This window comes from Clostridium sp. (assembly GCF_036660475.1).
GTDB lineage: Bacteria > Bacillota > Clostridia > Clostridiales > Clostridiaceae > Clostridium_J.
Map to the genome: position 1 here is coordinate 57,672 of NZ_JAVXAO010000002.1, position 461,373 is coordinate 519,044.

Below are 461,373 nucleotides of genomic sequence, written 5' to 3' on the forward strand. Positions count from 1 at the left end.
TAAGTCCGCCTATATTAATATATTCAGTACCTTTAAATTTACTTAAGTACTCTGGCATTGACGAATCCTGTGGAATCCCTGTAACGCCTTCAACCTTCAACACCTCCATTGCATCTAATGCCGCATAATCAAACACTACTACATTTTTAGGATTTACCTTAACTTCAGTTTCTCCAAGGGCATGCTGTACTTTTATAACCCCTGTATTTAAATCTTTTTTAGAATCGTCTTTGTTTAACCCTAAAAATACTGCACTTGCAATTACTCCTGCTATTACTAAACCTGATATTATTGCTACTTTTTTATTCATATTAATACCTTCTTTCATTTTTATTGTTGTTTATAATTTGACTTTCTTAATCGCCATTGATTATCTTTCTCAGTATATTTTTAAAATTTTTTAAAAATAGATACAAATCTTATCCCCATTTATTTGCCTAACATCAAATTCCATTTCATAAATATCTTCTAAAACTTCCTTTTTCATTATTTCTTGTGTATTTCCATACTGTGCTACCTTTCCATTTTTTAAAGCTACAATATAATCTGAGTAACATGATGTGTAATTTATATCGTGCATAACTAAAACCACAGTTTTTCCAAGATCATCACAAAGATTTCTGAGTACCTTCATCATCTCTACTGAATGCTTCATATCTAAATTATTAAGGGGTTCATCCAGAAATACATACTCTGTATTTTGCGCTATAACCATAGCTATATATGCTCTTTGTCTTTGTCCACCACTCAATTCATCAATATACTTATCCTCTATATCCCTAAGCTTCATATACTCTATAGCTTCATCTATATATCTCTTGTCTTCTTCTGTAAGTCTTCCCTCGCTATGAGGAAATCTTCCAAAGCTAACAAGCTCCCTTATCGTAAGCTTTAAATTTATATTATTAGATTGTTTTAATATTGATATTTTTTTAGAAAGTTCCTTCTTATCCCACTGTTCTAAACTTTTACCTTCTATTATAACTTCACCATTGTCCATATTCATAAGTCTAGTAATCATAGATAAAATTGTACTTTTACCAGCACCATTTGGACCTATAAAAGAAGTTATTTTCCCCTTTTGTATGTCAACCGAAACCATATCTACCACTATTTTATTTGAATATTTTTTTGTTATGTTCTTTACTGTAATCATTATTCTTTACTCTCCTTTAATAATAAGTATATAAAGTATGTTCCACCTATAAAGTTGATAATTACACTTAAGGTTGTATTAAATACAAATACTCTCTCAACGAGGAATTGTCCACCTATTAGCGTTAATATACTTATTAATATAGCTACAATAATTAAATAACTATGCTTATATGTTTTAAATAACTGTCTCGTCACGTTTGTTACTAAAAGCCCTAAAAATGTTATGGGACCTATTAATGCTGTTGATATTGATACCAATATAGCTACTACAGCTATCATCTTTTTTACAACTCTATTATAATCTACACCCAAGTTTATAGCATGATCTTTACCTAATGCTATTACATCTAACATCTTCATATCATCATATATAAATGGAACTATTACTAATAATAATATAGTTGAAATCACTAAAATCTCCGTATTCATATTTCCAAAACTTGCATATAAGCTATTTTGAAGAGCTGCATACTCATTAGGATCTATTACAACTTGCATAAATGTTGAAATACTCTTAAATAATGTCCCTGAAATCATTCCTACAAGTAACAAGAAAAATATATTGTTATTACTTTTCTCAAATAGTTTTTTATAAAGTATAAATGATACAACAACCATTATACCGACTGATAAAACAAAGTTACTACTCTTATTTATAACAAATTTACTTTCCACCCCAACTATAAATACTATTATTGTTTGGACTAATACATATAACGAATCTAGCCCTAGCACGCTTGGTGTTAATATATTATTGTTTGTTATAGTTTGAAATATCATAGATGAAAAAGCTATACATCCACCTGTTAAGACTATCGCTATTACCTTTGGTATTCTTTGTGCCATAGCATAGTCCATATGTTTTAAATTTACTCCTGTAATTAAAAATAAAAGTGTAAATACTATTATCATCGTAGAAATTATAAACATCATTCTTTTTAATCTATGTTCCACACTTAATTTACTTTTGCTATTTATCTCCTGTGTTTTTAATATATCAATATTAGTTTGCATTTTCAGTCCTCCTAAACACCATATATAGGAACATAATGCTTCCTATAACCCCAACAGTAAGTCCTATTGGAATTTCATAAGGATATATTATAACTCTTGAAAATATGTCACAAACTAATACAAATATTGCTCCAAACAATCCAGTATGCCATATACTATCCTTTATATTATCACCCTTGTACATTGAAACTATATTAGGGACTATAAGTCCTATAAATGGTATGCTACCTACCGTTATAACAACACTTACTGTAACTATAGCAATAATAATCAACCCTAAATTCACTACCTTGTTATAATCTAATCCTAAATTAGTAGCAAAATCCTCCCCCATACCTGCAATTGTAAACTTACTAGCATATACATAGGCGAGGATTATAAGTGGTATAGCTACATATAAAATTTCATAATTACCTTTAAGTATCATAGAAAAATTTCCTTGCATCCATGCAGTTACATCTTGCATCAAGTTGTACTTATATCCTATAAAAGTTGTAACAGAACTTATGATATTTCCAAACATTATCCCTACTAGAGGAACGAATACTGCATTTTTAAACTTTAGTTTTCTCAATATATTCATAAACATAAATGTTCCTATAAGCGCAAATATAAATGAAATTATAATCTTACCCGTAATCCCCGCACTTGGCACAATTAACATTGCGAAAATCAATCCTAATTGAGCTGCATCTATTGTGGCACCCGTTGTTGGGGATACAAATTTATTTTGACTTATTTGTTGCATAATAAGACCACATATACTCATTCCCATACCTGCAACCAAGACACTTATTAGTCTCGGCAATCTACTAATCCAAAATATCTGTACCTTTTCTTGATTTAATGTAAGTATATCTATTATTTTTATATCGTTAACTCCTATAAACAACGATATTAATGATAAAATTATTAAAATTATCGCTAGATGTCTTTTCTTCATTAGTTCTCCTTACTTAATCAACTTTGCATCGATAATCAATCTCATTTGACTCTTGTTTATATAATACTGATAATAATTATCATTGTCAATATCTTTTTTATTATATTTAATGATATTCTATTTTAGATATAAATAATAAAAACCCAAACAATACAAAATATGTATTGTCCAGGTTTTATGATGAATGTGATTTATATCCTTTAAACTTTATTGATATTATAAATTTATTTTATTACCTTCTCTTTTTCTTATTAATCCTGATTATTAAATAAATACCGGTTTAATATTTATTACTAAATAATCCAGCTCCCACTATGATTTCCTGCTCATTAAATAAACTTAATACAGCCTCATTATAATCACTTAATCTTTGTGCTTTTTTTATTTTTTTAGCATATTTTTTATTATCCGAAAATATGTAAATCATATAGCCCCATAGCTCTTTCATTCTAAATATTGCATTTTTATCTTCGTTAAATAGTTCTATATATTCATTTAAAATCTCATCATGAAAATCCTTTAATACTTTTTTATTTATAAAAGTATTATTTTTAATTTCATTCATTAACCATGGGTTTGCAACTATTCCTCTTCCTAGCATTACTTTATTTACCTCTGGAAAATCTTCTATTAATTTATTATGATTATTTCCAGTAAAAATATCACCATTATAGCATACTGGATTTTTACTTAAAGATAATGCATCTTTAAATACCTCTAAATTAGGTTTATTCCCATAAAAATCTTTTTGTGTTCTAGGATGGATAATTAATTCTTCTATAGGATATTTATTATAAATTTTTATCAACTCATAAAATTCCTCGTGGCTATCTTTTCCTATTCTAGTTTTTATAGAAATTTTCATATCATCTATTTTAAATATTTCATCTAAAAACACATCAAGTTCTTCTCTTTTTGCTAGAAATCCTGAGCCTCTATTCTTTGAAACAACGGTTGCAGCAGGACATCCTAAATTTAAATTAACCTCATTATATCCTAACTGTTGTAATTTTCTAGATGTATTAATAAACCCTTCTGAATCATTAGTAAGTATTTGAGGCACAACATTTATACTTTTATTATTTTCAGGCAAAACATCCCTAAGCTCTTTAGTTTTAAGACTCCTACTTTGGTTGGTAACAATAAATGGCGTAAAATATTTATCAATATTACCAAAATATTTTTCATAAGAATTTCTATATATATATCCAGTAATTCCTTCCATTGGTGCTAAATAATATTTCATTTAAAAACTCCTTCTGTATACATTCTAAAAAACATTATATCAGTGTTCTTTTTTCTTATCTACTTAATATTAATTGTATTTTCTTTTCAGTGACAACTTAACTATAACAATAAGATTAAATACTGATTAAAAACACTCATTATATTGTATTGTATAAACCATAAATGTTCCAAATAAAAATTTGTACACTTGATGTCTTAATTTTAAATAAAACCTATCATCAATGGGCATATTATAATTACTAATATCTATAAATAAGTGAGGAATTATGAAAATAAATGATAATTATATTATAAAAATAAAAGTTGATGATTATGAAAATCTCTTCTACGATTTTGATTTTGCTCCTATAAATGATAGAGATTTAAAAGATGATATAGATACTTTTATATTAAATAAAGCTATCGATATACATAAATCTAAAAAATATAATGTTTCCCTAGAAATTTATTTACCTAAAGCTAATTTAAGTGCTAAAACTGAAGCTTTAGCACTTGAAGGTGTTTACAACTACTATAATTCTAAAATTGAAATAGATAATATAACTTTAAAGGCAGGCAGAAAAAGATTGGTTTACTATATATTGTTATCATTTTTTATTTCTATTTTATTATATATATCTAATAAGTTTTTCCATGGTAAAATCATTATTACAATATTGGATACAAGTGCTACTGTTATTTTGTGGCAAGCTGTTAGTCTTATTTTTATAGAAAGTAAAAACTACAGTGTTAAGAGAAATATTAATAGGATTTTTTCTGATATGAAAGTTTACTTTAAATATATAGATTTTGATGATTCAGTGTACCACTAGTATGCAATTGATATTAAACAGAAAAACTCTACATTTACTAAGTAAATTTAATTGGTTTTATTACTTTGATCAATAGGCTTTATAACCTTACATAGCATTTTATAAATCCCGTTACCATAGATTTTTTTCGCAAAACTTAGTTTTGATCCTTTAAAATATGCTGTGTTAATCCACCCTTTGCTGTCCCAATATTCTTTATCTATTGGAAATACCTTAGTAGCTAATGTTCTTTGAACATTATAAGTATAAACCTCTTTAAAACTAGGAGAATATTTGTTTTCATCAGAATTAATTAATTTAATAAACTCTGATAATTCTTTTTCTTCAATAGGTTTATTAAAACTTCTACCATTTCTAGATATAGTTTCACCTAAACAAACACCCCATTGAATCATAACCTCTTCCATTGAATTTAATGTATTTTTAATGCCTGAGCCTTGTGTATTTGCGAGAAGTAAGGTTGGCTTTTGTGCAACTTTACTTCTATGAAACCAGCTACAAGTCCTATCTATAAAGCTCTTTAGTATTCCGCTCATATTATTTAGATATACTGGAGTTCCTATTACTAATCCATCACTTTCAATTATTTTATTCATTATTTTACTTGAATCATCTTTTATAAAGCAATTATCCTTTACTATACATACTTCACAACCCTTACAAAAATCTATTTTATAATCATGAAGAGTAATTATTTCTGTTTCGTACCCTTTATTTCTTAATATATTTTCAATTGATAGTAAAAGTGCATATGTGTTTTTCTTTCTATTACTTGCATTTATCAACAATATTTTTTTCATATATCTTTCCTCCATTGCTTCTAATCCTTGTCCTAACTATTTAAATTGTCTACATTTATTAAACCCAACTGCTTCTTTACTTATAACTAATCCACGGTAAAATCTATTAATTAATTACTTACATTATAACCCAATCTATTGCAATATTAAATAAACACACGCATATATGATTCACTAAATAGAAACAAATCTACATTTTCTAAGCAACTAACTGAATTATAAATGCACTTTTTATATAAGCAAAAATCCACGAATTTTATATCGTGGATTTCATTGTTTTGCTGCGTATTACATTTAAAATACTCTATACCAATTATTGTTTTTTACATATTAAAGAATAGTATTGAGACCACCGTGTTTTAAAATCATCTACATTAAACTTTAATTTATTACTTCAGTACACTATATCTTAATATTGTTTTTAATTTATCTTTTTCTACTTTTCTTGTATCAGATAAATATATTTCTCTATGGACTAAAGTTTTAATCTTCAATCCATTATTTTCTATAAAATCTTTCATTTTATTAAACGATTCCGGCTCATTATCATAAGAACCTATGTGCATTATCTGCACAGCCAAACCATCTTCTATTTCATCGAAATATACTTCTTTAAGTAATGGATGTGGTTTTTTCTTATTCGCAATTTCAAAGGCTTTTTCTATAACTTCATCATTAACAAAATCAGGTTGTCTAATCATTATAGTGTATATCAATTCATCTTTATTTAAGACTTCATTTTGCCTACCTTCTTCGGTTAAATCCCATAGTCCTTCTAATGGATAAACGGTGTATTCAAAATAACCATCTGGTGTAAATCCATTTTTAGGCATCATTCTAACTGCATATGAAATGGAATATAAAACACCTATCTTCTCTGAAAAATCTTTATCATTAGGATTACCTTTACCTTTTATACAAAAAAACTTTTGCTTAAGAACTTTTACTAATTCTGCCTTATTCTTAGGGCAATAAAGTTCTTTTTCATGTTTTTTATATTCATGTTTCATTATTCCATCACCTCTTATAACTATAACTCTACGCTATAACCTCAAAATTTATATATTAGTTATAACATAATCTATTTTATCTGATGTCTAGCCGCTGTAATACCCATCTTCTTTAAGCTGGGGTATTACAGCTTACACTACCCTAGATAAGTTTTTCTTATATTCAACTTGAGTGAAGTATTCATCTTAATCAAACTCCACCTGAATATAAAAATCACCTGATAGAAACTAATTAAATATCAACATATATCTTGAACTTAGCATTACTTTTCATTTAATGCTATATAAATATCAATATTCGCATTGTCAAAATCCGAATTTAAATACTCTTCAAAGTCTGCTGCAAAACTCCTATCTAAATCCATTTCCCATATTTTGCTCCAAGCCTCTCCAACTACTTTTTGCATATGCCCCTGTACAGAAAACTTTGCATATTTACCTGCTGGAATAACCTTTACAGTAAATTCTTCATTGTCTACCTCTGAAACTTCATTTCCTGCTGTAACACAATATTTATTGTCTTGATAATCTGAATAAAGCCCTATAGCATATTCATTAACTTTATTTTTTATTGCTGAATTAATTCCACCTTTGTATAATTTCTCCCAAAGTCCCCCAATAGTTTCGCCCATTTTAGGGTCATCATTCCCTGTGACAGTGCTAACTCCTATAACTATCTTTTGTTCTAAATTTACAATTTTATACTTCATATTCTTCAACCTCCATTTATCTGATAAGCTCATTATACTTATCATAACTTGACAACTACATGTCATATTATAAATAGTTTTGAATGATTTTTTGAAGCTTGTTTTTCATTTCAACTCTTATGTCCTCAGGTTCTAAAACTTCACAATCTTCTCCAAATGATGCTACATAACTAAATAGCCACTGCCCCTTTGGATAGATAATCTCCACTATAAAACTTCCATCTTTAAGCTCTTCAAAGATAGCAAACTCATCATACACTCTATAGGCCATTCTTGAAGAAATCTTCATCTTTAATGTTATATATTCTTCATTAAACATATTTTTTTCATTCACTATCTGTACTGGCGCACTAAGGTCAAAATTTTCATCAAGGATACATAAGTTTTTTATTCTTCTCAATTTAAAAAATCTATAATCATTTCTTATCTTACAATACCCATACAAGTACCAACTTTGTCCTTTAAAATATAACTTTAATGGATAAACATCACGTTTTATATTTTCACCCTTACCGCTTACATATGTAAACGCAACTGTTCTCTTGTTTAATATTGATATTTTAAGCTTATTAAAAATTTCTTTTTCTACTTCTGCATTACCCCAAGTTGTAAAATCAACCTCTATCCAATCAGTATTGGTTGCACCAAATAAGTTATTTAGTTTTTTTACAACTTTATCTGTATCTATATCATTTAGGTTTACTGCATTTACAGCTCTAAGCGAAGATAAAATCTCTGATTTATCTACTTCTGTTAAAACAGCTTTATTTAATATGAACTCTGGTAAAATAGATATACCTCCGCCTTTACCTTTACTCATATAAACTGGAATTCCCGCAGAGGAAAGAGTTTCAACATCTCTATAAATGGTTCTCTGCGAAACTTCAAATCTCTCTGAAAGTTGTTTCGCTGTTACAACTTTATTATCTAAGAGTATATATATAATTTCAAATAATCTGTTTATCTGTATTTTCTCACCCCATTTTAGCATATGAATATTTTATATTCGTTTTTTAATCCATCACTCATTGTACACTTGCTACATTGCCCCATTACTTTTAATTCATTTACAACAATCTTGTCTTTGCCTCTTATCCCTATACATTTTTCTATCTGCAACAAAAATTAGCTCTTCAATACTTTGTCCATCTTCTGGATAACTAGCTATCCCAATGCTTACCCCTTTAAAATGTATCCTTAATTCAAACATTTCCCAATGTAATTGTTCTATTTTATCTAAACAGTCATCGGTAGAATCACTATCTATAATAATAACAAATTCATCACCTCCTATTCTATAAATTTCACCTTTGTGTTCTATTATTTCTTCACATTTATTTGCAAATTGAATCAGATATTTGTCTCCCATATCATGACCAAAAGTATCATTAATTAATTTAAATTTATCTAAATCTAAAAATATAATTTTAAAGTTAGATTTTTTCTTCATAATACTAGGTATTTCTTTAAATATTGCAGCTCTATTTTTTACCCCTGTTAATTTATCTTTATAGGCTATCTTCTCCAAATTAACAATATTTTTATAAAAGATACTAAGTCTATACATAATGTTGTAAGTTAAGATAGAATTAATAACTAAGCAAATAATAAATAAAATTTTATAATATATATTTAAATTCCCACTATACACTTTATCTAATAAAATCGCTGTACCAAACCACATAATGCTTATACATTTTAAATATATCAACTCATTATCTGATACTTTTTGAATTAGATATATAAATCTTTCTTTAATAAAGCATATTAAAAAAGGTGTTAATATACTATACATAATTGTTTGTATTATAAACGCTGATTTATATATATCTCCTACATTAATCGTATTCACTAATTCAAATGACAGTGTTTTAAATAATGTTGTATATGTCCATGTAAAACACATTATTATTATTAATTTATCCATTTTTTCATCGTAGACATACATTAACGGTAAAATATACACAAATCCTATTATACATAGCACTGTTATTTTATGATCCAATAAAATATATTTTAAAAAAGCTAGTAATAAAGTTACTATTACTGTAAGTAAAGTAATTAGTATTATAGTTTTTGCTTTGCTATATTTTTTTTTGGAACATATATGTGTTATTACCATATTCACAAAAAGAGTTTCAATAGTACATAAAGCTAAAAACATTTTTCCCCTCCTCTATAGTTCTGATATATTAATTTGATTTTAATACACCAATATTTTTTCATTCATAGTTTTCCATTGTAATTATTATTACTTAAGTATCTACATTGAAAACTTTACCACACAGATATATATATGTAAAATCATACAATAATATCTTAATTATTGTATTTATCATTGACGTTGATACTTCATTTACTTAATTTTCAACTTATATTAATTTATAATCATCACCACTTAATTATAATATATAAATTTATTTTTTTAAATATTTCGACTTTAAAAATCCACGATACTTCTATCGTGGATTTATTGGTGGAGGCGCTCCTCCGCTATCTCCCCATCCTATTTCCCTATCAACCCCTGAACCAACTCTCCCACATCTTCACACTTAAAGAAAGCTGACATCACCGCAACTCCATCTGCTCCTGATTCTATTACACTTTTTGCATTTTCAGTGGATATTCCACCTAGCGCAATTATGGTGTAGGTAACTTTTTCTCTAAGTTCCTTTATAAAGTCTATGCCTTTAGGTGCTAGTCCTTCCTTGCATTTCGTGGGAAATATATGAGATGCTAAGATATAGCTACAACCTTTTTCACTTGCTGCTATGGCTTCTTCTATTGAATGAACCGCTACACCTATTTCTAGATTTTCTTCATTATGAAATTCCATGAAAGGTTTAAATGATAGTTGTAGAATTTTCTCTCCTACTTTTTTTAATACGTCTATATTGGAGTTTATTATAATTTCCGTGGCAGGGTTTATTACTTTTTTAATTTTATAATATAGCTCTTCAAGCTGCTCATTTGATAAATCCTTTTCCCTTAAAATTATTCTCTCAACACCAGCTAAGGATGCTTCTCTTAAGGTTCTAAGGTACTTCTCCTCATTAGCTAGGTGTCTATTGGTTATTAGATAAATCAAAATCTTTCCCAGTCCTTAAATATTGGTTGGAACCCTGCTTCTATTATCATATCCTTTACTTCCTTTACAGTACCTTCATCATTTATGGTAAATTGAGAGGTACCCTTAGATTCTAATGAATGACCTCCAACCTCTGTGGAAACCCCTGCACTCATTTTTGTGATTCCTAGTGGAATTAAGTTTCTTCTCATATCACTATCTTCTCTAGTTGATATATTAATTCCACTTTGCTGAGCAAATATTTTATAGGCAAGCATTATTTGCACCATTCGTTTATCGTCTACCGTATTTATTTCTCTAAGCCCACCCTCGCAAGGTCTTATCCTTGGTGGTGAATAAGTTAAATCCACATGAGGATATTTCTTTCTTATATATTCTCCATGAAGAGCAGTAAAAAAAGCATCCTTTCTAAACTCTGCAAGTCCAAGAAGAGCACCAATACTGATACTTCTCATTCCAGCTTTAGCTCCTCTTTCTGGAGTATCTAACCTAAATTTATAATTCTTCTTAGGTCCAGCTATATGAACTTTATCATACACTTTTTCATCATAGGTTTCCTGATATACAGTAAGCCCATCAACTCCAGCTTCCACAGTTTTTCTATAATCCTCCTCAGTCAATGGTTGTATCTCAAGTGTTATAGACGGAAAATATTCTTTCATTACCTTAACTGCATCTACTATATACTCCGTAGGTGAATGAACTTGGCTCTCTCCAGTTAATAAAATAATGTGCTTAAAGCCCTGCTTTGCAACTGCCTCTGACTCTAACTTAATTTCCTCCATGGTAAGTTTCTTCCTACATATAGAATTTTCAAGATTATATCCACAGTAGGAACATTTATTTACACAATAATTTGCTATGTAAATTGGAGTATAAAGCAATATAGTTCTTCCAAAATGCTTTAAAGACAACTCCCTAGCCTTCACTGCCATATCCTCTAAAACATCCTCCGCCCTAGGTGATAATAAATTAAGTAAATCCTCATAACTTGGATTTCTCTCATTAATACTCCTAATCACATCTTCCACTTGTACCTTGTTCCAATACCCATCAAAATCAAAATCCCTAAACTTTTCTATAGTACTATAAAAGCTCATCTTCTTCATCCCCTTAATATTTAACGTGTTTTAATATGAAGTCATCACCAACACTTAGTTTAAAATAGTTTACTTTAGAAATCCTGTTAATGGTGAAGATGCATTTCCTTGCTTTGATACTGAGCCAAATTTAGAAAGGTAGGCAAGCCTTCCACCTTCTACAGCTAAGTTGAAAGCCTTAGCCATATTTGCTGGATCCTTTGAAGATGCTATTGCTGTATTAACAAGACAAGCTGCCGCTCCCATCTCCATTGCTTCCATTGCTTGTGATGGTTTACCGATTCCAGCATCAACTATTATCGGAATATCAAGCTCATCTATCATAATTTGTATAAGCTCCTTAGTCATTAATCCTCTATTACTTCCTATTGGCGCACCTAGTGGCATAACTGCCGCAGCCCCTGCATCTATTAATCTTCTTCCTGCATATAAATCTGGGCACATATATGGGAGTACTGTGAAGCCTTCTGCTGCTAGTATTTCTGTAGCTTTTATAGTTTCCTCATTGTCTGGTAGTAAGTATTTAGAGTCTGAAATAACCTCAATTTTTATCCAATCTCCACATCCCATAGCTCTAGCTATTCTTGCTATCCTTACAGCTTCATCTGCATTTGTAGCTCCTGAAGTATTTGGTAGTAAAATAACATTCTTAGGAATGTTCGATAAAATATCCTCTTCCTTATTATCTAAATCTACTCTTCTTAATGCTAATGTTATAACCTGTGAAGTGCTATTATCTAACACTTCCTTTATAGTTTTATTGGATGGGTACTTCCCCGTTCCCACAAACAATCTATTTGTTAATTCTACTCCGCCTATTTTTAATATATCTGCCATAATTAAATCTCCTCTTCCCCTAAAATAATTCTTAGTGCCATATTTGCCATGTGATTTGCACAAATAGCTACCCTTGGTGCCATAAGTCCTGACCCCTCTTTAGCTTCATTTATTCCATCCCCACAAATATAAAACTTGCTAGTTACTTTCCTTGTAGTTATATCATTTGCAGAATAAAACCCTGCCATCCCCGAAGATGCAATAACTATCTTATCCCTCATTGTAGTTAACACTGTATTACAAAGTTCTGCCTTATATATGGGATTATCAAAGGCCTCTATAATTATATCCACCTCTTCAAACAATTCTTTCACGTTATTACTTTCAATTTTACTAACTACAGCTTCTACCTCAATGAAGGGATTAATATCTGCCAGCTGTCTTTTTAACGCCTTAACCTTATACTCTCCTATATCCTTAACAAAATATTGTTGTCTATTTAAATTTGAAGGTTCCACCACATCAAAATCAACTATCTTAATATATGAAACCCCGAGTCTAGCTAAGGATATAGCTATATTAGAGCCAAGTCCACCAACCCCTGCAATTGAAACTCTGGCTCTCTTAACTTTTTCATGGACTCCTGGAGTATGCCTTGCCATCATTATTCCCTGTAATTCTTCAGCACTGGGAACTTGCCCTTTTTTTATAAATACCACCCTATCCCCATCCAGTAATTCTTTATCTGCTTCTAAAGGAAATCCATTCAGTATGATGACGTCACTATTTGGTTTAATCTTATCCCTTAATTTAAAACAGGTTTCACCTAAGTTAATAACTTCATCCTGTTCATTTACCTTAATAAGAATTTTTTCTTCCAAGCTATGTACCTCCATTTATCCTATATGTATTTATTACGGTATATCTATTAATTAATAGTATAGCTATATGCTTATATTCTTTGCATCATCAATGCCACTTGTATTATTTTTATTATTTTAATTATTTACCTCTCACTTCAAGTGTAGACCTACTTAAATATTATAGAGTAATGTATTCTCTGTTATCCCAATTTAAGATATATGTTAAAGCTTCTAAACACCTTAGCCACCACCTACAAAGGATATAACTTCAACTGTGTCATCTTCCTTCAAATTAATTTTTGAATAATCCTCTTTAAGAAATATTTCCTTATTTAGCTCCACTACAACCTTTTCTTCACTTATATTTAATTTGTTTAACAAACTAGTTATAGTGCTAAGTCCCTCAATTGAAAAATCTTTTCCATTAACCCTCATTTTTTCACCTTCTTTCACATTAAACATCCCTTGAAATTTCTCCCCAAACTTCACTTTACATCCCTATTAAATTTTCCTCAAAATTCTCATTGAAATTTGCCTTTCATTTTTTCTTGCATTAACTCGTATTAATAAATTTAAATTCCCAAATTAAAAACCACCTAACATTTTTTTGCTAGGTGGTAAGGAATAACTTCAACTTGCCAAATGTAAAATCTGGTGTTTTAGTAAAAAAAGAGCTTACGTAAAGCAAGCTCATTAATTCAAATATAATAGTATAACTACATATTAATTTGCTTCCCTCCGATGGTATTAACCATATCAGGTTCTTAGAGTTAGGACTTATCCCTCTCAGCCAAACGGCACCCCTAGCTACTTATTAAGTTAACATCATTGTATCACTATATATTTACAGATTCAACTAAAATAGTATTTCAACTTCTATCTCATCCACATTATATTCTTATGATTTCATTCTTATTTTAACTTTTGTCTCTACCTATAGCTAACAACGGCTTCCTCCACTCACAAAAAATGATTCCAACATTAGAAATTTAGAATAGTCTATAGTAACATTCTTCATATACCCTTCTAACTCACTTCTATAAACAACCTTTACTCCATTATTAACATCTGTAACTATATCTCCCGCCTGTTTTTGTTCATCCAGAACAACTTTGAAATTGGGACCGCCTCACCCATAGCCTGAAACTGAAACTCTAATCATAAAACTTCCCTTTGACTCTCCATTCTTCTTCTGTAAAGCTGAAACTGCCTTGTCTGTAATCTTAATCATTTTCTCTACTCCTCTCTCTACTTTTCAGTATAATTTAAAATAACTTTTGTACCTTTAAGCTATATTTATTAAAGCCTATGTTATTTTAACACCTTAAGCTTAGTACTTTTCTATTTCTTATTTATAATATAAACCTTTTTACAATTTAGGTAAGTGACTTAGTCACAATTACACTTACATATAAATTCCAACTAAAAATCTAAAACATTACATTAATGATAAAGTCATTTATAGATTTTTAAAAAGTCAAATATATAAATTTAATTAGAACATATATATTATTAAAAACAAAAAAGATATTTCAATTTTTGTTTGAAATATCTTTTTTATTTTAATTAATATTTTAATTCATATTTGCATTGTAGTAAGATTTTTATTCTATCTTTACTTATGAGTACTTAATTTAAAATAACTACCCATCGAAATAAATAATGCTCCTATTATAATAGTTATAAATTTATTTACTCCACCAGTTTGTGGCAAAGTCTCTTCCGGTGCAATAGGTTTTTTTATCGGTGGAATTAATTCTTCCATCGGTAAACTTGGTTCCTCTATTGGAGGATTAGGCGTTCCTCCAATATCCTCTATTTTAAATAACATAACTATATTCTGTGTTTCTTCATTTACATAATATTCTTTAGCTTCATATGTTATTTTGCCTCTAGTGGATACCATACTATTATTATATATATTTTTTATTGCGTCTAAAACCTTCTTGTTATGACCTTGAATCTTATTCACGTCATACCCTTCAATAACACACCACATAGCTATTTGTGTCGCAAAATATGCATCATCATCTGACTGTAGGTTTAGCTCTTGTGCTGATTTGTTAGGATATCCTGAAATTAAGATATTTTTAACAGCCTCAGTACAATCACCTTTTAATATAAATTCTTCACCACTTGGATAATCTTTATCAATTTCTAAACAATATCCTAACCCAGCCTTAGAAATAATTTTTCTAGCAGTCATTGAAAAATTATCATAGTTTACCGTTCCTACATTCCTATTTCCAATACTTATTATTAATTTATTTGGAATATCAACCTTATTAAATGATTTAAATCCAGTTGCTATTACCACTGCTAAAGCCATGATAATAAAGATTCCGGCTATTCTTTTTTTCTTCACTTGTATCAACTCCCAATCTAGCATTTAATTCTAGTATTTATGTATTCTCCACAAATTATACACAGCATTAGTATTTGCACCATATAATCTAACTACCTGTATTAACTAGCTTGCACAGTGTTCCCCCCAAACTAATTTATACCTTAGCTATGTTAACAAAAATAATATGTATCTTTTCCTGATTTTTAACTAAAAATATAGTCTATATATTAAGCTTTTTATGAATATATTCTCCCTATAATCACAAAATAAGTATTGATAAAATAATATTAGGAGGAGATTCTTATGAAAATTGAAGCCACTGTAGAAAATTATAATAAAGCTAAACAAATGCTTATTAATGGTGAATCCTACGATAAAATTATGGATGAAACTCACCTTAGACTAAAAGATATAAAAAGAATTGAAAAGGCAGAAGTAAGTAGCCATTTCTAAATAAAATTCTATCTCCAAAAAATAAAAAAAATTCAGAGAAATTTCTCTGAATTTTTTTCATAATTATATATATTCTAATTAAATTGCTATATTTCATTCTTTAAAAATCTACTAGGATTTACTCCTTCATTCTAAATTCTAAATTTTACATTCTTAATTAGAATTTATATTATAATTATATTTCTTTTTTCCATAGTCCGTGTAAATTGCAATAAGCATATACTTCACTTACAACTTCGCCTTCATTTAAAGCTATTTCTACTTTTGCTTCATTTGGAACTACTAGGTCTTTTCTATGTCCACCTTCATTAGTTTTAACATATATCCAACCAATGTAATGTGCTTCAACCATTGGATGTGGAACGCTACCTACATTAACATATACCTTGTTTCCATCAACCTTAACTTCTGGAATGTGTTTCTCAACAGCACCATCAGATGTATTAGCTACTAGTTCTGTCATCTTTTCTCCGCAGCATATCATAGGTACCCCTGAACTGTGTATCATCCCTACCATATTACCACAATGTTTACATACAAAAAATTTCTGTGTCATAATAACATCTCCTTATAAATTGAATAATACTATATTATTATTATTCAACATTTCATTTTACACTTCATTCCAATTGTAGCAAACTTTTTTTATTTTTACAACAAACCTCAACTTATAGATTTATAAATATTTAGATATATTTATAAATAATATGTGCCTACTCCCAATTTCAAATTGAAATATAAACTATACATTAAATTTTTATGAATATATTCTCTTTATAATCACAAAATAAATATTGATAAAATAATATTAAAATGCTAATTACATGTGAGGTGCATATTATTGAAAAAATACTTTAAAATTTTTTTACTTGTTTTCTTTGCTCTACTCTGCTCTTTTAAGCCTATTAAATCTTATGCTATAGAAGGTTCAGATATAAGCGCTTTAAAAACTTCTTCAAATACAGTCAATTGCTTAAGTTATCTATCTAATTCTAATGATTCATATACCAAAAACCCTATAGTACCCAAGTACTTGTATGTGATATCTGAAAATGATATGACTAAAGCAGAGCAAACTATGATAGCTACTCTTCAAGGTCTTATCTCTGCTAAATCTGATCATCAAATTTACATTTTAAGTTCTAATGAACCCGACTATAAAATATGGCTTGAAGATTTAAAGGACAATTATCATGTTAAATATAAAAATATTAAAGATCCCTGGAAATTATTAAAAAAATTTAAACCCTACATAAATGGATATATACTATATAATCCTTTAAACCCACCATCTATAAATAATGCTTGCACTCTTGCTTCCTTAAAAGATTCCATAGTAATTGATAAAACTTTAGAATCTAATGTTAAAAATTGTGGAATAAATAATTTAATTCAAGATTGTAGCGATACTGATAAATATTGGGCGTATAATACTCTTTGGAACCTAGGACTAAATCACTCTACTGTTATAGAATTGTCACCTGATAAATCTATGGCCCTTAGGGATTATGCCATAATGTCAAAATCTCTAATATTCTATGAGGATGAGGTAGCTGCTACTACTTTGAGGGAAACTATATTTAAATCCATGGATGACACTTCCCACTGTTTGGGTTGGGGACCTGATGAACATACTAATGTAGATATAGCTTCAAAGTTTGGCGTAGATGTAATTGCTGCCGATTGGTCTTATAACCTATCTGTGCTAAGTTCCTACCCATCTCCTAGTATAAATCCTAAAACCACTAATAAAGAAATTCCTAAGGAAGATAATGTTCATTATGTGACATTTATTATGTCTGATGGTGACAATCAGCAGTGGTATCTTGGAAGTAATTACAGCTCCGTAAAATGGTACGGCTCCCCTTATAGGGATAATTTAAATATAGGTTGGTCCATAAGTCCATCTCTTTATTACTTAGCACCTACTGTTTTTGATCAATACTACAAAAGTGCTAGTTCTTCAAAATATAATAATAAATTTTTAGTACCCCCATCAGGAAATGGTTATATGTATCCTAGTAAATTCCCTTCTGATAAATTAGATGCTTACACTAAAATACTAAGTGACTATATGAAAGAAGTTAATGAAAATTCCGTGATAATTCTTGATGATAATTCTTTTTATAGAGATGATTTATGGTGTAAATATACTTGTCACTCTAATATAAATGGTCTATTCTACCTCAACTATTCAAGACATGATGATTATAAAGGTAAAATAATTTGGTCAAATAATAAACCTATAGTATCTTGCCGTAATTTACTTTGGGATGGTATTGAGGATGAAATCCAACTAGTAGCAGCTATAAATAATAGAATTCACTTAGGTTATACCGATGTAAAAAGTCCAGATTCATATACTTTTGTCTATGTTCATGCATGGAGTAAAACCTTGGATAATGTTCAGGATGTTATTACTAAGTTAAATGAAAATCCTAAAGTAAGAATAGTTGATCCTGATACTTTTATAGACTTAATTCAACAAAATATAACTCCTACCACTTAATATTTTAACTTTAATATTTTAACTTTAATTTTTTATTTGTAATAGTTAAATTATCAACTTATTAGATATTCATATTTATACTATATTATAATAAGCAAGTTCTTCTTAACTTCGGCGGAAGTTTCTTTAAATGAAATCCTTACCCAATCCGAAACTTTGAAGAACTTGTTCTATATACATAACATGATTATATTCTAGTTTAAAATATAGTACTATTTCTTATATGAACTCTTAAGTGACACTGTTCTATTAAATACAAGCTTATCCTTAGACAATTCATTATCCCTTACAAAATAGCCATGTCTAATAAATTGAAATCTACCTTCTTCATTTAATTTTAAGGCTGCTGGCTCAACTACTGCATTTTCTTTTATTTCTAAAGAATTCTTATTTATAAACTCAAATAAATTATCAGTAGCTGGAGCTTCATTAAATAAATTTTCAAATAGCCTAACTTCACAAGATACCCCATAGGTTCCACTAACCCAATGAATAGTTCCTTTCACCTTTCTTCCAGTAAACCCACTTCCACTCTTAGTCTCCTTGTCGTAGGTACATCTAAGCTCAAGGATTTCTCCATCTTCACTTTTTATAACCTCATTACACTTAATGAAATATGCACCCTTAAGTCTAACCTCTCCACCAAGTATCAATCTGTTATATTTTTTAGGAGGATTTTCACTAAAATCTTCTCTTTCAATATACACTTCCCTTGTGAATGGTACTTTCCTAGTTCCTAACTCTTCATTATCTTGATTATTCTCTATATCTAGGTCCTCTAAATAGTCCTCTTCTAAATTAGTAATCACTACTTTTAATGGATCAAGAATTGCCATCACTGAAGGTACCTTTGATTTCAAATCCTTTCTTAAGGAATTTTCAAGCATAGCCACATCTACCATTGTATCTGCTCTTGCCACTCCAATTTCATCTAGAAAATCTAGAAGTGCCTCCCTAGTATATCCTCGTCTTCTCATACCTTTTAAAGTTGGAAGCCTTGGATCATCCCATCCATCAACATAATTACTAGCTACTAACATCTTTAAATATCTCTTGCTAGTAACAACACCACTTAAATTCATTCTTCCAAATTCTATTTGTCTTGGTGTAGGAAGTTCTAAATTTAACTCACTTAAAACCCAATCATATAGTGGTCTATGGTCCTTAAATTCATTGGAACATAGAGAATGTGAAATCCCCTCTATATAATCTTGAATTGGATGAGCATAGTCATACATAGGATATATACACCACTTATCTCCACTTCTATAGTGAGGTGTATAGGATATTCTATAAATAACAGGATCCCTCATATTCATATTAGGGCTTTCCATATCTATCTTGGCTCTTAGTACCGCTTCACCCTCTTTAAATCCACCTGATTTCATCTTTTCAAAGAGTTCTAGATTTTCTTCTACTGGTCTGTTTCTATAAGGACTTTCCTTCCCCTTTGTAGTTAAAGTTCCTCTATATTCTCTAAGCTCATCACTAGTTAAATGACAAATATAAGCCTTATCTTTTTTTATTAAATATACTGCATAATCATAGATTTTTTCACTATAATCAGAGCCATAAAAAAGTCTATCCTCATAGTCAAAACCCATCCATTTCATATCTTCCATGATAGATTCTACATACTCATGATCTTCCTTTCCTGGATTTGTATCATCAAATCTTAAATTAAACTTTCCCTTATATTTCTTTGCGATGCCATAGCTTATATTAATGGCATAAGCACTTCCAATATGAAGATATCCATTTGGCTCTGGCGGAAACCTTGTATGAATTTCTTCACATGCTCCCCCCTTTATATCTTCCTTAACTAATCTGTCTACAAAATTCAAATTTTCTTTTTCATTAAACATAACTTCTACCCCTTTATTTTATTAATTGTTGTTTATTGCTTCACCCTTATGGAAACTCCACCTCATACTCATTTTTACATGGTAATTCATTTTCATTTCCTCAAAACTTAACTTATCCAAATTAAAGATTTTGAGCAAAATTAAAAACTCCCGACCCAAAGACTTTTCAGTCTAAGGGACGAGAGTTATACTTCCGTGTTGCCACCCAAATTCGTTAATATGTTACCATACTCACCTCTTCAAGTACGGTATTAAAATAATACTTATACTCTAGTCCTGTAACGTGAACCCACGTCATAGCATCACCTTTAATAGTATCGATACATTACTCCTATTGACTAAATAAGAATAAATATTAAAAACCTAAATTAAAGGATCCGTATGAAGCTCAGAGACTTGTTTCGATAAATACTTCCATGTTCCTTCTCAGCTACTGGAACTCTCTGTAAAAGAATATATATATCTACTTTTCTCATCATAGCTATTATTTGTATTATATATAATATATGTAAATATATTTATTTTGTCAATACCTTTGTATATATTTATTCCCCAATAAATGAATTAATATTTAAGGCTATGTTTTATATGATTGTTGAATACTTTATCAACAATTATTAAAACATAGCCTTACTCTTTATCTAATTATTACTCGTGTAATCCAAATCCGCTCATAATTAAGCCAGCCCAATCTGAATCTTCTTTTTCTATCCATCTGTACTCAATGTTAAGTTCTTTAAGCCAAGCGTTAAGCCCTTGACTTTTCTTACTTACATTCGGAGATTTTCTTCCATATATATCTTTTATAGTTTCTAATAATTCTGCTTGTTCTTCTTGTCCAAGCTCCTTATCAAGTAAGTTTCTTATTTCTACACAACATTCATCATATGATGCATGGTCTTCAAAATATAACTCATTAGCAAGCTCTATTCTCTTACTGTTTATCTCTTTAATTACATCGTTAATTTCATCAGCATTAGATAAAAATTTCTTACATACTGCAAGACAATCCATATCATTATCTAATCTATTTATCTGCTTTTCTAATCTTTCATTTCTCATTAATTTTTCCTACTTTACATTTTATTTTGCCACTTACCAAGTTCTTACTATCACTTAAGGTTTTCACACCTGTGAAGCTTCGAATTCCCTATACCAACTAGTATAGTCATGGATTTAATTTTTAATGGCAATGTATCTATTATAACACTAAGATGATTTGTTACAACAAGTAAATAATAACTAAATTATAAAATATGAAGTATACATTATATTTTACATTAGTTGACTTATAACCTATACCTTATACCTTATACTTCATAAATTAACCATCTTAGCGAAAGTTTAATTTTATTTAATATACTTCTCCTCAAATGTACTAATCGGAATTGGTTTTTCAAATACATATCCCTGTATCATATCACAATTAATGGATTGTAAAAATTCTACTTGTTCCTTATATTCAATACCTTCTGCTACTGTCTTCATATTTAATTCCTTAGCCATCGAAACAATATTTTTAATTATAACTTTTCCTCGATTTTGATATTCATCATCATCAAAAAACTGTTTGTCCAATTTAAGGATATCTACTGATAAATTCTTTAAAAGATTTAACGATGAATATCCTGAACCAAAGTCATCGATGGAAGTTTGTATACCATTCTTTTTAAAGAATACTAATGCTTCAGTTAATTTTTCAACATTTTCCACTACCATACTTTCAGTAAACTCCACTTCTAATAGTCCATCAGGTATGTTGTATTTGTTTTTCATATTTAAATAGTCCTCTAGCATTTTAGGGTTATTCAATTGTGGTTTTGATACATTAACTGAAATAGGTACTGGCTCTTTCCCAGCCTTTATCCACTTATTTAATAAGATACAGCTCTGCTGAAACATATAATTATCAATATGTTTTATAAATCCATTCTTTTCAAATAGCGGAATAAAACTAATAGGAGGAATAATACCCCGTTCTGGGTCATTCCATCGCACCAATGCTTCTGCTGTGGCAATCTTATTAATTTTTATATCATATTTAGGTTGAATATATACGATGAATTCTCCCTTGTTAAGAGCATTTTTCATTCTATTCTCCATAAATTGATTTTCTATCATCACATCTCTTATACTATCATCATAGACAGCCATACCAGTTTTCTGGTTAATACTAAGTTGTTTTTGAGCAAGATTTGCAGCGTCAATCATTTCCTCAAGACTTTTGCTCTGATTATCACCTTCCGTTAAATAAATACCCAATGTCTGCTTAACTGAAAAGTTCAAGTTAAATACTTCTGTCACATACCCTGAAGTACCCATTATTTCTTTAACTTTTTCAAGTTCCAGCTCCTTTTCTTCATACCTATTTATTGCAACAAAATTGTCCACATTAACTCTTGCAAAAGCAATAACATTTTTAAATTCTAGATAATCGCTATATTTTTTTAATATTTCATCACCCTTTTCAAATCCATGCATATAATTTATAGCTTTGAAATTTTTAATATCTGAATAACATAAAATAAACTTATCTCTTGGATTATCTATAAGTAGTTTTTTAGCTATAATTTTAAATTTTTCAAAATTATAACCACCAGTAACAGGATCAACATAATCAGCATTTGTATTCATTTTATAGTCACGGCCTTCTCTATTAAAAATCGAATACCCATTTCTACCATTCTCCTTTGCCTTGTATAATGCCTTATCAGCATTTTCATAGAGATCTTTATATGTGCTCCCCTCTAGACTTGAAAACGTAATACCCATACTAATAGATACCATTATTTTTTCACCATTTTCTTCATGACAATAACTTAGCATTTTAATCAAATTCCTCGCCTTAATCATAATAGTTTTTTCATTATTTGCATTTTCTACAAATATAATAAACTCATCTCCACCAATTCTTCCAATAATATCATCTTTTTTAAATACTGTTTTTACTGTATCCGTTATCTTTTTTAATAATTTATCACCTGCTGAGTGTCCTAATTTATCATTTACACCTTTAAAATAATCTACATCCAATATCATAAATGCACTTATATTCATCTTAGTTGTATTATCTTTCAAGTGTTCTGTTATCATGTTTTCTGCAGTTTCTCTATTATAAACCCCTGTTAATCCATCTCGTTCAGCTTTATTTAGCAATTTCAGTTGCTTCAATTTACGTTCATTTATATTTCTAATATATCCAATTGCCATGATCTCATCTGTATCAGATTCTTTAAACATTTTCACTTTGGCTTCTACCCATATGTAATCTTCACTATCTAATAGACGTCGATATTCTATTGTAGAATTTAAAACTCCATCACTAAACAATTCCAACAATTTATTGCTATTGACACCGTTAATAAGCTGATTTATATCTTCATCATGAACATAGCCTGTAATTTTCAAAACCATTTCATCATAATTTATACCAACCTTAATACCATGAGCTTCAAGCCACTTAGGCGCCCCATATACCACTTTATTTTTACTAAGACTAGCTTTAAAATTTAGTTGTATATCAGACTGCAATATTTCATTTATTTCTCTGTCTTTTTCTAACCTATAAAGAGTAGTAATATCCGTTACAACTCCAATAGCTCTGACAGGTTTTCCGTTATTAATGACACTAATAAGTTTTGTGCATTTTACTAGCTCTTCACCATTCTCATCTTTTTCTTTAGTAATAGCTTCCGAAGTCTGCTCTCCTTCATCAATTTTTTTATAACACTCTTCAAGAATATTTCTATATTTAGAACTTATAGTTAAGCTATCTATTGCCTCTTTTAAAGAATATGTTTCCCTTAAATTCACTCCGTTATTTTCTGTTGAATTTTGGTATACCGAAATTTCTTTTTTCACAACATCGTACTCAAACATAGATAGACCTGATATTTTAACTGCAACTTCATATAGTTGCTCTTTTACTACTAGTTCCTTTTCAATGTCCTTTTGCTTTTGAATATCAATAATTACAGTGTGTAATGTTTTTTTACCTTTTTCATCTTTAACTATGCTACCACGCTCTAAAACCCAAATTAAATTCCCATCTTTATTCTTTATTCTATATTCCATTTCATATTTGCTAATATTGCTCTTCACAACATTATATATTGTATTATTATACATATTTCTATCTTCTTCATATATAAATTCATCATTATTTTTCGATATAAACTCCTCATTTGAGTATCCAGTCAAATGACATGCACCTTCGTTTACGTATATTATTGGTAACCCCTCTTCTAGTGCATTGACTATAACTCCACCTTGAATTTTGCTTGTAATAAGATTTAATTTTTTCTTTATTTCATGAGTTTCTCTATTTTGATTATTATTGAACCTTATCAACCATGCAAATAAACCTACCATTGTTACTATAAGCATTACTATCGTACTATCTATTTTTCTTATAACATCTATTGAATTATAGTTTAAATACTCTGCAGATACCCCTGAAAATACATACCAATCATTTATTCCTAACGGCTCATAATAAGCATACATCTCTGTTCCCACTGCCTGTAAATAACAAGCTCCACTTTGGCCTTTTTTCAAATTTTCTTTTATCCCCTTCTCATACTCACCCTCCATTGTTGTAACCTTATATAGTGGATCAAAGATGTTTTTAATATTATTTTCCTTATCTCTTAAAGATGTTGTAATAATAATATCCCCTTCATCATCTATAATTCTAAATGCTGCATTGTCAATAAATACATTTGAACGCAACTCTTCCTCCCACTTTGCATATTCATATGAACCATATATCATACCCACCTTCAACCCATTTTCATATACTGGCACAGATAATACTACATATGAGCTATCGTCTCTCAATGAATCAGTAGGTTTTGAAATTTTCACTCCACCATTTATTGTTTCCTTAAAGAATTTCCTATTAGCAATATTTCTAATGCTACCATCACTGGTATAACTGTTACCATTAGCATCTTCAATTGAAACATAACTAAAAACACTTTCTTCAGCAAATTTTTTTATAAAATCAAAAATCTCCTTCTTATTTCTATTCATTTCAATAACACCTATTTTCAAAGTGTTTAACATTGCAATTTCACTACTTATTTTTTGCTGAAATGCAGAAATATTATAATTAGACTCTGATTTTAATGTTTTATATGCATTTGCCTTAACTTCGTTTTGATATAACCTATTAAAAGTCACAAGTGATAAACCAAATAAAATTATTATCATACTAATAACTAACAAATATATTTTAAAATTACCTTTAATTTTATTTACCAAATTTATAATCGCTCCCTTAATTTTTCACAATATATATTTTAACTCAATCTAATTCTATACCATATTATACATATATTGTACCATATTGCGACATATTATTCCATAATAAAACTATATTTCCATTTAACTATCGACTCAAATCTCTGCAATTTAACAAATTAATCATTCCATCAATATAAATCCAAAAAAATAAGACCTTGTAGATACAACCTACAAAGTCTCATTTTTCACAATTGAATTTATTCACTATTTACTATTTTATATTTCCTATTTCTTATTTTCTAAAATAACAATTCAAATGAAGTATATCGTGCAAATCCTAACTTCTCTCGATTCTAACCTTACTTCCACCCTTACCTGATTCTGCTGGTGTAAGGATAAGCTTCACTGGCACTCTATTTTTTATAGATTCTACGTGACTTATTATCCCTATCTTCAACTTATCATTATGAATTTTTTCTAAAGAATTCATAACAACCTCTAATAGATTATCATCTAGGGTTCCAAAACCTTCATCTAAGAAGAATAATTCTAGGGGTGCTGTTCCCTTTAATTGTATCTCTGCTGAAAGAGCTAATGCTAAAGCTAGTGATGTTAGGAAGGTTTCCCCTCCTGATAGCGTTGTGGCATCTCTTTCCGCTCCACCATTTTTATAATCACGAATTATAAATTTACCATTATCATCAACCTCTAATCCATAATTGCCACTGGTTATCTCCTTAAGTCTTTTTGAGGCTTCTATGGAAACATACTTAAGTCTAGTTGTAGCTACAAACTCTACAAACTTTTTACCCTTAAATAATTTTTCTAAATCACTAAGTAGTGCTAACTTATGCTCAAGCTTTTCCTTCTTTTTAAGTAATCCCTTAAGTTCTAAAAGCTTTCTTTTTATAAAGTTAACCTCTTCCTCAACCTTTATTTTTGTTTCATTTAAAGACTTAATTTCAACCTCTTTAGCTGTTTTATCCTCTTTAATTTTTATCCAAACTTCCTCTGTGATTTCCCTATTATCAATCTTTTTGATAAGATTTTCCATTGTTCCCATTAACTTTGATAGGTTATCGTTATACTCTTCTACAATTTCCTTTAGCTGCTTTATTTTTTCCTTTGAAATGTTATATTTCTTTACCTCTTCAACTGTTTCAAAGCCCTCTAATTTCAAATTATTTTCCTCATTAGCCTTTTCTATAATAACTCTTTTTTCAAGCTCACTTACTTTACCCATTATTTTAATAAGGACTTCATTGCAGATTTTAAATTCTTCTTCTATTTCTACCTTATCCTTTTCACACTTAGAAAATGCAGCTTCAATTTTTACTATTTCTTCTTCCACGGCCTTTAATAGAGCTATTAGATTGGTTTCTTCTCCAACCTTATTTTTAATTTGGATTAATTTTTCTTCTCTACTCTTTTCCTTTTCAACTAAGGATGATCTTTCTTTAGCTAAATTTTCTCTTACACCATTTAAACCTACCTGTAATAACTCCTTATCACTTGTTAATTTTTCTAAGCCATTTCTATACTTTTTAATATTTATCTCTAGTTCTTCTCGCTCTTTTTCCAGCTTTAATATCTCTTGATTTTTCTCTATGAAATTCTCTACCCCAGTACTTTCTTTAAGTGCTAAAAGTATTTTCTTGCTTTCTTCAAACTCTAAAGTATTTTTCTTATACTCTTCGCTAACTTCATTTAACTGCTTAGAGTTTTCTACTACAACAGACTTTATTGTGTTAATTTTCCCCTCTAAAGTAACTGTTTCTTGATTTAACTTATTTATAGCAACCTCTATTGCTTCCTTATGGATTGCATATTTTTTCAATTCTTCACTTAAAGTGTTAAAGTTTTTTTCTAAATCCTCTAAAGAACTATTTTTAAAATCTTCCCCTAAATTTTCAATTTCACCAGCTCTAACTTTAACTTTTTCCTGTAATGTTAAAAGATTAGTTTCACCTCTGGTTATATCCATTTCAATTTGCTTAAGAACCTTTTCTTTAGCTAATAATTCCTTTTCTATTTCACTTTCATCTATAGATTCTACATGTTTTATATTTTCTTTATGATGTTCCATCGAACCACAAACTGGACATACTTCTCCACCATTCAAAGCTTCTCTTAAACTATGAGCTAGTGTTTCAACTTGAATTTCTTTAACTTTAGCTCTTAATTCTTCTATGATAATTTCTAATTCTTTTTTATCCTTACAATTTTTAGTTATAGAAGTTTCTAGTTTAATAATTCCTTCTTTGGATTCTTCACTTTCTTTAAAAGCTTCCTCATATCGCTTACATTTATCCTTACTTTCCGATAGCTTTCTTTGAAGAATTAACAAATCTGTTTGCTCTCCCGGACAACCCTTAATTAGCTCTTCAAGACTTTCCTTCTTAGTACTTAGTAGCTGAATTTTACTATTAAAATCTTCTATAGCTAATTTTTCCTTTGTATTACCTTCCTCTATTTCCTTTTCCAACTTGTTAATTTTAGTTTTATTATTTGTAACCATTACACTCAAATCATTAGATTTTTCACTTGCTCTAATTCCTTGTTGAACTCTTTCCTTTAGTCCACTGTCAATCTTTAATGCTTCAAATTTATCCTCAGCTTCCTTAACAACATCTACACCCTTAAGGATTCTACTTCCCATAACCTTAATGTCATCTTGATTCTTCTTTTCATTTTCTTCTATAGCCTTAATATTAACTCTCAACCTATCTATTTCTTCTTGAAGAAGGCTAAGATTTTTCTGCTCTGCTATAGCATCCTTTACCTTTGCTTCCTTAACTTTTAAAACTGGAAGTTCACTATCCTTTTTCTCTCTCCAAAGATTCCATGATTTTTGAACACTGTCTTTAAGATTACTTAAATTTTCATGTCGCAACTTTAATTTAGATAACTCTTCCGTTGAAGCTTCTATCTCCTTTAAAGTTCCTTCATGAGCCTCTATATAAGGCATAACCTTAGCCGATGCTTCTCCAAGCTTTACAGTTTTTTTATGATTCTCAACATCTTCACTTCTACCTCTAAGTTTATTTTCCTCTTCCTTATATCCCTGAAGCTCCATTTGAAGATTCCAAAGTTTTTCGCCTTCTTCATAGTTCTTTTCTATTACTTTAAAATCTTCAGTTGCTTTATTAAGATTTCCCTTTGCATCGCTATGCTCTTCTTCCTTGAGCTTTAACTTATCTTCACTTATATCCTCATAACCTTTAAGCTCTCCAAGTAGCACACTATTTTCTGTCTTTTCACGACTTATCTCACTACCTAATTTCCTTGCAAGGTCATCGCCATATTTTTGAAGATTAAATAATCTCTCTAGCATCTCTCTTCTAGCCTTACCCTCAAGCTTTAAAAACTCACTAAACTTCCCCTGTGGAAGTACCACTGTTCTTGTAAAATCATCTAAGCTAAGCCCTATAATTTCTTTGCAAGTATTATTAACTTCAGTAACCATATCCGCTAAGACATTAGCCTCATGACTAGTTATATCAACCAGCTTACACTTCCCAGATTTCGGACTTCCTGTTTTTTTATCTCTTTTTAATTCTCTATCAACTCTATATCTTTTAACTTCTGCTCCCGAAATTTGAAATTCAAAGCTGACAGCTAAGCTATCACAATTCGTATTTATAAGATTAGAACTATTCCTCGAAACCGCCCCATATAGTGCTAAAGTTATTCCATCAAGGACAGTAGATTTTCCACTTCCTGTAGGTCCGAAGATTCCAAAGAAACCTCTATCTGTTAGCTTATCAAAATCTATAAACTGCTCCTCATTAAAGCTATTTAATCCTTTTATTTTAAGACTAATTGGTCTCACTATCCTCGCCCCCCTCTTCTGAAATTATAGATAGAAGTAAATCTACTACTTCCTTTTCTGCATCTACGCCTCTTTCCTTTTTATAAAATTCCTTAAATATGTCCTCAAAGGATTTTTCCGAAAGACTAGTGGTGTCTTCATCGTCCTCATCAACCCCTACAATCTTTGGCATAATCTCTAATATATCCTTCTTAAGAGTTTTCATCTTCTTAATTTCATCTTCATTTATATATCTATTAGTAGAAATTTCAAGATAAACCCAACAATCTCTATCTTTATTTTCCTCACATTTTGAAATTGCATCATCAATGCCATTACACTTCCAAATTTCTATAGGCTTATAAACCTTCATACTAATATCTTCAATATGACACTCTTCTCCAGCCTTCACATCTACAATGAAACATTTTTTATCATAGCTAATCTCTTTTTTATTGTAATGAATTGGGGAACCTGAATATCTTGCTTTCTTCTCTGTACCTGGCACAATTTGTGGTTTATGAACATGACCAAGAGCTATATATTGCGCTTCTTTTGGGAAACAACTACCATTTACAATGTAACTTCCCCCTAACTGAATACTTCGCTCAGAACCACCTTCCTCACTGCCCATGGCATATAAATGAGAAACTGCTAGATTTATAGTATCCTCCCTATAGTTTTCCTTTAATGAATTAAACAGTTCATAAATCCTCTCACTATAGGACTTTAATTTTTCCTCGTCACTATCCATTCCACCATAAAGAACCTCATTAAGTCTTCTCTCACTTGGATAAGGCACCGTTAAAATAACTGCACTTTCACTATTTATATTTACTTCAATAAATCCTTCTCCTGATTTTACAAGTTTATGCTTTCCATAATCACCCGGCTCTACTACTGTCTTTGTAGTTCCTACCATGATTATTCCATGATCCATAGCAAGAGGACCTGCCGCAATAAGTCTATCTGGATTATCATGATTTCCCGCAATTACTAAGGTTAACCTTTCCCCATTTTTCGAAAGTTTTTTCAAAGTATCATAAAACATTTTTTCTGCTCTAGCTGGAGGATTACTTGTATCATAGACATCCCCTGCAATGATAACTAAATCTATATTATTAGACTCTACTATCTGAACAAAATCATTTAAAAACTCTTCTTGTTCATCCATCCTACTTTGTCCTTCTATATTTTTACCAAGATGCCAATCTCCCGTATGTAATATTCTCAATCTAATTCCTCCATTCTAATTTTTATCAACTAACTCTATAGTTCTACTTCCTCTACGGAAACTAATTCTTCTCCTTGAAATTCCATAACAACAACCCAAGGCATTATATCAATTATTCTATTAAACTCATCAAGTCCAAACTTATTATCATAATAATGTATTATAGTACTTAACGCTGTGCCATGAGTTCCTACTACAACATTATCGCCACAATTTTCCTTTAATATTTCCTTGAGAGCTTGTACATTTCTTTCCTGCACTTCTTTTAAACATTCACCCTTAGGAAGTTTATAACTAAAATCTTCCCATTGGGCTCTGAAAAAAGACTTAAAATCCTCAATCCACCCATCTGATACGGCTCTTTCTCTAAGGTCATCTTTAGTTATAATATCAAGATTCAATTTATCAGCTAAATCCCTTACTGTATCCATAGCTCTTTTATATGGGCTTGCATAAATCCTACTTATATCTTTATCAAACAAAAATTCAGTTACCTTTTTACTGTCCCTTAATCCCTCTTCTGTAAGTGGTCTAATTAAATCCTCATGGACTGAAAAATCTGGTTTTGCATGTCTAACAAAATATACCTTAGTCATAGTAATCTCCTCCAAATTTTGATTTATTTTTATATTTATATTTATATTTATATTTATTTTTACTATAGTTTAATTTACTTTATAAACCTTATTCTTTCCAATTTATTTAATCCATTATTTTCATTTATACATCTGATTATTTTGGACTTATATACTCCATTTTTACTAATTTATACACACATAATTATACATTAAATTACCTCCTTATACTACCAACCCGACTTTTGAATTGTCTATCATATTGCTTGTACTCTAATTAAATTATCTCATCAAAATATCAAAGCCCCTACTGTAATTTCCTACAATAGGGGCTTATAAAGTCAAACTAATTATTCTTTAGATTCTACATTCACTTCTAAGGATGGCGCTACTTCCTTAGTGATTTTTATTTCAATATAACTTGTAATTAAGAATGCTAATATTGATGCCACACTTCCTGCAATTATAGGTAATATGCCAAATGGTTGTTTCATAATCTGCCAACCTATTCCAACTGCACTACCTACTAATATAGATACAATACCGGAATGTTTTGATACTTTTGTCATGGTTAACCCTAGTATAAACGCTCCAAAAGGTCCTGCTGCTCTTAGCATGAATGAAAATACATTTAAAGTTATGATATTAATTTGGAATAATGCAATGATCATGGCACAAAGACCTATTATTATATTTCCTGCCCTAGTCATAGTAATTAAGGATTTATCTGCAACCTTAGGATTTATATACTTTTGATATATATCCTTTGTAAATATGGTTGATGCACAAAGCATGTCTGAATCTGCACTAGACATAGTAGATGCAATAATTGCAGCACATACTAGTCCCGAAATCCACTTCGGAGCTAGGCTAAACACTGAAGTTGGAAGAGCTGCACTTGCAGGAATTCCTGGAAATGCTACTGACGCCGCTATCCCGATAATTGCTGGTATAAAAGCAAATAATGCCATAAATAAAGCTGATAATAATACCGCATTTCTTCCAGCCTTCTCATCTTTGGCTGAAAAAACCCTTGAAACCATCTCTGGTCCAGACATAAATGTTATAAAATATTGACCAATAAGACTTATTACTAAAGCTACTCCCATACCATTTATAGACATCTTAGCTGGTGGAACTGCGGCTACAATTTTATCCCATCCACCTACTCCATGAATAACAAATGGTACTGCTATTAATAGTCCAAAGAATATAATTGCCCATTGGAATAAATCAGTAAAGGCATCTGCTAAAAGTCCGCCCATAGCTGTATAAATAATTGTAAATCCTGCCCCTATTATAATAGCTAGATTAAGGTCAATCCCTACTAACTGAGATATAATGATTCCTGATGCAAGTACCTGTGATGCCGTTAAACAGAATAAAGAGATAATATTTAAGATTGATGTTATTATGTGACTTGTTTTTCCAAACCGTCTTCCCACTACCTCGGGTATAGTGTATGCCATAACCCTTCTTAACTTTGGTGCAAAGAATGCCATAGGTATAATTCCAATTGCAGCTGCAAGAACATACCAAACTGCCGACATTCCCCAATCTCCATAGGCTTTACCTGCTAGTCCTACTGTACTTCCTCCTCCTATGTTGTTAGCCGCCAAACTACAAGCCACCATTATTGCTGGAAGAGACCTACCCGCTAACATGTAATCTGAACTGTTTTTAATAAAGAACTTATTTGCAATGTATCCAACTGCAAGCATAAGGAGCAAGTATACAATTACAATAATCAAAGGCACTATTTCCATAAGATATAACCTCCTAAATTTTTATATAACATTATATGCCGGAAAATTTAATTATATGTATATGCACTGTATATATACTCATATGTTTTTTAATATCATTGTTTACCTTAATGTAATAGTTACTTTACAAAAAAATCATAAATAATAGATGTAAATTAATCTAAATAAAGTATTAACACTCTATCAATGCCTTGATTCCTATATTCTCAACTTCTTCATAATACTTAATCAACTATGTATAGCATCCATTATATTTATACATATCCATAGTTTATTTCTTAATTCCTGTATATGTTTTCAGCATATTACTCCTTAAAACTACATTTTTTTTAAAAACACTTGCATATTTATACACAATAGATGTATAATGATTCCACGGTAACAAAATAATAATTTATACATATTAGGGGGACGCAATAATGAAAAAGAGTTTATTTAAAAAAGTATTTGCAATATCAATAGTGGGGATTATGTCATTATCACTAATGGCTTGTGGTAATAACACTGCAGGTAATTCAGACAAGGACTTGCTATCTAAAATAAAAGAAGATGGAAAGATGACAGTAGGTATGAGCATCGATTATGCACCCTATGAATTCTTTGTTATGGAAAATGGACAAAAGAAAAAAGTTGGTATGGATATTGATTTAATGGAAGAAATCGCAAAAGACCTTGGGGTAAAGTATGAAGTTCAAGAGATGGAATTTAGTACAATCTGTGACGCAGTAAGAAATGGAATCGTAGACTTAGGAGTTTCTGGTCTATCACCAGATGAGGAAAGACTCCAAATTGTAGATTTCTCTAATATATATTTTGAAGCGGAACAAGGAATATTAATAAATAAAAATAGTACAAGCAGCATTAAGAGCATTGATGATTTAAAAGGAAAGAAAGTTGGAGCACAAAACGGTTCAATCCAAGCTACTATAGCTCAAGGAATTCAAGGAGCTAGCGTTAAGTTATTGCCAGAAGTTCCAACATTAATTCAAGATTTAATCACAGGAAACTTAGATGCAGTTATAGTTGAATTACCTGTAGCAGATATACAAGCTGCAGTACATGAAAATTTAGCAGTGGCAGAAAAAAAGATTGAGGATGCATCAGGTGGAGGCTCTGCAATAGCTCTTCCTAAAAATCAAACAGCTTTCTCAGAGGCAGTTAATAGCACACTTCAAAGATTAATATCTGAAGGTAAAATAGAAGAGTTTTATAAAAATGCTGTTAAATTAAGTAAAGAGGAGGTTACAGGACAGTAACCTAGATCCCATTTGAAATTCAAGCTATGTTTTAAATCATTGTTAACGGCCTTATCATTACTGAGGCATCTTCAAAAATTAATAAGTCAATTTCCTCGGATATTTGACTTATTATTTGTTTTCAAATGCCTGATTTAAAATATATACAAAACTTTAAACACATCGTAAGAAGAACTTTAAGGAGGCACCATGAATAATTTAAGTTTTAAATTTTTAGAAAAATATTATCCAGTATTTTTAGAGGGTATTCGCTTTACACTACTGGTATCCTTACTTGCAGTTATATTTGGAGTAATTCTTGGTACAATTCTATGTTTTATGAAAAGATCAAAATTTTCTATATTGAATGTTCCTGTTCCAAAGGTTATAGCCTCTGTTTACATAGAGTTTATAAGAGGAACTCCTCTACTACTTCAAATCTTTATAGTTTACTTTGGTTCAAATTCCTTTGGATTAAGACTTGCTCCAATCGTAGCATGTGTAATAGCCCTCTCCCTTAATTCTGGTGCCTATGTTGCAGAAATAATAAGAGCTGGAATAGATGCTGTTGATAAAGGTCAATTAGAGGCATCAAGAAGTTTAGGTATGAGCCAAAGAATGGCAATGCAATACATAATCTTACCACAGGCTATAAGAAATATTTTACCTGCCATCGGTAATGAATTTGTTTCCATAATAAAAGAATCCTCAATGGCATCTGCAATTGGAGTTGCTGAAATTACTTATGGAGCAAAACTTGTTACAGGAGCTACTTACAGAAACTTTGAACCATTGATAGTAGCTGCACTATGTTATTTTACCCTTACATTTACATTAGGACGACTAATGGCTTATATTGAGAGGAGGCTTAAGGCAAATGATTCACGTTAATAATTTAAAGAAAAGCTTTGGAGAAAATGAAGTTCTAAAAGGCATAGATGAACATATAAAAAGAGGTGAAGTTGTAGTAATTATAGGACCCTCTGGTTCAGGAAAATCAACATTTTTACGATGCCTTAACCTACTTGAAGAACCTAGTTCAGGAGAGATTAACTTTGAGGGAATTAATATTACAGATAAGAAAACTAATATAAATAAACTGAGAGAAAAGATGGGTATGGTGTTTCAACAATTTAACCTTTTCCCACATAAATCAATACTGGAAAACATAACTATAGGACCAGTTAAGGTTAAAGGAGAAAAATCTGAGACTGCTAATAATAAAGCTATTGATCTTCTAAAAATGGTAGGTTTAACAGAAAAAGCTACTTCCTATCCAGCATCTCTTTCAGGGGGACAAAAACAAAGGATAGCAATCGCAAGAGCCCTAGCAATGGAGCCAGATGTTATGCTATTTGATGAACCAACCTCCGCACTAGACCCTGAAATGGTTGGCGAAGTTTTAAGCGTTATGAAAGACCTTGCCAAAGGTGGCATGACTATGGTAGTAGTTACACACGAAATGGGATTTGCAAAAGAAGTTGGAGACAGAATCCTCTTCATGGATGGCGGTAAAATAGTAGAACAAGGAACTCCAGAAGAACTCTTCGGAAATCCTAAGAATCCTAGAACCATAGACTTTTTATCAAAAGTTTTATAATAAATTAAAAGGGCTGTCTCAAGATTAAATATATTATAAATTAGTGTTGAAAGTGGACTTATATTATTGCCGCAAGCCATTTCGGAACCTTGCAAATGGCTTTGCTATCAATAATATTAAAGTCCACTTTCAACATCCAGATAAAACATAAGTCAATAATCTTTTAATAGTCCTTTATAAAATGATGTTATAAAAACTTAATTACTTCTTCAACTGGTGCACTTATATTGAAAATTACATTTTCATCTATATTTAATGTGCACTCATCATGTTTTTCTTTTACTGTAGTTAAATTTAATCCACCCACATGTATTTCCTTAACTCTTCTCGGATTTATATCTACTGCGAACTTACAATCTTTTATTCCAGTAATTTTAATATCATTACCTTGTCCACAATCATTTTTCACTTTTAGACCTATGATATTGTTTCCTTTTGATAATACTGGTTTTTCTGGTATGTAATCAACTTCAACTTCACCTATCATTGTTATCCAGCCACCGCTTAATTTTATTTTTGATACTAAGTTCATTTTATATTCTTCACTTACACTTTTCAGTAACTTTCCTAATTCATATATTGTCAATTCATATTTCATATTAGTTCCTCCTAAATACAATAACTATAGTTTAATAATAATCTTTATTAATTATATCATATAATAATGAAATAAACATTTAGAATTTCACTAAGGCATCTTAAAATAAATAACAACCCAAAATAGCCCAGGACACTGATCTATTTATTTTTTGAAGATGCCTTAGATGCCTAAAGGTTAAAGTTTATATTTAAACACTCTATACAATCTTCTAGAACATACATAGGGTCAACAGTATGATATATCTTATAGTTGTTTATTAAATGACTAATTCCTTCTTTGCCTAAAGTAGTTGCTATTTGATTTCCTGTTAGATTTCCCCTATTACCCCAATCCTGTAAACAGTATCCTAGCCAATACATTCTTTCTTTTTCATATGTTATTTCATCACTACCATAAACATGATTCTTAATTTTGTTTTGCTCCATGAATTCCTCAAAATAATAATATTTACTTTGTGAATACCATTGTGGTTGATATATTTCAATTCCTCGTTTATACTCACTATTTAAAGTAGCTAGAGTAAATTCAATCTCATCCATATTATATTCAATTGATAACTCAAAAAATTGTCCAAGATGTCTAGAAGCCATGTAATGCTCATTCATTAATATCCGCCCCCTCTAACTCTTCAAAATACTTTCCTACCTTACCAAACTTTTGCCTTATAAATGTCATTTTCTTATTCATTATATCTTTTTTAGCTTTTACTTCATTTGAGTAATATTCCTTATCTAATTCATCTAACTCCATAGAACTAGCAAAAGATATTGATTGTATGCCAGTGTAGGTTTTTATATTATATTGAACATCCAAGTCCATTGAATTTAAAGCTTGAAGGCAGTGATCCATTGTTATATTGTTATTGAAAAACAAATTCAAAGTATCAAACATCCTATCATCTGCCGTAGGACCGATTATAACATCATATTCACTAATATCTGCATATTTTTTATCTAATATATCTTTAACTTCTTGATTTAATATCAACCCTCTGTTATAGGCTATAAACAATAACCAACGAATATCCAAATCAAAAGTTAATGAATTAAGACCTTCTACATTTATTATATATTTATTAACATATGCCGGCTTATTTCTTCTACGAGCCGCCCAACTTTTAGCCATCTCTATATTAGTAGTGGCATAAAATCCTTTTCCAAAATCGCTAAATTTTCTTCCTCCATCATTCCTAGGGTTATTTATAATATTATCACTTCCATGATATATAATAAGCTTCATTTTAATATACCTTAGCCTTTCAAAATTTGTAGCCATATACAAACAATAATTGAGAATTTAAAATGCAGAATTAAGGACTAAAATCCTTAATTAGTTTTTTAAAAATAAAATGTTTGTATCTAATTAGAACCTCTATATATTATTATACACAAGAATATGGTTTAAAAAACATATTCTTGTGTATTGCTTTACTTAAAACTTACATGAAACTCTTAAAGAATGTAACAAATGTTTTCACTGATTGTTTCCATTTACTTTAACTGCTAAATTTAAGTTCTGGATTAAATTCCTAAACATCAAATAGTGCACCTTATCCGTTGGATGTAGCCCGTCATTCATACAATTTTCTTCTACCATAACTTCATCAATTGTTTTCCCTGTATATAGCAGATATTCTTGTATGTACTTATAATGATTTATAAATAGCACTTCCTCATTCTCAGCAACACATGCAACTACATTATTTACATCTTCATTATGAAATAATCTATTTGGATAGGACTCATTTTCAGCAGTTGAAGGAGGTGATGACATTAAAATTACTTTTTTATTATTTTGTTTAAAAAATCTTACCATGTAAGTTAAATTCTCAAACAAAATATTCATTCCATCCTTTTGTTTCCTATCATTTGCTCCTACCATTAAAATAATTACATCATCATCTTTTGAATATAATGCACTTAAATTTTCACGTATTTGTGTAGAGTTTATACCTCCACAACCATTGTTTATTATACTGCAATTCGGAAACTTATCATTTAAATATTCCTCAAATAGTCCTAGCCAACTTTTTCTTCCCTTTCTCCTAAAAAAAACTTTTTCTTTTGTTTCAAGTACTACTTCTTCACTCTTCACGCTATCAGAAGCTCCTGCCCCTGCAGCAATACTATCTCCAATAACTTTTATTGTTACATCTTCTCTAAACATTGATAAAATCCCCTTCCCCATAACCTATACCTATACCTATATCTCTTTCCATAACGTAGATGTTTCATAAGGAACTAACCCAATACTATAGTAAAACTGCTGAGAAGAACCCACAAAAGCTTGCTTTGCCCCCATGTTACCACAACGTTTAATTCCTTCTAAAACTACTGCTTTCCCTAAACCCATTTTACGATACGCTGGGTCTGTTGCTACTGGTTCTATTACTGCATATCCTGAACTTGGATCATGCCACATGCCACAGTAAGCAACAAAATCTCCATTAGGTGCAACCATTGCTATTTTAAGATTCAAATCAACATTAGCTCTCTTCATTGAATTATTTAAACACTGTTCTTCTTCTTCCGTATATACATATTTTCCTTCGCCCTTTATTTCATGGTTAAAGCCTTTCCATAAAACCTGTCCATACTTAAATAAATCATAGGATTCCTCCATACTAGTTATATGAAATCTCTCCGGAATATCATAAGAAATCTCTTGCCTATCCATATAATAAACAGCATCATTTTCTTTTTCTGTTGTTGCTACAAACCCCATTTTTGCTGCTATGTCTTGAAAATATATATCCTTATCTTGAATAACAATTCTAAAATATTTATCTTTTATAAAGTTTTTCTTTGCATAATCTAGCATTTTCCCTTTTAACCACCTATATTTTTCATAGGTCAAACAAAATCCACAACCTAATGTTGTATCATAGCTTGCTAATGCAACTAACTCACCTTCATCTTCCCATAAACCAATTTTCCCTAAAGCTGATTTATCTAAGTACCCATGAGTCGTCATCCAGTCCCATCTAGCATATGTGAATTCACAATAACCAAGTTTAATCAAAAATGCTCTTACTTTATAATAATCTTCTGTAATACCTACTTGCTTTGTATAATTTCTAAACTGAACTGCCATAGGTGTATCCCCTCCCATTTTTTAATTTCATGATTTATTTTCTATTCCCCATATTTAAAATCAAGTGATTCTTATATAAAGATGGAGTTTGCTTAACATATATCTTTAGGCTATTTCCTTATCTTTCTTATCATTCCCGCCCCTAAAACTTCAGTTGGCCTTTCAATAAATTCAAATTTCTTATAAAAATCTTCTTTTCCTTTTGCAGCCATAAGTGCTACTGTAGTGGTTGTATTCTCTATAGTATTTGAATATACATAATCATTAAGCATTTTTACAATTGTTTTTCCTATCCCATTGCCTTGATATGTTGGTAATACAATTACATCTTGTATGTACCAATACATACTGCCATCACCAACTAACCTTCCCATACCAACTATAGCATCATCATCCATTGCAACAACATCATATAAATCACATTCTAAAGCTTTTTCAACTTGAATTTTTAGGATTCCTCCCCATCCCACCGATTCTCTTAATCCATTAAATTCATCTGCTGTTAATTTATTAGTATAAAACCTAATATTCATACACGGTCTTCCTTTCCCAATATTAAGTTGAATTTCTTAAAACAAATAATAATTTAAAGATACCAGGGATATTTTAAGCTCTACAAGTAAGTAGGTTCCACAGATAATACCACTATCTTATATTTTTTTCATAGAGATAAAATAATCCCTTTCTCCATTTAACTACTCCAACCTTAACATATCCAAGATTTTCATAGATTTTCAAAGCATAAGGATTCAAGGAAAACGCATCTAGCCTTATAGCCTCTACCCCACTATTTTTCAAGATTTCCTCAATTAAAATCATAGTATTTGTTCCTATCCCAATATTATGAAACCGTGGATTAACACATAGTCTATGCACAACCCTATAGGATTCTGTTTTACAGCTCCAATCCCCTTTTTGATATTCTTCATCACATTCCTTATTTATAACAAATATGGATGCTATTGAATTATCAATTTCTCCTAATGTCATCTCTCCTCTTAAGATATCATCCTTTAAGATTTTCTCATTTGGATATATATGGTCCCACTGATTAATTGAATTCTTATTCATCTCTTCAATAGCATTATTGTATATACTAACTATATTTCCCAAATCTTCCATTGTAGCTTTTTTTAATTTAATTCCATGGTTCATTTTCTATCCTCCATATTTAAAACTACTATTAGTTATCGTTATACTATTTAAATCGCCACACTCCATATATCCTACATTTTTATAAGCTTTGTTTGAGGCTATATAACTTTTATCCGTATAGAGTACTGGAATCTTATTTTTAGCTAAAATCATTTTACTTATCTCATACATTAACATCCCTGCATATCCATTTACTCTATTACTTCTATCCGTAAACACAGTATTTATCCTCGCATATTCGCTATCCTCATAAGCTATAAGTGCCATAGAAACAATTTTATCATTACTATCCTTCCAGACATAAAAATCATCATTTCTAATCAATTTTTCTGCCCTATCTAACTGTTCTTCAATTGTTGTAGAAACATTAGATAATTCTTCATATTCATCAACGAGAAAGGATGCTATTAATTTCCTATCACCAAAGCTAGCTTTCCCTAGCTTCCCATTTTTCTCTCTATTCAAAGTTGGATTCAGACATTGATATGAACACATTTTTAAATAATCATTTCTATTTAATTTTTTTGAATATCTTTCTTCTATTTTTTCATATATGTTATCCTTATAAGTAATATTAGTACTATTACCAATTGATAGTAACTTATCTAGTAGTTGCATTAACTCTTCTATTTTTTCACTTGTAATATCTTCGCTTGTCCAAATCCATAATGGTGTATTAATATTTGATCTAGCAACTATAATGTCTGCTCCATCACTGTATATTTCAGGACTGCTAGAATCTTTAATTAATCTCATTATATTGTATCTAACAATATCTTTTCTAAATTTCTCTGATTCAAATATTTTATCGTTACCCACTATAACTTTCATTCTTTAACACTCCTAGCTATATAAATAATATTTAATTAAGTGTATCACAAAGGAGTTTGATATCCAATATATGTAACAGTCGTTTTGGACATGATTATCTATATCTTATGAAATAAAACACCTAACTTAAAACGAAAAGTGCCTGATATCTAGACACTTTCGCCTCTTAGTATTTACAGTTGTAAGTTCAGAGCCTTTATAAGATATTTAGCAATTCCATCATTGTCATTACTGCCAATTACCTCATCAGCTATAGACCTAACCTCTTCTATCGCATTTTCCATAGCAATACCCTTACCACATAGTTTAATCATACCAATATCTGAAAAATCATCTCCAAATGCAATGATTTCATCCAATGTAATATCGCAGGTGGTACATAATTCCTTAATTGCTTTTTCCTTTGTAGCTTCTTTTTTGGTGAATTTATACCAGAACCCATCCGAAAATCTAATACAATCATAATCAGACAAAATGTTTTTTAGTGTTTCTGCTTTATTTGAATCAAATATTTCCACGCACATTTTTAGTGAAGATTCTGAAAAATCTTCAAAATCTGTATAAATACTATCCCCCCAACTTTTATCCTCTTTTTTAGGGTCAATTTTATAGTTCCAATAATGATTTTCCACAGTATCTATGGTTATCTCACAGGCTGTTCCGCATACCTCTCTAGCTTTTTTAATCATATAATTAGTTTCATCTACTAAAATTTCAGCTTTGTAAATATATTCACCATTTTGCTTTATCAATGCCCCACCACTACAAATTAAAATATCAGGAAGAAGCTCTGATAAAAATATCATAGAATTTTGTTCACTCCTAGCAGTAGATACACCTATCATTAAACCTTTATTTCTACACATATTTAGAACTAAAAGGGTATACTCAGAAAGGGTTCTGTCACTTCTCAACAATGTTCCATCTAAATCAAACAATAATAATTTATAGTCCACTCTTTATCCCATCCTCATCAACTTTAAACTGCAAAAATATTTTGCACTCTCCGTCTAAATTCCTTATGAAATCATCTATCAAACTTTTAGTGTCCCCATTTTTCCTAGGTGAACCATTAAATATAAGTGTTTTCATAAATCTCACTCCTAACAACATTTTAGTTAAATTATATCATTAATGCCTAAATTTCACTCAAGTTTTTTATTTTTAAATTTTTATGTAATAATAAAATTATTAAATATTATTAGGTTGGTGATTTAATGGAAACTAAAATAGAACAACTAACTCAAATCCTAAAAGAAAGCAATAACATAGTATTCTTCGGTGGAGCAGGTATGTCAACTTAATCAAGAAACAAAGTCCTTATTTAAATGCCTAATTATTTATAGACACTCAATCATTGTAAATTTTAATATTATTTTATTACTCTTATGAACACACAGCCTGTATAGCTTTTGTAAAGTAATTTATCATTCCTAAAATATCCTCTGTATCATAGTAATTCTTATATAAAAGTTCATAAGCTCCAGTTAAATTCCCAGTGCAGTGACATATATGATAAAATTCCATTCTAGTTTCATCCAAATTATCACTCTTCAAATATTTATAATTACTATCAAATCTAATTTTCAAGAAGCTTTCCTCATACTCTAAATCAAAAAATCTTGCCCCCTCTATATCTATAATATATGCATTATTATCCTTATCAACCATTACATGATTAGGGCCTAATTCAGAATGAATTAATTTAAATTCACTTCTTTTCTCTATATTTTTCATTAAGTTTTCTAATATTCCATTTAACTGTAAATATATATTTGAGTTGTCTGAATCAACTTTAATAAGATACTTAATGTTCTGCATAGCTTCCTCATAACAATACTTAATTTGATTAAAACTTTCTCCTAAAAGGTTGTTCACCTGACCTACCTCTTTTCCTTTAATCTCATGTAAATCATCAATACTTTCCTTTAATGATTTTAAAGCTTCATTTAAACGCTCTGATTGGTTTTCTATTATATAATCTAAATCAAAACCCTCAATATATTCTACAAATGCGTAACTTGCTTCTTCAAAACTTGAATCAATATAATATAATTTTGGAGTTTTTACACCATGCTGTATCATTAATTCGTTATTTAGCCTAAACATTAATGGACTACTGGATAAAAATACATTGTTGTTTACACTTTCAGAATCTGAAAAATAATTTGTACTTTTGTCCCATACATAAACAACAAATTTAAATCCATTATCTAAAGTAGCTAAATAAGTATGTTTTTGCGCTCCCCCTAAGAGCCTTTCTATATCTTTTAATCCCCTCTCTTTTCCAAAATATTTTTTAGCTTTCTCTTCAATTTTCCTCTCCATATCCTTCACTCCCATAATTTCATTTTATAGTTTATATAATACATTTTTTCTAAAAAAATACTAGACTTTAATTTTAAAATTTGTTATAGTTTAGTTTGAAGTCTTGATATTTTTCAAGACTTTTTTATTTGTATTTTCACCAGTTTCTATAGTGTAATAGATAAAAATATAAAATATATTAGGTAGGTGATTTAATGGAAACTAAAATAGAAAAACTAACTCAAATCCTAAAAGAAAGCAATAACATAGTATTCTTCGGTGGAGCAGGTATGTCCACTGAATCTAGATACAAAGTCTTCATTTTTTTCTAAACAAAAAGTGCCTATTAACTAGACACTTATATTCAATCTTTATCCTATTATTTCTCTAACTTATTCCTCAGAAACTCCACATATTTTGCTATATTTTCTATTAATTTTCCTTTACTTAAATCATTGATTTCAACGCTATAATTGCAAAACATACTTGTAGGCGCTTTCATTAGGATTATCATAGTAATCATCCTCAATTACATTTATTTTATAACCACAGTCTTCAAAAACTTTTTGCATTATTTTATTTGAAGCTCTTGTTTCTCCGCAGAAACGTTTCATTTCCAGCTTCTTCATTTCTTCTGTAACATAGTTTAAAAGTTTATAAGCTAGACCTTGTTTTCTATAATCTGAATGAATCGCAATATTCATAATTTTTATGTAATCTCTTTCACCTTTCCAATTGTAAATAAAGATATCTCCAACTATTTTATTGCCATCTAACAATGCATAATAGATTGCTTTTTCATCTTCTAATAGATCCTTCCAATCTTCTTCTTTCCAATAATCTTTTGGGAAACACAGTTTATCAAAATTAATAATAGATTCTATGCTTTCAACATTAAGCTTTTTAATAGTAACCATAATTCCTCCTATAGTATAAATCATTTGTATTTCAAATTCACATTTTCTAAATTACTTTTATTTTACTACAACCAGTAAACTATTACAATAAATGGCTATTTTAGTTTTGTAATTAAATTCCCTATGTTATAATTAATTCAAATAATATTGGAGATGATTTAATCTCATGACGTTTAACGTCCATGGATAAGTTCACCTATCCTAATATAAAATTTGGAGGCTCACTTATGGAAAATAATATAGAAAAGTTAACACAAATACTTAAAGAAAGCAATAACATAGTATTCTTCGGTGGAGCAGGAATGTCCACCGAATCAGGTATCCCCGACTTCAGAAGTGCTAATGGGCTTTTTAATGATAAGCTTAATATCACCTTTACCCCTGAACAATTAGTTTCTCATTCTTTTTATATTAAATATCCAGAGCTTTTCTTTAATTTTTATAAATCAAAGCTCATATATCCTGAGGCTAAGCCCAATGCTGGTCATCTGGCCCTTGCTAAACTTGAAGAAATGGGTAAATTAAAAGCAATAGTTACTCAAAACATAGATGGACTTCATCAAGCAGCGGGCTCTAAAAATGTTTTTGAACTTCATGGATCCGTTCATAGAAACTATTGTATTAAATGCAATGCTTTTTATGATGCTAATTTCATCTTAGAATCTGTAGGTGTACCTACTTGTACTAAATGTAGTGGAAGAGTTAAGCCTGATGTGGTTTTATACGAGGAAGGCTTGGATGAAAATACTATTAAAGGTGCCGTAAATGCTATTTCTAAGGCAGATACTTTAATCATTGGAGGAACTTCCTTAGTTGTCTACCCTGCTGCTGGACTTATAAATTATTTTAAGGGTAAAAATCTTGTATTAATAAATAAAAGCGAGACATCGGCTGATTCTAAAGCTGATTTAGTTATTAATGATTCTATTGGTAAAATCCTTAGTAATGTAATGAATCTTCTTTAAGATTCTTCCTATGATATGTTATACTGATATAGAATACAAAGCATAACAAAGGAGAATTAACTATGAAAGAATTTGACATGAACGGTCTTCAACAGATAGAAGTTGCCGAATTAGAGCATGTGGTTGCTTCTTTTAAATCTATATTTTTAAAATATCGATGTGCTCTTAGAGAGATTGAAACAAAATTTGAAATATTAAATGATGAATATAAAAGTATTCACTCCCATAATCCAATTGAACATATGAAATCACGTATTAAAAGCCCTGAGAGCATCTTAGAAAAGCTTCAGAGAAGAGGCTTTGAGTTAAGTATATCTGGAACTGAAGAATTAACGGATATCGCTGGTATTCGTGTTACTTGCTCCTTCTTAAGTGATGTTTACGATATCGCAGCTTCAATTAGAGCTCAGGATGATTTAACTATTCTTAAAGAACGGGATTACATAAAAAATCCTAAGGATAATGGCTATCGAAGTCTTCATCTTGTTGTAAGTATTCCTGTGTATTTCACTAAACAAATTGAATATGTTCCTGTTGAAATTCAACTTAGAACAGTTTCCATGGATACTTGGGCAAGTCTTGAACATAAGCTAAGGTATAAATATAATGGTGAAATGCCTAATGATATTAGTAACATGCTGTTAAACTGTGCTCATACTACAGCTCACCTTGATGATCAAATGCTTATTGCTCATAATAGATTAACAAATTAAAATTACTCACTTTATAACAGACTTTAAATATTTAAATTATAAATTTAGGGATGTATTTTAAAATACATCCCTAAAAAACTTATAATAATAACCCTATATTTTGAATGATTATTGAAATTAATCTTCAATATTAGGTTCATGAAGGTTCCTAAACAGTTCGGCAAAATAATATCATATCTTTGTTAACACATAGCTAATAGTTTAAATCAATCACTACGAGGCAATACTGTGGTATCTGTTAAAATATTATCCACCTGATAGTCATTAACATTTAAATCTATTTTCTTTTTCAAAAGCATAGAAATCAATTCTTCCTTTTCCTCTTCAAAAATTCCTGACTTCCTTATATTCTCTATAAAATTTTCTAAATCATAGATAACACAATCTCCTGAATATGCCCCTAACTCTGTACAAATATCAATAGAAGCCTCCAATGGCTCTGTGGCATAATCCACATAAAGCATACTTGAATCACTTGAAAGTTCTTCTATTTTCCCAACGTAATATCCTGAAATAAAGCGACGTGCTTCATCTTCCTCTTGGAAGCCTATAGTATCTCCATTTGGAGTAACTACTATATAATTATGATAAGGAACTATTGTCTCCATATTCTTCTCTCCTTATTTAAAATGTATTTTAAACCATAATTTTAAGTTCTCCAAATGGTGTTGTTATTATACTGAGTAAAAAATGACATGTACACAACTTACTTATTATCCCATATCCTTTTAATGTCTATATTACTATTTATATCACTACTACTAAATCTTAATAAATATACATCAGGATTACTTAAGTTTTTCCAGAAATCGAAGCCTGAAACCTTATCAAAATATCTCATTATAAGTGAAAATAATTCCCCATGTGTTACTACTATTGCATTTTCATGTTCACTCTTTAAAATATCACTTAAAGCTTCAATAGCTCTTTTAGTAGCTTGATTTGAAGATTCCCCACCGTCAAATGCTATATCCATATCTTCATATGCTGTTAATAAATATGGAGTATAATCATTTACTACATAAGGAAGTAATAGTTTTTCTCTCATTCTTTCATCAATATTTATCTCTAACTTTAGATGTTGTGCTAATGGCGTTATAGTTTTTACAGCTCTAACATAAGGACTAGATACAATATAATCAATATTATATTTAAGTAAATAATCCTTCAATTCTTCTGCTTGCCCTATTCCTATCTCTGTAAGCTCCGCCTCAGCAGGTTGTCCAAATGCTTTGCAATGTCTAACTAAATAAATATTCTTCATTATGCCACTCCTTTATTGTCTTTTAAAATCTTCTATTATTATATACCAATTAAATAAGAAAGAGTAATCTAAAAATACTAATTAAATTCATATACTCTATATATTCTAATTAAATTTATATATTTCATTCGTTAATAATATACTAAGGATTTCTCCACAATTTTTAAACTCTAAATTGTACATTCTTAATTAGAATATATATGAAATTTAATAAATCTAGTTTTTGATAACAATATATTTTAAATATATTGTTAATAATATAAATTAAGGAAGTGTTTTATATGTGTACAGGTTTAACTTTAACAACAAAAGATGGTCACCATTTATTTGGTCGTTCAATGGATATTCCCTTTGGGTTTAATCAAGGAGTTCATATTATTCCTAGAAACTATGCTTGGACTAATCACGTAACCAGTGAAAGTATGAAAACTAAATACGCTATCATTGGTATGTCCAGTATAATCGATAATCATCCCATGTTTGCTGATGGTATGAATGAAAAAGGCTTAACATGTGCCGGTCTTTATTTCGCCAATTTTGCAGAATACGAAAAAAAATCAATTAATGGGAAATTTAATATTGGACCTTATGATTTTATACTTTGGACTCTAAGCAATTTTGAAAATCTCGAAGAATTAAAGGAAGGTTTGAAAAATTTAAATCTCGTTGATGAACCTTTTTCTCCAGCAGTTCCAATTCCATTATTACATTGGATTTGTTCTGATAAATCTGGAAAGAGTATTGTCATTGAAAAAGTAAAAAATAAATTAAATATCTTTGATAATCCAGTTGGCGTCTTAACTAACAGCCCAGATTTTAAGTGGCATCTATATAATTTACATCAGTATATAGGAATAAATCCTATGCAACCTAAGGATCTTAAGTGGGGAGACTTAGATTTATTTCCATTCGGACAAGGACTTGGTGCCTTTGGTATCCCTGGAGATTTCACACCAGCCTCTCGCTTTGTAAGAGCTTCATTTTTAAAGAATCATATTTCAGATATTGATAATGAAGTCAATGGAGTAGCTGGTTTCTTTCATATATTATCTAGTTGTGACATACCTAGAGGTACGGTTTTATCCACCGAAGGTCACAAAGATACAACTATATATACCGCTGCCATGTGTTCTGAATCTGGCACTTACTATTATCATACCTATTCTAACAGACAGATTACAGCCATTAATTTATTTAAAGAAGATTTGGATATGGATAAAATTAAATCCTATCCATACAGAGAAACTCAATCATTGTTTTGTGAAAACTAGTGTAGTCAAAACCATTAATAGAAAAAGAGTGATTGACAAGATCAATCACTCTAATATTTTTCATCACTTAATTAAAGTATACATTTATAACATCTATAGTTATCTTTAATCTCAAAACCCGCAGCCAAAGCTGAATCTAATTCATTAGTGCAATCTTCATCAATAAAATATAAAACTTCTTCTACTTCACCAAATTTATTATATAACTGCATCAACATTTCATTAAGTAAAATACTTTCAATACCCTTATCTTTATATTCTTCATCAATAAAGAATCCAACTATATCTGATATATCTTTAGCTGTCTTAATAAAAAGACTTGCATGAATTTCTCCATCTTCCCTGAAAACAAATACTAGAAACTTCTCCATATCTATGTGTAAGTTTTTGCTATTATAATACATTCCAATAGGAATAGCATATTTGTCATGAAATACGGAATATTCTTCAAAGTTAATGTTAGTAATTTTTTCTACACAATGATTTTTGGGATATATACGAGATTGTAAATTACATAACCTGGTATCAATTGTAGCGTCCACACATTCAACATTCCTTTTATTGAAATATGCATTTGCATTTTTATTAGTAAGAGGTACCCCTATCAATAATCTATATCCTGGTAATTCCTTACCTATGTAATCAATAAATTCATCTGCAACTAGGTCATAATCTCCACTTATTAGAAATTGTGTTGTTTGTGCATACTTTTCATCACAGTCCCAATGATAAACACAAACTCCACATAATACATTTTGATTATAGTAAGCTATTACATTTTCCCTATCTGAACTGATAGCCCTTTCCATCTCATCTTTAATCTTTTTCATTGATTTTCTTCTTGGATAACTAGCATGTAAATTATTCTGACTTAATTCCCATGCAAACTCAATTACATCCTCTAATCTATAAATTATTTTTATCATTTTTTATGCCTCACTTATCATTAATATTTTAAACTTCTGTTTAGACCAATTTAATCTCTCTTGTAATTTGTTACCACAACTGCCCCTCTACGCACTGATTACACTTTTTCAAAATTATTTTTAGTTAGTTGTGTATATTTATTACATCTACCCCTAAATTAAAACATCAATTATAAAACATATAATACCTGCCAAGATTATAGAGCTTATATTAAAGCAACTCTTTAAAGATAACTGATGCCCCCTATTATTTTTTTCTTTCTCCCTAGTCATTACCATGTGAATAATATTAGCAGTAAATCCTGAAGAATTCCCTCCTAAATGATAAACTGGTAATCCTAATGGATTTCCAGACATTAATACGAATATTCCAATAGCAATAACAGCTAAAGAAATAAAAAACAGACTGTCTTTAAAATTGGTATCTTTCACCTTTGATATAAATAAGGTAATGACTACAATAACAATTGTCCAAAATATAGCCAGACCAATACATTTCATTAATTCTTTAAAATTATTATTTTTCATAAACTTCCCCCTAATCAATTAGTTAGTTCAGAGTTCAATAGTATAGCCACTATCTTACATGTGAATTACACCTCTACAAAAGCAATTTTCAACTAAATATAAATGACTAAACAATAATTTATATGCAGTATCTCTACAACTTATTTTCAATATTTTAGGACTCAATATTTAAAATTGTTTTTCACCAAAAGCATATATTACTGGCATATTAAAGTGAAATCCCTCACCTCTATTGAACCTTTCAAGTCCATTGAATATATCTTTTTTAAACTCTTCAAAAACAGCTAAACCTAAGTCTTCTATCTGTTCAAATATGCCTCTAACAGCATTTGTCCACATTTCTTGCCACCATTCTTCCTTATCTTTATATATAACCTCAGAATTCTCTTCATGTACTTTAATATTTACAAATCCTAAATCACTAAATATTTTCATTATATCCTCTACGGTATTAAACCTAGGTATATCTGAGTTTCTACGATTTTCATCTTGCTTAACTGGTGAAATATACTTATTAATTATATCAGTTAACCACTTTTGATCTTCTTGTACTCCCCATATACTGAATCCTGCTTGTCCTCCACTTTTTAATATCCTCATAACGCCATTTAATTTATCTTCGCTCATCAAAAGATATCCAATTCCAAATCCACAAATTATATTATCAAAATAGTTTTCTTCAAAATCTAAATGTTGAGCATTCATATTTTTTACTTCTGCATTACATAGATTTCTATATAAAATATCCTTATGGGTTTCATTTACCATCACTTCTGAACTATCAATCCCTATAACATATCCATCTTTACCCACCTTATCTATTGCAGGAAATAATGAAGCTCCTCTTCCCATTCCTATATCCAGCACTGTTGCCCCATTGCTAATGCTTGAAAATTCAATCAATTTATCACCAAAATCACCCCAATATTTTGGACCTATTTTACCAAAGTTAGGAGCTACCTTATCCCATGTGCTAATACTTTTTTTACTTACCTTCATTTGTATACCACCTTGTTTGTTCTATAATACTTAATGCTCTATATCTGTAGTTGTCGTACTCTAATGCCAAAGATATACTTATTTATATTTTGTGTATTCTATTTAAATGTACTGAATATGAAATTTTATAGTATGTTGGATTATTATTTTTATTTACATTTTTCTTAATACAATATGATGAAACATGGCTATCCCCTTATATTCCGCTATTTCACTTACCTTTAATTCCATATCTATCATCTTCTGTTGCCATACCTCATCATTTTGTATATCTTGATTCTGCTGCAAATGCCAAAACACTCTGATTCCTAGCTCTTTTTTTACTTCAAATTTATCCGACCATTTTAATAGATCTTCACCTTCATAGCAATTAATATCCCCAAAGTGCTCAGCATGTCCACTTTGCCCCTCCAGCAATTCTATTGCATGGTCAAAGTTGTTAAGTAATACTACCATCTGCATAACTCTTCCAGCCCTATTATGTTTTAAAATAGAAAGACAACCTTTTCTCTTTAATATTCTTGAAAATTCTTTTATAATTTCTTCTCTTTCCTCTGCATATTCTAAAACATTATGGCATAATATCACATCAAATGATTCATCGTCAAAATTCTTAAGTTCACTGATATCTCCATTTATTTGTTTATAATGATTTTCTGCAAATCTCCCCTGAAGCATCTTTTCATCTGGTTCAATTGCTATAACCTCATTATTTATAGCAAAATGATCAGCCGTAATTCCATTACCACTTCCAAAATCCAACACCTTTTTATTATGTATGTATTTTAGCTGTTCCCATGTGATTTTCTTTTGTAATAATTCCCATGGATCAATACCTTTAACATCCATTCTTAACATCCCCTATTATCCTACTGTATGTAATTTCTACTTCACCTTCCCTATATTTATATTATATCATGTAAAAAATGTAAAAAACAGTCTTATATTAGGCTGTAATTTTCAATACAATATACCTATCACATGTATGGAGGTATTTATGAATTCTATGATATTTAAAAACAGAAATTTTTTACTCTTTCTCTTTGGACAATCTACTTCTTCTTTGGGCACCAATATTTTACACTTCGCTACCGCTTTATACGTTTTTCAAATAACTGGCTCTGCAGGCAAATTCGCTTCAATTATTGCATTAGGTATGATACCAAACTTAATTTTAGGGCCTATAGCAGGTACCATTACGGATAGAGTTAATAGGAAAAATTTAATAATATTTGGTGATTTAATTAGAGGTGTATTTGAAATTTCATTATTCATCTTTTCACTATCATTAAATTTAAACATTGAAATTATGTATATTATGGTTATATTTCTTTCAGCTTGTGAAGTTTTTTTTGACCCAGCATTTACAACCATTCTTCCTTCCATCGTTACAAAAAATGAATTACCTGAGGCTATCGCAGTTAAACGCACTATCGGAAGAATAACCAGTATCTTTGCTCCATTATTAGGTGCACTTCTACTTAACCTAGTAGGTTTTAAGGTAATGTTATTACTGGATGGACTAACTTTCTTAATCTCATCATTCTCTGAAATATTCATAGAAATACCTTTAACTAAACCCCTTAATAAAACCTCTTGTTTTTTTAAAGACATTGCTGAAGGATTTAAAGTTTTATTTATTAATAAAGGAATTATTTCATTGGTAAGTAATAATATTATAACAAATGTAGTCATAATTCCATTTATCTTTGTTGGATTTCCTTATATAATTGTTGAGATATTAGGTGGTACTCAGCTAATTTATGGAACTGTTCAAAGTGCTGCAGCGTTTGGATCTATTCTTTCCATATTTGCTGTGTTTATGGCTAAAAAAAGATATGATATTGATAAGTGCATTAAAATTGTTCTTACAATTTCACTTTCATCCTGTATTTTTTTAATTCCATTAGCAAGCAAAATTTTTATTAGTTTATTAAATAATCATTTCATTATCATAACTATATTTTTCAGTATGATAATATTCATATTTCGCTTTGGGAATGCCTTTTGGGATGTTTTCTATGGAACTTTTTATCAAACTTCAATTCCATCAAATTTGCTTGGCAGATATGTAGCCATTGAAAGTTTATTTATAACTATATCAAGATTAATTGGCTTAAAATTATTTGGGTATTTATTTGATAGCTATACTTTACTTATACCTATGAGCTTCTTAATAATTGGAATTATATTAAAAGTAATTATTCATATTCCTTTTATTTCAAAAGTCGAATAATGAAGATACATGTATAACTTTAGTGCCCATAGCTGTTAAAGGCAGCTATGGGTTATCTGTAAATACATTCTCAATAACGAGATTGTGATAATACCATATCTTTACATGACGGTGTTTGTTCCACCACTTACTATAAAATCATTTTGATTTTCATTTTATAATATCCTGATAGATCATATCCACTATTTCATCTACCCCTAATTCTTTATGTATAAATGCCTCAGGAATGATACCTAATAAATCTTTTTCATTCCACCATTTCCTCATTTCCTTTTCTCCAAATTCATGAGTATTAGGCTTTTGTTTATGACGATTTAATGTTTCTTCAAAGGGTATATCAAAGTAATATGCAAAAATTTGATTATCAAATTCATAATGTAAATTCTCAAATAATTCTCTATACCACTTTGAATTCAAGATACCCTCTAAAATTACAATACTACAATGTTTTTTCCCATACAGTACAAGTTCCTTTAATAATTGTCTTGATTCTGTATCAGGTCCATCTTTCACAAATAATATTTCTCTTCTAACAACATCTTGTGAAATTAACATTGTACCATGCCCTAATTTCTTTTGTAATGCCTTACCTATTGTAGTTTTACCACTTCCCGAATTACCTCTTAGTATTATTAACTTTATTACTTTATCCATGTATTATATCTCCTTCTTATATAATCCTATTAATTCATTTACAGCCTTAGCCCAACATTTTTCAGAAATATCAGGCCACACACAATCACCAGTTTCTTCTCTACATAACTCCATAGCTCTTATTATAATTTTACTATGAGTTATATTCCCTCCTCGCAATATATTTTCAGTTACCAGGCTCCAGTAAGGTGCATGTTCATCAATCTTAACTTCATGCATATCTTTAATGACTCTATCCACGTCATACTCAAGACTGATAAATTCTTCTGACCATACCACACCATTTCCATGCAATATCAAAAACTGCGTCTTCCCTTCACTAAAAATAGGTATACCAACAGACCCAGGATTTAAAACAGATTTCTCGTTATGTACAATCTTTCTTTGTATATGGGAATGACCACATAAGATGATTGATGATTTTATACTGTTCATTATTTCTATAGTTCTATCATCATCTGGTAACATTTTTTCATTTGTCTTATAGGGTGAACCATGACAAATAGTGATTGATGGCATATCACCCACTGCTATCTCTCGAACTGGTTGCAATTGTTCAAAGAAATCCAAATCTTTGGATGTAAGTAATTTATATGCATACAACAGTGCTCCACTGGCAGAATTTTTATCTTTCCAACCTTTTTCACCACCATCACGGTAATTAATCCAATAATCTTCCTTATTTCCCTTGATAAAATAACATTGATATCTTTCATTAAGATTATATAATATCTGCATTGTTCTTTCAGGGTATGCTAATTCGCCAATATAATCACCCAAAAATATAAATGTACTAATACCTCGTGAAAATGCATATTCAATGCAACGCTTCAATGCAATATAATTTCCATGTACATCTGATAATACTGCTATATCCATATTCTTTGTCCCTTCTCATATTTTATTTTATCTAATCTCTGCAAAAATTTCATGTATGTTCCCATCTGGGTCAGCAAATAATGCTGTTCTTTGGTTCCATGGCATATCTTGTGGTTCGTGGATAGGTGTCGCTCCCATTGCGACTAATTCTTTGAATGACTTGTCCACATCACCTGAATTTTCACACGGAAAAGCAAGTTCAAAAGCCTGCCCACATACATTTTTTTCATATTCATTACTGTAATTGTACATAACTTCCCTCATGCAGATAGCGAATCTCACTCCACTATTTTCAAACTCAACATAATTTCCAAGGTCATTTTTAATCTTAAATCCAAGCACTTTATTATAAAAATTCTTCATCCTATCTATATCATTTGTCCAAATTGTAATAAGGTTAATTTCTGCTCTCATTATAGATTGCCCCCTATAAATTTAATCTTTATTTATAATATCTTTACTCTCTACTATTTTTATTTTCTATATCTTATTGATAATTTTCTTCATATAAACCCTTCAACTACATTTAATCAAAAATCAAATACATATCATTTAGTGTTTTATTTTTTATGAATCCCATATATTCATAAATTTTCATTGCTGGGTTATTATTATAAACATATAACCTAGTAGCAGGGTAGAGAATACTTGAACAGCTAATTGAATTTTTAATTAAGTAGCTTCCAATGCCCTTACCTTGATGTTTTGGCTTAACGGTGAAACTCATAATTAGTGGAAATCCTTCATACTCCATATGTAAGCATGAACCTACCACTTCCTTGGTATCTTTACAAATCACTACTCTTGAACTATTGTAAAGTGCATCGTTCTGCTTACTGTACTCAATAGCCTCCTCTACATGACTTATATAGGTTTCTTTACTATGAACTGATTTTATACTTGGATTAGCTAAGTATGCTTCTATTATCAAATCTGCTATTCCACTCTTATACTGGTCAAGCACAGGTTTAACTTCATACTTATCTGGAACAATACAATTCATATGTTCTGTTGGTCTAATCATCCAAAATCCATCTTCAAAGAGTTCACAACCTCTACTTTTATAGAATGGCAGGTAATCTTCCACAACTTGATTAATTAATATTTTCTCTTCTTTTATTGAGATAGTTTTTAAATACTTTAATAGCTTATCAGCTAAATACATGTAATCCACGTAGGGTGGCACAACAAATAAATCACTCATAGAATTTGGCTTCAAAAAAACTCCACCTACAATTTTATCATCTTTAAAAATAAAGTACCCCGAATCTAGATATTTTGCTTTCTCTAAGAGAGTCTCTTGAGAACTTCTAAAATAGTAATGACCATATTTTTGACCATGATAAACAACATGATATTTAGAAAACACCTCCGGCACTTGATAAAGCAGCTTTATATTATCACCTAAATCTATATATTCACCAATAATTTTCTTTTCTATATTCATAACTTCCCCCTTGTTAACCCCATTAAACATATCTTACCGACTTCATTTTATAGTAATATTATACCATAAAATCAACATAATTATAAGACTGTTAATTAAAGGGCTTCATTGTTATACTTTAGTTACATAGTAAAAAAGGGGGACTTCTATGAGTAATGAAGTAATTAAATCTTTAAAAAATCATAGATCTATAAGGACTTTTGATAAAAAGAAAATTGATCAAGAAATTTTGAATGAGATATTAGAAGCAGGGGTTAGAGCTGCTAATGCAGGTAATTTGCAAGGCTATGCATTAGTTGTAATTGATGACCCTGATAAGCTAAAAGCTTTAGGCGTATATAATGTACCACTTGTAATAATAGCATTAGCTGATGCCTACAGAACCCAAAAATGGCTTACTACATTTGAAGAAAATGAAATACCTGTAAATACAGCCCACGGATTTTTCATGAACAATTGGGATGCTCTAATCTGCCTTCAAAATATTGTAGTCGCCGCAGAAAGTTTAGGTCTTGGCACATATTACAATGGAGATGTAACTTCTATGGATGTAAAGAAAATTATAGATAACCCTGAATATACTTTCCCCTCAGGGATGCTTTGCTTAGGTTATCCAAAACATGAAGGAAAGCTTTTAGATCGATTACCATTGAAGGCTGTAGTACACTATAATTCCTATAATATTCCTACAGAACAGGAGCTAAAGGAGTGGTATAGTGAAAAGGAGAATTTATTCCAAACTAGAAACACTGAAGAAAGACTTGAAACCCTTAGAAGTCTTGGAATTTTCAATCTAGCTCAGGCTTACTCTAAAAATAAATTTAAGAAGGATGAGTTAGAATGCCTTAGTGAAGGTATAAAAAGAAATCTTAAAGAATCAGGATATAACATATAATATGTGGCTTCTCCCTAACTATCTCCAATGCGAAAAAGTCAGATAGATTATTCTTCTATCTGACTTTTAATAAATTTTTCAATTTTTTATGCATAATTAATAGGATTTACCACATAATCTAATAGCTTCCTTCCACCTTTAGATATTTCCTTGTTTAATGTGAACTATGAAAACAGTTTAGATTAAATATATTTTTATATTTTTTAGCAACTATATTGATTTACCTATAGATATTTAGCCGTTAACGATGCCTTGCATCCTTGTAACTTTTGAGGCGTTCCTTCAAATATTATTTCTCCACCTTTAGTTCCTCCATCTGGTCCAAGGTCAATAATCCAATCTGCTCTTTTAATTACATCGATATTGTGTTCAACAATAATGACAGTATTTCCATTATCTACAATACTTTCTACTATGTTAATGAATTTTTCAATATCGGCCATATGAAGTCCTGTCGTTGGTTCATCCATAATATACACCGAACTTTCTTTATGTAATTCACTTGCTAGCTTTAATCTTTGACATTCACCACCTGATAATGTATCTAATGTTTGACCTAATGTTAAGTACCCAATTCCCATATCATCAATAGCCTGTAGCTTTGTTTTAACTGCTTTTAGATTAAAGAATTCAATAGCCTCTACAACCGTCATATCAAGAATTTCAATTATATTTTTCTCATGAAACTTATATTCCAATACTTCTTTTTTAAACTTTTTCCCTTCACAAACATCACAAGTACTTTTTATATTTTCCATAAATGCAAGGTTTGTCTCTATTACTCCACTACCTTTACAATTTTCACAAGCCCCTTCTGAATTTGAACTAAATAGCGATGGACTAACATCATTTTCTTTCGCAAAAGCTTTTCTTATATTATCCATGATTCCACTGTATGTGACTAAACTTGATCTTGAATTTGCTCCTACAGGGCTTTGATCTATTAGTACAGCTTCTTTGTTTTGTTTTAAAAACTCCTGTTTAATTAATGTGCTTTTACCTGACCCAGCAACACCGGTTACCACCGTTAAAACATCTTTAGGTATATTAACTGAAATATTTTTCAAATTATTTTTATTGCAATTAACAGCTTTTAGATACCCATTATGATTTCTTATATTTTTTTTAATTGTAAGAGATTTTTTTAGAGCATCACCTGTTAAAGTACCCGATATAAGCAAATTTTCATAGTTACCCTGATATACTATTTCTCCACCATGTCTTCCTGCTAGTGGTCCAACATCAATAATATGGTCGGCAATTTTAATCACGTCAGGATCATGTTCAACAACAATTACTGTATTACCTTTATCTCTTAATTTTTTTAAAAGATTATTTAGCTTATGAACATCTCTTGGATGGAGGCCTATACTAGGTTCATCAAATATATACATTAAATCTACAAGATTACTATTCAGATGTTTTACCATCTTAATACGTTGAGATTCTCCCCCTGATAATGATGAAGTCTCTCTATCTAAGGTTAAGTACCCAAGCCCTATATCTATAATATTATTCAACTTTTCCACTATTCCTTTAACTAAAGGCTCTGCTTCTGGCTCCTTTATATCTTGTATCACTTTAACTAATTCATCAATTTGCATACTAGTTAAATCAGCAATATTATATCCATTAATTAAGCATCCATATACCCTTTCATGAAGTCTTCTCCCCTTACAAATGTCACATTTACCTTCAATAAGTAGCTTGCTTAACTTCTTTTTAGCTGCTTCTGAAACCTCTCCTTCTTTCTTTAAATAAAGTCTATTAAACTTAACTATTAATCCTTCATAAGTTAAATTCATTGTTCCAACTTCATCAATCTTTATCTTTTCAGGCTCTCCATATAAGAACTTTTGCAACTCCTCTTCTGAATAATCACATATCTTTTTATCATTATCAAAGAACCCCGATTCAGTAAAAAGCTTCCAATGCCAAGAACCTATCCCAAATCCTGAAAGTAATATTGCCCCTTCATTTAGGGCCTTATTAATATCAACTATCTCTTCCATATTAGGAACTAGTTTTTTTCCAAGACCCTCACATTCTGGACACATACCATTTATATCATTAAAAGAAAACATATTTGCTTTCCCAATGTATGCACTTCCAAACCTTGAATACAATGCTCTAAGAAAAGAATTCACATCGGTAATAGTGCCCAAAGTTGACCTAGAATTACCACCTATTCTACTTTGGTCAATAATAATTGGTGTAGAAAGATTCTCAATATGATCCGCTTTTACATCTCCATACTTAGGTAAAAAGTTTCTTATAAATGCACTAAATGTCTCATTCAACTGACGTTGAGCTTCCTTTGCAATTGTTTCAAAAACAATTGATGATTTTCCTGACCCAGAAACCCCCGTAAAAATTGTTATCTTTCTTTTTGGTATATCTAAAGATATATCCTTTAAATTATTTTCCTTACACCCTTTTAAATAAATGAATTCTTCTCTCATTTTATCATCCTCCGTTTTCAACATTTCTTCTATAATACATTTATATCTTCCTTAATAGCTCTTAATAGTTGCATTAACCCACAGTAAAATATTATATTAATTCGTTTTTTTATACTTTCATATATAGCCACGTCTTCATATATTATAGCTGTATTAGAGTAAACTTTTTCTCTTATCCCCTTTGATCTTCACTTTGAAACAACAAGTTACTTCTCAAAATACTCACTAGAATAAATCTATAAATTATATATCAAATGTATTCTCTCTTATATTAGGCAGCAAACTGTAAATTGACTTTTCCATTTTATCCTCAAAATACTTTTTATTCTCGAAAGTTGATTCCCATCTTGGAATTGTATATTCGTTAATGCCTCCCCTTAACGCAATATCTACAAGTCTTTTCTCAATTAAAACAAATCCACTTGGAAGTGATAAGTAATCACATAATTTTATTAATTTATCATAATCTGTTTCTTCTGTATGAGATAAATAATCCTTTACAAAATTATATTCTTCCATTGTACCATCCCATTTGCCTACAATAACAACCTCGTTATTATATTTAAACCCTATATGGCTTAAACAAGTTCTTGCTACTAAATCATATCCTTTATTAATTGCATAATTATATCCATCTATACCATGCCTCATACCATATACACCACATCTTCTACCAATATCATGTAATAGCCCTAAGACATATGCTAATTCTGAATCTAAATCATCTATCTGCTCTGCTATTAGTTTTGCACTCTCAGCAACATACATTGAATGCTTGACCCACCCACCTGGACTAAGTTTTGCAGCCTCTTCTAAAATTATCTTTGCTTCTTCTATTGTAGGTACACCTTTTTTATTAGAACACGTCACACTAATCACTCCTTACAAAATTTTAAGTTCGTTTAAAATTCAAGAATATGTTACATTACTATTTTCTTTAGCTGTATTCATCCATTCTGTTAAGTTGTATTATCTAAACCACCGATTTAGAATCTTACTTATACTACTAATATCTTTGCTATTTATTCAATATATTTATCATCAGTACCACAACGCCCTCCAAAAATTTTAAAATTAAAATCTTTATGATAGGATTCTCCGTAACTATCCTAAGTGCGAATAGTTTTCCAATTTATACCCCTATATTACATATCTTTAATTATAAATAGCTTTGTTGTTATTTATATAATTAGATACATAATCTTTTTGTTCATTATCTAAATATTTCAGTAAAATTTATTGGTCTTGATATAGAAATTAAAAACAAACAAAAGATGCTCCATCCTCGCAAGATTAGCATCCTTTTTTGTTGATATTCATTTAAATCCAATATCCCTAAAACAAAATAAGCACGCTGTAAAAGCGACTATCACAAATCAAAGATTTGGATATCTGCTTTTGTTCTAAGGATTACTTAGTATCGAAGCACTAAGCTTTTCTTATTTATACTATATCAAATTTTTATAAAAATAAACATTAATTTTTGTGAAATTTAACTTTACTACAAATTTGAACTTATAAAGGAGTTATTTATTGCTTTTTTTAGGTTTGGGCACTGGTAATTCCTCATAAGTTCTTCTAATAAATTCTCCTAAAAATTCTCTATCATCCAAACTCTCAATAATAAAATGAGGTTTTGGATTTGTATATGGTCAACCTTCAACTGGATTTAGTAATAAAGATTCTCCTATTTTAGTTTTCTTTATAAATAATTGATTATCACAAATTGAAATCTTATATTTATAAAAATGTCTTATCCTTGCATTATACTTACTTTAAATTAATATCTTTTTATGCTATTACTTAATATCTAGTATTTCTTAAATTCACTTTATGTATATATTAAAATAATTAGTGAGAAAATACTATTTATTAGGTTTATATAAGGAGACTAATATGGTATCACTTTTTATAATAAGCATACTTTCACTAATCATAGGTCTATTTCTTTGGTTCATAGAAAAGAGAACTTTATATACAGGAATTTTTTTAGCTGTAGGCATTGGATGTATATCTCTGTTTCTTTTAAATTTAGGCTATGAAGAAAGTACAGTTCTTCAAATTATATCTCTTGCTTTATTTTATGGACTAATTCCCTTAACATTAGTTATTGGAGGCGTTCTATTAATTTTTAATAGTAAGATACTGAAAACAAAGGAAGGAAATCGATTTGCTAATAAATTATCACTAATTCTGGGACTGTACATATTGCTACTTATTACACTAATCATAATTTACCTTTTCTATGGATATAAGCTAAACAGTATAACTTTAATTCTATTATTGCAATTTATTTTGAATGGCGTATACTTCTGTAGTTTATTTTTTATTTATTTAATATATTCTTACATATATCAAACCTTACCTGTTAAGATGTCTGTAGATTATATTATTGTACTTGGGTCTGGGCTAATAGGTGATAAAGTTCCACCTTTACTAAAATCTAGACTAGATAAAGCTATAGAGATTTATAATTCAAAAATTATTGAAAACAAAGAAGTTAAAATAATAGTTTCTGGTGGAAAAGGAGCTGATGAGTTAGTATCTGAAGCCTCTGCCATGAAAAACTATTTACTATCTCAAAATATTAAAGATAAATCTATAATTTTAGAGGATAAATCACTTAATACATATGAAAACATATTATTTTCTAAAAAAATAATTGATAAAAGCAAAAAATCAAATAGATGTAATTGTGTAATAGTTACAAATAACTTTCATGTTTTTAGAGCTTCCGTTTATTCAAGGAAGGCTAATTTAAAAGCCCAAGGTGTTGGAGCACCAACTGCATTATTTTTTCTACCTAATGCATTAATTAGAGAGTTTATAGCAATATTATTTATATACAAATGGATAAATTTATTGGTAGTACTATTTTTCCTAAGTTTAGGAATAATAAGCTTTTTACCTTTCTAAACTTAATATATATTTTAAATTAAATATTTATAATAACTTAAAGAGGACAATTTAAACTTGTCCTCTTTAAGTGTTTTTAATTAGTAAATACTACTTACTTTTATTATATTTTACTTATTTTATCTATCCATTAAACCACTGTAGATAATAATGCTAATACTGTTAAATGTAAAGGATAGTATACATAAAAAATCCATTTAGTAAATGTATTTTTTAATCCTAATTTCCCATTGTACATTAAAATTAAAGGTAGTGCGAATATCATCATCCATTGGTAATCGAATAAAAATAATTTATCATAGATATCTGATGAACCTATAGATGTTATTACTGGAAATAAACTAAATAGAGTATATGTACTAGCCATAAGGACCTTTCTTTCCCTAAAGAAGTAGAATATATATGTCATTCCAACCCCATATAAAGATGCTTCTGTAACAAAGGCTGCAAGTGTAAATATTATTAAAGCAACTACTGATAATGCTGTCTTTTTCTTATTCTTTATATTTTCTAACATCAACATTATTAGTACAGCTACAGTTAATGATAAAAAGATATTATTTGATATTCCTAACATTATATCAATAGGTATCATTAACCCACTAAACATGGCAAGCCTTAAAAGATACTTTTTCCTACTTTTTGTATGAAAAAATCCTTCAATTATTAAAAAGAAAAATATTGGTGCTGCAAGCCTTCCTAAATACCCAAACCATATTGGTATCTCAACGCCACCTTTGGCTCCAATAAAATATAGAATATGGTCTAATGTCATTGTTATAATTGCCATTATCTTTAATGAAAATGAACTTAAATACTTCATATAATCACCCCTTGTAAAAAATCAATAAAATAATTTATATTTTAATCTAGTCTAGTCTAGTTTAATATACTTCACATTCACTAGATATAATTTCATCTGTTTCCGTATTAAATTTAATAGAATAACTAAATACTTCCCCTCTAGATGGCTTTTCTTTATTTACAGCTCTTAAAAATACCTCTTCAGGAATTTGACCTTCTTGTATATTAACAAATTCATTTTCACTAACTACCTCTCCTAAGCTATATGTATAATTATCTTTATTTATTTCAACTTCATGTTTCTCTTCAATTGAAGCATTTGCTCTATTAATTAATTCTTCCTCTGTCTTTTTATTATTACTTGAACATCCCATTGCTATTGTTGCAAATATAATAATTGTACTCATTATTAAAATTATTTTTTTCATATTAAATATCCTCCTTCTTCTATCTCTTTCTAATATTCACTTAATATAAAATAAGACTGTTCATTTTTTACTTTTTCGAATAACTTATCCGACTTAAGTTCTTTACTAACAAGTTTAGACTTTTTAGTATCTTCTATATCAAATCCCTTTATCAAAATAGACTTATTTTCTATATCTTCTAATAATTTATTATATACACTATCATCTATTATTAATTGATTTTTAAACATCCCCTCAACAAGTATCTTGTTTTTTGTTACTCCAACAGCATTAAGTTTTAAATCATCTATACTATACTCCTTAACTTCCTTTAACTCTTTAATATAGCTAGTATTTTTCAAACCATCATATCTTGGTATAATCATTGTATCATTATCATTTAAATCTACTTCCTTAAAACCTTTCTTCTTAGCTAGTTTATTATATTCTGATTCTTTAATAACTACATTGTTTTCTTCATCAACTTTAAGCATATTAAAGTCTATTTCTTCATATTTACATTCATTTGATTTAATTACTCTATTTATCTCATTAATCTGATTTTTTTCTTTTTCATTGCCTTGAATTGAAATATAAGTTAACGTATGTGTAAAACTGTCATCTTTTATAAAATTATCATATGAAAATTTTCCTCCTACTAAAATTACTCCACTTATGATAACACCTAAAATCAATTTGTTTTTTTTCATCTATTTCACCTCTTATAAAATTAAATATTTTTTCTAAATCCTATCTAAGATTATAATACAACTATAAAAAATGAAGTATTGTTTAACCTTACAATAACATTTCATTTTTGTAATTTTATTAAACTTGATTACTTTTTTAAACACAATAAACCATCAACAACACATTCTTGCATTGTTGATGGTTTATAGTAAATGAGATATACCGTTAACCTCTCTGTATTCAATAATTCAATTTCAGTAAGAACCTCATTTATTTATGGTACGGTTCTCCGTATCGTATTGAAGTGAGGTTTATTTTAACTCTTATCTGACCCATTTAAAAATTTTTTATAAACTACGGTTGCTACAACTCCCACTACCGTCATAACACCTTTTCCAATAGCTCTATTTCTACTCTCCTTTTGGGATTGATGATGGTTACAGTACTTCCCTCCATTCAATGCTTCGTTGTTACATCCTTTTACCTTACAATTATTTCCCATAATCATCTTCTCCTTCTCCTATAAAATCCTTCATGTTATACTCTATTATTAACTCATTCTTATATTTAGGTTTATCCAGCAATCTATATTGCCACTCGTAATTACTACTTTTAAAATCTAACCAATTTGCAATTTTTCTTTCTTTTAACTGAATATCTACTTCATTTAAATCCTGTATCATTAAATCAACCTTATACTTATCCATACCTTGACTTAATTTCAATTCCATTAAAGATGTCTTTGCACGGTTTAAATATAGATAGTCTTCACATAGCTTATTAAACTTTCTATTTATATTCCATGAAGAAAATTTAACACTTCCAATATTTTTTTGTAAAAAATTTCTCTCTTCCCATTCCTTAAAAAAGTTTAATCCATCCTTAATTTCTTTATTTATTGATTCTATAGCTTCATTTATTTCTATTTGTGCACCATCTTGCAGTCTATTTTTTCTATCTAAATCAGTTTCATTGAAAGATTGTTTTATAGTTCTTATAGCTCCATCAACTTTACCATATCTATCATTTCTTTGACCTTTTTCAATATCTTCTACTACGCACATAATACACTCTAATTGTTCTTTGATAGCATCTAGCTTTTGTTCTGTTGCGTACTCTCCTAATTTATCTACTCTTTTGTCGTCTAATTTTTCTTTTATTTCCTCTAATCTAACTTGTTTTACTATCTTATTTTTACCATCTACAATATTAGGTAATATTTCTCCAGCCTTACTCTCCATTAATTTAAAGTTACCATTTTTTAATTCTTCTATAAATTCTTCTGGAATAATAGCTTTTAGAATTGGCTCAACTTCTTTATTATTCTCTTTTGCAACTTTTACTATATCAGCTATTGGTTTTGCAAATATATCTTTTATCTTCTCTAAATCTTTTTTATCTATATAATTCAACTCTTTATTCTTTACGTTAGCTATTCTTTTTTCCATAATATCCACCATATTCTCTAGTATTTATTCCTATATTTTCTATTATAACAAATTGAATTACATTTTTTAATAACATAATAAAGTAATAGTTAAGAGTTTTTATTTATTTTATATTGCAATATCTAAATTTAAAGTACTTATACCAACATTTCTTAACATAAAAGAAGAAGGCGTACCTTTAATAGATACACCTTCTTCATTACTTAGATAGTTTATTAAATTATCATCTAAATTAATCTTTATTGAATCAATTTCTCTTAGTTCATTAACTGTTATCTCAGATATTATCATATGTAATAATTTTTTCTGTTGCTCTCTAGTTGAACTTTCAGTTAAGACCTTACTAAAGTTCTCTAGTACACTTTTAATCATTTCATATGGTAATTCCTCATTAGCATCATCTGAAAGAGTTACTAATAAAGGAGCTTTCTCTTCCTCTAAAGCCTTAACTCTTTTAGTTAGCTCATCTTTTCTTTCTCTGAATTCCTCCTTAGTTATTATCTCATCTTCATAGGCTTCAAATAGTTTAGCTCTTTTCTTATCTAGCTTTTCAAGTTCATTATCTATCTTTACTAAATCCTTCTTTGCTGGATTTACCTTTCTAACTCTTTCATTGTTAACATTTCTTACAATAGACTTAACCAGCTTTTCATTAGTTAAAAGTTCTGATAGCTTATTGAATACATACTCATTAGCCTTATCAACTCTAATTGAATTACTGTTGCATACTGCTGTACCTTTATTCTTCCAGTTACCACAAGCATAGTAAGCTATTCTTTTTTTAGTTCCATCTGCTAACTTGTTAGTAGTTCTTGAAATAACCATACCAGCTCCACACTTAGGACATTTCAATATTCCAGTTAGAGGAAATTCTCCATCATGAACTCTTGCTGGTTTACCTTGCTTAGAACTTAATATAGCTTGTACCTTATCCCATAGTTTTTCATCAATTATAGCTTCATGAATTCCATCTGTTATTATAGGATTAGCATTTATATTTCTTCTTCTTTTTTCTGACCAATTCTGTCTAACATTATATCTAACCTTTCCTATATATACAGGGTTAGTTATAATTTCTCTTATTGAACCTACAGAAAAGTTGTTTCCTAATTTAGTTTTATACCCTATCTTGTTTAACTGATTAGTTATAGCTTTATATCCTTTTCCATTGCCATATTCATTAAAGATAAATCTTACTGATTCTGCTTCCTTTTCATTTATAACAAGTTTAGTTTTAGTTCTTTTAGCTCCTGGTTGCTTTTCAAGCTGAACTAAATCATATCCTAACACTCGCCCACCACACCATTCACCAGCTCTAGCTTTAGCACACATCCCCATTTTTACGTTTTGAGCTATAGTACCTCTCTCAAACTCTCCAATTAATGCCATCATCTGAAACTGCATTTTTCCTGCTGGAGTATTAGTCTCAAATGGTTCTGAATATGATTTAAATGAAATATTATTATTCTCTAAAAGATTCACTATCTGTAATACATCTTCAAGTTTTCTACTAATACGATTAATCTTCCAAGATAAAACCATATCAAATTTCTTTTCCTCTGCTTCACTAAGTAGTTCTTTTAAGGATGGTCTGTTTTTAATATCTTTCCCACTTATACCTCTGTCGGCATAACACTTATAGACTTCATATCCCATCTTTTCACACCATTCTTTTAGTAACCTCTCTTGTTCATCTATGCTATAACCTTCTTCTGCCTGTTCAATAGTACTTACCCTTGAATAAATTGCAACTAATGTTTTCTTACTTATCATTTTTAATTACCTCCATTTATTTATCATCAGATTTATAATATATACTTAACTTCTATTTTTATAACGGAAAATATCGTTGTTATCATCATTTCGATACTTCAATACTTCGATATTTTCCGTAAAACTTATGCAACTTGCTTTTTTTCTATCTTACATTCATTCTTATCTTGTTTTATTATCTGTTATATACTTAATTATCATCTCTGAAATTAAATCTATTACCTCATTTACTTGCTTATCTTTAGTCATGTTTATCTCTCCTTATCCAACTTTCTTATTGTTTAACAATTTTGCTTCTTCTACAATAATTTCTACTTGCTCATTAATCCATTCATAAGACTCACAGAAGCTTATAATTTGTACTTTCTTTTCTTTGCATTGTAAAGCTAAATGTCTAAACATATGCTCTTCAATATCTTCAATAGACCATATTAAAACTATATCTATATTGCCTATAAAGATTTCTTCTAATAATCTAGCTAATTTAAAAGTTTCATTAGTATCATCTATATATGTTTCTATTCCCCCTTCATATTCTTCAAGTTCATATCTTAACCATTGTAATCTTCCATATCCTATCGAAAAATTTTCTCCAGTATGTTCTTTTCTTATATATAAACCTATTGTCTTATTAATTATCTTATTTAAATTTTCCATCTCCTCTTACTCCTTTTCATCTTGAATTTATCGACATTATCGAAGTATGAGCTCCGATAATGTCACATATTAACTTAGGCTATTTTTTCTTTAGGTATCTTAACTATTTCAATCACTCTTCCATGATTTTTTTGACTTATCTCATAGTAAATACCCTCTAACTCTAAGTTAGATTTTATTTCATTTAGTCTTCTACTTAACACATTAGGTTCTTTAGCCCATAGCTTAGATGTTGTATCTATCTGCTCTACTTCTGCAACTTGATTTAAAACTGTTAATAAGCTGCTTACAGTTCCAGTAAAACTTATGTTTTCATTCATATATTTGATTAATGCCGTTGCTACTGGATTAGACTCTACTGCTTCTTGATTAGCTTTCTTTTGATTATTTAAGTATGCTTTTAAGAACACTTCTCCTCCTACCTTCATAGCTTCTGCTACTGCATAACCCCATCTAGTGAAATCAGCCATTCTTCCTAGTTTAGTTAGTTCTACCGTTTCATATATTCCCTTTGCTACTGATAATATAGTAAAAATAGCTCCTAGAATTTTAGGCTTGTCTTCATTAAAACTATTCCACACTAACCTTTCTTCTTTTCTTTCATCTTCTGGTATCCTTTCTAATGTAAGAACTATACATCTATCTAATAAATCTGCTCTTGTAGCAACAACATTAATTCCATTTAAAGTAATACGACTTTTAAAGCTAACTATCGTTTCATCTTCATCACTATAAAGCTTTCTTTTACTGTATCCTCCTCCTGTTGAAGCAATACAAAGCAAGTCACTCTTCTCTGCCGAAATAGTATCTAAATTATCAAAACAAGGCATATAATTATTTGAAATTACTATTGCTAAGTCTTGAATTCCTTTAGGTATTGAAATTACATCCCTTGGAGCTGGATCTATTAAACTCCTATTCATTCTCATAGTAGTTGTTTTAGAAGCTCCCTTTTCTCCATGTATTCCTTCGATTGGATGTGGAATATCAGATATAAATCTAGTAACTAAACTTACCGCATGTAATATTGTATCTTCCCACTCCTTAAATCTATAATGCTTACCTAGTAATCCAAGTAAATCATCACAAGGTACAGGCATTACTTGTTCACTCATGTTGCTCTTCTTTATAAACAACATTTGCTTATCCTCATCAACTTTCCAACCTGTTCCATCAATTTTTATTATTGTAGATTCCTTATCACCTAAGTCGTAATAAGTAACTCCTTCTACTTCTGCACATCTCTTGTAAACTTCTAATTCAGCTCCTTCGTATAAAGCTTTAGCTTCTAAAACTCCTATGGCTTGATTGATATTATCCTTAGAAAGTGCTTTACCTATCTCCTCGTAAAATCTCTTTCTTAACAACATTTGATACTTCTTATCTTCTAATCTATGAATTTCATAAACCCTACCTTTATCTACTGCTACATAAGTTTCTTCTACAGAGTTATGAAAAAATATATCATCATAACCTAAAGCTTGTTCTATTACCATATCTGCATAGCTCTTTTTAGTTTCTTCGCAATTATCGGAATTTTCCAACTTTTCTTCTGATGCCTTCGGCTCATAGCGTTTCTTTAATGTACTCCAGTTTTCATGTGAACAACTATCATGATGACATTTAGCAGTAATAGCTCCATTATGAAATTGTGTTATAGAAGCCGATTTATCTGTATGGCTTGAATTCCAAGGGCATGTTTCAAGTACGTAAACAGTTCTATCATCATCTTCTTTTACCTTAAAAATACCTAATCCATTACTACTTAACCACTTGTCCATTTTAACAGTTCCTTTCTTAACTGATTTACTATTTTCATTGTTTGCTTTTTTCACATTATTATTTTTCTGCGTATAAGAGTCTGCTACTTTTTTAAGTAGAACTTCATTAACAACTTCTAGCTTATCTGGAGCTTGTATAATTTTCGACCTTCTGTGTGGTCTAGTTTCAGTACTATCACCTTTACAAGCCTTAGTTCCATATACCTTAGTTATTCTAGCTGGATTGAAGGTAGTTTTATCTACTTGAGCTTTATCATCGCTAAACTTATCATCTAAAGCATAAAGAACATCTTTAATTAATTGAGTTTCTTCCTTAGTATTAGGTAAGTCTAACTTATATAAAGCATGATATCCATTACCACTACAAGCTATTATAGGTTCTGGAAATCCTTCATTACTTAAATAATTTACTACCTTTACTAGTACCACTTCTGCTGATTTTAGCTCTTCATCTGTTGAAGATACTCCTGTTGGTCTTTTAGGGTCTACATCTATTAGTAAGAATGTTCTTCTTATAATGTCTGAATCAGATGTTGTATTCTTGGCATACTCTATCAATCTATTTTTCGCTCTGGCAAGTAAGTCTTCTGATATTGCATTTAGTGTAAAGAAAATATTATTAACTCCATCATATCTAAAAATATCATTTAGAAGCTTTTCTTTATCATCATAGTAACCACTTACTGTACCTCTTTTAGTATTTAGTATTCTTACTTCTATAGGACAATCAGTTTTTCTTAAAACCTCAATTCCTTTAGTAACTTCTTTTATTAACTCTTGTTTTTGTGTAATCATGTATTTATTCCTCCTAGGTTTTTATTTGATTCCTGCTACACTCAAGAGTTTATCATCATAAAAAAAGAAAAGCTAAGACATAAAATCTTAGATTTTTTTGTCCTTGCTTTTCTTCTATTTATCAATTTTCATTTTTAGATTTTTCTCTCCATATTGATTGAACGTCTTTAATAGCTTTTGTTTGTATCTCTCATCATCAATAGCATCTAATTCTTTGCATTTCTTTTCAATCTCAGCATGTAGTCGATTTATTCCATCTTCATATTTATCTAACACAATTTTCATTAAATCTGTAGATTCAACATCAAAATAATTTGGTATAACATTCAGTATGTATTTTACTTTAGATTCTATTTGAGATATTTTCTTTCCTACCTCATCTAATTCATCAACTTTTGCTTTTACACTATCATCAGATAAGTTTTCTAATATGAATTTAGTATATTTATCATGCTCTTCTTCTGTTAATTTCTTTGCTTTTCCTATTTTGTTTATAATACTTCTTATGTCACCATTGTTTATTACTTTCTTTAAGTTTTCTACGTACTTATCTTTATTCTCTTCCAATATTCCTTTACTTCTATCATAATCGCTAGTTCCTCTAAGAACTTTATCAATTCTTTGAAGGTCTTTATAATTTGAAGCAAAACTACCTGAATCTTTATTAGTATTATATATTTCTTCTACTAAATCACTTAACGGATATACTTTCTTACTATTATCTTTCATCTTTTCAACCTCTCTTCTATCATCTTTTGTCACTTTATTTCACCTTGAAAATATCGACACTATCGACATAACGGTTATGACGATATTTTACTAAAAAAAATATTGTCTTAGCAATAGTTTACCTATTATAAAAGTCACTAAATACCTTTTAAACTTAAAGATATTTAGTGAACCTTTATAAAATTTAATTACATAAACTTTCTTATTAGACTTTCAGGAATACCAAATTTAGCTGAAACAGAAGCTATTGCTTCACCTTCTGATAATCCACTTGCTATCATTTGAAGTACTACTGCAATAATTTTTAATATTAATATTGGGTTCATCTAAAATTCCTCCTTAATATATGTGTAAATATATGAATAGCTATCTTTAACAGGTATTAGCTTAATCACATATTTACCCATTTCTAAATTAATATACACTAAAGTTTCTTTATCATAGCCTGTACCATTGCATAGTTCTATAATTTTATTGAAGTCTTTTAACAACTCAAATTGAATATAGTTTAACTCTTTTTGTAATGTACTTAGGTCTATTTTCTTATTGTTATTAAGTTCTATTATTAGCTCTCTTGGATTCCATTTGTTAGCTAATCTTCCATCATAGAAATCAATTCTCATAACCCCTAGAAGCTCTTTACTATCATAATCAAAAGTCTTTTCTTTGCTTAATTTCATTCTCTAACCCTCCATATTAGTATTCTTCTGGTAATAACATAGTTGAGTAATCCCCACTATCAATTACAAATATCTTAGTATCTTTAACTAGCTCTATATCATCTATTTCAATCCTATGAATACTCCTATACTCTGGCACTTCTTGACTATGTTCTATCTTAATAAAATCTTCTTCCTTCTTTAACCTAAATACCTGTAAATAATCAACTTCTACACCTTCTTTCATTTTCAATATGTCTATAAGTGACCACATTGCTAGTTGTAATCTTATATCTATTTCAGAATTTACTCCTCTTGTTACATATCTACTATCTTGTTTAAACATCTATTTCTATCTCCTTATTATTAAATTTAACTATAAACTTTCCATTTCTAATTACACCTACACACAAAATTCTCTTCATACCCTTATTAACTCCTTATATATAAAAAAGCCTTAATCACTACACCAATAGTAATTAAGGCTTTTAAACTTTATTGATTTCTTGCTTCAACATATCTATGAATCCATCTGAAAATACTTTTCCTTTAATTGAACTCTTTATTAGCTCTATTAACTCTAGCTCTGTAACATCTAAACTTCTTGGAATGTACCTATTATCAGACTTTATTGTATCTTTATATAAGCTAAATCTTATTTCCTCTGTCTTCTTAGACTTAACATAAATTCTCTCAATACAATAGGTATAGGCTTCATCAACTAAACTTGCTTGAACCAATAGGTCACAGTACTTAGTACTTTTTATTACTTCCTTTTCTTTCTTCTTACTCATACCTTCCTCCAATTATTCTAATAGGAACTTAGAAAGTTCTTCTGTAGTTATCACTACTATTGCATAATCACTTGAAAGTAAAAATAGTGAGGAAGTCCAATTAACTCCTTCACTACATTCAATGATATCAATATATTCTGGTATTAAATCTTTCAATTTATCTTGCTTCAATATTTCGATATCTACGATATTTTCTGCTATAACTACATATCCACCTAAATCATTCTCAACATCTCTTTCCTCTCCATAATTTTCATCCAATATTCGTATAAGTTCAATTAAACTATTTATTACCTCCGTTGGATATACCTTTAAATTTACTAATTGCTCCTTATTAAATATCTTTATCATTTATAATCACCTCATTCTATAATAAAAAGAACTTATATCTAATAGGCACTTAGATATAAGTTCTTTTCTCAATATAATAATATATACTTAATTATTTATTTAAAACATTCAATGCTTCTAAAGCCATCGACTTTACATGTATTTTAATTTCATCATTTTTTTGAATTTCATTTTCTGTAAACCAATATAAATCCTGACTCTCCCCTTTAGCTGGATTAACTTTATCTGATGATGATTTAGCAAAATAAATAAAATCTATATTCTCTACTTCATGACCTACATTCTCAAGTAATGTATATATTGGATTATGCAATTGAATTACTCTTCCTAACTCCAACTTATCTTCTATACTATAAAGTTCAACCATAAGACCGGATTCCTCATATACCTCTCTGAGTGCAGTTTCATGTGGAACTTCATTAGAGTTTATTTTCCCCCCTAGTGGGAATAATGTATTATATTTTTTATGTCTATGCAATAGTACCTTATTTTCATACACAACATATACAGACGATGTCAAAGACCTATCTAACTTCATCATTTACTCCTAACATTTTTATAAACTTGAAATAACTATACTTTAAAGTCCATATAATGTTGCAAAGTAATCATTTAGCTCTTCTTGCAATTCTTCATTTAATTTAAAATTACTATTTAAATCATTAATTATAAATTTTACTTTTTCTTCAACCTTCATCAATTCATTATCTGAAGGTATAATTATTGGAACTTTTTTAAGATAATTTGCTGAATTATTTGCTGTAGGATTTATTGTATGTATAATATCTCTAAATGTATTTGAATTACATAATGCTAATAAATAATATAGATACTTCTCTTTTTTAGGAAAAACGCCAACAATTGATTGGTCAAATACTCTTTTATCCATTAATGTAGCTGATATCTTACTAGATTTAACCATTGGTATAGCAATTCCCTTTTTAAAATAAAATTGTGAATTTTGGAATCGAGCTTTTTTCACTGTTTTATATTTTACAATTGTATCCTTACTCCAATCTATATACCAATCATCTGTAAACCTCAAATATTTCATATTTGAAGCCCCTTTAACTATAGGTAAATACGCAACTTCTGAATCTATTCCATCTAAAATATTTCCTCTAACATCTTCATAATCATATATTTCATTTTCCTCAACTTTAGAATAACCTTTTGAATTTTTTACAGTAATATCTCTAATTTTCATAAATTCTGAATTATTACCAGTATAAATTCCAGTTACACAATCTGCTATATCAGCTAATTTATTTTCTGAGTTATTAATAATATCTCTATATATTTCATCACCTTTTATAAAAAATGTACTATCTACGGATTTAAATACTTCATTTTGACTTATTTGAGTTACATTCACATCTTCTAATTTACCATTTGTTATATCTCTTATAACTTCTTGACTCTTTAGCTCTGTAATAATATTAATAATATTATCTAAGTTTTCTTGTTTTTCAGCTTTCTGTAAAGTTATTATACTTATATTAGAATATCCGAAACTAACCCCTGGGAAAAACTTAGATGGAAATATTAATATTTCTTTTATCTTTGTATTTAATAATAGATACTTCCTCAACTCTTTATGTCTATGAAGAAATAAGTATGTATCTGGAATTATAAACGATAAAACTCCACCTTCTTTTAATAATGAAATACATCTCAATAAAAATAGTGAATATGTTTCCTTTGAATATATATTGAACTTCTTTTTTAGTACTTCCCTTTGCTCTTTATCTAGCCATCCACCATATGGAGGATTTCCTATTACTTTATCATATATTCCACCTTCTATGGAGTATCTATCCAACTCTTCATTCATCAATGTATCTGATTCTGTTATTCTAATATTTTTATTATCACAATACTTAGTCGTTAGTTTTTCTATTGCTTCTGGATTTAAATCATATGCACAAATATTAGCATTTCGATTATTCTCTAATACCTTATCAATAAAAACTCCATCACCAGCTGAAGGCTCTAAAATTCTTTCTCCTTCTTTTACATCAATCATTTTAACCATATATTCTGTAATGTAATCTGATTTTGTATAAAAAGACCTATACACTTCTTCCATTGTTATCCTCCTTAAATTGAAAAACTCTAATACTTAAGAAATACTTAAGTATTAGAGTCATTATAAATTATTTTTATTACCATTTCAAATACTTTATTAAATCATTTTCCTTTAAATACTCATAAAACTCATCGGAAATATCATTTTTCCAATTCATATTTTCTCTAATCCATTGCTTTATATTATATCCTGTAAACTCATAAATTTTATCATAAGCTTCATCTCCACAATACACTTTAAATATACCAGAGTTTTTTAACGTCTGAAGGTAATGATTGTTTTCTTCTTCATCTTGTCTTACAAATATAACTTGTCTGTTTTTATCATCTATCATTTTTAAAATGCTACCAACCGTTAGTAATCTATTAGTATTTCCCTTTTCATTAGAACTAAAACCACTCTTATAATCAACATTGTAAGTAGCACTTTCATCTCTAAAATGTAAATCTAACTTCAATTGAATACTTCCTGAGTCAACAAATGACCATATCATATTGAATTGATTAACTAATCCTTCTTTTTTATCATCCTCTATATCTAGTGAATATATATTGTCATTAACTTCTTTAATAAGTCCAGTTTGAACTTTCTCAAAAGAACTTGGTTGTACTAACTCAATATTCTTTAGTGGTATTTCAAACGGTAACTTTGCAAATGGTTCCCACAGTTCACCTATTCTACGTGAAAATGTCATATAATCATACTTCCAAACACCATTTCTAGCTTCAAGCATTACTACATAACAACAATAATTTAAAAGTAGAAGTGCATCTAAATTTTGCTTTTTATCTAGTTTTTCCTTTTTAACTATAACGTTCAATTGCTTCAGTAAATTATTTTTTATTTTTGCAATTTCCTTGTTTACTTTATCTGATTTCTTCTTATTTTCAATAGATTGCTTAGATACTTTTTCTACTTCATCATTAATTTCACTTCTAATGTATTCTAACAATTCTTTTTTATCTGTAAATAATTTTAAGCTTACTCCCATATAATACACCTCCATTTAATAATGTTATTGTATCATATAGGGACAAGCTATTAAACCTCTAATATTTCTCAAACTAAATTGACTGTTCTTTTACTAGTTTACAACTGTTAATTTTAGTAAAAACCTCATTTACTTGTGATACGGTTCATTTTTTCTTATGCTAAATAAATATAACTTTCAAGTTATATTTATATGATATTCATTGTCAAATGTGTATTATAGTAAGTACTCCCTTGGATATTATCTGCATTCTTTCCCATTCTCAACACCATACATAAGACTTTCACCGCACGCGGTATTCCATCAAAGTTTCACTCATTCTATTCATACCCATAGGATATCTAGAAAGTATGCGAAGTAAATCAATTCTACACAATAATCCTATAGTATAAAATCTTATTCTTTCAACCAATACTCACTACAATCATTAGTTCTTTCTAGAAATCCATATTCAATCAAATGCCTTCTAATAGATACATAGTCATCACAAATATCTTTAATAATTTCGTTAATTTCTTTTTCATTGTATTTATAAGAATCATTGAATTTTCTCGCAATTTCCTTCAAGACTATTATCTGTTTTTTCTTTTTTACCGGAAAGGCTATTAGCTTTAATTTATCTCCTGATTTAAAACATGACCTTAAGACATTTTCTTTTTCTTTTTCGGAAATTTCATAAAATTTCTCCATTATTTCACTTCCTTATCTTATAATCTCTTTCCATTCATACTACCCCACCTACTCCTTAACCCAGTATTTGGTGCAATCATTACTTCTATCTATAAAACCATACTCAATTAAAGCCCTTCTTATAGTCGCATAGTCCTCAAAGATTCTTTTTAATACTCTATTTATTTCCTTCTCAGTATAAGTCCTACCTGTAGAGAAGTTTTTTACTATTTCCCCTAAAACTATAATCTTCTTCTTTTCCTTAGCTGGGTAGGATTTTAAAGCATTTGTTTCATCCATATATGTCTTAATCGTTGCTTCTCTTTCCTTATCAGTAATGTTATATCTATCATCTAAAGTTGTAGCTGTTTTGTGAGGATCTGATATAACTTCCTTATCTAAAACATTTATCCCCTTTGATGATGCATCACTTAAAAGCTCCATTATAGCTAAAAATAATCTAGCCTGCTTTTCCTTTTCCCTTAGTTTAAATCTATGGTTTCTAATAGTTGATTGCGCTATGCCAAGCTTTGCTGCTATCTCCTTATCTGAAAACCCTTGAGCCATTAACTTTATTAACTCTCTATGAACCTCAGATATCCCTATAAAATCTGAATTCATGTTTAATAAATAACCCAAGGAAGCGTTATGCTCTTCTTTAACATGGATTTCAGCTGTTTTTTTTGCATCATAAAAATCTTCTTCCCGCTTAAACATTTTCCCCTTTTCAAAGGTACTGTTGCAAAATATACAAGTAAATTCTTCTTCACCTTCAATATAACCTTTTTTAATATCATCTATAGATGACTCCCATAAAATTTCATTCCCCTTCATTTCAACCACTCCAATTCCAAAGTTTTCTAATTATATTTTATGTGATAATTTCATTTTTGTCTATATATAAATAGACATTTTTAATTTTAGTTTATAATAATTGAAGGTTTAGGGTTGAAACCAATATATCCATTTATCCTTATGATTTCTAATTTGTTATAAATAAAAAAAGAGTTACTTCTCCTCAACACAATAGGTCTTCTAGAATAACTTTATAAAATATGTGTAAATGTCAAAAGGTAGATTTAATTTTTCCAGTCTTATAATCATATTTCCAGCCGTCATATTCATAATTATTTGGAATCCTCAAATAGCATCCAATAGTATTATCACGTTTTCTTTTCAAAATTCCAGAAATATTTTCGTTATTAATATTGCCCTCTGCCACGGTTAAATACTCATTATCCAGAGCTAACACAATTCCTATATGGTCATGCCAAGATGAGTCTTTTGGTTTGTTATCCTGGGAAATAATATTATTATATATTACAACATCACCTCTTGACGGAACAAAGCCATCTTTCTCATAAAAGCAAAAATCATTTTCCATTCCCCATTTATACCATGCACCAACTCCTGCTAGTCTATATTCAGCATTTGCAGTCTTTATTGGTAATTTAATTCCCGCTTCAAAACAGCAATGATAAACAAAAGCAGCACACCAACTACATCGTAGTTCATCAAATGCAGAATTCTCAGGGTAATATTTAATTATTTCTATAAAATCTTCATTACTTTTTTCTCCACAAATCTTTTTCGCAGCAAGATTTTCTGCAATATTAGCAATCAAATTTTGTTTATCTATTTCAATGTTTTTATGCTCTCTAACTTTATTTTCATTAAATATAAAGTGTCGATTATCGATAGAAAACTCCTGCACTAATCTGTTAATACGCGGCTTAATTGTATTCTTGAATTCTGCATTTTCACCATTTAAAATTCGTTGTAAAACATCTGAGTCTTTTAATATCTCATCATATTCATCATGACTATGATTTTTATCTGAATGGTGGAAAATTGCAGAAAGAATAGTCATTTTTTCATCCTCAGAAAATACATCTGAAAGTTCATACTTAAAAGCAACACGAACCATTTCCATTCCACTATGTGAATGATATTTGCTTATTCCAGTTTTGTAATTATATACGTCATGCAAAAGCCCAATTATATAAGCCAGTTCCGTATTTAGCCCTTGTTTCATAGCCATTAATGACATAAGCTGTGCAACTCCATAAGTATGGATATAGGCATCTTTTTGATAATCTTGTGATGAATTATTATTAATAATTTTATTAACATACTCTCTAACCTTTTGAACTCTATCCATGATTACCTCCCCCAAAATATAACTACACTTCAAGTCAATTTATTTTATCTGTTAATTATGTAATGAAACATTAATTCTCCATTGCTAGTGTCTTTTTCATTCATATATTCAAAACCAATACTTGTGTATAATTTATACGCTACTGTATTTCCCTCAACTATGCTTAAATATATAGTGTCTACATCATATTCCTTTGAAACTATATTAATCAGCTTTTTCATTGCAGTTTTTCCAATACCTTTGCCTTGATGATTTTCATCTATAAGTATCCTATCAATCCAAGTATGCTTATTAGGGCCAAAGGAACCATACATTGCAAACCCAATAACATTATCATAATTATATATAGCTACTGGATGCCACTCACTATATAAGCTCGCCTCTTCCAAACATTCACCTACAGTTTCAATAAAACCTTCTTGATCCTTTTTTATTTTCAATTTTTTTACTAGTTCACTATTTTTATCGTCAATATCTTTAAAATGAATATTCATGATTTACTCCTTTTAATATTAAATATATTTTACATAAGATTCAAGTTCTTCTCCAACCATGTATATTTAAATAAGGCACCTAAAAATAATAAGTCAAATATCAAAGAATTTCTGACTTATTTATTTTTTAAAGATTCCTAAATCATTTTCACATAGTAAATTATCCATAGCTCAGTATTAAGAGAATTTATCTCCAAGTCAAATCCTCCTTTTATCATATTTAAAGTGAAAGGACCTTGGGACTTGAGTCTTATAATCTTTTAAGGAAGAAATACTCTGAAAATCCATCAATTTTATTTTCATAAGAACCGACTTCTTCATAGCCTAAAGAATGATAAAAGTCTTTGCCTTGCCAGTCAAAAGTATCTAATCTAATCATATTTGCGCCTAATTCCTTTGCTCGTTTTTCAACCTCATTCATTAGTAGTGTACCAATTTTATTATTTCTGTAGTTTTCATTTACAAATACAGTAGAAACATACAATATTTTAAAAGCAGTCATACAAGCATCTGCACCTGCAATTAAGTTATTATTATCTAACACTCCAATTCTTATGTTCCCTGACATCTCATATGTAATATGCTTTTTATCATACTCATATAAACATCTTTCAATGTCTTCTAACTGCAAATCATTTAGTTCAATAATTTTGTAATTCATAGCCCCTCCGTTTGATTTTCTGTATAAAATCAATAAAAATTTTAAGTTTAGTTCCAAATATAACTTTTATTTTTCTTTAACAATATAATATCATGAAGTAGATTTATTTTTTGTCTAAAGATACAAAAATTCACAAAACATATCGACAATATACACATTACAATTAAATAAATAGTTATTTATTCCATATATTCTCTGTTTGTAATATATATTTTTGAGATGTTATTGATATTTTAAAGTAAATAATAGCAACCACCATCATTCCTATTCCTGAAAGTACAAAACACCAATTCACTCTAATTATATCTGATAAAATTCCTGATAAAGCTATGCCAACAGGGGTCCAAATTACCATAAGTGCACCCGATAGAGACATTACTCTACCAAGATATTTATTATCTATTTTTTCTTGAAATACTGTGATTTGTATTCCTTAATAAAATGGCATAGCTTAAAATTAATGAAATTGATTGCAGCCCTTGGAAATATCCTGCATATTTTTACAGCTCTTCTTTTAGAACACTAAGAACTGTTACATCTCCAAGTGATGGTTGATGAAAAGCAGTCCCAATATGTATTAACCTTAAAATAAGTGTTAAAATTAGTACTTATTTTAAGGTGGATGTGGACCTACACACTTTTAGAACCTACAAAACCCAGAAATATGATAGTATATTTCTGGGCTTTATCTAGTTCATTTCTTTCAATAATCATCTTTATATTTTCACCTTTGATTTTTCCAGACCTTCCAGGCATCTCAATATCACTAAAATAACTGCCTAGTTTATGATAATGAAGAAATGCTCTCTTGAATTTTATTTAATCCCACCTACAAATTGGAATTTATCAGTATCTATAAGTAAATATAATTTCATCTTTTTCACCTGACTCTGTAGCACCTATACTGCTATATAATGCACATGCTGCTTTATTTGAAACATTAGTTGGAATCCACATTTTAACAATATTAAGATTGCTAGTATCACTTATTATATATTGAAGAATGCTTTTTGCAATCCCTCTTTGACGACATTCCTTTAATGTTGCAATCTCATATAAACAAATCATATTTTGTGTTGTATCCAATCTATTTTGAATATAGGCTATTGCATATGCTACTACTTTTCCCATGTCCTTAGCAACATAGAATAGGTTATCTTTGTTATTTAAAAACTTAATAATAGCCTCTTTATTGCTTTGAATAGTATCCTCTTCCGCTTTAACATAGTTAATTGCATTTTCAATATCAGTAATGTCACTTACTCCACAACTCTTAATAATAAAACTCATTCTTCCCCCCCTAAATTCCTATTTATCTCTCACTCTCTAACACTATTCCCACCAACCTACACCTAAATTATACCCTAACAAAATCATATTTTAAATAATTATCCAATTCACTTTTGTCGATAGATCTTTACCTGCCCTTTAACACATATCTATTTTAATCGTAACTATTAATTTTCTCTCTTAATCTAATGTTTCTTCTATTTCCTCTATACTTGGCAATGTTCCTTTTAAGTCCTCTGGTATTTTTTCAAGCAACTTATACTCACTTACTCCTATTGGCTTTGTCATACCTTTAAGAGAATATTCAGCAAGTAATTTATTCTTCTCTTTACACAATATAATTCCTATAGATGTTTAACTTATATTGATTTCCTATAAATGCAAAGCCTGAACCCAATTCTAACAGTAGTTTTGTAACCTTTTTTACTAATTGTCTTTCTATATCACGTTCATTCATTTCTTCTGTCATTGAAATAAAATCGAAGATATAAGGATCTTTCAATGCTTCTACTGCAAGTTTATTATTAGGTGCATCTAACTTCTCCATAAAATTACTTGTCTTTATTTCATTATTTTGTCTCTCAAATAAATTACTCTCTATTTGATGTACTAAAGTGTTTCTACTCCAACCATTTTCCACAGTTTTATTAATATACCAAACTCTCTTCTCTCGATCTTTAACTTTTTCTAAAAGAGTTATATTTTGATACCAAGTAATTTGTGCAAGTACCTCTTGCACAAATTCAATATCTTTGTACTCTAATGTAAATTTTCTCATATACTTTAAATTTCTAGATGAAAAACCCTTTAAATCGGGTAATTTTTTTTTTATCTCGTCAGCGATATTATCAATTACCTTGGCTCCCCAACCTTCTTTGTTCTGAAACCCTAATATTATATTGCCTATATTCCAATATAATATTATTGCCTTAAATTTTATGATATTACTATACAACTACTTGACAAATTGGAATTTAGTAAGTAATTTGATTAAATATGAATACTAAAATCCTTATATCTAAACCACCATTTCCTTGTTTTAAATTCCCATGGCTATGGGTTTCATTAAATGCCCTATTAACTTCTCTTATCAAACCTATACATACATCTAACTCATAATAATAAGGTAATATTTTCAGCACATTCAAATAACTAATTTTATGAACTGGTTCCTTATCTATATTTTCTATAGTAAACCAATCATCCATATAAACTTCTCACTTTGAAATTCTTGTTTGATGCTGAGAATATGTTGCTTAATCTATTTATTCATTCCATTAATTATATCGTTAATTGCATCAATTACTATCTGCGGCTTGTCCCTCTGTATATAATGGCTACTATCCTCAACAAAGACATGTTTACTATAGTCTGATAATGATATTAAGTCATTTTGATACTTTACCCATGCTTCTTCTATTAAAGCAGGTGCTTTGTCACCTTTATGTCCAGCGGTAATAACAGCTATTGGAATATTTCTTAAGGCATCCATTTTTCTTGTTTCTTTTACTTGACCTGAGCTAATAAGTAATTCATCTAAAGTTTGCTCTTCATCACTCAATTGACTTTTCAACATTTCTATCTCTTTTGAGGAAGATTGTTTCACTCTATCTTCAAATTGGTTTTCATGTGAACAATCAACCAATACAATTCCCCTCACTTCATTAGGGTATTTAGCTGCAAATAATCTTGCATTATAGCCTCCAATTGAATGAGCAACTATAATATATGGGGCTGCAACCTTTTCCTTATTTAAAATAGTATGTAACTCATAAACTTGGTCTAAGCTAGTTCTTGATAAATTAGCTCTATCCTTATTTCTAATCCCACCTCTATCATAAGAAAATGTTTTTGTATTTTTTGAAATCTCTGATTGTACTACCGTCCAAACTCCATTATCATCACCTAATCCAGATTCAAATATCACAGTAGGCGTCCCTTTTCCAGCACAATTAATGCTTAAACTATCTCTATCAATATAAATGCATTGATTTTTATTAGACATGTTTATCCCTCCACGTCAAATTTCTATATTTATATTAGTTAATATAAATATCTTTACACCAATTGTACCATATTGTTGAACTATTTCAATAAAATTACTATATTCCACCATTTGAGTAGTGCTGAAAAAACCTTGCCACTTTAACCTTATAATAGCCAATAATTTATGTTTAAATAATCCACTAATGCTATAAAATAACATTAGTGGATGCTGATAAATCTTGAAGAAGAAATATATGGTTATTACTTTAGGTGAAAGAGAAAAGAGGATCTTTGAAGTTTATTGCCAATTACCTCAACAATAAATTGGAATTTATCTATTCATCGCGTAAAATACATTCCATTATTTCGTTTTTAGATGAAAACCCATTTCTACTATACCAATCTACAGATTTTTCACTTGGCCAAACAAATAATAGTTCACACTTTTTTTCATATGCATATTCTTTTATGCATGTTATCAATTTCGTTCCAACATTTTGATTTCTGTAATCTTTTCGTGTATAAACACTAGTTAAATACGCTATACTTTCAGAATTCCTATTTGGTTTAGGTAGTTTAGGTATAATGCATAAATACATTGCAGATATTATCACATCCTTATCTTCTGCAATAAATATTTTATAATTATTATCACTTTCCAGAAAAGATACAAAATCATAAATGAAACTTTCTTTATCTACACCCTTCAGGTTATCTTCATTATAGCTTATATCATCATCTTCCATGTGAAGCCATTTCATTTCTGCTAATTGCAAATAATCTTTCTTTTCACCTAATCTTATTTCCATACTTTCAACCCCTCCCACAAAATCTAATTTATTGAGTTGTTTAGTAAACTACTCAATGTTACAATTTAAAACCTATTAAATAAATTGGAATTTACCAACGTCCCATATTTTTGTTATGCTTTTCTAAATATACCTTTTTTATTTCTTCCGGTGATATTGAATAACAAAGCATTACATCATTAAAGTACATTAGAACGTCACATAACTCCTCTAAAAAATGGTTTCTTACCTCTTCGTCATCCATAATGTGGCTATCGCCTTTTTTCTTGATTATATCTGCAACTTCACCGACCTCAATCATCATCCATAATAGTTGATTACGCCCCTTATCAGGTGATAAGCCACCCCATTTATCTTTATATTTCTCTTGTAATTGTTTTTGGATTATGTTCATTTCATTTAGCCCAAAATCCTCCATATTAAGCCCCCCCATTTATATACCTGCCTATAATTCACTTATTCTCTACTTATTGGCATATCATAACTTATCCTTCAGATTATACTCCATACCTATTTCATATTCATCAACTTCACCGGTATGATTGAACCCCATTGCAAGGTATAAATTTTCTGCGACTTCATCCTCTTCTATATAGCATATACACAACTATTATAATCTAGAAATGCAAATGACCTTGCAAGTATTCTCACATTGGAAGCAACAAATTTTTCCTGTTCTTCTTTAACTTTCAGTGCATTAAAAATGCGCCAGTTATCTGGATTAACTCCTTTATATTAATATTTCTTTGAAAGATTCATATAAATTGAAAATCTGATTCCTTCCTTTAGAAAATGATATATCATAAGCCCAATGCCTAATTCATCAAATCCAATAAATAATAATATTAAACTTAATGGAATTTCAATAATATTAAAGATATCATATGTTTTTGAGTTTGTTTTATCTTTTAAATAAATATTTCTTTCATCTGTATCATATATTTCAAATGCTTCTTTAGATTTTGGATTACACTTAATTTCTCTGTACTTTAGATAAGATATTAAAACAACAAATATAAAGCCTACTGCAAGTACTAGTGATATAGGCGTCATAGCTTTAATAACACTTTCAGACATATTAGGAAATAAACCTTGTTTATATAGTATCAGTGCTAAGCCACATACACCAAAAAATATAATGCTTTCAAATATGGTATTCTTTAAAGATTTCATGCTTTTTCTCCTTTCTAAGCTGGCTATATTTCAAAGATAAAAACATCTTCGATAATACAATTAAAAATTTTTGATATCTTATGAGCCAACAAAATTGATGGATTATATTTACCATTTTCAAGAGAAATAATGGTCTGTCTTGAAACTCCACACATTTGAGCCAGTTCCTCTTGAGTGATCTTTTTACTTTTTCTTAATTCCTGGATTTTATTTTCCAAATAAACACCACCTTTGTAAAAATCACTTTATATTTTTAGTATAGTTAACTTTACATTTTTAGTCAAGTCCACTTTACAATTTTATTAATAATTGTCCATTAGATTTTCACCTGACTTTTAACACATATCAATTTTAATAGTAATTGTTAATTTACCCTCATCATATATGACATTTTTGAAAATATTAGCAAACTAAGGTCCTAAGAGCCTTTCGCCATTATCTCAGTGATGAAAATCTTAGAATGATACTAAAACTTAAAGGACCTACCCCTTGGATTATGGGTTAGGTCCTATTGGTTTTCTATTGCCTAAAAGTATTCATTCCACCTGCCTACAAATTGGAATTTACCATACTTAAATATATTTTAATATTTCAAGTGGTGTTTCAGCTTGTATAAAATTTTTCTTCCTTCTTGAGGGTTGCGTCGTTCCCTCTTTCAGGTACCACACTGCCTGTACAGCTTTCATCCCTATTTGGGAAGCAGCTTCCAATTCTAAACTACCACCATCTCCAACATATATGCATTCATCAGCCGACACTGATAAATTATCCATACACCTAATAAATATTTCTTTTTCTGGCTTTTGTAGCCCTTGCTCAAAAGAAAGATATATAGCATTAAAATATGGAAACAGTTCACTATTTTTTATTGCATCAACCTCTTCAGAAAAACAATTACTTATCAATCCTATACAAATTCCTTTTTTCTTTAGTCCATTTAGCATTGGAAGAATTTCCGTATGAAGATATTTAAAACATTCTTTTTTTGATGTTTTCCTTTTCTCCACTATTTTACTAAACAGTTCATCAGAATAACATTGCTTTTCTTTAAGTATAAATTCTAATATTTCTTCCAAAGTCATTTTTCCCACAGTTCTTTCATACTCTTTTGGTTTCCACAATGATTGAAATTCATCTTCTGAAATACCAGCATCTATAGCCATTTGCGTACCAAAATATAGTGGACTCTGATAAAGAGTTATTAATGTTTCATACATGTCAAAAATTACTGCTTTTATCATCAAGAACTTCTCCTTTTACCTTTACAAATTCCTATTTATCGCGACACTCTAATACTACTCCCACTAACCTCCCCCTAAACTATACCCCAATAAAATCATATATTCAATAATCTTATCAGTGAGAACATTGATTCAAATATTCATGGACTATTATTTCAACATTCTTGTTTAAGTGCTCATCTCCATTTAGCCTAAGTACTTTACAAGCTAAGGAATTAGCCCATTGTGCATGGTTAGTCATACACGGAGAACCATCGGTATCATATCTTGTTGAGTTATCAAGAAAACGGCAATATTCTTCATACATATCGCCACCTTCCATAATCATCTCTCCGTATACTTCATATTCCCTCTTATGAATTCGGGTAATTCTTGTATCAATTGATGCGGTAATATGTATTGCTAAATCAAATAATGGAACAAATGGTTCATTAAAGCTGTCCATTGAACCTGCCATCACAAAATGAGTTCCTTTTGATATATCTGTCATTAATCTATCAATCTTTTCCTTACGAGTATACATAAAGGTAAAAGGTTTATCAGTATCTTTTCTCCAAATATAATCGTCTATATCAAAATAAGGAAAATCAAGTTTTTCCGCAACCAGTTTTCCTAATGTTGTTTTTCCAGAACCAGATGAACCAAAAATAATAATTCCTCTTGCCAATTCTTTTAACCTCCATAACGCAAAATTCATATTTATACCTCACAATAAAATACATGTACCCACAATCCTAAAAACCCTCTCTTGAATTTTATTTAATCCTACCTACAAATTGGAATTTATAGGGTTAATAAAATTCTTTATATCTAATAAACATTGTTTTTTATATTATGCAGATATAACATTATACTTTCTTCATCTTTAATATTGTATAAATAATTAAATTTCTCGGAAACATGTTTTGCTATAATTCCAAAGAACTCACACGACGTAAAAATAGCATCCCAGAAATTATTCAAATCACAATCTGAATAAGTATTTAAGTACATATCATAAAATTCTAGAGGTAAATATTCACTAAAGTATTTCCCCCACATACCAGTAGAAATAGTAAAATTATTGTTCATACCAACATACCATTCAATCATTTTATCAAGCTGGGAATGAACAATTTCAGTGTACATTCTCATAGCATATGGGATTTGCTTTCTCCCAATACCTTTTCCTACATTATTTAAACACCACCAAAATTCATTGCAACAGCCAAGATACATTTCTTTTGTCGGTGGTTTAATCCAATGGGTCATATCATTAGATGTATTAATCATTGGTAAAAAATCATCCTTATCTAAGATTTTTTTTGTTAATGTATCAGAAAGGTATCTTTCCAATGCCACCGCTTTTACTTCTATGTGTAAATCAATTCTATTACCATCTTTAAACAACATTAGCCAAGCATATGAATTGCTACAATCATGATTACTTCCCCACCCAAAGTCTCTTGAATTTGGCTCCTGAACAATAGCAATTTCTCCAAACAAGTTAATCCAACTTTGATCATCCAAAAATGATTTGGTTTCTGTAACTATAAAAACTATATCATAGTCTTGAAACATATCTTTTTTTATATTAGGGTTTACTCTTGAACCATTCATGTAAACAGCTCTAATACGTTCATCTGAATTTGCAGTATCTAATATAAGTTTCATCATTCCTTGTTCATTTCTCAATTTATTTTCCCTCCATTAAGATACTTAAATTAATCTAACTTATAAATTCCTATTTCTCACATAATTTAATACAAGTATTCATTTAATCTACTCTAAAATCCCCATTTATAGAGTAGTTTACTAAACAATCAACTCCCATAATAATACAATATTATTAAAAAAGGCATTGTAAAGATATAGCTAAAAAAATCAATCCTGCTAATACTAGCATGCTTACTATTAAAACCACTATATCTATGATTATAAGCATTTTTTTATATGGACTCATTGAACCATTATTAGATAATAGATAATAAAAAATTAAATTTAAACATTTATTATATCTACTTCCATAATCAAATGTTAATCCAATATATTTGTTGTTCTTTACCTTCATTGAAATTTTCACCTGTTAATATACCACCGCAGCTTATCGCAGTCTTACCTGAAGCAATATTATCTTTATCACAGGTAATCATTACTTTTGGAATTTTCATATCTTTTGCAACCTGTAAAACAAGTAATAATTGTTGCTTACCATAACCTTTTTTTCGCTCAGTTGGACGAATACCATAGCCTATGTGGCCTCCATGTTTTTCTAATTCCTCAGTTAAAAAGTGACGGAGTTGAATAGTACCGATAATCCTATTATCAGATTTTCTTACCGAAAGGAATGTGCTGGCATGAACATTATTGCGAAGTTTATCTTTCTCAATTGAAAGCACAATTTCAAGCCATTCATCAAAATTATTACAACGGCTAGACCACAGCCACCATTGATACTAATTTCTTCAAAATCTAAATATTCCTGTTTGTACTCTAAAATTCTCTCTTCTAAAACCTTTGATGGTTTTACTAAAATTAATTCACTCAATTTAATACCTCCTTGGTAAATTAGAATTTGATGCCTATACAGAAGTCTTTCTCATCACTAAGAGCACTAATAATACTGAATCTATCATAAGTATATGGTACTTCCATAAAAAATAACTAACTCTCATACTACAAGTATTCATTACTTCATTATACACAAATAAAATCAGTTATAGATTTATATTGAAATAATTTACAAAATAGATAGTAAATTCATTTACCATGGTATATGATTTACTTAATTTACAAAATAATTTATTACTGTAGCAGGCCCAGATAGCGAGGATCAATATGTTTATTATCCTTATGGTTCATATAGCTGGACTATACCTTATGTGGCCGGACTTTATGTTTTAGCCTGTGATGTATATCCTGATATTACCCCAGAAATATTTTATAAGGTTGCAATGGAAACAAGTAACAAATTGGAGTGTGCAGTTAATTCTCAAATTTACACTATACCACATGTAATAAATCCAATTAATTTAATTGAAAATCTAAACAAGCTTAACAAGTAGTAGTTATGATAGAGTGCGAGGTATGAAATATTGAATACAAATAGGTGCAATATAAATAACTTACATGAAAATGATTATGAGGATGTAAAGAATTTATACTCTAATGAAAAAGTAAGAGAATTTTTAGGTGGAACATTAGATATGGAAGGCTATAATAGATAAGTTCTAGGCTGTAGTTAGCTTGGTACACTAAATTTAAAAGAACCTGACCCGTAAATTATGGGTTAGGTTCTTTTTGATTCTTTATTTATTAAGGTTGTTCATTTAATTCTAATGCTAATGCTAAATTAGATTATAGAGCAGTTTAATTAATAACTAACTCAAATAATATTAATTACTATTTTTATTATCTTTCTCATTACCATGTTTAAAGTTTCCAGTTATTTTAGCCATGATTAACTGTGCTTCTTTTGTGTCAGCATTTTTTACTTTTGCTATGAATTGTTCACTTGCTTTACCTCGTAGCATACTTACTTGTTTTCCATGCCAATATAAAAAAACCTTTTTATCCTTAGTAATTTTATAAGAAAAAGGTTCTTCATCAAGCCTGTTTCTTTTATCTACATTATTATCTTCAATCATATTAACTCCTTATAAATATTAATCTTAAATAATCTAATCTCTAAATTCCTATTTCCCTGTTAGTTATATAATAAATAATTCGCATAATATAATATTGTTCAGCAAATCTATTATCGAAATAGGTATTTTGTTAAACTAGTCCTAACCTTATCTTATTATCAAGTTCCCACAATGCAACTCTATTACTGTCATATCTAAGCTTTCTAATAGCAGTATCATAGTCTACCCATTCATATTTTGTATGTTCATGTGATATCTGCAAATTTACATTAGAAATTTCAACTGCAAAGGAGTATTCAGGTATAACGAGACAAGACTCACCCCAAATTATACGTGCTTTCTCAAAAAATTCTGTAGCAATACTACATTGTGTTTCTAAAACAGTGTATTTTTCCTTTGCTAAAATATGAGCTTCTTCAAAGGCTTCTCTCTTTGCAGATACTAATGCTGAAGGATCCTCATCCTCTCCTCCACCTGAAATAAACTGCCAAATCTCCATATCACTTCGCTGGAAAATACAATAAAGCACTTTGTCTTCATATTTTTGAAACGGTAAAACCAATACTTGATATTTAGCTCTTGCCATAAACACCCCTCCTAAAATACATTAATTAAGATGAAAATCTTCATATCCATTGTACCATATTATTATACTATTGTAATAAAATTACTATAACTCGCCCTTGGGGTAATGTCGAAAGCTCTTGGGGCTTGAACCTTATAATCACCAACGATTTATGTTTAAATAAGTCCTAAATATGATAGAATAACATTATAGGATGGTGATAAATTTTGGAGAAGAAGTTTAATATAACTGGAACATGCATTCCAAATAGACACTACATGGTAGATACTTCAAACAAAATAGAAAAAGTAATGAAATTAATTAATGCTGAGGAGTATTTTATAATAAATAGACCAAGACAATACGGTAAAACCACTACTTTCTTTTTACTTAATAATAAACTTAAAGAATCAGAGGATTATTTACCTATAAAGATTAGTTTTGAAGGGGTAGGAGATTATATTTTTGAGAATGAAGGAAGATTTAGTAAAGGCTTCTTAAAATTATTACAACATATGCTTGAATTTGATAATCCTGACCTAGCTGACTTCGTAGGTAGCTTTAACGATGACATGGAAAGTTTAAATGACTTATCATATTTCATCACAAAGCTTATAAGAAAGTCCAATAAAAAAGTAGTTTTACTTATAGATGAAGTTGATAAAAGCAGCAACAATCAGCTATTTCTAAGCTTTCTTGGAATGCTTAGAAATAAGTATTTACTTAGAAATGAGGGCCAAGATCTTACTTTTCACAGTGTAATTTTAGCAGGGGTTCATGACATTAAGACGCTGAAGGTGAAGCTAAGGCCTGATGAGGAGCAGAAGTATAATAGCCCTTGGAATATAGCCACTGATTTCAATGTGGATATGAGTTTCTCAAAGGATGAGATAATGACAATGCTGGATGATTACACAGAAAATAAAGCGGTAACCCTTGATAAGGAATACTTTGCTGAAAAGCTCTATTTCTATACCTCTGGATACCCATTCCTGGTGAGTAAACTTTGTAAGATCATAGATGAAACTATAATGGATGAGGATAAATTAGTATGGGAAAAAGAGTACATGGACCTTGCTGTAAAACAGCTCTTAAGGGAGAGTAATACTAACTTTGATAGCCTTATAAAAAATATAGAGAATGATTCTGAACTTAAAATAATGGTAAAAGGATTAATTATAGATGGTAATAAAATAACCTATAATATTAATAACCCAAACATAAACCTAGGAATGCAGTATGGAATTTTTAGAAATGAAGACATGAGACTAAAAATAAATAATAGAATTTATGAACTTCTTATTTATGATTATATGAGTTCACTTATAGAAACCTCCACTAATATCGGGTCTTATAATGAGCGAAGCGCTTATATAAACGAGGACGGCAACCTAGATATCAGAAAAATCCTTGTAAAGTTCTCTGAGTTCATGAAGCACGAGTATTCAGAGAAGCGAGAAGCATTCTTAGAGGCAGATGGAAGGCTACTATTTCTAGCGTTTATAAGTCCTATAATAAATGGAACAGGCTTTGCCTTTAAAGAGGTACAAGGTGGCGATGAGAAAAGATTTGATATTGTTATAACCTATAATAAAAAGATGTATATACTAGAGCTGAAAAGATGGAGTGGTGAATCCTATCATCAGAAGGGATTAATCCAACTAGGAGAATACCTAGATCAGTATGGTCTTGATAGGGGTTACCTTCTAATCTTTGACTTTAGAAAACTCAGTGGAGAAGTCGGAAATCAGAATGATAGGGTTATTACTGTAGGTGAAAAAGAAAAGAGTATCCTTGAGGTTTATTGCTAATATAGCAACTCTTCAAACCTAACGTATATTTGAATAAGACACCTGAAAATAAATAATAAATCAAAAATACCAAGGATAATGACTTATTTATTCTTTGAAGATGACTAAACTATTTTCACATGGTAACTTAGCCATAGATCAGTCCTAATATGTATTTAACTTCAAAAATCTATCCTTAATAAGAATAACACTAAACCTTAAAGGACCTGACCCGTAGATTATGGGTTAGGTCCTTTAAGGTTCTTTATTTACTAAGATTGCCATAAAATTGCTTAGCTAAATTGGAATTTAACTTTCTTCGTATTATGCTCATAACCTCCACTTGCGCAGATAGTGAGAATTAAAAATCAATAGTGAAAAGTTATTTTTTCTTTTTGATTTTAGGCTCTGGTAGTTCATTATACATGATATTAAATAATTCTGTTAGATAATTTTTATTGTCAACTTCTTCAACTAATATCATTTCTTTTGCCCCATCATAAGGTAATTCATAGGTGAAATCTTTCATATATGCTTTTGCTGAAGAAATATTTTTTACTAATAATCTATCATCATATAGTCCGCCTACAATTTTACCACGATAATATAAAATGTACTCTCCCATCATTGCACGATAAGTTATCCCCTCCAAATTTCCTAATTGTTCTAATATATAATTCAAATATTCTTTGCTTGATGACATAGCAATTCACCTCAACTTTTCAATAATTGTCGTTATACGCAAAATATAAATAATCTCCGCTTTAAATTCTAATTTAGAAATTATAGCTTGTACTTCACTACAAATTCCTATTTATAGAGTAGTTTACTAAACAACTAGCTCGCATAAAGTTTAAGATTATTCATCTACTATGCTCTGCAAATTGGAATATTAAAACATGTTTATATATTTAAATGATATCTCAATGCATCTTCAGTAGGGTTATCATAATATTCTTTATAAGTTTCTACATTTTTGAAATTAAAATCGCTAAATATTTTTTGCATTGGATAGTTTGTAACTCTTGTCTCTCCTCTAAAATCTTTCATTCCAATTTTTTTCATATCGTCTATCATTGTTTCAATTAATTTATGAGCTAATTTTTGTCCTCTAAAACAGCTTTTAGTTCCTATGCTAGTAATTTTAACGTAATTTTTTTCTTTTCCCCAATTAAATATCATTAAATATGAAATTATTTCATTACTTTCTTTCACCAAATAAATAATATTGTGTTCTAAATCCGTCAAAATTTCTTGCCATGTTTCATCATTCCAACAAGCTACTGCTCCAAAGCATTCTTTATCTAACTCTACTAATTCATTTTTATCTTTTAAATCAAACTTAACTATTTCCATAAATTCTCCCCCTTCAAATTCCCCACATATCCAATTTGATAGTAACTATTAATTTACCCTCATCGTATCTGACATTCTTTAAAATATTAGCAAACTCAAGTTCCAAGTTCCTTTAACCTTACCTCAGGTATAAAAATCTTAGAATAGCACTAACACTTAAAAGCCTACCCCGTAGATCCTGAGCATTCCAATCGTAAAGATTATCAATGATTTCAAGTAGCAGGTTAACCCACGCTATATTATTAGACTCCACTTTTCTTATTTTTAAAAGTAAATAACACCACTTAATAATCCCAATATACTAACTAGTAAAATCATAGCCATTACTATCAATAAAGCATATTCATTCGTAGATAAACCACTAACTTTCTAAACACACTTTTCTATAATCCTCTAAAGACATTTCATAGTCAATTGATGTCTGCCATTCACCAAGTTGATTTTTCCATACATCAACATTTGTTGCAACTTTTCTAAATCCTAACTTTTCATAAACATGTTGTGCTCGTTTATTATCTATGTTGGTATCCAAGATTATTTTTTCAATTTTAACCTTATTATTTATTTCTTCATCTGTAAATAAATAATCTATTAACATCCTTAATATGCATTTTCCATACCCATGATTTTGGTATGAAATCTCACATATTTTTATCCCTATTTCAGCAAAATTTTCTCCAATAGTAAAGCTCATCTCACCAATTCTATTATTGTCAGCCTGAATTATACACCTTTGCGAAAGATTAATATCATTCTTTTTAATTTGATTTATCGTTTCTTCCAATGCTTGTCCAAGACCATTTGGAAATCCAGCATGAGCCATAATTCTTCCATCATTCCACCAATTAGTCAAAGTCTCAGCATCCTCTACCGTTGCACTTCTAATTAACAAATTATCTTTTTTAATAATCATATCTTATTCTCCTTTTGAAAGTCCTTATTTACAAATGTTCTTTACAAGAAATTTTTTCAATTATTTCTCTATCTTTTCTTCTCATGATTTTATCTTCTCTTTTTCTTCATTAATACAGCCCACATAAACTCTTTACCAAACACCTCTAAATTATTAGATTCTTGCATCTTTCTAAATTCGATTACTTCAAAGTACACTTCAAGAATTTTTCTTAATTTATATTCAGAAAAGCCTAACCCTCCATGCATAGAATAATCTCTATAAACATCATAATCTGATATATTGGCCCCACCCTCTAAATTAAAACATGTCATTGCAAAATATCCATCTTCTTTTAAGTACTTTAACACACTTTCAAAATAGCTACTTCTTCTATGTGGTTTGATATGATGAAAGCACCCACTATCATTAATAAAATCAAAGCTTTGTGGTATATCCTCAAACTCAAATAATGATTTGCACATAAACATAGGTTTATTAGAATACTCTTTTGATAATTCATTTGCCCAATTTATTGAGGTATTAGAAATATCAATTCCTATGGCATTAAATCCTTGTTTGGTAAGATACATTGAATTTCTTCCATTACCACACCCTATATCCAAGGCTTTTCCCTTACTTAATATACCTGAGTTGCAGTATGAAATAAGATTTTCATCAGGAATATTCTTGAAAAATGGAATTGGCTTTTCCTTGTCCAAATAAAATTTATCCCACCACTCACTATCTCTTTTTTCAAGAATGCTATCTAACATTTTAAATGTATCTTTATCTGTAATAATTATTTCATTATCAATTTCACTACTCAATATTTTCCCCCCTTGTATAAATCAGGTGTCAAATAAATGACTACCCTTGTCACTAACCCACCTGTTAATTATACCCTAATAAAAGTAAGTTTTAAATAATTATCCCTAAGGTTCCATTAATAGTTTTACACCTACCTTTTAACACATATCCATTTTAATAGTAACTGTTAGTTAAACTAAAACTTAAAGGACCTGCCCCGTAAATTATGGGCAGGTCCTGTTTGGTTATCTATTTAATAAGATTATCCATGAATGCAAATATTTTTATTCTAAATTTATTCTCTTATCAAAAGCTGCTATGTTTAATAAAATACTTGTACGCACAATATTCTAAGATTTAAAGCTAAAGATTAGCTCATTTCACGAGATCTAAGTCATTAATAATCCACATAACAGAATCCAGCACATTTTCGGCTATATAGTCAGCCTCGACACATTTCCATGTATCCCTAAATTCATTTAAACTACCTTTTCCAACTCCTGTTAAAACAAGAATTCCTTTCGCATTAATATTTCTTGCTAAAGCCATATCAGTCATTCCCATGTCCCCAACTACATACGCTTTTTGCATATTAATCTCAAATTCATCCTTTGCTTTATCAATCATTCCAATTAATGGTTTCTTACAATTACATTTATCTGTTCTCACATGAGGACAACAATATACTGCATCAAAGTGTGCATTATAACTTTCTAATTCTTCTTTTAAACATTGTAGTTTACTTTCAAACTCTTCCATTGTAAGTTCACCTTTTGATATATGACTTTGATTGGTTATACCAATGACTAAAATATTATTTGTATTAAGTAATTTTATAGCTTCTATTGAGAAAGGGTAAAATTTAAATGATCTAATATCGTCAATACCTTCCCCTCCAAGGGTGCCTTGAAAATCTAAGAATACTACTGATTTTTTCATTTATTCCACTCCTTTTATATAATCTTACTCTCACTTTACTAATATTCCCAATCAAATTAAACAGTAAATCCCGCTAATATTATATTCTTAAATTCCTTGTGATATATCTATGAACTAAATCATTGTTATCTTCTATTAATCTATTTAAAAATGTAAGATGAGCGCCTCCATACATTTCCACATCATAATTAATTTCTTTCTGTTGAATAAGTTTTCCACCATTATCTAAAAAGTCCCTTAGTTTTAATCTTTTTGAACAAATATCTCTTATATCATTTTCTTTAAGAAAAATTATCCCATATGCTTCTGATGAAGGCCTAGGCTCTTCATCAGCATATGATAAAAAGACAGCAGTTGAACGTGTTTTATCTCCTACTATAATTAATGGCTTAATATCCCACTCAATATTATTGGTTACCTCATAATAGTTGCTATCATCCCAATTTCTTTTATAAAATGTACATGAGGAATCGAACAATTTTACTTCAATTGAGCCTTCCTCCTTAATTTCTCTTTCTAAAGATTGTAGTAAACTTTCATTTTCTTCAATGTGTCCACCCAACCGCATTATACCCAATTTTTCACCTGAATTATCAGGCCCAATCATAAATGCAAATGTATCTTTGTATAGAATAAATGAACCTACAGTTTTAAACCCATTTAAAACACTTAACTCAAACATTTTAATCCCCTCCTATACTGTGACCTGTAAATTGTAGGTCAGGTCCTATTTGATTCTCCGTTATTTAATATTACAAATTAATCTATACTAATAAATCTGAACATATCAAACTCTAGTTACATGACTGTTATCTACCCAGAATAGCAAGCTCAAGTCCCAAGATCTATTCACATCACCACTGAAGTGAAAATTCTTATAGATCTTAACCTGGCTTTTAGCACATATATATTTTAATCAATCCATATCTTATCCTTATTTTCTTTCTCTAAAAACCACATTTAAGTTTAGTACAAAAATAATAAAACTCACAATTGATATTCCTAAAAGTATGTTAAACCATACATTGTAGCCTAATGCATTATTGTCTGCCAATACCCCTTGAAATACTAACCCTGCAGCCATTGCTAATCCACATAAAACATCTATAATTAAATCAACGCTTTGAATTAATCGTCCAATGGAATTATCATCTAGTAAATTCTTTTTAATATATAATGCTTTATAAAAATTCAAGATTATAATCATAAACAATACTATATAAGCCAAAAATTCAAATTTAAAATAAGACATGACATCATTTAAAGGATCCACTACCATTTTATAGCCTCCTAATATAATAAATTAACAAATTATCTTTTTTAATAAAAATATCTTATTCTCCTTTTCCAAACCCCTATTTACAAATGTTCTTTACAAGAAATTTTTTTCACCTCAAGCTTGAAAACACACACTGAATTGAGCATTTCATCCGAAAAATCCCAGCTATCCTTTCTCGTATTATGAAGCATAATAGATTGTAAAGCCGCTCTCTTTTCTACTTGCTCTTCAACAAATGTCACATGGCCTGTCCCTATCAAGCTCTGAAAACCTGCAGAATACTGACATGCAGTTTCACCTTTATTTAGATTATAATTCGTATCCAATTCAAACCCAGCAGAGTGTGTTTTTGAGATTAAATCAATTTTTCGCCCCTCCTTAGCTCCATGAAAATAGAAGATTCTCTTGCCATCTTTTTCAACATACCCAAAGTTTAATGGAACAATATATACTTCTCCATCATCATAAAACCCTAATCTACAACAATGGCAATTAGCGATAATTTCATTAATTTTTTCCTTATCCGTTATTTCTCTATCTTTTCTTCTCATGATTTTACCCTCTCCTTTTCTTCATTCAATGAACATAATAAACCATTACTCCAACCAATCTATATCTTGATTATAACCCAATAAAAGTAAAATTTAAATAATCATTCCTTTATTTCACTAATAGTTTTTCTTCTAACTTTCAACAAATATCATTTTAATAGTAACTGTTAGTTAAACTAAAACTTAAAGGACCTGACCCATAGATTGAACTGCCCCTGTCAGGTAGACAGGGGGCAGTTCAGATTATGGGTTAGGTCCTATTTTTTTGCCTTCATTATCTATATGCTCTTTTAATTTATCATTAGCTAAAGTTTCATAATGTATAATATCAAAAAAATATGGTAATGGATATTCTTCATTTAGCAAGTCACTTAGCCTTAAAATAGTTTTCCTTGTGATTTTACTACCCACGATAGCCATATCTACATCTGAGCCTTTTTTGTAATTTCCAATAGCTCTACTTCCAAAAATTATAGCTTCATCAATCTCTTCAAACTGACTCAAAGCCATTTTTATATATTTTAAATCTCTCTCTAATAATCCAAACATATTATACTTCCTTCAAAAGTCTACTGTGCATTTTTTCCAACTCGGGTAAATATAAATCTAGAATCTCTTCAATCATTTTATTAGCTAATTCTTCATCATAGGTATGAGTTGTCAAATTTCTATCTGCTAATGCATCTATCCAAACATGTCCATTATCAATTATACCTATTTGGAATGCCATCTTTATTGTTTCTCTTGGACTTTTTATCTCATATTCTTGAGATTCTAAGTAATCCTTTAAAACCTTCCATGCAAGTTCAAAAGACATTTCAAAAAACTGTATTATTCCAGCTCTTTCAAGCTCAGTTTTTATTTCTTGCTTAGAATATTTATCTAATAATTTATACGCTTTATCAAAATTCTCAAATCGTTGTTTCCATCTAATTTCCTTTAAGTTATCCATCATCACACCTCATTACTTCAACTGCCTATTTTCTTTATTATAGCCTAAAACCCTTATATTTAAAACACAACATATTTATCACTTGATAACTTCCTTGTATATTTTTATATACTTTATGCTAAGTTTTCTCATTAGAATCAGTATCTACTAATCCTTTTGATTTATTAATTGTATTCGTATTAACTTAAACACACTTTTATATAATCTTACTCACACTTTACTAATATTCCCAATCAAATTAAACTCTAGTTACATGACCTTTCTCTATCAAGAATACATCACCTATATACAAAGTGTTATCCTCCGTACATATGATAGCACCATCATCACATATCCCATACAATGGATATTTTTCAGAAAGTGAAAGTAACTCTTCTGTTATATTTTCTTTATCAAAATGTGGTTCAACGGAAATTTCCACTAATCCAAGTGCTTCATATATTTTTAATTTATTGTGTTCACAAGTTAATGTACACACGGCTGTTTTAGTCATATTTATCGAACCTGCACTCATTCCTATAACTACACCTTTTTGTTCTCTGATACATGGTATTAGCCCATAAGCTTCCAAATAAGCAAACTGTGTAGGTGTATCGCCTCCTGCAAGCCATAAAACATCTGCATTTCTAACAATCTCTTGTGCCACTTCTTTTGAGATTCTTCCATCTATAACATTTACACCTTCAAAGGTTATTCCGCAATCAGAAAACATCTTTAAAAAATGATTACAATACCAGTCTGTTTTTTCATATATATTTTCAAATTCAGAAGCTACAAAAACAAGATTCATACCTGTTTTTATGTGTGTCTTTAGTATCCTGCTAAAATCATTTGGAAATCCCTTAGGAAATCCACTAATCAGTATTTTAACCATCATATCTCCTCCTTGTATAAAACAGGTGCCAAATAAATAACTACCCGCTCCATTAACTATTCCCTAATAATAGTGTATTCATCTTTATTCTATAGTTATTTTCCAAACATCATATTTGCTCCAATACATTTCGGGTGTCAAAACTACTTTATATTTATCAGATACATATGTATAACTAACTCCAATGTGTTCATACAGTGTCACATCATATTTATCTTCAATATATTTTTCAAACTCCTTATAGTCATTATGTTTAGTCACATATATATCCTTATCTTTAAATACTTTTGCATAGTGTTTATCACCATTCAGTGTTATCATTTTGGCAACATAAGGTATTGGATTACCACATTGAAATATTGTTTTCCTATGAACAAACCCAAGTAACAAGCAAAATGCTATAAATAAACTAATCACAGACCTCAGCTTCTTTTTATTATTTTTCATAATCTACATCCCTTCTTATCAAATAATCATTCATTACTTTTTAATAACTACTAATTTACCCTCGTCCTATCTGACATTACTAAAAATATAACCCTCGCTATAAGTGACATTCTTTAAATCACCCCTCATCACATCTAGCATTCTTTAAAATATTATCAAACTCAAATCCCAAGATCCTTTCTCAATTACCTTATGGGTGAAAATCTTAAAATATTACTAAAACTTAAATGACCTGACCCTTAGATTATGGGTCAGGTCTTTAATGCATTATATTATACAATTCCTACTAACAATCTCTGTTATTTTCTTCAATTGTCTTTCTATGGCACTTTTATCACTTCTCCATGAAAAATGGTCTCCAAATCCTCCATATTCTAAAGTAACTATATCCGGATTAGCTATTTTTAATACAAATTCTAAGAGCTCATAGTCATATTCATTCATTTCCAAATGATTATCTCTCAATCCATTTTCTGTTTCTCTTGTTCCAACAACATGAATTTCTTTTACTCGTTCCAATGGTAATGCTGTTAAATACTCTTCAACGGATATGTTCAATCCACTTGCCGTTACCTTTGCATGTGCTATATCTAGCAACAATCCTACTTCAAGTTCGCTGCACAATTCACTTATCAATTTAGGAGAAACTGAATGCTTAATAATATTGGGACTATTAGCCTCATAATATGGTGTATATGGAACATTTTCAATTAATATATCTGTATCCAGCTTTTCTTTCCATAACTTTAAAGAGTCTTTCATACGCTGTTTTACCTTTTCAAATGTTACTTCATTTTCATCCCAATCAGACTTATATGTTCCACAATGTATCCCAATAAAACTGCTGTTACAAAATTCAACTTTCTCCATGACTTTATCCCAATTCACACCACTTAATTCATTGGTGCCAGTATGCTGTGGCACATCTGTACCTACTCCATGTAATAATAACTTCCCATATTTTTTATATTCTGCTGGTATAACTTTATTTGATTTTGATAACGCAATTTTCACATAATCAACGGACACCTTTTTTTCATCAATTAATTCAATTAATTCTGTTGATAAATTACATGCTATTTTCATAGTTATTCTCCCTCTAATTTACAATTCACATTTGCAACATCTGTAAGTATCATTGATTTTAAAGCCTGTACCTAAAGCAATATTTAGTTCATCTTTGCTTTCCTCATCAATAAAATAAGTTACTTCCTCAATAGGCTCATACTCTTTATAGATACTCTTTAAGGTGTGCTGGATAAGGTCTGATTCTATTCCTTTATTATTAAAATTTTCATCAAGGAATAATCCAAAGATCTCTGCACTTTTAGTATACTTCCTTACAAATATACTACCTCTTATTTTACCTTCACAACGATATACATATATTTTGAATTCATTAATATGCTCTTTTAATCTATCACTTGTCCAATACATTTCCAATTTCTTTGCATATTCATCATGAAATATGGCATATTCATCAAATGTTTCTAAATCCACAGTTTCTACTTCTTCTTCTATGTCTTTTTCAATATAATTTTCAGTCTTTAACCTAGTATCGAAGCTTGATTCAATACATTTTATATTTCTCTCTTTAAAGTATTCAGTAGCATTCACATTATCAAATGGAAATCCTATAAACAATTCATAGCCTGGTAATTCAGCTCCTATATATTTTATTATTTCATCTGCAATAATATTAAAATTACTATCAATCATAAATACTGTTGTCTGAGCATATTTATCTTCTTTAAGCCAATAGTATACACATGCACCTTTAAGTATATTATTTTCATAACAGCTGATAACCTTTCGTGTATCAGATTTAATTGCAAATTCAAGATCTTTTATCAGTTGATCCTTTGAAGTTCTTTTAGTATAACTATTCTTGGTGTTATCCCTACTAATGCACCATGTGAATTCTAATATTTCATTTATATCCTTAATTTCTTTTATCATTTTTCCCCTCCCCAATAACAATGGCATCTTAAAATAAATAACAAGTCAAAGGTGTGAATGATATTTTGAGTTAGTCAAGGATGCAGCTTCCTCAGATCGTAGCGCTATCTAAGGGTTCTGCTGATGTTATATAACTCAAAATAGTCGTGGATACTGACTTATTTTTTTGAAGATGCCTAATCTAAATTTGGCTAAAATGCTCAATTAAATACGACTGTAATTTGAACATATTGCTTAATCCATATTGTAACACATTTTCAAATATAATACTATTTAAAGCCAAATATTTCATTTTATCAATGTTTAAATCCTGCCTAAATATGATAGAATAACATTATAGGATGGTGATAAATCTTGGAGAAAAAGTTTAAATGAACTTTGTTTACTTTTGAGCTTCAAGTTTTAAAATCACATTAAAATTTACATAACCTAAAACCTAGTAAAATGGTTTAAGGTTATTTTTTTATGAATTTACATGTGAAACACTATATATAAGCCTCATTGGATTAATTTTGTAATTTATGTTAATATAAAACATATTGAGTAATTTGGAAATGTTCTAAAATGCGATATAACTCAAACATTAAGGGGATGTGTAAATTGGAAATTAACACTATACAAGGTATTCCAGATTTAGAAAAAGCAAAGTTATTATTTGAAGAAGCCGAAAGAATAAATCCAGGACCATGGATTGGACATTGTAAATATGTTGCTGAAGGTGCAAAATTAATAGCAGCTAATTGTAAGGACTTAGACTCTGAGGTTGCATATATATTAGGATTACTTCATGATATTGGTAAAATAAACGGAGGAACTACTATAAGTCATATTATTGATGGTTATAATTATTCTATGGAAATGGGATACCATTTTTTAGCTAAGATTTGTGTAACTCATTCATGTCCATCTAAAAATATTTCAGATATTATTGAAGTTAAAGAAAGTAATACTGGTGAAGGACACACTTTTGTTGAAAACTTTTTAAATACAGTAGACTACGATGATTACGATAAATTAATACAATTATGTGATGCTATAGCACTACCTAATGGATTTACACTTATAGAAAAGAGATTGGTTGACGTTGCATTACGTCATGATGTGAATAAATATACTATTCCAAAATGGAAAGCTTTCTTAGACTTAAAAAAGCACTTTGAAGAAAAGATGGGCAAATCAATATATAGTCTTTTACCAGGTGTTATAGAAAATACTTTTGAATTATAAATATAAATTTTCTATCGAAAATAGTGACTATATTAACAAGTTAATACACAATCAAATTATGAGGAATAAACAGGAATCTGACACTTAGATTAAATTAAATGAATACTTGTATTATAATACAAAGTAACTGTTATGATTTTTACTGTTTACAAAAATTAATTTTAACATATATTATACCAATACTTTAAATATATTGGAGGATGAAAAATGAACAAAAAAATAGTTATCATATTATCATCTATGTTATTAATAATAGGGTTAACAGGATGTAAACAACAAGTAGGAAGTAACGAAGAAACAAAACGAGACTTTACTATATCTAATGGTTATGCTGAATTAAAAAGTGGTGATTTAGAAATAGTAAAATGGTCATATAGTGCTAAAGAACCAAATAATCCAGATAAAAATAGTGCCAACTTTATTGGAGAGGTAACTATGGGAAGTAAAGATATTATGTCTAAGAAAGCAGTTAATATTAACCTAAGAGAAGGACAATCGCTAAAAATTGAAACTAATATTGATTACCCTATTACAGTAATGCTAAAAGATAATTCAAATGAAGAATATATATTTAATAAAACTTTATCACCAGTAAATAGTAATATATTAGTAGATGAAGTTAAAAAAGATGGGCAATATGAATTAATGGTAGATTTCAATGAAATTGATGAGTTTACATTTAAAGTATTTATAGTTGATATAAAATAGTAACATTCACACTATTATTATATTATTAAAACTAAATATAAAGTATATATCGTACTATTCAAATGATGTACGATATTTTTTTATTCCGCAATTCATGATAATCTCCATAACTTTCTTAAAAATACTTTCCTCTACATGAAAAGAGAACCGCCATCTTTGACGCTTCTCCTTTATCTCATTCTACTTTTATAGTTTGCTTGTAGCTGTAAAAAATAACCACATTCAATTCTCTTTTGAAAACTCTACTATTCCTAGTTATTTATATAATTTTTAAATACATCTGTAAAATCTTTTTTAATATATTCATCTCTAGATGCTTTTATCCATTCAAATGCATATTCATTTATGCCTTTAAATACTCCAGTTAAATCACCATTTTCTAATTTTTGTGATCCGCAAGCGCTAGTTGCCATTTGTAAAGTTTGTTCTGCTTTACCTAACATTACTCTGTTAGTTTCAGTTATATGCTCTATCTTTATTAATGCCTTATAGATATCTTTTAAACTTTCAATTTCCTTTTTATCAACATCTATAGAGAAGCTTGTCTCTCCAATGATAAATTTTAATTCACAGTCTAAATCTACTGTTCCTGCTGTTTCTATAGCTACATTTGAAAATTGATTTCTATAATAGTCATATCTTTTTACTAGTCTTTTTTTGCTTAATGCTGAAGTCCCATCAACATGGATTAACGCCAAATTAGTGAAGCAATATTCATCTGTTTTAGACTTAATTAAAAAGAATATTTTTTCCCCATCTTCATTCATTATATAATCATCTGCATCAACCTTATTATAATCCTTTGGATCAATAATTTTACCAATATCACTTATTCCTAGAGCCTCTGCTGCAAATTTTTTCAACATACTAAACACCTCTTCTTATTTATTAGTTTCTGTTATCCATTAGTATTAATATAATACTATTATACTATAAACAAGCCTTAACTTATAATAAAGAATTATTAAGTTTTCACCCTAATACTTATTTCAATATTCATTTTTGCCCATAAAAAAATCATCTATTTATTACATATAAATCATCATATAGCGGCTTATTGCTATCAAATACAACATGACTAACATTTATTAATGTTATTTCTGGAATTGATAATATGGTATTTTCTATGTTTTTAGCTGTATCATAGTCTAAATTAGCAAAGGCTTCATCCAATATTAATACATCGCATTTCATGATAAGACTTCTTGAAATTGCTATTCTGCTTTTTTCTCCACCAGATATATTTTTACCATTGTCATATATAATAGTGTCCAGTTTCTTTGGCAAGCTATCTACAAAGCTACGTAAGCCTGACATATCAATGGCTTTATTTATTTCGTCATCTGTATAGTTTTTATATAGGGTAATATTATTTTTTAGTGTATCTTCAAATAAAAATACATGTTGCTCAATACTTGAAATGTGCTTAAAATAGCTATCTGCTTTAATAGTATTTAAATCCATTCCATCTATAGAGATTATCCCCTGATCCGGTGTAATATATTTTTTTAACATGTTTAATATTGTGCTTTTACCACAACCACTAGGTCCAACCAGCAAATATTTTTTATTTTTTTCAAAGGATAAATTAACGTTATTTAGTACTCTTTTATCTTCATAACTAAAGGAAATATCATTTACTCTTATTTCTTTTTCAAATTTATTTAAATCAATATTTTCATTATCGGAACCACTGTTTTTACAACTCTCTTCCAATCGATTAAATATTGGTTTTGTAGAGAAAAAGCTAGGAAGTAAGGATGCAATAGATACAATGGGCGTAATTACATATTGGACATTTTTTGCTATTACAAATATATTTCCCATTGTAGTCTTTTGTTCAATAATAAAATACACTAATATCGAAAATGTTCCAATAAGCACTAAATTAGATATTAAACTTTGTATTCCAGTACTCCAGGCCAGTAGTTTGGCAATTTTGCTGTTTGCTGTTTCAACACTATTTACTTTGTTATTATATTTTTCTTTTACCCTACTACTTAAATCATTTAGCTTAATCACATGAAATGTATTCAATATTTCCCTAACATAAACAACTAAATCTTCATTTATCCTACTCTTTTTATCATTGCATTTTTTCATAGGAATAGATGCAACAACTGCGATTAACATACTTATTACTCCTAAGATTATCATGAAAATAAAGATTTCTATACTTATGGACATGATTAATATAATAGTAATTATTAATCTAAATGCTAATACAATAACATCATATAATGCTTTAATATAATCTTTTTCAATTGTGTCTATATCATTTGTAATAGAAGAAATATAACTTGCATTATTTTCAACTTTAAATTGATTTATATCTTTTTTAAATACTTTACTAATATAATTATATTTTAAATTCATTGTAGCTTTTGATTTATATAAATTATATGTGATGTTTGATATTATTTCAAAAATCAACAGAACCGTTGTAAAAATAACCGCTAATCCAGCCTTGCTGGCAAATAACACTTTATCCTTCTGCATAGCTCCATCTATCATTTCTCCCAAAGTTACAGATACGTAAACATCTAACATTATATATATTATAGAAATCACTAATGAAAGAAATAAATATATATAAGCTTTTCTAATATATTTCTTCATTTTACAACCTCCATATAATCATTTGAGGGACTCCACTGCTGTATATTACCCTCATTTAAATCTATTATATAATCATATTTATCTAGTATTTCCTCATATGTCTTATGGGATATTTCTACCACTGTAGCTTTCAAATTTAATAATGTATTTTCAACCTTCAGCCCAAGATCCTTGTCCAAACTTGATGTGCATTCATCTACAAAAACAATATCTGTATTTCTAATAATTGATCTCGCTATTGAAATCCTTTGACGCTCTCCACCTGATAAGTTTTTTCCATTTTCCTCAATGCTTATAGACTTTAGACTTTTACCATCACTCAACAAGGTGTTAAGTCCAGATAAGTCTATAGCTTCATTTATTTCACTATCTCCATATTCTTTATATAGAGTAATATTGTTAAGCAATGTATCTTCAAATAAAAAAGTATCCTGTGTTATAAACGATATATTTCTATTAAACGATTCTAAGTCTACACTTTTATAGTTAACACCATCAATAAAAATTTCACCTTCATAATCATCATAAACCTTGGACAATATTTTAATTAAGGTAGATTTACCTTCACCACTTTTCCCTCTAATTAAATATTTTTTCCCCTTCTCCAAAGTTAAATTTACTTTATTTAAAACAAGCTTATCTCCATATTTGTAACTAACATTTTTAAGAACAATATTATTCTCAAAGCTAAAATCCTCTCTACCTACATTATTAGAATTTATCTCATACTTATCACGTTCTAAAATTTTATCAAGAATTGCATTGTATGATTTATGCTTATTATATAATGGAAAAACATTTGTCAAAGAAAGGCTTTGGTCTGTAAAGAAGATTATCATTGCTATTTTTGTAGTGCTTTCCCCATTAATCAGCAGATTAAATAAATAATATAAAACTAGAATATATAAAATTAAAACAAAATAGTTTGAAACTCTATTATATGTATTGTTGTAAACATCTCTTTTAACTTTCTTTTCCTCAAGAAACTTAACAGAAAATAGAGTTCTCTTTAAAAACTTACTTTCAATATTATTTAACTTTATTAACTGTAATCCATTAAATGTATTACTTATATCTACTGTGAACCTTTCATTTTCCTTTGATACATCTGTTTCTAATGAAATTATTTTTTTCTCTGTGAATTTAGAAATAAACATCAATATAACTACAAATATAAAAGTAGCAATACCATATTTATAATCTAATGCAGTAATAATTATTATTGAAAATACAAAAGTACCCGTATCTAATATTAATTCGAAGAAATTAGTAAAATAGTTATTTTGTATCGTATTAACATCATTAATAAAATTTGAAATATATGAATCCTTTGACCTATTGTTATATTCTACATATGACATCTTTAATATTTTTTCCATTATTCTATTTCTAAAATTGATCATATACTTTTTAATATAGGTAATTCTAATATACCTGGATATAATATTTATTCCGAAGCATATTAAAACAATTCCTAAGGCAAATAATATATTTTTCATAAAATCGTGATAATTAGTTACTGACACACTTCCTAAAACTATGGAAGCCGCAACATTAATAAATATTCTATTCAGAACAATTAATAAACTGGATATAATTATAAGAAATTTATTATTCATATATAACACCCCCTTAACTCTATCTATTTGTAATGCCATACTTTAATTTTACTCTTATGTTAAAAAAAGTAAAGCTTTTAATTATACTCACAATTGCCTTTCATAATATTTTAGTGTACACCTATTATAATTCTCCATATATTCATTAAAGTTTAAAACCTTGTACCTGTAACAACCTTTCATCTTAGGTATTTATGTTTAAATAAAATTTAAATGTGGTAGGTAACCTCCACTGTGTGTAAAATTTAAGATTCAACTTTTTTTCTTCTTTACAATTTTACATATTAATAATGCAATAAGTATTATTGTAGTTACACTTAATATTGCTGCTAATACAGCTAAAGAATTTATCTCCAAATCAAATCCTCCTTTTATCATATTTAATATTTAATATTCAACTTATGAAATTTCTATTACCCATGAATAAAGCTATAAATATAGCCATAAGACACATTTAAAACATCTTATGGCTATACTGATTATGTACTATAAATTTTATATTCTACAAGTTTTATTAACTAAAAATATATATTAACCTCTTTAAACATTATATATCTATTTTGCTTTCTCATATCTATTTACTTTTTTATATTTATTTTGTTTTTTTCCTGCTTATTTACTATTTCATATTTAGCACGAATATCAAATAAAAGAATAAATACTAAACTTAAAATACCTCCGATTATTCCTACTGTTGCATATTTTACAAACATATTTTGTATACCTTCAAATAATCTATATATAACAGTTCCTGTTAAAAGTATAGCTAATCCAAATCCTATATAAATAGATCTATTTGATGTCTTTTTGTAAATGTTTTTACAGTTATCACACTGTATTTCCCCAAATTCTTTATTTAGTGCTTTCAATTTAGACGATAAGCTAAATTCGCTATTACATCCTGGACAGTTTTTCATAGTAAGTCCCCCCATAAGTTTTATAAGTTTTATTATTTTATTTAATAATCAAGCTGAACTTCAGTTTAAGTCTATAACCGTTATTCATTAAATTATTTAGATGGTACAATTATAACATAATTTTCAATAAAATTTATATACTTCCTGTACTTATGAGAGGATTATTTACCAACACTTTTTAAAAACTCAGAGCAGTTTTACAGTAGGTAAAAATGATTAATTTAATAATGCCTTTTATATTTATTATCATATGCATCCATTGGTCTAAGCATAGATTTAACCCCTATATAAAATATACCTAAAATAAACATATATTTTATAGATTCCATTATTACAAATGGTGCTAATAACAATATAGGTATAGTATAAATACATATTGACTTTTTAGTAAAAACATCTACTTCTTGATATATTGGAATAGGTATATTGTTAAAGGAAGTTTTTGTTGTATGACTTAAAGTCATAAATATTATACTAAGTATCACGCTAATGTAATATAGCATATTTAAAAAGCTTAGTTCATTTATTTTAATGTACTTTGCTGCTATAGCAATAATTAAGACTGCATAGATACTATATACAAATCTTAAAGATGCCTTTTTCCGTTTTTCTAAATAGCCTTTTGGTAAATTTTCATATAAATCCATTTTAGATTCCTCTCCTTAATAATTATATTTTATATTAGATACATACAACACTTTTCGATAAAATTTATATACTTCCTATACTTATGAGAGGATTATTTATCAACACTTTTTTAAACGTCCAGAGCTGTTTTAAATTATATAAAACATATAAACTCTACAATCATTAGATTGAATATGATAGTTAAAAAAGAGATTTTTAAATAATATATAAACGGGTATACCTCATTGTTAACAACATACTTATCATGAAATTTATTACATATATGTATGATACATTATTTTTGTTGTGACATCAATAGATGATGAATAAAAAATATGGTATCTCAAATCGATTTCTAAAATCCTTTCGAGATACCACCTTACACATCTATTTACTTGATAATTACCCTAACAATATATCTGCCAGTAGCAAGACCTAGCACAATAGCAATTCTAAAAAATCCTATAGTAGCAATCCCTGCCATAATCCCTGTAATAAATCTTCTTGTATTATTGCTCTGCCAGTAGCCATATAACTGACCTACTCCATCAATGGCTATAGGAACCATTAGTGAAACCTCAAATATAATATGTGTATTTTTTGATATTATAATATATATGATTCCAAGTAAATATCCTATAAGTATCCCTGTGCATCTTGCACATATTGGAAACTGTTTCCCCTTATAGAAAAAAGACCTCTCAGGCATCCTGTGACATAAAAACATGTAATGTAATATTTTATTTGTAATTTCCATCTTGCATTAATACGTAGAGAATCCGCTTGCTACACCTATAACAACAAATATAATATAAAATAATACCCAAGCTGCAGTTCCGCCTAACATCCAGTAACAAATTAGTTTTGATGATTTTGGTTTTTGATCTCTCCAAATAAAGTATAGAATTAATCCTACTACCGGAAAACAACATGACACAATTCCTGCAAAATGTGATGGGTTATCTACTGTAGTCACTTTAGCTGGTTCAACAACACGTTCAATAACTGTTTCCACAACCTTTGTTTTAACTCCACATAATGGACATATCTCTACATTGTTATCAATTTCTCTTCCACAATTTGTACAAAACATATTTCCACTCTCCTTACTCTATATTTTCACATACCCTTACTATTCTATTTGGATACTTGCGTGAATATTCCGACTTTTATATTAGTTTAATATATCTAAATAATTAAATCAACAATTTAATGTAATATAGTAATTTTATAATTCACTACACTTAAACATGACACCGGCCCCTCCATAAAACCTTGTTTTTCAAATATATATTTATATTTGCAGCCATAAAATACAATCACACTCTACTTAATTTCTAATATATATATAATAAGAACCCCTCTTAATTGAACGATTTTACTAACAATTCTAAATGCAAAATATATTAAATGGATGATGAGATTATGGAAACAAGATATATAGTTGATTTAAATGATTATGGAGCTATATATGAATTTGAAAAATTTCTTAAACGCTACAATATACAATATAAACCCTTGAATACTTTAGGAATGTTTCTTATTTATACAACTCCATCACATGCATCTCGTATAAGAACACTTTCTTATGTAGATGACATTTCTGAAGAAGAGAAGATTCCTACTGAAAATATAGATTATTCACCAGTAAATATATATGAACTTTTTTAACCTTTATTACTCAAAAGATAATAAGACTATTACCTTTATAAATAACTATTCCCTAATCCAGTGTAAAGAGGCTGAAGAATTAATTTTTTCTGTCTCTTTTATCTATATACAGATGTTTAAATTAATTATATTTTATGCAGAACCCCCATCCCTCTCTTCCTCCCTGGAAATATATACATACATCTTGTAACCATTCATTTCTTAAATTTCTATTACTTAAATACTTATCTCGTGAATTTTTATTTAAGTAATATTAATTTACCTATTCCACTAATGCATATTATAAAATTTGCACACCCAATAGTTTTAGTGTATGATTACTTAAATGTAATTAAAATACTTTTATGTAAAATGCATTTAAATAGTCATAAGAGGGGGTAAAGTTATGAAGAACATTAAGAAATTACTATTAGGAGTTATCGGTATAGTATTTATATTAATTCTTACAGGAAGCTATTTAAACAACTATAACTTACTAAAGGAACCACCATCGGAGACTTGGAGCAAAGAAGTAGAAATCGGTGTAGGCAGCGGGAAAAATTCACCTGTGCTTATCAAAGAGGAGAACAGGCTACTTACAGCCTACGAGGCCTCAGGTAAATTAAAAATATGTGAAACTGACTTAAATGCTAAGGTTATAAGAACTGTTGACTATGATATTGAGGAAGATTTTCTTAAGAATATGATATTTTTGAAAAGTGATACTGGATATATATTAATGTACAATTCTTCAAAAGCCAGTAAAGGGTATCTTGAGAAAATCACATTAGATAAAGATTTAAATTTAGTTAGTAGAGAAATCATAGAAGGTGTAGATGCCACTTATCAAGCTGATGATAGTAACGTAGTGTTTTCGTATGAGGATAAATTAGAAGTATTAAATACTATAACTAATAAATCAGTATCTGTTCCTTCAACAAAGGTATCAGATCTTACTGCAAGCGCTAATAAGGATGGAATTCAGGTGTGTTATATAAAAAATGAAAGTGATATTGGTACATTTTCAGTTAAAGATGGAGTTGCTTCTCCGCCAGTTTTAGTTACAACGCTTCCAAAAAGAAAACAAGCACTATATAACAATCTAGCTTCTTCTTCAGATGGGAAAAATGTTTACATTTTAGTGGAAGAATGGGTCAATGGTGCACCTTCGTCTACAAAGCTAATCGAATTCTCCATTGCTGGAGGCGATGCTAAGATAAGCAAACTTTCAGTCAACAGTACAAATTATGTAGTGAATGCCAAAGGATCTTACTCTGATGACGGCGGTAAATTTTATGCAACTATGCACACAGAATTTGGTAAAAAAGAAGTGCAAGAATCTATTGTTTCCTTTGAGATTAAGGATGGAAAATCCTCCAATTTAGAGATTGTAACAAGATTAAGTGACTTATGTATAAGACCATATATTACTGACGGTTATAGTACCTTTTTAAGCTTTAATAAGAAAAATGTATATGATATAAATATAGCCTCAACAAATCAAGAGTTTAAGAACGTAAATAATGAACCTAGATTCATTGAATTCATTAGGGCGTTGTTTGCTATGTTAGAAGGGGTTATGGAAAGTATATCCTACATCATACTTATAGGAATATATTGGATTATACCCATATTAGTGGTAGGTTCTGTAGTTACTTATTATGATTACACCTTTAGTAATCGAAGGAAGCAGCTATCATATATTATACTGGCTGCAATGAGTATATTACTTAAAACTTATATCATAATTGATACATTTTATAAAACCTATTCCTATATGCTCCCTACCATTATGGCACCTATATCAGTAGGCTTAACTCTTTGTATCTTAATTGGTTTAATAGTGTACACCTATGGATATTTTGTTTATATCGATGATTTAGAATGCATATTCCTAGGCAACTTTGGAATATTTATGATGATAGATACTATTCTTACTTTAATGATATTTGTACCACTCATAGCATAAATAATAAACTACTCTATAATTTATATCCAAATAATACTTGGGGGGGAAAGTTATGAAAAATATAAAGAAATTACTATTAGGAGTTATCGGTATAGTTTTTATATTAATTATTATAGGAAGTTACCTTAACAACTATAACTTACTAAAGGAACCACCATCAGAGACTTGGAGCAAAGAAGTTAAAATTGGTACTGGTAAAGGTAAAATTTCACCCGTACTTATCAAGGAGGAGGACAGGCTACTTACAGCCTATGAAGATATAGGTAAACTTAAAATATGTGAAACTGACCTAAATGCTAAGGTTATAAGAACAGTGGACTATGATATTGAGGAAGATTTCCTTAAGAATATGATATTTGTGAAAAGTGATACTGGATATATATTAATGTACAATTCTTCAAAAGCCAGTAAAGGGTATCTTGAAAAAATCACATTAGATAAAGATTTAAAATTAGTTGCTAGAGAACTCATAGAAGGTGTAAATGCTACTTATCAAGCTGGTGATAGTAACGTAGTGTTTTTATATAACGACAAGGTAGAAGTTCTAAACACTTTAAATAGCAAGCTGGTGTCAATTCCAGTAACAAATGTATCAGAGATTACTGCAAGTGCTAATAAGGATGGCGTTCAGGTGTGCTATATTCAAAATGAAAATGATGTTAATACATTTTCCGTTAAAGATGGACTTGCTTCTGAGCCCATTTTAGTTACAACACTTAGTAAAGCAGATAAAATAACCTATGGTAATATGTCTTTTTCTTCAGATGAGAAAAATGGTTATGTACTAATTGAAGAATACCTTAAGGGTGAATATGAACGCACAAAGTTAATTGAATTTGATATAGCTGTTGGTGAGGGTAAAATAAGTACACTTTCAGTTAACAATTCAACCTATATCGTAAATACAAAAGGTGCCTACTCTGAAGATGGTGGTAGCTTCTATGCAACTATGAGCACAGCCTTTGGTAAAAAAGAAGTGCAAGAATCTGTTGTATCCTTTATTGTTAAAGATGGTAAGTCCTCTAAGGTAGAAATTGTATCAAGGCTAAGGGATTTATGTATACTTCCCTACATCACTGACGGCTACAGTACATTCTTAAGCTTCAATGAGAAAAATGTATATGATATTAACATTTCATCAGAAAATGAAGATTTTAAGACTGCAAATAATGGACCTCGTAGCACAGAAAAAACTAGGGCCTTCTTTTATCTATTAGAAGGACTTATGGAAAGTTTATCCTATATAATCCTTATGGGATTCCGTTGGATAGCACCAGTACTCGTTGTTGGTGGAGCAATAACCTTCTTCGATTACTCTTTTAGTGAAAAGAAGAAAAAGATAGTATATGTTGCAATGGCTACGTTTGCTATAGCAATGAAAACTTATGTAATAATCGATACATTTTATAGATCATATTCCTATATGCTACCTAGCATCATTGCCCCAATGGCAGTTGGCTTAACTCTATGTTTATTAATTGGCTTACTGGTGTATACCTACGGATACTTTGTTTATATAGATGACTTAGAAGGAGTATTTTTAGGGAAATTCGGATTATTTATGTTGTTAGATGCCCTTCTTACCTTAATGATATTTGTACCTCTTATAGCCTAAATAACCTATAAAAATATATTACCACGAGGTACAAGTACCCCGTGGTAATATATTTAAAATCATACTTTTACTTGGAGGTTAGCTATGAAAATTTTAAATAAGTTCTTTTTAATTCTAACTATATTAATTAGTGTTCTCCTTTTAACTTCTTGTAACACTAAGGATGAATATGAAGATGCAATGACTTTTTCTGATGATCTAGCCGGAGTTAAACTTCGTGGATTATATGGATTTATTGATATAGAGGGTAATTTAAAGATAAAGCCTTCCTATGAACAGGTTCAAAGCTTCTATAATGGTGCAGCTCTAGCAAAACAGAATGGTCTTTGGGGCCTTATTGATAAAAATAATAATATAATAGTTCCATTTAAATATGAACTGCCACCCTTTGAATCTAACAATTTTATGTTGGCTAGTAATTTTAGGTCAGCTATTGATTTTATATCGTTTAAAGAAAATAATAAGTATGGCTGTATAAATTTAAAGGGAGAGGTTGTTGTAGACTTTATATCTAGCGAGCCAATTTTAATGCATTATGGTTTAAATAAACCAACTATAGCAATAATCACAGACAACGGTAAAAAAGGTTTTATAGACTTAGATACAGGATTTAAGGTACCACCAATATATAATGACATATATTATGGTGGTTCTGACTACAACATAATATCTTTAGATCTTAAGGGTATATCCGGAAATCTGAATTTTGGATATGCAAATTTAGACACTCAAACTGTAATTGAGCCTCAATATTCAAACCATTTATTTTTTCAATCTGGCCTAGCTGCTATCGAAATTAATGGCAAATACGGATATATAAATGAAGCTAATGAAATAGTTATTGACCCTATTTATGATAATACCTCTGGCTTTTTAAATCCTATTCATAATAATACCTCTGAATTTTTAAATGACTTAGCTATTGTCACTATAAATAAAAAGTCTGGTTATATAAACACAAAAGGTGAAACTGTCATCCCTCTTATATATGATTCTGTAGATCCTTTTTATAATGGTATTGCTAAAATTTCCATTGATAATAAATTTGGCATTATAAACACTAAAGGTGAAATCCTTTGTGAGCCTAAATTCACAAATATAGAATTATATGGCGAAGGTGATATATTCCCAGCCTCTTATAGATCTGATGACGGCAAAAGTAAAACTGTATGTATAAATATAAAGGGAGAAATTCTCTTTGAAACTAATTACATTGAGATATCCCCATTTGGATTTGATTCACAAGAACTAACACAGGTTCGTAAAAATAGTAAGGTCGGCTATATAAATAAAAAAGGCATAGAAATACTTCCTCCTATATATAATAGCGCCCAATCCATTGGAGATTTATTTTTAGTAAAAATAAACGATAAAGCTGGGCTTATTGGTAAATATCAAACAGAATTATTAAAATGCGAATACACTAGCATAACTCCTTTTGCTGAAAATATTTTTTCTATAAGCAAGGATGGCAAATACGGTCTTTATAACTCAGCTACAAACACCTCCACAGAACTGCTATATGATGAAATCAGATTCCATAATAAGGGAGCTATTCCTGTGAGAATAGGTGACAAATGGCATTATATTGACCTGGATGGTAATAGACTTAAAATATGATAAAAAGGCAGTATATAGTGACCCACACTATATACTGCCTTCTCTTTGCTGTAAATACTAACTCTAATTATTTTTTATCACATACTTTTTTATATCCTCTACATCTTTTTTCATTTCTTCCACTATGATTAATTTATCTGTTATTTGTGATATTATATCCTGATAATTTCTTTCTCTTTCATCTTGTTTTTCATCTCTTTTTTCTTGAGCTTTTAAAATATAAAACAATAAGAATACACTGAGCACTGCCCAAACACCTTGGGATAGTGCTGCTGTTACAATTTCATTTTCCATATTTTATCTTCAGTGAGAGAGTGTATTGTAAGCACCAAACTCCCACTAAATCCTCCTTCCTTTCTTATTATTCATCTTTTAGTGTCTAATAAATTATTTTAAATTCACTATTAGACATCTGAAAATAAATAGTCACCATTGTGTTTCATCTCTTTAAAATACACCCTAGAATTAAATTCTAGGGTGTATTCTATCAACCTCTATGCAAGGATATAAGGTGTTTCTGTAGTATCAATTACCCCAGCCTCAAGTTTTGAGACTAAAGCTCCATTTTTACTTTGAAAAACTCCAGAGCTTATAGCAAAATCCATTATAGCGTTAACTTCTGCAAGGGTAACCCCCTCTTTAACGTTGTTAACTATAAGGTTAAATCTCTTCTCACCTTCATCTTTAAATGACATAACTAATTTTCTTTCCATATTACATTCCTCCTATATTTTTATTATTTGGGTAGCTCCTCCCCAGAAAAATTTCCTGGGAGGAGTGGTTTAAGGGGTTTAGATTAACACATCTTCCCTAATTGCTTATTTGTACCTGCTGCTAATGAATCGGTTCAAGAATTTTAGATTAGAGGGTTTAGCTTAAAGGTTTTTAGATCAAGGGGTTTAGGTCATCTTAGATTACTCCTGGTTTAAAGAATAATCATCAAGTTTTTTAATTTCTACTGGTGGATTTTTTAGTACAACTCCCATTAAAGCACCTATATTATAGATAGCTTCATTAGTAGCAACGCCACTAACATTTGAGAACTTCTGAGAAGCGATTTTAGGAGACCCATCCTCCTTTTTACCATCCTCATATTTTAGAACTAAAGCTGTGCTGTTTTTGATATTTGTTATTGCCATAGTATCAACTCCTTTCATAGAACATATATGCACTAGTGGTACAGTATTGTAAAAAATAATGAAAGATTTTTAAAGTTTTTTATCACATTATCAACATTAGAAACATCCATAACTGGAGTTTTTAGTCTTCGCAAGTTGAATATTTAACTACTTGAAACTTCTATTTTAAAATCATAAATAGCTGACACAAAGATATATATTAATACTACATATACCTTTTTTGTGGTAAAATATAGAATATAATATGTTTTCTAGGAGGTTGGCTATGAAGATTTTAAACAAGTTCTTTTTAATTCTAACTATATTAATGACTGTTTTCCTTTTAACTTCTTGTAACACTAAGGGTGAATATGAAGATGCAATGACTTTTTCTGATGATCTAGCTGGAGTTAAACTTCGTGGATTATATGGATTTATTGATATGGAGGGTAATTTAAAGATAAAGCCTTCCTATGAACAGGTTCAAAGCTTCGATAATGGTACAGCTCTAGTAAAACAGAATGGTCTTTGGGGCCTTATTGATAAAACTAATACTGTAATAATTCCCTTTAAATACACTGAAGCTTCTATGATATCTGAGGATATTATATCTGTTAAAGAAAATGATAAATATGGCTGCATAAACTTCAAGGGAGATGTTGTTGTAGACTTCATATCTAAAAGTCCAATTGAACTATCTTATGGTTCAAATAAACATGCTGTAGCATTAATCACTGACAACAATAAAAAAGGTTTTATAGACTTAGATACAGGCTTTAAATCGCCACCAATATATAATGAAATTTTTTATAGTGGTAATGAAAATAACCAATTAATTTTAGTCATTGATGGTAAGTCTGGCACCATAAATTCCGGATATGCAAATTTAGATACTCAAACTATAGTTGAACCTCAGTATCCAAATTGTTTATCTTTTATGGATGGTTTATCCCCCGTAGAAATCAATGGTAAATACGGCTATATAAATAAAACTAATGAAATAGTTATCGCCCCGATTTATGATAATGCCTCTCAATTTTCAGAAGGCTTAGCCAGAGTAACCATAAATAAAAAATCAGGTTATATAAACACAAATGGGGAAATTGTTATTCCTCTTATATACGACTCTGCATATCCTTTTTATGATGGTATTGCCGGAATTAGCGTTAATGATAAACTTGGTATTATAAACACTAAGGGTGAAATCCTTTGTGAGCCTAAATTTATAAGAATAGATTTATATGGGGAATATGATATAATACCTGCCTCCTATATTGATGATGATGGTAACCCTAAGTATGTATGTATAAATAAATATGGAGAAATTCTCTTTGAAACTAATTATACTGAAATAATGCCATCAATGAGTAATACACAAGATATACTACAAGTTACAAAATATAATAAAGTTGGATGTATAAATAAAAAAGGAATAGAAATACTTCCACCAATTTACGATAATGTACATCAAATTGGTGAGTTGTTCATAGTATCCACAAATAATAAATATGGACTTGTTGGTAAATATCAAAAGGATTTATTAAAATGTGAGTACACCACCATAGATTTTGTTGCTGAAAATATCTTTTCTATAAGTAAGGATAATAAATATGGTATTTATAATGCAATCACAAATACCTCCACCGAGCTACTATATGATGAAATTAAACACTCTTCGAATGGAGCTATTCCAGTACGAATAGGCGACAAATGGCATTATATTGACTTAGATGGTAATAAACTTTAAATGAATTTAGGACAAAGTTCATATATATTTTTAGGAGGTTAGCTATGAAACTTTTAAATAAGTTGTTTTTAATTCTAACTATATTAATCAGTGTTTTCCTTTTAACTTCTTGTAACACTAAGGGTGAATATGAAGATGCAATGACTTTTTCTGATGATCTAGCTGGAGTTAAACTTCGTGGATTATATGGATTTATTGATATGGAGGGTAATTTAAAGATAAAGCCTTCCTATGAACAGGTTCAAAGCTTCGATAATGGTACAGCTCTAGTAAAACAGAATGGTCTTTGGGGCCTTATTGATAAAACTAATACTGTAATAATTCCCTTTAAATATACTGAAGCTTCTATGATATCTGGGGATCTTATATCGGTTAAAGAAAATGATAAATTTGGCTGTATAAACTTAAAGGGCGAGATCGTTGTAGACTTTATATCCAGTGATGAAATTCAAATATATTGTGGAAATGATAACAATAATATAGCAATAATCACAGACAACAATAAAAAAGGGTTTATAGACTTAGATACAGGCTTTAAGGTGCCTCCAATATATAATGGAATATCTTATATTTATGATAAATCTAACCTAGTAACTTTAGTGATTAATGATAAATCAGGTAATTTAAATGCCTTCTATGCAAATTTAGATACTCAAACTATAATTGAAGCCCCTTATCAAGATTTTCTATATTTTCAATCTGACCTAGCTGCAATCCTAATTAATTTTAAATACGGCTATGCAAACAAAGCTAATGAGATAGTTATAGCCCCTATCTATGATAGCGCCTCAAACTTTTCAGAAGGCTTAGCTACAGTAACTATAAATAGAAAATCTGGTTGTATAAATACAAAGGGTGAAATTGTTATCCCCCTTATATATGACTACGTAGATCCTTTTTATAAAGATATTGCCAGGATTAGCTTTAACAATAAACTTGGTATCATAAACACTAAGGGTGAAATCCTTTGTGAACCAAAATTTTTAAGTATAAATTTGTATGGTGATTCTGATATAATACCTGCAGCCTATGTTGATGATCATGGTAACTCTAAGTATGTATGTATAAATAAATATGGAGAAACCCTATTTGAAACTAATTATACTGATATATCCCCATTTAATAATAGTTCACAAGCGATAACACAGGTTCACAAGAATGATAAAATTGGTTATATAAATAGAAAAGGAATTGAGATACTTTCTCCTATATATGATAAGGCCCTTAACATCGGAGATTTATTTATTGTAAATATAGATAATAAATATGGACTTATCGGTAAATATCAAAAGGAATTATTAAAATGTGAGTACACTAGCATAACTAATTTTTCAGAAAATATTTTTTCTATAAGCAAGGATAATAAATATGGTCTTTATAATGCAACCACAAATACCTTTACAGAGCTATTATATGATGAAATGAGATTCCCTCATGACGAAGTTATTCCTGTTCGAATAGGCGACAAATGGCATTATATTGACTTGGATGGTAATAAACTTTAAATGAATTTAGGACAAAGTTCATATATGTTTTTAGGAGGTTGCCTATGAAGATTTTAAATAAGTTCCTTTTACTTACAACTATATTAATGACTGTTTTCCTTTTAACTTCTTGTAACACTAAGGGTGAATATGAAGATGCAATGACTTTTTCTGATGATCTAGCTGGAGTTAAACTTCGTGGATTATATGGATTTATTGATATGGAGGGTAATTTAAAGATAAAGCCTTCCTATGAACAGGTTCAAAGCTTCGATAATGGTACAGCTCTAGTAAAACAGAATGGTCTTTGGGGCCTTATTGATAAAACTAATACTGTAATAATTCCCTTTAAATATACGGAAGCTTCCATGGCACCTAATAACCTTATATCTGTTAAAGAAAATGATAAATATGGCTGTATAAACTTAAATGGAGATGTTGTTGTAGACTTCATATCCAGCGACCCAATTGAAATATCTTATGGTTCAGATAAACATACCATAGCATTAATCACTGACAACAATAAAAAAGGGTTTATAGACTTAGCTACAGGCTTTAATGTCCAACCAATATATGATGAAATATTTTATCATGGTAATGGAAATAATCTAGTAACTTTAGTTGTTAATAATAAAGTTAATAATCCAAATACCATTTATGCGAATTTAGATACTCAAACTATAATTAATCCTCAATATGAAAATCCTTTATATTTTCAAGATGGACTAGCATCGGTTAAAATAAATGGTAAATATGGATATATAAATACAAATAACGAAATAGTTATTGAACCTATATATGATGATTCCCCCTGCTTTACAGAAGGATTAGCCCCCGCTAGCCTTAGTGGAAAATATGGTTATATTAATACAAGTGGAGAATTAGTTATTCCTCCTATATATGACTATACAACTCTTTTTTACAATGGCCTTGCTATAGTTTATCTTGATAACAAATCTGGTCTTATTAATACTAAAGGTGAATTCCTTTGTGAACCTAACTTTTCACAAATAGATTGGTATGGGGACTCTGATATAATACCTGCAGCCTATATTGATGATAATGGTAACTTTAAGTATGTATGTATAAATAAATATGGGGAAATTCTCTTTGAAACTAATTATACCAAAATAATGCCATTAATGAGCAATTCACAAGATATACTACAAGTTAAAAAAAATAATAAAGTTGGATATATAAATAAAAAAGGCATAGAAATACTTTCACCAATTTACGATAATGCACGTCAAATTGGCGAGTTATTTATAGTATCCACAAATAATAAATATGGCCTTGTTGGCAAATATCAAAAGGATTTATTAAAATGTGAGTACACTAGCATAACTCATTTTTCAGAAAACATTTTTTCTATAAGCAAGGATAATAAATACGGTATTTATAATGCAACCACAAATACCTTTACAGAGCTGCTATATGATGAAATGAGATTCCCTCATGATAACGTTATTCCTGTTCGAATAGGCGACAAATGGCATTATATTGACTTGGATGGTAATAAACTTTAAATGAATTTAGGACAAAGTTCATTTATGTTTTTATCAAAAATGAGCCTGCTTTTCTTGAATATTTAAACTCTGTACAATAAATAAATCGGTGTTTCATTTTATGAAACACCGATTTTAATATTGTGATATATTAAAAAAATCTTGAAACTAGTGATTGTTAAGGGCCTTAATTTTATTCCTTCCTACTACTCTATTTAAATATATTGTTGAAACTTCATCTTACTTCTCCACGTATTCTTCCTTAGAATAAAACTGACTACTACATAAATATTGTGGAATATTTTGTTCTTCACCATTAATAGTAATACTTGCAAATTTTCTTCTTATTTCTAACTCGTATATATTTTTATTGTAAGGCAAATCCCCAATACATCTTAGTTTTATCTTTAAATCCTCTTTTAAATTAAATATATCAAACAGTGTTAAGAATCTCTTACATCTTCCTCTAAAAGCACTTTCTGGACTCAAATCATCAATTTCCTTATTATCGAAAGTGAAGTCAACTTTCAAGTATCCATCCTCAGCATAGATATTAGTTTTACAGAATTCATTTATAAACTGCCTATTTTAATTATTTATTTTCATCCAAGTATACTTTTGATTTGTATCTAAATTCGTTTCAATAAATCCCCAGTTATTAACTTCATAACTGTTTTTTTTAATATCCCACTCGCTAGTCTTTGTTGCAGTAGTAAACGTAGCTTTTAAATCTTTAATATTCAATTCTCCTTCACTATCAAGCGAAAAGTTTCTAACTTCTCCATCTGGCATAACTATTTTGCTTAACATATATTTTCCGTCTAAACCCTCTACTGAACCTTCTCTATTTGACGCCCCATGAATAAAAGATGCAATTGTTATAACAGTTGCAATAGCCACAAACATTATTGGAATTATTCTTTTTTTTATATACATACATTCCCACCTTTTTATCGATTTGTCTTTAGGCTGTTTAGAACCATCCTACATATGTATTATACACCAAAATATACATATATTGTATTGTTAGTTGAATATAAATTGATGTTCTTGTTTTAAATTCCCTTATTTGAGTATGTATAAGCCTTTTTACTCTTATAACCTGATGAAAATCTATTCGCCTTAACATCCGCCTTAATTTTATTTGATAATGAACTAATAATCAAATTTCAACATCTTTGTTGAACATAGCGTTAATTTGAATAAAAATAAAGGCAATTAAGTGAAATCCACTTAACTGCCTAATTTACCTTAATTACCCTCTAATTCATTTACTAACGCCATATCAACATTTAATACTTGTGCTATCATTTCTTTATCCATTCCAGTAGATAGAAGATTTTTTATTGCTAGCCATAATTTTTCAGTTGCAGCTTTTAGTTCTTTGTCCTTGACTTCTAGTTCTTTGTCCTTGACTTCAATAGCCTTCTCTTTAACTTCAAGTTCTTTGTCTTTCACTTCAAGTTCTTTAGTCTTCTGTTCATATGCATCATTTATTTCTTTCATTTTATATTCAGCATACTTCTTCTTAGACATTTCATCCATCAGATATTTTTCTCTTGCCAGATATTGTTCATATTCTATTTCATCTGCACTTAATTTCTTCATGATTTCAACTGCCACTCCTATCTCCTCCTTTTGATTTGATAACTTGCGAATTATATTTAAGTCTCCCTGTGAATTGCATTCTTTGAAAAATGTTAGCCATTCTTCTAAATCACTAAGGGTATCTATATCTTTATTGTTTTCAAACTTATTAAGTTCAATGTAGTGTATTTGTAAATCTTCAATAAATGTAAAATTATCGTCTCTTTCTTTAATTACAAATACATTATGGAACTTGTTATTTTCAGTAATTAGGTTGAAATCTAGTATGTTAATTACAATACTTTTCTTTAACTCATAATATGATTTACCCTTATTTATAGTATCACCATATAACTTTGACCAATAATACAAACTTCTCTTTTTATAATCATCTACATCATTAACTTGAACTTCAATATCGATTAATTCACCTTTTTCAGTTTTTACTTTTATATCCATTATAGATTGCTTATCATTTTCATACTCTCTATCATTGAATGGATTTAAATATACTATTTCTAGAATCTTATCCTTACCTTTTAGTTCTAAAATAGAATTTAAAAAATCTATAAGTATATGATTACTTTCCTTACTATCTCCAGCAAATACTTTTTTAAAAGCAAAATCTACTAGAATGTTCACCAATTTATTATCTCTATTATTCATCTTTTTCTCCTAATTTTCATCTTCTGTTTAATTATAACCATTGTTTCCTTAATTATATCAAAAGTTAGATAATTACTAAAGTACTATACGAATTAAAACGTGAACATAAATTAGTTATCAAATCCCACTGGTGTAAACCTCTGATATTCCCCTATCCACATGAGTCTTATTGTTTTAGTTTCACCATTTCTATTTTTACCAAGTATGATTTCCACAGCGTTGCCTTCCTTAATTTCCTTATCGTAATATCCCTCTCTATACGGAAACATTACAATATCCGCGTCCTGTTCTATGGAGCCTGATTCCCTTAAATCAGATAACATTGGTCTAGAGTCTGCCCTTTGTTCTGGCGCCCTTGAAAGTTGAGATAGCGCTATTACTGTTATATCAAGAGATTTAGCTAGTGCCTTTAACTCCCTAGATATCTTTGCAATTTCTTGCTCCCTACTATGGCTTTTATCTGTAGCTTCAATAAGCTGAAGATAATCTATTATTATAACCTCTAACCCAGATTTACGCTTTAAGGTTCTTGCCTTGCTCTTTATTGCACTCATGGTGGTAGATTTATCATCTATAAAAAACTTCCTCTTTGATAAATCTCCAGCTCCAAGCATTAGCTTCTCTATATCATATTCACTAAGCTCCCCACTTCTTATATTCTTTAGAGGAATAAGGCATCTAGCAGAAAGTAACCTCTGCATAATCTGATTTTTAGGCATTTCCAAGGAAAATAATCCAACGCTGCCTTCTTTAGATGCATACTGGGCAATATTTAAGGCAAAGGCGGTTTTACCCATGGAAGGTCTTCCTGCAATAACCACAAAATCTCCACGCTGTAGTCCGGAAATAAGTATATCAAGATCCTTATACCCCGTTGTAATACCCTGAATCTCCTTCTTCCCAAGATATCTCTCTTCGATACTGGTTATAGCCTCTTGCATAGATGTCATGATAGGTTCCATATCCTCTAAAGTCTTCCCACTGTAGGCTTTATGAATATTCCCATCCAAAACCTCCACAACTTCATCCATGGATGCATCCCCGTGGCTATCATCAATTGCCTTCATACAAGACTTTATAACCCTTCTCCTACTAGACTTCTCCACTAAAATCTCACTATAGGTTCTAGCATTATTTAGATAAGTTGCAGCAGAAGATAACTCTGATAGATAAGTTATTCCCCCTGATTTTTCTAGTGATCCCATAGCTTTTAACTGGTCAGCAAGGGTAACTAAATCAATATCCTTATCTCTACTTCTAAGGTTTAAAATACCACTGTAAATTCCTCTATGCTTTTCATAATAAAAATCCTCCACAGTTAGAATATCCTCCACCTCATAAATTTTATCCTTATCGTTAATGATGGCTCCAAGGACAACTTGTTCTGCTTCAAGACTATGTGGCATAACCATATCCATATTACATATCCTCCAAAAGAATTGCTTTAAGGACCTGATTATTAAAGGATTTATTCTTACTATTATCATTGGTTTTGTAGCTTGATGCAACATTTCCCCTTTTAAATCCACTTCTTAAAGCTTCTGCCTGTAGGTTTAAATAATTCTCAAACTTGCTACCAAAAAGAGTTGTAGGAACTAAATATTCTTCAAATTTAGTGCTTGTCCATTTAGCCTTCATGTTATCTATTACCTTTTTAAAATCTTCTAGAGTAAAGCCCTCTTTAAATCTTTCCTGAATAAGCTTCACAGTCTCCTTGGTGCTACTTTTAAATTTTTTCCCAGTTCTCTCATTGAAATATTCTACTATCTCAACACACTTGTTCCTCAGGAACACAATATTGTTTTTAATAGATGAATCTTTAATAGAGTAATTGTTTGTTGTAGATTTTTCTATATAGGGTTGTAGTGTTTTCTCTACACACTGTAGGTTTTCTTCCCTAACACGTAGATTTTCATCAACAGCCTTAAGCTTATAACTATCCCTCTGATTATTTTCACACTTAACATCACAAGACTGAACTTTATAATCTTCAGCTTCAAGCTCACAGCTATCCATATAATTAGCCTGTATTTCTTGTGATTTCTTTTCTGTAGTGCTTGTCTCATATATAAGTTTTGAATACTTTTCTCCAAGACCAAAATAAGAATATGTACCGCCCTCACGTTTAACATAATGGGTAAGAACACCTGCATCTCTAAGCTTAAAAAATCTAGATTGCACCGTACATTTTTTCATATTAAGAATAGGCAGTTGGTTTATTACTCCATCATAACGAATCCAATAATAAACCTTGCCTTCTACAACCTCAATCTTCATACCCTTAGCATCCTTAAAATCAATAAAATACCTAAGAATCGTAGCATCTATAACATCAAGACCAAGCTCCACTAACCCCTGCTGACTAAATCCCATAATTGTATACTTCATAAATATTCCCCCTAAAATTATTAATGTGAATGTAATTTCAAACCCTGAAACTAATCCCACTAATATATAGGCAAAGAACATTAAATAGTTTACCTAAATTTAAAAAATATTTTTAAATTTATTTCTCCAGGTAAAAATATCATCTATTATTTATAATTTTAATCCATAATTCATAATTTATAATTTATAATTTTAATTCTTAATCCATAAATTATAATTTATAATTTATAATTTATAATTCATAATTCCCAATTTATAATTCACAATCCATAATTCACAAAGTTACCTTAGTTTTTTTACTCATTACATTTACACATATCCCAATTATAACAAGGAGTCCTGCCAATATTTTTATCCATGAAACAGCTTCCCCTAATATTAAAAATGCTAATGTCATAGAAAATACAGGGACTAAATTTACATATAAGGAGGTCTTCATTGGACCAATTTTTTTAATAGACATCTGTTGAATTAAATATCCAAATATAGATGGAAAAATCGCCATATAAATTACTGACATCCACCCATTAATACTTACCTTAGGAATATATACCCAAGGCTTTTCCATTATCATTAAAGGAAATAATAAGATTACGCAAGTTAAAAATGCATAGCTAGTTATTTTTATAGGAGAATATATTTCAAGAGCTTTCTTTGATAAAATGCTATAAGCAGCCCAGCACACTACTGCAATTATCATTAATATATCCCCTAGATTAAATTTAAAATTAAGTAATACACCTATATTCCCATTGGTAATTATAAGCATAACTCCAAATAAGGATATCAGTATACCAATTATGTTTTTGTAGTTTATCCTTTCCTTTAAAAATGCACATGCCAATAGAGTAGTTACTATAGGATTTGTAGCACCTATTAAGGAGGAATTTGTAGCTGTTGTATATTTTAGCGATAAAAAGAAAAATACATGATACCCTATCATTCCTACGATTCCTAAGGTTAAAAACATTTTTATATCCTTTTTAGTTATCTTCCAGTTCTCCTCCACCTTAATCATTATTACAAATATAATTATTGCAGCTATTAAAAATCTAAAGAACACTAAAGAGAATACCGGAAATTCCCCTACAGAAAATTTACCAGCTATAAATGCACCTGCCCAAAATATTGTGGCTAGAAGCATCATATATTTATCAAGATTTCGTTTCATTGCTATCCCCCCATTTTAAAATAATTTACCTTAGTCATGTTTGACTTATTTATTTTTTTTAAAGATGCCTATATAAAAAGCCAAGGAAGATTCATAATCTAAATCCTCCTTAGCTTGTATGCTTTTTCTAAATTATAACATTTTATAATTATTTTTACTACTCATTGTAATTATTATAGTTCCTTATAGTTCCACTCTGGTAATTCTCATCGTTCCTCTCTAAAATAGGCCACCCCTAACCCTTTAGGTGGAGAATTCTTTCTAGATTTTCTTGCTGATACCATTACAAGAACCATTATTGTTACTACATAAGGAAGCATTGATAAAAAATATGGCGATATCAAGGATTGTGTAATTCTGAAACCAATTATATCAAGGCCACCAAATAAATAAGCTCCTAAAAGTGCTTTATATGGATTCCAAGATGCAAATATAACTAATGCCACCGCAATCCAACCTCTTCCTGCTGTAATATTTTCTTGCCATGCAGGAACATAAACTAGTGAAAGGTATGCCCCACCAAGACCACATAAGGCTCCCCCTAATACGGTATGAACATATTTATATAAAGAAACATTAATACTGGCTACATCTGCTGCGGCTGGATTTTCCCCCACTGCCTTAAGCCTATTACCCTTATTTGTTTTAAGCAAATATATACCTAAAATTATCGCTACTACATAGGATAAATATATAAATGCATCTTGCCTAAAGAATATTTCCCCTATAAATGGAATATCTCCAAGCAAAGGAATCTTAGTTGGTACAAATACCTTTTTAATGGATTCTGGAACTATCTCTCCAACCACCGTTGCTCCTAAAAGACTAGAAACTCCTGTTCCAAATATGGTTAAGGCAAGTCCTGTAACTACTTGGTTCGCTCTTAGTGAAACCGTAAGATAAGCAAATATTAATCCTCCAAATCCCCCTGCTATCATAGCTGACATTAAAGCTATAATAGTACTTCCAGTTTTAAGTCCCGTAATAAATCCAGCTACAGCACCTAATAACATCATCCCTTCAACCCCTAGGTTTAGGTTCCCTGATTTTTCTGTTATTATCTCTCCCAAAGTTGCAAATAATAAAGGTGTTCCAGCCACCACTGCTGCTGCAAAAAATGCTACCCAATCCATCACATCACCTCATCCTTACTGGCCGTTTTATTTATTTCCTCCGAAATAATTTTCGGTTTCTCATTATAAAAAACAACTTTATATCTTACAAAGAATTCACTACCTAACACAAAAAATAATATGAGAGCCTGCATTACTGACGCCGCAGCATTAGGAATCCCAAAGGCTGTTTGAATATAAGCTCCACCCTCTAATAATGCAGCAAATAATATAGCCACTATTAAAGTAATCGGTGCATTAAGATTAGATAGCCAAGCCACAATAATAGCAGTATACCCCATGCCTCCTGTAACCTCGATGGATAAAGTATTACTAACAGCTGATGCCTGTATAACTCCAGTTAATCCACAAACTGCTCCACTTATAAACACCGCTTTTAACATGGTTTTTTTTATGTTGATACCTGCATACTTTGCAGTGTTTTGACTCTCTCCAAGTACCGCTACCTCATATCCCATCTTGCTATGTTTCATAAACAAATAAAATATAACTACTAATATTAAAGCTATAATCCACCCCATATGAACCCTAAAAATAGAAGGAAATACAGCGTTATCTGGAAAATTTGCTATTTTGGGAAAGCCCAGTGCATTTTTATCCTTCCATGCATCATATTGCAAATAAGTTATAATTTTTAAGGCCACATAGTTTAGCATTAGGGTAGTTATAGTTTCATTGGTATTAAAATAAACCTTTAGCACTCCTGAAATTAAAGCCCAAAGTCCTCCAAATACACAACCTGAGATCACCATGAGTAATAGCATTAAAGGCATTGGTAAGTTTGGAAAATTTAAAGCTAATAAGGCTGCTCCGAAGGCTCCCATTAATATTTGACCTTCAGCTCCTATGTTCCAAAACTGCATTTTAAATGCCATAGATATTCCAAGTGCCGTTATTAACAATGGTATTGCTATGATTATGGTCTGTCTTATTCTATTTGGAGATCCAAAGGCACCTTTAACCATATACCCATAAACCTTTAGAGGATTGTGCCCTAGTATTGCCATAAGTACCCCTGCAACAGCTAAAGCCAGGATTATCGCTATGATTCTTACAGTGAAATTAGTCCGAGTACTAACCTCCCCTCTTTTCATAAACTTAACCATTTATATCTTCCCCCTCAATATCCTCTATATGTTTTCCAACCATCATAAGTGCTAATTTATCCTTTGTAACATCCTTATTTTCAAGTATTCCTGTGGAGGTTCCTGCACTCATTACCATTATTCTGTCACATAGCTCCATAAGTACATCTAAGTCTTCTCCCACAAATAGAATTGCTGTACCCTTCTTCTTCTCTTCATTAATTAACTTATAAATTGTATAACAAGTATTTATATCTAGGCCTCTAACGGGGTATGCCATTACAAGAAGTCTAGGATTTGAACTTAGTTCCCTTCCGAGTAAAATCTTCTGAATATTACCACCTGATAAATATTTTATTGGAAAATGAATCCCTGGTGTCTTTATTTCTAGAGTTTCTATAAGAGCCTTAGCCTTGCTTTCTACTGGTTTTCTTCTTATAAATAAGCCCTTTCCTATGCTATAACTTTTTAAAATCAAATTATCCACCATACTCATAGAACCAACTAGTCCCATGCCAAGCCTATCTTCTGGAATAAAACTCATAGATATTCCCTTTTTTATAAACTCCTTAGGTTTTTTCCCAACTAAGCTTTCCCCCTGAAAAATAATGTCCCCTGCTTTAATAGGGTAAATACCAGCTATAGCTTCACATAACTCCCTTTGCCCACAGCCAGCTATTCCTGCAATCCCTAAAATTTCTCCAGCTTTTATATCAAAGGAAATATTTTTAACCGCCTCTGCCTTTTCTTCATTTAATATAGTTAAATTTTTTACCTCCAGAAGAGTTTTTCCCGGCTCTACCTCCGCTCTCTCTATGGAAAGACTTACCGCACGTCCAACCATTAGCTCTGTGAGCTGTTTCGCATCTGTAGCTTTCTTTTCTACTGTTCCTACAGCCTCACCTTTTCTTAAAACTGTAATTCTATCACTTACCTCCATTACTTCATCCATTTTATGTGTAATGAAAATAATTGCACAGCCTTGCTCCTTCATCTTATTCATTATTTCAAATAACTTCTTAGTCTCCTGTGGCGTAAACACCGCTGTTGGTTCATCTAGGATTAATATATCCGCCCCTCTATAAAGAACTTTAATTATCTCTAAATTTTGTTTTTCTCCTACTGACATATCTCCTACAAACTTGTTAAGATCAACTTCAAGACCTAATTTGCTACAAATATCCTTTATCTTAATATCAACCTTATCCTTTCCATGAAAAACTCCAGTAGTAAAACCAAGGGTAATATTCTCCCTAGCCGTCATAGCCTCCACCAACTTAAAATGTTGATATATAGTTCCAACACCAGCTTTTATAGCATCCTTTGGACAACTAAATTTCACCCCCTTACCATGGATCTCTATAACGCCTCCATCAGGACTATAAACCCCTGATAAAACATTGATAAGAGTACTTTTTCCCGCTCCATTTTCCCCAAGCAAAGCATGAATCTCTCCACCCTTCACAGTAAAATTTACATTATTATTAGCTACAACATTACCAAATATCTTTCTTATATTGCTCATGGAAATATATGGCGTATTATCATTCATAAGCATCCTCCTCAATTTAAAAGTAGAGCCTGCCTCTAAATTATTGATTTATGTTTCACTACCCTACTGAAAATTCACTTTCCACAAGGTTTATAACATATCAAATCTGAGACAGACCCTTCTTTCCTTCTTAATTTCTCACTTAATTACTTGGTATTGTTCCATCTACACCTTCAACAAACCAATTAATATTCCAAACATCTTCATCACTCATAACTTCGCCAGTTTTAAGTTTTTCTACACCCTTTTGATCTTTTATAGGCCCTTGGAATATTTTATTCTTTCCATCTTTTATATCTTTTTTAATAGTTTCAATCTTAGCTTTATTTTCTGCTGATACTAGGTTAGTTATAGTAATATCAACTATACCATCATGGATTCCACCCCAGTATTTTTCTGATTTCCAAGTTCCATCTTGTATAGCCTTAACTGATTTTACATAATAAGGTCCCCAGTTCCAAACCGCTGAAGAAAGATTAGCCTTAGGAGCAACTTTACTCATATCAGTATTATATCCAGTTGCAAATACACCCTTCTCCTCTGCTGCCTGTTGTGGTCCTGCTGTATCTTGATGTTGACCAATTACATCTGCACCTGCATCGAGTAAAGCCTTAGCTGCCTCTTTTTCTTTTGCAGGATCATACCAAGTACTTGTCCAGTTAACTTTTACAGTTACATCTGGATTAACAGATCTTGCACCTAATGTATATGCATTTATATTTCTTATTACCTCAGGAATTGGGAATGCTGCAACAAATCCAAGTTTGTCTGTCTTAGTTGTAAGTCCAGCTATAACTCCATTTAAATATTGCATCTCATGAATTCTTCCAAAATATTGTCCCATATTTTCAGCTACTTCAAAGCCTGAACAGTGTAAGAATTTCACCTCAGGATATTTTTTAGCCACTGCCAATAACCCTTCCTGGAATCCAAAGCTAGTACCAACTATAATATTACAGCCTTCCTCTATCATAGCCTCAGCAGTCTTTTGAACATCAGACTTCTCTTCTTTTACTGACTCTTTAATAACAGTTTTAACCCCAAGCTCTTTCTCTAGGTACAATCTGCCCTGATCATGAGCATAAGTATATCCACCATCACCAACAGGCCCTACATAAATAAACCCAACCTTCGTCTCTTTTTTTGCATCCTTATCTGGAGTTTTATCGCCGCTAGCCCCTGCTCCACCGCATCCCGTAAGCATGAATACACTTGCAAGTAATACCGTCGCAATTTTTTTTGCTATTTTATTCATCTCTTCCCCTCCACTCTCCTAATAATTTAAATTATATTTAATTTTATTATCCAAACAATGTATTTATGTATATATTTCACTTAAAATTTAATCTTATTTTATCAAAACTAAAAACTAACATGTGAATTCTAACATGAAGCTTAATGCATAGAAAAATTTATTGGAATAAAATTGAAAATATGTTAACATTGAATATATAGAGTTTCTATTATTAGGAGGTAAAATAATGCAAAGTTTTACTGTAATTATGATTATAAATATTATAAGTTATGTTTTAGCTGTGGTTCTTGTTATTATTGGCCAAATAGGATTTAAAAAATTGGAAAAAGAGTTTAGCAAGTCAAATTCTGATATATCTGAGGAGGAAAGAAAAAAGCGTCTCCCATATATGATATCTGCGGAGGAGCGAAAAAAACGTCTTCCATATTTAATATGTACATTGATAGGATGCAGTATCCCTTTAATCACTTCGACAATTTTAATATTAGTTATGTTCAATATTGTCTAGTGTAGCCAAATATAAAGGTTAATGTGTAATGTGCACATTAACCTTTAATTGATAATATGGGGTTTATTTTTATTAAGGCGTCTGAAAATAAATAATAAGTCAAATATCCGAGTAGACTGACTTATTTATTTTTTGAAGATGCCTAAGTTGAAATTAACTCAACACATTCAAATAAGCTTCCCTATTGAAGAAATCTGAATAATTTAATATAATTAAGGTAATAAATTAAACAAATGATAATGTTATGATAAGGGTAAAATATAATGTCAAAAACCTTAAAAGAGCTAAATTTAGCAGATGACTTTCTATTTGCAAAAGTAATGAGTGACAAGGAAGTATGCAAGGAATTTTTAGAAAAACTACTTGGAATTAAAATAAAAGAAGTTAAAATGCCAGAGAATCAAAAGACCATAGATTTACTACTTGAAAGCAAAGGAATTCGTTTAGACATATATGTTCAAGTCTGATGATGAGACAGCAGAGGGGTCAAGTGGAACCCTTGTGAAAACAATACATGATAAAGTTATTAAGGTTAAGAATGATGTTAATATGGAGGTGGAGTATATGACACTTTTAGAACGTGATAGAGAGAAGATTGCTGAGGGCAGAGAAGAAGGCAGAGAAGAAGGCATTAAGCTTACAAAGAAAGTGTTAAAACTTTTTAGTAATGGAGAGACCATAGAAAATATTGCAAAAGCATGTGAAATCTCTGTGAAGACAGTTAAAGAGATAATAGAATAACTTCAAACAGTTAGTGTCTAAGGGAGTTTAGATAGATTTGTGTAAAAGCAAATTTACCTACTCTCCCAAATTATTAATAGTCAAATTCCAAATTATAGAGTAGTTGACGATTTAAGTAATTAAAAATATTATTGCCTTATGTTACAATATGGTATGAAAATAATAATTATCATTATTCCTCTTCTATCAATTCGACCTCTGATAAATCCACCTCTAACTCCTCAAATCTTATAGATTTAAATCTATCACTTAATAAGCAATTTTTCTTTAATTCATATTTAGAATCTACTAATGAATATATCCACACTTTTTTACTCATTGGTGATACAATCCAATATTCAGGAACTCCATATGATTCATACAAATCCTTTTTAACAATTAAATCATCATCAGAATTTGATGGACTTAAAACTTCAACAACTAATTGTGGAATACCAATGAAGCCTCTATAAAAAATTTGACTTTTGTCACAGTAAACTGCTACATCTGGAGCTACCTCAGCTTTTTTAGCCTTCACTAAGACATCCATTTTATTTTTATCAATCTTAACCTCACTAGGATTTTCTGTAGTTAAAAATAAGGCAGCCTCAATAGCTACATTACACTTTTTTCCCAAATACTGCTTCAGTTGATACAAATATAAATTTACATTTGTAATTAAATTCAAACTCATCTATTATTTACTTTAAGATGCTTAATATTATCATAAATTTTCCAAATTGGTGTAACAAATATGTACTTTATGGTACTAATGATATGAATAGATAAACATTCATGGTTTTACTTCATTGATATAGCATAACGTTGCTAGATTTCTTAAGCTTAAATCATGATTATTACATAAATACAATTCTAAAAATAATAATTTAAAGGAGTAATTTAATGAGTTCTATATCTGATGTGTATGATGAGATTCAACCGCAAATTTATGCGTTCTTTTATATGAAAACTTCTAATAAAGAGTTAGCTGAAGATTTAACTCAAGAAGTTTTTTATGAATCATTAAAATCTTTTAACTCCTTTAAAAATAAATCTTCTTTAAAGACTTGGATGTTTTCTATTGCTAATAATTTACTAAAAAAACATTATAGGAAAAAACATTATGATGGAATATTAGAAAGCAAACTCTCTTATGACACCTTGCTCTACGAGAACCTTGAAGATGAATTTATAAAAAAGGATGAGAAAAAAACTTTAATGAAAGCAATAAATTGCTTAGATGATAATATAAAGGAAATTGTAATATTAAGAATCTATGGTGAGTTATCCTTTAGTGATATTGGTAACATCATAGGTGAAAGCGAAAATTATTCTAGAGTTAATTTTCATAGAGCTAAACTAAAAATTCAAAAGGAATTGGAGGAATATCATGGACACTAGCTGTTATATCGTTATGGATTTATTGCCTTTGTATACTGAGAATTTGCTTAGTGAAGAAACTACTACTTGGGTTAAAAATCATTTAGATATATGTACTGAATGTAGAAAATTATATGAATACTCTTCGGAAGAAATAATTAAAATTCCAGTGGAAAATTCTATGGATAAAGACCTTATGTTTAAAAATATAAATAGGAAGCTTTCTATTTACCAAATTATATTTGTAGCTATCTCATTCTTTTTTGCCATAAACACATCTCTTCTTAATGAAAGCTTTGGATTCCTATTATGGTACCCTGTACTAGGCATTGTTACGTATTTATTTTATAAAGACATGCAAATAATTTTTCTACTTTCATTTATACCTATTTTTCTTTGGACTCTTCCTACAATGATTTTAGACTTTATCCTTAATGGCTATATTGGTTCTTATCTTTCTCCTACCTTTATTAAGTTTGTAATAGGTTCCATTTTCAGCTCCTTTATGATTTCTTTTGTTTATTTTATATTTGCATTTATAGGTGGTATGATTGGTTTTTTAATTCTTAAACTTAAAACTAAAGATAAGGTATCTTCTAAAAAATAAATATAAGTCATAATATAATTTCAAGCAATAAAATTATTGAGAAAGAGAGGTTTGTAGTGGAATATGAATAAAAAGAAAATATTTTATAGTACTATTTTGATTATTTTAATTAGCTTTATAGTTATAGTTTTCAATGCTTTCAACGGAAATGCCATTAGTAGATTCATCGGCAAGAATGTAGCTGAAAAATATTTAGAACAAACTTACCCTGGTGAAGAATTTAGAGTTGAATCTGGAGAATATAACTTCAAGTTTAGTGAATATATCTATCCCGCATATAAAATTGATGAAGACCCTTATGTAAATATATCTTCTTCCCAAAACTATTCTTTATCTGTTACTGGATTTTTTAAACCAAAAGTAAGTTGGGATAAAATTAGATATGCACGTAGAGATGAAATACTGTGTGGTAAACTTAGTTATGAAGCTTCACTTGAAATTGAAACCCTCCTAAAAAGCAAGATTCCTAATGTGTTTAATGCCGGTGGTAATATTGAAGTTATAAAAGGCCAACACCCTAATTATACTAATTGGTCAAAAGATATCATCTTAGATAAACCAATGGATATCTATGTAACCCTAGATAGTTCCGCTGAAACTGCTGAGGACTGTGTAAACACTTCCACTAAAATACAGCAAATCCTTGCTGAAAACAACTATAATTATTCTCATGTAACTATAAATGGTAATGGGTTTGATAAAAGTTTAGGTGATCACAATAATTCCGGTTATGTTAAATACTCTTTTGCCTTTGGAATGGATGATAAAATCCAATTAAAAGATGTAAATATAGAAAAGGATAATTAAAGAAATAAACAGCCACTGTCTACTTTATAGAATTTATTACGGCATCTAATACAAATACCCCCTTAGATAGAATCTAAGGGGGTTTAAAAATCTATTTACATATTGTTATGCCTGTCTTATAAGAACTTCTTTACCTTTAAAGACTAATGCAAGCTTTATTATGTTATTTACACCTCTTGCTTTTAATTCTGTATCATAGAGCTTTTTATTTACTTGTGTAATCGCCTTATCCATAGCACTTGCTAAGGTGTCCTTAGAATTTATTCTTATACTTTTAAACTCCATAATTAATCCTATTTTTGTAATATCCTTAGGTATTAGGCTTACATCATATCGCCCTAGGCCAGACTCTCTATTTGATATTACTTCATAAGTATCATTTAGAGATACAAGCATACCTAATATAAATGCATGATATACTCTTTCTGGATTTTCTCCAGAGACATCAAAGTAACTAAAGCTTTTTAACACGTAATCCGAGAAATACTCTTCAAAAAGTTGAACTTCTCCAAGTACTAAAGCTTTTAGCATGTTATTAAAGTCATTACATATAAAACTTTCACTAAACCACTTTTCAATAATTGATTCATAAAGATAGGTTATTTCATAATTTGGAATAGCTAGTTTATAAATAAATTTATTTTTAACTCTTATTTTTTCTATGGGTTTCAAATAACCTGAAAGAAGTAAAAAACTCCAAATATTTTGCTTTCCATTTCGAAGTTCACTCATTACTACATCTTCGTTTACCTCGGTCTCAACATATCCACCATTATATAAAGTTTGAAGTCCTAGTTTTATCTCCTCTGAGCCTTCTGCAAGTAAGTTTTTAATAATACTATTTTCTGAAGTATTAACCCAATAAGGCATAAACTCTCTATCCGGCTTATTTATATAAGAAAGCACTGACCATGGATTATAAATTGTTGTGCTTCCGAAAATATAGCCATTATACCACGCTTTAAACCCTGTTAAACTTCCATCCAAACTATAATATTTTAATAGATCTATAGTCTCTTTCTCTGTAAATCCAAATTTATCTGAATATCTTTCACTTAATAGGCTATAGACTTCTAAGTTATTTAACCCTGAGAAAATTGATTCGTTAAGCAGACAGGCAAAAGCTTGCCTTTTGTTCTGGTCGCTTACTCCTAAGAACGAATGTGAGTAGTGAGTTTCATTTGCAAAAAGTATTCCAGTAATCATTGCCTTCTCTAAATTAATATTATCCTTTAAAGCAGATGATAAGAAGTTTCTCATAAATCCAACAATCTCAGAATAGTAATTTTTGAAATGTCCTTCATGAATAGGTGTATCATACTCATCAAGTAATATTATAACTTTACTATTATGATATACTTTTAAAAATTCACTTAATCTAAATACTGATATCTCTAAATCCTTAACTGTACACTTTCTATTTATCATAACGTCAAAATAGTTTCTATCATCATCAAATTTTAAGCTATCATAAATATAGTAAAAACTCTTATATAGAGATGAAATACGATTTCCCATACTCTCTATAAATCCATCAAAGTCATTATGTTTTTCATCTTTAAAAGTTAAATATATCACCGGGTATTTACCCTGTTTATTCATTATCTCAGCGTCTTTTTCAATTTTTAATCCTTTAAAAAGATGTGAGTTATCCTCATCTGATTTTTCTAAGAAATATCTTATTATTGATAGATTTAGAGTTTTACCAAATCTTCTTGGTCTTGGTAATAGAACAATATCGCCGCTATCCTCTAGGAAATCCTTAACTATCAATGTTTTATCTATAAAATATCTATTATTTTCTATCATTGTTTTGAAGTCACTTGTTCCTAAGGCTATTCTCTTCATTTCAATTACCACCCTCTCTAAATCATTATTATTCATAGTAGTCTTAGTTAATAAACCTATAGTATACTCATTCACTACGCTTCTTCGTAAGTTCTCATTAGCTTTAAAATTTAGATATTCATTACTTTTATATCTACACCCATTTTATTGCCCTCGATTTAACCAATATGTTTTAATTATACCCAAAGCTTACATATTAAACAACATACATGCACTCTAATAAAATTAAAATGCAGCTAAATTCCAGACCCCACGGATAAAATACATTTTCTAAAAACTCCACTGATATGTTTCCATCAAAAGTGGCCATTGGAACCCTTGTAAAGACAATACATTAGCAATGATATATATATATTTTACTAACAAAACCCCAACCAAATTAAACAGCCCCTGTCTACTTAACAGGTGGCTGTTCAAAATCACTGAGGTTTCTTGCCATTAATTTATAATCTTAATTTTAAATCCATAATCCATAATCTTTAATTCTCAATTCTCAATTTATAATCTCTAACTCTCAATTCATAATTCATAATTCATAATTTTCAATTCTAAGGATGACACACTCCACAAGGCCCGTAGCCCTTAGCTTCTGCATCTTCTCTTGTCGCTTCTTCCTTAACCTGTTTAATAGTTCTACAACTTGATAAGTGATATTTTGTACCTGAAGTAGTTATTATAAACTTACCCGCTGTATTTGGAACTGAAGCTGGTGGTGGAGTTGTGGTCGGTTTTGGTGTAACTGGATTATTTGATGCACCCCCTCCACTTGTACTTCCTGAATCTCCTGGAGTAAAGGTCGCAGCATTACAGCTAGTTTCTACTCCTTGTCCCGTAGATGTAAATATTATATTTCCACATTCATCTGTTCTATGTAAATTTACCCCTTTAGCTTTTAGCTTGTCCATAGTTGTCGTTGATGGATGTTTATATTTATTATCCGCACCCACTAGGATTACTGCATATTCTGGTGAGATTGCATTTAGTAGTTCTTGACTAGTGCTTGTCTTTGATCCATGATGACCAATTTTAACTACATCCACATCTGGTAACTGTGATTTTATTTCACCTTCAGTCTCTACTCCTGCATCTCCCATGAATAGGAATTTATCGTTTCCATTCACAAATAAAGTTACTAAAGAACTCTCATTGCTATCATTCCCACCATTGGAATTATAAAATTTAAGATAGCTACCTTTACTAATTTCATACTGTGACCCCTCTAAAGGAACGCTAGAATAAGCACCTTTACTTGCTGCCGCATTAATAAAATCTGTATATGTCTTCGTGTCTCCACTTCTATTCGAAACAAATAAATTCTCTACGCCTATAGAATTTATTACGGCATCTAAACCGCCTGCATGATCAGCATCTGGATGAGTACTAATTATATATGTTAATTTCTTAATACCTTGGTTTTTAACATAACTAGATACTAACCCCTCATCATCATTGTCACCACCGTCTATTAATACGGATTTATCACCTTGTACAATTAAAATAGAATCACTATTTCCTGTATTAATGAAATGAATCTTGGCTTCTGAAGCTTCAACTACAGTATTCTGTTTTTCTGTGCTTCCAGTATCACCTGAGGTTTCCTTATCTTTATCTCCCTCAGTAGTTATAGGCTTATCTTCTTTACCTTGATTATTCCCAGCACCAAGGCTTACATCTTGGTTCTTACCTGTAGCACTATCATCCGCTATTGATTCAATATTAACTGCTGCAACAATAAAGGTTATAACCACGAAGGCTGCCAAAACTGAATAATATTTCTTCGGTTTAAGCTGAAGCTTCTTCTTAATAAAATAAATTATTCCTAAAGATATTGGTAATGCAAATGAAAATAAAGTTAAAGAATCTACCTCCAGTGAAATAATCATAATACTAAAAAATACGATTACCACACCCGTAATAAAGTGTATTGTGCTTGTAAATTTATTCATCTTTTATCATCCTCCTGAAACTATTATATCAAAAATTTATGTATTTATTTTTAGAAATTATTTATATAATGTAACTAACTTAAAATTTGCTAACTTATGATTTAGTAAATCTAGAGTTATCTATTTAAATGGAGGTATGTATTATGAGTTTTTGTTGGAGTACATTAACAGTTAAAGATATGGAACTATCTTTAAATTTTTATCAAGAGGTTGTGGGTTTAACTTTAGATAAAAGGTATAACGCTGGTCCTGGTGTTGAGATTGCATTTTTAGGAGATTCTGATACTAAAATTGAACTTATCAGTAATGAAGCTATAAAAGAAATAAATGTAGGAACCGATATTTCTTGGGGCTTTCAGGTTGATTCAGTGGAAGAAAAAATGAAGTTTTTAAAAGAAAAAGGAATAGATATTCTTAGTGGTCCTTTTAAGCCTAATCCACATATAAGCTTCTTCTTTATTTTAGATCCTAATGGACTTAAAATACAATTTGTTGAAAACATTAAATAAATACTTTAAAAGACTGCAACAATCTCTCTAAAGATCGTTGCAGTCTTTTATACTAATTAAATATAAGCTAAAGCCGCAATGGTTTTGCCATCTATAATTTCTCCACTTTTAACCATTTTTTTAATTTCACTAATCTTATAGGTTTTTAGATTTATAAATTCATCTTCATCCATGTTAACCTCGCCTTTATAAAGGTTTTCCGCTTTAAATAAATAAATATATTCATTACTAAATCCAGGAGTAGTAACAATTTTACCAAGGTACTCAAATTTTTTTGCTTTATATCCCGTTTCCTCTTCAAGCTCTCTAATTCCACAAACTCTAGGATCTTCTCCCAACTCTAACTTTCCTGCTGGTATCTCTAAAAGAATTCTATCAATAGGTTTTCTAAATTGCTCCACAAGAATTAATGTATCCGCATCCAAATATGCAACTATAGCAACCCCACCTGGATGTTCCACAATTTCTCTACTACTTATCCTTCCATTTGGAAGCTCCACCGCTTGAATTTTTAAATTTATCATCCTACCTTTAAATTTATATTCCTCATTTATAGTATTTTCAAATAGTTTCATATGCTTCTCCTTAAAATAGATTTACTAATGATTTACCTTTACTAAGATTCTACACTTCTCCAAGGCTAACTTTATTATACTCCATATCAAATATGCTTCCAATAATGAATCCCATGAATCCTCCAAAATATATAGTTTTATGAATAATTAGGGTGTACCATTAAATATACATTACTGTACTGTCGTTATTTTATTTACCTACTATTTAAATTGGGGGGATTTTCATGAATTTTTTTAATACACCATCTATTATGATTGATGAGGCAAAACAAGCAAAGCGTAAACTTAATCCTATACTTAATCTGCTTATATCCTTACTACTTATTTTCTTAAGTCAGATTATACTTATCGTTCCTATGATTATTATAGGTATCATAATCAATATTAGTTCTAATGGTTTATATACACCTGTAAATAATGACATTTTAAATCTTATAAATTTATTTGGTACCGCTGCTTTAATTGTTCTGTGCATTTTATACTGCAAATTTATTGAAAAGAGAAGTCTTCGTTCTATGGGCTTAATAAAAAATGGAGCCTTTAAAGAATATGGTGTTGGTTTACTAGTAGGTTTTGTTATGTTTAGTGCCGTTGTTCTAATCTTATTACTATCTGGTGAATTATCTTTTGTTAAAGTTACCCTTTCTTCTCTACCTATAATTATTATTTACTTCTTCGGATTTATGGTACAAGGAGCTAGTGAGGAATTTTTATGCAGAGGCTTTTTACTTAATTCCATTTCAGCTAAAAATGGAATTATCCTAGCTATAATCTTGAACTCTTCCCTATTTGGACTACTTCACATTTTCAATGCAGGATTTTCTATAGTTCCTCTTATTAATATTGTATTAGTTGGTATATTCTTTTCCGTTTATGCCTACAGTACAGATAATATTATTGGAGTATGTGCAATTCACTCCATGTGGAACTTTGCCCAAGGAAATCTATATGGAATCTCTGTTAGCGGGATAAAAATAGACTCTTCAATTTTTAAGATTGATAGCTTTAGTAGCTCTCTAATATCTGGTGGTACCTTTGGAGCAGAAGGTGGCTTAGCCTGTACAATAGTATTAGTTATATCTATATTACTTGTAATATTTATTCCTAAAGCTTCTAAGAAAGCTTACTAATAATAAGAGCCCAAGGGTAAATAGCAATTTTAGCTATTCACTCTTGGGTTATTATTATGCACATATATTTATGTTGGATATATAGTCGTATTCATCTACTATATAATTCAACCATATTTAATAGATTTCTTTGGCTATATCCCTTACCATAGTTGGCTGTAAGTTCTTTACTAAGTTCTTTTAATATGATGGTCTTAAACTTAATGTTATAAACACTTTTAATTTTTCGGTAAATTAAAAGCTTATTTATATATAAAATCTTAAAATACTATTTATCTAGGTTTAACGTATTAAGTATATTTCTAATAACATTTATAAGTTCGTAAAATGAAATATCTTTTGCATAATCAAAATCAGATTGATACTTTTTCCAAAACTTTTGTTGTTTAAAGCTATTTGTAATTTCATTAATGATAGCTCTATAATTTAACACACTTTTGATGCTACCTCTTTTTGTTGCTGTTGCTATAAGTGCATCTTTAAGAGTAGCTATATCATACTGAGGCTCTCTAAGGTTAGATAATGCAAAGATATCATAATAATCTCTTGGTCTTGTGCTAGCAATCCCTCTAGAAAGAATTGTCTCTATTTTTTCTGCCAAAATACTTTCAAGATTATATGCCATTATTTTTATTGTTCTTTCATCAAATAAAAGTTTAAATGTATATTCAATTTCTCTAGGTGTTATTTTATCACCTGTAGTTACATCCACAGTTAATGGTACACTTAATGGAATATAGTTAGCTTTAAGTGCAACCCTAATACCTGGATAATCATCACCTTCTCTAATATCTATTATAGATACAATTTCGAATTGAATATCATCTTCTATTTTTACACTACATATGTCTATAAATATTTTTCTAATATCCTCATGTGTTACATTTAAGCCTTTTATAGTTGTATCTAAATCCATAGTAGCCCTACTATCTAATCCAATAATAGCTGATATTAAAAATCCACCTTTTAAAATAAAGTTATGTTGATATTGAGATAGTGATATACGTTCTAATAACCTTTCTAACATATAATTTTGCATTACTAGTTGTGCAGAGATTTTTTTCTCTATTGCTTTATTCTTTATGAAAGCTTTTAATTGCATTGGATTATTAGTAATCATAACAGCACCTCCATATAGTTAGCTATTTTATTTTTAACTCTCAATTTTTCAGCATAACCCATTAATTTTGAAATATCTTTTTTATTATATGCTGCATATTTCTTCATTGCCTGATTTACTATTTGTATATCGCAGCTATTATTCCCTCTTACAATATCGCATAATGTTTTTTCTAGATCATATATTTTTATTTTGTTTCCACAAGGAGAAATTCCTTCCGTAACCCCTAATTCATAAATGTTTTTTATAGCCTTCTTTGTCCTCACACTTTCTTGCTCTAATGATTTAACGTTATAAGTAGACGGAAAAGTCATTACATATTTTATAGGTGTTCTATCTGTAAAACCATGAATATATAACGCTGTTTCATATGAGAATATTCCTTTGCTATATTTAGATTGCAATACGTACATCTCATCTTCCCACATATCCACTTTACAATATATACCTCTTTCTATTTTCATTATTACTCCTTTATCTACTAATTTTTTAAGATAGTGTCTTGGAATTTTCTCTTTAGTAAGAATTGCTGAAGTAATCATACCATTATTTTTTTCTATCAAATTTATTATTTTATTTAAGTTATCCATATTAAATTTCAACCCCCTCATTGTACAACCACACTTAATATTATATCCATTTTAAGTTTTTTTGTACATTGAAAGTTAATTTATTTAGAAAAGTTTAAAATAAATTATATTGATAGTATCTTAAGTAAATTCGCAGAAGTTAATGAGTTAGCAGTTAAGTACGCTAAGGAGCTTAATAATAAAGCGTATTTCATTAATGCAAGGAACAACGGAACATCTATAGAAGAGGTCTATGACTTTGCATTAATGGGTTATATTAAATCTAGCGAAACTTTAGAAGGTTAGATGAATACATGATGAAAAAATATCCTTCACACCTTTGACTTATTATTTATTTTCAGATGCCTAATACGATGTTAAAGGATGCCCATTTTAGGACATCCTTTAGTTTAGCCATATTTACACATTAGTTTAAACCCAAGCAATTTTTAACCTTCAAGCCTTAACTTTAATCCTTAATCCTTAATCCTCAATTCTTAATTCTTAATTCTTAATTCTCAATTTTAAATTTTAAATTTTAAATTCCTAATTTTTCTCAAATCTACCCGGATTCTTCCCAATTTCATAGCATAGTGATGAAATTACATTGCATGTGTTTGCAAGTTTTTCCTTACTTATTTTATCTACTGTATCTTTATCTGTATGATAATTATCAAAAGGACCATATTCAAAGTAGGCTACTGGAATGCCTAATTCATCAAAGGCTACATGATCACTTCTAGTACTTTCATCTCTTCTATTTTCATATTTAAAATAATCCATACAAGCAACGGCTAAATCCGCTGTTAATGATTCCTCGGCTTTACTCACTGTATACACACATAATTTTTCACCAATACCAACCATATCAGCATTAATCATCGCAATGGTATTTGCTATATCCTCCTGGCTTAATGAGGACGCATAATTATATGAACCAACTAAGCCTATTTCTTCAGCTCCAAACGCAATAAACTTAATATTGCAATCCATGTTTTTATCTACTAAAACTCTAGCTGCTTCAATTACCGTAGATATACCTGAAGCATTATCATTAGCTGCCGGTGTATCAACACCATCATAGTGAGCTCCAACAATGATAGTTTTGGCATTTTCTTTTTTAGATTTTAATGTACCGATAATATTTTTAGAAGTACTATTATAATATTTACTATTTACCTTTATTGTAGCTTTAACCTCTTCTTCAGAATTCATGGCAGCTATAATATTTTCTCCATCTACTTTAGAAATTGCTACAGCTGGTATTTTTGAAGGTTGCCCTAAAGTAGCTGATATAGCACCATCACTATTGGGATCAAAAAATATAACACCCAACGCTCCTAATTGAGCTGCTCTATCAGTTTTAGCTCTAAAAGTTTCTCCTCCACGCTTAATAAGTACAATTTTATCCTTAACCTTTGCATTTGTTAATTCATTTAAAGTACCCATATTTCCATTTACTATCTCTTCATTTATGCCCTCAGTTATTGTCTCTTTACTAAAGGTCAACGCTTTAGATTCAATCACTTTACTTTCTGTGGTTTCTATTTTTACTTCATTACTCTCACATTTAAATGCTGTTATAGGAAATTCCTGTTCTTCTACAGAAAGCCCCATATTTTCAAACTCTTTAGAAATTAATGCAGAAGCATCCTTCTCTCCCTCGAATCCAGTTATTCTTGCATCATCTTTTGATGAAAGCACTTCAATTCTTTCATATATCTTATCAGCCGAAATATTCTTTGAAAAATCATTAAATTCTATACTCGCTATATCACTTGGCTCATCAACCTTAGTTTTAGAATTACACCCGGTAAATGAAACTAAAAAAATTACAGAGTAACATACACATATTATTTTTTTTACCGCCTTCAAAATTAATCTCCCCCTTGTATAATCAGTAATGTAATAATCTTCTTTAATATAAAATATTTTACCATTAATTTGTATTTTGTTCAATTAAATGGGAATAAACGGTGGTAAATTTGACAAAATTTATTGAAAACTATATTGTTTATATATATATAATTTCACAATTTTAAACTTAAGTTTTAAGATTTAAAAGGATATATTTAAAAACATAAATTTAATTCATGTATATATATATATCTGTTATTACTTTGCGAAAATAATAGATATATTAATAACTCCAAAGAGAAAAGGATGGGATGTTAATATGGAAAACTCAAAAGTATATTTTACTGATTTAAGAACTACTTCTAGTATGAACTTACTTCAAAAGCTAGAAAAGCTAGTTAAAAAAGCTGGAATAGAAGATATTAATTTCAAAGAAAAATTTGCTGCAATTAAAATTCACTTCGGTGAACCTGGTAACTTAGCTTATTTAAGACCAAATTACTCTAAAGTTATAGTTGATTTAATAAAGGCTAACGGCGGAAAACCTTTCTTAACAGATGCTAATACACTTTATGTTGGAAGAAGAAAAAATGCCCTTGAACACATGGATGCTGCTTATGAAAATGGATACAATCCTTTTACTACAGGATGTCAAATTATAATCGCTGATGGTCTTAAGGGTACCGATGAAACTCTTGTACCTGTTGAAGGCGGAGAATATGTTAAAGAAGCTAAAATTGGTAGAGCAATTATGGATGCCGATATCTTTATTACTATGAATCACTTCAAAGGCCATGAATCAACTGGTTTTGGTGGAGCTTTAAAAAATATTGGAATGGGTTGTGGATCTCGTGCTGGTAAAATGGAAATGCATTGCAGTGGTAAGCCTGTTGTAAGTAAAAAAAGATGTGTATCCTGTGGTGCTTGTATGAAAATATGTGCTCATGATGCAATTAGCTTTGATGAGAATAAAAAAGCTGGAATAGACCATGACAAATGCGTAGGCTGTGGACGTTGCTTAGGTGTATGTAACTTTGATGCAATTTCCAACCCTGAATACTCAGCAAATGATGTGTTAAATAAAAAAATAGCTGAATACTCAAAAGCAGTTCTTGTTGGAAGACCTCACTTCCATATCAGCTTTGTTATAGACGTTTCCCCGAACTGTGACTGTCACTCTGAAAATGATGCAGCCATAATACCAAATGTAGGTATGTTTGCGTCCTTTGACCCAGTAGCTCTTGATATGGCTTGTGTTGATGCTGCAAATAAAGAGACTGTTATAAATGCAAGTCACCTAGGCCAAAAACCTCACCATACCCATGATCACTTTATAAATAACCACCCAGAAACTAACTGGGAAGTATGTATAGATCATGCTGTAAAATTAGGCTTAGGAAATAAGGAATATGAATTAATAGTAATATAAAATTTTAATTCCAGACAAGGTCTTAAATTATTGTTGATCCAAGCTTCAACTGCTGTATCTTCTAATAATTTTGAAGTCCAATTTCAACAATCTATTAAACTATATAATAATAATAATGAATACCACCCGTTTATCGGGTGGTATTCATTATACAACAAAGCTCAAGAGAAAATAGTATTAGCTACTTACTCTTGGGCGCTCTTATATATTTCGAAATTTAAATACATTTTATTGCTGCTATTTATAATTCTACTTAAACTATTTAATTTTCTTTATTTTTATATATTTTTCATACCAATCCCTACCTGAATCCCATCCATTTTCATTATCTAGAGCCCAAATTTTCACAGGATTTTTATCCCCAAGTATTTCATTGCAAATCCACGCTGTTAGCCACTCATTACTTCCATCTAAATTACCTTTTTTAAACTCATCAATAAAGTAATCTACCACAGGTTCACCCATTTGTATAATTTCATTATATTCCTTTTCATGCCCCTTCACTTGATCCAACGGAATTGAGGAATGAGTTGGCGTTGCTGAAATTATTCCTAAATTAGTTTTCACCGTATTTATCTGATCACTGGTTAAAGCTTGTTTTTCATTCTGTTTTTTACTTATCATATTAAATCCTATGAACCCTAATATGAAGAAAACTAGTATTAATCCAAATACTAAAGGCAACTTTAAAGAAGAATTTTTTTTCATTACATACCTCCATATAGTTTATAATTTGATAACATTACTAATATTCCATTAAATAGGTTATACCTACTACATAATTAGTATCAATAGTTTCAACACCATTTACACAACTAACCATAGGATGAGCCAAATCTACAATGAAATTCCCTTTGCTAGAAGAAAAAATTATATTGGTATGTTTACTTTTACCATTCTCGTTTAATTTTTCTCTTTCTTTTTTTATATCCTCTGGTAACACTTTATAAGCTAACTCTAAAGCCTCATCATATGTTATGTCAATTGAATTAACTAAACATGCATATGTATAATCTTCCAATATATATCCATATTTTTTATCATCAATGTTAGGTATTTCATCTAAAAAGTAACTAGATACTAAATCATTCTCACTTTCGTAAAAATAACCGCTGCTTTGTGTTACTTCATACTTTAAATCTTCTTTTTTTACAGTTTTATATCTTTCTGCTATTACAGTATTGTCTATCTCATCGTCATAAGGATTAAGAATAATAGGGACAACATATGATGTATCTACCTGTGGTATTTCTTCTTTTTCATTAACTTTATCTTGGCACCCCACTATTAATAAAGTCATTAATGCTAAAATAATATAAATAAATCTAAATTTTTTCATAAAAACCTCCAAAATTTTTTTAGAAACCACGTAACACTTATATATTAACATAAATTGAAATTTATGTTAATGGCAGCGAGCAATTATATTAAATCTAAATATTCTTTAGTGAATTCAAACTTAAACGCCTTAATTTATTGATTTCTTATCCAACTACTCATAAAGTAGACGTACGAATCTCTGTATTCAATGAGTGTAGTAATACCAGTTTTATTTTTAATTGAAAACATTTATAATCACTTGGTAATATGATACAATATATTCAAATCATTGTAAAAGCCTATTGTTCACTTGTTGTACCTTTATAAAAATTATATTTTAGGGGGGGGATTATACTTTGAATAAAGAATCAGATGAAATTTTATATAAAGTAATACCTAAATATACAATCAAAGATTATATTGAACTATATAAAATTACAAATAAGGATTTGTATATTGTAGTAAGAGTATGCTCTGTAATTTTATTTTTACTTGGAATATCAAGAATTAATTTAAATTATATTTCTGAAGTAGATATATTAATAAAATCTATGCTTAATGTGATTTTTTTTATAGGGATATGGAATATTCCTAGTATCATGGTTTACAACTCAAAGAAAATTTATATTTCACCAGATGAGCATATTACATTATACTTTTATAGAAATTACTTTAAAATAGAAAGTGTATGGGGTGAAAACTATACAATTAAAACAACTTATTATAATAAAATAAAAAAAATATATACTACAAAAAATAATATTATAATAAAATTAAAAGAGCCTATAAGTTATACTATAATTAGAAAGTCTGATTTTACACTTGGGACGGTATCCGATTTTACTAATTTTCTAAATAACATTTACAATGAAAACATTTGAAAAATTAAGTGGCATGTTAAGGAGATGAGTATATGGAAGATAATTTAAGTTTCGTTATTTTAAATAAATATAATAAAAATAATATGGTAGAAGCCTATAGAATAATTTTCAAAAAGAATTTACTATCAAGTAGGATTGTATTAAGTTTATTTCCATCGTTTGGTATTGTTAGCGGAATATATATGAAAATAAATTCAAATAGTTCAATTTTCCTTATAGCTGCAATTTTTATAAGCATTATATTTTCTTATCTGCTTTTTAATTTGGAAAAATTGCAATTAACAACATTAAATAAAAAGTTTAACTTAAGTGATAATTTACCAGACAAATTTTCTTTTTATAACTCTTATTATTTATTTGAAAAAAATCATGTTGGTACCAGTACATTAGGAAAATTAAGTTATGATCAGATTGATACTGTATATATATCTGATCATTTATTCATTCTAAAATTTACTTCAAATCCATCTTTTTCAATAATTAATAAAGATGGATTTGAAGTAGGGACATCAGATGAATTTTTGATGTTTTTAGAAGATAAGTTTAAAGGTAAGATAAAGACATCTTAATTTTTATGTTTTTCACATTAAATTAGATATGTGAATTTCATTATGAAAACACATAAAATCCCCAACATGTAAAGGTATAAATATCCACTAACCCATATCATAATAATAAAGCCCAAGAGCAAATAGTATTAGCTACTTACTCTTGGGCTATTCTATATTGTTATTTTTTTCCCTAATTTTATATTATTATACACCATATGGTTTTAGCTTTTTAATTATTTTACATATATATGAATTTAACTTATCCGCTTAATTAATATATGCTCAGTTATTCCCCCTGTATCAATATCAATTCTGATAACAACTAACTTCTATTTACAATATATTCAGTTATACCTCTGATGCCGCTTTATGAAAATTGTTACAATAAAGGTTGTTATTTCCTCAAGGAAATCTTAAACTTAGTATTAGACATAATAATTATTATGGATTGACATTAGACATCTTCAAAAATAAAATTCATTTAATTTACTTAGTAAAATTTAATGTTTTAAGTTTTACTCATAACCTTAATTAGCACTTATATATTTACAACAAGGAAATCAAATAGTTTTTGGGAGGAGTTTTTTTGAAAAAGATTAAATATATCATCAGTTTTTGTATTATGTTTATAGGTATTTTAATTATTGGAGAAAGCCATATTTTTTATTTAGATAATTTTTCTTCTCTGTATTCCTATACTACATTATATTTGCAAGATACTACAACAAGTGTTGAAATGATTTCTGATATTATTAATTCAGCAACTAGCAATAATGTTGAGGTGTTTACCATTGTAACGTCTCACCCTAATAGTTCCCTTACTGAATATAATATTTATGGCACCCCTGGAGTTGAATCACATGTCAACAAAGATTCAAATATCTTCGAAAAAAAGTATACAAGCCTTCTTTTGGGAGATATTAACTTTAAATTTAACAGTATTAATGATATTCCTAATATTAAAAGTCAAAATGAATATCGTGTTATCGGTAGTAAGGAGAATATTCATAAGTTTAAAATGGATTTAATTGATAAATATGCGGGGAATCATCCTAAACCTGGGTATCTTGATAAAGAGTCAAAAAATAATACCATTGCTATATGGGGACTTATAACTAGTATTGTTTTATTATTTTCTGTTTATGATGTTATTTCACAAAAAAAAGAAAATCTCATTCGAGTGACTATGGGAGAAAAAATAAGCAATATTATTTGGAAGAACATTTTAATAGATTCCTTTGCACTTATAGGATCCTTCACATTAATATTTTTCATTTTATCTAAATACACTTATGTATTCTTTAATTTTAAAATATCTATTATAATATTTGGTATTTTATTATCTATCAATGGATTGCTATATTTAAGTTTATATTTTTCTAAGGTAAAAGAAGTTTTCTCTAATGGAGAAAGCTCTAAAAAGTTATTATCACTTAACTATGGTTTAAAACTAGTTACGACTATTATCACTATTTTTATAATATCTAGCAATATAGTTTTAATTTATAATTCATATACATTTTACAAACAAAAAGCCTTTTTTCGGGATCATTCTGATTACTACCATGTTAAGCTTATGTATAAACCAACCCTTAATAAGGATGGCTCCCCCAATAGCCGTTGGGAAGATTCTGCACTGGTACAAGAGACCTTTTATAAAGAATTTTTCAAAGAATTCAATGCAATTTCAGTAAAAGATCTCTCTCTAAACCAACAGCTACCAACTGTTTTTGCAAACAGAAATGCTTTTGAGTACCTATCAAGTAAAATAGATGAACTTAGCAATTTAAATTTAGATAAGGATTTCTACTTTATATTACCTGATAAATTAAAAAATAATCTTGAAATTATTGAAACCTTAAAAAATAACACAACTTATACTTCTAATGAGATTAATTTTCTTTACGACTATGATGTTATTTATTACCAAGATAACATTGACATGGTGGGGATAGATGAGGATTATATATATGGAAGTTATCTACTCAAAAATCCTGCTATTGTTTATAATAATATGTCAGTTGATCAAGTTAAAAACCTTGATATTACAAAACAAATAGGTCTCCAAGATGAAATATATGATGTTATGTACCAAATATCATCAGAGAAGCAGTTAGAAAAGTTCAATAATTTTATAGCTGATCATAATTTAGAAGGTCAAATTATAAGAAAAACAAATGTCTTAGAAAAATATGAAAACATGTGGATTATAGCTAAAAGAGTTTTATATATTAATTTAATTTTCAGTGCTTTAGTTTTACTTTTAGAGATTATTATTATCAACTCAATTGTTATGCTGGAATACAAAGTCAATGCTATTGAACTCTCTATCAAAAAAATCCTTGGGTATAGTATTTTACAAAAAAATAGAAAGATTATTCTGATGACAGTTATAACTACAATAGCAAGCATTCTAACAGCCATTATTGTTAATATAATAATGAAAACTCATGTGGGTAAATATTTGGCTCTGGGAGGGCTCATCATCTTAATATTAGAATTATCTACCATTATATTTTATATAAATAGAATTGAAAAATCCAATATCCAAAAGATATTAAAAGGAGGCTCTTTATGATTGAGATAAAGAATTTATCAAAAAAATTTGATGATAAAACAATATTTTCAGATTTTAATTTAACTATAGAGGATGGAGATTTCATCATATTTTCAGGACCAAGTGGTTGTGGTAAAACAACACTATTAAATATGATTGGAGCAATTGAAAAGATAGATAATGGAGAAATAATTGTTGATGGTGTGGATATTAAAAATAAAAGAAATCAGTTAAATTACTTTAGAACAAAAATAGGATTTTTATTCCAAAACTTCGCATTAGTTGATAATAAGACCGTTAAAGATAATTTGAAATTTATTCGTAAGGATTGTAAGACAACATTATCAATAGAAGAGGCTTTAAATATTGTAGGGTTAGAAGAAAAATTAAATAAAAAGGTGTACACATTATCAGGTGGAGAGCAGCAAAGGGTAGCCCTAGCCAGATTAATGCTAAAAAAATGTGATGTTATATTGGCTGATGAACCCACGGGATCACTAGATAAAAAGAATGCAGAAGCTGTTCTTAATATTTTAAAACAGCTGAATAAACAAGGTAAAACTATCATACTAGTTACCCATGATGAGGATATAAAAAAACAAGGAAATAAGGTGATTAATTTATGATTAAGATCAATAAAAACAGGATTATTATCTTTATACTAGTAGCATTTATAATTCTAAATGCTAGTTGGTTTTTAATAATAAGTGTAAAATATAATAAATATGTTAAAGATTTACCTAAATTCGACTTATCTTCTTATGGCGCTAAAAAGGAAGATGGTTATAACTACCACGTAAAGAAACCAGATTACTTACATTATACTGGGAATTTGGCAATTTCAAATAGTGAAAAAGGCGAATTTTTAATTATATGGCCATTACTATCTGGGGGGTATAAATATAGTATAACTATACAGGATAATGGGGTATCATATTATATTTATGTTGATGAAAATATGAATCCAGTAGAGAAAGATGACACAGATTCATCTCGAATTTTTCAAGAGCATAAGGCTAGCTTCGAATCATTATTATCTAAAGCTAATGAAATGTGGCAGCTAGAATAAACCTAAGTCATCTAAAAACAAATAACAAGTCGAACCTACTGACTTATTTATTTTTTGAAGATGCCTAAATAAAATAAAGTACCAACTACGGATAATATTTATTTGTAGTTGGTTTTATATTTTCATAAATAAATATTATGGTAAAATATAAATAAAGAATATTAGGGAAATGGTGAAGCAATGAATAAAAATATTGAAATTTTAGTTGTTGAAGATGATGCAGATATTAATAGTCTGCTTTGTAATATTTTAAAGAAAAATGGATATAAGGTTAGAGGCGCCTATTCAGGGTCAGAAGCAATGATGTGCATTGAGCAGTTTAATTATGATGTTGTACTTTTAGATTTAATGCTTCCAGGGGTAACTGGGGAGAATCTTATATCTGAGTTTAGAACGAATAAAACCATGCCTATAATAGTAATTTCAGCAAAAACAGCTCAAGAGGATAAGATTAATGTGTTAAAGCTTGGAGCAGATGATTTTATTACGAAACCTTTTGATATAAATGAAGTGTTGGTTAGGATTGAAGTTCAATTAAGAAGATATACGCAATTTTATAAATCTGAAAAGCAAGATAATAAGCTAAAGCATAAAAATGTTATGCTAAACGTTGAAAGCAGACAAGTTTTTGTTAAGGATGAGGAGATATCTTTAACCTTCAGGGAATTTTCAATACTAGAGTTACTTATGGAGAACCCTAATAAAGTATTTACTAGAGCTAATTTATTTGAATCCATTTGGGGTAATGAGTTTTTAGGTGATGATAATACTGTAAATGTTCATGTTAGCAATCTTCGCTCCAAGCTAGCTAAGGTGGATGGACAAACGGAGTATGTTCAAACGGTATGGGGTATTGGTTTTAAATTAAAGGACTGAGTAAGTGTCTTTATAAATACTAATAGCAATCTTAAGACTTTCTTAATGTTTACTTTATGGCATCTTATAACTTAGACAATATAATTAAGTCATAAGGTACGAGGGGGTAACCAAAATGAACAATATAGTATTAAAAACTCATAACATAACAAAGAAATATGGAAATCAGATTGCCGTTAACAATATAAATATGACTATAAAAAAAGGTGATATTTATGGCTTTATCGGAAGAAATGGAGCTGGTAAAACAACGTTAATTCGTCTTATTACAGGGCTAATCCATAAAACAAATGGAGATTTAGAACTCTTTGGATCAAGTGGTGAAAATGATTTAAATGATGCAAGAGCAATGGTTGGAAGTTTAATAGAGACTCCAGCATTTTATGGTAGCATGACTGCAAGAGAGAATCTTGAGGTATCAAGATTAGTGAGAAATATAGCAGGCAAAGATGGAATCGATGAGGTATTAAAGCTTGTAGGTCTAGATGATACAGGAAAGAAAAAAGTTAAAAACTTTTCACTAGGTATGAGACAGAGGCTTGGGATTGCAAATGCACTTCTTGGGAATCCTAGGTTACTTATATTAGACGAGCCAATAAACGGATTAGATCCAATGGGGATTGTTGAAGTTAGAGAACTTCTTAAGAAAGTAAATAAGGAAAAGGATGTTACAATATTAATTTCAAGTCATATCTTAGGTGAACTTTCGGAGCTTGCAACCTGCTATGGAATAATCAGTGATGGAAAATTAATTGAAGAAATATCTTCAAAAGATTTAGATGAAAAATGTAAACAATACATTGAGCTAGAGGTAGATGATACAGCAAGAACTGTAACTTTCCTTGAAAAAGACCTTGGTATAACAAATTATGAAGTATTAGAAAATAAATCAATTAAAATATTTGATCACCTAGATAAGGTTGGTAAAATCAATTCAGTTATTTCAAAAGGTGGAGTGATTGTAGAAAGAATTGGAGTTAAGGGTGAGAATTTAGAAGAATACTTTGTAAATGCTGTTGGAGGTGCTGAAAATGCTTAGATTAGTTAAAGCTGAACTTTATAAATTATTTAAAAATAAAACATTCAAGGTGTTATGTGGAGTAGCTATATTCTTATCAATTTTAATTATGATTATGTCATCACCAATTATGGAAAATGTATTAACAGACGCCATGGGAGAAATGTCTTCCGAAGAAAAGCAAATGTTACTTGAACAAATGGGTTCAGCAGCTTCCACTGAACAGGTTGTAGTACCTGGGAATATGGGACTACATATAACCGCAAAAGATACTATGAATCCAACTGCATTAGAGGTATATCATTCTTCTTTCGGTTCAGGATTAATCGAAATTTTGATTGGAATTTTAATTGCTGGCTTTATGGCAAAGGAATATTCAGATGGAACCTTAAAAAACACTTTAGCCTATGGTAAGAAAAGATATGAGTTTTATATAGCTAAATTCTTAGCTCTAGTTGTAGGCGTAGGAATACTAACTGTATTATTAACAATAGTTTCAACTATCGGCTCAGTAATTATGAATGGCTGGGGACAACCATTTGAAACAGTGCAATTACTAGGAATGGTTAAAAGCTTTGTGGCAGCAATATTTGCAAATTCAGCAGTTATAGCAATTATAATGATCTTTGCTATATTAGTAAAAAGTAATGGTGCAACAATAGCAATCACTGCTGGTGGATTTATATTACTACCAACAACTTTAGCCTTCTTATATGGCACATATGAGTGGTTTGATAAAATGTATGAACTAACTCCCTTTTACAACTCAGCATTAGCAACATCAATTTATGCAACCAATGGAGACATTATCAGGTCAATGGTTATTGCTTTAGTTACAATCGCTATCAGTTTATTAGTTGGAATACAAATTTTCAAAGCACAAGATATTAAATAATATTTTCAGCATATCTATATTCTCATTAAGGAGGCGTTCAATGACGTATTTAGTTATTATATTATCACTAGTTATCCTTGGATTAGTAATACATGTTATAAAAACCAAACAAGAGCTTGTATCCATCTCAAAGCAAATTGAGAAAAGTCATGGACAATATATAAATATTCATACTAAAAGCTTAAATTCAGAAATAGAAGATATCGTTAAAAACATTAACTTTTTATATGATGGAAATCAAAAAGTTAATGCAGCTAAAAAATCTATGGAAGATGAGATAAGACAAAGCATATCAAATATGTCTCATGATTTAAGAACACCACTTACCTCCATAATGGGATATATTCAGCTCTTGAAATCAGAGGATATAACGTCAGAAGAACACGAAGAATACATAGATATAATTGAGAGAAGGACTAAGAACTTAGAAAGTTTAATATCTAGTTTCTACGATTTATCTAGACTTGAAGGCAATGAATATAGATTTGATTTAAAAAGTATTAATTTAGAGAAACTATTATGCGATAATATCGCTCTTTACTATAATGATTTTGTAGGTAATAATATAGAACCAATAGTAGAGATAGAAAAAAATTTGCAAAATATAATATCAGATGAGAGTTCAGTGAATAGAGTGTTTTCAAATCTCATTGGTAATTCCCTAAAGCATGGTGCAGGATTTGTGAAAATTACATTAAAAAGCGAAGGCAACATTATTGTAACTGAATTTACTAATTCAGCTCCAGACTTAAATGAAGGGATAGTTGAACAGCTATTTGATAGATTCTTTACAGCAGATAAATCGAGAAATGATAGAAATACGGGGTTAGGCTTAGCAATAACTAAAGGCTTGGTAGAAAAGCTTGGAAATGAAATATCAGCAGAGTTACTTAATGATAAGTTAAAGATAAGCATAAGGTGGATGAAATAAGTAAAAATTCCCTCAGACTTAGGTTTGAGGGAATTTTTCTGTTACCGGAGCAATTTCATTGATAGTTATCCCATAGCTTTCTTTCAAGTCAGCTATTATACTGTCCTCCATATATTACCTCCTAAACAAAATATAAATTATAATCATTTACCTTTTTACTACAATTGAGTACTGTAATTTGGTTAGAAGTATCATCCACTACTTTAAAGCTATTTAATTGTTGCAATGATATCCTGCTCGCTGCTAATGCATATTCAAAATCGATGAGATAGACTTTTTCATTAGATATGTGAATTTCATATTTACAGATAATAATTTTTATATCAAGGTGTTATAGAGAACGGTCCTAGGACTTGATATTGCTACAACTGCTTAATACTTTGGTTGTAAATGTTTGCCCATGCTACATTATTGTCTATATATCTAAACATTCTGTAAGCTATGGGCTTAAATCCACATTTGGGCCAAAACGTTGAAGAAGCAAGATTGGTTATTCTCCAATCTGTAATTATGTTGTTATATCCCTTTTTTTTCATAGTCTTATAGCCTTCATTCATTAACTTTTTACCGATACCACTTCCCATTTCGGAAGGATAAGTACCCGCAATACTTAACTCTACTCCATCATCAGGTGACATCAAATCTGAACTAATAGTTCCGTATACTTGAAATCCTAATTCCTTCATGTCCTTTGTTGCAATGAGAACCGTTGCATCATCATCCTCTACTGTCCCCTTATACCCAGCCTTTATTTGTGATACAACTTCAGGTAATACAGGTTCAAAAGTTGGTGCCGAGCTTTGATAGAACTGGATTATTTTGGACATCCTGCCCATGGCTTCACTATCCGTTTTATTGGCAAGTCTAATATCTATATCAGCTACATTTTCAAAAGGCTTGTACTCCTCCATGTTCATTATCGAGTGTACTTGCTGAATAGAAAAGCTTAATCTCAGGAAGGCCTCATAATACTCTTTACTTCCAAACGGTACTAAAGTATATTGATTGAAACAACCTTGTTCAAGCCAAATAACTGAAACCTTTGCATAGAGATACCTTATAAGTTCAGATGATTGACCCATTCTAATTGCCATTCCCTCATAGGGTACCCATGCATACCTACCTCTTCTACTATCAATCTTTATTTCCCCTATTAGATAACCTACTAGTTCCTCATTAGAAAATGCCCCTATCCCGATCACTTTACTATTAACGAACAAGTCCTCAAACATATCTGTAATGTACTTTGTGTTAAGACAGCTATTTTTAAGAAATGGATATACTTTACTCTCAAGATTTTGTCTTTCTATTAGCAAGTCAGCCATTGCAGGTATATCGTCAGCTGTAATTGATTTGAATTTACATTTGTTCATTTCTATCCCCCCAATTGAATTTACATTTCATAATAAATTATAAGTTATTATTTTTGTCATTTTTGACGTTTAATATTAAAATTGTTCAAATTAAATTAGAGTGATTTTCACATGTATTTTCTATTGCTTTTTAAGATTAATCATATCTAATATAGTTCCATGAATTTCTTCTATCTCTGTAATTCTTACACTCCCAATATTTTTTCTTACATTGTCAAAGTCTATGTTATTAAAAATACCTCTTAATAATTTATTAAATGAACCATCTAGAGTGAACCATATAAACCCTATACATTTACTCACCTTCAAATTCCTAGTTCACTCATTAATAGTTATTATTATCAACATGATACTTATAATATGTTTTGCTTCTTCAACTCGGTAACAGCACTAATAATTGAACATCTGATTGTTATAAATGCAATAATAGAATAAATTGCAGCTTTTACAGCTATATCAGCTATGTCAAGAACCCTTAATAAAACATTTGCTATATCCATAAAACTTTCCCCCGTCCATCTAATTCACAACATAATACGTGTATGCACACTCCTAAAAGTAATCTCTTGAATATAAATTCCTCTTTCATATCTTATCCCACTAAGTTCTATATAAAGCTAATTTTTATTATGAATTTCTATCTGTCTTTTTAAAAATACTAAATCGTCATTACTCCTATTTGATAAATATAAAACATCTTGTGCTATTCCCTTCATAATCTGATTTGCAACATTTAAAAATTTAATTTTGTATTCTTCTTTCTTGATCTATGCTTTCTTTCTTCATATCTTTGCCAATATACATGTTTCTCATCATATTGTGTTCGTGATTCCTTTTCTTCAGCTGCATATCCAACATATACAATTCCCATAGGGATTACTTCTTTAGGTAAATTTAAAATTTTATACAAAGGTCTATATGAGCTCTCTACTGGGTATAATCCAACCCAAACACTGCCCAGTTCCATAGATGTAGCCGCTAATAATATATTTTCAATTGCAGCACTACAATCTTGAACCCAAAAATCTTTCACTGGACCTGACATTGCTAGTTTCATATTTCCACATACAACTATCATTGCTGGTGCATCATATTTTCCGAAATATATATTTTCATTAACTTCACTTAGTACACTTTTTTCTGTAATAATAATAAACTCCCAAGGTCTACTATTACATGCAGTTGGTGCTGCTGTGGCTGCTTTTATTAAAGTTACCAACGTATCTTCATTTAATTCTTTATCTTGAAACTTTCTTATGCTTCTCCTTTTATACATACAATCAATTACATTCATTTTTTCTAAAATCTCCTCTAAGTGCTTACACCATAGGCTTATATTAATTTTGAACTACTATATTTAACTTACATTAGAAACTACAGACTGCTTTTATAGTATCTTGTACATAAAAATATTATATTTATTTTCACAAAAGCCCCTCTTGTTATAAAATTCAGGTGCAGATGAGTCCGAATTAGTTGTCAAAGTCAATCCTGCAAGTTTATGTTCCCTTACATATTCTTCTACAGCTTTTATTAGTTCACTTCCATTTCCATTACCTTGTAAGTTGGGAGTAATGAACAGTTCATCTATGTACAGTTCATTGTTATTCCACCATATCTTTTCATGGCAAAATATTGCTCCACATACTTCATGTTTTAACTCTAATGCAAAGCCAACAAACTTATTTGAATTGTAAAAATCTAATCTTTTTGGGTACTGGCAGAATGATAAAGATAGTCAGAGGAATTACAGAATATTGTATGATGATACTTTTGAGGGAACCTTGAAGGAGTTTCAAGAGCCAATGATAAGTATAATATCATTGGCTTAATTTCATTCTTTTACCTATTTATTATACTACATAGTATTTAGTTTTTAATATCTAATAATAATTTTAGAATTGGTCCTCTTTATAGCTTACTAACACATTCTGGTTGAATTGCTACATAAAAACACCCCAAAATTCATTTCATGAATGATTAGGTACTTAAGGAAACTGTATCAATTAAACTCAAAAACAAATTCACATGGTTTTTCACCTCCACTGTTAATCGGAGACGAAATAATTTTCTTTGTTTTAAGTTTAACATCCAACATTAATTGTAAATGGCTGCGAAGTGACCCAGCACAACATAAACAGTATGATAAAGGCATGTCACGATCATCAGAATTGCTTTTTGATAGAGCAAGGTCTGAAACTTTCACATCCTTACAAACAGTGGCTGAACAAACGCATGAATACTTATCATTGTTTTTATAAACCATTACCACATTCAAAGTACCGTCATTATTTAAGGCTATACTTTCTGAAGCAAAGATCTTACTATTGAGATGGAGTATTTTTTCGTCTAAAGATTTGCCAGTCAATTTTTTACCGATTTTTTCACATTTTTTTATATATTCTTTGCCGCCCAAGCAGGCACAAGAATCTAGAATTTCATACATAATATCAGAATCAAGTAAAGTTTCCATCCGTGTAATGACTTCTACTAAATCTTCGTTTCCAATGACTTCCCTTATAAGTTTTTTGTCAATATTATTTTGTTCTAATCGCTTTTTAATTCCATAAACTCTTGCCACTTTATTTCCCCCTTCGATTATATAAATAATCTTCAATTTGAATTGTTTTACAATTTCCATATAACTTAAGGATAATTATAGCACGTATTACATATAATCTTATTATAATCAAACATGTACTTATACCTTAATTTATTTTATAAATACCGTATTATTCAATTTTCAAAGATCGATATGTCTCAATTAGTTCGCCTTATCTACAGATTAGATATTAAACTATAAATTAAATTTTATATTTGCCATTTAAAATCATCCTAATTTACGTGTTTTTGTGTTTTTGTGTTTTTATGTTTTTATGTTCTTATCACCATGTAGCCTTAGAGCCTACAATGTTTAAGGCCTCTATGGAATTGCTACTTTTTAGGCATATGAAAATAAATAATAAGTCAAAGATGTGAAAAATATTTTGAGTTCTGTTGACGCAGTGTAACACAAAATAGTCGAACATACTGACTTATTTATTTTTCAAGATACCTTAACCTAATTTTAAAAATTAATTAAGGATTTTAGTCCCGCAACTCCAACTTTAAATTGCAGTATAATTTTAACTTCATCTAATATATAATATCAGTATAAACAACATCGATGGAAGATGGCAGAGACAGCCCTTAATATATAAAATAGCTCTAATGTCTAGACTATTAAAATATTAAAAGCCAAAAACATTTTCTTCATAAATAACTTTACCATTACAATCTAATCCATTTAGATATTTCAATTCATTTTTGTTATAATCCTTATTCCAATAAAAAACAAACATTCTGTTTTCATCTAAATCATATCTTAGTGTTTTCTCTTTATTTTTATCTTCAAATAATAATGTAGTTATTTCAGGATCAGTTACATACCCATAAAGAAGCATTCCATTATCATAATCCTTGCTCCTAAAACTACTCCAACTATATGATATTTGCTTTGAATTATCTATTGGGAATCCACGTCCACCTCCTGAATTCCATGTAATTTTTCTTGTTACAACATCTGCTGAAAACCATTGTTTATATCGGCATAAGTATATTTTTCCTCCACCTAAATCTATAGTTTCAACTATTTCTGAAGGTCCATAATAGGATGTTCTTTCTGATTGTTCATGTGCTTTTATCGGTGAAAAACTTCCATATGAGAATATAGAATATTTAAGGCATAATACTATAAGAACTATAGCTATAAACCACTCTATAGTTGCCCTATACTTGTTATTAATCCTCACTACTTCCACCTTCTTCCGCAAGAGAAATTTTCATTTCATTCTTTCTATCATACACATTAATCCTAATTATTATATATTTTGCATCATCTGCTACCCTTTCTATGTTCAATAAACCATCTTCACCCCACATATTACTACTAGATTCTCCTCCATGATTAAAATATTCTTGTTCTTTATCATCAAATACTTGAATGTTTGATCCAGGAAAAGACCATCCATGTTCAAACCTTATGAATGAATATCTAATATATGTTGTATCTTCAGTATTAATAATTCTGTGAATTAAAATGGGAGCATTGTCTACCTTCATACTTTTGTCTACCTCAATTACTTGAGCTTTTTTTTCATTAACTAACTGTTTTAAATCTTCATCAAAGTATTTTCCCTTTGGGATACTATAACATACGCTTATAGCTAGTATAAATAAACAAATTGCTATTATTGTCCTTCTCAACCGTTTAATTATAATCACTCTCCTTAAATCTTTATTAAACATCTTTATATCAAGTTGAAGTTAAATTAATTTAAACAAATCTAAGTGTCCAACCTATTTATCGAGTAGTTTTAAAATTAAACTACCTCCACATTTACCACAACAGCTACGATTGAAATCAATTTGTTTTATCCATATTATAACATATTTTCAAATGCCATACTATCAAATTTTCGAAGAACAATTTTCAGTACTGTTTCGCTTTACCTAAAAACCATATCCTATATTTATATTGATACATAAAAAATATGGCAAACTCATTTTTGAATAATGCCATATTTCAATATGTTATTTGTTTTTCCTCGAAATAAACATCCCCATTTCTTTGGGAATATTTATTGCCCCATCTCTTATACGAATTTCTTCAAAAAACTCGAATAAACCATCAAGATCATTTTCTGTATAACTTGCCATTGTTATAGTAGATTTAACCCAGTCTACCAAGTCTTGGGTTTCTGTAACTTTTAAAGAATCTTCATAGTCTACAAGCTTTACTTCCTCAAAGTACTCACTTAATAACTGTGCTCCATTTTGGGTTGCAAAGGTTAATTCACTCTTAAAAGTATCCAGTTTGGGGTTTAATCTTTTTAATGCTTCCCTCAAATATAAACGCATACCGCAATTTCCATTTGTAGTTGCATAAAATGTGCCATCAGCCTTAAGCACACGCTGAATCTCTGATAATGCTTTATCTAAATCTGGAACATGGTATAACATGTGGTTTGCAATAATTACATCAAATGTTTCATTTGCAAAAGGTATGTCCTGAATATCAATTCGCTGTACTATCACATTCTCATATTTTGAGTATTTTTCCCCTACTTTATCTACCATGCCACGAGATAAATCACTTAAAATCATTGTGTATCTTTCTGGTAAATTAAATATACCTTCTGCCCATTGAGCACCATTACCGCACCCTATCTCCAATATTCTACACCCATTTTTAAATTCATAATTTTCAAACATCCACGGAGTAATTCCTTTTTTATTTGTGCTATGTTTATCGTGTAGGTTCCTCCTAATAGATAGGTTTTTATCATCTGAATACTGAACTAATACATTTTCACTCTTATTCATTTTCCCCATAAATACGTCCCCCATAAGTTTAATTATTTAGAAATCATAAAATTCCTATTTATCGATTTTGCAATGTTAGGTTAACATTGAATCAACTATAGGCGTAACTCATTCTGCTCTTTTAGCACGAATTTCTACTTTATAACTAACTTTCTAGCATCTTGCGCTTGCACAACCTTAAATCCTGCATTCTTATATAGGTTAAGTGCTTTTTCATTACTTGCTAATGCATTTAAATTAACGCTAGTAGAATTTTGCTCTAATCCCTTATTGATGCTAAATTCCAATATTTGTTTACCATAACCTTTCTTTTGATATTTAACATTAACGAATAATAACTCTACTTCTGCATTTTTAACCATTGATGCTCCAACCATATCTTCATTTTCAAAGAATAGATAAATATATTCTTTATTTTCAAGGGTGTCTACTCTCGCTGCCTCAAGTGCTTCTTTACTAGCATTTAAATACCAATTATAAGGCTCAATATGATTTTCTTTCCTTAGCACTGAAAATGCTTCACTTTCAAGTCTGATTTTTTCTTCAAAGAAATCATCTTCATATTTTATTGCACGAATTTTCGACTCAGGAATTTTTTCGCCTTCATATGATAAACGGAATACAGAATACCAATATTTAAATCCAATTTTATCAAATAATTGTTCCCATTCTAGATTATCTTTTACGTGAAAAATCTCAACAGATTTTACAGACTTCTCTTCAAATATTTTTTCAGCCGCAGACCAAAGCTTTAAGCCGATAGGCATAATTAATTCATTACTTGCAGCCCCCATTTCCGCATAGCAATAACTTCCACTAATAATCAAATGAATAAATCCTTTAATTCCATCCTCCTCATACACCAAAATTTTAGAAGCAGTCCTTAAAGTTTCAATTTCTTCTGGCATTGCTTTATACTCTAAAGTATAAATTCTAATAATTTCATCTACATCAGATTTTTTATAATCCCTAATCATTTTATGACCCCATCTCTGCACCACTATAAATTATCATTTATTACTCACCATATGATACCTTTGTGTATTGCAATTTTATTATATATACTATCTAGAATTAATAATATATACCCTTATTATAACATATATTGTATGTTGTCACATTTTTTTCTTATGATTAAAATTAACATCCTAGGTTATGGTTTTAAAAATCATATCTGCTTAAAATATACTATGTCCCTCACCAATACTTGAAGTTAATAGTATTTTAAAACTATTTCACAACATCACCTTTATATCCAATGAAATTTTCTTCATACCATTAATCATCTACCCGAACCACAAAAAAATTCTTACTAAGAATAAACCAATAGTATTTCAAGAATTAACCATATATTATTTGTAAACATGTTATAATATGGTTAAATACAGCTAAATGGATATCATAATAATAGAGGTGATAAATGTAATGGAAGTTAAATTCAGGGTTGCAAATAAGGTCAAAGAAGAAGATTTAATAGAGGCACGAATGTATATATTAAAAAACGATATTTTAGGACTACGAATTCTAGGTTTTTCATTCATAATACTACAAGTATATCTGTCTTTACGTAGATTTATTTATTTTAACCAACTTTATAGTTATTCTGCATATCCCTTTGTATATAGAGAAATTTGCATAGGCATAGGTATAATTTGCGTAGGTATATTCACGTGGAAATGTCCAGCTCTTATGTTGAAAGAGAAAAAAGATACAATTGACAAATATAAAAATCACAATTATATAGAAAATATTGTATATTTCTATGAGACTTGTATTAAAACTGAATCCGAATTAGGTAATAATAACATTAATTATTCCCATATAAAAAAAGTATATGAAACACCTGAAAAGTTTATTTTTTTATCTAAGAATAAACAATATGTTTTGGTATCTAAAGACTCTTTTATTGTTGGAGATTCAAATAAATTTAGAGATTTTTTAAAAGAAATCTTAGCTCCTAAAGTTATAAAAGACATAGACTGAAAAATAAAACCTTAAATGTACTGATGACTAAACTCAAGCGTGAAAATATCAATATGTGTGGAAATTTTAAAGACTTATTAGAGAACAAAACAGTATGTTTATTTTATGATAATCCAGTAGCAGGAGAAATATATAAAAATCTAGGATTTGAAGATATTTGTTTTTGGAACTTATGGAAAAGTACTCAAGTCTAATAAATATAAATTATATTATCATTGAGATATATTAACCTCATCCCCAATGACCCTCCGATATTTTGAACAGCCACCTGTGTTGAATACAGATGGCTGTTCATTTTGAGCTTGGTTTTCATATAACTATTTCAATGTTATATAAACTCTTAAGATAGTTATTATTTCGCTACTTACCCTCTTTATAATCTATAGGTTGCTGCTGAGTAACGCAGTGAATCATCCCACCATCTTTATATAACTCCCTAATATCTATGCCAACAACTTCTCTGTCTGGATATAAATCTTGAATAATTTTATTAGCTACAACATCATTTGGATCATTATAATTTGGAACAAGTATAACTTCATTTCCTATATAAAAATTCATGTATGACCCTTGATATCCAAGATTCTCTCCATTTTTCAGCCTTACATCATTTTGAGTAAGTGGTAGATATACATAATCATATGATGTACCATTTTTATCCTTAGCACTTAGCAATTTATTAGCATCCTTTCTGCTTAATCCCCAATCCATTAAGTCATTTGAATTTAAAGTAATTAGCGTGGATTTATCATAAAACTTAGCAAATCCATCAATATGGAAATCTGTAATATCAATACCAACAACACCATCAAGCCAAATAAAATTCTCTACCTCATAATATTCTTTTATATAATCCTCAATTTCTGCTTGGCTTAAATTAGGGTTTCTATTTTTGTTTATTATAGAGCTCTCAGTTGCTAAAAATGTTCCATTTCCATCTAGCTCCATAGCTCCACCTTCAAGTACAACTCCATTTAAATCTATTCTTTCAAGCCCTAAATCCTTACTTATCTTTTTAGGTATTCCATTAGATTTTTTATATGGTTCCTTTTTTCCCCATCCATTAAATCCCCAATCAAGTATTGCAAGCTTATCATTTTCATCATATACAAATATAGGTCCATTATCTCTAATCCAAACGTCATCATTAGGATAGATATAAAAATCTACAAAATTCATATCAACATTTTCAGCCTTTAACAGCTTCTCTATTTTATCTTTTTCCTTATTATTATAAGCTACAATATGAACCTTCTCTCCCATTGTAAGACGCTTAGTCATTTTAACCCATATATCCTGAATATTTCTTTCATACTCTTGTCCATAAGTATATCTATGTGGCCATTGAAGCCAAGTGCCCTCATGCTCTTCATCCTCTATTGGCATATAATAAACTGAAGTACTCTCACCCTCAGTTGCTTCTACTTTTATCACCTTAAAATCTCCCATAATTATAAATACTAATGGTAATACAAGTACTAATAAACCTATTTTTTTCATCTTCAAATCCCCCTTAACTATTTATAACCACAGTATAAAGGTTATCATAGTGTTAAGGTCAACTACAATTTTGAAACTTCTACGGAAACCTCTGTTATATAGTCATTACACCTTAATGTTAAGTATGAATCCACATAATACTTCTCCATAAAATTCCCCTTAATTGAATACCCATTTAAGTTAGCCCATTTATGCAATTCACTATAAGCGCCATAAACACTATCATAGGCGCCATAATGGATAGTTGAAATATATAGCTTTTCTTCAACATACTTGCTTTCAAAGCCCTTAACATCTTTGCTCTTACTAGTTGGCTGATAATACTCAATCTCACATAGATTTTCACCTAAATGTTCATTATTACAGAACATAAGAAAATAACTTCCTAAATTTACAACCTTATTTTTGTTAATGATGCTAAATATCTCATCTATAAAATCTTCTATTTCATAAAGATTTACTATACTTTTTTTACATAATGCAAAGAATGGTTTTTTATAGCAAAGACTTACATTATAATCACTCATAATAGCATTATTTATATTTACCTTAGTTCTATTCTCTAACTCTATAATCAAATTATCAAAGTTTTCTATGTTAGATCTAAGCTCTATTAATTTATCACTATATATACCTTCATCATTCTCCTTATTATTCATAAATATATTTTTTATCTCTTCATAAGAAAACTGATATCGTCTTAATTCTTTAATTTTATAAATTACTTCTATATCTTTATCCCCATAAAACCTATATCCATTTTCACCAATAAAACTCGGCTTTAATAAATTTTCCTTATCATAGTACCTAATCATACGTGTTGAAATCTTAGTTATACTAGACACTTCACCTATTCTATACATATAATTCAACCCCATTATACTTATTTGAATTTATTTTAATCGCTCTTAAATATCTTATCTTATAAAATTCATCTAGGCTATCCTTCACTATTACCTCAGTGGTGAAAATTCTTCTATGGACAGGTTTTGTTTTTATAAATGTTACACACCAGGTGAACTTACGAAGCAACGAACTTAACCACATCAAAAGCTACGTAAATAACATACGTAGTTCTTTATGTTTTACTTTTCATAAATAACTTTCCTAAGGTTTCTATAATTTAAATGTATGTAAGATTTCAAAAATAAATTATATATTGTTTTAGTAGTGCCAACCATGTTCGCTGACACTATTTCTATTACTTATAATCACTTGATTTCGCCTCATCCTTATACTCACAAAATGCATCCTTAACTATAGTTTCACTGCGAGTATTTAGTGATTACCTTACCTATAAATTTAAATACATCTCATGTTGAGGTTAATCGTCCATCAAATAGATAAGTAAGAATATATACCTCTTATTTAAATACATCTCATGTTGAAGTTAATCACAGATAGATGGACATAATCCGGGAGACTCATATATATTTAAATACATCTCATGTTGAGGTTAATCATAATTTACGATACGGTATTAAGGCGAGTGGTTAATTTAAATACATCTCATGTTGAGGTTAATCATTATATATCTATCTTTACTCTCTCTTATTTCCAAATTTAAATACATCTCATGTTGAGGCTAATCTGAATCTAGTTTTCCCTTTGAACCAACACAACATACATTTAAATACATCTCATGTTGAGGTTAATCCATTGCTCCAAGCCTTGCATATTATCTATTTATCTTATTTAAATACATCTCATGTTGAGGTTAATCGCGTATCCTTGCAAATACTACTTATATGGGTATACAATTTAAATACATCTCATGTTGAGGTTAATCTAACGGTAAGTTTAACAAAGACTATAATAAATTATAATTTAAATACATCTCATGTTGAGGTTAATCGTAAAAGGTACTTATAATTTAAAAATGGTTCAATAAATTTAAATACATCTCATGTTGAGGTTAATCAACCCTAATTATTAACTCTTTCATATCTACAGTATCATTTAAATACATCTCATGTTGAGGTTAATCCATAAAAGAAGACTACGAATACTTCAAGGATGAACTATTTAAATACATCTCATGTTGAGGTTAATCCAGTGACTGCTACGGCACTTAATGCTGTAACCTTCATTTAAATACATCTCATGTTGAGGTTAATCTGAATAAGACCACTTATATTGAATCCTACCAACACCATTTAAATACATCTCATGTTGAGGTTAATCAAACGAAATTAAAATTATAAGCTACAAATAAAATTGATTTAAATACATCTCATGTTGAGGTTAATCAGTATATTTTTTCTTGTTTTAATGATATTATTTTCATTTAAATACATCTCATGTTGAGGTTAATCTAAGTAAAGTTGAAATATCTTTATTTTTACATAAAGTATTTAAATACATCTCATGTTGAGGTTAATCTTGAATACAAACAATGAGCCAACATATCCCTATAAGATTTAAATACATCTCATGTTGAGGTTAATCATATATTTGGGAAATGAGAGAAAATAAGTTTTATCTATTTAAATACATCTCATGTTGAGGTTAATCGGATCTGCTACGGACTACCACAAGGGATTAGTCCTATTTAAATACATCTCATGTTGAGGTTAATCAGTAATTCTCTTAACTTGCCCCTCAACCTCAATATTATTTAAATACATCTCATGTTGAGGTTAATCCCACGTCGCATTGTCGCATACAGTGTGTAAAGCATATTTAAATACATCTCATGTTGAGGTTAATCCATTCCTCTTCCTTTATTTATATCCGCTTGGGATAAATTTAAATACATCTCATGTTGAGGTTAATCTCACCTTTTAGTGCATTTCCACCACTTCCACTATTTTATTTAAATACATCTCATGTTGAGGTTAATCGCTCTTTGTTCCCTGTAATATATATTAAAATTATTATTTAAATACATCTCATGTTGAGGTTAATCAAAGAAGAAGTAGTTAGCTATAAAACAAAATTAGAATTTAAATACATCTCATGTTGAGGTTAATCTATCTTTCCTATATTCCCCATATTATCACCACCCCTATTTAAATACATCTCATGTTGAGGTTAATCTCTTAGGTCCAAATACAAATAATATATAATCAAACAATTTAAATACATCTCATGTTGAGGTTAATCGTATTTGAATAAAAATGAAGATGCTTACCAGTTTAAATTTAAATACATCTCATGTTGAGGTTAATCTATTACATAGTTTAATTAAGGGGGAATGTAATAAAATTTAAATACATCTCATGTTGAGGTTAATCTTTATTGTAAATATTAAGTATTTAGAATAAAGTAGGATTTAAATACATCTCATGTTGAGGTTAATCTATAAACCCGAAAATAAATTATTGTCAATATTGATATTTAAATACATCTCATGTTGAGGTTAATCATACATTTCAACCAAATCTTTATCTATAGACACTTATTTAAATACATCTCATGTTGAGGTTAATCAAGTATATTTTTTCTTGTTTTAACGATATTATTTTCATTTAAATACATCTCATGTTGAGGTTAATCAGAGATAAAATCAATTCAGAAACATTCATATTCTTATTTAAATACATCTCATGTTGAGGTTAATCTCTATAAGGCAATTTATTAAATTAAATTTCATTAAAATTTAAATACATCTCATGTTGAGGTTAATCATGTTGAATGTAAAAATTAGCAATGATATGGCACCATTTAAATACATCTCATGTTGAGGTTAATCATAAATAGAGAAACAATTCAAATGGCTGGTAGTTAATTTAAATACATCTCATGTTGAGGTTAATCAAGTGAAATATATAAAGTTATGAAATGTCTTAATATATTTAAATACATCTCATGTTGAGGTTAATCTATAGTAAACAAGCCATTCTTTAAAACAAATATATACTAAACCCATTGCGAAATCAAGCTTTTCATTTTTTTTACCAAGTAAATTCAACTTACTACTAATTCAAATAAATATTTATCTTAAATCATTGAAACCACTCAGTTTTGTACAACTTTACATTTTAATTGTGCTGGTAAATCATATGATTAGATCTTCTCCCGTATTATTTTTCTGATTACCTAGTATTTCTTCACCATATACGTTATCATTTATGAGTTTTATTATGCATATAAAATCTTCATCCTCATTTATTACCTTATTTAAGTCTTTTCTCAATAGAATCAATTTAGACGGTGTAAGTTCTCCTCTAAAAACTGAGTTTTGAAAATGTGATAAATATTTCTTACAAACCTTAAAAACCTTATTTACTCTTTTCTCATTTACATCATAAAATAAAAATGCATAATTATAGTTTAAATTTTTAGTTATATTAAACACCTTCCTTTAAATTAAATGGAGTAAACTCTTTACCTTCCATTATAAATTTTATTAATTTATATCCATCTAATTTTATTGCAGTTCTATAACTTACTTTTCTTTTAAGCTTTGGATGAGTAAATACACTCTCTAGCCTCTCTTCAAACGCCTTTATAAAAATATTTCTCCCCTCTTCATTTAGTAAACAATAATTAACCTTTTTATCAAAATGCTTTGATACCTGGAGCTTCTTATTATTAACAAGCTCAAATATAGTTTTGTACACTACAACTGGTTTAAATACTTCACTTAAATCCAAACTTAAAGAGAATCTGCCTTCTGAAGGCTCATGTAGAAAACTTATTCTCTGATCAAGATGAGTCCTATAAATTCCAGAAATAGTTTTAGTGTAAAGAAGTGAGTTGCCAAAGGATATCAGTGCATTTATCGGATTATCTGGTGGTCTTTTTACACGTTTATTCATTATAAAGTCTTCTGGCAAAATATTTGCAAATTCTCTATAGAATCTTTGCCATACTTCTCCTTCAACTGCCATAAGCTCCTTTATTCCAGGAGCATTATCCACTCTTGTTTTAAAATCACCTCTTATCCAATCAATAGTGCCTTTCACTTCTTTTTTATCATGTTTATAGTAGTGATACAGCACTTCACTTATATTAATTCCAATAGTTCTTACTATCGCTTTAGCTACAATCAATCTCTTACCATTAAATGCTTCTACCTGTTTTATCAACAATTTTCCACTATTATATTTATCCTTTGGATAAAAAGTCCCACTATAACCTTCATAATAGTTGAAGAAGTGAATTATTATATTATTACTTGAAATAAAATCTAGTAATTTCGTATTAATACTTACCTCTGATAAACAGTATATCTCAGTAGTATTTTCTACTGGAATATAAACATTCTTACCATCTTTTCTAAAACAAAGTGAATTATCTTTTCTTGTCAACTCTCCCATAGAAGTTATATATCTTGTACTCCCCATTGACTCCTCCTAAATATAACAGTACTCATAATAAGCACATTTTTTACAAGTTGGCTTATTTATTGTACCTGGTATTTCTTCTTCCCCTATCAAAGTGTCTATATCATTTACTATCTTATTTAACCTAGATTCTGTCTCTTTATCTAAGTCTAAATATAAAATTTTATTCTTGCTTTTATTTTTTTCAACAAACTCCAGTTTTCCTTTTCTCTCTATACCCTTACTTTTTAATATTTTTAGATAAAGTAGTAGCTGCCACTTTGAAGCTTCTACATCAGCATCTGATTTTTTTACTTCAATAAGATATTCATTTGTTAATTTATCAATCTTCACATTCTCTATTGTTAACTCTGTATTTTTACCTTGTTCAGCCTTTTCTTCATGAATAGCCTTTCCGATTTTTACAATCTCACTATTATCCTCTAGATTTAATCTATTTCCATGAAGCCAGCATTGCCTTTTACAATGAAAATAATAATTAATTAATGTTCCATTAGCTCTCATATACTTCTCCTATATAAAATCTCCAATTCCTATTTCAAATAATTTTTTATTAAATTTATCATCTTTAAAAAATCTGTCACCCTCCTCTATAAAATATATTTCACCCAGGATATCACTATAGGTAAAATCCTTAGCTCCTCTTATTTTATATATGAAATAATTTAGTTTTGATCTAACTTCAGATAACTTCACCTTCTTCTCTGAAAATGACATATCTTCATTTTTGAGTAGATTTTTATATTCATACCACAATTTATCACCATTGATTAAAGTTCCATCCTTGTCTTTAATTACTCTGCTTAAGAATAATGTTATCTCCTCTTTATCATCATCTATTAGTTTCATTCTTTTTTCTATTGCATTAAAATCAAGCTCACCAACCTTTTCTTTTAAGAAATTATCTATGTTGCCATCATTACACTGCGAAGTATTTGCTATAATTTCTTTAAGTACACCCTCATAAAACTTATTAAAATCTTTATTCTTAAGAATTTCTCTCATTTCTTCCTTAATTAAAGTATACTTCTCATATTTTCTTACATCACCCTTATATATACTATCTGCCTTATCCAAATTAAAAAAGTAAACTTTAGACCCTTGTTTTTTGCATGCCCTATTTATTCTACCTAAAAACTGTTCATCTCCATCTAAAATTGATATATCCTTAAATCCAATATCCATATCAATGTCTACCCCGGCTTCTATTACCTGAGTAGCGATTAGTATTACACTAGACTTAGATTTAACTTTATCTAATACCTCTTCTCTATCTATAGAATTATCATCACCTGTTATTAGTAATATCTCTGGGATTATCTCACAATCAGCTTTTAACCTTTCATAAAAATCATAAGCACTTTTCTTGCTTATAAATTCTACAACTACTTTATTATTATTATTATTATTATTAGCTGATACCTCTTTTACTTTTTCATACAACTCTGCTTTAATATCAATAGAATCTAGCAAACTATAGTCAAGTTCTACACGATTTTTAAATACTGGACTTTTAAAATATATAGCTGAGTTTTTTATAAGTTTAATTGTATTTCTATCAGTTCCTATAAGTTTATTTAAATCTGGAAGAGTTGCTGACATTATAATAAATTTAATATTTAATATTTCAGAGTAGACCTTTAAAAACATTATTATCTCTTTCCATATTATATTTTTATAACTCTGAATTTCATCTAAGACTATTACGCTATTAGCCATATGAATTAATGGAAATGAATCCTCTTTCCCAGTTCCAAATAAGTAGTTAAATATACTAACATGGGTTGTTAATACCATTGGATAATGAAGAAATTGTCTATTTAGTACAGACTCATCATAGTTCACTTTTTCTTCATCTTGTTCCTTATATACCTTTTTTATTGGAACTAATGAATTTATTACAGAAATCTGATTAATAAGATTAGGACTTTCTCCAAATATTTTATTAATATTATTAATATTTTGTTCTACCAACGTATTAAATGGATATACATAAAATATTTTATTTAGATTTCTATTCTCTTTTATAAGATTAAAGCTTAAATTCATTGAAATATTACTCTTACCTCCACCCGTTGGAGCTTCTAAATAAAAAATATTACTATCAATATTTTCTTTCAATGCTTTTTCTGCTTCTAAAAACATTTCATTCCTTAAAACATTTATATCTGTCACTTTTGCGAAATCTTTTGATTTTCCTAATCCATCATTTTCATATTTCCTTATCCACCCCATAACATCAGTACCTTTATAAACATCATAAAACTTATCTATATCTTTCATTTCACCTAATGAGGTTATTTTATTACCTGTCATATATTCAGTAGTTGAATAAAAATCGCATGCAAGTAATAATGAAAAAATTAGCTTTTCATATATAAAATTAGTTATTTTACCTTCGCTATTTAGCTCGCTACTATAGATATCATATATTTTATATAAATTCCTTACTCTCTTCTCTGTTAATGTTATCTCTTTTAAATATACATCTTCTATTATTGTGAATTTATCTTCTATCAACTTCCAACCTTCACCATCAATCTCAGTGAACCTATTAAAAAAATCTTTAAAAGAATCTAGATTACCATGATGCTTAGATATAACGTAGCTATTCATCAACATTATGGGTATAAACATTTTTTGGTTTACCCTATCTAGCTTCTTTATTTCTTTATTATAATAATCCATGTAAATAATTGATGATAGCATAGAATGATTAGAATAATTTGATGTTACTGCCATATTTAGTCCTAAATTATTATTCATCTTTTTTAGTTGGAAACATGGATTTATTTTCCCTATGTCATGTATATATACTAAATTTAACAACATATCTCTAAAAAGCCTTCTTAATTCATCCGAAATACTTCCACCTAAAATTTGATCTTCTAATCGTATAAATAAATTTTCTAATTTCTTATCATTGAATATTCTATATAGATTCTCTTCAGCTAAATTCAAATGTTCCTCTAAAGTTTCCTTTTCAATAACTCCACCATCTTTACTATCTCTAATATGAGCATAAAACTTATAAGAAGGGTTTATATATTCATCTAATTTAAGTTTCTTTTCCTTGTCAAAATACATTTTTTCATTCCCCTTTTTCTCTCATTAAATAATTCCTTTATTGTAGCAAGTTCTAACATTTGTCACTAAAATTACTAGCCTATTACTAAACAAGTCTTAATCTTAAGTTTAACCTTGAACTCGCACTTAATTTAAATACCTCTCAATATTATAAAATTACCATTAACTATATTATTAAAGGAGGGTCAACCCCTCCTTTGATTTGTAATGTATATCCTAATACTAAAATCATTATTAAAAGAAAAATATATTTTCCTTATTAATAGCGTAAACTACCCCTTCCTTAACTTGCTTCACATTAGAATTAGTACATATAAAACTTTGCAATTCATATTTATTAGTTTTTTCCTCTAACATATACGGTAACTTCTCTTCATATTTCCAAATTAATTCTTGCTCATCATCATCACTATATATATCTTCACAATTCTCTAATAAAAAATTATCCTTCTTAAATATGCTATTAATTTTAGTGACATCACTAACTTTCTCTATATTTTCAATTAATACTACATCTTCTATATTAGCAATATGATCATTTTTACCCAAATACGGAATATATTCAAACTCCGATTTCAGCAATCTAGACTTTAGTTCTAATATTGAATCCGATAATCCATCTCCAACGTCTTCATTACTCTGAACCAATATATATATATCCCACCCTGGATTTTCCAGCCATTGTTCCTTAACTATTAGATTACCGCCTTGCTCCTTAGATGCATATCCAACTGAGTTATTGAATGTTTGCACTTTCTTATTTATATATCCCTTAGGGTTTCTAGGTACAATTCCTATCTTTAAATCATTTAATTTGCTGTAAAACTCAGGATATATCTCTTCTTTTCTCATTGAATTATATCCTTTATATCCAGATATCGCTCCAAGCATTCCAAGTAATGCTACTTTATGAATACATCCATAGGTAAAGTAATAATAACTATTAACATCTGGTTTTTTAAAGAATGCGGTACCTCCTCTTAATGTAAACTTGATAGCATTCATACCTATACCTCTTCTTTTGTAAATATATTAAACATTTTTACCTTATTTATATCTGATATTATTTCACTTGTATATGGATTAAAATAAATCTCTACACTTATAATTCTATCTTCTAACTTATTTAGTAAATCTCCACATTTAATTGAAATTATATTTTTTGTATCACCTTTTTTAAATTCTACATATCTCGAAATATCTGGAAGATATAAATTTTCTTCTGTCTCCACAAATATTGCAAATTCATTTTCACATCCTACTTTAGCATTCGTAGCAAAAGATGTTGCTGATACTAATGAAGTTTCTTTAAAGTTATTATAGTCTTCATCTGTATAACCATCTGTAACACCCATAGATACAAATTCGTTATAAGTCTTAGAATTAATGCTAAATGGGTAAAAATAATGTGCTTCATCACTAACAATCTTAGTGCCTAGTGTTGAACTTTTAGCTTCATCCTCTGACGTCTTATTAGCTTTCTCTGATGCATCTCTAAATGGAGATAATATTTGTTGCTCCTCTGCCCTAGAGTCCTCATATTTATTGAACCCTTGACCTATTTGAACAGCACCTGTTATAGATATGTTATTTCCTTCTTCTGCGAAAGTAGCACCAAAGTTTTTAACATCTATAGCATTAAATAAATTTGTAAGTACGATTCTACTATCCTTGTTTTTCTTTAAGTCATCTTCATTAAATATCTGCTCATATCTTTCTTTTAACGATCTAGGTACTATATTAACTTCACCTTTTTTACCTTCTGACAATTTCATTGATTTTATATATAAAACTTTTTCTCCGCTATCATTCCACATTTTTTTCATTGGATATTTTAAAGCTTTATCACTTCCAAATATATCTCCTGAAGATGTAGTCTTTAGATATCCTGTAAAATCCGCATTCCAATTACTCATTATTGAAACTATTCCTAAAACACCATATACTCTTTTATTCATTTTATACACCTTCCTTATTTGTAATTTCATATATTAAACTACTATGCAAATATCCTGCAATAATTAAATCTTCATTTATTTTACCTTCGGGTTCATAGGATTTAATTAATGCAAACATATTGTTAAACCTTCTACTACTGTTATCTATATCATAATTATATTTTTTATATAATCTCGATAACTGTTCCTTTAACCTCTCATCACTTCTTACATTTATTATAGGATTTATTAATGATTGTGGCTTTTTCTTACCTTTACTCTTAGCTATGAAAAAGTTTGCAATCTGACCAACGGCAAAGAAATACTCCATATCATTTTCTATTGCTCCAGTATTCTTCTCAGATATCTTATTCCTCAAACTTTCCTTTACACTTTGCAATACATCTGCCATTTTCTCTCCTCCTTCAAAATATTGTTGCAGTGAAACTCTTAAATTAAATTGTTCGACTGCCTTTATGTTATATCCATTATCAATTGAACCCTTGACTATACTCAGAGATGCTCTATCTAATGACTGCCAAACTGAAATCTTTGACCCTTTATAAAACCATGTAAATAAAGAATTTCTAGCTAATAATAAATTTCTTTTTATATTGGAATCATTAAGTGATATATCCTTAGCATCAGTAAAATAGTTTGAAATTAAAAACTTACTAAAAAATACTTCGTTTATTAAATTTTGCACTGAAGTTAAACTACTTATTTTTCCATACTGCTGTTTTAAAACATTAATATCTGTATCAAGAACATTTTCAAAACTAAAGTTATAAATCTTAGGATTATAGCTTGTCACAGTATCTATATCATGAATTTCTACTTCTTTACCTTTTTTTATTCTTAGATATATTCCCGTAAAATTTTGTTCCAACAATTGATTATTTGCCTTAGGAATAATGGTTTCCTCATTTATATAAATATTACTTTTTCCAATAGCTACTTGGTTCATTAAATAATCGAAAAACTTATTTTGTAACAAAACTTCTTTTTCACTAATTAAATATGGAACCTTATTTTTTCTTGTTTTATTTTCTAAATATGGCTTTTTAGCATTAAGACCCATATTGTCATTAGGTAACCCATATACGGTATCGCCTATTGTTACATTAAAATCAGTATTGTTGTATACATTTGGAATTAAATATTTTTCGCTTTCTTTCCTATATTCATCTAACTCATATTTGAAAAATATCTTTAGATAACCCTTGTCAGTACTATCTTTATCAACTAATAAAAATATATTATTCTTAATCCATAGCTTTATTTTATTTAGCCTTTCTAAGTCAACCTTCCCGTTTTTCTCTTCTACCAAAGTATACAATTCCTTAGCTTTCTTAGATTTCTCATACTTCTTTATAGGATTACTTAATATGTCATAATAATTGTTAACGATTTCATGCGTAAGTTTAATCTCCCCAGTTTTATTATCTGGTACTAAGCTATCTTTTTTTATCATAAAGCTTAGATAATTATTACTATGAATAACTTTTTTACCATCAATGGGCTTATTCATATCTATTAATTTACTCATATAATCAGCCTTAGCAATAAAAGCAAATTCATCTTGAACTCTATCAATTGTCCTAGTTTTTTTATCCATCTTAACTTTGACTCTGCAAAGTTCTTTTAGTTCATTGTCAATCTCTTCAACAACTATATATTCTCCATCACTTGGAATATATGAATCTGTAATTAACTCATTACCATGTTCTTCATACATTCTTTTGAATATATCCAATGCCTGATTTAACATTCACTTACCTCCTATAACCATCGATAGTTTACAAACCCCATACCTCTGCTATTCATTTCTGAAATGCCTGTCCCTAAACTCATATATGCCAATTCTTGAGATATAGAATCTTCTGCTATAACTAAATTAACCTTATCTCCTAATATCTTTTTTCCTTTGTATGAAGTTGCAATAGGCTTTTTATTCTTTACCTCAATAACATTGTATAGCTGAAACTCCTCATCAATTTTCACATCATTAATAGCATTATATTTCTTTATAAGATTTTCTTTTATCCTTCTTTCGAAGTTTTGAAATGTTAAAGAGTTTTTCCAATATCCATCATCGGTTTTAATAACTAAGGGCGTTATATTATAAATTTTTTCTATATGCTTCTTAGGAATAACCCTAATATTAGTGACTAATCCCTTAATAGATTCTGTATACTCATTAGCTAAAGTTTTGTTAAAATAATCTGCTAGATTTTTATCTACAGTTCTAATCTTAATGTCATATATATTATTTGCTTTATATATACCGTCCTTTTCTAATGGGAAAAATGAGTTGAAACAATAATTTTTAAAAGTATTTTCATTGTGAAAACTTGAAAATTTTTGGTTACTAACTAATGATTTATCAAGTAATTCTGCTATAACTTCTAGTGACGCTTCTACTGAAATGTTTCTGAGCAAATATACTTTCTGAGTTATTTCATATACATTCATCAAATCTCCTCCTTTTATTAGTTTATAATACTTTTTATTTCTTAATTATACTTCATTTAACATATAATTGTAAATATTGCTAAATTAAGTATCACATCTCATGTTGTTGTTAATAAATTCATCTAATACATATATTTCTAATATGAATTAAATTTAAATGCACCTCATGCTGATATTAAAATTATTTATATCTTATAATTAAATTTTAGTTACTAATTTATATCCACCATATTTTCCTCTTATAGAAATAATATAATACCCCATTTCCCTAGAGCCATCAACCCCAGTCACCTCTAAGGTTTGAACCCCGTAAGAACATAAAAACATAAAAACATTGAAATCTACTAATCTTTATCAAACTTTTCTTAAGAGTTATTCTCCACTTTTAATTCCTATCTCCTCCCAATATAATTTATTTTTAACAAAAAAAACTCTAGCTCTTTCAAGCTAAAGTTTTTTAAAATATATATTCTTTTATCCCATATCTAGCGGCTCTGATTCCCTCATCTAAATATAAATTTCCCTTTATAAACAAGCACCTTTAATAAATTCCACTGCACTAGTTTCAAGGTCTCCACAGTCTTTATTAATTTTAATATCCCCTGTTGATGCTGCAAATTCTGCAATATGAAAGTTGTAGGTATAATCTTCTAGTGATGCTACTATTCCCACAATTATATCTTCATATAATTCAATGGAACCGGTGTTTACTTCACTTATTTTTTTACATTCCCCATTTGCCATTAATATATTATCTGACATATCATCTATAGCAAAAGGTATGAATATTCCATTGCTTTGGTTGTTAGTTAAATATCCATAATAACTACTCTTTTCTACATTTTCATCCTGCGTCACATCTTTATAACTTCCTTTTTGGTCTTCACGTAAAAACTTCACATGATCCTTGCTATTTATATCCCATTTCAAGTTTTTAGCTGATTCCTCTATTAATTTATCTAATTTAAATCTACTTATTCCTACTGTAGTTATACACATATTTTTTCCTCCTCGTAGTTTAATTGTAATGATTTAGTTTCACTAATTATATCATTACTTATAAAATATTATTATCATTTATTAAAGATATATTTTCATTGATTTGTTTCCTTCTCTTTACATTTAAACTCATCTTATTTCAAACTATATTCTCAACTAATAACAACTCATTTATTACTATCCTATCTTAATAAATCCTATTATAACCATAGTTAACTTTTACATATTATGGTATAATATTGTATATTTACCCATGATATATGCCAAATAATAAATTAGGAGGATTCAATATTGAAAGCAAAAAAGAAAAATTTATTAGTCCTATGTTTAGTTTTGTTATTTACCTTCACTGCTATGGGTTGTTCAAACTCTAAGAAACAAGATAACGAGGCTGAATTAATTAAAAATTATCAGGTAGATTTTAAAAATGGGGAAAGATTTTTTAAATCAGAGGTTGCTCCAATTTCAATTCCAGAAACTGTTATTCTTGATGTTTTAAAGATAGAAATAAGTGATGAATACGATAAACTCAATGACTTATATTCATTTAATCCCCTTTCAGATAACTATAAGAAAAACTTTGATGATGGAGAGTATATTGAAGAGATAACTGTTCATAGCTTAGAAAAAATTAGTAAAGAGGTCTATACTAATGTAGCTAGTGGTATAAAGTACTACGGATATATTGAGAGATTAAAGCCTTATAAGGACAATGAAATTCAGGTAATTGAAGTGAACTACACTAATAAGCTAACAGATAAATGGAATGCCATTGCTCAATGGGGTAGCGGTAATTGGACTAGATATTATGTACTTACTCAGAAAAACAGTAGAGCTCCTTGGAAAATTTTAGACATTTATGGACATATGTAATTAATTCCAGGGGTTATACCCCTGGAATTCACTCTTCTAAGCCTCTATAGATTTACTTCCATTTAATGCCCTAAAACTCTGTGGCTTAAATGCTGCTGGTAGAGCTGAAATAACAAAATATAGAATCATGCAAGTTCCTATCTTATCAAGAAGATTGTTAAACACTTTAGGAATAAATGAAGCTGTAAAAATACTTGCTCCACTTTGCTTTATCCATACTACTGCAATATCAGATACAGTTCCTGTAAGCCCACCATATACATACACTCCAATTGGAGTTCCAATTAAAGGTGCTACAATACTAAGTATAATTCCGATGATTAATGATGAAACAAAAGTAAATTTTATCTTTCTAAATACAAATCCTACTACAAGACCAATTACAATACTAACCAGCATAAATGGAATTGCTTGTGGATTTGTTAAGATACTAGCTAAGAAATTACTTAACCCACCAACTGCCGCACCATACCATGGTCCAAAGTAAATTGCTATAAATACAGTCCCAATAGTATCTAAATAAAATGGTAATTTAAGTGAACTTGTTATAATACCTAATACAACATTAAGTGCAATTGCAAGACCTGCAAGCATGAGTATTGTTGTGGATGAAAATTTTTTATTCATTTTTATTCCTCCTAATATTTATATATTTATTTTATCTAATCCCTCTTCTAGCCCAATCATTCTGATATTCACTTGGTTTTCATGAAGCATTTCCTCTAATACCTCCATGAATACCCCCTTTTCTTCCTTTACATGAACCCTTTTTATTACCTCATTGATATCATCATGGCTTGATAACTCGCCACCCCAATCACCGCAACATGTAATATTCACCCCACAGCTTGGACTTCCATCAATGCCAATAACCCCAAGAACTTCGAATTTATCTACTAAATTTACATACTCCTTAATTTGCAATATATAAGGTTCTAACATTCTTCTGCAATTATTCCTAAAGAATGGATTATCGAATTGCTCCTTTGTATGTCCCCAACGATTGGCTCCATATATATTGAATTCAGGACAAGGTAATTGAATCATACATATATCATCTTTAATTGCCTTATATAAAAATTCCTTTCTCGCTATCTCCTCTTTAGTAATCCCGCCTTTATTATTATCATCAACTTTTGAAGCTGTGTTTAACACACAATGACTTACAAAAACAATTCTCTTTTTTCCCATAATCAATCTCCTTGTACCAGACATTTTAATATTTTCTTAAAACCATCTTCAATATAGCATAGATTACCAAACTTTTGAAATTCAAAATACTGATTGCGTTGAACCCATCTATAGCAAATCCCTATACCACAAAAAAACTCCAGCTATCTCTCAAGCTAGAGTTTCTTTTAAATATATATTCTTTTATCTCATATCTACTGGCTATAATACTCAAGCTGAATATAAGTCTCTCTATATTTGGAGTGATACCGACTTATTATTTATTTTTTGAAGATGACTATACACTTTCACCCAAATATGCCTTTTTAATATCCTCGTTGCTTAGTAAGTCTTTTCCGCTGCCTTCCATTGTGATTCTGCCAGTTTCCATAACATATCCATAGTCAGCTATTTTAAGAGCTAGGTTAGCATTTTGCTCGATGAGTAGTATTGTTACACCTTTTTTATTTATCTCCTTTATTATAGAGAATATATCTTTAACTATAAGGGGTGCCAGACCTAAGGATGGCTCATCCATCATTAATAGTTCAGGTCTTGACATAAGTGCTCTTCCAACGGCTAACATTTGTTGCTCTCCTCCTGAAAGGGTACCCCCTAGCTGCAACTGCCTTTCCTTAAGTATAGGAAATAGTTCATAAACCCACTTAATATCCTTTTTAATTTCTTCCTTATCTTTTCTTGCATAAGCACCTAAAAGTAAATTCTCTTCTATAGTAAGGTCACTAAAGATTCTTCTTCCTTCTGGAACAAGGGTGAGACCCCTGCTTGTTAAGTATTGAGTTTTAACTAAGCCTAAATCATCACCTTTATACTCTATATTTCCAGCCTTCTTTTTAACTAAGCCTACTATAGATCTAAGCACGGTACTCTTACCAGCTCCATTAGCTCCAACTAGTGTTATTATCTTACCCTTTTCTACATTTATGTCTATGCCCTTTAAAGCTTCTATTCCTCCATAACTTACAACTAAATTAGTTATCTTCAGCATCTTCACTCACCCCCAAATAAGCTTCAATTACCTTTGGATTATTTTGAATTTCGTGTGGATTTCCTTCTGCTATTGTAACTCCATGGTCCAGTACATAGATTTTATCTGAAATCCCCATAACTAGGTGCATATGATGCTCTATCATAAATATAGTTAGTTTAAATTCATCTCTTATTTCCTTTATAAATTCTGTTAACTCCTCTGTTTCCTTTGGATTCATTCCAGCTGCTGGCTCATCTAAAAGAAGTACCTTTGGACTTGTAGCCAGTGCTCTTGCAATTTCTAGTCTTCTTTGCTTTCCATAAGGTAGGGAGCTTGCCTTCTCATCACTTAACTCCAGAAGTCCAACTCTTTTTAAAAGCTGAGTAGTCTTTTCCCTCATTTCCTTTTCCTCTTTATAAGCTCTAGTCCCTGGAAATCCTTTTAATACTACTGCCTCCATGAAGTTTTCTTTAACCCTCAAATGATTAGCTATAAGTACATTTTCAAATACAGTTAAATCTTTAAACAACCTTATATTTTGAAAGGTTCTTGCAATGCCCTTCTTAGTTATTAAATCTGGCTTTAACCCGTTTATTCTCTCTGCACCATACCTTATATTACCCTTTGTTGGCTCATATACTCCAGTAATCATATTAAAGGCAGTTGTCTTCCCTGCTCCATTAGGTCCAATTAAGGCAATAATTTCACCCTCGTTAAGAGTTAAATTAAAATTATTTACTGCAATTAACCCACCAAACTGCATGGTTATATTATCAACTTTCAATACTTCCATGATGCTTTCCTCCTTTATTTTTTCTGAAATTCTTTAGGTTTTTGAAGAAATTAAATAACTTATCCCAAGTAATTTCTCGATTCCCCATTACTCCATTTCTGAAAAATAATACGGCTATCATTAATAGTGCTGAAAATACAACCATCCTAAGACCAGGAACTCCCTTTATTTGTACAAATCCAAGATTTATACTTTCATCTAAGAATCTAAGTAACTCCCCAGCTATGGTAATTACAAAGGCTCCAATAACTGTTCCTGTGATACTACTCATTCCTCCAAGAACTATTATAAGTAATATATTAAAGGTTAAAGTAAATTTAAACATGGCTGGATCTATTGTTCCTAGTAGATTTGCCTGTAAGCCTCCGCCTACTCCTGCAAAGAAAGCACACAAAACAAAAGCTAGAGTTTTATGTTTAAACAAATTAATTCCCATACTCTCTGCTGCTATTTCATCTTCTCTTATAGCTTTTAAAGCCCTTCCATAGGTACTGCTTATGAGTGCTGCTATAAATATTACGGTGATTATAGCTATAATGGATGTCCACCATAAATTTGTATGAGTAGGGATAGATTTAAGACCAAGTGCTCCATTTGTTACAGATTGAGCATTTGTAATTATTACCCTGATTATCTCTGCAAAACCTAAGGTAGCTATTGCTAAATAATCTCCTCTTAATCTTAATGCTGGTGCTCCTATTAAAAAAGCTATTAACGCTGATACAAGTCCAGCTACAAGTAAAGCTACTATAAATGGTGCTTCAAGGTTATAAAGTGGAGCAAGCATTGGTTTTAAAAAGAAGTTTTGCTCCTTTATAGCAAGAGGCATAGTAAGAATCGCTGTAGTATATGCACCAAGGGCTATAAACCCTGCATGGCCTAAAGAAAATAATCCTGTAAATCCATTAACTAGGTTCATACTTAATGCAAGAATTACGTTTATAAAGCAAAGATTAAGAATCCTAAGCTTGTACGCATCTAAGGTCAAATTGCATACTAAAACCATAGCTAAAACTACTACTATAAGAATCACATTTAATATAATATTTCTTTTCTTGTTGTTTTTCTCCATATTTACACCTTCTCTGCAATTTTTTCGCCCATAATACCAGTGGGTTTAAATAATAGAATAACGATAAGTAAAACAAAGGCAAAGGCATCTCTATAACCTGAAAGTGATGGCATGAAGGCTACTAACATAATTTCTCCGATACCTAGTACAAAGCCCCCCACAACTGCTCCCTTAATATTTCCGATTCCACCAATAACCGCTGCTATAAAACATTTAAGTCCTGGCATAACTCCCATAAGTGGCATGATACTTGGAAACTTAGAACTCCACATAATTCCACCAATTGCCGCTAATATTGAGCCAAGCCCAAATGTTATGGAAATTGTTTTATTTATATTTATTCCCATTAAAGATGAAGTTTCATAATCCTTGGAAACTGCTCTCATAGCCATTCCAATCTTTGTTTTATTTATTAAAAATAAGAGTCCAAATAATATTAACACTGTAATTATTGGAATGATAATAGTTAATCTTTGTAGTGAAACTTCTCCTATTTTAATTACCTTTGTAAATAACTCTATTTGTGGAAATGGTTTTGGCACTCCACCAAACACAACTATAGCTATATTTTCTAATAAAAATGATACACCTATAGCTGAAATAAGTATTGAAATTTTAGGTGCATTTCTTATAGGTCTATAAGCTGCTCTCTCAATAATAACCCCTAAAATTCCTGTTAATATGATGGCTATTGAGAATGCTACATACCAAGGCATTGTGAAGGTTGCCATAGCATAAAAAGCAAAATAGGCTGACATCATAAATATATCACCGTGAGCAAAGTTTATAAGTCTTAAAATACCATATACCATTGTATATCCTATAGCTATTAGTGCATAAAGACTAGCTAAAGATATCCCATTGGCTAAATGTTGTAAAAGCATAGGTAATGTCATATTAAAAGCCATATATTTCCCCTCTTTCTTCTTTTAAAATTAAGAGAACAGTGATTTCTCATTGTTCTCTTTAGGAATGTGAAAATAAATAATAGGTAAAATATCCGTATAGACTGACCTATTTATTTTTTTAAGATGATTTAGCCGTCTTTATTATCTATTTAGTTGGTTTAACAACGTCTAAGAATTGGAACTTTCCATCTCTAACTTCTTTTATAACTGCATCTTTTATTGCATCACGATTCTCATCGAAGTTTACAACTCCAGCTGCCCCTTGGAAATCTTTTATATTTGCAAGAGTATCTCTAAGTTTAACGGAATTAACTTCTCCTGTTTGCTCAAGAGCTTTTATTAATATTAAATAAGCATCATATCCAAGAGCAGTAACTGCTGCTGGCTCTTTATTGTATTCTTTTTTATACTCTGCTAAGAATTTCTCTGATTCCTTTGTTATTGGTTTTTCTGTTGCAAAGAAAGTTGAGAAAGTTACACCCTCAACAGCCTGTTTTCCAATTTCAATAAACTGTGGTGTTTCCCAAGTATCTCCACCTATTATTGGGCAAGTTATTCCAAGATCTCTAGCTTGTTTTATTACTAGAGCTGACTCTGTAAAGTTACCTGGTGCAAATATAGCATCTGGATTTTTAGATTTTATATTTGTAAGCTGAGCTGTGAAATCTTGATCTCCTGTATTATAATTAGCAACATCAATTATAGAGTTATCATCACCTGTAAGTTTTTTAAATGAATCTGTAAAATATTTTGCAAGACCTATAGCATAATCACTAGAAACTTCTTGAACTATAGCTACTTTTTTAGCCTTTAGCTTATTAAAAGCATAGTTAGCCATTACTGTTCCTTGGAATGGATCGATGAAACATACTCTAAAGTAATATTCATTTCCTTTAGTAACTAATGGGTTTGTACAAGATGTACCAACTGCTGGTATTTGTGCCTTCTTAACTATGTCTCCCGCTGCCATGGATAATGAACTACCCCAGCTTCCTATTATTGCAGTTACCTTGTCTTTTTCAACAAGCTTAGCTGCTGCATTTGCTGCCTCAACCTTCTCTGATTTATTATCAGCAATTACAAGTTCAACCTTCTTACCTAACACTTCAGGATAAAGCTTATTTGCAAGTTTTATACCTTCAAGCTCCAAAGCTCCCCCTCCTGCATTAGCACCTGTCAATGGTTCAAAAACTCCGATTTTAATTACATCTGAATCTCCTGTAGTTGAATTATTTCCACCTGTTTCTTTCTTCCCACATCCAACTAAGAATGTAGAGCCAAGCATTAATGTAGCAAGGATTAAAGCAATTCTCTTTTTCACACAAAAACCTCCCCAATAAATAATTAAACTATTATTTCTTCTCATGTTACATAATATGTATTTATTAGTCAATTATTCCTTTTCCCCACATAACTCCATGCCCCTAAAGTATTGTTTCAAATTATACTATATACCTATATATTCCATGCTATTTTTTAATTTATTCCATATTATAATTTTGCAATTGAATTGTGATTCTGCAATTTTAAAAATTTGTTAATTCACTTTGTATGTATTTGTCGTAATTTTCAGTTAATTTTACTCCAGCCTGATTTTAAATCTCAATATTATGCTTTATAAATCACTTACTATTGAAATTCCAAGTTTTTTCTACTGAACTAAATATATATGTATTTTTGCTTTTAATTTAGTATAAAAAATAATACATTTAAGTATAATTGCAAACATCAAAAGAGGTTAATAACTGTCACATGACAAGTTATTAACCTCTTTTTTATTATTCTTCTACAAACTCAATGATACCCTTACCAAGTTTATTTACTCTTGCAAGTGAATATACATCATATCCTCTATCTTCAAGTAATTTACGACCTGGTTGGAAGGACTTTTCTATGACTATACCAATTCCAGCAACCTTGGCTCCAGATTCTTCAACTAATCTTATAGCTCCTAGTGCTGCTTCTCCATACGCTAAAAAGTCATCTATTATAAGTATATTATCTTCTGGTGATATATATTTTTTAGAAAGTGTTAATTCATAATCTATAGCTTTAGTAAAGGAGTGGACTGTAGTTTGATACACTTCTCCACCTAAAATCTTTGAGGTTTGCTTCTTTAATGTAACCATAGGAAGACCCATTTGAAGTGCTGTCATCACAGTGGGTGCAATACCTGAACTTTCAATTGTAAAAATCTTTGTTATTCCATGGTTTTTAAAATATTCCTTAAATGATGTTCCTACCTCACTCATCAATTTCGCATCTACTCCATGATTTAAAAATGAATCTACTTTTAATACTGATTCATTTAATGCATGTCCGTCTCTTAATATTCTTTGTTTTAATGCCTCCATTATGCAACCTCACTTCTTTCTATTTTTTCTACTATATTGTCTTCTATATTATCTTCTCTCAAAACTAAATTTAGTACTAATGCTGTTATTGTTCCCGTTGAAATTCCTGATGCAAATATCATCTTTATTCCTTCCGGTAATTGTGATATAACATCTGGTCTGAATGTAACTCCAAGGCCTAAAGCTATAGATGTAGCTATTATAAGTAGGTTTCTCTCTGTTAGTCTTACTCTACTTAAAGTTTTTATTCCTGCTGCTGCAACCGTACCAAACATAACTACTCCAACACCACCAAGTACTGGCTGAGGTATTCCACTAATAAGTCCAGCAAGTTTAGGTAAGAATCCTAAAGATATCATAATTATACCTGCCATTATTGCTACATGTTTACTTGCAACCTTGGTTAAAGGTATTAATCCAACATTTTGGCTAAATGTTGTGTTTGGGAATGATCCAACCGCTGCCCCTACAATACTCCCAATACCATCCGCTAACACTCCAGCTCCAACACGTTTTTCATCCATTTCAACCTGTGATGTTTCTCCTATAGCCTTCAAACATCCCACTGTCTCAATAGTAGTAACAAAGTAAGCTGGTATAAATGCTATTAATGCTTTTAAATCAAAGGTTACACCATATTCAAATATTTTAGGCATTGAAAACCAGCTAGCTTCTTTTATAGCTGAGAAATCTACAAGTCCCATTGGAATACATATTATATATCCTGCAACCATTCCAATTAGAATAGATGCACTACTAACCATTCCTTTGCCATATCTATTTAAAAACAAAGTAAAGACTAACACAAACATAGCAATTGATATATTACGAATACTACCATAGTCTGCTGCTCCAACTCCCCCAGCTGCCCAATCAATGGAAACTGGAAGTAGGGTTAATCCAATTAAACACACAACTGTTCCTGTAACAATTGGTGGAAATAGTTTCATTAATGGTTTAATAAAATAACTTAAAATAATTTCAAATATTGCTCCTAAAATTGTAGCCCCTATTATTCCTGGAATTCCAAGAACTGACCCAACTGAAATAGCTGGTGATACAAAGGTAAAATCCGTTCCCATAATACAAGCCACTCTAGACCCTGCTGGCCCAACACCTCTTGCTTGAACTACAGTTGCAATCCCTGAGGCTAAAATTGTAGCACTGATAACCGCTGTTGTCATTTTCGCATCGAAATTTAATGCACTTGATATTACTAGGGGCACAACAACTATTCCACCGAAAGCTGCAAATATATGTTGTAATCCGAATAATATCTTTTTAATTAATGATGGATTATCATCCACACAATAGGTAAGTTTAATGTCATTTGTAAAGGTTTCTTCATTCTTCATTAGTTTGTCTCCTTCCAATTGCAAGTTTTAAGCCAAATATAAAATTTGGAGTAAAACTTAAAGCACCTCAATAAAATATTGAGGTGCTGTGTTTTGTAGCTATAAACAAAATCCTTCACTTTAGGAATATCATAATAAATTTTCCTAAATCCACAAAAGTTTCATAAAATTTCAAGTGGAGCTTTAACTCCCCATGCTTGTTTATAATAAAATACAACTCCTCGTAGTCTGCAAATTTATGGTTTGCAGGTAGAAACTTTCGGACCATATTACCGATTATATACGAGTTTTCTAACTATATATTTATTATAACACGAACATTTTGATTTTTCAAGACGCTATTGTTAGGGTTTTTCTTTTGTGATTTCTTATCATCTCTTATATATATGTTCTAATAAAATTTATTATTTGAACATATATATATAATTTTATCCATAATCCATAATTTATAATTCATAATTTTAAATTATGGATTTTAAATTAAATGGATTCTTCTTTCATCTCTTCAATTGAATTCTCTTTTCTTCCTTCAATTATTCTTTGAAAATTTTCACCTGCATTTTTAAATACTACAGATATTGTTAAGAATATAAGAAGTACTATTGTTAGAACCGCAAAATCTTTTCCAACTACTGCATAATTTATTGCATTTGCTGAAATAACTTCTCTTAATAATTCTACACTATAAGTAAATGGCATATAAGGATTAATTACTTTAAAGAACTTAGGTACGATTTCTAATGGGAATGTACCTGCACAAGCTGTTAGCTGAAGTATTAATAATACTATTCCTAAAAGTCTTCCTGCATCTCCAAATAGTGATATTAAACATTGAATTATTGCTATAAATACAAGTGATAAGAATATAATTGATATAAAGTACATGGCTGTACTTGTTGGATTCAATCCTAGTACCATTACTACAACACTTACAAGTATGGCTTGTAATAATCCTATAAATCCAAAGGATAAATATTTTCCCATAACCTTATCAAATTTAGATAGATTAGCATCATCATCAGTTTTATCTGAGATAACGAAGAACATCATTATTGCTCCTATCCATAATGATAAGGATATAAAGTATGGTGCAAAACCAGTTCCATAGTTAGGTACTGAATTTACTGGTTTATTTTCCATGTTTATTGGAGCTGAAACAAAATCACCCATTGATTTTGATGAGTTTACAAGACCTGCTTTCATCTCATTCGCTCCATCTTTTAAAGCTGTTGTAAGTTCATTAGATCCTTCATACAACTTACCAACACCATCTTGTAGTTCTGGCACTTTTCCAGTTAACTCTGATACTCCATCACTTAACTTACTTTGTCCATCAACTAAGGCATTAGAGCCATCTACTAATTGATTTGAACCATTGTATAAAGCGTTTATTCCACTAGCTAAAGCTGGAACATTTCCTTTTAATTCTCCTAGACCACCATTAATTTCACCAGAACCGCTATTTAATTTATTGATTCCTGAATTTAAACCAGACATATTGTCTGAAACAGCTTTTAGTCCATTTCCAAAGGACCCTGCTGTATTTTCATTAAGCCCAGCTTCTAGTGAATTTAATCCTCCACTTATTTTACTTACTCCTGCACTAACATTTCCAACGCTATTTGTTAAAGCTACTGTACCAGTCGCAAATTCATTAACCTTGCCTGTGTACATATTTACTGCTCCATCAAACTCTCCTAGTTTATCACCAAAAGCATTAGTTCCAGCCTTCAAAGCTTCTATTTGCTGTGGTGTTCCACTGGTAGCTTGATTCAATGCTTGTAACTTTCCAAGAGCTGCTTGTATATTTGGATCTTTTGCTACTTCTGGATTTGTTTTAACTGCTGTCATAATACTCTTAGCTATATCATTCATTGCAGCTGAGGAAGAATTTACGCCACCAATAAGTTGATCAACGCCACCTTTAACCTCTCCATATCCATTTTTTATTTTAGCTGAAGCTCCTGTAATATTACCACTTGCTGTCTTTAGGCCTTCACCACCTTTTCTTAGGGTGTCTACACTACCTTTTCCAGCTTCTAAAGCACTGTTTAGTTCATTAGCACCACTCTTAAGTGAAGTTACTGCTGGATAAACTGTACCTCTAAAGGCATTATATAACCCGTCACTTCCCACTGATAACTGATTAGCTCCACTGGCAGCAGTTCCTAGTCCATTTTTTAATTCCTGTGAACCAACGTATAATTTATCTACTCCTGCGCTTAGTGATGGTACCTTGCTATTAACTTCTCCCAACCCACTATTTATTGATTTTATTCCTGAGTTAAGGGTACCCTGTCCATCATTTAACTTTGTAGCTCCATCCCCAAGTTTGTTTACACCATCTGTAAGCATTGGTACATTTTCATTCAACTTAGAAATTCCATCGTAAATTTGTTCACTTCCATCAGAAGCTTTTACAAATCCATCCTTTGCTTCATATAGCTTATCAAATGCTACAGTTACATAATTATTTGAGATTGTCCCTGTAATTTCCTCTTTAAGTAAACTTTCAACCTGTGAGTTAATTTGAGCCGCCAAGAAATTTTTCTTCTCATTACACACAAACTGTAAATCTGCTACTTTAGGAGTACCTTCCTTTGCAGCTATGATACTACTTGAAAATCCTTTAGGTATTACAAATTTAGCATAATAGCCTTGATTTTCTAAGCCTTCATTAGCTTTTTCATCACTTGTAAATTCCCAACCAATCTTCTTGTTGTTCTTTAAGTTACCTACAATGTCCTCACCGTAATTCACTTTTTCTCCATCTAATACTGCACCAGTATCCTCGTTAACCACGGCTATGGTCATGTCTTGAATTCGCGCATAAGGATCCCAAAATGCATACAAGTATAACAATGAATATAGTAGCGGCACTACTATAATTGCAATAACTGACACCCTTATGAATCTGTTCTTAAAAATGCTTCTAATGTCCTTACCCGCAATTTTAAAAAAATCCATGTTACCACCCTCTATAAATTTTTGTACTGAATAGTCAGTATATTATTATTTATACTCCTTTTGTACTGAACAGTCAATACAAAATTATAATTTTATATTTTTTACATATTTTGCTTCAAGATTCTAACTCTTATATTTATTAATTAAATTTACATAAAGAAAAAAAGTTTTGAAAGATAGATTTTCATCTTTCAAAACTTTTTATATAATAGCTAATTCAGTCTATAAATTTAAATTCTCAGCTTTTAATTTTTAATTCTTAATTTTAAATTCTAAGTTAACCTTACACCATGATTGATGTAATTCATAAACTTTTCTACCACTTCATCATGGTTATAATTATCATTATTTATAATTTCATATAGTGCTGAAGAAAACAATACTCCAATAAAGCAGTAACTTAATATTGATGAATCCTCATTATTAATATTTTTGTTTTCTATGGTTCCTTCTAAGAATTTAGAATTCATATTAATTAAATTCTTTATTTGACATCTTATTTCTTCATGACGTTCTTTTTGTCCCCACACCTGACTCATTATTACTCTAAATAAATCCTTATTTATATATACATATTTTAACTGTACCTTGGCCGCTTCCTTCAATCTTTCTATAGGATCATCTATTTCTTTTATGGCTTCGTTAACCTCTTCGCTTATTAAATCAATGCCTGCTTGTACAACAAAGTAAAATATTTCTTCCTTGCTTTTAAAATGATAGTATAGTGAGCCTTTCGCAACTCCAGCGGTAGTTGCAACCTCATCCATAGTTGCACTATCATAGCCATTGCTGGAAAATATTTTAATTGCAGCTTCAAAAATTGCTTTTTTAGTTTTATTCATATTACTCGATTACATCAATTTGATATAATGCAAAATCACTCCTTATTAATAATTTCTCATAATCCCAAGACTATAAAGAATATTATACCACAATTCATAAATATTTATACGCGATGAATTTAATTGAAAATTTAGAATTTATAATTGGAAATGATTGCTGAAATCCCTTTGGAGTTTTTTCAAAAATTGCAACAAAGAAATTTTGCAAGAATTTTAACATTAATTTTCAATTTCATAAATACTTCAACCTTAATTTTTAGTTTTAATTTGAAATATCTGCAAACTCTATATCACGTTTTTCCACATTAGAATTCACTATAGTTTTCATTTGCACTTCACTATTCTCAGTTTCTAAAACTTTTATTGGCAGATCAAATTCAAAAGTTGTTCCTACCCCTAATTGACTTGAAACTCTTATATTACCTCCATGCATCTCAACTAGTGACTTAACTAAATATAGCCCTATGCCACTACCTTCCCCACATCTATTTACATAATTATCAACTTGAACAAATCTATTAAATATTAAGTCTAATTTTTCCTTTTCTATACCTTCACCACTATCCTTAACAGATACTATAACATTTCCACCCTTAATAGTTAGTTGTACTTCTATCTTTCCACATTCAGAAGTGAATTTAATTGCATTAGATAATAAATTCAACATAATTCTTTCAATTTTTTCTGAATCACAGGCAATTATTTGCTCTTCTACCTGAGTATCAAATGTAAGTTCTAATCCTTTACTCTCTGTATACTGTGCCACAGACATTGTAATATCCTCAACTACACTTACAATATTCTGATTTTCCAAATGTATTTGATAAAACCCTGTATCTATACGACTCATATCTATAAGATTATTTACGAGCCTTAATAGTCTATAGGAGTTCTGTTTGATTGACGTAACATATTTTCTAACATCAACCCCACCTAATCCTAGTATTTTTTTGTTATCGATATTTTTATTAATAACTTGTATTGTGGCTAAAATAATATTTAACGGGGTTTTAAACTCATGGGATATATTCGCAAAAAATTCGTTTTTCACTTTTTCAATTTCAATATCCTTCTCATACTGGATTCTCTGTTCTTCAATTTCTCTCTGTTTAGTGACATCTCTTGCAGTACATACTGATACTTTTTTACTCTCTATATATCTACTACTCCATTCTAACCATTTAATATCTCCATTTTTAGCAATATACCTATTAGTAAATCTACCAACACCGTCGCCTTCTTTTAATTTCTTCACAAAGTCAATAGTTGGCTCCACATCTTCTTTAAGTAATATATCGCTCCACTTCATATTTAGTATCTCAGCTTCACTCCACCCTAAGTTTTTTGTCCATCCAGCGTTAACTCTTATAAAATTACCATCTTCATCTAACATAGCCATAATCTCTACTGCAGCATCCAAAAATAACTTTAATTCACTTTCAATCTCCGCATTTTTTTTGAGTACTCTTTTTATGCTTTTTGTAAGATTGCTATTCACCAAGATTGTTGCAATTTGGCTACATAAAGTTTTTATAAAATCATTGTTACTCATAGCTGATGGGGTATATTCCTTATACAAAATATTCATAATTCCAATAAATTTATTATTAAACACTATTTTATAACTTCCAACATACTTTATATCATTATTTTTTAATTCTTGTAAGTCCACCTTCAAATACTTCAACTCTTCTATCGGTGCTACAAATTCATAACTATAATCGTTTAGAAATTTATTGATACCTTCTTTTGATACCTTTAGTTTACTATTTTTACATGATAATTTTTCACCCAATCCCAGCTGAAGTTTAGAAGCAAGTTCCTCTTTTTCATCATCATAACTCCAAATGCCAACACCATCGGCACATAGTTTAGAAAGCATATCGTCTTGTATATTCTTAACAATGCTTTCATCATCCTCAAAGTTAACATTTACCAGATTGTTCAGTGTATTTAATTCATTATGGCTTCTTGAAAGTTCCGCTTCCATTTTTTTCCTAAAGCTAATATCTCTAGAAACCCCAACTACATATTCCACCTTATTTTCCGCATCAAAAAGAGGTGCTTTATAGGTTGCAAACCATATTCTTTTACCTCTAACATTAGTTTCAATCTCGTGCATAATTGGTCTGCCATCTAATATTATGGCGTTATCTACATATCTAAAGTTTTCACTTTCCTCAAGGTCCCAAAAATCAAAATCAGTACATCCAATTATTTCTTCCTTTTTTTTACATATTAATTCACAGTGAAATTTATTTGTATATATATATTCACCCTCTAAATTCTTCATCCATACATTGTACGGAATTGTATCCAAAAGTCTCTCTAAATCTTCCTTTTTATACATTTTTGAACCTTGATCTTTGAGAGTAATAATAAATGCTTCTTCATCTTTCCACCGTTCCAAATTTATTTTTGCAATAAAATAGTTTTCTTCATGATTTTTAGAGTAAAGTCCTATTAAAATTTCATCTTCACTCTTCTTTTCTAATTTATTTAAAATGTTAGACCATTCTTCTTTTTGTAAATTCAAAAGATTATCTAACTGAGTGTTTTCTAATTCAATGTATTTATATCCAAGTTTACATAGTAATGCATTGTTGCAAAATAAAATTTTCCCACTCTTCCCTACAACTAAAATATAATGATCTATACTATTAAAAACTTGTTCCACTTTTATTCCCCCCATTTAATTACTATTTATATTCACAGCTTAATTTTTAAGATGTTCTAAAATTATTCATCAAAACATTAATTTTTACATTGTTCACACTTTATTATTATACTACACTTGTTATTTTTAGTATATATTGATAATTTTTGCTTATATTTGTAATTATATGGTTATGCATTGTATTATTCATAAAATTTAACCCATACTATAATCCATATAAATTCCTAGAAAAGTTACCTTAGGCTTCAATTTTTGTATTATTTGAGATATCCACCCCTTTATTTTTAACCTTACTAGCTACAAAAAGATTTACAAATGAAAGCCCAGCTGCTAAGAAAAATATATACTGTGGTCCCCATGCACTCCAAACCATACCACCGATATATGCACATATTATAGAAACTATATGATCCATACTTATTCCAAGTGATAATGTTGGTGTAATTTCCTCTGGATCAACTGCAATGCTTCTTAAATAAAGCACTTTGATCATCCCCATTTGCATAGACATTTTATCTATTATGAATACCGCAAATATGAGAATAACTGGTACCCCAACTGTCGCTAACCTACCACTAGCAAATCCACCTGCTAATAATCCATATATGCTATATACTCCTATGAAGGATAATGCATCAACATATAGTAACTTCTTAATTCCAAATCTATCTAGCCACCTACCTAGTGCCGGTATGAAAAATATACCTATGAAAGCTCCAACTATCCCTAAAATAGCCAAAGTATCCGCCTTTTTATTTAATATTTCTATTAAAACCCAGGGTCCATACACTATCATAATCTGTTTCTGTACTCCATGCATTATGGCTAAAATATAATAATACTTATATTCTTTTCTAAATATAATTTTAGTTTTTCTTGATGTTTTAATAGGCGTTTTTATACATTTTTGAAGCACAACAAATAATATCAGGGTTATCATTGAAATTATTGCAGATATAATAAATATAGGTTTTATTTTTGTTGTAAAATCAAAGAAGCCTGTCCTAACGCCTACAAATACTAATATTCCAGCTATCATTGTAAATGCAGTGCTTACCCCTTTATACTGACCCATTCTTTTCCCTGGGTTTTCTGTGCCTATAAGTGCCATTCCTATGCCATCTTGGACCGGCATAAGCATGTGCATTCCTAATGAATTTATAAATAAAAATATAAGCATAACCCCAAAACTTGGCGTTACGAGACCTAGTACCATAACTCCTACCACACTCATTAAAGAAGAAATTACTGCTGTTCTTACATCTCCTAAAAAAGCTAACAGTGATATAATTACTATTAATAATACCCCTGGCAGTTCTCTTGGAAATTCAATCAAACCCCTCTGAAAAGCACTTATATTATATGCATCCTTAAAATAATTTGAAAATACACCATCACTAAAGCCCGCAGCTAAAGCCGATAGCGCTATTATGATAAAGTAGATAAAAACCTCTCTTTTTATCCCCTTAAATTTCTCTTTCACTAACGTATCCCCCTTTAAACTCCCTATCAACTGACACAACTATAACCATTATACTCTAATTTGTTAGAAAATTCTAAACAATTCGTATAAAAGTTCATATATTTCTCATATTTTTCTCAATATATGAATTTCAAATTAAGAATATATAATATAAAATTCATAACTAAGTATATTTTTATCTTTTTCCTCAGATAGTCAAGCATATAAATTTAATTATAATATATGTTGTGTTTATATTAAATTTAAAAGTAAACAAACTAATATAAAATGAAATTATTACATAGCTTCCCATCAATTAAATAACATATTATTTGGAATTCTGAGCAAACTTAATATAGGTTTAATCATCATAATGTTATATTTAAATCAATGTTGATTAATACCGCACATTCTCTTACTTAAACCACTTTAAAACCTTAGTGTATCTTCCAAAATAAATAAGTTAGTCTCCTCAATTTTTTTGACTTATTATTTATTTTCAGATACCTAATTTACTAAAGTCTAACCATTTAGAAAGGAGTTTAGTTATGAATAACTTAGGTAAAGACACAAAAAAAACTATTGAAAATGTAAGTGAAAAAATAATTGATAATGCAAGTAAAGTTGGTAATGACATGAAATATGGAGCAAATCGATTAAGTCATGATATGAAAAGTGAAGCAGGCCAATTGACTAACGATATGAAGAAGGGTGTTCATAAGGTAAGTGAAGAGTTAAAAGAAGGTGTAAATAAATTAAGTGGCGAAGTTAAGGAAACCTTAAGTGAATTTAAAAATCTTTATGAAAATAAAAAAGATGATATAAAAGAAACTTTTTCCGGGAAAAAATTCAGTTATGATTTAAAAAATCAAATGAATAAAGAGGTTCGTGACGAAGGTACTCTAGCTAAAAAATATGCCACTGAAAGAAAAGATGATGAAAATTCTTTCCATTAATCTATAATCACGTAAAATCATTACCTATATCTAGGTGCACAATAGAAAAATGGATTGTCTCGAATTTTACGAGACAATCCATTTTTCTTATTTTTTAAGTTCTATTATGCTTTCTATAAGGCATTTACATTTCCCACAAGCAGTTCCTGCTGTAGTCGCTACCCCAACCTTTTCAAAAGTATCTGCTCCATTTTTTACTGCTTCAACAACTTCTTCAGTAGATACTTTCTTGCATGTGCAAGCATTGCCTAATATTTTCTCTATCTCTTCAATGCATCCACCACATACTGTACCTGCTCCAGTAGCTTCTTGTATATCTTCTACTGAACGAGCCCCATCTGCCATTGCTTTTCTTACTGAAGCATATGTAACCCCGTTACATAAACATATCATTTTATCTGCTGCCATAATTTATTCCTCCTAAATTCCAATTATTTATTAATTAAATTATATATCAACAACTTCTATTAATCAATAGTTATTATTAATTAACTTGATATCTAATTATTTTTTATATCTTATCTTATACAACCTATTCAAAGTTTATCCATTACAATTTTTTAATCTTTAATCTTTAATCTTTAATCTTTAATTCCTAATTCCCCCTTTCCTATTATTCGCTATATATTGACACTATTTCGTCAATATGATAGAGTTTACTTTAGTAAAATATAATAATCATAAATGAATAATATTGGTCAATTACACAAGGAAGATGGATGAAATTTCCACACAGTACCGCTACTGTAATTAGGGAGTATTAATTAAAGTATGCCACTGAGTTTTAAAGCTTGGGAAGGCTAATTAATATAATGATCTATAAGTCAGGATACTTGCCAATGTTAAAATATCGATGCTCTTCGGGTAAAGAGTGATATTAGATACGATTAATCAGTTAATTGTATTATTACTTAGAGTATCCTTATATATTCATACCATTATAATATTTAACTAAATTATAATTTGAATAAAAAAGGAGAATGAACATGAAAAACATGAGAAAACTACTTACACTTCTATTAAGCGCAATGCTTATCTTCAGTCTCGTAGGATGCGGCAATAAAGACAAAGGTGCTAGTACTCCAAATAATGATAACACTTCACAGCAAAACGAATCTACCAACTCACACTACCCTGTAACAATAAAAACTTACAACTATGCTAAAGAACCCATAGAAATCACTTTTGATAAAGCACCAGAAAAAGTTTTTGCAATATATCAAAATTCTATAGAAACTTTACTTGCTCTAGGTTTATCTGATAAAATTGTGGCGGCTTCTGGCCTTGATCATGATGTTAAACCAGAATTTCAAAGTGATTTTAATAAAATTAATTATTTAGAAGAATTTACTCCATCAAAAGAAAGTGTTATAATGACACAGCCTGATTTTATACTTGGATGGTACTCTTTATTTGATGAAAAAAGACTTGGCGAAGTAAATTATTGGCATAATAATAAAATTAATACTTATATGTCTCTAAATAGTGGAGTAATTAAAGAAAAAACTATTGAAAATGAGATAACTGATATATTAAATCTTGGTAAAATATTTAATGTTGAGGAAAAAGCCAAAGCATTAGTTAATGAAATTAATAATGGTGTTAAAACAGCTTCTGAGGCTGTTAAAGATAAAGAAAAGCAAACTACCCTAATTGTTGAATTAGGTAGTGATAAAATTAGATCCTATGGAGCAAATACTCTAGGTGGTGATATGGTAACTAAACTTGGTGCTACCTTATTAAACGAAGCAGGAACTGCTCTTGGTAAAGAAGATTTAATCAACCTTAATCCTGACTCTATCTTTGTAGTATATATGGATAGGGGAGATGAAAATATTCCAATAACTAAAGTAAATGAAATATTAGAAGATGAATCCCTTAAAAGCTTATCTGCAGTTACAAATAAAAGAGTTTACGCCATCCCACTAGGAGATATGTATTCTAGCGGTATTAGAACTATAGATGGTATAAATACATTTTCAGAAGGCTTATATGGAAATCTAGAAAAGTAGTGGTAACTTATGAATAAAACTTGTATTAACAAAAAAAACAATAAATCAAATATATTTAAGGGAATGCCTATTTATGTAGGTACTTCTCTTATTCTTTTAATTATACTTTTGCTCTCTATTATATTTGCTGTTACCATTGGTTCAGTAAATATAACTATGAAGGAAGTTTATGATATCATTTTATTTAAGCTTTTTAATGTTGGCGATGCATCTATATCAGGTATTAGTCCAAAAACTGATGTAGTTTGGTTAATACGTATGCCAAGAATTATTTTAGCAATAGCGGTAGGTATGGGCTTATCTGTAGTTGGAATAGTTATGCAGGCTATTGTGAAAAACCCTTTGGCAGATCCGTACATTCTTGGAGTTTCCTCTGGGGCTTCCCTTGGAGCAACCTTAGCTGTACTTCTTGGAATTGGTGTTAGTTTTGGTTCTAAGTCTATTGGGATTATGGGTTTCCTTGGAGCCTTTACGGTGTCAATATTGGTTTTACTAATATCTAATGTAGGCGGAAGAACGAACTCTATGAAACTACTTCTTGCTGGTATGGCTCTTAGCTCAGTCTGTAGTGCCTTCTCTAGCTTCATAGTTTATTTTGCAAATGATGCAGAAGGCATGAAGAACATTACATTTTGGCTTATGGGAAGCCTTGCTGGTGCTAATTGGACCGATGTAACATGGATACTCATTGTAGTTATTATGGGAACCCTGTTCTTTATGACTCAATATAGAACGCTTAATCTAATGCTACTCGGCGATGATGTATCTATAACACTAGGCACAGACCTTCATAGATATAGACATATATACCTTATAATAACCTCATTAATTATAGGTGTTATAGTCTATGCTTCAGGTATGATTGGATTTATAGGACTTATAATCCCTCATATTGTAAGAATGGTTTTTGGTACAGACCATAAAAAGATATTACCTATCGCAGCGCTACTTGGTGCAATATTTTTAATATGGGCTGATGTATTATCAAGAATAATAATAAAAGGAACGGAAATACCTATTGGAATACTAATCTCCATGATAGGTGCTCCTTGCTTTGTATGGCTTATGGTTAAAAGTTCCTATGGCTTTGGAGGCGATAAATAGTGAATATTAAAACTGAAGATATTAAGGTTGAAATTGATGGTTCCTCTATATTAAAAGGAATTAACATAGAAGCTAGTAACAAAGAATTTATCGGCATCATTGGTCCTAATGGTAGTGGTAAGTCTACTCTTTTAAAATGTATTTATAGAACTTTAAAACCAACTAGCGGAATAGTTAAATTAGATGATTTTGATTTAAGTACATTATCAGTAAAAGAAAGTTCAAAGAAAATGGCTGTTTTATCTCAACATAACAATTACAACTTTGACTTTACTGTAAGAGATATTGTACTCATGGGACGAGCGCCTCATAAAAAGCTTATGGAAAGAGATACAAAAAAAGACTATGATATACTCTATGATTCCTTAAAAAAGGTTGATATGCTTGATTTCTTAGACAGAAGCTTTCTCACACTTTCTGGTGGTGAGCAGCAGCGTATAATCCTTGCTAGAGCTTTAACACAGCAAACGGATTGTTTAATACTTGATGAACCTACTAACCACCTAGACATTAAGTATCAGCTCCAATTAATGAATATAGTTAAAAACCTTGGTATAGAGGTTATAGCCGCAATTCATGATTTAAATATTGCAGCTATGTACTGCGATAAACTTTATGTTTTAAAGGATGGAAATATAGTAGCATATGGTACTCCAAAGGAAATCTTAACTGTGGATTTAATAAAAAAGGTTTATGAGGTTGATGCCTATATAACTGAGGATAAGGATTCCGATTTAATAAATATCTGTTACAAACCAACTCTAATTTAAAGTTAAAGGAGATACCGATGGATGGTATCTCCTTTAATACTATTTTTCAATATACTACTTAGGTTTAAACTAACATGACGCTTCTTAATACCTATATATAAGTTGCCTTATTATATAATATTAAATCAGTTTTTTAGTTTACCTTAAAATGCTTTATTATCTCTGATAATTCATGACAAGACTCTGATAATTCTTCTGAATGTTTAGCAACACTACTAAATGCTGTGCACTGTTCATCTACTGAAGCACTGACTTCTTCTACTACCGCTGCATTTTGCTGTGCATTTGTAGATATCTCTTCTACACCATTTAAAATATCTCCACTATAGGTACTAATATCCTGTGTTTTCCCACTAGTATATTTTATAAGTTTAACTATCTCTGTTAACTCTCCATTAATAGAAATAAAGGATTTTTCTGTACTTGAAACCGCACTAGCTGTTTCAGCATTTATTTCATTAGCATAATATATTGCACTTTTCACATTATTAGTTTCTAAATTTATGTTTGATAAAGATTCTTTAATTTTATTAGTCGCATTGTTAGACTGCTCTGCAAGCTTCCTTACTTCCTCTGCAACCACAGCAAAGCCTCTTCCTGCATCTCCAGCTCTAGCAGCCTCTATACTTGCATTTAATGCTAGAAGATTAGTCTGATCTGATATGTTAGTTATCATATCAATAACTTTATCAATATCCATAAGTTTTGAAACTAGTCCTTGGAATATCTCATTAACCTTATTAAGCTCAGTTGTACTTTCATCAATCTTTACATTTAAATTGTTAACATTTGAAAGTCCAAGTTCTGCTGCAACTGTAGAAGAATTTGATAATGTATTCATTTTATCAATTATTTTATTTATATCTTCTATTGAATTATTTAGTTCTTCAACTCTATCGCTAACCTCACCTATTGTTTCGGCTTGAGCTGTAGAATCTCTAGCAATTTCTGCAACCGCTGCATTTATCTCTTCCGTTGATGCTGTAGTTTCTTCAGATATTGCACTTAAATTTTCACTTGCCCCATTAATTTGATAAATAGATTTTTGTACATTAGATACTATATTATTTATATCCTTAACCATATCATTGAAACTATTGGTTACTTGTCCAATTTCGTCCTTTGACTGAGATTTTATATCTATTGTTAAATCCCCTTCGGCAACCTTTTTAGCTTCCTTTGATAACCTAACCAATGGATTCGATATACTTTTTATAATTATATACAGTAGTGCAGTTAGAATTATTATAGTAACCGTTGTCATCCCTATAGAAAAGCCTTCAATTTTAAGTATACTTGCATTCATATCCTTTTCATTATATACCGTACCAACTTTCCATTTGAAATTTGGTATTGTATAATAATATACCTTTAAATTCTCTTTATTTTCCTTGAAGCTATAAGAACTAGCCTCTGAGGTAAAAATCCCCTCATACATAGCCTCTTTAGATAAATCTTTATTTATAAGTGTAGGATGATATAACGCAACCCCTTTATCATTAACTAAGAAGTTATATCCATTATACCCCGAGTTATAGTCTTTAATTTTAGATAATGATTCGTTTAATGATAAGTCAATTGCTACTACACTCTTAACCTCATTGTTTTCCATTATGGCTTTAGCTGCTGTTATAACTAGAACCTGAGAATCTGCATCAACATAAGCTTCTGTCCATACCACTTTATTGGGATTTGCTACCGCCATTTTATACCAGTCCCTTTGAGTTGGATCATAATCAGCCGGTATGTCCCATGCCGGTTCAGCAATCATAACTTTATCCGGTTGTGCAGCATATATGCTTAATATTTCAGTATTAGATGTTGTATAATTTTTAAACAATCTCACGGCCTGTTTTAATGATTCCTCATCTTTGCCTATAGACTTTAAAAAAACATTATTTTCGCCAATTAGACCTAAATCCTGCTCATATTGAATTAATTCTTCCTCAAAATCCTTCCCCATTTCTTCTACTACTGTGGTTCCTCTTTCATCCGTATCATTTTTAACATTTTTTTTCATCATACTTGTAGTTAATACTTGGTTTATTATCATCCCTAAAAGTACTATTCCTACTATACATATAGTCATCTTTACAGCTAATTTTTTAAATTTAAACATATTTTTCTCCTTTTCTCATTTAACTTATTTAGCCAATTAATTAAATTTGATTTTCCAACTTAATTTTAAATCAAATTTAATTATGTACATAATCATTATGCTTTTATCACATATACCATGATAAAACTTGATTATTACTCTTAATACTCGTATCAATAAGAAGATTCTAAATACTAATTTTAAAAAATAATTGAAATAAATTAAAATAAGAGCTATCTTTCGACAGCCCCATAACCCATATAATTATAATTTAACTTATCTATTCTTTATATTTCACCACATATATGTATTCCATATAACAATATATTATCTTACTCTCTCCATACATCGTCAATAACTTGGTCAATTTTCTCTATTGCCTCTTTTATTGCACTTTGTTTTTCTTCATCTGTAAATCCTGTTCCATCCACTAAAAGTTCTTGAAATCTTTTAATTCCTGTAAGCTTCATTATATCTTCAACATAATTAAGGCCTCTATTCATTACAAGTCTAAGAATCCATGGAATTGACCCTCCAGAGGATTGAATATATACCATACCTCTTGGTTTATCATTTAAAAGTCCTTCAATCTTATCTTCTGTTATTTTTATTGTCTTTCCATCCATAACTACACAGTCTATATATTCCTTTAATGGTGCTGGAAAAGACAAACTCCACATAGGTGCTGCTATAACATACATATCGGCTTCCTTAAACTGATCTGTAAGCTTAACTATTTTATGTACCTCCGCCTGTTGTTTTTCATCTAGCTTATTAAAATCTTTTTCACTAATCATACAGTTCCGTTTTTCATAATACTCATACTCTAATCTAGGAACATGGCACTGATAAAGATCTAGCTCTTCAACAACAAAATCCTTGTACTTCTCCAAAAATCTATTAACAAATACCCTACCAACAGTTTTGCTAGCTGATAATTCCTCTGGTTTTGAATTTACTGTTATATATAATAATTTTTTCATAAGTTTCACCTTCTAATCCTTTCTATTTACCATATTATTACCTCTATTATATAAATTATTCTGTATTGTATCGTTATTTTTAAACCTCTTATACTTGCAATTTAAAATGTATTTTCACACTAAAATAGAGTAGACTTCATAAGCCTACTCTATTCTTATTTATGTTTTTCCCAATATTACCTTATTTTAAATATTTATCTATTAAACTGTGTAATATTTCAATATGAACCTCTTCATCACTAATTATTTTATGAATAACCCTTTGAATATACTTGTCATCAATATTTTCTATTAGAAATTTATAACCATTTATAGCATTTATTTCACTCTTTATATCTAGCATGAGTTTTTGTCTTACAACTTCCTTAGATTTTATATCCTCTTGATTTAGCTCTACATCTAACATCTCATTATCACCATAAGCCATATTTCCTGTCATCCAGAAGTTTTGATTTGAATTATAAAATGCCGGCTTACCACCTAATGCTACTATTATATCTCCTAGTGCGCCAAAATGTGACATCTCAACTAAGGCTATACACATCAGTGTCATAGATATATTTTTATTTCCAATTGTTTTATGGTGATATAAGTATTGAGTTATTGCTTGTATCTCACTATCCGCTGAGCTTGCATATGCATCTAATATCATGTTTGCGTAATTTATATTCTTTCTTTCAACTTCACCTTTTGGAAACGGTACTTGCGACTTACAAGGTAATGTGGATAAAAATTCATCTACCTGTTCTTTAATATTTCTAAACTCCATCATAAAATAGGCTCCTAAAATTATTATAATTTATAATATGTAATTTCTTTTATATTTGCCCCTAAATCTACAAATATTTATAATAAGATAAAAAATGCCCATGACTTTTTTAAAAATTAGTCATGAGCATATAATTATTTTATTGTAGCTAAATTAGCTGATGGTCCAAACATTTCATAATTTATTTCAGATTCTTCAACACCAATTTCTCTTAATGCGTCATATATCATCTTCATAAAGCCTAGTGGTCCACAGAAATAAAACTCTGCATCCATTGAAAGGTTTTTCTCAATCCAATCCTTAGTTAAATACCCTGAGCCTTGATAATCCTCACCCAGTTTATCTGTTTCTAATGGATTACTGTAGAAAATTTCCACATTTAGATTTTCGTTCTTCTTAGCCATATCACTAATATCATTTTTAAAAGTATGGAAATTCGTATTTATCACTGCTTGTATAAATGTAGTGTTTCTTCCCTGCTCCATAGCTTTATATAGCATAGACATCATAGGTGTAATACCTATTCCACCACTTATTAACACTAATGGTTTACTACTATCTTTCAATATAAATTCTCCTAGTGGCTCTGTGATTTCTACCATATCACCCACATTAACATTATCATGTAAGTATCTTGATATTAATCCCTTTTCTTCTCTTTTAACACTAATTCTATAAAACTCTTCCCCTGGTTTCATGGATAAAGAGTATTGTCTAACTTCTGTTGAATTCTCACCTTGAATTATTGGTTTTATTGAAAGGAACTGTCCTGCTTTATGAGTTTTAAGCTTTGACCCATCTTTAGGTGTTAAGTAAAAAGATGTAACCACCTCATTCTCTTTAACCTTATTAAATACTTTAAATTCTTTAAACATAGAGTCTTCTTTCATCTCCTCAAACTTATCTGCACCAACACCGCATATTGGGCAAATAAAATCAGAAGTTAACTCACCCTCATAAACATATCCACATACTGTACAAATGTATTTCTTCATAATGTATACCCCCATATTAATATTTTTCTTTAAAGTTTACGTTATACTAAGCTAGTTTAACTCTTTTATAACTTCTGTTTATACATTTATAATATTCTTACTCATCTATCATGTCAATAATAATTATTATCCATTAGTAAAACATAATAAATCCGATAACCATAATAGAAATGTCTGCACAAATATGGACTATCCATGAGTTTAATATACTTTTTGATTTTAGATTTATATAATCAAAGATTAACCCACCAATAAATAGTCCAAATAATGCAAGGGCTATCAACCATGGATTAAACCACGTTTTAAATATTGCAACATGGTAAACTGCAAATAATCCTGATGAAAATATATAGGCAAGCTTCTTATATCCCTTTGAATGTATCTGTAGAAATATAAATCCCCTAAAGAAAAATTCCTCTAAAAATGAGTTTCCAAAGGTTATATATAAGGCTACAAAAGGAAAGTTTTTAGGTGTAATTAAATTAGAACCCATAAGCTCCTTTGCAATTAAGTCTAAATCTATATATGATTTAACAATAAAATAAGCTGTCCAAATTACGATAATAACCATAGTTCCTAGTAATAGTCCTAGCCTTATAGATTTTTTATCTCTACTTCTTTTTATTATTTTCATAGGACTAGTGTTTTCAATTTTATAATATATAATGTACGGTATCACTCCAAATAAAACTATTTTACAACCCGTTGTAAATAGATAATTAAGTTCTGTAAACTGCTCTACAGAATAAAATCCTCCACATATTATAATTGATAATCCAATTATAATTAATGTTACTTTACTTACCTCTTTACCTTTATCTAAGTTTAACTCCCCCATAATTTACCCCCTAAATGTAACTTATATAGTTATTTTATAATCTTACGAATTTTATCCATTTTAGTATATGATACAAGTGTTAGTTTAGAGTTTATTTGCTGTAGCTCTCCACTTTGACTATATCCCATTTTCTCATAAACATGACAATTACGCTTTTCACTTAATATTGTGTCCAGCTCCCAAGCTTCTGCCTCTGGATATATGGTTTCTAAGCGTTCCATTACCTCTTGAGTAATACCTTTGTTTTGATACTCATTTAATATATTTATTATATGAAATCTCATTACACCTGGAGTTTTTCTATAAACAAATACGCTACCCACAAGGTTATCCTCATATACAATTTTATAATAATCACCTTTATCAAATCTCTTTTTAAAACCTTCAAGACTTTGATTTACTGGACTTGTTTCATGATCTTGATACTTCTCATATATTTCTTTAAAAACAGTTTTTTGAATAGTAATAAGCTTTTCTGAATCTTCAATAGTAGCTTTAAAAAGTCTTATTTTTGAATGTATTAACTTAAATAAATAATCTATGTAAGTATGGTATATAAACTCCCCACTTGCTATCATTTCCCTTATTTCGCTTTCAGTAGCCCACCTTGCATCAGCAACTTCTTCATATTGTAGCTTTAAATCTTCTATATTAATATTGTCTCTAATAATCCAAATATCATCAAAGCCATTAGCAAACTTCACTGTAAATAAAGGTTCTAGCTTTCTTGGATTTATATCTAACCCTAATTCCTCTTTTACTTCTCTAATAACTGCCATAGTGCTATTATCTCCCTGCTGGGCAGATCCTGCTGTAGCACAATCCCACATATTTGGCCAACCAATTTTCCATGGTTGCCTCTTCTGAATTAGAAACTCACCTCTATCATTAATAATCCAAATATGAACTACCATATGATAATCTCCATCAGTCATTTTATTGCCTCTCTCATGAGTTCTTCCAGTAGCTTCCCTATATTTATCATATACGTCCCATAATTCCATATCGCAGCCCCTTACTTCAATTTATACATATTTAATTCTTTCGTATAAAATATTTATCTTAAACCTACACTAAAACCTTAAAACTACTTAATACTAAAATACTATATTATTTCCAGATTATACTTATCTGCAATATTTCTATATACCTCTAGTATATCATTCTCCTCAAAGAAACATGGGAATTTCTTGTTATAATTCCCCCAAATAGTAAAAGGTATCTTCGTAAAATACACAGTGCAAAATAAAACTTCCCTAGTGCTTAATCTAGTTATAAAGGGAATGCTTTCTTCTGTTAGTTTAAAATAAATATTCTGTTCCTGTTGTTTTTCTACAGCTTGATTCTCAATAAACTTTTCTATTAAAACTTTATCTTCCTTAGACAACAAGCTTATTAACCTTGATTTATCTTCCTCACTTAACACTTGGAAGTAAAAATCTACATAAGAATTTTCGTCGCCATTTAACCTAAAGGCTTCATTCATAAATTTAATAATATTCTCTTCTGCATTCTCTATATCATCACTTTGTAATATTGCATTTTCAAAATCATCAAAGCCTTGATTTATATTTTTAAATCTTATATGTACTTTTTCTTTGAAATCCGATTCTTTAACTGGATGTAATAATTTTTCCATTTTAAGCCTCCTATCACTACTCTACTATGTTATTTAACTATTATTATACCAAGTGATTCTTATATTCAGATGGAGTTTGCTTAAGAGAAATACCTCCCTATGAATGTTAGAAGAACTTATCTAAGGTCTAGCCGCTGTTAGAACCCATTTAAAAGATTGCGTGTTGCATTGGCTAGTCATCAGGTATACTTTTACTACAACATTACTTTCAATATATCTTCTAATTTATACATTTAATTCTTTAAAGACCTTCATTTTAAATTGTATACTCTTAGTTAAAATTTATATATTACCATTATATTTTCTTTTTTAATATACTTATTATACCATAAGACTTCCAAATAACATTCTATTCAAAATAATCCAAATTCAACATAGTGTAAATATGATATAATAAGTTTCATCAAGTTATTCTTCTCCTCAGGTGGATGCTACCTAATAACAATACATAACTACATCTGATTATTAGAAAAACTTATCATCATATTAAGTGATTTTTAGGAGGGAAAAATTATGAACACTTTATTTTTTAATGGAAAAATTGCATCCTTAGATTGTAATAATAATTTTTACGAGGCTATAGGAATTAAAGATAATAAAATTAATTTTCTTGGAACTGACCTTGAAGCCTCAGAAATTAAAAATTCCTATGATAAGATCATTGATTTAAATAAAAAAACTCTTCTGCCTGGTTTCAATGATAGCCATATGCATTTATTAAACTATGGGTATACTCTTGAAAAGATGGATTTAACAAAATTAAATTCAATTGATGAAATCATAACTGCTGGAAAAGAATTTATAGATAATAGACCTAGTGGAGAATTAAATTGTCTATTAGGTAGAGGTTGGAACCAAGACAGGCTTAAAGAAAATAGATTTGTAACTTTAGAAGATTTAGATAAAATATCCACAGATATACCTGTAATTTTCACTCGTGTTTGTGGACATATTGCAGTTTGTAATACAAAAGCTTTAAGCTACTTAAATATTGAAGATATTAATGATAATCCCAATATTGATATAAAAAAAGGCGTGTTTAAAGAGTATGCAATTTCAATAATCAACGGTATTATTCCACCACCAAGTATTGAAGCTATGAAGAATATGATAATAAACACTTGCAAGGAATTATTAAGCTATGGAATAACCTCCGTACAAACCGATGATTTTGATGCTATGCCAAATAAGTCTTTTAAAAATGTTCTTACAGCTTATCGTGAACTTATTGAAGAAGACAAATTACCAGTGAGAATTTATGAGCAATGTCTATTTGAGACTAAAGAAAACTTTAAAGACTTTATTAACCTGGGATACAAAACAGGTGATGGGGATAACTTCTTTAAAATCGGACCTTTAAAACTTCTTTTAGATGGTGCCTTAGGTGGACGGACTGCCTCTCTAAGAAATCCTTATAGTGATGATCCTACTAACTGTGGTATCTCAATATACAATCAAGAAGAGTTAGATAATTATATAAAAGTTGCTCATGACAACGGCTTCCAAACTGCTGCCCATGCCATAGGGGATAATGCTATGGATTTATATTTAAATGCATTAGAAAAGTTAGGAGTAGCTTTGAAGGAACAACGTCACGGTATAGTTCATTGTCAGATTACTAGTAAAGATATAATTGAGAGAATGAAAAATCTAGATGTTATGGCATACATTCAACCTATATTCCTAGATTATGATATGCACATAGTAGAAGATAGAGTTGGGGAAAGAGCTAAGGAATCCTATGCCTTTAAAACAATGGATGATTTAGGAATAAAATTATCTATAGGCTCAGATGCACCAGTAGTACATTTTAATCCCTTTGAAAATATATACTCAGCTGTGTGTAGAAAGGACTTATCTAAATATCCTGAAAATGGATTTATGCCTTTAGAAAAACTCTCTTTAGAATCTGCACTTAAAATGTTTACTATAGATAGTGCCTACTGCTCCTTTGAGGAAAATATTAAGGGCTCCTTAGAACTTGGGAAACTAGCAGATTTAGTAGTTTTAGATAGAGATATCTTTACTATTCCTGAAGATGAAATCAAAGATATTCACGCTGAAATAACTATGGTAGATGGAAAAATAGTATATCAGTAACACTCAAAATTTTATGTTTTGCAAGTTAAACTTACTACACCGAATGCATATGAGGTGGAGTTTCATTACTATATGGGAGAAATTCATTTTCATATCCATTCAAATGAAGTAAGTAGGAAGGACTAAATCATAGATTTAGTCCTTCCTACTTATACAAATGGTATTACGCTCTTATAATATTAAAACCCAATTTCAACACTTAGGCACCTTTTAAAAATCAACCTAAATTACCACCAATTTTAGAGAATACAATTTCTTTGGTATTAATATCATAGTCCCTTACTAATACATCTCTATTATCATATTCACACCTGATATTTTTTTCACCTAAGATATCAACTATTAAATCTTCATATCCAATTGGAAAATAGAACATTATAATCTTCGGAATAACATTATTGCTATTAAGTAGAGCACAACCTTCCTCATAGTTACCCTTAATTGTTATGTTATAACAATGACTAGTCTGTGAGATTAAAATATCATAATGTTTTAGACCTCTCTTCTCTGAACTATATATTAAAGATTTTTGATAATAATCCTGGAAGTAGAAATGCTCCTTCAATATTTTAGCGTCCAACTCAAAGTCATCATTTGATATTAATTTTCCACTCCTAGATTCCTCCGTACTCTTTGTGTTTACATCCTTGCCGCCTTCTTTAATATAGACCTTTGCACCTTTTATATTTATAGAAAATCCAAATTCACTTCTTAAAGTTTCAAAGGATATACCAGCCTTTCCATCATTATCTATGATTAATTCATTAAAAGATATTCTTTTAAATTCACCTTCATCTTTTATATCCATACATTCCCCACCTTCTTATATTAGGCATCTTAAAATAATAATAAATCAGTATCCTCGGGTATTTTGAGTTATTATTTATTCTCAGATGACTTAAATCCATTCTTACTTATTTCCAAGTAAGCTTTTCAAGTTGCATATGCTGACTATACCACCTATCCATTTTTAGAATTTCATCAGGATTTCCAATATTTCTTACTCTGCCATCTTCTAATATTATTACTTTATCTGATGTAATCATTGATGATAACCTATGGGATATGGCAAGTATTGTTCTTGTATCACTAGCTCTTTGCAAAACTGAAATAATCTTTTCTTCTGTGATAGAATCAAGATTTGCAGTTATTTCATCTAGTAGTAATATTGGTGGATTTGTAACTATAGCCCTAGCAATTGCTAACAATTGTTTTTGACCTTGTGAAAATAAATTATTATTTTCTACTATTGTCTCATATCCATTTTCTAGAGATATTATATACTCATGCAATCCAACAAATTTAAAAGCTTCTTCTATATCTTTCCTTGATATTTTCTCATCTTGCAAACTAATTTGGTCTGAAATATTCCCTTTTATAAAGCTAAAGTTTTGATCTACATATCCAAATATATTTCTTTTCTCATTATTTGAAATACTATATACATCTACTCCATTTATAGTAATTGTTCCTTCACTTGGTTTAAGTAGTCCCATTATAAGTTTAAATAAGGTGGATTTCCCAACGCCTGTTCTGCCTATAAAAGTCGCCTTCTCCATAGAATCTATCTTTAATGAAATATTCTTCAACACATCAATATCTTCCTCATAATTAAAGGATACATTATTAAAATTAATTAATACTCTTGTTCTGTCATGGATAATTTCGCTAGCAGTTAATAGGTTATTTTTAGGGTCCTCTTCCTTTTCCCAATAAAAATCATTTACTCGGTTTATCCCTGAAATAGCACTCTGAATTGATTGTAGCTCCATTCCAAGATTTTCTATTGGTGAAAATAAATTTGAAATTAAATCTATGGATGCTGCCACCATTCCTAAAGAAATCCCTATATAATTAAATTGACTTGATGATAATAGTACTATCATTGAAATAACCGTAGCCCTTATAACTTGAATAATTGGGGCATATACTGAATCAAAATAATTCACTTTTTCTATAGTATTAAAATTTTCTTTAAGATATTCTTTATATTTATCTTCCATATATATTTCTTTGCTATAAGCCTTAATCATTCTAACATTTTTCAAGCTTTCAGAAATATGATTGTTGACTTTACCTACTAATATACGATTTTTCATTTGAGCCTTTAACATAAGTTTTTGAAAACTTCGAGTAATAAGATAAATAATAGGTAGTAAAATTAAAGTAACTAAGCCAAGCTGAACGCTAAAAAACCATATGGATATAATAATACCTAATATTTTAAAGCAGTCAATTACCATACTAATTATTCCACTTGTAAATAGTGAATTGATAGTATCTACATCATTTGTAAATCTGGATACTATTACACCTGATTCATTATTTGAAAAATAGCTAGTATTAATTTTTTCTAGTTTACACATCAGCTCTTTCCTTATTTCTTTAGTTATCTTTTGTCCTAATATAACTAACAAAGCTTCTTTCATAAAATCAAATATGCCAATAAATATTAGAACTGCAAGATATGCAATGGCAATACTGAGAAGTCCATTTACATTGCCACTTACTAAATGCTTATCAATAATAAGCTTTAATAATTGTGGTGGTATTAAACTAGATATAACAACACCCGCTATTATAAGTATTAAAAAAATAAATACTGTTATATTGTTTACTAAGACCTTTTTTATAGACTTAGATACTAAACTATTTCTCATAATCTTCACCCCTTTGCAAGGTCCATATAGTGGAATATCTATCTGAAGTTTTCATAAGTTCTTCATGTGTTCCATATTCCATAATTTTATCATCATTAAACATAATAACTTGATTTACATCTTTAAATATATTTAATCTATGAGATATTATGATTATTATACTTTCTTTATAATTCTCTCGAAGATTTCTAATTATTTGCTCTTCAGTTTTAATATCAATTGCTGAAAATGGTTCATCTAAAATTATAATTTTATTCTTATTTATTAGTGCTCTTCCTAATGCCATTCTGGCTTGTTGCCCACCACTTAATCTTATTCCTCTATTCCCAACTAAGGTATTTTCCTTCTTCTCCATAGATGCTAAATCTTTATCAAAGCAAATATCCCTAATAACCTCTTTAATATCCATATCCTTACCTAGGGCTATATTATTATAAATGGTATCTGATAAAAGCTCTGAATCATGACTTAAATATGAAATCATACTACTTCTTTCACTTGAAGTATACTCACTCAACTCTTTACCCTGAATTTTTATACTACCCTTATAAGGATATAGTCCCAATAAAGCTAGTCCTAATGTTGATTTTCCAGAAGCAATAGGTCCTGTAACCCCAATAATTTCTCCCGGCCTTGCACTAAAATTTATTCCATCTATAATTAACTCTTCATTACTTGGATAACTAAAGCTTAAGTTATCTACATTAATATTTATTTTCTCCACAGAAGTGTTCACTATTTCATCTTTTTTAATATATTCCCCTAAATATGGCTTTATTCTAATCCATGAAATTTTAGATTTTTGTGCTGAATTAAATAATTTCGCAGCCTTACTAGCCTTTGTTGCTGTAGCCGTAAACATAAGCATATATGCAGAAAAATCCCCCACACTTAAACTTCCGTCTATAACCTTACTTCCACCTAAATAAATTACGATAATTATCCCCATAAGTGCAATAATATTGTAAATAGGTTGCATAGAATTTTCTAAAATACTAGCTTTAATAGCCTTACTTTGCAAATCTTCTAATGCTGAAAAATACTCTTCTCTATTCTTACCCTCTATTCCATTAACCCTAAATAAAACAGTATGCTCAATGCTATCATAAATGAGGTCTGCAACTTCACTGCTTTTCTTCCTATATGCAATAGAATACTTATAAATAACACTCTTTAATACTTCTGCTAGCTTCATTGCAACAGGAATGAATATACATGATAGTATAGTTATCTTAATATCATAGAACATCATAGATATTAAATAAGCCGTCATTAAAACGCCGGTATCAAAGACTTCAGTGGTAACCTTCCTCATGCCCTCCACACATAACTCTACATCCGAAATAACCCTAGTCATCAAATTACCAATATTCTCATCATCAAGTTCAGAGATATTCTTATTCATAATATTATTGTAGATGATAAGACGCATGGTAGCGCTTGTACTATTTGCAAATCTCCGAACATAAAATCTTTTAAAAAATCTTGTAACTTGAATAAACAGAATGGTTCCAATAAACACCCCTATTTGTATCAATACTTTATTTACTGGAGATTCATTTAAAATAGAGTCTATTAATCTCCCTTGTAAGATAGGTCCTAGTACCATGGACGCATTAAATATAATCCCAAAAAATATTATTAAGAATACAACCTTCTTTTCTTTCAGCCAATAATTTTTAATAAGATTTGGCTGCTCTATTATGTCAATTTGTAATCCACTCATTGTTTCGCCCCCTTTTTATATTTTTATTTGCTCCTCAGTGCTCTCTAACACAAAGGTAAAATCCATTTTTCCATAACCGTAGTACTATTAACTTGATTTCATCAAGCCTTTTAGTTAACCTACTTAGATTATAATAAAATAGCAAGGGTAATTCCCTTGCTATTTTATTATATATACTCAAAATTAATATATAACTTTTTATTCATAAACTATATATTATAAGTTTAATTATATAATCTTAACCATTACTTTTTCTTTGTTTATATCAAATTCTCCGTTAAACCTAAACCCAAATTTTCCATATAAATGTAGTGCACATTCATTATCATCATAAACACTTAAATATATCTCATTACAATTATATTCTTTAGCTAGATGATTTATTAAAGCTTCTAATATTTCACTACCTAGACCTTTCCCTTGATATTTCTCATCAATTAGGTATCTATCTAACCACACTCTATGGTTTTCACTTTTGAAAATACCGTACATTGCAAATCCAACTAAATCTCCATCCTTATAAAGACCTACCGGCTGATAGCAAGATTCTTCTAAAGCTTCCTTTAAACATTCCTCAGTTGTCTCAATATATGATTTTTGATTTTCTGATACATGTAACTCTAATATTGCACTTAAATTTTCTTCTGTAACTCTCTTTATCTCTATACTCATATTTTTTTATCCTTCCAACTCACTACGAGTCTACGTTTAGATTAACACTTCAAATTTATCAAATGACATAAATACTATAACCTACCCCTATATATTTAACACTTTTATAAGCTTCTATTAATTATTTTGGGTTTAACACTTTTATAAGCTTCTATTAATTATTTTGAATGTAATTCTATATTCTATTATACATTTCCATAAAAATCTTGTAAACACCGTGTTATGTTACCATTTTACATATAAATAGCGCTATAAAAACTCCATCTCTAAAACACTCTTAAGATGGAGTTTATATTTTTATCTATACACAGTCTAAATTATCACACAAAACTATAATTTCTGATGGTGTTGTAATTGCGGGTATGCTCTTAGTGCTTGCACTATATACCACTACAAGATCTCTTCCTTTAATATCTCCTAAAAAAGTTTGACCATTTTGAAGCAATATATGTGTTTTACGTCCAATATTAAGTCTAAGTGACTCATCGCCACTTATTAATTCATCATTAAAATTATCCACCTTAACAATTTGCTTCTTTGACATTCTTGCTATAACAATAGCACGGAATTGAGGTGGAAATATCATTGGTGTAGGTGCTAATCCATTATAAAATGCTATTATATTATGTCCTACTCTAATATTAACATGGTCCACAAAGTAAGTATCAATTCCAACTACTAGATTAAAGTTATCCCCATCTCTAGTCTCTATAGACATCATCATTGTGCATCCTGATTCATCATTCACCGTAGTTTTCATCATTTCTATTCCAATAACTCGACCCTCAACACTCGAAAATTTTTTCATTTCAAAATCTCCTTCTATAAACATATACTATTATAATATATGCTATGTATAGAATAGATGTGTGACACTAAAATATAAAAACACTATTTTATTGCTGCAAAAATCCTTAATTTTAAACTATTATTTTTGAAGCCAACATCTGGACCAATGCCCTTTATAAATCTCTATTAACTCTGGTAATTCATTTCTACATTTTTCAAAAGCTTTATTACAACGATCAGAGAATCTGCATCCCTTTGATAACTGTGACAAATGTGGTACATAACCTTCAATTGTATCTAATCTCCTTTTTCTATCATCTATTCTTGGAATACACTCCATAAGTTGCTTTGTATATGGATTTATTGGATTTTCAAATATATCTGTACTCCTTGCTATTTCCATAACCTTTCCACAATACATCACCAATACTTCATCTGCCATCTCTGCTACCACACCTAAATTATGAGTGTTCAATATTATAGACATTTTATACTCTTTCTTAAGCTTACGTAATAATTCCAAAATTTCTGCTTGGATCGTAACATCTAAAGCTGTAGTTGGTTCATCCGCTATTAATATTTTAGGGTTGCAGGCTATTGCCATGGCTATCATAAGTCTTTGTCTCATTCCACCACTAAATTGATCTGGAAACTGATTAAATCGGTCCTCCCCATCGGTAATTCCCACTGATTTCATAAGCTCTATTACAACCTTTTTCGAATCTTTTTTGTTAACTCTTTTATGAATAATTAAAGCCTCTGCAATCTGCTCTCCTACCTTATTCATAGGATTTAAAATTGACATTACATCCTGATATATCATTGCGATTTCATTTCCTCTTATTTTACGCATTTGTTTTTCACTCTTCTTAAGCAAATCCTGTCCTTTATAGTATACTTCTCCACCAATTATTTTTCCTGGAAAATCAATTAACCCCATAATAGAAAGAGCGGTTACACTTTTTCCACTCCCCGACTCACCGATAATCCCTATTGTTTGTCCCTCATCTAACGCAAAACTAATATCATCTGCTGCAGGGTATTCCTTCCCCTCCAAGTAGAAATATGTTTTTAAATTCTTCACTTCGAGCAATTTCATATTATCACCCCTTAACAAGATTTTTTATTAGGTAATATGATATCTTTCAACTCATTAAACATCATAAAAACTAAATAATAAAAAAGTGCTAGCACTACTATAAATGATGTAAATGCCACGCCCGCTTCATATGGTGGAATCAACTCCATAGTATAAAAATATATTAAATAGTATCCCATGCCTCTAAAGTAAAACAACCACTCTACTATAATAAGACTTGAAAACATTATACCTATAACTGTTGGAAATCCTGACAACACTCCATACATTATACTTTTCATCATATGACTTTTTATAATCTGAAATTGCGAACAGCCCTTGCCCCTAGCTGCTAATATATATGGTTTTGTAAAACTTTCTTCTATTATATTTGCAGTTATTCTCGAAATATAAGCCGCTGGAAGTATTGCTATTGAAATTATTGGATAAATTGCATGACCAAATGTTCCATCCCCCAATATTGGAAAAGGACCTAATCCAAATATCGAAATTTGTTTATTATATAGATACAGTCCCCCTAATTGAACAATTGTTATTGTTAAAATATCAGGAACGGAAAGCGGTATCAATGATTGAAGTAACTTTATAGTTCCGTACCTATCATTCTTCCTACTATCGATAATTCCCTTTGGAACTCCAATTATTACTGCTAAAGTAGCTCCGCAAAATAGTATAGTTAAGCTTTTCTTTGCGGTTTCACTTAATAAACTTCCTATAGTTTTGCCTTGAATCATAACATTAAAAGCTTCACCACTCCAAAACACTCTAAAATTGACCTTTATGTTTTCAATTATTGTATTCATTCCCATATTGGGTGTATATTTACCTTCAGGTGACATAATATCAAAATTAACGGGTATTCCTGTTACAACTATAAGCAAAAATAATGTTACAAGGAGTATTACTATATTCCTAATAATTTTTTTAGTTATTACTTTTATTATTTCAGCTTTCATTTTAACCCCTCCCTGCTTCATATAAATGACAAGAAACTACCCTTCCATCATCAAGCGACATAAGTCTTGGTTCAAGACTTTCACATTTAAGCATTTTTTCAGGGCATCTATTATGGAAAGCACATCCTAATGGTATATTCATTGCACTAGGAATTTCACCTTTGAGCTTTATTTTATTAATATTTCTGCTAGGGTCTGGCACTGGTGCTGCCGATATAAGCGCTTTTGTATATGGATGCTTTGGAGAATCAAAGATATCATTCACACTACCTTTTTCTACTATTTTACCAAGATACATAACTGCCACATTGTTACTAACATGCTTTATCACACTTAAATCATGTGATATAAATAGATAAGATAATCCAAGCTCTTCCTGAAGATCCATAATGAGATTTAATATCTGAGATTGAACGGACATATCTAAAGCTGACACAGCTTCATCACACACTATAAATTTAGGTTTTGTTGCTAAAGCTTTAGCTATAGCGATTCTTTGTCTCTGCCCTCCACTAAACTCATGAGGTAATTTTTTTCCATCTTTATTTGATAGTCCTACCATTTCTAGTAATCTTCTCACTTCATTTTTATAATCTAATGGCTCCACTATTTTGTGTATTTGGAGTGGTTGAATTAAAATATCTTCAATAGTCATTTTATAATCTAATGCAGAATATGGGTTTTGGAATACTATTTGCAAGTCCTTTCTCAGACCTCTAAACTCTTTATTACTTATGGTACTAATATCCCTTCCGTCTAAGTATATATTGCCTTCAGTTGGCTCTAATAATCTTAATATTAATCTCCCTGTAGTTGACTTACCACTTCCTGATTCTCCAACAAGCCCAAGTGTCTCACCCTTTTCCACTACAAAATCGATACCATTTACAGCATTTACAACACCTTTGTTTATGCCAAAAATTTTATCTTTTATTATAAATTCTTTTTTTAAATTTATTACCTCTATCATAGCTTTCTCCTTTTCAAAGGTTTTCTACTAATCCATAATATGAGAATTCATTGTCATTGTATCTAAAATTATTTGACCAATGCTTTCCATTTTTTCATAATTTATATTTCCTATTGTATCAATGCTGCTATTAATTCCATCTATAGAAGGATTTCCTACTCCAATGCATGAAAATGCATTTAACCTCAAATAGTACATTGCTCTTGTGGTTGTGTAATCATTATGAAATCTTTTATATTTTACATCCATTTGTTTAAACCTCTTCTCTATCTCCAATCCCATGAGATAATTACTTTTATCTGCTCTTTGAGCTGGAAATGTTATAAGGTTTAAATATTTGTCCTTAACATAACCCGGATAGCTTATATCAAAATAATAGTATCCATGTGACATTGCCATGTCTACGGGTATACCCTTGGTTATACTATAATCACGTGATCCATCAATATTTGAGTACTTCATCATTTCATACTCATTATCCCAAAAGACAAACTGAATTGATTTAGATAGTGGCTCCTCTGCAATAGACAACTGTCTTGCCACTTCCAACGCCGTTGCCGCAGGTGTTGCCGTCATTACATATGGACTTTGATTTTCACTTATATGAACACCATCGTAACTTGCTCCTATAATTATTAATTCTCCAGGCTCTTCATAAGTTTTATCTTTACCAGGTAAAAATGCAGTAATATTTCTCCCCTTATGCTCTGGTAGTATTGGATAATCGAAGTTTATTTCAACTTCTCTATACCCCATCTCTAACTGTTCCCTTAAATCATCAAATGGAAGAATCGCAGTGTATTTAAACATATATGAATTGTTATTTGTGTTATATCCTTCATCTAATATAAACTTTATATCATAACTTATGTTTTTACCTGGACCTGCCTTCACAATATTTGGAGTTTTAAATTCGCCCACTTCAAACCCCTCAAAATTCCTCTCAACTGAAAAAAACTCTGTACCCTCTGGTATCACACCTGCATTTTCAGCATCTGCAGCAACTCCCTTATAATTTAATTCCTCTTTTGAGTCATGTGTAAATATATTTTTACTCACCGTTTCGATTGTGAAATCTTTATGCAGCCTATAAATCTTCTCCTCACCATTATCATTTATAAGTTTTATCCATCCGGATTTAATTACCATGGGAGCTAGTATTTCTGGACCTACTACTTCCACATTTGTTGTTGGATTCTTTTTGGTAGACATCAGTGGTATTTCCAATGTATCCACCTCATATCCATATGATTTTAAAGTATCAATTATATATTCCCCTGCTAAATATCCTCCATTAGTCCCAGCTACCCTACCTTTATATTTATCATTTGTAAGTTCTTCAAGATGAACTTTAGCTTGGCTTAAATCAAATTTATAAGTACTTGGATGCCAAGGAATTATCACATATGCAATAAGTCCTATTATAATTGAAGTTTTTATAATTACAGGCTTATAGTATTTTTTAACCTCCTTAATCTGAGATATAAATATCTTTGGAGATACTACATAAAAAAGCTTTCTAATAGAACTAATCACTCTAGACTCTCTCTTTTGAAATTCTATTCTAAGGCCTTCTCCCGTAAGATTTATTCCAATTATTGCAATACTAAAAACTAATATAGGATATATTGTCATCCAATATGTTGTCTTGTAGGCTTTAACATTTATCGCGATTCTAGAAAGGGTACCTCCCCATTCAGGTTCTGCATTCATCTGATAATTTGCTTTAAATGCTAACTCCTTAATTTTTCTTGTTACTCCAACAAACACACACAAAACCGCTAACTGAGCAATTAAAAACAATGCCATCCCCATTTCCTTGAAAAATAAACTTACACTAGTTGGTAGTATGTGAGGTAGCACATTTTGATATGCTATCTGCCATCTGGTTTTTCCTATAGCTATTTCTCCTTCAATAAAGTCTTCTTCCATCACCAGCCTAGTTGAATCCTCAATAATTCCTGCTAACTTTGACCATCCCACAATGGTAAGTACTATTGCAAAGGCAAGAATTGATTTATCCATTTGTAGATTTCTAAAATATCCTATATTTAAAATAATAAAACTAAATATAAGCATGGGTATTGCCGTAAAATATATGTTAAATATTTTTATTATGTTTGAAATGAACTTTGCACCCATCCCTGCTGCTAAACCAAGTGGTAAAGCCAAAATCATTCTAAATATAGCTACAAGAAATGCGAGTTTTAATGTATTTCTCGTTCCATATACAAGTCTTGAATATACATCCCTTCCAGCATCATCTGTTCCAAATATATTATCCTTGTTAGGCTGCATTGGATTATAAGCAAATTTTTCTGCCCATGCCCCTTTGTCTTTATATTCTATATATTTAGGTGATTCTTCAAAAAGAGGGTCCTTGTCAGTAAAAAACCCTGGCCATAAGGCAACTACCCCTAGAAATATTACAATTATACTTCCAAGAAGAAGTGGAAAATTTATCTTTTTCATAATAATTGATACCCCTTTTTAATAACATTCTGATTATATGAATATGTTTTTATTTTATTAAAATGCTAAATCAACTAATTTTTATCTCTTATTTCATACTGACTAATATTTCTACTGCTTTTTTCACTTCTAATGACATCATTGTTCTACTTATCCAATTAACATCCCCATCTTCTAAAATGCAAAAATCCCTCAAACTATATAGTTTGAGGGACAATTAAGAGAACTTTTAGTGCTTTACCACTTGGAACTCTCTATCCATTATTATATTTGAAGAATTTACTGCCTCTTTATGAACTGTCATGAACCTTTGTAGAAAACTTAATTTATCCCTTTGGTCCTCGTAAGTTGAACCACACACTCAACATGATGCCCTTGTGCAATACAATGTTATAGCATGTAAACTTGTGTTATACTAAGTGTTTTAATCCGAAACCTATTGTTATTCTTTGTGAAAACGTATTTTCTTACTTTAATCTATGTGGTACACACTGGTGGCAAATTGGTGACATTGCCACCATACCAAAAGCTTAACTTTCTCCTAGACTTTTATAATTTCTACTTAATAATAAAGGATACTTAACTTAGTATCCTTTATCGTTCCTTAACATATACTATTCACTTTTGCTTTAATATTGGTATTATTGGAATCTATATTCTAGGATTTAAATTTACTTATACCTATTTATGTATAATATCAAAATTTCTGCACATAATTTATGTGTGAATCATGTAAAGAGATGACTCCTCTTTTACTATTCTTTTCTCATATTAATAACTCAACAAAAGAAAAAGGCAACCAGATTATTAGTCTTGTTGCCTCTTTTACTATTCTATATTTTATTTTTCAATTCTAATATTTCTTTTGTAATTTCATTAACTAGAGCTCTTCCTTCTTCATCACTTAAATTATCAATTTCATCTTTAATTAAAACCTTATTAAATTCTAACTTTTCTAAAATATATTTATGATTAATTTCAAAGTTTTTAAAAACATCATCCCAAGTCATAGCATAAATTTCAAAACTATTTAAACTGTTGATTAAGAATCTTTTACCTTTAATTTCCCACGCCTTATACATAGCCTCAATATCATCATTAACTTCTGAACTAACCATTATAAATTTCCATTTCCTTAATCTACTATTAAATTGTGGCTCCTTAGAAATGAGTAACATATAATCTTCTATTTGCCTGTATATCTTTTTTGTAAGAACTACTCTTGGTGCCTTTAACTCTACAATTATATTTTCTTCAAGTTCGGTTGAATTTTCCGAGTAAACACTTCTGGATCTGTACATAAAAATATCTGGACGTCTCTTTTTTTCCGGATTATTTATTGTATAATTCTCCATACTCTCATATCCATCTAATAAATAGGTATATTTTTCTAATGATTTCTCGAAATTTACATCCGCAGATACTAAATGGTATTGTTCACCAAATATCCAATAATTATTTTCTATTATTTTCTGTATATGATCTCTCTCATTGGTAAACATAGTTTCATCATAAATTAATTTCTTAAGTGCTTCTATTACTTTAAGCCTATTTTGAATAGATGATACTGTTCTAAGAATTTTTGATAAAGTAGTTTTCTTTAGTACATCATTTAATTCCAATCTTTCCTCTGGAGTTAAACTTGTTATACTATCCATAATATTTATAATACCCTCCCTTTCATCAGTATCTAGCAACAAATTAAGAAAACCTACAATAGATTTTTTATTTTCAATGGAACCAACAAATATTTTAGGTTGAACTGCGCATATCTCTGTTAAAACTTCCTTTAAGTCATCTTTTCTCATTAAATCATATCTGCTATCTTTAAATTTAGGAAAAGCGCCTTCCTTTTCAAGTTCGTCAACTATTAAAGGAGCTTGACTCTTAGTGAAATGTTTAATTTGGGATATTACCAATTCCCTTAAGTATTTTTCTAGAATTTTAAATGTTTTATCCTTTTGATTTTTATCATTGAAAGCACTAATCTGATTAGCATCTATATTTTTAATATCATCAATAGGATAAAAATCATTGAAATAATTCGACCGTACATATATACTATGTGGAAATTCTAGAGTTTTATTATTAAATGATGTCGGTTTCTTATAAATTTGCATATAATTTTCATTAATAAAATACGAATAATATTTTTGCTTTATTTTACCTACCCATTTAATAAAGTTTACTCTAAATGAGGCTCCCTCTATCTCAAATGTTACATCTTTACTTAATGATTCATCTATAAATTCCATATAATCCAATTTATTCCCATTTATAGTTATTTCATAATTATTATCTTTATTAAGATATAAAAACCATGCAAATTTATCATTGAAATATTTTGTAAACTTATTTGATTTAACATCTTCTGTATTTATAGAATTTATACCATAAATAGTTACTTCAGTACCAGTATTATTATCTGTTAACTCTTTATCACTTACATCAAATTCAGTTGAAGTTGATCTAAATATTTCAATTTTAAACCTTTCATTAGTGTCCCCATTATTACAAATAGTTTCCCAAACAGCTTGATTTCCAAAAGATATAAACGAAAATCTACCTTTACCTTTTGACCCATGAACATTACTACACTTTTTTATAGTTGTTTTTTTAGAATCTAAAACACATTTAAATGTGTTTTCCAATTCCTCAAAGTTAATTCCTTTACCATTATCCTTAATTATAACTGAATCAACTGTATCTAGTTCATTATAAGTGAATGATATATCTATTTTAGTTGCCCCCGCATCAAATCCATTCCATATATATTCACTTATTCCATCTTTATAATCTTTGTTAGATATTAACTTATCAATACTCCTATTCGTTAATTGAGCCGTATGCTTCATATTTATACCCCCCACTTATTCTTGCACTTCAAAAATAAACCAAGTATAATAGAGGTATATTAAAGAAATACAATTTATCATTTGAAACCACTGTTGATTTAGCCGTTATAGTGGTTTTATTTAATTTTACAATAAATTCAATAACTTTGTCTATACACCATCACAATTATAATTGTTATATTTATATGATAGTTATTCTATTTGAATCCTCTTGAAATTATAGCATAAAAAATAAGGCTAGTAGGGAGTAAAATCCTTGCTAGCCTTTAATCCTATTTCCTTATAAGTGTTATTTCCTTAGCTCCTGCAGCCATTTCTTTTTCCACTGCTGCAGCAATATCTTTAAAATAAGTTTCTCCATAATATAAACCATTAACTTTCATATTATAAATACTAGGTTTATCCTTAATATCTATAGTTATAAAATTATAAGCATCTTCAATATCGGTAGCATTGTTTCTATACTTAACATGACAAACTACTTTGTACGTGACCGGGGTTTTAGGCATAAAGCTACAGTTATTACTTTCTTGCCAATCAGTAATTGTTGTCCATGATCCATTCAATTCATAGAAATATTTATATAATACATTTGGATCTGTACTATGTGCATATACTGTAATTTTATTATCCACTTCTTGATTACCTTCAAAACTCATTTCATCTATTTCAAGTTTAATAGTCAATTCTATTCCTGGATCAATTCCATTAGCTATTGCTGCAGCTATTGCATCAACATTGTTATTAAATATTGCTATATCATCATTGTTAGTACAAAATAAAGTTTCTACTATTATAGCTTCCATATTGCTAGCCTTCAAATCATGATAATCCTTAACTCCTTTACTATATTTAATCCCACGATTAGAAGTTTTTAGATTTGATATGTTTGTACATATTCTATTACTTATAGCTATAGCACTTGAGCTATTAACATCATGAACCCAACACTCAACTCCGTTGGCATTAACATTTGTAGCTGCATTTAAATGTATAGTGATGTATATGTCACAATTGTTTAAATTAGCTTTGTTAGTACCTTCTGACAACTCAGAATCAATAGAACTAGCATTACTATTACAATCTATAATAGTGTGTCCTCGTGACTCTAATAGCAACTTAACTTTATTAAATAGTATTACACAACTATCAACCTCATCTATTATTCCTACCGCACCTCTACAATTTAGTGAGTGACCATACCTTAACCCTATTTTCATAATTAATTCCTCCTAAATTAAATTCGCAAACGCTTGCGATTATTAAAAACAAAAGAGTAAGGTTTCCCTTACTCTGATTTAGATAACTGTTTAGTTGTTTGATTAATTCCTATTGATACACCCCAACATAAAATACCTTGTAATACTGCATTTACAATAGCATAAAATAAAACATTATATTCTGCATTAATTATATTTAATAACACCGCAAAAGTTATGCAGAACACCATAAGTGCTAATGTTATATACTTGTCCTTAAAGCTATCTAACTTCTTTAAGAACACACCAAATACATAACAAGCTACAATTATTATAATTAAATTCTCTGGGATAAAAGTTAATAAATTTTCCATTTTACATCTCTCCTTTTTCTATTCCATCAATTCTTTTATGAGCACTCTTTGTGCTTTCTTCATTTTTTATTAATCTTTCCTTGATCTCCTGTATATCTCTTTGTTGTGCTTTAATATCAATTCTAATATCATCTACACCTTTAGATATATAATTCAATTGTGTCCTTGTTTCAGCCTCTTCTCTAGTATCTGCTCTTATGTCATGTCCCTTGTTTCTTTGAAAACTAAGATAACTTAATACAGCCCCTAAGAATGTACAAGCTAAAGCAACGCTTATATTTTCCACACTTTGCACCATCCTTTTTATTTTTAAACATAAAAATAGATTAGAATTTAATCTAATCTTGCATCATCCATCTAATCCTCTTGATCTGTCTAAAGTTTATTAACTTCTACCAATATTTCAGTTTTTTCACTTTCAGTAAGTTTTGTATATTCTAATATAATATCCTCACTTGTCCTATTTTCTTGTATCATTCTAGCCTTTATTGCATTTACAAATATACTTTTTTTCCAACTTGGCATACATCTACACCCCCATCATATTAGCTATGGCTATTTCTATGTTCACCATTCTAGTTTCCATTGTACTTGGTACTATATCTATATATTCATACCAAACTTCATTTGTAGATTTTCTACATTTAAGAATTGCAATCTTGCCTTCTATATTCTCTTTTAAGGGTAATGATTCTATTGCGATACCTTTAACTTTGTCTTTTTCTGTTAATGTTCCTTCGTCGAATACTATACTAGTATCGTTATTTTGATTTTCAAATAAATATATCATATTATATTAACTCCTTTATTTTTTTATAAGATTCAATAGTGTAACTTTTTTCTATACTAGTGATATTAACAGAAGATATGCTTTTGATAGTAGATCCAGCAAAAATTTTACCAACATTATCAAAAGCACATAATGAACCGGCATTTGATAAAACGAAGGTTATTTGTGTGCCAACCTTAGAGAGAGTATTTTTATCATATTCTATAAAATTACAATCAAATCCTGAACCCACTTTACAAATAGAATATAAATTATTTTTATCTATACATATATTGCAATTAGTATAAACTGGAGTATTTTTAGCAACTAATAATAATGTGTTCTTGTCAACTTTAAGTATATTTGCAGATGCTGATATATATATAAATGAATCATCTGTGCAAATACTATAAATACCTATATTTGATGAATGTGTATAAACAAGAGACTTTGCTACTTGTTTCATAGTTATTTTATCAAATTTAATACATTCTAGATTTTTTTCTGATTGAATTGTACCATAAAAATAATTTCCATCAAAATCAATTGATGTACTACTACTTGCAATTGATGCATCTGCTACTAATGTACAATTTAAAAGAGATATTTTATATAATTTAGAATAAACAGAACAATGTATATATAAGTATTGATTATCAATAAAAATATCATTTATATATTGCATATAACCATTTGGCATAGTTATAGAATCTATTAATGTATTAGTCCAAGTGTTGTTTACCATATCATAACAACTAATATAATAATTAATAGAATCTGTGGTTACTACATATATTTTATTTTTTTCATTATTTACAGCTATACATCCTTGGACAACAGTATTCTCTCTAAATACTATTTTACGCGGTGTTGTTATGCTTTTATAAACTTCAAAAGTTCTAATATCTCTTATTATTATTTCATTCTCATACGATGTAGATATTATTTTAGTATCGTCAAATTTTTTAAGATTGCTATATGCTAAATTTGTAACTACGTTAGATTTAAAAACTGGTTCCATTATAGGTAAGTATTGTTCTTTATTTATATCTATTGTTGCACCTAAATATATTCTATCCATTTATTCCACCACCTTTTCCAAAAATACTGTGCCATTTTCAATTCCCCATTTATATTTTTCTTTAGTAATTGTGTCTTCAATAACACTAGCCTTAGTAATACCATCTTCTATGTTATTCATATTACTAGCACTTATTGGAGTTCCTTCTTCCGTAATAAGCCCTAATTTTGGTGTAAGTGTTATACTCCCATCTGGATTATTAGTTACATCGTAAGTTCTAGGCTTTTCAACTATTCTATCTTTCCATACTGTTTTTATATAAGCCATTTAATTCGCTCCTTTCTAAAATAACCTTGTATCATCCCCGCAATCTATAACCCCACAGAACTGTATACTTGCCTTTGCACTTCTTATTAGTTCATATAAAAGTTTAATATTGATTTCTAATCTATTTGCATCAATAAAACTAAATGGTTCTAATGGCCTCCATGTATTTTTAGTAGGAATCCATCCAGGTACCTCATGAAACTGATTTTTCAAACTCTCTATATTACTCTCAATTCTATTTAAACTATCAGCAAATTCTACATCTGCATAAGTTCTATCTACTTTAGTTTTGCCTATACCTGCAGTTTTACAAAGATATTTTAATTCATCCAATGTTTCAATAATATTAGATTCTACTCTGTTGAGATCTTCTGAATTATATATCCCTTCACTTGTCCATATCTTAGTTAACAATATTAATCCCTCCAATCAATGCAGATTTGCCTTTTAAATAACCTTGGTACTCATATTCTTGTTTAATAATTACAGCTTTTTTAGTCTCATAACTGTTCTCTATAGCCACAATATCTAATGTATCCATGGAAGGATTTTGTCTCCAGTTTGCAATGTAGAGTGCTCTCAAATTCTTTATGCTTATTATCCAACTTCCTACACTTGTAGCTACTGCAGAATTAGATATTAAAGTATTGTCTATCTTTAAAGTATCTCCGATTTCCACACTAGAATTATTGCAGATAACCTCTACACCATTTTCTAAATCACTATAGTATTTAACCTCAACATTTTTTATCAATGGTTCTAGTGAAATTTGAGGTTCTTTAAACATATTATCCATGTCTATAATTCCACTAGATACCCCTAAATTAATGCTTATCTGCTTAATATATAACTTGTTATCCACAACATAAACATTACACCTTGCTGCTATTGCAACCATCTGTAGTGCAGTCCTGCAACTTACTTTTTTAACAAGTCCAGTAGTACTTATACCCTCCAGTGTAGCATCTAACTCATAATCCATTATTCCTGCCTTCAATAAAATTGCTATGGCTACGGCCTTTAAATTAGTAGTACTGGATATCAAGTTTTCATATTCCTCACGGTCCAAGAAATCTATAATATTTCTTGCTGTAAATGTAGCTGTCATAGCCCCTTCGTCACTCTGCCATTCTTTTAGCCAGTAAGTCCCCATTTTACAATATTCAAAAGAACCATTAAGTTCAGTACCTATCTCGCACAGAACTTGCTGCCTTTGTTGCAAAAACCTATAAAACCCTTGTGGATTTAAGATATTAAACTCTCTATTATTGTTGTATACCACAAACTTAAATTCATCTGGAATTATATTAGAGCTTGTTAAATCTAATTCCTGAATCAAATTAGCATTAATTAAATTGTTGTCATCATAAACACGCACTACTCCAAAATCTATTCCTAATACCTTTGCCCTTCTGTATGACTTACACCATTTTTTAATCTTAATTAATATCTTCTTGTAAAGATATAAAGGTGTTTCTATTACAAATCTAGCTTGTGTATTGTTAGTTATATTTACAGTACTTATAATATTATTGTCTGCACCATAAGCCACTATATCAAAATCTACAGCATATTCATTGCAAAGAGTATCAAAGGTTATTGTAAGTCCCATAGAGCTATGAGTATTATTAAAGCTAACTTCTATACCTTCCGTAGTTGCAAATAAACTATCCTCTCCACATAAGGTATTGCTCCACCAACCAATTTCTCCATTTGATCCTTTAATATTAGAAGGAATAACAAAACTCCCATCAAGTAACCATCTATCTTTTTCAAGAGTGGCTAACTTATAGGAGCTTTCTCTTTCCTTATTAAACATTTGTTGCTTATCACTTAAATTAAACTCGGTAGATGTAATCACATTTTTTATATCACCATTTGCTGTAGTATCAGATATATCGAAGGTTACACGTAACTTGCACATTCTACTAGGCGCTACTATAGCATCCCTAAATTTATCACTTACACTTTTCATTAGTAACACCTACCTTTCAATAATATTAAATGTAATTCCCTTATATTTAGGTACACCTTTTACAAATGTAATCATAGGTATTGTTCTATCGCCACAATAAAAAGTACCAGTTTTGATTCCATTATCTTCTGGATCTACATATTGCACCTCGAAAAATATTTGACTCACAGCATTTAATAATATACTTGCCTTCGTTCTATCTAATAAGTTCCAACTTAACTCTATTTTTCTCTTAGTAGCAATACGCTCTATTATCATAGTTCCATTTGCATTTCTTTCAGCATTAGAAATATCCTGTATTCCAATTTGATAAGTAGAAGGAGTGGGAATTTCCACCCCATTTATTTTTATAAGCTCCATTCTAACCACCCCTTTTATATAGTTTTAATTATCATGTTATTACCTAGTCTTTGTTTTTCCTTAGCTGCATATGGATTAATAATTCTAGCTAATGTCGTGCCATCTATCTGAAGAATAATATCTCCACTTTTAGAATTATTACTACTATTACCACTGGTTAATTGACTTGTAAATTGCATTGCTGATAAAAACCCATTAGCTATTATGCTTTGCATTTTATCCATCCACTCTGTATTATTTTCAAGTGGTACGATAGCCTCTTTACCAGCTTCCCCAAATACACCTAAAGTTGCTCTGTCCACAACTCCACCTTTTGCAAAGTAATTAACTCCAACCTTAGGTACTTCCTTGGTTTCTGCATTAAATTCACCAGTCATATAAAAATGAGGAAGTTTAACTTTTAATGTCGCATCGAAATTATTAAATAGCCTTTCAATATTTTCTATAGTATTCTTTGCCTTTTTATAAATTTTATCTATTTCATCAGTTATATCCTCAGATACACCTTTAAAACTTTTCTTAAATTTATCTGTCATATTACTTGTATTATTTATAAAGTCTTCTATATTCTTTCTAGTTTCATTTAGATTTTTATTAACTTCCTTTAGAGCTTCATTAGATGTACTCGCAACATCTTTATACGCTTGTCCTTGTGCATCAGTACTTTCCTTATTAGCTCTCGCCATTGCATCTGTAGCACCTTCTACTGTAGTAACTTGGTTATCATAAGATGTCTTAGTTATATTCTCTATATGTGATCTATCATCATCTATTGCATCCCTTAACTCCTGCTCATAAACCCTACCTTGGTTAGTAGTATTCCCATGAGTTCTTAATAATTCATCAAGAGATCTTTGTTTAGCCCCAATACTCTCTTCATATTTCTTAACTTCGTCATCAATAGATGCTTTAAAATCAGCATTAGCCTTATCAATTTTTGATTTTTTCTCTTGATAAGATATACTATCATCTTTTTCTATTGTAGATAAATAAGCACTATGCCTAGCAACTCTTTCATCATACTTTAAGCCCTCGTAGTTAAGCATATCATCGTTAATACCTTGTATAATACCATACTGCTTCATAAATTCATTCTTCTCAGCCTCTGTTAAATCAGCATACATAATTTTGACCTCTTCATTATACATGGACTGATTTACGCTCATTTCAGCTAATTTCTCAGTATTATGTGTTGCTATGGCATTCATATATTCTTGTGCTGATTGAGATAACATTCCAAACTTTTCTGTAGATGATTGTGTTGCTAAATCTACTTCCTCAGCTAGTCTTGTAGCGTTAAAATGAATACTATCAAGATAAATGTTTACATTAGATGTAGCAGTTCCAAATGCAGTATCTGTAGTTTGCGCTGCATTCTCTGCTTGTAATCCTGCCGCTGCTGATGCATCTCCTATACCTTCAATAGTCTCCTCACATGCAGCATTATCATTCCACCCAAAGAATCCCTTGATTTTGTCCCATAGCCAGCCAACCTTATCACCTATCCACCCTAAAACTGATCCTAAAGCATTGGATATGCTAGTCCACCACCCAAATTTATCTCCTATATTCTTTACTACTACTACTAATGCGACTATACCACTTATCAGTAAAATGATTGGACACGCATCCATAGCTAGATTTAAAGCCATTTGTGCTACTGTTGCTCCCCCAGTAGCTAAAGTATGAGCTTTTGTTGCTATTGTATTCGTAATTTTACTGGCTGTATCTATAGCCCACTTTGTAGTACTTTTAATTAATTCTACACTTTGTTCTTTTAATGCTAAAGCTCCTTTAACAATTGAATCTTTTAAAGCTCCCATTGATTTGATAGGATGTAATATTATATTTTTACCCCACGCTATAAATTCATTTGTACTTGTTCTTATTTTACTACTAAGTGTAATTATTTGAGCAATAGCATTGGTTGCTATTGTACTACCTAGATTCTTTATAGCTCCTATACAAGTAGTTAATAAAGTTTTAGTCCATTTACTAAACTGAACTATATTATCACCTATATTTATTCCTAACCCATATAGCTTATACGCTAGTCCGCCTAATTTAGTAGTCGTATCTCCTATGCCAGTTACTATTCTAGTAAATTTCCATGCCGCCCATAGTACCAAAAAAACTTCTAAAACCTTATGACATTTTTCTATAACTATGGCTACTGCTTTAATTGCTCCAGCTACAATATTTAAAGTTAATGCTACTGCTCCTATAATTGTGCTACCGGCCCAACTATTCATGAAATCTGTAACAAACTTAATTGCATCCCTTATTATCTCTGCTAATATAGTTCCAACCAACATAACTATGTCACCTATAACATTAATAAATGCCTGTCCTCCTAAATCTAAGAACTTACCGAACCAATTGCCAGCACTTACAATAAAGTCCCTTGCTGATATCGCTAAGCTATTCATGGAATCTATAAACTTTCTTGTATATGGATTATTATCTGGATTAAGATAATTCCAAAAGTTGCCTAATGCTACAAGTATATCTCCACCTATTTGAAGAGCTACCCCGCCAATTGCAATTCCTACTTCTCCTAAGCGTTGTACAAAGGCCTTACCACCATTATCCCATACAGATAATAGAAAAACTTTTAAAGAGTCACAACTATACCCAAATGAATTTTTGAAATAATCCCATTTTGAAAGAAACCATTCTCCATAATTATCCCATGCTGTTTTAAGCGGACTTAATAATTCAGATAATATTCCTTGAACTTTATTATTTAATTCAATAAGAGATTTTTCTGTTTGACTTGTATCTATAACTGGACTACTTATTGTACCAATTCCCCCAACTCCGCCTGAACCTGCTCCTCCTCCTGCTGAGTCATCATCACTAGATTTTAAGGTGTTTATTTCATCAAAGCCTACTAAAGCTCCAAGCTTTTTCTTTGCCTTATCAGCTTTTTCACCAACACCATCAGTTGCACCCCCTAGGTTATTCATGGCTCCAGCAGCATCCTCTATTTCTCCACCAACTCCCGCAAAAGCCATTCCGCCTCCCCCATCAGAACCACTACCACTTATACTAAATCCTAATGAACTAAGTACCGAATTAAATGTATTGGCCATTGCTACTAACTTCCCCATAATAGTATTGATAACATTAATTACTGGAGTCAATACTGCTATTAATCCTTGACCTATGCTAGCTTTAAGCGATTGAAATTGTAGGCTCAATAATCTTACTTGGTTAGCCCATCCACCGCTGGTCCTAGCAAAGTCTCCATTAGCGGCACTTAGTGTTTGTGTTACATATGCAAGTCTTAAAGATACCTTCTCCTGCTGATTCATAGCCTCTGTAGTTTTACCAAAACCATTGGCTAAAGCATATGCATCAAGATTCTCTTGTGTCATTACAACACCTAACTCTTTAAGTGCTTCTGTCTCACCAGTAAATACACTTTTTAATTTTGTATAAGCTTCATCCTGTTTAATGTTATAAAATGATGCTACATCTCCTGATAAATTAGTAAGTGTTTCTGACATCTCTTCAGCTTGACCCACTGCAAACCCCATAGACTTAGACATAGCTCCAAAGTTACCCATATACTTTTTAGCCATAGTTTCAGATAGTCCTGCGGTATTAATAGCATTTTTAGCAAATTCATCTACCTTAGCACTCATAGATCCAAAAGTAACATCAACAACATTTTGTACTTCTGTAAGATTTGATCCTAAATCCAAACATGACTTAGTAAATTTAGCTATCGTTGCAATTGCAAAAACACCAGCCAACATTTTACCGAGTTTGTCAAATGTACCACTCATGCCATCTACACTAGTATTAACCCTACTTGCCATACTATCCACTTTAGTTTGCACTTGTGCTACTTGATTATTAAACTGTTTAGTATTAGCACTAATAACTACTTGCAATTCTTCTAGTGTCACTTATTCTCACCCCCAATCTGGTACTTCTGTGAATTTATTCTTTGTGCAAACTCTTTCATATGCTGCTTATTTATTTCTATCTGTGCATTTATTTTGTTTTCTTCATTATCCTTACTTTCTTCCTCAAATATATCAGCAAATATATCTAAGAATTGAATCGGTTGATTATCCTTACTTATTATGCATGCTGTACCATTAGTAATTAATGTAGAGAGTCTATAAACCATATCTGCTGTATCTTTTCTTCTTATTTCCCTTTTTCTCAGAAAAGAATCTCTTACTTTGGTTATTTCTTTAATTGTCATATCATAAAAATCACTTACGCTTATTCCGCAATCTAACGCATCATCAAGCAAATATTCTTCAATAAATTCTGTATATGTTTCTGGTGCTTTATTTAAAAATGGGGAAGTAGCATTTTCGCTATCTTCCCCTACTTTAAATTTTCTCCTTTCTCTTCTGGAGTACCTAATATTCCACTTTTATTAAGTAAATCCATCACTTCTTCAAATAAATTAAGTTGTGTTTTACCACTCTCAATATACTCATCCACTAAATCACAGGTCTTGTCAAAAGTCATTCCATGATGGTATTTTTGAAGTGCCCCCCATAGTATTGATACCTGGTATTTCAAAGAAGGTATCGGCATTTTACTTATTTTTTTCATATTGACTTTACCTTTGCCATCAACAGAGTTTGAAGTAGCATTCCCCATACCTAGTATTTCATCAAGTATATTGCCACCTAACTTTTCTTCTATCAAAATAGTTGAACTAGTTGTTAGCTTTAATTTATACTCTTTTTCTCCTACTGTTAAAACTTTATACATCATATAAATCTCTCCTTATCTATTTAAATTAATAAAGGACATACACTTAAGTACGTCCTATGGATTAAGCTTGCGCGGTTGGATCTGTTACTGCAATGTCTGATTGTAAAGCTAGTGATAGTGTAAAATCAATAGCCCCATTAACTCCGCCACCACCAAGTTTCACACTACATTGTGCTCTAAATACAAACTTTGTTCCATCTGGATAAGCTTGTTCGAAGTCTACTACAGTCTTATCATCTGCAAACTTTCTTAGAATTCTATATGGGCTAGTAGCACTATCATTCTTATACTTAAACTTATAAGCCAAATCTCCATAATCTCCAATACCGAACTCATATTGTTTAGTTGTATCCTCTAACGTTGTATTTTCTACCTTCTCTGGATCATTACCCATCTCAGGCACTTCTTTTAACCCCACTAGCTTTATAAAAGTACTCCCTGTGGATTTATAACTTAATGTAATTCCATTTGCTAACATTTAACATCATCCTTTCTAATTTAAAATTATTCTTTATATACAAACTCAGTCTCAGTATCTATAACACCTTCATACCTCATAACTTTATGTTTTAATCCACTAGTGTCTGAAACATCTTGACAAAATGTACGTTGTAGTCCTAACTTTGATAATTTCTTATCCACTTCTAATGTCGTAAATGAAGTGCTTTTGTTATGCCATATATCAACTCTATATCTTAGATATGACTTTGATTCTTCCCCATCTACCCATTCAGCGACTTTATTATCCTCTTCTGTATATTGAATAGCGGGGAATGTTGCCCAATCTGCTGGATAGCTATCACTTACATTAGAAGATATATCTTTAATTGCTGCATATACTTGGTCCTTAACATTAATCATCTACCTGCCACCTCCCTTATTTTCTTTTCTAAGTCACTTGCTATATTCTTTTTCACAAGTTCTTCATTATTCTTTAATGCTGGATACAAGTAAGGTTGAGCTGGTTGCCCTTCAATCCACCTAACTCCTACATCTGGAATATTAACCTTCCATTTATCTTGCTTATAGCTTAATTGTCCAGGATATTTATCTGTTACTGAGGTAGTTTCTCCTTTTTTACCAGTCCCAAACTCAACATATGGCGCTATTTCATAATTAGTTGTTACTGTTGCAACTATGCCACTATTTACTTCTTTCACATCAGTTGTAATGCTATTTCTCAAATCACCATTATCTACTGGACATAATAATTTTGCTTCCCCTTGAACCATCTTTATATTTTTTTCCATAGATTTCTTAAGCTCTTGCTTACTATTAATATTCAAGCTATCTAGTTTCTTTAGTAGCTTATCCATACCTTTTATATTTCCGCTATTCATACTATCTTCTCCAGCTCTATTACCCTATGTGAGTATCTTTTAATAGATATAATTTTATAGTCCGGTTCACTATCTTTAGATACATAAACACAAACTCCATCACCCTCTATTAATTCCATCTGTCCATCGTAAAGCATATTTAAAATATAATTAAGTCTTTCTCCATATATTTCAGCCTGCAACTTTCCACTTGCTGGAGATATATTAGCCTTTATTTCTATAGACGTTGAATATCCTGGATACTTACCACCCTCATTATCCCTTATGATTACTTTCTTTTTAATATAATAAAGCTTCTTATTCTTAATTCTCATTAGCTATACCTACCGCTTTAAGCTTTCTATATACTTTTAACTTAGATTGTACATTCGGTGGTATTTCATAAGTTACAGATATACCACCTTCACTCCTAGAAGCTTCACCCTCGGAACCTTGTCTATTATAGTTTATAACTGCAAGTTCAAGCTTTAACCCTTCCATTCTAGTTAATAAAGCTTTTCTATTACAATAATCCAGTATATCATTTTCAGCACTTTCTAAATGTAAGTTTAATTCATCATCTTTTGATATATCATCTTTCTTCATTCCGATTTTAATTTTAAACTTTTCTAATAGTGTCAATTTAACCGCCTACCTTTTAAAGGGCATGGATTACTCCACACCCTCTAATAATTTAATTAACTCATCCTTAGTAGCTTTAGATCCGAACTCAATACCTTTTTCACTACAAATAGCTTTTAGCTCATCGACCTTCTTAGTAGAGTATTCTGAAACTGTCGCTTCTACTATTATTTTATTAACTTTAAATCCATTGCCTTCAAACCAAGCTGCAAACCAAGGGTTGCTTGTCTCAGTTTTTCCACTCAAGAATACACAAGGACCATATTCACCGGTATACTTATTCTCTTCATCAGTAAACTTTATTTCGTATTTTACATTATCTTCCATTGATAAATCCCCCCTTATTATTGGACCTTAATATTTCTTAACACACCTGCTGCTCTAGTCTTTTTAAGAACTGTCGCTGCTATCATTTCCACTTCACCTTTTTTAACTGCTCCTGCTGTTTTAAAATCAGGTAACCAAGTCTTTATAACCTTACCACCCAACGGAGAAGCTGCATGCAATCCATCTAATGCAAATCTTGCTGCATAAATATCAGTTAGCCCTGTTTGAGCTGTTCCCACTGTTCTATTTACTATTGGAACTACAGGAAGCGTTTGAGAACCATTATAGAAGTATTTCATATCTACTAATGGAATTCCATTATAAGAATCTACGCTTCTTCCAAAGCCATCTACAGTTTTATCTAAGTAACCTAATCTTCTAGCTATAGATTTAATCTTTAATATAGCCTTAGTATTTGCCATTATCATATCTGGAATTCCATCTAATTCAGCTAGCATTGCATCTAAAGCATCTAAGAAGTCCTTTCCATTAGTTTCAGTTGCAGCTCCTGTGCTTAAATCTATTACTGCTGTTGTTCCGAGTTCCGTAACAGAAGCTACTAACATCTTATCTAATCCATCAAACCCCTTTACTGCCTTATCACCGTTAATAACTTGATTGTGGAAAGTATTAATAGTTGCATTGATCTTCTCTTGTAATTGGAAATTAACTTCATTTACTGCACCTGCAGTATCTGCAATTACTCTATCAATGTCAAAAGTTCCACCCATTATTTTTAAATCAACAGACTTCGGTTGTCTATCAGCAACTTGTGGAGTATATTCGGAGTTAATATCTCTAAATGCTGCTGTTGCTGGAGACTTTAATTGTGTATAGCCATATGTTAGTGTACTTCCTCCGGTTCCTGGTGATACAGTATCATCAAATATAATCTTATCTAATAATATTGACCCCCTTCTAAACTCGTCTACTACTGTTTGGTCAACTTTGTTGGCCATTCCTACTTTTGCTTGTGCTAATGTTATTGGCATTTTACATCATCCTTTCATTTTTTATTTATAATATTCTTCTAACGCACCTGTCATTGTTACTGGTGTAGTACCTTTTTGACCTCCTACCTTTGGATCTCCTTTTCCTCTTAACTTATCATTTACAGCTTTCTCTACTGCAGATTGAAAAGCTTTCTCTACTGCTTCAATGCTTTTATTGCACATGTCAGCATTTTCATAATTAAGAATATCCACTAGCTCTTTAGGCATACCTTTTTCTGCTAGAGTTTCATAAGCCTGTGCTTTTAGTTCTCTAGTAGTAATATCTTTTTCCCTCTTAGTAAGTTCTTCTACTCTCTTTTCTTCTGCATACTTTGCCTTTTCATCAGCATTCATCTTTGCCAACTTCTCGGCTTCTGTCTTCGCCGTTTCTAGCTTACTATTATACTCAGCTTCCCATTTTGCCTTTGCTGTTTCTTGAGCTTTGGATAATCTTTTATCAAATTCGGATTGATACCTCTTATCCTTTAATACATCATCAAAGCTCTTATCCCCACCTTCTTGTCCTTCCTTACCTTCAGTATCGCCCTCTGTATTAGTATTGTTGGTTCCAGTTTCTCCAGTTGTAGCAGTTCCCCCATTAGTTCCAGTATCTGGTGCTAACATAGGTCGATACCTACATAGTCCTAAGTTTATTAATAGTTTCGTATTCATAATTACCTCCCGCCCGATACATTGCTATTGCCCCATATCGTTCAAATATTTTATTCTAGCCTTTTAAAGCCTTGCTAAGGGCATAATAAAAAGCCTTAGTTTCCTAAGACTTAATTTTAAGTATAATAAAAGCACCTACATAAGTAAGTGCTTAATAACTTTTATATTTTATTTACCCGGTTTCCATTGATGCCCACATTTTAAACAAGTTACTAGAACCTTATTCTTTCCATGGCCTGCTGCTAAAACTCCATATGCTCCCACAGTTGCTACACCTAAGGCACCTTTTGCTAAACTAAATCCTTTTTTATTAGCTGTAATTGATGTACTTCCACATTTAGGGCAACGTGCCTCATTGCTATCATAATTCGTTTTATGAGAAACTTGTTTAGAAGGTGGTACTGTCCTTCCTGCCTTCCTTAGCCTTTCCATTTCAACTTTCCTTTCTTCCTTTTCATTTTTGTTTTTTTCTCTTATTATCTCAATTTTAGATTTATTTAGTTTATCTATATTCAAATTCTCTACTGAAAATCCTAAGTAACGCCTTAATACTGTATCAAATTTAATTAAATCCTTTTCTTTATCTATCTTAATTCTTATCATTTCATCACTTATAAGATGGATTTTAATAATATTATCGTCATATGTTACCTTTTTAAAATCTGTCATTGGAAAATATAATTTATAACTCCATATGAAACTCAAGTATAATCCATTAGGATATATTTCTGTATTGCATGTATCAATTTTTTTTAGATCTGGTGCATCTAATATTTGGGCTACTGTTGAACATCCAAGTTTCAATATTCCTCCTGATTCCTTCTTAAGGTCTTTAAATCTTTTCTTGTCTACTATCATAATTTTATCCCCCTATATCCCTTATGAGTATAATAATATAACAAAAATAGGAATAATAAAAGCACCTACTCTTTATCTAAGTAAGTGCCTTCTATTGATTATTCTTCTGATATAAAATCTCATCATATAGTTTATACAACTTCACGCCTAAATCATTAACAGTATCTTGGTTATTCATTCCATGCAACACTATTTCATCATTGATTAATAATTGTACTTCTCTAAAATTTTTAGTATCTATACTAAATTCAATATAATCGTCTGTTTTAATCCTCTTAATTATATATTGATTAACTTCCGGTACATTGATTAATAAATCATATAAACTTTTGTTTAATTTAAATTTCATAATAACTTCCCTCCCATCTTTATGGATTAGTCTGAATTAAAACTCCCGTATTAGGATTTATTGAAACCATACATCTATCTGTTACAAGCTTTATACTGTCAGAATCAGTTTTCCTTATTCTAACCACACCATTCAGGATAGCATCTTTAATATCATTAATTTCAACTCCACTTCTAGGTCTCCTGGTATCTGGGTCTTTCGATGTTCCAAATACTCTTTCTATAAAGTGCTTACTTTGTTCTGTTATTTTAATTCCATTTGAAGTAGTTAATCCCACAATATCAGCATCAATAATATTTTTATATTCTTTATACTGGCTATATGGAGTAAGAACCGATATCATATTATTTGATCTAGATTTTACATAGTCCTTAGTAAGTTTCCACTCTTCAATATTATTATACTTCAATTCTCTAAAATCTGTAAACGACTTAGGGACATCTTTCCCAAGTATTTCTTTATATTTTTTATATTGAATTCTATCAGAAGCTTTATTCTTAATCATATTCTGGAATGTTTCAGCTTGCTGCTCTCCATACTTACCTACTACATTCTGCTTATACCATTCATCATATTTCATATTACCTGGTACTGTGTAAGATTTACCGGTCTCTGGATCTCTTGCTCTTCTTTTTAAGTTGTTATACCATTCATCACCCATATAGGCTATAGTTGTACTTCTGCACCATGGATGTAATGGTGGTAAGTTTTCACCTGCGACACCTTTGCTTACATCAACACACTCTCCATCCATTTCCCTACAGTTTGTTGAAGTTCTTAAATCTAGTGTAGCTACAAATACATATTTCTCAATGTCACATTCCTTATAACTTTCTAATTCTGCATCATTAGTAATATAAGTTGTTTCTGTTCTTATAAGCCTTTCACTGGCCATCTTGCCATATTGACTTAATTCAGCTAATTCTAAAGCCATTCTTTTGGAGCTCTTACCATTCATTAGTCCTGATGTTATAGCTTCCTCTAGCTTTTTGGCTAATACCTCTGTATTACCCCATACTCTTTCTGAATAGTTTTTTCCGCTCCAATTATTCTTCAGTACTTCTTCTATTCTATCTATAGGCATAGGTGAAAAGTCAAATCCAAGTCCTGTACCTTTCTGTATGTCGTAGATGTTCTTATAGTAAGCATCATTAATATTATTAATATAGCTCAATTCCCCTTGTTTTAACTGCACAGTAGCTACCTTTGCAGTATTTATCCTAATGCTTTCTTTAAGTGCCTCTAATCTTGTAATCCGTGCTTTATACGCATTAGCATTTATTTGAGCCATCAAAGTTCTTTTTAACTCTACATCCTCAATACCATTAATTTTACTTCTAATGCTTTCAAGTTCCTTTTTAGGTATTTTACTATTAAGTATTTCCTTAGTTTCTTTTATACTTAACCCACTATCAAATTGAAACTTAAAGAATATCTTTTTAATATCACTATTAATATCTTCTATAGCTTTATCATGAGCATTATTTATCCTATAAACAGTTTTATCACTATTCTTATGATAAGACTCCATTCTCTCATTAGCTCTATCACTCCAATAGGAATTACTCTTCTTCCTCTTCATCTACCTCACCATCTTCTTCAGTAGATTTATTATATTTGCTATTGTTTTGTTGTCCAAACTTAAAGTCATATGACCCAAATGCTTTCTGCTGATCCTCAAGATTCTTTTCTTTTTCTTTATCTAGTCTTTTCTTTTCCTCTTCAATATCTATTTCACCATCAAACCTTTTAACTCTAGTTTCCCATGATATAAATCCATCTGTTTCTTGTGCTATCTTTGCCATTAATTCCTCATCCACTGGAAGAGTTCTCTTCATAGTAATATCTATATCACCCGAATTAACGACCTTAGCTTTTATATTTGATATATTAGACATTAACCTTAACCGTTGTCTTAAACCCTTCTTGAAGTATCTCTCCTTGGTCTTTCCGAGCCCTTCAAACCCTAGAAGCTTATACTTCATAGCTATTCCTGAAGAATTACCTACAAAATTTTCATCTGTAAGGCAAGGTACTTTACTAAATTCATGTATATCTTCTTTAATAGCTCTTTTTAATACTTCTGTTTGCTCTTCGTCTAATTGTTTAACTAACCACTTGGCATCCCCATTTTCATCAAGCTCTATTATTTTATTTTCCCTAAGGTATTTAACTGTTTCATTTACTTCATCCTTAGTATCCCCTAGCGATTGTCCAACAATTACTAAGAATGCATCAACTAACTGCTCTTTATCGTTTACTCTATCCGATTGAAGCTTGTTATAAGCATCTATTAAACTTATTACACCTTCAAAATCTCCTCTAAGTTTTTTATTATTTTGATATTCAACTATAGGTACATCTCCAAAATAATGTACATCTCTGTCTTTTTCTTCTGGAGTTTTAGTTCCTAAATCACTAAAAAAATAATGTATAACCTCATTATCAGTATATACATTCACATCATAGCCTTTACTTGTATCATTAATATCTAACTTCTCAATATATGTTACTGCAAACATTGGCTTATGTTTTACTGTAGTATCTGATACTAAAAAAGTATTTAAAGGACTAGATACCGCTAACTCTGAATAGGGTAATTCATCATCATTCATGTATAGTAGTTCATATCCTACCCCCATAATAGATATGTCTATAGCAAGTTCGTTATTGTGACTATCTTCATCTATTTCAGTAAATATCTCATTGAGTTCATCTGAACCCTCACCCGCATAAGATACTGGAGCTCCAAATACATAACCAACAGCTATATCAGTTATATATTCTGCATGATTACATACTAACTTATTGTTAGGTATATTAGGGTTATCAAATCTTCTATTTAAAATCTTATGTTCTCCATCATAATAGTTATTTAGATGATCATACCTTTCAATCATAGCTTTATGATTATCAATACATTTAATTAACAGTTCTATTGGTATACTCCCATCTTCATTAAGCAGTTCTCTATCTTTATAAATTGCCATTCTAACCCTCCTACCTTATTCCAAGTTTTGATTTACTACCTACCCCAATTTTAGAATTTGTCATATCATCTTCTAAACTATACCTAAGTGCATCAATCAAGTGATTGTCCTTATCCACTGGTATAGGTAAAACATTCCCATTCTTATCTTCTTTATATTTATATTTACTAATCTCTGTCTTAAAGTTTTGACACCTAGGATGTATTATTATTTCTAATCCTTGTAGGAACTTAATACCATACTCGATACTACCTGGTCCCTTTTTAGCTGCCTTTGCATTTACTCTTAGTTTTTTATATTCAGCTATGGACTTAGGTTCAGCACTATCACATGTAACTCTACTCTCACCAGCTTTTTCTTTTACCTTAGGTGCTGATTCATCATTAAGTAATCCTACTGCTTCAATTTCATCACAAATATAAAGCTTTTTACGTGTTTTATCTAAATGTGATTTTATATACGCAAATGGATCATCAGCAAATCCCCAATCGACACCATGCCTATATTTATCAAATGCACCTTCAATATCAGTGAAGTCTTGCACTTTCCAATTTCTAAATATAACCGCTCCAAGCACACCCCAGTTACCTAATGTATAAACTTCATAGTAATACTTGTCAGTTTCATTCTCTAATGCTGCTATATCATCTTTAGTTAGAAACTTATTATCCTTATATGTAGTTTTAAGTATACTTACATTATTCTTCTCTACATACTTCTTATCATCTTCCCATATATCAAAATAAGAAGAGTATAGCCAATGATCCTTTAATATAGGATTGAAGCTTAGAGTTAATCTCTTTGTTACTTTACTTCTTCCCCTAAGTCTCTTATCTAGTTGTTTCACTGCTTTATAATCTGTTTCTGTGGCTTCTTCAACCCATATATCAGTTATTACGCCATCTATGGGAGTTATTGACTTAATCTTTTCAACATCATCAAGTCCACAAAATAATATTTGCTTTTTATTTAGCTTACAAGTTATTATCATATCTGTTTTATTAACTTCAAAGTACTCACTCATCCTAAGATTACTTATTGCTTTTGTTATTTCATTAAGGCATGACCTCTTGATAGTACTTTGCACATTCCTAACAATAAGATAATTTCTATTACCGCTTAATACATCTAATACAGTTCTTTGGGCCAAAGAAAAAGACTTACCACTGGAGCTTCCTCCAAAGTAAATCTGATACCTATTATTATTCTTTAATTGATGCTTAATGTATATTGAATTAAATACTTTTGAATCAATACTTATATTAATCCCCATAGTCTTCACCATCTATTGTTATGTTAATTTCGTTAGCTATAGCTCCACTGTGTTCAACTTTATCCTTAAACATTCCTAAATGCTTACCAAGTAGCTCTAAGGCTTTAACCTTATCATTTAATTTTACCTCTATGCCATTAGTACCATACTTTATACCCGCTATTGCTTTCTTGCTATTCTCTGTAAGATTATTAGTTAATTCTAGTTCAACGTCTTTATACATTCTAGAATTGCCATCATTATCTACTACTGGTATTCCGTTCACTAACACTGGCTTTTCTACAATTTTCATGTAATCTGGACCTTTAGCTGCTGCTATTGCATAAAGTTCATTTAGAACAAAATCTTGTGTTATTTCGGTTCTTTGTTCTCTATCTTTCATTCGCTTTTGAATATACTCTTTAACTCTAGTTTTACCTAGTAATTCAGAACCTATTTTATCAGGATATTTTGTTTTATACCCTGCTCTAATTGCTGCTTGTGTGGCATTTAAGTCGATTAAATACTCATCACAAAATATTTTCTGTTTTGATGTTAACTTGGCCATAATGCCACCTCGCTTTCTATATATAGTGTTACTTGTCCACATTATACACAATATGTTGTGTATAACATAAAAAGAACTCCATTTTTAGAGTTCTTTTACTATTTTATTCCTATAAATTTTTTAATATCCTTCAATTCTTTATGTATCTCATCAAGCTTAACCTCATGTCCAGGCGCTTGCATTAAAATATTTTTCACTTCAATCTCATTTTCAATCTCATTTTCAATCTTCTTTAATACCCTTAAACACATATTACTGTAGCCATTGGAATACATTAACTTTTCCTGCGCTACTAATTTAATAAAGATTGAAACTACCATTAACCCCGAAGCAATCTTAAGTAGTATATCATATGCTACTTCAAATGGTATCCTAAAATCATTTGCAAACGCTAACATTATTGTAATTATCAATGTAAACCCCGGTATAAATATACCTTCAATGTTAAATGGTTTACTATGTATAATTTCATCATCTACCTTTGCCATTTCAACTAATAGCCTATTTTTTGAAGATATTAACCTTTTATAATTTTTCTCTAACTCATAAATTAAACTTTCATAATCTGTAATAATTACCTTTTCTTTTGAAATATTAAACTGTTCACATATACGACGTTTATACTTATGTATGTGCTTATTTTCATGCTTATATGTACGCTTCTTCATCTCATCACCTCTTATTTTACATTTCTATATAAATATAAAAAATCCTTCTAAAAAAAGACACCTATATCTCTACAAGTGCCTTTTTATATTGGGGTTTAGGGGGGAATCTAATTTTTCCATAATATCATTATCTCACGTTTAAATTATTATTAAAATATCATCTTTCTATCATTTTTATATCATATCCAATTTTAACCCATCTATTCCAAATAATAATATACTTAGTTCATTAATCATTTCATTAACCCACCTTCTAACTGTAATTACACCACAGTTAAGTTCTTCCGCTATTTGTTCATAAGTTTTTTCATAGAAATAGTATTTTTCTAACGCTTTGTATTTTTCACTAGAACATAATCTATATTGTTTCTTTCTCAACTGCTCCATAGCCATTTCTATATGTGCTATCATTATTAAGGTTTTACTCTTACTTCTTCTAATACTAGAAATGTATAATTCATCTCTATCTGTAATGTCTCCAAATTCTCCTAAGTCACATTCAAGGCTGTTAACATCATCTATGGCATTATTTACATGCGTTTTTAAATCATTATAATGTTTTAACAATAACTTAGTGTTATGAAATACATTCCTTTTCTGCTCCTGCTTCTTCTCCTTATCATATTCCCTTATAGCCTCTTTAGTAGCTTTTTTTATTGCTTCATCTACGTTATATCTCTCTTTCACTATATCACCTCATTTTTAACTTCTTTTAATCTGGCTTTAACTGCTTCCAGTAATACATTTTGATTTATTTCTTTATTACCTAATGATTTCATAACATCTTCATCAACAGTACCTTTACTTATAAGATGGTGTATGATAACTGTTTCCTTTTGACCTTGTCTGTGTAGTCTTGCATTAGCCTGTTGGTATAACTCTAAGCTCCAAGTTAATCCAAACCACACTATTACATTACCACCATACTGAAGGTTTAAACCATGTCCTGCACTTGCTGGATGTAGAAGTAATATATTAGTCTTGCCTTCATTCCAAGACTTAATATCATCACTACCATTTAGTTTCCTAGGTTTATAATTCTTTGATTCTAAGAATTTTACTATTCTATCATAATCATGTTTAAAACTATAAAATATTAATACAGGTTTTCCATTGGCTGCTTCAATGATTTCTAACAATGCTTTAAGTTTTTCATCATGTACTTCTATAACTTCTTTAGTCTCTGAATAAATTGCACCATTAGCTATTTGCAATAATTTATTTGTAAGCACTGCTGCATTGGCTGCAGTAATATCATTTTCATCAAGCTCTATAATTAAGTCCTTTTCAAATTGCTTATATTTTTTCTTAGTAACTTGAGATAGATTGATATTTATTATATTATCTATTCTTTCAGGTATATCTAAATAATCTTTGGCCATCATGGATATACAAATATCATTTATCTTATTATGGATTGTATCTTCTGCACCATCTTTAAGTCTATAATTATAAACTACATGTCCACTCATTTGACCTGGTGTAAAATACTGTTGTCTATAGCTAGTAATTGTTTTACCTAATCTTCTGCCACCATCCAATAAATATATTTGTGGCCATAGATCTATTAAGCTATTAGGTGCTGGTGTACCAGTAAGTCCTACTATTCTTTTAAAATATGGCCTTACTTTTTTAAGTTCCCTAAATCTAATTGACTTAGAACTTTTAAAAGAACTCAACTCATCTATAACACACATATCCCATTTCCAGCTACTCCAATATTGTTTAACCAACCATTCTACATTTTCTCTGTTAGTAACATAAATATCAGCATCTTCTTCAATGGCTTTTGACCTTTGCTTTGGAGTTCCTAAAACCTTAGATATTCTTAAGTGTTTTAAGTGATCCCATTTATCAACTTCAGTGCTCCATGTATCTTCTGCTACCCTTAAAGGTGCTATTACTAGAACCTTTAAAACCTCACTAAGGAATATTAGATTATCAATTGCTGTAAGTGTTGACACTGTTTTACCTCACTAGCCCATACCCATATCTAGAAGCAATGCTGAAGCATCATGATCTATAACATGATTAATTGCATATTCTTGATAAGGGTGAGGTTTAAATTTCATATAATCACCTTCTTTCTATTATCGAATTAAGAATTACAACTCTAATTCTTTAACTGTTTTTCTATTTACATCTATATAAAACTCTTTATCATTTCGTTCAATATTTTCAGCTATATCTACTATATCGTCACTCATTTCGACACATTCTACAGCATAATCTGTACATTCATCTGCTTCCATTGGTATACAAACTATAGCCTTAATCAACACTTCCATTTCACAATATTTTTTACTCATAGAATTACCCCCTTTACAAACATATCTACTTTTTCTATTGTATCTATAATCTCAACTCTGAACCCTAAAGCTCTTAATTCTTTAGCTCTATATTCTTGTAATGCTCTTAACTTTTTACCTGGTGCTTTAAGTTCTACAAATATTATTTTTCCTTGCGGTAATAGTACAATCCTATCTGGCACTCCCGACATTCCAGGACTAACGAACTTTAAAGCTTGACCACCTAACAATTCAATTTGTTTTTTAAGATATCTTTCTATTTTACTCTCTTGCACTTTATCACCTACGATTTTCAAATTCTTCTTCAAGCTTACGTAAACAAATTGAGCATGTGAATATATCAAATCTTTTATTATAGAATACCGAATCTTTAGTTTTGCAATCAAAACATTCTTTACCTAATGCATATTCATCATTCTTATAAATTTTTATATTCTTGTTTCTCATTTTTAAAAACCCACCTTATTATTTTAATTTTAAGGATAGAACAGTATGGAACAATCTCTTGTTCCAACTTCAAGCGTTGATATCACAGAGTTTGCATCTATTTTTAAGACTACTGGAACAATGGAACAAACTTTTCCCTATAAGTATAAATACGCGTGTTAGGCATATATAGGTATATATAAATATTTATAATACCCCTAATCATATAAATACTACTAATACTATAATAGTTTGTTCCACTCGTTCCACACACCCTTTAAACCCTTGTTATAACTAACTTTTCAAGTGGAACAAAGTACATATAAAGTTTGTTCCACTTTGTTCCTTTGTTCCATTTACATAAGCCTTTCGTAAAATCTTTGCTTGCCATATTCTTTTATTCTTGCTGTTTTTTCTGATTTACTCCACCCTTTAAGCTTATTAAGTATACTGTTGATTTCAATAGAATCAGTTTTTCTCATATCAGCCTTATTTTTATCAAAGCACTCACACCATACCTCTAGGGCACATACTTTATCTCTTTTAATAACACCTTCTTTAAAATCACCACCTGCATAGAACTCTTTTCTTCTGTACATATCTCTATTTTCCCAATCCTCAGGTATAAGCTTATCTAGATACTCTAGTATAAGTCCTTCTTTTTCGCTTATCTCTCTATGTGCTTCTTGCTCTACTTTTGCTAGTTTCTCTTGTTCTTCTGTTAAGAATAAAGTTTCCTTTTTGTCTTTCCATAGAACTAGTGCCTCAGCCCATATCTGGTCTAACTCCTTTGGTAAATCTACATCTACACTTTTAAGTCTTCCTTCTTTTCTTACTACCACAGGCCAATATCTTCTATCGCCGGTATCATCTTTTAGGAAATCACTTTTATTTGTTGTACCCGCAAACACACATTGTCTCTTTAAATAAGAACTTCTTTTATCATAGGCAAGCCTTGTCCTATCTTCTTGAGAAGTTATAAACCTTTTAATAGCATTAGACTCTGACTTACTAAAAGCTTGTAACTCTCCAAATTCAATAATCCACGAATTCATTAATTTCTCTATAGCTTGATTGCCTTCTACATCTTGGATTGAATCCGTAAACCAATCCTTCGCAAGAATCTTAAAAAATGTACTCTTTTTAAGACCTTGGTCTCCAGTTAGTACTAACATATAGTCAAATTTTATACCAGGTACTAATATTCTAGCTACTGCTCCACATAGCCACTTCCTTGCGACTAATCGTAGATATTCACAGTCTTTAGCTCCCATATAATCTATAAGCAATGTATCTATCCTCTTTACACCATCCCAGTTTAAAGTATAGAGATAATCCCTTACTGGGTGATATGAATTTCTCGTAGTAACTTCCCTAAATGCATCATCACAGTTCTGCTTTGACGAAATATTCCACACTTTAGACATATAAATCCTTAAGGAGCTATCATCACTATCCTTCCATTCACTTAAATCACCAACTTTGCGCCAAGGCAATTTATTAAGTACACAAACTCTATTTGAAAACTCATTGAGTGCCATACTACCTTTTAAATTTTCATCATTAGATAAAATTAAAACAAAATTATTAGGTGCATTTTCCAAAACACCCTGCTTACTGTATGTTAGTTGTCCTAACCAGGCATCATTATCCTCAACAATTTCAAAATCCTCTGATGCTTGCTCTATATTATCTCTTCCTAGTTGAACTCTTACTTTTTTATCACTTGCAGCAAACTCACTCATTTTAGTAAAAGAAGGTAATCTATTTATTGGAGTATCTTCTTTTGCGTTATCATCAAGTTCACCAAATTTGTTAATCCTAACTAAATCAAATGCATTACATAAAACTCCACTCGTAGGATCAGTACCATGATGTGAGAATGTAAATTTATCATCATATACTACAACCCCGCCTGTTGTACTTCCTTCTGCATATGTGTACCTAGTTTCATCTGCACCAGGTACATATACATCATTTAAAAACTCTGCTATTGCTTCTGTGATACTATAAGTCCTACAAAAGGCTCCTATAATACCCTTCTTTTCTAGTGGGTCCTCTTGCTTTTTAATAGCACTTGTTACCTTAGCCCTTGCTCTACTACTCTCTGGCCAGTAACTAACATCTGTCCAATCTAAGTATCTACTAAGAACATCTTCTGGGTTTAACCAGGCTAAATCCTGAACCTTGAATATATAATCTCCATCATTACTAGTTGATGGCCAATACATTAATCTACTAGGTTCATAAGTAGTATCATCGAATTGATCTATTCCTAAATCATTTGCTATCATTCGAGATATTGCTTGATATTCATCCGGAAGCACTGGTCTACTTAACGGTATTACTAATCTTAATCTTTGGTTATCATGTGCGTGTGTATGTGTGGAATACATAGCAATTGAGAAGTCATATAAAAGCTCTATACTGGACCACACATCTCCTATTACATAATCTAAGTCTAATGTAAGTAAAGTTCTATTTGCTACGTTCTCTGCTTTACGTCTACCACTTTTAAGACTTCCACCAACAAATCCTCCAACATCCTTAATTCTATCCCTATCAGTTTTAGGCATCTTCTTATACTCTGTATATGTTTCTGGAGTCCTAGTCGTATTTGTAAGCTTGTCTATTAATTCCGACCAAAGCATGGTTTTATTCTTCCAGTGAGTTTCTTTTTTACTTTTCCCAGTAGCAATTGCTATGGATCCATCATACTTAATATTCACTTTTACACTATCATCTGTTTTTGCATCCATGACTTCCCTCCTTTTCTTGTCAATTTCATTGAATTGTGAACTATAATTTTTCTATTTCGACATCACATTCGTTATCTTCATCTATGACATTTATATTTATAGCTTTTTCGTATTGATCTTGTTCTTCATTTAAAAAACATGGCTTACATCCATCTATATTTATATTTCCATATCCTTCATAAAAACTTTCACCAAATCTTGCTCTTAGTTGAGCTAAGTGCTCTGCATGTTCTTCGTAATTAGAGAACTTATACATATGTTTTCTGAAATCTTCAAGCCATTTTTGATCTATAACATTTTCATCAATTTCGATTTCATACTCATCTACTCTTGTAACTGTACATTTAAATTTCTTCATTTTCACTTCCCCCTTCTCAGTTTTCTTGAATTGTGAAATAGATTAAATGTCTATCCCTTGCTTTTCTGCTTCATTTACAAGTCTATCTATAACATTTTTATAAGCTAACATTACAGAATTATAATCTTCTCTACTCATTGCTCTTCCTAGTGTTTGAGCCATTTCAATCAAATTTCTTTGTTCCATAACCCCTATTGTTTCATATTCTACTTTTATATTTTTCTCTGACATTTTATTAACTCCTTTCCAATGCACAATTCCTACAATTTAAGAATTATCTTGGTCTAAACTTTAACTTTTCAAGATGCTTTGGATAACTCTCCATAACTTCATAAGCTGTAATATTTCTTCTTTTGAGTATTAACCCTAAAAGTGACTGAAATGTATCTAAAGTTTCTTCTACAACTTCATCATCAGTACCCGTTTTTATAGCTGTCATAAGTTCATTAAGTTCTTCAATAACCTTATCTGATTGTTCTTCATTTGTTACGCTGCTTAAATCTATATTTTTAAGTTCTATCATTTAAGTATCACCTCTTCCTCCAACCCACCATGCACAAAATAGAAATCCAAGATTAAAGGCTATAATAAACATTAGCATTTAATCACCTTCCAGTTCTAAGCCAGTCTCTTCATCAAACCCTAGTTTTTTACGAACTTCTTTAAACCCCCAAGCACACTTACCGGTCCTATCTTGGTACTCCTCAGCATTACATTTTTTAAATACCCAAACATCATGTGCCGTAACTTTATCCTTATACAACTTTTTATTAGCAATATCTGCTATTCTTTGATTTAATATTTCTCTACCTTTTTTACTTCTAGTCTTTATTACTAACCCTTCTTCTGCTCTATCTAAAGGCTCTATTTTAATTGCAGTACTAATTGCACTTAATTGATATTTTGTGTATTGCTTTCTACCGTGTGAGTTCATATAACTTAGTACATCTCTTTTACCTTGCATACCAATTTACTCCTTACTCTAAATCTCTATATCTCCATCATCTGTATTCTCATGATACTCTTCTCTACTAATTAGTGTAATATTATCAACTGATACATCACACTGATTAGCTATAGCTACTTTTAACATATTACCCTTTTCTAAATAGCCCGCTATTGTTGTTATCTCATCTATTTTCTTGGTTGCTTCACTTACTGTTATCGTAGAATATCCAACCTCATTATTGAATAGTTCCGAGCCCTCAATTTTAAAATAAAAATGAAGTGTAAAACATCTAAAGTCATTATCTTTTATATTCATATAAATTCTCCTAACATATTAGATTTAATTTTAAATCCCATTGAAATATTTTAGTTATCCTTTCATAAAGTTTGTTATCCCATATACCAATTTCCATTTGTACTTCTTGTATTCTGCACCATTCAATTGCAACATCTTCATAATGAATTACTTTACCCATAAATCCTAATCCTTCATGTAATAGTTACACTCATACCCATCTGCTTTAAGTGGAAGTCCTGGCGCCCATGAAATATGTTTAGCGAATATCTCATTAACCTCATCTAAACTACCAAAATCTTTAGGTACATCCATGATAAGTTCATCATGCACATGCATAACTGTGTCATAACCTACTTTTTCAACATTAAACATTGCTTCTCCTAAACAATCTCTTGCCGTAGCCTGTACAATATTTTCTACAAGTTTAGGTCCGTAAGTTTCTAATGTAGTCCATTGCTTAGAAGTCTGTTCCATACCTTCATAAGTAATAATTGGTTTATCAAATTTCCCAATCTCTATTTTTGGCCTTATATACGATAATCTTCTACCTGAAGGTAATTGTATAAATAATATTCCCGGATTATATATAAACTTAAGCCCAAACTGCATACATACTGTAGTTCTTTCTTCAATAGCTTTTTTAGCTGCCTTATCACAATCCCACCAAAATTTTGTTATCTTCGGATTCGCATTTCTCCAACTCTTAACTAGTCCCGGAAGTTCTTCCTCTGGAATACTTTTAGCTTTATCCATACTAGCTATAGCTCCAACACTTCCACCATACCCAAGAGCAAGTTCCGCGATCTTACCTTTCTGTCTTAAATCGCTACCTTTTTTTACATCTTCTATAGGTACCTTAAACATTTGACTTGCTGAAGCTTCATATATCTTTCCATGGGTTGCAAATACATCAAGTCTCCATTGCTCTGATGCATACCAGGCAATTACTCTTGCTTCTATCGCGGAGAAGTCAGCTACCATGAACCTATTCCCATCTCTAGGTATAAATGCTGTTCTAATAAGTTGTGACAATGTATCTGGAATACTATCATATAGAAACTCTATATCATCGAATCTACCTTCTCTTACACAGTTTCTAGCATCATCTAAATCCGGTAAATGGTTCTGTGGAAGGTTCTGCACCTGCACCAATCTTCCAGCCCATCTACCAGTTCTATTAGCCCCATAAAACTGTAATAATCCTCTTACTCTACTATCTTTACATCTGCCTTTTAACATAGCTTCATATTTCTTAATTGATGTCTTGGCCATAAGTTGTCTTAGTTCTAAAACTCTAATTACTTCTTGATTTCCATTAGAGTTAAATATGAGTTCTGGTATAGTATCTTTTGTAAGACTTGTAATCTCATAACCCACACGCTCACCTAGCCACTTTTTAAGCTGAGTCGGACTATTAGGATTACTTAACCCTGTTAATTCTCTTGCTTCATTTTGTAGCCTTTCAGCAAATATTAAATCGCACTCTATAGCTTTATTAATTAGAACTAAATCAGTGCCAACACCGCGGTCATTTATCTTTTGGTCTAGTTCCCATAATCTCTGCTCATTCTCTGTAGTTATATATTTACTTAGCTTATTTCTTATAGTTCTCTCAACTTCAACGTCTTGTTTACAATATTGTTTAAATAACTCCCACTTCTCTGGATCATGTTCCGGTAGATTTCTAGTTCTGCCACCATTAGTCTTAGTTGGTTTACAAGGCTTACAGAAATACTGTATTAATGCCTTACCTTCTTTCATCTTCTGCTTATCACTCTCAAGCTTTAGAACTTTACCAACCATATCAAGTGAACCAGGTAACCCCATTGTTAATGCTTTTATCATCGTACATTGCCATTGTTCTGGTGGGCACTCTATTAATGCAAAATCATTACTTATTGCATTTCTTTCAAAGTTTGCATTAAATGCGGTCTTAATTACACTAGAATCTTCTAATGCTTTAATGACTTCATCTGGTAACTCTCCATCATTTAAATAATCTACAATTTGTACTTCTTCATCATCAAACGCATAAGCAAATAGTATTATTTCAAAATCAGGGGCTTCACAATACCTGTAAGCCCCCGAAGTTTTAATATCTATACTGCTATATGTTTCAACGTCTATAGCTAACGTCTTCATATCAATTTACCTCACAAATCTTTCAGCATATCTAAACTGCTGTTTTATATATGGATCGTCTTCTTTCCCTCCTGATGCTAACCAATCTGTTATTCTCTTATTAATATCTTTTAGCACTTCATGAGGAATTTCATATTTACATAAATCTGATATAGAATTAATCTTCATTCTTCATCACCAAGTAATTTTATTTCATCTATTATGTCAGCTCTAAAATATTTATTTGCTTTTACCCCAACATCTAAGTAGATACCTTTACTTGTAATAAGCGTTAATTCACCCCTGAAACACCAACTAGATTTTTTATATACACTTACCTTATCCTTTATAAAAAATCTATTTCCTTTTGAATCTTGAATATGATTTTCACATGAATACTCCATTTTAACCCTCCTTATAAATAAGAGCAGGCTCTTCACCTGCTCTATAAACTTTTAACCCAAGAAGTCATCTTCTGCAGCTACTGCTTCGAAATCGTCCTCTGCTCTTGTGAATCCTCCAAGTGGTTCTCCATCTTCTAGCTTTTGTACATTACCAAGTCCACAAGCTATTCCTTTGTTACCACTTGCACTGTAAGGGTAGAAATTAAGAGTTAATCTACCATAGCAACCACTGTATACCTCTGTAGCATCTAGTATTGGTTGAACATATTGGTCAACTACACCAGGCTTATTTTTGCTATTAGCATTTAGAAAATAGCAATTAGTATATGATTCATCATCTGGTCTTTCTGCATCTCCATCTCTTAACGGAGTTTTTAAGTTAGGTGGAACTTTACCACCCCACTTAGCAGCACCTTCTTTTTTAACCTGGTCTACCGCTTCTTTAATTGCTTTAAGAGTTTCTGTATCTGTCTTAGGTATTATTACAGATACACTGTACTTAGGTTCTTGACCTTCCATTGCCTTTGGTTCAAACAAGTGAGCATATGAAAATCTCACCTTTCCTGTAGTTACTTTTGTTCCTGTTCTTTTTGCTTTAATATTTACCATTATTAATTCCTCGCTTTCAATTCTTAATTAGTGATTGAATAGATATTTATTTGAGCATGTATCCCACATCTTATCTGATTTAGGTATACATAAATTGTGTTTACACCCTAAACAGTTATAACTGTTTTTATTCTTACAATCTTTTTTATTACAAGTTTTATCTTCCACCTTTCTTTTATTTACATAAAATCCTTAGACGGTGTATTCTCTTCAAAATCTGCTTTAGCAGGATTATATGGTTCTCTTTTATCTTCTATAGAAACCAGCGTTGGCTTTCCTGTCGGTTTGATGATGTAATTTCCAACTAATTCATTAAGCTTTTTCTTTCCCACCAATTTTTCCATATTGGTAAGCCCTTGAAGTTCCTGTGGCTTATAAATAAGCTTTGATTCATACCCATGACCTAGTAAGCTTGTTGCAACAAGGCTTTCATCTGTATACTTTCTATTACTTCTACCTTCAACAACTTTATATCCTTGATATTGTACTCCCTTAACTGCTTGTTCCAATGCATACTCTTGTACATCTTTAGCCCACTTAGCTAATTCATCAGCTTTACTTAATATGTCTGCTATATCTACATCACTTAGTGTTAGAGTGGTTCTAAACTCGTACTTAGCTAACTCTAAGTTTTTATCAGCTCTAGCCTTGCAAACTGATTTAGCCCTACAAAATCCACAATGATTATCTGCACGAAACTCACCTTCACCCTTGAATGCTAACTCTGCTATTGGCTTTAATTCTTCCTCTGCCCATTTAAGCAAATCATCTGCATCAACTTCATCTGTTGAAATACTATCAAGTCTAGGTTGTATAATCGTCATTCTTACTTTTTCTATATCATATAAGAATCCAAATTCATGTATTGCTCCCAGTGCATATAATCGCATTTGCTTATTATCTATTGCACTTACTGGAACTCCTTTACCGTACTTTAGATCACATATTTCCATAACCCCATCCGCAATTATTACAAAGTCCCCGGTACCGAATCCTTCTGGTACCCATTCACTAAAGTTAAGTTTTTGTTCTATGCTAAATACTGCATCAGGAGTCTTTGCTTTCGCCTCTGCTACCTTTTCAATACAAGTATCTACATATATCTCTACATAGTCAGGCATATCAGCAGTATAAAGTTCATGTGCTTGTATCTTCTTAACTTCAATATTATATTTTCTTGTTGATATTAACCCCAGTTCTTTTCTTAACCCTAATTCTCCAAGTTCATGTGCCAACGTACCCTCCCGAGCAAACTCACTAGACTGATTAGGGTAGTTCTGTTCTAATCTAGCAGAAGGTGGGCAGGCCATCCATCTACTAGCACCAGAAGCACTTAATATTGCATGCGCTGCCATTATAATAGTTCCCCCGCATCCTTTAATATTGCTGCATAGTCTTCTTCTTTTACTTCCCCTAGCTTAGCAGCTCCGTACTTACTTGTAAGCTCTTTAGCTTTAGCCTGCTTACCTTCTTTAATCAGCTTAGTGAATATAGCCCTTACCATTTCCTTAGTCACTACTGGCTTGTCCTCTTGTTTATCATCAACTACAATTTCAGCATCTTTAGTTTCACCTTGTTCTTGGTTTACACCAATTACTTCTGCTTCAACTTTAGGTGTTTCTTCTTTTACTTCTTTAACCTCTTCATTTATAACCTCTACAGATTTAGACATTTTTGCAGTGAATTCCACCTCTTCTTTTGTATTATTTCCTAATAGCATTTTAGCAAATGCCATCATTTCCTCACCATTATTAAACTTTGCTGTTATTTCCATCTTTTCTTCCTCCTCTTATATTGATTTATTTTATGAAAATTCTGTATTTCATGAATCTCAGCACCCATTGCCTTTTCCTTCTCTAGTCTTTTAAACTCGTATAAGTCATTAATTGCTTTACTCATGAATTCAGATTTGCTTAATTTATTCATAGCTACTCACCTAGAAACATCTTAATTTCGTATGCTTCAATATCAACTTTCTGAACTATCCATTTAGTTGCATTTCTAACATGCTGCTTATTATCACTGTACCTGGCAAAGTATCCTATACTGTATGAATTATTAGTTGGAACTACTAGAACATCCCCGTCAACTAAATTGTCTATATCTGTTAAGTATGAATATTCCATATGATCTTGATAGCCTTTAAACTTAACTAATGCCACTTTCTTATTCATTCAATATCCCTCATTTTCTGTTAGCCGTCTTTTAACACCACATATCTTTTCAATAATAATTGCTCTATTTAATCTAGTGGAATCATTAACATAGCTAACTAGTCTACTTAGTTCTTGTACTTCATAACTTACACCGCTTCTTAATGAAGTTAGGTCTACATCATAGGACCTTATATCATCTTCTGTATATTTGTTCTCCTCTTGATTTAATTCAATCTTCTCTTCCGTGAAATACATAATTGCATTCCATACATCCTCACCCATTGTATTAATAACTAAATCTTCTAAGTCCCTAATACCGAAAATGGTGTAAGATTCTTTTTTAAAGCTAGTAGCATTTATAACCATAGGCATTATACATCCCCCTTAACAACAGATTTCCTTTTTAACAACACCTCTTAACCTACTTTTATATCTTGATATTTTCATTTGACTATACCCCAGCATTTCTCCGATCTCTCGTTGTGTATATCCACACCTTGAAAGCTTTATAATTTTAACCTCATTTTCACTATCAACTTGATTAATTAATTTTTCAAAATCAAGCTTAGTACATAAACTATCTTCAAAACTATCTTCATGTATCAGCAAATCAATTAATTCTCCTGGATTATCAGTAGATTTAGCTAGTGCATTCAAATAGACTACGCTCTCATACGATTGTCTCTTCGCAGTATGAAATTTATTGTTTAATTTCCACATTGCATTTATAATAGTTTTGTAAGCTATAGTTATAAATTCAAAATCTTTATTTATGTCATAGCTTTCATATGCCCTATAGAAGTTAAGTGATATCTCTTGAGACAGATCTTCTTGCTCTATAGGCATAAACCAATACTGTTTTAACATTTTGGCTCTGAGCGGTGCGAATTGGCAGTAGCACTGCTCAAAGTCCATTTCATGTATTACCCCTTTGATTTTTATAAGCTTCATTTTTCCCCCTCCTCACAATTAATTTTAAGAAACCACATAAGCTTGTCTACCTCGTATTAAAATCAAACTTCTCTCACAGACACTAATTAAATCTTGTTCTTTAGTTAACCTATTAAACCCTACATTGTTAAACATAATATCTTGCGTAGCAATTGTTAGCACTTCTTTAAACTCTTGTTCTGTTATACTTGCTTTCAAATCTCTTAAAAACTTGAATGACATTTTTGAATTCCACCACCTTGAATATGTTTACCCTCACACTGGAGCCGTTTGAATATTAATTTAAACTTTTTATATTGTTTAAATCAGATAAATCTTTACCTGTATAGGCTTTAAGAAATCTGAATAACTCTATTCTTGTGACCTTAAGCCTACCTAGTTTTAGACCTATTAATATATTCTTATCTATAAGATCATAAACTTTATGCTGATCAACTTTTAAAATCTTTGCTACTTCTGGAACTGTATATAATAAATCTTCCATTTTTGCCTCCTAAATCATTTAATTCTCATCTGTGTCATTTTCTAAAAAATATGTTATGGAAACTCCAAAATAATCAGCTATTTTTTTTAATTTATCTACCTTAGGAATGCTCCTTCCGGTCTTCCAATCACTTAAAGTTGACGTTGATATTTCCGTATCTTTCGCTACTTTATACGCTGTCATATTATTGTTTTGTAACAATTTGGCGAATTTTGGGTACAAATTCCCACCTCCATTCCGTAAAAAATACTTGTCACTATTACGGAAATGTGATATATTTTAATTGTTGAGAATAAAATATATATAACATTACCGTAACATTAGACTTTCTTAGTGTATATGATGTACATTAGCTAGGTTTTCTTAGCTATGTTTAAAGTATAATCCGTATTTCTTAGATAGTCAAGTGTTTTTATTTAAGTTTTCTTAAATACTTTTATGGTAATAGTAAGGAGAGCCTAAAATGTATAATATATTTGAGGAATTATTACAAAAACATGGAATTACAGCTTACAAAGTCGCTAAGGAAACTGGAATAGCTACGTCTACATTGTCAGATTGGAAAAAAGGAAGGAGTACTCCAAAACAAGACAAATTGCAAAAAATTGCAGATTACTTTGGTATAACGCTTGCTTATCTGCTTGGTACTGAATCTTATGAAACTAATAAATCAGATTTACCTCTAACTAACAAAGAAAAATTAGATATAGAAAAAGAAGCTCAAAAAATGATTGCTAATATCGATAAACTTTCTACAGTAGAATTTTGCGGGACCCCAGCAGATGAGGAGGATAAGGAATACTTAAAATTGGCTTATGAGAAATTTTTAACTGATGTAAGAATATATAATAAGAAAAAATATACTCCCAATAAGTATAAAAAGTAGTATATTATTAGTTTTAAAGGGGATGGGGTATATAATGAACATAAAAAAATTAGCTCAGAAATTAATCAAAAAATGCGGTACAAATAATCCATTTGAAATAGCGGATGCCTTAGGAATATGGATTTACGTTGTACCTCTCGGGAATGTTAGAGGAAATTATTTGTATAGCAAAAAGAAAAAAGTATTTTTTATAAATGAAAATTTGTCTGAGAAAGAAACTTTATTCTGCATAGCCCACGAGCTTGGTCATGCAATTATGCATACTAAAAGCAACGTTTATTTTAATAACTCTAATACTTTTTTCAACCAAAACAAGCATGAAATCGAGGCTGATACCTTCGCTGCCGAACTATTAATTAGCGACAATCTTTTAACTGAGTATAAAGATTTTTGTATTGAGGTTGTAGCCAATTGTGAAGGTGTTGATTATAAATATTTAAAACTTAAATTTGACTTAATTTAATTAAGTATATATTTTTTATTGCCTACAGAACATACATTCTCAAATGAATCAATTTATAGAATTTGAGAATAAAAAAATTGAATATTTATACAAATCCTTGAAAATATTAGTGAAATATAAAGGAGGTTTTTCTTATGCAAGGAGGAACTCGTAAACGAGGTTCTACATGGAGTTACTATTTCGATCTTGGAATAGTTGATGGTAAAAGAAAAAGAAAAGAGAAAGGCGGTTTCAGAACTAAAAAAGAAGCTCAAGAGGATTTAAGAATTGCTTTAAATGAATATGAAAAATGTGGATCTGTTATCACTGAAAGTAACATTTCCGTTGCTGACTATTTTGACTACTGGTACAAAGAATATGTACTTATTAATTGTAAATACAATACACAAGAGTATTACAAAAGAATAATAAAGAATCACATAAGGCCAGTATTAGGTTCTTATAAACTTAAATCGCTAACCCCAACTGTATTGCAAGAGTTTATTAATCAAAAATATTTGAGTGGATTATCTAAATCTAGTATAGATAATTTTTATGGAGTTCTTTCAGGTGCACTCAAAACAGCTGTACACCCTTACCAATTTATAAAAGATAATCCCATGCAATATGTTAAATTACCTAAAGATAATAAATCTAAAAACTCTAAAGATGATTTTAAAATAATATCGATTGACGATTATAATAAAATTATTAATAGGTTTCCTATATGTAGTAATTTTTATATACCACTTCAAATTGCCTTTCACACTGGTATGCGCGGCGGAGAAGTTACAGCCTTACAATGGAGTGACATAAATTTAAATAGTAAAACGATAAAAGTTCAGCATACACTAATAAACAAAGGTAAAGGTATATTTGAGCTTGGTCCTCCTAAAACTAAAAGCTCTAATAGAACAATTTTTATAGGTGATACTTTAATTAATATATTAAAAAGACATAGTCTATCTCAAAAAGAAAATAAATTGAAGTATGGAGAATATTATATTAACTCAAATTTTGTATGCACTAAAGAAAATGGTGAGCACATAACAACTGATAGCCTTAAATATTTATCACGAGTTGTAAACTATGAGTTAGTTATAAATTTTAACTTTCACTCGCTTAGGCATACTCATGCTACTATGCTTTTAGAAGGGGGAGCTAATATTAAAGATATTCAAGAAAGATTAGGACATTCAAAGCTTGCTACAACGATGGACACATATTCTCATGTAACAGATAAAATGAAGACTAACACTGTTAACATTTTAGAAAATATAATTACAAAAAAATAATTTGCCACCAATATAAAATTTACGGTGGCAAATTGGTGGCAAATTACATTTTAATTCATATTAAAGCACCCCTAATATCCTATTTGTCTAGATAGTTGAACTACACACTCAACATGATGCCCCTGAGGGAACATGTCTACTGGCTGTAGCTCTACTGCTTTATACCCTAAGTCATCTAATATTCTTAAATCTCTTGCTAGGGTTGCTGGATCACAGGATACATATACTATTCTCTTAGGTTTTACACTTGCAATTGCCTGAAGTAATGACTCTTCACAGCCTTTTCTTGGTGGATCTAGCATTATTACATCTGGGTTAACTCCACTTTTTATAAGCCTTGGAATTTCTTCTTCTGCCTTACCTACTATAAACTCTACATTCTCAACCTTATTTGCAACCTTGTTCTCATTTGCATTTTCTATAGCTTGTGGAATTATTTCTATACCAAATACCATTTTAGCTCTTTTAGATAGAAATAATGAAATTGTTCCTGTACCACAATAAGCATCAAATACAATCTCATTGCCTGAAAGGGCTGCATATTCTAAGGCTTTCTTATAAAGTACTTCCGTTTGAATAGGATTTACTTGGAAAAATGATAATGGAGAGATGTTGAATTTAAACTCACCGATATAATCTGATATTGTATCTTCTCCCCATAAAGTTTTTAATTTATTTCCTAATATTACATTAGTTTTTTCTCTATTTATGCTCTGAATAACAGATTTAAGATTTAAAATATCCCCTCTAAGCGCTTTTATTAGTGGTTTCTCTGCAGGTAACTTATCTCCATTAGTTACTATTACAATCATGATTTCTTTGGTCTTAAAGCCCTCTCTAATCATTATGTGCTTAATAAGACCGCTATGATTTTTTTCATCATAAGGTTTAATCTTGTATTCTTTCATCCAATTTTTTAGAATTTCAACGACCTTATCACCAATCTTACTTTGAATATAACAGTGTTCCATGTTAATTATTTCATGAGATCTAGGTGCATAAAATCCAACTACAACATTTTCATCTTGGAGTCCAACAGGTAACTGAACCTTATTTCTATAATTGTATGGAAACTCCATACCTAAGGTATTATGAATTTTTAAATTTTCAATTTTACCTACTCTTTCTATAACGTCCTTCACCCTTTGAGTCTTAAACCGTAATTGCTCATCATAAGATACGTGTTGTAAGTTACATCCTCCACATCTCTTGTAGATTTTACATACTGGCTCGGCTCTATGTACTGATGGTATTATAACTTCTAAAAGTTTTCCTACTCCATAAGTTTTATTAACTTTTATAAGTTTTATCTTAACTGTTTCATTTTTCATTGCTTCCTTTACAAATACAGTAAAGTTATTTATCTTTCCAACGCCCTCACCCTCATGACCGTAGCTATCAATTTTAATTATATAATCCAAGTTTTTTTCTATATCTACATTAACGTTATTCAAGTGAGTCTTTAAATTTTCAAATTTCGCTTCTACTAATTCCTCTTCCTCCTCACTCTTTAACATTTTATCTTTCATAGCCTCATTGTTTGCTCTTTGAATTTCTTCTTTTTCATACATCTCTATTGTTGTTTCATCATTTTTTATCTTATTATGTTTATTCATTAAATCACCCTCTATTTAGCTTATAATCACTCTTTATTCTATCAGAAAAAAGTATTATTAACCATAATATCCTACATTATTTATATTATACGATTTAAACAGATGTTATTATACATAACTCTAAGAATTCTTTAGATAACTTAGTATTCAAAATCATTTCACCACTGAAATAATATTAAATTTTACTTTAAACAATCTATTAAAATAAAGACAAATATAAAAACTCTAGCTTTCTAACTAGAGTTTTACTACGTTAATTTTAATGTGTGCTCTTTAAATAATATATTCACGCTTACCTCACTTCACTGTTGAAAAGTCTCACATTCAGTTCTATTACTACCAAGTTCAACACCCTCGTGAATTTGTATAAAGTCTGCTCCACAATTTCTATTAATATTAAATCTACAGGTTATGGTGTCACAGTTAATAATAGGGTTCATAGCTATATTAGAACTACTAAATATTTGTTTTATCTCCCCAGCTACATTCATGTTAAATACACTTGTAATGGCATTTTTAATACCTTTTCCCTCAAATGTTCCACATTGTGTATGTTTGTTATTGCCACCACCTATACCCTGAATATCAATTTTCTTTGCTGAACATAATCCTGAAATGTTGTGAATACAATTATTAGCATCACATGTCAATGTTCCACTCAAAATAACACTCCCTTACAATTATATTTTTCTTATTATATGGAGTATTAAGATTCTTATACTATGGTATTAATTTAAAATTGAAAGTTTAAAATTAAAATTAAGGATAAAAGCCTTATAGATTTTCAAAATAAATGTATAAATTTATTAAAATATATGTATATGCACAAAAGAGAAAGACACCCTTTTCGGGTGTCAATAATGAATCAGTTGCCAAATATGTTATATTGTAAGTTTTATCCACAAACCTGATAATTATACATCTTATTTCACATAATTTCAATAAATTTATAGATTCTTATTATACATTTGTCTTTCCGCTATATACCATACCAACTTTAGAATCCATAGTTATAAAACAACCTGATTTTATGATTTCTGTGGCTCCTGTTGCATTATATATTATTGGAATATTTCTTGAGTTGCATTCTAAAACTACACTAGAACTCATCTCATCACTTTCAACTATTATCCCTGAAACATCCTCTAACACATTGACATACTCTCTACCTAATTTATCCACAATTATAACTTGGTTTTCATCCATATTGTTGATAATATCTTTTGGGCTATTTGCATGAAGTGCAGTTCCGTAAGCTGTACCGTTATTAGATCCTTTACCTTGTAGAAGTATATCTCCAATAATATGCACTTTCATCATATTAGTACTTCCAACATAGTTCATTGGAATTCCAGCAACAATTACTACTAAGTCACCCTTTTCAACATAGTTAGACGCCAATGCTATTTCTGAAGTTTTTTCTATCAATTCATCTGTATCTTTAAATTTCGGAGTAAGTATTGCTAAAACTCCCCAGTTTAATGCCAAGCTTCTAGCAACTTTTTCATAAGGAGTACATGCAATTATTGTACACTCTGGTCTATACTTTGATATTTGTCTCGCAGTTTGACCACTTTGAGTTGCTGTAATAATCGCAGATGCATTAAGTTCCATCGCTGTGTTACAAGTTGCAACGCTGATTGCATTTGGTACGTTTGGAACATGAACTTTTTTCCTCTTACCAAAATTTTCTTCATAGTTAATATATTGCTCTGCTTTTATAGCTATTTGAGCCATAGTTTTAACAACCTCTACTGGATATTTACCATTAGCTGTTTCTCCACTAAGCATTATTGCATCAGTACCATCAAAAATTGCATTTGCCACGTCAGAGGCTTCTGCTCTTGTAGGTCTTGGATTTCTAATCATAGAGTCAAGCATTTGAGTTGCGGTTATTACTGGTTTACCTGCTATATTACACTTTTCTATAATCATTTTTTGAACAACAGGTACTTCTTCTGTAGGAATCTCAACTCCTAAGTCTCCTCTTGCTACCATAATTCCATCAGAGTATCTTATAATTTCATCTATATTATCTACGCCTTGTCTATTTTCTATTTTAGAAAATATTTGAATATAATCTCCACCATTTTTATCTAGAAGCTTTCTTATATCTAATACATCTGTGCCTTTTCTTATAAAAGATGCAGCAACTATATCGACTTCACATTCTATACCAAATTTTAAATCTGCAATATCCTTTTCTGTGAGTGCAGGTAGTTTTAATGCAACTCCTGGAACATTCATACCTTTGTGATTTCCAATAACCCCTGTATTTTCAACAATGGTTTTAATGTTTTTTCCATCTATTGATTTTACATTTAATGCTACAAGACCATCATTTATTAAAAGCTTATCCCCTGGCTTTACATCCATATATAATCCCTTATAAGTAATTGAACATTTGTTTTCATTACCAATAATGTCCTCACCACAATGAACCGTAAATGTAGTTCCCTCTTTTAATTCCACAGTGCCATTTTCGAAATTCCCTGTTCTTATTTCTGGCCCCTTTGTATCTAGTACTATTGCGATAGGTTTTTGAAGTTCTTCTCTAACTTCTTTTATCATATCGATTCTAACTTTATGTTCCTCATGACTACCGTGTGAGAAATTAAGTCTTCCTGCATTCATACCATTTTCAATTAATTTCTTTACAATCTCCTTATCATTAGTTGTAGGCCCCATTGTACAGATAATTTTTGTTTTTTTCATAGTTATCCTCCTCTTAATTCGAATAATTTTGGTTTCATTATGCAGATAACACTACTAACAAACAAAACTATATTAGAATATTTTAATTATATTTCAAGATTTATTAATTAGATAAATCTATAGATAGCTTATATAACTCTTCATCAAATTGTGATTCCATTGCTAGTGCTTCTTTAATATCCATATCAATTATTTTATTTCCTTTTATCCCTATAACTCTAGCACTTTTACCACTCATTAATGTTTCAACTGCTTTATTTCCCATTCTTGAAGCTAAAATTCTATCAAAGGCACTTGGACTTCCACCCCTTTGAATATATCCAAGAACTGTAGCTCTAGTTTCTATGCTTGTAATTTCTTCTATCTTCTTCGCTAATTTTTGAGCCCCGCCAACACCCTCTGCTAAAATTATAATGTTATGAAGCTTTCCACATCGCTTTCCTTTAAATATATTTTCACATATATCTTCTATTGCGAAGGATTTTTCAGGAATTATTACTTGTTCTGCTCCACCTGCAATTCCTGCAAATAAAGCTAACTCACCACAATTTCTTCCCATAACTTCAATTACACTTACTCTTTCATGCGAGCTTGAAGTATCTCTTATTTTATTTATTGCATCGATAGCTGTATTTAACGCTGTATCAAAACCTATTGTATAGTCTGTATACTCTAAATCATTATCAATAGTTCCTGGAACCCCAACAGTTGCAACACCTAAATCACTTAAGAGATCTGCTCCTTTAAATGATCCATCTCCTCCAATTACTACTACTCCATCTATTTTTAAAACTTTGATTACATTCAAAGCCCTTTCTCTTCCTTCAGGGGTTCTAAATTCTTCACTTCTTGCCGTTCTTAAAATAGTCCCACCTCTTTGGATTATATCCGAAACCGACTGTTTATCCATTTCAAATAGTTCACCATTAATTAAACCATTATAACCTCTATGTACTCCAAAGACTTTAATACCTTTTCCAATTCCAGTTCTTACCACTGCCCTTATAGCTGCATTCATTGCTGGAGAATCGCCACCACTTGTCAACACTGCAATTCTTTTCATTATTATTACCTCCTCGTATTATTATCTTCTAATACCATTATAACAGTTATATCTATCAACTTAATTTATTTGTGCAATTTTCTTAAATTATAATATTTTATTTCAATTGCAATGATTAAGTTTAATCCAATTTTCACACTATATTAAACTTTCATACTTTCATTTTAATGTATAGGGTTATTACTTTCAATACATTAATTCCCTTATAATTGATGTAATCATTTACCTTTTTATTTTTTCATATATAAAATATATTTATATTTATTATCTCCAATTTTCATCAAAGAATTTAAGTTTAAAACTTTAAATTTAAAATTTAAAATTTAAATTTTAAATCAAAGATTGGAAATTTATAATTTATAATTTATAATTTATAATTCATAATTTATAATCTATCCCCCCCTCTTTACCCTTACCTAAATAAAAATCAAGAGAGTATACAACTATTAAGTGATATACCCTCTTGCTATACTTTTACTTGTACTTATACTTATACTTATTTCTACTGTATCTACAAGTTTAATTTATAAAATTGCATTTTATCTCTTTACTAGTGGAAATGCTATTACATCTTTTATAGATGTTGAATTTGTTAAAAACATCATCATTCTATCTATTCCAATTCCAAGGCCTCCAGCTGGTGGCATGGCTACATCAATGGCTACTGCAAATTCCTCATCCATTGGACTTGCAGTTTCTAATCCTGCTCTTAACTGGTCTGCTTGTTGATGAAGTAGTATTCTCTGTCTAAGTGGGTTATTAAGCTCTGAATATGCATTTCCAAGTTCTACTCCAAAAGCATAAGGCTCAAATCTTTCTATTAATTCTTCATTGCTTCTATGAACTTTACAAAGCGGAGATGAATCTAGTGGAAAATCAATAACAAAGGTTGGTTCTATTAATTTATCTTCACAGTATGCTTCAAACAGAATAAGAATAAGATCCCCTTTGCTAGTTTCCTCTAGGCTTAATCCTTCCCTCTGCTCTTCAAGTAGCAACTCTTTTTCTATAATTAATGGTACAATCTCTTCTTTGGTTAATCGCTCTACATCTATTCCCGTATCTTTATTTACTAAATCGCACATAGTTTCTCTCTTCCAAGGTGCTTTAAAGTCTATCTCAACTCCATCATATACTGCTTTTGTAGTTCCTTTAATTTTCGTAAATACGCTCTCATACATATCTTCCATAAGTCTCATCATGTCATTATAATCTGCATATGCCATGTAACATTCAAATAGTGTAAACTCTGGATAATGAGTTCTATCTATCCCTTCATTTCTAAAGGAACGACCCATGGTGTATACTCTTTCAATGCCTCCAACCATTAATCTTTTTAAATAAAGTTCCGGAGATACATTCATAAATACCTCACAATCAAGGGCATTTACCCTTGTTATAAATGGTTTAGCTTCCCCTCCACCATATTTAGTATCAAGTATTGGAGTTTCCATTTCCATAAACCCTCTTGAATCCATAAATTCTCTAATTGCATACATAGCCCTTGAACGATTCATAAATCTTTCTCTAACATCTTGGTTCATTATCATATCTAGAGATCTATGTCTTTGTCTTAAATCCAAATCCTGGATTCCATGGTATTTCTCTGGAAGAGATCTTATTGATTTTGATAGAACTGTAATATTTAAAGCCTTTATAGTTATCTCATTAGTTTTCGTTCTAAATATAGTTCCTTCTACCCCAACAATATCTCCTGTATCCAAAAGTTTTATAACTTCATACGCTTCTTCACCAATCTCATTTTTACTTACATAAATTTGTATATTACCATTCTGGTCACTTAAATTTAAGAAGGATGCCTTACCCATTCTTCTTAATAACATTATTCTTCCTGCTAAAATAAATTTCTCTTCACTATCAATACTATCAAAGTTATCTAGTATATAACTAGCAGTTGTATTTGGGTTAAATGTATATGGATATGGATTAATGCCTCTGCTTAGAAGTTCATTTAATTTTTTTATTCTCTCCACATTAAATTCATTAGCATCCTCCATTATTTGTTGTAAGTTATTTAATTCTACGTAATTATTGTACATATATAGTACCACCTTTCAATTTTGATTATTTAAAACCTAAATTCCTAATTTTGAATTTTGAATTCTAAATTCTTACCCTTACCCATTATTTTTGGCAAAATAAAAAAACCCTCACCCCCAAGACTAATGTCTTGGGGACGAGAGTTACAAAATTCAACTTCGTGGTACCACCCCAGTTTATCAATATGTCACCATATTGACCTTTTCAAGTACGGCTTTTAAATGAAACTCCTTATAACTTTACTTAAAAAAGTTCTCTTCACTAACTAAATCATAGATTTGTAGTGTCATTCATGCTTATACCCTAGCTCTATAACGGGAGCACCCGTTACACCATCTCCTCTTCTTAATGAAACTTATTCATTTTTATTTGAATAAGCAACTTTCACTATAAAAATCTATAGTAATAGTTAAAGGTCCAGTGTACAACTCCAAGGCTTTTTTCATTAAACTGTTTTTTGCTTTCTCTCACCATCTAAAGCTCTCTGTAAAAAAATTTGAGTTTAACTACTCTTCTCTTCATAGTTTTATTAAAGTTATTTTATTATAATCAAAATTAAATGTCAAGAATATTTTAAATAATTATTTTTTTATTCTAACTATGGATTATTAGGTTATGTTTCAATAGTTTGTTAAAATTGGACTTAAATATTATCTGAGCATAACACCCTTTGCAGGGTTCTTGAATTTAATTCGACTATGGGAGTGTTAAAATCGTTAAGCGAGAATCTAAATCTGTGATTTAGCCCTTCGAACTTACTCATTTGAATGAATATGAAAATAAGTTTCTCCCATACAGTAATGAAACTCCACCTCATATCCATTCTATGGAATAAGTTCTACTTACAAAACACAAAGTTTTGAGTATCACTTAAATCAAGGTTCTGAAACGGTTTATCGAAAATAATATGAAGTCCTTGTCAATAACACCTGTTTAAAACATATTCTATTCTTCTACAACTTTAACATTTTCATCTCCAAATAAACTTCTTAGTATAGATGTAGTGTCATAGTCATTTTTAAGCCAACTTTTTTTATTTATCAGATACTTCTTGCTTGTTTTAGAAACAAACATATAGGTTGGAGTATTCCCAAAGTCATCCTCAAAGTTATCACGAAGAGTTTTCATTGCAATATTAAGCTTGCTATCATCATCAACACGAATAAAGATCTTATCTCTTCTCACGTTAACTAGTGGAGATATTTTTTCACAAAGTATCTTAGGCTGTTCTTCATCTTCTAATGCAACACGACCTTCAATGGTCACAATTTCATCTTCCTCAACAAACTCCCTATATGCAGCAAAAGTTTTTGGAAAAATAACCACTTCAATAGTTCCCCACAAATCTTCTAGGGTTGCAAATGCCATTGCTTGATTATTTCTTGTAATCTTTTTAGATACTGATGTTAATAGACCTCCTAAAATAACCCTCTGTTTATCTTTAACCTTAAAATTATTGCTCACCACTGCAGTTTCTTCAACTACCTCATTTTCTTCTAAAGTGTCAGCTAAAACTAAGTCAGATATTTTATGGCTAGTAGCATTCTTTAGTGTTTTCTCATAGTCATCTAAAGGGTGACCTGATAAATATATACCAGTTATCTCCTTTTCCATAGCTAAAAGATACTTTTTATTAAACTCTTGTATCTCTGGATATACTATTTGAAAACTACTTTCTTCTTCATCTCCACCTTGGAATAAGCTGATTTGTCCAGGAACATTCCTTTTTCTCTCATTATTTATTCCATCTAGAAGCTTCTCAAATACTGCTACGAGTTTTGACCTGTATATTCCAAGACTATCAAAGGCTCCAGCCTTTATTAATCCTTCCACAGCCCTTTTATTTACTGCTGAAGAGTCAATTTTACTACAGAAATCACTGAAACTTTTAAAATTACCTCTAGCATCTCTTCTTTCCACTATTGATTCAATAACATTTGCTCCTACATTCTTTATTGCAGAAAGCCCAAATCTTATAGTATTATCTTTTACAGTAAACTTTGTATAACTTTCATTTATATCTGGTGGAAGAACCTTAATTCCAATATTTTCAGCAAATCTTATATAGTATGCAACCTTTTCATTGTTCCCCATTATACTATTAAGCATTGCCGCTATAAATTCAGCTGGATAATAGTACATTAAATATGCTGTTTGATATCCTACCACCGCATAAGCAGCAGCATGACTCTTGTTAAAAGCATAGGATGCAAAGTCCATCATTTGGTCAAATATCTTATTGGCAGCCTGCTCTGTAATTCCATTTCTCATGCAACCTGGAACTAAAACTTCACCCTCATCATTAACTATTCCATGAACAAAGTTCTTTCGTTCCTCTTCCATAACCTTGTGCTTTTTCTTTGACATTGCACGTCTTACAAGGTCACTTCTCCCCAAAGAATATCCTCCAAGCTTTCTAACTATTTCCATTACTTGTTCTTGATATACCATTACTCCATAGGTAACATCTAATATGTTCTCTAATTGTGGTGTTACATATTTAATATCCTCTGGTCTTCTTTTCCCTTCTATGTATTTAGGAATTTCTGCCATAGGACCTGGTCTGTAAAGACTTATTCCAGCTATGATATCCTCAAAACAGTCCGGTTTTAAATCCCTCATAAATGAGGTCATTCCTGCTGATTCAAGCTGAAATACCCCTACTGTTTTACCTTCTCCTATCATGCTATAAACCTTATGATCATCAAAATCAATACTATCTATATCAACCTTTACGCCTTTATTTTCCAATATATTCTTAACAGCTTCATCCATTACAGTTAAAGTTCTAAGTCCCAAGAAGTCCATCTTTAAAAGTCCAAGTTCTTCAAGGGTCCCCATGGTAAACTGTGTTACTATCATACCTTCATTTTTTTGAAGTGGTACGTATTCAACTAGAGGATTTGAAGCTATAACTACTCCAGCAGCGTGAGTGGAAGAATGCCTTGGTAAGCCCTCTAAATCTTTAGCAACATCTATAAGTTCTCTAACTCTTTCCTCTACATCATAAAGTTCCTGAAGCTCACTATTCATCTCTAGAGCCTTTTCTATAGTGATATTTAACACTGATGGTATCATCTTTGCTATCTTATCAACTTCTGCATATGAATAGTTCATAGCCCTTCCAACATCCCTAATGCAAGCCCTTGGAGCCATTGTTCCAAAGGTTATTATTTGAGATACATTGTTTTCTCCATATTTTTCAACAACATAGTCAATAACTCTCTGACGTCCTCCATAACAAAAGTCCGAGTCAATATCAGGCATACTTACCCTCTCTGGGTTAAGAAATCTCTCGAAAATTAGTCCATACTTTATTGGATCTATTTTTGTTATTCCAAGGGTATATGCAACTATAGCTCCTGCTGCAGAACCCCTTCCTGGACCTGTTGGAATCCCATTTTCATTTGCATATCTTATAAAATCCCAAACAATTAGGAAATAGTCAACATATCCCATTTGCCTTATTACATCTAACTCATAATCTAGCCTATCACAAAGCATTTTTCCTTCTTCTGATGTATTTTTTATATCCTCTAACTTCTTCTCATCAAAAATTCCATTCAAAGAAGAAAACACTTTATATCTCTCTACAAGCCCTATATAACAAGTTTCTCTAAGATATTCAAAGGGGTCAACACCCTCAGGTAGTGGAAATTTTGGAAGCTTTGATTCATGAAACTTGTAATTAAAATTACACTTATCTGCTATTTTAACCGTATTTTCCATAGCCTCTGGTATATATGAGAAAATTTCATTCATTTCCTCTGGAGATTTAAGATAAAACTGATCTGAAGGATATCTCATTCTATTTTTATCCTCTGTAGTCTTAGCTGTCTGAATACAAAGTAACACATCATGGGACTTATTATCTTCTTCTTTTATATAGTGAATATCATTGGTACATATTACAGGAATTTCACATTCCTTGGATAACTCCACTAACATTTCATTTACCTGTAGCTGTTGCGAAATCCCATGATATTGCAACTCTAAGTAAAAGTCATCCTTAAATATTTCCTTATATTTAAGTGCAATTTCCTTAGCCTTATCTCTATTACCTCTTAAAAGATTTTTTTGAACCTCGCCTCCAAGACATGCACTGCTTGCTATAAGTCCCTCACTATGCTTTTTCAGAAAATCATAGTCAACCCTAGGTTTGTAATAAAATCCTTCGATTGATGCAGCAGATACAATCTTCATTAAATTCTCGTATCCTATCTCATCTTTAACTAATAAGACTAGGTGATAAGTATCATTATCCTTTTGAGGCTCTTTAATATTCATGGACTTTCCAGCTACATATATTTCACAGCCTATAATTGGTTTTATCCCATTTTCTATGGCCTCTTTATAAAAATCTACTGCTCCATACATAGTTCCGTGATCTGTAATTGCAATAGCCGTCATCCCTAGTTCTTTTGTTCTTTTTATAAGCTTAGATATTTTCCCTGATCCGTCTAAAAGACTATACTCTGTGTGTACATGTAAATGTACAAAATCCTTCATGTCCTCACCTCCCGGTTCTTTATCAATTCATCTGTCTTATATATATTTTAACTTAATTTACGCATTTCATCCTTTAAAAATCCATAAAGGATTTTGTCCTGCGTTTTAAATTCTAAATTCTACATTCTTCACTTAAATTCATATATTCTGAGTAAAATCTCTTTATTTCCCCAGCAATAATTTAATTCTTAAGTTTTCCCTGAACTATTAATCTATCCTTACCATCAAAAGTGCATGTAACCAACGTAATTATCGCTTCTTCGCTACTATCCAACACATAAGTATCCTCAGGTGCAACTGTAAAACTACGTGTAACCTCATAAGTATAAGTTGATTCATTTGTAGATATCTTTATATCATCGCCAATTTCTAACTTATTTAACTTTAGAAAAAATTCTCCTGTATCATAACTTCTATGTCCTGCTAGTGCACAGTTCCCAACCTTACCCGGCATAACAGTGTCCTCAAAATGACCTACAGCATACTTTATAACATCATCTTCAATCCCTCTCGCAACTACTACGTTTAGGTTTATTTTTGGTATTTCTAATATTGCAATGGGGTCTATTTTATCTATATAATAGTTTATTTCTTTAGGTTTATCTTGGCTACCTTCATCTACTTTCTCTTCAGCTTTTTTGTCCGGGTCCTTAGTCTCATCAGTATTTTCATTTAGAGACACAAATTTTTCATAAAGCTTATCCTGGACTTTATTGGTCTCCCACTTTCCTTTAAATGCAAACAATAAAAGTCCAATTCCAATGATAATTAATAAAATACCCAAAAAATTTCTAACCTTATTATTCATAATTACACCCCTACTTCTTTTAAATATTCTAACTAACATTAATAATATTTAAACTTATGTGCTCTAAGTTATATTATTTACTCTTTAGTTGTGAAAAAATCAACATAGCAAATCCCATGCTGACTATAATTCAAAAGAAATTTAGCTATTATAATCTACCACCTTAGATGAATCAATATACGGCTTTATCTTGCCTAATACTTCATTTACATGATAAGGATGAACTTGATAATTATTCATACCTTCCAGTGATTCAAATCTTGTAATTAAAGCTATATCAAAGGATCTATCAGTTCTAAGTTCATCTCCGCCGACTTCTAAGCCCTTAAGTTCTGGAATTTTACCTTCCATTGCCCTAAGTGTGGTAGCTACAAATTCTATATTAGCTTCATTAGCTTCTTTTAATTTAAATAATACTATATGGTTAAACATAATATCCCTCCCTATTAATTGTACACTCTTAATTAGAATTACACGCTATCTTTTAAGCATCTTTGCTGACATTATAGCTTTCCCCATTAGTTCTTTATTTTGATTGTACATTGTAACCTCAACCTTGGCATAGTATCTTCCTCTGTCTAATACTTCAGAATATACATCTATTACTCTTCCAATTTGTACAGGCTTTGTGAAATAAGCTGTAAAACTATCTATTGCTACGTTAGTAGCTCCATTTTGTCTTAATGCCATAGTTCCCATTGTTGACAATAGCATATTTAGTGCATTCCATGATGCTGTTCCAATGGAATCAAGCATTTCTGGTATAATTTCACCCCAAAAATGTATAGTATCCTTATTTGATTCAAATTCAAAATTCTTCAAAATTAAATCATCTAAAGTTTGACCTACCTGCGGCTGCCTTACAACTATTTGCATCGCCTTTATAACATCTTCTCTTGTAATTACCCCTACAAGTTTATTTTTATGAACAACAGGGCATATTTTTATACCTTCCCATGCCATAATATGAGCTGCATAGGCCACAGTGCTTGTAGGAATCAACACTATGGGGTTCTTTGTCATAATGTTACTTATGGTTTCACTATCATTATTATGTTTTATCTGAGTTATACTAACCACACCAACTACATTAGTTTCTTCATCTATAACTGGATATCTTTCATGACTTGTTTTTTCACCTAATTCTCTTAATTTTACAACCTTGTCCCAACTATTTATGGAGCAAGGCTCTTTAGCCATTACATCCTCAACTAAAACAATTTCTTTTTTTACATTATTTTCATAAATAGCCTTATTTATAAGACTAGCTACAGTAAACGTATCATAGGTGCAAGAAATTACAGGAAGTTCATTTTCATCTGCCAAAGCTTTTATTTCCGGACTACAGTTAAACCCACCTGTAATTAGCACTGCACATTTATTCTCAAGTGCTAACCTATGTGCTTCTTCTCTATTTCCTACTATTAGTAATGCACCAGGACTTATATATCTTTTCATGGTGTCAATTTCCATAGCTCCAATTACGAAACGTTCGAGAAAGTTATCATCTCCAGCTTTCCCACCAAGGAGTGTTCCATCAACAATGTTTGCTATTTCCTTAAATGATATTCTATCTATACGTTTCTTTTCTATTTTCTCAACTCTTACAGTACCAACTCTAGGAATTGTATTAACAATTCCTATCGTCTCGCACTCCTTTATTGCTCTATATGCAGTTCCTTCACTTACCCCTAGGTCACTTGCTATACCTCTTACTGAAATCTTCGTGCCTATTTCTAATGATAATATATGCCTTATTATCTCTTCATGTTTAGACATCTTTATCTACCTTCTTTTCTTAATTCATCTGCTATTTTTTCTATTCTTCTTAACCTATGATTCACTCCCGATTTTCCTACAGGTGGATTTAACATTGCCCCAAGTTCTTTTAAAGATTCATCCGGAAAATCTAACCTTATACGTGCAACTTCCTTTAAATTCTTTGGTAGTCTATCGAGTCCGATCTCACTTTGTATTAACTTTATACTTTCTACCTGCCTTACCGCCGCATTAACAGTTTTGCTGAGATTTGCAGTTTCACAATTAACAATTCTATTTACATTGTTTCTCATTTCTTTCATTATTCTTATGTTTTCCAACTCTAATAGAGCACTATGAGCACCTATAATATTTAACAAATCTACTATCTGCTCACCCTCTTTTAAGTAAATAACAAAACTATTCTTCCTTTGAATTACTTTGGAATTTAATTTATAACTGTTTATAAGTATACTAAGTTCCTTAGCGTAATCCTCATCATGGGTTACAAACTCCAGGTGATAAGTTTTTTCTGGATTGCTAATACTTCCGCCACCTAAAAATGCCCCTCTTATATAAGCTCTTTTACACTCTTCATTTTTTATAATCTCATGTGGTATCCCGTAGTTTATATTAAATAAGCTTTCGTTTTCAATTATTCCAAGTTCCTGTAACAATCCTCTTACATTAACTTCTTCAGGTATCAAAACCATATATATATTATTCTTCTTCAAGGAATTACTCTTCTTAACTAATAATTTAGTATGAATATCGAAAAACTCTTTTAGAATTTTAAAAATTAGTCTTGCTATTGCTGGATTTTCTGTTATAACTTTGAATGTGACTGATCTATTAAATCCAAACCCTAAAGTACCACTAGCCTTCATTATCGCTGATAATTGAGCCGCTGCTTCATCTTTAGATAGTTCACCACTTCTACATGCTTCATTCTTAACCTTTAGTGAAAATGACATATCTCTACTCCCTATTCTTGTTTTCTTTTCTCAACCTTTGCTCTAGATATATATATTCTAAAATTCGTCTCTCATCGTGAATCATTTTTTTCTGCATTATTGTTTCTACTAGAATCTTTGCAAGTTTATTTTCATCATGTCTTATCAGACCATTTTTAATTTTTATCATATCACATTCTATATATTTAGTATTGAGATTTTCTTTATCATCACGGTCTAATACTACAAAAGTTGAACCCTTTTCTAAGTATTTTCCCCTTATAATTTCTCCTTCATTGGTGATTCGTTTATTTACAATTGTATAATCAACTGTAACTCCATCACAGTGAGACATTATAGCCCTTATATGGTCCTGTACACTAAACCCATCACTTTCTCCTGGTTGTGTCATTATATTGGCTACATAAAGTTTTAGTGCCTCTGTAGATCTTATTGCATCGCTTATATCTTGAACCATTAAATTAGGAATAATACTTGTATACACACTTCCAGGACCTAATACAACTGCATCAGCCTCTAAAATTGCATCGATTGCCTCTTTTACACCCCTTGCATTCCTTGGCTCTATAAACACCTCATCTATTGGAGAATTTCTTTTTAAACTCTCTCTCGGAATAGATGATTCACCTCTTATGGTAGCACCATTTTTAAGCTTTGCATACAACTCTACATTTTCTAAAGTAACTGGTAAAACCTGTCCTGTCACAGCTAAAACATAGCTAGTTTTTTTTACCGCTTCAAGAAAGTTATCTGAAATTCCGTTCATCGCAGCTAAAAATAAATTTCCAAAGCTTTGATTTTCTAAACTTCCGTCCTTAAATCTATATCTGAATAATTGCTCCATTAAAGGCTCCGTATCTGCTAACGCTATTATGCAGTTACGTATATCTCCTGGTGGTAAAATTCCGAGGTCTTGCCTTAATACACCAGACCCACCACCATCATCTGCTACTGTTACTATTGCTGTTATGTTTGAGGTATATTTCTTAAGTCCGCTAAGCATGTTAGAAAGACCAGTTCCCCCTCCAATAACTACAACTTTAGGTCCTTTTCTCAATATATTTTTTTCAAATAATTGATCATATGAATTATTCCCTTGTGCCGAAAAATTCAATGCTTCCAATCTAATTATTGCCACAATTTGTTTTGAATATTTTATAATAGAAATCAATGTGAACATAATTCCTAAAATTAATATAAAAACCATTGTGCCTTTTACAGTTTTACTATTATTCACACCTGTTATTAATTTAATTATAGCATAACTACTTAAACTTATACTTATCACCATTAAACATATCCATCTTTTAATTTCCACGCCAGGGGTCATCCATGCCCTAAGCTTCATCGCTTTCCAGCTCCTCTATTTACATCCTCATTTATATCTCTATGATCTATCATCGCATTACTGCCACTATGATTTAATACTTCATATATCTTATTTGCAATAGCTACAGAACGATGTCTTCCGCCTGTGCATCCTATAGCAACTATAAGCTGTCTTTTTCCTTCTGTTTTATAGTTAGGAATCAAAAACCTAAGCATATCTATAAATGAACTAAGAAACTCTTTAGTTTCTGACTTAGATAAAACATATTCTTTAACGGGTTTGTCTAATCCGCAAAATGGCTTAAGCTCAGGTATATAGTACGGATTAGGAATAAATCTTACGTCCATAACTAAGTCTGCATCTAGAGGAATACCATACTTAAAGCCAAATGACATTACATTAATAAGTAGAGGGGTTTCTATTTGCTCCTCATCTCCATATATGTTAATTAGTTCTTCATTAAGCTCTTTATTTGTAAGTTTAGATGTATTAATAACCCTGTCTGCTCTCTCCCTTATCCACTTAAGCTTTTTCTTTTCTATACTTATTCCAGTAATAATTCTTCCATCTGGTGCAAGTGGATGTTTACGCCTAGATTCCTTATATCTTTTAACTAAAGCTTCTTCAGTAGCCTCTAGGAACACTACTTCATATACGTAACCATCCTTATCTAAGGCACTTAAACTTTCTTTTAAATCATCAAAAAATGTTCTACCTCTAATATCAATTACTATTGCAATTTTATCTATCTTTCCCTCTGTTTTATAACACGCCTCTGCAAACTTTGTTATAAGTGTAGGTGGTAAATTGTCAACACAATAAAACCCAAGATCCTCAAGGCTTCTTATGGCTTGAGTCTTTCCCGCTCCAGACATCCCTGTAACTACTAAAAACTTCATACTAACACACTCCTTCACAGGTTTTAATTTATTAAAAATATCATGTATTCAATTCATTAATTATTGCTTTGATTATATTATACCCAAAATTTCATTTAATTGATAGGCTAACTTACTCCACATCTCCCCCTTGAACCTTATTACATTTATGCGTATTTATAGAGTAAAGGGATAGAAATTACTTTCTATCCCTTTACTCTATTTAATTAATTTTTACTTTAATGAATCAATCAACTCTTTAAATTTAGGTAATGCATTGTCAATAGTTTTATATGCAACGCAATATGCAATTCTAATATACCCTGGGCATCCAAATGATGTTCCCGGTACAATTAGGATGTTATATTTCTTTGCCATATTGCAAAATTCAATATCATCTGCAATTGGAGCTTTAATAAATAAATAGAATGCCCCTTGTGGTTTTATACATTCATATCCAAAAGATGATAGTCCATTATATAACAACTCACGATTATTGTTATAAGTATCAATATCAACCTTATCATCTAAACATCTAGCAATAACCCTTTGAAAAAGTGATGGAGCATTTACAAATCCCAAAATACGTGTAGCTACATTAGCCGCAGCTATTAAGTTTTTAAAATCTGATGCCTCATCTGGAATAACTAAATATCCAATTCTTTCACCTGGTAATGAAAGTGATTTACTATATGAGTACCCTACTATTGTATTGTCATAATATTTTGTTAGGTATGGAACTTCTATATTGTCATATGCAAGTTCTCTGTATGGTTCATCACTAATTAAATATATGTCAGTTCCAAACTCTTGTTGCTTTTCCCTTAAAATATCTGTTAGTTTTAATATTGTATCTTCTGAGTAAATAACCCCCGTTGGATTATTTGGCGAATTAACAATAACAGCCTTAGTTTTGCTTGTAATTTTGCTCCTAAACTCTTCTAAATTAGGTTGAAAATCTTTAGTGTTAGGCGAAACCACCACTAAGTCTCCATCATAATTTGCAGCATAAGCCCTATATTCACCAAAGTATGGCGCAAAAGCAATGACCTCATCTTTTGGATTTAATATAGTTTTAAAAATAACATTCAAACCGCCAGCTGCACCAACCGTCATTAATATATTGTTTTCATTAAACTTTGTATCAAACTTCTTATTAATAGAACTAGCAATTTTACTACGAACGTCATCATATCCTGAGTTGTTCATGTATCCATGAATCATAGTATTGGATTCATGATTTAAAATGTCAAAAACAGCTTCCTTAACAGTACTAGGTGCCTCAACATTCGGATTTCCTAAACTAAAATCATAAACATTTTCAGCCCCATATATTCCCGCAAGCCTTTTCCCCTCTTCAAACATAGCTCTAATCAAAGAACTATTGTTTACATATCCAACCATTTTATCTGCAATCATATCCCTATCCCCCTATTTGTTTTTAGATAAAGCTATCTTCACCTATTATTCTAACCTCAGTGTGTAGCTCTACTTTATATTTCTCATAAACCATAGCTTTTACATGCTCAATAAGATTTAATATATCCTTTGCATCTGCATTGCCCTTGTTTATGATGAAACCTGAATGTTTTTCTGATACCTGTGCATCCCCTACACTGGCTCCCTTTAATCCTGAATCTTGAATTAACTTCCCTGCAAAATATCCTTCTGGCCTCTTAAATGTACTCCCAGCTGAAGCATATTCTAAGGGTTGTTTACTACTTCTCTTCTCAGCTAATTCTTCCATTCTAGCTTTAATTATTTTCTCATCCCCATAAGAAAGTCTAGTTCTAGTTTCAAGAACTACATATCCATATTTTAAAATTGCACTATTTCTATATCCAAACTCCAATTCACTTTTATCTAATTCTCTAATGTCACAATTACTATCTATAACTATAGAGCTTTCAACCACCTTAGACATATCGCCATCATAGGCACCTGCATTCATTGCTGTAGCACCACCTATAGACCCTGGTATACCTGATGCAAATTCTAGTCCTGTTAAACTATTTTTCAAGGCATAGTCAGCTACTGTATACAATTTAGCTCCACACTGTGAAATTACTAAATTTTTATCCACTACCACTTTATTCAAATGGCCTAGATTTATAACAACTCCTCTAATTCCGCCATCCTTCACTATTAGATTGGACCCATTTCCCAACATAAAATAATTCACATTATTTTCTTTACATAAACAAATTAAGGCCCTAACCATTTCATAATTAGATGGATAAACTAGTATGTCTGCTGGTCCACCAACTTTAAAAGAAATATGTTTCTTCATCATTTCATCTATTCTAACATTTTCACTTCCAACAATATCTATTACATTTTGTGTAAAATCATTCATTAATTTCATGGTATACCCCTTGTTATATTATTATATATTAAGTATAGAATAACTCTTGTATGTTTATCAACCATTATTACACTTTTATTTAGTTCTATTTTAAATCAATGTAATTATGCACCATGTTTTTCATAAGTTTTTCTCCAAATTATGTATATTTTAAAAATTGTATCGCCCAAACCCTTTGTAGAATTTATTTATTCTTAGAAAAATAATCTATTATACTCTGACTTGACTTTCCATCCATTGATGGTGTTGATATTAGTTCCTCATAACTGGCTTTCCTTATATTTTCAATACTTCCAAACTTTTTCAATAACTCTCTCCTTCTCTTTTCTCCTACCTTAGGTATCTCATCAAGTATTGAATATAGCGTTCTTTTATCCCTTAAGGTCCTATGATATGTAATTGCAAACCTATGTACCTCATCTTGAATTCGCGTCACTAATAGCATAGATTTTGACGAAGGCCTTAAATTTATCTCATTACCATCAAAAATAAGCCCCCGCGTCCTATGTTTGTCATCTTTCACCATGCCACATACGGGTATGGTTATATTCAGTTCCTTCAAAACTTCAAGAGCTATATTAACTTGACCCTTACCACCATCCATCATAATTAAATCTGGGAAAACAGAAAACTTTCCGGCAGTAAATTTCATATCATTATTATTTATTTTACTTATTTCCTTCAATCCGTGGGTAAATCTTCTTGTTAGAATTTCTCTCATAGAACCGTAATCATCGGCACCTTCAACAGTATTTATCTTAAATCTTCTATAGTCACTATTTTTTGCTATTCCATCTTGGAATACAACCATAGTTCCTACTGAATCCATTCCCATAAGGTTTGATATATCATAGGCCTCAATTCTACTTGGTAAATCCTCTAACTCTAATGCATCCTGAATTTCTAAAAGTGCTATATTATTAAGCTCCTTGTCAGCCTTATGTTTTAGTTTAAACATTTCTAGGGCGTGACTAGCATTTTTCTCAACCATTTCTAAAGTTTTCTTTTTTTCTCCCTTTTGAGGGATCTTTATAGTTACTTTATGCTCTTTCTTTATAGATAACCACTGTTCTAAAACCTCCACCTCTTCACAATGACTCACATAAATAGTTTTAGGTATAAATGCCGTACCACCATAAAAGTTCTTTATGAATTCTTCAATAACATAATGCTTATCTTCACCACCAGTGTTATCTATAATAAAGTGTTCTCTTCCAACAATCCTACCATCCCTTAAAAAGAATATTTGAATACAACTATCCTTTTCATCCTGCGAAATGCCTATAAAGTCTTCATTCTCAAAATTATTACTAATAATTTTTTGCTTTTCATTTATCTTCTCAATGGCTATGAGCTTATCTCTTAGTATTGCCGCTTTTTCAAAATCTAGGGCTTCCGCTGCTTCTTCCATGTCTTTTTTAAGCTGACTAGTAATCTTAACATCCTTACCTGTAAGTAAATCTACAACATCATCAATGATTTCTCCATATTTAGCTTTAGATATTAGACCATCACAAGGTCCCTTACATAGATTTATATGATAATTAAGGCAAGTTCTAGTTCTTGCCCCATCCTCTTTTATAATTCTTCTACAAGTTCTCAATGGAAATACCTTTTTTATAAGTTCATTTATTGTATAAACTGCACTTCCATCAGTATATGGTCCAAAATATCTACAAGAATCATTCCCATGATTTCTAGTAACTATAACCCTTGGAAATTCTTCATTTGTAATCTTTATAAATGGAAAATATTTATCATCCTTCAGTAAAATATTATATCTAGGACTATATTTTTTAATTAAATTGCACTCCAAAATCAATGCTTCTATTTCTGAGTCTGTAACTATATATTCAAACTCACTTATATTTTTAACCATAGCTTTAACTTTTTCACTATGATTCTTAGAACTCTGAAAATACTGCCTTACTCTATTCTTAAGATTTTTTGCTTTACCTACATATATTACTTCCCCCAATGAATTTCTCATTAAATAGACCCCTGGATCCTCTGGAAGATTTTTAAGCTGATACTGAAAGTCAAACATAAAGTCACCTCTTTTGGAATTTAAAATTTAAAATTGAAAATGGTGGATAAAATTCCTTTGTAATTTTTCACAAAAATGAATTTAGAAATTCCAAGGGAATTTCTAAATTCATTCACAATTCACAATTCACAATTCACAATTCACAATTCACAATTCACAATTCACAATTCACAATTACTTAAAATACACCTTCATAAGTTCTTTCGCCATTCCACTAGCATTAAAACTATCATTTCCACCATCTTCTGCTATTATTGCAAATGCAATTTCAGGGTTGTCATAACCTGCGAAACCTATAAACCATGTATGAGGCTCTTTTTTCCCCTCATCATGATCTGCTGTCCCCGTTTTACCCGAAACTTGCACTTCCCACATTTTAGCTGCAGAGCCCGTTCCTTCATTTACAACAGCCTTCATATATTCTTTTAATATTGCTGCATTTTCAGGCGTAGTGACTGTTGCTGCTTCCTTTGGCTCATAGGTTTTAATAACTTTCCCCTCGGGATTCGTAACTTCCTTTACTATATTAGGCTCCATCATAACACCATTGTTTGCTATAGCACTTGCTACTAATGCCATCTCAATTGGACTTGCTAGAACTCCACTTTGACCAATTCCACTTTGAGCTATATTCCCAACTTCTTCTTTGTTGTATTCTGGAAAAACACTATTATCTATAGTAAGTGTTCTAGATGGTATATCCTTATTAAAGAAAAACTTCTCTGCTGTTTCCCTTAATGTAGCATTTCCAAGTTCCATAGCCAACGTTCCAAAAACCACATTACTTGATTTTGTAAATGCTGTCCTAAGATTAATATTTCCTAACGCAACACCTTTATTGTTTTCAAGATATTGGGTTTTGTTGAAATCTATTTTCCCCTTATCACTAAAAGTCCTATCTTGAACACCTGGAATATTTTCTAAAGCACTTAACGCTGTAATAACCTTGAATACAGATCCCGGTGGATATAATCCTGATACAGCTCTATTAAAGAATGGCCTATTTTCATCATTTGATAACTTATCAAAATCCTCTTGTATAGTATTAGCATCAAAGCTTGGCTTTGATACCATCGCTAGCACCTCTCCAGTTTTAGGATCAATGGCCACAACTGATCCTTTTCTTTTCCCTAATACTTCAAATGCCTTTTGTTGTAGCTCTGTATTTAATGTAGTAATTACATTATTGCCAACTTTGTCTTCCTTTTCCTTCTTTGAAAATATATCTTTAATTGAACTTACTGTTTGATTTGAAAGATCTTTATCAAATTTCTTTTCAATTCCACTTGCGCCATACTTCACATCGTTATATCCTACAACATGTGAAAAAGCAACTCCACCAGTATATTGTCTTGTTTGAGAAAACTCTCCTGTTTTTGTACTAACAGCTAATGGGTTCATATCTCTATCGTATATGCTCCCCCTTAAAACTTTGCTTTTTTCAGCTTGAGTTCTCTTATTGTATACGCTATCTAGAGCCTGTTGATTCTTAAATAAGGTGTTATAACTTATATAAGATATTAACCCCATAAACAGTAATAGAAATACAATCATTACATTCTTTATATTATTTTGTAGATTATTCATAACTATTACTCTCCTCTGATATTTTTTGTATTATCCCTAATGCAAGATAGCTTATTAACATAGAACTTCCACCATAGCTAACAAAGGGAAGGGTTATCCCCGTAAGTGGTATTGCTCCAGTTACTCCACCTATAATTACCAATGTCTGAGATACTATCATAGTACTGTATCCCACCGCTAAAAGCCTCGAAAATCTATCCTTTGTATATAATGCGGCCCTTGTACATCTATAGAATAATAGGAAGTTAAAAATTATTACTGCAAAGCCTATAAGTAGCCCTAATTCTTCACATATTGCAGCAAAAATAAAGTCTGACTCTACAACTGGAATATAACCTGGATATCCATTACCAAGGCCTACACCAAAGTATCCTCCACTTGCAATTGCTATTAATGATTGCACAAGTTGTAATCCTTGATCATATCCATATTCCCATGGATTTCGCCATATCATTACCCTTACTTTTACGTGACTAAATAAAAAGTACCCAATATAACCACCAACTAAAAATAGTACTAATGCTATAATTACATACTTTTTATTTGAGGTCGCTATATATAGCATAGTAAGAGATATTGCAAAGAAAATTAATGCTGAACCTAAGTCTGTCTGTGCAAGCATAAATAATAGAGATGCCATAACTACAATCGCCGGCTCTATTAAACTTATATATTTATAGGAACTTTCTTTTCTCATTCCTACTAAATTTCCTATACTAATCCAAAATTTTGAAGGTTTTTCATAATCCTTTAGTGCCGAAGCTAAATATGCAACTAAGGCTATTTTACCAAATTCTGAAGGTTGAAATCCAAATCCCAAAATTGTTACCCAGTTTTTAGCTCCAAAGGTTTCTTTTCCAAAAAATGTTCCCATAGACATAAATATAATTGTAATTATCATATAAAAATATTTATATTTACTAAATCTCTTCAAATCAGGTAGTATTACAACTATTAAAATAAATATAGTCATACCTAAAGCAAAAAATATAACTTGTTTAGCGGTTAAAAACGTTCTAGTTCCTTCTGCTATAAAACTACCTCCCGAAATAGGAATATCTAACCTATATATCATAGCAATACCTATTACTGCTAATATGTTAGAGAATAGCAGTATAAACTTATCTCCATCTGGATAAAATCTTCTTATTATAAAATGTGAATAAGCTAATAATCCACATATTACAGCCCCAATAATTATTGCACCTTTATCAATGGTCGGTGTTAAAATTGCCACATTAAAAAATAATGCCATTACAAGTAAATAAGTATATCTAAGCACACGTTTTTCTTGTTTTATAGTGTTCATATTTTCATCCTTCCATTAAGGCATCTTCAAAAAAATGAATAAGTCAGTATATTCAACTGTTTTGTGTTACACTACGTCATCATACCCTTAGATGGCACCACCATATATGGAGCCTTTTTTCCTTGCATAACTCAAAATATTCCTCACATCTTTGACTTGTTATTTATTTTCAGAGACCTAATTATATCAATTTAAAAGTAGCAGTTCCTACTTTTATTATATCTCCTGTCTTTAGTATAACTGTGTTTTTTATTTTTATTTTATTTACTTCAGTTCCATTGGTACTTTCCAGGTCTTCCAACATATATTCATTATTTCTTTTATATATCTTAACATGATGTGATGATACATATTTATCATCTAAAATTACTGTGTTGTCATTTTTTCTCCCCATGGTAAGATTATCTACGATTGGTAAAATACCGCCATTCTTTAAATTGCGATTTTCTCCTGCTGATAATACCTCTAATCCATAAGTTGCTCTCTTTACTCTGTTAGTCTTTTTTCCCACAGATTTAGTATCTGTATACATTATTTTTAGTGCATAGATTATTATGAAATAAACTATACCTATAATTCCCAAATTTAATGAAAACTTTAAAATATCCATAAGCAAAACTCCTTTATACAACATAACTAGCACCCCCTGTAGCGATGCTAGTTACAAATAATTATATCATTCTTTTCAAATACTGTCCTGTGTATGATTTAGAGCATTTCACTACTTCCTTTGGATTTCCTTTTACTAGAATAGTTCCACCCTTGTCTCCACCTTCTGGTCCTAAGTCAATAATATAATCTGAACATTTTATAACATCTAAATTATGCTCAATTACTAATACAGTATTCCCACCATCTACAAGTCTTTGAAGTATTTTTATAAGTTTACTGACATCATCTATATGTAACCCTGTAGTTGGTTCATCTAAGATATACAATGTCTTTCCTGTACTCCTCTTTGAAAGTTCATAAGCTAGCTTTATTCTTTGTGCCTCTCCACCTGATAATGTGGTTGATGGTTGCCCAAGTCTTACATACGAAAGACCTACATCTACAATAGTTTGTAACTTGCTACTTATCCTAGGTATGTTTTCAAAGAACTTAAGCCCTTCTTCAACAGTCATATTTAATACATCGTCAATGCTTTTTCCTTTGTATTTAACTTCCAATGTTTCCCTATTGTATCTTTTTCCTTTACAAACTTCACATTCCACATATACATCAGATAAGAACTGCATTTCTATCTTTATTATTCCATCACCCTTACAAGCTTCACATCTTCCACCTTTAACGTTAAAGCTAAATCTGCCCTGTTTATAACCTCTGCTCTTCGCCTCTGGAACCATAGAAAATATCTCTCTTATTAAGTCAAATACTCCTGTATATGTAGCTGGATTACTTCTTGGTGTTCTTCCAATTGGGCTCTGATCAATATTAATTATCTTATCAATATGTTCTGCACCCATTATATCTTCATGTTTTCCAGGTAATTTCTTGGAATTATTTATCTTTCTGTTTAGTGCTTTATAAAGTACTTGATTTATTAATGTACTTTTTCCGGACCCCGAAACGCCTGTTATAGATGTAAATAATCCTAATGGAATATCCACCGTAACGTTTTTTAAGTTGTTTTCCTTCGCACCTTTAATAGTTATAACCCTATCCTTGTCCATAACTCTATACTCTTCAGGTGGGTCTATGGTTTTTTTCCCACTTAAATATTGACCTGTAATGGAATTTTTACATTTCATTACTTGATTTATTGTACCAGCTGCAACAATTTCTCCACCGTGCTCGCCTGCCCCTGGACCTATATCTACAAGATAATCTGAAGCTCTCATGGTATCCTCATCATGCTCAACTACAACCAATGTATTTCCAAGATCTCTAAGATGTTTTAGCGTCTTAATTAACTTATCATTATCTCGTTGATGTAATCCAATACTAGGTTCATCTAGTATATAAAGAACTCCCATAAGGCTAGAGCCTATTTGTGTTGCAAGTCTTATTCTTTGAGCTTCTCCACCGGATAGTGTTCCTGCCGCTCTACTTAAGTTAAGATAACTAAGCCCAACATTCTTCAAGAAATTTAATCTATTTATTACTTCTTTTAAAACCTGAGCTGCTACTATCTCATTTTTAGGAGATAACTTTAAACCTTCTATAAAATCAATTTCCTCTACTATAGACATATTGGAAAACTCACTTATATTCTTTCCACCTATAGTAACAGATAGAGCCTCTTTTGATAATCTTCTCCCCTTACACTTAGGACATGGATTATCACTCATGTACTCTTCTACTTCCCTTTTTATATAATCAGATGAAGTTTCTACATATCTTCTCTTTAAATTGTTTATTATACCTTCATAAGCATAATTATAAATTCCTGTTTTAAATTCTTTTGTATATTCAATCCTAAGCTTTTCTCCATCAGTTCCGTAAAGGATTGATCTTAAATTTTCTTCTGACAGTTCATTTATTGGTGTATCTAAAGTAAATCTGCCCTTTTTAGCCAAGGCCTCTAATATGGCACGCGTCCAGGAATCATCCTTGAGACTGCCCTCCCCCAAAGTTAAAACTGCTCCATCTAAGATAGACTTATTTTTATCTGGAATAATCAAGTCCTCATCTATCTCCATTAATGTGCCAAGTCCATCACAGGTGTCACATTTACCAAAAGGCGAGTTAAATGAGAACATCCTAGGTTCAATTTCCCCAATACTTATTCCGCAATCAACACATGAAAACTTTTCACTAAGAAGTATGTCCTCTCCATCTATTACATTTAGAATTGCAAGACCTTCTCCAAGCTTTAATGCCGCTTCTAAAGAATCTGAAATCCTTGACTCACTGCCTTCCTTGATTACTATTCTATCTATTACTATTTCAATAGTATGTTTTTTATTCTTCTCTAGCTTAATATTTTCTTCTTCTAAATCAATAAGTTCACCATCGATACGAGCTCTAACATATCCATTCTTTTTTATATTCTCAAGAATTTTTACATGCTCACCCTTTTTACCTGTAACTATAGGTGCCAAAATTTGAAGCTTAGTTCTATCTGGTAGTGACATAGCCTGATCTACCATCTGATCCACAGTTTGTTGAGTTATTTCCTTGCCACATTTTGGACAATGAGGCACTCCAACCTTTGCATACAGTAACCTTAAATAATCATAAATTTCAGTAACTGTCCCAACTGTAGAACGCGGGTTTCTACTAGTAGTCTTCTGATCTATGGATATAGCTGGTGATAGCCCCTCTATATACTCCACATCTGGTTTATTCATTTGTCCTAAGAATTGTCTAGCATAGGCAGACAGTGATTCAACATATCTCCTCTGCCCTTCAGCATACAATGTATCAAAAGCTAAAGAAGATTTACCTGACCCTGATAACCCTGTAAATACAACAAATTTATCTCTTGGTATTTCCAAATCTACATTTTTAAGGTTATGCACCTTAGCGCCCTTTATAAAAATACTATTTCTCATAAGATTCTCCTTTACAAATCAAAATCTCTTTTCATTCGCTCTATCTCATCTCTTAAAGTAGCAGCTCTTTCAAACTGTAAGTCCTTAGCTGCTGCCTTCATTTCCTTTTCAACCTTCGCAATATGCTTAGCTATTTCCTTTTTATCGAGAAGTAAATCCGCTGGTTCACTATTATACCTTTCAGTATCTTCAGCTACAGTAGAGATTTCGAAGCCCTCCCTAATATCTTTAATAATTGTCCTTGGTATTATTCCATGTTCTTCATTATAATCCATCTGAATTTTTCTTCTTCTTGTAGTTTCATTTATGGTTTTTTCCATAGAATTAGTTATATTATCAGCATACATTATAACCTTACTCTCCGAATTTCTAGCTGCTCTTCCAACAGTTTGAATTAATGAGGTTTCACTTCTTAAGAAGCCCTCTTTATCAGCATCTAGAATAGCAACTAAAGCAACTTCCGGAATATCCAAGCCTTCTCTTAAGAGATTTATTCCAACTAATACGTCAAATTCACCCTGTCGTAATTCTTTTAAAATCTTAATTCTTTCTAAAGTGTCTATATCCGAATGAAGATACGTAGTTTTTACACCTAATTCTTTAAAGTATTTAGTTAAATCTTCTGCCATCTTCTTTGTAAGTGTTGTAACTAGTGTTCTAAAACCACATTCTGTAGTTTTAATAATTTCAGCATACAAATCGTCTATTTGGCCTTTTATCGGCCTTATTATAATCTCTGGATCCAGAAGTCCTGTAGGTCTTATTATTTGCTCTGCTATATTCTCAGAATGCTCTTTTTCATAAGCAGCCGGTGTTGCGCTTACAAATAAAACCTGATTTAGTTTTTCTTCAAACTCATTAAATTGAAGTGGCCTGTTATCATAGGCTGATGGTAATCTAAACCCATATTCAACTAGGTTTGTTTTTCTTGATCTATCCCCACCATACATTGCCTTAATCTGTGGCAATGTAACATGACTTTCATCTACAAAGAATAAGAAATCTTTAGGAAAATAATCTATAAGTGTCTGAGGGGGAGTACCTTTTGCCCTTCCATCTAATATTCTAGAATAATTTTCTATACCAGTGCAATATCCAACTTCCCTCATCATTTCGATATCAAAGTTTGTTCTTTGCTTTAATCGTTGTGCCTCTAACAGCTTATCTTCATCTTTTAATTCCTTCAACCGTAAGTCTAACTCAAATTCAATTTGATTTATAGCCTTCTCCAAATTTTCTCTGGATGTAGCAAAGTGGGATGCTGGGAATATGGATACATGTTTTCTCCCACTAATTATATTTCCAGTTAAAACATCAAACTCTCTTATCCTATCTATTTCATCACCAAAAAATTCTACTTTTATGCCTTTGTTTGTAGATGCAGCTGGGAATATATCAAGCACATCTCCCCTCACCCTAAATGTTCCTCTAACAAAATTAATATCATTTCTCTCGTATTGTATATCTATAAGCTGATTTATAACCTTACTTCTATCTTTGGTCATACCTTCTCTTAATGATACAGTAAGATTTTTATATTCCTCTGGGTTTCCAAGCCCATAGATACAAGATACTGAAGCTACAACAATTACGTCCCTTCTCTCTATTAGAGCTGATGTAGCTGAGTGTCTTAGTTTTTCTATTTCTTCATTTATAGACGAATCCTTCTCTATATATGTATCAGTTTGTGCCATATATGCCTCTGGTTGATAGTAATCATAGTAAGACACAAAATACTCTACTGCATTTTCCGGGAAAAACTCTTTAAATTCAGAGCATAATTGAGCTGCCAAAGTCTTGTTATGAGCTAAGATTAGTGTTGGTCTTTGCACTCTTTCAATTATGTTAGCCATGGTAAATGTCTTTCCTGATCCTGTAACCCCTAAAAGTGTCTGATACTTTTCATCTTCAAGTATCCCTTCTACTATACTCTCTATTGCCCTAGGCTGATCTCCTGTTGGCTTAAATTTTGAGTGAATTTTAAATTGTCCCATAATATATTCACCTCATTCTATCTCTCATAGCTTATGCTAACGGATTATATTTTACTATTATTTATTGTTGTCATCTTTTTTATCTTTAATCTTTTTTAACACATCTGAGAAACTATTTCCTTCTGTTTTCGTAATAACTGCCTGCTTTGGAACTTCTCTAGGAACAATAACAACCCCAAGTCTTTCTTTAGGATTCTCTATTTGTCCTTTCAATTCTATAATATCCCCATTAATTCTTTTCACCTTCATAACTAAAACCGCAGGTAAATTTTCTAAAATATTAAAAATAATTTCATCTTTAATGAGTTTCATATTATTTATCTCTAATATTAGATCTCCCGTCCTTATTCCTATTTCCTTTGCTTTTGAGTCCGGAGCTACATCTAAAACACATATACCTTCATCACTACTTACATATCTTATTTTACCTTTTTTCTCCATTAATCTATCGTAGTAAAGCATTCCTTCATGAAGCGCTGGCATTAACATTAATACTACAACGTCTAAAAATTTATTTATGTTTCCAAGTGATGATAACATTATAATAGCAAGCCCATATGTAAATATGAAAATTCCTGAAAATATAGGTTTTTGTTTTTTCTTTTTAGTAAATGTTACGGTTCCGTAGTTAATCCCTGCAAACAATGGTAATGCACCAATAACCATAGTTGCAAAAATTGCTAGATTTTCACTATGATTTATAAGGGGCCACCACTCCGGAGTATTAATACTTCCACCACCTAATGTATTAGAATTAGTAGCCTGTACCATTATTAAAATTATCATGGGTAATACCCACTGTCTTCTATATGCAAATCCACCTATGATTTTTTTATCCCTTGATCCAAATACAGGTATTGCACCTCTCTTACCATCTAATATTACTAGTATCCCTTCTACTAGATGCATTACTCCCACAACTATCAATAAATTTGTTATATCAATTTTAAGAATATTAACACTTGGATTTTCCATAAGCCTTGATAAAAAATAGAGCCATATAGAAGCTAAACCTAAAATTGCTCCCGAATATGAAAAACAAACAAGCTTAGGATTTAAAAACATTAGTGCTATAGAAATTATAAATATAAAAAATATGTTAGATGAACCATAAAAAGTTACACCTAAGCATGTTAGAATTATGCTAGCCACAACCCCACCTAATATTCCCATAACCATCTGTGATATTGTAAGTTCAATGGCTGAAAATGAATTTTTCCCCATAATTAACTTTTCCATGATAGTGGTTTTCTTATTTTTTGTGTAAAATACAAATGCCATCATTATTAAAATAAATGCATAGGATGGCTCCACAATAGCATAAGACACCTGTTGCAATGTATACTTTAAAAGTTCCATTATATATCTCCTTTTCACGCTACAAATTCAATACTGTACTCCGCTATAATTAAAATTAAGTATCTATTATTGCAACAGATACTTAATTTACTTATACCATATCTACTATTTTGAATTTAATTTTTTATATACTTCATTGTTTATGCTAACTTGCAATTTACCCTTGTCTAATTCATTTATATTTAACTTTATTACCATTAAGCTAAATGAAAAATTTATTAACCTTTATAATTTTTTGAAATCACATTATTTAACCTTGTTTTTTGCTATTTCTAAAGCTTTTTTAAACTGAGGGTCTGCAGCTCTATTATAAGTTTGATCCTTAAGCTCCTCTGGATATTTAACCTCTACATCTGGCTCTATTCCAATTCCATGGATATTTTGTCCATTAGGTGTAAAGTATTTAGAAATAGTAACCTTTAAAGCTGTTCCATCACTAAATCCATCTTTTTCTCTATAGAATGTAGTTTGCACAACACCTTTACCAAAAGTTTTTGTTCCAACTAATGTACCTAATTCATAATCCTTAACTGCGCCAGTAAATATTTCTGATGCACTAGCACTTCCACCATCAATTAATACGGTAAGTGGTAATCCTTCTGCAATCCCACCAACTGAATTATAATCTTTCCTATTTCCATTCTTATCTTCTGTATAAACTATATTTTTATCCTTACTTATAAATTGTGAACACATATTAACTGTTTGATCTAATAGTCCACCTGGATTTCCTCTCAAATCTAATATAAGACTCTTCATCCCTTTAGAATGTAAATCTTTAATAGCATTTTCAAAATTCTTTGAAGTATGCTCATCAAACATACTTACTTCAATATATCCAACTTCATTGTCAATCATTTCTTTTTTTACAGTAACCATCTCAATCTCAGCTCTTACTGGCTCAACTTCAAAATTCCCTTTATTTTCTCTTGATAAAGTAAGCTTTACTGATTTGCCTTTTTCACCCTTCATTGTTGCAATAGCATTTTCAAGATCTTTACCTTCTACTTTTGTACCATCAACAACTTCAATTATATCACCAGAACGTATGCCAACCTTTTCTGCTGGTGAATTTTCAAAAGTACTAACTACTACTATTTTATCATTTTTAACTGCAACTTGTATTCCAAGTCCAACATAATTTCCTTCAGTTTGAGAATAAAAATCTTTAAATTCTGCTTTATCCATATATGTTGTATATGGATCGCCTAACGCTTCTACCATACCTGCTGCCGCTCCATCTAAGAGTTTATCTGTATCAATTTCACCCAAGTAATACTTATCAAGTTTTTCTCTGATTGTGTTTAATTTTTCAAAATCTATTATATTCTCATAGGTATTTCTGCTTACTAATACCTTACCATTAGGCATATTAAATGATATATAATTAGCTGCACATAATGTTATTACATTTGTGATTATTACAATAATCACTACAATCGTTATCCATTTCCACCTGCTGTTTTTACTCTTCATATAAATTCACCCTCTCATTCTACTACACTTATTATTGGTTTAAATCCCTTATAATAATACTATGTAATTATAACTATTTTATTAATTATAATTAATAAATATATTAATTATTTTAATTTAAGGCATCTTCAAAATACACAAATGAGACTAAGAAATATATTCCTAGTCTCATTTGGTCTTATATTCTTAAACCTTTAAGAATTTTCTCATTGATATTATACTTCCCATACTTCCGATGAATAAACCACAAATTAAAAATTCCCAAATTACAACTTTCCATATATAAGAAATACCCACTAAGCTAAACCCAAATAGAGTATCAGCACTTAATTTGCTAACTATTATAGCATAACAAATATTTAATAGTATTACAGACATAAACGCTCCAATAACTCCAAGCATTACACCTTCTATTATAAATGGCCATCTAATAAACCAATCTGTAGCCCCTACATACTTCATTATTCCTATTTCTTTTTTCCTTGTAAACACTGTGATTTTTATAGTGTTACCTATTAAGAATAATGATATTAGTATAAATACAACAAAGGCAATTACAGCTACTAATTTCACTGAATTAGTTAAATTAGATATTTTAGCAATTAATTCTCTAGCATCTTTAATTTCTTCAATACCACTCATGTCTTTAACACCGTCAACAACCTGATCTACTATAACCGGCTCTTTAACATTTACAGTAAATGATGCTGGAAATGGATTTTTATCTTCAAAGCCTGCAGATAGTTCCCCCGATTCATCATCTAATTGATTTCTCACATCTGACAATGCATCTTCTTTACTTTGAAATGATATTGACGTTATGCCTTCTACAGCTTTTATTTTATTCTCTATGGCACTTTTATCAGTGTCACTTATATTATCTTCTAAGTAGATTCTAACTTCAACCATAGAACCTAGTTGAGTAACCGCTTTATTAACATTTGCAACCGTTAGTGTTATTACTCCCAATATGAACAGGGTAGCCGTTACCGTAGCTATTGAAGCTATGCTTAAAGTTTTATTTCTTGTAATACTTTTAAACGCTTCTTTAAATGAATATTTAAGAGAATCAAATTTCATATCCGTATTTACCCCTTTCCTCATCTCTTGCAATAACACCTTTTTCTATAGCTATAACTCTTTTTTTCATGGAGTTAACTATATCTCTTGCATGGGTTGCCATTACAATTGTAGTTCCCGCTCTACTAATATCACTTAAAATATCCATTATCTCTAAAGATGTTTCTGGATCTAAGTTTCCTGTAGGTTCATCGGCAATCAAAAGCGATGGACTATTCACTATAGCTCTAGCAATTGATACCCTCTGTTGCTCTCCACCTGAAAGTTCATTTGGAAATGCATTTCTTTTTTTGAATAACCCTACCATTGACAGTACCGCTGGGACTTTTTTCTGTATATCCTTTTCATTAGCTCCTATTACCCTAAGGGCGAAAGCTACATTTTCAAACACATTTAGACTCTGTATTAATCTAAAATCTTGAAATACCACCCCTATTTTTCGTCTGTAATATGGTACTTCACTTCTTGTTAACTTCGTTAAATCAGATCCCGCTACAATAACCGAACCTGCTGTTGTATCAACCTCTTTTAGCAACATTTTTATGAAGGTAGATTTTCCAGCGCCACTTGGTCCTACTAGAAAAACAAACTCACCTTGATCAATATGTACATTTAAGTTAGATAATGCTAGCACATTATTATTATAAACCTTAGTAACATTTTTAAAATCTATCATAATTATTAACTCTCCTCAATTTCTGACTTTATCTTTATATTATAACATAAAAACTTAATATGTAAGTGTCCATCATACAAAAAAATATTAACAGAACCTAAACTTTATAACCCAAGCTATGGAAATACAAAAACATTTTTCCATACTTGTATTTTCTTCATTCTATAAAAACACTTTATAGACCACTAAATCAAAAACTAAGAAGTAGCTTATTAAAAATCCACAAGTGCAAAAAATTGTTCCTACTAATCCAAATTTTTTTAAATATTTTCTCCATGATTTCTCATAACTTAAAGGCCTTAACATTACTCCCGGTCTTAAAAATCCTAATGCGGATATAAAAAGTCCAAAACATGAGAACATAATTCCTACATTCCTTATTTCTATGCAAATTCTTACCAATTCTAATGGTTGATCATTTATTAACAAATACCCTATCCCATAAACTATCCCCATTACCACAGGTATTACTAATATTTTAAGCGATAACTTAAGGCAATAGACAACATCCTGAGTATATTCTTGAACTTTTTCCTTCATAATATAATCCCCTCCATATAATAAATTTCACCTTATTTTTATAAATTATATCATAGCTTGTCTTAAAAATCACCATATTCAACTATATATACGACTAACTATGCCACATATACATTAAAAGGGGATTTGATATTACACCAAATCCCCTTCTAATCTATTCATTTATTTTTATATCTTGTTCTTCTTACCATTAGACTACTATGAATTATCACATATCGGACATAATAATAAGATTTTTATTTCATACTTAACCCATTTTTAACAGCCTTAACTATATCTTCTGAAGTTAATCCATAAGCTTTTAGCAATTCTGCTGGCTTACCACTTTCTCCAAATGTATCTTTGATACCAACTCTTGAAACCATCACTGGACAATTAGTTGTAACTACCTCTGCTACTGCAGAACCAAGTCCACCTATAATGCTATGCTCTTCAGCCGTTATTATAAGTTTTGTATCTCTTGCTGCCTTTATTATTATCTCTTCATCAATAGGTTTTATAGTATGGATGTTTATAACCCTTACCTTTATTCCCTCTTCTGCAAGAACATTATAAGCCTCAAGTGCTGCCTCTACCATAACTCCAGTAGCTATTATAGTTGCATCCTTTCCTTCTCTTAATGTAACACCCTTACCAATTTCAAATCTATAATCCGCATTATCATTTACTATAGATACAGCACTTCTTCCAAGTCTTACATAACAAGGTCCATCGTACTTAACTATAGCTTCTATTGCAGCTTCTGTCTCTATTCCATCACTTGGACTTATTACAACCATATTAGGAATACTTCTCATAAGTGAAATATCTTCTACAGATTGGTGTGATGCTCCATCTTCACCTACTGTTATTCCTGCATGAGTTGCGCATACCTTCACATTAAGTTTCGGATAACAGATTGAATTTCTTATTTGTTCAAAGGCTCTTCCCGCTGCAAATATAGCAAATGTAGACGTAAATGGAATTTTGCCACAAGCCGCCATTCCAGCTGCAACAGACATCATATTCCCTTCTGCAATTCCCATATTTATAAATCTTTCCGGACAAACTGCTTTGAAGTCTGCAGTCTTAGTAGATTTTGATAAATCTGCATCAAGTACAACAATCTTTTCATTCTCTTTACCAAGTCTAGCTAATGCTTTTCCATACGCTTCTCTAGTAGCAATTTTTTTCATTATTCTTCTCCTCCAATCTCTCTTAGTGCTAGGTCGCATTGTTCCTTACTTGGAGCTGAACCATGCCATCCCGCCTGATTTTCCATAAATGATACACCTTTTCCTTTTATAGTTTTACAAACTATCATAGTAGGTTTTCCTTTTACGTTCTTTCCTGACTCTATAGCATTTTTTATTTCAACCAAATCATGGCCATTCTCAACAAATATCACATTCCACCCAAAAGCTATAAATTTATCCGCTATTGGATTTGGATTCATAACACTCTCTATATCACCGTCAATTTGAAGACCGTTATAATCTACAAACGCAGTTAAATTATCTAATTTATAGTGGGCAGCACACATTGCAGCTTCCCATACTTGACCTTCTTCTAATTCTCCATCTCCTAAAAGCGCATAAACTCTATATGTACTATTGTCAAGTTTCCCAGCTATCCCCATACCTACCGCAGCTGAAATACCTTGACCTAAAGAACCAGTAGACATATCAACTCCTGGTATATAGTTCATGTTAGGATGTCCTTGAAGCATTGCCCCCATTTTTCTAAGCTTTAAAAGCTCTTCCTTATTAAAAAACCCTTTTTCTGCAAGTGCAGCATATAATACTGGTGCAGCATGCCCCTTTGATAATACAAATCTATCTCTATTAGGATCTTTTGGCTCTTTAACATTTACATTCATCTCATTAAAATATAAAGTTGTCATTATTTCTACAGCAGATAATGATCCACCTGGGTGACCTGAAGCAGATTCTGTTACCATTTTCACTATATCTCTTCTCAAAACTTTTGCTATCTGCTCTAATGATGCTAATGATTTTTTCATTACTTATCCCTCCCATTTTTTCTTCTAAACTTATTATATCAACTTTTTACTTATTCACAACTATTTAATACAAACTTTCGCTATATTTATATAAATATCTCCAAAATAGCATGTACAATTAAATCATTTTTGATATACAATATAAAACTTAAACATAATATATCTTACGCCATTTACATCTGTAAACTGTAATTCGAGTCTCTATTTTAAATTCCAATTCAATTAACATAACCGCTATATATAAATCAATGCCATTTTAGAACCTAACCTAACAAAAGGAAGACAGCCAAAAGCCACCTTCCCTTTTCTATATTAATATTATTTATACCTTTAAGTCTAAACTTATTCTAAGTGCAATATCAACTTTGATCATATCGTCATCCGTCATATGCCCTATTTTTTCTTTTAGTCTTCTTTTATCTAACGTTCTAACTTGTTCTAGCAAAACTACTGAGTCTTTATTTAACCCATATTCCTCTGAAGAAATTTCCACATGCGTGGGAAGTTTTGCCTTATTTATTTGAGAGGTTATAGCTGACACAATAACAGTAGGACTATATCTATTACCAACATCATTTTGTATTATGATTACTGGTCTTATTCCGCCCTGCTCTGACCCAACTACGGGACTTAAATCAGCATAAAATATATCCCCTCTCTTTATAATAGTTGTCATTAGGCATTCACTCTCCTAAAGGCTAGCTTCATATTCATTTAAGTCATTAATACAACTTTCAAAGCCATACTCTGATAATTCTAAATTCAAATCTTTCATCTCTAAATATCCTTGTTTCATTATTTCTATATAGCTATTATGGTTACTACCTTCACTATATACTATTCCGCATCCAAGAATTAATTTACAATTTATTTGATTTTCTTTATTGTTAAAACTATTATTAAAACTTAGAATTAATTTCTTTGAGTTAATCATGGAATACATTACCTCCAATTAAAATAACAACTATATGTACACCTTAATTATAATTCATTAATTGTTATTATGTCAAAGAAATTATCCCTTTTTTCTACTTTTCACAACATTTTTTTCACTTTTTTACTTACACATAGTTTCTCACCTTAACATCTTCACCATTTTTCACATAAACTCTCGGTATCCGTTTGCTTATACCACAAACAATTTCATAATTTATGGTTCCTATATAGTCCGCCATATCATTTGCAGTTATCGAATTTCCATAATTATCCTTACCGATTAAAATAACTTCATCGCCTTTTTTTGCATCTGGTACATCTGTTAAGTCTATCATACACTGATCCATACATATACGCCCAACTATTGGAACAACTTTCCCATTAACAATAACATTTCCCTTCCCCGTTAACAATCTTGATACTCCATCAGCATATCCTATTGGAAGTGTTCCTATTTTGCTATATCTTGCCGTCGTGAACACCCGCCCATAACTAATACCTTCACCAGCCTCAATCATTTGGATGTTAATAATTTTTGATTTCAACGTCATTGCAGGAATCAAATTGACATTCCCCGTATTTACATCACGTGATGGATAATATCCATAAAGCATAATCCCAGCTCTTACCCCTTGATAATCAAGGTTTGGCAAATCTATTATTGCAGCACTATTACTTACATGTTTAAAATCTATGTTAACTCCAAGTTCCTTAATATAATCATTAAACTTATTGAACCTTTCAATTTGGATATTGGTATACCCCTTATCCACCTCATCTGCAGTAGCAAAGTGAGTAAATATCCCTACAATACTTATACCTTCTAATTTATATATCCTAAGAATTTCATTCGCATTATCCCTTGTAGGTGAAAATCCAATCCTCCTCATACCCGTATCAACAGCAATATGAATCTTCACTACAGCATTTCTTGTAACCGCTACTTCTGAAATTGATTTGGCATCTTCATATGTATATACAGTTTGTTCTATATCGAAATCAAGAATTTCATCATAAAACTGTCTGCCAGTAAATCCTAACACAATTATAGGTAAATTTAATCCACTTTTCCTTAGTTCAATAGCTTCGGTAATTACAGCTACAGCAAATCTAGTTGCCCCGCCGTTTATTAGCTCCCTATATATCTCGACCGCTCCATGTCCATATCCGTCAGCCTTTATAACTGCAATTATTTCTTTATTACCTGAAACTCTCTTAACTTCTTTAATGTTATTACCTATTGCATCTAAATCTATCTCCGCCCATGATGGTCTTATTTTTTCAACCATATTAATCACCTCAATTATAAATCCAATTCTATATCTTCTGCTTTATCCACTCCATTAAAATTCTCATAAGTAAATATAATTCTTTCTCTCTTGTTATTATCATAAATAATTATCTTATTCGGAACATAACTATCAACATCATAATATAAGCTACCTTCATAGATATTATTATTACTTCCTGGAATTAACGTCGTTATAATAAAGCATTTTTGATTATTTATAATTTCAGTTTCAAACCTGAGCTCTTCATTCGTATATATAAGTCCTATGTATTCCCCAATAAACCCATACTTAAAAACATCGTCAAATTCTTTATCAAGGGTATACGCTCTAGTACTTTCATTATCTTTAACTTGAATTTCATCCCCTTTAAATGTAAAGGATCTTCCATCATTTAAATCAAGCCTATAACCTATATCTTTTTTATAAATTTGTACCCCTTGGTATTTATTAGTTTCCTTGCTATTTATAACCTCAATGGTTATATTACTTTGATACGCCTTTATTTCATTTAATCGTTCAATCACATTATATTCATCCGTAGTTTCTGTACCCACCTTCAATCCTAGAATTACTGCAACTATAAATCCTATGCTTAGAATTCCCATTAGTGCATAAGCAATTTTTTTCATACAATCCTCCAAATAACTTATTACACTATATGTTTATTACTATAATTTGAACTCTATACCACATTTAATTTATTATAATTTATAGTTATACTTTATAACTCAACCAATAATTTCCTTTATTGCAAATGGAAGTTCTTCCACTATATGGGTAGCATTGACACAAAACATATTCTCTGACAACCTGTCGCCACAATAGCCATGTACAAATGTTGCAATATACGTAGCCACTAGAGGTTCATATCCCTGTGCTATAAACGATGTAATAATACCAGTTAACGCATCACCCATTCCCCCAGATGCCATAGCACTATTTCCCGTAGTATTTTCAAAAACATAATTACCATCTGTTATTATAGTTCTGTGATCCTTTAATAAGACTATAACATCATGTTCTTCTGCAAAATCCCTTGCTACCTCTATTCGATTTTCCTTTATTTCATCTACGGATAACCCAGTAATTCTAGCCATTTCCCCATAGTGGGGCGTTAATATAATACTATTATTTTTTCTCTCTAGTACTTCAAGATTTTGTTGTAATGAATTTATTCCATCTGCATCTATAACTATAGGACACTCCGCATTCTCAATCATACTCTTCACTATGTTAAATACCAATTTAGTGTTTCCCATCCCTGGTCCTATTGCTATACAATTTGATTTAACCATAACATTACCAATCTTATCACTTTGCTCAAAATTTATCGTCATTGCCTCATTGAGCTTTATGCTCATTACATCTTGAATCTCTTTTGGTACACAAAGAGTCACAAGCCCTGCTCCACTTCTTACTGCACTTTGTGTAGTTAAGTATGCAGCCCCCGCAAATCCAACAGAACCTGCAATGATAAACGCTTGTCCATAATCACCTTTAAACGATTCTTCTTGCCTTCTCACCAATGCATTTCTTACCATTTCCATATCTACTTGTACCGGCTTATGCCTGAATCCTCCAAATCCCAACTTATTATTTCTAAATTTGTCAAAAGGACCTAACACACTAACATTCCTCCAATACAGCATATGCAATAGCATTATCACACCCATGTGAGATGCTAAGATGTACTTTTGAATTCCCAAATTTATTTGCAATAGTATTTGCTTCCCCCATCAACGTGACTATAGGCTTTCCAAGCGCAGTACTTTCCACAACTATATCCTTAAATGAAAATCCTCTAAACCCTGTCCCTAACGCTTTAGATACCGCCTCTTTAGCTGCAAATCTTCCAGCCACATACTCTGGCCTTAAGTTTCTACTCTTTAAATATTTAATTTCATTTTCAGTAAATATCTTTTCTAAAAATCCATTATTTTTCTCTAAAATATCTTTTATACGTCTAATCTCAACTATATCTACTCCAACACCTATTATCACAATATCACCTCCAAACACTCATAATAGAATCTAAAATTACTCTTAAACCCTTAATATCCTTTTATTATATATTTTACCATAAATATATACTTCATGTAAGATACAATTAAACTTGTATCTTAATTTCGATACTTCTTACTAACCAAATTGCTAATTTGCTATTTCATCTAGATTTTCATTAAAATCTGAATAATATTCTTCAATATATTCTTCTGTTATATCTATAAGGTGAATAGGTGATACACTGTTGTTTTTTAGTATATTCAAAAATTCAATTCCCCTATGTTTAAATGGAGTAATATATTTAATTTCTGATTTAAATGCTTGTACACTTTCATCAGTAAGTTTTACTTCACTCTCTACTTCAATTCCATAAGCCCCTATAACTTTTTTATCACCCTGGTCATCAATTGACAATTCTCTCTCAATTAACCTATAGGTATACTCTATGGAATTTCCATCACACACTTCATTACATTTTAATGTTTCAATAATCATATAAATACCCCCAAAATCAAATTACTACCCGATTTATTACATCCAAAATATTGTGATTAATTTATCGGTTAATGAAATTGTATCACTGAAGAAAAAAATAATGTGTAACTTCTTGTAGGTAATATTAACATATTCCCCCTTCAAAATTACACTTTATTTCATTAAATATATATTTTTTTACATTTATACAAACTTATCAACACCTGCTACCCTATAAGTGGACAAAATGTTAATACTTTGTGACTACTTTTGTCTTTTAATGTATAATTGTTTTTCACTTCATACTTTTCTTTATATTATCCACAGTTTTTTCCACTTTTTGTTCTTTCTCCTTGTTGATAACATGTAATGAAAATTTAGCCTCATTATATATATCGGAAATTTCATCTAAGCCCTCACAATAATCGATCTTTATCTTTGTCACATTTAATAATTGCTTAGGGGTCATATATTTTTCAAAAATACCCTTCTTACTTGCTAGTCCTACAAATTCTCCATATTTATATATTACCTCCTCTCTAGGACTTCCCTTCTTCCTAAAGATCTTTTTAATCATTTCAACCACTAAATTTGTAGATTTATTATCTCTTTCGATAAATTCCATAATTTCTGTATAACTCAGTTCATTATTTTCTTTATTAATTTCAATAACTTTTTGTCCTAATTTAATTGCCAATACTAAGACTGCTACTATTACTACACCCTTAACTAATAAAGAAAATGCAATGGTCATTATTAAATCCCCACTAAACATATCTCTAATATTGGTTTGCACCTGCCTAGTTTGCCTCCAAACACTTTCAGCCGATACATTTCCGCCGGAAACTAACCACCGAATAGCATTACTTCCAAGCATTATTATGAACCCCACAGCTAGCATTGCCCATCCTAAGAGCTTTTCTGTAATAAAACTAAATCCACTGTAAATAACTTTTAATATCATTACGTATTTATCATAAAACCCCTCTTGGGTTATCAAAACGGAAAATCCAATTAACATACCATTTATCAATTTGCTTATCTTATTCTTTTTAATATTATTACAATACCACATAGATTCTCGTAGAGTTACTATAATTAACACTAGATATATAATAACACCTCTGTATATAATATCTGATGAAGCTCTTAAAGTTAATGCATATGCTATTAGAACAGAGCTTAATCCGTATGCACCACGTATAAATATTCTCCTATACCTATCATAACTTATGTTTTCGGTTTCTTCATTAAGTAATTTAATAATTACAAAAACAACAAATATCACATCCAAACAGCCTACTAATGTGATACCTTTAATTATTTTATATATAATTAAAATTATTATCGGAATCATAATGCAAGTGCTTACCTTTCGTCTTTTTATGAGTAAATACCTAGATATTAGCGAACTTATTAGTGTTATTATAAACAAATTAAAACTCAACTTAACATTAAAAATTACATTACTAGCTATAGCCCAAACCATAGATGTTAACATTACAAAGGTTGTAGCATAAAAAAATCTTATTTGCGTAGACCAATTTTTCATTTTTTAATCCCCCTCTTACCTGTTTTATTCTAATTGTTTAATTCGTTTTTTCTATACTATTCAAATTTAAAATGCTATGTCCACGACCTACATATAATTTAATTAAAAAGCTTATTTTACTATAATATAATTATAATAAAATAAGCCCACTCAAATTCCATTTTTAACAATTCACGCTTACCATTTCCGAAATATCTTTGGTAAGTTATAATCATTTTTTATTTCATCTTTTTACTTATGTTATCCACATTTTTTCCCACAGTTTCTTCTTTGTTACTATTTATGCTATGTTTAGAAAACTTAGCTTCATTGTATATATTTGCAATTTCGTCTAATCCTTCACAATAATCAATTTTTATCTTTGTAACATTAGCTAATTGTTTAGGTGTCATATACTTTTCAAAAATACCTTTCTTCCTTGCTAATCCTACAAATTCTCCATATTTATATATTACCTCTTCTCTAGGACTTCCCTTCTTCCTAAAAATCTTTTTAATCATTTTAAATATTTCATTTACAGGTTTCTTATCAACCTCAATAAACTCTACTATCTCAGTGTAACTCATCTCATTATCTAGTTTCTTATTTCTTACTATTCTTCTTCCTATTCTAATTACCAATACTAGCAACGTTAAAATTATAGCCCCCTTGATCACCAAAGTCACTATAGGATTTACTTGATCCCCTACATTGATACCACTAACATCAATATTCGTCTTTCCTGGTTCAAACATAATCCCTTCACCAAAGCTTCCATTACCTTTAAACAAGCTTTGTATTGCATTAATTGCCAATACTATTAAGTATCCTACTACCACTAAAATCCAACTTAAAAGCTTATCTGCAATAAAATTAATTACACCATAGATAGCCTCTAACATGGCTATACACTTATTATAAAAAAAATCTTGTGTTATTAATGTGGAGAATATAATTAATACAATATTAAATCGTCTACTTTCTTTACTTCTTTTAACATTGTAACAATACCCCATTGATTCTCTCAACGTTAATATAATTAATACTAAGTATATTATACTCCCTCTATATATAATGCTTATGGATGGCTTAAGCGTTAAAGCATATACCATTGAAACCATAAATAATATATATGACCCCTGAACAAATACTCGTTTATATCTATCATAATTTATATTTTCATTTTCTTCATTAATGAGCTTTATAATAATAAATATAACAAATATAACATCTAAACACCCTAAAAATGTTATACCCTTAATTATTTCATATATAATTAACGGCACTATGGGAACTAAAATACAAATAGTTAACCTTTTCTCTTTTTTAAATAAATACCTAGCTACCAGTGCACTTATAAGGGTTATGATAAATAAATAAAAACTAATTTCAACATTAAACACAACGCTGCTAGCTATAGTCCAAATCATTGATGTTAACATTACAAAGGTTGTAGCATAAAAAAATCTTATTTGTTCAGACCAGCTCCTCATTATTTAATCTCCCCCTTATATGAAATTTTTTCTACTCCCTTAATAGCTTTAATACTATTATCTTTAGATACATCAATTATTTTAAGTTTGTACCCCTGTGAAATAATTTTTCCTATCATCTGCTCATCTCTCTCATTCAAGTAGCAAGTAATCAAAACATAGGTGCATTCTCTATCAAAATACGGCATTCTAACTTTCAAATATTCACTGAGCTCATATTTCACGGCCATATATACCCTAGTGCAATACTCTAAAATTTTATTAAAATTACCGGCCTTTGGTTTAACCTCATTTGGACCTGCCTCATTGCAATAAATGAGGTGAGCATTACTCCATATTCCAGTTGGTACACTTTCCTTTGTTGCCTTGGCAGCTAATGCCACTGCTATATCTATGGACCTTTCTATAATATCTTCATTAACACAATTCCAGCAAGGATCTCCACACTGCGCATTAAGTATTATTACCATCTGCTGTTCTGAAGTATAGTCATAATCCTTTACCATAAGCTTATTAGACTTTAATGAAGCCTTCCAATTGATATCCTTCATCCTATCTTCAACGTTATACTCTCTTATACCTTTTATATATAGTGGATCTTTATGTATCCACCGTCTTACAGTATTATTTCCTAAAAAGTTAGTAACATCAAATCTAAAGTCTCCTATTGATTTAACCTTAGGTTGAACTAATATCTCTATATAATCGTCATCTTCCTTCTTTTCTATGTTCATTCCTAGAACATCACCAATAAGTATATTAATACATTTTATTATATAGGCACCCCTTTTATCTCCAACCAACTTATAGGTTCTACTTTTCCTTTGAAATTTTCCAATAGAATACCTTGAAACATTCCAGGTATCATTTCCTTCAGTATATGTGGATACATTCCCAACAAACCTTAACCCGGCAGGAATTCTTTCTTCAATTATCAAGAATGGCACTGGCATTCTTTTATTATTTTCCACCTTCGTAGTTATAGCAAGTTCTTCACCTACTGTTACTCTATCAACCTCTAACTTCCTAGATATATTTAATTTCTTATATCCATGCTTTGTTGTTATACTAGTAATTTTCATCACTAATATAACTATAAATCCAATAAAAAAAATCTGAATTATCATATTACACCTCTACGGTCTTTCTATTGGAGTTGCAACTGTTGCAAGTATCTCTCTAATTACCTTTTCGCTTTTCTCACTTCCACTATTTATCTCGCTTCTTAAAATTATTCTATGGCTCATTATCGGTACAGCAAGTTCTTTTACATCTTCAAGAATTACATAATCGCGCTCCCTAATTGCCGCTAAAGCCTGACAGCCTTTCATAAGATTTAATGTAGCTCTTGGACTACAGCCTAATTCTATTTCACTATGGCTTCTGGTTGAACTAACTAAATCTAAGATATACCTTCTTATATCATCACTTACATGTACCTTATTATAATTTTCTTGAACATAACTTATTTCTTCCATATTTATTGTTGATGTCAAAGTCTCAATTGGATCTTTTGCAATAAACCTGTCCATCATTTTTATTTCATCGTCATAACTTGGATATCCCATAGATAATTTCATGAAAAATCTATCAAGTTGTGCTTCTGGTAATGGAAATGTTCCAAATTGTTCTACTGGATTTTGAGTTGCAATAACAAAGAATGGCTTTTGAAGTAAAATTGTATTCCCCTCCACGGTTACTTGCCTCTCTTCCATACATTCAAGCAAAGCTGATTGCGTCCTTGGTGTAGCTCTATTAATTTCATCTGCCAAAACTATTTGACTAAGAAGAGGACCTTGTCTAAATTCAAACTCTTTAGATTTCTGATTATAAAAATAAATTCCAGTTAAATCTGAAGGAAGCAAATCCGGTGTAAACTGTATTCTCTTAAAACTACAATTCATAGTCTTTGATAAACTTTTGCATAACTTTGTTTTCCCGAGTCCAGGTACATCTTCTAATAATACATGACCTGAAGTTATAAAAGATACAATTATTTTTTCAATTATAGCTTCCTTCCCTATTATAACCTTTGATATATTCTCCATAGACTTGTCCTTAAATTCTTTAAATTTATTAAGTTCCATAATGATCCCCCTCTTATTGGTTTTATTTTATTGGTTTGATTTATTTAATTTTTTAGTTAATATCATACCAAGACTTTAAAATATCCTTCCTCTCTAGCCTAATTGCATTAAGACAATCCCTAATATGCATTATAAACTTATATAGATATTATACTATAATAGATAAAATTGTCAAAATATTAAGAATATGTTTTGTTGTATCTCAAATATATATTTTAATTAAGAATGCACAATTTAAAATTTGTTATAAAAACCTTAATGTTTTTCTAACAAATCACTATATAAATTTAATTAGATATATAACCACCTTAATACTTATATTCCCCATTTTATTTTATTTTATTTGTTTTCATGATTTTATTCAAAAAGCTTACTTCATTATAATATAATTATAATGAAGTAAGCTTTTTGAAAATTTTATAGTGTAAATGTCCATTTCAACATGTACTTAAATAGATTCTGAATTAAACAATCTCTTCTTTAACTTTTTTATTACCTACAAACTGAAATTCATCTGCAATAACTTCCGATATATATTTTCTTTGACCCTCTTCATTGTCATAGTGTCTACTTTGAAGTCTTCCTGTAACGCTAATAACACTCCCTTTTACAAGATATTCACTAACAATCTCTGCTTTCTTCCCCCGCAATATCACTGGGATAAAATCTACATATTTTTCCCCAGATGCTGTTTTGTAAGGTCTATCAACTGCTAAAAGTAATCTAGTAAAAACCTTACTACTATCTTCACCAATCTTAATTTCTGGATCACGGGTTAGCCTACCAACTAAAACAATTCTATTCATTATATACCTCCAAAAATATATCATTTATTTTAATTTTAACCATGAATATTTTTTTTAATCCTTATATAATGAATATTTTTAAATTAATATATATAGTGTAATTAAGAATTTTAAATTTTAAATTTTAAGTGTAGGATAAAATCCTTATGAATTTTTTTAAAATCAACTGTATACATTCTAATTAGAACATATATAGTACCCTAAATTTCTGTAACATTCTCAATACTCACTATTTATATATATCTGCAAATTCTATCTTTATTCTTTCTATATTATCCTTTGTTACATTATAAATTTTAGAAGATGTAAATTCATTTTTAGATCTTACATTCGGTAGTTCAAATATGAATTCACTCCCCACATCAATAATGCTATTAACATAAATTTCCCCGCCATGATTTTCAACTATCGATTTTACAAGTGAAAGCCCAATACCGCTCCCCTCATGAGATCTAGTAAACAATGATTCACTTTGAACAAATCTATCAAATATCTTATCTTGCATATCCTCAGCAATCCCAATTCCATTATCTTTTACAGCTATCTGTACTTTATCTCCCAAATCGCATACCTCTACTAGAATAACACCTTTTTCCTTTGAAAACTTAACAGCATTAGACAATAAATTAAGTATCACTCTTTCTATGTTTTCTTTGTCTATTCCTATTATTTTTTCCTCTACATTTGTGTCAAACGTTAATGACATGCCTTTACTCTTAACATATTCCACTGCATCCATAGTCATATTCTCTACAATTGCAACAATATCGTAATTTCCAAAATTCATCTTTAAATTTCCTACATCAATCCTAGTAACATCTAATAAATTATTTATTAATCTAAGTAATCTATAACTATTTGATTTCATTAATTCTAAATAATTTTTTAGCTGACAATCTTCATTTTCCTTATATGTATGTTGTAAAAGTTGAACAGTACTTAAAATTATATTTAAAGGAGTTTTCAACTCATGAGACATATTTGATATAAATTCAGTTTTAAGCCTATCATACTTTATAGCTTGTTCCAGGTGTATCTTATTCAACTCAGCCTTCTTACTCTCTGTTAATTCCCTTATAATAAAAACTACTGATCGCCCATATTCAAACTCTATTCCCGTAACCCCAACTTCGACATCTATCCATCCTCTATCTTTTTTCTTTATCTGAATTTCCTTGAATTGAGCATCTTCCTTGCCTAAATACGCATCATTATACATTTTATTAACTATATAATGATAATCTTCATGTATAATATCTTCAATAGTTAATCGTTCTAGTTCATCCGTACTATCAAACCCTAAAATCCTTGCCTGAGCCTCATTCGCTATATCAAATTCATTATTACTATAAATAGTTACTCCAAATGGCAAAAACTTAAGCAACCTCACATAATTATCTCTATTCTTTGCCACAGCTTCTTCTACCTTTATTCTCTTTGATATATCTCTAATTAAAAATATAGAACATATTTTAGTGTTTTCTAGAAAACACATTGGAGTTATTTCACAAAAAACCACGCTTCCATCTTTTCTCGTAAGTTTTCTCTCTATAACATTTAAATCTGAATTATATTTTAAATGTTGCTTCTTTAAAAATATGTCATTATACTCTAGTTCTTCAACTGTTACTAATTCAAATAATTTTTTATCTAAAATCATATCATTAGAATAATCACCTATTATATCATTGGCAGCCTTATTAAAGTAACTAATTTTATTTTCCTTTTCAACAATTATCCCCGTTGGACTAGCTGAAAATATTATCTTACATAATTCTATATTCAAATTCAACTTGTTTTTTTCTTTAGATTGTTCATTCATCATAATATATTTAAAACTTTCAGACTCATCTGAATAAATCTTTTTTTCTTCAGATGAATCACTTCTAAAACTCTCTTTAATAGTTTTAATATTATTAAAGAGTAGTAATAAATATTTTTCTTTGTAATCTATAATATATTTAGCTACTAAGTCCATCTTCATATTTTTATACTGATTAACCTCAGCTTGAATATTTATCTTTGCAAATTTTTTTTCATTTATTACACTCCATAAATCTAACTCATCATAATTGGGTGTAATAAATTTTATAGCATTATTTATATTTGTATTATATATATTTGTAAAATCATGGATACCCAAAAAGTCTAATACGCTTTCATTACAGTAAATAATTTCGTTTTCAATATTAATAACTATAATAGGTTCTGAGATATTATTGTAAAAATCAAAATCTATTTCACTTTGAAACTCCATTATTTGTCCTCCATTCTTAATATATATTCTACATTCCTACACTTCTATATTATTTTACACTATAATATATACTTTTTTCACAATATTTTTCCACTAATATTCTACATTTTTTTTATTTTCTTTTTTTATATGTATGTTTTTCCATAAAACACCTTTTTTTCCTTAAACACAACATATTTGTTTGCTTTTTATGTAATATAATCCCATTTTTTATTTCTTTTTTATTTTTTCACTTTACTTTACAATCATTTCTTTCTAAATAAATCGAAGTTTTTTTATATTTAAATTTTTAATTTATCCATAAAAAAACTTAGATTTAGCAACTTCACTTACTGTAAAGCTAAAATCTAAGTTCTTATCTTTTTCCATTAAGTTCTTTGTCATAAACAAGCATGGCATTTAATTCTCCACCCAACAAAATGGTTGTAGAGGTTATTTGTAACCATACCATTAGGACAATAACCACACCTATACTACCATAAACATCGGTATACCTACCAAAATTATTTACATAAAACGCAAAGCCCATGGATAGTATTATCCATACGATGCTAGTAAATACTGCTCCCGGAAACACGTCTCTCCACCTAGTTTTCCTTGAAGGTATTAATCTATAAATAGCAGAAAATACTATAATCATGCCTGCAAGCCCTATTGGGTATCTTAAGTATTTTATAAAAATAAATATACTAGGGTCGATTTCTAACCAAGTAACTAAAGCTAAGCCTAGCATTTCTCCAAATACTAAAAATCCAAGTACAAATATTATCATAAATGATATTACCATCATAAATACTACGGAAGAAATAACTACTTTTATCTTATTTTTATTCTCATCTTCATTATAGGCTCTATTTAGACCATACCTTATTGCTCTAAATGCTCTAGATGCAGTGTATAGAGAAAATACTAATGAAAATGACAATAAATTTCCATTCCTAGTTTGTAATAATTGAAGTGCTAAAGTAGATACTAATTCATACAGTTCATTTGGCATAAGTGTTTCTAACGCACTTATTATTTCTATAGGATCTACATTTACAAATCCTACCAGAGTTAATAAAAGAATTAAAAACGGAAAAAATGAAAATAGCATGTCAAAAGCTAACTGCGAAGCTAAAGATGATATGTGGTGGTTTCTGTATCTTAACACCATTTTTACAATATATTCAGTTATTTTCATACATCTACCTCTATCTTGAAATATTTTCGCTTTATTTTTAAAATTCCATAATAATATGTCCTATCATTAATCCATAATTCAAGTCTATTATAGCACTATTTCCCACAAAATTAAATGACGTGTTTCCTATGGCTCATGTGCCAGAGTAGATTGACCTAATATAATATTACCTTCACTTCTTTTGATGAAAATTATCAATCTAACTAATTTTTTTATTTTAATACTTACTTTATATTTTCTCCTAAAAATTATTATTTATTTTATGAATATTAAATATAAATTTTATTATAATTAATATTAAGCCTTTAATTAAAAATATGTATTTTTTTACTAATTATGCTTAATTTTTGTTACAATAGTATTATCCAAATTTAAAGTAATTAATTCTTTCTATATAATATAAGGGGTGATGTCATGAAAATTGGACTTGTACAAAATAATATTCTATGGGAAAACAAACAATTTAACTTAATTTCAAGTAAAGATTTTTTTAAAAGAGCTAAAGACATGAACATTGATTTATTATTATTCCCTGAACTGTCCTTTACAGGCTTCACCATGGATGTAAATAAATTTAAAGAATTCAGCTTTTCTACCCTGAATTATATTTCCAATTTGTGCAAATTGTATAATGTGAGTGCTGGGGTTGGTTATATCCAAGGTATTGATGGAAATGTTAAGGCAAAAAATAATTATTCCATAATTTCTAGTACAGGAGAAATTTTATGTAATTATACTAAATTACATCCCTTTTCCTATGGTGATGAAGGTAATCATTACATTGGTGGCAACGATATCCTATATACCACTATTAAAGGTATTACTATTGCCCCATTTATATGCTATGATTTAAGATTCCCTGAAATTTTTCAAATTGCTTCTAAAAAATCTGACTTAATAACGGTAGCTGCAAACTGGCCAAATATAAGAAAAGATCACTGGATATCAATGCTTAAAAGTAGAGCTATAGAAAACCAATGTTATATTGCCGGTGTAAACAGAATTGGGTTAGGCAATAAAATTGCATATAGTGGAAACTCAATGATTATAGACCCCTTAGGTAAAGTCATTTCATATGCAGATGATGGTGTTGAAGATATAATTGTTGCAGATATCGATAAATCCTTAGTAGATACCATTCGATCAACCTTCAAATTTAAGTTGGATAGACGAGAGGACTTATACGAAAGTATAAAAAATAAATTTTAATTTAATTTTATTAATATACCACATTGCTCTGTCCTTCATATTTTATTAAGTATATATCTAAACTATATACTTAATAAAATTTTTAAAATATGTAGTTGAAACTTTTAATCAAATGCTATATAATCTAATCAATAAATATTATCGTTAAATTATTATTATTAAAGAGGTGTTAAAATGGTAGATAAAGTTTTAGAAGTATTAAAAAATTCATCAGAACCATTAAAAGCTGGAGAAATAGCCGAGAAAGCTGCTATCGATAAAAAAGAAGTAGACAAAGCTATAAAAGCACTTAAAGCTGAAGATAAAATAGAATCTCCAAAAAGATGTTACTACAGTGCAAAATAACTAAAAATAGAAAGTGGATTCACATTGAATCCACTTTCTACTTTTATGTTATTATATTTTGTCACAAGTTCTTTTTATTTTATCCACGGATACGTTGAAATTCTTTGTATCTACTCCCTTGAAATGTTAACTTTCCTCTGTCACCTTCCACAAGAATTCCATACTCTCCACCATTAACCTTAAGCTCAATTCTATCTCCACTCTCTACTTGAAATGTAACATAGTAATCTGTAGAACTAGATGAATTATGCATGTTATCTCCATTATTGTGATTATGATGAGTTACTGATATTCGTTTTGAAACAACTGATGAATCTACTGTAAGCACAGGTGAATTATTATTTTTACTCCAAGTCCCTATACCTTTTACTGCGGTTACAATAAATGTTCCTATTACAATGGTAAATATAATTATAAATATAACTGGAAAAATACTAGACATAAAGTTAAACCCAAACTCCATTATAACTCTCCTCTAAATAATATTTATTAACATATATATGTTCTAATTAAATTTATAGATTTTATTCTTTAAAAATTTATTTAGGATTTTATACCTCATTTCAAATCACAAACTGTACATCTTTAATTAGAATCTATATATTTATATAATTATATTTTTCTTTTTATTCATCCTATAATTATAAAGTTATATAATTATATATTACTTCAATACCTTCTTCTATATCTTTATAGTTAACCATTTCCATGTTAGTATTTTTGTATCTTACTGGGTATACTAAAGTTCCAGTTTTAACTCCTGTACCCTCTTTATGAATAGTTTTTCCATCTCCATGCTCTTCACTAAATATATAATGTGGTTTCTTCTCAAGCTTTTCATAAACTTCTTCTAATTGCTCTTTTACCTCATGATGCATTATCATAGTTCTGTCCATAAATTTAATTCCTGTGCCTTTACCTAAAGATAATTTCCCTTTGCCACCTAAACTATCTCCTGAAACTTCTCCATCCACAACTAATGCATACATAGGGTTTATTTCATAAGCAGCAGCTCTAGCACCTCTAGCTCCAAGCTTCTTCTGAGTTGAGAACACAAAGAATATCTCTTTATCTAGATTTTCTAGTAACGATTTATCTCCTGCTAATTTTTCCACAGCCTTTAACATCATGTAGCACCCGGTTCTATTGTCTAATGCTGGTGCTATTATATTTTTTTCTTCCTCAATAATATTAGAAGTAACTACACATACATCACCTTCTCTTACAAGTTCAAGTGCTTCTTCTCTACTCTCAACTCCAAGGTCAATATACATATCTTCAATCTTACCGTTGTCCTTTGCTGTAGATACCCTTCCTGAGTTTCCATTTTCAAATTCAACTACATTGTTTATAAAAGCGGTTTCATTAAAATCTCCAACTTTACCAATTCTTAAGAATCCGTTATCTTCTATATACATAACTATAAAACCTATAGTATCCATATGAGCTGAAACCATAACTCTTTTTTCCTCTGGTTGATCCTTTGCTCCCATTGCTACTATTACATTACCCATTTTATCAACTCTATGTTCTATACCAGATGAATCTAAATGTTCTATTATTACGCTTCTCACTTCATCCTCATGACCACTCACTCCGAAAGCTCCTATTAAGTTTTCAAATAATTTATTCATGATTATACCTCCAAATTCTTCACTCTATTAATTATATAATTAGAAATTTCACCTATCTATTACTGCAAATCTTTACTTTAATATCTATAAACTCTTTAAATATCCTACAAGCAATTTCACCGTATTTTCTATATCCTTCTTTGATGCCACTGACACAGAAGAATGAATATATCTACATGGAACTGATAGTGTAGCAATTTTTGCCCCTTCTCCTGTACCATGGAAGGTTGCTGCATCATTTCCTCCAGCTATTGCCCTTCTTCTCTGATAAGTTACATTTAAGTTATCTCCAACTTCCATAATGTTATCTGCTATATCTGTATCAAATATACTAGTTAAATCCATTATAGATATAGCCGGTCCTTTTCCAACCTCTGTAGCTCTTAAATGTTTTTCTACATTTGACATGTCTGCACATATAGTTCCCTCTAACGCAATGCCAATATCGCCCTTAATATTTAATGAAGATATATAAGCACCTCTATCGCCAACCTCTTCTTGAACTGTAAATGTACCATATAAGTCCACATCATAACTTTCCTTTAAAGCTTCCATAAGTACAAGACACCCTACTCTATCGTCAAAGGCTTTCCCCTTAACAAGACCTTGTCCAAATTCATCATATTGTGTATCAAAGACTACATACTCACCAAGCTCAATAATATCTTCACTTTGCATTCTAGTATTAGCCCCTATATCAATACAACAATCGTTATAGGTAAGACCCTTTTCTCTTTCCTCTGCACTCTGAAGATGAATTGGTTTAGCTCCAATAACTCCAGCAATTTTATCTGGTCCAATAAGTACAGTTTTAGACGGTATTATTTTTGCATTTATACCTCCAAGTGGACTAAATCTTAATGTTCCATCCTCATTGTATCCTGTTATAATAAATCCTACCTCATCCATATGTGCATCAATTATAACTCTTTTACCTGATCCTTTTTTATGAACAATAATATTTCCCATTCTATCCACAAAAATTTCATCTACATAAGGTTTAACCTCCGCCTTAATAAAACTTCTCACATCTCCTTCAAATCCTGAAGGACCGCTTAATGAAGTTAATTTATCTAAGAGGCCATTTTTTTGAAGAACTTCATCTAAAAACATATTAATTCCTCCAATTCTTCTCCCTTAATACTTTCTATAAGTTTAGCCATCATATATCCAGTATTTTTTATATCATCCATATTAACCATCTCCACAGAGGTATGCATGTACTTTATTGGAATAGATATAAGTAATGTAGCAACACCTTCACCTGAAACTTGAATATCCCAAGCATCTGTTCCTGTTGACCCTGCTTCAACCTCTAATTGGAATGGAATACTATACTCCTTACATAACTTCATAAGATATTTTCTAACCTTAGGGTGTATATTAGGACCTATACATATTACTCCGCCATTCCCAAGCTTAGTATCCCCATGTTCAAGACCATGCTTTCCACAATCAAAGGTTACATCCACAGCAATTCCTATATCTGGTTTAATTCTATTTGTTGCAGTTTTAGCCCCTCTATGACCAACTTCCTCTTGAGCTGAACACACAAAATAAACATCCATGTCATGCTTAATATTCTTAAGCTCCTTTGCACATCTATAAAGGGCTACAACTCCACCTCTATCATCAACGGTTTTTACACTTACATTATTGTTTAAAAGTTCTTTATAATTCCCCTTAACAGTTATATAATCCCCAGGTTTTACTATATTTTCTAAATCTTCTTTTAAGTATCCAGTATCTATTAATAAAGAATCTATTGTGACTGCCTTTTTACGATCCTCCTCTTTCATTAAATGAGGAGGTTTAATTCCTATAATTCCAGTCAATGTATCTTTTCCATGTATAACAACTTCTTTAGATACTAAAGTCTTTGCATCAATACCATTTCCTTTAAACTCTAAGAATCCATTTTCTTTTATATCTGTCACAACCATGAATACTTCATCCAGGTGTGCCATAAGCATGATTTTACCCTTGCCATTTCCCTTTTTATGAACAATTATATTGTTTAAATTATCTTTAGTAACTTCTCCAAATTCTGAAAACACCTCTGATACATAATCCCAAAGCCAGTGTTCTCTTCCGCTAGGACCATGGGCCATACAAAGGTTTTTAAGTAATTCCTTGTCATCCATAATTATAAGACTCCCTTTCTACTTACAAAAATTTCTTCATGATAAAAGTATACCTTACCTGTTAAGTATTTACAACAAAGGTGATTCTAAATATTGACTTGAAATATAAATCAACTAATCTTATTAATAAAATAAATATTGAAGCAATAGTCTGTATTTGATATGATGTTATAGAAGATAATTAATCTTATATAATACTTACTATGAATAATAATATATAAGCACATCATATGTTTAGATAAAAGGAGATTGTACTATGAGCATGAACGAAGAACTTTTTCATAAAAATAACGATACACTTAAAAATTCTACGGTACTTATAAATCAAAAAAAATGTATAGCTTGCGGTAGATGTATTAATTTCTGCCCAACAACTGCTATTTTTAAAGAAAATAGAGATGTTATGATTGATCAAAGTAAATGCATTAAATGTGGCAACTGTATTTCTAATTGTCCATTTCTAGCAATATCAGCTATAGAAAAATAGGTATGGTTAAAAGGTCTAGTAAGTAGGAATATTCTTAGCTTACTAGACCTTTTTATATTTACTTTACATATTTTCTAATTACTTGATATATTCTATTTTTTTAAATCCATTTATTATTTCAGCCTTAATCCTTAATTTTAGATTTTAGATTTTAAATTACAATCTATGTATTACTTTTCTCAACATAATACTCAGCCTGTCTTTTCACATACTCCATATTTCTTCCTACTGCATGAAATATAGAATCAAAATATAATATAAATTCTTCCTCCAAGGCATCCCAAAGCTTCATTTTAAAATTTTTTATATTAACATGTAGTTCATTCTTCTTATCTTCTAGCGATTCAATACTATTATAACTATTTAAATTAATAATACTTTCGTACTCATCACCAAGTTCCATGAACTGTCTAAAAAATTCCTCATCCATGTTATTATCCACATAGTCACTATTTAATATAGTACTAAAATGTGTATCTATCCCTTTTTCATCTTTATACCCACTATATGATTCCTTAATTTTATTATAAACTTCAACTATAATTTCGGGGTTATAATAATTAACATAACCTGTACAGTTATCTATAGCTTTGAAAATATAGATTTTATCAATATTATTCTTTTTTCTTAAAAGCATATTTACCATACCGTTATAGTACTTATCTTTAACCCTCTTAATTGATTCTATAACAAATTTATAAATTATATAATTAAGCTTCTCCTTCTGAAGTATACATATATTTTTAAAGTCTTCATCTGTTTTTATATAATAAATTGGACTATATAATTCACTTATAAATATATTATCCATTGAAAACTTAATCTCATCCTTTATAGCATAAAATCCACTTTTACTTAAATTACCCATGGCTTTTAAATAGTGGTACTCTATAAGAAAAATTTCTGAACATATATTATATAACTCTAAGTCTACGGAATTTTGTTTAATATTTTTATATCCAACATCCATGAATTTATTTTTTTCTCCATGGGTAATTTTCTTTGCCATAGATTTATTAAGATTAACTTTAAATTGTATTATTTTTTTTGATACTTTCTCCCCTATGGCTTCTCTTATCACTTCTATTGCTATATTGAAAAATTTTTCTTTTAATATCACTTGTAACTTAGATTTTAAGCTATCTACATTATCTATAAATTTTTCTCTTTCTGAAAGAATTTTGTCAAGGAATACTCCCTCTTCAGGTTCATTCCTATCTTTCCACAGCTTACCCATGGTCTTTTTCATATTCCATAAATTCATATCATAGATATTTAGCTCTTCAATGATAAGTTTTTCAGCTTCAACTTTAATTTCACTTACCCTTGGAATAATATGTTGTATATTCCTCTCAATATATTCTCCTAAAAAATCATTAAGCTCATTAACTAAAATATTGGATATTCCAACCTTTTTATTTATAAGACTTCTAAATTCTAATTGAATCTGCCTTTGAAACAGCTCCACAATATTTGCTGAAAAAACTTCAATATTATCCAAAATAGAAAGAATCTTATCTCTATCTACTCCTATATACTGTTCAATTTTGAAAACACCCTTTGAAAACTCATAAAACATATCTAATCCCAAATCTCTATGCGCACTAATACAATAGGTGTTATAATCAATAATAAATTCCCATTCACACATTGTTAGTCCATTAGGAGTTTCACATCCAAAGTAATCATCGAAAACTTTTGAAAGATTTTGAAAAACCTCTATAACCTCTGAATAGGAATTTATATTATCATACAATGAATTCAGTAAAATCTTTTCTTCACTTTCCATAAGCATTCAACTCCAAAAATTTCATTAGAATACTTATTCTATACTCATCCACTCAATCCCTCTCTACTATTCTTATAGAATATCGACACACAATTTATAGTGCATGTTTATATATCATAAACATGACTATACAATCAAAAGCTGATTTCTATTAAATACAGAAATCAGCTTTTGAATCTCTCCTAATATTTCTTAAATTTTCTCTAGTAATTTACTTACATATGAAATAAAACCCAACTATAAGTAATGCTATAATCCCCACTGTAACTATAAGATTAGCTTTTCCAGAATGGTAATACTTGTCTGTATCTGAATTTCTTCCTCTAAATTCAGAATCCCTAGCTGAGCTTCTTTTAAACATCTCTATTGACATATAACACACCACCTTAAATGAACTTATTTCCCATACTATCTATAAGCCCATTATATATTACATACCACTCCATGTAAATATATGGATACACTTTATATTTACATTCTATTCTATTTCAACTTCCTTATCCAGTGAAAATAAATATAAATACTTTCTTATTTTAGCCTTTTTAAAAGCATTTTCCACAGCCTTACTATAGTAATCTAACTGTAACTTATATCTATCCTTAATTTCTTCTATGTTTTTCTCAGTGGCATAATCTGTTTTATAATCTAAAATTATACCCTCTTCACCATCTTCAAAGTAACAGTCAATTACTCCTCTTAATAGCATCTTTTCTTCACTATACTTGTTACCATCAATATGAGGATAAATAACTGAACTATCAATTTCCACTCTAAAAGGCAACTCTCTCTTTAAGGTGCTATTTCTAAAAGCTTCTATAACCTTAGCTCCAATATCACTTTTAAAGAATTTAAAAATTTTATCTACCTTGACTGTTTTTGCTGCTTCTAACGTTATAAGCTCATTACTTACCATACTGTTAATTTGGGAAGTTATATTTTCCTTAGTCATGTCCTCACTTAAATTTAACCTTTGCATGATATTATGATATGCAGTTCCAACCTCTGAAGGGGTTAATCCCTTTTTCTCTTGAAGGAATAATGGAGTTTGCATTAATGGTTTGAATTTTCTTTTTCCACCAGAATCTTCACCATATACTTTTCCATCATATATTTCTTCTTCATTTAAAGCTTCAAACCCTTCCTCTGTTATCTTTAAACCTGATTCTGTTATTTCACTAATACAGCCTGTAGTTATTACAGAATCATTCCCATTAAGGTTATCCTTCATTAGATTTTTATTCTGATGGGCTTCCTTAAGTTCTGTAACCGTAATTACCGTTGGCATCTTTGTGGCTTCTTCATATTCATATTTAAAATCAAGTCTCTGTGCTATTAGCTCTTCATATTTCTTTTCCCCTGTGTACTCATCAGCAATTATTAGCGCTTCCATTTTTTCAATAATGGGAGTTTCTTCATTACTTATAGATTCTATACCTTCGAAATCTTCCCTAGGATAAATTTTTACTTTAAACTTACTTCCATCCTCTATGAAACTTGCCTTTACAACTTGATCCTTGTAACGTCTTAATGGTTCACCATTTTCATGATTTATTAAAGCAGCCCCAATCCAATCCATATAACACTTTTGATTCTTAACATAACTAGATTTTATAACTTTATTATCATCTAGTCCTGCCTCTGACCACTTTTCAATTTTTTTCTCTATTCCCTTAGTGGTTCCTACAAGTATTAATTTCTCCTTAGATCTTGTCAGTGCAACATAAAGAAGTCTCATTTCTTCTGATTTATTTTCACCTTGAATCTTTTTGCTTATAAAATCTCTTTGAGCTGTGCTATAACTAACTCTTTTATTTAAATCTATATAAGTAGGACCATAGCCTAGTTCTTGATGAAATAGTATCTTTCCTTTTAAATCACCTTCATTAAATCTCTTCCCAATTCCACAAAGGAAAACTACAGGGAATTCTAAACCCTTACTTTTATGAATACTCATAATTCTTACTACATCTTCATTTTCTCCAATTATCTTAGCACTTCCCATGTCCTCGCTACTAGTTTTAATATTGTTGATGAAATTAATGAAATTGTATAATCCTCTATAGCTTGTTTTTTCAAAGTCTTTTGCTCTCTTAAATAATATTTTAAGATTAGCCTGTCTTTGCTCTCCACCAGGTAAAGCCCCCACATAGCCATAGTATCCTGTGTCAGTTATGATTTCCCAAATAAGCTGATTTATTGGTGTATATCTACTTTCTATTCTCCAATTATTTATCTTATCTAGAAATTTTTTAATCTTCAATTGCAGATTAATATCACATTTTTTTTCATCTTTGTATTCGCCTTCTTCAAGGTTTTCGCTACTTATATTTTCTTCATCTACCTTATCTCCATGGCCTAAAGTATTAATTTCCTCACTACTATTATTTAGTAAGCCTACCATTGCGTTATAAAAGCTATCCTTTTTATTATAAATTCTTATATCTGCAAGCTCTTCAGTGGTGAATCCACCGATTGGTGATCTTAATACTGCTATAAGAGGAATATCTTGAATAGGATTATCTATAATCTCTAAGGTACTTATTATTGTTTTAACCTCTAGAGTCTCAAAATATCCACCCCCACCTTCTGAAAATAGAGGAATTCCAACTTTTTTAAACTCTTCTATAAATATTGGAGATAATTTATTACTGGATCTTAAGAGAATTATTATGTCCTTATAGGTGACTCTTCTATATTCATCTATGTGCTTATCATATACCTTTAATGAATTTTCACCTTGAACTTCCATAAGTTCTCTTATACGCTTTGCAACGAATCTAGCTTCTATTTGTATAGCATCTAATTCTTCCTTCTCTAGTTGCTCTTCATTGCCATCATTTTCATCCTCAACATCTTCTGAATTAGATTTTAGAGGCGTCTCTTCACTATCCACTTCACTGTCAACATCACCTTGGTCTAGATTTATTAAGCTAAACTCTACAGCTCCACCTACATTTCCATCTCCATTAAATTCTTTATAAGATGCTCCAACCTTTAGTTCTTCACCTTCATCGTAGGAAAGTTCCCCTACATCTTCGCTCATTACAGCTTTAAAGATATAGTTTATACCATCTATAACTTCTTCCCTACTTCTAAAGTTTTTATGTAGGGTTATTAAGGCATTATAGTCATCTCCATTCTTTGTATAGCTTCCCTTTTTCTCCTTGAATAGCTCTGGTTTTGCCATTCTAAATCTATATATACTCTGCTTTAAATCCCCAACCATAAATACATTTCTCTTATCTTTTTCTTTCCTACATATAAGATTTATTATTTCTTCTTGAACATTATTGGAATCTTGATATTCATCCACTAGTATTTCTTCAAATTTCCCTCTCATTTCTAAGGCTACATTGGAAGGCCCATGGCTTTCTTTATCTTTTAAAATCTCTAAAGCAAAATGCTCTTGGTCGTTAAAATCTATGATGCCTCTTTCTCTCTTTTTCTTATCAAAGCCTTCTTTAAATTCAATGACTAAAGTTGATAGTTCCTTCATTAATGGATATAAATCTTTAGTTATTTTAATTGTTTCCTCTGAGGTGGCGTTTAAGATTTTACTTTTTATTGACACATATATTTCCTTACACTTATCCCTTAGCCCCTTAGCCTGATTTTGAATCAACTTCTCTTCTTCACTTAACTTTGTAAGAGTTGGAATTCTCCCGAAGGAGGTTTCATCAAGATATTCCCTTCCATCCTTTAATTCATTTTCAATAATTTCTAAAGTTCTTTCTAAGATTTCTCCATCACTTTCAAATGTAGATGTATATTTAGAGATAATCTCATTTTCTAATACAAAATCTAACCCTTGATTATTCATCTCTAAAGCTGTTAATAATTCTTCTCTCAAATCCTTTAACAGTGCATCTTTAAAGGGTAATTTATCGAAGGAAAAATCTTCTCCCACATTGAAAACTTCTGCTTTTCCTCTTAGCCAGGCTTCTGGATTTGGCATACTCATAGAAAAGTTATACAATCTTAAAACTATATCTGCTAATGCTTTATCACTTTTATTATCACAATAACTCTCTACTAGATTAATAAATTCTTCTCGTCCTTCAACGTACTTTTCTTCCATTAACTCCTCGAGTGCTTCCATTTTTAGAAGATTAATTTCTGTGGTGTCACCAACTCTAAAACTAGGCTCTATATCTATTTGATGAAAATTATTCTTTATAAGATTTAAACAAAAAGAGTGTAATGTAGAAATACTTGCCTTGTTAAGTAGTATAAGTTGAGTTTGTAGGTTTCTACTATTTGGCTCCTCTTGGATTCTTTTATTTATAGCTTCACCAATACGCTCCCTCATCTCTGCTGCTGCTGCATTGGTAAAAGTTACAATAAGAAGTTTATCAATACTTACCGGATTATCTGTGTCCGTTATAATTTTTATTATTCTCTCAACTAATACCGCAGTTTTTCCTGATCCTGCAGCTGCAGATACCAATATATTTTTATATCTAATATCTATGGCCTTTTGTTGATCATCAGTCCATTTAACACTACTCCCCACAGTTTTCACCACCCTTTCCTTCTTCCTCTAGTTCCATAAGTAAATCCTTCTTGTTTTTCCTCGGCATAACCTTAAAATTATTCACACCTAAGCTCTCATCAAACTGACATATGGAAGAAAAATCACAGTACTCACAGTAAAAACTCTTTCCATTTTTACATGGGGTTACCTCTATAATTCCATCTAACATATTTTCACAGACTTCTCTGATCTTATCCTTCATATGATCTCTTAGTGCATTAAATCCACCTGCTGTTATCACAGAGTTATTAGTTTTAGAGAATTCTGGCTCATTGCTTCCCTTTTTAGGCTTATTTAAGGCTACTGGTATAATTGAAGAGGTTCCGCCCTCCTCTATAGTTCTATCCATTCGCGTTACAACTTTTAAATCCTTAATAACAATTCCCTTCATCTTTAAAGCCTTTAAAACTTCTTCCTCTAAGTTATCTATAGTAAGCTTTTTCCCATCCATAATTGGGTCATCCACAGATAGATACACCATAGCCCCTGGCATTGAAGTTCTACTATTAGAAATCTCCCCCACGGATTTCTTTGATCTTCTACTGTCCTCTAAGGTTAAAATTGCATCTAAATAAGTAAGTAACTGAATCTTAAGTCCGTTGTAAACATCGTTTATATCAAGATCTATCTTTCCTGTTTTATAATCTATAACTCTATAGTAATCCGTTCCATCAATAGTGGCCTTGTCAACTCTATCAATCTTACCCTGTAGCTTTACTACTTCACCACTAGATAATGTTATTGGGATTGCTGGGTAATAATCTTCTGAATTTGCTCCAAAAGAAAGTTCATATCCTATTGGACTAAATGTTCCTCTTTCCATCTGTTCATTTATTACTAGAATCATTCTATATAAAATTCTTCTTACTCTTATAGCTATATATTCATACCTTTTAGAACTTTTAAGTATTAAATGCTCATCAGAGTTTATCATTTCACCCATTACTTCAGTAAGTATTCTTTCACAGAAATCTTTATCTAGGGAACCCCATTTTCCATTTTCACTTTCGACTTTCTTAGAAAACTTTTCAAGACCTTCATGAATCAAATTTCCAAAATCTAATGGTGCAAAGGTGTATATCTTCCTTTCCTTCGCTCTTAATCCATATCGTACAAAATACCCAAAAGAACAATTTGCATAGGACTCTATTTTTGATACACTGAGACCTTTCCCGTAGAGTTCCCTTATCTTATCTTTACCTATTTCCTCCACATGATTTTTATATGTGAATCCACTTATAACCTTATTTATCTTTTCTCTGTATAAAGGTTTGTCGTAGTAATAATTATATATTTCTCTCCAAAGAGGATTTATCTCATCTTTTTCTATATAGTCATGAAGCTTTCCAATCATATTATTAAAGGTTGGTATCTTACCTACTATATTTTCAGTATCCTCATCCTGCACCTTGGATAATATATCTGTTTCTTCACTTATACTTTTAAATAATGATTTTACCCTTGGAATAACCATGGAATATCTCTTAGTTTTCCCCTCTAAATCTGCAATTGGATAAGTTATATAAAGTAGATTACTAGGTAAGCTAAGTAAGTTGTAAATTAAGTATTGCTCCCCAAAGGCTAATTCAAAACTATTGTTAGCTACACTAATCCCATTATTTTTAAAGGTCATTCTGTCATTGTCATTAAATAGACCTTCATCTCCATTAGTTCTTGGAAGGACTCCATCATTAACTCCTATAATTATAGCAACCTTAACTTCTTGGGCCTTTATTCTATCTGCACTTCCCACAACTACCTGATCCATAGATGTTGGAATCAAGCCCATTTTATTATGAGATATTCCCATAGTAAGAAGAGTGTTAAACTCTTCAATAGATAGCTTTTCTGATCCTAACACTTCTACAAACTGATCTAAAAGTTCTATTATCATATTCCAAATACTTCCGTATTCATCTACTAAAACTAGTTTATCTTCAACTTTAAATTTTTCTACATATTCATTTACTTTTTCATAAATCTGATTATCAACTAAGAATTTGTAAATACTTGTGCAAATATCCTTAACAGTATTCTTACCCTTTAACTCTTTTTCTAGCTTTATTAGCGGTTCCATTGCCTTTGTCTTAATCTCAAGGATTCCCTCATACTTTGAATTTTCTCTCCAAAACTCATTATCCTCATCAATCCACTTTTTTCTACTTTTAATTCCATATTCTAAAACATAATTCTCTAATAAATCTACTTCTCCTGGAATTAAGTTTGCAAATCCACTTTTAAAATAATTCACAATAGAATTATCTCTAAATCCCTTTGCAAATATATTTAAAAGGGAGGTTATATAAACAACCAATGGATTTGATGCGATATCTTCTTTATCATCTATAAAAAAAGGTATTTCATATTCTTCAAAAATCACCTTAACTATATCCTTGTAATTTTCTAAATCTCTACTTATAACGATAATATCTTTATACCTTAATTTCTTTTCCCTAACTAAAGCTAAAACTTCCTTAGCTACAAATTCAATTTCACTATAAGGGTTTTGGGCTTTGAAAATTTTAATATGCTGAGTTTTTTTATCTATAAATTTACCCTTATTGTTAAAATAATTTTCTTCTAAAAATTTCAATTCCTTACTACTTTTAAATCTATGGGCAATAGTTAAATGAAGGTTTTCCTTTGGATAATACCCGTAATCCTGAGCAAGTTTTGTTAATTTTTCCTCAGTGATATAAATTGGATAGAATGGATTAGTTGCATCATCTACTCCCGAAACCTCTTCGCCACTATATGGTATAGTTATGTTTACATTTGAGCATAACTTAAGAAGCCTTCCGATAATATCGTATTGCTGTGGAGTAAACCCATTAAATTCATCAATCCACACCTCTGAACCTTTTAAAAAACTACTGTTATCAATCTTATCCTTCAAAATAGTTAAATTATCCTCTGAATCAAAATATCCACCACTAAGTTTTTCTTGAAATTTTGAATAAATAGCTTCAACATCCCTTAATTTATCCACCAGTAATGAACTTTCATCCACATTTCCCTTTAAATCTATTAGAACCTGTGGAGTAATATTGTGTCTTTTAAACTCAGTTAAAACACCTATAATTTTATCTACAAATCCCTTTTGCTTCGTTGCCTTTTTAAAAATACTTAAATCATCCTTAACCTCTTCAATTGCTCTCCCAATGATTATAGCCTTCCCCGTGTCATCCATATATTTATGGGTTATCCCTCCAACCTCATTAAATACAGTAAATGCAAGCCTTTTAAAACTTAAAAGATGCACATTATTTATACCCGTAGCTCCAATTCTCTCAATAAGAGCCTTCTCCGCTCTAAAGGAAAGTTGTTCTGGAACTATTAATATCAGTGGGTTTTTATTATCACCGGACTTTTCACATATTTCATCAACACAGGTATAACTCTTCCCTGTCCCTGCTCTACCATATATAAATCTAATTCCCATAAATATCACTTCCTACTTTTTAATTTATACTATTTATTTCTAATGCAAATTTAAGAAATACTTAAATCAAATTAATACCTTGTAATTTTTAAATACTATTTTAACAATGAACTTAAATACAGTATCATAATTAAAATTCACTTTGTTTCTCAATTATTTTTTCATAGTTTTCTTTTACATAATTATAACATATAGGATAATGCCTTTAATATCATTGACCTAATTCCCAAACAATATTTAACAAGATTAAATGTTTCATTTGTTGATATGTAAATTCTAATTTAAAATGCATAATTTAGAATTTAAAATAAAGAATAAAACCTTAGATGTTTTTAAAGAATTCAATTTGTAAATTTAATAAGATATATATACTTTTTCTGTTAATATTTTATCTAAGTCAATGGTTATTTAACTTTATATTTACACGTTTCTTACTTTTTAATTATTCTAATATAGCGTTAATGTTTAATTTACCAATGAAAATACTTCATAATAATCATTAAATACCCATGTAAACTTTACTTGATTAAAGCAATAAAACCCATTTTAATACTATTAAATCCAATAATTCTATTTATTATGATAAAAATTTAGCTATTAGTTGTACAATTTGAAATATAATAAATCTTTATACATTGCAAAATCTTTTAAATAGAGTTAAACTTATATGGAAGAAACTTTTTAATTTATGGAGGTACAAGATATGAATAAAATTATTTCAATTGATGATGCTATTGCTAAAATTCAAGATGGAATGACTATCATGATAGGTGGATTTCTAGCTGTAGGCACACCTGAGAATATTATAGATGCTTTAGTTAAAAAAGGTGTTAAAAATTTAACTATAATTGCAAATGATACTGGTTTTCCAGATAAGGGTATTGGTAAATTAATAGTTAATAAACAAGTTTCAAAAACTATTGCGTCTCATATTGGGACAAACCCTGAAACAGGACGTCAAATGAACGAGAAAGAAATGGATGTAGAATTATCTCCTCAAGGAACTCTTGCTGAAAGAGTTAGATGTGGTGGAGCTGGTCTTGGTGGATTCTTAACGCCAACTGGTCTTGGAACAATAGTTCAAGAAGGAAAAGAAATCATCACTGTTGATGGATCTGAATATATCCTTGAGAAACCATTAAAAGCTGATGTAGCTCTTATATTTGGTTCAAAAGTAGATAAAAAAGGTAATGTATATTATAATCAAGCAACTAGAAACTTTAACCCATTAATGGCTACGGCTGCTGATATGGTTATAGTTGAAGCTGAAGAAATAGTTGAAACTGGTGACATCGATCCAAACAATGTTATGACACCATATATATTTGTTGACTACATAGTAAAGGGGGAAAACTAACATGGATAAAAACATGATAAGAGAAGTCATTGCTAAAAGAGTTGCAAAGGAATTTAATGATGGAGACGTTGTTAACCTTGGAATCGGTTTACCAACTTTAGTTGCTAACTACATACCTGAGGGAATAGATGTTACATTACAATCTGAAAATGGATTTATCGGAATCGGGGCTGCTCCTGCGGCTGGCGAAGAAGAAAAAGATCTTGTAAATGCTGGTGGACTACCTGTTACTGTAATTCCTGGTGCTGCATTCTTTGATTCTTCTATGTCTTTCTCTATTATAAGAGGTGGACATGTTGATGCAACAGTTCTTGGTGCTTTAGAAGTTGATGCTGAAGGTAACCTTGCAAACTGGATGATTCCTGGTAAAAAAGTTCCTGGAATGGGTGGAGCTATGGATTTAGTAGTTGGAGCTAAGAAAGTTATCGTAGCTATGGAACATACTGCTAAAGGAAACCATAAAATACTTGAAAAATGCACACTTCCTTTAACTGCTGCTCATCAAGTAAATTTAATAATTACTGAAATGGCAGTTTTAGAAGTTACTAAAGAAGGTCTTGTTCTTAGAGAGCTTGGACCTGAATCTTCTGTTGAAGATGTAAAAAATGCAACAAGTGCAAAACTTATAATTCCAACTGATATAAAAACTATGGAATTATAATTTTAAGATATTATTTTCATTGCTATAGTATATGAGAATCCATTAATGTTTTTTCATATACTATTATTTTAGAAAGGAAACCTTTTTATGCCATCTTACAAAAATTATGCTGAAACTCAAGTTGAACATATTTTAAAAAATGTTCTTAAGGATTATACTAATATCTGTACTTGTGACAAGTGTGTTAGTGATATGTGTGCTATTGCCCTTAACTCTTTGAAACCAAAGTATGTGGTTAGCACTACTGGTAAAATTTATACCTGTGCTTTAAATGAAATTGATAAGCAACAAATCGTGACTATTACCACAGAAGTTATTAAAGCAATTGAAATCGTTTCCTCAAATACACAGCATGAATAATAACTTTTGAAATTTAGCATAACCCTGTAGGTTTTCCTACAGGGTTATGCTTTTATATAATTGTGATTCAAAATTCAAAATGTAAGATTTAAGATTTAAGATTTAGAGTTAAGGACTAAATCCTTAATAGATTTTTGAAGAAATAAAACCTTTAGCATAATTTTTTAAATCATATTCGTTATTTAATTCTGGTTTGTAAATTACTTCATCTAACAACATATCTAATATTTTCCCAATTAAAGCGCCTTCTCTAATTCCTAATTCAATTAAATCCTTGCCATTTACCTTTAGGGCCTTTTTGCTGTAACACTCACTGTTTACAGCTATTTCATTTAAAATCAACTCAACATTTTCATATTTATTGATTCTCTGAATACACTTATTTTCAATATAAGCCATGTTTTCTGCAGCCTTTATAGCGAGTAATTGCCTAAATAAATTTTCTCCAATATCTTTCAGGAAAATTTTAATACCGTACTTTTCCGATGGAATATCTACATCATAATAATCCATTAATATTTTTACCTCTTTGATTGTTTTGGTATCGTATCTTAAGGTTTTCAGTACATATTCACCTATATCTGCCTTACTTACCTTTTCACCACCAATATCTTTTTCATTAGATATTATTTCCATGGACGATTCTATACCTGTACTTCCTGTAATCAAATAATTTAAAAGCACACTTAATCTAACGGCTAAAATTTTAGGACAGTTTTTTATAATTTCACCGTAGGTATCTTTAGCCTTTTCATCCATACCCTCTGTTGAAATATCTGTTTTAAGTTCTGGTATTATTAATGAAAATAAATTAAGCTCTAGAATGATCCTAATTGCCTCATTTGGAATATCCGCTAAAATTAGTTTATTTAACTCTGTAGCTATTCTTTCTACAGCTATATTTTTTATTAACCCCTTCGTATTTTCTATGGCTAGCCAAGTTTCTTTCTCTAATCTATAATTAAGTTGAGCCATAAATCTTAATGCCCTCATTATTCTTAGTGCATCCTCTTGAAATCGCTTCTCTGGCGCCCCAACACATCTTATAATTTTATTATTAATATCTTCTCTTCCATAGAAATAGTCTATTATACCCTCACCACTGTTATATGCCATTGCATTAATAGTAAAATCTCTTCTAGATAAATCATATTTTACCTCATCGGTAAATGTTACTTTATCTGGCCTTCTATTATCACTATACTCACCATCAATTCTAAAAGTTGTAACCTCAATTAATTCTTTATCTATAATTACAGTTACCGTCCCATGCTGTATTCCAGTATCTATAGTCTTAAAGTCCTTAAATAGATTCTTAATCTCCTTGGGTGTTGCTGAAGTGCATACATCCCAATCATTAGGCTGTTTACCTAAAATACTATCTCTTACACAACCTCCAACCATATATCCCTTATAACCATTACATGTTAATATACTAATACATCGCTCCACACTTTTCGGAATTCTCATATCCATATTTTACTCCCCACCATTCTCCATTTTAATCTCCTATTAATATCAATGTTATACCTTTTATTTAAAAGAATCTTAATTTAATTTAACACATTTAATATTACCAAAAATAGCCTAAACAAAGTTAATAATTGTTACTTTTTCGTAATGATTATTAAAAGTTTTTATACTATAATAAAATTATATAAAATTTTTCCTATAAAAGGAGGTCAAAATGTTAAATTCCTTACCAACAAAACAAAAATCCAAATTTAAGCTACCCAGTATTTTAATCGTATCACCTATGCTATGTATATTGTTAATCGGCATTGCTACCTTTGCAAATGACAAAGAAAAGCAATATACGCTTGAAATTAATTCAATAAATACTGAACTCGAAACCCTTAAACTTCAAGAGTCGAAATTAAAATCTAAAAACGATTTCTTAATAAAATCAAAAATGGATCTTGAGAAATTATTTAATGATTTAAAATAAATATACTACCTTGTCTTACACTACTGAATATACTAGAAGGAGATAGTAAAATATGAATTATAACTTAAACACAAAACCTACTAGACGCCATAGAAGATCACATAAATCTATCTATATAAATATATTTTCAATTTTTATTGTTATCCTTTGCTTAACCATATCATTGTTTTCAACCTTTAAGATGATCTCCGCTCACCGTAGACAAGTATCTCTACTTAGTAATTTAGAAACCCTAAAAGAATCTAATAATTTACTTAACAATAAAAACATCGAACTTGAAGAATCAATAAAGGTTGACCAAGCAAATTATGATAAAGCTACATCTAACTTAAGAGTTGCCCATCTAACCTTTGATGATGGTCCATCTGATAACACTATTAAACTCCTTGATGTTCTTGATGAGTTTCAAGTAAAGGCAACCTTCTTTGTAACTTATAAAGAAGGCTATGAAGATGTTTATAGACAGATTGTTAATCGTGGACATGTCCTTGCTAACCATACTGCTAGTCATCAATATAAGACTATTTATGCTAGTGCTAATGCCTTTATAAATGATGTTGAATTGTTAGATAGGAATCTAGAGAAAATCACAGGACAAGCCCCATCTAAAATTCTGAGATTCCCTGGTGGTTCTAATACAGATCATATACGTCATAATAAAAATATTATGCCAGACATAATAAAAATTTTAACTGAACGCGGTTATACATATTTTGATTGGAATGTAGATTCAGCAGATGCCCTAAAAAGGACTCAAGATAAAAAAGTCATAGTCGATAATGTTCTTACTGGAAGTGCACCTATGAATACTGCTAATATATTAATGCACGATACAAATTTAAAATATACTACTATTGAAGCTATACCTGAAATAATTACTGGCTTGAAAGCCCAAGGTTTTATATTCAAACCACTAAATCATAATTCTGCCGCATTAAGATTTTTCCAATAATATTCTCTAATTATTTTATTTCATATTGTTTAAGGTATCTGAAAATAGACGAACATACTGACCTGTTTATTTTCTGAAAATGCTTAAGGGAAGTTAATATCATCTTATATTAACTTCCCTTAAATAATTTATATATTAGGATTCTAAATCTATGAGTATATTATTGCCTTTATAAATCTTTTTTATAATATACACCGCTAAAATTCCACTTATGATTCCAACAACAACTCCACCTAATATATCTGAAAAATAATGTACATATAAATATATCCTAGAAAACCCGATTAAAACAGCTAAGCTAATAAAATATGGTTTATACCTTTTAATATATGTGCAAAGCACATAGGTAACTGCTACTGATGAACCTGTATGCCCAGATGGAAAAGATGAACTTGTGGGTAGCTTTATTAGCGGATTATCTATTGGATATGCAACTATAGGTCTAACCCTTTCAAATATATGTTTTATTATTCCTTCTGTTAAAATTGCACATGTTATTAAAGATAAAAGACACGCGAACCCCACTCTTCTATATTTCTTCATACACATTAGTATAATACTTATTACTATCCATACTATTCCTACATCGCCAAGCTTTGTTATATATGGCATTATTGCATCAAAAAAATCATTTTGAAGTCCATAGTGTATAAAGTCCGTTATGCCCTTATCTATACTATATAACCACTGATTCATTTCTTTCTCTCCTTTTGTATCTTAGTCATCTTTTAAAAATAAATAAGCCAGTATGTTTGGTTTTTTTGTGTTATACTGTGTCAGCAGAACCCTTAAATTACGCTACCATCTGCGAAACCTACTCCCTTTTGTAACTCAAAATATTCTTCATAGCTTTGACTTGTTATTTATTTTAAGATGCTTTATATTAATATGTCTTTAACTCCTATAATAGAGTCTATATATGAATTCCCATTTGATGTATAAATCCCCTTAAGATTACTAATAGTTACGCCTTTGATATTTAAATATATTTTATCACTACTAAGATTGTCTCCATCACCATACTTTTGGTCTCTTTCCATAAAGTTTTCCTTAATATTATTATCCACATATACTCCTATTGTATCATGAATTATAAATAATCCCTCTTTACATTTTCCTATAAACATACATACATGTCCATCTAAAAATATTAATGCACCCGGTTTTAAATTTTCAAGGATTTTTATTTTTTCATCATAACTTACTTCTTCATCAAAAATTACAGACTTTCCAACTGAATGTCTTAGTTGATCCCCACTATTTCTAGGTAAGTTTATTCCAAAACACCTAAATGTATCTATTATAAGAGAGGAACAATCCCTACTTTGAAATTCCCCCCCCCATCCGTAACGTTCACCTTGAAATTTAAAAATTTGTTTTAATATATTTCCTCTTGTACACTTTAAATACCCTTCGTGAACTTGCTCATTAAATGGTACTAGAAGATTTATAAACTTCAATTTCCCTTCACAATCCCTTTGTGGATATTTTACTACATAGTTCCCCTCACTATACATATCATGAACTAACCTCTCCCTATCCCACTGCTTTTCAATAGGTAATTTTACCCCCATATCAATATAGAGTTCTTGCAAATCCTTTATCCATGGGTTATATCCAAAGTTAATTTTCTTCCCTATAACTACAATAAAATCTTCACAATTACAATAATTCATTATTTCATCTTTGCTACCTATTGCAATATTTTCTCTATTTATCCAACCACAATAGTTGTATATCTTACAAAAATACCAATTTCCATCCTTGCTTGTAGCATATATAATACACGGTTCCGCAGGATACACTGCAGTTTCCATAAATCTATCTAAATCATAATCTTTATGATTTTTAAATACTCTATCACTACTGGGAAAGGTTCTTAACTCACCTCTTTTAACTAAAATGCCATAACCTAAACTAATCTCCTCTTCTAACCCCTCTAAATTTAAATTAGCAGACAATTTATCATAATACTCTTTTGTAATGAGATTTCCCTCTTTATATCTATCAACTTTGGGGATTATACTAATTTTATTTATTATATCAATAATTTCATTTCTATTCATCTTATCTTTTACATTAAAGATATCATTTGTATATAATTTTTTTAAATTTTCTTTATTATATTCTTTTATTTTGTGATTATCTAGAATCACCTCTCTACTTTTTTTACACAACTTAATCCATAGGTCACTATAATACATCTCATTCTCTACATTAAAATTTCCCCTATTCATTTATAGCCCCTCCTATTATCATTCTCACTAATATTACTTATAATAATATACCATATTTAAACAATTTAAAAATATTATCATTATAATAATACGCACTAACTACTAAATTTATTATTCATTTAAATTTTCAATCTATGACATTATCAAAAATCCATCAGCTACTTATAGATTTAAATTTTTAACATATTGACATAGATTTTATATATGTTAAAATAGTATTAATAATTTTGTATCACAAATTAAAATTTATGATATAATGATATAATAATATAATAAATATAGTAATCACAATGAAGAGGACAGTAAATATGGACTATTATTTACAGAGAGAAAGCATATTAGCTGAAATTGCTTTTAAATAAAACCTATTGAATACCACCTCTGAGCGACTCTAATAAAGTCCGTTAACTACGTTATAGTTTTTTAAAGTGGTCCTTATATCACTTTATTCAAAAATTTACTTTTGTATATTCCTATGATTTTAAAGTAGATGTTTTTGATAAACTTAAGGACAATTTGGGTGGAACCACGGGTGTATAACTCGTCCCTTTTCTTCATGAAAAGGGGCGAGTTTTTTTATATTAAAATAAATATTCTGTGTTAATTTATTATTACAATCAATGGAATACCGTAATAATAATAAAAATATAACAGCAAATTTTAGCGTAGCTATTATGATGTATTTAACATTTTAGCTACAATATTAAATATAGGAGGAGATTTTCAAATGATTAAAATAACATTAAAAGATGGATCAGTTAAAGAATTAGAAAATGAAATGAGTATTCTTGAAATTGCAAAGAGTATTTCTGAGGGGCTTGCTAGAGTAGCTACCGCTGGAACTGTAAATGGAAAGACTGTAGATCTTCGTTATATTGTTAAAGAGGATTGTGAACTAAGCATATTAACATTTAGTGATGACGAAGGTAGAAAAGCCTTCAGACACACTTCTGCTCATATATTAGCTCAAGCAGTTAGAAGGTTATTCCCTGCTGCGAAGCTTGCTATCGGACCATCAATTTCTAATGGTTTCTACTACGACTTTGACCTTGATGGTGGATTCACAAACGATGACCTAGTAAAAATTGAAGCTGAAATGAAAAAAATAGTTAAAGAAGACCTTGCTATTGAATGCTTTAAGCTTCCAAGAGAAGAAGCTATAGCATTTATGAAAGAGCAAGATGAACCTTACAAGGTAGAGCTTATCGAAGACCTACCAGAAGGTGAAATAATAACTTTCTACAAACAAGGTGAATTCACTGACCTTTGTGCCGGACCTCACCTTATGTCTACAAAGCCAGTAAAAGCTTTCAAATTAACAAAGCTTGCTGGTGCTTACTGGAGAGGAAGCGAAAAAAATAAAATGCTTGCTCGTATTTACGGAACTGCCTTCACTAAGAAGGCTGAAATGGATGAATATCTAGAAGCCGTAGAAGAGGCTATGAAACGTGACCACAACAAACTTGGAAGAGAGCTTAAACTATTTACTACTGCTGAAGCAATAGGCCAAGGACTTCCACTTCTAATGCCTAAGGGGGCTAGAGTAGTTCAACTTCTTCAGAGATGGGTTGAGGATGAAGAGGAAAAAAGAGGCTATTTATTAACTAAAACTCCTTTAATGGCTAAAAGCGACTTATATAAAGTATCTGGACATTGGGATCATTACAAGGATGGTATGTTTGTACTTGGCGATGAAGAAAAAGATAGTGAAGTATTTGCTCTAAGACCAATGACTTGCCCATTCCAATTTATGGTTTATAAAGCTGAGTCAAAAAGCTATAGAGACCTTCCTCTAAGATATGCTGAAACTTCTACTTTATTTAGAAATGAATCTTCTGGAGAGATGCATGGACTAATTCGTGTAAGACAGTTTACAATTTCTGAAGGTCATCTAGCTTGTAGACCAGACCAACTTGAATCTGAATTTAAAGGCGTAGTTGATTTAATTAATTATATGCTTGAAACTCTTGGACTTAAAGAAGATATCAGCTATAGATTATCTCTATGGGATGAAAATAATAAAGAAAAATATATTGGGGAACCAGAAGCTTGGAATGATACTCAAGATAAGATGAGAGATATTCTAAATCACCTTGGCATTAACTATACTGAAGCTGCTGGAGAAGCTGCTTTCTATGGACCTAAGCTTGATCTTCAAATTAAAAATGTTCACGGTAAAGAGGATACAATTATAACTGCTCAAATAGACTTCTCTCTTGCCGAAAGATTTGGAATGACTTACGTTGATAAAGACGGTCAAGAAAAACATCCATATGTTATCCATAGAACTTCTATCGGATGCTATGAAAGAACTCTTGCTCTTCTTATAGAAAAATATGCTGGGGCATTCCCACTATGGCTTGCACCAGTTCAAGTTAAACTTCTTCCAATCTCTGAAAAATATCACGATTACGCTGATGAAGTTTATGCAAAGCTTAAAGAAAACAATATCAGAGTTGACGTTGACTATAGAGCTGAAAAAATTGGTTACAAAATCAGAGAAGCTCGTAATGAAAGAGCTCCATACATCATAGTTGTAGGAGAAAAAGAAGCTGAAAATAAAGAAGTGGCTGTAAGAAGTCGTAAAAATGGTGATGAAGGTTCAATAGCTTTAGATATCTTTGTGGAAAGAATCCTTAAAGAAATCGAAACTAAAGAAAGATAATACTACCAACTTCAACTTTAATATATAAATTAAGGACTGAGAAAATTTCTCAGTCCTTTTTAGATCTTACTCTTAAATATATGCATGTATAATCTAATTCCTCTTATTCATTTCATTCTTTAAAAATCTATTAAGAATTTTATCCTTAATTTTAAATTCTCAATTAAAACCTAAATTCTATTTATAATAAGATAATGCCTTCTTACCCATATGTGTCCATACTGATTGAAATGTCTTTTTATCAACCGATGCATTTTTCACTCCTGTTAATGGATCATTGTAATACAAATTTTTATCATCTATACCTGTAAGAAGTACCGCATGCTGTGAAAAATACGAATTAACTGTTTCTGTACCGCTTACCCAGGTATGTGATATTTTTGGCTCCTTAAAATTTGATGTTATCCAAACAACTATAGGCCGTCCACTTAATAATGTACTTTCAATATTGCTATAATCAGTTCCAGTTAAATCCAAGGCTTTCCCAGGTAGATAATGAGTTATTACCGTTGCTAACGCTACTGGGTCTATTGAATATCCTGGAGTCTCCCCAGTAATGTCACCTACAAATCCCCTTTTAGGATTCCCCCACTCTATTATATTTCCAGCAGAATCATATTTAATAGGTGTTTCATCTTTTTTTAACAAACTAATAACTGAATGCTTGTCCGTTTCTATTCCTGCATAATTTAACATCATAGTTAATGATGTTGCCTCACATCCATTTTTATATTCGGGCAGTTGGCTTATTATTGGTATATCAAGAATCAAAGTTTTAGAAGATTTCTTCTCTTTCTCTAATTGTGCCTTCATTCTTTCCAGTTCTTCTAGTTTTAATTTCTTTTCCTCTTCCTTCTTCGCAGCTTTTTCTTCCGCAGCTATTCTTTCCGCTTCTTTTTTTGCTGCATCTTCAGCTTCCTTTACCCGCTTTGCTTCTTCCTTTTTTAATTTTTTCTCTTCTTCGGAACTTATATAACTTATATCTCCCTTGCTTGCTAAAAAACTCATATGATCTTGAAGAGCACTTACTTTTTCACGCTCATTTAAATATACTTTAAATGACACTACTACTATACATACATAAAATGCTATCATAAGTAATCTAAAAAAATTCTTCATAGTACTCCCCCTTACTATCTATATCTTTCTAATATTATCGTCAACTTCTGCTTGTACTTTAGGAGGTTTTGTTGCAATATATACAGACCCAATAATAATAATGGATCCTATTATTTGCATAACATCTAAGGTTTCTCCTAAAATTAAGAAACTAAATATAAATGTTACTACGGGACATAAGTTTAAGAATAAAGTTGCTATTCCTACCCCAAGTTCATTGAATGCAAAATTATATCCGAAGTTTCCAAATGAAGAACATATTAAGGCCAAAAATAACATATTTACAATTACACTACCATTAATCATGCTCATGTTTATTGTTTCAAATGGTAATAATGGTATAAATGCTATTGTCCCAAATATTGCTTGATATGTTGTTATTGTAAGGTTAGAATATTTTTTGAATAATGGTTTTGTAAGAACTAAATATCCACACCAAGCAATAATACTCCCAAACATGTATAAATATCCAGCTACAGAACCCTCTATTACATCCCTCCCTATAACTAGATAAATTCCAAACATTGATACCATTATACTTAAAATGCTTGTCCTTGAAATTTTTGTTTTATAGAAAATTTTATCTGCAATAAGTGCTGCAATTGGCATTGATGCCACTATTATAGATGCTGAATTCGCTGAAACTCTGAGTATCCCATTATTTTCACAAAAAAAATAAAATGTAATAGCAAAGATTCCACTTATAGCAAGTCTTCCATAATCCTCTTTCTTCACTTTTTCCTTTTTCGTAAATTGTCTAGCAATAAGTAATGCTATCGTCGCAATTAAAAATCTTACAAAAGCCATTGATACTGGCGAAAATGCTACTAACACAACTTTAATACTTACAAATGATATTCCCCAAGATATTATTACACCTATTAAAACAATATAGGCTATCGCTTTTATCTTACTCATTCCTTATCCTCCATATTCCCCTTGTTATATTCATTATTTCTAGTTAATTAGCTTTATTCTTATATAATAAAATAAAGTTAAACTTAATATCATAGACACTCAAATTATCACATAAAATTCCCAATAAATCAAATATACCCAAGAAAGTTTTATCTTGGGCACATTATAATTTTATTATCTTGAAGAATATTTTTTTTCAAAATAATGAACTATTTCATACATTATATATGCGATTACCGCTAGAATAACAACACTCATCATTACCATATCTAACTGCGCCACTTGTCCTCCATACACTATTAAGAATCCAAGTCCAGCTTTTGCAACTAAGAATTCGCCCATTATAACTCCAACCCAAGAAAGTCCAACACTTATTTTAAGGGCTGATATAAATGTAGGTTTAGTAGCTGGAATAATTAAGTGAATTAAAATCTTAACCTTCGAAGCCCCAAAGGTTTTTAACAATTTAATTTTATCCTCTTCAACTTCTTTAAATCCCGAAAGTACACTTATCACTGTAGATACTACTGAAATTAACAAGGCCATTATAATTATAGCCTCCATACCATTTCCTGCCCAAAAAATTATCATAGGTCCTAAGGCTACCTTTGGAAGTGCATTTAGTACTACAATATATGGATCCAAAACCTTACATACAAAATCAGACCACCAAAGAATTATTGCAATTAATGTTCCAAGCGCTGTTCCTAATGTAAAACCTATTATAGTTTCAAAACAAGTTATGCTTACATGCTTAATTAATGATCCCTCATTATAGAGTTTTATAAAGCTCTTTATCATACGTGATGGAGTACTCGTTAAAAATGGATCTATAATTTTCAGATTGCCTAACACTTCCCATAAAATAAAAAATGCTACTAATATAACCATTCTAGTTATAACTATATTTCTTCTATTTCTTTTAACCCGTTTCAAATATTCTTTATGCTCTTTACTTTCCATGATCATTATAATCCATCTCCTTCCATATATCGTTGAAATATAATCTAAACTTGCTATTCTCACGACATTTTAAAGGAGTTAGATTTTCTCCATCAAAATCTATATCAACTATTTTCTTTATTACTGCTGGTCTCTTAGACAAAACTACTATTTTTGATGACATTGATACTGCTTCCGATATATCATGGGTCACCATTATAGCAGTCTTCCCCTCTCTTTTTATAATTTCATATATTTCATCACTTACATTAAGTCTAGTTTGATAATCTAGAGCTGAAAAAGGTTCATCTAGGAGTAATACCTCTGGGTCAAGTGCTAAAGTTCTGATCAATGCTACCCTCTGCCTCATTCCACCTGATAGCTGTGTTGGATAATGATTTTTAAATTCCCATAAATTATAGTTCCTTAATAAGGTTTCCAATTTATTTTTTGTAGACTCATTGAGCATTTTTTTAATCTTAAGTCCTATACTAACATTTTCAAATACCGTTAACCATTCAAATAGTTCATCCTTCTGAAACATATATCCAAGTTTATTTGAGTACCCACTTTGAATTTCTCCATCAATTAATATTTCCCCTGCTGATGGTTTTATAAGACCAGATATTATGTTTAGAAGTGTAGATTTACCACATCCCGAAGGCCCAACAATACTAACAAACTCTCCACCTTCTACTGAAAAATTTATATCTCTCAAAGCAAGGGTTTCTGCAGTTAGTGTATGATAATTCATATAAATATTTTTAACCTCTACTCTATTCATAGCTCTCTCTCCATACGGTTCTTATTTATTTTTTCTGTTTAGTTTTTAATTATAATTCTAAGGTTATTGATGTTATATTTATTTGATATATTCGTTCTAATAAATTTTATTTAATATCTATCCATTGTCCCCCCTCTTTAAGTTGAGGATATAAAAGTCACCTGATATATTTCAGCTTTTAAAAATAGTCTTGGATTTTATCATTCATTTTAAATTCTAAATTGTACCTTTTTAATTAATATTTATATATTAATATATGAATAAATTAGGAATGTGATAATAATTTTTGCCATTTAATAAAATAAGCCCACATCTAAATTAATAGATGTAGACTCAAAATATAGATTATTTCTAAAATGTTATTTACCTACTACCTTCTCACTAATTGAGTTATTAACTATATCCTTAAATGGTGGTCTTGAAGTTAAAAGTTTAGCATCATAAGAATCTATAATATCCATTAATCTATTCATATCTTCTTCATTTACTACAGGTGTTTTTGCATAGGCCTCTATCTTTTTATAATTACCTACAACTGTTGCAATCAAAGCTTCATCTGTTGCTGGAAAGAAAGATTTTATAGAAGCAGCAACTTTAGCATCTTCATTAGACATTACCCATTCTTGTCCTTTTTGTATTGCTGTTACAAACTTTACAAGTAATCCTTCATTAGCTTCCACATATGATTTAGGTGCATAGAAGCATGTATAAGGAAGATTGCCTGCACTTTCTCCAATTGAAGCTGCCACTGAACCATTTATTTCTCCTGCTATTATACTAGCAGTTGGTTCAAATATAGCTGCATAGTCTCCAGTACCACCCTTAAATGCTCCAGGTACTGCATCAAAAGCTATATTAGTAATTAAATTTAAATCCTTATCTTTATCTATTTTCTGGTTTTTCAATACATATTCTAGCGCCATTTCAGGTACTCCACCAGGTCTTCCGCCTATCACTGTTTTATCTTTAATATCTTGCCATGAAAAATTACTATGTTTTTCTCTTGATACTAAGAATGATCCATCTCTTTGAGTTAATTGAGCAAATACCACTGGATAATCGTCTCTCTTCTGATTGTAAATATACATCACCTGCTCAGGTCCTGAGAATCCAATATCTACGCTACCACTAATAAGTTGTTGCATAGTTTTATCTGCTCCCTGACCTGTGCTTAATTCAATTTCTATTCCTTGTTCTTCAAAAAAACCTTCATTAATAGCTGCATACATAGGTGCATAGAAAATTGATCTTGTTACTTCATTAAGTTTTATAGTAACCTTCTTATCAGTATTATTTTCAACCTCTTTTACTGGTTTTACCTTGCTACACCCCGCAAACATCCCCACAAAAATAAATGTACATATTAAAGTACCTATTAGCTTTAAAGTTTTTCTTTTCATAGAATTTCCTCCTATAACCTTTAGTTATACTTTATATTATGTAAAAATACTTTTTTTGTTAACTGTTTTTATTATTAATACGTCAATCTACTTATGGCATTTTATTTTTTTAATTTAGTGACTTTGTCACATCCTATAAGTAAAATATAAACTATAATAAATCTATAGTAATTAGTTATAAAGATTTAGCACACATTATATATTAGTAAACATATTATAGAATTTTAAATTATAAATATAAAAAATAAGGAGAGATTATTATGGGATTTTTAGAAAGTTTATTCCGTTCAAATGAAGGTTCAACTATTAATAAAATAAGTCCTCAAGAAGCTAAAGAAAATTTAGATAAAAATAAGAATATAATTATTTTAGATGTAAGGGAAAGCTATGAATATGCATCTGGACATATTCCAAATGCTAAAAATATATCTGTAAGCTCAATAGATGAATCTATTGTTAATAGATTTAAAGATAAAGATGCTACAATATATGTTTATTGTCAAAGTGGATCTAGAAGTTCACGTGCTTGCAAGATTTTGGCTAGCCTTGGGTATACACAGATATATAATTTAGGTGGGATTTCTTCTTGGCCTTATAAAATAATTAAATAATTAAAATAGGTGCAAATACATGTTGTATATTTGCACCTATTTTAATTGTATTTTTCACCCTTTAAATCCATACACTATTACTAGATGTTAATACTTTTATTGGGAATTAATTTATTTTATCCCAAATTAGTGTTATAATTTTATTAAACTTTATTAAGGAGATGATATTTATGAAGCTAAATTGGAGTCTTAATGAACTTTATGCTTCCTTCCAATGTGACGAATTCAAAGCTGACATTAAATTATTAGACAAATTTATAGAAACTATTATAAATAATATTAATAATACTGTGCTCAGTACTGATGATCCAAAAGAACTGCTAGAAAATTATGTATCAATTAATAAAGATTTTTATAATCTTTATGAAAAAATAGGTAGTATGATTGGTTTAACGCTAAGTGTAGATACAAAAAATTCTACTGCGCTAAAATATGATGATATTTTATCTACTAAAATTAGTGCCCTAGCAGAAAGCGAAGCTAAAATAACAAAATGGATTGGAAATCTTAATGATTTAGATTCAATAATAGCTAAGTCTGATTTACTTACAGAACATAGATTTTTTATTAAAGAAAAAGCTACTAATGCAAAATATATGTTAAGTGATAAAGAAGAAGCAGTAATTGCTAAAATGAAAAATACTGGTTCAAATGCTTGGTGTAAGCTTAAAGACGTATTAACTTCTGGACTTATGATTGACATAGAAATTGATGGTGAAAAGAAACAACTTCCACTATCTATGGTTAGAAATATGGCCTATGAATCTGATGCTGACACTAGAAAGAAGGCTTACGAAGCAGAAATTAAGGGTTATAAAAAAATTGATGACGGAATTGCCGCTGCCCTTAATGGTATAAAAGGAGAAGTTATCACAGTTTCTACTTTGAGAGGATTTTCTTCTCCACTAGACGAAACACTTTTCCACTCAAGAATGGATAAAGAAACCCTAGATGCTATGCTAGACGCTATGAAAGAATCAATGCCTGTATTTAGAAAGTATCTTAGAAAAAAAGGTGAACTTTTAGGACATAAAAATGGTCTTCCATTCTATGATATGTTTGCTCCTATGGGAAATGTTGATATGACTTATTCCTATGAAGATGGCTGTAAATGTGTATTAGATAATTTTAGCACTTTTAGCGATGATTTAACTAACTTCGCCAAAACTGCTATGGAGAATGCGTGGATAGATGTTCTTCCTAAAGAAGGAAAAGTAGGTGGAGCCTTCTGTGCTGGACTTCATCATATTGGGCAAAGCAGAGTTCTTTTAAACTATGGAAACACCTTTAGCGATGTAGTGACTTTAGCTCATGAACTTGGTCATGGATACCACGGACACTGTTTAAATGATGAAAGTATATTAAATGCTGATTATCCTATGCCAATTGCAGAGACCGCTTCTACTTTCTGTGAAACTATAATTAAAAAAGCTGCTGTAAAAACGGCTACTAAGGAACAAGCTTTTGCAATATTAGAAAGTGAAATTTGCGATAGCACACAAGTTATAGTTGATATCTATAGCAGATATTTATTTGAAAGTGAGCTATTTAAAAGAAGAGATGAAAGTGCTCTTAGTGTAGATGAATTAAATGAAATTATGGAAAATGCACAAAAAGAAGCTTATGGTGATGGTCTTGACCCTGAATATCTTCACCCTTATATGTGGGCATGCAAAACTCACTACTACTATGCTGATGCTAACTTCTATAACTTCCCTTATGCCTTTGGTTTATTATTTGCTAAAGGACTTTATGCTGAGTATTTAAAACGTGGAAGTAGCTTCACTGAAGACTATAAAAATCTACTTTCTATAACCGGTAAAAATACTTTAAGTGATGTAGCTAAGATAATGAATATTGATATTACATCTATAGATTTTTGGAGAAGCTCTCTTAAAATGATTGAAGAGGATATTGAAATTTTCTTGAATTTATAATATTTTCTCTTTCCATATGTTAACCATATATAGAATTTAAATTATATATGGTTAAATATATAATACAATAAAAATACTCTCATGAATTTTATCATTCATGAGAGTATTTTTATTTGCCTATGTTTTAAGTTAGTAATATATTCTATTCTAACTCTATACCTGCCGCTTCTCTTAACTTGTCTACCTTTTTATCGTCTTTATTCTTTTGAAGCATCATATACACATATATAGGTATACCAAGAAGCATTAATATAAATCCATACATTACTACATCAGACCCTGTTCCATAAATTGCATAGATTGAATATGCAAAAGCAAGGATTGAGAAGAATGAACTCTTTAAAAAGTTTATAAAATTAAAATCCTTAGTTCCCTTACAAAGCAACACTATTTCAGCAGCTGCTGAGAATGTATATGCTGGTAGGAACGATAGAGTTGCAAGTAATATCATAAAATCAAATGCGCTCTGAAGACTACCTACATAGTTCATTATTAAAAGTAAGTTCATACATATACTGCCTATAACAATAGATGCTACTGGCGTATTGAATCTTGGACTTATACGTTTGAAAATTGGTGGAAACAATCCATCTTCAGCCGCTCCAACAGCACTTCTAGCTGTAGTTAAAAGCCATCCACAAGTTGCTCCTAGTGTTGATACTAAAGCACCTGCTGCGATAAACATACCACCCCAAGTTCCCCCGGTTACCTTGTTTATAATATCTGCTAGTGGAGCATCTGAGCTTGCAAGCGTTGCTTGATCAATGGCTCCCATAGAAACCACACTCATTATTATGTATATAACTGATACTATTACTATTCCATATATAGTACTTTTTCTAATATTTTTCTCTGGATCTTTTATTTCTCCACCTGCTACTGTAGCACTCTCAAGTCCTACAAATGCCCATAGTGCTATAGCTATTGCCGCTGGCAATGTCCCCATTCCACTAACCTCTGGGCTTGAAATTGTTTTCATATAGCTTGGATCAAAGTTTAATCCAGCAATTACGATAAATACTACAAGTACAGCTACCTTTATTATTGTTGAAACAATTCCAATTTTACCAACATATTTTACTCCAAATATGTTAATAAGCGTAAATATCCAAACTACTGCTGATGATATTAAAAACGCAGCAAGAGGGTTATTTGCAGCTGGAACAAAGTATGTAAAATAACTCATAAATGCAGTAATTATAGCTGCATTACCTACCCATGCTCCTATCCAAAATGACCACGCAATCAAAAATCCTGCAAAATCTCCAAATGCAGCTCTTGTATAAACAATAGGCCCACCGGTTTTAGGCATTTTCGATCCTAAGTTTGCAAAACTTAATGCAATAAGCAAGGAACCAATTGAAGTTAAAATCCATGCTAATATAGCAACCTTTGGATTAGTTACCCTTGCAAAACTTGCAGGAGACATGAAAATTCCTGAACCAATTATGTTTCCAACTACTATAGCTGTAGCTGCTCCAAGTCCAAGCTCTCTTTTCAATTTCCCGTCTTCTTTTAAAAGATTATCTTTTTTACTCATTTTTCTCCTCCTATGTTATGGTTTGTCCAAATATAATTTTTAAAAATAACCTGTATATATTAATATGATATATTCCAATTACTTAGTTTAGTCTAATTTTTAACAAAAATCAACCAATTTCGACTATTTTGCTTTACTATTTATTTAAATATAAAATATATACTATTGCACTGTGTATTTAATCAAAAAAAATGTTGTAAACCCCAAAGTTTTTACAACATTTTCCCCTAATTATCTTTTCAGACAACTATAAACTACATTCAAATATCCATTATTGGGATATTGAATTTTCAACTTTTACTGTTTCGCATGTAAATATAAACATCAAAAATCTTACAAGAACATATACCACTATAATAATTGCAACAATTTCTTGAAATTTAACTACATATTTAATAATCGAAATACCCTTATCGATTTTAATTAAAAATGCATTTGTACCCTTCATTGCAATTGCGCTTATCACCATAGGAAATGTAAATGCCGCATAGCTTGGATAAAATTTCAACTTTAATCCTTTAACTAGAAATATTAACCCACAAATATATAATAGTATTACTAAAATAGATAGAAAACTTATCATATAAATATTTTTTTCTGAAAATGAATTAAGGTATGCTGCAAGGGTAAGAGCCGCTGGTGCCGCAAATATTACATTTGTAGGTAGTGCTGGTTCTGGTATTCCCTTTACCACAAAAGTTCTATACCCTAATAATGGAATCAAAACTATAAGCGATATAAATGCAAACCAGAAGAACCCTTGGCCTAAAACAATAAGCTTAAATGCTGGCGCTGTTATTCCAGCTATTCCAATTCCTACATACACTATAAAAGTACTTGGAAACATTTTTTTAATATCAAACCCAATAATAAAGTTCTTTGTGTAAAGTATTATAAGCACTAGATGAATTATTACTCCAACCCACCATAATACTAATCCAGATGTAAATGATATATCTTTTAAATATCCAGCCAAAAGCATAATTCCCATGGAATAAGTAGGCATAACCCCCGCAATTACCGGATTTTTCATCTCATTCTTAACATCTTTCCAGCAGGTAATAATCTTCACTGTAAGAAGAATTAGAACTAATGCCGACAGTACCCCACAAATATTCTTATATACTATTCCATAGGTAGATAATAAATTCCCCAAAGCCGCCAATGCTAACATAACTGCGGCTATTGGTAGTGGTATTTTTTTTATATAGTTCATAATATTCCCCCTACCAATTATTCATCAATATTTTTGATGTTTAATTCTCTTACTATGATTTCTGCAGCCTTTTCTGCCATTGCTCCAGTGAATTTTATACATTGAGCCTTATGTTCACCTGATGCCATGTCCATTCCCTTAGTTAAAACACTACAACATAAACATTTATTGTTTTGTCTAAATTCATCTTGAAGTTCATAAGCAAGTTCTAATGCTTTAACTGATTTTGGGTCTTTTGGATTGCTTCCTTTAGTTCTACCAAAGAAATATCCAAGACATAAAACTGCTCCTGTTACCGCTCCACAAGTACACTTTGACTTTCCAATTCCTACTGGAAATCCAGATGCCATTGCTATCATTTCATCAGGCATGTCCAATTCAAAGTTATTTTTTATTGATGATACGATTGCTTCAGAACAATAAAATTCGCCTTTTCTAAAATGTTCCTCTGCATCGTTTTTAATTTTATTTACACTAACTTCATTAACCATAATAATTTATACCACCTTTATATAATATTAAAATTTCTTTTTTATATTAACACTGTATATACTAACAGTCTAATTTTGATTTTGAATACATAAATTTTATCTATTACCTTTTTCAATATACATATATTAGAATGCAAATCTTCCCTTATTATTAAATAAACTTTTCCTTCATTTTAATTCATATATTTGATATAATATTATATTGTACTAATAAAATTAACTTTAAATATTTTTTGAAGATGCCTACGTTTAGATTATAAAAAGTTATGAATACTAAGATTTCACATCTTAACTTTATTTAATTTAGCTTTATAAAAATTAATAGAAAAAGAGGGATTATAGATATGGGAAAAGGAAAAAAATTTGTTGAAGCAATAACCTCAATGGATGAGGATTTTGCAAAATGGTATACGGATATAGTAAAAAAAGCTGAACTTGTAGATTATTCAAGTGTAAAGGGTTGTATGATAATTAGACCTTATGGCTATGCAATCTGGGAAAACATGCAAAGAAATTTAGATGATAGACTTAAGGCAACTGGCCATGAGAATGTTTATATGCCAATGTTTATACCTGAAAGTTTACTTAATAAGGAAAAGGATCACGTAGCTGGTTTTGCTCCTGAGGTTGCTTGGGTTACTCATGGTGGAAGTGAGCCTCTAGCAGAGAGATTATGTGTTAGACCAACTTCTGAAACATTATTCTGTGAGCACTATGCAAAAATAGTTCAATCTCACAATGACCTACCAAAACTTTATAACCAATGGTGTTCTGTTGTTAGATGGGAAAAGACTACAAGACCATTCCTTAGAACTACAGAGTTCTTATGGCAAGAAGGTCACACTGTTCATGCTACAGCTGAGGAATCAAAGAAAGAGACTATTGATATCCTAAACATGTATGCAGACTTCTGTGAAAGTATCCTTGCTATTCCAGTTGTAAAGGGAAGAAAAACTGATAAAGAAAAATTTGCAGGTGCTGAAGCCACCTACACTATAGAAAGTTTAATGCACGATGGAAAAGCCCTTCAAAATGGTACTTCTCATAACTTTGGAGATGGATTTGCCAGAGCTTTCAACATCAGATATAACGATAAAAATGGAGTTCTTCAATATGTTCATGAAACTTCATGGGGCGTAACAACTCGTCTAATTGGAGCTCTAATCATGGTTCATGGAGATGATAGTGGACTTATCCTACCTCCAAAAATAGCTCCAACACAAGTAATCATAATCCCTATCGCTCAACACAAAGAAGGAGTTCTTGATAAAGCTATGGAGCTTAAAGAAAGAGTTTCTAAAGTGGCAAGAGTTAAAGCTGATACAAGCGATAAAATGCCAGGTTGGAAGTTTAGCGAATGTGAAATGAAGGGTATTCCTCTTAGAGTTGAAATCGGACCTAAGGATATCGAAAGCAACCAAGCAGTTCTTGTAAGAAGGGATAACAGAGAAAAAGTTGTTGTTTCTCTTGATGAATTAGAAACTAAAATCACTGAAATGTTAGACTTAATGCAAGTTGAACTTTTAGAAAAAGCCAGAGCTAGTGCAAATGAAAAAACTTATTCTGCAACTAACTTAGATGAATTTATTGATATTGCAAGCACTAAACCAGGATTTATAAAAGCTATGTGGTGTGGTGATGTAGAATGTGAAGAAAAACTTAAAGAAGTGGCTGGAGTATCTTCAAGATGTATGCCATTCGAACAAGAAGAACTTTCTTCAACTTGTATCTGCTGTGGAAAAGAAGCTAAATCTCTAGTTTATTGGGGAAAAGCGTATTAGAATTTAGAATGTAAAATATAAAATTATAAATTTGAAGTAGGGTTGAAATTCCTTTGGAATTTCAACCCTACTTTTTAACCATAATTTTCAATTTATAATTTCAAATTTCCCCTATCTGCCAATTAATATGCTTATCTCCCAAAGATTTTAAAATCTCATTTGTTTTAGAAAAGTGTTTGCATCCCATAAATCCCCTCGTTGCAGACAATGGACTTGGATGGACTGAGGTTAGTACATAATGCTGTGAATTCGTTATAAAACCCATCTTTTCCTTTGCATTATTCCCCCAAAGTAAAAATATCACAGGTTTTTCCCTTTCATTTAGAAGTTCTATTATCTTATTCGTAAATGTTTCCCACCCTTTTTTTCTATGAGAATTAGCTTCTCCTTCTCTTACTGTAAGAACAGTATTTAAGAGTAATACCCCTTGTTCTGCCCATGGCACAAGATATCCATTGTTAGGTATGAAGCAACCTAAGTCATCCCTAAGCTCCTTATACATATTTAAAAGCGATGGCGGTGTTTTTACTCCCGGTAATACAGAAAAGGAAAACCCATGTGCCTGACCTTCACCATGATAAGGATCTTGCCCTAGTATAACTACTTTAACATCCTCGTAAGATGTGGTTCTAAGAGCATTAAAGATATCATTTTTATCGGGAAATATTTTTTTACATTCATATTCTTCCGCCAAAAAATCTCTCAATTTAATATAATAAGACTTTTCAAACTCATCTTTTAATTTTTCATTCCATGAATTATTTAAATTTACCATCTTCATCAACCTTTCTATCTATCATATCTTTATAATTTAGTTATATCTTTTCTATTCCTATGTTTCATTATATACATTTAATATATCATACTATAAGAAAGTCTCCCTGCTATATAACAGGGAGACTTAGTACAATATATATTATAACAATAAAATCATTATACTACCAAGAAATTATTTCCGGTGCTTACTCCGGTAATATTCACAAGGCATTTCTTCAGAAAATTCTTCTTTAAATTTCCGTAATTGTTGTTTTGTTTTAGGGTTAGTAGCTATATGCGTCGATTGATAAATATTCCTCATATGCTGTTCCTCCTTAAAATTTCCGTTTCTATGAAAATTAATATAATTATTCACAGTCTTGAAAACTTACTGCAAAACAAATAATGATTTTATTGGTATGATAATAGTATGCGCCCTTAACAAAAATTTATGTACTTACCTTAAATTTATTTTTAATATAAATCACATTCTTACTAAAACTGTATATTATAATACTGTAATACTATTAAGGAGTAAATTTATGTTTATTCGAAAACCTTATAATACTGGTTCCCCTTACTTTCGTAGCGATGAATACTTAGACTCCGAGGATGTCAACTTCGAAAATTTAGAAGAGAGATTTATGCCATCCTTGCCTAATACTTACTTACCAGGACAATATGCACCACCTAACCAAGATTTAGAACTATATCATAAAGATCCATCAGGCAAATATACACCACCAGGCCAACAAACCCCTAAACTTCCTGGAGGTCCACCAGGTGCACCACCTAATATAACGCCTAAATCTTCAAATCCAAAAAATTCTAACCTAAAATCTGTATCTCCGGGTTCTATAAAACCTTGCATTTATCAATTTGTATACATTTGGCTTAATAACGGTAATTCCTTCTGGGCATGGCTTACTAATGTAGATTACAGAACTGCATCAGGATTTAGATGGACTGGTTGGCGATGGGTTTATTTTGGAGTAGATCTAAGAAAAATTGACTATTTCAATTGCTATGGACGATCACTTCTAAGAGCAGAAGATAATGTAGTTTCCAATTTAAAAACCCAGGTTCTATCTCCACCAGAATTTAAACTTCAATATCCATTTATTGAAGGAATCAAAGATGAAAATGTAGCGAATATAATTAATCAAGAAATTATTAGGGTGTTAAACTCTTTATTCCTTACCCACGTACTAATTCCTGAAAAAGTTGATTTTGCAAAGGTTGAAAGTGCTTATGAAATACCACTCAATTCTAGTGGGTTAATTAGCATAGTATTCTCTTTATACACCCATGTTAAAGGTGAAAAATCTGGTCACACCACATTTGCTTCTATAACAGCTGACCTTAATACTGGAGAAATTTATGAATTTGATGACTTATTCAACCCAAAAATGGATTACAGAAGAGGTATTAGCAATATTGCTATGCAAACGGCTTCTCAAATGGATACCAAATTTATTATGCCATACAAAGGGGTTACTGACCCTCAACATTTCTATCTAACACCTGAGGGTATAGTCCTCTATTACCAAATCGATGAGTTTACACCTAAGGAAAGTGGATTATTTAGAATTACTATTCCTTATAATGAAATCATTAGCCTACTATACCCTGGCAGTCCTTTAGCAAAACTTACTCCTATGTATGATGCTGATGAAGCATAATTTCTAATAACCTCCAATATTTTATATTAATTCTAGCCTTAAACCATTTGTTAGATATGTTAAAAGCCACAAATAATTTGTGGCTTTCTTACTTTTTATAAACTTAAATTTCTATAGTCCCTAAGCTTGTTAATTCTTTGCTCCCTGTATCATTTAACAAACCTTTTTTTCTTACCATATACCAAAGTATTATTACAATAACTATCCCCTTTAACACACTGCTAATACTTATACTCCACCATACACCATTAAGCCCTAGCACCTCTGGTGTTCCTAAAATCATTGCTGCTGGAACTCTCATCCCTGTTAATATTATACTTACAGCAGCAGGTATCATAGTTCTACCAAGTCCATTAAACATTCCAACTGTCGTAATCTCAATACACATAAATAATTGTGATAATCCAAGAATTATTAAATAATCCTTTCCTAATGCTATAGCCTCTGCCTCTGGTATAAATAATGAGAATATAAACTCCCCACCAAAAACTAAAAGGGCTGTAGATAATAATCCAACTACACTTGCTATGATAATAGTAGCCTTGTACCCTTTTTTGATTCTATCGTATTTTTTCGCTCCATAATTTTGTCCTACAAAAGATCCAAGTGCCGTCGAGAATCCCCCTGCAGTCATCCATGTTATTGCTTCAATTTGACATCCAACCTTCTGCACTGCAATTGGCACTTCCCCCCATCCTCCTATAACTCTTGCAATAAGAATTGAGAATGTAGTAAATAATCCACTTTGTACTCCCGATGGTAATCCTAGTTTAATTATACTTCTTACAGCTGTAAAATCCGGTTTCTTAAACAATGAGAATTTTAGATATTTTTCTTTACTCTTTATAATTGAGTAAAGAAAACACACTACAACTATTGCTTGTGCCCCTATAGTTGCTAATGCTGCCCCAAGTACTCCCATTGCAGGAACTGGACCTATTCCAAAGATTAATATTGGATCAAATACCATATTTACAACTAACCCCACCGTATTAATAATAAATGGCGTTTTACTATTTCCCGAACCATTAAATATAGCTGTAAATACAGGAATTGAATTTGTAATTACCATCCCCATAGCAATTATACCTAGATATGTTTCTGCCATACTTACAACTTCTAAGTTTTCTAGTTGGAAAAATGATAAAAATGAACTTCTAAATGTGAATACTACAAATGCCATAATAAGTGATAGCAAAATATTTAGTTGAAATGCACTTGTAATATAATTTTTAGTGGCCTTCTCATCTTTTCTTCCCAAACTTTGGGCTACTTTTATCTCCGCCCCAACCTTAGATATCATTGCAAGCGCTGTACCCAACATTGTAAAAAAACCTGCCGTTCCAACTGCCGCCAATGCACTACTTCCAATTCTTCCAACCCAAATCATATCCGTCATATTATATGCCATCTGTATAAATGATGTTGCCATAATAGGAATTGCCAGTTTAACTAACTTTCCACTGATAGACCCTTCCGTTAAATCAATTCTTTTCTCCATAATATCAAATCCCCATTATCCTAATAAATTTTGTTAAATAGATATAAATACTTTCCTTATTCATTTTACTTCGTGTTACGAAGAATGTCCACATAATCCTTTTTTTATTTTACCCATTAATTTTATCTATACTACCTATAATATATAACCATCATTTTATATTCTATAATTATTTATATAAAATATAAAGATGTATCCACTTAAGTTTGAATACATCTTTATTAATCCTCTTATTAAATTATTATCTATTACCTTTAATATATCTAACTAGTACATTTAAAGGATTTGTCGGTACTAATTTGTTTATAATTATTATTAATATAACTGTAATAACTATTTTCAATATATCTTTATTCACCAATTTTACCCCCATGAGTATTATCTAATTGTATATTACATGTCTCTAAAAATCACTTTTTTAAAATCATTATATCTTCAAGTGTTGCTCTTTCAATTACTATGCTACTTCCTAAAATAGATTTAATCTTATCACTTTGTCTAGTTAATCCCTCAAATCCGAGATTGTTTTTACTTATTCCCTCAAAATACTTCTCAATATCATGTGTTAACAATGATTGCTCCCCTTTAACAATTTTATATGATTCTAAAATTTCATCCTTCGTCTCCGAGAATACAATCTTCCCCTCTCTAATAAAGGTTATATAATCTGCAATCTTCTCTAAATCTGAAGTTATATGTGTAGATATTAATACTCCTACCTGTTCATCTTCTATTATACTTTGAAGTACATCTAAAACTTCAGCTCTAACTATAGGATCCAGCCCAGCTGTAGGCTCATCCATTATTATAAGTTCAGCATTGTGGCTAAGAGCTAAGCATAATGAAAATTTCATCTTCATACCTTTGGACAAATCTTTTAATTTTTGAGCTTTGTTAAGAGAAAATTTATTTAAGTAAGAGTGAAAAACTTCAAAATCCCACTGTTTATAAAATTTTGATATCATCTTCGCATTCTCATCTAAGGATAAATGTTCATGATAACAGCACTGATCATATACAAATCCTATCTTTTCTTTTATTTCCTTCTCAAATTTAACATTATCCTTCCCGAATATGTTTATTTCTCCACTATCCTTTTTTACTAGGTTCATTATAAGTTTTATAATAGTTGTTTTCCCTGCCCCATTTTCACCTATAAATCCCATGATATATCCTCTCGGGAGATTAAATGATACATTATCTATTTTAAAATTTTTATATGCTTTATTGATATTATTTATTTCTAATATATTGCTCATACATATCCACCCTCATTCTAACTTTAATCTTATTTTTCTTTATACAATATGTCCAACATTTCTACCATCTCATTCAATGAAAGCCCCACTTTAAATCCCTCTTCAATCGCCTTAACCAAATATTCTTCTACATTTCTCATTATAGATTCTTTAACTAACTCCTTGTCCTGTGCACATACAAACGAACCCTTTCCCGGAACTGTATATATAAACCCATCTCTTTCGAGTTCATCATAGGCTCTCTTTGTTGTTATTACACTTATTCTAAGGTCCTTTGCTAATGCTCTTATAGATGGTAGTGGCTCATCTACATATAATTTATTCATTAAGATATCATTTTTAATTTGTTTTTCTATCTGGGAATATATAGGCTCTCCTGACGAGTTATTTATTAATATATTCATATACTTTCCTCCAAATCCAATCAGTCAAAACTTTACTGCAAATCACGCTTTTCATACCCTTTAATTGACATCAAAATAAATATCGTATAAATTACTATCCCTAAAAGAAATATCATTACTACTACAACTGGTAGATTCTTCATAATTTTGTCTCCATAACTTAAAATCTTTTCTTTTATGCTAGGATTTACCTTGCTTATTAAATTAAAAAATATTATTGGTATATATACTATTGCAAGTATTATTATACTTGAATACTTAGTAGCAGTGCTATACTCAAACTTATAATATATATAATTTGAAATACCTTGTATCAAGGTATAGTATAAAAATATAATTGATTGAATTAATATACTAATTTTAATTTCTTCTACACTAAGTTCTCCTACTAGTGTAATTATGCCAAATAATATTATTACCGTAGTTATATACGTTATAAGATAATATATATATTTACTAATTACCACATCTCTACGCTTTACTGGAAAACTATTAATTATAATATCATAATTCTTTCGTAATTCTTCTGTTGCTGTGAATTTATTTACTACCATAGGTATCAATATACTACAAAACACATATATAAACATGGCCATATTCATATCTTTTATCGCTACAAATGACATAACTACTCCAACTAATAAAACAGTAACAATATATGGGTATCTACACGTTATTAAATCTTTTTTTAAAAGTGCTATCATAAAAATCCCCCCTATAAATCTTTCTTTTCAAAAACAAACATTGATATACATGTAAACAGTGTTATTATAAGTCCTACTAACACTATTAGAATCACATTATCTAAAATGACATCACTGCTAAATATCTTTACAATATTCTGCAAAACCTTAGATGATATGTCATCATTACTAAATATACTTGCTACTGTTGATGATCCAATTATCATTATGAAAAAAATCACGTAATAAGCTATTCTTGAAAATTTTATTCCTAAAGTAAAATACAATAAGTAATATAATTCAATAAGTAATACCATATATATAGATATCATTTTTGCCCCTACCATATTTATATGTCCACACATAGTTGGAATCAGCCTATGTGCTAATATATTCAGTAAAACCCCTGATGCAAATAGAAATATTATCCATATAGTACCGCCCAAAAACTTTGCTACAACATAATCTTTTCTTGTACAAGGACTACTTAGTAATGATATATACACCCTATCTCTTACCTCAACCTCAGTATATCCAAGTGTTAATATACCAAAAAATATCATGTAATAAGTAAATAAATTTTGCCCCTTTGATGTTATCATAATCATACCAAGACATAAAAACATTATAGCTCCTTGTTTACTTATCATTGCTGTAAAATTTGTTCTTAATTCCCTCATTAATGCATTTCCCATATCTATTTCACCTTACCCCTATTTATAAATATCATAACCTCTTCAATTGATGGTTTCTCTGAAATGACCTTCCCTTTAAATCTTTTAGCAAACACATCTACATCCTTTGTTAAACCCTCAAATCCATAGTCTGTATTTTTTAATCCGTATAATAAAATTTTTTCCTCATCCCTTAATAAATTTTTATCTCCTTTAACTATCCTATATTCTTCAGTTATATCCTCCGTAGGTTTTGAAAATACAATTGTCCCTTTGTTTATATAGGTTATATAATCTGCTATCTTTTCTAGATCTGATGTTATATGGCTTGATATAAGTATCCCTACATTTTCATCTTGAATAACCTCTTGAAGTATATCTAAAACTTGACGCCTCATTACAGGATCAAGCCCTGATGTTGGTTCATCTAATATTAAAAATTCTGCGCTATGACTAAGTGCTAAAGCTATTGCAAACTTCATCTTCATTCCCTTAGAAAGTTCCTTTACCTTTTGCTTTTCATTTAGACCAAATCTCGTAATATATTTATTAAATACACTCCAATCCCACTTCATGTAAAAATTAGAAATAATTTTGCCGTTATCTCTTATGGTCAAATTTTCATAAAAGAAACAATCATCATATACAAATCCTATTCTTTCTTTTATCTCTCTCTCAAACTTTATATTATCTTTTCCAAATACCTTTATATCTCCACAATCTTTACTTATTAAATTCATTATAAGTTTTATGGTAGTAGTTTTTCCTGCTCCATTTTCTCCTATGAACCCCATAATATATCCCTTCTCTAACTTGAAGGATATATTATCTAATTTAAACCCCTTATATTCCTTTGTTACATTTTTTATTTCTAAAATATTCCCCATAGTAATCCCTCCTAATCTTTTATATCCAATACTATTAATTAGTTTTTAATAAATTAATTAAACAATTCCCACCGCTCTGTGTAGATTCTCTCAGCTTCTACTTTTAACTATATTTACAAATAAATTGTCACTTCTGTTAATTAACAATATATACAGTTCTGGCAAAAAAATATGATACATCTGTTAATACTTTATATATACAGTATATGATACATATGTATATCGTGTCAATATTAAAATTAAAATCGCTAAAATAACCTTCTTTTTATCAATAAAAATACCAAGGTAATAGTCTTAATCTATCACCTTGGTATCTAATTTCACTTAATTAATTTAGTTTACATAATATGATGTTGGGTCCATTCTACTTCCACCTGAGTTTATAACTTCAAAGTGAATATGTGGTCCTGTTGACCAACCCGTTGAACCAACTACCGCTATTTGTTGTCCACCAGCTACACTTTGTCCAACACCTACTGATAGTGAAGAGTTATGAGCATATAATGTACTAATATCTCCATGGTTTACCACTACTACATTTCCATACCCATTCATGACACCTGCAAATGTAACTGTTCCTGCTTTTAATGATGTTACAGCTGAACCATAAGGTGCTCCTATATCAATTCCTGTATGAAATTCTCCTTCGCCTGCAAATGGGCCATTTCTATACCCATAAGGTGAAGTTATTGAATATCTTGTTCCGTTAGTTATTGAATATAATCCATTTGTTGATGGTGGTGGTGTAGTTTGTCCACCCGAAGATGAATTACCATTTCCACCTGAAGGTGTAGTTTCGTCCCCACGGTTAGGTCTACTTGCTGCTGTTTCCATTGCTGTAATACTATTTAATATTTCATTAAACTCTGCTTCATTCTGTGCTAAAAGTTTCTCTGAAGTTTGAATATCATTTTCCACTTTAGCCATTAGTTCACTTTTTCTAGATTTTTTAACATTTAAATCCTCTACACTACCATCTACTACTGCTTTCGCCTGCTCTAAAGTATTCTTCTCTTTAGTAGTATCTGCAAGTGTTGTTTCTAGTTCTTGTTTATTAGCTTTAAATTCTTCAACAACTTCATTATTATAATTTATTACAGTTGTTATAGTGTCTAATTTTTGAAGAAAATCCGAAAATCCATTCGCATTAAGTAGCACTTCTAGGTAGCCTGTCCCATTACTCTTGTACAAAACTCTCATTCTCTTACTCATTAAGTCCTTGTTCTTTTCAACTTCAACCTTTAATTCTGAAGATTTAGCCTCTAGTTCTTCAATCTTTTCAGTAGAAGTGCTAATTTGTGACTTTAACTGATCAACCTCTGCATATAATCCTTGAAGTTCATCATCCAGTTCTGAAATTTCACTTAGCATACTCTCTTTATTTTCTTTTAAATCAGCAACTTTTGCTTTATCATTTTCTATTTCTTTTTCTATATTTTGTGATTTATCCTTTGCATTTGACAAATCATCTGCTATTACCGTCGATGTTAGTAAACTACAGCTTACAATTAATGATGCTATAAATTTAAATCTATTGTTCATAATTATCCTCCTAAGGGTTTATACCCACACTTAACACAAATATATTATTATAATTTAATAATATTAAACTGACAATATTAAATTAATTTTTTACTACTATTAAATTATAACAAACCTCTACCAAAAGTTACTTTTTAAATCAAATTTCATAATTAGATTTACTATCATTTTAACAATGTACAACCCTAATGTCAAGGTAACCCCTAACCTTTGGAATAAACTTCATGTATTCCATTGTATTGGTAATTACGACTATTCCATATATAAAAGAACAAGATTTTATTATAATCTTGTTCTTTTATATATATTTTTATTTTCATTTTAAATATTCCTATTTTTCATTTCAGTATCTGTAGTTTTTCTAATCTACCTAATCTCTTCTTTTTTCCAAAACTTATCAAATAAATTTATTGCAGTTATACATATACTAGCTATAATTCCACTCAACACAAAAGCTCTTGCAGGACCAAATCCATTGGCAATGGTGCCCGTAAACAGGCTTCCGATAGGTGCTACCCCCGCAAAGAATAAAGTATAAACACTCATTACACGACCTCTATATTCATCCTTTGAATTAAGTTGTACTGTTGAATTTGCTGATGTAGAAAATGCTATATTAAAGATACCAATAAAGGCTAATAACCCCGCCATAATATATTTTTGTCTATTTATACCCAAAATCACTAAAATTAATGAAACTATGTAGGCTGCAGCAACTATAACCTTATATCTAGGACCTCTTTTACTTTTTGCCGCAACCGTTACAGCTCCAACTAAAGACCCAACCCCTAAGGCTGACATCAAAAATCCATATCCTTTACTTGTAAGCCCTAATACATCTACAGCAAATAATGGTATTAGTATATTATAATTAAAAGCAAAAATTCCCATAACACTAATCATTGCAAAGGTTTTCACGAGAATTCTATTTCCCTTAATATAAGAGAGCCCGTCCTTAATTTCTCTTAGCATATCTTTATTTTTATCACTTTTTACTTCCGCAACATTAATTTTATATATCCCATATATAACTGGAATAAATGAAATAGCATTTATAAAATAGCACATTTCTATTCCAACGTATGCTATTATTATTCCCGCAACAGCAGGTCCAAGTATCCTCGCTCCATTAAACGCCGTTGAGTTAAGTGCTATTCCATTCATTAAACTATCCTTACCTACAAGTTCTATAACAAAGGACTGACGTGCCGGCATATCTATTGTGTTTATACATCCTACTATAAGTGCAATTATTGCAAGCTGCCAAAACTGTATAACTCCAGTAAATACCAATGCTGCTTGAATAAGTGCCATAACCATAAGTCCTATTTGAGTAAATATTAATATTTTCCGTTTTGAAAATCTATCAATTATAACTCCTGCAAATAAAGAAAATAGCATAACTGGTGTAAATTGCAGTGCATTTATCACCCCCAATGAAAATCCAGTATTTTCCCCAACAATTTGAAGCACTAACCATCCCTGAGTTGTAGTTTGAACCCAACTACCAATTAGAGAAACGCACTGTCCAAACCAAAACCATCTAAAATTTTTATATGTCAGTGCAGGAAATGTTACTCCAAGCTTCTGCATTATAGGTTTTCTATATTTCACCCTTCCCCATCCCCATTCTTTTGCTTATATCCCTTATGCATCTTCACCCATAATCAGATGCAAATTCTAATTCTAAATGTAATTTATATTTACACTTCTATGCCTACAATTTTCATTAAATATCTTGCATTGGTTGTATTTGATTTACCATCTCTTATTTTATAATCAAAAAGTATCTTGTTATCTTTATAGTACTCAGTAAAGTGATAATTTTTAATTCTATCATTATCTTTTATATTACAAAGTTCTAAATCATGTGTTGTTAATGCTCCCATGGCACCTGCATTACTGAGGTTTCTAACCACCGCTTCAGCCCCTGTAATTCTATCCTTTGAGTTCGTTCCCCTAAAAATTTCATCAATTAAAAATATCATATTCTTATTATTCTTTGACCCCTCAATGATATCCTTTATTCTAATAAGCTCTCCATAAAAGGTGGATATTCCATTTTTCAGATCATCTGTTATTCTCATGGATGTAAATATCTCAAGTTGTGCACATTCTAGCTCTTCACCGCATATAGGCCCACCCATATATGCAAGAACTAAATTCACTCCCATGGTCCTTAAAAAAGTTGTCTTCCCTGACATATTAGAGCCAGTTATTATAAAAATATTATCCTCCATACTAACATCATTGCATACCCTAACATCACGACTTATTAAAGGATGGCCAAGGGTCTTTGATACTATTTTCAATTCTTTTGAGCTTACTTTCGGATAACATGTTACTTCATTAATATGCTCTATTACACTAAGGCTCATCAATCCTTCAATTTCTCCTATATCTGAAAGCCAATTTTCTATTTTATTTCCATACTTTGATTTCCAAGCCTCAAGTGAAAATACACATTGATAATCCCATAAAAATAAAATGTTTAAAGCAATATATAAAAGACCATTACCAACCTTTATATTACTACGTTCTGATATGCTATATAATTCTTTAATAGCATTTAGTGAAGACTTTTCTTCATTAAATAATCTATTCTTTATATCCTTTAGCTTCTGAGACTTAAATTCTTGCTTCTCAATGATTTTTAAAATATTTGTATACTCTTCTAATGTTCCTCTAAAATAATTAATTGATTCCAGTGTCCTATTAACTTTTAATAACGATAATGACCATATAATAAGTTGCATAACTAAAAAAAATGAAATTAGCCATCTTATGTTTGATAATTTAAATAAGAAAATAACTAATGATAATGGAATTGTAACCATTGGCATAATATATATAAACCCTTTAATTCCCTTAGATTTTATTATTAAACTATCATCATTCACATAGTTTAACAACTTCTCAGGGTCATTTAACTTCCCTGTCTTACTTTTGCCAACATACTCCATATTTTCGCATAAATCTATATTGTTAAATAGCTCCTCAACAGCCTCTTGTCTTAAAACTATTTCCGCTTCATCATAGTTTGGGAATAGCAAATCTTTTGCTAACTTTGTTCTCCCCTTCCAAGTGCTAGTAATATTTATTAATTGAAATAGTGATTCTTTACCTACAATATCTAAATCATAGGAATATCTATGACTTTTATCTATAAATTCTTCTCCTATATCTTTAAAATTAACCCATGTTCCAGATATCCTATCTAGATATCTATTATTTATTTCAATCATATCTTCAGAGAACTTTAACTTTTCCTTAACACTTTTATGGTATATTAGTAGTCCTATAAATATAATATAAAATAAAAGAGCTATATAAAAATGTCCACCTTGAGATTCTCCCCTTATCCATTTATATGTGCAATAAATGCCACCTATCATAGAAATTAATCTAAAGTAACCGATTTTATCGTATATCTTTCTATAATTACTAATTTCTTTTTTGTGCTTTTCTATTATGTTTATAAATTTATCTTCAATCATATTACTGCTCCTTAATTGCCTTATTTGCCTTTATCATGTGTATATTGTAACCATTTTTTCTACTTTTATCAATTAGTATTAGGGTTAATTATTAAACACTCTGTTAACTTGTTAATATGTAAATATTGACTTATGAAATCTTTTATGTGATAATTGTAAAATAAATATCTCGTGAGGGAGTAGTTTGCGTATATTAATTTGTCAAAGGCCTACTGGACTTAATTACTTTAACTTCTATAAGTTAGTTTAATATCCTACAGCCCCTGATAAATTTATTTAATACGTGTCAAGTCAACATACTGATTACTTGTAATCTGGCTTGCCTTAAAGAACAAGACTCGCGTATAGCTTTAACAAGGCTATACGTGGGTCTTTTATTTTGCAAACTTAAAATATTAAGGGCTATCTTTATCTGTAGATATTTCTATACATATTTTACAACTTAATCAATGAACTTATAAAATTACTTTAAGGAGGATAATTTTAATTTTCAAACAAATACTATAGGATTAAGAAATTCTGTAAAAATATCAACATACATTTGCTATTTTACACTTTCACATTTTAATTTTAAGGAGTTTTAACGATGAATATTTTAGAAATTATTTTAATTGGAATCGCCCTTAGTATGGATGCTGCCGCAGTATCAATGACCAACGGTATGGTCTATAAAAATACTACTAAAGCAAAACTTTTCGCAATGCCTATCCTTTTCGGACTTTTCCAAGGCCTAATGCCTGTTATTGGTTATTTTGCTGGAGGAATCTTTTCAAGTTTTATTACCAAATACTCTAACATCCTCATTCTTGTAATACTTGGTTTTATAGGCTTTAACATGGTTAAATGTGGCCTATCTAAAGATGAGAAATGTGACTGTAATTCCAATCTTACATTCAAACTTATATTATTCCAAGCAATTGCAACTAGTATAGATGCCTTCGCTGTAGGCATCGGCTTTAGTGCTATGCAAGTTAACATCTTTTCTGCAGGTTTGATTATATGCACTACCACCGCCATTTGTAGCTTAATCGCAATTTTTATTGGTGAAAAATTTGGCGATTTACTTGGTAAGAAGGCTGAAGTTTTTGGTGGAGTTATATTAATATTCATTGCTATAAAAGCAGTTTTATAGCAATGAATATTAACTTAGATATAAACTTAAAATGATTATTCATTATTATGTTAATATAACTAAAGATATACATAATTGGTTCGATAATTATATTTGTGGTATATATTAATATCTAACTTCTAATTAAGTATCTATTTACAATTGTAAAAAAGACCTGAATAATTAGAACCGTTTAATTAGCATATATCTGCTTTACTCAGGAGCACTTAGAGCAGTTCATAACTTCTTATGTAAATGAGGGGATTAGTATGGGGATTAAAATTAAAGGTGTTGCTACATGCCATGGTAGCACAAAATTGTTAAAAGATGATTTGTATAATAAATATGGTGATAAACTAAAGGATACTTTAAACTTCATAGGTAGGGATACTTGTTGTGTTGCACAAACTGACGAAGAGAATTCATTGACTATGGCGTGCTCAGCAGCAAAAAGCTGTCTAGAAAAGACCGCTACTGATCCTAATGATATTGATATTATAGTATTTGTAAGTGAAACACCAGAGTATCTAATACCTACAACTTCGCTTTTAATTAAAGAGAAATTAGGTGCTAAAAAAGCATCCTTAGTATATGATATGAATGTTAACTGTTCAGGTATGGTACATGCTCTAGATCAAGTTGGTACATATATGATAGCTAAGCCTAATTACAAGAAAGCTTTAATAGTTGGCTGTATATGTTCTACAAGGTTTAATCAAGAAGATGATTCATTTACAAATTCCATGGCCGGAGATGCCAGTGCTGCAATTATAGTAGAGCATGATAAAGAATGTGGACTGATAGATTCTATCTATACGTGCAATTCCGAAAAACATGAGTACTTAACATTTCCTGCTTGTGGTTTATCAAACATTGCCAGAGATGATGTAAATGCAGAAGAAAAAAAATTCTCTTGGATACCTCATTCTGTAGATTATCTATATAGCAATTGGTGCTACTTAATAAGTCAACTATGTGAGCGAAACAACCTAAACATAAATGATATAAATCACTTCTTATTCTCTCAATTTTCACTAGGCGATATAAGAGAAACTTTGAGATTATTGAATGTAGATAATGCAAATGACAAGTTTACATTTGTATCTAACCAATTTGGTTACACTGGTAATACAAGTCCATTCATAGCATTAAATGATGCTATTGAAAATAACAAATTAAAATTAGGAGACAAAATAATTTTCTGTACTGTAGGTGCAGGTTATAATATGTCTGCTATTTTATATGAATATTAAGGAGGATAATGTTATGTATAATATTACGATAAATAAAGAAAAGAAAGCTGTATTAGTTGTTTTTCAAGGATTTTTAAATGAGGACGCTATGGACTTTCCAAAAGATTTTAAGAAGGCTATAGCAGCAATAAATACAAGTGATTTTTCACTTATATTAGATGCTGCTGAGTTAAAAGTAATAAAGCAAGAGTTAGGGTCAATTTTAGTTGAGAGTTTAGAGTTGTATAAAGCCTCTAAATTTAAGTCTTATTTCTCAGTTCTATCTAAATCTGCAGTATCAAATATGCAAACTAAAAAAATGAATGACTCTATAGGCTTAAATATGACTTACGTTAATTCTGTAAGTGATGCATACACTAAATTATAATTATACATAAATTATTTCAATTTTAAGATGTTATAAATCTCTAGTAAGTGCTCTGAGTAAACTAAATATATTTTAAAGGTTAATAGTTGAATACCAACTTCATCTATCTTTTTAAAATAGATGAAAAAATTCCAGCATCTTTTTTACAGGGTAACCGCTTTAAGGCGTTAACCTAGTTCTATCCCTTGGTATTAAAGATGCTTCTCTAACATTTTCAAGACCGACTAACTGAGCTGTTATTCTTTCAAGCCCTATTGCAAGCCCCCCATGCTTTGGCATTCCATATTTAAATATACAGGTATAATTTTCATAGTCATCTGGGTTTAATCCCTTATACTCCATATTTTTGACTAACTCCTCATAATCATGAATTCTTTGTCCTCCAGTTGTAATTTCAATCCCTCTAAATAAAAGGTCAAAACTATAAGTTTCCTCTTCCCCGCAAGGCATAGTATACATCGGTCTTTTTCTTCTTGGATAGTGGGTTAAGAACACAAAATCACTTCCATATTGCTCCTTAACATACTTGCATATTAGTTTTTCACCTTCTGGGTCTAAATCTCCCTCTAGCTCTATTTTTCCATATTCTGTTTTTAATATTTCTATAGCTTTACTTAGCTTTATTCTAGGAATTTCGCCCAAAATCTTAGGAATTTCAACATTTAATAATCTAATATATTTATCTCCTTGTGTTTCTACTTTTCCTAATATGAACTTTAATAAATTTTCTTCCATACTCATTATCTCTTCTTCATTTTCTATAAATCCCATTTCAAAATCCATACTTACATACTCATTTAAATGTCTATTTGTATTGTGTTGCTCTGCTCTATATACATGAGCTACTTCAAAAACTCTCTCAAAACCTGCTCCAACCATCATCTGTTTATAAAACTGTGGACTTTGAGCAAGATATGCCTTATTCTCAAAATACTTAACCTCAAAGATTTCTGTTCCCCCTTCTGCGCCTTCCGATACAATCTTTGGTGTAAATATTTCAGTAAAACCTTCCCCTAGTAAAAACTCTCTAAACCCTTGAACTATAAGGTTTTGAACCTTAAATATAGAATTAACTTTTTCATGTCTCAAGCTTAAAACTCTATTATTTAGCATTGTATCTAAATTTATATTTAATTCTTCTGTATTTACTTCGATTGGAAGTTCTCCATGGGTTCCATTGATAACCTCTAAACTATCAACCTGAACCTCAAAGGAATTGAGGGAATTTTTACCACACTTAACCACCCCAACTATTGTAATAACTGATTCCACCCTTAATGAATATTCCTCCAAAGCCTTATTTTCAATAACACATTGTACAAGTCCTGTTCTATCTCTAACTATAAGAAATGTAATTAATTTTAACCTTCTTATTCGGTATACCCATCCTTGTAATTTTATACTTTCATTTATATAATTATTTAATTTATTTATCATAACTCTTTTCATTTTTCTAACCTCCTAATTAAATTTTACTCGTATTTAACTGGTTTAAATTTCGTGACAATAATTATTTATTTCACATGATTTCTAGCTACTGTAATATCCGAATCTCCCTTAAGTAAGGAATCGCATCTTACACGACAATAGCTAACTTCTTCTAATATTCATCTGGATGACATACTCCGCTTTAGCGGCATATGACTTAATATAAGAATCACTTTATTATTCACCTTCTGACATTCCTATTTCAATAACATTATTTTTATAGTTTGCAACCTATAAAAATCAAAAACCCCTTGAGCCAAAAGGCTCAAGGGGCAAAATAATTCGCGGTACCACCCTTGTCAACTTAGTTACTTCACTTATCTATTAGTAATACTTAAAATTCACGTGTATTTTAAGCTGGTGTACCCTTTTTAATGAAACTCCGCCTCATATACATTCGGTGGAGTAAGTTCCACTTACAAAATGTTTAATTTTGAGTGTCACTTAAAATAAAAAGCCTTCACTCCATAATAGGAGTGAAAGCTATATTCACGGTACCATCCTAATTTGATTAAGTAATAATTAACTAAATCATCTCAAATCCCTATAACGGAGGAATCCGACTTATCCTACTTTATTTTTCAGATAAATATCTCCAGGATGTCTTTCAATATTACTTTTCTCATAGAGCTTACACCATCCTCTACTCGCTTTGGATACTAAGATAACATCTACTATTCCCTTCAAAGAATTGTAAATATATATTTACTATATATTATGCCTTTCCATCGTAATTGTCAATATATTTTGAAAACATTTTTATATTCTTTTTTTACTACTCTAAATTTAATGTTCAAGCATATTTAGTATTTTATCGGTAAGTTTTCCATACTCTGGATTTGACCTTACTCTAGGTCTTATCATATCAACATTAATAATCTCTTTTATTATCCCCGGATTTTTTCCCATAACAATTATTTTATCAGATAAATATATCGCCTCATCAACACTATGAGTTACAAATAATATGGTCTTCTTATTTTTCTGCCATATATTTAAAAGTTCACCTTGGAGTATTATTCTTGTATGGGCATCTAATGCACCAAACGGCTCGTCCATAAGCAATACATCTGGATTTGTTACTAATGCCCTTGCTATGGCAACCCTCTGTTGCATTCCACCAGACAACTCATAGGGATAAGCCTTTGCGAATCCCTCCATATTAATTAACTTTAAGTACTCCTTTGCCTTTTCTCTTCTCTCATTCTTTTTAACCTTTTTAAATTCTAATCCTAATGCTATATTATCAATTACTGTTTTCCATTGAAGCAAGGAGTAGTTTTGAAATACCATCCCAATATCTGAACTAGGTAAATTTAGTTCTTCCCCTCTATATATTACTGTTCCATCAGTTGAAGTCTCAAGGCTAGCTATTATTCTAAGTAATGTAGATTTTCCACAACCTGAAGGACCTACAATAGATATAAACTCATTTTCTTCAACTGAGAAATTTATATCTTTCAACGCATCAACCTGGAAATTTTCCTTTGTTTTAAATATTTTGCTAAGATTTTTAATTTCAATACATGTACTCAATTTAATTCCTCCTATCTACCCTTTCCTTGCCATGAAAAGTACTTTACTTCAACAAATCTAAATAAACTATCTAGTATAGCTCCTATACCACCGATACATATCATTCCTGTTATAACTAAGTCAGTTCTAGCAAGTTCATAAGCATGTGTAATTAAATATCCTACCCCTGATAAACTTCCTGGAAGCATTTCTGCTGAAACTAGACACGCCCAAGCTATTCCAAGTCCTGTTCTAAGCCCAGTTATTATTGTTGGTGCCGCCGCTGGTAATAATATTTTGAAAAATATATCCTTTTCACTAGCCCCAAGCACTTTTGCTGACTCTACTAATGTCTTCGGTACTGTTCTAACTGCAAACATAGTATTAGTAACCACTGGGAAAAATGTACCAAGAGCTATAATAAACATCATTGAAAATTTAAAATTATTTAAATAAGCTTGAAGTTGTCCCCCTGGTATTTTCAGTACTGTTGATACACTAGCTACACCAAACCAAGCTAGTACCAATGGAACCCACGCCAAAGGTGGTATTGGTCTAAATACATTTATAAAATTTCCTAATAAATTATTAAAACTCTCCTTATATCCCATCAATACTCCAATTGGAATAGCTATCAAAACTCCTATTGTATACCCTGATAATACTCTTATTAAACTTACTAAAATATTAGTTGGAATTGATCCCAATCCTATAAAATTGTCTGTTGCATGGAGAAAGTTTGAAATAACTTTGCTTATATTGGGAAGAATTACTGGATTATTTATTTTAACAGAAAAAATACCCCAAACAATAATGAAGATTGTCGGTACTACTAATCCAATGAAAAACTTTTTTGATTTCCCATTCATATTTATATGCCTTCCTTTCTAAAAAAAGCTTTCCTATTCCAAAGGAAAGCTTTTCAAATTAAATTATAAATATATATTAACTTAAAGCTAGGTTTTAAGTTATTCTAAAAATTTAAATTCAAAGGTTTTATCTTTAACAACTTCGAAATCTTGACCTTTTAATTCTCCGCTAAATTTACCCATTTCATTTAGAGCATCTACATAAACCTTTATACCATCCATCCATTTATCTGATGGTGCTGTGAAATATTTTATTTCTGATAATTTAATTGCATTTTCTGAAACCCCTATTATTTCTGACATAACTTTTGCCACATCATCCCTATTTTCATTACAATATTCTGTATTTAGCTTAACTAATTTTATTAATGCCTTAGTTATTTCTGGATATTTATCTATAACTTCCTGTCTTGCAGCCATTACACAACAAGGGAAATCATCCCATGCTCCTACTGGTGGAAAATCTTTTAATGTTAATGCAATTTGACCTACATTAGTATCTTGTGCTGCTTCTGGATGATGGGATGGTCCTACCCACGCATCTACTTGCTTGCTTGATAAAGCTGGCAATAAATTATTACTGCCTTTCAAATCTACTAATACTACATCTGCATTAATATCATTAGGATTCTCTGAAACTACTAGCCCTTCCTTATTTAAAACTGATTCGATTACTATTCTAGGTCCGCTTACTGGAGAATGATATCCAATTTTTATTGGAACATCTGATTTTTGTATATGTTCTTTTATATCTTTCCAAGATTTTAAATTTGTATTTGGTGGAAATACTAATGCTATCCCATTACTTTGCATTGGTGATATTATTTTAACTGCAGATCCATTATCAACAGCACTTAGAATAGCTGTGTTTGAACAAAATCCATAATCCAAGTGATTTTGGCTCATTAAATTAGCTGTCTCCGATCCACCTTTACTTGCTATAAAATTTAATACTGCTAACTTCTTATCATTTTCAATTAATTCAAATTTATCTGCTGACAGTGGATTTAAGTATACTCCTTGGCTCTTAAACTCTTCTACTTTTTTTACAGGAACGTTCATAATACCAGTATGTAATTCATTTCCCCAAGATATGCTTAACTCTGGAACTTGCGCCTCTGATTTTTGTCCAGCCGCTTCTCCATTATTATCAGATACACTCTTATTACATCCAACTAATGTTATAAGAGATAATGCTGCCAAAAAAATACTTATTCTTTTTTTCATGTTAATCTAATCCCCCTAAAATATATTTTCATATCCATGTATATTTTAGGGTTATTTTATATATATGTACAATATTGTTTCTAAATAGATAAACTGTAGTTAATTATATTATAAAATACATAATGACATTTATATTAAAATAATATATCATTCATATGATTATATATTTTTACAACTACTTATAAAGACGTATAAAAGCAAGAATTACTCTTGCCTTTATACGTCTTTATTTTACTATACATATCTATATGCCTTTCACTAAAGCTTAAACAACATAATAGTTTTATGTGAATTTTTATATACTATTTAGATATCTTAGCATTATCCTACTAATCTTTATCTAAAACTACTGTTATCTTAAATAAATCTCCATCAATTTCAACATTTAAATTCCCACCGTGAAGCTCAACTATATTTTTTGCGATTGCAAGTCCAAGCCCTGACCCTTCTGTATGTCTTGATTCTTCTCCCCGCTTAAATCTTTCTGTTATTTCACTAGCATCAAAATTTAATTCATAAGCTGATATATTTTTCATTGTAATATAAACCTTATCTTCGTCGACTTTAACCTCTAAATAAACTCTTGTAGCTGTTAATGAATATTTAATTGCATTTGAAATCAAATTCTCAAATACTCTCCAAATCTTTCTTCCATCTGCACTAATATAAATTTTTTCCTTAGGTATGTTTACTTTAAAATCTAGATTAGCTTCTTTAATTCTTCTTTCTGCCTCACCTAAAGATTGCCTTAAAAGTGCATTAACCTCTACCTTTGTAAATTCAAGCTGCATTGCTCCACTAGCCGCCTTTGAGGCTTCAAATAAATCTTCAATTAAAATCTTTAATTTTTGAGATTTTTTATCCAATACCTCTACATATGCTCTAGCTTCCTCTGGCTCTATATTTGCCCTTTTAAGTAAATCCACATAATTTATTATTGAAGTTAAAGGCGTTTTTAGATCATGAGAAACATTGGAAATAAGTTCTGTCTTCATTTTTTCACTTTTATTTTCATTCTCAATGGATTTCCTAAGCCCCTGCTTAATATTATTTATATTATGAGCAAGATCCTTAAGCGCTCCACGACCTTCTTCTGATATATCTTCACTAATTTTACCTTCTGCAATTTGTTTTGCTCCATTAGTAATTCTATTTAAATAAGCAAATTCCTTTGAAAATCTAAATACAAATATAGCTGTTACGATTATGCAGAACCCTATAGCAATTACAAGTCCAACACCACCTAACCCAAGGCATAATACAAATGAAACCCCAAGGCAAATCACAAAATATGCTCCGATAAGCATAGTTAATTTCCTTCCAAAGCTACCTTTTTCCATTGCTATATTTAAAATTTTATATAGTTTTATAAAATAGCTTCCATTTAAAATAGTTTCATCTTTATAACTTTGCATTATAGATTTTAAAACTACATAGTAGACCATTAATAATATAGTTACTAACGCTACATTGTTCACATTAACTGTATATCTATACCCCTGATTCCAGTTATACCTAAATAACATTTCATAGGCAATCCACCCTAATAATAGTACAAAAAGTTTAACCTCTAGAACATTATCCTTTAATTTTTCTGATATCCTATTTAAATAGCATGGTTTATTCTTTAGTCTATTTAATACAAATGCCATTACTATTACCCCTAAAATAGATCCTATAAATATTCCAATTTCATCATTCACAATCCTATTAGATTCTAAAAATTCCTCATAAATATTATAGACGTTATCTCCTGGCACAAGGTTCTTTGGTACTGATATATAAATGTCTAAATCACTTTTTACTCGGTAATCATAACTAATTTCCCTACTCACTGCTTCATCTTTAAGTTCAATTTTAACTGTACTATAGTCATATCCGTTATTGCGATTATATTCACTTATCTCCCTACCTTTAATTTGATTACCATTTATATTTATATTCTTTTTTTCATTTCCGTCCAAAATATGATATTCAGCAAAGTATCCACTGTCTTCCTTAAGTTTTGTTACAGCGTCCTTCCCTGATTCATAATTAGTAATCCATATGTTATTTCCTCTATCATAGGCAATAAACTTAAAGTTCTCATAGCTATTTAAAATGTTTGAATCTCTACTAAACCTAGCTAATTTTTCTTCTATGATTAACTTTTTAAGTTCCTCATCTGTATATGTATATTTAGCTTCTATACTTTTATATATTACCTTTTGTTCTTCATCAATCTTTTTCTGGTCCCAGTTTCCACTACTATACTTTTCATGAATACCATTAGTTGCTGTTTGGTATTCTTCTTCAATCTTATATTTTATTTCTTCCTTCTTCCAGGAAATCTCTTCACTGGTTAGATTACTTGTATCCTTGATATATTCTTCACTTTTATAAAGCTCTGACACTCTAAAAACACTCTCTGTAAAAGCGTCAATTTCATTTCCTAGAAATTCATAGCCATAAATACCTCTTTCATCAAAGATATTTTTATTTTCTAATATATCCTTAAAAGAAATTAATGATATTGAAACCATTATAGCTGTAATCAGGATTGCTATTGCCTTTGCCAGCTTTATCCTCCTGCAATCTTTAACCATTTCCTCATATGCTTTTTCATTTTCATCAATATTTTTCAATTTTGTATCCAACACCCCACACCACCTTTAAATATTTTGGCTCTTTCGGATTAATTTCTATTTTCTCTCTAATCCTTCTTATATGAACAGCTACCGTATTATCTATATTGTAGCTTGGTTCATTCCAGACTCTCTCATAGATTTCCTCCATGGAAAATACTCTTCCTTTATTTTTAAGAAGTAACTCTAGAACTCTAAACTCTATAGGCGTAAGCTTTACACATTCTCCATCTACAAAAGTTTCCTTAGTTTCTTCATTTAATTCTAATCCACCACTTTTTAAAACTTCACTTTCTTCTTGCTTGTTAATATTTCCAAAGGTTACATATCTTCTAAGTTGAGATTTCACCCTAGCTATGAGTTCAAGTGGATTAAATGGTTTTGTAATATAATCATCTGCTCCCATATTGAGGCCTAAAATTTTATCTGTATCCTCTGATTTTGCAGAGATTAATATTATTGGTATATTTTTTTCTTCTCTAATTTTAAGGGTTGCTCTAATACCATCCATTCTTGGCATCATAATATCCATTAAAATCAGATGAATTTCTTTATCAACTAACATCTCTAATGCTTCAATTCCATCACACGCTCTATATATTTTTAATCCTTCATTTGATAAATATATTTCAATAGCATCAACTATTTCCTTATCATCATCAACAACCAATATATTATAATTCATTTTAAACTCCCCCTTCATTGCAAATTTATTATATCACGGCTAGGCATCTTCAGAAAATAAATAAGTCAGTATCCTCGGCTATTTTAAATTACACGTAGTCGCCGATCCTTAGATAGTGTCCCCACTTCCTTGTTTAATTCAAAATACCCTTCGTATCTTTGATTTATTATTTATTTTCAGATGCCTTACCATCCTCTATACTTATATAATACCCTTTAATTATTAATTAATTATTGATATAAATCTTAAGAATTTCTTACAAAAAAATCTATCCTACAGATTTAATATTCTATAGGATAGATCTATCTTTTAGTTATTTAATTTTTCTTGCATTTCAAATATTCATCTTCTTTTTCAAGTAGTTTATTAACCATTAAAAACTCATAATCCTTTTCTTCCTTGGTCCTTGAATCAAACGGAGAATTTATCAATGCCTTAACGAATAATTCTGGATAAACACCTTTTAAATATTGCATATAATCTACCCATTGTAATAATAAACGATTATATGCACAGCAGATATCATTTCGTATATGAATCTTTTCGTAATCCATCAGGGTTTTATTATTATAACGACTTTTCAATTCATCACTTAAGTGTAGCAATGATATAATCATATTCCCAAATTCCTCATATTCATCAAGAATAGGATTCGTTATATATCCTAATAAAAATTTATTTTCTAATTCTAATATCCTACTTATTTCCTCTAAATTTATAATATCTATATCTAAATTACATTTATATTCCCTCAAAATTTGCGATAAAAGTTGGAACTCATCTATTTCCCATTTAAGCGATATTTGAGTGTACGCTTGCACCTCTTTAATAGCTTTGTCACCTTTAACTATTAAATCAAGAAGTTTATTCCCTACTTCATGATAAAAGCTTCCCACTAGCATATTCATCTTATTCGCTGCCTTTATCCTTTCCCTCGCTTCTAATATCTTATCGAAAATTAATATTTGACAAATCATGCCTAGTGGGACATATGCTAGACTCAATATTATCCCCGACAACGTCTCATTAGCATGTCCAAAAACCATATAGTGAATAGTATATATTATCATAGACATAATTAGCAAAACTATATTTATCATGATACTACCCCTAATTTCTTTATGCATATTATCACCTTTTGGGGCCATATATATTTATCAAGCATATAGCATTTATATACTATAAATATTTAACCCCCTACTAAAGTCTATGTAAGTACCCCTATAATTGTTTGTGAAATATAAAATATTATTATAGTTTGCTAATTATTTTTAAAACTCACACTTAAACCCTTCCAAATCTTATATAAAAATTGGCTATCTCAAAATTAGCTATGCTTTAAATCATTACAAAGTAAACCATAAACCAATATTCTGAGATAGCCTCTTATTATTACTTAACTAACTATTTGATTTTCAACTGAATACCACTTGCTTTGAGCTTCATACATTTCACTATATTTACCTTTAATATCAATAAGTTCATCATGGGTTCCAACTTGAACTATTTGCCCTTCATCCATAACTACTATTCGATCTGCAACCTTAGCAGACCCAAGTCTATGAGTAACAATAATAGCAGTCTTATCCTTAGATAACTCTTGAAACTTCTTATATATCTTAGTTTCTTCTATAGGATCTATTGCTGCTGTAGGTTCATCAAGGACTATCATATTATGAGCCTTATATAACCCTCTACCTATAGCAATTCTTTGCCACTGTCCCCCTGATAAATCTATACCATCAAACTCTCGAGATAGCATGGTATCATACCCCTCTGTGAATTTATCCTCTTGAATCTCAACATCTGCCTTAACTATAGCCGATTTTATTAACTCGTCTTTAACATCATATTTGTTATCACTTATAGAGATATTCTCACCTAAAGTCATCTTATATCTTTGATACTTTTGAAATACTCCCGATATTCCCTTATATAATGACCTCGGAGATATCTTCGATGTATCTATTCCATTAATTAAAACGCTTCCCTCACTTGGAATATATATTCCTGTCATCATTCTAACTAAAGTACTTTTGCCAGCACCATTTTCCCCAACTATTGCAATGGTTTCACCTGAATTTACCCTTAGTGATACATCCTTTAAAGAACTTTTATCCGTTCCTGGATAAGTAAACCCTATGCTATTTATTTCAATACTAGGAACTCCTTTAATTTCTATATCTTTACCACTTCTTTCAGGCAACTCTAAAAACCTGATGAAATTCTTTACTGTTCCTAAGCTTTGAGCCACATCGCCTATATGTCTACATACTATTTCTTCCATTATAGCGAACATCATTCCTATAGATGAAAATACCGCTCCAAAGGCACCCACAGATATAGATTTATCTAGTAATGCGTACACTAACAATGCTAAAACTCCCATATACCCCATAAGGGTTATCATTTTCATTCCAAGCTCTGCAAGTCCTGACTTTTTTTCCGCCTTCCATATGCTTTTATTCATATGATTTAAAGAATTAGTGTATCTTTTCTTAAAATATGAGAATCCACCTAACAATCTAGTTTCCTTATAATATTCCCGATCAACTATACACTTTTCATAATGCTCATATTCTCTTCTTACAGGTGCCACCTGGTCCTCTAAATTTGTAAACGCCTTAATCCTAATTAGCTGTGCTAGAGCTACTGGAATAAATATTACTATAATAGAAACCGCTAGTATAGGCTTTAATTTATAAAGGTAAATTCCCATGAAAATGAAATAGGGAATATAAAATGTACCCATCATCATTAATATAACAAATATTCCAACACTGCCCTCTAATCCCTTTTGAGCCTTATTAATATCATCAAGTAGTACTGGGTTTTCAAAGTTTATGGCATCTATCTTTGAAGTTTTTTCATTTAATATCTTTCCAACAAGCCCTGTAGACTTATTCTCTAGAGCATCTACCATAAAATTCGCTACCCCATTTAATATTTGTGTAAGAATTAAAGATAACCCTAAAACCCCTAATGTAATCAATATTATTTTTAATGCTCCATCTCCAGATGCAAAGCCTGTAATAGTATCAAAGAATTTTTGAGTCATAAAGGTATTTAATGCATGAAATAATCCATGAAATATTGAAACTATTGCAGTTGTTGTGATAAGTATTGGGCATGCCTTAAAAAATATAGGTGTGATAGTTTTAATTATTTTGTAGAAAGAAATATCCTTATTTTCATTTTTTATCATGCATACCACCTCCTTTGGCTTTCATACATTTCCGCATAAACTCCATTTATATTCATAAGCTCCTCATAAGATCCCTTCTCTATAATAGTTCCATCTCCTATAACAAATATTTCATCTGCAAGTTTTGTTGACCCCAGCCTATGACTTATAAATACAGTAGTTTGACCCTTGCTTATTCTTTCAAATCTTTCATACATATTACTTTCACTTATAGGATCTAGCGCTGCTGTTGGTTCATCTAAAATCCTAAGTGGTGCATGACTTACAATTGCCCTTGCCATGGCTATACGTTGCCACTGACCACCGGATAAATCCACACCATCATTTTTAATCTTCCCTAAGTTTGACTCTATTCCCTTAGGAAGTTTTTCAATAGCGTCTTCTAAATCAATGGTTTCTATTGCCCTAACCATTTCAGACATATCATCCATATTATTAATATTTCCTAATAAAATATTATCCTTTAGTGAAATATAGTATCTCGCAAAATCTTGATATACTACAGAAGATATGGCCTTTAATTCTCCCTGACTATATTTTTTTATATTGATTCCGTTTATTAAAATTTCACCTTCAAAATCTTCATAAAGACCAGTAATTAACTTTGTTATAGTAGTCTTTCCAGCTCCATTCGTACCTACAAAAGCATAATGTCTTCCATCTTCTATAACAAAGGACATATTCTTTAAAATATAATTTTCTGTACCTGGATATTTAAATGATACATTCTTAAATTCCAAAGATTTTAATTTAATAGGATCCTGTGAAGGTTTAGCTAAATATTCATTACTCCCCTCTAACTTCAAAAGATTAGTTAAATCAACTAGATATTCCTTATTCTTCGCTAAATTATCTCCGTATCCTGGAAGACTCCATGCCAAGTACTGAATCAAACTAAACACACTACTAACAATTGACATGAACATTCCCACAGATAGAAGTCCACTAGTTACAGGTCCTATTAAAATTGCAACTATTAATACAGATAAAACTGCTATGATTATTCCTCCAGTTTTCATATTAACAAACCATTTTAAAGTTACTTTAAACTCTCTCTTCCTAGCTTTTTCAAACTGTTCATACCACTGCTTATTAAGTTTATTTGAATATGAAAATAAGCTTCTCTCTTCTACAGCCTCTCGACCATTTAATACTTCCTCTAGATATTTAACCCTTCTTTTATTTTTTTCAACCTCTCTACTAGCTTCATAAGTTTCCTTACCACCTTTTATAGCGAGTAAAAATAAGGGTACTGAAATTGCAACTATTAGCAGTGATGACCACCATACCCTTGTAAATAAAATCACTAGTATTCCTAGTATCTGAAGTATCATGGAAATCATATCTAAGGTTGTAGTATATGCCTTTGTACATTGAACTTCCGGCTCTTTAACTACCCTTGAAATCAAATCCCAGCTCTCTTGATTTTCTATGTGCTTATATTTAAGCTGCCCTATTTTCCCAACCATTGATACTCTAAAATCTTCCCTCAATTTATTTGTAATCTTAACCTCTGCAAACTTAGATAATTGATTTGAAATCCAAGTATAAGCTAGAAGCAGCGCCATAAATACTAGTGGTAGTACTATATCTCCTATTTCCTTAGTTTTATTAAATACGGAAATAGTAGTATCTAAAAACTTAGCCGTAACTAGAATCTGCAATGTTGGAACTATCCCCTCTAAAAGTTTTTGAATCATTACTAATGTAGATTCTACTGGTGCAAACCTAAACGGTATAGCCACTATATCCTTCATACCATATTTCTTATTTTCTATCTCCATGATTTCCCCCCTATGAAATAAAAATTTTCACTGAAACTCCTTAATTCTTGTGATTACCTAATTTTATTAATTTGTACTTTTTATTGTTACCTACTCCTCTTACATAACACTCCGAATATTCCGTTAATTATTTTTAAATTATATCCATCTATTGAATTAATTGTAATACATTTAAAGTGTATTGTAAATAGAAATGTTAATTTTTTAAATTATTTTATTGATTTTATTATAAGAATCAATAGTTTTTAATAAAAATATTAATTTCACTATTAATTTTGTGTTTTCACCTGATTAATTCTTTATATAATTTAACCATTTGTAATATTTTAAGCTATTTAACACTATTATTTAATTCCCACTTAATTATTTTCAACTTTTTCTTTACAAAAGTGCTATATTTACAATAAAAAACATAATTAAAGCAGTATTATTTTTTATAATACTGCTTTAATTATGTTCACTTGTTTTTTAACCATAATCCGTACTCTTTCATAACTTTGTCCGAACAGGCTGTTAACCTTCTGATTTGTTCGCTACCAGACCAAGCTCCTTCATTATCTGTCATGACTGCAATAATATATGGTTTTTCTGCAAATACAATCCCAGTATCATGACATAATAATTCCGTCCAGCCTGATTTATGTGCTGATTTATATTGTGGCACACCTGGTTTTATATAACTATACTGTGCATTTAGTAACATATCAAAGTAGATAGCTCCCTCTGTAGATTCCTTACTGAACTTATATATCTCCTGCCATATAAGTGCCGCACTTCTAGCACTAGCCCATCCCCATTTAGAACCATTCGGCAAATAATATTGCTCACAGCCTAAATTCCTAAGCATATTATTATATCCTTCATCCCAAAATCTATCATGAATCATATAATATGCAATATTATCGCTACAATTAATTGTGTAAAATAATAGCTCTTTTAAGGTGTATACTCCTCCAATTGGCTCATATTGTAAAACTCCTGATCCATCTCTATAGAATCTTTCCTCGTATATTTTTTCTTCATCTAATGATGCGTTTCCCTTTGCAATCTCCTTAAAGCAATATAATGCAAATGGTGCCTTAATGGTGCTAGCAGTTTCAAATGCCACATCAGGATTATACCCAAATGACATATTATCCTCCATGCTAACCACATAAAAAGATGATTTACCTTCATACCCATTAATTACATTATTAATTTCAGCCAATAATTCATCACTAATTGCAAACTTCGAGTTTTGAATGTTAATCTTCACACCTTTAGCCCCTAAAATATCTGATCCCTCTGGAGTTATATTTTCATTAGCTATCCCTTCATTTTCATCGTTAATATTTTCTGCTCCATTAATCACATTAGATTCTATATCCTCATTTGCATTTGCACCATTACCCATAGAATCTATTCTATGTTTCTTCTTTATAGCATTTTTTTCACTAAAGCTAAACTGTTCATTTAAACTTAAATTTTCTTCTGTTAAATCAGCACCTTTTTCACTTTTAGATTCTACAGATGAACATCCAACAAAAAAAGGCACCATCAACATATATATAATTACCAAAACTACATACCTTTTCATCTAAATCCCTTCATCCTATTAATTCCGCTCCTTTGAGCTTTCCATATATAGTATGCTGAGATAGCGTGAATAATTCGTTTAGTTATATTTAATACTTAATATAACTTTGTTTTATATATTCAACTATAAGTTCATCTAAATACTAGCTAACCATTAAAATATATTCTTCATTTACGTCTTTATTTTTTTAATGCAAAGCTCATTAAGAATATCCCTTAATTCGTTGATACCTTCGGCAAGTTTGTCAATCTCCATATTGCACACTTCTTTTCCCACAATAGCACTCCATTCTTGTATTATTTAGATTCCTTTTATACTACGGTTTTATTTCTACCACTCATTTTAGCAGCATACAAATTTTTATCGGCCCCGCGTAATAACTCTTCCATATTCATATCATTTGTAGTAACACCATATATCCCAAAACTAGATGTTAACTTAATCTCTATACCGTCATAGTTAAGAATTGTATCTTCTATACCCCTTCTTATTTTTTCTGATATTTTATAAGCATTATCTAAATTAGTATTATTTAATACTATTAGGAACTCTTCTCCACCATACCTTCCTATCCAATCCATATCTTTTCGAACATAAGACTGTATAAGTTCAGCGAAATCTCTTAATACAAAATCTCCAATTAAATGCCCATAACTATCATTTATAATTTTAAAAAAATCTATATCTGCCATTATTACTGATAATGGTAACTTACTCGCAACTGAGTCATTTATATCAACCTGTAACCTTTCATTAATATATCTTTTATTGTAAAGTCCAGTTAGCTCATCTCTTATAATTTTCTCATTCATTTCATTTAACATATATTGTATTGATTCTTTGGTATCTCTGCCTTGAGATTGTATTTTCCCATTTTGTGATATATCTTTTAACAATTCCACAACATATCTATTATTATCAAATATTAGAGGGGTAGCTATAACTAGGATAATTTTACCATTCTTATTATCAATTTTTACAACTGTATCATTCTCTGTATATGCTCTCATGGAAATACAATTTTCACAGAATTTCTGCTTTTCAAAAAAATCATAACAGCTGCCTTCTACCTCTTCAACCTGATTATCCTTTAAAATTATAGTTTTCTTTTTTATAGGGTCTACAATTCTTAACATATCATATAAATTAACAAATATTGATAGCCTCTCTTTAACTTGTTCAACTATATCCATATTTATAATACCGCCTTTATATTTATTTAAGCACATTCAAAATAATTTTTAATATGAATGTGCTTTCAATATACATTCTATTAAATTTTTTTATTCTAATAATTATTTAAATGCCATATTTACAAATAATAATTATACATAAATTTACATATAATTATATATAATTACATTTTTACATATTATTATACTGATTATACATTGTTACTTTTAGTTTCACAATATTTTTCCACGTATTATATTAAGCAAATACCGACATTGAAAATCATTCCTATCTGTAAAACATCTTTATTTGTGTATTTATTTTCTAATTTAGAGAACGTTAAATAGCAAATGTAACATTTTTTGAAAAAACGCTAAAATGTGCATGGACATAATACATATTTTGGAATGTTTTTTCTTGTATATTTTAGTTTCATACCGCGTGTACTACTTTAATTCCAAAATGATTTCAACCTATTTCCAACTGAAAAATACACATCCTCACTTATTATGAGAATGTGTATTTTAAAAACCATAATTGTTGATTTATTATAAATTCTAATTACCTCTATGAAGCAATAAATAACTCTAATCCTTCATTACCATTTCCACATATTTCACTTACCTTTAAATTATTTAAACATAATACTGTGCTTGCGTCACATACATAGTTTCATATTCACTATCTTTTTCATTTATAAGCTCATCATGGGTTCCATGTTGAATAATCTCCCCATTATGAAAAACAGCAACTTTATCACAGAACTTACAACTAGATAATCTATGTGAAATATATATAGCTGTTTTACCTCCTATAAGCTCATTAAATTTGCTGTATATCTCAAATTCCGCTATAGGATCTAACGCTGCTGTTGGCTCGTCTAATACCACTATAGGTGAATCTTTATATACAGATCTTGAAATGGCTAACTTCTGAGCTTGCCCTCCAGAGAACTCTATACCATCTTCCTCAAAAGTTTTATATATATGGGTATCCATTCCCTTAGGTAGCTTTAAAATATCCTTTTCTAATCCTGATTCTATAAGGGCATTTTCAATATCTTCATCCTTTGACCCTTTATAATTGTTAAGAGCTATATTCTCCTTAACACTAAAGGCCATAAGCTTAAAGTCTTGGAACACTACGGAAAGTAATTTCATGTATTCTTCATTACTATACTCATTTATATTTATTTCATTTAACAATATTTCACCTTCTGTTGGTTCATAAAGTCTGGTTAAAAGTTTTATAAATGTAGTTTTACCTGCGCCATTTAAACCTACTACAGATAATTTCTCTCCACTTTCAATTATTATTGATATATTTTTTAAAGTGTAATCCTTACTCCTTGGATACTTAAACGATACATTTCTAAACTCTATCTTACACTTATCTATATCTTCAATATTTCTATTTCCCTGAATGCTACTTGACTTTATTTCTTCTAGTTGCATATAGGGCTCTAGATATTTGCAACCCTGTCTAAGTTCAATGAAGTTTAATATAAAGCTAGAAATTGTAGTGCTAAAGTTATTAGCCGCTGCTGCATACATTGTAAAGGAACCAATTCCTATAGTTCCCTTAAATACCTTATAGGTCATATATCCATAAATTGCTGCCATTTGAAATTGAAGGTTTACCTTCTCTAACCCTTGATATTTTCCAACGATTCTAAATAACTTTCCAAAACTATTCAAACTCTCGCTATTATATTTTTTTATTTTATCCATAATCAAAGGTTTTATATTATATAATCTTACATCCTTACCCATAGAAAAATCAGAAGTTAAATTGGCATAATATCCAAAAGCTCTATTTAGCGGTGCCAATTCTCTATACACTTCAAACTGAACTTCTTGTGATTTTTTATATATAAAAGAATTTAACATAACTATAATCATTATAAATAATAATATATATATATCTAAGGTTGCTATCAATGATGTAAGTCCTATTATTGTTATAATTTGAGTAAAAGCATTAATTATGCATTGTATCAATCTCTGTATAGCACCTTGATTTTTGATAGCCTGAATTGCCCTTTCTTTTAAGTCTAAAACCTCAGGATCTTCTATATTATGAAAATCCATATCCATTATAGTTTTCCCCATGAATACATCAAATCCATTTGTAATCTCTAAATTTTTTATTTCTACCTTCACATCTAACCATCTATTAATTAAATTAAGTAGAAAATTTCCGACTACTGCTATTAGAACTAATTTTATAAACACATCTGTTCTTTTACCATTCATAAGTTCATCTATGATAAATTTAGGAATTATTATATTAATGAAAGGAACCATAGCCTTAAAGATAGAAGCTATAACTAGCATAGGTATATATGATTTTGACATTCCTTGAGCTAACTTTAAGAAATGTACACCTATTTTCATGTCTTTCTTTAACTCTAAAATACTATTTTTACCCATACTATGCACCCTCCGCTTCTAGTTCTTCTTCTTTATAATAAGATGCCTGTACATTAAACATGGATGCATATTTACCATCTCTATTTAGAAGTTCATCATGGGTTCCATACTCTTGTATTTCTCCATCTTCAAAGAATGCTATGACATCACAGAATCTTGTGCTAGCAAGTCTATGTGATATATAAATAGCTGTTTTTTCTCCAATCATACTATCAAAGCTTTTATATATATTGTACTCCGCAATAGGATCTAATGCTGCCGTTGGCTCGTCTAAAACTACTATAGGTGCATCCTTGTATAGTGCCCTCGCTAAAGCTAGTCTTTGATTTTCTCCACCTGAAAGTTCTATTCCCGTAGAGTCTAATACTTTAAGCAGTGATGTTTCAATGCCTTTTTCTAAAGAATTAATCTTCTCTAACATCCCTGCTTTTTCTATACTATTTACAACCTTTTGTCTATCTATATAATCCTGATTTACTAATGCAACATTCTCTGCTATTGGGAAAGCAAACATTTTTATTTCTTGGAATACTGGTGAAAATAACTTATAGTACTCCTTTTTATCAAAACTATTAATATTTACTCCATTTATTAAAATTTCTCCTTCTGTTGGTTCATATAGCCTCGTAAGTAATTTCACAAAAGTAGTTTTCCCAGCCCCATTGACTCCAACTATAGCTAACCTTTCTCCTTTTTTTATTTTTAGATTTAGGTTCTTGTACACATACTTTTCACTCTTAGGATACTTAAATGTTACATTCTTAAACTCAATTTCATAGGTAACATCCTTTGGAATTTCCTTTGAAATAGTATCCCCATTCTCTCCTTGAAACTCTATAAAGTCTCTAAAGTCATTAACATAAAGATTCTGAGCATTTATATGAGCTATATTATCTAAAATCCCTTGCATCCAAGCTGCAAATCCTGAAATTGTAGCAAAGTACATTGTAAAGTTACCTATACTCATTCCGCCCTTTAATACCATATAAATTAAATATCCATATACTATCCCTTCCCTAATTAAGAGAAGAAAAACATCTACTAAAGATACCTTAAAATATTCATTTTTAATATCCTTTCGGATTCCCACAGTTTCATCTTTAAACCCAACGAACTTATCAGCTATCCAATTACTCAAATTAAATATTCTTATATCTTTCCCATATGCAAAATTATACATAAGATCATAGATATACTTAGATTTTCTGTTCAACTCAGATATCTTATCTTTTTTACTATACTCATATGTCTTTACCTTCCTGGTAAAATAATAAACTATACTTACATTAATTAATAAGTATATAAGAACCCATGGACTTAACGTAGATACAATAGCCATATATCCTAAAAATCCAATTGCAGCTCCAAACAATTGAAATAGTTTATGAAAGATTCCTTCAATCCCTTCATCATTGTTACTTACTGCCCTTCCCGCTGTTTCTAAATTATTTAATATTTCTGGATCTTCTGTATATCTAAAATCCATACTCATACATTTGTCATACATTGTAGTTATAAACCCAAATCTTATTTTTATCATTTTTGTTAAACTAGCGCCTTGTAAGTAAGCACTTAAATAATTTACTATGGCTGATATAATAAAAAATCCTATAAGTATAATTAAAATATTTTCTAACCTATTAGCTCCTGTTAATTCATCAATTAAAAATTTAGGTGTAAATATGGCTATAAATGGTGCAATTGCTGTTACTATAGTAAACAATGCAAAATTTATGAATACACCTTTGTCCCATTCCCACGCATTTTTCACTAAAAATTTTATATTAGTCATAAGACTTCGCCTAGACTTTCCCGCTTTATTTTTATCCTTCATATAACCCCCACCTTACCTATTTTTATCATTTTTCATATTTCATATTGAACTACTTTTCCCTACCTATAATCAATCTCCGCCTAATGTTCCTCGTAACTCTAAAATACTGTTTTACTTAAATCACTTACCTTTATTCCGCCACCATACAAGTGCACTAATGACTTAGCTCCCCTTCTAATTCCATCTATATTTTAACAAATAATATTTATATTGTAAATAAATACACAGTTTCCCTCAAAGTTAAAATATTTATTAATTTCTCCTTAACGAGAAAAACTGCACATCTTCATTTAACATGAGAATGTGCAGTTTATTATAAATAATTATTCTATATCTAATATGGTAAAATTATATTGTTAGATTTTAAACTGCTGTACCATATCATATAATTTTTGTGCAAGTTCAGCTTGACTTTGTGCTGTTTCAGACACTTGCTCTATAGCTTTTGTGGTTTCATCCATATTTTCTCTTATCAATTCTGACTTTTCACTGGATTCTTGTGAAGATTGCGCCATATTTTGAATTGCTTCACTTACTTGTCCTACTGTAGCTGTGATTTCTTCTGACATAGCAGCTATTTCTTCTGACATATTACTCACGAAATCAGAATCATTATGGTATTGATTGCCTGTTTCTTCATATTCATCATAAGTTTTCATTATATCTACATCTATGAATTTTAGTATATCATTACCCGTCTCTATACTTCTATCGAATACTTGTTTTACTGATTCTACAGTCTTCTGTATCTCTACTACAGCCACAGAAGATTGTTCTGCAAGCTTTCTTACTTCTTCTGCTACCACTGCAAACCCACGACCTTGTTCTCCAGCCCTTGCAGCTTCTATAGCTGCATTTAAAGCTAGCAAATTAGTTTGAGCCGATATAGACGATATAGTATCTGCCATAACCCTAATGCTATCTATTACAAAGCTTTCTTCTATAACTTTTTTCATATTAGCTTGTTTTTGAATATATAGCTCTTCTGCTATCCTCTTTACTTGTTTACTACTCTCTTTAACCTTACCTGCTCTTGCTTTAGCATCATTAGCATTATTGCTACCTTCCACTGCTCTTGAAGATAAAATGTTTATACTTGAATCAACTTCCTCAATGGATGCACTTATCTCCTCTGATGTTGCACCAGACTCTTGCATACCACCTGCAATTATATTTACAGCCTCATTAATAGTTTCTGTTTTAGCTGCTAATTCTTCAACTGTTGCTGAAAGTTCTTCAGCTGACGCACTCATATTTTCTGTATCCTCCATTATTGCTTCTACAATTGAATGAATATTTTCTGTCATTTTATTCAAATGATTGCTCATTTCTCCAAGTTCATCATTACTTTTTAATTCTATTTTTTGTGTTAAATCCCCATTTGCCATTTTCATAGCAAAACTATTAACTTTTTTAATATTATTACCTATATAGTTGGCAAACACTAATATGAATAAAACTACTACTATCATTGAAGATATTATTATAATACCTATTGTATTTCTAAGTGAATTAATTTGAAGATAAACCTCATCCTCTGGAATGCACACAGAAATAATCCAACCTGTATCCTCTATGGTGCTATAATACACCTTTTGCACCCCTTGATCATCTTTAAATGTTCCTTGTCCATTCTTTTCTAATAACATTTTTTCACCTAAAGTTGCTAGTGTAGAGTTTTCATCATCCTTAATGTTAGTTTTCATTATTTTAGATTGATCTTTATTTGCAACATATAATCCACTTTCATCTATTAAAAACGCTCTTCCATTGTTGCCAACTTTCATATTTTTAATATTATTTTGTAGCGTTGATAGATCTATATCCCCTGTAGTCACTCCAATAAAATTCTTATTTGAATCATAGATAGAACATACTGCAGTTACCATAGAAACTTTTGAAACCTCATCATAATATGGTTGTGACCATTCAACATTCTTTTTAGTATTCTTACCTAACTTATACCAATCGCCTAATTTGTAATCTGTATTGCTGTATTCATCTGTATAAGTAGCCTCCCCGCTTAACTTATAAGCATAGGGTCCAAATAATTCAATTTCTTTGCTATATTTAAACGGTTCAAACCAAACCCCTGCTCCAAAAGTTTCATCATTTGTCTCAATTAAACTTTTTAACATACCTTCATAATTATCCTTAGTTAAAGAAGATAACGAATTCTCCACAACTTTAGCCAAGCTTTCAGGTATTTTTTGATGTCTTTCTAAACTTTTCTCAATTTCCTGTGATTTCTCATCTAATTTACTATTCATGTTTATCTCAACTTCATTATTTATTATCTTTTTTGAACTTGAGTAACTCATATAGCCTAGTATACACATCGATACTATAATTACAGGAACAAGTAATAATATCATCTTTAATTTAATACTTTTCATTTTAATTCTATTGATCTTCATAATCTCAACCTCTCATATGTTTTTTTGTATAATTTAATAGCTACATTCATTTATCGTAACAATCAGCTTGTTAAAGTAGGGTAATTTTATTATTTTTAAATATAATAACTCAATTCAAGTCTGTTTTTGTATTTTTATGTATTATTTTGTAGCACAGGTTTGCCATTTATATAACTGAATAGTATGTATTAATGTATAGCAAAAAGCATGAAAGAAAATAAACATTTCCTTTCATGCTTTTAACAACTATATATATCTTAGAATCTACAAATTTTAATTTAATATATTATTATTTTGCTTAAATTCCTTTTGAAAATTGCAAATAGCATTTATAGCAAATCCTTGAGCATAAACAGGATCAATAATAGGTATGCTTAATCTCTCATTTAAAAATTTATCTATACCTATATTAGAAATCCCTGTACAAGCTAAAACTACTGCATCCATACCATCTGATTCCAATTCTCTAACAGCATTAACAACGACCTCATTCCCTTGGTCTGTAAATAGATCATTTACATTTCTAATACCATTAGGTTTTATATATCTCCTTAGATTTTCACCTAAAGCACATCTAATAGCTTCACTAGGCATTTCTCTTATTCCAATAACACCTATTTTCTTTCCAAAATTTAAACCACAGCTAGAAACTGATCTTCCTGCACCAATCACTGGAATATTAATTTCTTTCTTTAGCTCTTCTACACCTGGATCTCCAGTGCAACTTACCACAATCCCATCAAAATTTTCATATATGGATTTGCCTAAATCAACAACTTTTTTAGCCGCCTTCTCATGAGTGTTATCATCATGCACGCCTTCATATTGATCATCTACACAAAATGAAGTAGTTTCTAAATTAGGAAAATATGATTCCATAATTTTACCATGTTTATTCAACTCTTCTTCTTCATCCATAGTTAAAATATTTATAACAGCAATCTTATATTTTTTATGCATATTACTATTCTCCAAAAGTTTGAAATTTATTTAAATTCCCATACTTTTTAATAATTATATCCCACTCTGACTCATTATAAAAAGAACATTTTTTAGTGCCGTAGAACTTAGCAACTTCAACTATAAATCTTCCTGCTGATTCTAAGTCACTAAAATTAGATGCCCCAGTTGCACATCCCGCTACTGGCATTTCTGTTGTTATTGCAACTCCAACTACCGGTGCATTAGTTGCTACCGCTGGCTGAAGTATACTATTTAAATGGTGCAAATCATTACCATAAGGTGTTATATCTTGAATCGATAATGGGAAAACATATGGTAATCTACCAGTTGTAGTCTGCATTATATTCAATAAGTCATCACTAGTCCTTAATATATATCCTTCCTTTACAGTTGGAGATATTGCAAACCCTCTAGTGTTTATAACTCTATTACCTTTTGTTGTATCTACCGATAGTATAGCATCACACTCAGCATCTACTTCATTTTCATTCATAGTCATCATATCCACTGGAGAATCCATAAACGGAACTGGATGATGTTCTTTAGTTGGAGCATCAGGACATATATGTGTAGAAATTATAACATCCCCATCTAAAACATCCCCTTTTTGTTGCATATCTAAAATTTTAGCAGCAACAGCTAATGCTACTAATGCACCATCGCCATCAGATACAAAGCCTAGCATTTCAGGTCTTGCTCCTATTCCACCAAGCCTACCTAAAACACCTAAAGTAGGTGCATTACCACCTAGTGTTTTTCCGTTTTTCCCAATTATTTTCATCTTCACCAAATCCGTTGAGCCTTTACTAGATGATAATTCTTTTACTTCTATATTTTCCCCACCATAGCTCTCCAAATATGATTTAACGTCCTCACCACTTGCAGTTGATCTATCTATTATATCGTATACTTCCATAATCTGTTTTAATAACATATCTATCTTCCTCCAATTGTTATATATACTTAAGTTATTTATAACTTTATAGCTATGAATGACTTAGGATATAATCATTTAAATTTCATTATATATTTTTTAACTTTGTAGTATATCAAGGCCACTCATAGCTAAAATTTGTATTGCTTTTATTAATGCCTCTTTACCTTCTTGTCCACCAGCTGCCTCAGCAAACTCTGTTGTATGTGTAGCTGCATTTTCATTTAATTTAATATAGGCTTGAATAGCTGGAATTTCATGTGTTAAATTTCCAGTATCAGTTGAGCCTATGCCCTGTGATAAATCTCTCTCAATATATGATTCTCCTAATACATCAAAGTTGTTTCTTATTATTTTTACTAACTTTGAATCATTCTTTACCTCTTTATATACTTCATCTAATTGTGTAATTTCTACCTTTACACCTGTAGTAAGTGCAGCACCCTCTGCACATTGCTTAATCATTTCACAAATTTCATTTAAATATTCTATACTCAAAGCTCTAACATTAAAAACTGCTGTAGCTTTTTCCGGAATTATATTATGCATACTTCCACCATCTGTGATAATTCCATGAACCCTAGCATAATCTTTTAAATGCAATCTCATACTATTAACTCCATTAAATAGTGCTATAACTCCATTTAATGCACTTTTTCCTTCCCAAGGAAATGCTGCTGCATGAGATGCTTTCCCATAAAAATCAAATTTTAAATTAATTGTAGCGAATGAGATATCATCTGGCATAGATGCATCTGCTGGATGTAAAATAAATGCTGCATCAACACCTTCAAAAACCCCCTCTTTAATCATTAATATTTTCCCACCAACTTTTTCTTCTGCTGGTGTACCAATAACTTTTACAGTTCCATGAATATTATGCTTTTCCATTATATCTTTTAATATAATTCCTGCACCTACTGAACTAGTTCCTATAATATTATGACCACATGCATGGCCCATTCCTGGCAATGCATCATATTCTGCCAAAAATGCTACTGTCATTCCGCCTTCTCCACGAGAATATGTAGCGTCAAATGATGTTTCTAAATTTCCAACTCCTCTTGCAACTTTAAACCCATTATCTTCCAAGCAATTACTTAAAATATCTTTTGCTTTATACTCTTCAAATGCTAATTCTGGATTATCAAATATATAACTAGATATATTTTCATATTTATCTCTATTATTTTTAGCTAATATTTTTATTTCTTCTTTAATTTGATTTTTTAATTCTTCCATGTTGCCGTTACCTCCTTATATCATTTGACTAAATTTCAATACTAGTTGTGCAATTAATGCTGATCCAAAATATGTAGAAGTCATAACTATGAATGAAATTAGTACTAATTTCCAACTTAACGTCTTTAAAATATGAAGCTGATTTCCTACTGAAATCCCTGCAAATGCTAATAGTGGCGTTACTGCTGACATAAAGTTAAGCTTACCTACGTTTGCTACAATTATCCCACCAACTGGAGATATAGGTAATGTTAAAAGAAATGAAATAAGTGTTGCCCACGCAAATCCTGGTAAGTTTGGTTTTTTCACTAAATTCTTCACTATGATTGCAAGTGATACCAATGAAAAACTTAGGACACTACCTATTAATAAGTCTTTAACAGGAGTTCTTAAAGCTACCGCTTGTCCAAAGCAAATGATTATGTATACAAATATTACAATTTTAAATTGTTCTATGATTGACTCAAAAGTTTTTTTCATTTTATTTAACCTCCTTACATGAGTTAGAATTTTTTTTCTTTCCTCTTAATCTTTCAATAGCTGGGGCAACTTTACTATAATAGTAATTAGCTAAAGGTAATGACAAGAAAAGCTCCACATAAATTCCAGTTACTGATGTAAGCAATCCACTTGTAGCAGAATATGCCAGTATTTGTTCTGACATCTGTGGAACAGTGTTTATTAAAGATGCTGTAGCAGCTCCCATCATAGATCCACTTCCCATACCTGATGCCATTGCCAATGCATATGGATGTATTCCTATATATACACCTAAAGGAGCTAGAAATGAAAATAGTAATGTTCCAAATATACTTCCACTAATATATGTTCCTAAAGTTCCTATTCCCTCTGGTGAATTAAGACCATACTTATCACCTATAATTCCTAATGCTGTATCCCTACCTAAAGAAAACGTTCCTCCAAGTGCACTCCTTCCTAATCCTAGTGCGACTCCAATTGGTAGAGCTATTAGCATTGTAGACATGTTTCCAAGTTCTTGAAGAAGTAGTGCTGGTCCTGCTTGAAGCACAATACCAACCTGAGGGCCTGCGCTAATTCCAAACATTATACCTAAAGGATAAAGTGCTATAGCTAATAAATATGGTGCTTTATCTATTTCTGCATCTCCTATAAGTTTTTTAAGTGACGGAATTATTTTACCCATCAAATGTGGTGAAACAATTATTCCTATAACTATAGCCCATATTAAACTTAATATAGTTATATTTACACCCATAACTTTAAATTTAAGTGGCCCTATAAACTCTGCCGCTATAGTTATTAAACCTGCTACTATTAAAGCATTTTTGATTCCTGTTCTTTCTTTCATAGCTTATCACTCCTTATTTTATGAATATTGTATAATATCAAAATATTTCTATAATTTATTATACCTTCATTCCTTTATAATGTATAATATATATTATTCATCGTTTTCATATGATTTTAGTTATGAGTAAAGGGGGATTCTCAACTTATGCATTTATTACAATTAAAGTATTTTCAAGTGGCCGCCCATACAGAACACATGACAAATGCAGCTAATCAACTTAATATTGCTCAACCAGCATTAAGTAAAAGTATATCCTTATTAGAGGAAGACCTTGGCGTTAAACTTTTCGATAGAAGAGGCCGAAAAATCAAATTAAATTTTTATGGAAAGACTTTTCTTAAAAGAGTTGATTCCATATTGAATTTAGTAGATATATCTATTAAAGAACTAAAAGACTTTTCTAGTGACGAATTTGGTCAAGTTAAGCTTATTGTACTTGCTGCTTCTAATTTAATTCCTGATATTTTAGGCGAGTTCAGAAAACTTTATCCAAATATATCCTTTAAGCTGATTCAACATGTTCCAAATTCATTTTTAGATTATGATTTCGCTGTTTGCATTACTTCTTCTTATGTTGAATCTAAGGCACTAAATTATATGACACTTCTAAATGAGGAAGTTTTCTTGGGAGTTTCTTACGATCACCCATTATCCAAATTTGATAATATATATTTAAATGAAGTTAAAGATGAAGACTTTATATGTTTAGAAAAAGGAGAAAACTTCAGAGAAATAACAGATACTTTTTGTACTTATGCTAATTTTAATCCTAATATAGTTTTCGAATGTGATTCACCTTCCACTGTACATTCTTTGATTAAGGGTGGTCATGGAATTGGTTTTATGTCTGGAACATCTTGGGGATTAAATTATGACTCTTCTATAAAGCTATTACATATTAACGATGTTAGATGTGAGAGATTTTTAGAGTTATTTTGGCCTAATGATAAGTATATGAACAATTCTACAAAACTATTTATAGACTTTGTTCAAGAATATTTTTCCAAATTATATTTTCCTAAAAATAAAACCAAATAAATATTATATATATTTATTCACTTGCATTATTTGTCTTATGATTAATATAAAATATTCATCAACATATTTCTAATTAAAAAAACTGAACACCCTCATACGATATGAGGGTGCGCAGTTTTAAACTTATAATATATCCATTTTATCACAACTTTTAATGTCCCAATTTTTTCATCAATGATGCCAATGCATATCAGTACTAATTATTAAAAGTTAACCATACCTCCATGGCTTCATCCAATCCTTTACTTAACTCCTCTTTGCTACAGTAAAGCTTATTAAGCTCCTCATAATCTAAAGTGTGATCCTCCATAGCTAAATCGATCTTTCTTATTTCATTTTCAAGACTCTCAATCTTTATTTCAACTTTAGCTTTTTCTGCTTCCTTCTTTTTATTTTCATCAACATTCCTTGGTTTCTTAAATTTTTCATTCTTTACCACTATCTCTTTAGGAGCCTCAAGACTCAGCTCCACTTTTACACTTTTATAATAATCATAATTACCAGGATAACTTTTAAACCCATTATTCTCAATTGCAATTACTCTTTCACCAATTTTATTAATAAAATATCTATCGTGAGAGATGAAGAATATAGTTCCTTTAAACTCCTCAATGGCTTCTTCAAAAGTTTCTATGGAATCAATATCAAGATGATTAGTAGGTTCATCCAATATCAATAAGTTTACATCTTCATATAACAATTTACCAAGCTTAAGCCTTATTTTTTCTCCTCCTGACAAGTGCCTTACTTTTTTAAATACACTATTACCATAAAACATAAATTTTGATAGGTATTCCCGTGCTTTTCCCTCCAGCATAAAAATATCTTCCCTAAAACACTCCAATACAGTGAGCTCCTCATCTTTAAACGTAATTTTCTGTGGTAAATATGCCGCCTTTACATTAGCACCTAATTCCACCACGCCAGCATCGGTTCGCTCCTCATCTAAAAGGATTTTCAAGAAAGTAGTTTTACCACTGCCATTTGGTCCAATTAGCGCTGCTCTTTCTCCAAAATTAATTAATAAATTTGCATCCTCAAAAATAACTTTATCTTCAAAGCTTTTAGATAATCCAATTGCCTTGATTGTCTCATTTCCTGATCTTTCAGATTCTTTAAAGTTAAGCTTCATAGTGTTTCTTTCGAATTTTGGTTTTTTAATTTTTACATATTGACCTCTAGTTCGGTAATATTTATCACTTTCAATGTCACTATTTTTCATCTTATCAAGCTTTTTTTGTAGACTGGCAGCTCTTTTAAAAAACTTATTATTATCCACCCTATTTGCCCAATCCCTTAACTCCTTTATAGAATTTTGTATATTCTTAATTTCCTTTTGTTGTTCCTTATATTGATGAAGTTGTTCAAGCATATTTTCTTCTTTTGCCTTTGCAAAATCAGAGTAATTTCCTTTATACGTTTCACACTCCATATCCTCTAGTTCTACAATCTTAGTTACTACATTATCTAGAAAATATCTATCGTGGGATACAATAATTACAATTCCTTTATAAGCTTTAAGATAGCTTTCAAGCCATTCAATTGAATCCATATCCAAATGATTTGTAGGTTCATCAAGTAGCAATATATCTGGATTGTCAATCAATAGTTTTCCTAAAACTACTGTAGTTTTCTCCCCACCACTTAATAAATTAAAATCTCTATTTAGGAAATTGTCATCAAATTTTAATCCAGTGCAGATCTTTCCCAATTTTTCTTCTATATTATATCCACCCTTAATTTCATATAATTGAACTAAATCGCTATACTGCTTCAATGCCTTTTCCAGAGCAGCACCTTCTAAACTTTTCATTGCATTTTCAAATTGACGCATTTCATTTTCTATACTATGAACTTCCTCAAAGGCTAAGTTTAAAACGTCAATAACCTTTACCCCTTCCGGATACTGAGGTATTTGTTCAAGATAAGCCCTTGTAGCTCCTCTTGGAATAGAAATAAATCCTTCATCATATCCAGGACTTAGGGCACCTGGATAACCAATACAATAATTCATTGGTTCTATTCCAGCTATTAATTTAAGAATTGTGCTCTTTCCACTTCCATTTGCACCTACTATACCAACCTTTTCTCCTGAGTAAACTTGAAATGTTACACTCTTGAGAATAAGGGTTGCATCCATGTATTTTTTTACACCAGTTAATAATAATTCAAACATAAAAATTCCTTCTTTCATCCATATTAAAAATCAAACCTTTTATGGACAGGCAAAAGTCCTAACTACAATAATTTCCAAAGAATTTTAAAAATAAAAGGACCATAAGAAGATGGCATCTTCTTACAGTCCAAAATACTCTAATACCTATAATTTATTTAAATCAGACATAAGTCATCTTCAAAAATAAATAAGTCAGTCTCCTCGGCTATTTTAACTTATTATTTATTTTCAAATGCTTAAGCAACAATTTGACCACATAAGTAAATCATCCTGTTATGCTCATATATCTAACTACAGAATTTTCTAATAAAAATTCCCGGTGGATATTTCAAAATATTAATTGAAACACTTCATAAATTATAATATTGAATTCCAGTAAAGTAAGTTACCTTCTAAATGCCTTATTCCATAAAGAGCACAACAATAAAACCTAAATATAATTAGGCAAATTAAAACTCATCATAAAATACATATTAATTAAAAATTAATATTAACAATTAGTTGGTGTCATAACTTACTTCCCCCTCTCAACATTTTCTTTATTATATCATCTTTTGAATTTTATGTAAATACCTTAAACAGCTATCCCTAGGAACACCCTAAATTAAATCAGAAATAATCCTACTTTTTAACTTAAATATAAAATTTATAAATTCTTTATAAAGATTTAAAATTTAAGTATATCTAGGTTACATTTTCTTCATATTAAATCCATACGATTCTTTTAAGTTATCTTGCAGAACACTTTTTTTCAAAAATTGTATAATATAGATCAAATAGGCCTCTAGTTTTATGCTTTAATATGGATATTTTGTTAATTTTAAATACTATATTTTATAGAAATCTAGTATTAACCCAAACACCATTTGATTTCTTTGTCGAAAGGTAGTATTCTTTGTTTAACGAATATATTAAGGAGATGTTTATTATGAACATAAAAGAAAAAATAAATGAAATGGAAATTAAGCATGAAATTAAAAAGGAGGAAAAACTAGATAATAAAATCAATAAAAATGTTGGTAAAATACTAGTAAATGAATCAAAAGACTTAATCAAAGAAATAAACCACGAAATAAAATCTTCTGAAAAGGAAGAAGAAAAATTTGCTAAGAAGCTTAATAAGGAACTAATAAAAGAAGAAACAGAGGAAAGAAAAGAAGAAAAGAAATTTGCTCATGATTTAAAGAAACAAATGGAAAAAGAATGTAAATAGTATCTATACATAAAAAAACTCCAAGAAAAAGTGATTTTATAATGCACTTTTTGTTGAAGTTTTTTTATTTTAAATTGTATATTACCAATTAAACGCCAAAACACAAAATAAATATTATCCTACTTTATTATTCCTATCAATCCAAATAAATCATGTGAATGATATTTAATGCCCTCTTCCTTTTCACTTCTTACAAGAACAGCTTTTATCCCAACGGTTTCCGCCCCTCTTACATCTGCTATAATATTATCTCCTACCATCCAAACATCTTTAGGATTATTGTATTTTTCTAAGGCATACTCATATATTTTAGGATTAGGTTTTTCATACCCCACATTAGCAGATGATATACACTCCGAAAAATATGTTGTTAATCCTAAGCCATCTACTATATCATGCAATTCTGGTATATGATTGGAGAGAATTACATTTGTATATCCTCTTTCTTTAAAATATCTAAGAGTTTTAATAGTATCTTCAAACAATATAAATTCATCTACTTTTATAAGTTCGCTCCTTACCTCTTTTGCATATTTAACTGCTTTTTCTTCACCTAGTCCTAGCTGTCTATAACATTCAGCAAATATATTTTCAGCATTTTCCCACCATGCACTATTTTTTGTTAAGTGTAAATATTTCTTTTCATGATCTTGCCAAGGAAAGCCCTTCATTGGTTTCTTTTTTATATCATCTATTAATATTCCCGTATTATCCCCATTATTAATAAGGACTTTGTATACAGCTTTGCTAAGCATCCAATCATTAAATGCTAATGTTCCATGAAAATCCCAGAATATAATCTTGTCCATATTTTTTATCCCCTTTTATAATTCTATTTTCATGTTCAAATTCTATTAAATTGATTTACATAATCCTATTATCTTCTTAAGTTTTAAACATAACCTTTGCAACCATGAATTAAATCATCTTTTATACCATTTAGCCTGAGATTCTAACAAACTATAATACTTTCCTTTTAAATTATTTAGCTGTTGATGTGTACCTTCTTCCACTATCTTCCCCTTCTCCATTACAACAATTTTATCAGCTATTTTAGTTGATCCCAATCTATGAGTAACAAAAATACAAGTCTTATTACTGCTTAGTTTCTTAAAAGCACTGAAAACATTTGCCTCTTCAATAGGATCAATAGCAGCAGTTGGCTCATCTAAAACAATTAAATCATGCGATCTATATAAGCCACGTGCAATTGCAATACGTTGCCATTCACCTCCAGAAAGTTCTTGTCCACCAAAATCTCTTGATAAAATAGTTTCATTGTTAATTTTGAAATCATCAAAACTTAAATTAATCTGTGAAGAAGCATTTTCAATTGAATCCTGTGACGATATGTCACTAATTCTTATATTATCTTCAGCAGATAATTTATACTTTATAAAATTTTGGAACACTGCACTAATATTAGTGAATTTCGACGAATTTGAGTAGTTTTCAACATTTTCACTATTATACTGTACTACTCCTTGTGACGGATTATACAAACCCATAATTATTTTTGTTAATGTGCTTTTCCCAGAACCATTTTCACCAACTATTGCAAGTGTTGTACCTGCTTTTATTCTTAGGTCTATATTTGATAAAGAGTTTTCCTTTGCATTTGGATATGTAAAAGCTACATCTCTTAATACAATATCCCCTGTTTTTAAGAGTTCATCTTCTCTCTTACTATCTTTTTCTTCATTTAAAAAGCTAACAAGAAAAGAGGTTGTTGAAATCCCTACCAAGGCTTCTCCAATATTTGAAACAAGGCTTTTTAACATTATCGTAATTTTATCTATTGAATAATAAATCGCTGCAAACTGACTTACTGAAATAGAACTATTGTATAAATAGTAAACTAATAGAGCTAGTATGCAAAGGTACCCTAATGTATTTATAATTCTCATAACTACAGCAACTTTTAGAGCCTTATTTTTAACATTAACAAAAACTTTACTAAATTTTTTATTTGAATTTACAAATAAACTATAGAAGTAATTAAAAGATCCATTGATTAAGGTTTCTTTAAAATATTCTTTTGAAACCATACAACTTTCAAAGTATTCAGTCTTTCTTCTCCTGTTTGCAATTCTATCTTCAAAATCATAATTACTGCTCATATTAATTAATTCTGAAATTAAAACCGGAATGAATATTAATATTAGCGCAAATACCAACATAGGTTTTATAGAGATAAGATATAATGATGTTATTACTATAAAAGGTAAGTATAAAAATAGTATTTGGACTATGACTCTGATTCCATTTGGCGCTTCTTGATTTCCTAAGCTTGCCTTCTTAAAATCATCGAAATTCTCTACATCTTCATAATCAATTAACTCCATTCTATTAATGCGATGATGATATAGTGATTGCATATATCCATTACCCCGTCTCCAAAAGTAGCCTTGTGCTAAAAACTCTAACCATTCGGCAACTGGATTAAAGATTAAGATGACTATCATAGCCACAACAGGTATTATCATGATATCATAGGTGGCTCCGTTAACAACCTTCAATAAATTAGCAATTAGTGATTCTAATACTACTATCTCTGAATATCGTAAAACACTAAATATCAGTGATGAGACTACAAGTAGAACAAAAGTAATTGGGCTTGCCAGCCATGTATATTTAATTAATTTCAAAAAAATCTTACTATTAGGTATCTGTTTTATTTTACTCATAATACATCTCTCTTTGTTTATTGAATAATTTGGCATAAATATTATCTTTCTTCATTAATTCTTCATGAGACCCTTGCTCAGCAATTTTCCCATTATCAAGTACTATTATGTCATCAGATATTTTTGTCGAGCCTAATCTGTGACTAATCATCAATAAAGTTTTATCATTTGCTATTCTTGAAAAATTGCTATAAATTTTACTTTCAGCAGTTGGACTTAAACTCGATGTTGGTTCATCTAAAATGATAAATGGTGCATCTTTATAAAGAGCACGAGCTATAGCTATTCTTTGCCACTGTCCCCCTGAAACATCTATTCCATCATTGTACATTTTACCTAAATAACTATTTTCACCCTTTGGTAAATCAGAAATCAAGTCACTGAGTTCTAGCTTCTCTACAACTGAGCTAATATCTCCTTCAGGATTATCAAAGACAATATTATCTTTCAGGGAAATATAGTATTTGGCATAATCTTGAGAAACAATAGAAAACATACTTCTCAATTGATTAAAAGTATAAAGCTTTATATCCTTACCATTCACTAAAATTTCACCTTCAAAATCTCTATATAACCCTACTAATATTTTAATTAAAGTAGTTTTCCCTGCCCCATTTAAGCCCACTAAAGAGTATGATTTACCTTTTTCTAAATATAGGTTTATTCCTTTAATTGTATAATCTTTAGCGTCTTTATACTTGAAGTACAAATTTTTAATATGCAAACTTTCAAATTTCAAACTTTCAAATTTATTCTCAAATACTTCTTTATTTTCTTTTAAATCCATAAACACTTTAAAATCTTTTACATATTCATTGTGTGAAGAAATTTCAAAGAAAAGCGCTGATAATTGAACTGAAATAACCTTTGTTAAATTTATCATACTACCTAATATAGATGTAAATAAACCAACACTTAATAGTTTAGTGTACACTTGTCCCATTAAGGCAACAACTACTAAAATTATAAATATATTCATCACTATATTGCATAATTTAATTCTTACAGTTTCACGGGCTAATGTCTTTGTATTGAAGTTGGATCTATAAAGATGGGCATCTTCAAATTTTTTATTTAGTATATCTGAAAAACCAAACAGTGTTCTTTCAGCACTTGCTTCCCTACTAGACAACACATCCGATAAATAATTCATTTGCCTTGTTATGTACCCAACCTTTTTCTCCGACTCATAGATTGCCTTACCACCTTTAAAAGTTAAGAAAATTATTGGAACTATAATAAAAATAAAAATCATAACTATCCACCAATTATATTTAACTAATGTATATAAAACACCAATTACTTGTATGGCTATGGTTATAATAGAATTACATGATTTGAAAATTTGAATAAATCTCTTTTCTATATTATTAGTAACTCTTAATAGTAAATCTTGTGTTTCAGTTGACTCGAACAATAAATAATCAATAGAAAATTGCTTTCTTATGATTTCTGGCTTTAATTTATTTCTCAATGTATCTTCGAACAACTGATAAAAATACACTTTTAATTCTTCACTAAACTGCATGTATAAATAAGCCATCCCCAAAAATATAGCATTTTTCATCATTACATAAGTTTGCGGGTTATTAGATGCTAATGTTATTGCAGAATCAATAAAGTTTGCAACAACTATCAGCATCACTGGAACTAATAAACCATCAATCACCGTTAATGCAGAGCACATTACAAAAAACATTGGTGAACATTTTGCACATAATCTAAGAATACTAAAAATGGATATGTTTTTCCTATCTAAATCTATCATTGCTTATACCTACCTCAATTGAACATGGAAAGAATTGAAAGTCCATTATATCCCCTAATCCATCTCCACCTAATCTTCCTTGTAAATCTAAAAATACTGCTTTACTTAAATCATTCACTTTTATTCCTCCAATCATCAAAAATAGTATCAAAATCCCCTGCTTTTATCATCTAACTCACTTTCTATATAAATACAATATATTTAAAAATTGGATTAATTATCTCACGAACAGTTTACCATGAAATTATATAAATGGAAATATACTTGTACATCAATTTAAAATATAATAAAATAATTTCAGTAGAATTTTCAGTTAAAAACCATACTGAAATCAGCATTTTGCCTAGAGGCCTCAAACCCTGTAAGCTCTAAGTATTGAACCCCCTAAGAACATAAAAACATAAAAACATTGTAATTTCAGTAATTCTCGTAATTTATTTTAACTTATACTTTCCTATACATAAAAAATGCGTAATATATAAATAATGTTTTATATATTACGCATAATGTCTATATTAATTTTTCATACATTCTTGTTAGCAACTTTATTGTTACTCCACAAAAATCTTATATTTAATTCTATCCCCTACTCAACAGTTACTGATTTTGCAAGGTTTCTTGGCTTATCTACGTCGCAGCCTTTTTCGATCGCCATGTAGTAAGAGAATAATTGCATTGGTATAACTGATATTACAGGTGATAGTAAATCCATTACCTTTGGAATATAAGTTACTGAATCAACTGATTTCTCTATTTCAGTGTGTCCTTCTTGAGCAAATGCATACACCTTAGCTCCTCTTGCTATAACTTCCTTCATGTTACTTATAGTTTTATCATATAAGTCTTCTTGAGTTGCAAGAGTTATTACTACTGTTCCGTCTTCTATTAAAGCTATAGGACCATGTTTTAACTCTCCAGCAGCATAAGCTTCTGAGTGGATGTAAGATATCTCTTTTAATTTTAGAGATGCTTCCATACATACTGCATAGTCAAGACCTCTTCCTAGGAAGAACATGTCGTTGTGCTTACAAGTCTTGTTTGTGAACTTTTGAATTGTTTCTTTACCACTAAGAACTTCTTCAGCTTTTTCTGGAAGACTTAACATCTCAGCTTTTATTACTTCTAATTCTTCTGTAGATAAAGTTTCCTTCTGCTCTGCAAAGAATAGAGCTATTATATACATAGCTATTAATTGAGTTACATATGCTTTCGTTGAAGCAACTGCAATCTCAGGACCTGCCCATGTATATAGTATATCATCAGCTTCTCTTGATGCTGAACTACCAACTACATTTGTAACAGCGATTACTCTAGCACCCTTAGATTTTGCAAGTCTTAGAGCTGACATTGTATCTGCTGTTTCTCCTGATTGGCTAACAACTATCATTAATGTATTTTCATCTATTATTGGATCTCTATATTTAAATTCTGATGCTATATCTATCTCTACTGGTATTCTAGCTAATTTTTCTATTACATACTTACCTACTAACCCTGCATGATATGCAGTTCCGCATGCAACTATATAAATTCTATTTAAATTCTTAATTTGCTCTGCTGTGATATGGATATCATCAAGAGTTATTGGCTTACCAATAGCTATTCTTGAAGCAAGCGTATCTCTAATAGCCTTTGGTTGCTCATGAATCTCTTTTATCATGAAGTGCTCATATCCACCTTTTTCAGCAGCGTCTGCATCCCAAGTTACATTGAATACTTCTTTTTCAACTTCTTTTTCATATTCATCAAAGATTTTAACGCCATCTTTAGTAACTACAACAAACTCTTTATCTTCTAGAAGATAAACTTTTCTTGTTTGATTTAGAACTGCTGGTATATCAGATGCAATAAATATTTCATCTTCTCCAAGTCCAACTATAAGTGGGCTTTCATGTCTTACTGCAACTAATTTATCTGGCTCATGAGTTGTTATAACTCCAATTGCATAGCTTCCTTGCATCTTCTCTGCAGCCTTCATTACAGCTTTTAATAAGTCTCCCTCATAGTAGTAATCTACAAGATGTGGAATTACTTCTGTATCTGTTTCTGATAGGAACACATATCCTTTGCTTGTAAGCCATTCTCTGATTGCTATATAGTTTTCTATAATTCCGTTATGAACTACTGATATAGTGTTATCCGCATTACAATGTGGATGTGAGTTAACATCTGATGGCTTACCATGAGTAGCCCATCTAGTATGACCTATACCAATGAATCCATGAACTGGATTTTCCTCTAATTTTTCTTCTAAATTAGCAAGTCTCCCCTTACACTTTGTAAGGTTTATTCCACCCTCGTTTAATATAGAGATTCCTGCTGAATCATAACCCCTATACTCAAGTTTACTTAAACCCTCGATAAGTAGAGGTGATGCCTCTCTCTTTCCAAAATAACCTACTATTCCGCACATAAAAATCTTCCTCCCTAAATGTTTTTTTATTCTATAATTTAGATACAACTCTACATGAATAAGAAAAACCTTTGGTTTAGTATAACCTTTTAATGCAATAATTAATAATCTCTCTATTAAGGTCTCTTCAAAAATAAATAAATCAGCCTCCTTGGCTATTTAACTTATCATTTATTTTCAGATGCCTAAAACTATCCACAATAAAAAAGGCTAAGCTTAAACTTATCCACATTTAGTTAAGGTTTTACACCAGATTGTTTTGTCACAAGAATCACTTCTTGCTTTTATCAACCGTTAACGGTAGTGCGATACCGTGGGGCACCCGCCGAAGATCGATACTCCCCATCCTCGTCAACTTAAGTGAGCCTCTAAATCTTTGATTTAGTTAGGCGAACTTACTCAATCATTAGATTGAGCTTCCTCTGCACTTAAGTCCTGGCGCTAGGTTAATTTTCTCTATTAACCTCATTATATTATATTCATATAACATCATTTGGTCAATGGTATTTACTTATTGTTCAATTAAAAATGTAATTATATTCCAAAGTTTAAAAATCCCTCTCATTCTTTCATAGTCCTCAACCTAACATTAAAGTTAATTATAAAATTTAAAAATGGCTTTATCTATATAGTCTTATTTTTTACTTTATAGAAAAGATTCTATCTAAATGATATACTTGTATAACAATTAGATTTTAAAAATAATAGGAGTATTTTATGAAAATTTTTAAAAGTATTATAAAAATAGTAGCCATAATAATATGTATTTTAATACTATGGACATTGTTTTTCCATTATTCACAGAAAAAGAGGATTTACGAAAACACCTCTAGTGATTTAGTAAATCCCTCAACTCAAAGTTTAGAGGACATATTAAATAGTTCTGAAGAACTTCAAATCGAGAAAAAAATATTATCTTTTAGAAAACATTATTACCTGCTTAGTGATGGTATTTTGATAGGTGAAGTTACAGGCAAATTGTTCCCATTTTTCGGAGATGCCCTTGAGCTTAAAGACATTAATGGAAACCTAATTAAGCGAGAAAGTCAAATCAAACGATTAGGTCTAACTCAAGTAAAAGGATTCAATGCATCTTTTAGTCGTTTGGCTGAAATAAAGGATTCAAATTCTAATATAACCGGCTATATTGGAGAAGAAAAACTAAAAGATTTCTTTAAATTAAACCATATTCAATATTTTTACGACGCAAATTTCGAGAAACTCGGAAATGCTAAACCTGACTTTTTTATATTCTGTAAAGACTATAAAGTTTTTGATAGTGATCGCAATGAAGATTATATCATCAATGGAAGTCTATTTAGTCCAACATCTAAATACATTATAGATATAATCGACAATTCAGATGTATCGGTTGAAGATGTAGTTTTCTACACCATAATTGAGAATGCTATAATAAACAGCAAAATGAGCAATTCTGGTTCAAGCTCTAAAGATGGTTCTAGCAGTAAATAAAGAGTATGTAGATTTGTAAAATCAAATCTACATACTCTATTTTTATAAAATATTCATCTTGCCATGCCATGATATATGTTTATCACATCCATAAATGCCACTCTCGCTTATTCTACCCTACAAAATATTTATCCATAAATCCATATACAACTTTCTCATATTCCTTTGGGTTCTTCCACTGTGACTCTGCATGTGCTGCATTAGGTGCAATAAAGAGTTCCTTATTGTCCTTCTTGGCTTCATACATAGCCTTACCCATATAAGTAGGTACATATAAATCATTTTCTCCATGGATAAATAGTATTGGTATATTAGATTTTGCCACTATCTTAATTGGGCTTACATGGTGAATGTTGAATCCCGCTCTCAGTCTAATTAACATTGATGATAAAGGTACAAAAGGAAAGTCAGGTAGATTATAACGATCCTTAAGCTGATACTTAAGTAACTCATACAAATCTGAGTAACCGCAATCCGCTATAACAAAGGCTGGTCTATTATCAATTTCTAAATGTGCAAGGACTGTAGCTGAACCCATAGACTCCCCATGAGTAGCAACTGTTATATTTTGTCCATAGGTATTATAGCACCAATCTATAACTGTCTTTAAATCAAACTTCTCATAATAACCCATTGTGGTTGGAACGGTTCCGCTTAAGCCATGATTCCTATGATCATAGATTAATACTTTAAACCCCTTCTTAATAAACATATTAGCATACTTTACCTCTCCGTATTTGCTCCAGGTAATTCCATGTACTAACACCATTATTTTAACTCTTTCATCTGAGTTCTCATATTTTTTATCTTCAATAAGCTCACAGGATAAATTATATCCATAATTGGATTTTATAAAGAAGTCTTTTTTATTCCAACTATTATATAGATTTTCATCAAGTCTTCCCCCCTGTACCTCTCGGTTATAGGTATCCTCATAACCTTTAATTATAGGATGAATGACCATTGTAGATAATCTCCACGAAAAACAAAATAGTATAATTAACGAAACTACTATAGTTCCCACAATCACATAATATAACATAAACTACCCTCCATATTTTTACAATTATTTCTTTTAAGTAAGTATATCATAGATGTTGTAACTTTCTCAATAAGCCATATTCAAAAACAAATAGATCAGCGTCCTTGAATATTTGAATCACTATTTATTTTCAGATACCTAATATAAAAATAAAGCAAGAAGAATATCTTCCTGCTTTATTTAACAACTAGTTGTTAGCTTTTTCTTCTATTTTCTTAGCAAGATCATGAGCCATTTTATCTATTGCTACTTGATCCTCACCTTCTAGCATTACTCTTACTAATGGTTCTGTGCCTGAAGGTCTGATTAATACTCTTCCACATCCAGCCATTTTATCTTCCATAACCTTTATATCAGCCATGATTTCTTCATCTTTTTCATGGATATCCTTCATATTGTTTGGTACCTTAGCATTTACTAAAACCTGTGGTAATTCTCTCATTGCAGATGCAAGCTCACTCACAGTTTTTCCACTTGCTTTTACTGTTGATGCAAGTTGAATTCCAGAAACTAATCCATCTCCAGTAGTATTAAAATCTAGGAATATAACATGACCTGATTGTTCTCCACCAATAGAGTATCCCCCTCTTGCCATTTCCTCTAAAACATATCTGTCCCCAACCTTAGTTTTTACAGTCTTGATACCTTCTTCTTTTAATGCAATATCAAGTCCTAAGTTACTCATAACTGTTACTACAACTGTATCATGATTTAACTTTCCAATAGATTTTAAGTGTTTAGCTGCAATAACCATCATAAAGTCACCGTTAACCAGATTACCATTTTCATCTATTGCAAGGCATCTATCTGCGTCTCCATCAAAGGCAAGTCCTAAATTACAGTTGTTTTCTACAACGAATTTCATTAAATCTTCTGGATGAGTAGATCCACATTTTCTATTTATGTTTACTCCATCCGGCGTGTTGTGTATTGCAAGAACTTCTGCTCCCAGCTTTTCAAGTGCTAATTCTGAAGTCTTGTAAGCTGCTCCATTTGCACAATCTATAGCTATTTTTAAGCCACTCAAATCTCCATCAATAGTTGAAACTGCAAAGTCTACATACTCTTCTATCCCTGTAGTAAGCACATGTTTTTTTCCTACTTTATCTCCAACTGGAACTTCAATTCCTTCAAAATCATTTTCTATTAATTCTTGAATTTTATCTTCAAGTTCATCCGTAAGTTTAAAGCCTTCTCCATTAAAGAATTTTATTCCATTGTACTCTACTGGGTTATGTGATGCTGATATTACAACTCCTGCATCAGCCTTATACTTTCTTGTAAGATATGAAACTGCAGGCGTTGGTACAACTCCTACTGATATAGCTTCTGCTCCTACTGATAGAATTCCAGCTATTAATGCATTTTCAAGCATATCTCCTGAAATCCTTGTGTCCATACCCACTAATATTTTAGCCTTATGTGTTCCCTCGGTTAACACATATGCGCCAGCTTTTCCTAATTTATATGCAAGTTCTACCGTTAATTCACTATTTGCAATGCCTCTTACTCCATCAGTTCCAAATATTCTACTCATATATATCTAGTCTCCTCTTATTTTCATTTTGTATATATTCCAATTTTCATTTTCCTTCTGTTACTATTATTATCTCCCAATTTATATATAATAACATGCACATTAATTATAATACAAATTATGTATCATAACAATAAAAGTTTCCACTCACCTAAGCTACCTATACTCAATAATATTTTAATTACTTAATATTGAAATATCCTTTATAAGTCCAAATGTAAATAAAATCCTCCTTATTATGAAATGCCAATGCATGACCTGTATCTTTTGTTTTACCCCAAAACTTCTTTTCTCCACTTTCAATTCCTAGTTGCAAAAGTTTTTTCACTATATAATCTATTGTGAAGCACATAGCATTTTCTGATTTAATATTCTTCATAGCTATTTCATGATTCTTATATCCAAAATATGCTCCAATTAGTTTGCTATTGTGACCTAAATATGGCTTAATATTTTCAATAATACCGTTAGCTGAATATATATTTTTAAAACTTGTAGCATAACTATCAATAAGTATATCAACACATAAATGTTTTATAGGTATATTACCATCACTTACAACAAACATTATATTATTAATATTAATATTGGTATTTCTACTTAAATTGTAACGCTTAATCTTCACTTCATTAAATGTCTCTCCAGTAACTATGTACATGGTACTACTTGGTAATCCACTTACTATATATCTTGTAACCAAAAATATATCTGCATTTAAATCTAGTATGATTTTATCTGCTAATTTCTCTGAATACAGTTCACTACGTATATAGTTTGAAGTTTTCTTAATTAATGAAATTAAATTTGGATTAACATTAGATAAATCTCCATTTATCCTATTATGCGGTCCACTAGATTTATCATTTAAATCGTCTGATATAACTATACCTTCTTTTATACACCCCTTATATCCACACTTGCAAGCTATACCACCTTCTATTATTCCATTCCCTCTTACTTTAGAATTATGTATCTCAATACTACTTTGACAATTCGGACATGCTATACAGTCCAAAAATTTTAGACTTAATCCAAACTCATTATCCACAACCTTCGTTGTATCCCCTATAAGTTTTATAAACTTATCTATATTTATAATTTTTTCTTCATACTCTAATTTTTTTATTACTAATTCTTTTCGTTTATCTTCCATTAATTTCGAAAGCCTATTAACAGTCTTTTCACTATCGACTCCAGCTATTCTTAGCAGTGTTAGTATCTTCAAAATTTCATTTAAAGAAAATCCATATTCTTTTAATTCTATTATTTTATCCATATCATCTATGGAGTTCTGATCATAATCATAATAGTTCCCTACCTTTTCAGGTATAAGTAATTCTATATCCGTGTAATAACGAACAGTTTCCTTATTTACCCCATATCTTTTTGAAAATTCTCCAATCTTCATATGGTCACATCCTTTTCGCTATTAATTATACTATAAAACATAATAATCATGTAGTTAACTACTTACTTTTTACAATTTTCATAGAAACTTAATAGTTGACATGTATCAGACTACTCAAATTAATATTAATACGAGTAATTAAATTTGAATTTGAAAATATAATATTATATCTAGTTAAAAGCTTATATCTATACACCATTTATTGATATAGACCTTTTTATCTAGAATCTAAAATAGCAATAAGGAGTGTATACATATGAATTCCACATTAAATCTACTAAATAATAGAATGTCCCTAAGAAAATATGACAACAGACCCATATCTGATGAGGATATAAATCTGATTATCGAAGGCGCATTAAGGGCTCCTACCGCAGGAAACATGATGCTGTATTCTATCTTAGTTATAAAGGATGAATCTAAAAAACAAAAGCTAAGTGTTACCTGTGACAATCAACCCTTTATAGCTAAAGCCCCAGTTATATTAATATTTTTGGCCGATATGGAGAGATTATATAGATATTTTGACATGTGTGATGTTAAAGATCATTGTGCTAAAAATGGACTTAAATATACGGAGCCTGATTTATCAAAATTATTTTTAGGTGCCGGTGATGCATTTATTGCAGCTCAAAATGCTGTTGTCGCTGCTGAATCCCTTGGTATTGGTTCATGCTATATTGGCGATATCGTAGAAAATTATGAAGCTCATAAGGAAATATTGAATTTACCTGATGCAGTATTCCCTGTAGGAATGTTATGTTTAGGACACTATCCAGAAGATGCAAAACGAATAATCAGTCCTAGATTTGATAAAAAATATATAGTATTCAATGAGGAGTATAAAATCCTTAGCCAAGATGACTATACCGATATGTATAAGGATAATGAGAAAAGAGTTATTCCTAACAATGTATATAAAGCTAGTAATTTTGGTCAACTAATTTACAGTAGAAAATTTGGTGGTTCATTTTCGAATGAAATGGAACGTTCTATAAAAGCTAACCTTGAAAAATGGCTAAATCCAAGATAAACCTACCTTTTAATATTAGCTAATTTAAAAACCAGAGTAATTTCATTTACTTTAAAATGAAATTACTCTGGTTTATTATTTTTCATGTAATTATTGAACCATTTTTATGCTGAAATTCCGTTGGTTTCTTCAATTAACTCTTCTACAGTTCCATAATTGCTGTCATACTCAATTAAAGATTTTGTACCTTTAAGCATTATTAAGCCCAATCCAAATATAAACGCAATAACTAGAAGTGATATAATCGCTAGCCTTATTGGTATAATATCCCCTAAAATTCCTCCAATCAAAACACCCGCTGGCTGTAAACTTCCACTTACAGTATTCATAAGCGCTCCAACCTTTCCTCTTTTATCCACAGGCACTACTAGCATTATAACCGAATTAAATATTGTGTTGAAAACTACATTTCCCAAAAATGATACAAACCCTACAGCTAACATAATATAAAAATTATCTATTAAGAAAGCAAAAGGTAGTGCTACTAGGCATACTAATATGCCTACTATATATAACTTAAACTTATATTGTTTTTTAACATCAATTATAGATAACAATATACTTCCTGTTAACATACCTAATGGAATCACCGCCATAAATACACCATACTTTTCTGGTCCTAAAAAAGGCATATCTCTAAAATATGGCAATATTAATATAAATGCTGCATTAGCAAAAAGATTTAATAATGATGCAAATATGAACAGCTTTCTTAAAACCCTAAAATCCCAAAGAAACTTAAGTCCATCCTTAAAATCTTCTACAAACGTTATTTCTTCAACTTTATGCACTCTCTTTGGAGGAGTTATAAATATCTCAGAAAATGCTGATAATAAATATGATATTCCATTAGCTAAAAACATATATGGAGCTCCTATCGCTACATATATAACTCCTCCGACAGCACTTCCTATCATATCCATACCAGAAGTTGCAACACTAGTAACTGAATTCGCTTTCATAAATTTTGATTCATGAACTAATTCAGGTTTTAGCGCATTAACTGCAGGACCAAAGAATGCAGAACATAATCCACTTACTATTCCAACCAAAAATACCATCCAAATTTGTATAAATCCAAATATACCCGCAATCCCAACAAATGTTACAAGTATACCCCTTATAAAGTCCGTTATAACTATAATATTCCTTCTATTCCACTTGTCTACAAGCACACCAGCAAATGGACCTAGTACTATCCTTGGTAACATCGTAAGAGCACTTAAAAGCCCCATAAGCGCTGTAGACCCTGTCATATCCAATATCCAAAAATCCAAAGCTATCATATATAGTATGTCACCTAACACTGATACTAGCTGTCCTTGCCAAAGCAAGAAAAAGTTCTTATTCCATAATTTTATTTTCTCATCCCCTATTTTTACTTCCTTCTCCATGATTTCCCCCAATTAATTTATTCTATTTTCATATAACCAATAAACCCTTTTAAATTACAATATGGCTCCTAGTTTTAATTTTATATCCAAAACCCCTAACTTACATTATATCACATTTTATTACATTAAAACTCAATATAAACAATTTATTACAAATGTATTTTTCACTATATATTTCAATATAATTTACTAATTCTAACTTTATTGTAATGACAAGATGAAACCTTCACCATTAAATTTTTAGTGATTCCTTAACAACTCCACCATTTTCAATACTTAGCTGTCCTGTATATTCAACCAAATCAATTACAGACCCACTTCCTATAGTAACATTCTTACCCCTAACAACTTCTACTGTAGAATTTTTAAGAAGAATTTCATCTCCTTCAATACATTTACAATGTAACCCTTTTTTACTTTTAGGCGTAAATGAAAATAATGATATTGTCATTCCAAACTTACTCATGTCATCTGACACTCTAACTATTCTTCCACCAATTTCCTTAATTTCATGGTTGCCACTCATACTAACATAAACTTCATCCCCATTTATAAGTCCATCACACTTTGTGTCTCCATTTAAAACTATTATCTCTCCCTCTATACCATCCTTCACAACTACATCTCCTGATATTGATATCTCACTACCAGTTACCTTCATAACTTGTTCAATATCTCCTGAAATCTTTATTATATTTCCTTTAAGATTCCCGCCAAAATTTCCATCTCCACTCAAATGAAACATACCATCACATTCTAAATCTTTTTTAACATCTATATCACCGCTAACCCTAAGAGTTCCACAGTTAACTCTTCCATCAACATCCATATCTCCACTAACCTTTAGCTCACCTTTTACTAAAAGATTCTCGTGAATTTCAACGTCGCCACTAATTCTCATAGTTCCACATGTTAGTGTGTTTTTAACATCTACATCTCCACTAACTTTAAATAACTCTTCACAAAATGCATTGCCAATTATATCTGCATCGCCACTAATGCTAACTGTTCTGCAATTTATATCTCCATTTATCTTTGCATCCCCACTAATTTTTATATCTCTATAATTACCACCACTTGAAACTAAATCATCACTTATTCTTAAATCCCCATAATCATCAAATTTCATATTTACACCCCATCTTTTATATTGTATATTTAATAATTTCTCAATTTTATATTTAATTAAATCAATGAAATATTTATTAAGTTTCCACTGTGACCATTGCTAACACTCTTTTACAATACACTCAACAACTTAATTAGATACTTTCTCCCACCCCTATAGTGCCAACCTCATTTTAAGATTCTCTATAGTGTTTTTTATATTTACCTCTCCTATAATCTTACTACCATTATCTATTACAAGTCTTTCTTTGAATGCTGCTATACAGATTCCAACCCCTAATCTCCTTATAATATATACACTACCATCTTTTTCTTCTAGTTTTATATACTCAGACTCTATCATCTTAAGCACAGTTTCTATTTCATTAATTGTAAGTTGAGCTAAATCAAACTGGTTTTGAAGAGTATACATTAGCAAAACATCTTTAAATTCATAGAAATCCTTTGCTCCAAAAATATCTTTATATATTGGTAATGTTTCATCTCTAATTATTCCTTTTGATATAACATATGCCTCTTCAACATCATTAACTTTTGGTTTATTTGTAAACATATCCGCTAAATCATCTAAGGGCATGTCATCCTTAAGTTCTATAATTTTATTTATTCGCGCTATTATCTTCTCCTTAGGAAAAAATGTTTCTTGACCTGTATAACTAGCTTTCTTTATAAACCATTCTTCCGGAATTAATTCTTTCCTTTTCCACCTATAGAGTTGACCATAAGATATTCCTGTTACATCTAATATTTCTTTCTTAGAAATTAATTCTTCTTCCATGTTTCAACTTCCTCCTTGTCAAATTTTCCACTTTCTTTTATCCAATTTATTTCAATTAATGCTTATAATTTAAATTCTTCCTCAATAATAGATTCAGTACTTGTTATTTCTAAGCTTTCACTATATTCTATTCTTTTAATTCTGCAACCATCGCCTATAATAATTCTTCCACCACGAACCACATCTGCGATTGTATTTTCTAAATAAATCTCATCTGCTTCAATGGTTTTAGTAGTTAAATATCCATAATTTTTACTAAAAATGCTGCAAATAAGCCTTCCAATTATATTCCCATATCCTCTTAAAACTTTCACCTTAGTGGCTCCTATTTCTTCAATTTCACATCCACCATTTAATTCAATATTTATATCATCTCCATTTACCATTCCTAAGGTTTTAACTGCACCTTTTATAGTTATACTTTCACCTTCAATTCCTTGCCCTACACGAATCGCCCCCATAAGTTTAACTATATTTGCATTTATTCTACCGCTTACTTTTCCTGCCCCTGACATAACAAACTTTTCGCCCTTAAAATTTCCTCCAACCTTACCAGTACCACTTATAGAAAAACTTTTTGCATGGATAGAACCAAGTATAGATCCACTTCCACTAATCCCACCTTGGACACAGTTTAAATCGCCAACAACTTTACCACTTCCACTAATATTAAAATTTCCAGTTGTAACCGCACCTTCTACTTTACCACTACCACTTATATTGAATTTTTCACAATTTACATCCCCATGAATTTTGCCACTACCACTTATGGATACCCCTCTATATCTTCCGCCATTAGCACTACCACTACCCGATATTTTTAAATCCCCTACTAGTTCATTTTTTTCCATAATTTATTCCTCCAATTTATTTATTAATATATTTTTAGAGTTTTACTCTATGTAATTTCTTTATTTTCAACTCAAAACTATGATTAAATCTAAATTTTTATGATTATTCTATATATGCTAGTTAAAACATATCGATGTTAATGTGAAAACTCCTTATTCCCTAACTCATCTTTTACATAACAGATATAATATCCACCTAACTTCACGTAATAATGTTATACATATTGAATATTATTTATTCAATATAATCATATTAGTAGTCTTAGTCCTCTTATTTACTTTTCTTGTACTATATTATTATAGTAACATAACATTGTTACGCTGTAAATATATATTTTTATTTTATTATTCATTAAATATTATTTATTATTTTTATACCAAATTTAATCCCCTACAAATAAAAAATCCTTAGGCATCTTAAATGATACCTAAGGATTCTAAATTAAATTACTTTACGTATGCAGCTCCAATTTCAAGAGCTTTTTTATTGATTTCAAAGAATTTTTCTTTTCCATGATCTCTTAGCGATTGAAGTAAAATTTCCATAGAAACTATTTGAGTTTTTGCAACTAATGCTCCTAGAAGTACCATGTTAGCAATTTGCTTACTTCCAAGGTTTGCTGCTTCTGTTTGAGCTGGTATTTTTATTATTTCTACATCAGTTCTTTTAACTTCTCTATCAACTAAGTCACAATCTATTATTAATAGTCCACCTGTTGCAATTTCATCTTCAAATTTATCTAATGATGGTCTATTCATAACTACTAGTGATGTAGGACTTGTTACTATTGGAGAACCAACTGCTTCATCTGAAACAATAACAGAACAGTTAGCAGTACCTCCACGCATTTCTGGTCCATATGAAGGTAACCATGAAACATTCATGTTTGCATCCATTCCAGCGTAAGCTAAGAATTTACCCATTGATAATATACCTTGTCCACCGAATCCTGCAAATATTATTTCTTGTGATGCCATGTTATTTCACCTCCACAGTTGTATCTTTTTTAACACCTAGAGTATAGAATGGCATCATGTTTTCTCTTAACCATCCTAATGATTCCTCTGTTGATAATCCCCAGTTTGTTGGACATATTGATAGAACTTCAACCATTGAGAATCCTTTTCCATCTATAGCGTTTTGGAATGCTTTTTTAATAGCCTTCTTAGTTTTTATTACATTTGGTACGTTATCTGAAGATACTCTTTCTACATAACAAACTCCATCTAATGTAGCTATCATTTCTGATACTCTAATTGGGTGTCCTTGTGTCTTAACATCTCTTCCATATGGAGAAGTCTCTGTAACTTGTCCTGGTAGAGTTGTCGGAGCCATTTGTCCACCTGTCATTCCATAAATACAGTTATTCACGAAGATTGTAACCATATTTTCTCCTCTAGTCGCAGCATGTACTATTTCAGCTGTTCCTATAGCAGCAAGATCTCCATCTCCTTGATATGTGAATACAACTTTATCTGGATTAGCTCTTTTTATTCCTGTTGCAACTGCTGGTGCTCTTCCGTGTGCAGCTTCAAACATATCACATGCAAAGTAATCATATGCTAGAACTGAACATCCAACTGGAGCAACTCCAATAGTTTTATCTATAATATTTAATTCTTCAAGTACTTCCCCTATTAATCTGTGGATTGTCCCATGAGTACATCCTGGGCAGTAATGGGTAGGTACGTCTAATAATGCTTTTGTTGGTTGAAATACTATTGCCATTATTTAGCACCTCCTATGAACTTTTTCACATTCTCTAGTACTTCTGCTGGAGTAGGAACCATTCCACCTGATCTTCCAAAGAAGTTTACTGGTTTTCTGCCTTCAACTGAAAGTCTAACATCCTCTACCATTTGACCACAGCTAAGCTCTACTGCAACATATCCAAACTTAGCATTTTCTATAGTGCTATTAAAGGCTTCTGTTGGGAATGGCCATAATGTTATAGGTCTAATTAAACCTAGTTTTATTCCTTCTTCTTCTGCTAATTTAATAACAGTTTTGCATATTCTTGATGTAGTTCCGTATGCAACTAATATTAAATCAACTTCACCTTCGCAGTTATATAGTTCATATTTAGTTTCATTTTCTTTTATTGCTTTATATTTTGCCTGAAGCTTTTCGTTGTGTAATTCTAAGCCTTCTGGTTTTAAGTATAAAGAATTTATTACATTATGCTCTTTTCTACCATTTAAACCATTTGCAGCCCAAGTTTTTTCAGGAAGAACTTTTTCTGCTCTTTCTTTAAATTCAACTGGCTCCATCATTTGTCCTAACATTCCATCTCCCATAACCATAACTGGTGTTCTGTAGATGTCAGCTATATCAAATGCCTCTTGTACTAAGTCAACCATTTCTTGGATTGAACTTGGTGCATAAACTGGCATATTAAAATCTCCGTGAGCTCCACCTTTTGTAGCTTGGAAATAATCTGATTGAGCTGGTTGAATTCCACCTAAGCCTGGACCACCTCTAACTATGTTTACTATTACGCAAGGAAGTTCAGCTCCTGCTATATATGATATTCCCTCTGCTTTTAAACTTATACCAGGTGAGCTTGAAGATGTCATACATCTCACCCCTGTTCCAGCTGCTCCATATACCATATTAATTGCTGCTATTTCACTCTCTGCTTGTAAGAAAACTCTACCTATTTTAGGCATTTTTCTTGAAAGATATGCTGATATTTCAGTTTGTGGTGTTATAGGATATCCAAAAAAGCATTGGCAACCAGCTTGAATCGCTGCTTCTCCTATAGCTTCATTACCCTTCATTAAAACTTTTTGTGACATAACTTTTCCCCCCCTATTATTTCTCTACAGTGATTACAAGATCTGGACACATTCTTCCACAAGATGCACACGCAATACATTTAGCCATATTCTCTTCTGTAATTGTTGCTGGATGATACCCTTTTACATTCAATTCTTCAGAGTAAGTTATGATGTTTTTCGGACATGCAATTATACATTGTCCACATCCCTTACATCTTTCTTCTCTAAAAGTTACTTTTGCCATAACATTACCTCCTTGTAGCATAATTTAAATTATTTATTACTATTAAACCCTTTAATGACTTAGCTTTTTAGCTTGTAATACGTTTACATTTCTTTTTAAATGTATTGTAATACGTTTATATCTCTATATTTCAATTTAACACCTTTTTCTGTAAAATGTCAATTTAGCACTTGATAGTACTAAATTGAATCTTTTTTCCATGGTGGTAACATATATATGTCTATTGGAAATATCTCACCTTTGACACTATTTTCGACTTCTTTAACCATATCCTTAGAGCATACTGTATATGCATGAGGTATATTTAAAACCTTCGAAAGTTTATCTATCTCTATATCCCCTTCAATTATATGTTCCTTATTAGTTTCATAGGATAAATTAGTATTTGAAATCAAATGGGTTACCTTTAATCTTGAAGACCTTTCTATAGCAGATAAGAATTCCATAGTATCATTGTTATTTGAAGTAAATGGTCTATTCTCGTTTACTACAAAGTACATATCGTAAGGCTCTTCCTTAAAATATCTATTGTATTGGCCAAGTGCTATAGCACCGGCATCATCTCCCCCAATATCAAATACTACTTCATAGCTTTTATCATTAAATACGGTTCTAACCTCAGCAGGAACTACCATGAGTTCCGCATTAACGTATTCTGGATTTGATGATATTACCCTTATGTTGTACTCATCTGTTAATTTCTTAGTTAAATCTCTAACACAAAAATAAGGATTTACTATATCTAAATCTACAAGTGCTACTTTTTTACCTTGTTTTGATAAGTTGATTGCATAATTTATTGCTATCTCTGTTTTCCCACTACCAAAATGGCCTGTGAATATCCTTATTCTACTCATATTTATCCACCTATCTATACTCTCTAGCAGTTTCTTGTCCTTTTAGTACTCTAAGTCCACCCTCTGCTAATGCTAATAATTCATCTTCACCAGGATAAACTACTACCTGAGATATGAATCCTACTCTTTCTTTAATGTAATTTACTATATAGTCTGAATATGCAATTCCACCAGTAAGTATTATTGCATCAACTTTTCCTTGAAGAACAGCTGCACATCTTCCTATTTCTTTTGCTACCTGATATCCCATTGCATCATATATTAATTTTGCTTCTTTGTCCCCTGCAATAGCTCTATCTCCAACTTCTTTTGCATCATTAGTTTGTAGGTATCCTACAATTCCACCTTTTCCATTAATCTTCTTTTTAATTTCATCCATTGTATATTTTCCACTAAAGCAAAGCTTAACTAAATCTCCAACTGGAAGTCCGCCACTTCTTTCTGGCGAGAATGGACCTTCACCATCTAGTGCATTATTTACATCTACAACTCTTCCAAGTTTATGAGCTCCTACAGATATTCCTCCACCCATATGCGTTACGATAAGATTTAATTCTTCATAAGCCACATTCTTTTCTCTAGCATATCTCTTTGCAACTGCTTTTTGGTTAAGAGCATGGAATATACTTTTTCTCTCTATTTCTGGCATACCAGATACTCTAGCAACGTCATCCATCTCATCAACAACAACTGGATCTACTATAAATGATGGAATTTTTAAATCTAAAGCTATTTCATTTGCGATTATTCCTCCAAGATTTGAAGCATGTTGTCCTTGAACTCCATTTTTTAAATCTTTAACCATTATATCATTTACAGCATAAGTCCCGCCTTCTATAGATTTTAATAACCCACCTCTGCCTACTACTCCTGACAATTCATTTATATCAAAATCTTTTTCTTTCAAAACCTTAAGTATTACTTCTTTTCTAAAGTTTAATTGATCGTATATTTCTTTATACCCACCAATTTCTTCTGATGAATGTCTTAATGTTTCAACTAGTATAGGGTTCTCATCATCATATACACCTATTTTTGTTGATGTTGATCCTGGATTTATTATTAACTGTTTATATCCCATAATTTTTTCTCCTCCTAATTATCTAACTGCTACTAATGATGCAAGTGCTATAGAGTTCATCTTTGTTTGTGGTGAATCTGCCCTTGAAGTAACTATAACTGGTGCTGCTGCTCCCATAAGTAATCCACCATTTTTAGATTCTGTAGTATATGTTAAGCATTTATATACTGCATTTCCTGCTTCTATATTTGCCATTAATAGTATATCTGCCATACCTGCCACTGGACCTGAAATATTCTTATGAGCCGCTGCCTCTTTAGAAAGTGCATTATCAAGAGCAAGTGGTCCATCAATTATACAGCCTTTAATTTGACCTCTCTCACTCATCTTGGAAAGGTTTGCAGCATCTAGTGTAGCTGGCATACTTGGGTTTACAACTTCTACTGCACAAATAGGAGCAACTTTTGGTACTTCTATTTCAAGTGCATGTGCTACCTGTACTGCATTCTTTATTATATCAACCTTTTCTTTTAACTCTGGATACATATTGAAGGCAGCATCAGTTACAAATAATAATCTATCATAGCCTGGAACTTCAAATATAGCTATATGAGACATTTGCTTTCCTGTTCTAAGTCCTACTTCTTTATTTAGAACAGCTTTTAAAAATGTTGCTGTATCTACAAGCCCCTTCATCATCATATCGGCTTTACCTGATGATACAAGTTTAACTGTTTCAATTGCAGCCTTATTAGGATCTTTTTCATCTATTATTTCATATTCTTCAATATCCATATTAAGCTTTTTAGCTATAGATATAATCTTCTCTTTATCCCCTACTAATATTGCATCTGCGATACCATTTTTCTTAGCATCTCTTATAGCTTCAAGTACTGGTTCATCTTGTGCTACAGCCACTGCAACCTTTTTCATCGGCTGTGACTTAACCTTTGAAATCACTTCATCAAATGTTTTAATCATTTTAATTTCCCCCTATTGTAATTACACCTTATTCTCTATTAATTAAAACTTACTTCTTCATCATATATTTTTGGAACTTCTTCCCCTCTAAGTACTCTTAAAGCTCCTTGTGCAAGCGCTAACATTTCATCTTCACCTGGCACTAACTCAACTGGTGCAATAAATTTAACACTTTCAGTTATCCAATTAGTAACCCTCTTATTGTAAGCTATCCCACCTGTTAAAATTATAGCATCTATCTTTCCACATAGTGCTGTTGACATTCCACCAATCTCTTTGCTGATTTGATAAGCCATTGCTTTTAAAATAAATTCAGCTTTTTCATCTCCGCTGTCAATGAGCTTATCTACTTCTCTTCCATCATTAGTACCTAGGTAAGCTACAAGTCCACCTTCTCTTGTGATTTTGTTTTTTAATTCTTGTAGAGTATACTCTTTACTAAATGCAAGTTTGACTAAATCTCCGATAGGAAGTCCACCTGATCTTTCTGGTGAAAATGGTCCATCCTCATTTGCATTATTACAATCTATAATTCTTCCACCCTTTACTGGTGCAACTGTTATTCCTCCACCAATATGCGCTACAACAAAATTGCTTTTATCAAAATCTAAATTGTTCTTTTTACATACCCTCCTAGTTACAGCTTTGATATTTAGAGCATGAACTAAAGAACGTCTAGTTATATCTTCCATACCCGATATTCTTGTAACGTCATCTACTTCGTCTACTGCAACTGGATCAACTATATATGATGGTATACCTGATTTTTCTGCTATTTCGAAAGCAATAACCCCACCAAGATTAGATGCATGCTGTCCTTGGAATCCTACAATAAGATCATCTAACATTTTAAATGTTATTTTATAAGTTCCACCTGGCATAGGTCTTAAAAGCCCACCTCGTCCTACTACTGCTCCTAAGTCTTCAAGTGAATATCCATTTTTCTTAAGCCAACTATAAATAACCTCTGTTCTCATATCCTTTTGTTGAGATATATGAGAATATTTTTTCACCTCATCAGCGCTGTGAGATAAATTCTCTGAACGTACACATTCTTCCCCCAAAAACATTGCTATTTTTGTAGATGTTGACCCTGGATTAATTACTAATATATACTTATTTTCGCTCATATTCATACCCCCCACATTAAACTTTAATAAAATTCTATATTTTTCGATAATTCACTTCAAAAAATATTTGCTAAAATATTCTTAATTAATATTTTAGCAAATTTTATACCTAAATATCAAGGTGTTATCAATGTTATTTTGGTGAATATTCTGTTATGATTTTTTCAGCTACACGAAGTCCATCTATAGCAGCTGATATAATTCCCCCTGCATATCCTGCACCTTCTCCAGTTGGATACAATCCTTCTACGTTAATACTCTCGTAATTTTCATTTCTATTTATCTTTACTGGTGCTGATGTTCTAGTTTCAATACCTGTAAGTAATGCATCATTGCCTGCATAACCAGATATCTTTCTATCAAATACCGGCAAAGCTTCTTTTATTGAATCTATAACAAATTTAGGAGCACATTCCCTTAAATTTGAAAGTCTAGTTCCTGGTGTATATGTAGGTTTTACTTTTCTAAATCCTTTAGAGCCTTCATCATTTAAGAAGTCTTTCACTAACTGAACTGGTGCATTGTAGTTACCTCCACCTAATTTATAAGCTAATGATTCATAATGTCTTTGGAATTCAATTCCACCTAATGGAGTCGTGTCACTAAAGTCCTTAGGGTCTACTGATACAACTATTGCTGAATTGGCATTTTTGCCATCTCTTTTATAGTTACTCATTCCGTTTACTACTACAGTATTTTCTTCTGATGAAGACGCCACTACCTGACCACCTGGACACATACAAAAACTATATACCCCTCTACCAGACTGCTTACTTGTATGGGCTAACTTATAGTCAGCAGCTCTTAGCTTTGGATGTGTTGCAAATTTGCCATACTGATTCTCATCTATCATCTGTTGTAAATGTTCAATTCTGAATCCTATTGCAAATGGCTTTGCTGACATAGATACGCCTCTTTTAAATAGCATTTCATATGTATCTCTAGCACTATGGCCTGTAGCTAATATTAAATTATCACAAGGAATTTTTTCGCCATCTACAGTTATATCATAGATTTTATTATTTCTTATTTCTATATCCTCAAGTTTAGAAGAGAATCTAACTTCCCCACCCTTTGCTTTTATCTTTTCTCTAATATTTTTTATAACGCCCTTTAATATATCTGTACCAACATGTGGTTTCCCCATATATGTAATTTCTTCAGGTGCCCCCGCTAGAACAAGCTCCTCTAGTACATACCCACATCTATGGTCCTTAGCTCTAGAAGTAAGCTTACCATCTGAAAATGTTCCAGCTCCACCTTCCCCAAATTGCATATTACTATTTGTATTAAGTTCTCTATTAGTCCAGAATGCATCCACCGACTTAGTTCTACTATCTACATCCTCACCTCTTTCAATTATAAGAGGTGAATATCCTCTTTCAGCCAAAAGTAATCCTGCAAATAAGCCTGCTGGTCCCATACCAACTATTACAGGTCTACTTTGCATTTTCTTTTCTCCTGAGTTAAAGTTTATAGTATATTCATCTTCTCCAGCTTTAACTTCATTGCTTTTTGCTCTGTCAATTAGTTTTTTTTCCTTATCGCAGGTTACTTCTACTGCATAATTAACTTTTATATTTGATTTTTTTCTAGCATCTATGGATTCTTTAATTATCTTAAAGGACTTAAAATCATCCTCTCCAACTCCAAGTTTAGTTGCTGCCATTGATTTTAGGTTCTCTAAATTATCTTCTTTTATTTCTAGTACTAAGTTACTTATTTTAATTGTCATTATTATGTTGCTCCTCCGGCCTCAGCCTTTTTACTTATCTTTATCGCTATTTTATCTGGTTGTTTTGTTTTTATCTGTATTGTAGATGGTACCCCCGCTATCTGCAATTGAACTTCATGAGTTCCTTCTATTAAAGTTTTTAATTCTGCAGTTACCGTGAAGTTTTCTACTTTAAGTTTATCCATTTCATTTTGTTCACCTTGAAGCGTTAACTTCATTTCTTTAATATCCTGTTCTAGTGACAATCCCTCACCAAGATTAGCATAAGTTATAGGTATATTAAAGGTCTTTTCAACTTGTTTTTTAACTGTAAATTTTACCTTTACAGTCTTTTCATTATTTACAGTGTGAACCCCTGTAGGTATTATTAGATTTACGTTTAAAGTTGTATTATCATTTATCGTACTTAAATCAATTGGTTCAGTATCTATGGTTTGAAGTGCATCTATAACTGCAGTTGCTCCAGCAACTTCAATACTTTTAGGGATAGCTTCCATACTAGCGATGGAAACATTAGCGTTTTGAGTTCCTTTCGTTACTACATTTACATTTAGAACCTTACCCTTTTTTACATTAACTTGAACTTGTGAATACTCTGGATATACAGAAACCCCAATAACCTCTTTACCATCTGAATCCACTGCCTTTAGTTTACAACTTTCATCTATGTCTGCACTAGCATTTGTTATATCCACTTGAGCTGCTGCACTAACCACTTTATCTAAATATCTTTGTGGTCCGAAAATTTTCACCGAATTTGGAGTTACAACAGGCTCTTCACTATAATAGCCTTCCATAACCTCGCCAATTATATCTGTTGAAACACTAACCACTTTATCTGCTAAGGCATCAACTCCGATTTTCATTAAAAGTCCTTCAGAGTTTACTACTGTTACGCCCACCGGAACCTCTTTTACCTTTACTTGAACTTTATTTTCACCTTCTGTTAATGCATACCCTTGCAAATCCGCAACAAGTTTAAAATCTTTATTTTTATCTAAATCTTTAATTATTGACGAGGTTGCCTTAACCGTTAAATTCACATAAAACTCTTGATTTGATATTAATGTCAAATCTCTGTCTAAAAGTGTATCCTCATTAATTATTTGTACTGGTACATATTTAATTACACTAGTAATAACAGGGTTTTCACTACTACGAATATACATCCATAATATTAATGCTGCTACTACACAACAAGTTTTTATTATGATATCTTGTCTTTTTTGCTTATCCATAGCTTTACCCTTTCCTTAAATGATTCTTTTTTACCATTCCTATTTTTCATGATTTTTAACAATACATTTCGTAATTTGTCCTTATCATAATTCCTAAGAAGTCTTCCATTTATAGCTAAAGAAATAACCCCTGTTTCCTCAGAAACTATTATTGTTATACAATCTGTAATTTCAGTTATTCCTATTCCTGCCCTGTGCCTAGTCCCTAATTGTTTATTTAGCTTATCGTCATTTGTTAATGGTAGAAAACATCCTGAAGCTACAATTTTATCATTTCTTATAACTGTAGCACCATCATGTAATGGTGTATTTACAACAAATATATTTTGTAGAAGAGCTGATGATACATCACCATTTATCCTAGTTCCTGTATTTATAATGTCGCCTAGTCCGGTCTTTTGCTCAACTATTATAAGAGCTCCAACCCTTTCATCGGCTAACACTTCAACAGCATTAACAATTTCATCAACTACACTTTTCATTACCTCTTCATCCTCATATATAATTTTATCAACAAATGAAGTTCTACCTATGTGTTCTAGCGCCTTTCTTATTTCCGGCTGGAATATTATTATAATAGAAATCACACTAATTGTTAACGTATTTTCAAGTATCCAATTTAAAGTTCTAAGATTTAATACATCACTGATTGGTATCAACAAGAAAATAAGTACAATTCCCTTTAATAACTGTTCCGCCCTTGTTTCTTTTATCAACGTATATCCTTTATAAAATATATAAGAAACAACTATTACATCAATAACAGAAAATATTGAAAATCCCTTAAAAATGTTTATTAGTGAATTAAAACCTTCCATAAAGTCACCACCTAATGATAATCTATTCTAATTATACACCAATAGTTTAGTTTGTAATATAAAAAATACATTTTGAAGCAAAAATATTTTGAAATATTAAATATTATTAAATCATGAATATTTTAATACCTAACTTAATATATATTTATAATTACAAAGGGGGCTGCTTTAAGTGAGTAGAGAAAACTTTAAAATTAACAATGTAGTAGTCAAATATCTATGTTTTTTTATAGTTGGTATATGCTTATTTTTTATAAGCTACAGTTTTTTTAACCAATTTTCATCTAATAAAGGAAAGAGAGTTCTTTATAATACTATAAACTCAATTTCAAAAGTTAATAATAAATCTAAGTCTTTTTTAGATAATAATTCTTTAGATATAGATACCGCTCTAAAAGTATTGCCACAAATGAGTGAAGATTTAATTAATATATCTTCAGATTTAAATTCCAGCAAATATATTGCAGATAATTATAATACTAATGATTATAAAAACCTAATAAAAGGTCTAAGTGAAAATATACTCATCATAGATCAACTAAATGCAATGCTTAAGAACCCTTACGGAAGTGATATAGATTTAGCTGCAAACAATCTAAAAAATTTTAGAGATACAACTACAAATTATTATAGCTTAATTTCATATAAAAATTCCATATTTGATCTTGGTATTTCTCTTAATTCTGCCATAGACCTCTCTATAGATTATTGTATGTCTTCAAATAATCTTAGAAAAATATCAGAGATGAAGTTAGCAGAATCCACCAAATTTATATCCACTTTAGGTGAATTAGTTATATCTCTTGAAAACTTAAAATGCGATTATTATAGTAAGGTTCTTGAATGTCGTAGTGGGAATCTTACCTATGAATTACTTATTTCTAACCTTAATGACACACTTCTCAAACTTAATTCTGTAAAAAATGTGTTATCTCAAATGACTATACCTGATAGATTTTCATCTATATATAATGATTTTTCTGAAATAATCACTCTATATAATAACTATCTTTTAGATGTTAAATATGCCATAGTAACTGAAAATGTTCGCAGATCAAATAAGGATATAAAAAAAGATTTTATGGATTCACTGTATATTTCAAGTAGTAAAATCTACAGTGATATGGAAGTTAAGTATAAAAAATTTATTAATGAGTATAATAGTTTAAATAGCACTTACTGAAAAAGGAGATGAATTATATGAAAAAGTTCATTTTGATTCTTTTGCTTTTCTGTAACCTCGCCGCCGTAACTCCATACAATATAGATACTCTTAATAGAATAAATTCTACTACAATAGAAATTTAAATAAACCTTAAATAAAACAGAGGAAATAGTTATTATCCAACTATTTCCTCTTTATTTATATTTAATCTCCAGCCATAGGATACCAATGGCCTCCTTAATCTAAATAAAAGCTTCATATTGGCTGATATTTCTTAAAGTAATATCAGCATTTTATTGTAGTATTTCTTTTATCTTTGTGTTATTATACTCGGAATCTTGAAATTTATCTACAATAATCCTAGCATATAATTTAGCTTTCTCTATATCTACTGAAGCATTGCTTACCGCTAGAGAGTAAATGCATTGTTCAATATAAGATCCTTCTTCTAGGTACTTATCCACATAACCCTCATAATATTTATTTGAATTCTCTATATTCCCTAGTTTCTCATAGGAAACCCCTATCATAAATAGAATATGTTCATTAAGATAGCTTTCCCCACTATATTCATAGGCTAACTTAAGTGAAGTTATAGCATCTTCAATATTATTATCTTTAATAAGGTTACTTCCCTTTTCATATAAATAAATCACACCTTTAGTTTTTATTAAGTCTACTGCATTTTGAACTACTATCTTGTCATTAATTGCCAAGGTACTTATATCATGCTTACTTATGTAATTTATTATATTTTCATACTCTTCATTTTCTATGTACTTATTTAACTCTTTTGCCTGAAATAAACTTTCAGTCCCCTTTTTTTCATCACCTTTTTCATTTTCACTTACACTATTATCCACATTACTGTTATTTTTTTCATTATTTCCTTGGAAATTGTCTAAATTTGAATCGATCCCTGCTTGTATTTTCTCTTGATTTCTCTTAGATAATAATTTATATCCACTTAGTACTGAAATCCCTAATACTATTACGAAAACTATCACAACTAATGATATTAGTGTCTTTTTACTTACTTCATTCTTTTTTTTAACTATAAACCCAAGCTCAATTAACTGAGATTTTATTTTTAAAGCCTCTTCATTATTTCTATCTAACTCTAAAACATTTCCAACATATTTTACACTAATCTGATGCTGACCTAACTGCATATAACATTTTGAAATGTAATTCCATAGCTTCAAACTATTAAAATTAGATTTTTCACATTTCATAAAACATTTTAAAGCTTCCCTTATCTTTATTTCATTAAATAGTAGTACCCCTTGACTAAATATAAATTCATTACCTTCATCTATTCTTGAATCATCTAGATATTTCTTTGATACTACATCTCCATTTAATTTATAACTTAAATTCCAAGAATACTTGGCCTCTTCTAAATTCCCATTAATATAATATATCAAACCTTTTAAATTTAATGTAGGCGAATGTCCCCTTTCAATAACCAGTATCTTATCGCAACATTTCAACGACTTGTCTAACATGCCATCACAGTAATAATTCATAGCCTTTTTATATAATTTATTTGTATTATTCATTTATCCACCACTTACTTGCTTATTTTTCCAACTTTTCTTATCCTTACAATAAATTTTAACACATGAAAGCGTATTGCAAAATTATTTGTAATACGCTTATCCTCTTTATTTTATTATATCACCCAACTTATATTCTGGCACTATCTTCTCTATCTCTTTATATTCAGTTAAAGCATCATTTAAATACTTTACTAATTTTATCTTTAGGTCATTTCCTACCTTTTCAATTGAAACAAATCTTTCTTTATCTAAAGCTGTACCTATTAGTATCTGTTCCCCAGTGGTTATATCCATTATTATAATTTCTTCTCCATTAACTAGGGTTCCATACCCTCCACCTTGAATTATCATAATATGAGTATTGTCATACCAGCTAATTGATAGTGGTGATATCTGGTTACCCATCAAATTATTTGGGTCTGAAATTTCATATTTATACATTTTATTGTTTACTGTATCTTTTATATAAATTTTCCCTATACCTTCTTCACTTGCAGTCTTGCCTTTACCATCTATAGTTCCTTCATATTTATTATCTGATGTTGATATAAATGGTGTATTAAAACTTATTTCTTCTACCGGTGAAACTTCTATTCTCGAATATATTTCTACATAATTATATTCTTGACCCCTCGGCTTATTCCTACTATCATCACTAATATCTTTGGATTTCATATCAGGTACAATCTTTAACCCTTCCATATCATTTGGGTTTATATTTTCTTGGCTTTTCCCTAACTTATCTTCAGAATTCATTGATGCTGATGAAATTTCATTATTTCTATTATTAATTAAACTCATAGTTATTGGTGTAACTATAATTCCTAACGCTAAGACAGCAGCTATTGCAATTATATTTTTATGATTTCTTTTTAATATATTTGTCTTCTTTGTATATTTGCTTCTATCAATACTATTCATAACCTTATCTGTAAAACCACTAAGTTCTATCCCCTTTTGTGAAAACATATCCTTAAAAGCTTTGTACTCCATCAATTCTCTTTCATAGCTTTCTTTGCAACTGTCACATGATAGAATATGCTCCCTCATCTTTTCATCCAACTCAGCTGACAAATTTCCCTCAATATATTGTGTCAAATTTTCTTTATACTTACTACACTTCATCATGGTTCCTCCTACTTTCAATTGCAAAAGATTTTAAATCCATCTCTTACTTTATAGTATCGTCTTTTTACTGTAGTTTCTGTAACACCTAAAATCTGTCCTATATCTCCAAATGTCATCTCTTGTGAATACCTTAATCCTAAAATTTGTTTATCTATTTCATCCAAAGTACTTATATATTCGTTTACTTTGGTTTTAACTTCAACATATTCTGCCGACTCTTCTGGGCTCATATCCGACGATGATATATTATACACCTCATCAATATCACTCTCGTAAATTTTTCTATACTTTCTAGTGTAGTCTATAGTTTTATTCTTTGCTATTTGTAGTATCCAATTGTAAAAACTAAACTTACTATTATACATATTAAGTTTATTATATACTGTTATAAATACTTCTTGTGCAATATCTTCACTAGCTTCCTTCTGTTTAATCATTGCATAAACAAATCTAAAAATATTTAACTGATACTTCTGTACTATCAATTCAAAACTTTTTATATCACCTTTTAATACATTATTTACGAGAATAACATCTTCTAAAGGCACTTTTTTTTGTGAAGTCATCTTCATACCTCTCTCTATATAAATAATACGATACCAATTTTATAAAGTATCACCTCTGTGTAAGTAACTTAGGAATTATTACATCAATTTTATTACAAATAAACCCATTACATCCTATTCTTATATTATAATTATACTACAATTTACACATATAATAAGTATTTTTTATTATAAAAAATAAGACTGTAGATCTAATTCCTATAATGAACTAGATCTACAGTCTTTAGTTTAATATAACATCAATTTTTATAAAAGCATTAGTATAATAAACATGGCTGTAATTATTATTCCTGCCGCTATGCAATTTGCTTTATAGGTATACCTACCTACATTATAATCTCTTTTTCAAGCATCTTTAAATGGATCTTTTAGCTTTGCCATAGATACTCCCCTTATTATAATGGTTTTTTAACTACATCAATTACTGTTCCATCTCTATATTCTACAACAGCAACTATTTCATCCGATAGTTCTATTGCTCTTGGAGTTCCTGTAATCTTCTCTGCGATTTCCTTTAATTCTTCTATTGTAACTACATTAAGATTCGCTGCTTTTAACTCTTCAATTAAATCTGTTCTTTTTGGGTTAACTGCAATGCCTCTCTCTGTAACTATTACATCAATAGTTTCTCCCGGTGTTGTTATTGTAGTTAATTTATCTTTTATAATTGGTAATCTAGCTTTAGTAAGTTTTGTTACTATTATTGTTAGCTTAGATCCAGCTGCAGTATCAGCGTGACCGCCTGAACCACCCATTATAGTTCCATCTGATCCAGTCGTAACGTTAACATTAAAGTTTGTATCAATCTCTGTAGCGCCTAATATTACTATATCTAAATTGTTTACTACAGCACCTTTGTTGTGAGCATTTCCATACATTGATGCAGACATAGTCATATGTCTTGGATTCACCGCACAAGATTTTACAGCTTTTAAGTCAAAACATTGAACATCAAGTAAACTTTCAAATAATCCATCTTCAAACATATCTACTATATATCCAGTTATTCCACCTGATGCAAAACTTCCTTTAATTTCATTCTTCTTCATGTGTTCTCTAAGTTCTGATGCAACTGCTAAAGATATCCCTCCTGCCCCTGTTTGGAATGACATCCCATTTTTAACAAGGCCTGAAGCTATCATAGCATCTAAGGCTGTCTTTGCAATTTTAAGCCCAATTGGATCCTTAGTTATCTGTGTAGTTCCTGACACTATTCCTGCTGGATTTCCTATAGACTCTACCTTTACTACATAATCTACATGAACTTGACTTATTTCTATAGGTGAATTTGGGTATCCTACTAAGTTATCAGTTATAGCAACTACTGTATCGGCATATTCTGCGTCAGATACTGCATAGCCAAGTGCTCCACAAGCTGATTTACCATAAAGTCCATTAATATTACCATAAGCATCACTAGCTGGTGCCCCTATAAATGCAATATCAATGTGTAAATCACCACTTTCAATAGCTCTTGATCTGCCTCCATGGGTGTGCATTATTGCTGGATATTTTAGCTTCCCTGATGAAATTGCATCTGCCACAGGACCTGAAATATAGTTTGCATATATTTTACTGACTGTACCATCTTCTATATATGCAACTAGCGGTTTATGATTTGGAAATATTGAACTAGCTGCTACTGTTAGATCTTTTATCCCTCTCTTTGCAATAGCTTCTACAACCATATTAAGAATATAGTCACCATTTCTTAAATGATGATGAAATGATACGCACATACCATCTTTAAGCTCTATTTTATTTAAAACTCCATCTATAGAATCTACTAGCTTGCTATCCATTGGAACTACCGGCTTAATATTCACTGATGCTTTATTTAGCGGCTCCATATTTTTAAAGGCACCTTCAAAAGGAACTACTTTCCCATATCCGTCTATATAATCTGGAAGTTCTCTCCCTAATATATTTTCCATCCTTATCACCTCGTAATCCTCATTAAATAAGGCCTAATTTTTTACTTAAATCTACAGTAGTCTTTGCTCTATTTATAACTGGAGCATCTATCATTTTACCATCTAGAGAAAATACGCCCTTACCTTCTCTTTCTGCTTCTTCCATTGCATCTAATACCCTTTCTGCATATACTATTTCTTCTTTAGTCGGTGCATATACAGCATGTATGGTATCTATCTGCCTTGGATTAATTGATGCCTTTCCTGTCATTCCAAGGGACTTTGCTAGAAGTATATCCTTCTTAAGTCCGTCAAAGTCATTTGTATCTGTAAATGGCGTGTCTATAGAGTCCACCCTCATAGCCTTACATGCTACAGCAACTCTATTTCTAGCATAGAATATTTCATTTCCTTCTTTAGTTCTCTTTATCCCTAAATCGGAAGTTAAATCCTCAGCCCCTAAAAGTACTGCAACTACTCTATCCGAAGATTTAATTATGCTATATACATTTTCAACACCGTAAGCACTTTCAACAATAGGTACTAGCTTAATACTTTTACCTTCAAAACCTTCTTCTGATTCTATTCTATCTAACATACTACTAATTTCTATTAATTCTTCCTCCGTTGCCTTTGGAACCATTAATGCATCTGGTTTAACTCTTCCAATAACATCAATATCCTCTCTAGAAAATTCTGTAGTTAATGGGTTAATTCTAACAACAACCTCAACCCCACTGTAATCTACATTCTTAATAGCCTCTCTAACAAGTATTCTTGCACTGTCTTTTTCTGTAAGACTTACTGCATCTTCAAGATCAAGAATCACCGAATCAGCTCCTAGTATTGATGCATCTTGAAGCATTCCTGGATTGTTTCCTGGCATGAAAAGCATAGTTCTTCTTAACTTCATATTTACACCTCCTACTGTGCTCTTTTTACTGCAGTCTCAACTCTTGCTCTTATTGTATAATCAAGAGCACCCTTGTCCTGAGCTTTTACCACTGCATTTTTAACACCTAAACGCTCTAATGTTTCTCTTATAGCGCTCTCAATTTCCTTACCAAATTGTTTAATAACTAAGCTTTCAAGCTCAATAATAATTCCATTCACTTCATTTGGCATAATTACAACGTATATATCATTTGATTCAAGGGTTCCAGCCTTTGAAATTCTATTTATCTCCATATAAATCACCTCTATATGTGGATTATACCACTATTTTTTGCTGTTTAAGTATGCTTCTTTACCCATTTCGTATAAGTTATTTCCCTCTGAGTCTATAACTACTACTATAGGTAAATCTTCCACCTCAAGTCTTCTTATTGCCTCTGCACCTAAATCTTCATAGGTTACTATTTCTGCTTTCTTTACACATTTACCAATAAGTGCTGCTGCACCACCTATTGCACCAAAGTACACTGCTTTGTTTTTCTTCATTGATTCAATAACTTCAGTATTTCTTAAGCCTTTCCCAATCATTCCTCTTAAGCCATGATCCAAAAGTGCAGGGGTATACGCATCCATTCTATAACTAGTAGTAGGTCCCGCTGAACCTATTGCTCTACCCTCTTTTGCAGGTGTCGGCCCTACATAATATATTACACTATCCTTTACATCTATAGGAAGCTCTTCTCCCTTTTCTAAAAGCTCTGCAAGCCTCTTATGAGCCGCATCTCTTCCAGTATATATAACTCCGCTTAATAAAACACTATCCCCAGCCTTTAACTCTTTAACCTTTTCCTCTGTAAGTGGTGTAGTTATTCTTTTTTCCATAAAACTTTCCCCCTTATTATATCTCTACTTCAGCATGTCTTGTTGCATGACAACTAATATTAACGGCTACTGGAAGACCCGCTATATGAGTAGGATAAGTTTCAATATTTACTGCCAGTGCTGTAGTTTTCCCACCAAATCCTTGTGGTCCTATGCCTAACTCATTTATCGTAGTTAACAGTTCATTTTCTAAATCTGCATAATATGGATTTTCATTTCTAACATCCACAGATCTTAAAAGTGATTTTTTTGAAATAGCTGCCGCCTTATCAAATGTACCTCCAATTCCAACTCCAACAATAATTGGTGGACATGGATTTGGTCCAGCTTCTTTAACAACCTTTATTATAAAATCCTTAACACCTTGAACTCCATCTGAAGGTTTCAACATTTTTATTTGACTCATATTTTCCGAACCAAAGCCCTTAGGTGATACTGTTATCTTAAGTTTATCACCTGGTACAATATTATAATAAATCATAGCTGGTGTATTATCTTTTGTGTTTACCCTATCTAAAGGGTCTTTAACTACAGATTTTCTCAAATAACCGTCTTTATACCCTTGTCTTACTCCTTCATTTATAGCCTCTTCTAAAGAGCCACCAACAACATGAATATCTTGCCCAATCTCTATAAATACACATGCAACACCTGTATCTTGACACATTGGTACATCTTCATTTTTAGCTATATCAGCATTTACTAATATCTTGTTCAATATACCCTTCGCAATATCCCAATCTTCTTCTTCATGGGATTTCTTAAGTCTATTTTTAATATCATCACTTAAGTAATAGTTAGCATCAATACATAGTTTTTTTACAGCTCCAGTTACCTCTGAAACATTTATTTCTCTCATAATATACTCCTCCAATATCTTCAATTAAGAATTATAAATTATAGATTATAAATTCATGTTGAAATTCTTTCACAATTTCTTAAATTATATTATTAAATCTACCATTTTTACTCTCATAATTCACTTTTTAAATTTTTTATTTATAATTTTAAATTTTATATTCTAAATTTAAAATTATGCCCCTATAAGTAAAAGGCAGTTTAATTAAACTGCCTTTTTATTTACCATTAATTTTCTATTTCTTTCTTCTGTTTACTAAGGCAACAACCCTATTCATTTCATTGTTTACTATCATGTAGCCTTCATCAACACCCATTCCTGGTTTAGCTAAACATTGATCTGCTCCACATGCTATAGCAATATTTGTACAAATTTCTGCTGATCTATTTGTTTCGTTACAAGTTCCTCCACAGTAAGCTCCAACATTCATTTTCTTACAATATAATATTGCTTCGATTGTGTTGTTTACTCCACCAAGGTCTGGAGTTTTTATTTGAAGCATATGTCCTGAATTATGATCTGCAAAGAATACTACGTCATCATAAGTATTGCACCATTCGTCTGCAACTAATTCAACGTTTATGTCTCTGTTATCAAGCTCAGCTGTTAATTCTCTTAACGCTTCCATTTGTTTTTCTCTATGCTCTACGTCCATTGGTCCTTCAATTCTTAATTTGAAAGGTTTTGCTGCTTCTTCTAATGTAGCTATATAATCTGCCATAGCTTTTATATCATTGTTAAATGCAACTCCTATAGTTCCATAAACATCTATGTGGAATATTGGGTTATAGTCTTCACTAGTTCTTAATTTTAATACTCTAGCACTTAACCAAGTAACATAATCAAGAAGTTTTTCACCCTTTAATCCTAATTTATCTTCTACATGGTTTATTAAAGCATGAGGCATTACATCTGCACCTTTAATAATCATTTTATCTGCATTATTGTATCTATCATCACCTGATTGTGTAAATATTGGAATTCTCTTTATATCTACGCCTGTGTCGTATTCATCTCTTACAACTTCAGCCATAGTAACTTTTTTAGCTTTTGAAACTGCATCAAGAATTGCTTGAGTTACTCCATATCTTATAGCAGTATGAAGTCTTTTACCATTAATAGTCATTCTATCAAATTCTTCAGCTAAAAATTTAAAATTAGTTAATTCTCTACCTATAAGTTTTGGCGCTATTTCATTTTCTATAACCGGTATAAAGTCTTTTGCTAAAAATAATGGATCACGTCCACCTGCTCCTGAGTATTGTACTGCTGCACAATCTCCAACAGCCACTTGACCATCTTCAAGTATTAACATTACAGATATAGATTCCCCTGCTTGTCTTATTGAAGTGAATCCTTCAGTTACTGGTTCCCCTACATAAGTAAATCCATCATGACCTGCTCCTGCTTTTATAGCTCTTTGGTCATCAAAGTAAAATCCAGTTCTTCCTGCGGAACATACAACATCAACAATTTTCATTTAAATACACCTTACTTTCTTAATTTTAAAAGTTTTACTATTATCCTGTGATTAATTTACAATTTTTAAATTATTACTCTGGTCTTCCTACAAGTTTTCCTTTTCCTACAGCAAAAATATCATCTATCGTCATTTGGAATCCAACTTCACGATTCTCATATTTTCCTCTTTCATCTAGCTTCTTCATATTAAAAGCTTTAAGCTCTGCATTAAATGGAACATTTCCAAATTTAAGATATCTAACCGCTCCATTGTTATCTCTTGCAGGCATCATTTTACCCGCATTATATTTACTTGGTGCAAATGGAACATCTATAATTCCCATGTCAAATCCTTTTACTGCTCCAGTAGCTAAGTCACCTTTACCGATTTCATATAACTTATCTACCATGCATCTTGTCTCAGCTTTAATTATAGCAATTTCAGTTCTAAGTTCATCAGATAAGTGCATTTTTTGACCACCTAATAAGTTTAAAGTCATTTTTGTTGCTCTTATACCTTGTGCATTAGCTTCTTTTGTAGGAATCCCTATAGCTTCATGTGGTGTTTTAACTATAACTTTTGTAGCTCCTGCAAGTGCTGCTGCCGCTGCTCCTGTAGATATAACTCCAAATGCTTTAGCCTCATCAGCTGGGAATCCTCCCATCCATTGGTGGAATACAGTTGTTAAATAAACATCTCCATACCCATAAGCTCTTAGATAATCACTACATTGCTCTTCAAGTGCTCTAATCGCTGCAACGTCTTGTATTAAGTTACCACATTGTCCATATCCAACTGTAATATTTTTAACACCTTGCTCTGCCGCAAGTAATGATTCTACTATAGCAACCGCATTAGATGTACTTGGTGGAACTAAAGTCCCCGTTAATGGTCCAAATGGCTCTCTATTGATAGATATCCCTTGCTCTTCATAGAACCCAACTAATCTATCGCAATATTGCCAATCATAAATAGTCTTTTCTAATGTAACACTTTTAGCGTATGGTATGTTATAAGATATACCTCCACCCTCATTTGATGTCCAACCAGATGCATGCGTGATCTCTGCAAGTAATCTTCCATCTGGAGTACCGTGTCTTGATTCTAATGGTAGATTTACTGATTCGAATACTTTTCTACACCCTTCAACTCCGTGGTTAACTCCTGGGAATCCATTAAGAAGTGATCTTCTGGCTTTTATACTTTCCTGTATCCCTACTTCACATTCTTCATATCTATTTTGTCTTGTATAACTATCTATTGTAGATGGTAGTAGGTCTGCTCCACCTTCTTTATCTAAGTAGTTTAGTAATTCTATGTGGCTATCTATTAAAGCTACACCAGCCCTTGGTTGAGCTAGGGTTATACCCGCTTCCTTTGCTTCAATTAACTTCTTTGCAAAGTTTTTATGTGCTGGAATTTTTTTGTTATAGTCTATGGCTTCTTGTAAGTCTATTTCTTTACCTGTTGGCCATTGTGCTAAAACCTCTTCCCTTACCTTAAAGAACTCTTCCTCGGACCACTTCTTATTTTTTAGTTCCACTTCAATTTACCTCCTAGTGATTTACACTTCTACTAAATATTTTTTCATTATTCTTACCGCTTTATCTGGATAATCTTGTGCAAGTAACCCCATTGATGACAATATATAAGTTTTGTCCACTAATGTCTTTGGATTTTTAGGTCTTAAGGATACTGCATTTTCCACGTTAAATTTTCCTGAGTTTAATATATCTGCTGGATTATTACTATGAACTAAAACTCCACCTGTACCTATAATGTACTTCACATCCATTAAATCTTTTCCCAATTGATTATATACAGCACCCATTGGAGTGTATATGCATTCAACCGTTCCACAATGTCTTTCCATTGAAAGTTCTGTAGCCGCCTTGGCCATAGCCTCATCAAAGCTTATATCTGACTCTGTATCAGGTACCATCATTATGTTACTATTTCTATACTTACATTTTGCTTCGATATCTATTTTCCTATCATAATCATTTAGGTATCCTCGGAGTTTTCTACTTCCAGCAGCCTCCCAAAGTGACACTGCTGAATACCTCATTCCAAGATCCCCCTCTACGGTTCTCTTTGCAAAGGGTTCTTCTAACCCCTTCATATTTACTCCACCTTTAGTTGGTTCTCCACTTCCAATAGAGTGAACATCTGTAGTTGCACCACCTATATCAATTATAACTAGATCTCCAAGCCCCTCTTCTTCATCGCTACCTTCTCCGAGCACTCTAGCAGCTTTAAGCACTGCTGCTGGAGTAGGCATAAGTATTCCATTTATAAAACTTTCTGCATTAGACAATCCTTTTGCATCAGTTATTCTTTCCATAAATACTTTTCTTATTTCTTCTCTAGCCGGTTCTACATTTAATACATTCAATTGTGGCATAACATTCTCTGTTATACTGAAATAAAACCCCGCTTCTGTAAACATTTGTTTTATCTCATCGTTTGCTCCTTTATTTCCAGCAACAACTATTGGAATATTAACACCACACTCTACCAGCATTCTTGCATTATGTAAAATACATTGTTTATTTCCACCATTTGTTCCTCCCGCTAGGAGAATTATATCTAAATCAGAATTTTTTATTTCCAATATTTCATCTTGTGTTAATTCGTAGCTATACACCTTTATCACTCTAGCTCCTGCTCCTAAGGCTGCTCTTTTAGCAGCTTCTGCAGTAAGCTCTGGAACAAGTCCAATAGCAACCATCTTTAGTCCACCAGCTGCTGAAGAACAAGCAAGCTTCTTAACAAAGTTTACCTCTTTCCCCTCTAGCTGATTCATGAGTTTCTCATAGGCTTTATTGAATCCTATCATTATATCATTTTCAATAGTTGTTATATCTTTTGCTGTAGCTAATATTTTCTCATTTTCTATATCTACTGCAGTCAATTTTGTATATGTGCTACCAAAATCTAAAAGTAAATAAGCATTCACCTAAATCACTCCAGTTCCATATTACAACTTTTAGTAAATTAAATTAGTTGTTCTATATTACTTTTCTATTATATTCCTAAGTCTTCGTTTAGATCATGGATAGTAGTCTCTAAGCTTGTTCCTGGTGGATAAACTCTATCAAAGCCCATAGCTTTAAATCTTGAGTATACTTCATTCCAATCTTGTTTACCAACAACAATATTTCCACCTACATAAATTAGTATATCTTTAAGTCCTGCCTCATCACATTTTTCTCTTAATCCTCTACAATCAATTTCTCCATGTCCATAAAGTGAAGAAACTATCATTGCATCTGCATTTGTTTCAACTGCTGCGTTTATGAAATCTTCTTGTGGTGATAATACTCCTATGTTAATAACCTTAAATCCTGCTTCTGTAAGGGCATAATCTAATATTTTGTTACCAACGGCGTGGCAATCTGCTCCAATGACTCCAAGAACTAATGTCTTTTTTTCCATTTTTTAATTCCTCCCGAATTAACTTCTTTGATACTTTAATTCTACAATTTTTGATTTAAGCGTCTTCACCGATGCTGACTCCAAGCTATAAGAAAATTCTATAAGTTCTTTATTTTCATCATTAAACTTACATATATCCTTATATCTTCCTGGTGTCACTATCAGAACCTCTGATCTATCAATTACCTCTTTAAGACCATCTTCATTTAAGCCATTAAAATATTCTACTGATAAATCTCCAAGTCCTGCATTTTCAAGTGCTGATTTAATTTTAAATATAAACTCTTCAGATAAACAAATAAATGAAAACTTTGTATCTGAAGGATGTCTAGCAATTCTCACGATGGATTCCAGATTAGGATTTATAGACACTCCTATTATCTCTTTATTCCATCCATTTAAAAATTTATTTACTTCATTGATGTGATTAAATGGTGATATAATCACCTCACATGCTGAAAGCTTGTCCTTTGTTTCGCTACTCATCTGTTCTAAATCTATTAATGTAAATGGGATAGTATTAACATTTGTTAATGACGTTATCTCTTTACTAAACATTCTTGACTGTTCAATATTACATTCCACAAATGCTGAAGTAACATTATTCATAAGGTCCTTTTTTTCATCAACTCGATTGTTTACTATTTCTAAAAAATCATCAGGATCAATACCACATTCCAATGCCTCTTCTAGGGCTAAGTCTACAAACTTATTTATCTTTTTTCTACTATCTTCATTTCTCCAAGAAACAGCTTCTTCTGCTACGTATGTCCCATTTCCTCTTATTGATTTTAACACACCCTTAGATTCTAACTCATTATATGCAGCACTAATTGTATTTCTACTTACTACTAGCTCTTGAGACAATTCTCTCTCCGTAGGCATCTTACTTCCAACTCTTAGTGTTCCATCTTTTATAAGATACATTATTTGTTTTTTCACTTGGATATATAGAGGTATCCCATTTTTTTTATCTATCGTAATGTTCAAAATTTCATCTCCTGACATATTGGATGAATTGATTAATCCAATTCCATAATCATAGTAACACATGGATTAATCATTTGCAATTTGATAATTTGTCATATTGTGCTAAAAGCCTACTTTTAACTAAAAAAGTAGGCTATTATCTTTAATTTTCTCTATTTTCCAAGTAAATACTTATAGATTCAGATAATGCATTTGCAATCATTTGCTGATAATCTTCAGTCTTCAATTTATCACATTCTTCAGGATTACTAAGAAAACCGCATTCAACTATAACCCCCGGCATATCATCATTTCCTCTTAACACCTTATATTGACTGCCAGCAGCCTTAGCTTCTCTCTTATTGGATGGGTCCAATTTTGATTTTAATGTAGATTGCATTACTGACGCAAGCTTAGCACTATCTTTATAATCAGAATACCAAACTTGTGCCCCCTTGCAATTAGCCTGTGGAAAAGCATTCAAATGTATACTTACAAACATATCACATTTGGTTTCATTTTTTAAAGCAACCCTTCTGTTTAAATCCTCATATTTCATTTCCTTAATCGGCTTACCTTCAGTGTACAACCCAACATCCTCAGATCTAGTAAATTCAACTTTATATCCTTGACTCTTTAAATTTGCACCCAAGAGCAGTCCAATATTTAAATTTATGTTTTTTTCTGCTGTGCCATCTTTTGATGAAGCTCCTCCATCAATCCCACCATGACCAGGATCAATAAGTATTATTTTTTCACTACCTATATCGAATTCGCTATTTTTATAAGTAGTAACTACACTATTTAGGTTAATAGCAAAGATACTAATGAATCCCAATATAATCACTGCAAGTATTGATATTAGCTTAGTATTCTTTATGTTAATCCCATCCTTTTACATTACTATGTAATTATATGTATTCACATCGTATCGCCATTATTATTATTTTCTTATATTATATAAATTTATTTGATTTTGATCATACTAAATAATTATATAAAATAACAAAACCTGCTAGGCGTTTTAAACTCTAACAGGCTTCTCATATTGTAAAATATTATTTATTTATTTATTTATTTATTTATTATTATGTATTAATTTTCAGATATTATTTCCGCAATGTTAACTGAATGATCACCAATTCTTTCAAGATTACTTATTAAATCTAAGAATATGGTGCCTACAACTGCACTACACACACCATTATGTAATCTCTTAATATGAGATTCTCGTAATTCTTTTTCAAGAGAATCTATTCTATCTTCTAAACCTCTTATACTTGCTGCTTTTTCTTTATTATAATTTTTGAAACAATCTATACTCATTTCTAGAGAATTAATAGTATAATCAAACATTCCTTTAATTTCATTCATAGCTTCCGGTGATAACTGCACTCCCTTAGTTATTCTTTCGCTAGCAAGGTCCGCTATATTTTCAGCATGATCCCCTATACGCTCAATATCATTAACCACATGAAAATATGCCGCAAGTTCAGTTCTTTGCTCTTCACCCAAATCTGAATTAGAAAGTTTAACTAAATATCTTGTTATATCATGTTCTAATAAATTTATTACTTTTTCATTTTCATACACAATTTTAATTACTTCTTCATCACCATCTACAAAAGCTCTCATTGCTATCTTCACATTTTCTTTAGCCTTCTCCGCCATTCTTACAACCTCATTAGTTGTCTGTCCAAAAGCTATTGCTGGAGTTTCAAGTAGTCGTTCATCAACATATTTAAGTCCAACTACTTCTTTTTCATCATCTCCTGGTATTAACTTATTAACAAATCCAACAAGATACTTTATGAAAGGTATTAATAGAATAGTATTAACTACATTAAATAAAGTGTGTGCATTTGCTATTTGTTTTGGAATAGCTTCAACTCCATATGTTGGGCTTATTCTAAGTATTAATTCAGTTAAGAACCCTATTGGTATTAGTAAAAATATAATAGCGCCAATCATGTTAAATAACAAATGGAATACAGCTGCTTTTTTTGCTGTTCTTGATGTTCCAATACTTGAAATTAATGCAGTTACACAAGTACCAATATTGTTACCAAGTAATATCGGAATTGCAACCATTAATGGAAGGCTACCTGTAGATGCCAATGCAACTAATATACCTGTTGATGCAGAGGAACTTTGAAGTACAGCTGTCATCATCATACCTATTAATACGCCAAGTATTGTATGTCCTTGTAATTTTAATATAAGTTCTTTAAAGAATATGGAATCTTTAAGTGGAGACATTGCTCCTGACATAAGCTTTAATCCTAAAAATAATATCCCAAACCCTAATACAATTTGACCAACTTCTTTAACTTTTCTCTTTTTAGTAAATAATATCATCGCCGCACCAATTGCTAAAAATATCGGTGCAAATGTATCAAATTTAAATGTTATCAATTGGGCTGTAATTGTAGTTCCAATATTTGCTCCCATTATAACTGCGGCTGCTTGATAAAGGTTCATAAGTCCAGCATTAACAAATCCCACTATCATGACCGTAGTAGCACTACTACTTTGTATAATTGCTGTAACAATAGTTCCTGTTAGAACTCCTTTAATCGGATTTGATGTAATTTTATCAAAAATACCTTTTAATTTATCTCCAGCAGCATTTTCAAGTCCATCCCCCATCATTTTCATTCCATACAAGAAGAGTCCCAGTCCACCTAAAAGGTTAATAATTAATAAGATAGTATTCATATTTTCCCTCCTACAATATAATGTTGCAAAATTATGTATAATGTGTAATATTCGACATCAAATTTCATTTTAATGATACACCATATTTAATACCATGTTAAGAGTTATTCATTTTTTTAACACGGATTTAACATTATTATAAATCATTTGTATAAGTCTTTATTAAGTTTATACATTGAGAACACTTAAAACCTAGATATACGTAAGTAGTTAAAATTTATTTTCTCTATAACCCTATATATTATATTTTTAAATTCAATACTGTAATATTACTTATGATAGATACTATTTTAATACATTAGTATGTTTTACTATATATTTTTTATCATGCATTTAATTAAACTTTTAATTAAATTTTTTTACTATAACTTATATTCATGACTTTTTTATATTCCTACAAACTTCATTGTATACAAATACCATTTGTAAAAAATTCAAAAAAAATAAGGAGTATCTACGATACTCCTTATTTGTATATAACACACGTATGTATGTATAAATATTATCTTTTTGAGAACTGAGAAGCTCTTCTTGCTTTTTTAAGACCGTATTTCTTTCTTTCTTTCATTCTTGGGTCTCTTGTTAAGAATCCTGCTTTTTTAAGTTCTGGTCTTAAGCTTTCATCAGCTTTTAATAAAGCTCTTGAAACACCATGTCTGATAGCTCCAGCTTGACCTGTGTATCCACCACCATGTACATTAACTAAAACGTCGAACTTGTCTTTAGTTCCTGTTAATACTAAAGGTTGGTTAACTATGAATTTTAATGTATCTAATCCAAAGTAGTTATCCATTTCTCTTTTATTTATTACAACTTTACCTTCACCAGGTACAAGTCTTACTCTAGCAACTGATTTCTTTCTTCTTCCTGTTCCAAAATGTTGAACTTTTGCCATTATTTATTCCTCCTTACAATACCATTTTTAGTATTTTAATTCTAAAACTTCTGGTTTTTGAGCATGATTTTTGTGCTCTGGTCCTCTATAAACTGTTAGTTTCTTAAGCATTTGTCTTCCAAGAACTCCTGTTGGAAGCATTCTTCTTACTGCTTCCTCAAAAACGAATTCTGGTTTTTTAGCTAATGCTTCTCTGTAAGGTACTTCTTTTAATCCGCCTGGATATAATGAGTGATGTCTTAACATCTTTTGGTCTAATTTTTTACCTGTTAAAACTATTTTCTCTGCATTAACAATTATTACGTTATCTCCAGTATCTACATTTGGTGTAAATTCTGGTTTGTTTTTTCCTCTTAAAATTGAAGCTATTTGACTGGCAGCTCTACCTAAAGTCATTCCTTCAACGTCTATTAAATACCATTTTCTTTGTATTTCGCCTGGTTTAGCTAAATATGATTTCATCTAATTACCTCCCTGATTTTTAACAATTATAATTCTATGATAAAGATCCGGGGCTAATGGATCTTATACACAATTATTTATTATGTGAACAAAATTTATTATAATACAATTTACCGGGTGTGTCAAGAATTTATAACATTATTCATAATAAACTTCAATTAAACATAATCCTTGTGGCGGACATGTTTTTCCTGAATTCTTACGATTTTTATCTGCTATTATCTTAGGTATGTCATCTGGCTCTAATCTTCTATTACCCACGTCCAATAATGTTCCTACAATAATTCTTGCCATATTATACAAAAATCCATCAGCACCAATATATATTTTTATATACTCATCACTTTCAATAATATCTATTGTCTTTATAGTCCTTATAGTTGTCTTTACAGAGCTTCCTACATTTCTAAAAGCTTCAAAGTCATGAGTTCCTATAAAAAATTTTGATGCTTCTCTTATTCTATCTATATCTAATTCACCCTTATAGTGATATGCCGAATTTCTACATAGAGGCATCCTTGTCTCCGTATTTACTATTGTATAACAATATGTTTTCCCTATTGAGTTATATCTAGAATGGAATTCGTAATCTACTTCACTAGATTCCATAACAGCTATATCCTCAGGCAAATTATGATTTAGAGCTTCTCTAAATTTCTCGGGTGGTATACTGCTATTAGTTTTAAAATTACACACATACCTCTTCGCATGAACCTTACTGTCTGTTCTGCTACATCCTATAACATTAGCTTCTTCTTTTGTTAATTTTAAAATTGCTTCTTCTACTATTCCTTGAACTGTAGAACCTTTAGGCTGCTTTTGCCATCCTAAATAATTAGTCCCATCATACTCAAGTATTAATTTTATATTTTTCATATATATACCTCTAATTTAGCGTTATAACCAAAATCTCATATATACTACTATTCCAGTTAAACATCCCATAACAACCATGCCTATATAATCCCTATAGGTAACCTTTAAGACCTTCATTCTAGTTCTACCATCTCCGCCCCTATAGCACCTTGCTTCCATTGCCATAGCTAATTCATCAGCACGTCTAAATGAACTTATAAATAATGGTACAAGTAAAGGTATTAAGCTTTTGGCTCTATTTACTATACTTCCACTTTCAAAATCTGCACCTCTTGCCTTTTGAGCCTTCATTATTTTATCAGTTTCATCCATTAATGTTGGAATAAATCTAAGTGCAATTGTCATCATCATCGCTAGTTCATGCGCTGGCACCCCAATTTTCTTAAATGGATTGAGTAATTTTTCTATTCCATCAGTAAGCTCTATTGGAGATGTTGTTAGTGTTAATAAAGATGTTCCAATAATAAGAAATGTAAGTCTTAAAACCATAAATATCGCAGTAATTAAGCCCTCTCGATATACTTTTATAAACCCAAATTTTATTAATGGTTCACCAACACCTCTAGTTAAAAACACATTAAATAGTGCTGTTATAAGCATCAGTATAAATATTGGTTTTAATCCCTTATATATATATCTAAATTCAATCTTAGATATTCCTATGGCCATCATTGTAAATATAAAAATAACAATATATCCTGAAAAATCTTTAATCAAAAACAAGTCTATTATAAATAGTAATGAAAATAATATTTTCACTCTAGCATCTAGTTTATGAACAAACGATTCTCCTGGTATATACTGCCCTATTGTAATATCTTTAATCATATTTACTCCTCCAAAACTTTATAAAAGGAGCCTAGTTCTTTTCTAGTATCCTAAGTAATTCTTTTTTGGCTTGCTCTAGTGTGAAAATATCATCTGGCAATTGAAATCCAACCTTATTTAACTCTCTTATAAGATATGTAACCTGTGGAACTGCAAGACCTACTTTCTCTAAAGTCTCTACTTCTCTAAATATTTGATTAGGTGCACCATCTAATACACACTTTCCATTATCCATTACTAGTATTCTATCTGCAACCTTCGCTACGTCTTCCATGCTATGAGATACAAGTATAACAGTTATATTATAATCTTCATGAAGTTTATATAACTCACTTAAAATTTCATCTCTACCTTTAGGATCTAATCCTGCTGTCGGTTCATCCAGTATTAGAACCTTAGGCTCCATTGCTACAACACCTGCTATTGCCACTCTTCTCTTTTGTCCACCGCTTAAATCAAATGGAGATTTATTTTTATATGTCTCATAGTCTAAACCTACCATCTCCATTGCTCTCTTTGCTCTTTCTATGGCTTCCTCATCTGTAAGCCCTAAATTCTTAGGACCAAACATTATATCTTTTTCAATTGTTTCCTCAAATAGTTGATACTCGGCATATTGAAACACTAGTCCAACCTTTTTTCTTATATCCGCAAGCTTAACTCCATCTGAAGTTATATCAACTCCATCAACAATTATTTTACCACTATTAGGTTTCAATAATCCATTCATATGCTGTATCAATGTAGATTTCCCAGAACCTGTATGACCAATTAAGGCTACAAATTCCCCATCATTTATATTGATTGAAACATCACTAAGCGCTATTTTTTCAAAAGGAGTTCTAGGCATATATACATGCGTCAAATTTTCTATTTTAATTGACATAATTCTCTCACCATCTCATCTATAGTTAATATATCTGATTTTATATTAACACCTGATTTATTTAATTCATAGGCCAATTCTGTCATTTGTGGTACATCCAATCCCAGTTTCTTCATAGTATCAACCTGTGCAAATACTTCTCTTGGATTACCTTTTACTATAACTTTTCCAGAATCCATAACATATATTTGATCTGCTTCAACAGCTTCCTCCATAAAATGAGTTATAAATACTATAGTGATCCCATGGTTCTTATTTAAGTCCATTATCGTGTTTATAACTTCTTTTCGTCCAGATGGATCAAGCATCGCTGTCGGCTCATCAAGAACTATGCACTCTGGCATCATCGCTAATATACCTGCAATGGCTACACGTTGCTTTTGTCCTCCTGATAGCAGATGTGGACCATGTTTTTTATACTCAAACATATTTACTCTTTTTAAAGATTCATCAACTCTTCGCCTTATCTCCTTAGGTTCAACCCCCAAGTTTTCTGGTCCAAAAGCTACATCTTCTTCTACAATAGTAGCAACAATTTGATTATCTGGATTTTGAAAAACCATACCAGCCTTACTTCTAACATTCCATACATTTTCTTCTTTACTAGTATCATAACCTGAAACTATAACTCTTCCTTCTGTAGGTGTAAGTAATGCATTTATATGCTTTGCAAATGTTGATTTCCCAGATCCATTATGACCTAATACTACTACAAATTCACCCTTGTTAATAGTTATATCAACACCATCAATGGCTACTTTTATGTTACCTTCACTATCTGGTGGATAACTATATTTTAAATTTTCACTAATTATTTCAGGTATACTACTGATCCTACCCGTTTTTTTACTAGATACGTGTATATCATCAAATGAATTTTCTGTATTATTATCCTTTTGCAAATCCAATTCATTCAATTTATATTCATTAGTTAATTGTTTTTTATCTAAATTCTTATTAGTCTTCATTTATTATCCCTCCATGGAGAGTTACTATTTAAAGTTTTATTGTATAACAAAATGGGGACTAAGTTAGCCTTACTTAATCCCCTTGAATTATTATACTAATTCTAATACAACAACCTCTGCTCCATCGCCTCTTCTTGGTCCCATTTTCATTATTCTAGTGTATCCACCATTTCTTTCAGCGTATTTTGGAGCTACGTTGTCAAATAAATTTTTAACAACTTCCTCTTCCGTTACAAATGCAAGCACTTGTCTTCTAGCGTGAAGATCTCCTCTTTTTGCTAAAGTTATCATTTTTTCAGCTAGTCTCTTAGTTTCTTTAGCTCTCGCTTCAGTTGTCTCAATTCTACCATACTTTAAGAAACTAGTTGTAAGATTTCTAAGCATCGCCATTCTTTGATCAGTTGGACGTCCTAACTTACGTTGCTGTGCCATATCTATACCTCCTTACTCCTCGCTAGGTTTGAATATCAATCCTAAGCCTTCAAGTTTTTGCTCAACCTCTTCAAGAGATTTCTTTCCTAAGTTTCTTACTTTCATCATGTCATCCATTGATTTCTCTGTTAATTCTTGAACGGTATTAATACCAGCTCTCTTTAAGCAATTAAAGCTTCTAACAGATAGATCAAGTTCTTCTATAGTCATTTCAAGAACCTTTTCTTTCTTATCTTCTTCCTTTTCAATCATTATTTCAACATTATCTGCATGATCAGTTAATGTCATAAACAATTTAAAGTGTTCGATAAGAATTTTAGCTGATAAACCAATAGCTTCATCAGGTCTAATTGTTCCATTAGTCCAAATTTCTATAGTTAATTTATCATAATCTGTGATTTGTCCTACTCTTGTGTTTTCAACATTGAAATTAACTCTCTTTACTGGAGTGTATATTGAGTCAACTGGTATTGTTGATATTGGCTTGTCGTCGGTTTTGTTTTTGTTTTGAGAAACATAACCTCTTCCATTGCTAACATTGATCTCCATATATAATTTTCCACCTTGATCCAAGGTAGCAATATGATGGTCTCTGCTAATAACTTCAATATCCCCATCTGTCTTAATATCTGCTCCTGTAATTTCACCAGGACCTTCAGCATCAATATAAATTGTTCTTTGGCCCTCACCAGACATTTTAAGCGCTAACCCTTTTATGTTAAGGATCAGTTCTGCCACGTCCTCTTTAACTCCATGTATAGTTGAAAACTCATGTAATACACCATCTATTTTAATCGAATTAGCGGCAACTCCAGGTAGTGAAGAAAGAAGAATTCTTCTTAATGCATTACCTAAAGTTATTCCATAACCTCTTTCTAATGGTTCTACAACAAATTTGCCATATGTACCATTTTCAGCGATTTCTACACATTCTATTTTTGGCTTTTCAATTTCTAACATATATAACCCTCCTTTAAAATTTGTTGGTTTTTATATATCGAGGGCAACTGATTACATTATTGACTATTTACTGTATAACTCTACGATTAACGTTTCGTTAACAGGAACATCTATGTCTTCTCTTGCTGGTAATGAAGCAACCTTACCTTCAAATAATTCAACATTTCCTTCTAACCAATTTGGTAATGTTTTTGGATTTTCAGCAAAAACTTTGAATTTTTCAGAAGATCTGCTTTTTTCTCTAACTGATATAACATCTCCAGCTTTTACAGAGTATGATGCGATATCAACTTTTTTACCGTTTACTAAGAAGTGTCCGTGGTTTACTAATTGTCTTGATTCAACTCTTGAACTTCCGTATCCTAATCTGTAAACAACGTTATCTAATCTTAATTCTAGGAATTTTAATAGGTTTTCACCAGTTATTCCTTTTTGCTTTTCAGCTTTTTCATAATATTTTCTGAATTGTCCTTCAAGAACTCCATAGATTCTCTTAGCTTTTTGCTTCTCTCTTAATTGAGTTCCGTAGTTTGACATTTTCTTTCTGCTTTGACCATGCTGACCTGGTGCATAACCTCTTCTAGTGAAAGCACATTTCTCAGTGAAACATCTGTCACCTTTAAGGTTAAGCTTTAGACCTTCTCTTCTGCAAAGTCTACATTTAGCTCCAGTATATCTTGCCATTAATTACACCTCCTGTTAATTAAACTCTTCTTCTTTTTGGTGGTCTACAACCATTGTGTGGAATTGGAGTTACATCTTTAATTAGTGTAACTTCTAATCCTGCAGCTTGAAGTGATCTTATTGCCGCTTCTCTTCCTGCTCCTGGTCCTTTTACGTAAACTTCTATACTTTTTAAACCGTGCTCCATTGCTGCTTTAGCTGCTGTTTCAGCTGCCATTTGAGCTGCAAAAGGAGTACTTTTTCTTGAACCTCTAAATCCTAATCCACCTGCACTTGCCCATGACAATGCATTTCCTGCCGCATCAGTAAGTGTAACGATGGAATTATTGAAAGTAGATTTAATGTGTGCAGCACCGTGCTCAACATTTTTTCTCTCTTTTTTTCTTCTACTTCTAACTTTTTTCTGAGCCATAATATTCCCTCCTTACTATTTCTTCTTACCTGCCATAGTCTTCTTAGGACCTTTTCTTGTTCTTGCGTTAGTTTTAGTCTTTTGACCTCTAACTGTAAGACCTTTTCTGTGTCTTATTCCTCTATAACATCCAACTTCTTTAAGTCTTTTAATATCTAGAGCAACTTTTCTTCTAAGATCACCTTCAACTAGTAAGTTTTTATTTACATAATCTCTTAATGCATTAACTTCGTCTTCAGTTAAATCCTTGATTCTTGTATCTGGATTTATTCCTGTAGCTTCAAGTATATCATGAGATTTTGGTAATCCAACACCAAATATATAAGTTAGACCTATCTCAACTCTTTTCTCTTTTGGTAGGTCAATACCTGCTATTCTTGCCATCTACGCCTTGCACCTCCTAAGTATTTGTACTTTATAAATTTTCATTAACCTTGTTTTTGTTTATGTTTAGGATTTTCACAGATAACCATTACTCTTCCTTTTCTTTTTATAACTTTACATTTTTCACATATAGGTTTAACTGATGGTCTTACTTTCATAGCTAACCCTCCTTATTACTTATCTCTCCAAGTTATTCTCCCACGAGTCAAATCATATGGAGAAAGTTCTACTGTAACCTTATCGCCTGGTAAAATTCTTATAAAGTTCATTCTTAATTTCCCAGAAATATGAGCAAGTATCTTGTGCCCACTCTCTAATTCAACTTGAAAAGTTGCGTTAGGTAGAGTTTCTAAAACAACACCCTGCATTTCAATTATATCATCTTTTGACATAAGGGTAATCAAACCTCCTCAATTATATCTTCAACCTGCAAAAATTTTCTAATTTTAGAATTATTAATTTTACCTTCTGATAAAATACTAATTCTAATGTCTTCAGCCAAAATATTTGTGAAAACTAAATGTTTAATTTTCTTTTTCTTTGGCTTTTCAATTTTTCTAAGGTCTCCATCTGAAATATAGACATACTCGGCGTCTATTATACCGATAATGATAAAGGATTTACCTTTATCTCTTCCTGATTTTGAATGTACTACCTTTCCTAAAAGGCTGTCATCATCCACTCTAGTCACCTCATTAGCTCAAAGTTAGTATTTCTACACCTGAGTTAGTTATTGCTATAGTATTCTCATAATGGGCAGATAACTTTCCATCAGATGTAACTACAGTCCAACCATCAGGTTTAATCTTAACTTTGTAATTTCCCATGTTTATCATAGGTTCAATTGCAAGCACTATACCGTGTACTAACTTAGGGCCTTTACCAGCAGTACCGTAATTAGGAACCTGAGGTTCTTCATGCATAGAAGTTCCTATGCCGTGTCCAACAAAATCCCTAACCACCGAATATCCAAAACTTTCAGCATACATTTGTATAGCCGCTGAAATATCAGTAAGTCTATTGCCTACTACTGCCTTTTCAATGCCCTTAAAGAAAGATTCCTTAGTGACATCTATTAGATGTTGTGCTTCCTTAGAAATACATCCTACTGGAAAAGTTCGCGCAGCATCACCATGATAGCCATTGAGTATTGCTCCGCAATCAACACTGATAATATCTCCTTCAACTAATACTGTATTACTAGGAATACCATGTATTACCACATCATTTACTGATGCACATATAGATGCTGGGAAGCCTCCATATCCTTTAAAAGATGGTATAGCGCCTTGCGATTTTATAAACTCTTCAGCAAGTTTATCAATTTCTGCAGTGGTTATTCCTGGTTTTATTACCTTTTCAATAATTGCTAGAGTATCGGCAACAACCTTACCAGCACTTCTCATATATTCTAGTTCTTTATCACTTTTAACCTTCATAACTATTTATCGCTCCTAAGATACCACAGATATCTTTAAAAACATCGTTAATAGCTTGAGTTCCATCAACTTCCGCTAACAAATCTTTTTTACCATAATAATCTATCAACGGTTGTGTTTGTTCATCATATATGTCAAGTCTCTCACTTACTGTTGCTTCGTTATCATCCGCCCTTTGTATTACAACACTACCGCAAACATCACACTTTCCTTCATGTTTCGTAGGGTTATATTTAACGTGGTAACTAGCTCCACAAGTGGTACATACACGTCTTCCTGTCATTCTATCTATAATAAAACTCTTTGGAACCTTTATCAATAAAGCTGTATCAAGTTTTATTCCTCTTTCCTCTAAAAGAGTTTTTAAGGCCTCCGCTTGATTTACAGTTCTTGGGTACCCATCTAGCAAAAATCCATTCTTACAGTCATCCTGCTTTAATCTATCTTCTATTAAGTCAATAGTTAATTCGTCTGGTACTAAATGTCCCTTATCTATATATTTTTTAGCTTCAACTCCCAATACAGTGTTTTGGGAAATGTTTTGTCTAAAAATATCTCCAGTAGATATATGTGGTATAGAGTATTTATTAGAGATCGACTTTGCCTGTGTTCCTTTTCCGGCTCCAGGAGGACCTAATAAAATAATTTTCACTAGTATCAACTCCAAACTTTATCTTTTATTTAAGGAACCCTTCATAATGTCTCATTACTAGTTGAGATTGTAATTGTTTCATTGTATCTAATGATACCCCTACTAAAATTAATAAACTAGTTCCACCAAATGAAATTCCTTGGAAATTAGTAAAAATAGTACCCAGTATTGGAACTATTGCAATAATAGCAGCA

The 461,373-nt window shown here is 30.4% G+C and carries 455 protein-coding genes, 3 pseudogenes, 1 CRISPR repeat array, 3 riboswitches and 2 other annotated features (2 of these 464 running past the window's edge); of the genes and pseudogenes, 76 read left to right on the forward strand and 382 right to left on the reverse strand.

What is annotated here, in order from left to right; genetic code table 11:
- The 5 genes from RSA29_RS03170 to RSA29_RS03190 form a co-directional block, all read right to left on the reverse strand.
- Positions 1-310: the 5' portion of an ABC transporter substrate-binding protein gene (locus tag RSA29_RS03170; protein ID WP_346942171.1), read on the reverse strand. Its footprint begins 644 nt before the window's first position; the window shows 310 of its 954 coding nt (coding positions 1-310); the start codon lies at positions 308-310; its stop codon lies beyond the left edge, outside the window.
- Positions 311-400: 90 nt separating this feature from the next.
- Positions 401-1,156 (reverse strand): ATP-binding cassette domain-containing protein, encoded by a 756-nt coding sequence (locus tag RSA29_RS03175; protein ID WP_346942172.1) that lies wholly within the window; start codon positions 1,154-1,156, stop codon positions 401-403.
- Positions 1,156-2,091, reverse strand: coding sequence for an iron chelate uptake ABC transporter family permease subunit (locus RSA29_RS03180; protein ID WP_346942410.1), 936 nt, complete (start codon positions 2,089-2,091; stop codon positions 1,156-1,158). The genes RSA29_RS03175 and RSA29_RS03180 overlap by 1 nt, the downstream gene beginning before the upstream one ends.
- A 70-nt stretch (positions 2,092-2,161) precedes the next feature.
- Positions 2,162-3,115, reverse strand: a complete 954-nt coding sequence (locus tag RSA29_RS03185; RefSeq protein WP_346942173.1) for an ABC transporter permease — start codon at positions 3,113-3,115, stop codon at positions 2,162-2,164.
- Positions 3,116-3,395: 280 nt separating this feature from the next.
- Positions 3,396-4,361, reverse strand: coding sequence for a tRNA-dihydrouridine synthase family protein (locus RSA29_RS03190; protein ID WP_346942174.1), 966 nt, complete (start codon positions 4,359-4,361; stop codon positions 3,396-3,398).
- A 268-nt stretch (positions 4,362-4,629) separates the two neighbouring features.
- Here RSA29_RS03190 and RSA29_RS03195 point away from each other — a divergent pair, with 268 nt between their 5' ends.
- Positions 4,630-5,175 carry a hypothetical protein gene (locus RSA29_RS03195; RefSeq protein WP_346942175.1) on the forward strand — a complete coding sequence of 182 codons (546 nt, stop codon included), beginning with the start codon at positions 4,630-4,632 and terminating at the stop codon, positions 5,173-5,175.
- Positions 5,176-5,222: 47 nt separating this feature from the next.
- Here RSA29_RS03195 and RSA29_RS03200 read toward each other — a convergent pair whose 3' ends face one another.
- The 11 genes from RSA29_RS03200 to RSA29_RS03250 all read right to left on the reverse strand — a co-directional run bounded on the left by RSA29_RS03200 (position 5,223) and on the right by RSA29_RS03250 (position 15,888).
- Positions 5,223-5,975 (reverse strand): flavodoxin family protein, encoded by a 753-nt coding sequence (locus RSA29_RS03200; RefSeq protein WP_346942176.1) that lies wholly within the window; start codon positions 5,973-5,975, stop codon positions 5,223-5,225.
- A 389-nt stretch (positions 5,976-6,364) separates the two neighbouring features.
- On the reverse strand, positions 6,365-6,985 hold the full coding sequence (locus RSA29_RS03205) for a GyrI-like domain-containing protein (RefSeq protein ID WP_346942177.1): 621 nt from the start codon (positions 6,983-6,985) through the stop codon (positions 6,365-6,367).
- A gap of 263 nt (positions 6,986-7,248) precedes the next feature.
- Positions 7,249-7,695, reverse strand: a complete 447-nt coding sequence (locus tag RSA29_RS03210) for a GyrI-like domain-containing protein (RefSeq protein ID WP_346942178.1) — start codon at positions 7,693-7,695, stop codon at positions 7,249-7,251.
- Between the two features lie 67 nt (positions 7,696-7,762).
- Positions 7,763-8,665, reverse strand: coding sequence for a YafY family protein (locus tag RSA29_RS03215; RefSeq protein WP_346942411.1), 903 nt, complete (start codon positions 8,663-8,665; stop codon positions 7,763-7,765).
- 93 nt (positions 8,666-8,758) lie between these two features.
- The gene (locus RSA29_RS03220) at positions 8,759-9,859 is read right to left on the reverse strand and encodes a GGDEF domain-containing protein (protein WP_346942179.1); all 1,101 of its coding nucleotides are present in this window, start codon (positions 9,857-9,859) and stop codon (positions 8,759-8,761) included.
- Between the two features lie 342 nt (positions 9,860-10,201).
- Positions 10,202-10,783, reverse strand: a complete 582-nt coding sequence (locus tag RSA29_RS03225) for a thiamine phosphate synthase (RefSeq protein ID WP_346942180.1) — start codon at positions 10,781-10,783, stop codon at positions 10,202-10,204.
- Positions 10,780-11,883, reverse strand: coding sequence for a 2-iminoacetate synthase ThiH (gene thiH, locus RSA29_RS03230; RefSeq protein WP_346942181.1), 1,104 nt, complete (start codon positions 11,881-11,883; stop codon positions 10,780-10,782). Before thiH ends, RSA29_RS03225 begins: the two co-directional genes overlap by 4 nt.
- A 69-nt stretch (positions 11,884-11,952) precedes the next feature.
- Positions 11,953-12,720 (reverse strand): thiazole synthase, encoded by a 768-nt coding sequence (locus tag RSA29_RS03235; RefSeq protein WP_346942182.1) that lies wholly within the window; start codon positions 12,718-12,720, stop codon positions 11,953-11,955.
- Between the two features lie 2 nt (positions 12,721-12,722).
- Positions 12,723-13,529, reverse strand: a complete 807-nt coding sequence (thiF, locus tag RSA29_RS03240) for a sulfur carrier protein ThiS adenylyltransferase ThiF (protein ID WP_346942412.1) — start codon at positions 13,527-13,529, stop codon at positions 12,723-12,725.
- A gap of 234 nt (positions 13,530-13,763) precedes the next feature.
- Entirely contained in the window at positions 13,764-13,985 is a 222-nt protein-coding gene (gene thiS, locus RSA29_RS03245) for a sulfur carrier protein ThiS (protein ID WP_346942183.1), read from the reverse strand.
- Positions 13,986-14,239: 254 nt separating this feature from the next.
- Positions 14,240-14,338, reverse strand: a riboswitch (TPP riboswitch).
- An 800-nt stretch (positions 14,339-15,138) separates the two neighbouring features.
- The gene (locus RSA29_RS03250; RefSeq protein ID WP_346942184.1) at positions 15,139-15,888 is read right to left on the reverse strand and encodes a thioester domain-containing protein; all 750 of its coding nucleotides are present in this window, start codon (positions 15,886-15,888) and stop codon (positions 15,139-15,141) included.
- 285 nt (positions 15,889-16,173) lie between these two features.
- On the opposite strand from RSA29_RS03250, the gene RSA29_RS03255 reads away from it, so the two are divergent.
- Positions 16,174-16,323 carry a hypothetical protein gene (locus tag RSA29_RS03255; protein ID WP_346932002.1) on the forward strand — a complete coding sequence of 50 codons (150 nt, stop codon included), beginning with the start codon at positions 16,174-16,176 and terminating at the stop codon, positions 16,321-16,323.
- 175 nt (positions 16,324-16,498) lie between these two features.
- Here the strand turns inward: RSA29_RS03255 and RSA29_RS03260 are convergent, their stop codons facing one another.
- Positions 16,499-16,879 carry a desulfoferrodoxin family protein gene (locus RSA29_RS03260; protein ID WP_346932001.1) on the reverse strand — a complete coding sequence of 127 codons (381 nt, stop codon included), beginning with the start codon at positions 16,877-16,879 and terminating at the stop codon, positions 16,499-16,501.
- Between the two features lie 285 nt (positions 16,880-17,164).
- On the opposite strand from RSA29_RS03260, the gene RSA29_RS03265 reads away from it, so the two are divergent.
- Entirely contained in the window at positions 17,165-18,832 is a 1,668-nt protein-coding gene (locus RSA29_RS03265) for a GxGYxYP domain-containing protein (protein WP_346942185.1), read from the forward strand.
- 212 nt (positions 18,833-19,044) lie between these two features.
- Here RSA29_RS03265 and RSA29_RS03270 read toward each other — a convergent pair whose 3' ends face one another.
- From RSA29_RS03270 to RSA29_RS03300, 7 genes are all read right to left on the reverse strand, one after another.
- Positions 19,045-20,697, reverse strand: coding sequence for a glutamine--tRNA ligase/YqeY domain fusion protein (locus tag RSA29_RS03270; protein WP_346942186.1), 1,653 nt, complete (start codon positions 20,695-20,697; stop codon positions 19,045-19,047).
- 648 nt (positions 20,698-21,345) lie between these two features.
- Positions 21,346-21,759: a hypothetical protein gene (locus RSA29_RS03275; protein WP_346942187.1), complete on the reverse strand. Its 414-nt coding sequence runs from the start codon at positions 21,757-21,759 to the stop codon at positions 21,346-21,348.
- A gap of 288 nt (positions 21,760-22,047) precedes the next feature.
- Entirely contained in the window at positions 22,048-25,962 is a 3,915-nt protein-coding gene (locus RSA29_RS03280) for an EAL domain-containing protein (protein WP_346942188.1), read from the reverse strand.
- A 319-nt stretch (positions 25,963-26,281) separates the two neighbouring features.
- The gene (locus RSA29_RS03285) at positions 26,282-29,776 is read right to left on the reverse strand and encodes an SMC family ATPase (RefSeq protein WP_346942189.1); all 3,495 of its coding nucleotides are present in this window, start codon (positions 29,774-29,776) and stop codon (positions 26,282-26,284) included.
- On the reverse strand, positions 29,763-30,989 hold the full coding sequence (locus RSA29_RS03290) for an exonuclease SbcCD subunit D (RefSeq protein WP_346942190.1): 1,227 nt from the start codon (positions 30,987-30,989) through the stop codon (positions 29,763-29,765). The genes RSA29_RS03285 and RSA29_RS03290 overlap by 14 nt, the downstream gene beginning before the upstream one ends.
- 35 nt (positions 30,990-31,024) lie before the next feature.
- Entirely contained in the window at positions 31,025-31,585 is a 561-nt protein-coding gene (locus RSA29_RS03295) for a histidine phosphatase family protein (protein WP_346942191.1), read from the reverse strand.
- A 329-nt stretch (positions 31,586-31,914) separates the two neighbouring features.
- On the reverse strand, positions 31,915-33,330 hold the full coding sequence (locus RSA29_RS03300; RefSeq protein WP_346942192.1) for a sodium:solute symporter family protein: 1,416 nt from the start codon (positions 33,328-33,330) through the stop codon (positions 31,915-31,917).
- A gap of 419 nt (positions 33,331-33,749) precedes the next feature.
- Here RSA29_RS03300 and RSA29_RS03305 point away from each other — a divergent pair, with 419 nt between their 5' ends.
- From RSA29_RS03305 to RSA29_RS03315, 3 genes are all read left to right on the forward strand, one after another.
- Positions 33,750-34,586 carry a transporter substrate-binding domain-containing protein gene (locus tag RSA29_RS03305; protein WP_346942193.1) on the forward strand — a complete coding sequence of 279 codons (837 nt, stop codon included), beginning with the start codon at positions 33,750-33,752 and terminating at the stop codon, positions 34,584-34,586.
- A 189-nt stretch (positions 34,587-34,775) separates the two neighbouring features.
- The gene (locus RSA29_RS03310) at positions 34,776-35,456 is read left to right on the forward strand and encodes an amino acid ABC transporter permease (protein ID WP_346942194.1); all 681 of its coding nucleotides are present in this window, start codon (positions 34,776-34,778) and stop codon (positions 35,454-35,456) included.
- On the forward strand, positions 35,443-36,165 hold the full coding sequence (locus RSA29_RS03315) for an amino acid ABC transporter ATP-binding protein (RefSeq protein ID WP_346942195.1): 723 nt from the start codon (positions 35,443-35,445) through the stop codon (positions 36,163-36,165). Before RSA29_RS03310 ends, RSA29_RS03315 begins: the two co-directional genes overlap by 14 nt.
- A 187-nt stretch (positions 36,166-36,352) precedes the next feature.
- Here RSA29_RS03315 and RSA29_RS03320 read toward each other — a convergent pair whose 3' ends face one another.
- The 10 genes from RSA29_RS03320 to RSA29_RS03365 form a co-directional block, all read right to left on the reverse strand.
- The gene (locus tag RSA29_RS03320; RefSeq protein WP_346942196.1) at positions 36,353-36,763 is read right to left on the reverse strand and encodes a UDP-N-acetylglucosamine pyrophosphorylase; all 411 of its coding nucleotides are present in this window, start codon (positions 36,761-36,763) and stop codon (positions 36,353-36,355) included.
- 170 nt (positions 36,764-36,933) lie between these two features.
- Entirely contained in the window at positions 36,934-37,371 is a 438-nt protein-coding gene (locus tag RSA29_RS03325) for a hypothetical protein (protein ID WP_346942197.1), read from the reverse strand.
- Positions 37,364-38,005, reverse strand: coding sequence for a DUF3990 domain-containing protein (locus RSA29_RS03330; RefSeq protein WP_346942198.1), 642 nt, complete (start codon positions 38,003-38,005; stop codon positions 37,364-37,366). Before RSA29_RS03330 ends, RSA29_RS03325 begins: the two co-directional genes overlap by 8 nt.
- Before the next feature lie 234 nt (positions 38,006-38,239).
- Positions 38,240-38,932 (reverse strand): SGNH/GDSL hydrolase family protein, encoded by a 693-nt coding sequence (locus RSA29_RS03335; protein ID WP_346942199.1) that lies wholly within the window; start codon positions 38,930-38,932, stop codon positions 38,240-38,242.
- Positions 38,933-38,968: 36 nt separating this feature from the next.
- The gene (locus RSA29_RS03340; protein WP_346942200.1) at positions 38,969-39,859 is read right to left on the reverse strand and encodes a GNAT family N-acetyltransferase; all 891 of its coding nucleotides are present in this window, start codon (positions 39,857-39,859) and stop codon (positions 38,969-38,971) included.
- A 110-nt stretch (positions 39,860-39,969) separates the two neighbouring features.
- A complete protein-coding gene (locus RSA29_RS03345; RefSeq protein WP_346942201.1) occupies positions 39,970-40,392 on the reverse strand; it encodes a GNAT family N-acetyltransferase in 423 nt (140 codons plus the stop codon).
- A gap of 112 nt (positions 40,393-40,504) precedes the next feature.
- Positions 40,505-41,014, reverse strand: a complete 510-nt coding sequence (locus tag RSA29_RS03350; RefSeq protein ID WP_346942202.1) for a GNAT family N-acetyltransferase — start codon at positions 41,012-41,014, stop codon at positions 40,505-40,507.
- Positions 41,015-41,017: 3 nt separating this feature from the next.
- A complete protein-coding gene (locus RSA29_RS03355; protein ID WP_346942203.1) occupies positions 41,018-41,845 on the reverse strand; it encodes a GNAT family N-acetyltransferase in 828 nt (275 codons plus the stop codon).
- A 173-nt stretch (positions 41,846-42,018) separates the two neighbouring features.
- Positions 42,019-42,801, reverse strand: coding sequence for a Cof-type HAD-IIB family hydrolase (locus RSA29_RS03360; protein ID WP_346942204.1), 783 nt, complete (start codon positions 42,799-42,801; stop codon positions 42,019-42,021).
- On the reverse strand, positions 42,791-42,937 hold the full coding sequence (locus RSA29_RS03365) for a hypothetical protein (protein ID WP_346942205.1): 147 nt from the start codon (positions 42,935-42,937) through the stop codon (positions 42,791-42,793). The genes RSA29_RS03360 and RSA29_RS03365 overlap by 11 nt, the downstream gene beginning before the upstream one ends.
- 125 nt (positions 42,938-43,062) lie before the next feature.
- Here RSA29_RS03365 and RSA29_RS03370 point away from each other — a divergent pair.
- A pseudogene (locus RSA29_RS03370) lies at positions 43,063-43,146 on the forward strand (NAD-dependent protein deacylase); the annotation flags it as partial.
- Between the two features lie 85 nt (positions 43,147-43,231).
- Here the strand turns inward: RSA29_RS03370 and RSA29_RS03375 are convergent.
- The gene (locus RSA29_RS03375; protein WP_346942206.1) at positions 43,232-44,173 is read right to left on the reverse strand and encodes a hypothetical protein; all 942 of its coding nucleotides are present in this window, start codon (positions 44,171-44,173) and stop codon (positions 43,232-43,234) included.
- A 194-nt stretch (positions 44,174-44,367) separates the two neighbouring features.
- On the opposite strand from RSA29_RS03375, the pseudogene RSA29_RS03380 reads away from it, so the two are divergent.
- Positions 44,368-44,457 (forward strand): annotated as a pseudogene (locus RSA29_RS03380) (NAD-dependent protein deacylase); the annotation flags it as partial.
- 162 nt (positions 44,458-44,619) lie between these two features.
- Here RSA29_RS03380 and RSA29_RS03385 read toward each other — a convergent pair.
- Positions 44,620-45,069, reverse strand: coding sequence for a GNAT family N-acetyltransferase (locus RSA29_RS03385; RefSeq protein WP_346942207.1), 450 nt, complete (start codon positions 45,067-45,069; stop codon positions 44,620-44,622).
- A 227-nt stretch (positions 45,070-45,296) separates the two neighbouring features.
- On the opposite strand from RSA29_RS03385, the gene RSA29_RS03390 reads away from it, so the two are divergent.
- Together RSA29_RS03390 and RSA29_RS03395 are read left to right on the forward strand one after the other, a co-directional pair.
- Positions 45,297-46,034 (forward strand): NAD-dependent protein deacylase, encoded by a 738-nt coding sequence (locus tag RSA29_RS03390; RefSeq protein WP_346942208.1) that lies wholly within the window; start codon positions 45,297-45,299, stop codon positions 46,032-46,034.
- Between the two features lie 62 nt (positions 46,035-46,096).
- Positions 46,097-46,747 carry a GTP pyrophosphokinase family protein gene (locus RSA29_RS03395; RefSeq protein ID WP_346942209.1) on the forward strand — a complete coding sequence of 217 codons (651 nt, stop codon included), beginning with the start codon at positions 46,097-46,099 and terminating at the stop codon, positions 46,745-46,747.
- A 206-nt stretch (positions 46,748-46,953) separates the two neighbouring features.
- Here the strand turns inward: RSA29_RS03395 and RSA29_RS03400 are convergent, their stop codons facing one another.
- Together RSA29_RS03400 and RSA29_RS03405 are read right to left on the reverse strand one after the other, a co-directional pair.
- Positions 46,954-47,355, reverse strand: coding sequence for a hypothetical protein (locus RSA29_RS03400; RefSeq protein ID WP_346942210.1), 402 nt, complete (start codon positions 47,353-47,355; stop codon positions 46,954-46,956).
- Between the two features lie 98 nt (positions 47,356-47,453).
- Entirely contained in the window at positions 47,454-48,011 is a 558-nt protein-coding gene (locus RSA29_RS03405; protein WP_346942211.1) for a histidine phosphatase family protein, read from the reverse strand.
- A gap of 281 nt (positions 48,012-48,292) precedes the next feature.
- On the opposite strand from RSA29_RS03405, the gene bsh reads away from it, so the two are divergent.
- Complete coding sequence (gene bsh / locus RSA29_RS03410; RefSeq protein WP_346942212.1) at positions 48,293-49,282, forward strand: choloylglycine hydrolase; 990 nt, start codon at positions 48,293-48,295, stop codon at positions 49,280-49,282.
- A 71-nt stretch (positions 49,283-49,353) separates the two neighbouring features.
- Here the strand turns inward: bsh and RSA29_RS03415 are convergent, their stop codons facing one another.
- The 4 genes from RSA29_RS03415 to RSA29_RS03430 form a co-directional block, all read right to left on the reverse strand.
- Positions 49,354-50,208, reverse strand: a complete 855-nt coding sequence (locus tag RSA29_RS03415) for a hypothetical protein (RefSeq protein ID WP_346942213.1) — start codon at positions 50,206-50,208, stop codon at positions 49,354-49,356.
- 153 nt (positions 50,209-50,361) lie between these two features.
- Positions 50,362-50,736, reverse strand: coding sequence for a hypothetical protein (locus RSA29_RS03420; protein WP_346942214.1), 375 nt, complete (start codon positions 50,734-50,736; stop codon positions 50,362-50,364).
- Positions 50,737-50,904: 168 nt separating this feature from the next.
- Positions 50,905-51,735: a methyltransferase domain-containing protein gene (locus RSA29_RS03425; RefSeq protein ID WP_346942215.1), complete on the reverse strand. Its 831-nt coding sequence runs from the start codon at positions 51,733-51,735 to the stop codon at positions 50,905-50,907.
- A gap of 153 nt (positions 51,736-51,888) precedes the next feature.
- The gene (locus RSA29_RS03430; RefSeq protein ID WP_346942216.1) at positions 51,889-52,584 is read right to left on the reverse strand and encodes a methyltransferase domain-containing protein; all 696 of its coding nucleotides are present in this window, start codon (positions 52,582-52,584) and stop codon (positions 51,889-51,891) included.
- A gap of 157 nt (positions 52,585-52,741) precedes the next feature.
- Here RSA29_RS03430 and RSA29_RS03435 point away from each other — a divergent pair, with 157 nt between their 5' ends.
- Entirely contained in the window at positions 52,742-53,971 is a 1,230-nt protein-coding gene (locus RSA29_RS03435; protein WP_346944347.1) for an MFS transporter, read from the forward strand.
- 150 nt (positions 53,972-54,121) lie between these two features.
- Here RSA29_RS03435 and RSA29_RS03440 read toward each other — a convergent pair whose 3' ends face one another.
- From RSA29_RS03440 to RSA29_RS03455, 4 genes are all read right to left on the reverse strand, one after another.
- The gene (locus RSA29_RS03440) at positions 54,122-54,625 is read right to left on the reverse strand and encodes a kinase (protein WP_346942218.1); all 504 of its coding nucleotides are present in this window, start codon (positions 54,623-54,625) and stop codon (positions 54,122-54,124) included.
- Between the two features lie 3 nt (positions 54,626-54,628).
- Entirely contained in the window at positions 54,629-55,504 is an 876-nt protein-coding gene (locus RSA29_RS03445; RefSeq protein ID WP_346942219.1) for a metallophosphoesterase family protein, read from the reverse strand.
- A gap of 27 nt (positions 55,505-55,531) precedes the next feature.
- Positions 55,532-55,918 carry a VOC family protein gene (locus RSA29_RS03450; RefSeq protein ID WP_346942220.1) on the reverse strand — a complete coding sequence of 129 codons (387 nt, stop codon included), beginning with the start codon at positions 55,916-55,918 and terminating at the stop codon, positions 55,532-55,534.
- A 112-nt stretch (positions 55,919-56,030) separates the two neighbouring features.
- Positions 56,031-56,951, reverse strand: coding sequence for a GNAT family N-acetyltransferase (locus RSA29_RS03455; RefSeq protein WP_346942221.1), 921 nt, complete (start codon positions 56,949-56,951; stop codon positions 56,031-56,033).
- A gap of 148 nt (positions 56,952-57,099) precedes the next feature.
- Between RSA29_RS03455 and RSA29_RS03460 the strand changes: the two genes are divergently transcribed.
- Positions 57,100-57,846 carry a nitroreductase family protein gene (locus RSA29_RS03460; protein ID WP_346942222.1) on the forward strand — a complete coding sequence of 249 codons (747 nt, stop codon included), beginning with the start codon at positions 57,100-57,102 and terminating at the stop codon, positions 57,844-57,846.
- A 224-nt stretch (positions 57,847-58,070) separates the two neighbouring features.
- Here RSA29_RS03460 and RSA29_RS03465 read toward each other — a convergent pair whose 3' ends face one another.
- Both RSA29_RS03465 and RSA29_RS03470 read right to left on the reverse strand, forming a co-directional pair.
- The gene (locus tag RSA29_RS03465) at positions 58,071-60,308 is read right to left on the reverse strand and encodes an excinuclease ABC subunit UvrA (protein ID WP_346942223.1); all 2,238 of its coding nucleotides are present in this window, start codon (positions 60,306-60,308) and stop codon (positions 58,071-58,073) included.
- Positions 60,309-60,551: 243 nt separating this feature from the next.
- The gene (locus tag RSA29_RS03470; protein ID WP_346942224.1) at positions 60,552-61,178 is read right to left on the reverse strand and encodes an HD domain-containing protein; all 627 of its coding nucleotides are present in this window, start codon (positions 61,176-61,178) and stop codon (positions 60,552-60,554) included.
- A 1,026-nt stretch (positions 61,179-62,204) separates the two neighbouring features.
- Here RSA29_RS03470 and RSA29_RS03475 point away from each other — a divergent pair.
- The gene (locus tag RSA29_RS03475) at positions 62,205-63,224 is read left to right on the forward strand and encodes a YdcF family protein (protein WP_346942225.1); all 1,020 of its coding nucleotides are present in this window, start codon (positions 62,205-62,207) and stop codon (positions 63,222-63,224) included.
- A gap of 130 nt (positions 63,225-63,354) precedes the next feature.
- Here RSA29_RS03475 and RSA29_RS03480 read toward each other — a convergent pair whose 3' ends face one another.
- From RSA29_RS03480 to RSA29_RS03665, 38 genes are all read right to left on the reverse strand, one after another.
- Positions 63,355-64,047 carry a TraX family protein gene (locus RSA29_RS03480; RefSeq protein ID WP_346942226.1) on the reverse strand — a complete coding sequence of 231 codons (693 nt, stop codon included), beginning with the start codon at positions 64,045-64,047 and terminating at the stop codon, positions 63,355-63,357.
- A gap of 61 nt (positions 64,048-64,108) precedes the next feature.
- Complete coding sequence (locus RSA29_RS03485) at positions 64,109-64,456, reverse strand: hypothetical protein (RefSeq protein ID WP_346942227.1); 348 nt, start codon at positions 64,454-64,456, stop codon at positions 64,109-64,111.
- A gap of 29 nt (positions 64,457-64,485) precedes the next feature.
- Positions 64,486-65,145, reverse strand: a complete 660-nt coding sequence (locus RSA29_RS03490; protein WP_346942228.1) for a hypothetical protein — start codon at positions 65,143-65,145, stop codon at positions 64,486-64,488.
- A gap of 296 nt (positions 65,146-65,441) precedes the next feature.
- A complete protein-coding gene (locus RSA29_RS03495) occupies positions 65,442-65,627 on the reverse strand; it encodes a hypothetical protein (RefSeq protein ID WP_346942229.1) in 186 nt (61 codons plus the stop codon).
- Entirely contained in the window at positions 65,617-66,573 is a 957-nt protein-coding gene (locus RSA29_RS03500; protein WP_346942230.1) for a hypothetical protein, read from the reverse strand. Before RSA29_RS03500 ends, RSA29_RS03495 begins: the two co-directional genes overlap by 11 nt.
- Positions 66,574-66,681: 108 nt before the next feature.
- Positions 66,682-68,346, reverse strand: coding sequence for a recombinase family protein (locus tag RSA29_RS03505; protein ID WP_346942231.1), 1,665 nt, complete (start codon positions 68,344-68,346; stop codon positions 66,682-66,684).
- 261 nt (positions 68,347-68,607) lie between these two features.
- Positions 68,608-69,003 carry a hypothetical protein gene (locus tag RSA29_RS03510; RefSeq protein ID WP_346942232.1) on the reverse strand — a complete coding sequence of 132 codons (396 nt, stop codon included), beginning with the start codon at positions 69,001-69,003 and terminating at the stop codon, positions 68,608-68,610.
- 74 nt (positions 69,004-69,077) lie between these two features.
- Positions 69,078-71,579 carry a hypothetical protein gene (locus tag RSA29_RS03515; protein WP_346942233.1) on the reverse strand — a complete coding sequence of 834 codons (2,502 nt, stop codon included), beginning with the start codon at positions 71,577-71,579 and terminating at the stop codon, positions 69,078-69,080.
- 114 nt (positions 71,580-71,693) lie between these two features.
- Positions 71,694-72,341: a hypothetical protein gene (locus tag RSA29_RS03520; RefSeq protein ID WP_346942234.1), complete on the reverse strand. Its 648-nt coding sequence runs from the start codon at positions 72,339-72,341 to the stop codon at positions 71,694-71,696.
- Between the two features lie 155 nt (positions 72,342-72,496).
- Positions 72,497-72,634, reverse strand: coding sequence for a hypothetical protein (locus RSA29_RS03525; RefSeq protein ID WP_346942235.1), 138 nt, complete (start codon positions 72,632-72,634; stop codon positions 72,497-72,499).
- Complete coding sequence (locus RSA29_RS03530; RefSeq protein ID WP_346942236.1) at positions 72,635-72,988, reverse strand: hypothetical protein; 354 nt, start codon at positions 72,986-72,988, stop codon at positions 72,635-72,637. It lies immediately after the preceding gene.
- A 16-nt stretch (positions 72,989-73,004) separates the two neighbouring features.
- Positions 73,005-73,313, reverse strand: a complete 309-nt coding sequence (locus RSA29_RS03535; protein WP_346942237.1) for a DUF960 family protein — start codon at positions 73,311-73,313, stop codon at positions 73,005-73,007.
- Positions 73,314-73,455: 142 nt separating this feature from the next.
- Positions 73,456-73,761, reverse strand: a complete 306-nt coding sequence (locus tag RSA29_RS03540) for a hypothetical protein (protein ID WP_346942238.1) — start codon at positions 73,759-73,761, stop codon at positions 73,456-73,458.
- 12 nt (positions 73,762-73,773) lie between these two features.
- On the reverse strand, positions 73,774-74,112 hold the full coding sequence (locus tag RSA29_RS03545; protein ID WP_346942239.1) for a hypothetical protein: 339 nt from the start codon (positions 74,110-74,112) through the stop codon (positions 73,774-73,776).
- 91 nt (positions 74,113-74,203) lie between these two features.
- Positions 74,204-74,650, reverse strand: coding sequence for an NUDIX domain-containing protein (locus RSA29_RS03550; RefSeq protein ID WP_346942240.1), 447 nt, complete (start codon positions 74,648-74,650; stop codon positions 74,204-74,206).
- 42 nt (positions 74,651-74,692) lie between these two features.
- On the reverse strand, positions 74,693-76,201 hold the full coding sequence (locus tag RSA29_RS03555) for an N-6 DNA methylase (RefSeq protein ID WP_346942241.1): 1,509 nt from the start codon (positions 76,199-76,201) through the stop codon (positions 74,693-74,695).
- Between the two features lie 76 nt (positions 76,202-76,277).
- The gene (locus RSA29_RS03560; protein WP_346942242.1) at positions 76,278-77,192 is read right to left on the reverse strand and encodes a hypothetical protein; all 915 of its coding nucleotides are present in this window, start codon (positions 77,190-77,192) and stop codon (positions 76,278-76,280) included.
- A 396-nt stretch (positions 77,193-77,588) separates the two neighbouring features.
- Positions 77,589-77,882 (reverse strand): DUF2087 domain-containing protein, encoded by a 294-nt coding sequence (locus RSA29_RS03565; RefSeq protein WP_346942243.1) that lies wholly within the window; start codon positions 77,880-77,882, stop codon positions 77,589-77,591.
- Positions 77,883-77,930: 48 nt separating this feature from the next.
- On the reverse strand, positions 77,931-78,695 hold the full coding sequence (locus RSA29_RS03570) for a DUF2087 domain-containing protein (RefSeq protein ID WP_346942244.1): 765 nt from the start codon (positions 78,693-78,695) through the stop codon (positions 77,931-77,933).
- Between the two features lie 232 nt (positions 78,696-78,927).
- Positions 78,928-80,022 (reverse strand): HD domain-containing protein, encoded by a 1,095-nt coding sequence (locus RSA29_RS03575; RefSeq protein WP_346942245.1) that lies wholly within the window; start codon positions 80,020-80,022, stop codon positions 78,928-78,930.
- 44 nt (positions 80,023-80,066) lie between these two features.
- Positions 80,067-80,516, reverse strand: coding sequence for a GNAT family N-acetyltransferase (locus tag RSA29_RS03580; RefSeq protein ID WP_346942246.1), 450 nt, complete (start codon positions 80,514-80,516; stop codon positions 80,067-80,069).
- Between the two features lie 250 nt (positions 80,517-80,766).
- Positions 80,767-81,177 (reverse strand): GNAT family N-acetyltransferase, encoded by a 411-nt coding sequence (locus RSA29_RS03585; RefSeq protein WP_346942247.1) that lies wholly within the window; start codon positions 81,175-81,177, stop codon positions 80,767-80,769.
- Positions 81,178-81,352: 175 nt separating this feature from the next.
- The gene (locus RSA29_RS03590) at positions 81,353-81,532 is read right to left on the reverse strand and encodes a hypothetical protein (protein WP_346942248.1); all 180 of its coding nucleotides are present in this window, start codon (positions 81,530-81,532) and stop codon (positions 81,353-81,355) included.
- Between the two features lie 491 nt (positions 81,533-82,023).
- Entirely contained in the window at positions 82,024-82,467 is a 444-nt protein-coding gene (locus RSA29_RS03595) for a GNAT family N-acetyltransferase (RefSeq protein ID WP_346942249.1), read from the reverse strand.
- Positions 82,468-82,647: 180 nt separating this feature from the next.
- On the reverse strand, positions 82,648-82,755 hold the full coding sequence (locus RSA29_RS03600; RefSeq protein ID WP_346942250.1) for a hypothetical protein: 108 nt from the start codon (positions 82,753-82,755) through the stop codon (positions 82,648-82,650).
- Between the two features lie 40 nt (positions 82,756-82,795).
- Positions 82,796-83,422, reverse strand: coding sequence for a PDDEXK nuclease domain-containing protein (locus tag RSA29_RS03605; protein WP_346942251.1), 627 nt, complete (start codon positions 83,420-83,422; stop codon positions 82,796-82,798).
- A 19-nt stretch (positions 83,423-83,441) separates the two neighbouring features.
- Positions 83,442-83,675 carry a hypothetical protein gene (locus RSA29_RS03610; RefSeq protein ID WP_346942252.1) on the reverse strand — a complete coding sequence of 78 codons (234 nt, stop codon included), beginning with the start codon at positions 83,673-83,675 and terminating at the stop codon, positions 83,442-83,444.
- Positions 83,676-83,728: 53 nt separating this feature from the next.
- On the reverse strand, positions 83,729-84,472 hold the full coding sequence (locus tag RSA29_RS03615; RefSeq protein WP_346942253.1) for an alpha/beta hydrolase: 744 nt from the start codon (positions 84,470-84,472) through the stop codon (positions 83,729-83,731).
- A 316-nt stretch (positions 84,473-84,788) separates the two neighbouring features.
- Positions 84,789-85,262 (reverse strand): GNAT family N-acetyltransferase, encoded by a 474-nt coding sequence (locus RSA29_RS03620; RefSeq protein ID WP_346942254.1) that lies wholly within the window; start codon positions 85,260-85,262, stop codon positions 84,789-84,791.
- 91 nt (positions 85,263-85,353) lie between these two features.
- Positions 85,354-85,680 carry a nucleotide pyrophosphohydrolase gene (locus RSA29_RS03625; RefSeq protein ID WP_346942255.1) on the reverse strand — a complete coding sequence of 109 codons (327 nt, stop codon included), beginning with the start codon at positions 85,678-85,680 and terminating at the stop codon, positions 85,354-85,356.
- A gap of 60 nt (positions 85,681-85,740) precedes the next feature.
- Complete coding sequence (locus RSA29_RS03630; RefSeq protein WP_346942256.1) at positions 85,741-85,869, reverse strand: hypothetical protein; 129 nt, start codon at positions 85,867-85,869, stop codon at positions 85,741-85,743.
- A gap of 128 nt (positions 85,870-85,997) precedes the next feature.
- The gene (locus RSA29_RS03635) at positions 85,998-86,435 is read right to left on the reverse strand and encodes a hypothetical protein (RefSeq protein ID WP_346942257.1); all 438 of its coding nucleotides are present in this window, start codon (positions 86,433-86,435) and stop codon (positions 85,998-86,000) included.
- Between the two features lie 23 nt (positions 86,436-86,458).
- The gene (locus RSA29_RS03640; protein WP_346942258.1) at positions 86,459-86,653 is read right to left on the reverse strand and encodes a helix-turn-helix transcriptional regulator; all 195 of its coding nucleotides are present in this window, start codon (positions 86,651-86,653) and stop codon (positions 86,459-86,461) included.
- A gap of 354 nt (positions 86,654-87,007) precedes the next feature.
- Entirely contained in the window at positions 87,008-87,676 is a 669-nt protein-coding gene (locus RSA29_RS03645) for an HAD family hydrolase (protein ID WP_346942259.1), read from the reverse strand.
- A gap of 115 nt (positions 87,677-87,791) precedes the next feature.
- Positions 87,792-88,373: an AAA family ATPase gene (locus RSA29_RS03650; protein ID WP_346942260.1), complete on the reverse strand. Its 582-nt coding sequence runs from the start codon at positions 88,371-88,373 to the stop codon at positions 87,792-87,794.
- Between the two features lie 113 nt (positions 88,374-88,486).
- A complete protein-coding gene (locus RSA29_RS03655) occupies positions 88,487-89,350 on the reverse strand; it encodes an aminoglycoside 6-adenylyltransferase (RefSeq protein WP_346942261.1) in 864 nt (287 codons plus the stop codon).
- A gap of 335 nt (positions 89,351-89,685) precedes the next feature.
- Positions 89,686-90,054 carry a GNAT family N-acetyltransferase gene (locus RSA29_RS03660; RefSeq protein WP_346942262.1) on the reverse strand — a complete coding sequence of 123 codons (369 nt, stop codon included), beginning with the start codon at positions 90,052-90,054 and terminating at the stop codon, positions 89,686-89,688.
- Positions 89,991-90,203 (reverse strand): hypothetical protein, encoded by a 213-nt coding sequence (locus RSA29_RS03665; RefSeq protein WP_346942263.1) that lies wholly within the window; start codon positions 90,201-90,203, stop codon positions 89,991-89,993. The genes RSA29_RS03660 and RSA29_RS03665 overlap by 64 nt, the downstream gene beginning before the upstream one ends.
- 334 nt (positions 90,204-90,537) lie before the next feature.
- Between RSA29_RS03665 and RSA29_RS03670 the strand changes: the two genes are divergently transcribed.
- Both RSA29_RS03670 and RSA29_RS03675 read left to right on the forward strand, forming a co-directional pair.
- Positions 90,538-90,720, forward strand: coding sequence for a hypothetical protein (locus tag RSA29_RS03670; RefSeq protein ID WP_346942264.1), 183 nt, complete (start codon positions 90,538-90,540; stop codon positions 90,718-90,720).
- 30 nt (positions 90,721-90,750) lie between these two features.
- Positions 90,751-90,882, forward strand: coding sequence for a hypothetical protein (locus RSA29_RS03675; RefSeq protein ID WP_346942265.1), 132 nt, complete (start codon positions 90,751-90,753; stop codon positions 90,880-90,882).
- A 168-nt stretch (positions 90,883-91,050) separates the two neighbouring features.
- On the opposite strand, the gene RSA29_RS03680 is transcribed toward RSA29_RS03675, so the two are convergent.
- The gene (locus tag RSA29_RS03680; RefSeq protein ID WP_346942266.1) at positions 91,051-91,302 is read right to left on the reverse strand and encodes a hypothetical protein; all 252 of its coding nucleotides are present in this window, start codon (positions 91,300-91,302) and stop codon (positions 91,051-91,053) included.
- Between the two features lie 130 nt (positions 91,303-91,432).
- Entirely contained in the window at positions 91,433-91,888 is a 456-nt protein-coding gene (locus RSA29_RS03685; protein ID WP_346942267.1) for an NUDIX domain-containing protein, read from the reverse strand.
- A gap of 206 nt (positions 91,889-92,094) precedes the next feature.
- Between RSA29_RS03685 and RSA29_RS03690 the strand changes: the two genes are divergently transcribed.
- Positions 92,095-93,678: an AAA-like domain-containing protein gene (locus RSA29_RS03690; RefSeq protein ID WP_346942268.1), complete on the forward strand. Its 1,584-nt coding sequence runs from the start codon at positions 92,095-92,097 to the stop codon at positions 93,676-93,678.
- 361 nt (positions 93,679-94,039) lie between these two features.
- On the opposite strand, the gene RSA29_RS03695 is transcribed toward RSA29_RS03690, so the two are convergent.
- The 14 genes from RSA29_RS03695 to RSA29_RS03760 form a co-directional block, all read right to left on the reverse strand.
- Entirely contained in the window at positions 94,040-94,360 is a 321-nt protein-coding gene (locus tag RSA29_RS03695; RefSeq protein WP_346942269.1) for a TfoX/Sxy family protein, read from the reverse strand.
- A 200-nt stretch (positions 94,361-94,560) separates the two neighbouring features.
- On the reverse strand, positions 94,561-95,013 hold the full coding sequence (locus RSA29_RS03700; protein WP_346942270.1) for an N-acetyltransferase: 453 nt from the start codon (positions 95,011-95,013) through the stop codon (positions 94,561-94,563).
- 361 nt (positions 95,014-95,374) lie between these two features.
- Entirely contained in the window at positions 95,375-95,926 is a 552-nt protein-coding gene (locus RSA29_RS03705) for a GNAT family protein (protein ID WP_346942271.1), read from the reverse strand.
- Between the two features lie 89 nt (positions 95,927-96,015).
- On the reverse strand, positions 96,016-96,735 hold the full coding sequence (locus RSA29_RS03710) for a class I SAM-dependent methyltransferase (RefSeq protein ID WP_346942272.1): 720 nt from the start codon (positions 96,733-96,735) through the stop codon (positions 96,016-96,018).
- Between the two features lie 355 nt (positions 96,736-97,090).
- Positions 97,091-97,654: an HAD-IIIA family hydrolase gene (locus RSA29_RS03715; RefSeq protein ID WP_346942273.1), complete on the reverse strand. Its 564-nt coding sequence runs from the start codon at positions 97,652-97,654 to the stop codon at positions 97,091-97,093.
- A gap of 79 nt (positions 97,655-97,733) precedes the next feature.
- Positions 97,734-98,336, reverse strand: a complete 603-nt coding sequence (locus RSA29_RS03720; protein ID WP_346942274.1) for a hypothetical protein — start codon at positions 98,334-98,336, stop codon at positions 97,734-97,736.
- A gap of 252 nt (positions 98,337-98,588) precedes the next feature.
- The gene (locus RSA29_RS03725; protein ID WP_346942275.1) at positions 98,589-98,933 is read right to left on the reverse strand and encodes a hypothetical protein; all 345 of its coding nucleotides are present in this window, start codon (positions 98,931-98,933) and stop codon (positions 98,589-98,591) included.
- Between the two features lie 80 nt (positions 98,934-99,013).
- A complete protein-coding gene (locus RSA29_RS03730) occupies positions 99,014-99,484 on the reverse strand; it encodes a pyridoxamine 5'-phosphate oxidase family protein (RefSeq protein WP_346942276.1) in 471 nt (156 codons plus the stop codon).
- A gap of 243 nt (positions 99,485-99,727) precedes the next feature.
- A complete protein-coding gene (locus tag RSA29_RS03735) occupies positions 99,728-100,033 on the reverse strand; it encodes a nucleotidyltransferase domain-containing protein (protein ID WP_346942277.1) in 306 nt (101 codons plus the stop codon).
- Position 100,034: 1 nt separating this feature from the next.
- Positions 100,035-100,436 (reverse strand): nucleotidyltransferase substrate binding protein, encoded by a 402-nt coding sequence (locus RSA29_RS03740; protein WP_346942278.1) that lies wholly within the window; start codon positions 100,434-100,436, stop codon positions 100,035-100,037.
- A gap of 238 nt (positions 100,437-100,674) precedes the next feature.
- Positions 100,675-101,313, reverse strand: coding sequence for a Type 1 glutamine amidotransferase-like domain-containing protein (locus tag RSA29_RS03745; protein WP_346942279.1), 639 nt, complete (start codon positions 101,311-101,313; stop codon positions 100,675-100,677).
- An 81-nt stretch (positions 101,314-101,394) separates the two neighbouring features.
- Positions 101,395-101,757 (reverse strand): hypothetical protein, encoded by a 363-nt coding sequence (locus RSA29_RS03750; protein WP_346942280.1) that lies wholly within the window; start codon positions 101,755-101,757, stop codon positions 101,395-101,397.
- Between the two features lie 267 nt (positions 101,758-102,024).
- Positions 102,025-102,843 carry a DUF692 family multinuclear iron-containing protein gene (locus RSA29_RS03755; RefSeq protein WP_346942281.1) on the reverse strand — a complete coding sequence of 273 codons (819 nt, stop codon included), beginning with the start codon at positions 102,841-102,843 and terminating at the stop codon, positions 102,025-102,027.
- An 18-nt stretch (positions 102,844-102,861) separates the two neighbouring features.
- Positions 102,862-103,716: a hypothetical protein gene (locus RSA29_RS03760; protein WP_346942282.1), complete on the reverse strand. Its 855-nt coding sequence runs from the start codon at positions 103,714-103,716 to the stop codon at positions 102,862-102,864.
- Positions 103,717-104,316: 600 nt separating this feature from the next.
- On the opposite strand from RSA29_RS03760, the gene RSA29_RS03765 reads away from it, so the two are divergent.
- Complete coding sequence (locus tag RSA29_RS03765) at positions 104,317-104,943, forward strand: HD domain-containing protein (RefSeq protein WP_346942283.1); 627 nt, start codon at positions 104,317-104,319, stop codon at positions 104,941-104,943.
- A 207-nt stretch (positions 104,944-105,150) separates the two neighbouring features.
- A complete protein-coding gene (locus tag RSA29_RS03770; RefSeq protein WP_346942284.1) occupies positions 105,151-105,651 on the forward strand; it encodes a hypothetical protein in 501 nt (166 codons plus the stop codon).
- Positions 105,652-105,902: 251 nt separating this feature from the next.
- Here RSA29_RS03770 and RSA29_RS03775 read toward each other — a convergent pair whose 3' ends face one another.
- The 7 genes from RSA29_RS03775 to RSA29_RS03805 form a co-directional block, all read right to left on the reverse strand.
- Positions 105,903-106,517: a PH domain-containing protein gene (locus RSA29_RS03775; RefSeq protein WP_346942285.1), complete on the reverse strand. Its 615-nt coding sequence runs from the start codon at positions 106,515-106,517 to the stop codon at positions 105,903-105,905.
- A gap of 151 nt (positions 106,518-106,668) precedes the next feature.
- Entirely contained in the window at positions 106,669-108,270 is a 1,602-nt protein-coding gene (locus tag RSA29_RS03780) for an ABC transporter ATP-binding protein (protein ID WP_346942286.1), read from the reverse strand.
- Positions 108,267-109,889: an ABC transporter ATP-binding protein gene (locus RSA29_RS03785; protein WP_346942287.1), complete on the reverse strand. Its 1,623-nt coding sequence runs from the start codon at positions 109,887-109,889 to the stop codon at positions 108,267-108,269. Before RSA29_RS03785 ends, RSA29_RS03780 begins: the two co-directional genes overlap by 4 nt.
- Positions 109,890-110,467: 578 nt before the next feature.
- Positions 110,468-110,806 (reverse strand): hypothetical protein, encoded by a 339-nt coding sequence (locus RSA29_RS03790; RefSeq protein ID WP_346942289.1) that lies wholly within the window; start codon positions 110,804-110,806, stop codon positions 110,468-110,470.
- 221 nt (positions 110,807-111,027) lie between these two features.
- Positions 111,028-111,453, reverse strand: coding sequence for a hypothetical protein (locus RSA29_RS03795; RefSeq protein ID WP_346942290.1), 426 nt, complete (start codon positions 111,451-111,453; stop codon positions 111,028-111,030).
- A gap of 371 nt (positions 111,454-111,824) precedes the next feature.
- Positions 111,825-112,190, reverse strand: a complete 366-nt coding sequence (locus RSA29_RS03800; RefSeq protein WP_346942291.1) for a DUF2085 domain-containing protein — start codon at positions 112,188-112,190, stop codon at positions 111,825-111,827.
- 6 nt (positions 112,191-112,196) lie between these two features.
- Positions 112,197-112,526 (reverse strand): zinc ribbon domain-containing protein, encoded by a 330-nt coding sequence (locus RSA29_RS03805; protein WP_346942292.1) that lies wholly within the window; start codon positions 112,524-112,526, stop codon positions 112,197-112,199.
- 332 nt (positions 112,527-112,858) lie between these two features.
- Here RSA29_RS03805 and RSA29_RS03810 point away from each other — a divergent pair, with 332 nt between their 5' ends.
- The 4 genes from RSA29_RS03810 (at position 112,859) to RSA29_RS03825 (ending at position 118,287) form a co-directional block, all read left to right on the forward strand.
- Complete coding sequence (locus RSA29_RS03810) at positions 112,859-113,104, forward strand: hypothetical protein (protein ID WP_346942293.1); 246 nt, start codon at positions 112,859-112,861, stop codon at positions 113,102-113,104.
- Positions 113,105-113,489: 385 nt separating this feature from the next.
- Positions 113,490-115,052: a hypothetical protein gene (locus RSA29_RS03815; RefSeq protein ID WP_346942294.1), complete on the forward strand. Its 1,563-nt coding sequence runs from the start codon at positions 113,490-113,492 to the stop codon at positions 115,050-115,052.
- 52 nt (positions 115,053-115,104) lie between these two features.
- The gene (locus RSA29_RS03820) at positions 115,105-116,667 is read left to right on the forward strand and encodes a hypothetical protein (RefSeq protein ID WP_346942295.1); all 1,563 of its coding nucleotides are present in this window, start codon (positions 115,105-115,107) and stop codon (positions 116,665-116,667) included.
- Positions 116,668-116,751: 84 nt separating this feature from the next.
- On the forward strand, positions 116,752-118,287 hold the full coding sequence (locus RSA29_RS03825; RefSeq protein ID WP_346942296.1) for a WG repeat-containing protein: 1,536 nt from the start codon (positions 116,752-116,754) through the stop codon (positions 118,285-118,287).
- 63 nt (positions 118,288-118,350) lie between these two features.
- Here RSA29_RS03825 and RSA29_RS03830 read toward each other — a convergent pair whose 3' ends face one another.
- The 3 genes from RSA29_RS03830 to RSA29_RS03840 all read right to left on the reverse strand — a co-directional run bounded on the left by RSA29_RS03830 (position 118,351) and on the right by RSA29_RS03840 (position 119,426).
- Entirely contained in the window at positions 118,351-118,581 is a 231-nt protein-coding gene (locus RSA29_RS03830) for a BhlA/UviB family holin-like peptide (RefSeq protein ID WP_346942297.1), read from the reverse strand.
- Positions 118,582-118,781: 200 nt separating this feature from the next.
- On the reverse strand, positions 118,782-119,000 hold the full coding sequence (locus RSA29_RS03835) for a DUF2922 domain-containing protein (protein ID WP_346942298.1): 219 nt from the start codon (positions 118,998-119,000) through the stop codon (positions 118,782-118,784).
- 201 nt (positions 119,001-119,201) lie between these two features.
- A complete protein-coding gene (locus RSA29_RS03840) occupies positions 119,202-119,426 on the reverse strand; it encodes a DUF1659 domain-containing protein (protein WP_346942299.1) in 225 nt (74 codons plus the stop codon).
- Between the two features lie 265 nt (positions 119,427-119,691).
- Between RSA29_RS03840 and RSA29_RS03845 the strand changes: the two genes are divergently transcribed.
- The 3 genes from RSA29_RS03845 to RSA29_RS03855 are packed head-to-tail and all read left to right on the forward strand — an operon-like array spanning position 119,692 to position 124,162.
- A complete protein-coding gene (locus tag RSA29_RS03845) occupies positions 119,692-121,152 on the forward strand; it encodes a WG repeat-containing protein (RefSeq protein ID WP_346944348.1) in 1,461 nt (486 codons plus the stop codon).
- A gap of 44 nt (positions 121,153-121,196) precedes the next feature.
- Positions 121,197-122,657, forward strand: a complete 1,461-nt coding sequence (locus RSA29_RS03850; RefSeq protein ID WP_346944349.1) for a WG repeat-containing protein — start codon at positions 121,197-121,199, stop codon at positions 122,655-122,657.
- Between the two features lie 44 nt (positions 122,658-122,701).
- Positions 122,702-124,162, forward strand: a complete 1,461-nt coding sequence (locus RSA29_RS03855; RefSeq protein WP_346944350.1) for a WG repeat-containing protein — start codon at positions 122,702-122,704, stop codon at positions 124,160-124,162.
- A gap of 219 nt (positions 124,163-124,381) precedes the next feature.
- Here the strand turns inward: RSA29_RS03855 and RSA29_RS03860 are convergent, their stop codons facing one another.
- The 10 genes from RSA29_RS03860 to RSA29_RS03905 form a co-directional block, all read right to left on the reverse strand.
- Positions 124,382-124,672: a hypothetical protein gene (locus RSA29_RS03860; protein ID WP_346942303.1), complete on the reverse strand. Its 291-nt coding sequence runs from the start codon at positions 124,670-124,672 to the stop codon at positions 124,382-124,384.
- Positions 124,673-124,729: 57 nt separating this feature from the next.
- Complete coding sequence (locus RSA29_RS03865; RefSeq protein ID WP_346942304.1) at positions 124,730-125,077, reverse strand: hypothetical protein; 348 nt, start codon at positions 125,075-125,077, stop codon at positions 124,730-124,732.
- 315 nt (positions 125,078-125,392) lie between these two features.
- Positions 125,393-126,394 carry an Rpn family recombination-promoting nuclease/putative transposase gene (locus tag RSA29_RS03870; protein WP_346942305.1) on the reverse strand — a complete coding sequence of 334 codons (1,002 nt, stop codon included), beginning with the start codon at positions 126,392-126,394 and terminating at the stop codon, positions 125,393-125,395.
- 110 nt (positions 126,395-126,504) lie between these two features.
- Entirely contained in the window at positions 126,505-127,812 is a 1,308-nt protein-coding gene (gene dnaB, locus RSA29_RS03875) for a replicative DNA helicase (protein WP_346942306.1), read from the reverse strand.
- A gap of 1 nt (position 127,813) precedes the next feature.
- Positions 127,814-128,782, reverse strand: a complete 969-nt coding sequence (locus RSA29_RS03880; RefSeq protein WP_346942307.1) for a conserved phage C-terminal domain-containing protein — start codon at positions 128,780-128,782, stop codon at positions 127,814-127,816.
- Positions 128,783-129,056: 274 nt separating this feature from the next.
- On the reverse strand, positions 129,057-129,953 hold the full coding sequence (locus RSA29_RS03885; RefSeq protein WP_346942308.1) for a DMT family transporter: 897 nt from the start codon (positions 129,951-129,953) through the stop codon (positions 129,057-129,059).
- A 206-nt stretch (positions 129,954-130,159) separates the two neighbouring features.
- Positions 130,160-131,086 (reverse strand): ABC transporter permease, encoded by a 927-nt coding sequence (locus RSA29_RS03890; RefSeq protein WP_346942309.1) that lies wholly within the window; start codon positions 131,084-131,086, stop codon positions 130,160-130,162.
- Positions 131,086-132,192, reverse strand: coding sequence for an ABC transporter permease (locus RSA29_RS03895; protein WP_346942310.1), 1,107 nt, complete (start codon positions 132,190-132,192; stop codon positions 131,086-131,088). The genes RSA29_RS03890 and RSA29_RS03895 overlap by 1 nt, the downstream gene beginning before the upstream one ends.
- Positions 132,185-133,723 carry an ABC transporter ATP-binding protein gene (locus tag RSA29_RS03900; RefSeq protein WP_346942311.1) on the reverse strand — a complete coding sequence of 513 codons (1,539 nt, stop codon included), beginning with the start codon at positions 133,721-133,723 and terminating at the stop codon, positions 132,185-132,187. The genes RSA29_RS03895 and RSA29_RS03900 overlap by 8 nt, the downstream gene beginning before the upstream one ends.
- Positions 133,724-133,865: 142 nt before the next feature.
- Positions 133,866-134,978: a BMP family ABC transporter substrate-binding protein gene (locus RSA29_RS03905; protein ID WP_346942312.1), complete on the reverse strand. Its 1,113-nt coding sequence runs from the start codon at positions 134,976-134,978 to the stop codon at positions 133,866-133,868.
- 226 nt (positions 134,979-135,204) lie between these two features.
- Between RSA29_RS03905 and RSA29_RS03910 the strand changes: the two genes are divergently transcribed.
- The 3 genes from RSA29_RS03910 (at position 135,205) to RSA29_RS03920 (ending at position 136,227) form a co-directional block, all read left to right on the forward strand.
- Complete coding sequence (locus RSA29_RS03910) at positions 135,205-135,486, forward strand: hypothetical protein (protein WP_346942313.1); 282 nt, start codon at positions 135,205-135,207, stop codon at positions 135,484-135,486.
- A gap of 263 nt (positions 135,487-135,749) precedes the next feature.
- Positions 135,750-135,953, forward strand: a complete 204-nt coding sequence (locus RSA29_RS03915) for a hypothetical protein (protein ID WP_346942314.1) — start codon at positions 135,750-135,752, stop codon at positions 135,951-135,953.
- Entirely contained in the window at positions 135,940-136,227 is a 288-nt protein-coding gene (locus RSA29_RS03920) for a hypothetical protein (protein ID WP_346942315.1), read from the forward strand. The genes RSA29_RS03915 and RSA29_RS03920 overlap by 14 nt, the downstream gene beginning before the upstream one ends.
- Positions 136,228-136,399: 172 nt before the next feature.
- Here the strand turns inward: RSA29_RS03920 and RSA29_RS03925 are convergent, their stop codons facing one another.
- Positions 136,400-136,843: a Uma2 family endonuclease gene (locus RSA29_RS03925; protein ID WP_346944351.1), complete on the reverse strand. Its 444-nt coding sequence runs from the start codon at positions 136,841-136,843 to the stop codon at positions 136,400-136,402.
- 266 nt (positions 136,844-137,109) lie between these two features.
- On the opposite strand from RSA29_RS03925, the gene RSA29_RS03930 reads away from it, so the two are divergent.
- The 3 genes from RSA29_RS03930 to RSA29_RS03940 all read left to right on the forward strand — a co-directional run bounded on the left by RSA29_RS03930 (position 137,110) and on the right by RSA29_RS03940 (position 139,000).
- Positions 137,110-137,607 carry a sigma-70 family RNA polymerase sigma factor gene (locus RSA29_RS03930; RefSeq protein WP_346942317.1) on the forward strand — a complete coding sequence of 166 codons (498 nt, stop codon included), beginning with the start codon at positions 137,110-137,112 and terminating at the stop codon, positions 137,605-137,607.
- On the forward strand, positions 137,597-138,193 hold the full coding sequence (locus tag RSA29_RS03935; protein WP_346942318.1) for a zf-HC2 domain-containing protein: 597 nt from the start codon (positions 137,597-137,599) through the stop codon (positions 138,191-138,193). Before RSA29_RS03930 ends, RSA29_RS03935 begins: the two co-directional genes overlap by 11 nt.
- A 63-nt stretch (positions 138,194-138,256) precedes the next feature.
- Positions 138,257-139,000: a hypothetical protein gene (locus RSA29_RS03940; RefSeq protein ID WP_346942319.1), complete on the forward strand. Its 744-nt coding sequence runs from the start codon at positions 138,257-138,259 to the stop codon at positions 138,998-139,000.
- 105 nt (positions 139,001-139,105) lie between these two features.
- Here RSA29_RS03940 and RSA29_RS03945 read toward each other — a convergent pair whose 3' ends face one another.
- Positions 139,106-140,848, reverse strand: coding sequence for an AAA family ATPase (locus RSA29_RS03945; protein WP_346944352.1), 1,743 nt, complete (start codon positions 140,846-140,848; stop codon positions 139,106-139,108).
- A gap of 548 nt (positions 140,849-141,396) precedes the next feature.
- On the reverse strand, positions 141,397-142,794 hold the full coding sequence (locus RSA29_RS03950; protein WP_346942321.1) for a ComEC/Rec2 family competence protein: 1,398 nt from the start codon (positions 142,792-142,794) through the stop codon (positions 141,397-141,399).
- Positions 142,795-142,937: 143 nt separating this feature from the next.
- Here RSA29_RS03950 and RSA29_RS03955 point away from each other — a divergent pair, with 143 nt between their 5' ends.
- Positions 142,938-143,303, forward strand: a complete 366-nt coding sequence (locus tag RSA29_RS03955) for a VOC family protein (protein WP_346942322.1) — start codon at positions 142,938-142,940, stop codon at positions 143,301-143,303.
- A gap of 56 nt (positions 143,304-143,359) precedes the next feature.
- On the opposite strand, the gene RSA29_RS03960 is transcribed toward RSA29_RS03955, so the two are convergent.
- Complete coding sequence (locus RSA29_RS03960; RefSeq protein ID WP_346942323.1) at positions 143,360-143,878, reverse strand: NUDIX hydrolase; 519 nt, start codon at positions 143,876-143,878, stop codon at positions 143,360-143,362.
- Between the two features lie 224 nt (positions 143,879-144,102).
- On the opposite strand from RSA29_RS03960, the gene RSA29_RS03965 reads away from it, so the two are divergent.
- Positions 144,103-145,008, forward strand: coding sequence for a CPBP family intramembrane glutamic endopeptidase (locus tag RSA29_RS03965; RefSeq protein WP_346942324.1), 906 nt, complete (start codon positions 144,103-144,105; stop codon positions 145,006-145,008).
- 268 nt (positions 145,009-145,276) lie between these two features.
- Here RSA29_RS03965 and RSA29_RS03970 read toward each other — a convergent pair whose 3' ends face one another.
- The 3 genes from RSA29_RS03970 to RSA29_RS03980 form a co-directional block, all read right to left on the reverse strand.
- Positions 145,277-146,128 (reverse strand): nucleotidyl transferase AbiEii/AbiGii toxin family protein, encoded by an 852-nt coding sequence (locus tag RSA29_RS03970; protein ID WP_346942325.1) that lies wholly within the window; start codon positions 146,126-146,128, stop codon positions 145,277-145,279.
- Entirely contained in the window at positions 146,125-146,718 is a 594-nt protein-coding gene (locus RSA29_RS03975; protein ID WP_346942326.1) for a type IV toxin-antitoxin system AbiEi family antitoxin domain-containing protein, read from the reverse strand. Before RSA29_RS03975 ends, RSA29_RS03970 begins: the two co-directional genes overlap by 4 nt.
- Positions 146,719-147,243: 525 nt before the next feature.
- Positions 147,244-148,572 carry a DUF4910 domain-containing protein gene (locus RSA29_RS03980; RefSeq protein ID WP_346942327.1) on the reverse strand — a complete coding sequence of 443 codons (1,329 nt, stop codon included), beginning with the start codon at positions 148,570-148,572 and terminating at the stop codon, positions 147,244-147,246.
- Between the two features lie 301 nt (positions 148,573-148,873).
- Between RSA29_RS03980 and RSA29_RS03985 the strand changes: the two genes are divergently transcribed.
- Positions 148,874-149,983 (forward strand): DUF362 domain-containing protein, encoded by a 1,110-nt coding sequence (locus RSA29_RS03985; RefSeq protein ID WP_346942328.1) that lies wholly within the window; start codon positions 148,874-148,876, stop codon positions 149,981-149,983.
- Between the two features lie 258 nt (positions 149,984-150,241).
- Here RSA29_RS03985 and RSA29_RS03990 read toward each other — a convergent pair whose 3' ends face one another.
- Together RSA29_RS03990 and RSA29_RS03995 are read right to left on the reverse strand one after the other, a co-directional pair.
- A complete protein-coding gene (locus RSA29_RS03990) occupies positions 150,242-150,691 on the reverse strand; it encodes a hypothetical protein (RefSeq protein ID WP_346942329.1) in 450 nt (149 codons plus the stop codon).
- 37 nt (positions 150,692-150,728) lie between these two features.
- Entirely contained in the window at positions 150,729-151,322 is a 594-nt protein-coding gene (locus RSA29_RS03995) for a hypothetical protein (RefSeq protein WP_346942330.1), read from the reverse strand.
- 337 nt (positions 151,323-151,659) lie between these two features.
- Here RSA29_RS03995 and RSA29_RS04000 point away from each other — a divergent pair, with 337 nt between their 5' ends.
- The 9 genes from RSA29_RS04000 to RSA29_RS04040 all read left to right on the forward strand — a co-directional run bounded on the left by RSA29_RS04000 (position 151,660) and on the right by RSA29_RS04040 (position 160,081).
- The gene (locus RSA29_RS04000) at positions 151,660-152,184 is read left to right on the forward strand and encodes a hypothetical protein (protein ID WP_346942331.1); all 525 of its coding nucleotides are present in this window, start codon (positions 151,660-151,662) and stop codon (positions 152,182-152,184) included.
- 32 nt (positions 152,185-152,216) lie between these two features.
- A complete protein-coding gene (locus RSA29_RS04005; protein WP_346942332.1) occupies positions 152,217-152,753 on the forward strand; it encodes a hypothetical protein in 537 nt (178 codons plus the stop codon).
- A gap of 568 nt (positions 152,754-153,321) precedes the next feature.
- Positions 153,322-155,313, forward strand: coding sequence for a DUF1430 domain-containing protein (locus tag RSA29_RS04010; RefSeq protein ID WP_346942333.1), 1,992 nt, complete (start codon positions 153,322-153,324; stop codon positions 155,311-155,313).
- Positions 155,310-155,918, forward strand: a complete 609-nt coding sequence (locus RSA29_RS04015) for an ATP-binding cassette domain-containing protein (RefSeq protein ID WP_346942334.1) — start codon at positions 155,310-155,312, stop codon at positions 155,916-155,918. The genes RSA29_RS04010 and RSA29_RS04015 overlap by 4 nt, the downstream gene beginning before the upstream one ends.
- Positions 155,915-156,361, forward strand: a complete 447-nt coding sequence (locus RSA29_RS04020; protein ID WP_346942335.1) for a hypothetical protein — start codon at positions 155,915-155,917, stop codon at positions 156,359-156,361. The genes RSA29_RS04015 and RSA29_RS04020 overlap by 4 nt, the downstream gene beginning before the upstream one ends.
- A gap of 180 nt (positions 156,362-156,541) precedes the next feature.
- Positions 156,542-157,237: a response regulator transcription factor gene (locus RSA29_RS04025; RefSeq protein WP_346942336.1), complete on the forward strand. Its 696-nt coding sequence runs from the start codon at positions 156,542-156,544 to the stop codon at positions 157,235-157,237.
- A gap of 115 nt (positions 157,238-157,352) precedes the next feature.
- The gene (locus tag RSA29_RS04030) at positions 157,353-158,276 is read left to right on the forward strand and encodes an ATP-binding cassette domain-containing protein (RefSeq protein WP_346942337.1); all 924 of its coding nucleotides are present in this window, start codon (positions 157,353-157,355) and stop codon (positions 158,274-158,276) included.
- Positions 158,269-159,150, forward strand: a complete 882-nt coding sequence (locus tag RSA29_RS04035; protein WP_346942338.1) for an ABC transporter permease subunit — start codon at positions 158,269-158,271, stop codon at positions 159,148-159,150. The genes RSA29_RS04030 and RSA29_RS04035 overlap by 8 nt, the downstream gene beginning before the upstream one ends.
- Positions 159,151-159,190: 40 nt before the next feature.
- Positions 159,191-160,081, forward strand: coding sequence for a HAMP domain-containing sensor histidine kinase (locus RSA29_RS04040; RefSeq protein ID WP_346942339.1), 891 nt, complete (start codon positions 159,191-159,193; stop codon positions 160,079-160,081).
- A 362-nt stretch (positions 160,082-160,443) separates the two neighbouring features.
- Here the strand turns inward: RSA29_RS04040 and RSA29_RS04045 are convergent, their stop codons facing one another.
- From RSA29_RS04045 to RSA29_RS04085, 9 genes are all read right to left on the reverse strand, one after another.
- Positions 160,444-161,454 (reverse strand): GNAT family N-acetyltransferase, encoded by a 1,011-nt coding sequence (locus tag RSA29_RS04045; protein ID WP_346942340.1) that lies wholly within the window; start codon positions 161,452-161,454, stop codon positions 160,444-160,446.
- Positions 161,455-161,574: 120 nt separating this feature from the next.
- Positions 161,575-161,757, reverse strand: coding sequence for a hypothetical protein (locus tag RSA29_RS04050; protein ID WP_346942341.1), 183 nt, complete (start codon positions 161,755-161,757; stop codon positions 161,575-161,577).
- Positions 161,758-161,807: 50 nt separating this feature from the next.
- Positions 161,808-161,954, reverse strand: coding sequence for a hypothetical protein (locus tag RSA29_RS04055; protein ID WP_346942342.1), 147 nt, complete (start codon positions 161,952-161,954; stop codon positions 161,808-161,810).
- A gap of 233 nt (positions 161,955-162,187) precedes the next feature.
- The gene (locus tag RSA29_RS04060; RefSeq protein WP_346944353.1) at positions 162,188-162,730 is read right to left on the reverse strand and encodes a nitroreductase family protein; all 543 of its coding nucleotides are present in this window, start codon (positions 162,728-162,730) and stop codon (positions 162,188-162,190) included.
- 726 nt (positions 162,731-163,456) lie between these two features.
- On the reverse strand, positions 163,457-164,035 hold the full coding sequence (locus RSA29_RS04065) for a hypothetical protein (RefSeq protein ID WP_346942344.1): 579 nt from the start codon (positions 164,033-164,035) through the stop codon (positions 163,457-163,459).
- Between the two features lie 649 nt (positions 164,036-164,684).
- Positions 164,685-165,245 carry a hypothetical protein gene (locus RSA29_RS04070; RefSeq protein ID WP_346942345.1) on the reverse strand — a complete coding sequence of 187 codons (561 nt, stop codon included), beginning with the start codon at positions 165,243-165,245 and terminating at the stop codon, positions 164,685-164,687.
- The gene (locus tag RSA29_RS04075; protein WP_346942346.1) at positions 165,235-165,699 is read right to left on the reverse strand and encodes a hypothetical protein; all 465 of its coding nucleotides are present in this window, start codon (positions 165,697-165,699) and stop codon (positions 165,235-165,237) included. The genes RSA29_RS04070 and RSA29_RS04075 overlap by 11 nt, the downstream gene beginning before the upstream one ends.
- Positions 165,700-166,026: 327 nt before the next feature.
- Positions 166,027-166,827 carry a class I SAM-dependent methyltransferase gene (locus RSA29_RS04080; RefSeq protein WP_346942347.1) on the reverse strand — a complete coding sequence of 267 codons (801 nt, stop codon included), beginning with the start codon at positions 166,825-166,827 and terminating at the stop codon, positions 166,027-166,029.
- Between the two features lie 125 nt (positions 166,828-166,952).
- Positions 166,953-167,795 (reverse strand): GNAT family N-acetyltransferase, encoded by an 843-nt coding sequence (locus RSA29_RS04085; RefSeq protein ID WP_346942348.1) that lies wholly within the window; start codon positions 167,793-167,795, stop codon positions 166,953-166,955.
- Between the two features lie 448 nt (positions 167,796-168,243).
- Between RSA29_RS04085 and RSA29_RS04090 the strand changes: the two genes are divergently transcribed.
- Positions 168,244-168,801 (forward strand): YcxB family protein, encoded by a 558-nt coding sequence (locus RSA29_RS04090; RefSeq protein ID WP_346942349.1) that lies wholly within the window; start codon positions 168,244-168,246, stop codon positions 168,799-168,801.
- A 23-nt stretch (positions 168,802-168,824) separates the two neighbouring features.
- Positions 168,825-168,995: a hypothetical protein gene (locus tag RSA29_RS04095; RefSeq protein ID WP_346942350.1), complete on the forward strand. Its 171-nt coding sequence runs from the start codon at positions 168,825-168,827 to the stop codon at positions 168,993-168,995.
- 166 nt (positions 168,996-169,161) lie between these two features.
- Here RSA29_RS04095 and RSA29_RS04100 read toward each other — a convergent pair whose 3' ends face one another.
- The 11 genes from RSA29_RS04100 to RSA29_RS04150 form a co-directional block, all read right to left on the reverse strand.
- Positions 169,162-170,301 carry an agmatine deiminase family protein gene (locus tag RSA29_RS04100; protein WP_346942351.1) on the reverse strand — a complete coding sequence of 380 codons (1,140 nt, stop codon included), beginning with the start codon at positions 170,299-170,301 and terminating at the stop codon, positions 169,162-169,164.
- A 62-nt stretch (positions 170,302-170,363) separates the two neighbouring features.
- The gene (locus RSA29_RS04105; RefSeq protein WP_346942352.1) at positions 170,364-171,164 is read right to left on the reverse strand and encodes a MerR family transcriptional regulator; all 801 of its coding nucleotides are present in this window, start codon (positions 171,162-171,164) and stop codon (positions 170,364-170,366) included.
- 437 nt (positions 171,165-171,601) lie between these two features.
- Positions 171,602-174,126: direct repeats of the CRISPR family, unit length 30 nt; unit sequence ATTTAAATACATCTCATGTTGAGGTTAATC.
- A gap of 175 nt (positions 174,127-174,301) precedes the next feature.
- Positions 174,302-174,592, reverse strand: coding sequence for a CRISPR-associated endonuclease Cas2 (cas2, locus tag RSA29_RS04110; protein ID WP_346942413.1), 291 nt, complete (start codon positions 174,590-174,592; stop codon positions 174,302-174,304).
- Position 174,593: 1 nt separating this feature from the next.
- The gene (cas1b, locus tag RSA29_RS04115) at positions 174,594-175,592 is read right to left on the reverse strand and encodes a type I-B CRISPR-associated endonuclease Cas1b (protein ID WP_346942353.1); all 999 of its coding nucleotides are present in this window, start codon (positions 175,590-175,592) and stop codon (positions 174,594-174,596) included.
- A gap of 9 nt (positions 175,593-175,601) precedes the next feature.
- Positions 175,602-176,096, reverse strand: coding sequence for a CRISPR-associated protein Cas4 (locus RSA29_RS04120; RefSeq protein WP_346942354.1), 495 nt, complete (start codon positions 176,094-176,096; stop codon positions 175,602-175,604).
- A gap of 9 nt (positions 176,097-176,105) precedes the next feature.
- Complete coding sequence (cas3, locus tag RSA29_RS04125) at positions 176,106-178,679, reverse strand: CRISPR-associated helicase Cas3' (RefSeq protein ID WP_346942355.1); 2,574 nt, start codon at positions 178,677-178,679, stop codon at positions 176,106-176,108.
- A gap of 234 nt (positions 178,680-178,913) precedes the next feature.
- Positions 178,914-179,684 (reverse strand): type I-B CRISPR-associated protein Cas5b, encoded by a 771-nt coding sequence (cas5b, locus tag RSA29_RS04130; RefSeq protein WP_346942356.1) that lies wholly within the window; start codon positions 179,682-179,684, stop codon positions 178,914-178,916.
- A 2-nt stretch (positions 179,685-179,686) separates the two neighbouring features.
- On the reverse strand, positions 179,687-180,637 hold the full coding sequence (locus RSA29_RS04135) for a type I CRISPR-associated protein Cas7 (RefSeq protein WP_346942357.1): 951 nt from the start codon (positions 180,635-180,637) through the stop codon (positions 179,687-179,689).
- Between the two features lies 1 nt (position 180,638).
- On the reverse strand, positions 180,639-182,387 hold the full coding sequence (gene cas8b / locus RSA29_RS04140) for a type I-B CRISPR-associated protein Cas8b/Csh1 (RefSeq protein ID WP_346942358.1): 1,749 nt from the start codon (positions 182,385-182,387) through the stop codon (positions 180,639-180,641).
- Between the two features lie 11 nt (positions 182,388-182,398).
- Positions 182,399-183,091 carry a CRISPR-associated endoribonuclease Cas6 gene (gene cas6 / locus RSA29_RS04145; RefSeq protein WP_346942359.1) on the reverse strand — a complete coding sequence of 231 codons (693 nt, stop codon included), beginning with the start codon at positions 183,089-183,091 and terminating at the stop codon, positions 182,399-182,401.
- Between the two features lie 525 nt (positions 183,092-183,616).
- Entirely contained in the window at positions 183,617-184,090 is a 474-nt protein-coding gene (locus tag RSA29_RS04150; RefSeq protein WP_346942360.1) for a hypothetical protein, read from the reverse strand.
- A 291-nt stretch (positions 184,091-184,381) separates the two neighbouring features.
- Here RSA29_RS04150 and RSA29_RS04155 point away from each other — a divergent pair, with 291 nt between their 5' ends.
- Positions 184,382-184,963 carry a DUF4829 domain-containing protein gene (locus RSA29_RS04155; RefSeq protein WP_346942361.1) on the forward strand — a complete coding sequence of 194 codons (582 nt, stop codon included), beginning with the start codon at positions 184,382-184,384 and terminating at the stop codon, positions 184,961-184,963.
- Positions 184,964-184,999: 36 nt separating this feature from the next.
- Here the strand turns inward: RSA29_RS04155 and RSA29_RS04160 are convergent, their stop codons facing one another.
- From RSA29_RS04160 to RSA29_RS04220, 13 genes are all read right to left on the reverse strand, one after another.
- The gene (locus RSA29_RS04160) at positions 185,000-185,590 is read right to left on the reverse strand and encodes a CD3073 family putative ECF transporter S component (protein WP_346942362.1); all 591 of its coding nucleotides are present in this window, start codon (positions 185,588-185,590) and stop codon (positions 185,000-185,002) included.
- Positions 185,591-185,608: 18 nt separating this feature from the next.
- Positions 185,609-186,154, reverse strand: coding sequence for a CD3072 family TudS-related putative desulfidase (locus tag RSA29_RS04165; protein ID WP_346942363.1), 546 nt, complete (start codon positions 186,152-186,154; stop codon positions 185,609-185,611).
- 277 nt (positions 186,155-186,431) lie between these two features.
- The gene (locus tag RSA29_RS04170; RefSeq protein WP_346942364.1) at positions 186,432-187,142 is read right to left on the reverse strand and encodes an ABC transporter ATP-binding protein; all 711 of its coding nucleotides are present in this window, start codon (positions 187,140-187,142) and stop codon (positions 186,432-186,434) included.
- Positions 187,126-187,917 (reverse strand): ABC transporter ATP-binding protein, encoded by a 792-nt coding sequence (locus tag RSA29_RS04175; protein WP_346932439.1) that lies wholly within the window; start codon positions 187,915-187,917, stop codon positions 187,126-187,128. Before RSA29_RS04175 ends, RSA29_RS04170 begins: the two co-directional genes overlap by 17 nt.
- Positions 187,898-188,989: a branched-chain amino acid ABC transporter permease gene (locus RSA29_RS04180; protein WP_346942365.1), complete on the reverse strand. Its 1,092-nt coding sequence runs from the start codon at positions 188,987-188,989 to the stop codon at positions 187,898-187,900. The genes RSA29_RS04175 and RSA29_RS04180 overlap by 20 nt, the downstream gene beginning before the upstream one ends.
- A gap of 2 nt (positions 188,990-188,991) precedes the next feature.
- Positions 188,992-189,885, reverse strand: coding sequence for a branched-chain amino acid ABC transporter permease (locus RSA29_RS04185; protein WP_346932462.1), 894 nt, complete (start codon positions 189,883-189,885; stop codon positions 188,992-188,994).
- Between the two features lie 157 nt (positions 189,886-190,042).
- Positions 190,043-191,218 (reverse strand): ABC transporter substrate-binding protein, encoded by a 1,176-nt coding sequence (locus tag RSA29_RS04190; RefSeq protein WP_346942366.1) that lies wholly within the window; start codon positions 191,216-191,218, stop codon positions 190,043-190,045.
- A gap of 457 nt (positions 191,219-191,675) precedes the next feature.
- Positions 191,676-192,251, reverse strand: coding sequence for a xanthine phosphoribosyltransferase (locus RSA29_RS04195; protein ID WP_346942367.1), 576 nt, complete (start codon positions 192,249-192,251; stop codon positions 191,676-191,678).
- Complete coding sequence (locus RSA29_RS04200; protein ID WP_346942368.1) at positions 192,251-193,606, reverse strand: nucleobase:cation symporter-2 family protein; 1,356 nt, start codon at positions 193,604-193,606, stop codon at positions 192,251-192,253. The genes RSA29_RS04195 and RSA29_RS04200 overlap by 1 nt, the downstream gene beginning before the upstream one ends.
- Before the next feature lie 204 nt (positions 193,607-193,810).
- A riboswitch (purine riboswitch) is annotated at positions 193,811-193,912 on the reverse strand.
- Positions 193,913-194,086: 174 nt separating this feature from the next.
- Positions 194,087-196,573 carry a YhgE/Pip domain-containing protein gene (locus RSA29_RS04205; RefSeq protein ID WP_346942369.1) on the reverse strand — a complete coding sequence of 829 codons (2,487 nt, stop codon included), beginning with the start codon at positions 196,571-196,573 and terminating at the stop codon, positions 194,087-194,089.
- Between the two features lie 272 nt (positions 196,574-196,845).
- Positions 196,846-197,415 (reverse strand): TetR/AcrR family transcriptional regulator, encoded by a 570-nt coding sequence (locus RSA29_RS04210; protein ID WP_346942370.1) that lies wholly within the window; start codon positions 197,413-197,415, stop codon positions 196,846-196,848.
- Positions 197,416-197,677: 262 nt separating this feature from the next.
- Positions 197,678-200,092: a PAS domain S-box protein gene (locus RSA29_RS04215; RefSeq protein WP_346942371.1), complete on the reverse strand. Its 2,415-nt coding sequence runs from the start codon at positions 200,090-200,092 to the stop codon at positions 197,678-197,680.
- A gap of 238 nt (positions 200,093-200,330) precedes the next feature.
- Entirely contained in the window at positions 200,331-201,575 is a 1,245-nt protein-coding gene (locus RSA29_RS04220) for an MFS transporter (protein WP_346942372.1), read from the reverse strand.
- Positions 201,576-202,102: 527 nt separating this feature from the next.
- Between RSA29_RS04220 and RSA29_RS04225 the strand changes: the two genes are divergently transcribed.
- Positions 202,103-202,510, forward strand: coding sequence for a hypothetical protein (locus RSA29_RS04225; protein ID WP_346942373.1), 408 nt, complete (start codon positions 202,103-202,105; stop codon positions 202,508-202,510).
- An 87-nt stretch (positions 202,511-202,597) separates the two neighbouring features.
- On the opposite strand, the gene RSA29_RS04230 is transcribed toward RSA29_RS04225, so the two are convergent.
- Complete coding sequence (locus RSA29_RS04230) at positions 202,598-202,918, reverse strand: (2Fe-2S)-binding protein (protein ID WP_346942374.1); 321 nt, start codon at positions 202,916-202,918, stop codon at positions 202,598-202,600.
- 270 nt (positions 202,919-203,188) lie between these two features.
- Positions 203,189-203,366, forward strand: a riboswitch (cobalamin riboswitch).
- 130 nt (positions 203,367-203,496) lie between these two features.
- On the opposite strand from RSA29_RS04230, the gene RSA29_RS04235 reads away from it, so the two are divergent.
- Genes RSA29_RS04235 through RSA29_RS04245 form a run of 3 tightly spaced genes read left to right on the forward strand, consistent with a single transcriptional unit; the run spans position 203,497 to position 206,396 of the window.
- Positions 203,497-204,522 carry an ABC transporter substrate-binding protein gene (locus RSA29_RS04235; protein WP_346942375.1) on the forward strand — a complete coding sequence of 342 codons (1,026 nt, stop codon included), beginning with the start codon at positions 203,497-203,499 and terminating at the stop codon, positions 204,520-204,522.
- Positions 204,523-204,531: 9 nt separating this feature from the next.
- A complete protein-coding gene (locus RSA29_RS04240) occupies positions 204,532-205,626 on the forward strand; it encodes an iron ABC transporter permease (protein ID WP_346942376.1) in 1,095 nt (364 codons plus the stop codon).
- Positions 205,626-206,396, forward strand: a complete 771-nt coding sequence (locus tag RSA29_RS04245) for an ABC transporter ATP-binding protein (protein ID WP_346942377.1) — start codon at positions 205,626-205,628, stop codon at positions 206,394-206,396. The genes RSA29_RS04240 and RSA29_RS04245 overlap by 1 nt, the downstream gene beginning before the upstream one ends.
- Positions 206,397-206,529: 133 nt before the next feature.
- Here the strand turns inward: RSA29_RS04245 and RSA29_RS04250 are convergent, their stop codons facing one another.
- From RSA29_RS04250 to RSA29_RS04285, 8 genes and pseudogenes are all read right to left on the reverse strand, one after another.
- Positions 206,530-208,515, reverse strand: coding sequence for a methyl-accepting chemotaxis protein (locus RSA29_RS04250; protein ID WP_346942378.1), 1,986 nt, complete (start codon positions 208,513-208,515; stop codon positions 206,530-206,532).
- 311 nt (positions 208,516-208,826) lie between these two features.
- Positions 208,827-209,477, reverse strand: coding sequence for an NAD(P)H-dependent oxidoreductase (locus RSA29_RS04255; RefSeq protein WP_346942379.1), 651 nt, complete (start codon positions 209,475-209,477; stop codon positions 208,827-208,829).
- A gap of 181 nt (positions 209,478-209,658) precedes the next feature.
- Positions 209,659-210,249 carry a ferritin-like domain-containing protein gene (locus RSA29_RS04260; protein WP_346942380.1) on the reverse strand — a complete coding sequence of 197 codons (591 nt, stop codon included), beginning with the start codon at positions 210,247-210,249 and terminating at the stop codon, positions 209,659-209,661.
- Positions 210,250-210,380: 131 nt separating this feature from the next.
- The gene (locus RSA29_RS04265; protein WP_346942414.1) at positions 210,381-211,136 is read right to left on the reverse strand and encodes an FAD-binding oxidoreductase; all 756 of its coding nucleotides are present in this window, start codon (positions 211,134-211,136) and stop codon (positions 210,381-210,383) included.
- Positions 211,137-211,241: pseudogene (locus tag RSA29_RS04270) on the reverse strand (rubredoxin-like domain-containing protein); the annotation flags it as partial.
- 133 nt (positions 211,242-211,374) lie between these two features.
- Positions 211,375-212,079, reverse strand: coding sequence for a CPBP family intramembrane glutamic endopeptidase (locus RSA29_RS04275; protein WP_346942381.1), 705 nt, complete (start codon positions 212,077-212,079; stop codon positions 211,375-211,377).
- A 29-nt stretch (positions 212,080-212,108) separates the two neighbouring features.
- A complete protein-coding gene (locus RSA29_RS04280) occupies positions 212,109-213,083 on the reverse strand; it encodes a GNAT family N-acetyltransferase (protein ID WP_346942382.1) in 975 nt (324 codons plus the stop codon).
- 101 nt (positions 213,084-213,184) lie between these two features.
- Complete coding sequence (locus RSA29_RS04285) at positions 213,185-213,718, reverse strand: hypothetical protein (RefSeq protein WP_346942383.1); 534 nt, start codon at positions 213,716-213,718, stop codon at positions 213,185-213,187.
- A gap of 513 nt (positions 213,719-214,231) precedes the next feature.
- Between RSA29_RS04285 and RSA29_RS04290 the strand changes: the two genes are divergently transcribed.
- On the forward strand, positions 214,232-215,818 hold the full coding sequence (locus RSA29_RS04290; RefSeq protein WP_346942384.1) for an amidohydrolase: 1,587 nt from the start codon (positions 214,232-214,234) through the stop codon (positions 215,816-215,818).
- Between the two features lie 217 nt (positions 215,819-216,035).
- On the opposite strand, the gene RSA29_RS04295 is transcribed toward RSA29_RS04290, so the two are convergent.
- The 64 genes from RSA29_RS04295 to RSA29_RS04610 all read right to left on the reverse strand — a co-directional run bounded on the left by RSA29_RS04295 (position 216,036) and on the right by RSA29_RS04610 (position 265,473).
- A complete protein-coding gene (locus RSA29_RS04295; protein WP_346942385.1) occupies positions 216,036-216,626 on the reverse strand; it encodes a hypothetical protein in 591 nt (196 codons plus the stop codon).
- A gap of 106 nt (positions 216,627-216,732) precedes the next feature.
- On the reverse strand, positions 216,733-218,478 hold the full coding sequence (locus RSA29_RS04300) for an ABC transporter ATP-binding protein (protein ID WP_346942386.1): 1,746 nt from the start codon (positions 218,476-218,478) through the stop codon (positions 216,733-216,735).
- The gene (locus RSA29_RS04305) at positions 218,468-220,204 is read right to left on the reverse strand and encodes an ABC transporter ATP-binding protein (RefSeq protein WP_346942387.1); all 1,737 of its coding nucleotides are present in this window, start codon (positions 220,202-220,204) and stop codon (positions 218,468-218,470) included. Before RSA29_RS04305 ends, RSA29_RS04300 begins: the two co-directional genes overlap by 11 nt.
- A gap of 228 nt (positions 220,205-220,432) precedes the next feature.
- Positions 220,433-220,876: a GNAT family N-acetyltransferase gene (locus RSA29_RS04310; RefSeq protein ID WP_346942388.1), complete on the reverse strand. Its 444-nt coding sequence runs from the start codon at positions 220,874-220,876 to the stop codon at positions 220,433-220,435.
- Between the two features lie 301 nt (positions 220,877-221,177).
- Complete coding sequence (locus tag RSA29_RS04315; protein WP_346942389.1) at positions 221,178-221,684, reverse strand: hypothetical protein; 507 nt, start codon at positions 221,682-221,684, stop codon at positions 221,178-221,180.
- A gap of 120 nt (positions 221,685-221,804) precedes the next feature.
- Entirely contained in the window at positions 221,805-222,764 is a 960-nt protein-coding gene (locus RSA29_RS04320; protein ID WP_346942390.1) for an ABC transporter ATP-binding protein, read from the reverse strand.
- Positions 222,765-222,775: 11 nt separating this feature from the next.
- Positions 222,776-223,720: an ABC transporter permease subunit gene (locus RSA29_RS04325; protein ID WP_346942391.1), complete on the reverse strand. Its 945-nt coding sequence runs from the start codon at positions 223,718-223,720 to the stop codon at positions 222,776-222,778.
- Between the two features lies 1 nt (position 223,721).
- Entirely contained in the window at positions 223,722-224,690 is a 969-nt protein-coding gene (locus tag RSA29_RS04330; protein ID WP_346942392.1) for an oligopeptide/dipeptide ABC transporter ATP-binding protein, read from the reverse strand.
- Positions 224,691-224,717: 27 nt separating this feature from the next.
- On the reverse strand, positions 224,718-227,162 hold the full coding sequence (locus RSA29_RS04335; protein ID WP_346942393.1) for an ABC transporter permease subunit: 2,445 nt from the start codon (positions 227,160-227,162) through the stop codon (positions 224,718-224,720).
- 833 nt (positions 227,163-227,995) lie between these two features.
- On the reverse strand, positions 227,996-230,017 hold the full coding sequence (locus RSA29_RS04340) for an ATP-binding protein (protein ID WP_346944354.1): 2,022 nt from the start codon (positions 230,015-230,017) through the stop codon (positions 227,996-227,998).
- Between the two features lie 272 nt (positions 230,018-230,289).
- A complete protein-coding gene (locus RSA29_RS04345) occupies positions 230,290-231,237 on the reverse strand; it encodes an N-acetylmuramoyl-L-alanine amidase (protein ID WP_346942395.1) in 948 nt (315 codons plus the stop codon).
- Positions 231,238-231,305: 68 nt separating this feature from the next.
- The gene (locus tag RSA29_RS04350; RefSeq protein ID WP_346942396.1) at positions 231,306-231,590 is read right to left on the reverse strand and encodes a phage holin family protein; all 285 of its coding nucleotides are present in this window, start codon (positions 231,588-231,590) and stop codon (positions 231,306-231,308) included.
- 1 nt (position 231,591) lies between these two features.
- Positions 231,592-231,876: a hypothetical protein gene (locus tag RSA29_RS04355; RefSeq protein WP_346942397.1), complete on the reverse strand. Its 285-nt coding sequence runs from the start codon at positions 231,874-231,876 to the stop codon at positions 231,592-231,594.
- A gap of 89 nt (positions 231,877-231,965) precedes the next feature.
- On the reverse strand, positions 231,966-232,115 hold the full coding sequence (locus RSA29_RS04360) for a hypothetical protein (RefSeq protein WP_346942398.1): 150 nt from the start codon (positions 232,113-232,115) through the stop codon (positions 231,966-231,968).
- A gap of 4 nt (positions 232,116-232,119) precedes the next feature.
- Positions 232,120-232,380 (reverse strand): hypothetical protein, encoded by a 261-nt coding sequence (locus RSA29_RS04365; protein WP_346942399.1) that lies wholly within the window; start codon positions 232,378-232,380, stop codon positions 232,120-232,122.
- 1 nt (position 232,381) lies between these two features.
- Positions 232,382-233,440, reverse strand: a complete 1,059-nt coding sequence (locus RSA29_RS04370) for a hypothetical protein (RefSeq protein WP_346942400.1) — start codon at positions 233,438-233,440, stop codon at positions 232,382-232,384.
- Positions 233,441-233,707 (reverse strand): hypothetical protein, encoded by a 267-nt coding sequence (locus tag RSA29_RS04375; protein ID WP_346942401.1) that lies wholly within the window; start codon positions 233,705-233,707, stop codon positions 233,441-233,443.
- Between the two features lie 15 nt (positions 233,708-233,722).
- Complete coding sequence (locus RSA29_RS04380) at positions 233,723-234,121, reverse strand: hypothetical protein (RefSeq protein ID WP_346942402.1); 399 nt, start codon at positions 234,119-234,121, stop codon at positions 233,723-233,725.
- Positions 234,111-235,682 carry a hypothetical protein gene (locus RSA29_RS04385; protein ID WP_346942403.1) on the reverse strand — a complete coding sequence of 524 codons (1,572 nt, stop codon included), beginning with the start codon at positions 235,680-235,682 and terminating at the stop codon, positions 234,111-234,113. The genes RSA29_RS04380 and RSA29_RS04385 overlap by 11 nt, the downstream gene beginning before the upstream one ends.
- 9 nt (positions 235,683-235,691) lie before the next feature.
- Entirely contained in the window at positions 235,692-236,042 is a 351-nt protein-coding gene (locus RSA29_RS04390; RefSeq protein WP_332661527.1) for a DUF6711 family protein, read from the reverse strand.
- A gap of 14 nt (positions 236,043-236,056) precedes the next feature.
- Positions 236,057-239,959: a hypothetical protein gene (locus tag RSA29_RS04395; RefSeq protein WP_346944355.1), complete on the reverse strand. Its 3,903-nt coding sequence runs from the start codon at positions 239,957-239,959 to the stop codon at positions 236,057-236,059.
- Positions 239,956-240,315: a hypothetical protein gene (locus RSA29_RS04400; RefSeq protein WP_346944356.1), complete on the reverse strand. Its 360-nt coding sequence runs from the start codon at positions 240,313-240,315 to the stop codon at positions 239,956-239,958. Before RSA29_RS04400 ends, RSA29_RS04395 begins: the two co-directional genes overlap by 4 nt.
- A 77-nt stretch (positions 240,316-240,392) precedes the next feature.
- Positions 240,393-240,791 carry a DUF6096 family protein gene (locus RSA29_RS04405; RefSeq protein ID WP_346944357.1) on the reverse strand — a complete coding sequence of 133 codons (399 nt, stop codon included), beginning with the start codon at positions 240,789-240,791 and terminating at the stop codon, positions 240,393-240,395.
- A 61-nt stretch (positions 240,792-240,852) separates the two neighbouring features.
- Positions 240,853-241,269, reverse strand: a complete 417-nt coding sequence (locus RSA29_RS04410; RefSeq protein WP_346944358.1) for a phage tail tube protein — start codon at positions 241,267-241,269, stop codon at positions 240,853-240,855.
- A gap of 26 nt (positions 241,270-241,295) precedes the next feature.
- Positions 241,296-241,652 (reverse strand): hypothetical protein, encoded by a 357-nt coding sequence (locus tag RSA29_RS04415; RefSeq protein ID WP_346944359.1) that lies wholly within the window; start codon positions 241,650-241,652, stop codon positions 241,296-241,298.
- Entirely contained in the window at positions 241,649-242,131 is a 483-nt protein-coding gene (locus RSA29_RS04420) for an HK97-gp10 family putative phage morphogenesis protein (RefSeq protein WP_346944360.1), read from the reverse strand. Before RSA29_RS04420 ends, RSA29_RS04415 begins: the two co-directional genes overlap by 4 nt.
- Positions 242,128-242,445: a hypothetical protein gene (locus RSA29_RS04425; protein ID WP_346944361.1), complete on the reverse strand. Its 318-nt coding sequence runs from the start codon at positions 242,443-242,445 to the stop codon at positions 242,128-242,130. Before RSA29_RS04425 ends, RSA29_RS04420 begins: the two co-directional genes overlap by 4 nt.
- Complete coding sequence (locus RSA29_RS04430) at positions 242,435-242,752, reverse strand: phage head-tail connector protein (RefSeq protein ID WP_346944362.1); 318 nt, start codon at positions 242,750-242,752, stop codon at positions 242,435-242,437. The genes RSA29_RS04425 and RSA29_RS04430 overlap by 11 nt, the downstream gene beginning before the upstream one ends.
- A gap of 30 nt (positions 242,753-242,782) precedes the next feature.
- Positions 242,783-243,079 (reverse strand): hypothetical protein, encoded by a 297-nt coding sequence (locus tag RSA29_RS04435; RefSeq protein WP_346944363.1) that lies wholly within the window; start codon positions 243,077-243,079, stop codon positions 242,783-242,785.
- A 17-nt stretch (positions 243,080-243,096) separates the two neighbouring features.
- Positions 243,097-244,071 (reverse strand): major capsid protein, encoded by a 975-nt coding sequence (locus tag RSA29_RS04440; protein WP_346944364.1) that lies wholly within the window; start codon positions 244,069-244,071, stop codon positions 243,097-243,099.
- Between the two features lie 21 nt (positions 244,072-244,092).
- The gene (locus tag RSA29_RS04445; RefSeq protein ID WP_346944365.1) at positions 244,093-244,743 is read right to left on the reverse strand and encodes a DUF4355 domain-containing protein; all 651 of its coding nucleotides are present in this window, start codon (positions 244,741-244,743) and stop codon (positions 244,093-244,095) included.
- A 168-nt stretch (positions 244,744-244,911) separates the two neighbouring features.
- The gene (locus RSA29_RS04450) at positions 244,912-245,601 is read right to left on the reverse strand and encodes a hypothetical protein (protein ID WP_346944366.1); all 690 of its coding nucleotides are present in this window, start codon (positions 245,599-245,601) and stop codon (positions 244,912-244,914) included.
- Between the two features lie 91 nt (positions 245,602-245,692).
- The gene (locus RSA29_RS04455) at positions 245,693-245,950 is read right to left on the reverse strand and encodes a hypothetical protein (RefSeq protein WP_346944367.1); all 258 of its coding nucleotides are present in this window, start codon (positions 245,948-245,950) and stop codon (positions 245,693-245,695) included.
- 19 nt (positions 245,951-245,969) lie between these two features.
- Positions 245,970-247,532 (reverse strand): minor capsid protein, encoded by a 1,563-nt coding sequence (locus tag RSA29_RS04460; protein ID WP_346944368.1) that lies wholly within the window; start codon positions 247,530-247,532, stop codon positions 245,970-245,972.
- Entirely contained in the window at positions 247,513-248,940 is a 1,428-nt protein-coding gene (locus RSA29_RS04465) for a phage portal protein (RefSeq protein WP_346944369.1), read from the reverse strand. Before RSA29_RS04465 ends, RSA29_RS04460 begins: the two co-directional genes overlap by 20 nt.
- Positions 248,941-248,950: 10 nt before the next feature.
- The gene (locus tag RSA29_RS04470; protein WP_346944370.1) at positions 248,951-250,225 is read right to left on the reverse strand and encodes a PBSX family phage terminase large subunit; all 1,275 of its coding nucleotides are present in this window, start codon (positions 250,223-250,225) and stop codon (positions 248,951-248,953) included.
- Positions 250,203-250,760 carry a terminase small subunit gene (locus RSA29_RS04475; RefSeq protein WP_346944371.1) on the reverse strand — a complete coding sequence of 186 codons (558 nt, stop codon included), beginning with the start codon at positions 250,758-250,760 and terminating at the stop codon, positions 250,203-250,205. Before RSA29_RS04475 ends, RSA29_RS04470 begins: the two co-directional genes overlap by 23 nt.
- 98 nt (positions 250,761-250,858) lie before the next feature.
- Complete coding sequence (locus RSA29_RS04480; RefSeq protein ID WP_346944372.1) at positions 250,859-251,428, reverse strand: hypothetical protein; 570 nt, start codon at positions 251,426-251,428, stop codon at positions 250,859-250,861.
- Between the two features lie 174 nt (positions 251,429-251,602).
- The gene (locus RSA29_RS04485; RefSeq protein ID WP_346944373.1) at positions 251,603-252,115 is read right to left on the reverse strand and encodes a hypothetical protein; all 513 of its coding nucleotides are present in this window, start codon (positions 252,113-252,115) and stop codon (positions 251,603-251,605) included.
- Positions 252,115-253,392: a DEAD/DEAH box helicase gene (locus RSA29_RS04490; protein ID WP_346944374.1), complete on the reverse strand. Its 1,278-nt coding sequence runs from the start codon at positions 253,390-253,392 to the stop codon at positions 252,115-252,117. The genes RSA29_RS04485 and RSA29_RS04490 overlap by 1 nt, the downstream gene beginning before the upstream one ends.
- Positions 253,393-253,404: 12 nt before the next feature.
- Positions 253,405-253,500 carry a helicase gene (locus RSA29_RS04495; protein WP_346942834.1) on the reverse strand — a complete coding sequence of 32 codons (96 nt, stop codon included), beginning with the start codon at positions 253,498-253,500 and terminating at the stop codon, positions 253,405-253,407.
- 33 nt (positions 253,501-253,533) lie between these two features.
- Positions 253,534-253,737 carry a hypothetical protein gene (locus RSA29_RS04500; RefSeq protein ID WP_346942833.1) on the reverse strand — a complete coding sequence of 68 codons (204 nt, stop codon included), beginning with the start codon at positions 253,735-253,737 and terminating at the stop codon, positions 253,534-253,536.
- On the reverse strand, positions 253,734-254,012 hold the full coding sequence (locus RSA29_RS04505) for a VRR-NUC domain-containing protein (RefSeq protein WP_346942832.1): 279 nt from the start codon (positions 254,010-254,012) through the stop codon (positions 253,734-253,736). The genes RSA29_RS04500 and RSA29_RS04505 overlap by 4 nt, the downstream gene beginning before the upstream one ends.
- Positions 254,013-254,016: 4 nt before the next feature.
- Positions 254,017-254,184, reverse strand: coding sequence for a hypothetical protein (locus RSA29_RS04510; RefSeq protein WP_346942831.1), 168 nt, complete (start codon positions 254,182-254,184; stop codon positions 254,017-254,019).
- A gap of 335 nt (positions 254,185-254,519) precedes the next feature.
- On the reverse strand, positions 254,520-256,922 hold the full coding sequence (locus RSA29_RS04515) for a virulence-associated E family protein (RefSeq protein ID WP_346944375.1): 2,403 nt from the start codon (positions 256,920-256,922) through the stop codon (positions 254,520-254,522).
- 40 nt (positions 256,923-256,962) lie between these two features.
- The gene (locus tag RSA29_RS04520) at positions 256,963-257,280 is read right to left on the reverse strand and encodes a hypothetical protein (protein WP_346942829.1); all 318 of its coding nucleotides are present in this window, start codon (positions 257,278-257,280) and stop codon (positions 256,963-256,965) included.
- A 42-nt stretch (positions 257,281-257,322) separates the two neighbouring features.
- On the reverse strand, positions 257,323-257,511 hold the full coding sequence (locus RSA29_RS04525) for a hypothetical protein (RefSeq protein ID WP_346942828.1): 189 nt from the start codon (positions 257,509-257,511) through the stop codon (positions 257,323-257,325).
- Positions 257,512-257,554: 43 nt separating this feature from the next.
- Positions 257,555-257,803 carry a hypothetical protein gene (locus tag RSA29_RS04530; protein ID WP_346944376.1) on the reverse strand — a complete coding sequence of 83 codons (249 nt, stop codon included), beginning with the start codon at positions 257,801-257,803 and terminating at the stop codon, positions 257,555-257,557.
- A gap of 78 nt (positions 257,804-257,881) precedes the next feature.
- On the reverse strand, positions 257,882-258,244 hold the full coding sequence (locus tag RSA29_RS04535) for a hypothetical protein (RefSeq protein WP_346942826.1): 363 nt from the start codon (positions 258,242-258,244) through the stop codon (positions 257,882-257,884).
- Between the two features lie 18 nt (positions 258,245-258,262).
- The gene (locus tag RSA29_RS04540) at positions 258,263-258,544 is read right to left on the reverse strand and encodes a hypothetical protein (RefSeq protein ID WP_346942825.1); all 282 of its coding nucleotides are present in this window, start codon (positions 258,542-258,544) and stop codon (positions 258,263-258,265) included.
- A 10-nt stretch (positions 258,545-258,554) separates the two neighbouring features.
- The gene (locus RSA29_RS04545) at positions 258,555-258,704 is read right to left on the reverse strand and encodes a hypothetical protein (protein WP_346942824.1); all 150 of its coding nucleotides are present in this window, start codon (positions 258,702-258,704) and stop codon (positions 258,555-258,557) included.
- Positions 258,705-258,709: 5 nt separating this feature from the next.
- A complete protein-coding gene (locus RSA29_RS04550; RefSeq protein WP_346944377.1) occupies positions 258,710-260,668 on the reverse strand; it encodes a DNA polymerase in 1,959 nt (652 codons plus the stop codon).
- 6 nt (positions 260,669-260,674) lie between these two features.
- Positions 260,675-260,836 carry a DUF6877 family protein gene (locus RSA29_RS04555; protein ID WP_346942822.1) on the reverse strand — a complete coding sequence of 54 codons (162 nt, stop codon included), beginning with the start codon at positions 260,834-260,836 and terminating at the stop codon, positions 260,675-260,677.
- Positions 260,833-261,051 carry a hypothetical protein gene (locus tag RSA29_RS04560; RefSeq protein ID WP_346942821.1) on the reverse strand — a complete coding sequence of 73 codons (219 nt, stop codon included), beginning with the start codon at positions 261,049-261,051 and terminating at the stop codon, positions 260,833-260,835. The genes RSA29_RS04555 and RSA29_RS04560 overlap by 4 nt, the downstream gene beginning before the upstream one ends.
- A 51-nt stretch (positions 261,052-261,102) precedes the next feature.
- Positions 261,103-261,660: a DUF2815 family protein gene (locus RSA29_RS04565; protein WP_346942820.1), complete on the reverse strand. Its 558-nt coding sequence runs from the start codon at positions 261,658-261,660 to the stop codon at positions 261,103-261,105.
- Between the two features lie 179 nt (positions 261,661-261,839).
- The gene (locus RSA29_RS04570; protein ID WP_346942819.1) at positions 261,840-263,015 is read right to left on the reverse strand and encodes a DUF2800 domain-containing protein; all 1,176 of its coding nucleotides are present in this window, start codon (positions 263,013-263,015) and stop codon (positions 261,840-261,842) included.
- Positions 263,015-263,434 carry a hypothetical protein gene (locus RSA29_RS04575; RefSeq protein WP_346942818.1) on the reverse strand — a complete coding sequence of 140 codons (420 nt, stop codon included), beginning with the start codon at positions 263,432-263,434 and terminating at the stop codon, positions 263,015-263,017. Before RSA29_RS04575 ends, RSA29_RS04570 begins: the two co-directional genes overlap by 1 nt.
- Entirely contained in the window at positions 263,425-263,586 is a 162-nt protein-coding gene (locus tag RSA29_RS04580; RefSeq protein ID WP_346942817.1) for a hypothetical protein, read from the reverse strand. Before RSA29_RS04580 ends, RSA29_RS04575 begins: the two co-directional genes overlap by 10 nt.
- Before the next feature lie 2 nt (positions 263,587-263,588).
- Positions 263,589-263,834 carry a hypothetical protein gene (locus RSA29_RS04585; RefSeq protein ID WP_346942816.1) on the reverse strand — a complete coding sequence of 82 codons (246 nt, stop codon included), beginning with the start codon at positions 263,832-263,834 and terminating at the stop codon, positions 263,589-263,591.
- On the reverse strand, positions 263,835-264,188 hold the full coding sequence (locus tag RSA29_RS04590) for a hypothetical protein (protein WP_346944378.1): 354 nt from the start codon (positions 264,186-264,188) through the stop codon (positions 263,835-263,837).
- Positions 264,189-264,200: 12 nt separating this feature from the next.
- A complete protein-coding gene (locus RSA29_RS04595) occupies positions 264,201-264,767 on the reverse strand; it encodes a sigma-70 family RNA polymerase sigma factor (protein WP_346942814.1) in 567 nt (188 codons plus the stop codon).
- A 24-nt stretch (positions 264,768-264,791) separates the two neighbouring features.
- The gene (locus RSA29_RS04600; RefSeq protein WP_346944379.1) at positions 264,792-264,989 is read right to left on the reverse strand and encodes a hypothetical protein; all 198 of its coding nucleotides are present in this window, start codon (positions 264,987-264,989) and stop codon (positions 264,792-264,794) included.
- Positions 264,990-265,044: 55 nt separating this feature from the next.
- Positions 265,045-265,251, reverse strand: a complete 207-nt coding sequence (locus RSA29_RS04605) for a helix-turn-helix domain-containing protein (protein WP_346942812.1) — start codon at positions 265,249-265,251, stop codon at positions 265,045-265,047.
- A gap of 18 nt (positions 265,252-265,269) precedes the next feature.
- Positions 265,270-265,473, reverse strand: a complete 204-nt coding sequence (locus RSA29_RS04610) for a helix-turn-helix transcriptional regulator (RefSeq protein WP_346942811.1) — start codon at positions 265,471-265,473, stop codon at positions 265,270-265,272.
- A gap of 241 nt (positions 265,474-265,714) precedes the next feature.
- On the opposite strand from RSA29_RS04610, the gene RSA29_RS04615 reads away from it, so the two are divergent.
- The 3 genes from RSA29_RS04615 (at position 265,715) to RSA29_RS04625 (ending at position 267,874) form a co-directional block, all read left to right on the forward strand.
- Positions 265,715-266,137 (forward strand): helix-turn-helix transcriptional regulator, encoded by a 423-nt coding sequence (locus tag RSA29_RS04615; protein WP_346942810.1) that lies wholly within the window; start codon positions 265,715-265,717, stop codon positions 266,135-266,137.
- 22 nt (positions 266,138-266,159) lie between these two features.
- Positions 266,160-266,600: an ImmA/IrrE family metallo-endopeptidase gene (locus tag RSA29_RS04620; RefSeq protein ID WP_346942809.1), complete on the forward strand. Its 441-nt coding sequence runs from the start codon at positions 266,160-266,162 to the stop codon at positions 266,598-266,600.
- Positions 266,601-266,734: 134 nt separating this feature from the next.
- Positions 266,735-267,874 (forward strand): site-specific integrase, encoded by a 1,140-nt coding sequence (locus RSA29_RS04625; protein ID WP_346942808.1) that lies wholly within the window; start codon positions 266,735-266,737, stop codon positions 267,872-267,874.
- A 71-nt stretch (positions 267,875-267,945) separates the two neighbouring features.
- Here the strand turns inward: RSA29_RS04625 and rlmD are convergent, their stop codons facing one another.
- The 41 genes from rlmD to RSA29_RS04830 all read right to left on the reverse strand — a co-directional run bounded on the left by rlmD (position 267,946) and on the right by RSA29_RS04830 (position 319,581).
- The gene (gene rlmD / locus RSA29_RS04630) at positions 267,946-269,490 is read right to left on the reverse strand and encodes a 23S rRNA (uracil(1939)-C(5))-methyltransferase RlmD (RefSeq protein WP_346942807.1); all 1,545 of its coding nucleotides are present in this window, start codon (positions 269,488-269,490) and stop codon (positions 267,946-267,948) included.
- A gap of 302 nt (positions 269,491-269,792) precedes the next feature.
- On the reverse strand, positions 269,793-270,152 hold the full coding sequence (locus RSA29_RS04635; protein WP_346942806.1) for a DUF1540 domain-containing protein: 360 nt from the start codon (positions 270,150-270,152) through the stop codon (positions 269,793-269,795).
- 298 nt (positions 270,153-270,450) lie between these two features.
- Positions 270,451-272,205, reverse strand: a complete 1,755-nt coding sequence (gene pyk, locus RSA29_RS04640) for a pyruvate kinase (protein ID WP_346932400.1) — start codon at positions 272,203-272,205, stop codon at positions 270,451-270,453.
- A gap of 103 nt (positions 272,206-272,308) precedes the next feature.
- Positions 272,309-273,268: a 6-phosphofructokinase gene (pfkA, locus tag RSA29_RS04645; protein ID WP_346942805.1), complete on the reverse strand. Its 960-nt coding sequence runs from the start codon at positions 273,266-273,268 to the stop codon at positions 272,309-272,311.
- A gap of 539 nt (positions 273,269-273,807) precedes the next feature.
- A complete protein-coding gene (gene lysS, locus RSA29_RS04650; RefSeq protein ID WP_346942804.1) occupies positions 273,808-275,328 on the reverse strand; it encodes a lysine--tRNA ligase in 1,521 nt (506 codons plus the stop codon).
- 946 nt (positions 275,329-276,274) lie between these two features.
- Complete coding sequence (locus RSA29_RS04655; RefSeq protein WP_346942803.1) at positions 276,275-279,838, reverse strand: DNA polymerase III subunit alpha; 3,564 nt, start codon at positions 279,836-279,838, stop codon at positions 276,275-276,277.
- Positions 279,839-280,019: 181 nt separating this feature from the next.
- A complete protein-coding gene (locus RSA29_RS04660; protein WP_346942802.1) occupies positions 280,020-280,646 on the reverse strand; it encodes a class D sortase in 627 nt (208 codons plus the stop codon).
- A 141-nt stretch (positions 280,647-280,787) separates the two neighbouring features.
- The gene (locus tag RSA29_RS04665) at positions 280,788-281,078 is read right to left on the reverse strand and encodes a Dabb family protein (RefSeq protein WP_346942801.1); all 291 of its coding nucleotides are present in this window, start codon (positions 281,076-281,078) and stop codon (positions 280,788-280,790) included.
- A 45-nt stretch (positions 281,079-281,123) separates the two neighbouring features.
- Positions 281,124-282,425 carry a DRTGG domain-containing protein gene (locus tag RSA29_RS04670; RefSeq protein WP_346942800.1) on the reverse strand — a complete coding sequence of 434 codons (1,302 nt, stop codon included), beginning with the start codon at positions 282,423-282,425 and terminating at the stop codon, positions 281,124-281,126.
- 2 nt (positions 282,426-282,427) lie between these two features.
- Positions 282,428-283,378, reverse strand: a complete 951-nt coding sequence (gene whiA / locus RSA29_RS04675) for a DNA-binding protein WhiA (protein WP_346932393.1) — start codon at positions 283,376-283,378, stop codon at positions 282,428-282,430.
- Positions 283,379-283,382: 4 nt separating this feature from the next.
- Positions 283,383-284,726 (reverse strand): gluconeogenesis factor YvcK family protein, encoded by a 1,344-nt coding sequence (locus RSA29_RS04680; protein ID WP_346942799.1) that lies wholly within the window; start codon positions 284,724-284,726, stop codon positions 283,383-283,385.
- Positions 284,723-285,607, reverse strand: a complete 885-nt coding sequence (rapZ, locus tag RSA29_RS04685) for an RNase adapter RapZ (RefSeq protein ID WP_346932391.1) — start codon at positions 285,605-285,607, stop codon at positions 284,723-284,725. The genes RSA29_RS04680 and rapZ overlap by 4 nt, the downstream gene beginning before the upstream one ends.
- A 213-nt stretch (positions 285,608-285,820) precedes the next feature.
- Positions 285,821-287,005, reverse strand: a complete 1,185-nt coding sequence (locus RSA29_RS04690) for a pyridoxal phosphate-dependent aminotransferase (protein WP_346932390.1) — start codon at positions 287,003-287,005, stop codon at positions 285,821-285,823.
- A 22-nt stretch (positions 287,006-287,027) separates the two neighbouring features.
- Positions 287,028-287,951: a UDP-N-acetylmuramate dehydrogenase gene (gene murB / locus RSA29_RS04695; RefSeq protein ID WP_346942798.1), complete on the reverse strand. Its 924-nt coding sequence runs from the start codon at positions 287,949-287,951 to the stop codon at positions 287,028-287,030.
- A 184-nt stretch (positions 287,952-288,135) separates the two neighbouring features.
- Positions 288,136-289,998 (reverse strand): excinuclease ABC subunit UvrC, encoded by a 1,863-nt coding sequence (gene uvrC / locus RSA29_RS04700; RefSeq protein WP_346942797.1) that lies wholly within the window; start codon positions 289,996-289,998, stop codon positions 288,136-288,138.
- 174 nt (positions 289,999-290,172) lie between these two features.
- A complete protein-coding gene (locus RSA29_RS04705; protein WP_346942796.1) occupies positions 290,173-291,585 on the reverse strand; it encodes a penicillin-binding transpeptidase domain-containing protein in 1,413 nt (470 codons plus the stop codon).
- A complete protein-coding gene (locus RSA29_RS04710) occupies positions 291,578-292,894 on the reverse strand; it encodes an FtsW/RodA/SpoVE family cell cycle protein (protein ID WP_346942795.1) in 1,317 nt (438 codons plus the stop codon). The genes RSA29_RS04705 and RSA29_RS04710 overlap by 8 nt, the downstream gene beginning before the upstream one ends.
- Positions 292,895-293,075: 181 nt before the next feature.
- Positions 293,076-293,528: an FHA domain-containing protein gene (locus RSA29_RS04715; protein WP_346942794.1), complete on the reverse strand. Its 453-nt coding sequence runs from the start codon at positions 293,526-293,528 to the stop codon at positions 293,076-293,078.
- Between the two features lie 37 nt (positions 293,529-293,565).
- The gene (uvrA, locus tag RSA29_RS04720) at positions 293,566-296,391 is read right to left on the reverse strand and encodes an excinuclease ABC subunit UvrA (RefSeq protein ID WP_346942793.1); all 2,826 of its coding nucleotides are present in this window, start codon (positions 296,389-296,391) and stop codon (positions 293,566-293,568) included.
- An 11-nt stretch (positions 296,392-296,402) separates the two neighbouring features.
- Positions 296,403-298,385 carry an excinuclease ABC subunit UvrB gene (gene uvrB, locus RSA29_RS04725; protein ID WP_346942792.1) on the reverse strand — a complete coding sequence of 661 codons (1,983 nt, stop codon included), beginning with the start codon at positions 298,383-298,385 and terminating at the stop codon, positions 296,403-296,405.
- A gap of 57 nt (positions 298,386-298,442) precedes the next feature.
- The gene (locus RSA29_RS04730) at positions 298,443-299,744 is read right to left on the reverse strand and encodes a PDZ domain-containing protein (RefSeq protein ID WP_346942791.1); all 1,302 of its coding nucleotides are present in this window, start codon (positions 299,742-299,744) and stop codon (positions 298,443-298,445) included.
- Between the two features lie 246 nt (positions 299,745-299,990).
- Positions 299,991-301,220 (reverse strand): S41 family peptidase, encoded by a 1,230-nt coding sequence (locus RSA29_RS04735; RefSeq protein WP_346932381.1) that lies wholly within the window; start codon positions 301,218-301,220, stop codon positions 299,991-299,993.
- A gap of 186 nt (positions 301,221-301,406) precedes the next feature.
- Positions 301,407-302,300 (reverse strand): permease-like cell division protein FtsX, encoded by an 894-nt coding sequence (ftsX, locus tag RSA29_RS04740; protein WP_346932380.1) that lies wholly within the window; start codon positions 302,298-302,300, stop codon positions 301,407-301,409.
- Positions 302,290-302,976 carry a cell division ATP-binding protein FtsE gene (gene ftsE / locus RSA29_RS04745; protein ID WP_346942790.1) on the reverse strand — a complete coding sequence of 229 codons (687 nt, stop codon included), beginning with the start codon at positions 302,974-302,976 and terminating at the stop codon, positions 302,290-302,292. The genes ftsX and ftsE overlap by 11 nt, the downstream gene beginning before the upstream one ends.
- A 162-nt stretch (positions 302,977-303,138) precedes the next feature.
- Positions 303,139-303,516, reverse strand: a complete 378-nt coding sequence (locus RSA29_RS04750) for a hypothetical protein (RefSeq protein WP_346932378.1) — start codon at positions 303,514-303,516, stop codon at positions 303,139-303,141.
- A 236-nt stretch (positions 303,517-303,752) separates the two neighbouring features.
- Entirely contained in the window at positions 303,753-304,694 is a 942-nt protein-coding gene (locus RSA29_RS04755; protein WP_346942837.1) for a transketolase family protein, read from the reverse strand.
- Complete coding sequence (locus RSA29_RS04760) at positions 304,691-305,518, reverse strand: transketolase (protein WP_346942789.1); 828 nt, start codon at positions 305,516-305,518, stop codon at positions 304,691-304,693. The genes RSA29_RS04755 and RSA29_RS04760 overlap by 4 nt, the downstream gene beginning before the upstream one ends.
- A 322-nt stretch (positions 305,519-305,840) precedes the next feature.
- Entirely contained in the window at positions 305,841-306,194 is a 354-nt protein-coding gene (locus RSA29_RS04765) for a type II toxin-antitoxin system PemK/MazF family toxin (protein WP_346932376.1), read from the reverse strand.
- A 15-nt stretch (positions 306,195-306,209) separates the two neighbouring features.
- A complete protein-coding gene (locus RSA29_RS04770) occupies positions 306,210-306,452 on the reverse strand; it encodes a CopG family transcriptional regulator (RefSeq protein ID WP_346932375.1) in 243 nt (80 codons plus the stop codon).
- A gap of 127 nt (positions 306,453-306,579) precedes the next feature.
- On the reverse strand, positions 306,580-307,743 hold the full coding sequence (gene alr, locus RSA29_RS04775; RefSeq protein WP_346942788.1) for an alanine racemase: 1,164 nt from the start codon (positions 307,741-307,743) through the stop codon (positions 306,580-306,582).
- A gap of 14 nt (positions 307,744-307,757) precedes the next feature.
- Positions 307,758-308,375, reverse strand: a complete 618-nt coding sequence (locus tag RSA29_RS04780; protein ID WP_346942787.1) for a germination lipoprotein GerS-related protein — start codon at positions 308,373-308,375, stop codon at positions 307,758-307,760.
- A gap of 99 nt (positions 308,376-308,474) precedes the next feature.
- Positions 308,475-309,371, reverse strand: coding sequence for an NAD(P)H-hydrate dehydratase (locus tag RSA29_RS04785; protein WP_346942786.1), 897 nt, complete (start codon positions 309,369-309,371; stop codon positions 308,475-308,477).
- A 1-nt stretch (position 309,372) separates the two neighbouring features.
- Positions 309,373-309,747 carry a holo-ACP synthase gene (gene acpS / locus RSA29_RS04790; RefSeq protein WP_346932371.1) on the reverse strand — a complete coding sequence of 125 codons (375 nt, stop codon included), beginning with the start codon at positions 309,745-309,747 and terminating at the stop codon, positions 309,373-309,375.
- A 150-nt stretch (positions 309,748-309,897) separates the two neighbouring features.
- Entirely contained in the window at positions 309,898-310,245 is a 348-nt protein-coding gene (locus RSA29_RS04795; protein WP_346932370.1) for a DUF6514 family protein, read from the reverse strand.
- Between the two features lie 274 nt (positions 310,246-310,519).
- A complete protein-coding gene (locus RSA29_RS04800; RefSeq protein WP_346942785.1) occupies positions 310,520-311,776 on the reverse strand; it encodes a hypothetical protein in 1,257 nt (418 codons plus the stop codon).
- Between the two features lie 218 nt (positions 311,777-311,994).
- Positions 311,995-313,248, reverse strand: a complete 1,254-nt coding sequence (locus RSA29_RS04805; RefSeq protein WP_346942784.1) for a hypothetical protein — start codon at positions 313,246-313,248, stop codon at positions 311,995-311,997.
- Entirely contained in the window at positions 313,248-314,375 is a 1,128-nt protein-coding gene (locus tag RSA29_RS04810) for a DUF58 domain-containing protein (protein WP_346942783.1), read from the reverse strand. Before RSA29_RS04810 ends, RSA29_RS04805 begins: the two co-directional genes overlap by 1 nt.
- A 9-nt stretch (positions 314,376-314,384) precedes the next feature.
- Positions 314,385-315,335 (reverse strand): MoxR family ATPase, encoded by a 951-nt coding sequence (locus tag RSA29_RS04815; protein ID WP_346942782.1) that lies wholly within the window; start codon positions 315,333-315,335, stop codon positions 314,385-314,387.
- A 464-nt stretch (positions 315,336-315,799) separates the two neighbouring features.
- The gene (ssb, locus tag RSA29_RS04820; protein WP_346942781.1) at positions 315,800-316,141 is read right to left on the reverse strand and encodes a single-stranded DNA-binding protein; all 342 of its coding nucleotides are present in this window, start codon (positions 316,139-316,141) and stop codon (positions 315,800-315,802) included.
- 229 nt (positions 316,142-316,370) lie between these two features.
- Entirely contained in the window at positions 316,371-318,398 is a 2,028-nt protein-coding gene (locus RSA29_RS04825; RefSeq protein ID WP_346942780.1) for a PAS domain-containing sensor histidine kinase, read from the reverse strand.
- 355 nt (positions 318,399-318,753) lie between these two features.
- Entirely contained in the window at positions 318,754-319,581 is an 828-nt protein-coding gene (locus RSA29_RS04830; RefSeq protein ID WP_346942779.1) for a YihY/virulence factor BrkB family protein, read from the reverse strand.
- A 414-nt stretch (positions 319,582-319,995) separates the two neighbouring features.
- Between RSA29_RS04830 and RSA29_RS04835 the strand changes: the two genes are divergently transcribed.
- Together RSA29_RS04835 and RSA29_RS04840 are read left to right on the forward strand one after the other, a co-directional pair.
- Positions 319,996-320,790, forward strand: a complete 795-nt coding sequence (locus RSA29_RS04835) for a nitrilase-related carbon-nitrogen hydrolase (RefSeq protein WP_346942778.1) — start codon at positions 319,996-319,998, stop codon at positions 320,788-320,790.
- A 174-nt stretch (positions 320,791-320,964) separates the two neighbouring features.
- Entirely contained in the window at positions 320,965-321,135 is a 171-nt protein-coding gene (locus RSA29_RS04840) for an HTH domain-containing protein (protein ID WP_346942777.1), read from the forward strand.
- Positions 321,136-321,214: 79 nt separating this feature from the next.
- Here the strand turns inward: RSA29_RS04840 and RSA29_RS04845 are convergent, their stop codons facing one another.
- The 4 genes from RSA29_RS04845 to RSA29_RS04860 form a co-directional block, all read right to left on the reverse strand.
- Positions 321,215-321,598 (reverse strand): DUF2500 domain-containing protein, encoded by a 384-nt coding sequence (locus RSA29_RS04845; RefSeq protein ID WP_346942776.1) that lies wholly within the window; start codon positions 321,596-321,598, stop codon positions 321,215-321,217.
- A 178-nt stretch (positions 321,599-321,776) separates the two neighbouring features.
- Complete coding sequence (locus RSA29_RS04850) at positions 321,777-322,769, reverse strand: hypothetical protein (protein WP_346942775.1); 993 nt, start codon at positions 322,767-322,769, stop codon at positions 321,777-321,779.
- An 84-nt stretch (positions 322,770-322,853) separates the two neighbouring features.
- Positions 322,854-323,882 (reverse strand): M42 family peptidase, encoded by a 1,029-nt coding sequence (locus tag RSA29_RS04855; protein ID WP_346942774.1) that lies wholly within the window; start codon positions 323,880-323,882, stop codon positions 322,854-322,856.
- Entirely contained in the window at positions 323,873-324,913 is a 1,041-nt protein-coding gene (locus RSA29_RS04860; protein ID WP_346942773.1) for a M42 family metallopeptidase, read from the reverse strand. Before RSA29_RS04860 ends, RSA29_RS04855 begins: the two co-directional genes overlap by 10 nt.
- 256 nt (positions 324,914-325,169) lie before the next feature.
- Between RSA29_RS04860 and RSA29_RS04865 the strand changes: the two genes are divergently transcribed.
- Positions 325,170-325,400, forward strand: coding sequence for a 4Fe-4S binding protein (locus RSA29_RS04865; protein ID WP_346942772.1), 231 nt, complete (start codon positions 325,170-325,172; stop codon positions 325,398-325,400).
- A 163-nt stretch (positions 325,401-325,563) separates the two neighbouring features.
- On the opposite strand, the gene RSA29_RS04870 is transcribed toward RSA29_RS04865, so the two are convergent.
- From RSA29_RS04870 to addB, 4 genes are all read right to left on the reverse strand, one after another.
- The gene (locus RSA29_RS04870; protein ID WP_346942771.1) at positions 325,564-327,189 is read right to left on the reverse strand and encodes a hypothetical protein; all 1,626 of its coding nucleotides are present in this window, start codon (positions 327,187-327,189) and stop codon (positions 325,564-325,566) included.
- A 211-nt stretch (positions 327,190-327,400) separates the two neighbouring features.
- The gene (locus tag RSA29_RS04875; RefSeq protein WP_346942770.1) at positions 327,401-327,562 is read right to left on the reverse strand and encodes a hypothetical protein; all 162 of its coding nucleotides are present in this window, start codon (positions 327,560-327,562) and stop codon (positions 327,401-327,403) included.
- A gap of 105 nt (positions 327,563-327,667) precedes the next feature.
- Positions 327,668-331,702, reverse strand: coding sequence for a helicase-exonuclease AddAB subunit AddA (gene addA, locus RSA29_RS04880; RefSeq protein ID WP_346942769.1), 4,035 nt, complete (start codon positions 331,700-331,702; stop codon positions 327,668-327,670).
- Complete coding sequence (gene addB / locus RSA29_RS04885; protein ID WP_346942768.1) at positions 331,692-335,165, reverse strand: helicase-exonuclease AddAB subunit AddB; 3,474 nt, start codon at positions 335,163-335,165, stop codon at positions 331,692-331,694. Before addB ends, addA begins: the two co-directional genes overlap by 11 nt.
- A 703-nt stretch (positions 335,166-335,868) precedes the next feature.
- On the opposite strand from addB, the gene atoD reads away from it, so the two are divergent.
- The 3 genes from atoD to RSA29_RS04900 all read left to right on the forward strand — a co-directional run bounded on the left by atoD (position 335,869) and on the right by RSA29_RS04900 (position 337,543).
- A complete protein-coding gene (gene atoD / locus RSA29_RS04890; protein WP_346942767.1) occupies positions 335,869-336,522 on the forward strand; it encodes an acetate CoA-transferase subunit alpha in 654 nt (217 codons plus the stop codon).
- Between the two features lies 1 nt (position 336,523).
- Positions 336,524-337,183: a 3-oxoacid CoA-transferase subunit B gene (locus tag RSA29_RS04895; protein ID WP_346942766.1), complete on the forward strand. Its 660-nt coding sequence runs from the start codon at positions 336,524-336,526 to the stop codon at positions 337,181-337,183.
- A gap of 87 nt (positions 337,184-337,270) precedes the next feature.
- Complete coding sequence (locus RSA29_RS04900; protein WP_346942765.1) at positions 337,271-337,543, forward strand: late competence development ComFB family protein; 273 nt, start codon at positions 337,271-337,273, stop codon at positions 337,541-337,543.
- 123 nt (positions 337,544-337,666) lie between these two features.
- Here the strand turns inward: RSA29_RS04900 and RSA29_RS04905 are convergent, their stop codons facing one another.
- A complete protein-coding gene (locus RSA29_RS04905) occupies positions 337,667-339,019 on the reverse strand; it encodes a polynucleotide adenylyltransferase (protein ID WP_346942764.1) in 1,353 nt (450 codons plus the stop codon).
- Between the two features lie 211 nt (positions 339,020-339,230).
- Between RSA29_RS04905 and RSA29_RS04910 the strand changes: the two genes are divergently transcribed.
- Positions 339,231-339,491: a hypothetical protein gene (locus tag RSA29_RS04910; RefSeq protein WP_346942763.1), complete on the forward strand. Its 261-nt coding sequence runs from the start codon at positions 339,231-339,233 to the stop codon at positions 339,489-339,491.
- A gap of 181 nt (positions 339,492-339,672) precedes the next feature.
- Entirely contained in the window at positions 339,673-340,443 is a 771-nt protein-coding gene (locus tag RSA29_RS04915; RefSeq protein WP_346942762.1) for a polysaccharide deacetylase family protein, read from the forward strand.
- A gap of 135 nt (positions 340,444-340,578) precedes the next feature.
- Here RSA29_RS04915 and RSA29_RS04920 read toward each other — a convergent pair whose 3' ends face one another.
- Positions 340,579-341,139: a phosphatase PAP2 family protein gene (locus RSA29_RS04920; protein WP_346942761.1), complete on the reverse strand. Its 561-nt coding sequence runs from the start codon at positions 341,137-341,139 to the stop codon at positions 340,579-340,581.
- A gap of 182 nt (positions 341,140-341,321) precedes the next feature.
- Entirely contained in the window at positions 341,322-342,680 is a 1,359-nt protein-coding gene (locus RSA29_RS04925; RefSeq protein ID WP_346942760.1) for an SH3 domain-containing protein, read from the reverse strand.
- A 281-nt stretch (positions 342,681-342,961) separates the two neighbouring features.
- Positions 342,962-343,232, forward strand: a binding site (T-box leader).
- 175 nt (positions 343,233-343,407) lie between these two features.
- Between RSA29_RS04925 and thrS the strand changes: the two genes are divergently transcribed.
- Positions 343,408-345,345: a threonine--tRNA ligase gene (thrS, locus tag RSA29_RS04930; protein WP_346942759.1), complete on the forward strand. Its 1,938-nt coding sequence runs from the start codon at positions 343,408-343,410 to the stop codon at positions 345,343-345,345.
- Between the two features lie 177 nt (positions 345,346-345,522).
- Here thrS and RSA29_RS04935 read toward each other — a convergent pair whose 3' ends face one another.
- The 5 genes from RSA29_RS04935 to RSA29_RS04955 all read right to left on the reverse strand — a co-directional run bounded on the left by RSA29_RS04935 (position 345,523) and on the right by RSA29_RS04955 (position 350,508).
- Positions 345,523-346,464 carry a C39 family peptidase gene (locus RSA29_RS04935; RefSeq protein WP_346942758.1) on the reverse strand — a complete coding sequence of 314 codons (942 nt, stop codon included), beginning with the start codon at positions 346,462-346,464 and terminating at the stop codon, positions 345,523-345,525.
- Positions 346,465-346,482: 18 nt separating this feature from the next.
- Entirely contained in the window at positions 346,483-347,382 is a 900-nt protein-coding gene (locus RSA29_RS04940; protein WP_346942757.1) for a DMT family transporter, read from the reverse strand.
- 174 nt (positions 347,383-347,556) lie between these two features.
- On the reverse strand, positions 347,557-348,351 hold the full coding sequence (locus RSA29_RS04945) for an ABC transporter permease (RefSeq protein ID WP_346942756.1): 795 nt from the start codon (positions 348,349-348,351) through the stop codon (positions 347,557-347,559).
- Positions 348,335-349,108: an ABC transporter ATP-binding protein gene (locus RSA29_RS04950; protein WP_346942755.1), complete on the reverse strand. Its 774-nt coding sequence runs from the start codon at positions 349,106-349,108 to the stop codon at positions 348,335-348,337. Before RSA29_RS04950 ends, RSA29_RS04945 begins: the two co-directional genes overlap by 17 nt.
- Positions 349,109-349,467: 359 nt before the next feature.
- On the reverse strand, positions 349,468-350,508 hold the full coding sequence (locus RSA29_RS04955; RefSeq protein ID WP_346942754.1) for an ABC transporter substrate-binding protein: 1,041 nt from the start codon (positions 350,506-350,508) through the stop codon (positions 349,468-349,470).
- A 260-nt stretch (positions 350,509-350,768) separates the two neighbouring features.
- Here RSA29_RS04955 and RSA29_RS04960 point away from each other — a divergent pair, with 260 nt between their 5' ends.
- Both RSA29_RS04960 and RSA29_RS04965 read left to right on the forward strand, forming a co-directional pair.
- The gene (locus tag RSA29_RS04960; RefSeq protein WP_346942753.1) at positions 350,769-351,119 is read left to right on the forward strand and encodes a rhodanese-like domain-containing protein; all 351 of its coding nucleotides are present in this window, start codon (positions 350,769-350,771) and stop codon (positions 351,117-351,119) included.
- Between the two features lie 170 nt (positions 351,120-351,289).
- Positions 351,290-353,056 (forward strand): M3 family oligoendopeptidase, encoded by a 1,767-nt coding sequence (locus tag RSA29_RS04965; RefSeq protein ID WP_346942752.1) that lies wholly within the window; start codon positions 351,290-351,292, stop codon positions 353,054-353,056.
- Positions 353,057-353,198: 142 nt separating this feature from the next.
- Here the strand turns inward: RSA29_RS04965 and RSA29_RS04970 are convergent, their stop codons facing one another.
- The 3 genes from RSA29_RS04970 to RSA29_RS04980 all read right to left on the reverse strand — a co-directional run bounded on the left by RSA29_RS04970 (position 353,199) and on the right by RSA29_RS04980 (position 356,303).
- Complete coding sequence (locus RSA29_RS04970) at positions 353,199-354,596, reverse strand: amino acid permease (RefSeq protein WP_346942751.1); 1,398 nt, start codon at positions 354,594-354,596, stop codon at positions 353,199-353,201.
- A gap of 271 nt (positions 354,597-354,867) precedes the next feature.
- Positions 354,868-355,812, reverse strand: a complete 945-nt coding sequence (locus RSA29_RS04975; RefSeq protein ID WP_346942750.1) for a TDT family transporter — start codon at positions 355,810-355,812, stop codon at positions 354,868-354,870.
- 17 nt (positions 355,813-355,829) lie between these two features.
- The gene (locus tag RSA29_RS04980) at positions 355,830-356,303 is read right to left on the reverse strand and encodes a C-GCAxxG-C-C family (seleno)protein (protein WP_346942749.1); all 474 of its coding nucleotides are present in this window, start codon (positions 356,301-356,303) and stop codon (positions 355,830-355,832) included.
- Positions 356,304-356,647: 344 nt separating this feature from the next.
- Between RSA29_RS04980 and proS the strand changes: the two genes are divergently transcribed.
- Complete coding sequence (gene proS, locus RSA29_RS04985; RefSeq protein WP_346942748.1) at positions 356,648-358,084, forward strand: proline--tRNA ligase; 1,437 nt, start codon at positions 356,648-356,650, stop codon at positions 358,082-358,084.
- A 100-nt stretch (positions 358,085-358,184) separates the two neighbouring features.
- Here proS and RSA29_RS04990 read toward each other — a convergent pair whose 3' ends face one another.
- Positions 358,185-358,859, reverse strand: coding sequence for a uracil-DNA glycosylase (locus tag RSA29_RS04990; protein WP_346942747.1), 675 nt, complete (start codon positions 358,857-358,859; stop codon positions 358,185-358,187).
- Between the two features lie 523 nt (positions 358,860-359,382).
- Between RSA29_RS04990 and RSA29_RS04995 the strand changes: the two genes are divergently transcribed.
- Positions 359,383-360,522 carry a DUF3298 domain-containing protein gene (locus RSA29_RS04995; protein WP_346942746.1) on the forward strand — a complete coding sequence of 380 codons (1,140 nt, stop codon included), beginning with the start codon at positions 359,383-359,385 and terminating at the stop codon, positions 360,520-360,522.
- Positions 360,523-360,625: 103 nt separating this feature from the next.
- Here RSA29_RS04995 and RSA29_RS05000 read toward each other — a convergent pair whose 3' ends face one another.
- The 9 genes from RSA29_RS05000 to RSA29_RS05040 form a co-directional block, all read right to left on the reverse strand.
- Positions 360,626-362,023 (reverse strand): MATE family efflux transporter, encoded by a 1,398-nt coding sequence (locus RSA29_RS05000; RefSeq protein WP_346942745.1) that lies wholly within the window; start codon positions 362,021-362,023, stop codon positions 360,626-360,628.
- Between the two features lie 410 nt (positions 362,024-362,433).
- On the reverse strand, positions 362,434-363,282 hold the full coding sequence (locus RSA29_RS05005) for an ABC transporter ATP-binding protein (protein ID WP_346942744.1): 849 nt from the start codon (positions 363,280-363,282) through the stop codon (positions 362,434-362,436).
- Positions 363,283-363,311: 29 nt separating this feature from the next.
- The gene (locus tag RSA29_RS05010; RefSeq protein ID WP_346942743.1) at positions 363,312-363,686 is read right to left on the reverse strand and encodes a GntR family transcriptional regulator; all 375 of its coding nucleotides are present in this window, start codon (positions 363,684-363,686) and stop codon (positions 363,312-363,314) included.
- Positions 363,687-363,718: 32 nt separating this feature from the next.
- Positions 363,719-364,390 (reverse strand): ABC-2 transporter permease, encoded by a 672-nt coding sequence (locus RSA29_RS05015; RefSeq protein ID WP_346942742.1) that lies wholly within the window; start codon positions 364,388-364,390, stop codon positions 363,719-363,721.
- Positions 364,391-364,401: 11 nt separating this feature from the next.
- Complete coding sequence (locus tag RSA29_RS05020; protein ID WP_346942741.1) at positions 364,402-365,064, reverse strand: ABC-2 transporter permease; 663 nt, start codon at positions 365,062-365,064, stop codon at positions 364,402-364,404.
- Positions 365,065-365,066: 2 nt separating this feature from the next.
- Positions 365,067-365,930, reverse strand: coding sequence for an ABC transporter ATP-binding protein (locus tag RSA29_RS05025; RefSeq protein WP_346942740.1), 864 nt, complete (start codon positions 365,928-365,930; stop codon positions 365,067-365,069).
- Between the two features lie 333 nt (positions 365,931-366,263).
- Complete coding sequence (locus RSA29_RS05030; RefSeq protein ID WP_346942739.1) at positions 366,264-367,472, reverse strand: peptidoglycan DD-metalloendopeptidase family protein; 1,209 nt, start codon at positions 367,470-367,472, stop codon at positions 366,264-366,266.
- Between the two features lie 366 nt (positions 367,473-367,838).
- Positions 367,839-369,086: an MFS transporter gene (locus RSA29_RS05035; protein ID WP_346942738.1), complete on the reverse strand. Its 1,248-nt coding sequence runs from the start codon at positions 369,084-369,086 to the stop codon at positions 367,839-367,841.
- 89 nt (positions 369,087-369,175) lie between these two features.
- A complete protein-coding gene (locus tag RSA29_RS05040; RefSeq protein ID WP_346942737.1) occupies positions 369,176-370,969 on the reverse strand; it encodes a DNA mismatch repair protein MutS in 1,794 nt (597 codons plus the stop codon).
- A 586-nt stretch (positions 370,970-371,555) separates the two neighbouring features.
- Here RSA29_RS05040 and RSA29_RS05045 point away from each other — a divergent pair.
- From RSA29_RS05045 to RSA29_RS05055, 3 genes are all read left to right on the forward strand, one after another.
- Positions 371,556-372,101, forward strand: coding sequence for a manganese efflux pump MntP family protein (locus tag RSA29_RS05045; RefSeq protein WP_346944380.1), 546 nt, complete (start codon positions 371,556-371,558; stop codon positions 372,099-372,101).
- Positions 372,102-372,349: 248 nt separating this feature from the next.
- A complete protein-coding gene (locus RSA29_RS05050; RefSeq protein WP_346942735.1) occupies positions 372,350-373,333 on the forward strand; it encodes a 3-oxoacyl-[acyl-carrier-protein] synthase III C-terminal domain-containing protein in 984 nt (327 codons plus the stop codon).
- A gap of 13 nt (positions 373,334-373,346) precedes the next feature.
- Positions 373,347-373,700, forward strand: a complete 354-nt coding sequence (locus RSA29_RS05055) for a hypothetical protein (protein WP_346942734.1) — start codon at positions 373,347-373,349, stop codon at positions 373,698-373,700.
- A gap of 159 nt (positions 373,701-373,859) precedes the next feature.
- Here RSA29_RS05055 and aspS read toward each other — a convergent pair whose 3' ends face one another.
- The 19 genes from aspS to RSA29_RS05150 all read right to left on the reverse strand — a co-directional run bounded on the left by aspS (position 373,860) and on the right by RSA29_RS05150 (position 400,998).
- Positions 373,860-375,149, reverse strand: coding sequence for an aspartate--tRNA(Asn) ligase (gene aspS, locus RSA29_RS05060; protein ID WP_346942733.1), 1,290 nt, complete (start codon positions 375,147-375,149; stop codon positions 373,860-373,862).
- Positions 375,150-375,657: 508 nt separating this feature from the next.
- Positions 375,658-375,884, reverse strand: a binding site (T-box leader).
- Positions 375,885-375,974: 90 nt separating this feature from the next.
- Positions 375,975-376,724, reverse strand: coding sequence for an ABC transporter ATP-binding protein (locus RSA29_RS05065; protein WP_346942732.1), 750 nt, complete (start codon positions 376,722-376,724; stop codon positions 375,975-375,977).
- 11 nt (positions 376,725-376,735) lie between these two features.
- The gene (locus RSA29_RS05070; RefSeq protein WP_346942731.1) at positions 376,736-377,572 is read right to left on the reverse strand and encodes an ABC transporter permease; all 837 of its coding nucleotides are present in this window, start codon (positions 377,570-377,572) and stop codon (positions 376,736-376,738) included.
- 99 nt (positions 377,573-377,671) lie between these two features.
- Positions 377,672-378,799 (reverse strand): ABC transporter substrate-binding protein, encoded by a 1,128-nt coding sequence (locus RSA29_RS05075; protein WP_346942730.1) that lies wholly within the window; start codon positions 378,797-378,799, stop codon positions 377,672-377,674.
- Between the two features lie 329 nt (positions 378,800-379,128).
- The gene (locus RSA29_RS05080) at positions 379,129-381,438 is read right to left on the reverse strand and encodes a HAMP domain-containing sensor histidine kinase (protein WP_346942729.1); all 2,310 of its coding nucleotides are present in this window, start codon (positions 381,436-381,438) and stop codon (positions 379,129-379,131) included.
- Positions 381,410-382,108: a response regulator transcription factor gene (locus tag RSA29_RS05085; protein WP_346942728.1), complete on the reverse strand. Its 699-nt coding sequence runs from the start codon at positions 382,106-382,108 to the stop codon at positions 381,410-381,412. Before RSA29_RS05085 ends, RSA29_RS05080 begins: the two co-directional genes overlap by 29 nt.
- Positions 382,109-382,425: 317 nt before the next feature.
- Complete coding sequence (locus tag RSA29_RS05090) at positions 382,426-383,208, reverse strand: hypothetical protein (RefSeq protein WP_346942727.1); 783 nt, start codon at positions 383,206-383,208, stop codon at positions 382,426-382,428.
- Positions 383,209-383,504: 296 nt separating this feature from the next.
- Complete coding sequence (locus tag RSA29_RS05095; protein WP_346942726.1) at positions 383,505-385,313, reverse strand: ABC transporter ATP-binding protein; 1,809 nt, start codon at positions 385,311-385,313, stop codon at positions 383,505-383,507.
- Positions 385,310-387,097, reverse strand: coding sequence for an ABC transporter ATP-binding protein (locus RSA29_RS05100; protein WP_346942725.1), 1,788 nt, complete (start codon positions 387,095-387,097; stop codon positions 385,310-385,312). The genes RSA29_RS05095 and RSA29_RS05100 overlap by 4 nt, the downstream gene beginning before the upstream one ends.
- A 457-nt stretch (positions 387,098-387,554) precedes the next feature.
- Positions 387,555-388,673 carry a serine hydrolase gene (locus RSA29_RS05105; protein ID WP_346942724.1) on the reverse strand — a complete coding sequence of 373 codons (1,119 nt, stop codon included), beginning with the start codon at positions 388,671-388,673 and terminating at the stop codon, positions 387,555-387,557.
- Between the two features lie 311 nt (positions 388,674-388,984).
- On the reverse strand, positions 388,985-389,866 hold the full coding sequence (locus RSA29_RS05110) for a GGDEF domain-containing protein (protein ID WP_346942723.1): 882 nt from the start codon (positions 389,864-389,866) through the stop codon (positions 388,985-388,987).
- 615 nt (positions 389,867-390,481) lie between these two features.
- Positions 390,482-392,278, reverse strand: a complete 1,797-nt coding sequence (locus tag RSA29_RS05115; protein ID WP_346942722.1) for an ABC transporter ATP-binding protein — start codon at positions 392,276-392,278, stop codon at positions 390,482-390,484.
- A 1-nt stretch (position 392,279) separates the two neighbouring features.
- Complete coding sequence (locus RSA29_RS05120; RefSeq protein WP_346942721.1) at positions 392,280-394,112, reverse strand: ABC transporter ATP-binding protein; 1,833 nt, start codon at positions 394,110-394,112, stop codon at positions 392,280-392,282.
- A 356-nt stretch (positions 394,113-394,468) separates the two neighbouring features.
- Positions 394,469-396,529, reverse strand: coding sequence for a methyl-accepting chemotaxis protein (locus RSA29_RS05125; RefSeq protein ID WP_346942720.1), 2,061 nt, complete (start codon positions 396,527-396,529; stop codon positions 394,469-394,471).
- A 273-nt stretch (positions 396,530-396,802) separates the two neighbouring features.
- Positions 396,803-397,489, reverse strand: coding sequence for an aspartate/glutamate racemase family protein (locus RSA29_RS05130; RefSeq protein ID WP_346942719.1), 687 nt, complete (start codon positions 397,487-397,489; stop codon positions 396,803-396,805).
- A gap of 4 nt (positions 397,490-397,493) precedes the next feature.
- On the reverse strand, positions 397,494-398,426 hold the full coding sequence (locus tag RSA29_RS05135; protein WP_346942718.1) for a DUF1177 domain-containing protein: 933 nt from the start codon (positions 398,424-398,426) through the stop codon (positions 397,494-397,496).
- A gap of 99 nt (positions 398,427-398,525) precedes the next feature.
- Positions 398,526-399,668, reverse strand: a complete 1,143-nt coding sequence (locus RSA29_RS05140) for a M20 family metallopeptidase (protein WP_346942717.1) — start codon at positions 399,666-399,668, stop codon at positions 398,526-398,528.
- Between the two features lie 15 nt (positions 399,669-399,683).
- Positions 399,684-400,148, reverse strand: coding sequence for a hypothetical protein (locus tag RSA29_RS05145; RefSeq protein ID WP_346942716.1), 465 nt, complete (start codon positions 400,146-400,148; stop codon positions 399,684-399,686).
- 1 nt (position 400,149) lies between these two features.
- Positions 400,150-400,998 (reverse strand): DUF3100 domain-containing protein, encoded by an 849-nt coding sequence (locus RSA29_RS05150; RefSeq protein WP_346942715.1) that lies wholly within the window; start codon positions 400,996-400,998, stop codon positions 400,150-400,152.
- A 147-nt stretch (positions 400,999-401,145) separates the two neighbouring features.
- On the opposite strand from RSA29_RS05150, the gene RSA29_RS05155 reads away from it, so the two are divergent.
- On the forward strand, positions 401,146-402,039 hold the full coding sequence (locus tag RSA29_RS05155; protein WP_346942714.1) for a LysR family transcriptional regulator: 894 nt from the start codon (positions 401,146-401,148) through the stop codon (positions 402,037-402,039).
- A gap of 196 nt (positions 402,040-402,235) precedes the next feature.
- Here the strand turns inward: RSA29_RS05155 and abc-f are convergent, their stop codons facing one another.
- Positions 402,236-404,215, reverse strand: coding sequence for a ribosomal protection-like ABC-F family protein (gene abc-f, locus RSA29_RS05160; RefSeq protein WP_346942713.1), 1,980 nt, complete (start codon positions 404,213-404,215; stop codon positions 402,236-402,238).
- 928 nt (positions 404,216-405,143) lie between these two features.
- On the opposite strand from abc-f, the gene RSA29_RS05165 reads away from it, so the two are divergent.
- Complete coding sequence (locus tag RSA29_RS05165) at positions 405,144-405,428, forward strand: hypothetical protein (RefSeq protein WP_346942712.1); 285 nt, start codon at positions 405,144-405,146, stop codon at positions 405,426-405,428.
- A gap of 119 nt (positions 405,429-405,547) precedes the next feature.
- On the opposite strand, the gene RSA29_RS05170 is transcribed toward RSA29_RS05165, so the two are convergent.
- The 5 genes from RSA29_RS05170 to glmS (RSA29_RS05190) all read right to left on the reverse strand — a co-directional run bounded on the left by RSA29_RS05170 (position 405,548) and on the right by glmS (RSA29_RS05190) (position 412,296).
- A complete protein-coding gene (locus RSA29_RS05170) occupies positions 405,548-406,237 on the reverse strand; it encodes an HAD-IA family hydrolase (RefSeq protein ID WP_346942711.1) in 690 nt (229 codons plus the stop codon).
- 114 nt (positions 406,238-406,351) lie between these two features.
- The gene (locus tag RSA29_RS05175) at positions 406,352-408,115 is read right to left on the reverse strand and encodes an ABC transporter ATP-binding protein (RefSeq protein ID WP_346942710.1); all 1,764 of its coding nucleotides are present in this window, start codon (positions 408,113-408,115) and stop codon (positions 406,352-406,354) included.
- The gene (locus RSA29_RS05180) at positions 408,108-409,883 is read right to left on the reverse strand and encodes an ABC transporter ATP-binding protein (RefSeq protein ID WP_346942709.1); all 1,776 of its coding nucleotides are present in this window, start codon (positions 409,881-409,883) and stop codon (positions 408,108-408,110) included. Before RSA29_RS05180 ends, RSA29_RS05175 begins: the two co-directional genes overlap by 8 nt.
- Positions 409,867-410,001, reverse strand: coding sequence for a hypothetical protein (locus RSA29_RS05185; protein WP_346942708.1), 135 nt, complete (start codon positions 409,999-410,001; stop codon positions 409,867-409,869). Before RSA29_RS05185 ends, RSA29_RS05180 begins: the two co-directional genes overlap by 17 nt.
- Positions 410,002-410,469: 468 nt before the next feature.
- Complete coding sequence (gene glmS, locus RSA29_RS05190; RefSeq protein ID WP_346942707.1) at positions 410,470-412,296, reverse strand: glutamine--fructose-6-phosphate transaminase (isomerizing); 1,827 nt, start codon at positions 412,294-412,296, stop codon at positions 410,470-410,472.
- Between the two features lie 717 nt (positions 412,297-413,013).
- Here glmS (RSA29_RS05190) and RSA29_RS05195 point away from each other — a divergent pair.
- A complete protein-coding gene (locus RSA29_RS05195; protein ID WP_346942706.1) occupies positions 413,014-413,769 on the forward strand; it encodes a hypothetical protein in 756 nt (251 codons plus the stop codon).
- A gap of 112 nt (positions 413,770-413,881) precedes the next feature.
- Here RSA29_RS05195 and RSA29_RS05200 read toward each other — a convergent pair whose 3' ends face one another.
- The 3 genes from RSA29_RS05200 to RSA29_RS05210 form a co-directional block, all read right to left on the reverse strand.
- Complete coding sequence (locus tag RSA29_RS05200) at positions 413,882-414,811, reverse strand: alpha/beta fold hydrolase (protein WP_346942705.1); 930 nt, start codon at positions 414,809-414,811, stop codon at positions 413,882-413,884.
- Between the two features lie 187 nt (positions 414,812-414,998).
- Positions 414,999-416,348, reverse strand: a complete 1,350-nt coding sequence (gene glmM / locus RSA29_RS05205; protein WP_346942704.1) for a phosphoglucosamine mutase — start codon at positions 416,346-416,348, stop codon at positions 414,999-415,001.
- Between the two features lie 181 nt (positions 416,349-416,529).
- Entirely contained in the window at positions 416,530-417,756 is a 1,227-nt protein-coding gene (locus RSA29_RS05210; protein ID WP_346942703.1) for a MerR family transcriptional regulator, read from the reverse strand.
- Between the two features lie 256 nt (positions 417,757-418,012).
- Between RSA29_RS05210 and RSA29_RS05215 the strand changes: the two genes are divergently transcribed.
- Positions 418,013-418,789, forward strand: coding sequence for a nitroreductase family protein (locus RSA29_RS05215; RefSeq protein WP_346942702.1), 777 nt, complete (start codon positions 418,013-418,015; stop codon positions 418,787-418,789).
- 104 nt (positions 418,790-418,893) lie between these two features.
- On the opposite strand, the gene RSA29_RS05220 is transcribed toward RSA29_RS05215, so the two are convergent.
- From RSA29_RS05220 to cdaA, 15 genes are all read right to left on the reverse strand, one after another.
- A complete protein-coding gene (locus RSA29_RS05220; protein WP_346942701.1) occupies positions 418,894-420,183 on the reverse strand; it encodes an MFS transporter in 1,290 nt (429 codons plus the stop codon).
- Positions 420,184-420,415: 232 nt separating this feature from the next.
- Positions 420,416-421,312: a hypothetical protein gene (locus RSA29_RS05225; protein ID WP_346933210.1), complete on the reverse strand. Its 897-nt coding sequence runs from the start codon at positions 421,310-421,312 to the stop codon at positions 420,416-420,418.
- Positions 421,313-421,465: 153 nt separating this feature from the next.
- A complete protein-coding gene (locus RSA29_RS05230) occupies positions 421,466-422,089 on the reverse strand; it encodes a DUF4004 family protein (protein WP_346942700.1) in 624 nt (207 codons plus the stop codon).
- A gap of 62 nt (positions 422,090-422,151) precedes the next feature.
- Positions 422,152-422,940: a polymer-forming cytoskeletal protein gene (locus RSA29_RS05235; protein ID WP_346942699.1), complete on the reverse strand. Its 789-nt coding sequence runs from the start codon at positions 422,938-422,940 to the stop codon at positions 422,152-422,154.
- A gap of 447 nt (positions 422,941-423,387) precedes the next feature.
- Positions 423,388-423,918 (reverse strand): 2-oxoacid:acceptor oxidoreductase family protein, encoded by a 531-nt coding sequence (locus RSA29_RS05240; protein ID WP_346942698.1) that lies wholly within the window; start codon positions 423,916-423,918, stop codon positions 423,388-423,390.
- 1 nt (position 423,919) lies between these two features.
- Positions 423,920-424,669, reverse strand: a complete 750-nt coding sequence (locus RSA29_RS05245) for a thiamine pyrophosphate-dependent enzyme (protein ID WP_346933205.1) — start codon at positions 424,667-424,669, stop codon at positions 423,920-423,922.
- The gene (locus tag RSA29_RS05250) at positions 424,669-425,739 is read right to left on the reverse strand and encodes a 3-methyl-2-oxobutanoate dehydrogenase subunit VorB (protein WP_346933204.1); all 1,071 of its coding nucleotides are present in this window, start codon (positions 425,737-425,739) and stop codon (positions 424,669-424,671) included. The genes RSA29_RS05245 and RSA29_RS05250 overlap by 1 nt, the downstream gene beginning before the upstream one ends.
- A gap of 16 nt (positions 425,740-425,755) precedes the next feature.
- Positions 425,756-425,965, reverse strand: a complete 210-nt coding sequence (locus tag RSA29_RS05255) for a 4Fe-4S binding protein (RefSeq protein WP_346933203.1) — start codon at positions 425,963-425,965, stop codon at positions 425,756-425,758.
- A 179-nt stretch (positions 425,966-426,144) separates the two neighbouring features.
- Positions 426,145-426,822, reverse strand: coding sequence for an ATP-binding protein (locus RSA29_RS05260; protein ID WP_346942697.1), 678 nt, complete (start codon positions 426,820-426,822; stop codon positions 426,145-426,147).
- Between the two features lie 10 nt (positions 426,823-426,832).
- The gene (gene buk, locus RSA29_RS05265) at positions 426,833-427,903 is read right to left on the reverse strand and encodes a butyrate kinase (protein WP_346942696.1); all 1,071 of its coding nucleotides are present in this window, start codon (positions 427,901-427,903) and stop codon (positions 426,833-426,835) included.
- A gap of 18 nt (positions 427,904-427,921) precedes the next feature.
- Positions 427,922-428,824: a phosphate butyryltransferase gene (gene ptb / locus RSA29_RS05270; RefSeq protein WP_346942695.1), complete on the reverse strand. Its 903-nt coding sequence runs from the start codon at positions 428,822-428,824 to the stop codon at positions 427,922-427,924.
- Positions 428,825-428,862: 38 nt separating this feature from the next.
- Positions 428,863-429,954 carry a butyrate kinase gene (gene buk, locus RSA29_RS05275; RefSeq protein ID WP_346942694.1) on the reverse strand — a complete coding sequence of 364 codons (1,092 nt, stop codon included), beginning with the start codon at positions 429,952-429,954 and terminating at the stop codon, positions 428,863-428,865.
- Positions 429,955-430,087: 133 nt separating this feature from the next.
- Entirely contained in the window at positions 430,088-431,689 is a 1,602-nt protein-coding gene (locus RSA29_RS05280; RefSeq protein ID WP_346942693.1) for an FAD-dependent protein, read from the reverse strand.
- A gap of 2 nt (positions 431,690-431,691) precedes the next feature.
- Positions 431,692-432,927, reverse strand: a complete 1,236-nt coding sequence (locus tag RSA29_RS05285) for a CdaR family protein (protein ID WP_346942692.1) — start codon at positions 432,925-432,927, stop codon at positions 431,692-431,694.
- Positions 432,897-433,745, reverse strand: a complete 849-nt coding sequence (cdaA, locus tag RSA29_RS05290; protein ID WP_346942691.1) for a diadenylate cyclase CdaA — start codon at positions 433,743-433,745, stop codon at positions 432,897-432,899. The genes RSA29_RS05285 and cdaA overlap by 31 nt, the downstream gene beginning before the upstream one ends.
- Before the next feature lie 172 nt (positions 433,746-433,917).
- Between cdaA and RSA29_RS05295 the strand changes: the two genes are divergently transcribed.
- Entirely contained in the window at positions 433,918-434,928 is a 1,011-nt protein-coding gene (locus RSA29_RS05295) for a hypothetical protein (RefSeq protein WP_346942690.1), read from the forward strand.
- Positions 434,929-435,203: 275 nt separating this feature from the next.
- Here RSA29_RS05295 and RSA29_RS05300 read toward each other — a convergent pair whose 3' ends face one another.
- The 32 genes from RSA29_RS05300 to secY form a co-directional block, all read right to left on the reverse strand.
- Entirely contained in the window at positions 435,204-436,472 is a 1,269-nt protein-coding gene (locus RSA29_RS05300) for a hypothetical protein (RefSeq protein ID WP_346942689.1), read from the reverse strand.
- A gap of 105 nt (positions 436,473-436,577) precedes the next feature.
- Entirely contained in the window at positions 436,578-437,600 is a 1,023-nt protein-coding gene (locus RSA29_RS05305) for a DUF4652 domain-containing protein (RefSeq protein WP_346942688.1), read from the reverse strand.
- A 14-nt stretch (positions 437,601-437,614) separates the two neighbouring features.
- Positions 437,615-438,166, reverse strand: a complete 552-nt coding sequence (locus tag RSA29_RS05310; protein WP_346942687.1) for a sigma-70 family RNA polymerase sigma factor — start codon at positions 438,164-438,166, stop codon at positions 437,615-437,617.
- Between the two features lie 395 nt (positions 438,167-438,561).
- Positions 438,562-440,100 carry a citrate lyase subunit alpha gene (gene citF / locus RSA29_RS05315; RefSeq protein ID WP_346942686.1) on the reverse strand — a complete coding sequence of 513 codons (1,539 nt, stop codon included), beginning with the start codon at positions 440,098-440,100 and terminating at the stop codon, positions 438,562-438,564.
- A 22-nt stretch (positions 440,101-440,122) separates the two neighbouring features.
- Positions 440,123-440,992 carry an aldolase/citrate lyase family protein gene (locus tag RSA29_RS05320; protein ID WP_346942685.1) on the reverse strand — a complete coding sequence of 290 codons (870 nt, stop codon included), beginning with the start codon at positions 440,990-440,992 and terminating at the stop codon, positions 440,123-440,125.
- A gap of 11 nt (positions 440,993-441,003) precedes the next feature.
- The gene (citD, locus tag RSA29_RS05325) at positions 441,004-441,267 is read right to left on the reverse strand and encodes a citrate lyase acyl carrier protein (protein WP_346942684.1); all 264 of its coding nucleotides are present in this window, start codon (positions 441,265-441,267) and stop codon (positions 441,004-441,006) included.
- Positions 441,268-441,297: 30 nt separating this feature from the next.
- Positions 441,298-441,855: a Fe-S-containing hydro-lyase gene (locus tag RSA29_RS05330; protein ID WP_346942683.1), complete on the reverse strand. Its 558-nt coding sequence runs from the start codon at positions 441,853-441,855 to the stop codon at positions 441,298-441,300.
- Between the two features lie 16 nt (positions 441,856-441,871).
- Entirely contained in the window at positions 441,872-442,714 is an 843-nt protein-coding gene (locus RSA29_RS05335; RefSeq protein WP_346933187.1) for a fumarate hydratase, read from the reverse strand.
- 235 nt (positions 442,715-442,949) lie between these two features.
- Entirely contained in the window at positions 442,950-444,194 is a 1,245-nt protein-coding gene (locus RSA29_RS05340) for a methylaspartate ammonia-lyase (protein WP_346933186.1), read from the reverse strand.
- Positions 444,195-444,267: 73 nt separating this feature from the next.
- Positions 444,268-445,719 carry a methylaspartate mutase subunit E gene (locus tag RSA29_RS05345; RefSeq protein WP_346942682.1) on the reverse strand — a complete coding sequence of 484 codons (1,452 nt, stop codon included), beginning with the start codon at positions 445,717-445,719 and terminating at the stop codon, positions 444,268-444,270.
- Between the two features lie 21 nt (positions 445,720-445,740).
- Complete coding sequence (gene glmL, locus RSA29_RS05350; protein ID WP_346942681.1) at positions 445,741-447,135, reverse strand: methylaspartate mutase accessory protein GlmL; 1,395 nt, start codon at positions 447,133-447,135, stop codon at positions 445,741-445,743.
- A 68-nt stretch (positions 447,136-447,203) separates the two neighbouring features.
- Positions 447,204-447,614, reverse strand: a complete 411-nt coding sequence (gene glmS, locus RSA29_RS05355; RefSeq protein ID WP_346933183.1) for a methylaspartate mutase subunit S — start codon at positions 447,612-447,614, stop codon at positions 447,204-447,206.
- A gap of 18 nt (positions 447,615-447,632) precedes the next feature.
- A complete protein-coding gene (locus RSA29_RS05360) occupies positions 447,633-448,622 on the reverse strand; it encodes a GntR family transcriptional regulator (RefSeq protein ID WP_346942680.1) in 990 nt (329 codons plus the stop codon).
- A 124-nt stretch (positions 448,623-448,746) separates the two neighbouring features.
- Positions 448,747-449,469: an N-acetylmuramoyl-L-alanine amidase CwlD gene (gene cwlD / locus RSA29_RS05365; RefSeq protein WP_346942836.1), complete on the reverse strand. Its 723-nt coding sequence runs from the start codon at positions 449,467-449,469 to the stop codon at positions 448,747-448,749.
- Between the two features lie 209 nt (positions 449,470-449,678).
- On the reverse strand, positions 449,679-451,301 hold the full coding sequence (locus RSA29_RS05370) for a Na/Pi cotransporter family protein (RefSeq protein ID WP_346933181.1): 1,623 nt from the start codon (positions 451,299-451,301) through the stop codon (positions 449,679-449,681).
- Positions 451,302-451,803: 502 nt separating this feature from the next.
- Positions 451,804-452,196 carry a 30S ribosomal protein S9 gene (gene rpsI, locus RSA29_RS05375; RefSeq protein ID WP_346933180.1) on the reverse strand — a complete coding sequence of 131 codons (393 nt, stop codon included), beginning with the start codon at positions 452,194-452,196 and terminating at the stop codon, positions 451,804-451,806.
- 27 nt (positions 452,197-452,223) lie between these two features.
- A complete protein-coding gene (gene rplM / locus RSA29_RS05380) occupies positions 452,224-452,658 on the reverse strand; it encodes a 50S ribosomal protein L13 (RefSeq protein ID WP_346933179.1) in 435 nt (144 codons plus the stop codon).
- Positions 452,659-452,796: 138 nt separating this feature from the next.
- Positions 452,797-453,534: a tRNA pseudouridine(38-40) synthase TruA gene (gene truA / locus RSA29_RS05385; RefSeq protein ID WP_346942679.1), complete on the reverse strand. Its 738-nt coding sequence runs from the start codon at positions 453,532-453,534 to the stop codon at positions 452,797-452,799.
- 21 nt (positions 453,535-453,555) lie between these two features.
- Positions 453,556-454,362 (reverse strand): energy-coupling factor transporter transmembrane component T, encoded by an 807-nt coding sequence (locus RSA29_RS05390; protein WP_346933177.1) that lies wholly within the window; start codon positions 454,360-454,362, stop codon positions 453,556-453,558.
- A 31-nt stretch (positions 454,363-454,393) separates the two neighbouring features.
- Positions 454,394-455,248, reverse strand: a complete 855-nt coding sequence (locus tag RSA29_RS05395) for an energy-coupling factor transporter ATPase (RefSeq protein ID WP_346942678.1) — start codon at positions 455,246-455,248, stop codon at positions 454,394-454,396.
- Positions 455,233-456,216 (reverse strand): energy-coupling factor transporter ATPase, encoded by a 984-nt coding sequence (locus RSA29_RS05400; protein ID WP_346942677.1) that lies wholly within the window; start codon positions 456,214-456,216, stop codon positions 455,233-455,235. The genes RSA29_RS05395 and RSA29_RS05400 overlap by 16 nt, the downstream gene beginning before the upstream one ends.
- A gap of 90 nt (positions 456,217-456,306) precedes the next feature.
- On the reverse strand, positions 456,307-456,648 hold the full coding sequence (gene rplQ / locus RSA29_RS05405) for a 50S ribosomal protein L17 (protein WP_346933174.1): 342 nt from the start codon (positions 456,646-456,648) through the stop codon (positions 456,307-456,309).
- Between the two features lie 12 nt (positions 456,649-456,660).
- Positions 456,661-457,608: a DNA-directed RNA polymerase subunit alpha gene (locus tag RSA29_RS05410; protein ID WP_346933173.1), complete on the reverse strand. Its 948-nt coding sequence runs from the start codon at positions 457,606-457,608 to the stop codon at positions 456,661-456,663.
- Between the two features lie 63 nt (positions 457,609-457,671).
- Positions 457,672-458,292, reverse strand: a complete 621-nt coding sequence (rpsD, locus tag RSA29_RS05415; RefSeq protein ID WP_346933172.1) for a 30S ribosomal protein S4 — start codon at positions 458,290-458,292, stop codon at positions 457,672-457,674.
- Between the two features lie 19 nt (positions 458,293-458,311).
- Positions 458,312-458,704, reverse strand: coding sequence for a 30S ribosomal protein S11 (gene rpsK / locus RSA29_RS05420; protein WP_035133342.1), 393 nt, complete (start codon positions 458,702-458,704; stop codon positions 458,312-458,314).
- A gap of 15 nt (positions 458,705-458,719) precedes the next feature.
- Entirely contained in the window at positions 458,720-459,088 is a 369-nt protein-coding gene (gene rpsM / locus RSA29_RS05425) for a 30S ribosomal protein S13 (protein WP_346933171.1), read from the reverse strand.
- A gap of 44 nt (positions 459,089-459,132) precedes the next feature.
- Positions 459,133-459,246, reverse strand: a complete 114-nt coding sequence (gene rpmJ, locus RSA29_RS05430; RefSeq protein ID WP_003373491.1) for a 50S ribosomal protein L36 — start codon at positions 459,244-459,246, stop codon at positions 459,133-459,135.
- A gap of 15 nt (positions 459,247-459,261) precedes the next feature.
- On the reverse strand, positions 459,262-459,480 hold the full coding sequence (gene infA / locus RSA29_RS05435; RefSeq protein ID WP_035133338.1) for a translation initiation factor IF-1: 219 nt from the start codon (positions 459,478-459,480) through the stop codon (positions 459,262-459,264).
- Positions 459,481-459,488: 8 nt separating this feature from the next.
- Positions 459,489-459,770: a KOW domain-containing RNA-binding protein gene (locus tag RSA29_RS05440; RefSeq protein ID WP_346933170.1), complete on the reverse strand. Its 282-nt coding sequence runs from the start codon at positions 459,768-459,770 to the stop codon at positions 459,489-459,491.
- Between the two features lie 13 nt (positions 459,771-459,783).
- Complete coding sequence (map, locus tag RSA29_RS05445) at positions 459,784-460,527, reverse strand: type I methionyl aminopeptidase (RefSeq protein ID WP_346933169.1); 744 nt, start codon at positions 460,525-460,527, stop codon at positions 459,784-459,786.
- Positions 460,517-461,179 carry an adenylate kinase gene (locus tag RSA29_RS05450; protein ID WP_346933168.1) on the reverse strand — a complete coding sequence of 221 codons (663 nt, stop codon included), beginning with the start codon at positions 461,177-461,179 and terminating at the stop codon, positions 460,517-460,519. Before RSA29_RS05450 ends, map begins: the two co-directional genes overlap by 11 nt.
- 25 nt (positions 461,180-461,204) lie before the next feature.
- Positions 461,205-461,373, reverse strand: the end of a protein-coding gene (gene secY, locus RSA29_RS05455; RefSeq protein ID WP_346933167.1) for a preprotein translocase subunit SecY. 1,115 nt of this gene lie beyond the right edge of the window; only the last 169 of its 1,284 coding nucleotides appear in the window; the start codon falls outside the window, past its right edge; it ends in the stop codon at positions 461,205-461,207.

What these genes read in the sequence shown, in the direction of transcription:
- RSA29_RS04935 (WP_346942758.1), bottom strand. Translation starts at nt 346,464, where the DNA reads ATGAAGAATTTTTTTAGATTACTTATGATAGCATTTTATGTATGTATA.
- RSA29_RS04205 (WP_346942369.1), bottom strand. Translation starts at nt 196,573, where the DNA reads ATGGATTTTTTTAAAATTGCGGGTAAGGACATTAGAAGCATTTTTAAG.
- RSA29_RS04445 (WP_346944365.1), bottom strand. Translation starts at nt 244,743, where the DNA reads ATGAATACGAAACTATTAATAAACTTAGGACTATGTAGGTATCGACCT.
- RSA29_RS03205 (WP_346942177.1), bottom strand. Translation starts at nt 6,985, where the DNA reads ATGAAACATGAATATAAAAAACATGAAAAAGAACTTTATTGCCCTAAG.
- RSA29_RS05020 (WP_346942741.1), bottom strand. Translation starts at nt 365,064, where the DNA reads ATGGGAAATGCATTAATGAGGGAATTAAGAACAAATTTTACAGCAATG.
- RSA29_RS04920 (WP_346942761.1), bottom strand. Translation starts at nt 341,139, where the DNA reads ATGAATCAGTGGTTATATAGTATAGATAAGGGCATAACGGACTTTATA.
- RSA29_RS04405 (WP_346944357.1), bottom strand. Translation starts at nt 240,791, where the DNA reads ATGATGTATAAAGTTTTAACAGTAGGAGAAAAAGAGTATAAATTAAAG.
- RSA29_RS04230 (WP_346942374.1), bottom strand. Translation starts at nt 202,918, where the DNA reads ATGGCAGCAGATAAAATGATATGTTTATGTAACGGGGTTACATATGCT.
- RSA29_RS05395 (WP_346942678.1), bottom strand. Translation starts at nt 455,248, where the DNA reads ATGTCAATTAAAATAGAAAATTTGACGCATGTATATATGCCTAGAACT.
- pfkA (WP_346942805.1), bottom strand. Translation starts at nt 273,268, where the DNA reads ATGAAAAGAATTGCAGTGTTGACAAGTGGTGGCGATTCTCCAGCAATG.
- RSA29_RS03535 (WP_346942237.1), bottom strand. Translation starts at nt 73,313, where the DNA reads ATGTTTAAACAAGATAGTAGATATGTAACAAGAGGAGTAAATTCTGAA.
- RSA29_RS04870 (WP_346942771.1), bottom strand. Translation starts at nt 327,189, where the DNA reads ATGGAAAGTGAAGAAAAGATTTTACTGAATTCATTGTATGATAATATA.
- RSA29_RS03725 (WP_346942275.1), bottom strand. Translation starts at nt 98,933, where the DNA reads ATGGTAGTGGATCCTTTAAATGATGTCATGTCTTATTTTAAATTTGAA.
- RSA29_RS03695 (WP_346942269.1), bottom strand. Translation starts at nt 94,360, where the DNA reads ATGTCATCAAGCAAAGAATATTTGAATTATATATTAGAACAATTAGGA.
- RSA29_RS04045 (WP_346942340.1), bottom strand. Translation starts at nt 161,454, where the DNA reads ATGAACAAATGTAAATTCAAATCAATTACAGCTGACGATATACCTGCA.
- rpsM (WP_346933171.1), bottom strand. Translation starts at nt 459,088, where the DNA reads ATGGCAAGAATAGCAGGTATTGACCTACCAAAAGAGAAAAGAGTTGAG.
- RSA29_RS05070 (WP_346942731.1), bottom strand. Translation starts at nt 377,572, where the DNA reads ATGAATGGGAAATCAAAAAAGTTTTTCATTGGATTAGTAGTACCGACA.
- RSA29_RS04765 (WP_346932376.1), bottom strand. Translation starts at nt 306,194, where the DNA reads ATGACAACTATTATAAAGAGAGGGGATATATTTTATGCTGATTTAAGT.
- RSA29_RS04845 (WP_346942776.1), bottom strand. Translation starts at nt 321,598, where the DNA reads ATGGAGTTTGGGTTTAACTTTATGTCTAGTATTTTTCCAGTTATATTT.
- RSA29_RS03210 (WP_346942178.1), bottom strand. Translation starts at nt 7,695, where the DNA reads ATGAAGTATAAAATTGTAAATTTAGAACAAAAGATAGTTATAGGAGTT.
- RSA29_RS04730 (WP_346942791.1), bottom strand. Translation starts at nt 299,744, where the DNA reads ATGGAACTTTTAAAGTATACATTGCAACAGGTGTCTTATGCTATTGTG.
- lysS (WP_346942804.1), bottom strand. Translation starts at nt 275,328, where the DNA reads ATGTACAATAATTACGTAGAATTAAATAACTTACAACAAATAATGGAG.
- RSA29_RS04905 (WP_346942764.1), bottom strand. Translation starts at nt 339,019, where the DNA reads ATGGATATGAGAATTCCGAAAAGTGTGGAGCGATGTATTAGTATATTA.
- RSA29_RS03175 (WP_346942172.1), bottom strand. Translation starts at nt 1,156, where the DNA reads ATGATTACAGTAAAGAACATAACAAAAAAATATTCAAATAAAATAGTG.
- RSA29_RS03955 (WP_346942322.1), top strand. Translation starts at nt 142,938, where the DNA reads ATGAGTTTTTGTTGGAGTACATTAACAGTTAAAGATATGGAACTATCT.
- RSA29_RS03870 (WP_346942305.1), bottom strand. Translation starts at nt 126,394, where the DNA reads ATGAATAATAGAGATAATAAATTGGTGAACATTCTAGTAGATTTTGCT.
- RSA29_RS04815 (WP_346942782.1), bottom strand. Translation starts at nt 315,335, where the DNA reads ATGGAACTTAATAAATTTAAAGAATTTAAGGACAAGTCTATGGAGAAT.
- RSA29_RS04795 (WP_346932370.1), bottom strand. Translation starts at nt 310,245, where the DNA reads ATGATTATTGAAACATTAAAATGTAATGAAGTGTGTGATGGAAATTCC.
- RSA29_RS03855 (WP_346944350.1), top strand. Translation starts at nt 122,702, where the DNA reads ATGAAGATTTTAAATAAGTTCCTTTTACTTACAACTATATTAATGACT.
- RSA29_RS03390 (WP_346942208.1), top strand. Translation starts at nt 45,297, where the DNA reads ATGGAAAATAATATAGAAAAGTTAACACAAATACTTAAAGAAAGCAAT.
- RSA29_RS04840 (WP_346942777.1), top strand. Translation starts at nt 320,965, where the DNA reads ATGGTAGATAAAGTTTTAGAAGTATTAAAAAATTCATCAGAACCATTA.
- RSA29_RS04120 (WP_346942354.1), bottom strand. Translation starts at nt 176,096, where the DNA reads ATGAGAGCTAATGGAACATTAATTAATTATTATTTTCATTGTAAAAGG.
- RSA29_RS05090 (WP_346942727.1), bottom strand. Translation starts at nt 383,208, where the DNA reads ATGATAAATATAGTTTTGCTAATTATGTCTATGATAATATATACTATT.
- proS (WP_346942748.1), top strand. Translation starts at nt 356,648, where the DNA reads ATGGGAAAAGGAAAAAAATTTGTTGAAGCAATAACCTCAATGGATGAG.
- RSA29_RS04150 (WP_346942360.1), bottom strand. Translation starts at nt 184,090, where the DNA reads ATGTGTATAACTACAGTAGGAATAAGTAGATTTAAATTAGATAAATTA.
- alr (WP_346942788.1), bottom strand. Translation starts at nt 307,743, where the DNA reads ATGGTTGAAAAAATAAGACCATCATGGGCGGAGATAGATTTAGATGCA.
- RSA29_RS04555 (WP_346942822.1), bottom strand. Translation starts at nt 260,836, where the DNA reads ATGAAGATTAATTCTATATCAGATTTATGTAAATATGAAATTCCTCAT.
- RSA29_RS04545 (WP_346942824.1), bottom strand. Translation starts at nt 258,704, where the DNA reads ATGGGTAAAGTAATTCATTATGAAGATGTTGCAATTGAATGGTGCAGA.
- RSA29_RS03500 (WP_346942230.1), bottom strand. Translation starts at nt 66,573, where the DNA reads ATGGAAAAAAGAATAGCTAACGTAAAGAATAAAGAGTTGAATTATATA.
- RSA29_RS05335 (WP_346933187.1), bottom strand. Translation starts at nt 442,714, where the DNA reads ATGAGAGAAATAAATGTTTCAGAGGTAACTGGAGCTGTAAAAAAACTA.
- glmS (WP_346933183.1), bottom strand. Translation starts at nt 447,614, where the DNA reads ATGGAAAAAAAGACATTAGTTCTTGGAGTCATTGGAGCAGATTGCCAC.
- cas1b (WP_346942353.1), bottom strand. Translation starts at nt 175,592, where the DNA reads ATGGGGAGTACAAGATATATAACTTCTATGGGAGAGTTGACAAGAAAA.
- RSA29_RS04455 (WP_346944367.1), bottom strand. Translation starts at nt 245,950, where the DNA reads ATGAAATTTAAATTAAACAAAAGTTTATATGATTTATTAATCAATGTA.
- RSA29_RS03260 (WP_346932001.1), bottom strand. Translation starts at nt 16,879, where the DNA reads ATGACACAGAAATTTTTTGTATGTAAACATTGTGGTAATATGGTAGGG.
- RSA29_RS05095 (WP_346942726.1), bottom strand. Translation starts at nt 385,313, where the DNA reads ATGATAAAAAATGAAAATAAGGATATTTCTTTCTACAAAATAATTAAA.
- RSA29_RS05390 (WP_346933177.1), bottom strand. Translation starts at nt 454,362, where the DNA reads ATGATTAAAGATATTACAATAGGGCAGTATATACCAGGAGAATCGTTT.
- RSA29_RS04440 (WP_346944364.1), bottom strand. Translation starts at nt 244,071, where the DNA reads ATGCCAATAACATTAGCACAAGCAAAAGTAGGAATGGCCAACAAAGTT.
- RSA29_RS03365 (WP_346942205.1), bottom strand. Translation starts at nt 42,937, where the DNA reads ATGAAAACACTTATATTTAATGGTTCACCTAGGAAAAATGGGGACACT.
- RSA29_RS04435 (WP_346944363.1), bottom strand. Translation starts at nt 243,079, where the DNA reads ATGGAAGATAATGTAAAATACGAAATAAAGTTTACTGATGAAGAGAAT.
- RSA29_RS04525 (WP_346942828.1), bottom strand. Translation starts at nt 257,511, where the DNA reads ATGTCAGAGAAAAATATAAAAGTAGAATATGAAACAATAGGGGTTATG.
- uvrB (WP_346942792.1), bottom strand. Translation starts at nt 298,385, where the DNA reads ATGGGACAATTTAAAATTCACTCAAAATTTAAGCCAACAGGAGATCAG.
- RSA29_RS05150 (WP_346942715.1), bottom strand. Translation starts at nt 400,998, where the DNA reads ATGAAAGAAAGAACAGGAATCAAAAATGCTTTAATAGTAGCAGGTTTA.
- RSA29_RS03200 (WP_346942176.1), bottom strand. Translation starts at nt 5,975, where the DNA reads ATGAAAAAAATATTGTTGATAAATGCAAGTAATAGAAAGAAAAACACA.
- rplM (WP_346933179.1), bottom strand. Translation starts at nt 452,658, where the DNA reads ATGAAATCATATTTAGCTAAACCAGGCGAAATACAAAGAAAATGGTAT.
- RSA29_RS04760 (WP_346942789.1), bottom strand. Translation starts at nt 305,518, where the DNA reads ATGAAAAAATCATTAGCATCATTAGAGCAGATAGCAAAAGTTTTGAGA.
- RSA29_RS05075 (WP_346942730.1), bottom strand. Translation starts at nt 378,799, where the DNA reads ATGAAAAAAAGAATAAGTATTTTTTTGGCAGCATTATCTCTTATAACA.
- RSA29_RS04040 (WP_346942339.1), top strand. Translation starts at nt 159,191, where the DNA reads ATGACGTATTTAGTTATTATATTATCACTAGTTATCCTTGGATTAGTA.
- RSA29_RS03310 (WP_346942194.1), top strand. Translation starts at nt 34,776, where the DNA reads ATGAATAATTTAAGTTTTAAATTTTTAGAAAAATATTATCCAGTATTT.
- RSA29_RS03585 (WP_346942247.1), bottom strand. Translation starts at nt 81,177, where the DNA reads ATGAATTACAAAATTATTGAACTAAATGATTTGCAGTTAGAAGACATT.
- RSA29_RS04925 (WP_346942760.1), bottom strand. Translation starts at nt 342,680, where the DNA reads ATGAATAGGGGAAATTTTAATGTAGAGAATGAGATGTATTATAGTGAC.
- RSA29_RS04565 (WP_346942820.1), bottom strand. Translation starts at nt 261,660, where the DNA reads ATGGTAAATATTAAAGCAAAAAGAACAGGAACAAAAGTAACTACAGGA.
- RSA29_RS05245 (WP_346933205.1), bottom strand. Translation starts at nt 424,669, where the DNA reads ATGGCAATAGTATTTCAACCAACAAAAGCATTATTAGACGTACCTACC.
- RSA29_RS05370 (WP_346933181.1), bottom strand. Translation starts at nt 451,301, where the DNA reads ATGAATACTATCTTATTAATTATTAACCTTTTAGGTGGACTGGGACTC.
- RSA29_RS04980 (WP_346942749.1), bottom strand. Translation starts at nt 356,303, where the DNA reads ATGGTTAATGAAGTTAGTGTAAATAAAATTAAAAACGATGCAGAGGAA.
- RSA29_RS05200 (WP_346942705.1), bottom strand. Translation starts at nt 414,811, where the DNA reads ATGTTATATTATGTGATTGTGGGAACTATAGTAGTTTCGTTAATTATA.
- cas6 (WP_346942359.1), bottom strand. Translation starts at nt 183,091, where the DNA reads ATGAATGTATATGAAATAACTCAGAAAGTATATTTGCTCAGAAACATT.
- RSA29_RS04865 (WP_346942772.1), top strand. Translation starts at nt 325,170, where the DNA reads ATGAGCATGAACGAAGAACTTTTTCATAAAAATAACGATACACTTAAA.
- RSA29_RS04975 (WP_346942750.1), bottom strand. Translation starts at nt 355,812, where the DNA reads ATGAACTATATAAAAAAAATACCACTACCAATAGCCGCAGTTATGTTA.
- RSA29_RS03770 (WP_346942284.1), top strand. Translation starts at nt 105,151, where the DNA reads ATGAACAAAAAAATAGTTATCATATTATCATCTATGTTATTAATAATA.
- RSA29_RS04390 (WP_332661527.1), bottom strand. Translation starts at nt 236,042, where the DNA reads ATGGAGCTTATAAAAATAAATGGGGTGGAAATTCCCACTCCTTCTACT.
- RSA29_RS03900 (WP_346942311.1), bottom strand. Translation starts at nt 133,723, where the DNA reads ATGAATGATAATACGCCATATATTTCCATGAGCAATATAAGAAAGATA.
- RSA29_RS03255 (WP_346932002.1), top strand. Translation starts at nt 16,174, where the DNA reads ATGAAAATTGAAGCCACTGTAGAAAATTATAATAAAGCTAAACAAATG.
- RSA29_RS05085 (WP_346942728.1), bottom strand. Translation starts at nt 382,108, where the DNA reads ATGAATTATAATATATTGGTTGTTGATGATGATAAGGAAATAGTTGAT.
- RSA29_RS03490 (WP_346942228.1), bottom strand. Translation starts at nt 65,145, where the DNA reads ATGAAAAAAAACAAATTGATTTTAGGTGTTATCATAAGTGGAGTAATT.
- RSA29_RS05225 (WP_346933210.1), bottom strand. Translation starts at nt 421,312, where the DNA reads ATGAAATTTGATGATTATGGGGATTTAAGAATAAGTGATGATTTAGTT.
- RSA29_RS04030 (WP_346942337.1), top strand. Translation starts at nt 157,353, where the DNA reads ATGAACAATATAGTATTAAAAACTCATAACATAACAAAGAAATATGGA.
- uvrC (WP_346942797.1), bottom strand. Translation starts at nt 289,998, where the DNA reads ATGTTTGACTTTCAGTATCAGCTTAAAAATCTTCCAGAGGATCCAGGG.
- RSA29_RS04655 (WP_346942803.1), bottom strand. Translation starts at nt 279,838, where the DNA reads ATGAAGGATTTTGTACATTTACATGTACACACAGAGTATAGTCTTTTA.
- RSA29_RS03885 (WP_346942308.1), bottom strand. Translation starts at nt 129,953, where the DNA reads ATGAAACGAAATCTTGATAAATATATGATGCTTCTAGCCACAATATTT.
- RSA29_RS05240 (WP_346942698.1), bottom strand. Translation starts at nt 423,918, where the DNA reads ATGGCATCACAAGAAATAATATTTGCAGGATTCGGTGGACAAGGTATA.
- RSA29_RS03235 (WP_346942182.1), bottom strand. Translation starts at nt 12,720, where the DNA reads ATGGCAGATATATTAAAAATAGGCGGAGTAGAATTAACAAATAGATTG.
- RSA29_RS04035 (WP_346942338.1), top strand. Translation starts at nt 158,269, where the DNA reads ATGCTTAGATTAGTTAAAGCTGAACTTTATAAATTATTTAAAAATAAA.
- RSA29_RS03715 (WP_346942273.1), bottom strand. Translation starts at nt 97,654, where the DNA reads ATGAAAAAATCAGTAGTATTCTTAGATTTTCAAGGCACCCTTGGAGGG.
- RSA29_RS04860 (WP_346942773.1), bottom strand. Translation starts at nt 324,913, where the DNA reads ATGGATGACAAGGAATTACTTAAAAACCTTTGTATGGCCCATGGTCCT.
- addB (WP_346942768.1), bottom strand. Translation starts at nt 335,165, where the DNA reads ATGGGAATTAGATTTATATATGGTAGAGCAGGGACAGGGAAGAGTTAT.
- RSA29_RS03700 (WP_346942270.1), bottom strand. Translation starts at nt 95,013, where the DNA reads ATGGAAATAGTTAAGTTTGATTTAAAAGATAAAAATGAATTAGTAGAG.
- RSA29_RS03510 (WP_346942232.1), bottom strand. Translation starts at nt 69,003, where the DNA reads ATGGAAAATTTAAATAAGATAATTAATAAGACAATAGGTTTATATATA.
- RSA29_RS03960 (WP_346942323.1), bottom strand. Translation starts at nt 143,878, where the DNA reads ATGAAACTATTTGAAAATACTATAAATGAGGAATATAAATTTAAAGGT.
- RSA29_RS04210 (WP_346942370.1), bottom strand. Translation starts at nt 197,415, where the DNA reads ATGAATAAAACTAAAAAAGCAATTTTTGAAGCTGCAATTAAAATATTT.
- RSA29_RS03760 (WP_346942282.1), bottom strand. Translation starts at nt 103,716, where the DNA reads ATGATAAAAGAAATTAAGGATATAAATGAAATATTAGAATTCACATGG.
- RSA29_RS05015 (WP_346942742.1), bottom strand. Translation starts at nt 364,390, where the DNA reads ATGATAGCACTTTTAAAAAAAGATTTAATAACGTGTAGATACCCATAT.
- RSA29_RS03685 (WP_346942267.1), bottom strand. Translation starts at nt 91,888, where the DNA reads ATGGCAAGAGCTAAATATCAAGTATTGGTTTTACCGTTTCAAAAATAT.
- RSA29_RS04360 (WP_346942398.1), bottom strand. Translation starts at nt 232,115, where the DNA reads ATGCCAAGTTGGAAAAAAAGTATATTTGTAAATGCAATAAAGGCTAGA.
- rpmJ (WP_003373491.1), bottom strand. Translation starts at nt 459,246, where the DNA reads ATGAAAGTAAGACCATCAGTTAAACCTATATGTGAAAAATGTAAAGTT.
- RSA29_RS03495 (WP_346942229.1), bottom strand. Translation starts at nt 65,627, where the DNA reads ATGGGAAATAATTGTAAGGTAAAAGGATGTAACAACGAAGCATTGAAT.
- RSA29_RS03595 (WP_346942249.1), bottom strand. Translation starts at nt 82,467, where the DNA reads ATGAGTTTTATTATTAAGAGTTGTGGAGTAAGTGACATTACTGATATT.
- RSA29_RS03300 (WP_346942192.1), bottom strand. Translation starts at nt 33,330, where the DNA reads ATGGAAATAGTGCCTTTGATTATTGTAATTGTATACTTGCTCCTTATG.
- glmS (WP_346942707.1), bottom strand. Translation starts at nt 412,296, where the DNA reads ATGTGCGGAATAGTAGGTTATTTTGGAAAGAGAGAGGCATCACCTCTA.
- RSA29_RS05130 (WP_346942719.1), bottom strand. Translation starts at nt 397,489, where the DNA reads ATGCATAAAAAATATAAGATTGCTGTTATAAATATTTTAACTATGGAT.
- RSA29_RS04915 (WP_346942762.1), top strand. Translation starts at nt 339,673, where the DNA reads ATGATCTCCGCTCACCGTAGACAAGTATCTCTACTTAGTAATTTAGAA.
- RSA29_RS04340 (WP_346944354.1), bottom strand. Translation starts at nt 230,017, where the DNA reads ATGAAGCATACGGCTCAATTAACGAATAGGAGTATTGATAAGTTAATA.
- RSA29_RS05125 (WP_346942720.1), bottom strand. Translation starts at nt 396,529, where the DNA reads ATGAAGATCAATAGAATTAAAATGAAAAGTATTAAATTAAAGATGATA.
- RSA29_RS04800 (WP_346942785.1), bottom strand. Translation starts at nt 311,776, where the DNA reads ATGAAAAATTGGTCTACGCAAATAAGATTTTTTTATGCTACAACCTTT.
- RSA29_RS03615 (WP_346942253.1), bottom strand. Translation starts at nt 84,472, where the DNA reads ATGTCTAATAAAAATCAATGCATTTATATTGATAGAGATAGTTTAAGC.
- RSA29_RS04805 (WP_346942784.1), bottom strand. Translation starts at nt 313,248, where the DNA reads ATGAGGAGCTGGTCTGAACAAATAAGATTTTTTTATGCTACAACCTTT.
- atoD (WP_346942767.1), top strand. Translation starts at nt 335,869, where the DNA reads ATGAATAAAATTATTTCAATTGATGATGCTATTGCTAAAATTCAAGAT.
- RSA29_RS05255 (WP_346933203.1), bottom strand. Translation starts at nt 425,965, where the DNA reads ATGGCAAAAGTAACTTTTAGAGAAGAAAGATGTAAGGGATGTGGACAA.
- RSA29_RS03400 (WP_346942210.1), bottom strand. Translation starts at nt 47,355, where the DNA reads ATGGAGACAATAGTTCCTTATCATAATTATATAGTAGTTACTCCAAAT.
- RSA29_RS04855 (WP_346942774.1), bottom strand. Translation starts at nt 323,882, where the DNA reads ATGTTTTTAGATGAAGTTCTTCAAAAAAATGGCCTCTTAGATAAATTA.
- RSA29_RS04135 (WP_346942357.1), bottom strand. Translation starts at nt 180,637, where the DNA reads ATGAATAAAAGAGTATATGGTGTTTTAGGAATAGTTTCAATAATGAGT.
- RSA29_RS04735 (WP_346932381.1), bottom strand. Translation starts at nt 301,220, where the DNA reads ATGAAGAGTAAAAACAGCAGGTGGAAATGGATAACGATTGTAGTGATT.
- RSA29_RS03480 (WP_346942226.1), bottom strand. Translation starts at nt 64,047, where the DNA reads ATGAAGTATTTAAGTTCATTTTCATTAAAGATAATGGCAATTATAACA.
- RSA29_RS04100 (WP_346942351.1), bottom strand. Translation starts at nt 170,301, where the DNA reads ATGAAAAAAATAGGTTTATTAGTACTTGTATTACCATTAGTATTTATA.
- murB (WP_346942798.1), bottom strand. Translation starts at nt 287,951, where the DNA reads ATGAAATTAATGAATGATTTTACACAAAATGTAATAGATATTGTTGGA.
- RSA29_RS03560 (WP_346942242.1), bottom strand. Translation starts at nt 77,192, where the DNA reads ATGGGAGTAAGCTTAAAATTATTTACAGATAAAAAAGAATTGTTAGAA.
- RSA29_RS03990 (WP_346942329.1), bottom strand. Translation starts at nt 150,691, where the DNA reads ATGAAAAAAAATTCTTCTTTAAAGTTGCCTTTAGTATTTGGATTAATA.
- RSA29_RS04900 (WP_346942765.1), top strand. Translation starts at nt 337,271, where the DNA reads ATGCCATCTTACAAAAATTATGCTGAAACTCAAGTTGAACATATTTTA.
- RSA29_RS03830 (WP_346942297.1), bottom strand. Translation starts at nt 118,581, where the DNA reads ATGGAAAATGAAATTGTAACAGCAGCACTATCCCAAGGTGTTTGGGCA.
- RSA29_RS04310 (WP_346942388.1), bottom strand. Translation starts at nt 220,876, where the DNA reads ATGAGTATAGAGATAAAGAGAGTTACAGAAGAAAATTTAAGTGCAATA.
- RSA29_RS03460 (WP_346942222.1), top strand. Translation starts at nt 57,100, where the DNA reads ATGAGTAATGAAGTAATTAAATCTTTAAAAAATCATAGATCTATAAGG.
- RSA29_RS05410 (WP_346933173.1), bottom strand. Translation starts at nt 457,608, where the DNA reads ATGTTAGAAATTGAAAAGCCAAAAATAGAATGTGTAGAAATCGCTGAA.
- RSA29_RS03840 (WP_346942299.1), bottom strand. Translation starts at nt 119,426, where the DNA reads ATGGCAATAACAAATATCAAAAACAGCACAGCTTTAGTTCTAAAATAT.
- rpsD (WP_346933172.1), bottom strand. Translation starts at nt 458,292, where the DNA reads ATGGCAAGATATACTGGAGCTAAATGTAGACTTTGCAGAAGAGAAGGT.
- RSA29_RS04625 (WP_346942808.1), top strand. Translation starts at nt 266,735, where the DNA reads ATGCAAGGAGGAACTCGTAAACGAGGTTCTACATGGAGTTACTATTTC.
- RSA29_RS03780 (WP_346942286.1), bottom strand. Translation starts at nt 108,270, where the DNA reads ATGAAGAAATATATTAGAAAAGCTTATATATATTTATTTCTTTCATTA.
- RSA29_RS03295 (WP_346942191.1), bottom strand. Translation starts at nt 31,585, where the DNA reads ATGACTAAGGTATATTTTGTTAGACATGCAAAACCAGATTTTTCAGTC.
- RSA29_RS03185 (WP_346942173.1), bottom strand. Translation starts at nt 3,115, where the DNA reads ATGAAGAAAAGACATCTAGCGATAATTTTAATAATTTTATCATTAATA.
- RSA29_RS05220 (WP_346942701.1), bottom strand. Translation starts at nt 420,183, where the DNA reads ATGGAGAAGGAAGTAAAAATAGGGGATGAGAAAATAAAATTATGGAAT.
- RSA29_RS04575 (WP_346942818.1), bottom strand. Translation starts at nt 263,434, where the DNA reads ATGGAAATAACAGCAAAGTTTAATAATGGTGAGGAAATGATGGCATTT.
- RSA29_RS05145 (WP_346942716.1), bottom strand. Translation starts at nt 400,148, where the DNA reads ATGAAAAAAACTTTTGAGTCAATCATAGAACAATTTAAAATTGTAATA.
- RSA29_RS04495 (WP_346942834.1), bottom strand. Translation starts at nt 253,500, where the DNA reads ATGAAATTTAAACCTCACCCTTATCAAGAATATGCAATTAATCATGTT.
- RSA29_RS04550 (WP_346944377.1), bottom strand. Translation starts at nt 260,668, where the DNA reads ATGAAGACGTTAGCTATAGACGTTGAAACATATAGCAGTATAGATATT.
- RSA29_RS03190 (WP_346942174.1), bottom strand. Translation starts at nt 4,361, where the DNA reads ATGAAATATTATTTAGCACCAATGGAAGGAATTACTGGATATATATAT.
- RSA29_RS04780 (WP_346942787.1), bottom strand. Translation starts at nt 308,375, where the DNA reads ATGAAAAAAATTGCTTATGCACTAATGGGAATTCTAAGCATAGGATTT.
- RSA29_RS03345 (WP_346942201.1), bottom strand. Translation starts at nt 40,392, where the DNA reads ATGAATATTAGGTTTTATACTAATAAATTAACAGCAGATGAATTTAAT.
- RSA29_RS04590 (WP_346944378.1), bottom strand. Translation starts at nt 264,188, where the DNA reads ATGCCTATGGTTATAAATGCTACTAGCTTTAAAAAAGAATCTTACACC.
- RSA29_RS04850 (WP_346942775.1), bottom strand. Translation starts at nt 322,769, where the DNA reads ATGAATAAATTATTTGAAAACTTAATAGGAGCTTTCGGAGTGAGTGGT.
- RSA29_RS03505 (WP_346942231.1), bottom strand. Translation starts at nt 68,346, where the DNA reads ATGATAAGTAAGAAAACATTAGTTGCAATTTATTCAAGGGTAAGTACT.
- RSA29_RS03945 (WP_346944352.1), bottom strand. Translation starts at nt 140,848, where the DNA reads ATGAAGAGAATAGCCTTAGGAACAAGTGACTTCAAAACAATGATAGAA.
- RSA29_RS04480 (WP_346944372.1), bottom strand. Translation starts at nt 251,428, where the DNA reads ATGAAGAAGCGTACATATAAGCATGAAAATAAGCACATACATAAGTAT.
- RSA29_RS03730 (WP_346942276.1), bottom strand. Translation starts at nt 99,484, where the DNA reads ATGAGAAGAAAAGATAGAGAAATAACGGATAAGGAAAAAATTAATGAA.
- RSA29_RS05250 (WP_346933204.1), bottom strand. Translation starts at nt 425,739, where the DNA reads ATGTCACAAAAAGTTTTAATGAAGGGTAATGAAGCTATAGGAGAAGCA.
- RSA29_RS04535 (WP_346942826.1), bottom strand. Translation starts at nt 258,244, where the DNA reads ATGCAAGGTAAAAGAGATGTACTAAGTTATATGAACTCACACGGTAGA.
- RSA29_RS04185 (WP_346932462.1), bottom strand. Translation starts at nt 189,885, where the DNA reads ATGACATTACCTATGCTTTTACAACATTTAGCCAATGGGATATCTTTA.
- RSA29_RS05050 (WP_346942735.1), top strand. Translation starts at nt 372,350, where the DNA reads ATGGGGATTAAAATTAAAGGTGTTGCTACATGCCATGGTAGCACAAAA.
- RSA29_RS05105 (WP_346942724.1), bottom strand. Translation starts at nt 388,673, where the DNA reads ATGAAAAGGTATGTAGTTTTGGTAATTATATATATGTTGATGGTGCCT.
- RSA29_RS03815 (WP_346942294.1), top strand. Translation starts at nt 113,490, where the DNA reads ATGAAGAACATTAAGAAATTACTATTAGGAGTTATCGGTATAGTATTT.
- RSA29_RS04225 (WP_346942373.1), top strand. Translation starts at nt 202,103, where the DNA reads ATGAATAACTTAGGTAAAGACACAAAAAAAACTATTGAAAATGTAAGT.
- RSA29_RS04580 (WP_346942817.1), bottom strand. Translation starts at nt 263,586, where the DNA reads ATGAATAAATTAAGCAAATCTGAATTCATGAGTAAAGCAATTAATGAC.
- truA (WP_346942679.1), bottom strand. Translation starts at nt 453,534, where the DNA reads ATGAAAAATATAAAATTAATACTTGAGTATGATGGGACTAATTATTTA.
- RSA29_RS04605 (WP_346942812.1), bottom strand. Translation starts at nt 265,251, where the DNA reads ATGGAAGATTTATTATATACAGTTCCAGAAGTAGCAAAGATTTTAAAA.
- RSA29_RS03910 (WP_346942313.1), top strand. Translation starts at nt 135,205, where the DNA reads ATGCAAAGTTTTACTGTAATTATGATTATAAATATTATAAGTTATGTT.
- RSA29_RS05330 (WP_346942683.1), bottom strand. Translation starts at nt 441,855, where the DNA reads ATGGAAAAAAGAATAACTACACCACTTACAGAGGAAAAGGTTAAAGAG.
- thiS (WP_346942183.1), bottom strand. Translation starts at nt 13,985, where the DNA reads ATGTTTAATGTGAAAGAAGGTGAAAAAATGAGGGTTAATGGAAAAGAT.
- RSA29_RS04540 (WP_346942825.1), bottom strand. Translation starts at nt 258,544, where the DNA reads ATGAATATAAAAGATAATGACTTTAGATGTTTTACACTTCATTTTTAT.
- RSA29_RS04875 (WP_346942770.1), bottom strand. Translation starts at nt 327,562, where the DNA reads ATGTCAATAGAGATGTTTAAAAGAAGCTCAGCTAGGGATTCTGAATTT.
- RSA29_RS05180 (WP_346942709.1), bottom strand. Translation starts at nt 409,883, where the DNA reads ATGATAGATTTAGATAGGAAAAACATATCCATTTTTAGTATTCTTAGA.
- RSA29_RS03620 (WP_346942254.1), bottom strand. Translation starts at nt 85,262, where the DNA reads ATGGAAATAAGATTAGGTGAAAAGAAAGATTATTTGCAATTAGCAGAA.
- RSA29_RS03750 (WP_346942280.1), bottom strand. Translation starts at nt 101,757, where the DNA reads ATGAAAAATAATAAAAAGAAGCTGAGGTCTGTGATTAGTTTATTTATA.
- RSA29_RS04290 (WP_346942384.1), top strand. Translation starts at nt 214,232, where the DNA reads ATGAACACTTTATTTTTTAATGGAAAAATTGCATCCTTAGATTGTAAT.
- RSA29_RS05210 (WP_346942703.1), bottom strand. Translation starts at nt 417,756, where the DNA reads ATGAAGATTGGAGAATTTTCAAAAAGATATGGGGTAAATAAGGAAACT.
- RSA29_RS04600 (WP_346944379.1), bottom strand. Translation starts at nt 264,989, where the DNA reads ATGTCATTCAAGTTTTTAAGAGATTTGAAAGCAAGTATAACAGAACAA.
- RSA29_RS03940 (WP_346942319.1), top strand. Translation starts at nt 138,257, where the DNA reads ATGAATAAAAAGAAAATATTTTATAGTACTATTTTGATTATTTTAATT.
- RSA29_RS05155 (WP_346942714.1), top strand. Translation starts at nt 401,146, where the DNA reads ATGCATTTATTACAATTAAAGTATTTTCAAGTGGCCGCCCATACAGAA.
- RSA29_RS04705 (WP_346942796.1), bottom strand. Translation starts at nt 291,585, where the DNA reads ATGAATAATCTACAAAATAATATAAAGAATGTAATGATTGTATTTCTA.
- RSA29_RS03340 (WP_346942200.1), bottom strand. Translation starts at nt 39,859, where the DNA reads ATGGCAGTTCAGTTTAGAAATTATACAAAGCAAGTAGGTATTACAGAA.
- RSA29_RS03350 (WP_346942202.1), bottom strand. Translation starts at nt 41,014, where the DNA reads ATGAACCATGGAATTAAATTAAAAAAAGCTACAATGGAAGATTTGGGA.
- RSA29_RS04530 (WP_346944376.1), bottom strand. Translation starts at nt 257,803, where the DNA reads ATGATAGAACTTAAAAATATAGATTTAAGCAGCGTAACAAATGAAGAA.
- RSA29_RS03600 (WP_346942250.1), bottom strand. Translation starts at nt 82,755, where the DNA reads ATGACAAAGCCAATAGGAGTAAGTGAGTATAAGTTGCTTGAAAAAATA.
- RSA29_RS03570 (WP_346942244.1), bottom strand. Translation starts at nt 78,695, where the DNA reads ATGAAGGGGAATGAAATTTTATGGGAGTCATCTATAGATGATATTAAA.
- RSA29_RS04260 (WP_346942380.1), bottom strand. Translation starts at nt 210,249, where the DNA reads ATGATGGAGTTTAGAAATATTAAAGAACAGGTAGATGAATTTTTATCC.
- RSA29_RS04305 (WP_346942387.1), bottom strand. Translation starts at nt 220,204, where the DNA reads ATGAGTGGATTACAAATTGACATAATAGAGCAGCCAAATCTTATTAAA.
- RSA29_RS03590 (WP_346942248.1), bottom strand. Translation starts at nt 81,532, where the DNA reads ATGGTAATTTGGACCCCTGTTGGCATAGCTTTATCAGGAATTTTATCA.
- RSA29_RS03305 (WP_346942193.1), top strand. Translation starts at nt 33,750, where the DNA reads ATGAAAAAGAGTTTATTTAAAAAAGTATTTGCAATATCAATAGTGGGG.
- RSA29_RS03580 (WP_346942246.1), bottom strand. Translation starts at nt 80,516, where the DNA reads ATGAATATTCATTTTAAAGATATTGACGATAAAAATAGTGAACTAGTA.
- RSA29_RS04300 (WP_346942386.1), bottom strand. Translation starts at nt 218,478, where the DNA reads ATGAGAAATAGTTTAGTATCTAAGTCTATAAAAAAGGTCTTAGTAAAC.
- RSA29_RS04015 (WP_346942334.1), top strand. Translation starts at nt 155,310, where the DNA reads ATGATTGAGATAAAGAATTTATCAAAAAAATTTGATGATAAAACAATA.
- RSA29_RS04425 (WP_346944361.1), bottom strand. Translation starts at nt 242,445, where the DNA reads ATGAGAATTAAGAATAAGAAGCTTTATTATATTAAAAAGAAAGTAATC.
- RSA29_RS03775 (WP_346942285.1), bottom strand. Translation starts at nt 106,517, where the DNA reads ATGTTGAAAAAATTTGCAGCAGAGGCTCTAGGAATAAGTGATATTGGT.
- RSA29_RS03465 (WP_346942223.1), bottom strand. Translation starts at nt 60,308, where the DNA reads ATGAGAGAAGAATTCATTTATTTAAAAGGGTGTAAGGAAAATAATTTA.
- RSA29_RS04375 (WP_346942401.1), bottom strand. Translation starts at nt 233,707, where the DNA reads ATGGCTTATATAAAAACAGTATGGAAAGATAGAATAGTTGAAAAGCCT.
- RSA29_RS04385 (WP_346942403.1), bottom strand. Translation starts at nt 235,682, where the DNA reads ATGAAAAGTGTAAGTGATAAATTTAGGGATGCTATAGTAGCGCCTAGT.
- RSA29_RS04370 (WP_346942400.1), bottom strand. Translation starts at nt 233,440, where the DNA reads ATGGATAGAATATATTTAGGTGCAACAATAGATATAAATAAAGAACAA.
- RSA29_RS03395 (WP_346942209.1), top strand. Translation starts at nt 46,097, where the DNA reads ATGAAAGAATTTGACATGAACGGTCTTCAACAGATAGAAGTTGCCGAA.
- RSA29_RS03625 (WP_346942255.1), bottom strand. Translation starts at nt 85,680, where the DNA reads ATGGAGGATTTTGGGCTAAATGAAATGAACATAATCCAAAAACAATTA.
- RSA29_RS05280 (WP_346942693.1), bottom strand. Translation starts at nt 431,689, where the DNA reads ATGACAATTAAAATAAGTAACTTAGTACTAGAAATAAAAGAAGATAAT.
- RSA29_RS05230 (WP_346942700.1), bottom strand. Translation starts at nt 422,089, where the DNA reads ATGGAAGAAGAATTAATTTCTAAGAAAGAAATATTAGATGTAACAGGA.
- RSA29_RS04620 (WP_346942809.1), top strand. Translation starts at nt 266,160, where the DNA reads ATGGGGTATATAATGAACATAAAAAAATTAGCTCAGAAATTAATCAAA.
- RSA29_RS05055 (WP_346942734.1), top strand. Translation starts at nt 373,347, where the DNA reads ATGTATAATATTACGATAAATAAAGAAAAGAAAGCTGTATTAGTTGTT.
- RSA29_RS04810 (WP_346942783.1), bottom strand. Translation starts at nt 314,375, where the DNA reads ATGATAATTCAGATTTTTTTTATTGGATTTATAGTTATATTAGTGATG.
- RSA29_RS04240 (WP_346942376.1), top strand. Translation starts at nt 204,532, where the DNA reads ATGAATAAAACTTGTATTAACAAAAAAAACAATAAATCAAATATATTT.
- RSA29_RS04570 (WP_346942819.1), bottom strand. Translation starts at nt 263,015, where the DNA reads ATGGCAGCGCATGCAATATTAAGTGCTTCTGGTGCTAGTAGATGGATG.
- RSA29_RS03275 (WP_346942187.1), bottom strand. Translation starts at nt 21,759, where the DNA reads ATGAGAAATGAAAGATTAGAAAAGCAGATAAATAGATTAGATAATGAT.
- RSA29_RS04345 (WP_346942395.1), bottom strand. Translation starts at nt 231,237, where the DNA reads ATGAAAATAGGGTTAAGGTATGGTCACTCACTAAATTGTAGAGGTGCG.
- RSA29_RS03430 (WP_346942216.1), bottom strand. Translation starts at nt 52,584, where the DNA reads ATGGATGTTAAAGGTATTGATCCATGGGAATTATTACAAAAGAAAATC.
- RSA29_RS03555 (WP_346942241.1), bottom strand. Translation starts at nt 76,201, where the DNA reads ATGGAAGAAGTGTATAGGTCTTTTTATACAAAATCAGATTACATTACA.
- RSA29_RS03325 (WP_346942197.1), bottom strand. Translation starts at nt 37,371, where the DNA reads ATGAATGAGCATTACATGGCTTCTAGACATCTTGGACAATTTTTTGAG.
- RSA29_RS05305 (WP_346942688.1), bottom strand. Translation starts at nt 437,600, where the DNA reads ATGATGAAGTGTAGTAAGTATAAAGAAAATTTGACACAATATATTGAG.
- RSA29_RS04450 (WP_346944366.1), bottom strand. Translation starts at nt 245,601, where the DNA reads ATGATAGTAGACAAGAAAAGATTTAAAGACCTTAAGAAGGAATCAGGA.
- RSA29_RS03420 (WP_346942214.1), bottom strand. Translation starts at nt 50,736, where the DNA reads ATGAAAAATAATAATTTTAAAGAATTAATGAAATGTATTGGTCTGGCT.
- ftsX (WP_346932380.1), bottom strand. Translation starts at nt 302,300, where the DNA reads ATGAAATTTGATTCTCTTAAATATTCATTTAAAGAAGCGTTTAAAAGT.
- RSA29_RS03195 (WP_346942175.1), top strand. Translation starts at nt 4,630, where the DNA reads ATGAAAATAAATGATAATTATATTATAAAAATAAAAGTTGATGATTAT.
- RSA29_RS03740 (WP_346942278.1), bottom strand. Translation starts at nt 100,436, where the DNA reads ATGGATAACTTAAAGGAAATTAGATGGAAACAACGATTTGAGAATTTT.
- RSA29_RS05140 (WP_346942717.1), bottom strand. Translation starts at nt 399,668, where the DNA reads ATGGAAGAATTAAAAAATCAAATTAAAGAAGAAATAAAAATATTAGCT.
- RSA29_RS03720 (WP_346942274.1), bottom strand. Translation starts at nt 98,336, where the DNA reads ATGTTTGAGTTAAGTGTTTTAAATGGGTTTAAAACTGTAGGTTCATTT.
- RSA29_RS05340 (WP_346933186.1), bottom strand. Translation starts at nt 444,194, where the DNA reads ATGAAAATTGTTGATGTTGTATGTTCCGCAGGAAGAACTGGATTTTAC.
- cas8b (WP_346942358.1), bottom strand. Translation starts at nt 182,387, where the DNA reads ATGTTAAATCAGGCATTGGATATATTCAAAAGAATGTATGAAGAACAT.
- RSA29_RS04825 (WP_346942780.1), bottom strand. Translation starts at nt 318,398, where the DNA reads ATGGAGTTTCAAAGTGAAATAGATTTTGATTTTTACAATAATATCTCA.
- rpsK (WP_035133342.1), bottom strand. Translation starts at nt 458,704, where the DNA reads ATGGCTCAGAAAAAAGTTAGAAGTAGAAGAAAAAAAGAGAGAAAAAAT.
- dnaB (WP_346942306.1), bottom strand. Translation starts at nt 127,812, where the DNA reads ATGGATATGGTTATGCCACATAGTCTTGAAGCAGAACAAGTTGTCCTT.
- RSA29_RS03550 (WP_346942240.1), bottom strand. Translation starts at nt 74,650, where the DNA reads ATGAAGTTAGATAGGTCTTTGACATCGTCTGTATATGTTGTGTATGAA.
- RSA29_RS05320 (WP_346942685.1), bottom strand. Translation starts at nt 440,992, where the DNA reads ATGAAGTTAAGAAGAACTATGCTTTTCATGCCAGGAAACAATCCAGGA.
- RSA29_RS03795 (WP_346942290.1), bottom strand. Translation starts at nt 111,453, where the DNA reads ATGGATTTATATGAAAATTTACCAAAAGGCTATTTAGAAAAACGGAAA.
- uvrA (WP_346942793.1), bottom strand. Translation starts at nt 296,391, where the DNA reads ATGAGAAATAGTATTTTTATAAAGGGCGCTAAGGTGCATAACCTTAAA.
- RSA29_RS03435 (WP_346944347.1), top strand. Translation starts at nt 52,742, where the DNA reads ATGATATTTAAAAACAGAAATTTTTTACTCTTTCTCTTTGGACAATCT.
- RSA29_RS05040 (WP_346942737.1), bottom strand. Translation starts at nt 370,969, where the DNA reads ATGATTGAAGATAAATTTATAAACATAATAGAAAAGCACAAAAAAGAA.
- RSA29_RS05310 (WP_346942687.1), bottom strand. Translation starts at nt 438,166, where the DNA reads ATGACTTCACAAAAAAAAGTGCCTTTAGAAGATGTTATTCTCGTAAAT.
- RSA29_RS03450 (WP_346942220.1), bottom strand. Translation starts at nt 55,918, where the DNA reads ATGAGAGCAGAAATTAACCTTATTACAATTTGGACAAATGATATAGAT.
- RSA29_RS04320 (WP_346942390.1), bottom strand. Translation starts at nt 222,764, where the DNA reads ATGAAATTGCTCGAAGTGAAGAATTTAAAAACATATTTCTACTTGGAG.
- RSA29_RS04990 (WP_346942747.1), bottom strand. Translation starts at nt 358,859, where the DNA reads ATGGTAAATTTAAATAATTCATGGAATGAAAAATTAAAAGATGAGTTT.
- bsh (WP_346942212.1), top strand. Translation starts at nt 48,293, where the DNA reads ATGTGTACAGGTTTAACTTTAACAACAAAAGATGGTCACCATTTATTT.
- RSA29_RS03355 (WP_346942203.1), bottom strand. Translation starts at nt 41,845, where the DNA reads ATGAAAGTTATAGTGGGTAACGATAAAATATTTGAATCAGAGAAATTT.
- RSA29_RS04165 (WP_346942363.1), bottom strand. Translation starts at nt 186,154, where the DNA reads ATGGGAAAAAAGAGAATTGTTTTTGTAAGTCATTGTGTGTTAAACACA.
- aspS (WP_346942733.1), bottom strand. Translation starts at nt 375,149, where the DNA reads ATGAAAAGAGTTATGATAAATAAATTAAATAATTATATAAATGAAAGT.
- RSA29_RS04710 (WP_346942795.1), bottom strand. Translation starts at nt 292,894, where the DNA reads ATGAACACTATAAAACAAGAAAAACGTGTGCTTAGATATACTTATTTA.
- RSA29_RS04465 (WP_346944369.1), bottom strand. Translation starts at nt 248,940, where the DNA reads ATGGCAATTTATAAAGATAGAGAACTGCTTAATGAAGATGGGAGTATA.
- RSA29_RS03785 (WP_346942287.1), bottom strand. Translation starts at nt 109,889, where the DNA reads ATGAATAATAAATTTCTTATAATTATATCCAGTTTATTAATTGTTCTG.
- RSA29_RS03745 (WP_346942279.1), bottom strand. Translation starts at nt 101,313, where the DNA reads ATGATGGTTAAAATACTGATTAGTGGATTTCCTAAGGGATTTCCAAAT.
- RSA29_RS04965 (WP_346942752.1), top strand. Translation starts at nt 351,290, where the DNA reads ATGAAGCTAAATTGGAGTCTTAATGAACTTTATGCTTCCTTCCAATGT.
- RSA29_RS04200 (WP_346942368.1), bottom strand. Translation starts at nt 193,606, where the DNA reads ATGAAGAATGAAGAAACCTTTACAAATGACATTAAACTTACCTATTGT.
- RSA29_RS03445 (WP_346942219.1), bottom strand. Translation starts at nt 55,504, where the DNA reads ATGGATATAGCAGTATTATCAGATGTACATGGAAATTATATTGCATTG.
- RSA29_RS04690 (WP_346932390.1), bottom strand. Translation starts at nt 287,005, where the DNA reads ATGATTGCAGATAAAATGGTTGGATATGTAAACAATAGTTCTTTGATT.
- RSA29_RS04970 (WP_346942751.1), bottom strand. Translation starts at nt 354,596, where the DNA reads ATGAGTAAAAAAGATAATCTTTTAAAAGAAGACGGGAAATTGAAAAGA.
- RSA29_RS05260 (WP_346942697.1), bottom strand. Translation starts at nt 426,822, where the DNA reads ATGAGTAGAATAAGGATATTCACAGGCCATTTTGGTAGTGGGAAAACA.
- RSA29_RS03315 (WP_346942195.1), top strand. Translation starts at nt 35,443, where the DNA reads ATGATTCACGTTAATAATTTAAAGAAAAGCTTTGGAGAAAATGAAGTT.
- RSA29_RS04335 (WP_346942393.1), bottom strand. Translation starts at nt 227,162, where the DNA reads ATGAAAAAGATAAATTTTCCACTTCTTCTTGGAAGTATAATTGTAATA.
- RSA29_RS03635 (WP_346942257.1), bottom strand. Translation starts at nt 86,435, where the DNA reads ATGAAATCTTTAAAGAATACCATATTTGAAAGCATTATATTTTTTGGT.
- whiA (WP_346932393.1), bottom strand. Translation starts at nt 283,378, where the DNA reads ATGTCATTTTCACTAAAGGTTAAGAATGAAGCATGTAGAAGTGGTGAA.
- RSA29_RS03920 (WP_346942315.1), top strand. Translation starts at nt 135,940, where the DNA reads ATGTTCAAGTCTGATGATGAGACAGCAGAGGGGTCAAGTGGAACCCTT.
- RSA29_RS04515 (WP_346944375.1), bottom strand. Translation starts at nt 256,922, where the DNA reads ATGGATGCAAAAACAGATGATAGTGTAAAAGTGAATATTAAGTATGAT.
- RSA29_RS04105 (WP_346942352.1), bottom strand. Translation starts at nt 171,164, where the DNA reads ATGTATAGAATAGGTGAAGTGTCTAGTATAACTAAGATTTCAACACGT.
- RSA29_RS05045 (WP_346944380.1), top strand. Translation starts at nt 371,556, where the DNA reads ATGAATATTTTAGAAATTATTTTAATTGGAATCGCCCTTAGTATGGAT.
- RSA29_RS04510 (WP_346942831.1), bottom strand. Translation starts at nt 254,184, where the DNA reads ATGAGAAACAAGAATATAAAAATTTATAAGAATGATGAATATGCATTA.
- RSA29_RS05120 (WP_346942721.1), bottom strand. Translation starts at nt 394,112, where the DNA reads ATGAAGGATAAAAATAAAGCGGGAAAGTCTAGGCGAAGTCTTATGACT.
- RSA29_RS05215 (WP_346942702.1), top strand. Translation starts at nt 418,013, where the DNA reads ATGAATTCCACATTAAATCTACTAAATAATAGAATGTCCCTAAGAAAA.
- RSA29_RS04420 (WP_346944360.1), bottom strand. Translation starts at nt 242,131, where the DNA reads ATGAATAGCGGAAATATAAAAGGTATGGATAAGCTACTAAAGAAACTA.
- buk (WP_346942694.1), bottom strand. Translation starts at nt 429,954, where the DNA reads ATGAGCGAAAATAAGTATATATTAGTAATTAATCCAGGGTCAACATCT.
- RSA29_RS03965 (WP_346942324.1), top strand. Translation starts at nt 144,103, where the DNA reads ATGAATTTTTTTAATACACCATCTATTATGATTGATGAGGCAAAACAA.
- RSA29_RS04960 (WP_346942753.1), top strand. Translation starts at nt 350,769, where the DNA reads ATGGGATTTTTAGAAAGTTTATTCCGTTCAAATGAAGGTTCAACTATT.
- RSA29_RS05010 (WP_346942743.1), bottom strand. Translation starts at nt 363,686, where the DNA reads ATGAATATATTAATAAATAACTCGTCAGGAGAGCCTATATATTCCCAG.
- RSA29_RS03825 (WP_346942296.1), top strand. Translation starts at nt 116,752, where the DNA reads ATGAAAATTTTAAATAAGTTCTTTTTAATTCTAACTATATTAATTAGT.
- RSA29_RS03565 (WP_346942243.1), bottom strand. Translation starts at nt 77,882, where the DNA reads ATGGAGAAATTTTATGAAATTTCCGAAAAAGAAAAAGAAAATGTCTTA.
- RSA29_RS03180 (WP_346942410.1), bottom strand. Translation starts at nt 2,091, where the DNA reads ATGATGTTTATAATTTCTACGATGATAATAGTATTTACACTTTTATTT.
- RSA29_RS04500 (WP_346942833.1), bottom strand. Translation starts at nt 253,737, where the DNA reads ATGAGTAAAAAATATTGTGAAATGGAAGTGTTGATTAAGGCTATAGTT.
- RSA29_RS03530 (WP_346942236.1), bottom strand. Translation starts at nt 72,988, where the DNA reads ATGAAATTAAGCAAAGAAAAGACTTTTGATTATGATAGTAAAGAGCTT.
- RSA29_RS04060 (WP_346944353.1), bottom strand. Translation starts at nt 162,730, where the DNA reads ATGTATAAAAGGAGAAGCATAAGAAAGTTTCAAGATAAAGAATTAAAT.
- RSA29_RS03905 (WP_346942312.1), bottom strand. Translation starts at nt 134,978, where the DNA reads ATGAATAAAATAGCAAAAAAAATTGCGACGGTATTACTTGCAAGTGTA.
- RSA29_RS05100 (WP_346942725.1), bottom strand. Translation starts at nt 387,097, where the DNA reads ATGGAGATAGAAAATAAGAAATATGGTATGAAGGATATAGTGGCTATA.
- RSA29_RS03835 (WP_346942298.1), bottom strand. Translation starts at nt 119,000, where the DNA reads ATGGAAAGAAAATTAGTTATGTCATTTAAAGATGAAGGTGAGAAGAGA.
- RSA29_RS04365 (WP_346942399.1), bottom strand. Translation starts at nt 232,380, where the DNA reads ATGATATATTTATTTGAAAATCAAAATAACGATACTAGTATAGTATTC.
- RSA29_RS05030 (WP_346942739.1), bottom strand. Translation starts at nt 367,472, where the DNA reads ATGAACAATAGATTTAAATTTATAGCATCATTAATTGTAAGCTGTAGT.
- RSA29_RS04025 (WP_346942336.1), top strand. Translation starts at nt 156,542, where the DNA reads ATGAATAAAAATATTGAAATTTTAGTTGTTGAAGATGATGCAGATATT.
- RSA29_RS04250 (WP_346942378.1), bottom strand. Translation starts at nt 208,515, where the DNA reads ATGTTTAAATTTAAAAAATTAGCTGTAAAGATGACTATATGTATAGTA.
- citF (WP_346942686.1), bottom strand. Translation starts at nt 440,100, where the DNA reads ATGGAAAATATATTAGGGAGAGAACTTCCAGATTATATAGACGGATAT.
- RSA29_RS04280 (WP_346942382.1), bottom strand. Translation starts at nt 213,083, where the DNA reads ATGGAATTATGGGACGTATATGATAAATATAGGGAAGCTACTGGAAGA.
- RSA29_RS03220 (WP_346942179.1), bottom strand. Translation starts at nt 9,859, where the DNA reads ATGTTTTTAGCTTTATGTACTATTGAAACTCTTTTTGTGAATATGGTA.
- cas3 (WP_346942355.1), bottom strand. Translation starts at nt 178,679, where the DNA reads ATGTATTTTGACAAGGAAAAGAAACTTAAATTAGATGAATATATAAAC.
- RSA29_RS05300 (WP_346942689.1), bottom strand. Translation starts at nt 436,472, where the DNA reads ATGAATAATACAAATAAATTATATAAAAAGGCTATGAATTATTACTGT.
- RSA29_RS04770 (WP_346932375.1), bottom strand. Translation starts at nt 306,452, where the DNA reads ATGATTAACTCAAAGAAATTAATTCTAAGTTTTAATAATAGTTTTAAC.
- RSA29_RS05285 (WP_346942692.1), bottom strand. Translation starts at nt 432,927, where the DNA reads ATGGATAAGCAAAAAAGACAAGATATCATAATAAAAACTTGTTGTGTA.
- ftsE (WP_346942790.1), bottom strand. Translation starts at nt 302,976, where the DNA reads ATGATAGATTTTAAAAATGTTACTAAGGTTTATAATAATAATGTGCTA.
- RSA29_RS04995 (WP_346942746.1), top strand. Translation starts at nt 359,383, where the DNA reads ATGTTTATTCGAAAACCTTATAATACTGGTTCCCCTTACTTTCGTAGC.
- RSA29_RS04285 (WP_346942383.1), bottom strand. Translation starts at nt 213,718, where the DNA reads ATGGAAAAATTATTACATCCAGTTAAAGAATCGGATTTCAAAGAAAAA.
- RSA29_RS04005 (WP_346942332.1), top strand. Translation starts at nt 152,217, where the DNA reads ATGGAAGATAATTTAAGTTTCGTTATTTTAAATAAATATAATAAAAAT.
- RSA29_RS03705 (WP_346942271.1), bottom strand. Translation starts at nt 95,926, where the DNA reads ATGATTATTAAAAAAGATAATTTGTTAATTAGAAGTGCAACGGTAGAG.
- RSA29_RS03330 (WP_346942198.1), bottom strand. Translation starts at nt 38,005, where the DNA reads ATGAAGCTTATTATATATCATGGAAGTGATAATATTATAAATAACCCT.
- RSA29_RS05235 (WP_346942699.1), bottom strand. Translation starts at nt 422,940, where the DNA reads ATGGAAAAAAATGAACTAGTAGGGGATTTAAAAATATCGGGTAGTGGT.
- RSA29_RS03970 (WP_346942325.1), bottom strand. Translation starts at nt 146,128, where the DNA reads ATGATTACTAATAATCCAATGCAATTAAAAGCTTTCATAAAGAATAAA.
- RSA29_RS03915 (WP_346942314.1), top strand. Translation starts at nt 135,750, where the DNA reads ATGTCAAAAACCTTAAAAGAGCTAAATTTAGCAGATGACTTTCTATTT.
- abc-f (WP_346942713.1), bottom strand. Translation starts at nt 404,215, where the DNA reads ATGTTTGAATTATTATTAACTGGTGTAAAAAAATACATGGATGCAACC.
- citD (WP_346942684.1), bottom strand. Translation starts at nt 441,267, where the DNA reads ATGGAGATAAATAGAATTTCAAAGGCTGGAACCCTTGAATCAAATGAT.
- ptb (WP_346942695.1), bottom strand. Translation starts at nt 428,824, where the DNA reads ATGATTAAAACATTTGATGAAGTGATTTCAAAGGTTAAGTCACAGCCG.
- RSA29_RS03515 (WP_346942233.1), bottom strand. Translation starts at nt 71,579, where the DNA reads ATGATTACACAAAAACAAGAGTTAATAAAAGAAGTTACTAAAGGAATT.
- rlmD (WP_346942807.1), bottom strand. Translation starts at nt 269,490, where the DNA reads ATGAATAAACATAATAAGATAAAAAATGATGAAACAACAATAGAGATG.
- RSA29_RS04415 (WP_346944359.1), bottom strand. Translation starts at nt 241,652, where the DNA reads ATGATTAATGTTAAGGACCAAGTATATGCAGCAATTAAAGATATATCT.
- RSA29_RS04895 (WP_346942766.1), top strand. Translation starts at nt 336,524, where the DNA reads ATGGATAAAAACATGATAAGAGAAGTCATTGCTAAAAGAGTTGCAAAG.
- RSA29_RS05175 (WP_346942710.1), bottom strand. Translation starts at nt 408,115, where the DNA reads ATGAGTAAAATAAAACAGATACCTAATAGTAAGATTTTTTTGAAATTA.
- RSA29_RS05135 (WP_346942718.1), bottom strand. Translation starts at nt 398,426, where the DNA reads ATGTTATTAAAACAGATTATGGAAGTATACGATATAATAGATAGATCA.
- RSA29_RS03270 (WP_346942186.1), bottom strand. Translation starts at nt 20,697, where the DNA reads ATGTTTAATGAAAAAGAAAATTTGAATTTTGTAGACAGATTAGTTAAG.
- RSA29_RS03735 (WP_346942277.1), bottom strand. Translation starts at nt 100,033, where the DNA reads ATGTTTGGATTATTAGAGAGAGATTTAAAATATATAAAAATGGCTTTG.
- RSA29_RS04265 (WP_346942414.1), bottom strand. Translation starts at nt 211,136, where the DNA reads ATGAAAGAAGACTCTATGTTTAAAGAATTTAAAGTATTTAATAAGGTT.
- RSA29_RS04560 (WP_346942821.1), bottom strand. Translation starts at nt 261,051, where the DNA reads ATGGAGTATTCATGTGAAAATCATATTCAAGATTCAAAAGGAAATAGA.
- RSA29_RS04085 (WP_346942348.1), bottom strand. Translation starts at nt 167,795, where the DNA reads ATGATTAGGGATTATAAAAAATCTGATGTAGATGAAATTATTAGAATT.
- RSA29_RS03415 (WP_346942213.1), bottom strand. Translation starts at nt 50,208, where the DNA reads ATGATAAAAATAATTTATAGATTAGAGGATGTAATTGAGTTTGCATGG.
- RSA29_RS03455 (WP_346942221.1), bottom strand. Translation starts at nt 56,951, where the DNA reads ATGAATATAGAAAAGAAAATTATTGGTGAATATATAGATTTAGGTGAT.
- RSA29_RS04670 (WP_346942800.1), bottom strand. Translation starts at nt 282,425, where the DNA reads ATGTCTAAACATGAAGAGATAATAAGGCATATATTATCATTAGAAATA.
- RSA29_RS04055 (WP_346942342.1), bottom strand. Translation starts at nt 161,954, where the DNA reads ATGGATATAGCAAATGTTTTATTAAGGGTTCTTGACATAGCTGATATA.
- RSA29_RS04080 (WP_346942347.1), bottom strand. Translation starts at nt 166,827, where the DNA reads ATGGGGAAAATGAATAAGAGTGAAAATGTATTAGTTCAGTATTCAGAT.
- RSA29_RS05400 (WP_346942677.1), bottom strand. Translation starts at nt 456,216, where the DNA reads ATGAAGACTAATAAGAATTTAGATAAAAAACAATTAACTAATGAATAT.
- RSA29_RS03880 (WP_346942307.1), bottom strand. Translation starts at nt 128,782, where the DNA reads ATGAAGTATACAATTATGGGATTTAGTCAGCAGGGGTTAGTGGAGCTT.
- RSA29_RS05170 (WP_346942711.1), bottom strand. Translation starts at nt 406,237, where the DNA reads ATGGACAAGATTATATTCTGGGATTTTCATGGAACATTAGCATTTAAT.
- RSA29_RS04830 (WP_346942779.1), bottom strand. Translation starts at nt 319,581, where the DNA reads ATGAAAATAACTGAATATATTGTAAAAATGGTGTTAAGATACAGAAAC.
- RSA29_RS04950 (WP_346942755.1), bottom strand. Translation starts at nt 349,108, where the DNA reads ATGAATAGAGTAGAGGTTAAAAATATTTATATGAATTATCATACACTA.
- rapZ (WP_346932391.1), bottom strand. Translation starts at nt 285,607, where the DNA reads ATGAAGTTTTTAGTAGTTACAGGGATGTCTGGAGCGGGAAAGACTCAA.
- pyk (WP_346932400.1), bottom strand. Translation starts at nt 272,205, where the DNA reads ATGAAAAAAACAAAAATTATCTGTACAATGGGGCCTACAACTAATGAT.
- RSA29_RS04940 (WP_346942757.1), bottom strand. Translation starts at nt 347,382, where the DNA reads ATGAGTAAGATAAAAGCGATAGCCTATATTGTTTTAATAGGTGTAATA.
- RSA29_RS04095 (WP_346942350.1), top strand. Translation starts at nt 168,825, where the DNA reads ATGACTAAACTCAAGCGTGAAAATATCAATATGTGTGGAAATTTTAAA.
- RSA29_RS04615 (WP_346942810.1), top strand. Translation starts at nt 265,715, where the DNA reads ATGTATAATATATTTGAGGAATTATTACAAAAACATGGAATTACAGCT.
- RSA29_RS04330 (WP_346942392.1), bottom strand. Translation starts at nt 224,690, where the DNA reads ATGATAGAGGTAATAAATTTAAAAAAAGAATTTATAATAAAAGATAAA.
- thrS (WP_346942759.1), top strand. Translation starts at nt 343,408, where the DNA reads ATGATTAAAATAACATTAAAAGATGGATCAGTTAAAGAATTAGAAAAT.
- RSA29_RS04170 (WP_346942364.1), bottom strand. Translation starts at nt 187,142, where the DNA reads ATGCTGAAGATAACTAATTTAGTTGTAAGTTATGGAGGAATAGAAGCT.
- RSA29_RS05025 (WP_346942740.1), bottom strand. Translation starts at nt 365,930, where the DNA reads ATGGGGAATATTTTAGAAATAAAAAATGTAACAAAGGAATATAAGGGG.
- RSA29_RS04750 (WP_346932378.1), bottom strand. Translation starts at nt 303,516, where the DNA reads ATGAAGGAAAAAGTTCAAGAATATACTCAGGATGTTGTCTATTGCCTT.
- RSA29_RS03820 (WP_346942295.1), top strand. Translation starts at nt 115,105, where the DNA reads ATGAAAAATATAAAGAAATTACTATTAGGAGTTATCGGTATAGTTTTT.
- RSA29_RS03575 (WP_346942245.1), bottom strand. Translation starts at nt 80,022, where the DNA reads ATGGATAGAGTTCAAAAGGTTAGAGAGTATGTTAATAAAATTATTAAT.
- infA (WP_035133338.1), bottom strand. Translation starts at nt 459,480, where the DNA reads ATGTCAAAAGATGATATAATTGAAATGCAGGGTGTTGTTTTAGAAACT.
- map (WP_346933169.1), bottom strand. Translation starts at nt 460,527, where the DNA reads ATGAAGGTTAAAAGTGATAAAGAACTAGAATATATGAGAAGTGCTGGT.
- RSA29_RS04715 (WP_346942794.1), bottom strand. Translation starts at nt 293,528, where the DNA reads ATGTTGTATAAAGGAGTTTTGCTTATGGATATTTTAAAGTTTTCATTA.
- RSA29_RS05195 (WP_346942706.1), top strand. Translation starts at nt 413,014, where the DNA reads ATGAAAATTTTTAAAAGTATTATAAAAATAGTAGCCATAATAATATGT.
- RSA29_RS03405 (WP_346942211.1), bottom strand. Translation starts at nt 48,011, where the DNA reads ATGAAGAATATTTATTTAGTTAGACATTGCAAAGCATTTGGACAACCT.
- RSA29_RS03755 (WP_346942281.1), bottom strand. Translation starts at nt 102,843, where the DNA reads ATGAAAATAGCATGTAATTTATCAACAGAATTAATTGAATTAATTGAT.
- RSA29_RS03935 (WP_346942318.1), top strand. Translation starts at nt 137,597, where the DNA reads ATGGACACTAGCTGTTATATCGTTATGGATTTATTGCCTTTGTATACT.
- RSA29_RS03845 (WP_346944348.1), top strand. Translation starts at nt 119,692, where the DNA reads ATGAAGATTTTAAACAAGTTCTTTTTAATTCTAACTATATTAATGACT.
- RSA29_RS04235 (WP_346942375.1), top strand. Translation starts at nt 203,497, where the DNA reads ATGAAAAACATGAGAAAACTACTTACACTTCTATTAAGCGCAATGCTT.
- RSA29_RS03440 (WP_346942218.1), bottom strand. Translation starts at nt 54,625, where the DNA reads ATGGATAAAGTAATAAAGTTAATAATACTAAGAGGTAATTCGGGAAGT.
- cdaA (WP_346942691.1), bottom strand. Translation starts at nt 433,745, where the DNA reads ATGGAAGGTTTTAATTCACTAATAAACATTTTTAAGGGATTTTCAATA.
- RSA29_RS03810 (WP_346942293.1), top strand. Translation starts at nt 112,859, where the DNA reads ATGGAAACAAGATATATAGTTGATTTAAATGATTATGGAGCTATATAT.
- RSA29_RS03475 (WP_346942225.1), top strand. Translation starts at nt 62,205, where the DNA reads ATGGTATCACTTTTTATAATAAGCATACTTTCACTAATCATAGGTCTA.
- RSA29_RS04595 (WP_346942814.1), bottom strand. Translation starts at nt 264,767, where the DNA reads ATGAAGCTTATAAAAATCAAAGGGGTAATACATGAAATGGACTTTGAG.
- RSA29_RS04910 (WP_346942763.1), top strand. Translation starts at nt 339,231, where the DNA reads ATGTTAAATTCCTTACCAACAAAACAAAAATCCAAATTTAAGCTACCC.
- RSA29_RS03895 (WP_346942310.1), bottom strand. Translation starts at nt 132,192, where the DNA reads ATGGTTAAGTTTATGAAAAGAGGGGAGGTTAGTACTCGGACTAATTTC.
- RSA29_RS04325 (WP_346942391.1), bottom strand. Translation starts at nt 223,720, where the DNA reads ATGAAAGCTGAAATAATAAAAGTAATAACTAAAAAAATTATTAGGAAT.
- RSA29_RS03385 (WP_346942207.1), bottom strand. Translation starts at nt 45,069, where the DNA reads ATGGTTACTATTAAAAAGCTTAATGTTGAAAGCATAGAATCTATTATT.
- RSA29_RS04275 (WP_346942381.1), bottom strand. Translation starts at nt 212,079, where the DNA reads ATGGGGGAGTTAAACTTAGATAAAGGTAAAGAGGTAAGTAAAGTAACA.
- RSA29_RS03680 (WP_346942266.1), bottom strand. Translation starts at nt 91,302, where the DNA reads ATGATTGAAGATAATAATGTAGATAAAAGAAACAGGCTTGATGAAGAA.
- RSA29_RS04470 (WP_346944370.1), bottom strand. Translation starts at nt 250,225, where the DNA reads ATGGTGAAGACTATGGGGATTAATATAAGTATTGATTCAAAAGTATTT.
- RSA29_RS04295 (WP_346942385.1), bottom strand. Translation starts at nt 216,626, where the DNA reads ATGGATATAAAAGATGAAGGTGAATTTAAAAGAATATCTTTTAATGAA.
- RSA29_RS04160 (WP_346942362.1), bottom strand. Translation starts at nt 185,590, where the DNA reads ATGAATAAAAAATTTTCATCCACAACAATACTCATGCTTGCAGGTCTT.
- RSA29_RS03375 (WP_346942206.1), bottom strand. Translation starts at nt 44,173, where the DNA reads ATGGAGAGGAAAATTGAAGAGAAAGCTAAAAAATATTTTGGAAAAGAG.
- RSA29_RS03890 (WP_346942309.1), bottom strand. Translation starts at nt 131,086, where the DNA reads ATGGATTGGGTAGCATTTTTTGCAGCAGCAGTGGTGGCTGGAACACCT.
- RSA29_RS04835 (WP_346942778.1), top strand. Translation starts at nt 319,996, where the DNA reads ATGAAAATTGGACTTGTACAAAATAATATTCTATGGGAAAACAAACAA.
- buk (WP_346942696.1), bottom strand. Translation starts at nt 427,903, where the DNA reads ATGGGATATAAACAGTTAATAATAAATCCAGGATCAACATCAACAAAA.
- RSA29_RS03865 (WP_346942304.1), bottom strand. Translation starts at nt 125,077, where the DNA reads ATGTATATAAAAAAAAGAATAATTCCAATAATGTTTGTGGCTATTGCA.
- RSA29_RS03335 (WP_346942199.1), bottom strand. Translation starts at nt 38,932, where the DNA reads ATGTTTAGAGAAGATGTAACAATAAAAGTTATTGGAGATAGTATTGCT.
- RSA29_RS04175 (WP_346932439.1), bottom strand. Translation starts at nt 187,917, where the DNA reads ATGGAAGTATTGAAAGTTGATAATATAACCATGCAGTTTGGTGGGTTA.
- RSA29_RS03800 (WP_346942291.1), bottom strand. Translation starts at nt 112,190, where the DNA reads ATGGAAATTACAAATAAAATATTACATTACATGTTTTTATGTCACAGG.
- RSA29_RS03485 (WP_346942227.1), bottom strand. Translation starts at nt 64,456, where the DNA reads ATGAAAAAAATAATTTTAATAATGAGTACAATTATTATATTTGCAACA.
- RSA29_RS04020 (WP_346942335.1), top strand. Translation starts at nt 155,915, where the DNA reads ATGATTAAGATCAATAAAAACAGGATTATTATCTTTATACTAGTAGCA.
- RSA29_RS03850 (WP_346944349.1), top strand. Translation starts at nt 121,197, where the DNA reads ATGAAACTTTTAAATAAGTTGTTTTTAATTCTAACTATATTAATCAGT.
- RSA29_RS03645 (WP_346942259.1), bottom strand. Translation starts at nt 87,676, where the DNA reads ATGATAAAAGCAGTAATTTTTGACATGTATGAAACATTAATAACTCTT.
- glmM (WP_346942704.1), bottom strand. Translation starts at nt 416,348, where the DNA reads ATGAGTAGAATATTTGGAACTGATGGAGTAAGAGGCATTGCAAATAGT.
- RSA29_RS03320 (WP_346942196.1), bottom strand. Translation starts at nt 36,763, where the DNA reads ATGAAATATGAATTGACAATATATGAATTAGGAAAGTTACTGAAAAGT.
- RSA29_RS05360 (WP_346942680.1), bottom strand. Translation starts at nt 448,622, where the DNA reads ATGTCAGGAGATGAAATTTTGAACATTACGATAGATAAAAAAAATGGG.
- rpsI (WP_346933180.1), bottom strand. Translation starts at nt 452,196, where the DNA reads ATGGCAAAAGTTCAACATTTTGGAACAGGAAGAAGAAAGAAATCAGTT.
- RSA29_RS04195 (WP_346942367.1), bottom strand. Translation starts at nt 192,251, where the DNA reads ATGGAGGCATTAAAACAAAGAATATTAAGAGACGGACATGCATTAAAT.
- RSA29_RS04180 (WP_346942365.1), bottom strand. Translation starts at nt 188,989, where the DNA reads ATGGAGAAAAACAACAAGAAAAGAAATATTATATTAAATGTGATTCTT.
- RSA29_RS04315 (WP_346942389.1), bottom strand. Translation starts at nt 221,684, where the DNA reads ATGAAAAAATTTTCGAGTGTTGAGGGTCGAGTTATTGGAATAGAAATG.
- RSA29_RS05000 (WP_346942745.1), bottom strand. Translation starts at nt 362,023, where the DNA reads ATGGAGAAAAGAATTGATTTAACGGAAGGGTCTATCAGTGGAAAGTTA.
- RSA29_RS04665 (WP_346942801.1), bottom strand. Translation starts at nt 281,078, where the DNA reads ATGTTTAACCATATAGTATTATTTAAATTAAAAGAAGCTAATGAAGCT.
- RSA29_RS03975 (WP_346942326.1), bottom strand. Translation starts at nt 146,718, where the DNA reads ATGGATAACTTAAATAAAATAATAAATTTGATAGAAAAAAATAATGGT.
- RSA29_RS03545 (WP_346942239.1), bottom strand. Translation starts at nt 74,112, where the DNA reads ATGATAAAGATATTTAATAAGGAGCAATTAGTAAATTTAAAGGTATAT.
- thiH (WP_346942181.1), bottom strand. Translation starts at nt 11,883, where the DNA reads ATGAGCTTTTATAGTACTATAGAAAAGTTTAGGGATTTTGATTTTGAT.
- RSA29_RS04585 (WP_346942816.1), bottom strand. Translation starts at nt 263,834, where the DNA reads ATGAATAAGAAAGTGGCATTAGTTAAGTTTAAAGGCTATCAAGATCAT.
- RSA29_RS05005 (WP_346942744.1), bottom strand. Translation starts at nt 363,282, where the DNA reads ATGAGCAATATATTAGAAATAAATAATATCAATAAAGCATATAAAAAT.
- RSA29_RS03525 (WP_346942235.1), bottom strand. Translation starts at nt 72,634, where the DNA reads ATGAACCCAATATTAATATTAAAAATTATTGCAGTAGTACTTCAAATG.
- RSA29_RS03950 (WP_346942321.1), bottom strand. Translation starts at nt 142,794, where the DNA reads ATGAATAAATTTACAAGCACAATACACTTTATTACGGGTGTGGTAATC.
- RSA29_RS04680 (WP_346942799.1), bottom strand. Translation starts at nt 284,726, where the DNA reads ATGAAGCTTAGGGCATGGATGACCCCTGGCGTGGAAATTAAAAGATGG.
- RSA29_RS04945 (WP_346942756.1), bottom strand. Translation starts at nt 348,351, where the DNA reads ATGATCATGGAAAGTAAAGAGCATAAAGAATATTTGAAACGGGTTAAA.
- RSA29_RS04090 (WP_346942349.1), top strand. Translation starts at nt 168,244, where the DNA reads ATGGAAGTTAAATTCAGGGTTGCAAATAAGGTCAAAGAAGAAGATTTA.
- RSA29_RS05165 (WP_346942712.1), top strand. Translation starts at nt 405,144, where the DNA reads ATGAACATAAAAGAAAAAATAAATGAAATGGAAATTAAGCATGAAATT.
- RSA29_RS05110 (WP_346942723.1), bottom strand. Translation starts at nt 389,866, where the DNA reads ATGGATATAGTTGAACAAGTTAAAGAGAGGCTATCAATATTTGTTAAT.
- RSA29_RS04460 (WP_346944368.1), bottom strand. Translation starts at nt 247,532, where the DNA reads ATGAAGAGGAAGAAGAGTAATTCCTATTGGAGTGATAGAGCTAATGAG.
- rplQ (WP_346933174.1), bottom strand. Translation starts at nt 456,648, where the DNA reads ATGGCACAGCAACGTAAGTTAGGACGTCCAACTGATCAAAGAATGGCG.
- RSA29_RS04660 (WP_346942802.1), bottom strand. Translation starts at nt 280,646, where the DNA reads ATGAATAATAAGGTTAGAAATTTTTTGGGTATTTTATTAATTATCATT.
- RSA29_RS04255 (WP_346942379.1), bottom strand. Translation starts at nt 209,477, where the DNA reads ATGAAAAAATTATTATATATAACAGTAAATTCAAAACCAGAGGAATTA.
- RSA29_RS03610 (WP_346942252.1), bottom strand. Translation starts at nt 83,675, where the DNA reads ATGGATGATTGGTTTACTATAGAAAATATAGATAAGGAACCAGTTCAT.
- RSA29_RS03995 (WP_346942330.1), bottom strand. Translation starts at nt 151,322, where the DNA reads ATGAAAAAATTTAGATTTATTTATATTATTTTAGCATTAATGACTTTA.
- ssb (WP_346942781.1), bottom strand. Translation starts at nt 316,141, where the DNA reads ATGAATAGAATTGTTTTAGTTGGTAGGCTAACCCGTGATCCAGAAATT.
- RSA29_RS04475 (WP_346944371.1), bottom strand. Translation starts at nt 250,760, where the DNA reads ATGGCCAAGTTAACATCAAAACAGAAAATATTTTGTGATGAGTATTTA.
- RSA29_RS03985 (WP_346942328.1), top strand. Translation starts at nt 148,874, where the DNA reads ATGGAAAACTCAAAAGTATATTTTACTGATTTAAGAACTACTTCTAGT.
- RSA29_RS03425 (WP_346942215.1), bottom strand. Translation starts at nt 51,735, where the DNA reads ATGAAGGTAAGTAAAAAAAGTATTAGCACATGGGATAAGGTAGCTCCT.
- RSA29_RS03540 (WP_346942238.1), bottom strand. Translation starts at nt 73,761, where the DNA reads ATGAGTAAGAAGAAAGAAAAGGAAGTAATAAAAAGTACTAAGTACTGT.
- RSA29_RS03650 (WP_346942260.1), bottom strand. Translation starts at nt 88,373, where the DNA reads ATGAATTTTGCGTTATGGAGGTTAAAAGAATTGGCAAGAGGAATTATT.
- RSA29_RS04520 (WP_346942829.1), bottom strand. Translation starts at nt 257,280, where the DNA reads ATGAAGAAATTTAAATGTACAGTTACAAGAGTAGATGAGTATGAAATC.
- RSA29_RS03930 (WP_346942317.1), top strand. Translation starts at nt 137,110, where the DNA reads ATGAGTTCTATATCTGATGTGTATGATGAGATTCAACCGCAAATTTAT.
- RSA29_RS03790 (WP_346942289.1), bottom strand. Translation starts at nt 110,806, where the DNA reads ATGAAAAACTGTCCAGGATGTAATAGCGAATTTAGCTTATCGTCTAAA.
- RSA29_RS04350 (WP_346942396.1), bottom strand. Translation starts at nt 231,590, where the DNA reads ATGGAAAATTTATTAACTTTTATCCCAGAGAATTTAATTATAATAATT.
- cas5b (WP_346942356.1), bottom strand. Translation starts at nt 179,684, where the DNA reads ATGAATGCTATCAAGTTTACATTAAGAGGAGGTACCGCATTCTTTAAA.
- RSA29_RS03805 (WP_346942292.1), bottom strand. Translation starts at nt 112,526, where the DNA reads ATGTTTTGTACAAATTGTGGAAGAGAAATTGATAACAATGTAGAGATA.
- RSA29_RS04410 (WP_346944358.1), bottom strand. Translation starts at nt 241,269, where the DNA reads ATGTTAGCAAATGGAATTACATTAAGTTATAAATCCACAGGGAGTACT.
- RSA29_RS04955 (WP_346942754.1), bottom strand. Translation starts at nt 350,508, where the DNA reads ATGAAAAGAAAAACTTTAAAGCTAATAGGTACTTTAATATGTACATTT.
- RSA29_RS05115 (WP_346942722.1), bottom strand. Translation starts at nt 392,278, where the DNA reads ATGGGTAAAAATAGTATTTTAGAGTTAAAGAAAGACATGAAAATAGGT.